Source organism: Variovorax ureilyticus (genome assembly GCF_050632185.1).
Lineage (GTDB): Bacteria > Pseudomonadota > Gammaproteobacteria > Burkholderiales > Burkholderiaceae_C > Variovorax > Variovorax ureilyticus_A.
This window is the reverse complement of sequence record NZ_CP192579.1, coordinates 3447385-3901120: the sequence shown is the minus strand read 5'-3', so window position 1 is coordinate 3901120 and position 453736 is coordinate 3447385. Positions and strand designations below refer to the sequence as shown.

Annotated in this window: 393 protein-coding genes, 9 tRNA genes, 3 rRNA genes, 55 pseudogenes and 1 riboswitch (2 of these 461 running past the window's edge); of the genes and pseudogenes, 263 read left to right on the top strand and 197 right to left on the bottom strand. The window is 66.1% G+C overall.

Annotated features, from left to right (window positions below; genetic code table 11):
* Positions 1-708 (top strand): annotated as a pseudogene (locus ACQ858_RS19250) (DUF4118 domain-containing protein) (it extends 2027 nt beyond the left edge of the window).
* A 4-nt stretch (positions 709-712) separates the two neighbouring features.
* Entirely contained in the window at positions 713-1405 is a 693-nt protein-coding gene (kdpE, locus tag ACQ858_RS19245) for a two-component system response regulator KdpE (protein ID WP_431274176.1), read from the top strand.
* Positions 1406-1417: 12 nt separating this feature from the next.
* On the opposite strand, the pseudogene ACQ858_RS19240 reads toward kdpE, so the two are convergent.
* Positions 1418-2253 (bottom strand): annotated as a pseudogene (locus ACQ858_RS19240) (DMT family transporter).
* Between ACQ858_RS19240 and ACQ858_RS19235 the strand changes: the two are divergent.
* Both ACQ858_RS19235 and ACQ858_RS19230 read left to right on the top strand, forming a co-directional pair.
* Positions 2165-2419 (top strand): annotated as a pseudogene (locus ACQ858_RS19235) (hypothetical protein); the annotation flags it as partial. The pseudogenes ACQ858_RS19240 and ACQ858_RS19235 sit on opposite strands and share 89 nt — an antisense overlap.
* Before the next feature lie 130 nt (positions 2420-2549).
* Positions 2550-3089 (top strand): pseudouridine synthase, encoded by a 540-nt coding sequence (locus tag ACQ858_RS19230; protein ID WP_431274175.1) that lies wholly within the window; start codon positions 2550-2552, stop codon positions 3087-3089.
* 52 nt (positions 3090-3141) lie between these two features.
* Here the strand turns inward: ACQ858_RS19230 and ACQ858_RS19225 are convergent, their stop codons facing one another.
* A complete protein-coding gene (locus ACQ858_RS19225) occupies positions 3142-3627 on the bottom strand; it encodes a DUF3761 domain-containing protein (RefSeq protein WP_431274174.1) in 486 nt (161 codons plus the stop codon).
* Between the two features lie 165 nt (positions 3628-3792).
* On the opposite strand from ACQ858_RS19225, the gene ACQ858_RS19220 reads away from it, so the two are divergent.
* The 5 genes and pseudogenes from ACQ858_RS19220 to htpG all read left to right on the top strand — a co-directional run bounded on the left by ACQ858_RS19220 (position 3793) and on the right by htpG (position 9416).
* The gene (locus ACQ858_RS19220) at positions 3793-4452 is read left to right on the top strand and encodes a response regulator (RefSeq protein WP_431274173.1); all 660 of its coding nucleotides are present in this window, start codon (positions 3793-3795) and stop codon (positions 4450-4452) included.
* The gene (locus ACQ858_RS19215; RefSeq protein ID WP_431274172.1) at positions 4449-5801 is read left to right on the top strand and encodes a sensor histidine kinase; all 1353 of its coding nucleotides are present in this window, start codon (positions 4449-4451) and stop codon (positions 5799-5801) included. The genes ACQ858_RS19220 and ACQ858_RS19215 overlap by 4 nt, the downstream gene beginning before the upstream one ends.
* A 69-nt stretch (positions 5802-5870) precedes the next feature.
* A complete protein-coding gene (locus ACQ858_RS19210) occupies positions 5871-6209 on the top strand; it encodes a hypothetical protein (RefSeq protein ID WP_431274171.1) in 339 nt (112 codons plus the stop codon).
* A gap of 58 nt (positions 6210-6267) precedes the next feature.
* Positions 6268-7312 (top strand): annotated as a pseudogene (locus tag ACQ858_RS19205) (ABC transporter substrate-binding protein).
* Positions 7313-7376: 64 nt separating this feature from the next.
* Positions 7377-9416 carry a molecular chaperone HtpG gene (gene htpG, locus ACQ858_RS19200; protein WP_431274170.1) on the top strand — a complete coding sequence of 680 codons (2040 nt, stop codon included), beginning with the start codon at positions 7377-7379 and terminating at the stop codon, positions 9414-9416.
* 46 nt (positions 9417-9462) lie between these two features.
* Here htpG and ACQ858_RS19195 read toward each other — a convergent pair whose 3' ends face one another.
* The gene (locus ACQ858_RS19195; protein WP_431274169.1) at positions 9463-10305 is read right to left on the bottom strand and encodes a DMT family transporter; all 843 of its coding nucleotides are present in this window, start codon (positions 10303-10305) and stop codon (positions 9463-9465) included.
* Between the two features lie 231 nt (positions 10306-10536).
* On the opposite strand from ACQ858_RS19195, the gene ACQ858_RS19190 reads away from it, so the two are divergent.
* Positions 10537-11310 carry a DUF2189 domain-containing protein gene (locus ACQ858_RS19190; RefSeq protein ID WP_431274168.1) on the top strand — a complete coding sequence of 258 codons (774 nt, stop codon included), beginning with the start codon at positions 10537-10539 and terminating at the stop codon, positions 11308-11310.
* Positions 11311-11430: 120 nt separating this feature from the next.
* Here ACQ858_RS19190 and ACQ858_RS19185 read toward each other — a convergent pair whose 3' ends face one another.
* The 3 genes and pseudogenes from ACQ858_RS19185 to ACQ858_RS19175 all read right to left on the bottom strand — a co-directional run bounded on the left by ACQ858_RS19185 (position 11431) and on the right by ACQ858_RS19175 (position 15321).
* Positions 11431-12561: a CaiB/BaiF CoA transferase family protein gene (locus ACQ858_RS19185; RefSeq protein ID WP_431274167.1), complete on the bottom strand. Its 1131-nt coding sequence runs from the start codon at positions 12559-12561 to the stop codon at positions 11431-11433.
* 23 nt (positions 12562-12584) lie between these two features.
* Complete coding sequence (locus ACQ858_RS19180; RefSeq protein WP_431274166.1) at positions 12585-13511, bottom strand: Bug family tripartite tricarboxylate transporter substrate binding protein; 927 nt, start codon at positions 13509-13511, stop codon at positions 12585-12587.
* A gap of 89 nt (positions 13512-13600) precedes the next feature.
* Positions 13601-15321 (bottom strand): annotated as a pseudogene (locus tag ACQ858_RS19175) (acyl-CoA dehydrogenase family protein).
* A gap of 107 nt (positions 15322-15428) precedes the next feature.
* Between ACQ858_RS19175 and ACQ858_RS19170 the strand changes: the two are divergent.
* Both ACQ858_RS19170 and ACQ858_RS19165 read left to right on the top strand, forming a co-directional pair.
* On the top strand, positions 15429-16319 hold the full coding sequence (locus ACQ858_RS19170; RefSeq protein WP_431274165.1) for a LysR substrate-binding domain-containing protein: 891 nt from the start codon (positions 15429-15431) through the stop codon (positions 16317-16319).
* Between the two features lie 404 nt (positions 16320-16723).
* Positions 16724-17638 carry a hypothetical protein gene (locus ACQ858_RS19165; RefSeq protein WP_431274164.1) on the top strand — a complete coding sequence of 305 codons (915 nt, stop codon included), beginning with the start codon at positions 16724-16726 and terminating at the stop codon, positions 17636-17638.
* Positions 17639-17711: 73 nt separating this feature from the next.
* Here the strand turns inward: ACQ858_RS19165 and ACQ858_RS19160 are convergent, their stop codons facing one another.
* Positions 17712-17846, bottom strand: coding sequence for a hypothetical protein (locus tag ACQ858_RS19160; RefSeq protein WP_431274163.1), 135 nt, complete (start codon positions 17844-17846; stop codon positions 17712-17714).
* Entirely contained in the window at positions 17837-18529 is a 693-nt protein-coding gene (locus ACQ858_RS19155) for a LysR substrate-binding domain-containing protein (protein WP_431274162.1), read from the bottom strand. The genes ACQ858_RS19160 and ACQ858_RS19155 overlap by 10 nt, the downstream gene beginning before the upstream one ends.
* Before the next feature lie 214 nt (positions 18530-18743).
* On the opposite strand from ACQ858_RS19155, the gene ACQ858_RS19150 reads away from it, so the two are divergent.
* The gene (locus ACQ858_RS19150; protein WP_431276903.1) at positions 18744-19364 is read left to right on the top strand and encodes a glutathione S-transferase family protein; all 621 of its coding nucleotides are present in this window, start codon (positions 18744-18746) and stop codon (positions 19362-19364) included.
* Positions 19365-19879: 515 nt separating this feature from the next.
* Complete coding sequence (locus ACQ858_RS19145) at positions 19880-20170, top strand: hypothetical protein (RefSeq protein WP_431274161.1); 291 nt, start codon at positions 19880-19882, stop codon at positions 20168-20170.
* A 12-nt stretch (positions 20171-20182) separates the two neighbouring features.
* Here the strand turns inward: ACQ858_RS19145 and ACQ858_RS19140 are convergent, their stop codons facing one another.
* The 6 genes and pseudogenes from ACQ858_RS19140 to ACQ858_RS19115 all read right to left on the bottom strand — a co-directional run bounded on the left by ACQ858_RS19140 (position 20183) and on the right by ACQ858_RS19115 (position 25220).
* On the bottom strand, positions 20183-21214 hold the full coding sequence (locus ACQ858_RS19140; RefSeq protein ID WP_431274160.1) for a serine/threonine protein kinase: 1032 nt from the start codon (positions 21212-21214) through the stop codon (positions 20183-20185).
* A gap of 13 nt (positions 21215-21227) precedes the next feature.
* A pseudogene (locus ACQ858_RS19135) lies at positions 21228-22345 on the bottom strand (DUF2855 family protein).
* Between the two features lie 128 nt (positions 22346-22473).
* Entirely contained in the window at positions 22474-22902 is a 429-nt protein-coding gene (locus ACQ858_RS19130; protein ID WP_431274159.1) for an organic hydroperoxide resistance protein, read from the bottom strand.
* 43 nt (positions 22903-22945) lie between these two features.
* On the bottom strand, positions 22946-23425 hold the full coding sequence (locus ACQ858_RS19125; RefSeq protein ID WP_431274158.1) for a MarR family winged helix-turn-helix transcriptional regulator: 480 nt from the start codon (positions 23423-23425) through the stop codon (positions 22946-22948).
* A gap of 95 nt (positions 23426-23520) precedes the next feature.
* Positions 23521-24336 (bottom strand): crotonase/enoyl-CoA hydratase family protein, encoded by an 816-nt coding sequence (locus ACQ858_RS19120; RefSeq protein ID WP_431274157.1) that lies wholly within the window; start codon positions 24334-24336, stop codon positions 23521-23523.
* Between the two features lie 35 nt (positions 24337-24371).
* Positions 24372-25220, bottom strand: a complete 849-nt coding sequence (locus tag ACQ858_RS19115; RefSeq protein ID WP_431274156.1) for a 3-hydroxybutyryl-CoA dehydrogenase — start codon at positions 25218-25220, stop codon at positions 24372-24374.
* Between the two features lie 163 nt (positions 25221-25383).
* Between ACQ858_RS19115 and purT the strand changes: the two genes are divergently transcribed.
* The 14 genes from purT (at position 25384) to ACQ858_RS19045 (ending at position 40337) form a co-directional block, all read left to right on the top strand.
* A complete protein-coding gene (gene purT, locus ACQ858_RS19110; RefSeq protein WP_431274155.1) occupies positions 25384-26586 on the top strand; it encodes a formate-dependent phosphoribosylglycinamide formyltransferase in 1203 nt (400 codons plus the stop codon).
* Positions 26587-26610: 24 nt separating this feature from the next.
* A complete protein-coding gene (locus tag ACQ858_RS19105; RefSeq protein WP_431274154.1) occupies positions 26611-27552 on the top strand; it encodes an alpha/beta hydrolase in 942 nt (313 codons plus the stop codon).
* Positions 27553-27709: 157 nt separating this feature from the next.
* Entirely contained in the window at positions 27710-28495 is a 786-nt protein-coding gene (locus tag ACQ858_RS19100; protein ID WP_431276902.1) for an ABC transporter ATP-binding protein, read from the top strand.
* Positions 28495-29208 carry an ABC transporter ATP-binding protein gene (locus tag ACQ858_RS19095; RefSeq protein ID WP_431274153.1) on the top strand — a complete coding sequence of 238 codons (714 nt, stop codon included), beginning with the start codon at positions 28495-28497 and terminating at the stop codon, positions 29206-29208. Before ACQ858_RS19100 ends, ACQ858_RS19095 begins: the two co-directional genes overlap by 1 nt.
* Positions 29209-29218: 10 nt before the next feature.
* The gene (locus tag ACQ858_RS19090; RefSeq protein WP_431274152.1) at positions 29219-30088 is read left to right on the top strand and encodes a branched-chain amino acid ABC transporter permease; all 870 of its coding nucleotides are present in this window, start codon (positions 29219-29221) and stop codon (positions 30086-30088) included.
* Positions 30089-30091: 3 nt separating this feature from the next.
* Entirely contained in the window at positions 30092-31081 is a 990-nt protein-coding gene (locus tag ACQ858_RS19085; protein WP_431274151.1) for a branched-chain amino acid ABC transporter permease, read from the top strand.
* A gap of 83 nt (positions 31082-31164) precedes the next feature.
* On the top strand, positions 31165-32391 hold the full coding sequence (locus ACQ858_RS19080; RefSeq protein WP_431274150.1) for an ABC transporter substrate-binding protein: 1227 nt from the start codon (positions 31165-31167) through the stop codon (positions 32389-32391).
* Positions 32392-32566: 175 nt separating this feature from the next.
* Positions 32567-33310, top strand: coding sequence for a helix-turn-helix domain-containing protein (locus ACQ858_RS19075; protein ID WP_431274149.1), 744 nt, complete (start codon positions 32567-32569; stop codon positions 33308-33310).
* 97 nt (positions 33311-33407) lie between these two features.
* A complete protein-coding gene (locus ACQ858_RS19070) occupies positions 33408-34283 on the top strand; it encodes a branched-chain amino acid ABC transporter permease (protein ID WP_431274148.1) in 876 nt (291 codons plus the stop codon).
* 3 nt (positions 34284-34286) lie between these two features.
* Positions 34287-35363, top strand: coding sequence for a branched-chain amino acid ABC transporter permease (locus ACQ858_RS19065; protein WP_431274147.1), 1077 nt, complete (start codon positions 34287-34289; stop codon positions 35361-35363).
* A complete protein-coding gene (locus ACQ858_RS19060; RefSeq protein WP_431274146.1) occupies positions 35360-36175 on the top strand; it encodes an ABC transporter ATP-binding protein in 816 nt (271 codons plus the stop codon). Before ACQ858_RS19065 ends, ACQ858_RS19060 begins: the two co-directional genes overlap by 4 nt.
* 301 nt (positions 36176-36476) lie before the next feature.
* Complete coding sequence (locus ACQ858_RS19055; RefSeq protein WP_431274145.1) at positions 36477-37250, top strand: ABC transporter ATP-binding protein; 774 nt, start codon at positions 36477-36479, stop codon at positions 37248-37250.
* Positions 37251-37253: 3 nt separating this feature from the next.
* Positions 37254-39131: an AMP-dependent synthetase/ligase gene (locus ACQ858_RS19050; protein WP_431274144.1), complete on the top strand. Its 1878-nt coding sequence runs from the start codon at positions 37254-37256 to the stop codon at positions 39129-39131.
* 33 nt (positions 39132-39164) lie between these two features.
* On the top strand, positions 39165-40337 hold the full coding sequence (locus tag ACQ858_RS19045; protein WP_431274143.1) for an ABC transporter substrate-binding protein: 1173 nt from the start codon (positions 39165-39167) through the stop codon (positions 40335-40337).
* On the opposite strand, the gene ACQ858_RS19040 is transcribed toward ACQ858_RS19045, so the two are convergent.
* The 3 genes from ACQ858_RS19040 to ACQ858_RS19030 all read right to left on the bottom strand — a co-directional run bounded on the left by ACQ858_RS19040 (position 40243) and on the right by ACQ858_RS19030 (position 42971).
* Entirely contained in the window at positions 40243-40764 is a 522-nt protein-coding gene (locus ACQ858_RS19040) for a cyclophilin-like fold protein (RefSeq protein ID WP_431274142.1), read from the bottom strand. The genes ACQ858_RS19045 and ACQ858_RS19040 overlap by 95 nt on opposite strands.
* Before the next feature lie 75 nt (positions 40765-40839).
* Positions 40840-41808 (bottom strand): AraC family transcriptional regulator, encoded by a 969-nt coding sequence (locus tag ACQ858_RS19035; protein WP_431274141.1) that lies wholly within the window; start codon positions 41806-41808, stop codon positions 40840-40842.
* 122 nt (positions 41809-41930) lie between these two features.
* Positions 41931-42971, bottom strand: a complete 1041-nt coding sequence (locus ACQ858_RS19030; protein WP_431274140.1) for an RNA methyltransferase — start codon at positions 42969-42971, stop codon at positions 41931-41933.
* A 191-nt stretch (positions 42972-43162) separates the two neighbouring features.
* Here ACQ858_RS19030 and ACQ858_RS19025 point away from each other — a divergent pair, with 191 nt between their 5' ends.
* Positions 43163-44287 (top strand): adenylate/guanylate cyclase domain-containing protein, encoded by a 1125-nt coding sequence (locus tag ACQ858_RS19025; protein ID WP_431274139.1) that lies wholly within the window; start codon positions 43163-43165, stop codon positions 44285-44287.
* On the opposite strand, the gene ACQ858_RS19020 is transcribed toward ACQ858_RS19025, so the two are convergent.
* Positions 44232-45707: a hypothetical protein gene (locus tag ACQ858_RS19020; RefSeq protein ID WP_431274138.1), complete on the bottom strand. Its 1476-nt coding sequence runs from the start codon at positions 45705-45707 to the stop codon at positions 44232-44234. The two genes, ACQ858_RS19025 and ACQ858_RS19020, sit on opposite strands and share 56 nt — an antisense overlap.
* 141 nt (positions 45708-45848) lie before the next feature.
* On the opposite strand from ACQ858_RS19020, the pseudogene ACQ858_RS19015 reads away from it, so the two are divergent.
* A pseudogene (locus ACQ858_RS19015) lies at positions 45849-49160 on the top strand (autotransporter outer membrane beta-barrel domain-containing protein).
* 74 nt (positions 49161-49234) lie between these two features.
* Here ACQ858_RS19015 and ACQ858_RS19010 read toward each other — a convergent pair.
* From ACQ858_RS19010 to ACQ858_RS18985, 6 genes are all read right to left on the bottom strand, one after another.
* Positions 49235-49531 (bottom strand): hypothetical protein, encoded by a 297-nt coding sequence (locus ACQ858_RS19010; protein WP_431274137.1) that lies wholly within the window; start codon positions 49529-49531, stop codon positions 49235-49237.
* Between the two features lie 216 nt (positions 49532-49747).
* Positions 49748-51259, bottom strand: a complete 1512-nt coding sequence (locus ACQ858_RS19005; RefSeq protein ID WP_431274136.1) for a tripartite tricarboxylate transporter permease — start codon at positions 51257-51259, stop codon at positions 49748-49750.
* Positions 51260-51269: 10 nt separating this feature from the next.
* Positions 51270-51758, bottom strand: a complete 489-nt coding sequence (locus tag ACQ858_RS19000; RefSeq protein WP_431274135.1) for a tripartite tricarboxylate transporter TctB family protein — start codon at positions 51756-51758, stop codon at positions 51270-51272.
* A gap of 139 nt (positions 51759-51897) precedes the next feature.
* Positions 51898-52113: a DUF3820 family protein gene (locus tag ACQ858_RS18995; protein ID WP_088954635.1), complete on the bottom strand. Its 216-nt coding sequence runs from the start codon at positions 52111-52113 to the stop codon at positions 51898-51900.
* Positions 52110-52274, bottom strand: a complete 165-nt coding sequence (locus ACQ858_RS18990; RefSeq protein ID WP_431274134.1) for a hypothetical protein — start codon at positions 52272-52274, stop codon at positions 52110-52112. The genes ACQ858_RS18995 and ACQ858_RS18990 overlap by 4 nt, the downstream gene beginning before the upstream one ends.
* Positions 52275-52359: 85 nt before the next feature.
* On the bottom strand, positions 52360-53214 hold the full coding sequence (locus ACQ858_RS18985) for a low temperature requirement protein A (RefSeq protein WP_431274133.1): 855 nt from the start codon (positions 53212-53214) through the stop codon (positions 52360-52362).
* 150 nt (positions 53215-53364) lie between these two features.
* Here ACQ858_RS18985 and ACQ858_RS18980 point away from each other — a divergent pair, with 150 nt between their 5' ends.
* Positions 53365-54612, top strand: coding sequence for a DEAD/DEAH box helicase (locus ACQ858_RS18980; RefSeq protein ID WP_431274132.1), 1248 nt, complete (start codon positions 53365-53367; stop codon positions 54610-54612).
* Positions 54613-54618: 6 nt separating this feature from the next.
* Here ACQ858_RS18980 and ACQ858_RS18975 read toward each other — a convergent pair whose 3' ends face one another.
* On the bottom strand, positions 54619-55779 hold the full coding sequence (locus ACQ858_RS18975; RefSeq protein WP_431274131.1) for an acyl-CoA dehydrogenase family protein: 1161 nt from the start codon (positions 55777-55779) through the stop codon (positions 54619-54621).
* 93 nt (positions 55780-55872) lie between these two features.
* Complete coding sequence (locus ACQ858_RS18970; protein ID WP_431274130.1) at positions 55873-56874, bottom strand: SDR family NAD(P)-dependent oxidoreductase; 1002 nt, start codon at positions 56872-56874, stop codon at positions 55873-55875.
* 104 nt (positions 56875-56978) lie between these two features.
* On the opposite strand from ACQ858_RS18970, the gene ACQ858_RS18965 reads away from it, so the two are divergent.
* Complete coding sequence (locus ACQ858_RS18965) at positions 56979-57881, top strand: LysR family transcriptional regulator (RefSeq protein ID WP_431274129.1); 903 nt, start codon at positions 56979-56981, stop codon at positions 57879-57881.
* A gap of 13 nt (positions 57882-57894) precedes the next feature.
* On the opposite strand, the gene ACQ858_RS18960 is transcribed toward ACQ858_RS18965, so the two are convergent.
* From ACQ858_RS18960 to ACQ858_RS18945, 4 genes are all read right to left on the bottom strand, one after another.
* On the bottom strand, positions 57895-59532 hold the full coding sequence (locus ACQ858_RS18960) for a hypothetical protein (protein ID WP_431274128.1): 1638 nt from the start codon (positions 59530-59532) through the stop codon (positions 57895-57897).
* A gap of 83 nt (positions 59533-59615) precedes the next feature.
* Complete coding sequence (locus tag ACQ858_RS18955; protein WP_431274127.1) at positions 59616-60440, bottom strand: ABC transporter permease; 825 nt, start codon at positions 60438-60440, stop codon at positions 59616-59618.
* Between the two features lie 24 nt (positions 60441-60464).
* Positions 60465-61451, bottom strand: a complete 987-nt coding sequence (locus tag ACQ858_RS18950; protein ID WP_431274126.1) for an ATP-binding cassette domain-containing protein — start codon at positions 61449-61451, stop codon at positions 60465-60467.
* Positions 61415-62305, bottom strand: coding sequence for a LysR family transcriptional regulator (locus tag ACQ858_RS18945; protein ID WP_431276901.1), 891 nt, complete (start codon positions 62303-62305; stop codon positions 61415-61417). The genes ACQ858_RS18950 and ACQ858_RS18945 overlap by 37 nt, the downstream gene beginning before the upstream one ends.
* 218 nt (positions 62306-62523) lie before the next feature.
* Here ACQ858_RS18945 and ACQ858_RS18940 point away from each other — a divergent pair, with 218 nt between their 5' ends.
* On the top strand, positions 62524-63510 hold the full coding sequence (locus ACQ858_RS18940) for a pyridoxamine 5'-phosphate oxidase family protein (protein WP_431274125.1): 987 nt from the start codon (positions 62524-62526) through the stop codon (positions 63508-63510).
* Here the strand turns inward: ACQ858_RS18940 and ACQ858_RS18935 are convergent.
* Complete coding sequence (locus ACQ858_RS18935) at positions 63482-63856, bottom strand: cytochrome P450 (RefSeq protein WP_431274124.1); 375 nt, start codon at positions 63854-63856, stop codon at positions 63482-63484. The genes ACQ858_RS18940 and ACQ858_RS18935 overlap by 29 nt on opposite strands.
* Positions 63857-63944: 88 nt before the next feature.
* Entirely contained in the window at positions 63945-64631 is a 687-nt protein-coding gene (locus ACQ858_RS18930) for a hypothetical protein (protein WP_431274123.1), read from the bottom strand.
* 53 nt (positions 64632-64684) lie between these two features.
* Here ACQ858_RS18930 and ACQ858_RS18925 point away from each other — a divergent pair, with 53 nt between their 5' ends.
* The gene (locus ACQ858_RS18925) at positions 64685-65371 is read left to right on the top strand and encodes an ArsR/SmtB family transcription factor (RefSeq protein WP_431274122.1); all 687 of its coding nucleotides are present in this window, start codon (positions 64685-64687) and stop codon (positions 65369-65371) included.
* Positions 65372-65477: 106 nt separating this feature from the next.
* On the opposite strand, the gene ACQ858_RS18920 is transcribed toward ACQ858_RS18925, so the two are convergent.
* The 4 genes from ACQ858_RS18920 to ACQ858_RS18905 form a co-directional block, all read right to left on the bottom strand.
* Positions 65478-66995 carry an AMP nucleosidase gene (locus ACQ858_RS18920; protein WP_431274121.1) on the bottom strand — a complete coding sequence of 506 codons (1518 nt, stop codon included), beginning with the start codon at positions 66993-66995 and terminating at the stop codon, positions 65478-65480.
* A 135-nt stretch (positions 66996-67130) separates the two neighbouring features.
* A complete protein-coding gene (gorA, locus tag ACQ858_RS18915) occupies positions 67131-68486 on the bottom strand; it encodes a glutathione-disulfide reductase (RefSeq protein WP_431274120.1) in 1356 nt (451 codons plus the stop codon).
* 61 nt (positions 68487-68547) lie between these two features.
* Complete coding sequence (locus ACQ858_RS18910; RefSeq protein ID WP_431274119.1) at positions 68548-70602, bottom strand: DUF6600 domain-containing protein; 2055 nt, start codon at positions 70600-70602, stop codon at positions 68548-68550.
* 117 nt (positions 70603-70719) lie between these two features.
* Positions 70720-71694 carry an extracellular catalytic domain type 1 short-chain-length polyhydroxyalkanoate depolymerase gene (locus tag ACQ858_RS18905; RefSeq protein WP_431274118.1) on the bottom strand — a complete coding sequence of 325 codons (975 nt, stop codon included), beginning with the start codon at positions 71692-71694 and terminating at the stop codon, positions 70720-70722.
* Positions 71695-71862: 168 nt separating this feature from the next.
* Between ACQ858_RS18905 and ACQ858_RS18900 the strand changes: the two genes are divergently transcribed.
* On the top strand, positions 71863-72324 hold the full coding sequence (locus ACQ858_RS18900; protein ID WP_431274117.1) for a rhodanese-like domain-containing protein: 462 nt from the start codon (positions 71863-71865) through the stop codon (positions 72322-72324).
* Positions 72325-72466: 142 nt separating this feature from the next.
* Positions 72467-73240, top strand: a complete 774-nt coding sequence (locus ACQ858_RS18895) for a type III pantothenate kinase (protein ID WP_431274116.1) — start codon at positions 72467-72469, stop codon at positions 73238-73240.
* 127 nt (positions 73241-73367) lie between these two features.
* On the opposite strand, the gene ACQ858_RS18890 is transcribed toward ACQ858_RS18895, so the two are convergent.
* Positions 73368-74465, bottom strand: a complete 1098-nt coding sequence (locus ACQ858_RS18890; RefSeq protein WP_431274115.1) for a M14 family metallopeptidase — start codon at positions 74463-74465, stop codon at positions 73368-73370.
* Positions 74462-75676, bottom strand: coding sequence for a M20 aminoacylase family protein (locus ACQ858_RS18885; RefSeq protein WP_431274114.1), 1215 nt, complete (start codon positions 75674-75676; stop codon positions 74462-74464). Before ACQ858_RS18885 ends, ACQ858_RS18890 begins: the two co-directional genes overlap by 4 nt.
* Positions 75677-75761: 85 nt before the next feature.
* On the opposite strand from ACQ858_RS18885, the gene argE reads away from it, so the two are divergent.
* Together argE and ACQ858_RS18875 are read left to right on the top strand one after the other, a co-directional pair.
* Positions 75762-76988: an acetylornithine deacetylase gene (argE, locus tag ACQ858_RS18880; protein WP_431274113.1), complete on the top strand. Its 1227-nt coding sequence runs from the start codon at positions 75762-75764 to the stop codon at positions 76986-76988.
* Entirely contained in the window at positions 76985-78208 is a 1224-nt protein-coding gene (locus ACQ858_RS18875; RefSeq protein ID WP_431274112.1) for a DUF445 domain-containing protein, read from the top strand. Before argE ends, ACQ858_RS18875 begins: the two co-directional genes overlap by 4 nt.
* On the opposite strand, the gene ACQ858_RS18870 is transcribed toward ACQ858_RS18875, so the two are convergent.
* On the bottom strand, positions 78205-79326 hold the full coding sequence (locus tag ACQ858_RS18870; RefSeq protein WP_431274111.1) for an ABC transporter substrate-binding protein: 1122 nt from the start codon (positions 79324-79326) through the stop codon (positions 78205-78207). The two genes, ACQ858_RS18875 and ACQ858_RS18870, sit on opposite strands and share 4 nt — an antisense overlap.
* A 74-nt stretch (positions 79327-79400) precedes the next feature.
* Here ACQ858_RS18870 and ACQ858_RS18865 point away from each other — a divergent pair.
* The 3 genes and pseudogenes from ACQ858_RS18865 (at position 79401) to ACQ858_RS18855 (ending at position 82885) form a co-directional block, all read left to right on the top strand.
* Positions 79401-81424: pseudogene (locus ACQ858_RS18865) on the top strand (molybdopterin-containing oxidoreductase family protein).
* A 50-nt stretch (positions 81425-81474) separates the two neighbouring features.
* Complete coding sequence (locus ACQ858_RS18860; RefSeq protein WP_431276900.1) at positions 81475-82578, top strand: aminopeptidase; 1104 nt, start codon at positions 81475-81477, stop codon at positions 82576-82578.
* Positions 82571-82885: a polyhydroxyalkanoic acid system family protein gene (locus tag ACQ858_RS18855; protein ID WP_431274110.1), complete on the top strand. Its 315-nt coding sequence runs from the start codon at positions 82571-82573 to the stop codon at positions 82883-82885. Before ACQ858_RS18860 ends, ACQ858_RS18855 begins: the two co-directional genes overlap by 8 nt.
* A 19-nt stretch (positions 82886-82904) precedes the next feature.
* On the opposite strand, the gene ACQ858_RS18850 is transcribed toward ACQ858_RS18855, so the two are convergent.
* Complete coding sequence (locus tag ACQ858_RS18850; protein ID WP_340356983.1) at positions 82905-83159, bottom strand: acyl-CoA-binding protein; 255 nt, start codon at positions 83157-83159, stop codon at positions 82905-82907.
* A 103-nt stretch (positions 83160-83262) separates the two neighbouring features.
* Between ACQ858_RS18850 and ACQ858_RS18845 the strand changes: the two are divergent.
* Positions 83263-84258: pseudogene (locus ACQ858_RS18845) on the top strand (O-antigen ligase family protein); the annotation flags it as partial.
* A 299-nt stretch (positions 84259-84557) separates the two neighbouring features.
* On the opposite strand, the pseudogene ACQ858_RS18840 reads toward ACQ858_RS18845, so the two are convergent.
* From ACQ858_RS18840 to ACQ858_RS18800, 9 genes and pseudogenes are all read right to left on the bottom strand, one after another.
* Positions 84558-85474 (bottom strand): annotated as a pseudogene (locus ACQ858_RS18840) (polysaccharide deacetylase family protein).
* Positions 85475-85479: 5 nt separating this feature from the next.
* The gene (locus tag ACQ858_RS18835; protein ID WP_431274109.1) at positions 85480-86520 is read right to left on the bottom strand and encodes a bifunctional UDP-4-keto-pentose/UDP-xylose synthase; all 1041 of its coding nucleotides are present in this window, start codon (positions 86518-86520) and stop codon (positions 85480-85482) included.
* Positions 86521-86548: 28 nt separating this feature from the next.
* Positions 86549-87502, bottom strand: a complete 954-nt coding sequence (locus ACQ858_RS18830) for a formyltransferase (RefSeq protein WP_431274108.1) — start codon at positions 87500-87502, stop codon at positions 86549-86551.
* 58 nt (positions 87503-87560) lie between these two features.
* A complete protein-coding gene (locus tag ACQ858_RS18825) occupies positions 87561-88544 on the bottom strand; it encodes a glycosyltransferase (RefSeq protein ID WP_431274107.1) in 984 nt (327 codons plus the stop codon).
* Positions 88545-88562: 18 nt separating this feature from the next.
* A pseudogene (locus ACQ858_RS18820) lies at positions 88563-89700 on the bottom strand (DegT/DnrJ/EryC1/StrS family aminotransferase).
* Between the two features lie 19 nt (positions 89701-89719).
* Positions 89720-91447, bottom strand: coding sequence for a glycosyltransferase family 39 protein (locus ACQ858_RS18815; protein ID WP_431274106.1), 1728 nt, complete (start codon positions 91445-91447; stop codon positions 89720-89722).
* A gap of 127 nt (positions 91448-91574) precedes the next feature.
* Complete coding sequence (locus ACQ858_RS18810) at positions 91575-92405, bottom strand: hypothetical protein (RefSeq protein ID WP_431274105.1); 831 nt, start codon at positions 92403-92405, stop codon at positions 91575-91577.
* Between the two features lie 16 nt (positions 92406-92421).
* Positions 92422-93096 (bottom strand): TetR/AcrR family transcriptional regulator, encoded by a 675-nt coding sequence (locus tag ACQ858_RS18805; RefSeq protein ID WP_431276899.1) that lies wholly within the window; start codon positions 93094-93096, stop codon positions 92422-92424.
* Between the two features lie 115 nt (positions 93097-93211).
* Positions 93212-93700 carry a phasin family protein gene (locus tag ACQ858_RS18800; protein WP_431274104.1) on the bottom strand — a complete coding sequence of 163 codons (489 nt, stop codon included), beginning with the start codon at positions 93698-93700 and terminating at the stop codon, positions 93212-93214.
* Between the two features lie 158 nt (positions 93701-93858).
* Between ACQ858_RS18800 and rfbB the strand changes: the two genes are divergently transcribed.
* The 24 genes from rfbB (at position 93859) to ACQ858_RS18680 (ending at position 118622) form a co-directional block, all read left to right on the top strand.
* Positions 93859-94929: a dTDP-glucose 4,6-dehydratase gene (gene rfbB / locus ACQ858_RS18795; RefSeq protein WP_431274103.1), complete on the top strand. Its 1071-nt coding sequence runs from the start codon at positions 93859-93861 to the stop codon at positions 94927-94929.
* A complete protein-coding gene (gene rfbD / locus ACQ858_RS18790) occupies positions 94926-95816 on the top strand; it encodes a dTDP-4-dehydrorhamnose reductase (protein ID WP_431274102.1) in 891 nt (296 codons plus the stop codon). Before rfbB ends, rfbD begins: the two co-directional genes overlap by 4 nt.
* 22 nt (positions 95817-95838) lie before the next feature.
* A complete protein-coding gene (rfbA, locus tag ACQ858_RS18785; protein WP_431274101.1) occupies positions 95839-96726 on the top strand; it encodes a glucose-1-phosphate thymidylyltransferase RfbA in 888 nt (295 codons plus the stop codon).
* A 37-nt stretch (positions 96727-96763) separates the two neighbouring features.
* Positions 96764-97768: a GDP-mannose 4,6-dehydratase gene (locus ACQ858_RS18780; RefSeq protein WP_431274100.1), complete on the top strand. Its 1005-nt coding sequence runs from the start codon at positions 96764-96766 to the stop codon at positions 97766-97768.
* A gap of 11 nt (positions 97769-97779) precedes the next feature.
* A complete protein-coding gene (locus tag ACQ858_RS18775; RefSeq protein WP_431274099.1) occupies positions 97780-98496 on the top strand; it encodes a sugar phosphate nucleotidyltransferase in 717 nt (238 codons plus the stop codon).
* A gap of 5 nt (positions 98497-98501) precedes the next feature.
* Entirely contained in the window at positions 98502-99428 is a 927-nt protein-coding gene (locus tag ACQ858_RS18770; RefSeq protein ID WP_431274098.1) for an NAD-dependent epimerase/dehydratase family protein, read from the top strand.
* A gap of 72 nt (positions 99429-99500) precedes the next feature.
* A complete protein-coding gene (locus ACQ858_RS18765) occupies positions 99501-100733 on the top strand; it encodes a class I SAM-dependent methyltransferase (RefSeq protein WP_431274097.1) in 1233 nt (410 codons plus the stop codon).
* Between the two features lie 59 nt (positions 100734-100792).
* Positions 100793-102901: a glycosyltransferase gene (locus ACQ858_RS18760; protein ID WP_431274096.1), complete on the top strand. Its 2109-nt coding sequence runs from the start codon at positions 100793-100795 to the stop codon at positions 102899-102901.
* Positions 102902-103123: 222 nt separating this feature from the next.
* A complete protein-coding gene (locus ACQ858_RS18755; RefSeq protein WP_431274095.1) occupies positions 103124-105322 on the top strand; it encodes a hypothetical protein in 2199 nt (732 codons plus the stop codon).
* 532 nt (positions 105323-105854) lie between these two features.
* Positions 105855-106760, top strand: a complete 906-nt coding sequence (locus ACQ858_RS18750) for a glycosyltransferase (RefSeq protein WP_431276898.1) — start codon at positions 105855-105857, stop codon at positions 106758-106760.
* 91 nt (positions 106761-106851) lie between these two features.
* Positions 106852-107217 carry an FAD-dependent oxidoreductase gene (locus tag ACQ858_RS18745; RefSeq protein ID WP_431274094.1) on the top strand — a complete coding sequence of 122 codons (366 nt, stop codon included), beginning with the start codon at positions 106852-106854 and terminating at the stop codon, positions 107215-107217.
* 38 nt (positions 107218-107255) lie between these two features.
* Positions 107256-107957: an FAD-dependent oxidoreductase gene (locus ACQ858_RS18740; protein WP_431274093.1), complete on the top strand. Its 702-nt coding sequence runs from the start codon at positions 107256-107258 to the stop codon at positions 107955-107957.
* A 20-nt stretch (positions 107958-107977) separates the two neighbouring features.
* Complete coding sequence (locus ACQ858_RS18735) at positions 107978-108481, top strand: hypothetical protein (RefSeq protein WP_431274092.1); 504 nt, start codon at positions 107978-107980, stop codon at positions 108479-108481.
* Entirely contained in the window at positions 108478-108765 is a 288-nt protein-coding gene (locus ACQ858_RS18730) for a hypothetical protein (protein WP_431274091.1), read from the top strand. The genes ACQ858_RS18735 and ACQ858_RS18730 overlap by 4 nt, the downstream gene beginning before the upstream one ends.
* Entirely contained in the window at positions 108762-109127 is a 366-nt protein-coding gene (locus ACQ858_RS18725) for a hypothetical protein (RefSeq protein ID WP_431274090.1), read from the top strand. The genes ACQ858_RS18730 and ACQ858_RS18725 overlap by 4 nt, the downstream gene beginning before the upstream one ends.
* Positions 109052-109609, top strand: a complete 558-nt coding sequence (locus tag ACQ858_RS18720; RefSeq protein ID WP_431274089.1) for a sugar phosphate isomerase/epimerase family protein — start codon at positions 109052-109054, stop codon at positions 109607-109609. The genes ACQ858_RS18725 and ACQ858_RS18720 overlap by 76 nt, the downstream gene beginning before the upstream one ends.
* Positions 109606-109962, top strand: coding sequence for a DMT family transporter (locus ACQ858_RS18715; RefSeq protein WP_431274088.1), 357 nt, complete (start codon positions 109606-109608; stop codon positions 109960-109962). Before ACQ858_RS18720 ends, ACQ858_RS18715 begins: the two co-directional genes overlap by 4 nt.
* Before the next feature lie 2 nt (positions 109963-109964).
* Positions 109965-110765 (top strand): glycosyltransferase family 2 protein, encoded by an 801-nt coding sequence (locus tag ACQ858_RS18710; RefSeq protein ID WP_431274087.1) that lies wholly within the window; start codon positions 109965-109967, stop codon positions 110763-110765.
* Positions 110762-112087, top strand: a complete 1326-nt coding sequence (locus ACQ858_RS18705; protein ID WP_431274086.1) for a hypothetical protein — start codon at positions 110762-110764, stop codon at positions 112085-112087. The genes ACQ858_RS18710 and ACQ858_RS18705 overlap by 4 nt, the downstream gene beginning before the upstream one ends.
* Positions 112088-112160: 73 nt before the next feature.
* Positions 112161-112712 carry a dTDP-4-dehydrorhamnose 3,5-epimerase gene (rfbC, locus tag ACQ858_RS18700; RefSeq protein WP_431274085.1) on the top strand — a complete coding sequence of 184 codons (552 nt, stop codon included), beginning with the start codon at positions 112161-112163 and terminating at the stop codon, positions 112710-112712.
* Positions 112709-113707, top strand: coding sequence for a UDP-glucose 4-epimerase GalE (gene galE / locus ACQ858_RS18695; RefSeq protein ID WP_431274084.1), 999 nt, complete (start codon positions 112709-112711; stop codon positions 113705-113707). The genes rfbC and galE (ACQ858_RS18695) overlap by 4 nt, the downstream gene beginning before the upstream one ends.
* 128 nt (positions 113708-113835) lie before the next feature.
* A complete protein-coding gene (locus tag ACQ858_RS18690) occupies positions 113836-116058 on the top strand; it encodes a glycosyltransferase family 2 protein (RefSeq protein WP_431274083.1) in 2223 nt (740 codons plus the stop codon).
* Between the two features lie 327 nt (positions 116059-116385).
* A complete protein-coding gene (locus ACQ858_RS18685; RefSeq protein WP_431274082.1) occupies positions 116386-116994 on the top strand; it encodes a hypothetical protein in 609 nt (202 codons plus the stop codon).
* Positions 116991-118622, top strand: a complete 1632-nt coding sequence (locus ACQ858_RS18680) for a glycosyltransferase (RefSeq protein WP_431274081.1) — start codon at positions 116991-116993, stop codon at positions 118620-118622. Before ACQ858_RS18685 ends, ACQ858_RS18680 begins: the two co-directional genes overlap by 4 nt.
* Positions 118623-118644: 22 nt before the next feature.
* On the opposite strand, the gene gmd is transcribed toward ACQ858_RS18680, so the two are convergent.
* From gmd to ACQ858_RS18660, 4 genes are all read right to left on the bottom strand, one after another.
* Complete coding sequence (gene gmd / locus ACQ858_RS18675; RefSeq protein WP_431274080.1) at positions 118645-119682, bottom strand: GDP-mannose 4,6-dehydratase; 1038 nt, start codon at positions 119680-119682, stop codon at positions 118645-118647.
* Between the two features lie 73 nt (positions 119683-119755).
* Complete coding sequence (locus tag ACQ858_RS18670; RefSeq protein ID WP_431274079.1) at positions 119756-120457, bottom strand: ABC transporter ATP-binding protein; 702 nt, start codon at positions 120455-120457, stop codon at positions 119756-119758.
* A gap of 6 nt (positions 120458-120463) precedes the next feature.
* Positions 120464-121267 carry an ABC transporter permease gene (locus ACQ858_RS18665; RefSeq protein ID WP_431274078.1) on the bottom strand — a complete coding sequence of 268 codons (804 nt, stop codon included), beginning with the start codon at positions 121265-121267 and terminating at the stop codon, positions 120464-120466.
* Positions 121264-122682: a mannose-1-phosphate guanylyltransferase/mannose-6-phosphate isomerase gene (locus tag ACQ858_RS18660; RefSeq protein ID WP_431274077.1), complete on the bottom strand. Its 1419-nt coding sequence runs from the start codon at positions 122680-122682 to the stop codon at positions 121264-121266. The genes ACQ858_RS18665 and ACQ858_RS18660 overlap by 4 nt, the downstream gene beginning before the upstream one ends.
* A 213-nt stretch (positions 122683-122895) precedes the next feature.
* Between ACQ858_RS18660 and ACQ858_RS18655 the strand changes: the two genes are divergently transcribed.
* Positions 122896-124965 (top strand): glycosyltransferase, encoded by a 2070-nt coding sequence (locus ACQ858_RS18655; protein WP_431274076.1) that lies wholly within the window; start codon positions 122896-122898, stop codon positions 124963-124965.
* Here ACQ858_RS18655 and ACQ858_RS18650 read toward each other — a convergent pair.
* A complete protein-coding gene (locus tag ACQ858_RS18650; protein ID WP_431274075.1) occupies positions 124947-125717 on the bottom strand; it encodes a glycosyltransferase family 2 protein in 771 nt (256 codons plus the stop codon). The genes ACQ858_RS18655 and ACQ858_RS18650 overlap by 19 nt on opposite strands.
* Before the next feature lie 44 nt (positions 125718-125761).
* Here ACQ858_RS18650 and ACQ858_RS18645 point away from each other — a divergent pair.
* Both ACQ858_RS18645 and argB read left to right on the top strand, forming a co-directional pair.
* Positions 125762-126857, top strand: a pseudogene (locus tag ACQ858_RS18645) (glycosyltransferase family 4 protein).
* 50 nt (positions 126858-126907) lie between these two features.
* Entirely contained in the window at positions 126908-127801 is an 894-nt protein-coding gene (gene argB, locus ACQ858_RS18640) for an acetylglutamate kinase (RefSeq protein ID WP_431274074.1), read from the top strand.
* A gap of 123 nt (positions 127802-127924) precedes the next feature.
* On the opposite strand, the gene galE (ACQ858_RS18635) is transcribed toward argB, so the two are convergent.
* Positions 127925-128947, bottom strand: coding sequence for a UDP-glucose 4-epimerase GalE (gene galE / locus ACQ858_RS18635; protein ID WP_431274073.1), 1023 nt, complete (start codon positions 128945-128947; stop codon positions 127925-127927).
* A gap of 120 nt (positions 128948-129067) precedes the next feature.
* On the opposite strand from galE (ACQ858_RS18635), the gene slmA reads away from it, so the two are divergent.
* Entirely contained in the window at positions 129068-129712 is a 645-nt protein-coding gene (slmA, locus tag ACQ858_RS18630) for a nucleoid occlusion factor SlmA (RefSeq protein WP_431274072.1), read from the top strand.
* Positions 129713-129718: 6 nt separating this feature from the next.
* Here the strand turns inward: slmA and ACQ858_RS18625 are convergent, their stop codons facing one another.
* From ACQ858_RS18625 to ACQ858_RS18615, 3 genes are all read right to left on the bottom strand, one after another.
* On the bottom strand, positions 129719-130600 hold the full coding sequence (locus ACQ858_RS18625; protein WP_431274071.1) for a hypothetical protein: 882 nt from the start codon (positions 130598-130600) through the stop codon (positions 129719-129721).
* Complete coding sequence (gene cysC, locus ACQ858_RS18620; RefSeq protein ID WP_431274070.1) at positions 130597-131145, bottom strand: adenylyl-sulfate kinase; 549 nt, start codon at positions 131143-131145, stop codon at positions 130597-130599. Before cysC ends, ACQ858_RS18625 begins: the two co-directional genes overlap by 4 nt.
* Positions 131146-131417: 272 nt before the next feature.
* Positions 131418-131819 carry a DUF2501 domain-containing protein gene (locus ACQ858_RS18615; protein ID WP_431274069.1) on the bottom strand — a complete coding sequence of 134 codons (402 nt, stop codon included), beginning with the start codon at positions 131817-131819 and terminating at the stop codon, positions 131418-131420.
* A gap of 140 nt (positions 131820-131959) precedes the next feature.
* Here ACQ858_RS18615 and ACQ858_RS18610 point away from each other — a divergent pair, with 140 nt between their 5' ends.
* On the top strand, positions 131960-133321 hold the full coding sequence (locus tag ACQ858_RS18610) for a TAXI family TRAP transporter solute-binding subunit (protein WP_431274068.1): 1362 nt from the start codon (positions 131960-131962) through the stop codon (positions 133319-133321).
* Positions 133322-133385: 64 nt separating this feature from the next.
* Here the strand turns inward: ACQ858_RS18610 and ACQ858_RS18605 are convergent, their stop codons facing one another.
* The 4 genes and pseudogenes from ACQ858_RS18605 to ACQ858_RS18590 form a co-directional block, all read right to left on the bottom strand.
* Entirely contained in the window at positions 133386-133736 is a 351-nt protein-coding gene (locus ACQ858_RS18605; protein WP_431274067.1) for an alpha/beta hydrolase, read from the bottom strand.
* A gap of 249 nt (positions 133737-133985) precedes the next feature.
* Complete coding sequence (locus ACQ858_RS18600; protein ID WP_431274066.1) at positions 133986-135044, bottom strand: malate/lactate/ureidoglycolate dehydrogenase; 1059 nt, start codon at positions 135042-135044, stop codon at positions 133986-133988.
* Positions 135045-135163: 119 nt separating this feature from the next.
* Positions 135164-136689, bottom strand: a pseudogene (locus tag ACQ858_RS18595) (UxaA family hydrolase).
* 77 nt (positions 136690-136766) lie between these two features.
* Positions 136767-137469 (bottom strand): annotated as a pseudogene (locus ACQ858_RS18590) (FadR/GntR family transcriptional regulator).
* Positions 137470-137598: 129 nt separating this feature from the next.
* Between ACQ858_RS18590 and ACQ858_RS18585 the strand changes: the two are divergent.
* The 8 genes and pseudogenes from ACQ858_RS18585 to ACQ858_RS18550 all read left to right on the top strand — a co-directional run bounded on the left by ACQ858_RS18585 (position 137599) and on the right by ACQ858_RS18550 (position 144143).
* A pseudogene (locus ACQ858_RS18585) lies at positions 137599-138334 on the top strand (SDR family oxidoreductase).
* Positions 138335-138341: 7 nt separating this feature from the next.
* Positions 138342-139025: an amino acid ABC transporter permease gene (locus ACQ858_RS18580; protein WP_431274065.1), complete on the top strand. Its 684-nt coding sequence runs from the start codon at positions 138342-138344 to the stop codon at positions 139023-139025.
* Positions 139025-139672, top strand: a complete 648-nt coding sequence (locus ACQ858_RS18575) for an amino acid ABC transporter permease (RefSeq protein ID WP_431274064.1) — start codon at positions 139025-139027, stop codon at positions 139670-139672. The genes ACQ858_RS18580 and ACQ858_RS18575 overlap by 1 nt, the downstream gene beginning before the upstream one ends.
* Positions 139656-140383 (top strand): annotated as a pseudogene (locus ACQ858_RS18570) (amino acid ABC transporter ATP-binding protein). Before ACQ858_RS18575 ends, ACQ858_RS18570 begins: the two are co-directional and overlap by 17 nt.
* A 48-nt stretch (positions 140384-140431) precedes the next feature.
* The gene (locus ACQ858_RS18565; RefSeq protein WP_431274063.1) at positions 140432-141250 is read left to right on the top strand and encodes a transporter substrate-binding domain-containing protein; all 819 of its coding nucleotides are present in this window, start codon (positions 140432-140434) and stop codon (positions 141248-141250) included.
* A 99-nt stretch (positions 141251-141349) separates the two neighbouring features.
* A pseudogene (locus ACQ858_RS18560) lies at positions 141350-142466 on the top strand (mandelate racemase/muconate lactonizing enzyme family protein).
* 49 nt (positions 142467-142515) lie between these two features.
* Positions 142516-143262 (top strand): SDR family NAD(P)-dependent oxidoreductase, encoded by a 747-nt coding sequence (locus ACQ858_RS18555; RefSeq protein ID WP_431274062.1) that lies wholly within the window; start codon positions 142516-142518, stop codon positions 143260-143262.
* A gap of 32 nt (positions 143263-143294) precedes the next feature.
* Complete coding sequence (locus tag ACQ858_RS18550) at positions 143295-144143, top strand: fumarylacetoacetate hydrolase family protein (RefSeq protein WP_431274061.1); 849 nt, start codon at positions 143295-143297, stop codon at positions 144141-144143.
* Here ACQ858_RS18550 and ACQ858_RS18545 read toward each other — a convergent pair.
* Together ACQ858_RS18545 and ACQ858_RS18540 are read right to left on the bottom strand one after the other, a co-directional pair.
* Positions 144133-144804, bottom strand: coding sequence for an N-acetyltransferase (locus tag ACQ858_RS18545; RefSeq protein WP_431274060.1), 672 nt, complete (start codon positions 144802-144804; stop codon positions 144133-144135). The genes ACQ858_RS18550 and ACQ858_RS18545 overlap by 11 nt on opposite strands.
* A gap of 277 nt (positions 144805-145081) precedes the next feature.
* Positions 145082-145567, bottom strand: a complete 486-nt coding sequence (locus tag ACQ858_RS18540) for a LapA family protein (protein ID WP_431274059.1) — start codon at positions 145565-145567, stop codon at positions 145082-145084.
* A gap of 188 nt (positions 145568-145755) precedes the next feature.
* Here ACQ858_RS18540 and ACQ858_RS18535 point away from each other — a divergent pair.
* The 9 genes and pseudogenes from ACQ858_RS18535 (at position 145756) to ACQ858_RS18495 (ending at position 155543) form a co-directional block, all read left to right on the top strand.
* Positions 145756-146444, top strand: a pseudogene (locus ACQ858_RS18535) (TetR/AcrR family transcriptional regulator).
* 60 nt (positions 146445-146504) lie between these two features.
* Entirely contained in the window at positions 146505-148301 is a 1797-nt protein-coding gene (locus ACQ858_RS18530; protein WP_431274058.1) for an acyl-CoA dehydrogenase C-terminal domain-containing protein, read from the top strand.
* A 5-nt stretch (positions 148302-148306) separates the two neighbouring features.
* On the top strand, positions 148307-148750 hold the full coding sequence (locus tag ACQ858_RS18525) for a DUF2147 domain-containing protein (RefSeq protein ID WP_431274057.1): 444 nt from the start codon (positions 148307-148309) through the stop codon (positions 148748-148750).
* A 123-nt stretch (positions 148751-148873) separates the two neighbouring features.
* Positions 148874-151272, top strand: a pseudogene (locus ACQ858_RS18520) (3-hydroxyacyl-CoA dehydrogenase NAD-binding domain-containing protein).
* Positions 151273-151290: 18 nt separating this feature from the next.
* Entirely contained in the window at positions 151291-152487 is a 1197-nt protein-coding gene (locus ACQ858_RS18515; RefSeq protein WP_431274056.1) for an acetyl-CoA C-acyltransferase, read from the top strand.
* 78 nt (positions 152488-152565) lie between these two features.
* Positions 152566-153399 carry an acyl-CoA thioesterase gene (locus ACQ858_RS18510; RefSeq protein WP_431274055.1) on the top strand — a complete coding sequence of 278 codons (834 nt, stop codon included), beginning with the start codon at positions 152566-152568 and terminating at the stop codon, positions 153397-153399.
* Between the two features lie 5 nt (positions 153400-153404).
* A pseudogene (locus tag ACQ858_RS18505) lies at positions 153405-154150 on the top strand (SDR family oxidoreductase).
* Positions 154151-154160: 10 nt separating this feature from the next.
* A complete protein-coding gene (locus ACQ858_RS18500; RefSeq protein WP_431274054.1) occupies positions 154161-154754 on the top strand; it encodes a 2-hydroxychromene-2-carboxylate isomerase in 594 nt (197 codons plus the stop codon).
* 24 nt (positions 154755-154778) lie between these two features.
* The gene (locus tag ACQ858_RS18495; RefSeq protein WP_431274053.1) at positions 154779-155543 is read left to right on the top strand and encodes an enoyl-CoA hydratase; all 765 of its coding nucleotides are present in this window, start codon (positions 154779-154781) and stop codon (positions 155541-155543) included.
* A 105-nt stretch (positions 155544-155648) separates the two neighbouring features.
* Here ACQ858_RS18495 and ACQ858_RS18490 read toward each other — a convergent pair whose 3' ends face one another.
* Positions 155649-156068, bottom strand: coding sequence for an acyl-CoA thioesterase (locus ACQ858_RS18490; protein WP_431274052.1), 420 nt, complete (start codon positions 156066-156068; stop codon positions 155649-155651).
* Between the two features lie 40 nt (positions 156069-156108).
* Here ACQ858_RS18490 and ACQ858_RS18485 point away from each other — a divergent pair.
* The 7 genes and pseudogenes from ACQ858_RS18485 (at position 156109) to ACQ858_RS18455 (ending at position 163416) form a co-directional block, all read left to right on the top strand.
* Positions 156109-157940: pseudogene (locus ACQ858_RS18485) on the top strand (ABCB family ABC transporter ATP-binding protein/permease).
* A gap of 22 nt (positions 157941-157962) precedes the next feature.
* Entirely contained in the window at positions 157963-158901 is a 939-nt protein-coding gene (locus ACQ858_RS18480) for a 2-hydroxyacid dehydrogenase (protein ID WP_431274051.1), read from the top strand.
* Between the two features lie 32 nt (positions 158902-158933).
* Entirely contained in the window at positions 158934-159908 is a 975-nt protein-coding gene (locus ACQ858_RS18475) for a LysR substrate-binding domain-containing protein (RefSeq protein WP_431274050.1), read from the top strand.
* Between the two features lie 354 nt (positions 159909-160262).
* Positions 160263-161165 carry a transporter substrate-binding domain-containing protein gene (locus ACQ858_RS18470; RefSeq protein ID WP_431274049.1) on the top strand — a complete coding sequence of 301 codons (903 nt, stop codon included), beginning with the start codon at positions 160263-160265 and terminating at the stop codon, positions 161163-161165.
* A 90-nt stretch (positions 161166-161255) separates the two neighbouring features.
* On the top strand, positions 161256-161981 hold the full coding sequence (locus tag ACQ858_RS18465; protein WP_431274048.1) for an amino acid ABC transporter permease: 726 nt from the start codon (positions 161256-161258) through the stop codon (positions 161979-161981).
* A gap of 1 nt (position 161982) precedes the next feature.
* Entirely contained in the window at positions 161983-162648 is a 666-nt protein-coding gene (locus ACQ858_RS18460; RefSeq protein ID WP_431274047.1) for an amino acid ABC transporter permease, read from the top strand.
* A gap of 30 nt (positions 162649-162678) precedes the next feature.
* The gene (locus tag ACQ858_RS18455) at positions 162679-163416 is read left to right on the top strand and encodes an amino acid ABC transporter ATP-binding protein (RefSeq protein WP_431276897.1); all 738 of its coding nucleotides are present in this window, start codon (positions 162679-162681) and stop codon (positions 163414-163416) included.
* Between the two features lie 134 nt (positions 163417-163550).
* On the opposite strand, the gene ACQ858_RS18450 is transcribed toward ACQ858_RS18455, so the two are convergent.
* Complete coding sequence (locus tag ACQ858_RS18450; RefSeq protein ID WP_431274046.1) at positions 163551-164396, bottom strand: GNAT family N-acetyltransferase; 846 nt, start codon at positions 164394-164396, stop codon at positions 163551-163553.
* Between the two features lie 118 nt (positions 164397-164514).
* On the opposite strand from ACQ858_RS18450, the gene ACQ858_RS18445 reads away from it, so the two are divergent.
* Entirely contained in the window at positions 164515-165342 is an 828-nt protein-coding gene (locus ACQ858_RS18445; protein ID WP_431274045.1) for a DUF4399 domain-containing protein, read from the top strand.
* Here ACQ858_RS18445 and ACQ858_RS18440 read toward each other — a convergent pair.
* Together ACQ858_RS18440 and ACQ858_RS18435 are read right to left on the bottom strand one after the other, a co-directional pair.
* Positions 165329-166132, bottom strand: a complete 804-nt coding sequence (locus ACQ858_RS18440) for an HAD family hydrolase (RefSeq protein WP_431276896.1) — start codon at positions 166130-166132, stop codon at positions 165329-165331. The two genes, ACQ858_RS18445 and ACQ858_RS18440, sit on opposite strands and share 14 nt — an antisense overlap.
* Before the next feature lie 32 nt (positions 166133-166164).
* On the bottom strand, positions 166165-167796 hold the full coding sequence (locus tag ACQ858_RS18435) for a peptide chain release factor 3 (protein ID WP_431274044.1): 1632 nt from the start codon (positions 167794-167796) through the stop codon (positions 166165-166167).
* Positions 167797-167955: 159 nt separating this feature from the next.
* Positions 167956-168025, top strand: a riboswitch (S-adenosyl-L-homocysteine riboswitch).
* Between the two features lie 62 nt (positions 168026-168087).
* On the opposite strand from ACQ858_RS18435, the gene ahcY reads away from it, so the two are divergent.
* From ahcY to ACQ858_RS18415, 4 genes and pseudogenes are all read left to right on the top strand, one after another.
* Positions 168088-169515, top strand: coding sequence for an adenosylhomocysteinase (ahcY, locus tag ACQ858_RS18430; RefSeq protein WP_431274043.1), 1428 nt, complete (start codon positions 168088-168090; stop codon positions 169513-169515).
* Between the two features lie 19 nt (positions 169516-169534).
* Positions 169535-170316 (top strand): annotated as a pseudogene (locus ACQ858_RS18425) (TlyA family RNA methyltransferase).
* 3 nt (positions 170317-170319) lie between these two features.
* Entirely contained in the window at positions 170320-171153 is an 834-nt protein-coding gene (gene metF, locus ACQ858_RS18420) for a methylenetetrahydrofolate reductase [NAD(P)H] (RefSeq protein WP_431274042.1), read from the top strand.
* Positions 171150-171809, top strand: a complete 660-nt coding sequence (locus ACQ858_RS18415; RefSeq protein ID WP_431274041.1) for a septal ring lytic transglycosylase RlpA family protein — start codon at positions 171150-171152, stop codon at positions 171807-171809. The genes metF and ACQ858_RS18415 overlap by 4 nt, the downstream gene beginning before the upstream one ends.
* A 20-nt stretch (positions 171810-171829) precedes the next feature.
* Here ACQ858_RS18415 and ACQ858_RS18410 read toward each other — a convergent pair whose 3' ends face one another.
* Entirely contained in the window at positions 171830-172726 is an 897-nt protein-coding gene (locus tag ACQ858_RS18410; protein ID WP_431274040.1) for a 23S rRNA (adenine(2030)-N(6))-methyltransferase RlmJ, read from the bottom strand.
* Between the two features lie 196 nt (positions 172727-172922).
* Here ACQ858_RS18410 and rplM point away from each other — a divergent pair, with 196 nt between their 5' ends.
* The 4 genes from rplM to mdtD all read left to right on the top strand — a co-directional run bounded on the left by rplM (position 172923) and on the right by mdtD (position 175744).
* The gene (rplM, locus tag ACQ858_RS18405) at positions 172923-173351 is read left to right on the top strand and encodes a 50S ribosomal protein L13 (RefSeq protein WP_431274039.1); all 429 of its coding nucleotides are present in this window, start codon (positions 172923-172925) and stop codon (positions 173349-173351) included.
* Positions 173352-173363: 12 nt separating this feature from the next.
* Positions 173364-173756, top strand: a complete 393-nt coding sequence (rpsI, locus tag ACQ858_RS18400; protein WP_088955203.1) for a 30S ribosomal protein S9 — start codon at positions 173364-173366, stop codon at positions 173754-173756.
* Between the two features lie 122 nt (positions 173757-173878).
* On the top strand, positions 173879-174244 hold the full coding sequence (erpA, locus tag ACQ858_RS18395) for an iron-sulfur cluster insertion protein ErpA (protein WP_088955204.1): 366 nt from the start codon (positions 173879-173881) through the stop codon (positions 174242-174244).
* An 81-nt stretch (positions 174245-174325) separates the two neighbouring features.
* Positions 174326-175744 (top strand): multidrug transporter subunit MdtD, encoded by a 1419-nt coding sequence (gene mdtD, locus ACQ858_RS18390; protein WP_431274038.1) that lies wholly within the window; start codon positions 174326-174328, stop codon positions 175742-175744.
* A 21-nt stretch (positions 175745-175765) separates the two neighbouring features.
* Here the strand turns inward: mdtD and ACQ858_RS18385 are convergent, their stop codons facing one another.
* Together ACQ858_RS18385 and ACQ858_RS18380 are read right to left on the bottom strand one after the other, a co-directional pair.
* Complete coding sequence (locus ACQ858_RS18385; RefSeq protein ID WP_431274037.1) at positions 175766-176875, bottom strand: anhydro-N-acetylmuramic acid kinase; 1110 nt, start codon at positions 176873-176875, stop codon at positions 175766-175768.
* 38 nt (positions 176876-176913) lie between these two features.
* Positions 176914-178263 (bottom strand): peptidoglycan DD-metalloendopeptidase family protein, encoded by a 1350-nt coding sequence (locus ACQ858_RS18380; RefSeq protein WP_431274036.1) that lies wholly within the window; start codon positions 178261-178263, stop codon positions 176914-176916.
* 170 nt (positions 178264-178433) lie between these two features.
* Between ACQ858_RS18380 and tyrS the strand changes: the two genes are divergently transcribed.
* Positions 178434-179666, top strand: a complete 1233-nt coding sequence (gene tyrS, locus ACQ858_RS18375) for a tyrosine--tRNA ligase (RefSeq protein WP_431274035.1) — start codon at positions 178434-178436, stop codon at positions 179664-179666.
* 39 nt (positions 179667-179705) lie between these two features.
* Here tyrS and ACQ858_RS18370 read toward each other — a convergent pair whose 3' ends face one another.
* Both ACQ858_RS18370 and ACQ858_RS18365 read right to left on the bottom strand, forming a co-directional pair.
* Complete coding sequence (locus tag ACQ858_RS18370) at positions 179706-180317, bottom strand: OmpA family protein (protein WP_431274034.1); 612 nt, start codon at positions 180315-180317, stop codon at positions 179706-179708.
* Positions 180314-180802, bottom strand: a complete 489-nt coding sequence (locus ACQ858_RS18365) for a FecR family protein (RefSeq protein ID WP_431274033.1) — start codon at positions 180800-180802, stop codon at positions 180314-180316. Before ACQ858_RS18365 ends, ACQ858_RS18370 begins: the two co-directional genes overlap by 4 nt.
* A 233-nt stretch (positions 180803-181035) precedes the next feature.
* Between ACQ858_RS18365 and ACQ858_RS18360 the strand changes: the two are divergent.
* Positions 181036-181209, top strand: a pseudogene (locus tag ACQ858_RS18360) (cation diffusion facilitator family transporter); the annotation flags it as partial.
* Positions 181206-181649 carry a D-aminoacyl-tRNA deacylase gene (dtd, locus tag ACQ858_RS18355; protein ID WP_431274032.1) on the top strand — a complete coding sequence of 148 codons (444 nt, stop codon included), beginning with the start codon at positions 181206-181208 and terminating at the stop codon, positions 181647-181649. The pseudogene ACQ858_RS18360 and the gene dtd, both read left to right, overlap by 4 nt.
* A gap of 21 nt (positions 181650-181670) precedes the next feature.
* Here the strand turns inward: dtd and ybeY are convergent, their stop codons facing one another.
* Positions 181671-182126, bottom strand: coding sequence for an rRNA maturation RNase YbeY (gene ybeY / locus ACQ858_RS18350; protein WP_431274031.1), 456 nt, complete (start codon positions 182124-182126; stop codon positions 181671-181673).
* A gap of 160 nt (positions 182127-182286) precedes the next feature.
* Positions 182287-183228: a PhoH family protein gene (locus ACQ858_RS18345; protein ID WP_431276895.1), complete on the bottom strand. Its 942-nt coding sequence runs from the start codon at positions 183226-183228 to the stop codon at positions 182287-182289.
* Between the two features lie 177 nt (positions 183229-183405).
* Between ACQ858_RS18345 and ruvA the strand changes: the two genes are divergently transcribed.
* Positions 183406-183978: a Holliday junction branch migration protein RuvA gene (ruvA, locus tag ACQ858_RS18340; RefSeq protein WP_431274030.1), complete on the top strand. Its 573-nt coding sequence runs from the start codon at positions 183406-183408 to the stop codon at positions 183976-183978.
* 94 nt (positions 183979-184072) lie between these two features.
* Here the strand turns inward: ruvA and ACQ858_RS18335 are convergent, their stop codons facing one another.
* Positions 184073-184507 carry a hypothetical protein gene (locus tag ACQ858_RS18335; protein WP_431274029.1) on the bottom strand — a complete coding sequence of 145 codons (435 nt, stop codon included), beginning with the start codon at positions 184505-184507 and terminating at the stop codon, positions 184073-184075.
* Between the two features lie 107 nt (positions 184508-184614).
* On the opposite strand from ACQ858_RS18335, the gene ruvB reads away from it, so the two are divergent.
* On the top strand, positions 184615-185670 hold the full coding sequence (ruvB, locus tag ACQ858_RS18330) for a Holliday junction branch migration DNA helicase RuvB (protein ID WP_431274028.1): 1056 nt from the start codon (positions 184615-184617) through the stop codon (positions 185668-185670).
* On the opposite strand, the gene ACQ858_RS18325 is transcribed toward ruvB, so the two are convergent.
* Positions 185640-187406, bottom strand: a complete 1767-nt coding sequence (locus ACQ858_RS18325) for a lysoplasmalogenase family protein (protein WP_431274027.1) — start codon at positions 187404-187406, stop codon at positions 185640-185642. The genes ruvB and ACQ858_RS18325 overlap by 31 nt on opposite strands.
* A 146-nt stretch (positions 187407-187552) precedes the next feature.
* Here ACQ858_RS18325 and ACQ858_RS18320 point away from each other — a divergent pair, with 146 nt between their 5' ends.
* From ACQ858_RS18320 to ACQ858_RS18310, 3 genes are all read left to right on the top strand, one after another.
* A complete protein-coding gene (locus ACQ858_RS18320; RefSeq protein WP_431274026.1) occupies positions 187553-188431 on the top strand; it encodes a UDP-2,3-diacylglucosamine diphosphatase in 879 nt (292 codons plus the stop codon).
* Positions 188428-189597, top strand: a complete 1170-nt coding sequence (locus ACQ858_RS18315) for a glycosyltransferase (protein ID WP_431274025.1) — start codon at positions 188428-188430, stop codon at positions 189595-189597. Before ACQ858_RS18320 ends, ACQ858_RS18315 begins: the two co-directional genes overlap by 4 nt.
* A 122-nt stretch (positions 189598-189719) precedes the next feature.
* Entirely contained in the window at positions 189720-189917 is a 198-nt protein-coding gene (locus tag ACQ858_RS18310; RefSeq protein WP_431274024.1) for a hypothetical protein, read from the top strand.
* 87 nt (positions 189918-190004) lie between these two features.
* Here the strand turns inward: ACQ858_RS18310 and ACQ858_RS18305 are convergent.
* Positions 190005-190081, bottom strand: a tRNA-Met gene (locus ACQ858_RS18305).
* Between the two features lie 119 nt (positions 190082-190200).
* Between ACQ858_RS18305 and ACQ858_RS18300 the strand changes: the two are divergent.
* The 3 genes and pseudogenes from ACQ858_RS18300 to ACQ858_RS18290 form a co-directional block, all read left to right on the top strand.
* Positions 190201-190446 (top strand): annotated as a pseudogene (locus tag ACQ858_RS18300) (sigma-70 family RNA polymerase sigma factor); the annotation flags it as partial.
* A complete protein-coding gene (locus ACQ858_RS18295) occupies positions 190398-190859 on the top strand; it encodes an RNA polymerase sigma factor (RefSeq protein ID WP_431276894.1) in 462 nt (153 codons plus the stop codon). The pseudogene ACQ858_RS18300 and the gene ACQ858_RS18295, both read left to right, overlap by 49 nt.
* Positions 190856-191914 (top strand): hypothetical protein, encoded by a 1059-nt coding sequence (locus tag ACQ858_RS18290; protein ID WP_431274023.1) that lies wholly within the window; start codon positions 190856-190858, stop codon positions 191912-191914. The genes ACQ858_RS18295 and ACQ858_RS18290 overlap by 4 nt, the downstream gene beginning before the upstream one ends.
* A gap of 2 nt (positions 191915-191916) precedes the next feature.
* Here ACQ858_RS18290 and ACQ858_RS18285 read toward each other — a convergent pair whose 3' ends face one another.
* The 4 genes and pseudogenes from ACQ858_RS18285 to ACQ858_RS18270 form a co-directional block, all read right to left on the bottom strand.
* Positions 191917-192696, bottom strand: coding sequence for an enoyl-CoA hydratase (locus ACQ858_RS18285; protein ID WP_431274022.1), 780 nt, complete (start codon positions 192694-192696; stop codon positions 191917-191919).
* Between the two features lie 54 nt (positions 192697-192750).
* The gene (locus tag ACQ858_RS18280; protein WP_431274021.1) at positions 192751-194544 is read right to left on the bottom strand and encodes a M61 family metallopeptidase; all 1794 of its coding nucleotides are present in this window, start codon (positions 194542-194544) and stop codon (positions 192751-192753) included.
* The gene (locus ACQ858_RS18275) at positions 194544-195266 is read right to left on the bottom strand and encodes a DsbC family protein (RefSeq protein ID WP_431274020.1); all 723 of its coding nucleotides are present in this window, start codon (positions 195264-195266) and stop codon (positions 194544-194546) included. Before ACQ858_RS18275 ends, ACQ858_RS18280 begins: the two co-directional genes overlap by 1 nt.
* A gap of 17 nt (positions 195267-195283) precedes the next feature.
* Positions 195284-196487, bottom strand: a pseudogene (locus ACQ858_RS18270) (FAD-dependent monooxygenase).
* 18 nt (positions 196488-196505) lie between these two features.
* Between ACQ858_RS18270 and ACQ858_RS18265 the strand changes: the two are divergent.
* Together ACQ858_RS18265 and ychF are read left to right on the top strand one after the other, a co-directional pair.
* A complete protein-coding gene (locus tag ACQ858_RS18265; RefSeq protein ID WP_431274019.1) occupies positions 196506-197387 on the top strand; it encodes an MOSC domain-containing protein in 882 nt (293 codons plus the stop codon).
* Positions 197388-197454: 67 nt separating this feature from the next.
* Positions 197455-198546, top strand: a complete 1092-nt coding sequence (ychF, locus tag ACQ858_RS18260) for a redox-regulated ATPase YchF (protein WP_431274018.1) — start codon at positions 197455-197457, stop codon at positions 198544-198546.
* A gap of 67 nt (positions 198547-198613) precedes the next feature.
* Here ychF and ACQ858_RS18255 read toward each other — a convergent pair whose 3' ends face one another.
* A complete protein-coding gene (locus ACQ858_RS18255; protein ID WP_431274017.1) occupies positions 198614-199084 on the bottom strand; it encodes a YqaA family protein in 471 nt (156 codons plus the stop codon).
* A 180-nt stretch (positions 199085-199264) separates the two neighbouring features.
* Between ACQ858_RS18255 and dusB the strand changes: the two genes are divergently transcribed.
* From dusB to purH, 3 genes are read left to right on the top strand one after another with little or no spacing between them, the layout of a single operon-like run.
* Positions 199265-200323 carry a tRNA dihydrouridine synthase DusB gene (dusB, locus tag ACQ858_RS18250; RefSeq protein WP_431274016.1) on the top strand — a complete coding sequence of 353 codons (1059 nt, stop codon included), beginning with the start codon at positions 199265-199267 and terminating at the stop codon, positions 200321-200323.
* Positions 200324-200355: 32 nt separating this feature from the next.
* A complete protein-coding gene (locus ACQ858_RS18245) occupies positions 200356-200592 on the top strand; it encodes a Fis family transcriptional regulator (protein WP_286539439.1) in 237 nt (78 codons plus the stop codon).
* Positions 200593-200598: 6 nt separating this feature from the next.
* Positions 200599-202170 (top strand): bifunctional phosphoribosylaminoimidazolecarboxamide formyltransferase/IMP cyclohydrolase, encoded by a 1572-nt coding sequence (purH, locus tag ACQ858_RS18240; RefSeq protein ID WP_431274015.1) that lies wholly within the window; start codon positions 200599-200601, stop codon positions 202168-202170.
* 157 nt (positions 202171-202327) lie between these two features.
* Here the strand turns inward: purH and ACQ858_RS18235 are convergent, their stop codons facing one another.
* From ACQ858_RS18235 to thiD, 3 genes are all read right to left on the bottom strand, one after another.
* Positions 202328-202675 carry a hypothetical protein gene (locus ACQ858_RS18235; RefSeq protein WP_431274014.1) on the bottom strand — a complete coding sequence of 116 codons (348 nt, stop codon included), beginning with the start codon at positions 202673-202675 and terminating at the stop codon, positions 202328-202330.
* 5 nt (positions 202676-202680) lie between these two features.
* The gene (hemL, locus tag ACQ858_RS18230) at positions 202681-203967 is read right to left on the bottom strand and encodes a glutamate-1-semialdehyde 2,1-aminomutase (protein WP_431274013.1); all 1287 of its coding nucleotides are present in this window, start codon (positions 203965-203967) and stop codon (positions 202681-202683) included.
* Between the two features lie 117 nt (positions 203968-204084).
* Positions 204085-205041, bottom strand: coding sequence for a bifunctional hydroxymethylpyrimidine kinase/phosphomethylpyrimidine kinase (thiD, locus tag ACQ858_RS18225; protein WP_431274012.1), 957 nt, complete (start codon positions 205039-205041; stop codon positions 204085-204087).
* A 111-nt stretch (positions 205042-205152) separates the two neighbouring features.
* On the opposite strand from thiD, the gene ACQ858_RS18220 reads away from it, so the two are divergent.
* The 6 genes from ACQ858_RS18220 to ACQ858_RS18195 all read left to right on the top strand — a co-directional run bounded on the left by ACQ858_RS18220 (position 205153) and on the right by ACQ858_RS18195 (position 215252).
* On the top strand, positions 205153-205323 hold the full coding sequence (locus ACQ858_RS18220) for a rubredoxin (protein WP_088955233.1): 171 nt from the start codon (positions 205153-205155) through the stop codon (positions 205321-205323).
* A gap of 81 nt (positions 205324-205404) precedes the next feature.
* Positions 205405-205797, top strand: a complete 393-nt coding sequence (locus ACQ858_RS18215; protein ID WP_088955234.1) for a response regulator — start codon at positions 205405-205407, stop codon at positions 205795-205797.
* 3 nt (positions 205798-205800) lie between these two features.
* Positions 205801-206166, top strand: a complete 366-nt coding sequence (locus tag ACQ858_RS18210; protein WP_431274011.1) for a response regulator transcription factor — start codon at positions 205801-205803, stop codon at positions 206164-206166.
* A 22-nt stretch (positions 206167-206188) separates the two neighbouring features.
* Positions 206189-206707: a chemotaxis protein CheW gene (locus ACQ858_RS18205; RefSeq protein WP_431274010.1), complete on the top strand. Its 519-nt coding sequence runs from the start codon at positions 206189-206191 to the stop codon at positions 206705-206707.
* Between the two features lie 54 nt (positions 206708-206761).
* Positions 206762-209098, top strand: a complete 2337-nt coding sequence (locus tag ACQ858_RS18200) for a methyl-accepting chemotaxis protein (protein WP_431274009.1) — start codon at positions 206762-206764, stop codon at positions 209096-209098.
* 16 nt (positions 209099-209114) lie between these two features.
* Positions 209115-215252 (top strand): Hpt domain-containing protein, encoded by a 6138-nt coding sequence (locus tag ACQ858_RS18195; protein WP_431274008.1) that lies wholly within the window; start codon positions 209115-209117, stop codon positions 215250-215252.
* Between the two features lie 123 nt (positions 215253-215375).
* Here ACQ858_RS18195 and ACQ858_RS18190 read toward each other — a convergent pair whose 3' ends face one another.
* Positions 215376-216860, bottom strand: coding sequence for a cryptochrome/photolyase family protein (locus tag ACQ858_RS18190; protein WP_431274007.1), 1485 nt, complete (start codon positions 216858-216860; stop codon positions 215376-215378).
* Between ACQ858_RS18190 and ACQ858_RS18185 the strand changes: the two genes are divergently transcribed.
* The 6 genes and pseudogenes from ACQ858_RS18185 to ACQ858_RS18160 all read left to right on the top strand — a co-directional run bounded on the left by ACQ858_RS18185 (position 216859) and on the right by ACQ858_RS18160 (position 221402).
* The gene (locus ACQ858_RS18185; protein ID WP_431274006.1) at positions 216859-217458 is read left to right on the top strand and encodes a YqgE/AlgH family protein; all 600 of its coding nucleotides are present in this window, start codon (positions 216859-216861) and stop codon (positions 217456-217458) included. The two genes, ACQ858_RS18190 and ACQ858_RS18185, sit on opposite strands and share 2 nt — an antisense overlap.
* The gene (gene ruvX / locus ACQ858_RS18180; protein WP_431274005.1) at positions 217455-217892 is read left to right on the top strand and encodes a Holliday junction resolvase RuvX; all 438 of its coding nucleotides are present in this window, start codon (positions 217455-217457) and stop codon (positions 217890-217892) included. Before ACQ858_RS18185 ends, ruvX begins: the two co-directional genes overlap by 4 nt.
* Positions 217889-218386, top strand: a complete 498-nt coding sequence (gene pyrR / locus ACQ858_RS18175; protein WP_431274004.1) for a bifunctional pyr operon transcriptional regulator/uracil phosphoribosyltransferase PyrR — start codon at positions 217889-217891, stop codon at positions 218384-218386. Before ruvX ends, pyrR begins: the two co-directional genes overlap by 4 nt.
* Complete coding sequence (locus ACQ858_RS18170; RefSeq protein ID WP_431274003.1) at positions 218386-219348, top strand: aspartate carbamoyltransferase catalytic subunit; 963 nt, start codon at positions 218386-218388, stop codon at positions 219346-219348. The genes pyrR and ACQ858_RS18170 overlap by 1 nt, the downstream gene beginning before the upstream one ends.
* A 22-nt stretch (positions 219349-219370) precedes the next feature.
* The gene (locus ACQ858_RS18165; RefSeq protein ID WP_431274002.1) at positions 219371-220642 is read left to right on the top strand and encodes a dihydroorotase; all 1272 of its coding nucleotides are present in this window, start codon (positions 219371-219373) and stop codon (positions 220640-220642) included.
* A 17-nt stretch (positions 220643-220659) separates the two neighbouring features.
* Positions 220660-221402, top strand: a pseudogene (locus ACQ858_RS18160) (lysophospholipid acyltransferase family protein).
* Between the two features lie 216 nt (positions 221403-221618).
* Here ACQ858_RS18160 and ACQ858_RS18155 read toward each other — a convergent pair.
* The 4 genes and pseudogenes from ACQ858_RS18155 to ACQ858_RS18140 all read right to left on the bottom strand — a co-directional run bounded on the left by ACQ858_RS18155 (position 221619) and on the right by ACQ858_RS18140 (position 225007).
* Entirely contained in the window at positions 221619-222677 is a 1059-nt protein-coding gene (locus tag ACQ858_RS18155; protein WP_431274001.1) for an NUDIX domain-containing protein, read from the bottom strand.
* Positions 222678-222763: 86 nt separating this feature from the next.
* The gene (locus tag ACQ858_RS18150) at positions 222764-223303 is read right to left on the bottom strand and encodes an Rrf2 family transcriptional regulator (protein ID WP_431274000.1); all 540 of its coding nucleotides are present in this window, start codon (positions 223301-223303) and stop codon (positions 222764-222766) included.
* Between the two features lie 133 nt (positions 223304-223436).
* A complete protein-coding gene (locus ACQ858_RS18145) occupies positions 223437-223790 on the bottom strand; it encodes a hypothetical protein (protein ID WP_431273999.1) in 354 nt (117 codons plus the stop codon).
* A gap of 324 nt (positions 223791-224114) precedes the next feature.
* Positions 224115-225007, bottom strand: a pseudogene (locus tag ACQ858_RS18140) (DUF72 domain-containing protein).
* A 185-nt stretch (positions 225008-225192) separates the two neighbouring features.
* Between ACQ858_RS18140 and ACQ858_RS18135 the strand changes: the two are divergent.
* Positions 225193-225633 (top strand): hypothetical protein, encoded by a 441-nt coding sequence (locus ACQ858_RS18135; RefSeq protein WP_431273998.1) that lies wholly within the window; start codon positions 225193-225195, stop codon positions 225631-225633.
* Positions 225634-225795: 162 nt separating this feature from the next.
* Complete coding sequence (locus ACQ858_RS18130) at positions 225796-226140, top strand: hypothetical protein (RefSeq protein ID WP_431273997.1); 345 nt, start codon at positions 225796-225798, stop codon at positions 226138-226140.
* A gap of 52 nt (positions 226141-226192) precedes the next feature.
* Here the strand turns inward: ACQ858_RS18130 and ACQ858_RS18125 are convergent.
* The 4 genes from ACQ858_RS18125 to ACQ858_RS18110 all read right to left on the bottom strand — a co-directional run bounded on the left by ACQ858_RS18125 (position 226193) and on the right by ACQ858_RS18110 (position 232973).
* Positions 226193-226267 (bottom strand) — tRNA-Arg (locus tag ACQ858_RS18125).
* 21 nt (positions 226268-226288) lie between these two features.
* Positions 226289-230335 carry a translocation/assembly module TamB domain-containing protein gene (locus ACQ858_RS18120; RefSeq protein WP_431273996.1) on the bottom strand — a complete coding sequence of 1349 codons (4047 nt, stop codon included), beginning with the start codon at positions 230333-230335 and terminating at the stop codon, positions 226289-226291.
* Between the two features lie 2 nt (positions 230336-230337).
* Positions 230338-232191: an autotransporter assembly complex protein TamA gene (locus ACQ858_RS18115; RefSeq protein ID WP_431273995.1), complete on the bottom strand. Its 1854-nt coding sequence runs from the start codon at positions 232189-232191 to the stop codon at positions 230338-230340.
* A gap of 83 nt (positions 232192-232274) precedes the next feature.
* Positions 232275-232973, bottom strand: a complete 699-nt coding sequence (locus ACQ858_RS18110) for a 2OG-Fe(II) oxygenase (protein WP_431273994.1) — start codon at positions 232971-232973, stop codon at positions 232275-232277.
* Between ACQ858_RS18110 and ACQ858_RS18105 the strand changes: the two genes are divergently transcribed.
* The gene (locus ACQ858_RS18105; RefSeq protein ID WP_431273993.1) at positions 232953-233153 is read left to right on the top strand and encodes a hypothetical protein; all 201 of its coding nucleotides are present in this window, start codon (positions 232953-232955) and stop codon (positions 233151-233153) included. The genes ACQ858_RS18110 and ACQ858_RS18105 overlap by 21 nt on opposite strands.
* 180 nt (positions 233154-233333) lie before the next feature.
* Here the strand turns inward: ACQ858_RS18105 and ACQ858_RS18100 are convergent, their stop codons facing one another.
* The 3 genes from ACQ858_RS18100 to ACQ858_RS18090 are packed head-to-tail and all read right to left on the bottom strand — an operon-like array spanning position 233334 to position 235988.
* Entirely contained in the window at positions 233334-234521 is a 1188-nt protein-coding gene (locus ACQ858_RS18100; RefSeq protein ID WP_431273992.1) for a vWA domain-containing protein, read from the bottom strand.
* Between the two features lie 6 nt (positions 234522-234527).
* Positions 234528-235136, bottom strand: coding sequence for a GNAT family N-acetyltransferase (locus ACQ858_RS18095; protein ID WP_431273991.1), 609 nt, complete (start codon positions 235134-235136; stop codon positions 234528-234530).
* 9 nt (positions 235137-235145) lie between these two features.
* Entirely contained in the window at positions 235146-235988 is an 843-nt protein-coding gene (locus ACQ858_RS18090; protein ID WP_431273990.1) for an AAA family ATPase, read from the bottom strand.
* Positions 235989-236141: 153 nt separating this feature from the next.
* Here ACQ858_RS18090 and ACQ858_RS18085 point away from each other — a divergent pair, with 153 nt between their 5' ends.
* Entirely contained in the window at positions 236142-236825 is a 684-nt protein-coding gene (locus ACQ858_RS18085; RefSeq protein ID WP_431273989.1) for a c-type cytochrome, read from the top strand.
* A gap of 159 nt (positions 236826-236984) precedes the next feature.
* Here the strand turns inward: ACQ858_RS18085 and ACQ858_RS18080 are convergent, their stop codons facing one another.
* Positions 236985-237419: a DUF1841 family protein gene (locus ACQ858_RS18080; RefSeq protein ID WP_431273988.1), complete on the bottom strand. Its 435-nt coding sequence runs from the start codon at positions 237417-237419 to the stop codon at positions 236985-236987.
* Between the two features lie 62 nt (positions 237420-237481).
* On the opposite strand from ACQ858_RS18080, the gene ACQ858_RS18075 reads away from it, so the two are divergent.
* On the top strand, positions 237482-238429 hold the full coding sequence (locus ACQ858_RS18075; protein ID WP_431273987.1) for a LysR family transcriptional regulator: 948 nt from the start codon (positions 237482-237484) through the stop codon (positions 238427-238429).
* A gap of 36 nt (positions 238430-238465) precedes the next feature.
* Here ACQ858_RS18075 and ACQ858_RS18070 read toward each other — a convergent pair whose 3' ends face one another.
* Positions 238466-239464 carry an NmrA/HSCARG family protein gene (locus ACQ858_RS18070; RefSeq protein ID WP_431273986.1) on the bottom strand — a complete coding sequence of 333 codons (999 nt, stop codon included), beginning with the start codon at positions 239462-239464 and terminating at the stop codon, positions 238466-238468.
* A gap of 112 nt (positions 239465-239576) precedes the next feature.
* Here ACQ858_RS18070 and ACQ858_RS18065 point away from each other — a divergent pair, with 112 nt between their 5' ends.
* From ACQ858_RS18065 to ACQ858_RS18005, 13 genes and pseudogenes are all read left to right on the top strand, one after another.
* A complete protein-coding gene (locus ACQ858_RS18065; protein WP_431273985.1) occupies positions 239577-240500 on the top strand; it encodes a LysR family transcriptional regulator in 924 nt (307 codons plus the stop codon).
* A gap of 130 nt (positions 240501-240630) precedes the next feature.
* Positions 240631-241140: a hydroxyquinol 1,2-dioxygenase gene (locus tag ACQ858_RS18060; protein ID WP_431273984.1), complete on the top strand. Its 510-nt coding sequence runs from the start codon at positions 240631-240633 to the stop codon at positions 241138-241140.
* 24 nt (positions 241141-241164) lie between these two features.
* Entirely contained in the window at positions 241165-242172 is a 1008-nt protein-coding gene (locus ACQ858_RS18055) for a hydroxyquinol 1,2-dioxygenase (RefSeq protein WP_431273983.1), read from the top strand.
* Between the two features lie 132 nt (positions 242173-242304).
* Positions 242305-242775, top strand: a complete 471-nt coding sequence (locus ACQ858_RS18050; protein WP_431273982.1) for a nuclear transport factor 2 family protein — start codon at positions 242305-242307, stop codon at positions 242773-242775.
* Between the two features lie 56 nt (positions 242776-242831).
* Positions 242832-244280: pseudogene (locus tag ACQ858_RS18045) on the top strand (aldehyde dehydrogenase family protein); the annotation flags it as partial.
* A 137-nt stretch (positions 244281-244417) separates the two neighbouring features.
* Positions 244418-245485 (top strand): maleylacetate reductase, encoded by a 1068-nt coding sequence (locus ACQ858_RS18040; protein WP_431273981.1) that lies wholly within the window; start codon positions 244418-244420, stop codon positions 245483-245485.
* A 52-nt stretch (positions 245486-245537) separates the two neighbouring features.
* Positions 245538-246797 carry an ABC transporter substrate-binding protein gene (locus tag ACQ858_RS18035; protein ID WP_431273980.1) on the top strand — a complete coding sequence of 420 codons (1260 nt, stop codon included), beginning with the start codon at positions 245538-245540 and terminating at the stop codon, positions 246795-246797.
* 132 nt (positions 246798-246929) lie between these two features.
* Positions 246930-247649, top strand: coding sequence for an ABC transporter ATP-binding protein (locus ACQ858_RS18030; RefSeq protein ID WP_431273979.1), 720 nt, complete (start codon positions 246930-246932; stop codon positions 247647-247649).
* Positions 247646-248350: an ABC transporter ATP-binding protein gene (locus tag ACQ858_RS18025; RefSeq protein ID WP_431273978.1), complete on the top strand. Its 705-nt coding sequence runs from the start codon at positions 247646-247648 to the stop codon at positions 248348-248350. Before ACQ858_RS18030 ends, ACQ858_RS18025 begins: the two co-directional genes overlap by 4 nt.
* Positions 248351-248502: 152 nt before the next feature.
* A complete protein-coding gene (locus tag ACQ858_RS18020; protein WP_431273977.1) occupies positions 248503-249363 on the top strand; it encodes a branched-chain amino acid ABC transporter permease in 861 nt (286 codons plus the stop codon).
* 4 nt (positions 249364-249367) lie between these two features.
* A complete protein-coding gene (locus tag ACQ858_RS18015) occupies positions 249368-250453 on the top strand; it encodes a branched-chain amino acid ABC transporter permease (RefSeq protein ID WP_431273976.1) in 1086 nt (361 codons plus the stop codon).
* Positions 250437-251303 (top strand): intradiol ring-cleavage dioxygenase, encoded by an 867-nt coding sequence (locus tag ACQ858_RS18010; RefSeq protein WP_431273975.1) that lies wholly within the window; start codon positions 250437-250439, stop codon positions 251301-251303. The genes ACQ858_RS18015 and ACQ858_RS18010 overlap by 17 nt, the downstream gene beginning before the upstream one ends.
* Before the next feature lie 35 nt (positions 251304-251338).
* Positions 251339-252106 (top strand): class I SAM-dependent methyltransferase, encoded by a 768-nt coding sequence (locus ACQ858_RS18005; RefSeq protein ID WP_431273974.1) that lies wholly within the window; start codon positions 251339-251341, stop codon positions 252104-252106.
* Here the strand turns inward: ACQ858_RS18005 and rbsK are convergent.
* Positions 252093-253037, bottom strand: coding sequence for a ribokinase (gene rbsK / locus ACQ858_RS18000; protein WP_431273973.1), 945 nt, complete (start codon positions 253035-253037; stop codon positions 252093-252095). The genes ACQ858_RS18005 and rbsK overlap by 14 nt on opposite strands.
* Positions 253038-253211: 174 nt before the next feature.
* Here rbsK and ACQ858_RS17995 point away from each other — a divergent pair, with 174 nt between their 5' ends.
* Positions 253212-254228, top strand: coding sequence for a Bug family tripartite tricarboxylate transporter substrate binding protein (locus ACQ858_RS17995; protein ID WP_431273972.1), 1017 nt, complete (start codon positions 253212-253214; stop codon positions 254226-254228).
* Positions 254229-254241: 13 nt separating this feature from the next.
* Here the strand turns inward: ACQ858_RS17995 and ACQ858_RS17990 are convergent, their stop codons facing one another.
* Positions 254242-255027, bottom strand: a complete 786-nt coding sequence (locus ACQ858_RS17990; protein ID WP_431273971.1) for an IclR family transcriptional regulator — start codon at positions 255025-255027, stop codon at positions 254242-254244.
* A gap of 126 nt (positions 255028-255153) precedes the next feature.
* Between ACQ858_RS17990 and ACQ858_RS17985 the strand changes: the two genes are divergently transcribed.
* From ACQ858_RS17985 to pcaF, 3 genes are read left to right on the top strand one after another with little or no spacing between them, the layout of a single operon-like run.
* Positions 255154-255855, top strand: a complete 702-nt coding sequence (locus ACQ858_RS17985) for a 3-oxoacid CoA-transferase subunit A (protein WP_431273970.1) — start codon at positions 255154-255156, stop codon at positions 255853-255855.
* Entirely contained in the window at positions 255852-256502 is a 651-nt protein-coding gene (locus ACQ858_RS17980) for a 3-oxoacid CoA-transferase subunit B (RefSeq protein WP_431273969.1), read from the top strand. Before ACQ858_RS17985 ends, ACQ858_RS17980 begins: the two co-directional genes overlap by 4 nt.
* Before the next feature lie 37 nt (positions 256503-256539).
* Positions 256540-257745, top strand: a complete 1206-nt coding sequence (gene pcaF, locus ACQ858_RS17975; RefSeq protein ID WP_431273968.1) for a 3-oxoadipyl-CoA thiolase — start codon at positions 256540-256542, stop codon at positions 257743-257745.
* Here pcaF and ACQ858_RS17970 read toward each other — a convergent pair.
* Positions 257726-258684: pseudogene (locus ACQ858_RS17970) on the bottom strand (ornithine cyclodeaminase family protein). The gene pcaF and the pseudogene ACQ858_RS17970 overlap by 20 nt on opposite strands.
* 57 nt (positions 258685-258741) lie before the next feature.
* Here ACQ858_RS17970 and ACQ858_RS17965 point away from each other — a divergent pair.
* Both ACQ858_RS17965 and ACQ858_RS17960 read left to right on the top strand, forming a co-directional pair.
* Positions 258742-259498 (top strand): annotated as a pseudogene (locus ACQ858_RS17965) (sulfite exporter TauE/SafE family protein).
* 66 nt (positions 259499-259564) lie between these two features.
* On the top strand, positions 259565-260167 hold the full coding sequence (locus ACQ858_RS17960; protein WP_431273967.1) for a hypothetical protein: 603 nt from the start codon (positions 259565-259567) through the stop codon (positions 260165-260167).
* Here the strand turns inward: ACQ858_RS17960 and ACQ858_RS17955 are convergent.
* From ACQ858_RS17955 to ACQ858_RS17910, 10 genes and pseudogenes are all read right to left on the bottom strand, one after another.
* Entirely contained in the window at positions 260164-260679 is a 516-nt protein-coding gene (locus ACQ858_RS17955; RefSeq protein ID WP_431273966.1) for a MarR family winged helix-turn-helix transcriptional regulator, read from the bottom strand. The genes ACQ858_RS17960 and ACQ858_RS17955 overlap by 4 nt on opposite strands.
* Before the next feature lie 52 nt (positions 260680-260731).
* Positions 260732-262456, bottom strand: coding sequence for an acyl-CoA dehydrogenase family protein (locus ACQ858_RS17950; protein WP_431273965.1), 1725 nt, complete (start codon positions 262454-262456; stop codon positions 260732-260734).
* A 69-nt stretch (positions 262457-262525) separates the two neighbouring features.
* A pseudogene (locus ACQ858_RS17945) lies at positions 262526-264246 on the bottom strand (tannase/feruloyl esterase family alpha/beta hydrolase).
* 38 nt (positions 264247-264284) lie between these two features.
* Positions 264285-265013, bottom strand: coding sequence for an ABC transporter ATP-binding protein (locus ACQ858_RS17940; protein WP_431273964.1), 729 nt, complete (start codon positions 265011-265013; stop codon positions 264285-264287).
* Position 265014: 1 nt separating this feature from the next.
* Positions 265015-266823 (bottom strand): ABC transporter permease subunit, encoded by a 1809-nt coding sequence (locus ACQ858_RS17935; protein ID WP_431273963.1) that lies wholly within the window; start codon positions 266821-266823, stop codon positions 265015-265017.
* Position 266824: 1 nt separating this feature from the next.
* Positions 266825-267864, bottom strand: a pseudogene (locus tag ACQ858_RS17930) (branched-chain amino acid ABC transporter permease).
* Between the two features lie 31 nt (positions 267865-267895).
* Positions 267896-269038 (bottom strand): ABC transporter substrate-binding protein, encoded by a 1143-nt coding sequence (locus tag ACQ858_RS17925; protein WP_431273962.1) that lies wholly within the window; start codon positions 269036-269038, stop codon positions 267896-267898.
* A 36-nt stretch (positions 269039-269074) separates the two neighbouring features.
* Positions 269075-269839 carry an SDR family NAD(P)-dependent oxidoreductase gene (locus ACQ858_RS17920; RefSeq protein ID WP_431273961.1) on the bottom strand — a complete coding sequence of 255 codons (765 nt, stop codon included), beginning with the start codon at positions 269837-269839 and terminating at the stop codon, positions 269075-269077.
* The gene (locus ACQ858_RS17915) at positions 269836-271746 is read right to left on the bottom strand and encodes a feruloyl-CoA synthase (protein WP_431273960.1); all 1911 of its coding nucleotides are present in this window, start codon (positions 271744-271746) and stop codon (positions 269836-269838) included. The genes ACQ858_RS17920 and ACQ858_RS17915 overlap by 4 nt, the downstream gene beginning before the upstream one ends.
* A gap of 140 nt (positions 271747-271886) precedes the next feature.
* Positions 271887-272656, bottom strand: a pseudogene (locus tag ACQ858_RS17910) (crotonase/enoyl-CoA hydratase family protein).
* Between the two features lie 115 nt (positions 272657-272771).
* Between ACQ858_RS17910 and ACQ858_RS17905 the strand changes: the two are divergent.
* Positions 272772-273641, top strand: coding sequence for an amidohydrolase family protein (locus tag ACQ858_RS17905; protein WP_431273959.1), 870 nt, complete (start codon positions 272772-272774; stop codon positions 273639-273641).
* Positions 273642-273762: 121 nt separating this feature from the next.
* Here ACQ858_RS17905 and kefC read toward each other — a convergent pair.
* Positions 273763-275591, bottom strand: a pseudogene (gene kefC / locus ACQ858_RS17900) (glutathione-regulated potassium-efflux system protein KefC).
* Positions 275592-275593: 2 nt separating this feature from the next.
* Positions 275594-276232 carry an NAD(P)H-dependent oxidoreductase gene (locus ACQ858_RS17895; RefSeq protein WP_431276893.1) on the bottom strand — a complete coding sequence of 213 codons (639 nt, stop codon included), beginning with the start codon at positions 276230-276232 and terminating at the stop codon, positions 275594-275596.
* A 67-nt stretch (positions 276233-276299) separates the two neighbouring features.
* On the opposite strand from ACQ858_RS17895, the pseudogene ACQ858_RS17890 reads away from it, so the two are divergent.
* Positions 276300-276919 (top strand): annotated as a pseudogene (locus tag ACQ858_RS17890) (ParA family protein).
* A gap of 174 nt (positions 276920-277093) precedes the next feature.
* On the top strand, positions 277094-277561 hold the full coding sequence (locus ACQ858_RS17885; RefSeq protein ID WP_431273958.1) for a MaoC family dehydratase: 468 nt from the start codon (positions 277094-277096) through the stop codon (positions 277559-277561).
* 6 nt (positions 277562-277567) lie between these two features.
* On the opposite strand, the gene ACQ858_RS17880 is transcribed toward ACQ858_RS17885, so the two are convergent.
* Entirely contained in the window at positions 277568-278029 is a 462-nt protein-coding gene (locus ACQ858_RS17880) for a tRNA (cytidine(34)-2'-O)-methyltransferase (protein WP_431273957.1), read from the bottom strand.
* Positions 278030-278058: 29 nt separating this feature from the next.
* Positions 278059-278775, bottom strand: a complete 717-nt coding sequence (locus ACQ858_RS17875) for a phosphoribosyltransferase family protein (protein WP_431273956.1) — start codon at positions 278773-278775, stop codon at positions 278059-278061.
* 22 nt (positions 278776-278797) lie between these two features.
* Here ACQ858_RS17875 and ACQ858_RS17870 point away from each other — a divergent pair.
* The 8 genes and pseudogenes from ACQ858_RS17870 (at position 278798) to ACQ858_RS17835 (ending at position 285138) form a co-directional block, all read left to right on the top strand.
* Positions 278798-279711, top strand: a pseudogene (locus tag ACQ858_RS17870) (biotin synthase).
* 120 nt (positions 279712-279831) lie between these two features.
* Complete coding sequence (locus ACQ858_RS17865; protein ID WP_431273955.1) at positions 279832-280308, top strand: DUF2244 domain-containing protein; 477 nt, start codon at positions 279832-279834, stop codon at positions 280306-280308.
* A gap of 66 nt (positions 280309-280374) precedes the next feature.
* The gene (gene coxB, locus ACQ858_RS17860; protein ID WP_431273954.1) at positions 280375-281553 is read left to right on the top strand and encodes a cytochrome c oxidase subunit II; all 1179 of its coding nucleotides are present in this window, start codon (positions 280375-280377) and stop codon (positions 281551-281553) included.
* Positions 281554-281594: 41 nt separating this feature from the next.
* Positions 281595-283232: a cytochrome c oxidase subunit I gene (gene ctaD, locus ACQ858_RS17855; protein ID WP_431273953.1), complete on the top strand. Its 1638-nt coding sequence runs from the start codon at positions 281595-281597 to the stop codon at positions 283230-283232.
* Positions 283233-283242: 10 nt separating this feature from the next.
* On the top strand, positions 283243-283356 hold the full coding sequence (locus ACQ858_RS17850) for a cytochrome oxidase small assembly protein (protein ID WP_431273952.1): 114 nt from the start codon (positions 283243-283245) through the stop codon (positions 283354-283356).
* 10 nt (positions 283357-283366) lie between these two features.
* The gene (locus tag ACQ858_RS17845; RefSeq protein WP_431273951.1) at positions 283367-283996 is read left to right on the top strand and encodes a cytochrome c oxidase assembly protein; all 630 of its coding nucleotides are present in this window, start codon (positions 283367-283369) and stop codon (positions 283994-283996) included.
* A complete protein-coding gene (locus tag ACQ858_RS17840) occupies positions 283993-284205 on the top strand; it encodes a DUF2970 domain-containing protein (RefSeq protein WP_431273950.1) in 213 nt (70 codons plus the stop codon). The genes ACQ858_RS17845 and ACQ858_RS17840 overlap by 4 nt, the downstream gene beginning before the upstream one ends.
* Positions 284206-284256: 51 nt before the next feature.
* A complete protein-coding gene (locus tag ACQ858_RS17835) occupies positions 284257-285138 on the top strand; it encodes a cytochrome c oxidase subunit 3 (protein ID WP_431273949.1) in 882 nt (293 codons plus the stop codon).
* Positions 285139-285208: 70 nt separating this feature from the next.
* On the opposite strand, the gene ACQ858_RS17830 is transcribed toward ACQ858_RS17835, so the two are convergent.
* Complete coding sequence (locus tag ACQ858_RS17830; protein WP_088955303.1) at positions 285209-285430, bottom strand: twin transmembrane helix small protein; 222 nt, start codon at positions 285428-285430, stop codon at positions 285209-285211.
* Between the two features lie 93 nt (positions 285431-285523).
* Between ACQ858_RS17830 and ACQ858_RS17825 the strand changes: the two are divergent.
* The 6 genes and pseudogenes from ACQ858_RS17825 to ACQ858_RS17800 all read left to right on the top strand — a co-directional run.
* Positions 285524-285877: pseudogene (locus ACQ858_RS17825) on the top strand (SURF1 family protein); the annotation flags it as partial.
* Positions 285847-286266 (top strand): SURF1 family cytochrome oxidase biogenesis protein, encoded by a 420-nt coding sequence (locus tag ACQ858_RS17820; protein WP_431276892.1) that lies wholly within the window; start codon positions 285847-285849, stop codon positions 286264-286266. The pseudogene ACQ858_RS17825 and the gene ACQ858_RS17820, both read left to right, overlap by 31 nt.
* On the top strand, positions 286208-286933 hold the full coding sequence (locus ACQ858_RS17815; protein WP_431276891.1) for an SCO family protein: 726 nt from the start codon (positions 286208-286210) through the stop codon (positions 286931-286933). Before ACQ858_RS17820 ends, ACQ858_RS17815 begins: the two co-directional genes overlap by 59 nt.
* A 5-nt stretch (positions 286934-286938) precedes the next feature.
* A pseudogene (locus ACQ858_RS17810) lies at positions 286939-288119 on the top strand (COX15/CtaA family protein).
* Positions 288116-289021, top strand: coding sequence for a heme o synthase (cyoE, locus tag ACQ858_RS17805; RefSeq protein ID WP_431273948.1), 906 nt, complete (start codon positions 288116-288118; stop codon positions 289019-289021). The pseudogene ACQ858_RS17810 and the gene cyoE overlap by 4 nt, the downstream one beginning before the upstream one ends.
* A complete protein-coding gene (locus ACQ858_RS17800; protein WP_431273947.1) occupies positions 289018-289647 on the top strand; it encodes an SCO family protein in 630 nt (209 codons plus the stop codon). Before cyoE ends, ACQ858_RS17800 begins: the two co-directional genes overlap by 4 nt.
* A 103-nt stretch (positions 289648-289750) precedes the next feature.
* On the opposite strand, the gene rpoH is transcribed toward ACQ858_RS17800, so the two are convergent.
* Positions 289751-290689: an RNA polymerase sigma factor RpoH gene (gene rpoH, locus ACQ858_RS17795; RefSeq protein ID WP_431273946.1), complete on the bottom strand. Its 939-nt coding sequence runs from the start codon at positions 290687-290689 to the stop codon at positions 289751-289753.
* Positions 290690-291018: 329 nt separating this feature from the next.
* Entirely contained in the window at positions 291019-292251 is a 1233-nt protein-coding gene (gene ftsY / locus ACQ858_RS17790; RefSeq protein ID WP_431273945.1) for a signal recognition particle-docking protein FtsY, read from the bottom strand.
* A gap of 29 nt (positions 292252-292280) precedes the next feature.
* Here ftsY and ACQ858_RS17785 point away from each other — a divergent pair.
* The 6 genes and pseudogenes from ACQ858_RS17785 to ACQ858_RS17760 form a co-directional block, all read left to right on the top strand.
* A pseudogene (locus ACQ858_RS17785) lies at positions 292281-293729 on the top strand (M16 family metallopeptidase); the annotation flags it as partial.
* A gap of 25 nt (positions 293730-293754) precedes the next feature.
* Positions 293755-295101, top strand: a complete 1347-nt coding sequence (locus ACQ858_RS17780) for a M16 family metallopeptidase (protein ID WP_431273944.1) — start codon at positions 293755-293757, stop codon at positions 295099-295101.
* A gap of 45 nt (positions 295102-295146) precedes the next feature.
* Positions 295147-295800 carry an RsmD family RNA methyltransferase gene (locus tag ACQ858_RS17775; RefSeq protein WP_431273943.1) on the top strand — a complete coding sequence of 218 codons (654 nt, stop codon included), beginning with the start codon at positions 295147-295149 and terminating at the stop codon, positions 295798-295800.
* Positions 295801-295846: 46 nt separating this feature from the next.
* Positions 295847-296350, top strand: a complete 504-nt coding sequence (coaD, locus tag ACQ858_RS17770; RefSeq protein ID WP_431273942.1) for a pantetheine-phosphate adenylyltransferase — start codon at positions 295847-295849, stop codon at positions 296348-296350.
* Between the two features lie 81 nt (positions 296351-296431).
* Positions 296432-297094, top strand: coding sequence for a 5-oxoprolinase subunit PxpB (pxpB, locus tag ACQ858_RS17765; RefSeq protein WP_431273941.1), 663 nt, complete (start codon positions 296432-296434; stop codon positions 297092-297094).
* Positions 297094-298104: a biotin-dependent carboxyltransferase family protein gene (locus ACQ858_RS17760; protein WP_431273940.1), complete on the top strand. Its 1011-nt coding sequence runs from the start codon at positions 297094-297096 to the stop codon at positions 298102-298104. The genes pxpB and ACQ858_RS17760 overlap by 1 nt, the downstream gene beginning before the upstream one ends.
* 30 nt (positions 298105-298134) lie before the next feature.
* On the opposite strand, the gene ACQ858_RS17755 is transcribed toward ACQ858_RS17760, so the two are convergent.
* On the bottom strand, positions 298135-298845 hold the full coding sequence (locus ACQ858_RS17755; protein WP_431273939.1) for an alpha/beta fold hydrolase: 711 nt from the start codon (positions 298843-298845) through the stop codon (positions 298135-298137).
* Between the two features lie 66 nt (positions 298846-298911).
* On the opposite strand from ACQ858_RS17755, the gene ACQ858_RS17750 reads away from it, so the two are divergent.
* The 6 genes and pseudogenes from ACQ858_RS17750 to glxR all read left to right on the top strand — a co-directional run bounded on the left by ACQ858_RS17750 (position 298912) and on the right by glxR (position 304929).
* Positions 298912-299580, top strand: coding sequence for a histidine phosphatase family protein (locus ACQ858_RS17750; RefSeq protein WP_431273938.1), 669 nt, complete (start codon positions 298912-298914; stop codon positions 299578-299580).
* A 50-nt stretch (positions 299581-299630) separates the two neighbouring features.
* Positions 299631-300668 carry a LacI family DNA-binding transcriptional regulator gene (locus ACQ858_RS17745; RefSeq protein ID WP_431273937.1) on the top strand — a complete coding sequence of 346 codons (1038 nt, stop codon included), beginning with the start codon at positions 299631-299633 and terminating at the stop codon, positions 300666-300668.
* A 99-nt stretch (positions 300669-300767) separates the two neighbouring features.
* Positions 300768-301736, top strand: coding sequence for a Bug family tripartite tricarboxylate transporter substrate binding protein (locus ACQ858_RS17740; RefSeq protein ID WP_431273936.1), 969 nt, complete (start codon positions 300768-300770; stop codon positions 301734-301736).
* A gap of 143 nt (positions 301737-301879) precedes the next feature.
* A complete protein-coding gene (gene gudD, locus ACQ858_RS17735; protein WP_431273935.1) occupies positions 301880-303211 on the top strand; it encodes a glucarate dehydratase in 1332 nt (443 codons plus the stop codon).
* A 37-nt stretch (positions 303212-303248) separates the two neighbouring features.
* Positions 303249-304036, top strand: a pseudogene (locus ACQ858_RS17730) (HpcH/HpaI aldolase family protein).
* Between the two features lie 14 nt (positions 304037-304050).
* Positions 304051-304929 (top strand): 2-hydroxy-3-oxopropionate reductase, encoded by an 879-nt coding sequence (gene glxR / locus ACQ858_RS17725; protein ID WP_431273934.1) that lies wholly within the window; start codon positions 304051-304053, stop codon positions 304927-304929.
* 2 nt (positions 304930-304931) lie between these two features.
* Here the strand turns inward: glxR and ACQ858_RS17720 are convergent, their stop codons facing one another.
* The 7 genes and pseudogenes from ACQ858_RS17720 to ACQ858_RS17690 all read right to left on the bottom strand — a co-directional run bounded on the left by ACQ858_RS17720 (position 304932) and on the right by ACQ858_RS17690 (position 312964).
* Complete coding sequence (locus tag ACQ858_RS17720) at positions 304932-306305, bottom strand: tetratricopeptide repeat protein (RefSeq protein WP_431273933.1); 1374 nt, start codon at positions 306303-306305, stop codon at positions 304932-304934.
* Positions 306306-306343: 38 nt separating this feature from the next.
* Positions 306344-307750: an amidase gene (locus tag ACQ858_RS17715; protein ID WP_431273932.1), complete on the bottom strand. Its 1407-nt coding sequence runs from the start codon at positions 307748-307750 to the stop codon at positions 306344-306346.
* Positions 307747-309236: pseudogene (locus ACQ858_RS17710) on the bottom strand (ABC transporter substrate-binding protein). Before ACQ858_RS17710 ends, ACQ858_RS17715 begins: the two are co-directional and overlap by 4 nt.
* Before the next feature lie 85 nt (positions 309237-309321).
* Positions 309322-310143 (bottom strand): ATP-binding cassette domain-containing protein, encoded by an 822-nt coding sequence (locus ACQ858_RS17705; RefSeq protein WP_431273931.1) that lies wholly within the window; start codon positions 310141-310143, stop codon positions 309322-309324.
* Positions 310140-311129: an ABC transporter ATP-binding protein gene (locus tag ACQ858_RS17700; RefSeq protein WP_431273930.1), complete on the bottom strand. Its 990-nt coding sequence runs from the start codon at positions 311127-311129 to the stop codon at positions 310140-310142. Before ACQ858_RS17700 ends, ACQ858_RS17705 begins: the two co-directional genes overlap by 4 nt.
* A 6-nt stretch (positions 311130-311135) precedes the next feature.
* Entirely contained in the window at positions 311136-312017 is an 882-nt protein-coding gene (locus ACQ858_RS17695) for an ABC transporter permease (protein ID WP_431273929.1), read from the bottom strand.
* On the bottom strand, positions 312014-312964 hold the full coding sequence (locus ACQ858_RS17690) for an ABC transporter permease (protein WP_431273928.1): 951 nt from the start codon (positions 312962-312964) through the stop codon (positions 312014-312016). The genes ACQ858_RS17695 and ACQ858_RS17690 overlap by 4 nt, the downstream gene beginning before the upstream one ends.
* Positions 312965-313098: 134 nt before the next feature.
* On the opposite strand from ACQ858_RS17690, the gene ACQ858_RS17685 reads away from it, so the two are divergent.
* Positions 313099-313392 (top strand): YfhL family 4Fe-4S dicluster ferredoxin, encoded by a 294-nt coding sequence (locus ACQ858_RS17685; protein WP_431273927.1) that lies wholly within the window; start codon positions 313099-313101, stop codon positions 313390-313392.
* A 6-nt stretch (positions 313393-313398) separates the two neighbouring features.
* Here ACQ858_RS17685 and ACQ858_RS17680 read toward each other — a convergent pair whose 3' ends face one another.
* The 8 genes from ACQ858_RS17680 to ACQ858_RS17645 form a co-directional block, all read right to left on the bottom strand.
* Complete coding sequence (locus ACQ858_RS17680; protein ID WP_431273926.1) at positions 313399-313818, bottom strand: hypothetical protein; 420 nt, start codon at positions 313816-313818, stop codon at positions 313399-313401.
* Positions 313819-313900: 82 nt separating this feature from the next.
* Positions 313901-314533 (bottom strand): aminoacyl-tRNA hydrolase, encoded by a 633-nt coding sequence (gene pth / locus ACQ858_RS17675; RefSeq protein ID WP_431273925.1) that lies wholly within the window; start codon positions 314531-314533, stop codon positions 313901-313903.
* Between the two features lie 84 nt (positions 314534-314617).
* A complete protein-coding gene (locus ACQ858_RS17670) occupies positions 314618-315277 on the bottom strand; it encodes a 50S ribosomal protein L25/general stress protein Ctc (protein WP_431273924.1) in 660 nt (219 codons plus the stop codon).
* 93 nt (positions 315278-315370) lie between these two features.
* Complete coding sequence (locus ACQ858_RS17665) at positions 315371-316345, bottom strand: ribose-phosphate pyrophosphokinase (RefSeq protein ID WP_431273923.1); 975 nt, start codon at positions 316343-316345, stop codon at positions 315371-315373.
* 78 nt (positions 316346-316423) lie between these two features.
* A tRNA-Gln gene (locus ACQ858_RS17660) sits at positions 316424-316500 on the bottom strand.
* A 68-nt stretch (positions 316501-316568) separates the two neighbouring features.
* Positions 316569-317429, bottom strand: a complete 861-nt coding sequence (gene ispE, locus ACQ858_RS17655; protein ID WP_431273922.1) for a 4-(cytidine 5'-diphospho)-2-C-methyl-D-erythritol kinase — start codon at positions 317427-317429, stop codon at positions 316569-316571.
* On the bottom strand, positions 317426-317923 hold the full coding sequence (locus ACQ858_RS17650; protein ID WP_431273921.1) for a lipoprotein insertase outer membrane protein LolB: 498 nt from the start codon (positions 317921-317923) through the stop codon (positions 317426-317428). Before ACQ858_RS17650 ends, ispE begins: the two co-directional genes overlap by 4 nt.
* Entirely contained in the window at positions 317920-319746 is a 1827-nt protein-coding gene (locus ACQ858_RS17645) for a tetratricopeptide repeat protein (RefSeq protein WP_431273920.1), read from the bottom strand. Before ACQ858_RS17645 ends, ACQ858_RS17650 begins: the two co-directional genes overlap by 4 nt.
* An 80-nt stretch (positions 319747-319826) precedes the next feature.
* Here ACQ858_RS17645 and mutM point away from each other — a divergent pair, with 80 nt between their 5' ends.
* The 3 genes and pseudogenes from mutM to mutY all read left to right on the top strand — a co-directional run bounded on the left by mutM (position 319827) and on the right by mutY (position 323756).
* Positions 319827-320642 (top strand): bifunctional DNA-formamidopyrimidine glycosylase/DNA-(apurinic or apyrimidinic site) lyase, encoded by an 816-nt coding sequence (gene mutM / locus ACQ858_RS17640; protein ID WP_431273919.1) that lies wholly within the window; start codon positions 319827-319829, stop codon positions 320640-320642.
* Between the two features lie 90 nt (positions 320643-320732).
* Positions 320733-322693: pseudogene (locus ACQ858_RS17635) on the top strand (dynamin family protein).
* Positions 322683-323756, top strand: coding sequence for an A/G-specific adenine glycosylase (mutY, locus tag ACQ858_RS17630; RefSeq protein WP_431273918.1), 1074 nt, complete (start codon positions 322683-322685; stop codon positions 323754-323756). Before ACQ858_RS17635 ends, mutY begins: the two are co-directional and overlap by 11 nt.
* A gap of 15 nt (positions 323757-323771) precedes the next feature.
* On the opposite strand, the gene rapZ is transcribed toward mutY, so the two are convergent.
* From rapZ to ACQ858_RS17615, 3 genes are read right to left on the bottom strand one after another with little or no spacing between them, the layout of a single operon-like run.
* Entirely contained in the window at positions 323772-324647 is an 876-nt protein-coding gene (gene rapZ / locus ACQ858_RS17625; RefSeq protein WP_431273917.1) for an RNase adapter RapZ, read from the bottom strand.
* A gap of 55 nt (positions 324648-324702) precedes the next feature.
* On the bottom strand, positions 324703-326385 hold the full coding sequence (gene recN, locus ACQ858_RS17620) for a DNA repair protein RecN (protein ID WP_431273916.1): 1683 nt from the start codon (positions 326383-326385) through the stop codon (positions 324703-324705).
* 1 nt (position 326386) lies between these two features.
* Positions 326387-327283, bottom strand: coding sequence for an NAD kinase (locus tag ACQ858_RS17615; RefSeq protein WP_431273915.1), 897 nt, complete (start codon positions 327281-327283; stop codon positions 326387-326389).
* A 28-nt stretch (positions 327284-327311) separates the two neighbouring features.
* Here ACQ858_RS17615 and hrcA point away from each other — a divergent pair, with 28 nt between their 5' ends.
* From hrcA to ACQ858_RS17600, 3 genes are all read left to right on the top strand, one after another.
* Positions 327312-328316 carry a heat-inducible transcriptional repressor HrcA gene (gene hrcA / locus ACQ858_RS17610; RefSeq protein ID WP_431273914.1) on the top strand — a complete coding sequence of 335 codons (1005 nt, stop codon included), beginning with the start codon at positions 327312-327314 and terminating at the stop codon, positions 328314-328316.
* Between the two features lie 40 nt (positions 328317-328356).
* Positions 328357-328433: transfer RNA gene (locus ACQ858_RS17605), tRNA-Ile, on the top strand.
* A gap of 100 nt (positions 328434-328533) precedes the next feature.
* Positions 328534-328610: transfer RNA gene (locus ACQ858_RS17600), tRNA-Arg, on the top strand.
* Positions 328611-328786: 176 nt separating this feature from the next.
* On the opposite strand, the gene ACQ858_RS17595 is transcribed toward ACQ858_RS17600, so the two are convergent.
* On the bottom strand, positions 328787-328954 hold the full coding sequence (locus ACQ858_RS17595; RefSeq protein ID WP_431273913.1) for a hypothetical protein: 168 nt from the start codon (positions 328952-328954) through the stop codon (positions 328787-328789).
* Positions 328955-329348: 394 nt separating this feature from the next.
* Between ACQ858_RS17595 and ACQ858_RS17590 the strand changes: the two genes are divergently transcribed.
* Positions 329349-329564, top strand: a complete 216-nt coding sequence (locus ACQ858_RS17590; RefSeq protein WP_431273912.1) for a hypothetical protein — start codon at positions 329349-329351, stop codon at positions 329562-329564.
* 77 nt (positions 329565-329641) lie between these two features.
* Positions 329642-330213, top strand: a pseudogene (gene greB, locus ACQ858_RS17585) (transcription elongation factor GreB).
* 13 nt (positions 330214-330226) lie between these two features.
* Here the strand turns inward: greB and ACQ858_RS17580 are convergent.
* The 4 genes from ACQ858_RS17580 to ACQ858_RS17565 form a co-directional block, all read right to left on the bottom strand.
* Entirely contained in the window at positions 330227-332482 is a 2256-nt protein-coding gene (locus tag ACQ858_RS17580; protein WP_431273911.1) for a RelA/SpoT family protein, read from the bottom strand.
* Between the two features lie 91 nt (positions 332483-332573).
* On the bottom strand, positions 332574-332777 hold the full coding sequence (rpoZ, locus tag ACQ858_RS17575; protein ID WP_028249368.1) for a DNA-directed RNA polymerase subunit omega: 204 nt from the start codon (positions 332775-332777) through the stop codon (positions 332574-332576).
* 35 nt (positions 332778-332812) lie between these two features.
* Positions 332813-333433: a guanylate kinase gene (gene gmk / locus ACQ858_RS17570; RefSeq protein WP_431273910.1), complete on the bottom strand. Its 621-nt coding sequence runs from the start codon at positions 333431-333433 to the stop codon at positions 332813-332815.
* Positions 333434-333443: 10 nt separating this feature from the next.
* A complete protein-coding gene (locus tag ACQ858_RS17565; RefSeq protein ID WP_431276890.1) occupies positions 333444-334358 on the bottom strand; it encodes a YicC/YloC family endoribonuclease in 915 nt (304 codons plus the stop codon).
* A gap of 88 nt (positions 334359-334446) precedes the next feature.
* Between ACQ858_RS17565 and ACQ858_RS17560 the strand changes: the two genes are divergently transcribed.
* The 8 genes and pseudogenes from ACQ858_RS17560 (at position 334447) to ACQ858_RS17525 (ending at position 340127) form a co-directional block, all read left to right on the top strand.
* Positions 334447-335454, top strand: a complete 1008-nt coding sequence (locus ACQ858_RS17560) for a serine/threonine protein kinase (RefSeq protein WP_431273909.1) — start codon at positions 334447-334449, stop codon at positions 335452-335454.
* 76 nt (positions 335455-335530) lie between these two features.
* The gene (locus ACQ858_RS17555) at positions 335531-336436 is read left to right on the top strand and encodes a PP2C family protein-serine/threonine phosphatase (RefSeq protein WP_431273908.1); all 906 of its coding nucleotides are present in this window, start codon (positions 335531-335533) and stop codon (positions 336434-336436) included.
* A gap of 27 nt (positions 336437-336463) precedes the next feature.
* Positions 336464-337192 carry a ribonuclease PH gene (rph, locus tag ACQ858_RS17550; protein ID WP_431273907.1) on the top strand — a complete coding sequence of 243 codons (729 nt, stop codon included), beginning with the start codon at positions 336464-336466 and terminating at the stop codon, positions 337190-337192.
* A gap of 24 nt (positions 337193-337216) precedes the next feature.
* Positions 337217-337814, top strand: a pseudogene (locus ACQ858_RS17545) (non-canonical purine NTP pyrophosphatase).
* 68 nt (positions 337815-337882) lie between these two features.
* A complete protein-coding gene (hemW, locus tag ACQ858_RS17540; RefSeq protein ID WP_431276889.1) occupies positions 337883-339058 on the top strand; it encodes a radical SAM family heme chaperone HemW in 1176 nt (391 codons plus the stop codon).
* 15 nt (positions 339059-339073) lie between these two features.
* Positions 339074-339742, top strand: coding sequence for a TetR/AcrR family transcriptional regulator (locus ACQ858_RS17535; RefSeq protein ID WP_431273906.1), 669 nt, complete (start codon positions 339074-339076; stop codon positions 339740-339742).
* A 38-nt stretch (positions 339743-339780) separates the two neighbouring features.
* Positions 339781-339868, top strand: a tRNA-Ser gene (locus ACQ858_RS17530).
* A gap of 112 nt (positions 339869-339980) precedes the next feature.
* On the top strand, positions 339981-340127 hold the full coding sequence (locus ACQ858_RS17525; RefSeq protein WP_431273905.1) for a hypothetical protein: 147 nt from the start codon (positions 339981-339983) through the stop codon (positions 340125-340127).
* A gap of 22 nt (positions 340128-340149) precedes the next feature.
* On the opposite strand, the gene ACQ858_RS17520 is transcribed toward ACQ858_RS17525, so the two are convergent.
* The 3 genes and pseudogenes from ACQ858_RS17520 to ACQ858_RS17510 form a co-directional block, all read right to left on the bottom strand.
* Entirely contained in the window at positions 340150-340881 is a 732-nt protein-coding gene (locus tag ACQ858_RS17520; RefSeq protein ID WP_431273904.1) for an SDR family NAD(P)-dependent oxidoreductase, read from the bottom strand.
* A 25-nt stretch (positions 340882-340906) separates the two neighbouring features.
* Positions 340907-341868: pseudogene (locus ACQ858_RS17515) on the bottom strand (Bug family tripartite tricarboxylate transporter substrate binding protein).
* 39 nt (positions 341869-341907) lie between these two features.
* On the bottom strand, positions 341908-342534 hold the full coding sequence (locus ACQ858_RS17510; RefSeq protein WP_431273903.1) for an EthD domain-containing protein: 627 nt from the start codon (positions 342532-342534) through the stop codon (positions 341908-341910).
* 141 nt (positions 342535-342675) lie between these two features.
* Here ACQ858_RS17510 and ACQ858_RS17505 point away from each other — a divergent pair, with 141 nt between their 5' ends.
* The 5 genes and pseudogenes from ACQ858_RS17505 to ACQ858_RS17485 all read left to right on the top strand — a co-directional run bounded on the left by ACQ858_RS17505 (position 342676) and on the right by ACQ858_RS17485 (position 345970).
* Positions 342676-343386, top strand: coding sequence for a Crp/Fnr family transcriptional regulator (locus ACQ858_RS17505; RefSeq protein ID WP_431273902.1), 711 nt, complete (start codon positions 342676-342678; stop codon positions 343384-343386).
* Between the two features lie 214 nt (positions 343387-343600).
* Positions 343601-343840: an FAD-dependent oxidoreductase gene (locus ACQ858_RS17500; protein WP_431273901.1), complete on the top strand. Its 240-nt coding sequence runs from the start codon at positions 343601-343603 to the stop codon at positions 343838-343840.
* Positions 343840-345328 (top strand): annotated as a pseudogene (locus tag ACQ858_RS17495) (FAD-binding protein). The gene ACQ858_RS17500 and the pseudogene ACQ858_RS17495 overlap by 1 nt, the downstream one beginning before the upstream one ends.
* 184 nt (positions 345329-345512) lie before the next feature.
* A complete protein-coding gene (locus ACQ858_RS17490; RefSeq protein ID WP_431273900.1) occupies positions 345513-345680 on the top strand; it encodes a flavin reductase family protein in 168 nt (55 codons plus the stop codon).
* Entirely contained in the window at positions 345677-345970 is a 294-nt protein-coding gene (locus tag ACQ858_RS17485; RefSeq protein WP_431273899.1) for a flavin reductase family protein, read from the top strand. The genes ACQ858_RS17490 and ACQ858_RS17485 overlap by 4 nt, the downstream gene beginning before the upstream one ends.
* A 60-nt stretch (positions 345971-346030) precedes the next feature.
* Here ACQ858_RS17485 and ACQ858_RS17480 read toward each other — a convergent pair whose 3' ends face one another.
* From ACQ858_RS17480 to ACQ858_RS17460, 5 genes are all read right to left on the bottom strand, one after another.
* Positions 346031-346729, bottom strand: coding sequence for a CapA family protein (locus ACQ858_RS17480; RefSeq protein WP_431276888.1), 699 nt, complete (start codon positions 346727-346729; stop codon positions 346031-346033).
* A gap of 98 nt (positions 346730-346827) precedes the next feature.
* On the bottom strand, positions 346828-347451 hold the full coding sequence (locus ACQ858_RS17475; RefSeq protein ID WP_431273898.1) for a CapA family protein: 624 nt from the start codon (positions 347449-347451) through the stop codon (positions 346828-346830).
* A 49-nt stretch (positions 347452-347500) separates the two neighbouring features.
* Positions 347501-348298 (bottom strand): MFS transporter, encoded by a 798-nt coding sequence (locus ACQ858_RS17470; protein WP_431273897.1) that lies wholly within the window; start codon positions 348296-348298, stop codon positions 347501-347503.
* A 20-nt stretch (positions 348299-348318) separates the two neighbouring features.
* Complete coding sequence (locus tag ACQ858_RS17465) at positions 348319-348834, bottom strand: MFS transporter (RefSeq protein ID WP_431273896.1); 516 nt, start codon at positions 348832-348834, stop codon at positions 348319-348321.
* Between the two features lie 53 nt (positions 348835-348887).
* Positions 348888-350075, bottom strand: a complete 1188-nt coding sequence (locus ACQ858_RS17460; RefSeq protein WP_431273895.1) for a M20 aminoacylase family protein — start codon at positions 350073-350075, stop codon at positions 348888-348890.
* 143 nt (positions 350076-350218) lie between these two features.
* On the opposite strand from ACQ858_RS17460, the gene ACQ858_RS17455 reads away from it, so the two are divergent.
* From ACQ858_RS17455 to ACQ858_RS17435, 5 genes are all read left to right on the top strand, one after another.
* On the top strand, positions 350219-351160 hold the full coding sequence (locus ACQ858_RS17455) for a LysR family transcriptional regulator (RefSeq protein WP_431273894.1): 942 nt from the start codon (positions 350219-350221) through the stop codon (positions 351158-351160).
* A 76-nt stretch (positions 351161-351236) separates the two neighbouring features.
* Positions 351237-351449: a hypothetical protein gene (locus ACQ858_RS17450; protein WP_431273893.1), complete on the top strand. Its 213-nt coding sequence runs from the start codon at positions 351237-351239 to the stop codon at positions 351447-351449.
* Positions 351450-351502: 53 nt separating this feature from the next.
* Positions 351503-351916, top strand: coding sequence for a hypothetical protein (locus tag ACQ858_RS17445; protein ID WP_431273892.1), 414 nt, complete (start codon positions 351503-351505; stop codon positions 351914-351916).
* Between the two features lie 130 nt (positions 351917-352046).
* Complete coding sequence (locus tag ACQ858_RS17440; protein ID WP_431273891.1) at positions 352047-352337, top strand: DUF4124 domain-containing protein; 291 nt, start codon at positions 352047-352049, stop codon at positions 352335-352337.
* Positions 352338-352445: 108 nt separating this feature from the next.
* Positions 352446-352823, top strand: a complete 378-nt coding sequence (locus tag ACQ858_RS17435) for an HU family DNA-binding protein (protein ID WP_093162988.1) — start codon at positions 352446-352448, stop codon at positions 352821-352823.
* A 58-nt stretch (positions 352824-352881) separates the two neighbouring features.
* Here ACQ858_RS17435 and ACQ858_RS17430 read toward each other — a convergent pair whose 3' ends face one another.
* The 5 genes from ACQ858_RS17430 to ureE all read right to left on the bottom strand — a co-directional run bounded on the left by ACQ858_RS17430 (position 352882) and on the right by ureE (position 357543).
* Positions 352882-355128 (bottom strand): heavy metal translocating P-type ATPase, encoded by a 2247-nt coding sequence (locus ACQ858_RS17430; protein ID WP_431273890.1) that lies wholly within the window; start codon positions 355126-355128, stop codon positions 352882-352884.
* A gap of 88 nt (positions 355129-355216) precedes the next feature.
* Positions 355217-355471 (bottom strand): hypothetical protein, encoded by a 255-nt coding sequence (locus ACQ858_RS17425; protein ID WP_431273889.1) that lies wholly within the window; start codon positions 355469-355471, stop codon positions 355217-355219.
* A 127-nt stretch (positions 355472-355598) separates the two neighbouring features.
* Positions 355599-356249, bottom strand: coding sequence for an urease accessory protein UreG (gene ureG, locus ACQ858_RS17420; RefSeq protein ID WP_431273888.1), 651 nt, complete (start codon positions 356247-356249; stop codon positions 355599-355601).
* A 5-nt stretch (positions 356250-356254) separates the two neighbouring features.
* On the bottom strand, positions 356255-356944 hold the full coding sequence (locus ACQ858_RS17415; protein WP_431273887.1) for an urease accessory protein UreF: 690 nt from the start codon (positions 356942-356944) through the stop codon (positions 356255-356257).
* Positions 356944-357543 (bottom strand): urease accessory protein UreE, encoded by a 600-nt coding sequence (ureE, locus tag ACQ858_RS17410; protein ID WP_431273886.1) that lies wholly within the window; start codon positions 357541-357543, stop codon positions 356944-356946. The genes ACQ858_RS17415 and ureE overlap by 1 nt, the downstream gene beginning before the upstream one ends.
* Positions 357544-357614: 71 nt before the next feature.
* On the opposite strand from ureE, the gene ACQ858_RS17405 reads away from it, so the two are divergent.
* Together ACQ858_RS17405 and ACQ858_RS17400 are read left to right on the top strand one after the other, a co-directional pair.
* On the top strand, positions 357615-357842 hold the full coding sequence (locus ACQ858_RS17405) for an AbrB/MazE/SpoVT family DNA-binding domain-containing protein (protein ID WP_431273885.1): 228 nt from the start codon (positions 357615-357617) through the stop codon (positions 357840-357842).
* Positions 357839-358243, top strand: coding sequence for a type II toxin-antitoxin system death-on-curing family toxin (locus ACQ858_RS17400; protein WP_431273884.1), 405 nt, complete (start codon positions 357839-357841; stop codon positions 358241-358243). Before ACQ858_RS17405 ends, ACQ858_RS17400 begins: the two co-directional genes overlap by 4 nt.
* Positions 358244-358246: 3 nt before the next feature.
* Here the strand turns inward: ACQ858_RS17400 and ureC are convergent.
* The 4 genes and pseudogenes from ureC to ACQ858_RS17380 form a co-directional block, all read right to left on the bottom strand.
* Positions 358247-359966 (bottom strand): annotated as a pseudogene (gene ureC, locus ACQ858_RS17395) (urease subunit alpha).
* Positions 359966-360271 (bottom strand): urease subunit beta, encoded by a 306-nt coding sequence (locus ACQ858_RS17390; RefSeq protein ID WP_431273883.1) that lies wholly within the window; start codon positions 360269-360271, stop codon positions 359966-359968. Before ACQ858_RS17390 ends, ureC begins: the two are co-directional and overlap by 1 nt.
* A 10-nt stretch (positions 360272-360281) precedes the next feature.
* Positions 360282-360881, bottom strand: coding sequence for a HupE/UreJ family protein (locus tag ACQ858_RS17385; RefSeq protein WP_431273882.1), 600 nt, complete (start codon positions 360879-360881; stop codon positions 360282-360284).
* A 33-nt stretch (positions 360882-360914) separates the two neighbouring features.
* A complete protein-coding gene (locus tag ACQ858_RS17380; protein WP_431273881.1) occupies positions 360915-361217 on the bottom strand; it encodes an urease subunit gamma in 303 nt (100 codons plus the stop codon).
* Positions 361218-361290: 73 nt separating this feature from the next.
* On the opposite strand from ACQ858_RS17380, the gene ACQ858_RS17375 reads away from it, so the two are divergent.
* The 5 genes from ACQ858_RS17375 to ACQ858_RS17355 all read left to right on the top strand — a co-directional run bounded on the left by ACQ858_RS17375 (position 361291) and on the right by ACQ858_RS17355 (position 368678).
* Entirely contained in the window at positions 361291-364869 is a 3579-nt protein-coding gene (locus ACQ858_RS17375; protein WP_431273880.1) for a hybrid sensor histidine kinase/response regulator, read from the top strand.
* A complete protein-coding gene (locus ACQ858_RS17370; RefSeq protein ID WP_431273879.1) occupies positions 364866-365855 on the top strand; it encodes a response regulator transcription factor in 990 nt (329 codons plus the stop codon). Before ACQ858_RS17375 ends, ACQ858_RS17370 begins: the two co-directional genes overlap by 4 nt.
* 219 nt (positions 365856-366074) lie before the next feature.
* Entirely contained in the window at positions 366075-366839 is a 765-nt protein-coding gene (locus ACQ858_RS17365; RefSeq protein WP_431273878.1) for a carbonic anhydrase, read from the top strand.
* Between the two features lie 301 nt (positions 366840-367140).
* On the top strand, positions 367141-367809 hold the full coding sequence (locus ACQ858_RS17360) for a hypothetical protein (protein ID WP_431273877.1): 669 nt from the start codon (positions 367141-367143) through the stop codon (positions 367807-367809).
* A 314-nt stretch (positions 367810-368123) separates the two neighbouring features.
* Positions 368124-368678, top strand: a complete 555-nt coding sequence (locus ACQ858_RS17355; protein ID WP_431273876.1) for a hypothetical protein — start codon at positions 368124-368126, stop codon at positions 368676-368678.
* 5 nt (positions 368679-368683) lie between these two features.
* Here the strand turns inward: ACQ858_RS17355 and recJ are convergent, their stop codons facing one another.
* Positions 368684-370393 (bottom strand): single-stranded-DNA-specific exonuclease RecJ, encoded by a 1710-nt coding sequence (gene recJ / locus ACQ858_RS17350; protein ID WP_431276887.1) that lies wholly within the window; start codon positions 370391-370393, stop codon positions 368684-368686.
* Between the two features lie 2 nt (positions 370394-370395).
* A complete protein-coding gene (locus ACQ858_RS17345) occupies positions 370396-371367 on the bottom strand; it encodes a hypothetical protein (RefSeq protein ID WP_431273875.1) in 972 nt (323 codons plus the stop codon).
* Positions 371368-371402: 35 nt separating this feature from the next.
* Between ACQ858_RS17345 and ACQ858_RS17340 the strand changes: the two genes are divergently transcribed.
* Entirely contained in the window at positions 371403-372659 is a 1257-nt protein-coding gene (locus tag ACQ858_RS17340; protein WP_431273874.1) for a lipoprotein-releasing ABC transporter permease subunit, read from the top strand.
* Positions 372652-373347 carry a lipoprotein-releasing ABC transporter ATP-binding protein LolD gene (gene lolD / locus ACQ858_RS17335; RefSeq protein ID WP_431273873.1) on the top strand — a complete coding sequence of 232 codons (696 nt, stop codon included), beginning with the start codon at positions 372652-372654 and terminating at the stop codon, positions 373345-373347. The genes ACQ858_RS17340 and lolD overlap by 8 nt, the downstream gene beginning before the upstream one ends.
* A 10-nt stretch (positions 373348-373357) precedes the next feature.
* On the opposite strand, the gene ACQ858_RS17330 is transcribed toward lolD, so the two are convergent.
* The 5 genes from ACQ858_RS17330 to ACQ858_RS17310 form a co-directional block, all read right to left on the bottom strand.
* A complete protein-coding gene (locus ACQ858_RS17330) occupies positions 373358-373897 on the bottom strand; it encodes a hypothetical protein (protein ID WP_431273872.1) in 540 nt (179 codons plus the stop codon).
* Positions 373898-374247: 350 nt separating this feature from the next.
* Positions 374248-375288 carry a VWA domain-containing protein gene (locus ACQ858_RS17325; protein ID WP_431273871.1) on the bottom strand — a complete coding sequence of 347 codons (1041 nt, stop codon included), beginning with the start codon at positions 375286-375288 and terminating at the stop codon, positions 374248-374250.
* A complete protein-coding gene (locus tag ACQ858_RS17320) occupies positions 375285-376277 on the bottom strand; it encodes a DUF58 domain-containing protein (RefSeq protein WP_431273870.1) in 993 nt (330 codons plus the stop codon). Before ACQ858_RS17320 ends, ACQ858_RS17325 begins: the two co-directional genes overlap by 4 nt.
* Complete coding sequence (locus ACQ858_RS17315; protein ID WP_431273869.1) at positions 376258-377268, bottom strand: AAA family ATPase; 1011 nt, start codon at positions 377266-377268, stop codon at positions 376258-376260. The genes ACQ858_RS17320 and ACQ858_RS17315 overlap by 20 nt, the downstream gene beginning before the upstream one ends.
* Before the next feature lie 23 nt (positions 377269-377291).
* On the bottom strand, positions 377292-378296 hold the full coding sequence (locus tag ACQ858_RS17310; protein ID WP_431273868.1) for a S1C family serine protease: 1005 nt from the start codon (positions 378294-378296) through the stop codon (positions 377292-377294).
* A gap of 86 nt (positions 378297-378382) precedes the next feature.
* Here ACQ858_RS17310 and ACQ858_RS17305 point away from each other — a divergent pair, with 86 nt between their 5' ends.
* Positions 378383-379243, top strand: coding sequence for a TatD family hydrolase (locus ACQ858_RS17305; RefSeq protein ID WP_431273867.1), 861 nt, complete (start codon positions 378383-378385; stop codon positions 379241-379243).
* Between the two features lie 114 nt (positions 379244-379357).
* The gene (locus ACQ858_RS17300) at positions 379358-379756 is read left to right on the top strand and encodes a hypothetical protein (protein ID WP_431273866.1); all 399 of its coding nucleotides are present in this window, start codon (positions 379358-379360) and stop codon (positions 379754-379756) included.
* Between the two features lie 66 nt (positions 379757-379822).
* Here the strand turns inward: ACQ858_RS17300 and ACQ858_RS17295 are convergent, their stop codons facing one another.
* Positions 379823-380656, bottom strand: coding sequence for a mechanosensitive ion channel family protein (locus ACQ858_RS17295; RefSeq protein WP_431273865.1), 834 nt, complete (start codon positions 380654-380656; stop codon positions 379823-379825).
* A 44-nt stretch (positions 380657-380700) separates the two neighbouring features.
* Here ACQ858_RS17295 and ACQ858_RS17290 point away from each other — a divergent pair, with 44 nt between their 5' ends.
* The 6 genes from ACQ858_RS17290 to ACQ858_RS17265 all read left to right on the top strand — a co-directional run bounded on the left by ACQ858_RS17290 (position 380701) and on the right by ACQ858_RS17265 (position 386215).
* Entirely contained in the window at positions 380701-381234 is a 534-nt protein-coding gene (locus tag ACQ858_RS17290; RefSeq protein ID WP_431273864.1) for a DNA-deoxyinosine glycosylase, read from the top strand.
* Positions 381231-381974, top strand: coding sequence for a spermidine synthase (locus ACQ858_RS17285; protein ID WP_431273863.1), 744 nt, complete (start codon positions 381231-381233; stop codon positions 381972-381974). The genes ACQ858_RS17290 and ACQ858_RS17285 overlap by 4 nt, the downstream gene beginning before the upstream one ends.
* Before the next feature lie 20 nt (positions 381975-381994).
* A complete protein-coding gene (locus ACQ858_RS17280; protein WP_431273862.1) occupies positions 381995-383779 on the top strand; it encodes a GspE/PulE family protein in 1785 nt (594 codons plus the stop codon).
* 139 nt (positions 383780-383918) lie between these two features.
* Positions 383919-384077, top strand: a complete 159-nt coding sequence (locus ACQ858_RS17275) for a hypothetical protein (protein ID WP_431273861.1) — start codon at positions 383919-383921, stop codon at positions 384075-384077.
* Between the two features lie 118 nt (positions 384078-384195).
* Positions 384196-384684, top strand: a complete 489-nt coding sequence (locus ACQ858_RS17270) for a tripartite tricarboxylate transporter TctB family protein (protein WP_431273860.1) — start codon at positions 384196-384198, stop codon at positions 384682-384684.
* Positions 384685-384697: 13 nt separating this feature from the next.
* Positions 384698-386215 (top strand): tripartite tricarboxylate transporter permease, encoded by a 1518-nt coding sequence (locus ACQ858_RS17265; protein WP_431273859.1) that lies wholly within the window; start codon positions 384698-384700, stop codon positions 386213-386215.
* A gap of 56 nt (positions 386216-386271) precedes the next feature.
* On the opposite strand, the gene ACQ858_RS17260 is transcribed toward ACQ858_RS17265, so the two are convergent.
* The gene (locus tag ACQ858_RS17260) at positions 386272-387183 is read right to left on the bottom strand and encodes a LysR family transcriptional regulator (protein ID WP_431273858.1); all 912 of its coding nucleotides are present in this window, start codon (positions 387181-387183) and stop codon (positions 386272-386274) included.
* A gap of 112 nt (positions 387184-387295) precedes the next feature.
* On the opposite strand from ACQ858_RS17260, the pseudogene ACQ858_RS17255 reads away from it, so the two are divergent.
* The 4 genes and pseudogenes from ACQ858_RS17255 to ACQ858_RS17240 all read left to right on the top strand — a co-directional run bounded on the left by ACQ858_RS17255 (position 387296) and on the right by ACQ858_RS17240 (position 391606).
* Positions 387296-388263, top strand: a pseudogene (locus tag ACQ858_RS17255) (Bug family tripartite tricarboxylate transporter substrate binding protein).
* 2 nt (positions 388264-388265) lie between these two features.
* Positions 388266-389879, top strand: coding sequence for a gamma-glutamyltransferase family protein (locus ACQ858_RS17250; protein WP_431273857.1), 1614 nt, complete (start codon positions 388266-388268; stop codon positions 389877-389879).
* Between the two features lie 4 nt (positions 389880-389883).
* A complete protein-coding gene (locus tag ACQ858_RS17245) occupies positions 389884-390792 on the top strand; it encodes a DMT family transporter (protein ID WP_431273856.1) in 909 nt (302 codons plus the stop codon).
* Between the two features lie 16 nt (positions 390793-390808).
* Positions 390809-391606, top strand: a complete 798-nt coding sequence (locus ACQ858_RS17240) for an SDR family oxidoreductase (protein WP_431273855.1) — start codon at positions 390809-390811, stop codon at positions 391604-391606.
* An 8-nt stretch (positions 391607-391614) separates the two neighbouring features.
* Here the strand turns inward: ACQ858_RS17240 and ACQ858_RS17235 are convergent, their stop codons facing one another.
* On the bottom strand, positions 391615-392514 hold the full coding sequence (locus ACQ858_RS17235; RefSeq protein ID WP_431273854.1) for a DMT family transporter: 900 nt from the start codon (positions 392512-392514) through the stop codon (positions 391615-391617).
* 99 nt (positions 392515-392613) lie between these two features.
* On the opposite strand from ACQ858_RS17235, the gene ACQ858_RS17230 reads away from it, so the two are divergent.
* Positions 392614-393600, top strand: a complete 987-nt coding sequence (locus tag ACQ858_RS17230; protein WP_431273853.1) for a quinone oxidoreductase family protein — start codon at positions 392614-392616, stop codon at positions 393598-393600.
* A gap of 24 nt (positions 393601-393624) precedes the next feature.
* On the opposite strand, the gene lspA is transcribed toward ACQ858_RS17230, so the two are convergent.
* The 3 genes and pseudogenes from lspA to ACQ858_RS17215 form a co-directional block, all read right to left on the bottom strand.
* Positions 393625-394125, bottom strand: a complete 501-nt coding sequence (lspA, locus tag ACQ858_RS17225) for a signal peptidase II (RefSeq protein ID WP_431273852.1) — start codon at positions 394123-394125, stop codon at positions 393625-393627.
* Positions 394125-396969, bottom strand: a pseudogene (gene ileS / locus ACQ858_RS17220) (isoleucine--tRNA ligase). Before ileS ends, lspA begins: the two are co-directional and overlap by 1 nt.
* A gap of 108 nt (positions 396970-397077) precedes the next feature.
* Positions 397078-398115: a bifunctional riboflavin kinase/FAD synthetase gene (locus tag ACQ858_RS17215; RefSeq protein WP_431273851.1), complete on the bottom strand. Its 1038-nt coding sequence runs from the start codon at positions 398113-398115 to the stop codon at positions 397078-397080.
* A 162-nt stretch (positions 398116-398277) separates the two neighbouring features.
* Here ACQ858_RS17215 and ACQ858_RS17210 point away from each other — a divergent pair, with 162 nt between their 5' ends.
* Positions 398278-398835: an HNH endonuclease gene (locus ACQ858_RS17210; RefSeq protein WP_431273850.1), complete on the top strand. Its 558-nt coding sequence runs from the start codon at positions 398278-398280 to the stop codon at positions 398833-398835.
* Positions 398836-398841: 6 nt separating this feature from the next.
* On the opposite strand, the gene ACQ858_RS17205 is transcribed toward ACQ858_RS17210, so the two are convergent.
* The 3 genes and pseudogenes from ACQ858_RS17205 to ACQ858_RS17195 form a co-directional block, all read right to left on the bottom strand.
* Positions 398842-400221: a twin-arginine translocation pathway signal gene (locus tag ACQ858_RS17205; RefSeq protein WP_431273849.1), complete on the bottom strand. Its 1380-nt coding sequence runs from the start codon at positions 400219-400221 to the stop codon at positions 398842-398844.
* Positions 400222-400304: 83 nt separating this feature from the next.
* Positions 400305-401420, bottom strand: a complete 1116-nt coding sequence (locus ACQ858_RS17200; protein WP_431273848.1) for an acyl-CoA dehydrogenase family protein — start codon at positions 401418-401420, stop codon at positions 400305-400307.
* 33 nt (positions 401421-401453) lie between these two features.
* Positions 401454-402634: pseudogene (locus tag ACQ858_RS17195) on the bottom strand (acyl-CoA dehydrogenase family protein).
* 143 nt (positions 402635-402777) lie between these two features.
* Between ACQ858_RS17195 and purN the strand changes: the two are divergent.
* Entirely contained in the window at positions 402778-403368 is a 591-nt protein-coding gene (purN, locus tag ACQ858_RS17190; protein ID WP_431273847.1) for a phosphoribosylglycinamide formyltransferase, read from the top strand.
* An 86-nt stretch (positions 403369-403454) separates the two neighbouring features.
* Here purN and ACQ858_RS17185 read toward each other — a convergent pair whose 3' ends face one another.
* Positions 403455-403667: a DUF1653 domain-containing protein gene (locus ACQ858_RS17185; RefSeq protein WP_431273846.1), complete on the bottom strand. Its 213-nt coding sequence runs from the start codon at positions 403665-403667 to the stop codon at positions 403455-403457.
* A gap of 58 nt (positions 403668-403725) precedes the next feature.
* Between ACQ858_RS17185 and ACQ858_RS17180 the strand changes: the two are divergent.
* The 3 genes and pseudogenes from ACQ858_RS17180 to ACQ858_RS17170 all read left to right on the top strand — a co-directional run bounded on the left by ACQ858_RS17180 (position 403726) and on the right by ACQ858_RS17170 (position 408228).
* Positions 403726-405584 (top strand): annotated as a pseudogene (locus ACQ858_RS17180) (M48 family metalloprotease).
* A gap of 28 nt (positions 405585-405612) precedes the next feature.
* A pseudogene (locus ACQ858_RS17175) lies at positions 405613-406883 on the top strand (RsmB/NOP family class I SAM-dependent RNA methyltransferase).
* A 130-nt stretch (positions 406884-407013) separates the two neighbouring features.
* Entirely contained in the window at positions 407014-408228 is a 1215-nt protein-coding gene (locus tag ACQ858_RS17170) for a DesA family fatty acid desaturase (protein ID WP_431273845.1), read from the top strand.
* Between the two features lie 207 nt (positions 408229-408435).
* On the opposite strand, the gene rpmG is transcribed toward ACQ858_RS17170, so the two are convergent.
* The 3 genes from rpmG to trxB form a co-directional block, all read right to left on the bottom strand.
* Positions 408436-408609, bottom strand: a complete 174-nt coding sequence (gene rpmG / locus ACQ858_RS17165) for a 50S ribosomal protein L33 (RefSeq protein ID WP_007830291.1) — start codon at positions 408607-408609, stop codon at positions 408436-408438.
* An 11-nt stretch (positions 408610-408620) separates the two neighbouring features.
* Complete coding sequence (gene rpmB / locus ACQ858_RS17160; protein WP_088955402.1) at positions 408621-408854, bottom strand: 50S ribosomal protein L28; 234 nt, start codon at positions 408852-408854, stop codon at positions 408621-408623.
* A gap of 203 nt (positions 408855-409057) precedes the next feature.
* Positions 409058-410008, bottom strand: coding sequence for a thioredoxin-disulfide reductase (gene trxB, locus ACQ858_RS17155; RefSeq protein WP_431273844.1), 951 nt, complete (start codon positions 410006-410008; stop codon positions 409058-409060).
* A gap of 163 nt (positions 410009-410171) precedes the next feature.
* Here trxB and ACQ858_RS17150 point away from each other — a divergent pair.
* The 8 genes and pseudogenes from ACQ858_RS17150 to ACQ858_RS17115 all read left to right on the top strand — a co-directional run bounded on the left by ACQ858_RS17150 (position 410172) and on the right by ACQ858_RS17115 (position 419207).
* A pseudogene (locus ACQ858_RS17150) lies at positions 410172-410847 on the top strand (Crp/Fnr family transcriptional regulator).
* 132 nt (positions 410848-410979) lie between these two features.
* Positions 410980-413356 (top strand): annotated as a pseudogene (locus tag ACQ858_RS17145) (DNA translocase FtsK).
* Between the two features lie 28 nt (positions 413357-413384).
* Positions 413385-414023, top strand: coding sequence for an outer membrane lipoprotein chaperone LolA (gene lolA, locus ACQ858_RS17140; RefSeq protein WP_431273843.1), 639 nt, complete (start codon positions 413385-413387; stop codon positions 414021-414023).
* An 18-nt stretch (positions 414024-414041) separates the two neighbouring features.
* Positions 414042-415331, top strand: a complete 1290-nt coding sequence (locus tag ACQ858_RS17135; RefSeq protein WP_431273842.1) for a replication-associated recombination protein A — start codon at positions 414042-414044, stop codon at positions 415329-415331.
* A gap of 248 nt (positions 415332-415579) precedes the next feature.
* Positions 415580-416509: a branched-chain amino acid ABC transporter permease gene (locus tag ACQ858_RS17130; RefSeq protein WP_431273841.1), complete on the top strand. Its 930-nt coding sequence runs from the start codon at positions 415580-415582 to the stop codon at positions 416507-416509.
* A gap of 10 nt (positions 416510-416519) precedes the next feature.
* Positions 416520-417701 (top strand): ABC transporter permease subunit, encoded by a 1182-nt coding sequence (locus ACQ858_RS17125; RefSeq protein ID WP_431273840.1) that lies wholly within the window; start codon positions 416520-416522, stop codon positions 417699-417701.
* Between the two features lie 17 nt (positions 417702-417718).
* Positions 417719-418489: an ABC transporter ATP-binding protein gene (locus ACQ858_RS17120; protein ID WP_431273839.1), complete on the top strand. Its 771-nt coding sequence runs from the start codon at positions 417719-417721 to the stop codon at positions 418487-418489.
* A 1-nt stretch (position 418490) separates the two neighbouring features.
* Positions 418491-419207 (top strand): ABC transporter ATP-binding protein, encoded by a 717-nt coding sequence (locus tag ACQ858_RS17115; protein WP_431273838.1) that lies wholly within the window; start codon positions 418491-418493, stop codon positions 419205-419207.
* Positions 419208-419307: 100 nt separating this feature from the next.
* Here the strand turns inward: ACQ858_RS17115 and ACQ858_RS17110 are convergent, their stop codons facing one another.
* Positions 419308-420282: a Bug family tripartite tricarboxylate transporter substrate binding protein gene (locus tag ACQ858_RS17110; RefSeq protein WP_431273837.1), complete on the bottom strand. Its 975-nt coding sequence runs from the start codon at positions 420280-420282 to the stop codon at positions 419308-419310.
* 34 nt (positions 420283-420316) lie between these two features.
* Positions 420317-421381, bottom strand: a complete 1065-nt coding sequence (locus ACQ858_RS17105) for a CDP-6-deoxy-delta-3,4-glucoseen reductase (protein WP_431273836.1) — start codon at positions 421379-421381, stop codon at positions 420317-420319.
* A 36-nt stretch (positions 421382-421417) separates the two neighbouring features.
* Between ACQ858_RS17105 and ACQ858_RS17100 the strand changes: the two genes are divergently transcribed.
* Positions 421418-422347 (top strand): NAD-dependent epimerase/dehydratase family protein, encoded by a 930-nt coding sequence (locus ACQ858_RS17100; RefSeq protein WP_431273835.1) that lies wholly within the window; start codon positions 421418-421420, stop codon positions 422345-422347.
* Between the two features lie 213 nt (positions 422348-422560).
* Here the strand turns inward: ACQ858_RS17100 and ACQ858_RS17095 are convergent, their stop codons facing one another.
* On the bottom strand, positions 422561-422815 hold the full coding sequence (locus ACQ858_RS17095) for a hypothetical protein (RefSeq protein ID WP_431273834.1): 255 nt from the start codon (positions 422813-422815) through the stop codon (positions 422561-422563).
* A gap of 666 nt (positions 422816-423481) precedes the next feature.
* Here ACQ858_RS17095 and ACQ858_RS17090 point away from each other — a divergent pair.
* Complete coding sequence (locus tag ACQ858_RS17090) at positions 423482-423703, top strand: hypothetical protein (protein WP_431273833.1); 222 nt, start codon at positions 423482-423484, stop codon at positions 423701-423703.
* A gap of 159 nt (positions 423704-423862) precedes the next feature.
* On the opposite strand, the gene ACQ858_RS17085 is transcribed toward ACQ858_RS17090, so the two are convergent.
* The gene (locus ACQ858_RS17085; protein WP_431273832.1) at positions 423863-424072 is read right to left on the bottom strand and encodes a hypothetical protein; all 210 of its coding nucleotides are present in this window, start codon (positions 424070-424072) and stop codon (positions 423863-423865) included.
* A 129-nt stretch (positions 424073-424201) separates the two neighbouring features.
* Positions 424202-424286, bottom strand: a tRNA-Leu gene (locus ACQ858_RS17080).
* 40 nt (positions 424287-424326) lie between these two features.
* Between ACQ858_RS17080 and cysM the strand changes: the two genes are divergently transcribed.
* From cysM to ACQ858_RS17065, 3 genes are read left to right on the top strand one after another with little or no spacing between them, the layout of a single operon-like run.
* A complete protein-coding gene (gene cysM, locus ACQ858_RS17075; protein ID WP_431273831.1) occupies positions 424327-425229 on the top strand; it encodes a cysteine synthase CysM in 903 nt (300 codons plus the stop codon).
* A 6-nt stretch (positions 425230-425235) separates the two neighbouring features.
* Positions 425236-425766, top strand: coding sequence for an NUDIX domain-containing protein (locus ACQ858_RS17070; protein ID WP_431273830.1), 531 nt, complete (start codon positions 425236-425238; stop codon positions 425764-425766).
* 26 nt (positions 425767-425792) lie between these two features.
* Entirely contained in the window at positions 425793-426020 is a 228-nt protein-coding gene (locus ACQ858_RS17065; protein ID WP_431273829.1) for a sulfurtransferase TusA family protein, read from the top strand.
* 25 nt (positions 426021-426045) lie between these two features.
* Here ACQ858_RS17065 and galU read toward each other — a convergent pair whose 3' ends face one another.
* On the bottom strand, positions 426046-426936 hold the full coding sequence (gene galU / locus ACQ858_RS17060; protein ID WP_431273828.1) for a UTP--glucose-1-phosphate uridylyltransferase GalU: 891 nt from the start codon (positions 426934-426936) through the stop codon (positions 426046-426048).
* Positions 426937-427038: 102 nt separating this feature from the next.
* Positions 427039-429909, bottom strand: coding sequence for a valine--tRNA ligase (locus ACQ858_RS17055; RefSeq protein WP_431273827.1), 2871 nt, complete (start codon positions 429907-429909; stop codon positions 427039-427041).
* A 124-nt stretch (positions 429910-430033) separates the two neighbouring features.
* On the opposite strand from ACQ858_RS17055, the gene yaaA reads away from it, so the two are divergent.
* The 9 genes from yaaA to rrf all read left to right on the top strand — a co-directional run bounded on the left by yaaA (position 430034) and on the right by rrf (position 439177).
* Complete coding sequence (yaaA, locus tag ACQ858_RS17050) at positions 430034-430840, top strand: peroxide stress protein YaaA (RefSeq protein ID WP_431273826.1); 807 nt, start codon at positions 430034-430036, stop codon at positions 430838-430840.
* Positions 430837-431673 (top strand): 2OG-Fe(II) oxygenase, encoded by an 837-nt coding sequence (locus ACQ858_RS17045; RefSeq protein ID WP_431273825.1) that lies wholly within the window; start codon positions 430837-430839, stop codon positions 431671-431673. The genes yaaA and ACQ858_RS17045 overlap by 4 nt, the downstream gene beginning before the upstream one ends.
* Before the next feature lie 20 nt (positions 431674-431693).
* Positions 431694-432605 carry an alpha/beta fold hydrolase gene (locus tag ACQ858_RS17040; RefSeq protein WP_431273824.1) on the top strand — a complete coding sequence of 304 codons (912 nt, stop codon included), beginning with the start codon at positions 431694-431696 and terminating at the stop codon, positions 432603-432605.
* Positions 432583-433440: an NADPH-dependent 7-cyano-7-deazaguanine reductase QueF gene (gene queF / locus ACQ858_RS17035; protein ID WP_431273823.1), complete on the top strand. Its 858-nt coding sequence runs from the start codon at positions 432583-432585 to the stop codon at positions 433438-433440. The genes ACQ858_RS17040 and queF overlap by 23 nt, the downstream gene beginning before the upstream one ends.
* A 523-nt stretch (positions 433441-433963) precedes the next feature.
* A 16S ribosomal RNA gene (locus tag ACQ858_RS17030) occupies positions 433964-435497 on the top strand.
* Between the two features lie 70 nt (positions 435498-435567).
* Positions 435568-435644, top strand: a tRNA-Ile gene (locus ACQ858_RS17025).
* 62 nt (positions 435645-435706) lie between these two features.
* Positions 435707-435782: transfer RNA gene (locus ACQ858_RS17020), tRNA-Ala, on the top strand.
* Positions 435783-436076: 294 nt separating this feature from the next.
* A 23S ribosomal RNA gene (locus ACQ858_RS17015) occupies positions 436077-438947 on the top strand.
* Positions 438948-439064: 117 nt separating this feature from the next.
* Positions 439065-439177 (top strand): 5S ribosomal RNA (gene rrf / locus ACQ858_RS17010).
* The 16S, 23S and 5S rRNA genes sit together here with 2 tRNA genes alongside, the layout of an rRNA operon.
* A gap of 110 nt (positions 439178-439287) precedes the next feature.
* Here the strand turns inward: rrf and ACQ858_RS17005 are convergent.
* The gene (locus ACQ858_RS17005; protein WP_431273822.1) at positions 439288-440541 is read right to left on the bottom strand and encodes a Y-family DNA polymerase; all 1254 of its coding nucleotides are present in this window, start codon (positions 440539-440541) and stop codon (positions 439288-439290) included.
* A gap of 71 nt (positions 440542-440612) precedes the next feature.
* Here ACQ858_RS17005 and ACQ858_RS17000 point away from each other — a divergent pair, with 71 nt between their 5' ends.
* The gene (locus ACQ858_RS17000; protein WP_431273821.1) at positions 440613-441173 is read left to right on the top strand and encodes a putative glycolipid-binding domain-containing protein; all 561 of its coding nucleotides are present in this window, start codon (positions 440613-440615) and stop codon (positions 441171-441173) included.
* A 7-nt stretch (positions 441174-441180) separates the two neighbouring features.
* On the opposite strand, the gene ACQ858_RS16995 is transcribed toward ACQ858_RS17000, so the two are convergent.
* Positions 441181-442518: an MFS family transporter gene (locus ACQ858_RS16995; protein ID WP_431273820.1), complete on the bottom strand. Its 1338-nt coding sequence runs from the start codon at positions 442516-442518 to the stop codon at positions 441181-441183.
* A gap of 94 nt (positions 442519-442612) precedes the next feature.
* Positions 442613-443770, bottom strand: a complete 1158-nt coding sequence (locus tag ACQ858_RS16990) for an alpha-hydroxy acid oxidase (protein ID WP_431273819.1) — start codon at positions 443768-443770, stop codon at positions 442613-442615.
* Positions 443771-443863: 93 nt separating this feature from the next.
* Between ACQ858_RS16990 and ACQ858_RS16985 the strand changes: the two genes are divergently transcribed.
* Positions 443864-445531, top strand: a complete 1668-nt coding sequence (locus tag ACQ858_RS16985) for an L-lactate permease (protein WP_431273818.1) — start codon at positions 443864-443866, stop codon at positions 445529-445531.
* A gap of 40 nt (positions 445532-445571) precedes the next feature.
* Here the strand turns inward: ACQ858_RS16985 and pbpC are convergent, their stop codons facing one another.
* The 6 genes and pseudogenes from pbpC to ACQ858_RS16955 form a co-directional block, all read right to left on the bottom strand.
* Complete coding sequence (gene pbpC / locus ACQ858_RS16980) at positions 445572-447755, bottom strand: penicillin-binding protein 1C (protein ID WP_431276886.1); 2184 nt, start codon at positions 447753-447755, stop codon at positions 445572-445574.
* Positions 447756-447792: 37 nt separating this feature from the next.
* A complete protein-coding gene (locus ACQ858_RS16975) occupies positions 447793-448713 on the bottom strand; it encodes a polysaccharide deacetylase family protein (protein WP_431273817.1) in 921 nt (306 codons plus the stop codon).
* Between the two features lie 55 nt (positions 448714-448768).
* Positions 448769-449395, bottom strand: coding sequence for a LysE family translocator (locus tag ACQ858_RS16970; RefSeq protein ID WP_431273816.1), 627 nt, complete (start codon positions 449393-449395; stop codon positions 448769-448771).
* Positions 449396-449482: 87 nt separating this feature from the next.
* Entirely contained in the window at positions 449483-449755 is a 273-nt protein-coding gene (locus ACQ858_RS16965) for a hypothetical protein (protein WP_431273815.1), read from the bottom strand.
* A 155-nt stretch (positions 449756-449910) separates the two neighbouring features.
* Entirely contained in the window at positions 449911-450327 is a 417-nt protein-coding gene (locus ACQ858_RS16960) for a PaaI family thioesterase (RefSeq protein ID WP_431273814.1), read from the bottom strand.
* A gap of 113 nt (positions 450328-450440) precedes the next feature.
* Positions 450441-453736: pseudogene (locus tag ACQ858_RS16955) on the bottom strand (alpha-2-macroglobulin family protein); it runs 2685 nt beyond the window's last position.

Genomic DNA, 453736 nt, shown 5'->3' with positions numbered 1-453736 from the left:
CGCCTGCGCAATGCGCTGCTCGGCGCGATCTCGCACGACGTTCGCACGCCGCTGACGGCGCTGATCGCGCTCGCGGAATCGCTGCAGACGCTGCCCGAAGGCGACGAGCAGCGCGAGGCCGCGCGCGCGATCGTGCGGCAGGCGCATCAGCTGCACGCACTGGTCAGCAACCTGCTGGACATGGCCCGGCTGGAAAGCGGCATCGCGGGCGGCGCGGTCAACCTGCGGCGCGAGTGGCAATCGGTCGAAGAGGTCGTGGGCTCCGCGATCCGCGCCGCACGGCCGGCGCTCGGCGACATGGCGGTGCAGACCGATCTGCCGTCGGACCTGCCGCTCGTCGAATTCGATGCGGTGCTGATCGAGCGCGTGCTGGTCAACCTGCTGGAAAACGCGGCCAAGTACGGTGCGCCGCCTGTCGTCGTCAGCGCGCGTGCGCCCGAAGGCTCGCTGGTGCTCGCCGTGCGCGACCACGGTCCGGGCCTGCCTGCTTCGCTGAAGGGCCGCGAGCAGACGCTGTTCGACAAGTTCACGCGCGGCCAGGCCGAATCGGCGACGCCGGGTGTCGGGCTCGGCCTCGCGATCTGCAAGGCGGTGGTGAGCGCGCACGGCGGCCAGATCGCGGCGGCGAACGCGGAAGGTGGCGGGGCAGAATTCATGGTCACGCTGCCGCGCCGAACCCCACCTGAACCTGCCGAAATCTCGCTCTGAAGCCATGCCCAGCCCCACCGCCATCGTGATCGAGGACGAGCCGCAGATCCGCCGCTTCGTGCGTGGCGCGCTGGAGGCCGAAGGCTGGCAGGTGCACGAGGCAGGCACCTTGCGCGACGGGCTTGCCGCGGCCGGGACGCGCCAGCCCGACCTGCTGGTGCTCGATCTGGGGTTGCCCGATGGGGATGGCGTGAACCTCATCCGCGACGTCCGCGGCTGGTCGGGCGTGCCGATCATCGTGCTCTCGGCCCGCAGCGACGAGGCGGACAAGATCGCCGCGCTCGATGCCGGCGCCGACGACTATCTCACCAAGCCCTTCGGCACGGGCGAGCTGCTCGCGCGCGTGCGCGCCAACCTGCGCCGGCCGCGCGCCGCAGCCGGCGGCGAAGAGCCCGAGCCGGTGTTCCGCTTCGGCGAGGTCGAGGTCGATCGCGCCGCGCGGCTGGTGCGCCGTGCGGGCGTGGAGGTGCATCTCACGCCGACCGAATACCGGCTGCTGTCGGTGCTCGTCGCCAACGCGGGCCGCGTGCTTACCCAGCGGCAGTTGCTGCGCGAGGTGTGGGGGCCGTCGCACGGCGAGCAGAGCCACTACCTGCGCATCTACATGGGCCACCTGCGGCAGAAGCTCGAAGCCGATCCGGCGCAGCCGCGCCACCTGCTGACCGAGACGGCGGTGGGCTACCGGCTGGTGGCCTAGGGTGAACACGCCCTAACGGCTGCGCGCCAGCAGCACGATCGCCACGCCGCCGAGCACCAGCACCGACGCGACCAGCAATCTGAGGCTCGCGGATTCGCCGAGGAACGCGACGCCGCCGAAGGCCGCGATCACCGGCACGCTGAGCTGCACCGTCGCGGCGCTGGTCACCCTGAGCTCACGCAGGGCGGCGTACCAGATCACGTAGCCGAGCCCCGAGGTGAGCGTTCCCGACGCAACTGCATAGGCGATGCCGGCCGGGCTCCAGCGCATCGACGACAGCATCGCGGCGCTGACGATCAGCGCCATCGGCGCGGAGCGCGCGAAGTTGCCGGCGGTCACCTGCGTCGGATCACCCGTCCCCCTGGCGCGCAATGAATAGACCGCCCACGCGATGCCCGCCACGATCATCAGCAGCGCGCCCTGCAGCGGCGGCGCCGCGATCCCCGGCAGGAGCAGGAAGACCAGCCCGCCCACCGCCAGCACGAAGCCGGTCGCCTGCCAGCGCGAGAACTTCTCCCCTTCGAGAGCCCCCGGCCGAGCATGCTGATCTGCACCGCCGCGAACAGCAGCAGCGCGCCGGTGCCGGCCGGCAGGCTGATGTACGCGAAGGAAAAGGCCTCGGCGTAGGCGAACAGGGCGAGTGCCGACAGCCATCCGCCCGCGAGCCGCCGGGGCTGTGGGGCGGATTGCCGCGACGCGATCACCCAGAGCACCAGCGCGCCGGATGCCAGCCGCACCGACGTGAAGGTGGCGGCGTCGATGCCCGTGTGCTGCAACGCGAGCCGGCACAGCAGCGAATTGCCGGCAAAGGCCAGCATGGCGACCGAAGTGAGGAGGGTGATGTTCATCCGGAGGCGATTGGAACATCGCCGCACGGATGGCGGAAAATCGCCGCAACCGAGCCCGCCGATCCTCATGCCCGACACCCCCGCACCTTCCCGCCTCAACAAACGCATGGCCGAACTGGGCCTGTGCTCGCGCCGCGAGGCGGACGACTGGATCGCCAACGGCTGGGTCAAGGTCAACGGCCAGGTGGCGGAGATGGGCGTCAAGGTCACGCCGGCCGACCGTATCGAGGTCGACCGCAAGGCGCAGAGCCAGCAGCAGCAACAGGTGACGATCCTGCTCAACAAGCCGGTCGGCTATGTCAGCGGCCAGTGCCGAGGACGGCCACGATCCGGCGGTGGTGCTGGTCAGTTCGCGCACGCACTGGCGCGAAGACACGAGCCGGCACCGCTTCTCGCCGCAGCAGCTCAAGGGACTGGCGCCGGCCGGCCGGCTCGACATCGATTCGGTGGGGCTGCTGGTGTTGACGCAGGATGGCCGCGTGGCGCGGCAGCTCATCGGCGAGGACTCGTCGATGGAGAAGGAATACCTCGTGCGCGTGTCCTACGGCACGGTGGCGCAGAACACGCAGGCCGCGTTCCCGCGCGAACAGCTCGCGAAGCTGCGCCACGGCCTGAGCCTCGACGGCCAGCCACTGAAGCCCGCGCGTGTCGACTGGCAGAACCCCGAGCAGTTGCGTTTCGTGCTGACCGAAGGCAAGAAGCGGCAGATTCGCCGCATGTGCGAACTCGTGGGCCTCAAGGTCGTCGGCCTGAAGCGCATCCGGATCGGCAACGTCGTCCTCGGCAACCTGCCCGTGGGCCAGTGGCGCTACCTCGCCCCGAACGAGCGCTTCTGACCGAGGCCAGGAACCCCGCGGAACCGGCTTCGCCGGGCCGCCGGGGGTGAACTCAGCTACAAGCCTTGTTGTGCGAGGCGTGCATGCCCTTGGCCTTGGCGTCTGCCTCGGTCATGTATTCGCCCTTCTTGGTCTTGCCGTAGTAGCGGTCGCCCATGCAGTGGTAGACCTTGGTCTCGTCGTTGGCCCAGACCTTGCCCGCGCCGCCGCCGGGTGCCGCGGTCATCTTCGACGTATCGGACGCCGCGGGCGCCTTGGCGGCGGGTGCCGCAGTCGGGGCGGCGGGAGCGCCCGCCGGCGCCGCTGCTGCCGGCGCAGCCGCAGCCGTACCTGCCTTGGCGTCGGCCTTGCCGTACCAGGTCTTGATGCCCTTGTGGCCGCGGCACGCGCCCGACTTGGTGTCGGGCGAGGCGTAGCTTCCATCCTTGCACTGCACCGTGGTGCCGGCCGGCGCATCGGCCGGGAGTTGTTGCGCCTGGGCGCCCAGCGCGGCCAGCAGGCCGGCGCCGAGCAGTACAGCCTTGAGTTGGAACTTCATTCCGATTTGCTCCTGATGCCATGTGTGGACAGACACCCCCATGTTCTGGATCCAATCCCAGCAGAAGCTGACCAAATGCCGAGATCGCTCGTCGGCCCACTCATGCAAGGCTAAGAAAACGGGCGTAGCCTCCGGACAGCTGTGTTCCCGCCACAAGGAGACCCCGTGCGCGCATTGCTCGTGGAAGACGACGAAATGATCGGCCGCAGTCTCTCGCATGCGCTTGACAACGCCGGCTGGTCGGTCGATTGGGTGCGCGACGGCGCATTGGCGCACAGCGCGCTGGCCGACGGTGGCTACACCTGCGTGCTGCTCGACATGGGGCTGCCCAAGCTCGACGGCACCGAAGTGCTGCGCCGCGCCCGCAAGCGTGGCGATGCGACGCCGGTGCTGGTGCTGACCGCGCGCGACGGGCTCGACGAGCGCGTCGAGACGCTCGACCTCGGTGCGGACGACTACCTGCTCAAGCCCTTCGAACTGCGCGAACTGCTCGCGCGCATGCGTGCCGTGGTGCGGCGGCGCGACGGCGCGGCGCATTCGGTGATCGGCACCGCCACGCTGCAGCTCGACCTGACCACGCGCGACGTGATCGTCAACGGCGTGCGCGAGGTGCTCACCGCGCGCGAGTTCGCGCTGCTGCACGCGCTGCTGGAGCGGCCCGGTGCGATCCTCTCGCGCGAGCAGCTCGAGGACCGCATCTACGGCTGGGGCGAGGAAGTCACGAGCAACGCGATCGATGTGCTGATCCACGGCATGCGGCGCAAGCTCGGTGCGGAGGCGATCCGCAACGTGCGCGGCCTGGGCTGGCGCGTCGTGCCGGCGTGAGCCCCCGCTTCAGACTCCGCTCCCTGCGCAGCCGCCTGCTTCTGTGGCTGGTGGCCCTGTATCTCGTGGCGATCGCGGCCACGGTGTGGTTTTCCTATGGGGCCTACGGGCGCCTGGTCAACAACTTCATGGATGACCAGATGCGCCTCCTGGCCGAGTCGCATGTGAGCCACCATCGCCCGCCGCCGCTGCAGTCGGTGACCGGCGACGACGTGATCCGGCGCGGCGCCTTCGTCGTGCAGGTCTGGAGCGGCGACGGCAGCACGCTGCTCGGCTCGTCCTGGCCCGGGCTCGAGATGCCGCTGCAATCCGACGCCGGCTTCAGCGACGTGCGCGCCGGCCCGCGAAACGAGGATGCATGGCGCGTCTTCACCGCCGAGCCGGGCGCCCGGACCGACATGCCGCGCGTGCAGGTGGTGCAGAACGACGGCTTCCGCCGCAACCGCATCGTGCGCCGCGCCTTGCTGGAGAGCCTGCCGATCCTCCTGATGCTGCCGGTCACGCTGTTGATGCTGCTCCTGATCGTCTCGGCGGCTTCGCGTTCGCTGCGTGCGGTCGCGCGCGACGTGGCGGCGCAGGAAGTGGGCGACACGGCCGAAGTGGCGTCCGCGCGCGTGCCGGAGGAGATCGCGCCGCTGGTCGATGCCCTCAACAGCGTGCTCGGGCGGCTGCGCGGCGCCTTGTCGACCCAGCGCCGCTTCATGCAGGACGCCGCGCATGAACTGCGCACACCGATGGCGGCGATCCGGCTGCAGATCGAGAACCTGCGAGGCCACGTCCCGGCCGGCGACGCGGCGGAGCGCTTCGCGCAGCTCGAAGGCGGCGTGGAGCGGGCGCAGCATCTCATCGAGCAGTTGCTGCGGCTGTCGCGGCAGGACGGGGCGCCACCTGCCGCGCGCGGGCCGGTCGACGTCGCCGCGCTGCTGCGCGACAGCGTGGGACAACTCATGGTGCTGGCCGACCAGCGCCGCGTGGACGTGGGCTTCGAAGGCCGCGTCGCCCCGCTGGTGTCCGCGCCGCCGTCGGAGCTGCGCAGCGTGTTCGACAACCTCATCGACAACGCGGTGCGTTACGCGCCCGAGGGCGGCGTGGTCGACGTCCGGCTGCACATGGTGGATGGCCAGCCGGTGGTGGACGTGCTGGACGATGGCCCCGGCATCCCGGCGGAGCAGCTCGAGCGAGTGTTCGACCGCTTCTTCCGCATCGCGGGCTCGGCCGCCGGGGGCAGCGGGCTGGGCCTTGCCATCGCGCGCACCGCGGCCTTGCGCAACGGGCTTCGCATCGTGCTCGCGAACCGCGCCGACGGCCCGGGTCTGCGGGCGCGTGTGTACCTGCCAGCCTCATCCTGAGCTCATTCTTCGCTCACGCCGGCCTCAGACGGGCTGCCTAGAGTGGCAGGGTCACTTCAGGAGACCCTCATGCATGCTTCCACCAAGGCGCTCGCGCTCGGAACCTTCGCGGCCCTTGCGGCCTTCGCTTCGTTCAGCGCGAGTGCGCAGTCCGACGGCTCCGACTATCGGCCGATGCAGACGACCAACACCACCTTGATGCCCGAAGTCGCCGCCGGCGCGATGTCCGCGGCCCGTCCGACCGGCACCGAGGCGGTCGGTCAATCGACCAGCGCACCGATGCCCTCCGGCCAGCTCTCGCGCGCCGAGGTGTACAAGGGCGCGGTCGAAGCGGCACATCCGCTGCAGACCGAGGCGATCGGCCAGTCGACCGGCATGGCCGGGATCACCGGCGGCGCACCGCACTGACCCTGATCCAGCGCGCAGCGCGAGACGCTATCCTGCGGTTTCCTTCGTGAAACCCGGGATGGCCCCATGCACTCTCGCGCCCAGACGAACCCTTGCCGCCGTTGGGGCGTTGCTCGGACTCCTCGCGGCATCGAGCGCGGGAGCGCAAGGGACGGTGAATGCGCTGTGCAGCACCGACGCGAGCTGGTGCGAGGCCGCGGCGGCCGAATTCACGCGGGCCACCGGCATCCGTGTGCTGCAGGCGCACAAGGGCACCGGCGAGATCGCGGCGCAATTGCGCGCCGAAGCGGCCAATCCCAAGACCGACATCTGGTGGGGCGGCACGGGCGATCCGTTCCTGCAGGCGGCCGAGCAGGGGCTGCTCGAACCCTACCGGCCGGCCTACATCAACGACCTCTACGACTGGTCGGTGCGCCAGTACGCGATGTCGCAGAACATGGTCGGCGGCTTCTACACGAGCGCGATGGGCTTCGGCTTCAACACCGACGTGCTGAGGAAGAAGAAGCTGCCCGAGCCGCGCTGCTGGGCCGACCTGATCAAGCCCGACTACAAGGGCGAGATCGAAATGTCGCACCCCGCGACCAGCGGCACGGGCTACACCATCCTGGCCGGACTCGTGCAGCTCATGGGCGAGGACCAGGCCTTCGACTACCTGAAGAAGCTCCACCGCAACACCACCGCCTACACCCGCAGCGGCCAGTGCGCAGGCGCCGAACGTGGCCAAGGGTGAGGTCGCCATCGGCATCAGCTTCATCTTCGGCTTCGACCGCTGGCGCTACGACAAGTACCCGGTCAAGTCCGTCGCGCCGTGCGAAGGCACCGGCTACGAGATCGGCGGCATTGCGCTGGTGAAGCGCGCGCGCAACAAGGCCAACGCGATCCGCTACTACGACTGGCTGATGAGCCCGGCCGGTCAATCGGTCGGCGCCAAGGCCGGCAGCCTGCAGTCGCCGGCCAACAAGACCTTCAAGCCCGATCCGCGCATTCCGTCGATGAGCGACGTGCGGCTCATCAAGTACGACTTCGAGAAGTACGGCAGCGCGGCCGAGCGCAAGCGGCTGATCGACCGCTGGACGCGCGAGGTGGAGTCGCAGCCGCGTTGAAGCGGCGGTAAAGTCGTCGGTTCGCCGAATGCGGCGTGTTTTCCATCAGATTGCCATTCGCGTCATGACCATTTCCAAGACCAAACTCCCCTTCCAGGCTGAAGTCGCGCAACTGCTTCACCTCGTCACGCATTCGCTCTACTCGAACAAGGAGATCTTTCTGCGCGAGCTGATCTCGAACGCATCGGACGCCTGCGACAAGCTGCGTTTCGAGGCCATCGACCAATCCGCGCTCTACGAAGACCAGCCCAATCTCGAAGTTCGCGTGTCCTTCGACCCGGGCGCCAAGACCATCACCATCGCCGACAACGGCATCGGCCTGAGCCAGCAGGAAGCCATCGACAACCTCGGCACCATCGCCAAGAGCGGCACGCGCGAGTTCATGAGCAAGCTCTCGGGTGACCAGAAGGCCGACGCGCAGCTCATCGGCCAGTTCGGCGTGGGCTTCTACTCGGGCTTCATCGTGGCCGACAGGATCACCGTCGAATCGCGCCGCGCGGGTCTGCCGGCGGCCGAAGGCGTGCGCTGGGTCAGCGCCGGCGCCGGCGACTTCGAGGTCGACAGCATCGACCGCCCGCAGCGCGGCACCAGCGTCACGCTGCACCTGCGCGACGACGCGGACGAGTACCTCAACGCGTGGAAGCTCAAGTCGGTGATCGGCAAGTATTCCGATCACATCTCGCTGCCCATCCTCATGGAGAAGGAGGAATGGAAAGAGGGCGAGGACAACAAGGGCGGCTCCATGGTCAAGACCGGCGAGTGGGAGACCGTCAACCAGGCGAACGCCCTCTGGAGCCGCCCGAAGAAGGACATCAGCGAAGAGCAGTACGTCGAGTTCTACAAGAACATCAGCCACGACTACGACGCGCCGCTCGCCTGGAGCCACAACCGCGTCGAAGGCAACACCGAGTACACGCAGCTGCTCTACATCCCGGCCAAGGCGCCGATGGACCTCTGGAACCGCGACAAGCATGCGGGCGTGAAGCTCTACGTCAAGCGCGTCTTCATCATGGACGATGCCGAAGCGCTGCTGCCGAGCTACCTGCGCTTCGTCAAGGGCGTGATCGATTCCGCCGACCTGCCGCTCAACGTGAGCCGCGAGCTCTTGCAGGAAAGCCGCGACGTGAAGGCCATCCGCGAAGGCAGCACCAAGCGCGTGCTCGCCATGCTGGAAGACCTCGCGAAGAAGCAGAAGACCGGCAGCGAAAGCGGCGAAGGCAAGATCGACGTCGGCTCGGGCGAATCCGTGCCGTCGCCCGAGCCGACCGAGGGTGTGACGGACGTGGTCGACAAGCACGCCCAACCCACGCCGGCCGCCGAGGCCGCCGCGGAATTCGCGGACGAATCGGGCAAGTACGCGAAGTTCTACGCCGAGTTCGGCGCGGTGCTCAAGGAAGGCCTGGGCGAGGACTTCGTCAACCGCGACCGCATCGCGAAGCTGCTGCGCTTTGCGTCGACCACCAGCGACACCGTGAGCGTGAGCCTGGCCGACTACAAGTCGCGCATGAAGGAAGGCCAGGACGCGATCTACTACATCACCGCCGACACGCTGGCGGCCGCCAAGAACAGCCCGCAACTCGAGATCTTCAGAAAGAAGGGCATCGAGGTGCTGCTGATGACGGACCGCGTCGACGAATGGGCGCTCAACTACCTCACCGAGTTCGACGGCACGCAACTGCAGAGCGTGGCCAAGGGCGCGGTCGACCTGGGCAAGCTGCAGGACGAGGCCGAGAAGAAGGCGGCCGAGGAAGCGGCCGAATCCTTCAAGCCGGTGCTCGATCGCCTCAAGGAAGCGCTCAAGGACAAGGCCGAGGACGTGCGCGTCACCACGCGCCTCGTCGATTCACCGGCCTGCCTGGTGGTGCAGGACGGCGGCATGAGCACCCAGCTCGCGCGAATGCTCAAGCAGGCCGGTCAGCCGGCGCCGGAAGTGAAGCCGGTGCTCGAAGTCAATGCCGAACACCCGCTCGTGAAGAAGCTGGAGACCTCGGCGCACTTCGACGATCTGGCGAACATCCTGTTCGATCAGGCGCTGCTCGCCGAAGGTGGCCTGCCGGCCGATCCGGCGGCCTATGTGAAGCGCGTGAACGCACTGCTGGCCTGAGGCAGTGCGCCTGGCCGATCGACGCCGAAAGGCGTTCGGTCGGCGCTCAGAGCCGCCCGATCGCCGGTCGGCCATTCAGCCACACGGTTCCGATGCCGCCCAGCCCGATGAGGCAGATGCCCGCGACCGCCCACAGGTCCGGTGCGTGGGCGAACAGCAGCCACCCGATCGCCGTCGCGAAAACGATCTGCGCGTAGGCGAAGGGCATCAGCACCGACAACGGCGCAACCCGCACCGCGCCAGCCATGCAGACATGGCCCGTGGTGGCGAACGTGCCCATCAGCAGCAACAGCGCCCACTGCTTGCCGCTCGCGAGGCGAAGCGTCGGCGCGATATCGAGCGGAAGCGCCCACAGCACCACGCCGAGCACCGACGTCACGAGCAGAGCGGACAAGAAGTTCGTGACGATGAGATCGTCCGCACTGGCGATGCGGCGCGTCACCAGCTGGAAGGCCGCATAGCAGAGCGCACTGGAGATGGGCAACAGCGCACCCCAACCCAGGGCACCCGCGCCTGTCGGCCGCACGACGGCCAGCATGCCGACCACGCCGAGCGCGACCATGGCCCAGCGCGCCGGCGAGACGGATTCCTTGAGCACGAGCGCGCTCAGCACGGTGGTCGCCACGGGCGCGAGCAGCATGAGTGCGGTGAACTCGGCCAGCGGGAGACGTTGAACGCCGTAGAAGGACGCCGCCGAATTGAGGAGCAGCAAGGCGCCACGAAGACACTGCAACGCGGGAACCCGGCTCCGGATCTTCCTCGGTCCGCCCCGAAGCAAGTGCCATCCCGCCATGGTGGCGGTCTGGAACATGTAGCGCACCCAGAGCAGGATCAGCACGGGAATCGATCCGCCGAGGTACTTGATGGTCGCGTCGCTGCCAGCGAACATGCACGTGGTCAGGAGGACAAGCCCGATGCCGGCGCTTAGATCTGGGGCTTTTGGGGCCTTGTTCGTGGGGGACATTCCGGGGGAGGTGAGGTGATCGCAGGCGGCGCATCGCGATCACGTCGGCGCCTGGCCCCGCATTATCTCCGCCTTGATTGGCGTCAAGCCGCGGCGATGCGAATGGACTATGCTGCTCACAGTGCCGGTGGCACGGCTTTCGCGAAGGAGTGTGCGATGGAACACCCGCTCGACAGTCAATTCCCCCTGGTGGCGCCCGCGGTGCGCCAGGTTGGCCTGCTGCGGCCCTTTGCCTGGCTGTGGATGGGCGTACGGGATCTGGCGTTCCGTCCCGGCGCGAGCTTCGGCATCGGTGCGGTGGTGACGGTCCTCGGACTCATCCTGACGACGGTGACCTGGCAGGCCACCTACCTCGCGCCGGCGCTGCTCGGCGGATTCCTGCTGGTGGCCCCTTTCATCGCGATGCCGCTGTATGCGCTGTCGCGCCAGCGCGAGCAGTCCGCCGCGCCGGACACGCCACGGGCCTTCCGCGCGTGGGAAGGCAACGGCGATTCGATTGCGCTGTTCGGCCTGATGCTTGTGCTGGCGTACGTGGCCTGGGAGCGCCTGGCGGCCATCGTCTTCGCACTGTTCTTCACCGAGCAGGTGCGGCAGGTGCCGCATCTGCCTCCGGCGCTGCTCCTGTCGGGCCAGCCGGCCAGTCTGGTGCTTGCCTTCCTCGCGGTGGGCGCCGGAGTGGCAGCGCTGGTCTTCGCGCTCGGTGTCGTCAGTGTGCCGGCACTGATCGATCGGCCCGTGGACGTGATCACCGCGGCGCTGACCAGCCTGCGATGCTGCGCCCGCAATCCGGGCGCCATGCTGCTGTGGGCGGCGTTGATCGCGACCCTGACGGCTCTGGGCTTCGCGACATTCATGCTCGGGCTCATCGTGATCTTCCCGTGGCTCGCACATGCGAGTTGGCACGCCTACCGCGAGATGGTTGACACCTGATCCCGGCGCGGTGAAACGGCCTTGAAGAAGGAGACTGCCCAGCTGGAGCCTTCGTCGCCAGATGCCCGGCCGATACCGGCCCGGCATCACGCGCGACCCCGCTTTTCTCCCTGAGGTTCTCTACTTGTCGAGGAACTGATCTCCCGGCGTCAGCGGCGCATGCCGGTAGGTCGCCGGCGTGCGGCTCAGCTTGACCGGGGAGCCGATACCGCGGTAGCCGCCTTCGAGTTCGACCACCATGCCGCGATGCGCGGTGTGCGGATGCGTGAGCGCCGCCTCCACCGGCAGCACCGGCGCGGCGGGCACGCCGGCCGCCATCAGCGTGTCGACCAGCGCGCGGCCGTCGAAGTCGGCAAGCGCGGCTTCGAGTTGCTGCTTGAGCGCGTCGCGATGGATCGAGCGCTGGCCGGCGGTGGCGTAGCGCGGGTCTTCCGAAAGCGCCGGCCGCCCGATGCACGCGCAGAAGCTCGCGAACTGACGGTCGTTGCCCACTGCGACGAAGATCGGATCGGTGCGCGTCTTGAGCGCGTCGTAGGGATAGATGTTCGGATGTGCGTTGCCGGTGCGCTTCGGTTCGGTGCCGTCCATGAACCAGTTCGCCGCATGCGGATGAAGCAGCGAGAGCCCGCTGTCGTACAGCGCCGCCTCCACGAACTGGCCGCGGCCGCTGCGCTGGCGTTCATTGAGCGCGAGCAGCACACCGATCACCGCATTGAGGCCGGTCACCATGTCGACCACCGGCAGGCCCACGCGCAGCGGGCCGCCGTCGGCTTCGCCGTTGATGCTCATGATGCCGGTCATCGCCTGCACCGCCGCGTCGTAGCCGGGCAGGGCGCCCAGCGGACCATCCGCACCAAAGCCCGACACCCGGCACCAGACGAGGCGCGGGAATCGCTTCGACAACGCCTCGTAGCCGATGCCCCAGCGCTCCATCGTGCCGGTCTTGAAGTTCTCGATCAGCACGTCGGCCTCGGCGACCAGCGCCAGCAGCGCCTCGCGCCCCTCGGGCGAGCCGAGGTCCAGGTGCTGGATGCGCTTGTTGCGATTGAGCCCGTGGTAGTACGACGCCACGCCATCGCGGAAGGGCGGGCCCCAGGTGCGGGTGTCGTCGCCTTGCGGCGGCTCGACCTTGAGCACGTCGGCGCCGTGGTCGCCGAGGATCTGGCCGCAATACGGGCCGCCGAGGATGCGCGAGATGTCGAGCACGCGCACGCCTGCGAGCGCGCCGGTGGGCCGGGCATTAGTGGTCATGAGGTCTCTCTCCTTGGCCTGTGTCAGTCGAGCTGCGCACCGGACTGCTTGACCACCGACGCCCACATGCTCATCTGCGCGGGGATGAACTTGGCAAGGGCGTCCGGCGACGTCGACGGCGCGGGTTCGAGACCCTGGCTCGCGAACTGCTGCTTCACCTTCGGCGACGCGAGCACCTTCGCGAAGGCCTCGTTGAGCTTCTTCACGCGGTCCGGCGGCGTGCCGGCGGGCGCGACGATGCCGAAGAACACGCTCACGTCGTAGCCCTTCAGGCCCTGCTCGGCGAGCGTGGGGACGTCGGGCAGCGCCTGCGAGCGCTCGGCGGTGGTCACGCCCAGGGCGCGCAGCTTGCCGGTCTTCACGTAGGGCATGGCGGTGAGCACGTCGGTGAAGCTCATGCTCACCTGCCCGCCCAGCAGATCGGTCAGCGCGGGGCCGGTGCCCTTGTACGGGATGTGCTGCAGGTCGACGCCGGCCATCCCGTTGAACAGCACGCCGGCGAGGTGCGACGAGGCGCCATTGCCCGATGATGCGTAGCTCAGCTTGCCCGGATGGCTCTTGGCGTAGGCGATCAGCTCCTGGACGTTCTTCGCCGGCACCGAGGGATTCACGACCAGGATGTTCGGCAGGTGGCCGACCTGGATCACCGGGGCGAAGCTCTTCGACGGGTCGTAGTTGATCTTGCGGTAGAGGCTCGAATTGATCGCGAGCGGCCCCGAGGTGCCGAACAGCAGCACATAGCCGTCGGCCGGCGCGCGCGCGACGAACTCGGCGCCGATGTTGCCGCCGGCGCCGCCGCGGTTCTCCACGATCATCGTCTGGCCGATGACCTCCTTGATTTCGGCGGCGAGCGTGCGCGCCATCGCGTCGGTCGGGCCGCCCGGCGGGAAGGGCACGACCAGCATCAGGGGCTTGTCGGGAAAGCTGTCCGCGTGGGCCGCCGGCACCATGGGCAATACCGAGGCGCAGGCGATGAGAAGGGGGCGAGGAATCTCTTCATGGGTTGTCTCCTTTGTTGTGTTCGGGAAATGCGCGGCGCTCAGGCCGTGACGAGCGCCGGTGCGGTCGCCGCCTTGGCGGTGGACCAGTCGGCCGGCACCGCATCGGGCGTGAGCGGATCGCGCGGCAGCACGCGGTGCAGCAGCACCAGTTGCGCCCACTCGACGCGCTGCGCCGAGCCGGTGCGCGCGCCTTCCCAGGCCATCGCGATCGCGCTGCAGGTGTGATAGAGGGCCGACGCGGCCTGGCGCGCGATGACGTCGCCGCCTTCCTGCGTGGCGGTCGCGGCCAGCGCGGAGGCGCGGGCCAGTGCATCGCGCAGGGCGGTTGCGAAGGCCGGCGCGACCGTGGCTTCTTCGAGCAGTTGGCCGAAGTGCGCCTGCAGCGCCGCCAGCGAATCCTCGCGCTTGATCGCGCGCAGCACGTCGAGCGCGACGATGTTGCTCGTGCCTTCCCAGATCGAACCCAGGTGCGCGTCGCGCACGAGGCGCGGATCGGACCATTCCTCGATGTAGCCGCAGCCGCCGCGCACTTCCATCGCATCGCCGGTCACCTTGCGCGCATCGCGGCAGGCGCGGAACTTGATGAGCGGCGTCAGGATGCGCAGCAGCGGATAGGCGGCCTTGTCGCCGTCATCGGAGCGCGCGAGCGCCAGCGCGGTCTGGAACACCATCGTGCGCGCCTGCTCGGCCGGCAGGCGCAGCTTGGTGAGTTGACGCTGCATCAGCGGCATGTCGGCGAGGCGCTTGCCGAAGGCGCGGCGTTCGCTCGCGATGTATTCGGCCTCGGCGACCGCGCGGCGCATCAGGCCGGCGGCGCGCACGCCGTTCGACAGGCGCGAGTTGTTGACCATGTCGGCCATCTGCACGAAGCCGCGGCCGGGTTCGCCGACCAGGTAGGCCACCGCGTCTTCGAGGCGGATCTCGCCGCTCGCCATCGAGCGCGTGCCCAGCTTGTCCTTCAGACGGATGATGCGGTAGTGGTTGGCGCTGCCGTCCTCGAGCTGGCGCGGCAGCAGGAACAGCGACACGCCCTTCATGCCAGCGGGCGCGCCATCGGCCCGGGCCAGCACCATCGCGAAGTCGGCGTCGGGGTTGGAGCAGAACCACTTGTCCCCGGAAAGGCGCCACTGGCCCGCCTCGTCCTGCCAGGCGCGCGTGACCGTGGCAGCGATGTCGGAGCCGGCGGCCTGCTCGGTCATGAACATCGCACCCTGCGCGAGCGTGTCGAAATCGAGCGAGGTGAGGCGGCCGATGAAGCGTTCGACGAGTTCGGGGCTGCCGAACTTCTTGAGCGTGCGCGTGAGCGAGTCGGTCATCGAGACCGGGCAGCACAAACCGAACTCGGCCTGCACGAAGAGATAGGTCAGCACGTACTTGACCAGCGGCGGCAGCTTGCCCTTCCAGCCCAGCGTCTCCTCGCGGTGAGAGATCGCGGCCAGGCCGAACTCGCTCAGCGCGAGGCGCTCCATCTCGACGTAGGCCGGATGCTTGATCACTTTCTGGTCGTCGATGCCGGTGCGGGTGCGCAGCTTCAAGGTCGGCGGGTTGCGGTCGGCGGTCTGCGCCAGTTCGTCGAGGGGCCGCCGGCCAGCGCGCCGAGGCGCTCGAAATGCGGCTGCATGTGCCGCGCCAGGTCGGGCGGCAGGTACAGCGCGATGAGCTTGTGCAGCTCGGTGTCGGCGGTGAATAGGTTCTGCCCGTGGCGGTCGGGCACGGGGTGGGCGGCGGTGTCGCCGGTCTTCGCTGCGGTGCTGGACATGGCTCGTCTCCTTTGAGGGGCGAATTGTTCGAGCGCGGGTCGATTCTTGTCCAATATCAAATAGGTCTTGATTGATCCTATTTGCCTATCGTGGGAGACTGCGCCGCATGGAACTGCGACATCTGCGCTACTTCGTCGTGCTCGCCGAGGAGCTGCATTTCGGCCGCGCCGCGCGCCGGCTCTCGATCTCTCAACCGCCACTGAGCGTCGCGATCCGGCAGCTGGAGGAGTCCGTCGGCGCGCGCCTGTTCGACCGCAACAGCAAGGAGGTGCACCTGACCCCGGCCGGCGAGGCGCTCGAGGCCTCTGCGCGTGCGTTGCTGCGACAGGCCGAGGAGGCCGCGCTCGAGGCGCGCGACGTCTCGCAAGGCTCGGCCGGCCGCCTGCGCATCGGTTTCGTCGGTGCGATGCTGTACCGGGGCCTGCCGCAGGCGCTGCGCAAGTTCCAGGCGAAGCACCCGGCGGTGCGAATCACGCTGTCGGAACTCAATTCGGGCGAGCAGATCGCCGAACTGCTGCACGACCGGCTGGACTTCGGCTTCGTGCACACGAGCCGCATGCCCGCGGAGCTCCGGCACTTGCTGCTGATGTCCGAGCCGTTCGTCGCCTGCCTGCCCGTCGGTCATCGCCTTGCGCGACGGCGTACGGTGCCCACGGCGAGCCTTCGCGACGAACCTTTCGTGCTGTTCTCGCGCAATGTGTCACCGGACTATCACGAGCGCATCCTCGCCATCTGCGCGGATGCCGGTTTCCGGCCCGAGGTGCGTCATGAAGTGCGCCACTGGCTGTCGGTCGTGTCGCTGGTCTCGCAGGGGATGGGCGTCGCGCTGGTGCCCAGTGCGCTTCACCATTCGGCGCTGCGCGGCGCGGTCTTCCGGCCGCTGGAGGAACAGGTCGCGCAGTCGGAGTCGTATTGCGTCTGGCGCGACGGGCCGGAGAACGCGGTGGTGCAGGCCTTTCTGCGCACGGTGCAGGCCGGTCGTTCGGTCGGAGGCTGACGAGCGATCAGCCTCAGGCGTAGAGTGGCTCCTCGGCTTGCTGCCGAAGGTAGCTTCCGCGACGACCAAGATCGGCTTTTCCCCTCTCCGCCGACGTTGATGCGTCCCGCTTGTCGAAGCGTCGCATGCGGCCGCGCCGGGTGTTTTGGCTATGCAGATCTCTCTTAAAAACTGACCCGCGACTGACCACGAATGACCACTTCCGCGTTACATTCGAATGTAACCAGTAGTTCATTTGAGGGTCGGAGATGGATGGAGTGGAACTGTCGGTCCGCCAGGGCCGGGAAAGTCGTGCGCCTGTCCGGTGTGCGTTGGCGAGTTGTGCGGCGGTCTTGATACTGGCTGCGTGTGGCGGAGGCGGAGGCGGAGGCGGAGGCGGAGGCGGAGGAGCGGCGCTTGCTTCGGTGCCGTCCGGTGCCGCTAGTCAGGGCCAGATAGGCACCGATGCCAATGGTGGGCAATCAAGCCTTGCAACCGATTTAAATAACTCCCCGGGCAGCAGCACCTCAGGAAATACGACGCCAGGTGAATCGGTAGGATCTGGTTCGAATCAGGGCCCAGGAGCGTTTACCAAATACACATTCAAGATCGGGCCGCTTGTAAGCTACTTTGATCCAGACGTGGCTCGAAAGGTCTTGGCCGCTTTGGCGATGCCAGAATTAAAGGGCTATGAATACCAGCCGCTGGCAAGCCCGGTGTACGTTAAGACCGATCCGGGAGTGGAATACACATACTGGCTTGGCACCAGAAGCGAGATGAACAGCATCGACAGCCAAACGGAAATAGTTTCTCTCGCATTTGACGGAACGGGGCCTGTTGTGTTCAGAAGGCCTGTTGTTCCTGAGTCATTCGTATATGAGACTACTTTGATCGACCCTCAACCACTGGACCAACTTTTGAACCGGCTGAAAGTGGCCGGTCGGCAAGGTTTTTGTAAAATTACCGGATTCGACGGGGCCAATTGGCGCCTCTCAAGACGCATCGAAGCGAACTCGGCGTCCTGCGACTTCCAAGAATGGCTTACAGATCATCCTGTGGGTGACGAGGAGGCTCTCCAGAAGATACGCGAATTTGGTGCAGCGGGCTATAAGCATTTTATCAACAATTACTATGTTCGCGACACCACCCAAAATGCCCGCTACATCTATGAAGTCGTGGATCAGCCGCCTTTGGCTAATATGACTGTACAGGAGCGAGTCGCCATTTACAATAAAATGGGTGCAACTGGGGCGCTTTCCTATTCTTCTATGTTGGACCCAAATAAGACGATGTATCGGCGGGTCTTGGATTGCACCCGTCGTTGGTTTTGTGGGTGGTAATCTCCTAGAGAAGCTGGAGAAAGTCTTCTTCCGGCCGAACTGTGCCCCACAGCGGCAATGCCGAGAGCCGGAATCACGCGGCCAGATACGCGCGCACCTCTTCCTGCAGCCAGCGCGCGAAGTCCTCCGGGGGCGCCTGTGTGCCGCCTTCGGGCCACACAAGCCAGTAGGGGTACGCATAGGGCACCCGCAGGTCTGTCAGCGCCACGAGTTCTCCCCGACGCAGTAGCGTATCGGCCACGCTGCGGCGCTCCAGGGTGACCCCTGCCCCAGGCGGGCAGCTTCGAGCGAGAGGTTCGAGTCGTTGATCCATAGCCCCCCGGTGGACGTGGGCTCGGGCAACCCTGCAGCTTGGCACCAGGGCGCCCAGGGTTCGGCCGAACGGATCGCGGGGTAGGCGAGCACTTCGGCCGGCGTGCGCGGCAGCGCTCCGCCCGTGAGGCCCGGCGAGGCCACCATCAGCAACTCGTCGTCAAACAGGCGCTGCCGCACCATGCCTTCCCACGGCCCATGGCCCATCCGAATCGCGACATGTGCTGCGCCCTTACGCAGGTCCTGAACTTCCAGGCTGGCCAGCAGCCGCACGCGTCGCCCGGGATGCCGAGCCTGAAAGCGGGGTAGGCGCGGCAGAAGCCAGTGCAGGCCGAAGGACGGCACCACCGCGACCACCAGTTCGCCGGTGCGAGGGCGGACGCGGAGTGCGCGCGTGGCCTCGCCGATGTCTTGCAACGCGTGTCGAACCTGCAGCGCGTAGAGGCGCCCGTTCTCCGACAGCCGCAGGCCGCGGCCCTCGCGCTCAAAGAGCGACAGCCCTAGCAGGTCTTCCAGCTGCCGCACCTGCTGGCTGACGGCCGAATGGGTGACATGCAGCGCCTGCGCGGCGCGGGTCACGCTGCCAAGCCGCGATACGGCCTCAAAGCAGCGCAGCGCGGCAAGAGGGGCAGGTCGGCGCTGGCGGGCGCGTCGCCGCCCGGATCTTCTTGAGTCATGTCAGGTTTTCTAACAGATGTGCCCAGAAAAAGTCGATGTTCGATGTCGACCTCAAAGTGTAGATTCCCATGGGATGCCGCAGGGACTTGCGGCCGAAGAAAGAAGAACTGAAATGATGCAACTTGTTGGCATGCTGGACTCGCCCTTCGTTCGGCGCACTGCCATCTCCCTGCAGCTGCTGGGGCTGCCCTTCGAATCCCGGCCGATCTCGGTCTTTCGACAAGTCGAGGAGTTCAGGCGCTTCAATCCCGTCGTCAAGGCGCCGACGCTGGTGTTGGCCGATGGCATGGCGCTGATGGACTCCAACCTCATCCTGCAGCATGCCGAGGCGCTCGCCGGACCGGCGCGCAGCCTCTGGCCGGCCGCAACCGGCGAGCACACGCGCGCACTGCGCCTCACGGGCCTCGCGCTGGCCGCCTGCGAGAAGGCGGTGCAGCTCGTCTACGAACGCGAGTTGCGCCCTCTCGAACGGCGCCACGCGCCGTGGACCGAGCGCGTGCACAGCCAGATGCTGGCCGCCTGGAAACAGCTCGAAGCCGAGTTGGGGAAAGGCGCGTTGCCCCGGGCCGCGGGAGGCCAGCCCATTGACCAGTCGGGGCTTACCATCGCGGTGGCCTGGCACTTTACGCAGCAACTACTGCGGGGCGCGCTATCAGAGCGGGACTTCCCGCATCAAGCGGCCCATTCGGAAGGGGCCGAGGCGCTACCCGCTTTTGCGGCCTGGCCTCATGCGTGAAGGGGCCGGATTAGCAGCTGGCGCTGCGAACCCGCTGTCGCGAAGCTCTCTCGTGGACGGTAGGTCATGGGCCCGCACGAACGCTCAGCGGACAGAGCGCGCACCGCAATGCAGTCTTCAGACACGAGGTCCTTGACGGAAGTCCTCCGACATCAACCAGGAATTCTTGACGTGGATTGGCGACTGTAAGGCGTGATGTGCGCATCGTGCCTTGCGCGGTCGCCCCATACGCAATGACTGCTGCGGCCACCCCTGGCTATACTGCGCCGGTCACGTCAAAAAAGCGTGATCGGGTGTGGAAGCCCGCGTAACCCGCTGCGACGCAAGCCGCAGTTTCTCCGCAGAGGATCTGCGGCTTCGCTGTTCGTGCCTCCATTAGGCGGCTCGGGCGGGGAGCCGTAAGGCTCGCCGGTTCGCGCAAGCGGGTTCCCGGTCTTCCACACCTGTTCGAGCCGCCGCCCCATGTGGAAGTGGGTTCGTCGGTCGCATCAACCGAACCCGCTGGGAGGCTACCCATGGCCAAGTCCAATCGCGCATCCGCGCCGTCTCTGCACAAGGCATCGTCATCCGCCCTGCAGCTCGACGACGATTTCTGCAATCTCAAGCAAGCGCTTCGTGCGGTTGCGTGTCTCGAAGGTCTGCTCTCACCGGTTCACCGAACGGGGCACTACGAGGAGTTCAGTTTCGAGCCCGGCGATCTGCGCGCGCTAGTCGCTGTGATCAACGCCGAACTGGTCCGCTGCACCGAGCCTGTCGACGATTCCATTCGTTCGTTGCGCAAGGCTCTCAAGCACAAGGTGCACTGAGCGCGGCTCGGGTCAGGCGTAGAGAGGCTCTTCCGCCATCGCCTCGCACTGGTCCTGCAGCATCTGGATCTGCCCCTTCCAGTAGTCGCTGGTGCCGAACCACGGGAAGTTGATCGGGAAGATCGGGTCCTCCCAGCGTCGCGCGAGCCAGGCGCTGTAGTGGATCAGCCGTAGCGTGCGCAGCGGTTCGATCAGTGCCAGTTCGCGCCGGTCGAAGCTGCGGAACTGCTCGTAGCCGTCGAGCAGGCCGCTGAGTTGGCCGGTGCGTTGCGCGCGATCGCCGGACAGCAGCATCCAAAGGTCCTGCACCGCGAAGCCGGTGCGCGCGTCGTCGAGGTCGACGAAGTGGGGGCCGCCGTCGGGCCGGTCTGTTGGCGTCCAGAGGATGTTGCCCGGATGAACGTCGCCATGCAGGCGCAATCTGGTGAGCGGCGGTTCAATGTCGCCCGGGCCTTTGCCGAGCGCCGTCGAGGCGATCATTTCGAACGCTTCGTTGCAGGCCACTTCCCACTCGCGCTGCACGTCGAGCGGCACCATGTGATGCCCGATCAGCCAGTCGCGCGACGCCGAGCCGAAGGTCCGCAGGTCGAGCGCCGGCCGCACGACGAACGGCTTTCGGGCGCCCACCGCATGGATGCGCGCGAGAAAGCGGCCGATCCATTCGAGCACCTCGAAATCGTCCAGCTCCGGCGCGCGGCCGCCGCGGTAGGGGCTCACGCTGAAGGCGAAGCCGCCGTGGTGATGCAGGGTGCGGCCATCGATCGCCATCGGCGGCACCGCCGGGACCTCGGCCGCCGCGAGTTCGGTCGAAAAGTCGTGCTCTTCGAGGATCTCGGCCTCGCTCCACCGGCCCGGCCGGTAGAACTTGACCACCACCGGCACGCGGTCTTCCAGGTACACCTGATAGACGCGGTTCTCGTACGAATTGAGCGCGGTGAGCCGGCCGTCGCCGTGCAGGCCGAGCGTGGCCAGTGCGTCGAGCACCACGTCCGGCGTGAGGCTCTCGTAGGGGTGGGCGTTGGCTTTTGCCGCAGAGGGAGTCATGCGGCGATTGTCGCTAGCTTGCGGAAGTCCTCGCGAACGAAAGGATGTGCCCGACGCGCGGATCACCCTTGCCGGCGAGCACTTCGGCATACGCCGCCTGCAGCGCGGCGTCGCCGTCGTGGTGCTCCACGCGCAGCCAGGGCGTCTTCGCGTCCATGACCCGACCGGTGAAGGTGCGCCAGGCTTGCGTGAGACGCTGGCCGAAGGCCTCTTCGCCCCATTCGCCGACGCGCTTCTTGATCTGCGCCGGCGCGAAGAAGAAGGTCGCGCGCGGGCCGGGGAGCGCCTTGGCGGTGCCGCTCGGCGCGAGCTGTTCGACATGCGTGCCGCCGATCACCGCGCTGTGCCTGAGCTGCGTGAAGCGCGAGTGGATCGCGCGGCGCAGCTCGCCGTTGCCGGCGAAGTCCACGTAGACGCAGGGGGTGTCGGCAGGGACCTGATCGAGTGCGTCGTAGGCGAGCACGCGGTGGTAGCAGCCGAGGCTCTCGCAGAAGGCCCTGTTGGCGGCGGAGGTGAGTCCGATCACCTGGATGCCTTCGCGCTGCGCGAGCTGGAAGGCCGTGCCGTAGGCGGTCTTGCTCGATGCGCTCGACAGCAGCACCGCGCCCGGCCGCGCACCGAAGAAGTCGTTGTCGTCCAGGAAATCGTCGATCAGCCACGACGTGATGAAGAGCGGCCGCAGCAGCGCCTGCACGTCTTCGGTGTCTGCCGTGTAGAGAGGATCGGATTGGCAGCGGAAGTACTGGTTGTAGACCGCCGGCAGCGCGGCCCGATGCTCGGCGCCTTCGGAGAGCATCCCGGGCGACAGGCGCCGGGGCGTCAGCACCGCGCCGGATGCCATCGGGAAGTAGCCGTACACCCGCTCGCCGACCGCGACGCCCGGATGCTGCGACTGCACCACCGTCGCAAAACCCCACACCGGGATGATCCCCCAGCCTTCCTCCCCGTCGGATAGAACTGCCAGTAGCTCATCGACTCGCCGAACGCGGCGTAGGTGATGTTGTTGGAGGTGAGGGCGAAGCGGTCGATCCGCACGCGGATCTGTCCATCGGCGAGCCGCGGGTCGTCGCCGGTGCGCAGGCGCGTGGAAGAGAGGTCGTCCTTGCGGACCAGGAATTGGGTCGTGCTCACGAGGTGCTCCTGTTGCCTTGGGCGGGGAGCACCTTAGCGCAGTGCGGCGCCGGTTGCATGAAGAAAGCCCGCCGGGCCGTCGCGCAGGCGACGCCCCCGGGCGGGCTCCGGAGATGCGCTCGCGCGGATCAGTGGATCGCCAGCTCGACCTCGACGTTGCCGCGCGTGGCGTTGGAGTACGGGCACACCTGGTGCGCGGTCTCGACCAGCAGCTTCTTCTGCGCGTCGTCGAGGCCCGGCAGCGTGATCGCGAGCTTGACCGCGATGCCGTAGGCCGCGCCGCCGTCGATCGGGCCGAGCGAGACGCTGGCGTCGATCGCCACGTCCTCAGGCACCTTGACGTTGATCTTCGGCGCCACCGCCTTCATCGCGCCGATGAAGCAGGCCGAGTAGCCGATCGCGAAGAGTTGTTCCGGATTGGTGCCGGGCTTGCCGGACCCGGGCGGGTTGAGCTTGACGTCGAGCGCACTGTCGCTGCTCTTGCCGGCGCCGCCGTCGCGGCCGCCGGTGGTGTGGGCTTGCGCTGTGTAGAGGACCTTGTCGAGCTTCTTGACCATGATGTTTCCTTCAGGTTGGTGGGTGGGACGGAGAAAACGGGGGCTACGCCGCCTTGATGCGGTCGCGCAGCTGCTGCATCTGTTGCGTGAGCGAGGCGATCTCGTCGAGCGAGCATTGCGAAGCGGCCAGGAGACAGGCTGGAACGCTGGCAGCGCGCGACTTGAGCCTGCGGCCGGCGGCGGTGAGATTGACGTGCACGCGGCGCTCATCGGCCACGTCACGGATGCGGGCCACGAGGCCGTTGGTTTCGAGCCGTTTCAGGAGCGGCGTGAGCGTGCCGGAATCGAGCGAGAGCTTCTCGCCGAGCTCCGACACCATGAGGCCGTCGCGCTCCCACAGCACCAGCATCACGAGGTATTGCGGATAGGTGAGATGGAGCTTTTCGAGCAGCGGCTTGTACAGCTTGGTCATGGCCAGCGACGCGGAATAGACCGCGAAGCAGAGCTGGTTGTCCAGTCGCAGCATCTCGTCAGCAGAGGGTGCGGAAGTCGCCGGGGTACGCATGGCGAGAATTGTAGTCATCAATTAAATTGCGTGCAATTTAATTTGTAGCTGGATGTTTGGGGATGAATCGTCCGGTGTGGGAGCGAGTGATGCGGCGCAGGGGCCGCACCGCATCAGCGCCCCGTGAACCGCGCCGGACGCCGCTCGATGAACGATCGCACGCCCTCCGCCGCGTCCTCGCTGTTGGCGAGTTCCTGCTGCACCGGGATGAAGTCCTCGACCGCGGCGAGCGGGCCGTTCTCGATGGCCTTCACGACGTTGAGCCGTGTCGCGACCACCGCGAGCGGGGCTTGCGCGGCGATGCGTTGCGCAATGCGCAGCGCTTCGTCGAGCTCCTGCCCGGCGGGGACCACCTTCTGCACGAAGTTCAGGCGAAAGGCTTCGGCGCTGTCGAACTCGTCGGCAGTGAGCAGATGCAGCATCGCATTGCCCAGTCCCGCGCGCTCGGCCATGCGCAGGGTCGCGCCGCCGGTGGCCATGATGCCGCGCTGCACCTCCATCTGCGAGAAGCGGCAGTTGTCCGCGGCGACCACGATGTCGGCGCCGAGCATCAGCTCGATGCCCACTGTGAAGCAGATGCCCTTGACCGCGACCACCATCGGCTTGGTGCGCCGGCGATAGCCGGGCAGCCCGAAGTCGTGCGGCTCGACCAGCCCTTGCGGAACGGCCTTCTCGCCGCGCTTCATGAACTCGGTGACCGCCGGCAGGTCCAGCCCCGCCGTGAAGTGGTCGCCGAAGGCATGCAGCACGCCCACCCGCAGCGAGGGATCGTCATCGAGCTGCGTGTACGCCTCGGCCAGCTGGCGGAACATCGGCGGCGTCCAGCCGTTGCGCTTGGCGGGGCGGTTGATGCCAATCAGCAGCACATGGTCGAGCACCTGCGTGTCGATGCAGCCCTCGGGCGGCGGCGTGGTGGGCGTGGCGGTCATTCAGCTTGTCTCCTTTATTCGCGTCCGTGGCAGTCTCAGTACGTGTACACGCCTCGACCGGTTTTCCTGCCAAGGTGACCTGCAGCGACCATTTCCTTCAGCAAAGGACAAGGACGGTACTTGGAATCACCGAACTGCTCCAGGTAGACCTCCATCACCGCCAGGCACACATCGAGGCCGATCATGTCGGCCAATGCCAGAGGCCCGATCGGCTGGTTGCAGCCGAGCTTCATGCCGGCGTCGATGTCTTCCGCCGTGGCCAGCCCTTCGGCGAGCACGAAGAAGGCCTCGTTGATCATCGGCACGAGGATGCGGTTGACCACGAAGCCCGGCGCGTTCTTCACCGTGATCGGCGACTTGCCCAGCCGCTCGGCCAGCGCCTTCACCGTGTCGTGCGTCGCATCGCTGGTGAGGTAGCCGCGGATGATCTCGACCAGCGCCATCAACGGCACCGGGTTGAAGAAGTGCATGCCGATGAAGCGGTCCGGGCGCGAGGTCGCGGCGGCGAGCTGCGTGATCGAGATCGACGAGGTGTTCGATGCGACGATCACCTCGGGCGGCAGCAGGGCATCGACCTGCTTGAGGATCTTGAGCTTGAGCTCGTGGTTTTCGGTCGCCGCCTCGATCACGAGCTGCGCGCTCTTGAGGTCGTCGTAGCGGGTCGAGCCCTTGATGAGCGCCAGTGCCGCGTCCTTCTGGGCGGCGGTGAGCTTGTCTTTCTTGATCAGCCGGTCGAGGCTGCCCGCCACGGTGGCGAGGCCCTTGTCCACGGCGGCCTGCGCGATGTCGATCATGACGACGTTGACGCCGGCGACCGCGCATGCCTGCGCGATGCCGTTGCCCATCGTTCCTGCACCAATGATGCCGACGGTCTGAATGGTCATGGGATTAGCTTCCTTGAGGTGAAAAATGAGGGGGCCCCGCGAAGTGTGCCGGCGCCGCGTGCAGCGATTGTGAAACAGCCCGGGCCTACCCTCGTTGCCGCGTGTGACAGCCGCGGGTGATTTACAGTGCCGCGTTCACTCTGCAAGCGACGGAAACCCGACCATGACCACCCTCGGCACGCCCCTTTCCCCCTCCGCCACCCGCGTGATGCTTCTCGGCGCCGGCGAGCTCGGCAAGGAAGTCCTCATCGCCCTTCAGCGCCTCGGCGTGGAGACCATTGCGGTCGACCGCTACGAGAACGCGCCCGGCCAGCAGGTCGCGCACCACGCGCGCACCATCACCATGAGCGACCCGGTGCAGCTCAAGGCGCTGATCGAGGCCGAGAAACCGCAGCTGGTGGTGCCCGAAATCGAGGCGATCGCGACGCCGATGCTCCAGCAGCTGGAGGACGCCGGCGTGGTGCGCGTGATCCCGACCGCCCGCGCCGCGCGCCTCACGATGGACCGCGAAGGCATCCGCCGCCTCGCCGCCGAGACGCTCGGCGTGCCCACCAGCCCGTACAAGTTCTGCGATTCGCTGGCCGAACTGCAGGCGGCTATCGACGGCGGCATCGGTTACCCGTGCATCGTCAAGCCCGTGATGAGCAGCTCCGGCAAGGGCCAGAGCAAGATCGACGGCCCCGCCGACGTGCAGAAAGCCTGGGACTACGCCATGGCCGGCGGCCGCGTGAGCCACGGCCGCGTGATCGTCGAGGGCTTCATCGACTTTGACTACGAGATCACGCTCTTGACCGTGCGCGCCCTCGATGCCGGCGGAACCGTGCAGACGCACTTCTGCGACCCGATCGGCCATGTGCAGGTCAGCGGCGACTACGTCGAGAGCTGGCAACCGCACCCGATGTCGTCCGTGGCGCTCCAGAAGGCCCAGGACATCGCCCGGAAGGTCACTTCCGACCTCGGCGGACAGGGCCTCTTCGGCGTCGAGCTGTTCGTGAAGGGCGAGCAGGTCTGGTTCAGCGAGGTCAGCCCGCGCCCGCACGACACCGGCATGGTGACCATGGCGACGCAATGGCAGAACGAATTCGAGCTGCACGCCCGCGCGATCCTCGGCCTGCCGGTGGACACCAGCCTGAAGAGCCCGGGCGCGAGCGCCGTGATCTACGGCGGCGTGGATGCCAAGGGCATTGCGTTCGACGGCGTCGCGCATGCGCTTGCGGTGCCGGGGATCGACGTGCGGCTCTTCGGCAAGCCCGAGAGCTTCGTCAAGCGGCGCATGGGCGTGGCGCTCGCGCACGCCGCCGACGTCGACACCGCGCGCCGCAACGCCAAGGAAGCGGCGTCGCGCGTCAAGCCCCGCCAGGCCTGATCCCTCTCAAACCCGGAGCCCGCCATGCTGCATCCCCAAGCCAAGGCCTTGATCGATCTGCTGATCGAAAAGGGCGTGCCGCCGACGCATACGCTGCCGCACACGGACGCGCGCAGGTATTACCGCGAGCGCCGCGCCATCACGCAGCCGGTGCCGGGCGAGGTGGCGCAGGTGCGCGACCTGAGCGCCGAGGGGCCGCACGGGCCGATCCCGCTGCGCTACTACCGCCCGCTGGGGTCGGACGCGGCGGCGGTGCTGCCGGTGCTCGTCTACTACCACGGCGGGGGCTGGACCATCGGCGATCTCGACACGCACGACACGCTCTGCCGCGAGCTGTGCAATCTCTCCGGCTGCGCGGTCGTGGCCGTCGACTATCGGATGGGGCCGGAGCACCGCTTTCCCGCTGCGGTGGACGACGTGCTTGCCGCTACCCGCTGGGTGCGCCGGCAGGCGGCCGCGCTCAAGGTCGACGCCGACCGCCTCGCGGTGGGCGGCGACAGCGCGGGCGGCAACCTTGCGGCGGTGGTGTCGATCGCGGCGCGCGATGCGGGCGACCTGCCGATCGCCTTCCAGCTCCTGATCTATCCGGCCACCGACCAGCGCCGAGGCCACGCATCGCACACCACCAATGGCCAGGGCTATTTGCTGACCCGCGACAGCATCACCTACTTCCACGACCACTACATCGACGACGCGAAGCACGACCTCGACTGGCGGGCTTCCCTGCTGCTGCGCGAGGACCTGGAGGGGCTGCCGCCGGCGCTGGTGCTCACCGCCGGGTACGACCCGTTGCGCGACGAAGGCCTGGACTACGCCCGTGCGCTCACCGATGCCGGCAACCGCACGGCCTACGTCTGCTTCGAGCGGCAAATCCACGGCTTCGTCACGATGGGCCGGATCCTCGATGAAGCCAACTCGGCCGTGGCGCTGTGCGCTGCCGAGCTGCGCCGTGCGCTGAAGCCCTGACGGCGCCCCAGGCCGCGCCGGCGAAAGCAGGGTAAAGCCCGCTATTGCGCGGGATCAAAGCCCGGTATCTTGTTGTATCAATGGTCTCCGCGCCCGTGAATCCATCGGGCGCGGCGGCTGGGTGCCGGTCGCAGTCCCACCGTGCAAGGAGTCGATCATCGCCTCGCCTGCCCCATGTGCCGATCTGCTCAACGTGGAAGGCGTCACCGTGCGCTTCGGCGGCATCACGGCGCTCGACAAGGTCTCGTTCGCGGTGGCGCCGGGGCACATCGTCGGGCTGATCGGGCCCAACGGCGCCGGCAAGACGACGCTTTTCAACTGCCTCTCGCGGCTCTACGCCTTCAGCGAAGGCCGCATTCTTTTCGAGGGCCGCTCGCTGCTCGCCACGCCGGCCCACGGCATCGCGGCGCTGGGCATCGGGCGCACCTTCCAGAACCTGGCGCTGTTCAAGACCATGACGGTGCGGCAGAACATCCTGCTCGGCGGCCATTGCCGCGCGCGCAGCGGCTTCTTCTCGAACGCGCTGCGACTGCCCTGGGTGCGACGCGAAGAGGAAAGGCTCGAGGCCCACGCCGACGAGCTCCTGGCGCTGCTCGACCTGCGCGGCGTTGCCGGCACGCGCGTCATGGACCTGTCTTTCGGCACCCAGAAGCGCGTCGAACTGGCGCGCGCGCTCGCCAGCAGTCCCAAGCTGCTGCTGCTCGACGAGCCCGCGGGCGGGCTGAACCACGAGGAGGTCGGCGCGCTCATGGCGCTGCTGCGGCAGGTGCGCGACCGGCTCCGGCTCACGATGCTGCTGGTCGAGCACCACATGAACCTCGTCATGCGCGTGTCGGACCGCGTGGTCGCGCTGGACTTCGGCCGCGTCATCGCCAACGGCTCGCCGGCCGAGGTGCAGGCCGATGCCGAGGTGGTGCGCGCCTACCTGGGAGGGGCCGCCTGATGTCCGCGCTGCTCGAAGTCCGCGGCCTCCGCGCCCAGTACGGCCCGATCAAGGTGCTGCACGGGCTCGACTTCGGCGTGGAGGAGGGCGGCATCACCACCATCCTCGGCGCCAACGGCGCGGGCAAGACGACCACCTTGCGCGCCGTCTGCGGCATGGTGAAGACAGAGGGCGAGATCGTCTTCGCCGGCAGCCGCATCGACGGCCGGGCGACGGAGAGCATCGTGCGCCTCGGCGTGGCCCACGTGCCGGACGGCCGCGGCACCTTCGTCGACCTGAGCGTGGAGGAGAACCTTCGCCTCGGCGCCTACACGCGCCGCGACAAGGGCGAGGTCGCGGCGGATTTCGAGCGCGTGTACGACCACTTCCCGCGCCTCAGGGAGCGCCGCCGCCAGCAGGCGGGCACCCTTTCGGGCGGCGAGCAGCAGATGCTCGCGGTCTCGCGCGCGCTGATGCTGCGGCCGCGCCTGCTGCTGCTCGACGAGCCCTCGTTCGGCCTCGCGCCGCGCATCGTGCAGGAGCTCTTCGAGATCTTCGGCGAGATCAACCGGCGCGATCGCGTGAGCATGCTGCTGGTGGAGCAGAACGCCGCGCTGGCGCTCAGCCTGGCCGACCGCGCCTACCTGCTCGAAACCGGCCGCGTGGTGATCTCCGGCAGCGCCGAAACGATCCGCAACGACGAAGCGGTGCGGCGTTCGTACCTCGGGTATTGACATGAGCGGCATGAACCTTCTGCTCCACCAGGTGCTCGCGGGCCTCGCCACCGGCGGCATCTATGCCAGCCTGGCGCTCGCGCTGGTCATGATCTACCAGGCCACGCATCTCGTGAACTTCGCGCAGGGCGAACTGGCGATGTTCTCCACCTACATCGCATGGAGCCTGATGCAGGCGGGCGTGCCGTATTGGGGAGCGTTCGCCGCCACGGTGGCGGGGGCGTTCGTGCTCGGCGTGCTGATCGAGCGGGTCATCGTGAAGCCGGTGGAGAACGCGCCCATCCTGTCGATCGTGATCGTCTTCATCGGCCTCCTGGTGATCCTCAACAGTCTGGCCGGCTGGATCTTCACCTACACCATCAAGCCCTTCCCGAGCCCGTTTCCGGCGCAGCCGCTCTTCGGCAATGCGTACGTCGGCTCGCACGAGCTGGGCTCCATCGGCGTCACGCTGGCCGTGCTGGTCGCGGTGTTCGTCTTCTTCCGATTCACGCCGCTGGGGCTGGCGATGCGGGCGGCGGCGCAGAACCCCGTGTCCAGCCGCCTCGTGGGCATCCGCGTCGGCTGGATGCTCGCGCTCGGCTGGGGGCTCGCGGCGGCCATCGGCGCGATCGCCGGGATCATGGTCGCGCCGAGCGTGTTCCTGGAGCCGAACATGATGGCCGGCATCCTGCTCTATGCCTTCGCGGCGGCCCTCCTGGGCGGCATCGACAGTCCGGGTGGCGCGGTGCTCGGCGGCTTCATCGTGGGCGTGCTCGAGAACCTGGCCGGCGTCGTGCTCGGCACCGAGCTCAAGCTGACGGTCGCGCTGGTACTGATCGTCGGCGTGCTCGTCATCCGGCCTTCGGGGCTGTTCGGCAAGGTTCACGTGAGGCGAGTTTGAGCCATGGCTGCACACGACGAATCCGAGCGCGGGCCTTCCGGCAGGGTGCGACTCATCGGCCTGTTGGTGGTGGTGGCCGTCGCCTGCGTGCTGCCCTTCCTGGTCAGCAACTACCGGGTGTTCCAGCTCACGCTGGCGCTGGTCTATGCGATCGCGCTCCTGGGGCTCAACATGCTGACCGGCTACAACGGCCAGATCTCGCTCGGCCATGGGGCCTTCTATGCCATCGGCGCCTATGTCGCGGCGATCCTCATGGACAAGTTCGGCGTGCCGTACTGGATGACGGTGCCCATCGCCGGTGCGGTGTGCCTCCTGGCGGGCTTTCTCTTCGGCCTTCCGGCGCTGCGGCTGGAAGGGCTCTACCTGGCGCTCGCGACCTTCGCGCTCGGCGTGGCGATGCCGCAGATCCTCAAGTACAAGCACCTGGAGGCCTGGACGGGCGGCGTGCAGGGCATCGTCATCGTGAAGCCCGACGCGCCCGAGTGGACCGGCCTCACGCAGGACCAGTGGCTCTACTTCGTGGTGCTCGCAATCCTGCTGCTGCTGTTTGCCATCGGCTGGAACCTGCTGCGCGGCCGCATCGGACGCGCGATGGTCGCGATCCGCGACCAGCCGATCGCGGCAGAGGCGATGGGCGTCAACACCGCGATGGTCAAGTCGCTGACCTTCGGCGTCTCGGCGATGTACACCGGCATCGCGGGGGCGCTGGGCGCGATCGTGGTCCAGTTCGTCGCGCCCGATTCGTTCTTGATCTTCCTGTCGATCTCGCTGGTGGTGGGCGTGGTGATCGGCGGCCTGGCGTCGATCCAGGGCGCGATCTATGGCGCGCTGTTCATCCAGTTCATCCCCAACGTGGCCGACCAGATTTCCAAGGCGGCGCCGTGGGCGATCTACGGCGTCTTTCTCATCGCCTTCATGTATGTGATGCCCACCGGCGTGGCCGGGATGGTGCAGATCGCCATCGGTCGACTCCGGCGGCGGCGCAAACGTTGACTGTTTGGAGTCCGGCCCGGTCGCGCCCGGCGGGCCCGTCCGGCTTGTGTTCGTTCGTTCGATGACATGGAAGGAGACACACCATGAAGTTCAGTCCAGACCGCCGTGCCGCCCTGCTCGCCGTCGCGGGTGCGGTGGCCCTGTCCGTCGCCGCACCGGCCGCCGCGCAGAAGAAGTACGGCCCCGGCGCCTCCGACACGGAAATCAAGCTTGGCCAGACGATGCCCTACAGCGGCCCCGCGTCGGCCTACGGAACCATCGGCAAGCTCCAGCTGGCCTACTTCAAGATGATCAACGACAGCGGCGGCATCAATGGCCGCAAGATCAACCTGATCAGCCTGGACGACGGCTACAGCCCGCCCAAGGCGGTGGAGCAGGTGCGCAGGCTGGTCGAGCAGGACGAGGTGCTCGCGCTGTTCAACACGCTCGGCACGCCGAGCAACACCGCGATCCACAAGTACGTCAACGCGAAGAAGGTGCCGCACCTGCTGCTGGCGACCGGTGCGACCAAGTGGAACGACCCCAAGAACTTCCCGTGGACCATGGGCTTCAACCTGAGCTACCAGTCGGAGGGCGCGATCTACGCCAAGTACCTGCTCAAGGAGAAGCCCAACGCGAAGATCGCGATCCTCTACCAGAACGACGACTACGGAAAGGATCTGCTCAAGGGCGTCAAGGACGGCCTGGGCGCGAAGGGCTCCAAGATGATCGTGGCCGAGGCCACCTACGAGGTGACCGATCCGACCGTCGACTCGCAGATCGTCACGCTGCAGGGCTCGGGCGCGGACACCTTCATCGACATCACGACGCCCAAGTTCGCGGCGCAGGCGATCCGCAAGGCCTACGACTCGGGATGGAAGCCGCTGCACATCGTCAACAACGTGGGCGCCTCGGTGGGTTCGGTGCTGGTGCCGGCGGGGCTCGACAAGTCGGTCGGCCTGCTCACGCTGCAGTACTACAAGGACCCGAACGACCCGCAGTGGAAGGACGACCCGGCGATGCTCGAATGGCGTGCCTTCATGGGACGCTACTACCGCGAGGGCGACCCGAAGGATGCCTCGAACGTCTACGCCTACCTCGCGGCGCAGACCATGGTGCAGATCCTCAAGCAGTGCGGCAACGACCTGACGCGCGAGAACGTGATGAAGCAGGCCGCCAACATCAAGAGCCTGAAGCTTCCGCTGCTGCTGCCGGGCATGACGCTGAACAGTTCGCCGACGGACTTCGCCCTGGTCAAGCAGGGGCAACTGGCGCGGTTCACGGGGACCTTGTGGCAAGGATTCGGTGACGTGTTGAGCACGTCGGATTGAAGTCCTAAGGGAAAGTCCCCGCGTCCCGGCGGACGCCGGGCGAACGGCCCGTCGCTACGATCGGCCCATGGCAGGTCGGCCATGGGGGCGGCCACCATCGCGCGGAGGATGGCATCTTGGTCAACAGGCAGACGAACGAGGCCGCCCCCGCGACGGCGGCCGGGGCGAGCGCCTCATGTGGATCACGGCCCAGCGGGTGTTCTACGCGGGCCTCCTGGGGGCGGCGGCCGAGCGCGCCTTGGGCGGGCACGGCGTGTACGTTTCGCCGACCGGTGCGCCGCTCTCCATCCGTATCGGCGGCGGCGCCCGGCAGAGCGGCGAATTGCTCGTGGTGCCACCGCAGGTACCGCACCAGGTCACGACCGAGCACCGGCTGGTGCTCAATCTCCTGGTCGAGGCCGAATCGGTGGACCCTTCGCGGCTGCCGCCCTTCATGCAGCATTGCGGGCCGGTCGATGCGCCGGCCTTCGTCCGGCGCGTCCGCGAGGCGCACGCGCGGCTGCTCGAAGCCTCGGTCAGCGGCAGCTTCGAGGGCTTCGAGTTCGATGCGCTCTTCTTCGACGAACCGCTCGCGCCGCGCACTCTCGATACGCGCATCCGCGCGGTGGTCGACCGCATCAACGCCGACCCGGCGGCGCCGACCTCGGCCGAGGAATGCGCAGCGGCGGTCAGGCTCTCGTTCTCGCGGTTCCTTCATCTCTTCAAGCAGGAAACCGGCGTGACCTTCCGTGCCTTCCGTGCATGGAAGCGCGCGCGCAGCCTGCTGTGCCACGTGCGGCAGGCTGCGTCGCTGACCGACATCGCGCTCGATACCGGCTACCCCGATTCGACCCACTTCAGCCATTCGATCCGACAGGTCTACGGCTTGCGGCCCAGCGACATCCTCGCCGGCTCGCGCCGGCTCGCGGTGCACCAGTGACGCACGGGTGACGCGCTGGTTCGCGCATGCGGGAGAACCCTCTGCGTCGCATGCGAGGCCCGCCGCTATAAACCGCGAAACCCGGACGAGACCCTCCTTGCAACTACTCCAGCTTCTGCTTTCAGGCGTCGCCCAAGGCTGCATCTACGGCCTGATCGCTCTGGGCTTCGTGCTGATCTACAAGGCCACCGAAACGGTGAGCTTCGCGCAGGGCGAACTCATGATGCTCGGTGCCTTCGCGGCCTTTGCGGGCATGTCGCTCTTCGGGCTGCCGTTCTGGCTGGCGGCGCTGCTGGCCATCGCCGCGATGGGCGCCGTCGGCGTGCTGCTGGAGCTGGTCGTGATCCGGCCGATCCTCGGCCAGCCGCAGTTCTCCATCGTCATGCTGACCATCGGCATCGGCTACGTGGCGCGGGGGCTGATCACGATGATCCCGGCCATCGGCACCGAGACGCACACGCTCGCCGTGCCCTACAAGGACGAGATCTGGAAGCTCGGCGAACTGGTGCTCAACATCGAGCAGATGGCCATCATCGTCGCCACGGCGGTGCTCTGCGGGCTGCTGTACGCGATGTTCCGCTACAGCAAGCTCGGCATTGCGATGCAGGCCTCGTCGCAGAACCAGCTTGCGGCCTACTACATGGGCATTCCGGTGAAGCGGCTCAATGGCTTGGTCTGGGGCCCGGCAGCAGCGGTCGCGGCGATCGCCGGCATGCTGCTCGCGCCGATCACCTTCGTGCACGCCAACATGGGATTCATCGGGCTCAAGGCCTTTCCGGCGGCCGTGGTGGGCGGCTTCGGCAGCCTGCCGGGCGCGATCGTGGGCGGGCTGGTGATCGGCATCGTCGAATCGCTCGCGGGCTTCTACCTGCCGGACGGCTTCAAGGACACCGCGCCATACATCGTGGTGCTCGTCATGCTGATGGTGAAGCCCAACGGCCTTTTCGGCGAAAAGCTGCGGAAGAAGGTCTAGAGCATGCGCTTCATCTTCAAGACCAGCTACGCGCAGGACATCAACCTCGCCAAGCACGGCGGGGATGTGTTCTGGTATGGCCTCCTCGGCGTGGCGCTGATCGTCGCGCCGTGGGCGCTGCCCGAGTACTGGCTCGCGCAGCTCACCTTCGTGCTGATCTACGGCATCGTCGGGCTGGGGCTGATGCTGCTCGCGGGCTTTACGGGGCAGTTCTCGATCGGGCATGCGGCTTTTCTCGGCACGGGGGCGTACACGCAGGCAGTGCTCGCGAACATGGGCGTGCCGTTTCCGCTGGCGCTGGTCGCGGCGGCGGCGCTCTCGGCGGTGGTGGGCGTGGTGGTCGGCCTGCCGGCGCTGCGGGTGAAGGGCATCTACCTCGGCATTGCGACGCTGGCCTTCGGCTTCATCGTGGAAGAGGTGTTCGCGCGCTGGGAATCAGTCACCGGCGGCAACTCGGGGCTGCATGTGAAGTCGCCGAATCTGCTGGGCGTGGACCTCGGGTCGAGCGAGAACTTCTATCTGGTGTGCCTGGTGGTCGCGGTGCTGTGCACGCTCGCGATCCTGAACCTGCTGCGCGCGCCGACCGGCCGCGCCTTCGTCGCGATCCGCGATTCGGAGATCTCGGCGCAGAGCATGGGTATCCATCTGGCGCGCTACAAGACGCTGTCGTTCGCGATCTCGGCGGCGCTGGCGGGGCTGGGTGGTGCGCTGTACGCGCACAAGCTGAGCTTCATCTCGCCGGACCAGTTCAACATCCTGCAATCCATCGACCTGCTGCTGCTGGTGGTGATCGGGGGGCTCGGGTCGGTGCATGGGGCGTTCCTCGGCGCGATCTTCCTGATTGCGATGCCGCAGCTGATTGCGCTGGGCAAGGACTGGCTGCCGCCGGTGATCGGGCAGGCGCCGGGCCTGCAGGGGCTCGTGTACGGGCTGGTGCTGATCGCCTTCGTGCTGTTCGAGCCGCTGGGGCTGTACGGGCGCTGGCTCAAGATCCGCACCTGGCTGCAGCTTTTTCCGTTCTACCGCCGCGGGATGTTCAAGCGCCAGAAGTCCTTCACCAAATCGGATCGCCTGAGATGAGCGACGCGGACGTTCTCCTTGCGGCGAAGGACCTGAGCGTGCGCTTCGGCGGGGTGCTCGCGGTCAACAAGGTGAGCTTCGACGTGCGGCGCGGCGAGGTGTTCACGCTGATCGGGCCGAACGGCGCGGGCAAGACGACGGTGTTCAACCTGATCAGCCGCATCTACACGCCGACGACAGGCGAGATCGTGTGGCACGGGGAGGGTGCGTCGTTGCAGCTCACGCAGCGTGCGCCCCACGAGATCGCGGCGCTGGGCATTGCACGCACGTTCCAGAACATCGAGCTCTTCGAGCATGCGACGGTGTTGCACAACCTGCTGATCGGTCGCCACACGCACCGCAAGACGGGGTTCTGGAGCGAGGTGTTCTTCACGCAGGCCACGCGGCGCGCGGAGATCGAGGCGCGCGAGGTGGCGGAGCGGGTGATCGATCTGCTCGACCTGCAGCACCATCGCGACTCGATGGTGGCGGGGCTGCCCTACGGTGTGCGCAAGGTGGTCGAGCTCGCACGGGCGCTGTGCACCGAGCCCAAGCTGCTGCTGCTCGACGAGCCATCGTCCGGGCTCAATGTGGAAGAGACGGCGGACATGGCGTTCTGGATTCAGGACATCCAGCATGAGCTCGGTATCTCGGTGCTGATGGTGGAACACGACATGTCGCTCGTGTCCAAGGTGTCGGACCGGGTGCTGGCGATGAACATGGGGGAGGCCTTGTCTACCGGAACGCCGCGTGAGGTGCAGTCGGATCCTCGGGTTGTCGAGGCTTATCTTGGGACTGTGGATGATGTGAGCAGTTTGCGGAGGGCGGCTTGATGCTTGGGTCCCCTGGAAGCGCGCCCGGCATGCGGTGCACTGCGGGCGACCCCACTGCGCCGGCCCTTCGGGCTCCCTTGCGCTGCTCGCCTTTCGCGGGGGTCGCGCGAAACTCGCTTCGCTCAAACACGCGCGACCCTTTTTCCGCGAAAGGCTGCGCTGCTCAGCGGCGCAGAGGGGATCGCCCGCAGTGCACCGCATGCCGGGCTCCCATGAGGCGCGATCGGCTTGCGCGCCTCCAACGTTCAGAGCCCGTCGGTCAATCACGGCGATGCCACCCCGAACCAGAGAGGACAAAGAAATGACAGAAACAGTCCTCCAGCTGCTCAACGTAGAAAGCGCCTACGGCCCCATCAAGGCCATCCGAGGGGTAAGTCTCAAGGTCCGAAAAGGAGAGATCGCCACGGTCCTGGGCTCCAACGGCGCAGGCAAGACAACGATCCTCAAGACCATCTCCGGAATCATCGACCCCAGAAAGGGAAGCATCGAATTCCAGGGCCGGAACATCACCGCCAAGGACCCGGCCTACATCGTCCAGCAGGGCCTGAGCCACGTCCCCGAAGGCCGCGAAGTGTTCCCGCTGCTTTCGGTGCGCGACAACCTGCTGATGGGCGCCTACACCCGCAAGGACCGCGATGGCGTCGCGCGCGACATCGAAACGGTCTACGGCTACTTCCCGATCCTCAAGGAACGCGCCGCGCAGGATGCCGGCCTGCTCTCCGGCGGCCAGCAGCAGATGCTCGCCATCTCGCGCGCCATCATGGCCGCGCCAGAGCTCATCCTCCTGGACGAACCCAGTCTGGGGTTGTCGCCCAAGCTCACCAAGGAAATCTTCGAGATCGTCGTGCGCATCAACCGCGAGCGCGGCACCACCATCCTGCTGGTCGAACAGAACGCCAACATGGCCCTCAACGCCTCCGACTACGGCTACGTCCTCGAAAACGGTCGCATCGTCATGGAAGACACCTGCGAGCGCCTGCGCGAGAAGGAAGACATCAAGGAGTTCTACCTCGGCCTCAAGGACGACGGCGTGCGCGGCGAACGCCGCTGGAAGAAGAAGAAGACCTGGAGATAGGGCATGAGTACGAAGGCGGCCACATCCCCCGGGCTCTGGGACATGAGCCACATCCAGCCGCGACGGGACATCGTGGTGCCGGGCGAAACCATCCCCGCGATGTTCTGGAACGCTGCCCGCATGCGCGCCGACCGCGTGTGGATGCGCCAGAAAGAGCTCGGCATCTGGAAGAGCTGGACCCGGCGCCAGACCGCCGAGGCCGTCGCGGAAGTGGCGGGCGGCCTCATGGCCATCGGCTTCGCGGCCGGTGAGTGCGCTTCGATCCTGTCCAACACCGTCATCGAATGGGTCCTCGCCGACCTCGCGGTGCTCAGCTGCGGCGGCGTCGCCAACGGCATCTATCCGACCGACGCCCCATCGCAGGTGCACTATCTCTGCGAAGACTCCCGCACCACCGTCCTCTTCGTCGAGGACGACGAACAGCTCGACAAGGCCCTCGAAGTCCGTGCCGGCCTGCCGCACCTGCGCAAGATCATCGTCTTCGACATGGAAGGCCTGCGCGAACTCGACGACCCGGGCGTGATGAGCCTGGGCGCGCTTCGTGCCCTCGGCCGCGAATACAACGAGGCCCATCCTCATGCCCTGGAACAGCGCGTCGCTGCGTGCCGCCCCGACGACCTCGCGATCCTCGTCTACACCTCCGGTACCACCGGCAAGCCCAAGGGCGCGATGCACAGCCACCACGGCCTCGTCTACACCGCGCGCGGCTACAACACCCTCGTCCCGCAGGACGAGCGCGACGAGCGCATGTGCTTCCTGCCGCTGTGCCACATCGCCGAGCGCATGGGCGGGGAGTACTTCTCGCTCTACGCAGGCTCGGTCCTCAACTTCGTCGAGAACCCCGAGACCGTGCCCGAGAACGTGCGCGAGATCGCGCCCACCGTCTTCACCGCCGTGCCGCGCGTGTGGGAAAAGTTCTATTCGGGCGTGATGATCGCGCTCAAGGAAGCCAGCGCGCTCCAGCAGGCCGCCTACCGCTGGAGCATCGGCGTGGGCAGCACCATCGCCGACCGCGTGCTTGCGGGCCGGGCGGTGGGCGGGCTGTTGAAGTTCAAGTTCCGCATCGCGCGCTGGCTGGCGCTCGACAACGTGCGCAAGATGATCGGCATCCACCGCGCGCGCTATCTCGTCACCGGCGCGGCGCCGATCTCGCCGGAGCTCGTGCGCTGGTACCTCGCGCTCGGCGTGCCGATGCTCGAGGTGTGGGGCATGACCGAATCCTGCGGCGCCGCCACCGGCGTGCCCGCGACGCGCATCAAGCCCGGCGCGATCGGACCGGCGGCCGAATACAACGAAGTCCGCATCGACGATGCCACCGGCGAGATCCTCGTGCGCGGACCGAACGTTTTCATGGGCTACCTCAACCTGCCCGAGAAGACCGCCGAGACCATCGACGCCCACGGCTGGCTGCACACCGGCGACGTCGGCAGCATGGACCAGGACGGGTATTTCCGCATTACCGACCGGATGAAGGACATCATCATCACGGCGGGCGGCAAGAACGTCACCCCCAGCGAGCTGGAGAACGAACTCAAGTTCAGCCCCTACATCACCGATGCGGTCGTCATCGGCGATGCCAAGCCCTACCTCACGGTGATCGTCATGATCGACCAGGAGAACGTCGAGAAATTCGCGCAGGACCACGACGTGCCGTTCAGCAACTACCAGAGCCTCACGCGCTCGCGCGAAGTGCAGGACCTCATCCAGTCCGAGATCGATCGCGTCAACGCCAAGTTCGCGCGCGTCGAGCAGATCAAGAAGTTCTTCCTGCTCGAAACCCAGCTCAGCGCGGAAGACGAAGAGCTCACGCCGACGATGAAGCTCAAGCGCAAGCTGGTGCAGGCCAAGTACGCCGATCGCATCGAGGCCATGTACGCCTAGGCCCTTGTTTTTGCCAACTCAGGAGACAGCGGTATGAAGATCAAGACCCTCATCCACCTCGCCGCGGCTGCCGGCCTCGCGCTGGCTTCCGGCATGGCCGGCGCGCAGCAGCAGGGCGTGAGCAAGGACGAGATCCGGATCGGCACGATCCAGGACCTCTCCGGTCCGCTCGCGGGCTTCGGCAAGCAGGCGCGCAACGGCATGCAGCTCGCGGTGGACGAGCTCAACGAGCAGGGCAGCGTCCAGGGGCGCAAGCTCAAGCTCTTCGTCGAGGACTCCGGCTACGACCCGAAGAAGGCGGTGCTCGCCGCGCAGAAGCTGGTCAACCAGGACAAGATCTTCATCATGGCCGGGCACATCGGCACCGCGCAGAACATGGCGGCCATGCCGGTGCAGTTCGAGAAGAACATCGTCAACTTCTTCCCGATCACCGCGGCGCGCGAGATGTACGAGCCGCTCAACCGGCTGAAGTATTCGTTCGCGGCCACCTACTACGACCAGATCCGCCTCGCGCTGCCCAAGATGATCAAGGAAAAGGGCGCCAAGAAGGTCTGCACCATCTACCAGGACGACGAGTTCGGGCTCGAAGTGCAGCGGGGCGCGGAGGCAGGCCTCAAGGCCGCGGGCATGGAACTGACCGAGAAGACCTCATTCAAGCGAGGCGCCACCGACTTCTCGTCGCAGGTCGCGAAGATGAAGGCCGCCGGTTGCGACCTCGTCGTGCTCGGCACCATCATCCGCGAGACCATCGGCACCGTGGCCGAGGCGCGCAAGACCGGCTTCAACCCGACCTTCCTCGGATCGAGCGCGGCCTACACCGACCTCATCCACAAGCTCGGCGGCAAGGCCATGGACGGCATCTACGCCACCATGACCGTGCAGAACCCCTACACCGACGAGCAGGCGCAGAACATCCGGTTCTGGGCCAACAAGTACAAGACCAAATTCAACGAGGACCCGACGGTGTTCTCGGTGTATGGCTACTCGATCATCCAGGACTTCATCCAGGCCGCGAACAAGGCGGGCCCCAACCTGACGACCGACAGCTTCATCAAGGCGATGGACAGCAGCACCTTCGAGCCGGACATGTTCGGCAGCCCGAAGATGACCTTCAGCCCCACCAAGCGCCTGGGCAATGACCAGTCGCGCCTGTCGCAGATCGTGGACGGCAAGTGGAAGGTGATGTCGGACTACGTGGCGCCGTGATGCGTCCTGGCGCGCGGCTGTCCCGGCCGCACACCTGAATCCCCCGCGGCGACCCGCGGTCGTCCTGCAATTTCTCGCCTGCCGCCTCGATGCGCACTTCGATCGGGCCGGGCTCGCGGAATGCCTCGATGCCGGCATCGATCCGCCCCAGCAGCTGGATCGCGCCGCTGATCGTCTGTCCGTCGTGGCCGTGGAAGATCGTGAGATCCGGCCCCGGCGACCAGCAGACCATGTCGCCGACCTCATAGCTTTGCGTGCTCGTTCCCCTGCCCGAGATCGGCCCCGGCAGTGGGCCGAATTTCTCCCGCCGGAACATGTCGTGCATCGTGATCGTCATCGGCAGCATCGCGGCGAACTCGCGCGCCGTGTCGTTGTCGGCCAGCCTGGCCGCGATCACCTTGCCATTCAGAACCAGATGAACCTTCATGGTGAACCTCTTCAGGAATCGGAAATGCGCAGCCCGGCCATCGCCTGCGCGGCGACGGCCCGCTTGCGGGGTGTTTCAGCTGTTGGTGCGGCCGCCGAGCTGCAGCTCGCGCAGGCGCTTCACGTCGCGCGCCGGCGGCAGGCCGAAAAAGCGGCTGTACTCGCGGTTGAACTGGGACTGACTCTCGTAGCCCACCCGATGCCCCGCGGTCGCGGCATCGACGTGCTCGCTGATCATGATCCGCCGCGACTCCTGCAGCCGGATCTGCTTCTGGAACTGCAGCGGGCTCATCGCGGTCACCGCCTTGAAATGCTGGTGCAGCGACGACACGCTCATGTGCACCGCATCCGCGATGTCCTCGACGCGCAGCGGCTCCTGGTAGCGCTGCGACAGCAGGCTGATCGCCTGCGCGATGCGCTGCGAGTGGCTGTCCACCAGGGCCATCTGCGTCAGCCGCCAGCCATCGGGCGACTTCAGCAGGCGATAGAGGATCTCGCGCGTGATCAGCGGCGCGAGCGCCGGAACGTCTTCGGGCGCATCGAGCAGCTTGACCAGCCGCAGCAGCGGGTCGAGCAATGTCGTCGACAGCTCGCCGGTGAAGATGCCGCGCTCCGACGCGCGCCGCTGCGCCTGCTCGCCGAGCTTGAGCTCGAGCCCGAGCGCCGCGATGTCCTTCGGGTCGAAGCTCAGGCGCAGGCCCAGGTACGGCGCCTCGGGCGATGCATCGATCACCTGGCCCGACACCGGCAGGTTCTGCGACACCACCAGGTACTGGCTGCTGTCGTAGACGTAGACCTCGTCGCCCAGAAGGACCCGCTTGCTGCCCTGTGCCAGCACGCAGAACGCGGGCTCGTGCATCGTGTGCACCGGCTTCTGCATCTGCGAGGCGCGGCCGAGGGCGAGTCGTGGAATCGCGGTCTCGTGCGAGCCGTCGGTGACGGTCGCGCGGTCGATGATCGCGGCGAGCTCGGCCCGCATCACCGTGACCTGCAAGGGGCCGGAAGGGCGATCGCTGCGCAGTACGCTGGGGGTGGATGTGAGCATGGGCGCAAGCTTAGGCATCTGGCCGCCGCTTGTCTGCGCCTGCGAGCGATGCCCGGACGATCGTGCAAAGATCTTCAACTTTTCTGCAAGGGCCGCGGCCGGCGCCATCGGCGCACCGCCGCTCACTGCCTGGGAGCGGCGGCCCTTCGAAGCGGCACCATCGGCGCCGCCGTGGCACGCGCGCGCAGCTGCCCGCAGCCGCCATCCACGTCCTGCCCCGCCGAGTAGCGCAGCTTCGTGAGGATGCCGCGCTCGTGCAGCGTGCGCGCGATCTGCCTGCAGCGATCGAATGACGGGCGGTTGAATTCCGTGCCATCGACCGTGTTGAAGGGGATCATGTTCAGCACGCCGTACTTTCCGGACAGCAGCCGCACGATGCCCTCGATTTCGTCCTCGCCGTCGTTGATGCCTTCGAGCAGCGTCCACTGGTATTGGATGGGGTAGCCGGTGGCGCGCGCATAGCGTTCGCATTCGGCCACCAGTTCCGCGGGCGTCAGGTCGGGCGCGCGCGGCAGGAGCCTGCGGCGCAGCTCGGCGCGGGTCGTGTGCAGCGACAGCGCAAGCGCCGGCTTCACGCGGCCCTGTTGCAGCCGCTCGAACGCGCGCGGGTCGCCCACGGTGGAGAACACGAGGTTCTTGTGGCCGATGTCACCCGCGGTGCCGAGCAGGTCGATCGCCTCGATCACGTTGTCGAGGTTGTGCGCCGGTTCGCCCATGCCCATGAAGACGACTTTGCGCACCGCCCGGCGCTGGCGCGCGAGCGCGACCTGGGCCACGATCTCGGCGCCGTCGAGCTGGCGCAGCAGGCCGCCCCGGCCGGTCATGCAGAACTGGCAGCCGACCGCGCAGCCGACCTGCGACGAGACGCACAGGCCGCCGCGCGGCAGCAGCACGCTTTCCACCATCTGGCCGTCCGCGAGGGCGACGAGCAGGCGCTCCGAACCGTCGCTGCCGGGGTGCACCGAGTGGATGCGCGCCAGCGCCGCCAGATCGGCTTCGATGCCGGGCAGCGCCGCGAGCAGCGACGACGGAAAGAAGCTCTCGGGCAGGCGCCGGCCGCTGTTGCGCGGCAGCGCATGAGACCACAGACGCAGCACCCGGTGCTCGTGGAGTGGGCCCGCGCCGGCTTCGTGGAGCCGGCGCTTGAGTTCGTGGATGCGCATGAGGGCCGATATTGTGCCTAGCCGGATGCCGGGGCGCGATGTGCCGGCCCGGTCTTCCTCGGCGCGGGCGGCGATGTCCAATGGCAGGCATCTGCGCATCATCCACTCGCCGGGCCGGCACCTGCCGACGCTGATCGACGACCTGCTCGACCTGTCCATGGTGAACCGCTCGCTGATGAAGGCTGACAGACATGAATCCGCACATCCTCGTCGTGGACGACGTACCCAGCAACGTCAAGCTGCTGACCGACATCCTTACCGCGCGCGGCTATCGCACGACCGCCGCGATGTCCGGCGAACAGGCGATGGCGAGCATCGCGGCCGATCCGCCGGACCTCGTGCTGCTCGACGTGATGATGCCGGGCATGAACGGCTACGACGTGTGCCGCGCGATCCGGGCCGATCCCCATTTCGCGGTGCTGCCGGTGGTGCTCGTCACCGCGCTCGACCCGGAGCGCGAGCGCGTCAACGGGCTGAACGCGGGCGCGGACGACTTCCTGAGCAAGCCGATCCATCAGGCCGAGCTGATGGCGCGCGTGCGATCGCTGTTGCGCGTGAAGACGCTCTACGACGAGGTGGAGCGCCAGCGCACCGAGTTGCAGGCCTGGAACAACACGCTCGAACAGCGCGTCGCCGAAAGCGTGCGGCAGCTCGAACGGGTGGGTCAGCTCAAGCGCTTCTTCTCGCCGCAACTCGCGGAGGCGATCCTCGCCGGCGGGGCGGACGATCCGCTCAGGAGCCACCGGCGCGAGATCACGGTGGTGTTCCTCGACCTGCGCGGCTTCACCGCCTTCACCGAAACCGCCGACCCGGAGGAAGTAATGGCGGTGCTCGCGCAGTACCACGCGGCGATGGGCCGGCTCGTGATCGAGCACCAGGGCACGCTGGAGCGCTTCTCGGGCGACGGAATGATGATCTTCTTCAACGACCCGCAGCCGGTGCCCGACGCGCCGGCGCGCGCCCTGCGCATGGCGGTGCGGATGCAGCGCGAGATGGTGGCGCTGCGGAGCCAGTGGAGCCGCCGGGGCTACGACCTGCACATGGGCGTCGGCATCGCGCAGGGCTTCGCGACGCTCGGCGGCATCGGTTTCGACGGACGCATCGACTACGGCGCGATCGGCACCGTCACCAATCTCGCGGCACGGCTGTGTGGCGAAGCGGCGGGCGGCGAGATCCTGATCTCGCAGCGCGTGCGGGGCGCGCTGCAGGACATCGCGTCCGACGGCGAATGGCGCTCCGAGGAGGCCGGCGAGCTCGAACTCAAGGGCTTTCAGCGCAAGGTGCCGGCATGGCGTGTGGTGCCGATCGCTGGCTGAGCTCCTTCGTCGCCATCGCGAGGAGCTCGGGCGCGCGGGCCGTGGCCGTCGCCGCCCGGGCGCCGATGGCGGCGAGCTGGTGTTTCACTTCGGGCGTGAATTCCACGCCCCTCAGGATCACGGCCTGCGCGTTGAGGCGGCACTTCGACAGCCAGGCCGTGAGCTCCGGGTGCTGCCGCCACCGCGCGGCGTTCGCGAGCGTTTCCACCCACATGGTGACGAAATCGGCAGGCCGCTCCGGTCCGCGCACGGGCTGGCAAAGGGCGCTTTGCTCCGCTGTGTCGGCGATGTGCGCCTCGACCCACCCGATCACGCTCGCGCTCATCAGCGGCTGGCAGAAGCGCACCATCAGCAGGTTGATGATGCCCGGCTCGAAGATCGGCAGATCCGGCTGCGGCTGGATCGCCGAGGCCGAGCAGTCGATGTAGAGCGTGTCGGGATCGGACGCGAGCTCGCCGCCCTCGAGCACCATGCGTGAAGGCTCGATGCTCCGCACGCGGCCGAGCCGCACGATGCCGCCGGCTTCGCCGATGCACCGAAGCTGCGCGAGTTCGCCGCGCGAGACCACGGCGCAGCGGTAAGCCGAGGGTTGCACCTCGGGGTCGATGCGCATCAGCGCGCCGCTTTCCTCGACGCGGCGGAACAGGTCCGCCAGATCGGACGCCTCGCACAGCGCGTCGAACTGCGCCATCGAGAACGCGAAGTTGCGCCGCCAGCCATCCGGGCCGGGCTGCAGGTTGGCGCGGTCCATCATCCACGGGTCGCGCGGCACGATCCAGCGGATGCGCTCATGCGGCACGCCGTTCTCCAGCAGCCAGATGCAGGCGTCCATGCCGGTCTTGCCGGCGCCGACGACCGTGTAGTTCGCGTAGGGCCGCGTGACCGCAGGCAGTCCGTTGAGCGGAATGCAGGTCACGCCCGGCATCAGCGCGTACTTCGGCGGATGCGTGGAGGGCACTTCGATGCGCGCGTGCGTCGCGTTCACCAGCTTGCGGCGCACCTTCACGGTGTGCGTCTCGCCGGCCATGAGCGAGCGGATGCGGTGCACGCCACCCTCCGCGCCCTGCCACTCGCACTTCGGAAGCCATTGCACGCGCCCGCCGGCGAGAAAGCGATGCTTCATCACGTGCTCGAAATGCGCGAGCACTTCCGGGCCCGAGGCCAGGCTCCACATGCCGGCGTTGAAGCCGGAGGTCTCGCGGTGCCAGTCGCTCAGTTCGCACGACGCGACGCCGTACCACGCGGCGGGTTGATGCAGGCGCACGAAGGAATAGGCGTCGTTCCACTGGCCGCCGGGGCGGTGGTGGCGGTCGACCATCAGGATGTGCGCCGCGGGGTCCTCGGTGAGCAGCGTGTCGACGAACGCCATCGCGCTGCCGCCGGTGCCGATCACGAGGTAGTCGGTCTCCATTACTGCCATGACGCGCTCCTGTCGAGCAAGGGAGCGGGGAGTATGGGGCGGCGCATGTCCGGCCCCGAGTGTGAACAAACTCATGGCATAGGTTGATACAAATGGATTACATTTGCTACCGTTTTAGAACGAATTGCTTTCTTACCGCCCATGAACAAGACCTTTCGTACGCTCTGGAATCCTTCGCTTTCCACCTGGGTCGCCGCACCCGAAACCGCACGCGGCCATGCGCGCACGCGCAGCGTAGGCAGCGCCTGTGCCGCGGCCGTGGCCGTGATCGGCCTGTGGGCCGGGCCCGCATTGGCCGCTGGCGGCGCGGGCGGGGTTCCAGCCGACCAGAGCATTCCGTTCTACGCAGGAAGCGGCGGAAGCAGCGGCCAGGGCGGTGCGGGCGCCCTGAACAACGGCAGCCTGGGGGCCAACGGCGGCGCGGGTGGTTCGGTCAGCGGGGCGACCTCGACCGACGGTGCCAACGCGAATACCGGAAGCTTCGGCGGCGCGATCGCGGGTGCGGGTGGTGCGGCGGGAACGACCACCAACACGGTCACGCCGGGCGTCCAGCTGGGACAAAGCGGCACTGCCGGCGGGAGCGAGACCATTGGCAACGGCTATGGCGGTGGCGGTGGCGCCGGTTACGCGGGCTTTCCGATGTCGAGCTCACTCATCGGACTCGGGGGCTTCACGCTCGTCGGCGGCAGCGGCGGCAGCGGCGGTGACGGCTATTGGGCTGCAGGGGGAGGCGGCGCTGGCGGGTATGGCCTGGCTTCGAGCTCACCCTCTCTCGGCTTCGCCTCTTCGGCCACCGGCGGCGCGGGCGGCAAGGGGGCGATGCCTATTCGCAGGCAGGCGGCGGCGGCAGCGGTGGCGCAGGAATCTACGTGAGCGTCGTCGGCGCGAGCTACACGCTCACCAACACCGGGACCATCCAGGGCGGCGCGGGCGGGGCGGGTGGCTCGGAGCTACCCGGCCCGCGCGGGAACGCCTCGGGCGGCGGCGGCGGCGAGGGGGGCACGGCGTCATCTTCGAAGGAAACCGCGCGACGTTGAGCAACAACGGCGGGGCCGTCATTGCCGGCGGCACGGGTGGCAACGGCGGCAACGGCGGCGGCGGCATCGGTGGCGTTGGCGCCCCGGGCGCCGCTGGCGACGGAGGCGTCGGCGTGATGGTGCAGGGCGCGGGCGCGACGATCACCAACGCAGGCTCCATCACCGGCGGCAACGGCGGCGTGGGCGGCAGCAACAGCAACGGCGGCGCGAGCGGTGCGAACGGCGCCGGCGGCGCGGGTGTCCTCGGCGCCAACGTCGACATCACCAACAGCACTGGCGGCACGATCTCGGGCGGCCTCGGCGGCGACAGCACGACGCGCGCAGCCGCCGTGCACTTCACCGGCGGCACCAATTCACTGACGCTCAGCGGCGGCTCGCTGGTCGGCGCGGTGGCGATCGACAGCGCAGCGACCGCGACGATCCGCGCAGGCAGCGCCAACCAGAGCGCGGGCAACGCGCTGACCCTGGGCGGCGCCGCCACTTTCGACACCAACGGCAACGACATGACGTGGTCGGGGGCGATCTCCGGCGGCGCCTTGCTGACCAAGACCGGCAGCGGCGCGCTCACGCTCAGCGGCAACAACACCTACACCGGCGGCACCGCGCTCAAGCAGGGGCGCCTGAACGTCGGCAGCAGCACCGCCCTCGGCACCGGCGAGCTCGCGATGGGCGATGGCACCACGCTCGGCTTCGCGGCCAACGGCCTCACGATCGGCAATGCGATTCGCCTGACCGGCACGCAGGACCCGGTCATCGATACCGGCGCCTTCGACGCGACGGCGGCCGGTGCGATCACCGGCGCCGGCTTCCTCACCAAGCAAGGCGCGGGCACCCTGACGCTCACCGGCGCCAACAGCTACACCGGCGCGACCAACGTGGCGGCGGGCACGCTGCGCGCGGGCGCGGCCGGCACCTTCAGCGCGGCGTCGGCGTACACGGTCGCGACCGGCGCGACGCTGGATCTGGCGGGCTACAGCCAGACGGTGCAGTCCGTCACCAACGCAGGCACGGTTTCGCTGGTCGGCAGCGTGCCCGGCACGACGCTGACCGTCACCGGACCGTGGGTCGGCAACGGCGGCACGCTGCGCGTGGGCACCACGCTCGGCACCGACGGCAGTGCCACCGACCGCCTGGTGCTGCGCGGCGCGACCGCCATCGCCAGCGGAACGACCGGCGTGCTCGTGACCAACCTGGGCGGCCTCGGCGGCCAGACCACGGGCAACGGCATCGAGATCATCAGCACCGAAAACGGCGGCAGCATCCAGTCCGGCGCGTTCGCGCTCGCTGCGCCGGTGGCTGCCGGCGCCTACCAGTACCGGCTGGACACGACGAGCAAAGCGGCCTATCTGAGCAACACGGTCGCGGTGGTGCCTCCGGTGGTGGTGCCGCCCGCCAGTTCGCAGACCTCGCCGGCCGCGCCAGCCGCGCCGGCGGCCGTGGTTCCGATGTACCGCGCGGAAGTGCCGCTCTTCGCCGCGCTGCCGGCCCAGCTGCGCCAGGCCGACACCGCGATGCTTGGCAACATGCACCAGCGCATCGGCGACACCGACGTGGTCGCCGGCGGCGCGACGCAGCCGCCGGCCGCCGGCCAGCGCCGCGCCTGGGGCCGCGTCATCAGCACCGACATGGACATCCGCCAGGAAGGCACCGTGAGCCCTTCGAGCGAAGGCCGGCTCAACGGCTTCCAGGCCGGCACAGACCTCTGGGCCGACGGCCGCTGGCGCGCGGGCGTCTACGTCGGCCAGCTCGACGGCAACGTCGACGTGACCGGCTTCGCACGCGGCATCAGCAACCTGGCCGTGGGCTACAACGACCTGCGTAGCCAGTACCTGGGCGTCTATGGCACGTACATGAGCGAGGGGGCTTCTACGCCGACGCGGTCCTGCAGGGATCGCGCCATCGCTACACCGTCAATCCGGTGTCGGCCCTTTCGGTGGATGGCAAGGGCAGCGGCTTCCTCGCCTCGCTCGAAGTGGGGCAGGCCTTCGCGCTCGCGCCGGGATGGACCGTCGAGCCGCAGCTGCAGGTCGCGCACCGGCAGCAGAGCCTGGACGACACGGTGATCTCCGGCGCGCTGGTGCAGAACGACAGCGAGAACGGCTGGCTTCTGCGCGCCGGCGTGCGCGTCAAGGGCGAGATCGCGACCGGTGCGGGCATGCTGCAGCCGTATGCACGCCTGAACGTCTACCACGCCGGCAGCGGCACCGATGTGGCCCGCTTCATCGGCCCGGCCGCCTTCACCGACATCAGCTCGCGCACCGGCTACACCACCACCGAAGTGGCGGTGGGCGCCACGCTGCAGCTCAGCGCCGCGACCAGCGTGTACGGCGAGGTGGGCCAGCTCTTCGATTCCGGTGGCGACCAGCGGCTCAAGAGCGGCGTCCAGGGCTCGGTCGGGGTGCGCGTCAGCTGGTAGACGCGACGCAGGCGCGCGTCCGGCGCGCGCCTATCGGCCCATGTATCGGTCGTAGCTGCGCGAGACCCTGTCGATCAGCGCCGGGTCGCGCGGACCATTGGCATCGAATGGACACGCACGCTGCCGTCGGCCTGCTGGCGCACGCTGGCCGTCACGGTCGCGTTGCCCTGGGTGCCCACGATGGTGCCGCTGGCGCGGTCCTCGCTGCGGATCGCGAGGCCTTGTTCGCGCATGGCGTTCCCGGCGGCGCTGAACGATCGGTCGAAGCTCGCGGGAACCGGCGCGGGATACGCGACCGGCGGGTAATAGCAACCCGATACGGACATCGAAAGGGCGCAGATCACGGCGCCTTGGGTCAACCAGCGGTTCATGCGCGGCCTCCAGTGGGAACGAGAGTGTCGCGAAGTGTAGGGCCCGCAAGAAAAAACGGGTCCCGAAGGACCCGTTGGAACTGCGTCGCCATCTGCGACCAGGAGACACTCGCCCTCGAAGGCGAGTCGCCATTGTTGGCGAAGGCTCCTGTCTGCCGAACGAAGGATTTCGCATACCCATCCCGTTTTTTTCGGATGCGCGAGCTTGGGGGTGAGTCAATCCTCGACAAATGCCTCTTCGCGCTTCGACTTCACCGCAGGCAGCAGCACGATCACCAGCAGCAGAAGTGCCGCGGCGAGCAGGCCCGCCGAGATCGGCCGCGAGACGAAGACGGCCCAGCTGCCGCGCGACAGCAGCAGCGCGCGGCGCAGGTTCTCCTCCATCATCGGGCCCAGGACGAGGCCCATCAGCAGCGGCGCGGGTTCGCAGCCCAGCTTGGAGAACAGGTAGCCGATGAAACCGAAGGCCGCCACCATCCAGATGTCGAAGGTGTTGTTGTTGGTCGAGTACACCCCGATCGCGCAGAACAGCACGATGGCCGGGAACAGGAACTTGTAGGGCACCGACAGCAGCTTGATCCATATGCCGATCAGCGGCAGGTTCAGGATCACGAGCATCGCGTTGCCGATCCACATCGAGGCGATCAAGCCCCAGAAGAGCTCGGGGTTGCCGGTCATCACCTGCGGACCGGGCTGGATGTTGTGGAGGGTCATCGCACCCACCATCAGCGCCATCACCGCGTTGAGCGGAATGCCCAGCGTCAGCAGCGGAACGAACGAGGTCTGCGCGCCGGCGTTGTTGGCCGATTCGGGCGATGCAACGCCGCGAATGTTGCCCTTGCCGAAGGCGATTTCGCCGGGCCGCATGTGGATCTTCCTTTCGAGCGCATAGGCGGCGAACGAAGCCAGCAGTGCGCCACCGCCGGGCAGGATGCCCAGCGCCGAGCCCAGCGCGGTGCCGCGCAGCACGGCAGGCGTCATGTGCCTGAAGTCTTCCCTGGTCGGCCACAGGCCCTTGACCTCGGAGAGGAAGATCTCGCGCTCCTCGTCCGGCTGCGACAGGTTGCCGATGATTTCTCCGTAGCCGAACAGGCCCATGGCGATGCTCACGAAGCCGATGCCGTCGGTGAGCTCCGGCGTGTCGAAGGTGAAGCGCGCGACGCCCGAGTTCACGTCGATACCCACGAGGCTCAACAGCAGGCCCAGCACGATCATCGCGACAGCCTTGAGCAGCGACCCCGACGCCAGCACCACCGCGCCGATCAGGCCCAGCACCATCAGCGAGAAGTACTCGGCCGGACCGAACCGGAGGGCCAGCTCGGTGAGCGGCGGCGCGAAGGCGGCCAGGATCAGCGTGCCCACGCAACCGGCGAAGAACGAGCCCAGACCCGCGGCCGCCAATGCAGGACCCGCACGGCCCTGGCGTGCCATCTGGTAGCCGTCGATACAGGTGACCACCGACGACGATTCGCCCGCCCGGTTGACCAGGATGGCGGAGGTGGAACCGCCGTACTGCGCGCCGTAGTAGATGCCGGCCAGCATGATCAGTGCCGACACCGGCGGCAGTGCATACGTCGCCGGCAGCAGCATCGCGATGGTCGCGACCGGGCCGATGCCCGGCAGCACGCCGATCAGCGTGCCCAAAATGCAGCCGATCAGGCAGCAGAGAAGATTGGTGAGCGTGAACGCGACGTCGAGGCCGGTCGCGAGGTTCTGGAGCAGTTCCATGGCGCCCACATCAACCGGAGATGAAGGTGGGCCAGACCGGGATCTGCAGCTTCAGCGCCCAGACGAGGGCGACGTAGCTGCCAACGGCCAGAACGGTGGCGAGGACGAGCGCGTCCTTCATATTGAAGCGCTCTCCGGCGAGGCTCGAGATGATGGTCAAAGCGTAGATCGCGATGATCATGCCCATGGCCGGCACGCCGATGCTCGGCAGACCGCCCAGCAGCACACCGAACGCAAGGTTGGCTGCGAGCACGAAGAAGAGCGGCTTCCACGCCCACTTGCTGATCGGATCGCCATCCACCGTCTCGACCACCAGCGACTGAAACAGGACGGCAGCCCCGAGGATGGCCAGAAGAATCCCCAGCACGAGCGGAAAGTAGCCGGGCCCCATGCGGGCGCCTTCGCCGATGTTGTAGGAGGTGGCGCCCACGGCGAAGGCGCCGCCCGCGACCATGAACATGAGTCCCGAAAAGAAGTCAGCTTGACTCTTGATGCGCATGTCTCTTGTCTCTTGACCCTCGTTTCGATGAAGAACTCGAAGAGGGTCATGCTGCGTACCTGACCTTTTTCTGACTTGTCTCATAAGCATTTCCACGTAGCACCATCGGCAGTGGTGCGTACGCGCATGCGGCGGACCTTCAGCCCTTGCGTCGCAGCGGCGCAAGCAGGCCCTTGAGGCCGTTGTGGTCGATCTCCTGCATCAGCGCCAGGAGCCGGCCGATCTCTCCCTTGGGGAAGCCTTCGCGCGCGAACCAGTTCAGGTAGTTGCCGGGCAGGTCGGCGATCACGCGGCCCTTGTACTTGCCGAAAGGCATTTCGAGCGTGACGAGCTTTTCGAGGTCTTCGGGTTTCATGGCGCGGTGGCCGGTTGCTGCGCCTTTCGCCTCGCGCGGCGCGTGCGGGTGTCGGAGGCGGCGACACCGATGATGATGACGGAGGTCAGCACGTTCATCGTCAGCAGATCGAGCTTCGGCGCGATCGCGACCAGCGCCGCCGAGGCGAGCAGTCCGGCCATGTGCGAAGGGGGAAACGGCCGTACACGATGCGCTTGTAGAGACCGTTGCCGAGCTGGTAGGCCACCGGCGCACCGATCATCACGATCAGTTCGGCGAGGCCCATGTGGCCGTGCGGATGGGCGATGACGAGCTCGTTGCCCACGGCCGTGATGATGATGCCCCCACCAGCAGCACATGCACGTAGTGGAACCAGGCGCCGATGCGGCCCGGGTCGTCCGAATGCTCGATCACGTGGCTGCCGTCCGCGCTGCTGGTGTCGAAGTACAGCCACCACATCGCGAGGCTGCCGATGAAGGCGCAGAGGAACGCCGCGGTCGAGAGCGTGCCGAGCGCCCCGGTCTTGGCGAAGGTGTCGCCTGTGATGAGGATCGACTCGCCCAGCGCGATGATCACGAAGAGCTGGCAGCGCTCGGCGAGATGGCCGCCCTCGATGGTCCAGTCGGACGTCTGCGAACGCCCGAGCCCGGGCAGGCGGAAGCCGAACATTGGCGAGACGTACTCGCACGCCACCGCCACCGCCCACCAGCCGATTCGCGCCGGCCCGGCCGCGAACGCGCCCGCGATCCAGAACACCGCCGCGATGCCGTTCCAGCCCAGAATGCGCCGGAAGTTGGCCGCGAGCACGTGCCGCTCGCGCAGCATCAGGTAGACCACGATCGAACGCCCGACCTGGATCGTGACGAAGGCGGCCGCGAAAGTCGTTCCGCGTTCCGCGAAGGCGCCTGGGATCGCCGCCGACATCACGAGTCCCACCAGCATCACGCCGAAGAGCAGCAGCCGCACGGAGGCGGTGCGCGGATCGAACCAGTTGGTCACCCAGGCGGTGTATTGCCAGCCGAGCCACACCGCGAACCAGAGCAGCAGCGTCTCCAGCGCGCCCCGCGGCGTGAGATGGCCGAGCAGGTAGTGCGAAAGCTGCGTGACCGCGAAGACGTACACCAGGTCGAAGAACAGCTCCTCGTAGGTGACCTTCGCTTCGCCGCCGTCGCGGCGCCGCAGGGCGGGGGGTGTCGGGGTGGGCGCGGCCGTGCATGGCCGGATTCTCTCCGCCCCCGTTCAACTCCGCCCGGGGCTCTGTTCCAATCCATCATGTCATTCGAAACCCTGGGGCTCGACCCCGCCTTGCTGCGCGCGGCCGCCGAGCGGGGCTATGCCGCGCCCACGGCCATCCAGCGCGAAGCCATTCCCCCGATCCTGCAGGGCCGCGACCTGCTGGGGGCGGCGCGCACCGGTTCCGGCAAGACCGCGGCATTTGCGCTGCCGCTGCTCCAACGGCTTGCGCAGCAGGCGCCGCAGGCACCCCGGGTGCTGCGCGCACTGGTCCTGGTGCCCACGCGGGAACTCGCGGCGCAGGTGGGCGAGTCGATGCGCGGCCTGGCCCAGCACCTGCCCGCGCGGCCCAGGATCGCGGTCGCGTTCGGCGGCGTCTCGATCAATCCGCAGATGATGGCCCTGCGCGGCGGCGCCGACGTCATGATCGCCACGCCGGGCCGCCTGCTCGACCTGGTCGATCGCCGCGCGCTCCGGCTGTCGGCGGTATCGACGCTCGTGCTCGACGAGGCCGACCGGCTGTTCGACCTCGGCTTTGCCGACGAACTCGGGCGCATCCTGGCCCTGTTGCCGGCGCGGCGGCAGAACCTGCTGTTCTCGGCCACCTTTCCGCAGGCGATCCAGTCGTTGGTCGACGCGCAGCTTCGCGATCCGGTGCGGGTGGAAAGCTCGGAGGAGAAAAGCGCCGAGCCCACGATCCTCCAGCGCGCGATCGAGGTCGACGCGTCAAGACGCACCCAGCTCCTGCGGCGGCTCATCGAGGACAGCGGCTGGACGCGCGCGCTCGTTTTCGTCGCAACCCAGCACGCCGCCGAGATCGTGGCCGACAAGCTGCGCAGGGCGGGCATCGAGGCCGAGGCCTTTCACGGCCTGCTGAGCCAGGGCAAGCGCACGCAGGTGCTCGCGGATTTCAAGGCGTCCCGGGTCAAGGCGGTGATCGCGACCGATCTGGCGGCGCGAGGGATCGACGTCGTCCAGTTGCCGGTGGTTGTGAACTACGACCTCCCGCGATCGGCGGTCGACTACGTGCACCGCATCGGGCGTACCGGCCGCGCCGGCCAGAGCGGCCCGGCCGTGAGCTTCGTCAGCGCCGCCACCGAGGCGCATTTCAGGCTCATCGAGAAGCGACAGGGCCTCACGGTGCCGCGCGAGCGCGTGGCCGGATTCGAGCCGGTGGAAGCCGCGCCGCCGGCGGGCGCGGGCACGGGCGGCATCAAGGGGAAGCGCCCGAGCAAGAAGGACAAGCTGCGTGCGGCCGCGGCGGCGACAACGAAGACCGCTTCCTGAGCGTTGTCAGTCCCTTGGGGGCTTCTTCGCGATCCCCATCGTCTTCGCGAGGATGCCCAGCATCACTTCGTCCGCACCGCCGCCGATCGAGGCCAGCCGGCCGTCGCGGTAGAGGCGCGAGACGCGGTTTTCCCAGGTGAAGCCCATGCCGCCCCAGAACTGCAGGCAGGTGTCGGCCACCTCGCGCGTGAGGCGGCCGGTCTTGAGCTTGGCCATCGATGCGAGCTCGGTCACGTCCTGGCCCTGCACGTGCAGGTCGCACGCGCGGTAGGTGAGAGCGCGCAGCGCCTCGATCTCGGTCTTGAGTTCGGCGAGCTTGAACTGCACCCACTGCTGGTCCGCCAGCGTGCCGCCGAAGAGCTTGCGCTGCTGCGCCCATTCGATGGTCTCGGCGATGCACTCGTCCAGCGGCACCAGCGAACTGGCGGCGCACCACAGCCGCTCCTCCTGGAACTGCTGCATCTGGTAGACGAAGCCCTGGCCTTCCTCGCCGATGCGATAGCGCTGCGGCACGCGCACCTCGTCGAAGTAGATGAGGCCGGTGTCGCTGGAGTGCATGCCGATCTTGCGGATCTTCTTCGCGTTGGTGATGCCGGGGCTGTTCATCGGAACCATGATGAGCGACTTGTTGCGGTGCACCGGGCCGTCGCTGGTGTTGACCAGCATGCACATCCAGTCGGCCTGCAGGCTGTTGGTGATCCACATCTTCTGCCCGGTGATGACGTAGTCGCCGCCGTCCTTGCGCGCAAGGCTCTTCAGGCCCGCGACGTCGCTGCCCGCGCCCGGTTCGCTCACGCCGATGCAGCCCACGGTCTCGCCCGCGATCGCCGGCGCCAGGAACTCGCGCCGCAGCGCATCGCTCCCGAAACGGGCCAGCGCCGGCGTGCACATGTCGGTCTGCACGCCGATCGCCATCGGGATGCCGCCGCAGCTCACGTGGCCGAGCGCCTCGGCCATCGCCATCGCGTAGGAATAGTCGAGGTCCGAGCCGCCGTAGACCTCCGGCTTGTTCAACCCCAGCAGCCCGAGCGCCGCGAGCTTGCGGAAGACCTGGTGCGCGGGAAACTGCTCCGCCGCTTCCCATTCGTCGACATGCGGATTGATCTCCTCATCGATGAAGCGGCGCAGCGTCTTCTGGATCTCGAGGTGTTCGTGGGTGTACTGCATGCCTTGTCTCCGGTCGGTCCGCTTGTGGTGCGTGATCCGGAGACTGTAGGACGCGCCCCGCGCGGCGCGCTTGCGGGAAGTGGCTACAGGCTGTTACGTCGCCTGTCGCTCGCCATGGGTGCGGGGCGCCTGTATGCAGCCCAGCCCTTCGAGCGTCGCGCGGACGGCTGCATCGAGCTGCGTGTGCGGCTCGCTCCCCAGCAGCGCCACCAGCCGTGCATTGCGCAGGCGAACGGGCGTCTGCCACAGGTAGCGCATCTCGCGCAGCTCGCGCAACATCGGCACGAACGGCGAGGCCAGCATCGCGAGCCGCCATGGAAAACGCCGCACCGGTAGATCGGGGCGCCCGCTCGCGCGCCGGATCGCGGCCTGCATCTGCGTGCCATCGGCATCCCAGTGGCCGGCCATGTGGACGCTCTCGAACGTCGCGAGCGCATGCTCGCGCTCGACGAGCTGCGCGATGGTCTCCGCCATGTCGGGCAGGTAGGTCCACTGGTGGCCGAGGCCGGGGCGGCCCGGATCGGTGATCGAAGCGAGTGGTCGCCCGGCCTTCACGAGCCCCTGCGCGAACCAGTTGCTGCCCGCGCGCGGCCCGAAGAAGTCGCCCGCGCGCACCACGAGCGAGCGCACCCCGCGCGTGGACGCTTCGCGCAGGTGCTGCTCCATCCGCACGCGGATCGCCCCCTTGCGCGTGACGGGGTGTTGCGGCGCGTTTTCATCGATGTCGGGAAAGGCGTCCGGCCCGTAGTTGTAGACGTTGCCCGGCAGCACGATCCGCGCGCCCGTGGCTTCGGCCGCGCGGAGGGTGTTTTCGAGCATCGGCGGCACCAGCGTCTCCCAGTCCCGATAGCCGGGCGGGTTGACCGCGTGCACGATCAGCGCGGCGCCGCGCGCGGCGGCGATGACGCTCGCGGCGTCCATCGCATCGCCCGCGACCCACGCCGGGCGCGGAGTGCTTGCGGACCATTGCGCCGCAGCCCGGGCCGGGTCGCGGGCCAGCGCCCGCACCTTCCAGCCCCGCCGCAGCAAGGCTGACGCGGTTTCCCCGCCGATGCCGCCGGTCGCGCCGAGCACCAGTGCCGTACCTCTTTCCATGACTGCTTCCTTCTCGTGTTGCCTGGATGCACCGATTCTTTGGGCAGGCACGGATAAGCACAATTGTCTGAACCATGCAGTCGGCTAGTATGAAATATATGAGCATGAATCCACTGGACTGGGAAAGCCAGCGCGCCTTTCTCGCCGTGCTGCGCGAGGGCAGCCTCTCCGCTGCCGCGCGCGCGATGGGCGTGGCGCAGCCCACGGTGCGGCGCCGTCTTGACGCCCTGGAGCGCTCCATCGGCGTCGCGCTGTTCACGCGCTCGCCCACGGGTCTGACGCCGACCGATGCGGCGCGCGATCTCGGCGCCCATGCCGAGGCCATGGGCGCTGCGGCCGATGCGTTTGCGCGCGCGGCGTCGGCCGACACCGGCGGGGTGTCCGGCACGGTGCGCATCACCGCCAGCGAGGTCGTGGGCGCGGAGGTGCTGCCCTCGATGCTGGCCAGCCTGCAGCGCAAGCACCCGGGCCTTGCGTTCGAGCTCAGCCTGACCAACCGCAACGAGGATCTGCTGCGCCATGAGGCCGACGTCGCGATACGCATGGCGCGGCCCACGCAGGCGGCCCTCGTCGCGACGCGCGTGGGCATGGTCGAGCTCGGCTTCTTCGCGCGGGCGGACTACCTGAAGAAGAACGGCACGCCGAAGAGCCTCGACGAGCTCGGCCGCTTCGCGTTGATCGGACCGGATCGCGAGACGGCCCACCTGCGCTGGCTTCGCGATCTTGGCATCGACCTCAGGCGCTCGATGTTCAGTTGCCGCACCGACAACCAGATCGCGCAGCTCGGCGCGATCCGCGCGGGCCTGGGCATCGGCGTGTGCCAGAAGGCGTTGGCCGCACGCGACCCGAAGCTGGTGCCGGTGTTGCCTCGCGCGTTCAGCCAGGGGCTCGAGACCTGGGTCAGCATGCACGAGGACCTGCGACGCATGCGGCGCGTGCACGTGACCTTCGCGCACCTGGTCACCGCCCTGACCGCGTACTGCGGCAAGGCGGCGCCTGACGCGTGAAGCCGGCGGGAACTCAGCGCTGCGGCCGGATCCGATAGAGCGCGTTGTTGCGGTCTGCGGTCACGTAGATCGTCCCGTCGTTGCCCACCGCCACGCCCGTGGGCACGTAAGGCGGCGGCATGCCGGGGCCGCCTTCGAGGCCGATCGGCAGGCCTTCGGCGACGGTGCGTCGCGTGCCCGCGATCGGGTCGATCTCCACCAGCCGCCGCGCCGCGCTCTCCGCGACGATGAAGCTGCCCCACGGCGTCTGCGCCACGCCCTCGGGCAGGGCCAGCCCTTCGGCGACCGCGCGCAGCGGTGCGCTCGCGTCGAGCGGAATGCGCGTGAGCTTGCCCGCGGCTTCGGTGACGTAGAGCGCGCCGTCCTTGCCGAGCGTCATCTGCACCGGCCCGCCGAGGCCGCTCGCGATGACTTCCTTCTGCTCGAACTTCGGGCCGCTCGCACGCGTGATGCTGCCGGTTGCGATCTCGGCGTAGACCACGCTGCCGTCGGGCATCGGGATGGCGTCGTACGGCGCCTTCAGGCCGTGGATCACGGCCGTGGTCTTCAGGCTCTTGCGATCGACCAGTTGCACCGTGCCGGTGAACCACGACGCCAGCGCGAAGTGGGTGGGCGAGAGCCCGACCGCGAACGGATATTCGAGCTCCGGATCGCGCTGCATGCGGAAGATGTCGCGCACCGCGCCGGTGGTCGCATCGACCTGCCGGAAGCCGAAGACGTCGGCGACGAAAAGATCGTTGCCGTCGATCTTCATGCCGCCCGGCACCGCGAGCTTGCCGCTGGTGAGCGTGCGCAGCTCGCCCGTGCCGGGGTTGAAGGCCTCGACCGAGTTGTCGGCCATGTTCGAGACGTAGATCGTGCCTTCGGGTGCGATCGCGAGGTTGTCGAGCGACGGCTTGAGCTGCTTCGCCACCGTCTTGCGGCCGGTCGAGAGTTCGACGCGCACCAGCTCCCCGCTTCGCGCATCGACCACCCACAGGTTGCCCTTGCCGTCGAGGTTGGCGGCGGCCGGGATCTTGAAGCCATCGGCGATCACCGTCATCGCCCCGTCGGCCGGCGCGATCTTCACCACCTGGCCCTTGAACCAGAGCGGTCCGTAGATCATGCCGTCGGGCCCGACCTCGAAGCCGTTCAAGCCGCCCATGTCTTTTTTGATGAGGCGCGGCGGCTTCTGGCCGGCGGGATCGATCTCCCACAGCGCGTCGCCGAGGAACACCTGCGACGCATAGAGCTTGCCGTTGCGGCGGTCGAAGTCCAGCGAGTTGAGGCCGGGCAGGTCCTTGGCGACCACCCGCATCGGCGCGGTGTCGCTGTCGCGCATGCGCAGCATGCCCATCAGGTAGTTGGTCCACGCCAGTTCGCCCCTGGGGCCGACCGCGATGTCGTCGGCCTGGCCTTCGACGCTCGGGATCAGGACCCGGGCGGCGCCTGTCTGCCGGTCGACCTCCCAGAGCGCGTTGCCCACCACCGAGCCCGCGAGCAGCCGCCCCTGCTTGTCGATGGCGAGCCCATGCACGCCGCTGAAGGACGAGGGCGCGACGATCGCTTCGGGTGCTGCCCAGGCGTTCGGCCGCGCAGGCGGCGCGATGGTGCTGCATGCGCCGAGAAGAAGTGCCGACGCCGCAAGGGCACCGCCGATGATTCGCTTCATGCTGTCTCCTGGTTATGGTTGTTGGCCGGTCGCAGTCTAGGAGCCGATCCGGCCTTTGCAGTCACCCGCGGGACAAGGGTGCATCAAGCCTTGAAGCGCTTGCGCGTGAGTCCCAGCGCGATCCAGTAGGCGGCGACCGTGTAGGCCACGAGCACCACCGCGTGCCGCAGCCAGTCGTCGGGCCATTGGTCCATGAAGAGCGGCCGCACCAGCATCACCGCATTGGTCAGCGGCAGCCACGCGGCCACGGCACGCACCACGCCCGGCAGTTGATCCAGCGGAAAGAACACGCCCGACAGGAACATCATCGGCGTCATGAACAGCGTGAAGTAGTAGGTGAAGAAGTCGTAGCCCTTCGCGAGCGCATTGAAGATCAGCGCGATGCACGAGAAGGTGATGCCGCAGCCCACCAGCACGAGCCACGCGATGACGAGCTTCGGCGTGTGGCTGATGCCCAGCGAGAGCATCACGAAGAGGATCGCGGTGGTGGTGAAGATCGCCTTGAAGCCGGCCCAGAGCATCTCGGCCAGCACCACGTCGTCCAGGCCGACCGGCGCGTTCATGATGCCGTCCCAGGTCTTCTGCACGTGCATGCGCGAGAAGGCCGAATAGAGCGCCTCGAACGAAGCCGCGTTCATCGCGCTCATGCAGATCGAGCCGCTCGCGAGGAAGAGGATGTACGGGATGCGCGTGCCCTCCACCTCGACCTGCCCCACGAGCGCACCCATGCCGTAGCCGAAGGCCACCAGCCAGATCAACGGCTCGGCGATGTTGCCGATCAGGCTCGGGATCGCGAGCTTGCGCCACACCAGCAGGTTGCGCAGGAACACCGGCCACCAGCGCATAGAGAGCTCGGGCGGGCGCCAGACGGAGCGGGCCGGCGGTGCGGCGTCGATCACTGCGGACATGGGTTTGGGTCTCCTGGGTCGCGGTCAGCCATCCTCGCGGATCTGACGACCCGTGAGCTTGAGGAACAGGTCTTCCAGATTCGCCGGCCGATGAAAGGTGCGCAGGCCGCTGCGGTCGCCCAGCGCCGCCATCAGGCCGCGCGCGTCCTGCGTGTAGAAGAACACCGTCTCGCCGCTCACTTCCACGCGGGCCGCGTAGTCCTTGAGCGGCGATTGCGCGAGTTCGAGCGCGCCGTCGCCGTAGAGCTCGACCACGTCCGGCTCGAGATACTGCGCGATCAGGTCGCGCGGCCGCCCTTCCGCGATCTTGCGGCCATGGTCGAGCACCAGCAGTCGCGAGCACAGCCGCTCGGCCTCGTCCATGAAGTGCGTCGTCAGCAGGATCGACTTGCCCTGCTGCAGCAGCACCTGGAGCCGTTCCCACATGAGGTGGCGCGCTTGCGGGTCGAGGCCGGTGGTGGGCTCGTCGAGCATCAGCAGCTTGGGATCGTTGACCAGTGCGCGCGCCAGCGACAGGCGCCGCCGCATGCCCCCGGAGAGTTCGCCCGGCTTGGCATCGGCCTTGTGCGACAGCGCCGCGAATTCGAGCAGCTGCGGAATGCGCGGCATGATCTGCGCGCGGCGCATGCCGAAGTAGCGCGCGTAGACCATGAGGTTCTCGGCGCATGTGAAGTCGGGGTCGAGCGTGTCGAACTGGCTCACCACGCCGAGCTGTGCCTTGATCGCGCGCGCATCGCGCGGCATCGAAAGCCCGCCCAGCGCCTCGATCGTGCCGCGGTCCGGCGCAGTGAGCCCGAGGCACATGCGGATGGTCGTCGTCTTGCCGGCGCCGTTCGGGCCGATCACGCCGAGGCATTCGCCGGGCGCGATCTCGAACGAGAGGTCGTTGACCACCACGGACTCGCCGTAGCGCTTGAAAAGGCCGTGGGCCTGGAAGAGGGGTGTCGGCACCGGCCCATTGTGGCGCAGGACCGTCAGAGCGCGATGCCGGCGAATTCCTGCTTGATCCATTCGACGAAGACCCGCGTGCGTGCGGGAAGCAATCGAGCGTGGGGATAGATCACGCTGACCGGTCGAGGCGGCGGCTCGAAGTCTTCGAGCACGATCTCCAGTCGTTTCTGCGCGATGTGCGGCAGGACCTGATAGGAAAAGAAGCTGCCGAAGCCCACGCCCGCCGCGCAAGCTTCGACCGCGGGTGCGATGTGGTTGAACTCCAGGTTCCCCTGCGTCGATACCGAGATCGGACGGCCTTCGTCGCGGAACCGCCAGGGGCCGATGGTGGTGGGGTGGATGTGCACGCAGTTCGCCTTCAGCAGATCGCGCGGATGCTTCGGCCTGCCATGCCTGCGGAGGTATTCGGGGCTCGCGACCACCACGCGGCGAATGCTGCCGAGCTGTTGCGCGACCAGCGATGAATCCTCCAGTGCGCTGATGCGAATGCCGACATCGATGCCTTCTTCCGGCAGGTTCACGGGCCGATCGTGCAGGAGCACGCTGCAGCGCATCTTCTCGTAGCGCTGCAGAAAGCGAACGATCGCCGGCGACACGTACATGTGGCCGAAGAGCACGGGCGCGGTCACGATGAGCCGGCCGGTCGGCTCGGCGGCGTCGATCGTGAGCGCGCGATCAGCCGCATCTGCCGCGGCCAGCACCTCGCGCGCGCTTTGCAGATAGGTACGGCCTTCCGAGGTGAGCGAGATGCGGCGTGTCGTGCGGTGGAAAAGCCGAACCCCCAGATGCGCTTCGAGCGCGGCGAGCGAGCGCACCACCGCGGGCAGCGAACTGTCGAGCGCGTCGGCGGCCTTGGTCAGGCTGCCCTGGTCGGCAATCTGCACGAAGGTCTGCATGGCTTTGAGGCGGTCCATGGCGCGATTAAACCGGAAACCGGAGCAGTCAAGTGCAATCCGCACCATTGTTCCCCGGCAGGCAGCAAACCAGAATCAGCGTCTTCACAGCCCGTCAGGAGAAACCAAATGAATGCCAGGCGTCCCACCCACCGATCAAAGGTCTTCATCGAGGATGTCGATGTGACCGTCGCCGATTCGAACGCGATCGCACCGATGCGGAGCGCGGAGGTGACCCGATGAAGACCGGGTCGCCATGGCATGAGGGCGAGCGCGCGATGCAAGCGCGCGTGGGCGCCGCCGAGAAGCTCGCGGGGTTCGGCCCGCGCCTCATGCGCGACTTCATGCCGGACCAGCACCGGAGCTTCTTCGCGCAACTGCCCTTCGTGATCGCGGGCAGTCTCGATGAAGCGCGCCAGCCCTGGGCGAGCGTGCTCGCCGCGCCGCCCGGCTTCGCGCATTCGCCGGATGCGCATCATCTGCGCGTCGATGCGCTGGCGAGTGCGGGCGATCCGTTGTCGCGTGCGCTCGTGGCGGGTTCGCCGATCGGCTTGCTCGGCATCGAGCTGCACACGCGGCGGCGCAACCGCGTGAACGGCATCGTGTCGGAGATCGATGCGCGCGGCTTCATGGTCGAAGTGCGGCAGAGCTTCGGCAACTGCCCGAGGTATATCCAGGCGCGCGAGCCGGTGTTCTCGGACGAGGGCGGTTTGGCGCCCGATGTCCGTCGCATGGACGGCCTGGATGCGGCCGCCCGGCGCATCGTCGAGCAGGCGGACACCTTCTTCATCGCGACCGCGCATCCTTTGGCGGGGGACGGTGAGGCATCGCACGGCGTCGACGTCTCGCATCGCGGCGGCCGGCCGGGCTTCGTGCGGGTGTCCTCGGGCGGCATGCTGACCGCGCCGGACTTCAATGGAAACACCTTTTTCAACACGCTCGGCAATATCGCGGTGAACCCTCGGGCGGGCCTGCTGTTCATCGACTTCGAGACGGGCGATCTCCTGCAGCTTGCCGTGAGCGCCGAGGTGGTGTGGGATGGTCCCGAGCTTGCGGCATTCGAGGGAGCCGAGCGGCTGCTTCGCATGCAGGTCGTCTCCGCGCTGCATCGCCCTGCAGCGCTTCCGCTGCGCTGGGGCCGTGCGGAGCCGTCGCCGTTCCTCGCAGGAACGGGCGACTGGGCCGAGGTCGCGCGGCTCAATGAAAGCGCGGGATCCGCGCGTTGACGGATGGCTGGTAGTCCCAGCTACGGGCCAGCAGCGCATCGGTGCGGAGGCCGCCTGACAGCAGCGCCCGGAGCCCCGCCGCCGCGATCGTGAACGCGAGCGCCGGGCCGGGGCAGGCATGCGGGCCGTAGCCGAAGCCGAGTGTTTGCCGGTGGGTGCGCATCAGCTCGAAGGTCGCCGGTGCGGGGTTGAGCGCGGGATCGCGGTTCGCCGCGGCCAGCACGAGCAGAACCGCGTCGCCCGGCGCGAGCACGGTGCCATCGACGATGGTCGATCGCAGGGCGAAGCGGCGCGTGTTCTGCACCGAGGGATCGTGGCGCGCGACTTCTGCGACCAGTGCGGGCAACAGTTCCCACCGCGCGCCGAGCTTGCGCCGAAGGTCCGGCTCGCGCGCCAGTGCCGCGAGACTGTTGCCCAGGAGGCCGGCGGTCGCATCACAGGTTTGCGACAGCAGGCCGACGAGATTCGCGCAGGGTGCGCGAGTTCGGCTCCGGTGCCTCGGCCTGTACGGCAGCGAGCAGGCTGCCGTGCGGCGCGGGGCGGGTGTTCGCGAGACGTTCGAATCGATCCATCAGCGCCGTGGCGGCGCTGCTCGCTCGGTCCAGTTGCGCGGGCATCGAAAGCGGCGAAAGGCATGCGACGAATTCGCGCATCCAGTCGGACAAGATCGGCAACGCGTCTTCCGCGAAGCCGAGCAGATGCGCCGCCGCGCGCACCGGATACGCAAGGCAGAACCCGGACAACGGCGCATGTGACATCCGCGCCGCGATGCCCACTGCTTCCTCGTGCGCCGATGCGAGGTCCAGCCCGGCCAACGCACGCTGCAGCACAGGCTTGTGCCTCGCATGCGTGTCGCCCTCGTTCATCCGCACCAGCTGCCCGAACACTTCGCCTGCGGGCGTTCCCGCGATCGCGGCGGGTACTGGCTCGGCGATGGGGCGAACCCGCAGCGCATCGTTCGTCAGCAGGTCGCGCACGACGTCGGCGCGGCTTGCGATCCAGAGCTGCAGCCGTTCGTCGCGCACCAGGGCCGGCCCGCTTCGCAGCGCGGCATACCAGGGGTAGGGATTCGGATGCGTGACGGCCGCAATGGCGTCGCCGGGTGGGGCAGTGCGTGTCATGAGGAGAGAGTGTGGGCTTTCTCTTGCAGACACACTTCGCTTACGATCGAAATGTGAATGCACATGCCGACATCGATCTTGCCCGCCTCGCCGGTGCCATTGCCGAGCCCGCGCGTGCCCGCATGCTGTGCTGCCTGATGGACGGCCACGCACGCACTGCCACCGAACTTGCCACGGTCGCCGAGGTCGCGGCATCGACCGCCAGCGCGCACCTGTCGCGCCTCAGGGAGCAGCGCCTGATCGAGTCCGTCGCCCAGGGCAAGCACCGCTACTTCCGTCTCGCGAGCGGGCAAGTGGCGACCGCGCTCGAAAGCCTGCTCGTCGTCGCCGGCACGCCGCGCGGTGAATTCCGGCCCACCACGCCGACCCGTCTTCGCGCTGCACGTACCTGCTACGACCACATGGCCGGCGCCGCCGGTGTCGCCCTGCACGATCGTCTGCACGCGCAAGGTTGGTTGCAGGGCACGTCCGACGATGGTGACTACGCCCTCACCACCGAAGGCGCCGTGGCGCTGGAGTCCTTGGGCATCGACGTCGATGCCTTGCGCACATCCCGTCGCCGTTTCGCCTGCGCCTGCCTGGACTGGAGCGAAAGGCGCCCACACCTCGGCGGCGCGCTGGGCGCGGCATGGCTGCAGCTCGCGCTGCGCCGAGACTGGGTCCGCCAGGACCTCGACGGCCGGGCGCTCGCAGTCACCGTCAAGGCGCAGCGAGAACTCCCCGAACTCTTCGGCGCTTGAACGCCCCGGTGCCAGGGACCCCGCGGAACCGGCTCCGCCGGGCCGCCGGGGTCGCCCCCGGAGAGGGGGTGCAGAGCCACACGAAGTGGGCGAGGCTGGGGGAGATCTACTGGAACGCGACTTCAGCGAAGCTGCGCAGCTTGCGGCTGTGGAGCCGGCTGGATCCTTCCTTGCGCAGGATATCGATCGCTGCCATGCCGATGCGCAGGTGCTGCTCCACGCGCTCGCGGTAGAACTGGTTGGCCATGCCCGGCAGCTTGATCTCGCCGTGCAGCGGCTTGTCGCTCACGCACAGCAGCGTGCCGTAGGGCACGCGGAAGCGGAAGCCGTTGGCGGCGATGGTGGCGCTTTCCATGTCGAGCGCCACCGCGCGGCTCTGGCTGAAGCGGCGCTGTGGCTGGTTGCCCGGCAGCAGCTCCCAGTTGCGGTTGTCGGTGCTCGCGACGGTGCCGGTGCGCATGATCTTCTTGAGCTCGGTGCCCTGCATGCCGGTGACGTCGGCCACCGCCTTCTCGAGCGCGAGCTGGATTTCCGACAGCGCGGGGATCGGCACCCACAGCGGCAGCTCTTCGTCCAGCACGTGGTCCTCGCGCACGTAGGCGTGTGCCAGCACGTAGTCGCCGAGCTGCTGCCCCTGCCGCAGTCCGGCGCAGTGGCCGAGCATCATCCAGGCATGCGGCCGCAGCACCGCGACGTGGTCGGTGATGGTCTTCGCGTTGGCCGGCCCGACGCCGATGTTGACCATCGTGATGCCGGTGCAGTCCTCGCGCACGAGGTGGTAGCCGGGCATCTGCGGCAGGCGCGAGGGTGGCGTGCCCTGGGTGCCGTCGAGCAGGCTGCCATAGAGATCGCTCGAGCCGGCCGAGAGGCCCCGGCGGCGCGTGATCACGTTGCCGGGCTCGATGAAGGCGATGTATTCGCTGTTCTCGTCGGCCATCGCCTCGTGGCCGAGCCGCACGAATTCGTCGATGTAGAACTGGTAGTTGGTGAAGAGCACGAAGTTCTGGAACCAGTCCGGCGCCGTGCCGCTGTAGTGCCGCAGGCGGTGCAGCGAGTAATCGACCCGCGCGGCGGTGAAGAGCGACAGCGGCTGCGCCTCGCCGGGCCGGGCCTCGAAGGTGCCGTTGGCGATGCCGTCGTCCATCGCGCCCAGGTCCGGCAGGTCGAACACGTCGCGCATCAGGGCGCGGCGCTCGGCGCTCATCGTGCCTTCGATGTGGTCGTTCTCGGCGAAGGAGAAGTGGATCGGGATCGGCTGCGTGCTGGTGCCGATCTCGAGCTCGACCCGGTGGTTTTCGAGCAGCAGCCTGAACTGCTCGCGGTAGTAGCGCCGGAAGAGGTCCGGCCGTGTCAGCGTCGTCTCGAAGCGGCCCGGCCCCGAGACGAAGCCGTAGCTCAGTCCCGCATTGGCCGCCGGGGTCTGCCGCGTGACGGTGTGCGTGTGCACGCGCACGAAGGGGTAGCAGGCCCGCACACGCCCCGGCAGGGTTTCGCCGGCGACGAAGCGCTGCATCGCATCGCGCAGATGCTGCAGGCCGCCCGCATAGATGAGGCGAACCTGTTCGAGGGCGGCGTCCGGGTCGGTGAAGCGGGCTGGCGCAATGAAGGCGGGCATGTAGGGCATAAGACATTGTGGCTCACCCCCAGGTTGGCTCACTTCGTGTAGCCGCCCACCCCTCACCGGGGGGCAACACCAGCGGCCCGGCAAAGCCGGTTCCGCGGTGTTTCCCGATGGGGCCTGGCTGCGCCGGCCGGGTGCTCAGCCCGGCATGGGCTCGCGCATCGTTACGAACTCTTCGGCCACCGTGGGATGAATGCCGATCGTGCTGTCGAACATCGCCTTGGTGGCGCCGGCCCGCATCGCGACCGCGAAGCCCTGCACCACCTCGCCGGCATCGGGGCCGACCATGTGCAGGCCCACCACGCGGTCGCTGGCCGTGTCGACGACCAGCTTCATGAAGGTGCGTTCCTTGCTGCCCGAAATCGTGTGCCGCAGCGCGCGGAATTCGCTGGAAAAGATCGTGACCTCGCCGAACTTCATGCGCGCGCCGGCCTCGGTGTAGCCGCAGGTGCCGACGTTGGGGTGCGTGAACACGGCGGTCGGCGTGAATTCGTAGTCGAGCCGGCGCTTGCCCTGGCCGAAGAGGGTGTCCACCACCACCATCGCTTCGGCCAGTGCCACCGGCGTGAGCGGCTGCCGGGTGGAGACGTCGCCGACCGCGAAGATCGAAGGCACGGAGGTGCGGTAGTGCGCGTCGACGACCACGCTGCCACGTCCGTCGAGCGTCACGCCCGCGGCTTCGAGGCCCAGGCCCTGCGTGTTCGGAATGCGGCCGGTCGCGAACAGGATGGCGTCGGCTTCCACGCGCTGCCCGCGCGAGAGCAGGGCGCACAGGCCGGTCTCGAGGCGGCTGACCATCGTCACCTCGCTGTTGTAGCGGATGTCGATGCCGGCGCGCACCATTTCCCGGCCGAGGAAATCGCGGACGTCCTCGTCGAAGCCGTTGAGCAGGTGCGCGCTGCGCTGCACCTGCGTGACCTTGGCACCCAGGCCGTTGAAGATCGAGGCGAACTCGCACGCGATGTAGCCGCCGCCGATCACCAGAAGTCGCTTCGGGAAGGGGTCGAGGTCGAACATCCCATCGGACACCAGCACATGCTCGCGCCCCGGCAGATCGGGCACGAAGGGCATGCCGCCGGTGGCGATCAGCACGTGCTTCGCGGTGAACCGCTTTTCGTCGGCCTGCACGGTGTGCGCATCCGCGAGCTGCGCCCAGGCCTGGATCAGCGTCACGCCCGCGCCTTCGAGCAGACTGCGGTAGACGCCGTTGAGCCGCAGGATCTCCTGCGCGCGGTTGGCTTTGAGACGTCCCCAGTCGAAGCGCGTCTCGCCGACGTGCCAGCCGTAGCCCGGCGCTTCCTCGAAGGATTCGGCATAGCCGGCCGCGTAGCTGTAGAGCTTCTTGGGGATGCAGCCGACGTTGACGCAGGTGCCGCCGAGCTCGGCGCATTCGGCCAGCGCGACGCGGGCGCCGCGCTGGGCGGCCATCCGCGCCGCGCGCACGCCGCCGCTGCCGCCGCCGATCACGAAAAGGTCGAAGTCGAAGGTGCGCATCGGGAACTCCTTGGTGGCGAGACTTTAGCCCGCACCGCGGAGAAGCCGATGAGTGCCGCAGTCAGGGCTTGTCCGGCTGGCCTTGGTCCTGCCCGGGGCGGCCCATGCCGCGCTGTCGGGCCTCCTGCGACTGTCGCATTGCCTGCTGCTGCTGCGCCTGCTGTTGCTGGGCCCGCATCGCGGCTTGTTGTTGCTGCTGTTGAAGCTGCTGCATCTGCTGGGCTTGCGCCTGCGCCGCGCGCTGCTGCATCTCCATCTGCTGGCGCTGGAGCTGGAGCTGCTGCGCCTGCATGGCCTGAGCGGCGGCGCGCTGCTGCGCCTCCATCTGCTGGCGTTGCAGCTGAAGCGGTTGCGCTTGCTGGGCCTGCGCGGCTTGAGCGGCCGCACGCTGCTGGGCTTCCTGTTGCTGGCGCTGGGCCTGCATGGCCTGCGCTGCGGCGCGCTCCTGCGCTTGCGCCTGCGCGCGCTGCGCTTGCTGGATTTGCTGCGCCTGCTGGGCTTGCAGGGCTTGAGCGGCCGCGCGTTGCTGAACTTCCTGCTGCTGGCGTTGCGCCTGCTGGAGCTGTTGCGCCTGCACGGCCTGAGCGGCGGCGCGTTGCTGGGTTTCCAGCTGCTGCCGCTGGGCCTGCTGCATCTGCTGCACCTGCGCCTGCATGGCTTGCGCGGTGGCGCGCTGCTGCATCTCCGTCTGCTGCCGCTGAAGCTGCTGGGCCTGCTGCACCTGCAAAGCCTGCTGGAGCTGGTGCTGTTGCGCCGCCTGGATCGCCGCGGGCGGCGGCGCGACCGGCCGGCCGAAGCCGCCGCGCTGCTCGCCCATGCCGCCGCGCAGAGGAATCGGTGCGCCCATGCCGACCGGCACGCCCACCAGCCGGTCGTGCGGAACCTGGACCACGTCGCGCCGTCCGACCGGGCCGCGTCCGAACGCATCCATGGGCACGAGCGTGATCGCGCCCGGCGTCTGCCGGTTGGCGAAAGCGACGTTGCGCGAGGGCATGTGCGGGCCGAGCGCGGCGCGGTTGGCGGCGTCGACATAGCGTTGGCTCGCGCGATATCCCGGCCGCCAGGCCTCGCCCGGTGCCAGCGGGAACCAGCCGATGCCCTGGCGCCCGCCGCTGATCGCGATATTGGCGCCGGCGACACCGCCACCCACGAAGCCCACCAGCGCGGGCGCATAGACAGGGTGCGCATGCGGACGGCCCGGCACCCAGCCCCAGCGCCGCCCGATGTGTGCCCAGCGGCCATAGTGCATGGGCGCAAAGCCCCACGGGGCGGCGTCGATCCAGGTCCAGCCCCAAGGGACGATCTCGACCCATTGGCCGTACTGGTACGGCGCCCAGCCCGCATCCACATCGCGCGGATACCAGACGTCGCCATAGGTCGGGTCGTTCTGCCAGTCGCCGTAGGCGTCGAGCTGCTGGTAGCCGAGCACGTCGCGCGACACATAGCGCGCGGAAATCGATTGATCGTCGAGGCGGTCTCGCTCGGCGACCCAGCGATCGAAATCGCCCGCGCCGCGCGGCGGTGCGCCGCTCACTTCCGCGAGGTTGCGGCCGGACACCGTCAACTGCTGGCGCGCGCCCAGCGGCATCGATTCGCCGTTCTCGCCGAACAACATGGCGCTGCCGGCCGCGATGGCGACGCGCGTGGTGCCGGCGGCCGGATCGGTGTCGATCCGGTAGTCGCCCGGGCCGTCGATGACGGTGGCCAGGTTCGCTGTGCCGATCTCGATGCGCTGGCCGGCGAGTTCGTCGCGCACGCGCATCTGCAGGTCGCCCTGGGTGGCAGTGATGCGCAGGGTCTCGTCGTCGAGTTCGGAGAGGGTGACGGCTGTCTGCTCGTCGAGCCGGACCGCGGTCGATCCGACGTAGATCTCGGCGCGCGAGTTGCGGTCGGTCCACAGGCGGTCGCCGCTGGTCAGCGGGCGGTTCGGGTCGGCCCGGTACCAGTTGTCGTCGCCGGCCGGCGACACGCTCACGGTGCCCTGTTGGAAGTTGAGCCGTCCCACGCGCCCGGGCGGATCTTGCTGCGCCGCGGCATTCAGACCGACGAAGAGCATCAACAGTCCCAGCAGCCAGCCGGCCGCGCGGCGTGGAAGGAGCGAATTGCGTGGATTCATGGGACTCCCAAGGGTTGCTTGCCATTCAACGCGCCAGGTTCGCCCGGCGCTGTCGTCTGCGATGCAAACCAAGGTGAATATCCCGCGCAGGAGGAAACCGTGTGTAAGCGCAGCGCTTCAGGCTGCGTTTGCGGCCTGGCGATCGCTGCGCGGATGGGCCAGGAAGAAACGCAGCATCTCCGCGCTCGCGTCGGGTCCCGCCGGATCGGTGAACGAGCCTTCCGGGCTCCCGCCGGCCCACGCATGACCGCCGTCATGCAGCAGCCAGTGCTCGACGATGGGGAGGCCGCGCGCGTCCGCGTAGGTGCGGCGTGTCACGCTGCGGCCGTTGCGGGATTGCGTGCGCGATTCCCCGGCGTGCGATGCGCCATCCTGGCCCGCGAGCGCCGCGGCGACCAGATGCTCGCCGTTGCGCGGATGGACAGTCTCGTCGGCATCGCCATGGAACACGATGGTCGGCATCCGGGGCCGTTCGCCCGCGCCGGCGCGGCCTGTCTTCATCGCCGCCAGCGCGGACACGACATCGCTCGCAGCCCCCGCGGGCACACCGGAATGGACGCCGACCGCGGCGAAGAGATCGGGGTACGCGCGCCCGAGGATGTCGGCCATCGCGCCGCCGGCCGAGAGGCCCGCGACGTACACGCGCGCCGGGTCGACGTCGTGCTCCGACATCACGAATCGCGTGAGCGCCGCGAGCAGCGCCGGCTCGCCGCGATCGCGCTGCTGGTGCTGGGGCTTGAACCAGTTCCAGCAGCGATGCGCATTGGCGTGCCGCGCCTGCGCCGGGTACAGCACGAGAAAGCCATGCGCGTGCGCGAGCCGGTTCATCCGCGTGCCGGTGGCGAAGTCGTCGGGGTTCTGGTTGCAGCCGTGCAGCATGAGCACGAGCGGGCGCCGCTGGCCCGGGATCTTGCGCGGCACGAAGAGCTTGTAGGCGATGGCGTGGTGCTGGTGCGCGAAGAGCCCATCGGCCCACTCGTCGGCGGCGGGTTCGTGTGCAGCGTGCGTCGTCCGCGCAAGACCCATGCCGTGCAGCGCACGCCCGGCGAGGTGGCGCGCGGCGCCTGCCAGTCGATCGAGAAACGAATTCACCGCCCCATGCTACCGGGTCAACATTGCACGATCCGGGACATCCGGCGCCCGCCATCCGTGGAGGTGAATGTTTGTGACGGAGAGGGTCTTCGAGAACCGGGGAAAATTTCGGTCGAGCGACTCCGTTCGCCCCCCTACCAACCCGAGCACCCAAAGGAACCCATCAAGATGACCAAACCGGAATCGAACTCGCCGTCGGCCGATCTTCCCGCTTCGGAGCGATTCGGCGTCAGGCCCGCGGCAGGCTATGCCGGCGACGTGACGCCCGAGCAGGCCGCGCAGTGGATGACGAGCGGCGAGGGCGTGCTCGTCGACGTGCGCACCGACGCGGAACGCGAGTGGGTCGGCTACGTGCCGGGCGCAGTCGGTCTCGCCTGGAAGCAGTGGCCGGGAATGGCGCTCAACGGTGATTTCGACGAGGGCGTGCGCACCGCGGTGCCGGCCGGAAAGAAGGCGTTGCTGCTGTGCCGCAGCGGCGTTCGTTCGATCGCGGCCGCCGGGCGTGCGACCGAACTCGGCATCGAGGCCTACAACATCCTCGAAGGCTTCGAGGGCGATGCCGATGAGCAGGGCCACCGCGGTCGCAAGGGCGGCTGGCGCCTTCGCGGCCTGCCCTGGAAGCAGAACTAGAACCCGATCTCGCCCCCCACCCAGAAGACCCGCGGGACCGGCTCGGCCGGGCCGCCGGGTTTGCCCCCTGGAAGGGGTGCCCGAGCCACACGCAGTGTGGCGAGGCTGGGGGTGAGTCAGAGTTCATTTAATAATGCCGCGCATGGCATTCCTCGCGATCGACATCGGCAACACCCGCCTCAAGTGGTCACTCTATGACGCCGCGCAGCCCGGCGCCGGGCTGCTGGCGCATGGCGCGGAGTTCCTCGATCACATCGAGCGCCTTGCCGAAGGGCCATGGGCTGACCTTCCGGCTCCCGCTTCGATGCTGGGCTGCGTGGTGGCCGGCGACGCGGTGCGGCGACGTGCCGAAGAGCAGGTGACCGAGCGCTTCGATTGCTCGCCGCGATGGGTGGTATCGAGCGCCGCGGAAGCCGGCATCGTCAACGGCTACGACCATCCGACGCGCCTGGGCGCCGACCGCTGGGTCGCGATGATCGGGGCGCGGCATCGCATGCTGTCGCAAGGTCCGGCGCGGCCGATGGTGGTGGTGATGATCGGCACGGCGGTCACGGTCGAGGCGGTCGACGTCAACGGCAAGTTCCTCGGCGGGCTGATCCTTCCGGGGCACGGGATCATGCTGCGTGCGCTCGAATCCGGCACTGCGGGCCTTCACGTGCCGACCGGCGAGGTGCGCGAGTTTCCGACGAACACCAGCGATGCGCTCACCAGCGGCGGCACCTACGCGATCGCGGGCGCGGTGGAGCGCATGGTTCAGCACCTGCGCGCGCACTGCCACGCGGAGCCGGCCTGCTACATGACCGGCGGTGCGGGGTGGAAGATGGCGCCGAGCATGAACGGGGACTTCGAACTGGTCGACAGCCTCATCATGGATGGGCTGCTGGTGATCGCCCAGGAACGCATGCTGCCCGGCTGAGCAAGGCCAGGGCCCACCCCCAGCCTCGCCCACTGCGTGTGGCTCTGCACCCCCTCAAGGGGGCGCACCCTTGCGGCCCGGCGAAGCCGGTTCCGCGGGTGCCCTGGCATCGGCTGCGCCGCTCGTGTCAGGGGGCGTTCAATCCATCCACGGCCTGGAACATCGCCTGCCGGGCCCGGCTGACGATCTGGCCGCGCCACGCATCGGTGTCGGTGTAGAAGGCCTCCAGCATCGTGGCGCGGATCGAGGTCGCGAGTTCTTCCGGCGCATCCGGATGGTTGTGCAGCCAGTGATCGCCGCGCAGCGCGGCCATCACTTCGAGCAGCGGCAGCGTGCCGTATTCGAGTGCCATGCCGGTGTACTCGGCCTTCGGGCACTCCTCGTAGATCGCGCTCCAGTTGAGTCCCGTGAGGAAGGCGGAGGCCGACGAGCCGTCGTAGATCGAGGTCACCGGTGTGCCCGGCGAACCCCACCACGCATCGGCGCGCGCGAAGGCCTGCTTGTCGTCCCGGCACGCAAAGATGCGCTCGCCGACGCCGTTGGGTCCGAGGCCGGTGTGGATGTCGATCCATGCGAGCCTGCGTGCGCGCTGGCCGTGTGTGCGCAGCACGTCGCGGAAGGTCTTGTTGCTCCACGTCGGCGCGTTGCCGCCGAAGAACATGCCGTCCTCGAACTGGTACTGCCCGCGCGTGACCGCCGCCTGATAGGCCGGGGCGCCATGCTGCGCGATCCACGCCGCGATCGCCGCGTTGTTCTCATCCGTCGGCGGCCATGTGTCGGGCAAGAGCAGCGGATGCAGGCTCGCATAGGCCTCGTTCACCGGCGGCGGCTGCTCGAAATCGAAGAAGTTGCGGTTGAGGTCGACGTTCTCGTTGGTCACCCGTCGCCCGTGCGAAAAGCCGTGCGGGTTGAGCGCATGGACGTAGAGCACCGCCACGCCCTGCGAGCGCGCCTTCTCGCGCCATTCGTCGTCGTGCAGCGCGAAGACCTGCACGCCGCTGCCGCAATGGCCCTCGACGCCGTGGCAGCCGCTGGTCACGAGCAGCATGCGCTCGGCATTCGGGTTGCCGTCGAGCGCGACGTCCATCGCGAGCTCCTCGCCGTCGCGGCCCTTCAGCGGATGCACGTGCGACCGCACCGCGAGCCCTGCGTTCGCGCAGGCCTGCAGGAACTTCTGGCGCGCGAGGAAGTAGCGCGAAGAAAAGGCTTCGCCGATGCCGATCATGCCGACTTCCCCTCAGGCGCCCTGGGTGTGTTGAGGTACTGCTCGGCCAGTCGCACCCACAGGGTCGCGCCGAGCGGAATCAGGTTGTCGTTGAAGTCGTAGCTCGCGTTGTGCAGCGTGCACGGCCCGGCGCCGTGGTGCATGTCGCGGTGCAGTCCGTCGCCGTTGCCGATGAAGGCGTAGGCGCCGGGCTTGGCCTGCAGCATGAAGGAGAAGTCCTCGGCGGTCATCGCGGGTTCTTGCACCAGCACATTCTCGGCGCCGACGATGCCGGCCATCACGCGCCGCGCGAAGTCGGCTTCGGCCGGTGTGTTGATCGTGGGCGGATAGGTGCGGATGAATTCGAAGTCAACCTCCGCGCCGTGCGCCGCGCAGATGTTCTGCGCGATCTGCCGCATGCGCGATTCGATGAGGTCCAGCACCTCGATCGTGAAGGTGCGCACCGTGCCGCGCAGCTCGGCATCGTTCGGCGTCACGGTCGGTGCCTCGCCGGCATGGAACATCGTGACCGAGATGACGCCCGCATCCACCGGCTTCATGTTGCGCGTGAGGATGGTCTGGAAGGCCTGCACCATCTCGCAGGCGATCGGCACCGGGTCGATGCTGGTGTGCGGCAGCGCCGCATGGCCGCCCTTGCCGCGCACGACGATGCGGAACTGGTTGCTCGATGCCATCACCGGCCCGGGGCTCACCGCGAACTGTCCGGCCTTCATGCCGGGCCAGTTGTGCATGCCGAAGACGGCTTCCATGGGGAACTGCTCGAACAGCCCTTCCTTGATCATCTCGCGCGCGCCGCCGCCGCCTTCCTCGGCCGGCTGGAAGATCAGGTAGACCGTGCCGTCGAAGTGGCGGTGCTTCGCGAGATGCTGCGCGGCCGCGAGCAGCATCGTGGTGTGGCCGTCGTGGCCGCAGGCGTGCATCTTGCCGTGGTGCTTGCTCGCGTGCGCGAAGGTGTTGAGCTCGGTCACCGGCAATGCATCCATGTCGGCGCGCAGGCCGACTGCGCGGTCGCTCGTGCCGTTCTTGACGATACCCACCACGCCGGTGGTGCCCAGCCCGCGATGGATGGGGATGCCCCACTCGGTCAGCTTGTCCGCGACCACATCGGCGGTGCGGACTTCCTGGAAGCAGAGTTCGGGGTGGGCATGCAGATCGCGTCGCACCGTGGCCATGCCCGGGGCCTGGGCGACGAGAGAGTCGAGGAGATTCATGGTGAGGAGTCTAGGCTTTGCCGCGAACGCCCGCAAAGATCGCGCCCTGCCGGACATCCCGGGACTTTCCTGGACAATGCCTTTCATGGCACATGTGCTTTCCACCCGCAGCCTCGAACTCGCGCAGACGCTCGTGCGCATGAACACCGTGAGCACCCGGAGCAACCTGGAGCTCATCGATTTCGTGCGCGATCACCTCGCGGGCCTCGGCATCCGCAGCCGGCTGACCTACAACGCCGACAAGACCAAGGCGAATCTCTTCGCCACGCTGGGCGCGGGCAAGAAGGCGGGCGTGATCCTCTCGGGCCACACCGACACGGTGCCGTGGGACGGGCAGGCGTGGAGCGTGGACCCGCTCTCGGCCATCGTTCAGGACTGGCCGCAGACCGACGCGGATGCGGAGCGCGTCGTCGACGAGCCGCGGCTCTACGGGCGCGGGTCGGCCGACATGAAGAGCTTCATCGCGGTCGCGCTCGCCAATGCCGGGCACTTCATCGAAAGCGATTCGCCCTTCGCGGTGCACTTCGCCTTCACCTACGACGAGGAAGTCGGTTGTTTCGGCGTGCGGGAGCTGATCGCGGACATGAAGGACCAGGGCATCAAGCCGCTGGCCTGCATCGTCGGCGAGCCGACGATGATGGTCCCGGCGATCGCGCACAAGGGTGTGTATCGCTTCAAGTGCTGCGTGCGCGGCAAGGAGGCGCATTCGTCGCTCACGCCGCAGTCGGTCAACGCGATCGAGATGGCGGCGCGCGTGGTCGGCAAGCTGCGCGACATGGCCGAGGGCTTCGAGCGCGACGAGCCGCGCTACGAGGGCTTCGACGTGCCTTTCAGCACCGCGAGCGTGGGCCAGTTCCATGGCGGCATCGCGGACAACGTGGTGCCGCGCGATGCGGAGTTCCGCTATGAATTCCGCAACCTGCCGACGAGCGACGTCGCGAAGATGCAGAAGGAAGTCGTGGCCTATGCGCAGCGCACCGAGGCCGCGATGAAGAAGGTCGCGCCCGATGCGGGCTTTCGCTTCGAGCCGATCTGCGAGGTGCCGAGCTTCCTCGGCTCCTCCAGCGACGCGGTCACGCGCCTCGCCCAGCGGCTCGCCAGGGAGCTGCGCACCACGCTGGTCGGCTTCGGTACCGAGGCGGGCATCTTCAAGAACGCGGGCATCCCCACGGTGGTGTGCGGCCCCGGCAGCATCACGCAGGCGCACCAGCCCGATGAGTACGTGACGCTCGAACAGCTCGCGCGCTGCGAGGACTTCCTGCGCGGCCTCGGCGGTCACCAAAGAGATCCGCTGAATCTCCTGGCGCCATGAAGCGGATCGCGCTCGGCCTGCTCTGCGCCGCCGCGCTGCTCTATGCGGTGGCAACGACGCTCGAAGCCGGGCATCCGGCCTGGGGCTACGTCGCTGCCTTCGCCGAGGCGGCGATGGTCGGCGCGATCGCGGACTGGTTCGCGGTGGTCGCGCTGTTCCGGCATCCGCTGGGACTGCCGATCCCGCACACCGCGATCATTCCGGCCAACAAGGACCGCATCGGCGCGAAGCTCGCGGGCTTCATCTGCAACAACTTCCTGAGCACGCCGCAGGTGCTTTCGAAGCTCGGGGCGTTCGATCCCTCCGCGCGGCTCGCGGACTGGCTCTCGCGGCCGGACCGCGCGGAGAAGCTCGGCGAGCACCTCGTCGCCGCAGTGCGCTACGGGGTCACCGCCTTCGACGACGCACGGGTGCGAGGCTTCCTCGGCCGCATGGCCTCGGCCGGAATCGCGCAGATCGACATGTCGCGCCTCGCCGGACAGGCGCTCGATGCACTGACGGCCGGCGGACGCCATCAGGCCTTGCTCGACGACGTGCTGGTGCAGGTCGCGCACCTCGTCGAGGGCGACGAAGTGCAGGAACGCATCACCGAAGCCATCGCGCGCGAGATCAAGGCGCTACGCTACGTGGGGCTCGACCAGGTGGCGGCGCGGGTCGCGACCCGCAAGATCGTCGATGCGGTCGCGCGCACCGTCGGCGAATTGGCGGACGACCCGGCGCATCCGCTACGGCTTCGCTTCGACGAATTCATGGCCGGCTTCATCGAGCGGCTCAAGACCGATCCGGAGTTCCGGCGGCGCGGCGAGGCCATCCGCGCCGAGCTGCAGGCGCATCCCGCGCTCGGCGACTACCTGCATGGCCTGTGGAGCGAACTGCTCGCGTGGCTGCATGACGATCTCGCGAAGGACGATTCGAGCATCCGCCGGCGCATCGTCGCGATGGCCGGCACCCTGGGCGCAAGGCTGAGCGCGGACGAAGCGATGCGCCGCTGGATCAACGAACAGATCATGGACGCCGCCCCGCGCGCGATCGAGCGCTACCGCGAGGACATCCGCCGCTACATCATCGAGCGGGTGGCCGAATGGAACGCCGAGGAGATGACGATCGAACTCGAACGCCACATCGGTCGCGACCTGCAGTTCATCCGGGTGAATGGGACGCTGGTGGGCGGGCTGGTGGGGCTGGGGATCCACGCTGCCACCCAACTCTTGAAGCCTTAGGTCCTGATCTTGCCTTCCGCCGTGATCATCGACAGCTCGACGAACTTCGACGCCACATGGTTCTTCGGCGAGAACGACACGTCGAACCCGGCGAACTGCTGGCGGTCGATGCTTTCGAGCCCCGCGATCAGCCCGTCGCGCGAGGGCTTTCCGGTTGAACGCCGCAGGCCTTCGACCAGCACCTTCGCGGCCAGGTAGCCCTCGACGCTCGAGAAGTTGGCCTTGGTCGCGCTGTTGCTCTTGCGCACCGCCTCGTTGAACTCCCGCGTGATGCCGTTCGCCGCGTTGTAGGGGGAGGGCACGACCTGCGTGACCACCACGCCGGCGCCGTCCTTGCCGAGTTCGTCCGCGAGCGCCTGCGTGCCCACGAAGGACACATTGAAGAAGGTGCCGCCGTAGCCCGCCTTGCGCGCCTCGCGGATGAAGGCCGCGCACGACTTGTAGGCGCTCACCTGGACCACCGCGTCAGGCTGCGCCGCCACGATGGCCTTGACCGCCGCCGACACGGCAACCGAGTTGCGCTCGACCGTGGCGAGCGCGACCGGCCTCAGGTCGAGCTGCGACAGCGCGAGCGTCACGCCGTCGAGGCCCGCCTTGCCGTAGGCGTCGTTCTGATAGAAGACCGCGATCTTCTTGAGACCGAGGTTCGTGAGCTGCTTGACGATCACCGCGGTCTCGTCGTTGTAGGAGGCGCGCAGGTGGAAGACGTTGCGGTGGAACGGCTCGCGCAGCGACATGGCACCGGTGAACGGCGCGATGAACGGCACCTTGGCGTTCACCGCCTGCGGCAGCGCCGCGAGACTCGTGGGCGTGCCGATATAGCCGAAGAGCGCGAAGACGTCCTCGTCGATCAGCTTCTTCGTGTTCTCCGCGCAGCGATCGGGCTCGTAGCCGTCGTCGAGGAACTTGATGACCACGTTGCGGCCGGACTGGGCGTTGTACTGGTCGAGGAAGAGCTTCGCGCCCTCGTAGAACTGGATGCCCAGTTGCGCGGCCGGCCCGGTGAACGGGGCGGACTGGCCGAGCACCAGCGGCGTCTCGCTCTGGGCCCGCGCGAACTGGAAGCCGGCGAGCGCCGCGGCGCCCGTCGCGATCGAAAACTGTCTGCGACTCAGCATCGTGAAAACCCCTTCGCGCGCTTTTCCGGCGCACAACTTAGACTCGACCGGTTCCCGCTGTCCCGGCCGATTTCATGACCTCCCCAACCCGCGTCCTCGGCGCCTGTCCGCACGACTGTCCCGATACCTGCGCGCTCGTCACCACCGTGCAGGACGGCATCGCCGTCAAGCTCCAGGGCAACGAGGCGCACCGGCACACGGCCGGCGTTCTCTGCACCAAGGTTTCGCGCTACATCGAGCGCAACGACCATCCGGAACGTGTCGTCCAGCCGCTGAAGCGTTCGGGCCCCAAGGGGAGCGGCCGCTTCGAACCTGTGAGCTGGGACGCTGCCCTCGATGACATCGCCGCGCGGCTGAATGTACTGAGAAGTAACAGTCCTGAAAAGATTGTGCCCTACAGTTACGCGGGCACCATGGGTCTTGTGCAGGGGGAGTCGATGGACCGTCGCTTTTTCCACAAGCTCGGTGCGTCGCTCCTGGACCGGACCATCTGTTCCACCGCCGGGGGAGAGGCCTTAGGTTTTACTTTGGGCGGCAAGGTCGGCATGCGAACCGAGTTCTTCGCCGAATCGAAGCTGATCCTGATCTGGGGCAGCAATTCGATCGCGAGCAACCTCCATTTCTGGCGACACGCACAGGCGGCCAAGCGCGCCGGAGCACGGCTGGTGTGCATCGATCCGCGCAAGACCGAGACCGCCGACAAGTGCGACGAGCATGTGGCGCTGCTGCCCGGCACCGATGCCGCGCTGGCGCTCGCCCTGATCCACGAGCTGATCGTGAACGACTGGCTCGATCGCGACTACATCGAGCGATACACCCTCGGCTGGGCGCAGTTGCGCGAGCGCGCGCTGCAATGGCCGCCGTCGCGCGCGGCCGCGGTGTGCGGCGTGCCCGAGGCGCAGATCGTCGCGCTCGCGCGCGCCTACGGCACCACGAAGCCGGCCGCGATCCGCCTCAACTATGGCATGCAGCGTGTGCGCGGCGGCGGCAATGCGGCGCGCGCGGTGGCCTGCCTGCCGGCGCTGGTCGGGGCATGGCGCGATCGCGCCGGGGGCTGCTGTTGAGCAGCTCGGGACTCTTCCCCGTGGATCGCGCGGCCTTGCAGCGGCCCGACCTGCTCGCCGGCCGGCAGCCGCGCACCATCAACATGAGCACCATCGGCGACGCGCTGCTCGATGCCGCGAATCCGATCGAGGCGCTGATCGTCTACAACAGCAACCCGGTGGCGGTCGCGCCCGAGTCGGGCAAGGTGGTGGCCGGCTTCGCGCGCGAGGACCTCTTCACGGTGGTGCTGGAGCAGTTCCAGACCGACACCGCCGACTATGCCGACTACGTGCTGCCCGCCACGACGCAGCTCGAGCACTGGGACATCCATTTCAGCTACGGCCACACCGACGTGCTGCTCAATCGTCCGGCGGTCGCGCCGCGCGGCGAGGCGCGCAGCAACACCTGGGTCTTTCGCGAGCTCGCCGGGCGCATGGGTTTCGACGAGCCCTGCTTCTCCGACGACGACGAAGCCCTCTGCCGCGCGGCCTTCCCCGCCGAAGCGGTCGATTTCGGGGAACTGGAGGCGAACGGCTTCGCCACGCTGAAGCTGCCGGATGCGCCTTATGCGGAGGGCAACTTCCCGACGCCATCCGGCCGCTGCGAATTCTTCAGCGCACGGCTCGCGGCGACGGGCCAGGACGGCCTGCCGGACCACGTGCCCAACTACGAGGCGGCGGGAAGCTCCGGCGAATTCCCGCTCGCGATGATCTCGCCGCCGGCGCGCAACTTCCTCAACTCCAGCTTCGTCAACGTGCGCAGCCTGCGGTCGATCGAGGGCGAGCCCTTGCTGGAGATCAACGAGGCCGATGCCAGCGCACGCGGCATTGCCGACGGCGCGACGGTGCGCGTCTTCAACCAGCGCGGCGAATACCGCTGCCGCGCCGAAGTCTCTCGGCGCGCGCGGCCCGGCGTGGTGCATGGGCTCGGCATCTGGTGGCGCAAGCTCGGCCTGGACGGCACCAACGTCAACCAGCTCACCAGCCAGCGGCTGACCGACATCGGACGCGGCCCGACCTTCTACGACTGCCTGGTCGAGGTTGAGCGGACGTGAAACGCGCGCGCTGGGTGATCGCGGCAGGCGCGGTCCTGGTGGGGCTCGCCATGCTCGCGGGCTGTGCGGACATCCGCTACTACTGGCAATCGGCCAGCGGCCACATCGACCTGATGCGCGCTGCGCGCCCGGTGCCGGAATGGCTCGAAGACCCGTCCGCCCCCGAGTCGCTCAAGGCCGGGCTCGAGCTCTCGCAACGCATCCGCCGCTATGCGGTGTCCGAACTCGATCTGCCCGACAACGCGAGCTACAAGGCCTATGCCGACCTGCATCGGCCGGCCGCGCTCTGGAACGTGGTTGCCGCGCCGCCGCATTCGCTCACGCTCAGGACATGGTGCTTTCCGGTCGCGGGCTGCGTGGGCTATCGCGGCTACTACGACGAGGCCGCCGCCCGCGTCGAAGCCGCGGCGCTGACGGCGCAGGGCCTGGAGGTGGCGGTCTACCCGGTGCCGGCGTATTCGACGCTCGGGTGGATGAACTGGGCCGGCGGCGATCCGCTGCTGTCCACCTTCATCGGCTATCCCGAAGGTGAGCTCGCGCGCATCGTGTTCCACGAGCTCGCGCACCAGGTGCTGTACGTGCAGGACGACACCATGTTCAACGAGTCCTTCGCGACGGCGGTCGAGCGCATCGGCGGCGCGCGCTGGTTGAAGACGCAGGCGAGCGAGGCCGCGCGCCTCGAATATGCGCAGTTCGATACGCGCCGCCAGCAGTTCCGCGCACTGGCGGCCGACACGCGCCGCGCGCTGCAGGAGATCTACGCGTCCGACGAGGCCAAGGCGCAGGACTGGAAAGCGGTCGATGCCAGGAAGGCCGCCGCGATGGACGAATTCCGCCGCCGCTATGCGGCGCTCCGTGCGACGTGGACCGGGCCGCGCCAGGGCGCCTACGACGCCTGGGTGGCGCGCGCCAACAATGCGGCCTTCGGCGCGCAGGCGGCCTACGACGACCTCGTTCCGGGCTTCGAAGCGCTGTTCGAGCGCGAAGGCGAGAACTGGCCTCGCTTCTACGCCGCGGTCAAGGATCTGGCGGCGCAACCCAAGGCAGGCCGCGATGAGGCGCTGCGCACCCCGGCGCCGCAACCGGACGAACTCATGCAAACCCAGTCGCCTTGCTGCAAGCGCGACAACATCAACGGAGATCGAGGTGCCTGACATCCAGATCGAGCGCCAGCATCAACTGGGCCTCCCGGCCGCGCGCGCAGTCGCGCGGAAACTCATGCAGAAGGTCGAGCAGGATTTCGGAATGGAATGCCGCTACGACGAAGGCGAGGCGCGCGATACGGCCCGTTTCGGCCGGGCCGGTGTCGATGGCAGCGTGGAGGTCAGCGCCGACACCTTCAGGCTCGAAGCAACGCTGGGAATGCTGTTCGCCAACTTCGGCGACGAGATTCAGCGGCGCCCGGCCGCGAGCCTCGACAAGCTGCTCGGCACCGCGGCGCCGGCGGCGGGCGATGCCTGAGGCCGGTCGGCCGCGCGCTTCAGCGCAGCGATTCGATCAGGTCGATGTACTGCTGCTTGGCTTCGTCGGCGCTGAGGCCCTTGCGCGAGGTCCAGGCGTCCCATTTGGCGCGCGCGACGATGTCGCTGAAGCTGGGTTTCTTCTCGGTGTTGTCGCCCGCGGTGGCCTGCTTGAAGAGGCCGTAGATCTTGAGCAGCGTCGGATTGTCGGGGCGCTCGGCGAGCAGTTTGGAATTCGCCTGGGCGGCTTCGAAGAGGGCGTTGAGGTCGGACATTTCGACTGGGTTGGCAAGGAAAAACGTCATCTTAAGTGACGAAAACGTTCAAATATCGCGCGGTGCCATCGTGCCGGGCGAGCAGAGATTCATTCATTCATTCATGACGAGATCGCAGGCCCATCCACCTGAAATCGAGCGCGCGCTGGCTGCCGCCGTGCCGCGGGCGCCATTCGTGCGCGCTGCCGCGCTGTTGTGGGGCTGTGTGGTCTTCATGCCGGTGGGGCTCAACTATATGGCGGCGGGGCTGCTGATCGTGGCGCTGCTGACGGCGGGCGGCTTTCGCCAACGCGCGGCGCGGTGGCGCAGCGACCCGCTGCGGTGGCCGATCCTCGCCTTGGTCGCGTGGGTGCTGGTCGTGCTGGCGCTTCGGCCGCACCATCCCGAGACCGGCCTGAGTCTCTGGCACGACGCGCGCATCGCCGTGACGCTCGCGCTCACGCTCCTGCTGTCGGTCGAGGAAACGGTGTGGGCGCTGCGCGGATTCCTGCTCGCGGCCGCGTTCGCGGTGGTGGTGATCGTGCTCGGGCACACGGTGGGGCTGCCGAATCTGCCGATCTGGCACAACGTGCTCGTGATGAAGGGCAACAAGTCGATCAACGATGCGCTGCTGTTCGCACTCATCGGCGCGTCCTCGGCGGTCTGGGGGCTCGCGCATCTCAACGACACCCGCGACCGTTGGCACTGGGCGGGTCCGGCGTTCGCGGTAACCATCGTGACCGCCGTCATCGTGACCGTGACGCTGCCCAATCGCACCTCGCTCCTTGGACTGCTGCTGGCGGTCTTCGCGGCCTGCGTGCATCAGTGGCGCGGCCGTTTGCGGGTGCTGGCCGTGGCGCTGTGCGTCGGCGCGGTGGTGGCGGCCGGGCTGGTGTGGCAGGCGCCCTCGGTGCAGGAGAAGTTCACCCTCGGGATTCACGAACTTGAGGCCGCGCAGGCGGGCGCGGTGTCGGAGGGGAGCTGGGTGGTGCGCTTCCACATGTACCGCGAGACGACCGGGATGATGCTCGACGCGCCGCTCGCCGGGCTGGGGCTCGGAAGCTGGACGCCGGAATGGCACCGCCGCGGACCGAAGCTGCTGTACGACTACAGCATGCCGCACAACGACTTCCTGTGGCTGGGCGCGGAGACCGGCGTGCCGGGGCTGTTGATCCTGGTGGCACTGTTCATCACCGGGCTGGTCATCGCCTGGCGCCGGCACGACATCACCGGCCGGCTGGCCTTCGTGGCGATGCTGATCCTGCTCGTGGCGACCTGCGTCAACTCGGCGATGCGCGATGCGGCGATCGGGCTCAGCCTGCCCTGGATCGCATTCCTCTACCTGCACCTCGCGCGCGCGCCCGGCAACCCGTGGGTCGGGGTGCCGCCGGGCAGGTGGGGGCGCTGCTGCGCGGGTAGTCAGGCGGGGGCGTGCAGGGGCGAGCCCTGCACCGCGAGCAAGCCCGAGCGCCCCGGCACACTGCCGAGCGCGATGCGATGCCGCGGCAGCGTCGCGGTGGGTGCGCTGTCGCGCAGCTCGCCAAGGTCCACCAGCGAGTGGCCCTGCGCCCGCCAGCCGTCGATCAGCCGGCGGAACACCGGCAGCAGCTTCATGCCCTCGAGCTCGGCATGCAGCGTGTAGACGTGGTCCTGCGTCGCGCCTTCGGTCAGCGCGAGCAGATGCGTGTGCACGTTGTCGACGGTGAGCCCGTCGACGCCGATGAGTTCGTCCAGCGTCGGCAGCGTGGTCGGGTACTGCGCAGGGCCGAGCACCGTGCCGTTGTCATCCACGGGCACGAAGGGATGGGTGCCGCGGGTGTCCGACGCATAAGTGATGCCGAGCGTGGCCTCGGCTTGCGCGGCGGCCGCGTTGAACTGCCAGCCCGCCGCGCCGTGCAGCCGCGGCGGCGAGCCGAAGATCTCGGCATGCCGCTCCGTGGCGCGGCGCATTTCACGCAGCGCCCAGCCTTTGTCGCGTCCGATGAGGTGGTCCTGCCAGCGCACGTGGTCCCAGCAATGCACGCCGACCTCGAAGCCTTCGTCGCGAACGGCGCGCAGCCGGGCGGCCTCGCGCAGGCCGATGTCGGGCCCGGGCAGCAGCACGCCGTACATCAGCGTCTTCAGGCCGTAGTGTTCGACCACCGAGGTGCGGGAGACCTTGCTGAGAAACCCGGGCCGGAACACCCGCAGGATGGCGCGGCCGGTGTGGTCGGGCCCGAGGCTGAAGAGGAAGCTGGCGCCGGCGTCCTTGTCGGCCAGCAGCTTCATCAACGGGGGACACCCTCGCGCGTGCCGCGCAGGGTGTCGACGTCGACCTTCAGTGCGATGCGCGGCATCGCGCTCAGGCTTCCAGGTCGGCGGTGGCGACGTGGTCGCTGTAGTAGGCGAACAGCGCGCGCAGCGCTTCTTCCATGCCCACGGTGGGCTTCCAGCCGAGATCGGCCACCGTGTTGCGGATGTCGGGCACGCGCTGCAGCACGTCCTGATAGCCGACGCCGTAGTAGTCGGCGGCCGCAACGTCGATGAGCTCCACCTTGGCGGCTGCGTCGCGGTACTCGGGCAGGGAGGCGGCAAGGCTCAGCATCATCTGGGCGAGCGCGCGGATGGAGTGGTTGTTGTCGGGGTTGCCGATGTTGTAGATCTTGCCGTCGGCGATGCCGTCCTTGTTGGCGATGATCTTCACCAGTGCGGAGATGCCGTCGTCGACGTAGGTGAAGGCGCGCTGCTGGCTGCCGCCGTCCACGAGGCGGATCGGCTCGCCGCGCACGATGTGGCCCAGGAACTGGGTGATCACGCGGCTCGAGCCTTCCTTCGGCGCATGCAGGCTGTCGAGGCCGGGGCCGATCCAGTTGAAGGGGCGGAAGAGCGTGTACTGCAGCCCTTCCTGCTGCCCGTAGCCATGGATCACGCGGTCCATCAGCTGCTTGGCGCAGGCATAGATCCAGCGCGGCTTGTTGATCGGGCCGTAGACGAGGTTCGTCGCTTCGGGATCGAAGCCCGCGTCGGTCGACATGCCGTAGACCTCGCTGGTCGACGGGAAGACCACGCGCTTCTTGTAGCGCACGCAATGGCGAATGATCGGCAGGTTGGCTTCGAAGTCGAGTTCGAACACGCGCAGCGGCTCGCGCACATAGGTGGCCGGCGTGGCGATGGCGACCAGCGGCAGCACCACGTCGCACTTCTTCACGTGGTATTCGATCCACTCCTTGTTGATGGTGATGTCACCCTCGAAGAAGTGGAAGCGCGGGTTGTCGAGCCACGGCGCGACGCGGTCCGACTGCATGTCCATGCCGTGGACTTCCCAGTCGGTGGTTTCCATGATGTGGCGCGTCAGGTGATGGCCGACGAAGCCGTTGACGCCGAGGATCAGGACTTTGAGCATGTTTGGGTTTCCTGGATAAATGGGAGATTCAGGCGTCGGCTGCAAGCCAGCTGCCCGAGGAGAGGGTTTCGAATGCCTGGGCGTCGAGCGGCGCGCTGTCGCCATCGCGCCGCGCCGCCAGCACGCGCAGCGCATGGCCGTCGTCCGCGATCAGCCACAGCGCCGCGCCGTCGTGCCACAGGCGCAGGCCGCGGCCGGGCGCGTCGGGCAGGGTGTCGGTGCGCAGGGTGCGCTCGATGAAGATGCGCTGCCCTCCGAACGACGCGAACGCCGGCGGGTAGGGCGGCGCGACCGCGCGCACCAGGTCGTGGATCTGCCGTGCGCTCGCGTGCGGTGGAATGCGCCCGTCTTCCGGACGCCGCCCGCCGAAGTAGCGGCCCTTCGAGAGGTCCTGCGGACGCTCGACCGCCGTGCCGTCGAGCATCGCCGGCAGCGTTCGCGCGAGCACGATTTCCGCCGCCAGCGTCACCTTGCCGAAGACCTCGTGCGCGGTGTCGTCCGAGAGGATCGGCACCGCGAACTGGTCGACGATCGCGCCGTTGTCGGGCTTCTCGGTCATGCGGTGCAGGGTCGCGCCGGTCTGGCGCTCGCCGTGCAGGACCGCCCAGTTCACCGGCGCGCGGCCGCGATACTGCGGCAGCAGCGAGCCATGCATGTTGAACGCGCCGCGCTTGGGCAGGTCGAGCCAGTCGCTCTTGAGCATCTGCCGGTAATAGAACGAGAAGAGGAAGTCGGGCTGCATGGCGCGCGCGGCCTGCAGCAGCTCCGGATCGTGCGGGTCCGCGGGCGTGACGCAGCGCAGGCCGTGCTCCGCCGCGACCGTGGCCACGCTGCGGAACCAGATCGTCTCCCCGGGCGAGTCGGTGTGCGTCACCACCAGCGGCACGTCGACGCCGGCGTCGAGCAGCACGCGCAGGCAGCGTACGCCCACGTCGTGGTAGGCGAAGACGATCGCGCTCGGGGCGCGTTGTCCACTGCTCATAAAGCGATCTCCGTGCTTCGCACGGCGGTGCGAGCGCCTTCGGCTGGCCGGGCGGCGCTCATTGGCGGCGCTCCAGGATCGCATTGACCAGGTAGCGCGGGCGCGCGCGGACTTCCTGGTAGATGCGCCCGATGTATTCGCCGAGCAGGCCGATGCCGAATAGCGCCAGGCCGACCAGCAGGAAGACCAGCGCGAACAGCGTGAACACGCCGCCCTCTTCGGGGCCGAGCACGAGTCGGCGGGTGGCCAGCAGGATGAACAGCGCCCCGGAAAGCAGCGAAACCACGATGCCCAGCATCGAGAAGGCCTGCAGCGGCACCAGCGAGAAGCCGGTGACGAGGTCGAAATTCAGGCGGATCAGGCTGTACAGCGAGTACTTCGATTCGCCGGCGTGGCGCGCTTCGTGGCCGACCTCCACCTCGGTCGGATTCTTCGAGAACTGATAGGCCAGCGCCGGAATGAAGGTGTTCATTTCCTCGCACTGGTTGATGAGCTGCACGATGTCGCGGCTGTAGGCGCGCATCATCGAGCCCTGGTCGTTCATGACGATGCCGGTCAGGCGAAAGCGCAGCCGGTTCATCGCGCGCGAGGCCCAGCGGCGCCAGGCGACGTCCTGGCGGTTGCGGCGGATGGTTCCGACGCAGTCGAAGCCCTCGTCCATGGCGGCGAGAAGCAGGCGAATGTCCTCGGGCGGGTTCTGCAGGTCGGCGTCGAGCGTGAGCACGCGATCGCCGCGGCAATGCTCGAAGCCCGCAAGGATCGCGCGGTGCTGGCCGAAGTTGCCGTTGAGCAGCACGACGCGCGTGACATCGGGCCGCTGCTCGAACTGCGCGGCCAGCAGCGAGGCGGAGCGGTCGCGGCTGCCGTCGTCGATGAAGACGATCTCGTAGTCGACCTTCAGCGCATCGAGCGCCGGATAGAGCCGCGCGAAGAGCGCGGCCAGGCCGGCCTCCTCGTTGTAGACCGGGATCACCACGCTCAGCGTCGGGCGGTCCGCCGCGACACTCGGCCGGCTGATGGCGGGGTGGGCTGCGTCGTTCATGGTCGTCGTCGCCTCCTGTCAGGACAGTGTGGCGGTCACCGTGGCGACCGCGTCGATGACGCGGTCCACGTCGGCGTCGGTCATCGCCGGGAAGAGCGGCAGCGTGATCGTGCGCGCGCCGATGTCCTCGGCCACCGGGAAGTCGCCGGCGGCGTGGCCGCGTTGCCGGAAGAGCGAAAAGAGATGCATCGCCGGGTAGTGCACGCCGACGCCGATGCCCTGCGCCTTCATGCCGGCGAGGAATTCGCCGCGGCGTGGTGCGAGCCGGGGCGGCAGCAGCGGCTGGAACATGTGCCAGTTGCCGTGCCCCTCGAGGTCGGCCGGCGGCAGCGTGAAGCCGAGCGCCGGGTCCCACCGGGCGAAATAGCGCTCGGCGAGCTGGCGCCGCCGCCGGTTGAAGTCATCGACCTGCCGAAGCTGGCCGAGGCCGATGGCGGCAGCCACGTCGGTGAGATTCGCCTTGCCGCCCCAGGAGTCGACCTCCATGCCGCCGTCCGGCAGGCGCGTCACGCCCTGCAGGCGCAGCTTCTCGAACCGCCGCGCCTCGTCTTCGTTGTTGAGGACCAGTGCAACCGCCCTCGGAGGTCGTGAAGTTCTTGTTCGCGTGGAAGCTGAACGAGACCAGGTCGCCGAAGCTGCCGATCTCGCGGCCGCCCCAGTGCGCGCCGAAGGATTGCGCCGCGTCTTCGATCACGCGCAGCCCGTGCTTGTGCGCGAGTGCGTTGAGCCGGTCGCGGTCGACCGGCAGGCCGGCCAGGTCGACCGGGATCAGCGCGCGGGTGCGCGGGGTGATGGCACGTTCCACCAGGTTCAGGTCGATGTTGCGGGTGACCGGGTCGGCGTCGACGAACACCGGCGTCGCACCGACGGCCAGCACCACGTTGGCGGTCGCCACCCAGCTCAGGGGCGTGGTGATGACCTCGTCGCCGGGCCCGATGCCGCAAAGGCGCAACCCGAACTCCAGCGAAACGGTGCCGGAGTTGACGAGGCGGACGGGGCGGCCGCCCAGCCGCTGCGACAGCGCGGCTTCGAGTTCGGCGCACTTGGGGCCGGTCGTGATCCAGCCCGAGCGCAGCACATCGCCGACCTCGGCGATCGTGCGCTCGTCGATCGACGGGCGGGTGAAGGGGAGGAAGGGCCGCGTGCTCATGCACAGCTCCCGGTAGACTGATTTTTCATTTCTTGATGACGACGATTCGTCGCTGGTCTTCGAAGACGGTATGCATCGGCAGGCCGCGCTGCTGCAGTTCCACCCAGGTCGGCTTGTCCATGTAGGCGGCGGCCTGGGGCAGCGATTCCCACTTGGCGGCGAATTCGTCGAGCGTCCGGATCCAGCGCTGCGGTTCCTGCAATTCTCCCAGGGCGAATTCGTCCGTGTACTCGACCAGCACCACATTGCGCCCGAGGTAGAACGGAAGCGTCTGATCGTACGCCCGGACGGCGAAGACGGGCGTCTCCGGCGTGATGTGCGGCTGCAGCGCGGCGGCCATCGGCGCGGCGCTCTTGAGCTGCCCGTAGGTGTTGTGCGCCTGCATGACGGCCAGGGTGGCGACGAGATGCGCGAACGCGAGGCTCACGACGGCCGCCGTGATCGCCCGCCGTCCGAGGCACCACCACGCTGCCAGCGCACCCAGCAGGAAGATCACCGCGCCCACCCGCGCTGCGCTGGCGAGCGGCTCCAGCACCGCGACCGGCGTGCTGATCGACGCGAAGCGCGCCGGATCGATGCTCAAGGCCAGCAGGAGAACCCATGCGAGCACCGGCAGCAGGAGATGCCAGCGCAGGGCCGAAAGGGCGGTGCGGCGCAGCTGCACGGTCACCAGCATGGCCAGCGCCGGGAACATCGGCAGGATGTACGACGGCAGCTTGGAGCCGGACGCGCTGAAGAACAGGAAGATGAAGACGCACCAGACGAGCAGCACGTCGCGCGCCGTGATCCCCGAGCGGCCTTGCGCCGCGGGGTCCTTGCGGAACAGCCAGGGAAGCGCCCCGGTCCAGGGCAGCATGCCGAGGAGCAGGAGCGGCACGTAGTACCACCATGCGCCCTCGCGCTGGTGCACCTGGGTCAGATACCGAGCGAAGTGCTCGTGGATGAAGAAGAATTCGGCGAAGGCCGGATTGCGCATCGAGACCAGCACGAACCACGGCGTCGCGAGTGCAAAGAAGATCGCCGGGCCCGACGCCCAGCGCATGCCCCGCCATAGCCCCATGTCGCGCCGCCACAGGCTGACGATCACCAGCACCGCGCCGGGGATGACGATGCCGACGAGCCCCTTGGTCAGCACCGCCCCGGCCATGGCCGCCCAGGCCAGCCAGATCCACCGGCGGCGCGCGCGTTGATCGGGATTGTCGAGCGCCAGCAGCACGCCGCACAGCGCCAGGGTCAGGAACAGCGTCAGGCCGGCATCGAGCGTCAGGAAATGGCTGTTGCCGATGAGCCAGGTCATCGATGCCGCGACGGCCAGCGCCTGGATACCGGCTTCACGGCCCCAGAGGCGGCCCGCGGTGAAGCCGACGGCCAGCAGGGTCAGGAAGCCCGCCACGCCCGGCCAGAGCCGCGCGGTGAACTCCGACACGCCGAAGCCGAGGAAGGCCAGCGCGCCGATCCAGTATTGCAGGATCGGTTTCTCGAAATAGAGCAGGCCGTTGAGCCGCGGCGTGACCCAGTCGCCGCTGCGCGCAATCTCGAGCGCCAGCGCGGCGTAGCGGCCTTCGTCGGGGCTCACCAGGGCACGGGTGCCGAGTGTGGCGAACCAGATCAGGCCCAGGATGACGAGGAGGGCCAGCAGGCTCAGCGAGGTCCGTGTCGAGACGCCGCGTGAGCCCGGCGTGGCCGGAGGGGTCCGTCGGGAGTCAGTCTCGGCGGCGGTCGCGCCCAAACCCTGATGGGCTATCGTTTTCATGAATCGTTGGCAGGCAGGAAATCAAAAGTAGCGTATCGAGACGGGACGCCCTGCGAAGCCGCCCCGAAGGTGCCGTATCCGGATGAATCTCAGGTGAACACACCCGCAGACCGGCGGAAATGGGCCGTCAGTCCGAAAGCCCCGTGCGTGCCAGCTCCACGTCCAGGCGCTCGCGCGCATCGGCCGGTTCGAGACCCGCCGCCTTCTCGTAGAGCCGCGTCGCATCGGCCATGCGCGAATCGCCGTGCAGCATCAGCAGCCCGCGAGCATATTCCATCAGCGCGCTGGCCGAATTCGGATTGAGCTGCAGGCCGCGCTCGAACAGCTCCACCGCCGTTTCCGCGTGCACCCCGTAGGTCATGCGGCCGACCAGGCTGCCGACCTTGTCGATGACCTCGGCATGGAAGGCTGCCAGAGCGACATGCGCGTCGGCATGGCGCGGTTGCAGCTCGATCACGCGCTCGAGTGCGCCCTTGACCTTCGAGCCCAGGCCCTGCGCCAGCGCGCGCGCCACGCTGATGCCTTGGCTGTAGCGGCCCAGCGCGTAGGCCTGCCAGTAGAGCGCCCGGCAGTTGTCCGGCTCGGAGGACGCCTGCGCCGCGGCGCGTTCGGTCACCTGCTTGAAGAGCGCGAGCCGCACGGACTCGCGCGGTTCGAGATAGTTTGCGTAGATCGCGGTGGCCTGGTTCGCGAGCGCCAACCCGTCGACGCCCTGCTTCAGCGCCAGCGTCACCGCCTGCTCGAATTCCCCGCTGTGGTAGAGCGCCCAGCCGTCCGCCAGCGGACCCGGCGCGGGCGGCGGCATCCATTGGCCCGCGTGCAGCCGGTCCCATTTCGCCAGCAGGCTGGAGCCGTCGAAGCGCGGGATGTCCCGGTAAGGCACCCGGGTCCACGGTCCGGAGGCGTTGCCGCCGCCGGAGGCCTGCACGGTGGTGGGATGAAGATCCGATGGCGTCATTCGTTGAGGGTGGAGGTCAGACCGTGACGGGTTGATCTTCGCCCGAATAGGCGTTGCTGAGTGTCAGCAAATGCCTCCGCTGTTCGGGGGCGAGATAGGGGGCGAGCAGGTGAAGCGTATGGTGCGCGCCGCGCAGCAGCGCGCCCTGGGCGTGCGCCGGCTCGAGCGCCTCGCGCGGATTGCGCACGTACTCGTAGCTGAGCCAGTAGGTCAGCACCACCACCATGCTCTGCGCGAGCGTGTCGACCTCCGGCGGGGCGATGTCGAGGTGCCCGGCCTGGCTCAGGCCGGCCAGAAGGGTTCGGATGGCCCGTGCTTTGTTCTTTAGTACTACCTGGAACTGGGTTTCGAGGTGCCGGTTCTTGCTCAGCAGATCGTTGAGGTCGCGGTAGAGAAAGCGATAGCGCCAGATCAGCTCGAACAGGCTGTGCATGAAGAACCAGGCATCCTCGACATCGTGCACGCCCTCGCTCGCATGCAGCAGTTCGTTGAGTTCGGATTCATAGCCCTCGTAGAGCCGGTTGATCAGCTCGTCCTTGGCGGGATAGTGGTAGTAGAGGTTGCCGGGGCTGATGTTGAGCTCGCCGGCCACGAGCGTCGTCGACACGTTCGGCTCCCCGAAGCGGTTGAACAGGTCAAGCGCGGTTTCGAGGATCCGTTGTGCAGTGCGGCGTGGCGCTTTCTTGGCCATGTCGTAGCCCCCGGTGTGTGTCTCCATCGGACACTCTAGCGCAAGTCCTCGAAAACGGGTTGATTCGACCACGACCCCGCGCGACTGTGCGGGGCCGAGGCAACGTCAGGCCGGGTCAGGCGCCGCGGGCGGGCTTGTGCCGCTGCGATGGCCTGGATGCGGTGTCGGCCGCTTTGCGCGCCGTCGTCTTGCGCGGTGCGGCACGTGCGGGCTTGGCGGCGGCATCGCGCCGCCGCAATTGCGCTTCGAGCGCCTCGACGCGCGCCTGGAGCGCCGCGACCTCCTGCGCCGACGGCATGCCCAGCTTTTCGAGCGCGCGCGCGACGCGGTCCTCGAAGATGTTCTCGAGCTTGCCCCAGCCGCCGGCGGCCCGGTTGCCGAACTCGCTGGCGAAGCCCGCCATGCGCGCCTGGGCCTGGGCCAGCGTGTCCTCGGCCGCCTGCTGCGTCCGCTTCTGCACGCTGACGCCGTCCTTCACCAGCGCCTCGAATGCCTTGCTGCCCTCCTGCTGCATCTTGGCGAAGGCGCCGAGGCCGGCGAGCCAGATTTGCTGGGCGGAGTCCTTGATGCGGTCGGTGGATTTGTCGTCGTCGGATGCGGCCATGGTGATTCCTTTTTGGGGTGATCGGAAGAATCTAGACCCGGAAGGGCGACCTCGTGTAGAGGCAGATGTCTAGCTTCGAATTGAAACATTTCCCGAATGGGATAATGCCCCGCTTGACCGCCGGCAGGCGATTATTTCGACAACAAAGAGGGACCCACATGATCCTGGTCACCGGCGGCGCCGGCTTCATCGGCGCCAATTTCGTACTGGACTGGATTGCGCAAGGCAACGAGCCGGTCGTGAATCTCGACAAGCTCACCTATGCCGGCAATCTCGAGACGCTTTCATCGCTCGATGGCAATGCAAAGCACGTCTTCGTCCGCGGTGACATTGGCGACAGCACCCTCGTCGACAAGCTTCTGGCCGAACACAAGCCGCGCGCAGTGGTGAATTTCGCGGCCGAGTCCCATGTGGATCGCTCGATCCATGGCCCCGAGGATTTCGTGCAGACCAATGTGCTGGGCACGTTCCGGCTGCTCGAGTCGGTGCGCGGCTACTGGAACGGCTTGTCGGGGGACCCCAAGGAAGCCTTCCGTTTTCTCCATGTGTCGACGGACGAGGTCTATGGCTCGCTCAAGCCCTCGGACCCGGCCTTCACCGAAGACAACAAGTACGAGCCCAACAGCCCGTATTCCGCGAGCAAGGCCGCGAGCGACCATCTCGTGCGCGCCTGGCATCACACCTATGGCCTGCCGGTGCTGACGACCAATTGCTCGAACAACTACGGGCCATTTCATTTCCCCGAGAAACTCATCCCGCTGATGATCGTGAACGCGCTGGCAGGCAAGTCGCTGCCGGTGTACGGCGACGGCATGCAGGTGCGCGACTGGCTCTACGTCAAGGACCACTGCAGTGCGATCCGGCGCGTGCTCGAAGCCGGCCGGCTCGGCGAGACCTACAACGTCGGCGGCTGGAACGAGAAGCCCAACATCGAGATCGTCAAGACCGTCTGTGCCTTGCTCGACGAACTGCGTCCGCAAGCCGATGGAAAGAGCTACCGCGAGCAGATCACCTACGTGACCGATCGCCCCGGCCATGACAGGCGCTATGCCATCGACGCGCGCAAGCTCGAGCGCGAGTTGGGATGGAAGCCGGCTGAAACCTTCGACTCCGGCATCCGCAAGACCGTCGAGTGGTACCTCGCCAACGGCGAATGGGTGCGCAACGTGCAAAGCGGCGCGTACCGCGAATGGGTGCAGAAGCAGTACGCGGGGGCGTCGGCGGCATGAAGATCCTGCTGTTCGGCAAGGGAGGCCAGGTCGGGTGGGAACTGCAGCGCAGCCTGGCGCCGCTGGGCGAGCTCGTGGCGCTCGATTTCGACAGCACGGATCTGCATGCCGATTTCAGCCAGCCCGAAGCCTTGGCGGACACCGTTCTCAAGGTTCGCCCGAACGTGATCGTGAACGCCGCGGCGCACACCGCAGTCGACAAGGCTGAGAGCGAGCCCGATCTGGCGCGCAAGCTCAATGCGACGTCCCCAGGCGTCGTGGCGCAGGCGGCGCAGCAGATTGGTGCGCTCATGGTGCACTACTCGACCGACTATGTGTTCGACGGCAGCGGCAGCAAGCCCTGGAAAGAGGACGATGTGACCGGGCCGCTCAGCGTCTACGGCAGCACCAAGCTGGAGGGGGAACAACTGGTCGCACAGCACTGCGCGCGGCACCTGATCTTCCGCACGAGCTGGGTGTATGCGGCGCGCGGCGGCAACTTCGCGAAGACGATGCTGCGGCTGGCGAAGGAGCGCGACCGCCTCACGGTGATCGATGACCAGTTTGGGGCGCCGACCGGGGCGGAACTGCTGGCCGACGTGACGGCGCATGCGATCCGCGACACGCTGCGTGATCCCGGCAAGGTCGGCCTGTACCACCTCGTGGCCGGTGGCGAGACGACTTGGCATGGTTATGCGCGCTTCGTTCTGGAACAGGCAAGGACGGCGGGTGTCGCCTTGAAGGCGGGTCCCGACGCTGTGGATCCCGTGCCGACCACCGCTTTTCCGACGCCCGCTGCGCGGCCGCACAACTCGCGACTGAATACGTCGAAGCTCCAGGTGGCTTTTGGCCTGATCCTGCCTCATTGGCAAACGGGCGTCGCGCGCATGCTGCGCGAAACGCTCTGATCGCATCGCAAAAAAGAGACCCATGACTCAACGCAAAGGCATCATCCTGGCCGGCGGCTCCGGCACCCGGCTTCATCCGGCCACTCTGGCAATGAGCAAACAGCTTCTGCCGGTGTATGACAAGCCGATGATCTATTACCCGCTCAGCACGCTGATGCTCAGCGGGATCCGCGATATCTTGATCATCAGTACGCCCCAGGACACTCCGCGATTCCAGCAACTGCTGGGGGACGGCAGTCAGTGGGGGATCAACCTGCAATACGCGGTTCAGCCGAGCCCGGACGGATTGGCTCAAGCATTCATCATCGGCGACAAGTTCATCGGCAATGCTCAGAGTGCGCTTGTGCTCGGGGACAACATCTTCTATGGCCACGACTTTGCGCATCTGCTGAGCAATGCTGACACCAACAAGGTCGGAGCCACCGTGTTCGCCTATCACGTGCTCGATCCGGAGCGCTATGGCGTGGTGGCCTTCGACGCGAACGGCAAGGCGATTAGCATCGAGGAAAAGCCCAAAAAACCCAAGAGCAGCTACGCGGTGACGGGACTGTATTTCTACGACAACCAGGTTGTCGACATCGCCAAGGCCGTCAAGCCCAGCGCGCGTGGCGAATTGGAGATTACGGCCGTGAACCAGGCCTACCTTGAGCGCGGCCAACTCAACGTGCAGATCATGCAGCGTGGTTATGCCTGGCTCGACACGGGGACGCATGAAAGCTTGCTGGAGGCGGGGCAGTTCATCGCCACGCTCGAGCATCGACAGGGTCTCAAGATCGCCTGCCCCGAAGAAATTGCCTGGCGGAGTGGCCTCATCGACAAGGAGCAATTGGCGCGTCTGGCGGCTCCACTGCAAAAGAATGCCTACGGCAAGTACCTCAACGGCCTCCTGAATGACGAGCTGCATTCTTGACTCTGGCCGACCGAACAATATCTCTCATCCACGCAACATGCAGACTTCAAGCATCAACCTGGCAGGTCAAAAATATCTTGTCACCGGCGCCGGCGGCTTCATAGGCAGCCATCTCGTGGAGGCGCTGGTTCGTGCGGGTGCCGATGTCACTGCGATGGTCAAGTACGGGTCGGCATCGAGCTGGGGAAACCTTGACTTCGTCGGCGGTGATGTGAAGGGCAATTTCCGTGTCGTGGCCGGCAATATCGATGATGGCGATTTCGTCATGCATGCGATGCAGGGCATCGATGTGTGCTGCCATCTGGCGGCGCTGATCGCCATTCCGTATTCGTATGTTGCTCCGCGCAGCTATGTGCGCACCAATGTCGAAGGGACTCTGAATGTGGTGGAGGCTGCACGCAGACTGTCGGTGCGTCGGGTCGTGCATACCAGTACCTCCGAGGTCTATGGCACCGCCCTGCGGGTGCCGATCGACGAGACTCATCCGCTGCAAGGCCAATCGCCCTATTCGGCTTCCAAGATCGGGGCAGACAAGATTGCCGAGAGCTACTACCGCTCGTTCGATACCGGCGTGGTGACGCTGCGTCCGTTTAACACCTTTGGCCCACGACAGTCTGCCCGCGCTTTCATTCCGACCATCATCTCGCAGGCGCTGACGCAGGACGTGATCAAGCTCGGCTCATTGACGCCGGAGCGCGACATGACCTTCGTGACCGACACCGTCGCCGGCTTCGTCGCGGCATCGACCACGCCCGGCATCGAAGGCCAGACGATCAACCTCGGCACGGGCTCCACCTACACGATCGGCCACTTCGCTGAGCGCATTCTTCGCCTGATGGGCGTCGAGAAGGAGATCGTCGCGGATGCCGCTCGCATGCGTCCGGACAAGAGCGAGGTGCTCAAGCTCGTTTCCGACAATGCACAGGCCGCCAAGACCATGGGTTGGACCCCGAAAGTGGATCTCGACGAAGGATTGCGTCAAAGCATCGACTTCATTCGCGACCACATTCATCTGTACCGACCGGCGGTTTATAACGTTTGAGTGGAGTGAGCATGAAAGCAGTAATCATGGCCGGCGGCAAGGGCACGCGCCTGCAGCCGTTTACAGCGTCGTTTCCGAAGCCGCTGATGCCATTGGGCGATATGCCGGTACTTGAGCTTCTTCTTCGCCAATTGCGCGGCGCCGGCGTGGAAGAGGTATATCTCGCGGTCAATCACCTGCACCATTTGATTCGCGCCTTTTGCGGCGATGGCTCGCGTTTCGGTCTGAAGATTGAGTACAGCCTTGAGGACACCCCTCTTGGAACCGCGGGACCTCTCGGAGCCTTGATCAACGACGTTGGCGACGATTTCATCGTCACCAATGGCGACCTACTCACGACCTTCGATTTCGCAAAGCTGGTCAGGACGCACGCCGAGCGCGAGTCGGATGCGACGATCTGCGTATACGAGCGGGAGGTCAAGATCGATTTCGGGCTTATCCAGGTGGATTCGGAGATGAATCTGCAGGGCTATCTCGAAAAGCCCATGAGCAAGCATCTGGTGAGCATGGGTCTGTATGTGCTGAACCGGGATGCCGTCGCGCCTCACGTCAGACCCGGGGCCCATCTCGACATGCCGGATCTTCTCCTCAAGATGCGCAACGCAGGCAGCAAGGTCCGTTGCCATCATCAGCCGGAGAGCTTCTGGCTGGATATTGGCCGGCCGGACGACTACGCAACGGCGCAGAAGATGTTTGACGAGAATCGCGGTCTGTTCCTGCCAGCTTGACTGCGATGCGCGTACTCGTCACAGGAGCCAGTGGGTTCATTGGTCAAGCTGTACTCAAGGAGCTCAATACCCGCGGCTTCGAGACGTTCGTCGTGAGCAGGCTGGCACGAGCGGCCATCGGACGGGAAGCCTGCAGGGTTCTCGCAGACCCTTCTGATGCGAGCCAGGTTCGGGATTTGGTCGAGTCGTTGGCGCCGGATGTCGTGTTGCACCTGGCTGGCGTGTCGACAGCCAAATCGTACATGGAGCTCTACCAGGCCAATGTCGTGTTTGCCGCCAACCTGTTGGACGCATTGCTGGCGACGTCTCGCAAGCCGCGGATTGTCCTCGCCGGCAGCGCGGCTGAGTATGGTCCTGTGCATGAGACCTTGTTGCCGGTCCGTGAGGATTGCGTTTGCCGGCCCAATACCGCCTACGGCGCCAGCAAGCTGGCCCAGACCTCCCATGCTGGCATCGCGATGGCGCGTGGACTGCCGGTCACAGTCGCACGGCTCTTCAATCCCATCGGGCCAGGCATGCCTCGTTCCCTCGCGTTGGGCAGTTTCGCTCATCAGATTGCGCAGATGGGGCCGAGTGGCGGAATCCTTTCCACCGGGAATCTCGACGTTGTGCGCGACTTCATGGACGTAGCCGCGACTGCGAAGGCGCTCGTTGATTTGTCCCAGAGCGATAAAGCACTGGGGGAAATCGTCAACGTTTGCACGGGGGAGGGGCTGCGACTGCTCGATCTCACGCAGCGTCTGATTCGGATCTCCGGTGTCGAGGTCACGCTTCGGAGCGACGAGGCGCGCCGGGGCAACAGCGACGTGAATGCATTTGTCGGGGATCCGTCGAAGCTGCGGGCGCTGGGCTTCGGCCTGGCGGCGCTGAATGTCGATGAAGTGCTTGAACAAATACTGAGCCGCGCGCGCGCCAGCGCGGGTATCAGCTAAATAAAGACTCTCAGAGGGCGGGCGCGGTGGGCGCCATCGACCCATTCTGATTCCCATGGGAAAAAGCGACAGATGATCTGCAATGCCTGTTCCGGCTCGAGCTTCAAACAATTCGCCGTTCGTGATGACGGCATGGAGATCAAGCAATGTACCCAGTGTGGGCTTGGGGTTGTGGCCCATCTGCCTGAAAGCACGGAGGCGTACTACGACGACAACTACTACGTAGATGGAGGAAGTAGCGGCTATGTGGACTACAGCTTCATGGCCGAACATGGACTTGGATGGACCGCGGCGTTGGTCAAGTTGCTCTGCAACGGCGGGCGAATCCTTGATATCGGGTGCGCCGATGGCTACCTTCTGGACAAGTTCAAACCCGACTTCGAGAAGTTCGGTATCGAAGTCAATGCCAAGGCGGCAGCGCAAGCTCGGGACAAGGGCATCACGATCCTGGGCAACGATCTGCTTGATCCACGGCTGGTCCAGGATCAGGGATCGTCATTTGACGTCGTAACCTCGATTGCCGTGTTTGAGCATCTGCTTGGATTCCGAGAGGGGTTCAAGGCGGCGATCGATCTACTCAAGACCGACGGGTTCATGGTGTTCGAGGTTCCGGTGATGTCCGCCACCCAAAGCAACGCCGCATGGATGCAAAGCTCGTTCGAGCACATCTACTACCCGACAGAAAAGTCGATTCGGTACATCGTCGAAAACACCCTCGGCTGTCAGCTTGTAGGCGCTGAACTTCCCATCAAGGACTACGCTTCGACCTACGTGGGAATCGTGACGCGCGATCTCCGGCAGTTCGAGCGAATCAAGGCTGTCTTCGATCGCGTCATGCGAGCGGACTTCGCAAGCGATCGAGCGGACGAGGTCAGGGCATCGACCCACTTGCACCTGCTGCATGCCGGACAGGCCACGGAAGCCTCGGTGCTTTCGCTCAACGAGCTCGCCACCGGCGAGATGACTCCTCAGTTGCTTGCTCGTATCGCTCAGCTCTGGTCGTTCGATCTGAGGCGTTTGGGCGTGCGGGTCTTGCAGGGCGTTGAGTTGAACGCCGCGAAGATTGAGATCGCTCGCCTCAAGGCAGATCTTGAAGTGGTGCAAAACGATGCCCGGCTCAATGCGGCGCGTGCGACGGAGGCCTTGAACTTCGAGATCAGACGGGCTGCCCGCGAGTTGGGCGACGCGGTGGCGCTCCGAAAAAGCTGTCGCTCGCCGAAGCTCGGGCGACCGACATGGAGGCTCGTGCGCTGCATGCATCGGCTCGTCTCGACGCCATCGAGAGGAGCTCCTCCTGGCGCATGACGGGGCCGATACGGCGGTTGGCGGGACGCTATCCAAGAGCCGCGCGACGTGCGCGGCAATTGGCCAAAGTCGTGTGGTGGACGTTGCAGGGAACGATCCTGGATCACACCCGGGAGTTCATGCGTCGGCGTGCCCATCGGACGACGGCGGCTGTCCACAATAGTGCCGCGACGGATGAGCGGCTGCTCACGGCGAAGCTGCTTCCGGAAACGGCAATGGCGCCCGGCCTCGTCGATGAACCGACGGGGTCCGCTTGGCCCTTCGATCGTCCATTGGTGAGCGTCGTCATTCCATGCTTCAACTATGGGCATCTGGTCGGCGAAGCCATTCGCTCGGTCGAAGCGCAGACATTCCAGGACCTGGAAATCATCGTGGTGGAAGGCGGATCGAGTTCGCCCGAATCGCGCGAACGCCTGATCGAAGCCATGTCTGCTGGATCGCCCCGCGTACGACTGCTGATTCAGGACAAGCCATATCGGGCGGGTGCGAACCGGAATTTCGGGATCAGTCACGCCAGGGGCAAATACATCTGCTGCCTGGATGCGGACGACCGGCTGGCGCCGACCTTTGTCGAAAAGGCGGTCTTCATGCTTGAGCACTCTGGCTACGACGTCGTGTCGCCGGGGCTTCGGGTCTTCGGCAATAAATCGGAGGTATGGACCCCCCATGACCGGCCGACGCTAGACATGCTCGTCGAGGCGAACAATGTCGTCACTTGCGCGATGTTCAGGAGAACCTACTGGCGAGAAGCAGGAGGTTACCGAGACTCGGATCCTGCAACCGGTCACATCCACGAGGACTGGTTGTTCTGGGTGCGTTTGGCAGCGCTCGGCGCGCGATTTGTCAGTATTCGCGAACCGCTTCTCGAATATCGCAGCCATGGCAGGACACTCAGCAACGGCCGCTCGGTCCTTGAGAACGAGGTGCAGAAACTCCAGATTCAGCGGTTCAACGCCGATGTTCTGACCGAGGAGAACCTGCTGGCGGCGAGACAGAAAAGCGCCACCAACCCGCCTAGGCCGCCGCAGACTTTTCAGCATCGCCCGGTGCGATCCACTGCGAAGCATGGTCCGACTGTGCTGTTGGCCATGCCCTTCCTCATATTGGGCGGTGCAGAGCGCTTGCTGAGCTCCGTCGTCGCGCATCTCACGAAGAGTGGATGGCGCGTGATTGTCGTGACGACAATACCGATTGATCAGTCTCATGGCGATACAACCTCCTGGTTCTCGCCGTCCACGACGGAAATATTTCATCTTCCGCGTTTTCTCGATCAGGAATACTGGCGAGACTTCCTGAATCATCTTGTTGATTCCAGAGCGGTAGACGTGGTCTGGGTGGCAGGAAGCGCATTTGTGTACGACTACCTGCCTGCGCTGAAGCTCAGACATCCCACGCTTGGCGTGGCCGATTTGCTTTTCAATACCGTTGGTCATACCACTAACAATAGGCGTTACGCCGACTGTATCGATCTGACATTCGTTGAAAACAGGGAAGTCAAACAATGGCTTCTGGAGGCCGGCGAATTGAACGATCGAATCAGTCTTGTGGAAAGCGGTGTTGACTTGAAGAGCTATGCGCCGGCCGAGGTCAATCAGGACTTCCTTGATTCAGAGGGCATTCCAACTGGCGCGATCGTGGTAGGTTATTTCGGTCGGTGGTCGGACGAAAAAGATCCGATCGGATTCGTGGAAATTGCAAAGCTTGTGTCCGAGGAACTCGACGTCGTCTTTGTAATGACCGGAGCGGGTCCTTTGGACGCAAACCTGCAGGAAGCGATTGCGTCGGCCAAATTCCCGAAGGGCCGATTCCTAATGAAGGGAGCGGTTCCGGATATCAAGCCCTATGTCCAGGCCTGTGACATCCTGGTGCTGCCATCCAAAATGGATGGTAGGCCTACGGTGGTCATGGAGGCACTTGCAAGCGGAGTGCCTGTGGTGGCCTCTCGTGTTGGGGCATTGCCCGAAATCTTTGAGGATGGACGCCAAGGTTATTTGTGCACTCCTGGTGACTACAAGAGCTTCGCCGAGTCCATCACCGAACTCGCGCTGGATGAGCGGAAATTGACGCAATTCAAGCACGATGCCAGACTGCTGGCGGAAGAGCGTTTGAATATTCAGACGATGCTTAAAACTTATGAAACAGGGCTGCGCAAGCTTATCGGAGCTTGATAAGTGTCCACTGCGAGGCAATCTGGTTCGCTATAAATGAGGTGGCGCAATCGGGACACTGGTGACTGCCGTTGATAACTTCAGCCGCGAGGAGCGTCGCAGTAGATGTGGCATACATGGCGGCAAGTACGTCGTGCATCTGCTAGCCCAAACTATGGGGTAGGCGCTGTCCGCTGACCATTAATACAATAAGTTGCACCCTTTGGGGCGACCTTTTCTGCTATGAATCGACTCTGGTCTCGTCTGCGACTCGCCGCGTTTCTCACGACCGTCATTGCAGCCTCTGCGTACTTCATGTTTTCAGTGAAGTACCACGCGCTCACCCTTCCCACTCAGCACTTGGACGGTGCGTTTCAGACGGCAAGCGGTCTGTTTCGGCTTTCCGCGGGACAACTGCCCGGCCGCGATTTCTTTCCCTATCTAGGAATAGGCCCCCTCTTTCTGCTTTACCCGATCTTCGTCATCGAAGGCGGGGACCTCGCGGCGAGTGTGATCGCGGCGCAGGTTTTAACCCTCATAACGACTGCGCTTTGCGTTTCAGTAGTCGCGTTTTTCTGGATTCCAAGAAATACCAGTCGACGAGGTGTGAAAGCAGTGGCCCTTGGGTTTGCAATTGTCGCTGCGATGCTGGCCATGCGGGATGTGCTGCCGTACTGGGCTGCTGATCAGCTCCAACCAGGCAATTCCCTGCGACCACTTAGGTCTGCTTGGCCTTATATGGCCTCGACCGCGTTCCATGTCGCCGCCACACGCAAATCGCGATCTGCGCCCTACATGATCTTGGGACTACTGGGCGGAATCACTACGATGTGGTCGAATGACTTTGCTGCACCGACGATTTTTGCCTGCCTAGTCGGAGCCGTGGGGATTGCTTATTCGCGCCAAGAGGGCTACCTTTTGTCTGCTGTGCTATTCGCTGGTGCCTTTCTCGTCGCTGCGAGCCTTTTCGTTGTCGCAACCGCTGGCGAGTTCGCGGCGATGCTTAGATACAACTTTATTGACGTCGCCACGGACCAATGGTGGTATTTCGGCCCGTGGGCCGAGGAAACCAGGATCTTTTCGCCTGTTGACGTCCACAGAGTTTTTGAACCCGTTACTTGGTTTGGCTTGCTTGTGTTGGCCGGGCTCGCTTGGCGCTGCTACCGGCGCCCATCCGTCGAATTGTTTGCGTTGCTGCTGTTAGGCTGCACGTTGTTTGTTGGCGGTGCATTGGCCACGATTGGCGGCCATCGTGGCGGCTACTTCGTGCCTTTCTTGTTCTGGTCGGTCGTGACCACGGTGTGCGCAGCCGCGACCCTCTTGTTGAAACTTGCTGGCGTGCGTATGTTCGTAGCCGTTGTTTGGGTGATGCCGGTGATGACGCTCGCCCTCGCATTCGGAGCGTTGCGAACATTCGACGGCGCCGCTCGATATCTTCCCTCCGATCCGCAGTGGTTCTACGTTTCCGAATTGGGTGGCTATCTCCGTGAGGAATGGAAGGTGTATGTGGATGCCGCGAGAGCGATGCCGCGCGGACGTGAAATCGAGGAGTACTGGGGCCTCTGGAGCGCAATACGCAGGCCCGCTTCACTCTTGCCCGTTGACTCAGTGATTCACGCTCTAGGGGCCACGCGAGAGCGCGCAATGGGTGTCATGAATTCTTTGCCCGACACGGTGATCACAACGCGGCCCTCCTTTTCAGAGTGGCAGAACTGGAGCTTCAGCGCGAATTATTGGCTGTACCAGCCTCTCTTGCAGCACTACAAGATTGACGCCACCAGTCCGCACACGATCATTTGGAAGCGTGCGGGCGACACGTCACCATGGTCGGATACGCCCTGTGTCGTCAGTGGTGACACCATCCAACTAGGGATGGTGCCAAGGGGGTTTTATGAGGTGACCCTTTCCTATTCGTTGCCGAATACTGGCCGGTGGCTCGCGGTGCTGAAGAACGGGATTGTTCAGGTTGAACGACATCGGGACGCGACTTACGTTGCGCTACCTAACACAGCGACGACGTTCATCACGCCAGTGTTTGCTTCCGGAGTGACGTCGGCGCGCTTTGAGGTGGCCCTACTGCCCTTACGTGCAAACCGGCGAGTCACCCTGAAAGCGTGTTCCGCAAAGGCCATGCCCCCCGATGCGCTTGCCACCTTTGTCTATCCCGACGCTGCGCTGCCGATCACCGATGATGCATGGCTTCGCGGCGTCAACAGAAGCGAACCGCAATTCGCGGTGGCGATGAGCCAGCCAAATATCGAAGCGTTCAAAGAGGGCCGCACGGTTGTGCTCGCGAACGGGGAGCGAAGAATCATCATTGGCACCACTGCCGATGTCTACAAGTTGCAGCTGTTTGTGAAGCTCGATGGAGCGGTGATGAATGCTGATCTCGTGGGCTACCCGCACCGAATCGCGTTCGCAGATGAGCAGGGGGCCTTCTAAGAGCCGCCGATCGATCGATGCTCTCTTGATGAGACCAAACCGGCAAGACTCACGCCGTCCAGGTGATGATGTCTCGTGGAGCATGGCTCGTCGTGCTCTCACGTTTCGGCTGCGCGGGCACCGGTCAACTGTCTTGCGCTTTCAGAACTTTGCCTGGTTGCGTCGGGTCGGCGGGCCTGGCTTGCGGTGCTGTGCTGGGTCAACGTCAACTTGGCGCGTGCGATGTTGACAGGTCGATGGAGAACGCTCGCCGAGGCGCCGATGACAAATCGTTGGTGCCTGGCCGACTATTCCGTCCCCTGCATGAGAAAATCCTCTGAGCTGCCGACTCGCCGAGCCGCAAGACCAATCAGACCACTGCCTGGCGACCGAAGGTTCCAGACGCAGAGTCGTCGTCTCTGGTCTGCACACTCTTCCAGTTCGACCAAGACCCTCTACTCACCGCGAAGAATGGACCGACCAAGCGGCACTCTAAATTTAGAAAGGTAAATCATTGGCTGTCCAGTTTCCAATTTTCCTGTCAATTGTCTTGGTGCTTCGAAATCGAGCTCCGGAGTTGAAGTCGATTTTGGCCGAAATCTCCAACGCAATTGGCCCCATGGTGAGCGACTATGAGTTGATCGTAGTCGACAACGCTTCCGACGACGGTAGCTCGGACGAGTTCTATCGACTGACGCTCAGCGACGGCCTGCCGAATCTGCAGGTCTACGCGCTCGCCAAGGAAGTGGATCTTGATACAGCCTCGTGGGTGGGTCTCGAAAACGCGCTCGGTGACTTCGTCGCAGTACTCGATCCTTTTGCCGACGACATCAACTTCCTGCCAACCATGCTCGATAGAGCCGTCAAAGGCTTGGATGTGGTCTTTGCCTCAAATTCCCAGCAGGGCAGACAGGGTATCGCTTATAGATTCTGCTCATTTCTCTTCAATTCGATTTATAAATCAATTAGCGGCGTAAATCTGGCCAAAGAAGCTCCTCAATACAGGGTCCTGAGTCGGCGCCTCGTTAATTTGATTCATCAGCATTCGATGCCCGCCGTAAGCTACCGCCACCTGCCTGCGACTTCGGGCTATGCGAAGGTAACTCTCGGCTACTCGAGCGAACCTCGAGATCGTGCCCAAAAATCCCTGAGTCATAGCGTTGATCGCGGAATGCGATTGATCGTTTCTACTACTCGGGTGCCGATGCGGTTGGTGACGAGCCTGTCGCTGTTTGGAGCAGTTGCGAATCTGGCGTACTCTGTTTACGTCATCTGCATCGCGTTGTTCAAAGAAACGGTGGCGCCTGGATGGGTGACGCTTTCATTGCAGCAGTCCGGGATGTTTTTCTTGATATCGCTGGTCTTGCTGGTGCTTGGCGAGTACATGCTCCATATGGCGAGCTTGACCGATGAAGGCCCCTGTACAGCATCGCGCGGGAGTTTACGAGTGCAACGATAACGCGTCGCAGTAAGCTGAATGTTGAGAGCGCGAATTCTCCATCGGTGAGCTTTATCTCTCCGACGAGCAACGCTGGTCGTTTTGATTTGCCGTGATATTTGATGCGATTGTCATAGGCGGTGGTTTCTACGGAGCAACCATCGCAATCTATCTAACGGAGCACCGAGGTCTGAAGCGGGTGGCGTTGATCGAGCGGGAGAGCGGTCTGATGCGGCGTGCGTCGCACAACAACCAGGCTCGGGTGCACAACGGCTATCACTACCCCCGCAGTTTCATCACGGCATTCAGGAGTCGTGTAAATCTACCCCGATTCGTGCGCGATTGGCCTGAGATCGTAAAAAAGATTTCACCAAGGTTTATGCCATTGCTGCGCAAAATTCCAAAGTCAATGCCAGGCAATTCGAGCGATTTTGCAGGGAGATCGGCGCAAAATTCGAGGTGGCACCCATTGCCATAAAGTCGCTTTTCGATTCAAAGTTGATCCAGGAGGCATACTTGGTTGAAGAATACGCGTTCGACGCGGTGAAACTTGCCGAGTGGACTTCCGAGAAACTAAAGGAATGCGGCGTCGAGATTTTTCTTGACAGCTGCGTCAAGAGCGCAACGCTCGGCCCTGCGGGATGGCAGGTCGAATGCGATGGTGAATTTGGTGGTCCGGCCATTTCGCGCTATGTCTTCAATTGCACCTATAGTGGATTGAAGCAGATAGACGGAACGAAAAATGCGATTGGGGTTGCGTTGAAGCACGAAATCACCGAGATGGCGCTCATGAAGATGCCGGTTGCACTGAAGGATCTCGGCATTACCATGATGGACGGCCCATTTTTTTCGACGATGCCCTTCCCGTCGAGGAATCTTCATACGCTTTCTCACGTGCGCTATACACCTCATGTGCATTGGTTGGATTCGCCGGGCATTAATCCTTATCATCGCCTTCGCGAGTACCCGAGGGAAACTCGGGTCGACAGAATGCTGAGGGACGTGAGGCGGTATATTCCCGCGATTTGCGATGCGGCCTATGTCGATTCACTTTTTGAGGTAAAAACCGTCCTGATCAAGAACGAAGGCGATGATGGCAGACCGATCTTTTTCGAACGATGTGGCTCTACGGCAGGCTACTACTCTGTTTTAGGCGGAAAGATCGACAACATCTATGATGTTCTCGCTCGGCTGGAGGCCGAGCAATTTGAGATTTGAACTTGGAGTTAGGAAATACGGTGAACAATGCACTCATTGGATTCAGCGGCTTTGTGGGTCAGTCGCTCCTGAGGCAAGCGAAATTCTCGGCGCTCTACCGTTCGACCAACATCGGTGAGATCGCGGGAAATGAATTCGATACCGTTGTTTGCGCCGCTGCACCGGCGCAAAAATGGATTGCCAATCGAGAGCCAGAGGCTGATCTCGGGAATATCGAGAAGCTCATCGAAAGGCTCGGATCTATCAAATGTCAAAAATTCATCTTGATCAGCACGGTGGATGTCTTTCGACGACCCGTGGGAGTTGATGAAGACAGCGTGATCGACGAATCGGATCTCGAGCCGTACGGCCGTCATCGGCGCCTGTTGGAGAAATTTGTTGAATCCGAGATGCGCGATCGCCTTATCGTGCGCCTTCCGGGCCTCGTGGGCCCCGGATTGAAAAAAATGTGGTATTCGATTTTCTCAACAACAACAATCTGCACGCGATCGAAAGCCGCGGAATTTTTCAGTTCTATCCGATGATTAATTTCTGGTTCGACGTTCAACTCGCAGTTCAGGCCAATCTCAAGCTTGTGCATCTGACGGCTGAGCCCGTTAGAGTCGATCAAGTTTCCGAGGAAGGGTTTGGGCGCGCCTTCCACCAGACGCTGACGGGACATCCGGCGGCCTACGATTTTCAGACCAAGCACGCGAAGGTGTTCGGTGGGGTTGGTCGATATCAATATTCCAAGCGAGAGAGCATTCAGGCCATACGCGCGTATGCGCAGTCCGAACCGGTCACATTGAAAGCGGGGAGCGCGGCGTGACGCTGAGACTCGCGATTTCCAACATTGCATGGGATGTGAGCGAAGACGCGGCGGTCGCGTCGTTGCTGCGACGCCAACGGATCGATGCAATCGATGTGGCTCCCGCCAAATACTTTCCTGAGCTGGCCAAAGCAACCGATGAGGACGTGCGCAAAGTCAGGCGTTGGTGGGCGAACGAAGGAATATCGATCACCGGGATGCAGGCATTGTTGTTCGGCACACAGGGGCTGAATGTATTCGGTGCTCCTGAGGTGCAAGCGGCCTTGTTGTCGCATCTTGCACATGTGTGCCGGATCGGTGCTGGTCTAGACGGTTCCCGATTGGTATTCGGCTCACCAAAAACCGGGACAGAAGCGGCCTGAGTGATGAGGAGACGTCGAATTTGGCGGCGGAGTTTTTCAGGAGCGCCGGTGATATTGCTGCCTCCTGCGGAGTGATCATCTGCCTTGAGCCCAATCCGCCACGATATGGTGCCAATTTCATGACGAACAGCGCCGAGACCGCGGCAATTGTTCGCCTTGTCAATCACCCAGCCATCCGTATGCAGTTCGACGCGGGTTCTTTGGCAATCAACGGCGAAGATGCGGAACAGGTGCTTGATCAATATTTCGAGCTAATTGGGCATATCCACCTGAGCGAGCCAGATCTCCTTCCGATTGGAGATGGAGAGACGGATCACTCGCGTGCTGCAAACGCCCTTCACCGGTATCTGCCAGATACTATCGCGACGATAGAGATGTTGGCTACGAAGGAAGAGCCTCATCTCGATTCGATCGAACGGGCCATTCGAGTTGCCGACGCTCAATATCGCCAGAATCCTGTCAAGTCGCCCCGAATCCAATGAAATGGCTGATATTGTTGCTCGGCATTGCATCCAATGCTTCTGCCAGCGTGCTCGTCAAGCTTGCGATGCTTCCGCCCCGCAAGTTCCCATCGCTCAGTGAGCCACTGCAAGCCCTGGCCAATTGGCCATTCTGGCTTGGACTTGGTCTGTATGGCATGGCTTTTGTCCTCTATGCGGCCGCGCTTGCCCGGCTGCCGCTCAATGTCGCACATCCGATCCTGACGGCCGGCGCAATTGCCGCGGTCGCTTCTGCTTCTGCCATTTTCTTTCGAGAACCTTTTTACTGGACAACTATCCTCGGTATTCTTCTTGTAATTTCTGGTGTGGCTCTGATCACTGCGCGCGTGACATAAAAATGATATCTGAAGAAACTCGTAAAAAATGGCAAGTGCCGGCGTATGACCGCTCATTTTGGTTGGGGCGTCGTCACAATGCGTGCGTCGTCATTCCTGTCATCAACGAAGGTGAAAGAATTCAAGCCTTAATGGGCCGAATGGCTGCGCAATCAATAAGTTCAATAGCTGATATCATTATTGTTGATGGTGGGAGCACAGATGGGTCCCTCGAGCATGCTGCCTTGCAGGCTAATGGGGTTAGGGGGCTATTGGTAAAAAGAGGCGCTGGCAAGCTGAGCGCTCAATTGCGTTGCGCCTACGCGTTTGCATTGATTGAGGGATACGAGGCCGTTATCACCATAGATGGAAATAACAAGGATGATCCTGCCGCAATCCCGGAATTTATCGATAAACTGAGCGCTGGATTCGATTTCGTGCAGGCATCTCGATTTCTCAGTGGAGGGGTCGCCAAAAACACACCGCTTGTTCGGGATCTTGCAATCCGGATGATTCACGCTCCTCTGCTGAGCATCTCGTCAGGATTCAAGTGGACCGATACGACCCAAGGATTTCGTGGATATTCGCGACGGATGCTGCTTGACCCAGCGATTGCTCCATTCAGGGATGTGTTTTTTGGGTATGAGCTGCTGGCCTATCTTTCGCATCGTGTTCCACGTTTGAAATACCGGTGCATTGAATTGCCTACTTCGAGAATTTATCCCGAAGGGGAGGTTCCGACGAAGATCAGCTCCGTTCGTGGAAATTTTGCAGTTCTCATGGTTTTGTTCAAGGCGTGCCTTGGTTTTTTTGATCCCAAATGAATATTGCAAAAAGGCAGATTTTTATTTTTGCTGCAACGGGTGTCGCATTTGCACTCCTTTTTGCGCAGCTGTATTCAAATTTTCTGCACGTTAGTCCGGCGATATTCTTCCCTTTTGATCGACTCTCGGAGTCGGAGGTCATTGGCGGCGTGATCAGATATTTGAATGAACCCGGATTGAAGTATCGGTTTTATCTCGGCCTGGTTGATAAATGGGACTCCCCTGAGCTATACAATCTGAGTCTGGAGTTATTGAAAAAAGGGCAGCTGAATACGGAGTTCGGCCCATATAGGAGCAGTCTGGGGGTGCAGGGGTTGATTTATGGGGTTGCCTATGCCCACGGAGTCAGCCTTGAATCATTGAAGATTGCTTGTGCGTTTCTGACGGCGCTTTGTGTGATGTTGGTATCCGCTGGATTGTGGAAAGGTGTGGCCCCCGGACTAGGCTTAAGTTTTTATATTTCAATTCTCCTGTCTCCGTGGATGGCGATCTTCGCATCGCATTTGTATTGGTCGCCGTTTTTGTGGTTTCTGCCCGCTGTCTTTGCTCTTGGGGCTTATTTTGCGAAGGAGCCTGGAGCCCGGGTGGTGATGCTTTCTCTTGTATTTGCTTCATTCTTTTTGAAGTGTCTTGCGGGATACGAGTACATTTCCTCGATCGCGGTGCTGACGGGGGCAATATTTTTCATTGATATCTTTTTGCCATCGCCGAGATATTCGATTAAGAAGAACGTCGGATTTCTTATCTTGATTTTTGTGCTCTGTGTTTCGGCATTCTTGCTTGCATTTTTTATCCACGCCGGATTGAGGGGTGATTCTCTGGTTGCAGGAATTAAGGACATCATAGAGGCTGATGTCAAGAGGCGTACATACAGCGACAATCCCAACGAATATCCGGAGGTATTTCGGGAATCCCTCAGGGCCGGCCCTTTCGGTGTATTGGGTACATACATCTTGACTTGGGATAGGCCAGTCATCTATGGCGTCAACGGGGGGCTGTTTGTGATCGGACTGCTGGGCGCAGTAGCAGCGATCGTATTCAAGGCTCTAAGAAAAGACCCGACGGCCAAGCGGGACGCTGCCATCTTGGCTGTGTTTTTTGCCGCCCCTGTCAGCTGGTTTGTCTTGGCAAAAGGCCATTCATTCATTCACACTCACCTGAATTACGTTCTGTGGTACCTGGGATGTGTGGCTGCCGTGATTTTTGTCAATTTCAGCGGCTGGATTCCGCCGTGGCGAGCGGGTAATCGGAAGAAATCGGGAAGAGGCGAAGCGATCGCCCCCGACCGGGCCTTGACGAGTGCGGGCGGTAGGGTGGAATGACGCGCATGTAAGAATGACGGAGTCGACCGATGGGCTGAGGGACGACCGGTGTTCTTTCCTGAGACAAACAAGTATGAAGATCTCCCCTACTTCGATTTCAGACGTCGTCCTGCTGGAGCCGAAGGTGTTTGGTGACTCCCGAGGATTCTTCTTCGAGAGCTACAACGAGGACGCCTTCAGGCAGGCCGTTGGCCAAGAGGTGCGCTTTGTGCAGGACAATCATTCGCGCTCCGCTCGTGGTGTCCTGCGTGGTCTGCACTATCAGGTCAAGCAGCCCCAGGGGAAGCTAGTTCGCGTCGTGCGGGGCACGGTGTTCGACGTAGCGGTGGACATTCGTCCGGCCTCACCGACATTCGGCAAATGGGTGGGCGTGGAACTCAGTGAGGACAACCACCGCCAACTCTGGGTGCCCCCAGGCTTGGCGCACGGCTTTCTCGTGCTGAGCGAGTCCGCTGACTTCCTCTACAAGACGACGGACTATTACGCGCCGCAGTATGAGCGGAGTATTGCCTGGAACGACCCCGCGATCGGTATTCGCTGGCCGTTGAACGGCGAGCCGACTCTTTCCGCGAAGGACGCCGCGGCGCCGACCATGGCGGACGGCCTTCGCCGCGACGCCGAATGATTCTGGTCACCGGCGGTGCCGGATACATCGGCTCCCACACCTGCGTCGAACTTGCGCGCGCGGGGCGCCAGTTCGCCGTTCTCGACAACCTCTGCAACAGTTCGCGTTCCGCCGTGGACGGAATCGCGCAGTTGACGGGCGCTGCGGTGCCTTTCTACGAGGGCGACATCCGGGATGAGATGCTGCTCGAACGCATCTTCGAGTCGCACTCAATCTCCGCAGTCATTCATTTCGCCGGCCTCAAGTCCGTTGCCGAATCGGTCCGTCAGCCCATCGAGTACTTTGACAACAACGTCACCGGCTCGATCAAGCTGCTGAAGGCGATGCGTCGCGTCGGCTGCAAGACGATGGTGTTTTCATCCTCCGCGACCGTGTATGGCAACGCGACAAGCATGCCGATCACCGAGGAGACGCCGCGTGCTGCGGTCAATCCATACGGCCAGAGCAAGCAGGTGGTGGAAGATCTCCTCCGCGACCTCTACGCCTCCGACCCGAGCTGGCGCATTGCGCGGCTGCGCTACTTCAATCCGGTTGGCGCGCACGAGAGCGCGCTGATCGGCGAGCGTCCGCAGGGCACACCAAACAATCTCATGCCGATCGTGGCGCAGGTCGCTGGCGGCGAACGGCCCGCCGTCACGGTTTTTGGCAGCGACTACCCCACGCCGGATGGCACCGGCGTGCGCGACTACATTCATGTGATGGATCTGGCGGAAGGGCATGTGGCCGCGCTGGATTTTCTTGAGCGCTCACCGCAAGACCTCGTCTTGAACCTGGGGACGGGTCGTGGGACCTCCGTTCTCGAAATGATCGCAGCGTTCGAAAGAGTCAGCTCCCGAAAGATACCTGTCGAGATGGCTGACCGACGCCCGGGCGATGTGCCGGTCTGCTATGCGGACGTCAGTCGCGCGGAGCAGCTCATCGGCTGGAAAGCCAGACGGAATGTCGAGGACATGTGTCGCGATTCATGGCGTTGGCAGGTCTCGAGCGCCGAATGAAGACGAGTCTCTGCACCTCCTGGCAGTTCCTGGGCCTCCGCCGGGACTGACTTTTGAGCGCCACTTCTCCAAGCCCGGGCGTAGCAGGCCCGGATCAATTTGCCTTGCATCCATCGAATCGAGTCCCCTTGGGTTCCCTTGTCTTCATCGCCCCCGAGCCCCATCCCGATGTGGATGCCGGGCGGTCGATCCATCATTTGCTGCGCGCGGTGCCTGCCGCCGATTTCGGCCGCTTGATCGCCTGCCTGGTTGACTGGCTGCCCTCCGACACCGCGGCGCTCTCGGCAGCTTTTCCAGGTCTTCGGGTCATTTCGATCGATACGCTCGATGAGCAAGACCGGTTTGTGCAGCATCCGCCAGCGAGGGCCTATTCGACGTCAGTCGAGCAGTGGCGGTCCGCGGTCATCTTCCGTTCGCTTGCGGCATTGAACGAAACGACCGCCATCGAATACGTCGAGTTTCCGGACCGAGGCGGACTGGCCTTTTGCACGCTGCAGGAGCGCAATCTGCGCAACTTCCTTGGCGAAGCGACGATTGCGGTGCGGCTTTGCAGTTCTTGGACACAGTTGCTTGATGCGGAGGCTCAGGTTGTCGATGGCAGGCGGCTGAATCTGAGTGACCTCGAGAGAAAGTGTCTGCGCGATTGCGACCGTGTCATAGCCGCTGTTCCGTCTGTTGCGGAGGCAACGCGTGTCGCATTCGCGTTTCCTGCGGAGGAATGGAATGCGCGCGTGGTGATGCATGCCATTCCCCCGAACTCGCGGCCTTCGGATTCCGTCATCGTGTCGGCTTCCAGCGATCAATCGCTGGTCTTTCCCGCCAAGCTGCAAAGATCGCAGCGACCCGATCTCTTCGTTCGCGCAGCGGCGGAGTTCCTGAATATCGCGCCGGCCTTCACCGGGTCCGTGCTTCTCGGGATGCCGGCCCTTGATGAGGACTACGCGGTCGACGTCGAAAGACTCATCCCAGCCGCACATGCGAGCCGGTTTTCTCGCATGCCGGAGCAACAGGGGCCTGCGCGGGACGCGGTTCTTCGAGGTGCCACTGTCGTGATCGCGTCGTCCTGGGACGATTTTTGCCCGACCGCCTACGAGGCATCATCTCTCGGCGCGAGACTGATCCTGAACGAAACGAACCCCGCCTTCGGAGTCGAAACCCCTTGGCGAGATGGCGTCAACTGCCTCAAGTTCGACGGCAGTGTGCGTGGCTCGGCCGACGCGCTCAAGCGGAACTTCGAGCGCAATGAAAGCCTTCAGCCGGTCCAGTTTCCTGTGACGCCGTGGCCGTGGACATTGCCAGGGGCCTCCCGCCCGCCATGGCGCACGCCAACGGATCTACCCCTGGTCTCGGTGGTCGTGGCGCACTTCAACCTCGGCGCTTATCTCGCCGAGACGCTTGCCAGCGTGCGCGCGCAGAGTTACGGTGCGATCGAGATCGTGGTGGTTGACGATGCCTCGTCCGATCCACAGAGCGTGCTTGCCATCGATGGGCTCGAAAGTGCGTCAGGGCACAACCTGCGCATCGTCCGATTGCCCGGCAACGTCGGTCTTGCCGCCGCGCGAAATATCGGTGTGCGCCATGCGAGAGGGCGCTACGTCCTGACGCTCGATGCCGATGATCTGATCCATCCCGAGTTCATCGCCCTGGGCGTTGAAGCTTTGGAAAACAGGGCGGAGTTCGATGTGCTCGTCACGCCCGCCGGCTATTTTCTCGACGGTGACCCGCTTCCCGATTCGCGCGCGCCCGTCGATTTCATCGACTACGCGATGTTCACCGGCGAGGCAGTCCTGGGCGGTCTCCTTGAGAACAGGTTTTCCACCGCGACCGCACTGTTCAGGAAGTCGATCCTGGAGCGCTTTCCGTATCTGGAGAGCTTGAGTTGCTACGAGGACTGGTCGCTGTACATGCGGATGTGCGACGCGGGTGTCCGCTTCATCGTGAGCAATGACGTGCTCTTCTACTACCGCAGAAGACGCAACTCCATGGTGCATTCGCAAAGGCATCCGGAGCGAAAGCGGATCGAGTACAGCGACCTGATGCGTACCAGCGCCCCCGCCGCTTTTGCGCGACAGTCGCGGCATCTGGTCATCGGTATCGCATCGCCGGTCGCTGTCATCCCGAGCCTCGAACCCACCGTTCCGGCGATGGAGCCCGAAAGTGAGGAGGCAGTCGACAAGACGTCGACGATCAAGGGCGCGTTCGGAGCAGAAGGCAAATACGACGCGCAGGTCGCGTTTGCAGCGCTGAAACTCTCACGCTGGGCCGAGCGAAAGGTCCCGTGGCTTGTCGGTGCGTCCCTGTGGCTTTCGAGCCGAGCCTGGCGGGCTTATCGCGCGATACGACATCGATAATGATGATCGCAAGATCGGCTGAAATAACATGCAATCATCACAGCGGCTCGGGGCGTTCAACCCCGCCGGGAGGATCGTGAAATGAGCGTTCGTGGAAGGCTCTTCCTGACGTACTGGCGTGAAAACGGCACGTTGGCGGCGACCCGTCTGGTTGGGCGAAAGGCCCGCAATGCCTTGAGAGGGCACCGAGTCTTCAACGAGCTCCCGCCCGGAAGTCCCGGTGGCCGACCGGCAACCGTGGGCGAGCTTGCGTCCTGGAGCTTTCCGGCGGTGCGCCCTTTGCCGACCTTTGCAGTCCCCGCGTCGACGCGCCCAAGGATCAGCATCGTGACGGACAGCATCGGCAGCAGCAGTCTGTTTGGAGGGGTGGGCACCGCACTGCTGCTTGCGGCGCATCTGGCCAACCGCATGGGGGCCGTGCTCCGCATCGTCACACGCACGGAGCCGCCTTCGCCGCAGAACGTGTCGCTCGTTCTCGATGCCTATGGCGTCCGGCTCGATCACGAGACGCAGTTCGCTTTCACGCCTCCACATGCGGACCCCGCCTCGGGGCTGGACGTCGTGCCCGGCGAACTCTTCGTTACCACTTCATGGTGGAGCACAGCCGCCACGCTGCCCAGCGTGCCTCACGACTCGATCATCTATCTGCTTCAAGAAGATGAACGCATGTTCTATCCCTTCGGGGAAGAGCGCCTGCGCTGCGATGAGGTTTTGAACAACCGATCGATTCGCTTTGTCCTGAATACCCGGATGCTGTTCGAACATATGGTCGCCAGTGGGCTGGGGCACTTCAAGACACAGGCGCAATGGTTCGAACCGGCATTTCCGGCGACCCTGTTTCATGAGCGCAAGCGCGAGCCCGGCGGCAAGCGCCGCCTTTTTTCTATGCGCGACCCAAGAATCCGCGCAATCTTTTCGGGCCAGGGCTCGCTGTGATCGAGCGCGCAATCGACGAGGGCGTCCTCGACCTGGATCGTTGGGATATCTTTCTCGTCGGCAATGGCATCCCCAATCTGAGCTTCGGAGATGGATACGTTCCCAAGCGCTGCGAAGGGCTGGACTGGAAGGCATACGCGGAGCTCGTGGGGACAATCGATCTGGCGCTCAGCCTGATGTACACACCGCACCCAAGCTATCCGCCTTTCGATCTGGCAGCGAGCGGCGCGGTTGTCGTCACCAACAGGTTCGGAATCAAGCAGGACCTCTCGGCCTACTCGCAAAACATCATTTGTTCCGATCTCGATTCCGATTCGTTGCTCGAGTCGATGAAGGCTGGGATCGCGCTTGCCGAGGATGAGGAGACCCGACGTCGAAACTGCCAGTGCCAATGGCCTGGGCAAGAACTGGACCGAGGCGTTCGAGCGAGTTCTCCATTCCCTGACGTCCGGTCACTGATGTTCTCGCTGCGAACTCCCCCGGTTCCTTATGCGGACCCCTGGCTGCAGCCGCTCTCGGCGCGCCTTTCGATGATGTGCCGGCGCTCGACCAGGGTTGCTTACTTCTACGAAGAGCCCAACAACAGCACTTTTCGCTATCGGGCCTACAACATGGCCCAAGTTCTCAATGAGCCGGGCGATGGCAAGGTCTCCGCGAGCTACTTCTTTCTCTCGGACGCCGATCGATTCGATGAGATTGCCGATGCGGCGGATATGCTGGTCATCTGCCGCTCTCGCTACTGTCATCAAGTCAGTGGTCTGGTCGCCAAGTTTCGGGCCCGTCGCAAGCGGGTGCTGTTCGATATCGACGACCTCGTGTTCAACACCGACTACGCCCATCTTGTTGTCGCAACGCTCGGTCTGGACGTCAGGCAGAAAGGTCTCTGGGACGATTGGTTCGCGATGATCTCGCGGATGGGGCAGACGCTGAAGCTCTGCGATGGCGCCATCACGACAAACGACTTTCTCGCGCAAAAGCTCGCGGACTATTCAGGTCTGCCGGTCTCGGTTGTTCCCAATTTCATGAACCGAGAGCAACTTGCAGTCGCCGCGGCGGTGTTCGCAGAAAAGGAGAGGGCGCGCTTCCAGGGCAACGGGAAGACGACCCTCGGCTATTTCAGTGGCTCGCCTTCACATCGGCTCGACTACGCGATCGTGGAGCCAGCGCTGGCGGAGGTCATGGCGCTCCGGCCTGATGTCGAGGTCATGGTGGTCGGCTACATCGACCATGGGCCCGCAATGCGCGGATTCTCCGATCGCATCAGCAGGCAGCCTTTTCATGACTACGTCAATCTGCAGCGGCTTCTGGGAAGTGTCGAATTCAACCTGATGCCATTGCAGTCCAATGCGTTCACCGATTGCAAGTCCGAACTGAAGTACTTCGAGGCCGCAAGCGTCGGAACTCTGAGCATCGCCTCACCCAGCTATACGTATCGGCGCGCGATTCGCGACGGTGAGAACGGCTACCTGTCGAAGGCGCACGAATGGGCTCAAGTCATTGTCCGTGCCTTGGACAATCTGAATGTGTACGAAGACATGGCAAGGGCGGCGCGGGAGGATGCGCTGTTCAATTTTGGTTGGCAGAACCAGACCCGGCGCATTCTGGAAGCCCTTGGGCTTCCAAGCTAGAGCGAGCAATCACCCGAGGGTCTTAGAACGAAAACCCCTGCGCATTCCGCCGCAGATCGGCCTCGACCATCATCTGGCACAACTGCTCCAGTTTCGTGGTCGGCTCCCAGCCGAGTTTCTCCTTGGCCTTCACGGGATTCCCGATCAGGAGATCGACCTCGGCGGGGCGGTAGTACTTGGCGTTGATAGTGAGCACGGTCTTGCCGGTTGCCGTGTCGACCGCCGTCTCGTCCTCACCGCTGCCCCTGAACTCGACGGCGACGCCTGCGCCCTTGAATGCCATGCGGACGAAATCGCGGACCGTTTCGGTTCGATTGGTGGCGAGCACGAAGGTGTCGGGTTCATCGATCTGGAGCATCTTCCACATGCCCTCGACGTACTCTTTGGCGAAGCCCCAGTCGCGCCTGGCATCCAGGTTGCCTAGTTGAAAGGATTCCAGTTTTCCGAGCTTGATCTTGGCGACACTGTCGGTGATCTTGCGGGTCACGAACTCCCGGCCGCGCAGCGGACTCTCGTGGTTGAAGAGAATGCCGCTGCTGCCGAAGATGCCATAGCTCTCGCGGTAGTTCACGGTCATCCAGTGCGCATAGAGCTTGGCCACGCCGTAGGGGCTGCGAGGATAGAAGGGGGTGCTTTCCACCTGCGGAACGGCCTGGACCTTCCCGAACATCTCGGACGTGCTGGCTTGGTAGAACCTGATCTTCGGATTTTCCAGACGGATTGCTTCGAGGAGATTGAGCGCGCCCATCGCGGTGATCTGCGCGGTGGTCGTCGGTTGATCGAAGCTCACGCCGACGAAGCTCTGTGCGGCCAAGTTGTAGACCTCGTCAGGCTCGGCATGCGTGATCAGCGACAGCGAACTGCCGAGGTCGGTCATGTCGTGCTCGGTCAGCTTCAACTCCGGATGATTCTCGATCCCGAGTTCCTCGATGCGCCAGAAGTTGACCGAACTGGTCCTTCGGAAGGTGCCGTAGACGGTGTAGCCCTTGGTTAGCAGAAGTTGGGCCAGATAGGCCCCATCCTGACCGGTGATGCCAGTGACAATCGCACGCCGTTTCATGAGACTCCTTTGAAGTAAGAGAAGCCGCGCCAGCGCTGTTGCGCAAGGGCGCGAATCCGACGAGACACCGATGTCATCGCTCCACGATCCGGCCGTGCTCCAGATGGATCACCCGATTGCACTCCTTGGCGATCAAGTCCGGCGAATGCGACGCCAGCACCAGGATGCCGGATTTTGCGACGACGTCCTTCATCCGTTGCTCGGCCTTACCTGTGAACTCCGCATCTCCGACGGACAGCCATTCGTCCATGAGCAAGATGTCGGCTTCGACGCTGGTCGAGATCGAGAAGGCGAGTCGCATGAGCATCCCGGTGGAATAGGTCCGTACCGGCATGTTGACGTACTCACCCAGCCCGCTGAACTCGCAGATTTCGGGTGTGAGCGCATCGATCTGCCTTTTGCTCATGCCCATCACGAGGCCCCGGAGCATGATGTTCTCGACGCCGGTGGCGTCAGCCTCGATGCCCAGCGAAGGATCGATGAGGCTGGACACGGAGCCTTGTCGGACGAACTCGCCGGAGGACGGTTCATAGACCCCTGCGAGCGCGCGCAACAGCGTCGATTTGCCGGCGCCATTGTGGCCGATCAGGCCCAACCGATCGCCGCTTTTGAGCTCCAGGTTGATATTGCTCAGGGCCTGGACGACATTGACGCCGGTCTCCTTGCCGAAGCGGCCGCCAGTGACCGACGCGGCGAGGGTTTTCTTGAATGAGGCAGCGCCGGCGCCGTAGATCGGGAAGTTGACCGAGACGTTCTTGAGCGAAATGAAAGCCATGATTGATTAGAGCCAGTAGACGACGCGGCGGCGGTACTTCGCGAATAGCAGGCTCGACACCACCAGCGTGGCCGCGGTCCAGCCCAGGATGCCCCACCAGTTGTGGCTTTCGGACACGCCGCCCATCAGCGGAGTGCGCAACAGGTCCAGCATCTGGGCAAACGGATTCCAGAGGATGTACTTCGCGCGGCCGGGCAGGCTCGAGGGCAGCCAGAAGACGGGCGTGAGGAACATCAGCATCTGCATGACGCTGGTAACGATCTGGGTCACGTCGCGAAAGCGGGTGCAGACCAGCCCCAAGGCGATACCTACGGCCTGGGCATTGACCAGAACGAGGAGGAAGGCCGGTATGAAAAGCAGCGCCGACCAGGACAAGGAGATGCCTGCCCAGATCGCCACCGGCACATACAGCACGATCTGATGGGCAAACTGGATCAGGTTGCGCGCCATGCTTCGCCAGACGAACAGGCTGATGGGGAAATAGCCCTGTTTGAGGTAGTTGCCAGATCCGATGAATGCGTTGCATGAATCGGTCACCATGCTGGAGAAAAATCCCCAGAAGACGATGCCGAGCGCCAGGTGCGGGAAGAACGTGGAGAGTTCAGTGCCGAACAGCGAGCTGTAGAGCGGCCCCATGCCGCCGATCATGGCGGCCATGCTGAGCGTGAGCCACAGCGGCCCCAGCATGGAACGGCGATAGCGCAGGACGATGTCGAACCAGGCGAGCGTCCACCAGATGTCGGTCCGGCGGGTGCCTTCCCACCAGTCCGCCCAGGCGCTGCGATGCAGATTGGAATGTGCCTGATTCATGCGCGTCCGTAGGTATCGGCGAGCCGCACGATGTCGTCTTCGCCGAGGTAGGCGCCACACTGAACTTCGATGAGTACGAGTTCATCATTGCCGATGTTGGTCAATCGATGTCTTTCTTTGAGAGGGATGTAACGATATTCCCCGGGCAGTGTCTTGTACTGCGCGTCGCCGACCTGCACCATGGCGGTGCCTCGAACGACTACCCAGTGCTCCGCCCGCTGGTGGTGGTACTGCAGCGACAGCGATTGGCCCGGTTTGACCGTGATGCGCTTGACCTTGTACCCATCTTCTTCCTTGAGTGAAGCATAAGTGCCCCAGGGCCGGTGAACCACGGCCGGCAGATGCACTGCCTCGTGCTTCCGTGCGGCAAGCGCATCAACGATCTCGTCGACGCGTTGCACGCTGTCCTTGTGCGCCACGAGCAGGGCATCTGGCGTGTCGACGATCACCAAGTCATGGACACCCAGCAGCGCCACTGTCTTGGGTCCGTGACTGGCAACCCGGACCTGCGTGTCACTGGCGTCGAGCGCGATCGAGCCGGGCGGCAGGGTGTTACCGCCCGCGTCCGGTGACTGCGGGTGAGCCACGGAGGGCCAGCTGCCGACGTCGCTCCAACTGAATCGGGCGGGGATCACCTGAAGATTGTCGGCGAGCGTCGTGACCGCGCGCCCGATGTCCATCGGCGGCAGGCGCTCAAATGCCTCGGCGTCGAGCAAGACCTTGTCACCGCGGGGCTGCGACGACTCGATCACCTGGCGTGCCGTGGCCAACAGGCCGGGGGCATGGCGTTCGAAGGCCGAGACGATCGATTCCGCCGTCCCGCACAGCATCCCGCTGTCCCAGTAGTAGCGATCGCTCGCCAGAAAGCTCTGGGCCGCTTGGGCCTCGAGCGCCTCGACCAGGCGGCGGGCGGGCTGGCTTTCACTCGAGCGCCGCTCGACCTCGATGTATCTGTAGCGGGTGTCGGGCCCCGTGGGGTTGACGCCCCAGAGCACCAGACGACCTGCGGCCGCAAGTTCGAGCGCTTCGACGGCGCTGGCCGCGAAGCCCTCGGCGTCGGGTACCAGCTGGTCGGCGGGCAGGATCAGCATCACCGTTTCGCTGCCGAATTGTCTGCCGCACTGCAGGGCCGCCAACGCGATGGCCGGACCCGTGCCCCGGCTCGCGGACTCGAGCAGCAGCGTCGAAGATGGCCGCTCGGGCAACTGAAGCAACACGTCCTCGGCGAGGAACTGGTGCTCCTTGCCGGTGACGATCATGAGGTCGCTGGCGCCGCATGCCCGGCCCCGTTCGATCGCTTGCTGGAGCAGAGTCGATCTGCCGAGCGTCACGAAGGGAGGCGGGAAAGCTTGCCGGGAAAGCGGCCAAAGCTTGGAGCCGGATCCTCCCGCGAGCACCACTGAAAGCAGTCGCATCTTTGGTCTTTCTCTGTGAGGCGGCGATTTTACCGGCCGTTGTGCGTCCCCTCCGATGGCGCGCCGCCCCCTCTCGTGACTCAATCCCCACCCTTGCGAAGATAATCACGCGCTGTGCAACGGGCGGATGCCCTCCGTCCGACCAGCACAGATGAATGACCCATTTCAATCGACGGGGCTCGATCCGGTTCGCCCGGCGGCACCCGCAGCGCCATGACCCTCCCCGTCTCTGTCGCCCTCTGCACTTACAACGGCGTCCGCTTTATCGGCGAGCAGGTCCAGAGCATCTGCTTCCAGACCTTGCCGCCAGCGGAAATCGTGCTGTCCGACGACGCCTCCACCGACGGCTGCGTCGAAGCGGCTGAGGCGGCGTTCGCGGCTTGCCTGCGCGAGCGTCCAGGCCTGTCGATCCGCTTCCATGTCCTCCGCAACGCCACCGCCCTGCGGGTCACCAAGAACTTCGAGCAGGCGGTCCGTGCCTGCACCGGCGATCTGGTCGCATTGAGCGACCAGGACGACGTCTGGCATCCGGAGCGCCTCGCGCGAATGGTGTCGGAGTTCGAAAACCGCCCCGATCTGCTTCTGCTGCACTCCGATGCGCGCCTGGTCGATGGCGAGCGGCGCGATCTCGGTCAATCGCTTTTCCACGCCCTGGAAGTCAAGCAGTTCGAATTGGACTGGATTCATGGGGGGCAGGCCTTCGACGTCTTCCTGCGCCGCAACCTGGTCACCGGCGCGACGACGGTCTTCCGCCGGTCGCTGCTCGAATACGCTGTGCCTTTCCCGAGGGAGTGGATTCACGACGAGTGGCTGGCGATCGTCGCTTCCTCGATCGGCCGCGTCGACGTGTTGGAGCAGGAGCTCATCGAATACCGCCAGCACGGCGGCAACCAGATTGGCGCGCGCCGCGATTCCTTCATGGGCAAGGTGCGCAAGGCGCTGGCTTCGCGCGGCGATACGCATGTCAAGCGTGCGCTCAAGGCCGAGCAACTGCTCGATCGGCTGTTGTCCATGGGGGACCTTGTCTCGCCGGATACCATTCAGAAGCTGCGCGACAAGCTCGAGCACCAGAGGTTCCGGGCGGCGCTTCCTGCCCTCGCGGCTCGCCCGCTGCGTGCCCGTGCTGCGCGAGGCGATGACCGGCCGCTACAACAAGTTCGGCCGTGGCACGCGTGGCGTCGTGCGCGACCTTTTCGAATCCGTCTAGAAAAAACCCAACTCGCACCCGGAATGTCCGATACGAACGCCACCCGTCGCGACGCCAGACCCACGGTCGTGGTCGTCATCCCGTTCTACAACGGCGCCGACTTCATCGAGCGCTCGGTCAAGAGCGTGTTCAACCAGACGGTTCCCGCCGACGAGGTGATCGTCGTCAACGACGGTTCGCGGCCCGAGGAGCGCGAAGCCCTGGGCGCGCTGAATGCACGCTTTCCGTTCAGGATCATCGACAAGGAGAACGGGGGCCAGGGTTCGGCGCGCAATGCCGGCGTCGCGGCGTCGACCTCGGATTTCATTTGCTTCCTGGACCAGGACGACTTCTACCTTCCGAATCACATCGAGCTCCTGGTCAATGCGATTCCGGCGGACGACGCGCGCTTCGGGTACGTCTATGCGGACCTGTACGAGGCCGATGTCGACGGCAACGTGGTGCGCACCGAACTGGTCAAGCAGCACGCGAAGCACAACCCGAAGACGAGCATCTTCGACCTGCTGCGCTACGACATGTTCGTGCTGCCGTCGGCCACGCTGGTGAGCCGTGCGGCCTTCGAAGCAGTGGGCGGCTTCGATCCGCAGTTCATGGGGTTCGAGGACGATGACCTGTTCCTGCGCATCTTCCGCAAGGGCTACAGCAACCACTATCTCGATCGCGCGGTGACGGTCTGGTGCATCCACACCGAGAGCACCTCGTTCGGCATTCGCATGATCCGCAGCCGCTACCGCTTCTTCAAGAAGCTGGCGGAGACCTTTCCCGACGAGCCCAAGCGCGGGCGCTTCTACCTGCGCGACTACCTGATGCCGCGCTTCGGCAAGCTCTTCGTGGACCACGCGATCCAGGCCATCAAGCTCGACAACGAATATCGGGGCGAGATGTTCGAGCATCTCGACGACTACGTCCACATGGTGCTCGCCAACCCCTACGTGGGTGTGCGCGCCAAAACCAAGCTGCGGATCACCCGCTTCCTGCTCGCCCACAGCTCGCCCGGGATGGTGCGCGCCGTCGGTGCCGCGACCAAGCTGCCGGTGTTCCGCGGCTTCCGCCGGATCTACCGCACCGAAGCTTGACTCTTTTGCATCGCCGCGCGAAAGCGCCAGAACGCACGTGAACTCCACACCTTGAGCAGGCTGGTCACGTGCCAGTAGAGATGCTTCGCGTCGGTGCGGCTGGCGCGCTGGGCGTCGTGGCGCGCGAGCAGGTCCTCGCCGACCTGGAGCTTCCAGCCCGCGAGCTGGGTGCGGGCGCAGATGTCGAAGTCCTCGCCGTACATGAAGAAGCGCTCGTCGAAGCCGCCGATCTCGCGGTACGTCTCGCGGCGAAACAACATGAAGAGCCCGGGAATCCAGTGCGGCACGACCGGCCGGACGTAGTCGGGGCGCTTCCGCGTGAGGATCTCGCGCGGCGTGATGATCGCCCGGTGCTGCTCGGGCGCGTCCTTGCCGGGCTCGAGGATGCGCGGCGTCAGCAGGCCGGCGCGGGGCCCGGCCTGCGCGATCAGCGGCCGGAGCACGTCGCTGTCGAAGCGGATGTCCGGATTGAGCACCAGGAACCACGGCGTGTCGCAATGCCCGAAGGCCTGGTTGTGATTCGCCCCGAACCCCATTGGCGCCGCGTTGTCGATCCGCTCCAGCGCAAAGTGCCAGGTGGCGCCAGCGAGCACGTCGGGTTCCGGCACGTTGATCGTCAGCACCACCTTCTCGACGACCCCGTGGCTGAACCGGTCGAGCTGCTCCAGCAGCGGCTTCACCAGCGCCAGCTGACCGTGGCTCACGATCGATACGGTGATGGGCTTGTCCAGGGAGAGGGCGGGCGTCGGCATGGTCTAATTTCGCCCGGGAATTCTAGGGTTCCCCGTCCATACCCATGATTGCATTGATCGTCGTCAGTTTTCTCATCTCCGCCCTGGGCGTGCAGATCTTCATGCGCCGCGCGCGCCGGCACGCGCGGCGCTACGCCGCCGACATGCCGCAGCGCTTTCACAAAGGGCATGTGCCGCGCCTCGGTGGCGCGGGCATCCTCATGGGGATGGGGGTGGCCTGGCTGGTCGCCGGGATCCCCTCCGATCCTTTCAATGTGTCGTGGCCGCTGAAGACGTCGCTTCTCACGCTGGTGTGCATTTCGCCGGCGGTGCTCGGCGGCATCATCGAAGACGTGACGCAGCAGGTGTCGGTCCGTTACCGGCTCAGCCTCACGATCGGCTGCGCGCTGGTGGTGTGCTGGGTGCTCAACATCGGCGTGTACCGCACGGGCCTTCCGGTCCTCGACGGTTGGCTGCAGGCGATGCCCTACATGGCGCTGCTGATCGCGGCGTTGGCGATCGGCGGCCTTCCGCATGCCTTCAACATCATCGACGGCTACAACGGGCTTGCCGGCACCGTGGCGGTGCTGGTGTGCCTCGCGATCTCGCACGTGGCGCTGCAAGTCGGCGACCGGCAGCTCGCGGCGATGGTGATCTGCCCGGTCGGCGCCACCGTGGGTTTCCTGATGTGGAACTACCCGCGCGGAAAGATCTTCGCCGGCGACGGCGGCGCCTACGTCTGGGGCATGGTGATCGCCATCGCGGCGGTCACGCTGGTGCAGCGGCACCGGGTCGTGTCGCCGTGGTTTCCGATGCTGCTGCTGATCTATCCGGTCTGGGAGACGGTGTTCTCCATCTACCGGAAGGTCGCGCGCGGCCAGTCGCCCGGCATGGCCGACGCGCTGCACTTCCCACCAGCTGATCTTTCGGCGCATCGTCCGGGTGGCCTTTGCGGACGACGAAGCGCGTCAGCTGCTCGCGCGCAACAACCGGACCTCGCCCTACCTGTGGATCTTCGCCGCGCTGACGGTGGTGCCGGCGGTGCTGTTCTGGAACAACACCCTGGTGCTGGTCGCCTTCTGCATCCTGTTCATCGCGACCTACGTGGCCGCTTACCTCATGATCGTGCGCTTCAAGGTCCCGCGCTGGCTGCGGCCCTGAGTTCCGCGTCACAATTCCCGAATCCGGACTTCGTCTTTCGACCGCCCACCATGCCCGATTCCGTCCCCAACATTGCCCCCCGCGACAAGGCAGAGATCCTGGCCCAGGCGCTGCCGTACATCCGCAAGTTCCACGGCAAGACCATCGTCATCAAGTACGGCGGCAACGCCATGACCGATCCCGAACTGCAGGCCGACTTCGCGGAGGACGTGGTGCTGCTCAAGCTGGTGGGCATGAATCCCGTGGTGGTGCATGGCGGCGGACCGCAGATCGAGGCGGCGCTCAACCGGCTCGGCAAGAAGGGCCACTTCATCCAGGGCATGCGCGTGACGGACTCCGAGACCATGGAGGTCGTCGAGTGGGTGCTGGCCGGCGAGGTGCAGCAGGACATCGTGGGCCTCATCAACCAGGCCGGCGGCAAGGCGGTGGGGTTGACCGGCCGCGACGGCGGCCTGATCCGTGCCCAGAAGCTCAAGATGGCCGACCGGAACGATCCCAGCGTGCACCACGACGTGGGGCAGGTCGGGGACATCGTTTCGATCGACCCGAGCGTGGTCAAGGCCCTGCAGGACGACGCCTTCATCCCGGTCGTGAGCCCGATCGGCTTTGGCGAGCAAAACGAGAGCTACAACATCAACGCCGACGTCGTCGCCGGCAAGCTGGCCACGGTGCTCAAGGCCGAGAAGCTGATGATGCTCACCAACACGCCGGGCGTGCTCGACAAGAACGGCAAGCTCCTGACCGACCTGAGCGCGCGCGAGATCGACGAGCTCTTCGCCGACGGCACGATTTCCGGCGGCATGCTGCCGAAGATCGAAGGTGCGCTCGATGCGGCCAAGAGCGGCGTGAACGCGGTGCACATCATCGACGGCCGCGTGCCACACGCGATGCTGCTCGAAATCCTGACCGAGCAGGCGTTCGGCACGATGATCCGGGCGAGATAGGCTCGCCCCCAGCCTCGCCCACTTCGTGTGGCTCGGGCACCCCCTGCCGGGGGCAACACCGGCGGACCGGCAAAGCCGGATCCGCGGTGTTTCTGGAACGGGCTTCGCTTCGCTTGCCCCTGGTCAGCCGTTTTCGTAGCCGTTGGGGTTGGCTTGCTGCCAGCGCCAACTGTCGGTGCACATCTGGTCCAGGCCGCGGCGGGCGTGCCAGCCGAGTACGCTCTGAGCCAGTGACGGGTCGGCCCAATAAGCCGGAACATCGCCAGGCCGGCGGGGCCCGATTTCGTAGTTCAGCGGCCGGCCGCTGGCACGTTCGAACGCCTTCACCACATCGAGGACCGATGCGCCCTCGCCGGTGCCGAGGTTGACCTTGAGCAGGCCAGGCTGCTTTTGCGCATGCCGCAGTGCGGCGACATGGCCCTCGGCGAGGTCCATCACGTGGACGTAGTCGCGCACGCCTGTGCCATCGGCGGTGGGGTAGTCGCCGCCGTGCACCGCAAGCTTTTCCCGCAATCCGACGGCGACCTGGCACACGAAGGGCATCAGGTTGTTGGGCTTGCCCTGCGGATGCTCCCCGATCAGGCCGCTTTCGTGGGCGCCGACCGGGTTGAAATAGCGCAGCAGCGCAATCCGCCACTCGGGGCGAGCATGCTGCAGGTCGGACAAGGCCTGCTCGACCATCAGCTTCGACCAGCCGTATGGATTGGCCGGGCGCAGCGCCGCGTTCTCGGCAATCGGCGAACGCTCGGGGTCGCCGTAGACGGTTGCCGAGGACGAGAAGATCAGCGTGCTCACACCGGCGGCCTGCATCGCCGCCGCCAGCACCAGGGTGCCGTTGACGTTGTTGTCGTAATAAGTGATCGGGTCGGCCACGGAGTCGCCCACCGCCTTCAGCCCCGCGAAGTGGATCGCGCCGCCGATCGCGTGGTCGCGAAACAACTTGTCCAGCAGCGCCCGGTCGCGGACGTCGCCTTCGATGAACTGCGGCTTCTCGCCGATGATCTGTTCCAGCCGGTCGAGCACCCGCGCATCGCTGTTGACGAGGTTGTCCAGGATCAGCGGCGTATAGCCCGCCTGGGCCAGGGCGACGCAGGTATGGCTGCCGATAAAGCCGGCGCCGCCGGTGACAAGAATGGTTGCACTCATCGAATTCGATCCAGGCGGTTGAACAGATGTGTCGATTCTGCGCGACAAGCAGGGCTTGTCCGGTTGGCAGCCGCTAACAGCCCTGTGCGAGAATCATTTTTTTACATTTTGCGCGTGCCCATGCAGAACGACGAGCCCAGCGCCGTTGGCGCCCCCACCACTTCAGACCCGGTAGCCGCACCGATGCGAAAGCGGCCCAAGCCGGGAGAACGGCGCGTGCAGATTCTCCAGGCGTTGGCGTCCATGCTCGAACAGCCGGGTGCCGAACGTGTGACCACCGCGGCGCTGGCCGCGCGACTCGAAGTCAGCGAGGCCGCGCTTTACCGGCACTTTGCGAGCAAGGCGCAGATGTTCGAAGGGCTGATCGACTTCATCGAGCAGAGCGTGTTCACCCTGGTCAACCAGATCGTCGAACGCGAAGGCCCGGGCCGCGATCAGGCCGCGCGCATCGTCGCGATGGTGGTGCAGTTCGCCGAGAAGAACCCCGGCATGACCCGCGTGATGGTCGGCGATGCGCTGGTCTTCGAGAACGAGCGCTTGCAGAACCGCATGAACCAGTTCTTCGACAAGATCGAGGCCACCCTCCGCCAGACCCTGCGCGATGCCGCGTCGGGCGAGGGCTTGGCGACGCCCACCGTCGACGCGCAGGTGCGGGCCTCCGCGCTCACCGCCTTCGTGGTGGGACGGCTCCAGCGCTTCGCGCGCTCGGGATTCCGGCGCGCGCCCTCCGAGAACCTGGATGCGGCGGTTGCGCTGATGCTCTGAGTCGCATCAGCGTGTCGTCCACCGTCTCAGTCGGCCGGACAACGCTCGCAAGGGGGCCGTGATGCGCCAGGAGGTCGATGCTTCGATCGCGTCGGCATGGGCGACCCGTGCCTTCATCTTGTCCAGGGCCACTCGTGTCGCTGCCAGTTCGCGCACGAGCGCGATGCGATCCATTGCCCCATGAGAAGGGAACTCGACACGCTGCGCCCGTCCGTCGGGTCGAGCGAGGTGCTTTTTGACGTCGCCGTTCGCCGCAAGTTCTCTGCCGACGCGGACCTTCGCCGGCATGGCGAGGCGCTCGTGCGCGCGCTGCGCCGACACGCGGTCGACCCGGTGGCCAAGGACTGAGTCGAGCGACTCGTAAAGGTAGTCGTGGTCCTCGACGAAGCGAGGGAAGTCGAGAAGCACAACGGGGATGTTGCGTCGGATGAGGACATGCAACAGTTCATGGAAGCCGAGCGCGAGAAGGCGTGCCTGATCGATCGGGTTGAGGGAATAGACAACGCCGCCCGGGGTCGAGCCCCAGGATGCCCACTGCTTGCAGTCGTCCGGCATCGCGGTGATTGCGTACCGGGCACGCATCTCGTTGACGACCCGGCTGGTGGACGCCTCCACGAGGCTGCGCATCGGAACGATGACCGCATCGATGATCACCTCGCCATCCGCGAGCAGCCGCTCCACGAACTCGTAGAGCCATGGCGACTTGCACACATAGGGCGCATCGGGTTCGCCAATGAGCAGGTCTTCCAGACCCGCATTGGCGGCGTCGTCATAGGCGTGGCGCCCCTTGCGCGCAAGCTGGGTATCCAATCCGCAGGCAGCGAGATACTCCACCAGGAATGTGGTCCCGGCCCGGCCCGTGCCGGCAATCAGCAGATGGTTCTTCATGCCAGTTGCCTCACCGTCTGCTTCGCCTGGCATCTCTCGAGCAAGGCCATCAGGCTGCTCACCGCCACGTGGACGCCGTGGGTGGACGTATCGACGAGCAGGTCGGGATTCAAGGGAGGCTCGTAGGTGTCGGTCACGCCGGTGAATTTCACCACCTCTCCGCGACGCGCCCTGGCGTACAGGCCCTTGACGTCGCGACGTTCGCAATCGGATAGCGAGGCCTTGACATAGACCTCGCGGTAAGGCGCTCCAATGATGTTGCGCGCCAACCCCCTGTGCCTGCTCAAGGGAGCGATGGCTGCCACGATCACGACGATGCCTTGAGTGCTCAACAGGCGAGCCATCTCGGCGATTCGGCGGATGTTCTCGCGCCGATCGACATCACTGAATCCCAGGCCCTGGCTCAGGCCACGGCGGATTTCGTCCCCGTCCAAGACAGCCACGGCGGCTCCGCGGCCCACCAAACAAGCACGAAGATGGCGCGCAATCGTGGACTTGCCCGCACCAGAAAGCCCCGTCAACCACAAGACGGACGCTTCATCCATGGGAGGTGGTCGCAATCATCATTGTGTTGGCTCCTTGCTTTTGGCATGTTGAGCGCCTTGGGCGCGGCGCGGCGAACCCATCGAGCATGCGCGGGGAGCTTGAGTGCTTTGTGAGGGGCTTGCATCGCCCGCGCAAACGCATGAAACAAAATGTTTCTGGCGTCGTCGGGCGCGCGAGCGGCCGCTTCCGCCAAGCGGACCCGCGGACGATGGCGCGCGCTTCGAAAGGGCCGTGCAGGCGAAGAGCAGGGCTCGCCTTCGGCGGGGCCTTGTCAGATCATCGATTTCGCCTGGTTCAGGACCAAGTCGCAGGCCTTCTTGGTGAGTTCCGCCTTGAGCCCGCCGCCGGTCAGGTCCATCTTCTTGCCGTCGCTGCCCGTCAGGATGCCCTTGGAGCCGTCGACGTAGCCGGCGTCGGAGGCTGGCTTGCCGCCGGGGATCTTGCTCATGAGCTGGTCCTTGACCGACGAGGCGCCGGCGCCGCTCAGGTAGTTGTTCTTCAGGCAGTACTCCAGCACGCCCGCGGCGTTGCCGAGGCTGCCCGAGGCCATCGAACCCGCGCCCGGACTCGCTCCTCCGGCGAGGCCCTTGAGAGCGTCCAGACCTTGGGCGTGTGCAGATCCCATCGTGGCCAGCAGGACGAGCACGAAACCGTGCCGGGTGAAGTGATGCATGTGAACCTCCTTGAAACGCAGTTGCTCCGCGAAAACCATAGCGCAACCCCGAGGCAGGACCGCGACGACATTGAAACAGTTCGTGGGCAGAATGCGGGAATCCCAACGCGAGCGCCTGTTGAAGCATGAAGACTCCGGCGATGCCAACACTGCCCACCGGCCGACGCCTCGTCTCCTGGCTTGCATTGGTCGCCGTTCTCGCCCTGGCGATCTGGCTCGTCGTGCGTTACGTGAGCCCGCTGCCTCCGCGCACGATCGTGATGAGTACGGGCGCCACCGACGGCGCCTATCACCGTTTCGGCCTGCGCTATCAGGAGCTTCTGAAGGCCGAGGGCATCCGGCTCGAACTGCGGCCTTCGAGCGGCGGCGTCGAGAACCTGCAACGACTGAAGGACGGCGCCGTCGAGGTGGCGTTCGTGCAGGGCGGGACGGGCGTTCTCGCGCTCGACCCGGATGCGCCGGCGGATTCGACGCCGCTGCGCTCGCTCGCGACCGTGGCCTTCGAGCCGGTCTGGATCTTCACCCGCTCGATCGATGTATCGAAGGGCCTGGAGGCGCTCGCCGGCAAGCGTATTGCGGTCGGCGTGGCGGGGAGCGGCAACTATCAGGTGGCGCACCAGTTGCTGGGCATCTACGGCGTCACCGTGCCCGACGGACAGGAGAGTTCGTCCGACGGCACGACCTTCGTGAGCGCCGGCGGCCTCGCCGTCGTCGACCTGCTCGCGAAGGGCGAGGTGGACGCGGCGATCATCATCGCGGCGCCCCAGGCGCCCGCGGTGCAGAGGCTCCTTTCCGATTCGAGCGTGCGCCTTGCGTCGCTCGACCACGTCGAGGGCCCGGCACGCCGGTACCCGTACTTCCAGCCGGTCAGCCTGAAACGGGGCTCCGTCGATCCGAGGCGCGACCTGCCCGCGCAGGACATCGACCTGCTGGCGACCACGGCCAACCTCGTGGTGCGCGACGAATTGCACCCGGCATTGGCCTACCTGTTGCTGGAAGCCGCCAGGCAGGTGCACCGGCAACCCAGCCTCATCAACCGGCCGGAAGATTTCCCGAGTTCGCAGGGCACCGACTTTCCCTTGTCGGACCAGGCCGATCGGTACTTCAAGCATGGCCGGCCCTTCCTCCAGAGCTACTTGCCGTTCTGGGCCGCCAACTATGTGCAGCGGCTGCTTCTGCTGCTGGTTCCGCTGGTGGCGATCCTTGTGCCGCTGGCGCGCGTGCTGCCGGAACTCATCGGATGGCGACGCCGCAGCCGGTTGTATCGGCGCTACGGCGAGCTGAAGTTCCTGGAGCAGGACCTCGCATCGCGCAAGCTCGACGCCGCAGAGCGCAACGAAGCGATGTCGCGACTCGACCACATCGAGGAAGAAATCATCGAAACCAAGTTCCCGCTGGAGTTCTCGGACCGGGTCTATACGCTGCGCCAGCATGTGGACTTCGTCCGCGCGCAGTTGGACCGGCAGATGGAAGCGGCCGGCGATCGCCGCGAAGCCCGGTGAGCGCCCATGAAAAAAGCCGGAGTCGCATCGCTGCGATTCCGGCTTGTCTGTGCCCCGATGCTGATCAGAGGGCGGCTTGGCGGGTGAACGAAACCTTCGGCTTGTTGTACGCCGCGGGCACCTGGTCGCGGTAGAAGGCGCGACGGTCGAGGCTTTGCAGCGGGTTGTGGGCGGCTGCAACGGCTTCTTCACGCACGGTGGCGCGATTGGCCGTCGATGCGACGGTTTCCACGCCCGCGTTGGCGGCGTCGCCATACGCGTTGCCGGCACGGGCCGCGGCCACGGCGCTGCCTTGCACGTCGGCACGGCTCGCGGCCGTGGTCAGGGGATGCACGCCGTCGTAGGTTTCGGCGTTGGCGCCAGCGACGGCCAAGAGGGAGAGAGCAGCCGCTGCGATGATCTTCGATGTCTTCATGTCTTGGTTTCCTTCAATGCGTTTGGACGATTCCGAACCGGTCGCGGGGTGTGTCGCCATCCTTCGGGAGGCCACAGCGCTCAGTGCCTGTTCGTCCAGATCAGCTGTTGTCGGCTGGTCCGTGGGATGAAGTTTGCGCGCTTTTTCTAAGTAAAAACCCTTGGAAAAGGAAGCGCGGCGTCACCAAATTGGAAACAATCGACCGGGCGCCGGCGGTGCCGCCGGGCGCTGAAACGCACCGGAAACCGTTCAATCGACGGTGATGCCGACCTTTTTCCCCGCGTCGACGATCTCGCGCCAGGTGGCGTCGTCGAGCCAGATGCCGTCCCGCTCGCGCGCGGCGCGCGCTTTGCGCTCGGGTTCACCGGCGATCTGCACTGTATCGAAGCCGGCGCCCGGGGGACTCTGGCGCAACCAGTCGATGAAGGCCCTGGCCTCGTGCTCGAAGGTGGCCTCTGTGCCGAGCTTCGCGGGATCGATGAGTACCGTGAGCATTCCATTGAGCACCGTGCGGGCGGTGTCGGCGGGGCGGTGCCACGTGCCGCCGCCGGTCAGCGCCCCGCCGAGCAGCTCGCAGGCCACTGCCATGCCATAGCCCTTGTGCTCGCCGAAAGTCATGAGCGCGCCGAAAAGTCCATTGCTCTGCGGCACCACGACCACGCCCGGATCGTTCGTCGGCGCGCCGTGCTCGTCGATCAGGTAGCCGGCGGGCACCCGTTCGCCCTTGTTGTGCGCGACGCGCATCTTGCCCTGCGCCACGCGGCTGGTCGCGAAGTCGAGGATGAAAGGTGCCGCACCCGCGAGCGGCACGCCGATGCAGCAGGGGTTGGTGCCGAAGCGGCCGTCACCGCCGCCCCATGGCGCGACCACCGGCCGCGACAGCACGTTGACGAAGTGCATCGACACCAGCCCTTGCGCCGTCGCCATCTCCGCGAAATGCCCGATGCGCCCCAGATGGTGCGATTCGGCGAGCGAGACGATGCAGCTGCCGTTCTGCTTCGCGCGCGCGATGCCGAGCTCCATCGCCTGCACGCCGACGATCTGCCCGTAGCCGTGCTGTCCATCGAGCGCGAGCATCGCGCCCGCATCGAGCTTGACCTGCACCGCTGCATTCGGCTTGAGGCCGCCTTCGGCCACCGCATCGACATAACGCGGCACCATGCCGACGCCGTGCGAATCGTGTCCGCTCAGATTGGCCAGCACGAGGTTGGCTGCAACTTGTTCGGCCTCGGCCGGGGAACTGCCGGCGGCCTGGACGATGGCTGCGACGTGCTTTCGCAGGGTGGAGGCTTGAATGGTTCTGGACATTGACTACCTTTCAACTGGGAGTGGCGGCGCCGCCGGGCCGCCCCAAGGCGGCCGCGCCTCCCCTCGGGGGTGGCGAATGACACGCCGCGCAGCGGCGTGCTAAGCCGGGGGCACGCATCTCACATCACCGCGCCGACTTGCCACGGCACGAATTCGTTCTGGCCGTAGCCGTGCTTCTCGCTCTTGGACTGCTCGCCGGACGCGGTCGCCAGCACCAGATCGAAGATGCGCTGGCCCATCTCCTGGATCGACACCGTGCCTTCGACGATCTCGCCGCAGTTGATGTCCATGTCCTCTTCCTGCCGCTGCCAGAGCGCGGAGTTGGTCGCGAGCTTCAGCGAAGGCGAGGGCGCGCATCCGTACGCCGAGCCGCGCCCGGTGGTGAAGCAGATCATGTTCGCACCGCCCGCGACCCGGCCGGTGGCGCTGACCGGGTCGTAGCCGGGCGTGTCCATGTAGACGAAGCCGTGCGCGGTCACCGGCTCGGCGTATTCGTAGACCGCTTCGAGGTTGCTGGTGCCGCCCTTGGCGACCGCGCCGAGCGACTTCTCGAGGATCGTCGTCAGCCCGCCGGCCTTGTTGCCCGGCGAGGGGTTGTTGTTCATCTCGCCTTCGTTGATGGCGGTGTAGTGCTCCCACCAGCGGATGCGCTCGACCAGCTTCTCGCCGACCTCGCGCCGCACCGCGCGGCGCGTGAGAAGGTGCTCGGCGCCGTACACCTCGGGCGTTTCGGAGAGGATAGCGGTGCCGCCATGCGCCACCAGAAGATCCACCGCCGCGCCGAGCGCGGGATTGGCGCTGATGCCCGAATAGCCGTCCGAGCCGCCGCACTGCAGTCCGATCGTGATGTGCGAGGCACTGCAGGGCTCGCGCTTCACCGCGTTGGCGCGCGGCAGCATCTCGTTGATGAGCGCGATGCCCTTCTCGACCGTCTTGCGCGTGCCACCGGTGTCCTGGATGTTGAAGACGCGCAGGTTCTCGCCTTCCTGGAGGTTGCCGGTCGCGAGCCAGGCGTTGATCTGGTTCGCCTCGCAGCCGAGGCCGACGACGAGCACCGCCGCGAAGTTCGGGTGCGTCGCGTAGCCGGTGAGCGTGCGTTCGAGGATCTGCATGCCGAGCCCGCCGGCGTCCATGCCGCAGCCGGTGCCGTGCGTGAGCGCGACCACGCCGTCGACGTCCGGGAAGGCTGCCAGTGCTGCCGGGTTGGTCTTGCGCGAGAAGTGGTCCGCGATCGCGCGGGCTGCCGTGGCGGAACAGTTCACGCTGGTCAGCACCCCGATGTAGTTGCGTGTCGCCACGCGGCCGTCGGCGCGGCGGATGCCCATGAAGCTTGCTTCGCGGAGCGCGGGGGCGCCTTCACATCGGCGCCGAAGGCGTAGTCGCGCTCGAAGTGGCCCTTGTCCGGCCCCATGTCGAGGTTGTGCGTATGTACGTGCTCGCCCGGCGCGATCGGCCGGCTCGCGAAGCCGATGATCTGGTTGTAGCGTCGCACGGGCTCGCCCTGCGCGATCGCGCGCACCGCGATCTTGTGGCCGGGCGGGATCAGCCCGCGGGCAGTCACGCCTTCAACCGGCGTGCCGCCGAGCAACTGGCCGCGTGCGATCACGACATCGTCGGCGGGATGAAGTCGAATGAACGGGTTCATGTGAGTAATTCCTATGCCTTTGAGTCAGTCACAGCGCTGCGTGTCGGCTACACGAAGTGAGCAAGCAACGGGGGTGGTCACTTCGCCTTGCGCCAGCTCGCGCTGAATCGCTGGTGGGACTTGTCCATGTGCTCGTGCATCGCGCGGCGCGCCGCGTCCGGATCGCGCGCCGCGATCGCCGCGAGGATGGCCTCGTGCTCCGCGATCGCGCTCTGCCACGATTTGTCGGTCTCGAAATAGCCGCCCAGCCGCTTGAACAACGGTCCGAGGCGCGAGTCGAGGAAGCCCTCCACGGTTTCGGTCAGCACCGCGTTGCCGCCGGCCTGCACGATGGCGACGTGGAAGGCGCGGTCGGCTTCAAGCGGTATCACGCCGCGCGCGGCCAGTGCCTTCATCTCTTCGAGCGCGCGGCCAATGGCGTCGCGGTCGGCGCGCTTGCCCAGCGCGGCGGCGAGCGCGGCGGTCTCGCCCTCGACCACGCGACGCGCGCGAATCAGTTCGAGCGGGCCCCAGCCCATCGGCTCGACCGGTGGCGCCGTGCGCCTGGAGCGGTCGAGCACATACACGCCCGAGCCGGTGCGCACCTCGACGAGGCCCTCGACCTCGAGCGCGATGAGTGCCTCGCGCACCGAGGGCCGGCTGACCCCGAGCTGCCCGGCCGAGGTCGCGTTCGGCGGGCAGGCGCGCACCCACGGCGAACTCGCCCTTCGCGATCAGGGAGCGCAGCTGATCGGCGATCTGGCGATAGAGGCGTTGGGGTTCGACGGTCTGGATCGGCACGAGGTTCCGGAGTTTAAGGGTTGTCCTTAATTGGACAGGTGGTCAGGCCAATTCAGAATACGTCCACACCGCTTCGCAGCCATCGGGCGAAACCCTGAACGCTGCTGCACTGACTACAAGGAAGACCCCATGAGACTCCAAGGCAAGACGGCGCTCGTCACCGCTGCCGGGCAAGGCATCGGCCACGCCAGCGCACTCGCACTCGCTGCCGAAGGCGCCCAGGTCTGGGCCACCGACGTGAACGAAGAACTGCTCGAACGTTACGCCGGCGTCGCGAACATCCGCACCGCGAAGCTCGACGTGCTCGACAAGGCGGCCATCGATGCGTTCTTCGCCGGTCTGCCCACGCTCGACGTGCTCTTCAATTGCGCCGGCGTGGTCCACAACGGCACCGTGCTGCAGGCCACCGACGCCGACCTCGACTTCGCGTTCCGCCTCAACGTGCGCGCGCAGATGTGGACCATCCAGGCGGCACTGCCCGGCATGGTCGCGGCCGGACGCGGCAGCATCATCAACATGGCCAGCGTCTGCTCCAGCATCAAGGGCCTGCCCAATCGCTTTGTCTATGGCACGACCAAGGCGGCCGTTCTGGGGCTGACCAAGAGCGTGGCGGCCGACCATGTCGCGCTGGGCATCCGCTGCAATGCGGTGTGCCCGGGAACGGTCGACACACCCTCGCTCGGCGAACGCATCAATGCCAACGCCGACCCGGTCGCTGCGCGCCAGGCCTTCATCGCCCGCCAGCCCATGGGCCGCCTCGCGCAGGCCGAGGAGATCGCGCCGCTGGTGGTCTTCCTCGCGAGCGACGAGTCGCAGTTCGTCACCGGCCAGTGCCTACGCGGCCGATGGCGGCATCACGATCTAAAGCGCTGGTGAAATACCACTTCGATTTCGCGTCCGTGCTGGCGCAGTGGTCGCTGCTGCTCGAAGGGGCGTGGGTCACCGTGCAGCTTTCCTTCCTGTCGACGGTGCTCGGCTTCGTGCTGGGCGCGCTGTGCGCGGTCGGGCGCAACAGCCGCCATGAATTGCTACGGCGCGCAGTCGGCGTCTATGTCGAAGCCATCCGCAACACGCCGCTCCTGATCCAGAGCTACTTCCTGATCTTCGGACTGTCCAGCGTCGGCGTGACCCTGCCGATCATGGTCGGCGCGGTGCTGGCCCTGGTCATCAACATCGGCGCCTACACCTGCGAGATCATGCGCGCCGGCATCGAATCGATCCACAAGGGACAGCTCGAAGCCGCCGACTGCCTCGGCATGTCGAAGGTGCAGGTGTTCTGGCATGTGATCCTGCGGCCCGCGGTGGAGCGCGTGTATCCGTCGCTGACGAGCCAGTTCGTGCTGCTGATGCTGGCGTCGAGCATCATGTCCTCGATCGGTGCCGAAGAGCTGCTGGGCATCGCCAACCGGATCCAGTCCGACACCTTCCGCAACTTCGAGATCTTCCTCGTGCTGTGGGTGGTGTACCTGGCGCTCTCCTACCTGATGCGCCTGGGCTTCTGGCTCCTGGGGCAGCTGGTGTTCACACGTCGCCGCAAGCTCGGCACGCCCTTGTAATGACGCACGAGCAAATCTCCTACCTGCTGCTGGGCGCGATCGGCACGCTGGAACTGGCGCTTCTGACCTTCGTCGCCGGCGGGCTGGCGGGGCTCGGCGTCGCGCTGGCGCGCGTGTCGCCGGTCCATGGCGTGCGCGCCGCTGCTGCCACCTATATCCAGATCATCCAGGGCACGCCGCTGTTGGTGCTGATGGGGCTGTGCTTCTACGGGCCGAACATCGTCGGCATCGGTTCGGTGCCCGCGCTGTTCGCCGCGGCGCTCGCGATGACGATCTATTCGAGCGCCTTCCTCGGCGAGATCTGGCGCGGCTGCATCCAGTCGGTGCACCGGAGCCAGTGGGAAGCCGCCGAATGCATCGGCCTCACGCGCTGGCAGCGCATGCAGAAGGTGGTGCTGCCGCAGGCGCTGCGCATCGCGACGCCGCCGACCGTCGGGTTCATGGTGCAGATCATCAAGAACACCTCGATCGCATCGCTGGTCATCGGCTTTGCCGAGCTTTCGTACAACGCCAAGGTACTGAACAACTCGACCTTCCAGCCCTTCATCTATTTCGGCTGTGCCGCCCTCCTGTACTTCGCCATGTGCTATCCGCTGTCTCGCTGGAGCCGCACCCTGGAAAGGAAACTCAATGCAAGCCGTGGTTGAACTCGATCAGGTTCACAAGAAGTTCGGCGCGACGCACGTGCTGCGCGGCGTCTCGTTCTCGGTCGATCGCGGCCAGGTGGTGGCGATCATCGGCAAGAGCGGCTCGGGCAAAAGCACGGCGCTGCGCTGCATCGATCGCCTCGAGACCGTGGACAGCGGCAGCATCAGGGTGTGCGGACACGCGGTCCACGATGCGGCGCTCGATGTGCGCGCGCTGCGGCGCGACGTCGGCATCGTCTTCCAGGGCTACAACCTGTTCCCGCACCTCACGGTGCTGCAGAACATCACGCTCGGGCTGACTTCCGTCAAGCGCATGGCCGATGCCGATGCACGCGTGATCGCGATGGACGTGCTGGCGCGCGTGGGCCTCGGCGAGAAGGCCAGTGCCTACCCGGAGCAGCTCTCCGGCGGCCAGCAGCAGCGCGTGGCAATCGCTCGTTCCCTGGCGATGAAGCCCCAGGTGATGCTGTTCGACGAGGTGACCTCGGCCCTCGATCCGGAGCTCACCGGCGAAGTGCTCAAGGTCATCGAGACGCTGGCCGCCGACGGCATGACCATGGTGCTCGTGACGCACGAGATGGCCTTCGCGCGCGGCGTCGCCGACAAGATCATCTTCATGCACCAGGGCCAGATCTGGGAGGAGGGCGACGCGTCGATGCTGTCCGCCCCCGGACGCCCGAGCTTCGGCAGTTCCTGGGCAGCGGCCTCTGAGGGGGCCTATTCTTCGCCACATTTCCGCAACCACAAGGACCAAGAGACATGAACCACTTCCAGCGCCGCCGCATTCCTCTTCTGCTGTCGGGCCTTCTGCTCGCGGGCGCCGCACTCGGCCTGGCCGGCGTCGCGCATGCCGATCAGCTCGACACCATCATGGCCGCCAAGAAGCTGCGCGTCGCCATCGACCTGGGCGTGCCGCCCTATGGCATGAAGGACGACAAGCTCAACTCGACCGGTTCCGATGTCGAGACCGCGCGGCTGCTCGCCAAGGACCTCGGCCTCGAGCTCGAGATCGTGCCCACGACCGGCGCGAACCGCATTCCCTTCCTGCAGACCGACAAGGCCGACATCGTGATCTCCAGCCTTTCGATCACGCCGGAACGCGAAAAGGTGATCGATTTCTCCGTTCCCTATGCCGGCATCTCGGCCGTGGTCGGTGCGCCCAAGAGCATGGCGATCAAGAGCGCGGCCGATCTGTCGGGCAAGAAGGTGATCTCCACGCGCGGCACCACCAACGACCAGGAAGTGACCAAGATCCTGCCGAAGGACGCCACCATCGTCCGCTTCGACGACGACGCGACTTCGATCACCGCGATCGTGAGCAACCAGGCCGACATCTTCGCGACCGCACCGCCGCTGCTCAAGGTGATCAACGAGAAGAATCCGTCCAAGCAGATGGAGGTCAAGTTCGTCATGAAGGTCAACATGCTCGCCGTGGGCCTGCGCAAGGACGAGGCCAGGCTGAAGGACAAGGTCGATGCCTGGGTGCGCGCCAACCTCAAGAATGGCAAGCTCGATGCGATCTACAAGAAGTTCCACGGTGCGGACCTGCCTGAGGAAGTGACCCGCAACGGCGCCTGATCATGGCCCCCACGCTCATCACTTCGTGTATCGCTGCCCCCCGAGGGGGCCGCAGGCCGCCTTGGGGCGGCCCGGCGACGGCCTGACCCTGTGGCCCCCATGACAAAGATCGATCAGGTCGAGATCGCGCAGATCGACATCGCGCCGAAAGTGCGGCGCACCGACGCTATCCAGTCCTTCGTCACTCAGGAGACCGTGCTCGTCACGGTGCGCTGCGACGACGGCTCGGCAGGCACCGGCTACACCTACACCATCGGCACCGGCGGCTCGTCGATCGTCGCGCTGCTGCATGACCATCTCGCGCCGCTCCTCATCGGCCGCGACCCGCAGACCTGCGAGGCGATCTGGCGCGACCTGTTCTTCCACACCCATGCCACGGCCGTCGGCGCGATCACCAGCCTGGCGCTGGCGGCGATCGACACCGCGCTGTGGGACCGCAACGCCCGCGCCGCGCAGCTCCCGCTGTGGCGCATGGCGGGTGGCGCCAAGCCGCGCGTGCCGGTGTACACGACGGAGGGCGGTTGGCTGCACATGGAGCCGGGCGCGCTCGTCGAGCAGACCCTGGCCGCGAAGGCCGAGGGCTTCCTGGGCGCAAAGATCAAGGTGGGAAAGCCCCATGTTGCGCAGGACATGGCGCGCTTGTCCGCGGTCCGTGATGCGGTCGGGGCCGACTTCGAGCTGATGGTCGACGCCAACCAGAGCTTCTCACTGGCCGAAGCGATCCGCCGTGCGCGCCAGTACGCCGAGCTCGACCTTGCGTGGTTCGAGGAGCCGATGCCGGCGGAGCATGTGGCCGCGCACGCCCGACTGCTGGCGAGCACCAGTGTCCCGATCGCGGTGGGCGAGTCGATGTACCACCTCTCGCAGTTCGGCGAATACGTGCAGCAGGGCGCATGCTCGATCGTGCAGGCCGACGTGGCGCGCGTCGGCGGCATCACGCCCTGGCTCAAGATCGCGCACCTCGCGGAGGCGCACAACCTCGCGATGTGTCCGCACTTCCTGATGGAGCTGCACGTGAGCCTGTGCGCGGCGGTGCCGAACTCGCGCTGGGTCGAATATATTCCGCAGCTCGACGACCTGACGACGAGTCGTCTGCGGGTCGAGTCGGGCCATGCGCTCGCCCCCGAGACGCCGAGGTCTGGGCATCGAGTGGGATGCCGGGCAACTGAAGGCGCGCCGCAAGTTCGATCCGATCGTCGTCCGAGGAAATCCATGAAGACCGCGCCGCGCAACGCCGATCCGAAACGCTGCAACGAGGACGTCCGATGAACCAGCTCGACTTCTCCGGCCGGCACGCTGTGATCACCGGCGGTGCCACCGGGCTCGGCTACGGCATCGCGCAGCGCCTGCTGGCTTCGGGCGGCAGCGTGACCATCTGGGATCGCGACGGCGAAGCGGCAACCAAGGCGGCGTGGTCGCTCGGTGCGAAGGCTTTCGCGCTCACGGTCGACGTGACCCAGCAGCCCTCGGTCGCGAAGGCGGTCGCGGCCACGCTGGCGCAGGCGGGGCGCATCGATGCGCTTGTCAACAGCGCGGGCATCACCGGGCCCAACACCCGGCTCTGGGACTATCCGGTCGATGCATGGCGGCAGGTGATGGACGTGAATCTGAACGGCCCCTTCATCTGCTGCCGCGAAGTCGTCGGCCAGATGCGTTCGCAAGGCTACGGACGCATCGTCAACATCGCGTCGGTCGCGGGCAAGGACGGCAATCCCAACGCCAGCGCCTACAGCGCGAGCAAGGCGGGCCTGATCGCGCTCACCAAGTCGCTCGGCAAGGAACTCGCCGACACCGGCGTGCGCGTCAACTGCGTGACGCCCGCCGCGGTGAAGACCGCCATCTTCGACCAGATGACGCCGGACCACATCGCCTTCATGTTGTCGAAAATCCCGATGGGCCGCTTTGGCAAGATCGAGGAAATCGCGGCGATGGTCGCGTGGCTCTGTACCGAAGAATGCTCGTTCTCGACCGGCGCCGTGTTCGATCTCTCCGGCGGCCGCTCCACTTATTGACACTGTTTCACGCACAACGAAAGGACAGACTGATGAAACTCGTTCGCTATGGCAACCCGGGCAAGGAGAAGCCGGGCCTCATCGATGGCGACGGCAAGCTGCGCGACCTGAGCGCGGTGGTCAAGGACATCGGACCCGAGCAGCTCAGCGACGCCGCGCTCGCCAAGCTGCGCAAGGTGAAGGTCGACAAGCTCCCGCTCGTCAAGGGCAAGCCGCGCTACGGAAGCCCGGTTGCCAACGTCGGGAAGTTCATCGCCATCGGTCTCAACTATGCGGACCACGCGGCGGAATCCGGCATGCCCATTCCAAAGGAGCCGGTGGTGTTCACCAAGGCCATCAGCTGCATCCAGGGGCCGAACGACCCCGTGATGCTGCCCAAGGGCTCGGTCAAGGGCGATTGGGAGGTCGAGCTCGGCGTGGTGATCGGCACCCGCGCGCGCTACGTCTCGCAGAAGGATGCGCTCAACCATGTGGCGGGCTACTGCGTCATCAATGACGTGAGCGAGCGCGAGTGGCAGCTCGAGCGCGGCCTCACCTGGGACAAGGGCAAGGGCTTCGACACCTTCGGCCCCATCGGTCCGTGGCTGGTCACGCGTGACGAGGTGCCCAACCCGCAGAAGCTCGCGATGTGGCTCGATGTCAACGGCCAGCGCATGCAGACCGGCAACACCCGGACCATGATCTTCAACGTGGCAAAGCTGGTGAGCTATGTGAGCCAGCTCAACACGCTGGAGCCCGGCGATGTCATCACCACCGGCACGCCGCCCGGCGTCGGCATGGGCATGAAGCCGCCGGTCTTTCTGAAGAAGGGCGACGTGATGACGCTCGGCATCGAAGGCCTGGGCGAGCAACGGCAGGAAGTGATTCCGTTCAAGCTGTAAGAGGGCGACTCGCCCACGCGCAGGCTGGAGGCAGGTTCATGCCCGTGGCCTTCGCGAAGCGGTCGACCGTCCAGCCGTCGCCGAGCAGGATCATCCGCGTGTGCAGGTCGTCCAGCACTTGCGGCGACACCTCCCGGCCCAGGTAGGTCAGCGTCTTGCTGCGAAGGTCCACGTAGCCCAGTTCGTAGCGTCGGGCCAGCGCATGCCACAGCGCATGCGCGCCGGTGGACTGGCGCGCGCCGGTCATCAGGCACAGGCCCGCGTCCAGCCCCCAGCGGTAGATGGCGGTCGCGAGGCCGCGCCGCTGGTATTGCGGGTCGTACTTGGAGTGCGGCGCACGCACGAAGCGGTCCGCGCGCTTCGACACCTCGATCAGGCGGTTGAAAACGGTGTAGCCGACGAGTTGTTCGCGACGAATGTCTTCCACGTAGACGTAGAACTCGCCATCCGCCTCCCGGTAGCGGAACACCAGGTCGGGATCGTCGGTCGGGATCTCCGGAATGCCGTGCAGCGAATGCCCGGGCTTGCGAATGCGGTCGTAGATCGACGCGATCTCTTCGTCGAAACGCTTCGGGTCATGGCTGACGTCGATGCGCAATTCCATCAGGCGCGAGAGCCAAGGCGGCAGTGCCGGGACGAGGCGGCGGATCGTGAGGGTCACGAGTCTTCTCCAAACGAGCGCGACCCGATCCCTCCGGGACCGGGCCGCTAATGCGCGGCTTGGATGCCCGGCGATCGATGGTTTGCGCTGAAAGGAGGAGGAAGCGGATCGCCGGGCTTAGGAATCTTGGGCCGGCTGGGAGAGCGTCGGCCGAACACCCGCCGCGAAGCGGCGCGCGCGCACGGCGGCACCCGTCGCGGACGACGAGGCGGCTGCGCAAGCGCGAAGGATGTGGGCCGGAAAAGACATCGGGGCGCGAGTGTAGTCGGACCGGCGCTCAAGCGCCCGTCGCGACGCGGCGATCGAGACGGTCTTCGAGCTGGCCGATGTGCGCCGCGATGGTGTTGTCCGATTGCGCGAGTTGTTGCCCGAGCGCGGCTTCGAGCTGTCCGACGCGCGCCAGCAGTGCATCGTGCCGCGCGGTGTTGCGCTGCATGTGGGAGTTTTCCTGCGCTTCGAGGAAGTTGCGCAGTTCGGTGAAGCGCGAGGCTTCGGCCTTGTCGGCCAGGTCGCGCTGGGCCTGCATCTGCTTCGTGTGGCGGCGCGTTTCCAGCAGGATCGAGCTTTGGAGGTAGATCACGTAGGCGAAGAACAGCGCGCCCATGGCCACCGTCAATCCGAGCATGACGAGACCGAGCGGCGCGTCCACATGCATGAAGCCGACCGAGATCGAGGCGGGCGCGATGAGAAGCATCCAGTTCAGTGCGGCCACGGCCGCGATGAGCAAGACGACGACGAACAGGACAGCAGCAATCACTCCCATGACATTCTTTCTTTGAAAAGGGCAAAAGCGTCTTTTGTCAGGGATGCGGCGGGGAAGTTCCCCTCGTTGCCGCGCCGGAGCGGAATTCCTGCACAAAGACCCGATGAATCAGTAGGTCTTTGTGCTTTTGGAAGCGCCAAAGTCCTGCAAAATAGAACGATCGTTCGTTTTATTTTTGACCCCGCTTCATGTCGTCCCCAGCCGCCAACGTCAAGACCGCCCGCGCACCCCAGAAGGGCCAGCAGACCAAGGCCGTCATCATCGATGCCGCGCTGAATCTGGCGGCGCAGATCGGCCTCGAAGGCCTTTCGATCGGCGCCATCGCCGAGGTCACGCAGATGAGCAAATCGGGCGTGTTCGCGCACTTCGGCTCGCGCGAAGAACTGCAGATCTCCGTGGTGCGCGAGTACCACACGCGCTTCGAGCAGGAAGTCTTCTATCCCGCCTTGTCCGCGCCGCGCGGCCTGCCGCGTCTTCGCGCCATGTTCGCGAACTGGATGAAGCGCACCTCGACCGAGATCGATTCCGGCTGCATCTACATCAGCGGCGCGGTCGAATTCGACGACCGGCCCGGCCCGGTGCGCGATGCGCTCGCCGATTCGGTCAACACCGGCTCGCCGCGATGCTCCGCGCAGTGGAGCAGGCGCAGGCCGAAGGCCATCTGCGCTCCGACGCGGACGCCCGGCAGATCTCGTTCGAGATCCACGCGCTGATCCTCGCGCTGCACTACGAAGCCCGCTTCCTCCGCTCGCCCGAATCGCTGGCACGCGCCAATGCGGGCTTCGACAACATCCTTGCGCGCTCGGCATCGCCGGACGCGCCTTCCGCGATCCCCGAAGCGGCATCGTCCAAACGCCGCCTCAAGACCGTCCGCTGAACGCGGCGACCTCGACCTCTTTTCTTCCTTCCTCACCTTTCACTTTCCGGAGATCTCCACATGCCCGCCTACACCCCGCCTCTTCGCGACATGCAGTTCGTGATGCACGAGGTCCTGAATGTCACCGAGGAGCTCAAGGCCATCCCGCGGCATGCGGAAGTCGACGTCGACACCATCAACGCGGTGCTCGAAGAGGGCGGCAAGTTCGCGTCCGAAGTGACCTTTCCGCTCAATATCAGCGGCGACGAGGAAGGCTGCGTGCTCGACAAGACCACGCATGAAGTGAAGACGCCGAAGGGCTTCAAGGAAGCCTATGCGCAGTACGTCGAAGGCGGCTGGGCGGCGCTGTCGTGCGATCCGGCTTTCGGCGGCCAGGGCCTGCCGTTCGTGGTCAACCAGCAGTTCTACGAGATGCTCAACTCGGCCAACCAGGCGTGGACGATGTACCCCGGCCTGTCGCACGGCGCTTACGAAGCCCTCGCCGCGCACGGCACCGACGCGCAGAAGAAGACCTACCTGCCCAAGCTCACCAGCGGCGAGTGGACCGGCACCATGTGCCTGACCGAACCCCACTGCGGCACCGACCTCGGCATGCTGCGCACCAAGGCCGAGCCGCAGGCCGACGGCACCTACAAGCTCACCGGCAACAAGATCTTCATCTCGGCCGGCGAGCACGACATGGTCGAGAACATCATCCACCTGGTGCTCGCGCGCCTGCCGGATGCGCCCAAGGGCAGCAAGGGCATCAGCCTGTTCGTGGTGCCGAAGTTCAACGTCAAGGCCGACGGTTCGCTCGGTAGCCGCAACGGCATCTACTGCGGCGGCCTCGAGCACAAGATGGGCATCCACGGCAACGCCACCGCGCAGATGGTGCTCGAAGGCGCGGTCGGCACGCTGGTCGGCGAACCCAACAAGGGTCTGGCCGCGATGTTCGTGATGATGAACGCCGCGCGCCTCGGCGTCGGCAACCAGTCGCTGGGCCTGACCGAAGTGGCCTTCCAGAACGCGCTGGCCTACGCCAAGGACCGCATCCAGATGCGCTCGCTGTCGGGTGTGAAGGCCAAGGACAAGGAAGCCGATCCGATCATCGTGCACCCCGACGTGCGCAAGATGCTCATGACCGCCAAGGCCTACGCGGAAGGCGGCCGTGCGCTCGCCACGCTCTGCGCGCTCTTGCTCGACAAGGAGCACGGCCACCCCGACGAGAAGGTGCGCAAGGACAGTGGCGAGCTCGTCGCGCTGCTCACGCCGATCGTGAAGGCCTTCATCACCGACAACGGCCACATCTCGACCAACGCCTGCATGCAGGTCTTCGGCGGCCACGGCTTCATCAAGGAATGGGGCATGGAGCAGTTCGTGCGCGACAACCGCATCAACATGATCTACGAAGGCACCAACACCATCCAGTCGCTTGACCTGCTGGGCCGCAAGGTGCTGGGCAACAACGGCGCGACGCTCAAGAAGTTCGGCAAGCTCGTCGGCAAGCTGGTGGAAGAAGAAGGCGTGAACGAGAAGATGAGCGAGTTCATCACCCCGATCGCGATCCTCGGCGACCAGCTCACCAAGTTCACGACCGAGATCGGCTTCAAGGGCTTCCAGAACCCCGATGAAGTCGGTGCCGCCGCCGTCGACTACCTGCGCGTCGCGGGCCACTTCGTGTTCGGCTATCTCTTCGCGCTGATGGCGCGCACCGCGCTGCGCGAGATCGCGGCCGGCAACACCGATCCGTTCTACCAGGCCAAGCTGCAGACCGCGCGCTTCTACTTCGCGAAGCTCTTCCCCGAGACCGCGACGCTGATGCGCACCGCGCGCGCCGGCGCCGCGCCCCTGATGAACACGGACGCCGCACTGGCGTGAAGGCCATGAAGTCACGATTCGCAGTCCTGGCGGCCGTCGTGTTGGCGTCCGCTGCCATGCCGGTGCTGGCGCAGATGAACCCGCTGGGCGTCTGGCGCACTTTCGACGAGAAGACCGGCGAGGCCAAGGCCGAGATCCGCATCGACGATTCGGGCGGCGCGCTGGTCGGCCGCATCGAGAAGGTGCTGGAAAAGGGCGTGCACCACCACGAAGTGTGCGACGAATGCCGCGATGACCGCAGGGGCAAGCCGATCGTCGGCCTGGAGATCATCCGGGGCGGCCGGCAGGCCGATGGCCGGGAGGTTTGGGAGGGCGGACGCATCCTCGACCCCGAAAACGGCAAGGAATACCGCTCGAGCCTCACGCCGATCGAGGGCGGCCAGAAGCTCCAGGTTCGCGGCTACCTCGGCCCCTTCTGGCGCACCCAGACCTGGAACCGTGTACCTTGACCCACCCCCGTTGCTTGCTCACTTCGTGTAGCCGCCTCCCCCTCAAGGGGGCAACACCGGTGGCCCGGCAAAGCCGGTTCCACGGTGTTTCCCGAATCAATCAGAACTCTAGTAGGACCCGTTATGTCCAGATTCCAAGTGAAAAAGGTCGCCGTGCTCGGCGCCGGCGTGATGGGCGCGCAGATCGCGGCGCATCTCGTCAACGTGCGCGTGCCGGTCGTGCTGTTCGACCTGCCAGCGAAGGAAGGTCCGAAGAACGGCATCGTGATCCGCGCCATCGACAACCTGAAGAAGCTCAAGCCCGCACCGCTCGGCGACGTCGCCGATGCCGTGCTGATCGAGCAGGCCAACTACGAAGACGATCTCGCGAAGCTCGGCGAATGCGACCTCGTGATCGAAGCGATCGCCGAGCGCATGGACTGGAAGCTCGACCTCTACAAGAAGATCGCGCCGCACGTCGCGAAGCACGCGATCCTGGCCTCGAACACCTCGGGCCTGTCGATCACCAAGCTCAGCGAGGCGCTGCCGGAGGCGCTCAAGCCGCGCTTCTGCGGCATCCACTTCTTCAACCCGCCGCGCTACATGTTCCTGGTCGAGCTGATCAATACGCCGACCACCGAGCCGCAGGTGCTCGACGAGCTCGAAGCCTTCGTGACCAGCACGCTCGGCAAGGGCGTGGTGCGTGCGCACGACACGCCCAACTTCATCGCCAACCGCGTCGGCATCGCCGGCATGCTGGCAACGCTGAAGGAAGTCGAGAAGTTCGGCCTCACACCCGACGTGGTGGACGACCTCACCGGCAAGAAGCTCGGCCGCGCGAGCTCGGGCACCTTCCGCACCGCGGACGTGGTCGGCCTCGACACGATGGCGCACGTGATCAAGACGCTGCAGGACAACCTCGACGAGAAGAGCGATCCGTTCTATCCCAACTTCGCGACGCCGCCGGTGCTCGCCAAGCTGCTCGAACTCGGCAACCTCGGCCAGAAGACCAAGGCGGGCTTCTTCAAGAAGGCTGGGAGGGACATCCTGCGCTTCGATCTCGCGAAGGGCGAGTACGTGCCTTCGGGCGAGAAGGCCGACGAGGTCTACGGCCGAATGCTCAAGAAGCCGGCCGGCGAACGCCTGAAGCTGCTGCGCGAGAGCGAAGGGGCGCAAGGGCAGTTCCTGTGGGCGATCCTGCGCGACAGCTTCCACTACGCGGCCGTGCACCGGCCACCATCGCCGAAAGCGCGCGTGACATCGACTTCGCCATGCGCTGGGGCTTCGGCATGAAGCAGGGCCCGTTCGAGCTCTGGCAGGAAGCCGGCTGGAAGCAGGTCGCGGCCTGGATCCAGGAAGACATCGCGAGCGGCAAGGCCCTCTCGGGCGCGCCGCTGCCGAAGTGGGTCTTCGAAGGTCCGGTGGCCGAAGCCGGTGGCGTGCATACCCCGCAGGGCTCGTGGAGCGCATCGGCCAACGCCTTCGTGCCGCAGCGCCGGTTGCCGGTGCATGAGCGCCAGCTCTTCCCCGAAAGCGTGCTCGGTGCGAACGCGCCCGACGCGAACAAGGCCGGCACCACGATCCAGGACGAAGGCGACGTGCGCATCTGGACGCTGGACGGCGAGGTGCTAATCGCCAGCATCCACTCGAAGATGCATGCCATCAGCCCCGACGTGGCCGAAGGCCTCTCGGCAGCGGTCGATCTTGCAGAGAAGGACTACAAGGGCCTCGTGATCTGGTCGCCCGACGAGATGTTCTCCGTCGGCGCCGACCTGCAGGCGATGCTGCCGGCCTTCGTGGTTGCCGGCATCGGCGCGGTCGAAGGGGCGGAAGAGGAGCTGCAGAAGGTCATGCTCAAGATCCGCTATGCCAACGTGCCGGTGATTTCGGCCGTGCGCGGCATGGCGCTGGGCGGTGGCTGCGAGCTCGCGATCCATTCCGCCAAGCGCGTTGCGGCGATGGAAAGCTACATCGGCCTCGTCGAAGTCGGCGTGGGCCTGGTCCCCGGCGCGGGCGGCCTGACCTACATCGCCCGCCGCGCGGCCGAGAATGCGGCGGCTTCGACGGGCACCGACATCCTTCCGTTCCTGACCGAAGGCTTCACCGCCGCTGCGATGGCGAAGGTCGGCACGGGTGCGCTCGATTCGAAGAAGCTCGGCTATCTGCTCGACAGCGACGTGATCGTGCCGAACAAGGACGAGCTGCTCTACGTCGCGCTGCAGCAGGCCAAGGCGATGGCCGATGCCGGCTGGCGGCCGCCGCTGCGCCGCCAGTTCAAGGTCGCGGGCCGCAGTGGTGCCGCGACGATCAAGGGCCAGCTCGTGAACATGCGCGACGGCGGCTTCATCAGCCAGCACGACTTCCACATCGCGAGCCTGATCGCTCACGTGGTGACCGGCGGTGACGTCGATGCAGGTTCGCTGGTGACCGAGGAGTACCTGATGACCCTCGAGCGCAAGGCCTTCTGCTCGCTGATCGTGCATCCCAAGACCCAGGAACGCATCATGGGCATGCTCTCTACGGGCAAGCCCGTTCGCAACTGACACGCGGCAGGAACACTCATGAAACAGATTCAAGACGCCTACATCGTTTCCGCGACCCGCACGCCGATCGGCAAGTCGCATCGCGGCTACTTCCGCAACTACCGTCCGGACGACCTGCTCGCGACCACGCTGAAGTCGGCGCTCGCGGCGGTGCCCAACCTCGACCCGAAGGTCATCGAGGACATCATCTGCGGCTGCGCGATCCCCGAAGCGCAGCAGGGCCTGAACGTCGCGCGCATCGGCGCGGTGCTCGCGGGCCTGCCGACCAGCGTCGGCGGCATCACGGTCAACCGCTTCTGCGCCTCCGGCCTCTCGGCGGTGCAGATGGCGGCAGATCGCATCCGCGTCGGCGAAGCCGAAGTGATGATCGCGGCCGGCGTGGAAAGCATGAGCATGGTGCCGATGATGGGCAACTCGCCCTCGTTGTCGCCTTCGATCTTCGAGCGCGATGGTGATGTGGGCATCGCCTACGGCATGGGCCTCACCGCCGAGAAGGTTGCGCAGCAGTGGAAGGTCAGCCGCGACGCGCAGGATGCCTTCGCGCTGCAATCGCACCAGCGCGCGCTCGCTGCGCAGCAGGCCGGCGAATTCGCGGCCGAGATGACCCCGGTCGAAGTGACCGACCGCACCCCCGATCTCGCGACCGGTGAAGTGATCACCAAGAAGCGCACCGTCAACCTGGACGAAGGCGCGCGCCCCGACACCACGATCGAAGGCCTCGCCAAGCTGCGCACCGTGTTTGCTGCGCGCGGCACCGTCACGGCCGGGAACAGCTCGCAGACCTCGGATGGCGCGGGCGCGCTGATCCTCGCGAGCGAGAAGGCCTGCAAGCAGTTCGACCTGAAGCCGCTCGCGCGCTTCGTGAGCTTCGCGAGCAAGGGTGTGCCGCCGCATCTCATGGGCATCGGGCCGATCGAGGCGATCCCCGCCGCGCTGCGCTACGCCGGCCTCACGCAGGACCAGATCGACTGGATCGAGCTCAACGAAGCCTTCGCGGCACAGTCGCTCGCGGTGATGAACACGCTGGGCCTCGATCCGGCCAAGGTCAACCCGATGGGTGGTGCGATCGCGCTGGGTCATCCGCTGGGTGCGACGGGCGCAATCCGCTCGGCCACCGTGGTGCATGCCCTGCAGCGCAAGAAGCTCAAGTACGGCATGGTCACGATGTGCGTGGGCATGGGGCAGGGCGCCGCAGGGATTTTTGAACGCGTCTGATCTTTCAGGGTTTGTGAGGAGGCGCAGCGTCACCTGGACGACTGCGCCGCTCTTTGTCACGGAGGCACACTGGGCGCCATGAAGACAACGCATCCCCTCGACAAGACCCTCGCGCTGGCGCACAGCGACATCCGGGCGGGGCATTTCGCCGGCACCATGGGCCAGGACTACTGGAACATGGTCGGCCCCTTCGGCGGCACGACGGCGGCGATCATGCTGCAGTCGGTGCTGAAGCATCCCGACCTGCTCGGCGATCCCGTGGCGCTGACCGTGAACTACGCCGCCGCCGTGGGCGTCGGCGAGTTCGAGGTCCAGGCGGTGCCGGTGCGCACCAATCGCTCGACGCAGCACTGGACCATCACGATGTCTCAGGCCGATGGCGAAGGGCACCTGCAGGTGACGACCACCGGCACGGTGGTCACCGCCGTGCGCCGCGAAACCTGGAGTGCGAACGATCTGCCGATGCCCAACGTTCCGTCGCCCGAAGCGGTGCCGCGCCTTTCGATCGGACCGAGCGGCGTGGCGTGGCTGCAGCGCTACGAGATGCGACCGATCAGTGGCACGATCCCTTCGCGCTGGGACGGCACGGGCGATCACAGCGAAACCATGATGTGGCTGCGAGACGATCCGGTGCGCCCGCTGGACTTCGCTTCCCTCGCGGCGCTGAGCGACACCTTCTATCCGCGCGTGTGGCTGAGGCGTGCCACGCCGGTGCCGATCGGGACGGTATCGATCACGACCTATTTCCACACCGACGCATCGCTTCTCGCCCAGGTGGGCACCGGCTACCTGCTCGGCCGTGCGACGGGGCAGCAGTTCCGCAACGGCTATTTCGACCAGGCCGCGCAGCTGTGGAGCGAAACTGGCGCGCTGCTCGCCACGAGCAACCAGATCGTCTACTTCAAGGAGTGAGCTTCATGGCATCCACCAAGGCCGCACTGATCGTCGGCGCCGGCGACGCGACCGGCGGCGCGATCGCCCGGCGGTTCGCGCGCGAGGGCTATGCCACCTGCGTCACGCGCCGCAGCCTCGAGAAGCTCCAGCCGCTGGTGGCGCAGATCGAAGCGGAGGGGGCAGGGCACATGCCTTCGCCAGCGATGCACGCAAGGAAGAGGAGGTCGTCGCGCTCGTCGAGCGTATCGAGTCCACCGTCGGCCCCATCGAGGTGCTGGTGTTCAACATCGGCGCCAACGTGCCGGAGAGCATCCTTACCGAAACCGCGCGCAAGTACTTCAAGGTGTGGGAGATGGCCTGCTTCTCCGGCTTCCTGAATGGCCGCGAGGTTGCCAAGCGCATGGTCGCCCGGGAGCTGCCGGAGGGCGCGCAGCGCGGCACCATCATCTTCACCGGCGCGACCGCGTCGCTGCGCGGCGGCGCAAACTTCGGCGCGTTCTCCGGCGCGAAGATGGCCTTGCGCGCGCTGGCGCAGAGCATGGCGCGCGAACTCGGCCCGCGCGGCATCCACGTCGCGCACTCGATCATCGACGGCGCGATCGACACCGAGTTCATCCGCACCAACTTCCCCGAGCGCTATGCATTGAAAGCGCAGGATGGCATCCTCAACCCTGAGCACATCGCCGATGCCTACTGGATGCTGCATTCGCAGCCGCGCGATGCCTGGACCCACGAGCTCGACCTGCGCCCGTGGACGGAAAAGTTCTGAGGAGACACGAATGACGAAATCGGTCGAGTTCTACTTCGACTTCGGCAGTCCTGCTTCGTATCTGGCGGCCACGCAACTGCCGCGCCTTTGTGCCGAAGCCGGTGCCGAACTGGTGTGGAAGCCGATGCTTCTCGGGGGCGTGTTCCAGGCCACCGGCAACCACTCGCCGGCGACGATCCGGGCCAAGGGGCCGTACATGATGCAGGACCTGGCGCGCTTCGCGCGGCGCTACGGTGTGCCGTTCAGCTTCAATCCGCATTTCCCGGTCAACACGCTGCTGCTGATGCGCGGCGCGACCGGCATGCAGATGCACGAGCCCGAGCGCTTCGCCGCCTACGTCGATGCGATGTACCGTGCCATGTGGGCCCTGCCGCGCAACCTGAACGATCCCGCGACGGTCGAGGCAGTGCTGCAGGAAGCCGGCTTCGATGCCGCGAAAATGCTCGGCCTGGCCAATGCCCAGGACGTGAAGGACCGCCTCAAGGCGGTCACGCAGGAAGCGGTGGAGCGCGGCGTGTTCGGTGCCCCCACCATGTTCGTCGGCCAGCAGATGTTCTGGGGCCAGGACCGGCTCGATTTCGTGCGCGAGGCGCTCGACGCCTGATCGCGCTTTTTTCAAGGACTCACCATGAGCGACATCCTCGTCCACACCGAAGCCGGTGTGATGACCATCACCTTCAACCGTCTCGACAAGAAGAATTCGATCACCAGCGCGATGTACGCCGAGCTCGCCGACGCGCTCGCGAAGGCCGAGCAGGACAGCGCGGTGCGCACCGTGCTGATCCAGGGCGACGCGACCATCTTCAGCGCCGGCAACGACATCGGCGACTTCCTCAACGCGCCGCCCTCCACCGAGGCATCGCCGGTGTTCCGCTTCTTGCGCGGTATTGCGGCCTTTCCGAAGCCAGTCGTCGCCGCGGTCTGCGGCCCCGCGGTGGGCATCGGCACCACGCTGCTGTTCCATTGCGATCTTGTCTATGCGGGCGACAACGCGGCGTTCTCGATGCCCTTCGTGAACCTCGGCCTGTGCCCCGAGGCGGCTTCGAGCCTCTTGGTGCCGCAGATGTTCGGCTATCACCGTGCCGCCGAGGCGCTGCTGCTGGGTGACCCTTTCATGGCCGAAGCGGCGCTGGAAATCGGCTTCGTCAACCGCGTGGTGCCGCCGACCGAGTGCAATGCGATCGCCCAGGCGCAGGCGCGCAAGCTGGCGGCCAAGCCGCTGAGCGCGTTGGTGGAGACCAAGCGCCTGATGAAGAAGACCCAGCAATCCGCCGTGCTGGAACGCATGGGCGAGGAAGGCCAGAGCTTCGGCCGCATGCTGCGCGAACCGGCCGCCCGCGAGGCCTTCACCGCCTTCATGGAAAAGCGCAAGCCGGACTTTTCGAAGGTTTGATCCGGCGCCCATTCAAGTGCTGCCGCGGAACCGGCTTTGCCGGGCCGCTGGCAGCGCCCCTGCAAGGGGAGGGCGAAGCGACACGCAGTGCGCGCAGCCTGGGGGTTAGCCTGATATCGGTCTGGGGCGCCCGTTGTCGTCGATGGCGACGTAGGTGAAGGTGGCTTCGGTCACCTTGATGTACTCGCCCTGCGCCCGGAAGCGCTCGGCGAAGACCTCGACCGTGACCGTGATCGAGGTGCGCCCGATCTTCACGAGCTTCGAGTAGAACGACAGGATGTCGCCCAGCCGTACCGGTTGCTTGAAGACGAACTCATTGACCGCGACCGTCGCCATGCGCCCCTTGGCGTAGCGTGCAGGGATGACGGAACCGGCCAGGTCGCACTGCGCCATGACCCAACCGCCGAAGATGTCGCCGTTGGCGTTGCAGTCCGCCGGCATCGGGATGACCTTGAGCACCAGTTCCATGTCGGCCGGCAGGCTCTTGAGGATGGCGGCCACGTTGGCACTGGGAGAAGCGGACATGGGCACAATCGGGTGAAACAAACATCCACGATTGTCTCCCATGCGCCGCGGCGGCGAAGCCATTTCACCTCCTCATCACGTGTCGGCCAATGAGCCTGTGCGGAGCGACCGCTCCGACTGGGCGACGCTGCGCCGGCTGTTTCCCTACCTCTGGCAGTACAAGTGGCGCGTGCTCGCGGCGCTGGCCTTCATGGTCGGCGCCAAGGTCGCGAATGTCGGCGTGCCGGTCCTGCTCAAGAACCTGGTCGATGCCATGTCGATCAAGCCAGGCAGCGCGGCGTCGCTACTGGTGGTGCCGTTCGGTCTGCTGCTGGCCTATGGGCTGCTGCGGCTGTCCACTTCGGTATTCAACGAGTTGCGCGAGCTGGTCTTCGCCAAGGCCACCGAGGGCGCTGCGCGCCGCATTTCGCTGGAGGTGTTCCGGCATCTGCATTCGCTGAGCCTGCGCTTCCACCTGGAGCGCCAGACGGGCGGCATGACCCGCGACATCGAGCGCGGCACGCGCGGCGTGCATTCGTTGATCTCGATGTCGCTCTACAGCATCGTGCCGACGATCATCGAGCTGACGCTGGTGCTCACCGTGCTCGGCGTGAAGTTCGACGCGCTCTTCGTCTGGATCACGCTGGCTGCGCTGGTGTTCTACATCACCTTCACCGTGACGGTGACCGAGTGGCGCACCCAGTTCCGCAGGACGATGAACGAACTCGACACGATGGCGCAGAGCCGCGCTGTCGATTCGCTGCTCAACTACGAGACGGTCAAGTACTTCAACAACGAGGACTTCGAGGCCGGCCGCTACGACGCGAGCCTGGAGCGCTACCGCCGTGCCGCCGTCAAGAGCCAGACCACGCTGAGCCTGCTCAACGCGGGCCAGCAAGTCATCATCGCGATCAGCCTCGTGGCAATGCTCTACCGCGCGACGCAGGGCGTGGTCGACGGGCGCATGACGCTGGGTGATCTCGTGATGGTCAACGCCTTCATGATCCAGCTCTACATCCCGCTGAACTTCCTCGGCGTGATCTACCGCGAGATCAAGCAGAGCCTGACCGACCTCGACAAGATGTTCCTGCTGCTCGAGAAGGAGCGCGAGGTGCGCGACGCGCCGGGCGCCCGGCCGCTGGCGGGCATGGATTCGACGGTGCGCTTCGAGAACGTGAACTTCGCCTACGAGGCCGCGCGGCCGATCCTCAAGAACGTGAGCTTCGAGATCCCCCCGGCAAGACGGTCGCGGTCGTCGGGCCGTCGGGCTCGGGCAAGTCCACCCTGGCGCGGCTGCTCTATCGCTTCTATGACGTCCAGCAGGGCCGCATCACCATCGGCGGCGAAGATGTCCGCGGCGTGACGCAGGCGAGCGTGCGGCAGGCAATCGGCATCGTGCCGCAGGACACGGTGCTCTTCAACGACACCATCGAGTTCAACATCGCCTACGGACGCCCCGGTGCCAGCCGCGCCGAGGTCGAAGAGGCCGCGCGCGCCGCGCGGATCCACGACTTCATCGCGCACACGCCCAAGGGCTACGAGACGATGGTCGGCGAGCGCGGGCTGAAGCTCTCCGGCGGCGAGAAGCAGCGCGTGGCGATCGCGCGCACGCTGCTGAAGAACCCGCCGATCGTGATCTTCGACGAGGCGACTTCGGCGCTGGATTCCGCCAACGAGCGCGCGATCCAGGCCGAACTCAAGAGTGCGGCGCGCAACAAGACCACGCTGGTGATCGCGCACCGCCTCTCGACGGTGGTCGATGCGCACGAGATCCTCGTGCTCGAAAGCGGCGTGATCGTCGAGCGCGGCACGCATGCCGAGCTGCTCGCCAGCCAGGGCAAGTACGCGCAGATGTGGAGATTGCAGAAGCTCGAGGCCGAGCCCGTGCTTTGATTTCGCTTGAGGAGTTGCCTGAATGTCCGGGAAGATTCCCCTTTTGGTGTTGAACAGTCTTTCGAGTGCGCACCAGGCGCGGGTCGCAGCGGTCTACGACATGACCTACGCCCCCACGCCGGCCGAGCGCGCGGCGGCCATTGCCGCCAACGGCGCGAAGTACCGTGCGGTGCTGACGATCGGCGTCATCGGCCTGACGTCGGAAGAAATGGCGGCGATGCCGAAGCTCGAACTCGTCTGCGCGATGGGCGCGGGCTATGAACGCATCGCCCTGGAGACGGCGCGTGCGCGCGGCATCGTGGTCGCGAACGGCGCCGGAACCAACGACGACTGCGTGGCGGACCATGCCTTCGGCTTGCTGATCGGCATCGTGCGGCGCATCCGCACGCTCGACCGTCAATGCCGCGAAGGCGTCTGGCGCGAGGAGATCCCGCAGCCGCCGAATGTCTCGGGCAAGAAGCTGGGCATCCTCGGGCTCGGCACCATCGGGCAGAAGATCGCCAAGCGCGCGGCGGGCTTCGACATGGCCATCGGCTATCACAACCGCAAGCCGCGCGAAGGGGCGCCGCATCGCTATTTCGACAGCCTGGAAGCGCTGGCCCAGTGGGCCGATGTGCTGGTCGTGGCGACGCCGGGCGGCCCCGGCACGCAGCATCTGGTCAACGCCAGGGTGCTCGATGCGATCGGGCCGGAAGGCTACCTGGTGAACATCTCGCGCGGCAGCGTCGTCGACACAGAGGCACTCGCGGCCGCGTTGCGTTCGGGCCGCATCGCCGGCGCGGGGCTCGATGTGTACGAGAGCGAGCCCCTGCGCCCCGAGCCGTTGATCGCCCTCGACAACGTGCTGCTGACGCCGCACATGGCCGGGTGGTCTCCCGAGGCGACGCAGGCGTCGGTGAACCGGTTCATGGAGAACGCCGAAGGGCACTTCGCCGGCCGTGGCGTCGTGTCGCCGGTTTAGGCGGGCAGTCGGCGCTCGCATAATCGCCTTTCATGGAAACCAAGTGGCTTGAAGACTTCGTCAGCCTGGCCGAGACGCGCAGTTTCAGCCGATCGGCGCAGTTGCGTCACGTGACGCAGCCGGCCTTTTCGCGGCGCATCCAGGCGCTCGAAGGATGGGCCGGCACCGACCTGGTCGACCGCAGCTCCTATCCGACGCGCCTCACGCCGGCGGGGCAGACGCTCTACGGGCAGGCCATCGAGATGCTCCAGGCGCTGCAAAGCACGCGCGCCATGCTGCGGGGCCATTCGGCCGCGGCGCAGGACGTGATCGAGTTCGCCGTTCCGCACACGCTGGCCTTCACCTTCTTCCCCTCATGGGTGACCAGCCTGCGCGAGCAGTTCGGGCCGATGAAGAGCCGGCTCATCGCGCTCAACGTGCACGATGCCGTGCTGCGGCTGGTGGAAGGCAGCTGCGACCTGCTCATCGCGTATCACCATCCCTCGCAGCCGCTGCCGCTCGATGCCAACCGCTACGAGATGGTGAGCCTCGGCGAGGAAGTCGTGGCGCCCTGGGTCAAGCCCGATGCCGACGGTGCGCCGCGCTTCCGGCTGCCCGGCCGCGCAGGGCAGCCGCTGCCCTATCTCGGCTATGCGCCGGGGGCGTACCTCGGGCGCGTGGTCGACCAGTTGCTCAAGGAATCGGGCACCGCCATCCACCTGGACCGCGTCTACGAAACCGACATGGCCGAGGGGCTCAAGGTCATGGCGCTGGAAGGGCACGGCATCGCCTTCCTGCCCCAGAGCGCGGTGCGCAAGGAAGTCCGCGCCCGCACGCTCGTGAGCGCACTGCCGCCGGAGATCGACCGTCTGGAAGCGACCATGGAGATCCGGGCGTACCGCGAGCGCCCGGCCGCGTCGGCCAAGGGCGCGGGCCGCGCGGGCAAGGCCGAGTCCGCGCCGGCGCAGACCAAGGGCACGGTCGAAGCGTTGTGGGCCTATCTGGTCCAGACGCAGCCGGCACGCTGAGCGCCGCTGTCGCGCTCCTGCGCGCGTTTGTGCATTGCACAAATCTATGTAGCCGGCGCATGCCGTGCGTTGCATACGGCATTGGCGCTCGCGACCCGTCTTGCTTACAGTTCGCGCAGTTCGCTGTCGCACAGACCGGTGTGCAGGGAGACGACTTCGCAGGTCGGCACACCGGGCACAAAGGCTGCTTGATGAGCCTGGGCCAAGCGTCATGCGTCGGTCGCACCAGTGCGGCGCTCCTGCACACTGAATGCGGCCCGACACCGGTGCGTCTCGCACCGGGTTGGTCCCGGTTTTCCACGGAACGTGAATGTCTAGAATCCCGACCTACCTTTCAGTCACTCAGGAGTCCCTATGAAGAAGCAGGTATTGGCATTGGCCGTCTTGGCGCTGGCCACGAGCGCAGCGTTTGCACAGGCCAATGACACCCTCGCCAAGATCAAAGCGAGCGGCAGCGTCACCATGGGTGTTCGCGATTCGTCCGGCGCATTGGCCTACACGATTGGCGACGGCAAGTACGTCGGCTTCCATACCGAGATGTCCGAGCGAATCCTGGCCGACATCCAGAAGCAGCTCGGCCTGCCCAAGCTCGACATCAAGCGCCAGCTGGTGACCTCGCAGAACCGCATTCCGCTGGTGCAGAACGGCACGGTCGATCTCGAGTGCGGCTCCACCACCAACAACCTGACGCGCCAGAAGGACGTGTCCTTCGCGGTGACCACCTACGTCGAGGAAGTGCGCATCGCCGTCAAGGCCGACTCCGGCATCAGCTCGATCAAGGACCTCAACGGCAAGACCGTTGCGACCACCACCGGCACGACCTCCGTGCAGACGCTGCGCAAGAACGAGCGCGCGCAAGGCATCGACTTCAAGGAAGTCATGGGCAAGGACCACGCCGACAGCTTCCTGCTGCTCGAATCCGGCCGTGCCGACGCCTTCGTGATGGATGGACAGATCCTCGCAGGCAACATCTCCAAGTCGAAGAACCCGGCCGGCTTCAAGATCGTCGGCGAACCGCTGTCGATCGAGCCGATCGCCTGCATGGTGCGCAAGGACGACCCGGCCTTCCTGAAGGCGGTGGACGACAGCATCAAGCGCCAGATCGCCGACGGCTCGCTGGCCAAGCTCTACGACAAGTGGTTCATGCAGCCGATCCCGCCGACCAACACCAAGGTCGGGCTGCCGATGTCCGAAGCGACCAAGGCCGCATGGGCGAACCCCAACAACCGGCCGATGGAAGACTTCAACAAGAAGTAATCGGCATGGCCTGAAACGCAAACGCCCGCCCTTGCGGCGGGCGTTTGTTTTCGGATATCCAATCAACCAACAACGATTGAGGAGATCCCGATGGGGAATTGGGATTGGCAGGTCTTACTGCAGGATCCGGGAGGAAAGATCCCGACCTATTGGCAATGGCTGCTGTCGGCCTGGGGCTGGACCATTTCGGTGGCCCTGACCGCACTGGTGATCGCGCTCGTTCTCGGATCGGTCATCGGGGTCATCCGCACCTTGCCGAACAGCCCGTTGTGGGTGCGCTTCGGCAATGCCTGGGTCGAACTGTTCCGCAACATCCCGCTCCTGGTCCAGATCTTCCTCTGGTACCACGTGGTGCCAGCGATCTTCCCGTCGATGCGCGACGTGCCCCCGTTCATCCTCGTGGTGCTGGCGCTGGGCTTCTTCACCTCCGCGCGGATCGCCGAACAGTTGCGCTCCGGCATCCAGGCGCTGCCGCGCGGACAGCGCTATGCGGGCATGGCGGTGGGCTTCACGACCCCGCAGTACTACCGCTACGTGATCCTGCCGATGGCCTACCGGATCATCATTCCGCCGCTGACCAGCGAATCGATGAACATCTTCAAGAACTCCTCCGTGGCCTTCGCGGTGTCGATCGCCGAGATGACGCAGTTCGCGATGCAGGCTGGTGAAGAGACGGCGCGGCCGATGGAGATGTACCTCGCCGTCACCGTGCTCTATGTGATCTCGGCGTTCGCGATCAACCGCATCATGGCCTACATCGAGAAGAAGACACGGGTGCCCGGCTTCATTGCCTCCGCGGGCGGGGGAGGACACTGACATGCATCTCGATTTCTCCTTCTACAACTGGGACGTCATCACCGGCTTCCTGATGAAGGGGCTGTACTTCAGCCTCTTCCTCACCGTCGTGGCGACGCTCGGCGGCGTGGTCTTCGGAACGCTGCTGGCGCTGATGCGCCTGTCGGGCAAGAAGTGGCTGGACGCGCCCGCGGCCATCTACGTCAACGGCATGCGGAGCATTCCGCTGGTGATGGTGATCCTATGGTTCTTCCTGCTGGTGCCGTTCATCATCGGCCGGCCGATCGGCGCCGAGGTGTCGGCGATCGTCACCTTCATCGCGTTCGAGGCCGCGTACTTCAGCGAGATCATGCGCGCGGGCATCCAGTCGATCCCGCGCGGCCAGGTCTTCGCGGGACAGGCCATGGGCATGACTTACACCCAGAACATGACGCTGGTGGTGCTGCCGCAGGCCTTCCGCAACATGCTGCCGGTGCTGCTCACGCAGACCATCATCCTGTTCCAGGACACGTCGCTGGTGTATGCCATCGGCGCCTACGACCTGCTCAAGGGCTTCGAGACCGCCGGCAAGAATTTCGGCCGGCCCATCGAGTCCTATCTGCTCGCGGCGGTGGTGTACTTCGTCATCTGCTATGCGCTCTCGTACCTGGTCAAGCGTCTTCACAAGAAGATCGCCATCATTCGTTGAACACCGAAAGGGAAAGTCATGGCTGAGAACATGATCGACATCAAGAACGTTTCCAAGTGGTACGGGCCCGTGCAGGTGCTCAACGACTGCTCGGTGAGCATTGCGAAGGGCGATGTGGTGGTGGTGTGCGGGCCGTCCGGTTCGGGCAAGTCCACGCTCATCAAGACCGTGAATGCGCTGGAGCCGATCCAGAAGGGCGACATCACGGTCAACGGCGTGCGCGTCAACGACCCCAAGACCGACCTGCCGAAGCTGCGCTCGAAGGTGGGCATGGTGTTCCAGCACTTCGAGCTGTTCCCGCACCTGTCGGTGACCGAGAACCTCACGATCGCACAGGTCAAGGTGCTGGGCCGCAGCCTCGACGAGGCCAAGACCCGCGGCCTCAAGATGCTCGACCGCGTGGGCCTGATGGCGCACAAGGACAAGTTCCCCGGCCAGCTCTCCGGCGGCCAGCAGCAGCGCGTGGCGATCGCGCGTGCGCTGTCGATGGACCCGATCGTGATGCTGTTCGACGAGCCCACCTCGGCGCTCGACCCCGAGATGGTCGGCGAAGTGCTCGACGTGATGGTGTCGCTGGCCAAGGAAGGCATGACGATGATGGTCGTCACGCACGAAATGGGCTTTGCGCGCAAGGTCGCCAGCCGCGTGATCTTCATCGACGTCGGCGGGCGCATCCTCGAGGACTGCTCGAAGGACGAGTTCTTCGGACACCCCGAAAACCGTCAGCCGCGCACCAAGGACTTCCTCAACAAGATCCTGCAACACTAGATCGCCCCCAGGCTGCGCGCACTTCGTGTCGCTTCGCCAACCCCCGTCCGGGGGCGGTGCCGGCAGGCCGGCGGAGCCGGATCTGCGGCACCCCTGGTATTGAGCAGCCTCGCGATGCGGGGCTTTTTTGGGCGTCAGCCGAGCTCGAAGGTCGTGATGCCGTAGACCCGCTCCAACTCGCAGGCTGGCGCCGGGCCTGCATACATGCGGGCGGTCTCGAACACGCTTTGCATGCCGTGCGCTTCGGCCAGCGTCACCGCATCGGCGTTGGGCAGCGGGATGTCCACGTAGATCGTCTCACCGGCCGGCACGCTCGCGCAAAGCGCCTCGAAAAGTGCGTTCGCGACGTCGGGGTTTTCGGCCACGAGCGGACCGATCTTGCGGCCCTCCCGGCAGCGCCGGATCAACCCCCATCCGGCGAGCCGGCCCTGGTCCATCCACGCGAGCCCGGTGGATTCGGGCATCGAAATCCAGCTGCGGAGAAAGGCCTCGCGCGACGCGGGAAACACGCGGCGATCGTCGGCGCGCGGCAGGTCGAAATCGACCGCCCTGAGAGGAACGATTTGCGCCGGCCTGACGCCGCTCGCATCCCGCGCGACGCCGGCGAACCGCACGTTGTTCCATGCCAGCTCGAAGCCGCTGCGCCGGTAGTTGTCCTGCTGCGCGGGAACGCCATCGAGACCGACGACGTGACCCTTGAGCCTTTTCATGCCGGCCTTCCAGAGCTGCATGCCGATACCCCGGCCGCGCCACGTCGGCGCGACGATGTACAGGCCGAGGAAGCCGAACCGCCCGCTGTACGACACCGCGCTGATGAAGCCGACGGGCAGACCTTCGTGCTCGGCCACGAGGAAGCCGTCCGCATCGGCCGCATGGAAGCAGCGCGCATCGTGCAGGCCCGGATTCCAGCCTTCAAGCGCCGCGGCATCGATCGCGAGCTGGATCTCGTCGCCTCGCAGTGTTCGTATCGCAACGTTCATGCGCACATTGTTCCGGGACGAGCGGTCATGGTGTGACTGAATTTCCAGAGCGACATCTCGGGTTGTAACTAAATCAGTAACTCGATGACACAATTTGCCGACTTCTGGAGGAGTTCGCATGTTCGATGGAATTCGCCGCGCAGCCGGCATGGGGGCGTCTTTGGCCTTGGTCTCGCTGGCGGCAGTGAGCGCCTTCGCGCAGGCGGGGCCGCCCGCGGAGGGCGTCGAAGGCGTCACGCACCCCTGGGTGGTGCCGCCGCCGAACTGGTCGCCGGAGGCCTACTTCACCAACCTCAAGGACGGCGCCACGCTGGAGTCGCCTTTCGTCGCGCGATTCGGTCTGTCGATGCGCGGAATCGTTCCGGCGGGCAAGACGGCGGGCACGGCGGGCCACCACCACCTGTTGATCGACCAGCCGCTGCCGCTCGACTTCACGAAGCCGCTGCCGTTCACCGAGCACTACATCCACTTCGGCAAGGGCCAGATGGAGGCGGTCGTGAATCTGCCGCCCGGCACCTACACGATGCGGTTGGTGCTGGCGGACCAGGGACACATCCCGTACTTCGTCTACAGCAAGCCGCTGAAATTCACGGTGAGCAAGCAGAACCAGGGCGTGACCGCGGCCAGCCTGCAGGGGCCGCCGCGCATCGAGGTGCTGAGCCCGGCCGACCACGCGACGGTGCAGACGCCGCTGCGCGTGCAGATGCATGCGACGGGCTTCAACATCTCGCACGCCGGACCCAAGGTGCCGGACACCGGCCACTTCCGGCTCGTGCTGGACCGCGCGGGCCAGAAGGCTGAAGTCATCGACCTCGATGGCGGACAGACCGAGCTGTGGCTGAATCCGCCGAAGGGCGACTACAGCGCCAGGCTCGAACTCATGAGCAACACCGCCACCGGCAACGTGATCGCGCGCGCGAAGACCGTGGCCTTCAGCGTGCGCTGAGGTTTTTCGCGGCGAGCACGGCGGCGGCCGCTTCCGCGAAGCCCGCGCCGCGCTCGCGCTGCGAGACGTAGCGCGGGAGGTGCGACAGCGCGCTCTCGAAGCGGCGGACATTGGCCACGCCGATGCTGTGCGCGAAGTGCTCGAACATCAGCGCGTCGTTGGTCGAATCGCCGACATAGGCCCAGCGGTCCATTTCGTCGTCGAGACGGCGCCCCCAGAGCTCCCGCACGATCCACCGCGCGCCGGCCAGCTTGTTGTGATCGCCCCACCAGCCATTGACGTGGATGCTGCTGACGGTGGCGTGCATGCCCTCGCTGCGCATCACGGCGACGACCTCGGCGATCGTGTCGTCATCGAGGGTCGTGAATTCGCTGTGGTCGATCGCGATGTCGCATTCGCGGCCCGCCGAATCGGTGGCGCGGCGCGCGCCGGGGATGTTCTTCTCGATGCGCTCGAGCACCGCCTGCATGCGCTCGAAATTGCGTTCGCGCGTCGCGGCGTCCTGCTGGTAGCGCTTCTCGAGGCGGCCGTCGCCGGTCGGCACCAGCGCGACCGCGCCGTTCTCTGCCACGATCGCATCGATCGGCCAGACGGCCGCGAAGGGCTCGCTCCAGCCGACGGGGCGGCCGGTCACCGCCACGACGTGGAGGCCGGCCGCCTTCAATGCAGCCATGGCGTCCAGCGCATCGGGCGTGATCGCGCCTTCGGTGGTCAGCGTGTCGTCGATGTCGGTGAAGACGCCGACCAGCCGCTGCCGTGCCTGCAGCGGCCAGTCCGCGAGGGGCCGCATCAGCCGTCCGTTGGCGGCAGCGCCTGCGGTGCTCATCCGCCGGCGGACTGCAAGGCCAGACCCGCGTGTTCGCGCAGCGGATGGAAGTGGATCTTCGGAAAGCGTTCCTGCGCGAGCCGCACGTCGTAGGGCGAGGTGCACAGAAACGCCAGCGTATCCGCCGCATCGCGCGCCATGCGCTGCGGATAGGCGTCGACGAAGGTGCGCAGCTCCGCCGGCGTGTCGGCGGTGATCCAGCGTGCGCCGGTGTACTGGCAGCCTTCGAGGCGGATGTCCGCGTCGTATTCGGTCTTGAGGCGGTGCTGCACGACTTCGAACTGCAGCTGGCCGACCGCGCCCAGCAGCATCGGGCCGCCGATCTCGGGGCGGAACACCTGGATCGCGCCTTCCTCGCCGAGCTGCGCCAGGCCCTGCTGGAGCTGCTTGGTGCGCAGCGGGTTCTTGAGGATGACCGTCATGAACAGCTCGGGCGCGAAGAAGGGCAGGCCAGTGAACTGCAGCGACGCACCATCGGTGATCGTGTCGCCGAGCTGCACGCCGCCGTGCGTGGTGAAGCCGACGATATCGCCCGCGTAGGCCTCCTCGACCGCCTCGCGGCGCTGGCTCATGAAGGTCACGACGCTGGTGGGCCGAAGCTCCTTGCCGGTGCGCTGCACCTTGAGCTTCATGCCCGGCGTGTAGCGGCCGGAGGCCATGCGCACGAAGGCAATGCGGTCGCGGTGGTTGGCGTCCATGTTGGCCTGCACCTTGAAGACGACGCCGGCGAAGTCCTTGTCGTCCGGCTGGATTTCCTTGGTCACCGGCTGGCGGTTGACCTGCGTGGTGCTCACGCGCGGCTGTGGCGGCGGCGCCGGGTCGACCAGCGCATCGAGCACTTCCATGACGCCGAAGTTGTTGACGCCGGAGCCGAAGAACACCGGCGTCTGCTTGCCGGCGAGGAAGGCCTCGCGATCCCATTCCGGTGAAGCGCCGGTGGCGAGCTCCATGCTCTCCATCGCGGCGTCGAATTCGTGGCCGAAGCGCTTCTGGAGCTGTTCGCGGTGGGTCAGCGGGATGGTCTCGAAGTCCTGCGGCAAGCGCTCGCTGCCCGATTCGAACACCGTCATCGCCTGCGTGCGCAGGTTGATGATGCCGCCGAAGGACTTGCCCTGGCCCACCGGCCAGGTCATCGGCACGCAGGGCATGCCGAGCTCGCGCTCGATCTCGTCGAGCAGCTCGAGCGGCTCGCGGACCTCGCGGTCCATCTTGTTGACGAAGGTGAGGATCGGCGTGTCGCGCTGGCGGCAGACCTCGATCAGCCGGCGCGTCTGCGCTTCGACACCGTTGGCCGCGTCGATCACCATCAGCGCCGAGTCGACCGCGGTGAGCACGCGGTAGGTGTCTTCGGAGAAGTCCTTGTGGCCGGGCGTGTCGAGGAGGTTGATGACGTGGTCGCGATACGCCATCTGCATCACCGAGGACGCCACCGAAATGCCGCGCTGCTTCTCGATTTCCATCCAGTCCGAGGTGGCATGCCGCGATGCCTTGCGTGCCTTGACCGAGCCGGCGATCTGGATCGCGCCGGAGAACAGCAGCAGCTTTTCCGTCAGCGTGGTCTTGCCCGCGTCGGGGTGGGAAATGATCGCGAACGTGCGGCGTCGGCGGGTTTCGGAAGCGAAGGTCATGGAGTGAACGCCAAAGGGTGAACGTAGGGCGCTCACGGGCGCGGGCGGCAAGGCAAAGCCCGCAATTTTACCGAGCGGCGCCTCGACGAGCCAGGCGCGGGCTGCCAGGGCATTTGCGCGCTCGATGGCGGGTCCTTGCCGGGAACGTTAAAATGCGCGGCTTCCGAGGAGCGTTGCAGCGCCGGCAGGCGTGAGGCTCGGACCCACATCGCAACCACGCTCACCCGCTCGTCTCGCGGTGAGTCCTTCCCCGAACGCAGTGGCATCTTTCAAACTTGTTTTGGAGCCGACATGAGCGCCGTTCTCAAATCCACCGCCGATCAGGCGATCGCCGACATTTCCCTCGCCGCCTGGGGCCGCAAGGAAATCCGCATTGCCGAAACCGAAATGCCCGGCCTGATGGCCATCCGCGAGGAATTCGCCAAGAGCCAGCCGCTCAAGGGCGCGCGCATCACCGGCTCGCTGCACATGACGATCCAGACCGCGGTGCTGATCGAAACGCTGCAGGCCCTGGGCGCGAATGTGCGATGGGCGTCGTGCAACATCTTCTCGACGCAAGATCATGCGGCTGCGGCCATCGCCGCCCATGGCACGCCGGTGTTCGCGATCAAGGGCGAGTCGCTCGAAGACTACTGGGACTACACCCACCGCATCTTCGACTTCGGCGCCAAGGGCTCGGCCGGCGAAGGCCCGAACATGATCCTGGACGACGGCGGCGACGCCACGCTGCTGATGCATCTGGGCCAGCGCGCCGAGAAGGACCAGAGCGTGCTCGCCAACCCGACGAGCGAGGAAGAGCGCATCCTTTACGCCGCGATCAAGGCCAAGCTGGCGGTCGATTCGACCTGGTACAGCCGCAAGTCGGCCGAGATCATCGGCGTGACCGAGGAAACGACCACCGGCGTGCACCGCCTGAACGAAATGAGCGCCAAGGGCACGCTGCTGTTCCGCGCGATCAATGTCAACGACTCGGTCACCAAGAGCAAGTTCGACAACCTCTACGGCTGCCGCGAATCGCTGGTGGACGGCATCAAGCGCGCCACCGACGTGATGGTCGCCGGCAAGATCGCCTGCGTGGCCGGCTACGGCGACGTGGGCAAGGGCTCGGCGCAGGCGCTGCGCGCACTGAGCGCGCAGGTGTGGGTCACCGAGATCGACCCGATCAATGCGCTGCAGGCCGCGATGGAAGGCTACAAGGTCGTGACGATGGAATACGCGGCCGACAAGGCCGACATCTTCGTGACCACCACCGGCAACCGCGACGTGATCCGCCACGAGCACATGGCCGCGATGAAGGACCAGGCGATCGTCTGCAATATCGGCCACTTCGACAACGAGATCGATGTCGCCTCGCTCGAGAAGTACGAGTGGGAAGAGATCAAGCCGCAGGTCGACCACATCACCTTCCCGGACGGCAAGAAGATCATCCTCTTGGCCAAGGGCCGCCTGGTGAACCTCGGCTGTGGCACGGGTCATCCGAGCTTCGTGATGTCCTCGTCGTTCGCGAACCAGACGATTGCGCAGATCGAGCTCTTCACCAAGCCCGATGCCTACAAGGCCGGCAAGGTCTATGTGCTGCCCAAGCACCTCGACGAGAAGGTCGCGCGCCTGCACCTGAAGAAGGTCGGCGCCATGCTGACCGAACTCACCGATGCGCAGGCGGCCTACATCGGCGTCAACAAGAACGGCCCTTACAAGCCGGACACCTACCGCTACTGAGCGGGGCGGGCGTAGCGCCTTGCGCGCCGATCAATTGCTCGTCGAACGCGGTCTCGCCGCGTCGCGCTCGCAGGCGGTGCGCCTCATCGCGGGCGGAATGCGCTGGCGCGACGGGGCGACGACTGGCGCACCGTCGCCAAGAACGGCGACGAGGTGCCCGAGACGGCCGAGCTCGAGCTGCTCGATGCGGCCGAGGCGCGCTACGTGTCGCGCGGCGGCCTGAAGCTCGAAGGTGCGCTGGCCTCCACCGGCGTCGATCCGAAAGGCAAGCGGTGCCTCGACGTCGGGCAGTCGACCGGCGGCTTCACCGACTGCCTGCTGCAGCACGGTGCCGGGCACGTGATCGGCGTCGACGTCGGTCACGGCCAGTTGCATCCGCGCTTGCAGACGGACGCGCGCGTGACGGCGATCGAAGGCGTCAATGCCCGATCGCTCGGTCGCGATGCGTGGGCGTCGCGGTCGCCGGAGGATTCGACCTTCGACCTGATCGTCGGCGATCTCTCCTTCATTTCGCTGACCCTCGTCCTCCCGGCGCTGGCGCCGCTGCTGAAGCCTGGCGGCGACCTGCTGATGCTCGTCAAGCCGCAGTTCGAACTGCAGCCCGGGCAGATCGGCAAGGGCGGCATCGTGCGCGATCCCGCACTCTACGGCGTGGTCGAGCGGCGGTTGCGCGATGCCTGTTCATCGCTGGGCCTGCGCGTCCTGCACTGGCAGGGCAGCCCCATCGTGGGCGGCGATGGCAATCGTGAGTTTTTCATTCATGCCGTTCTTGCGACCGGCGAACAAGAAGACAAGGAGTAGGCCGTGCGCCTTCCGCTCAGTTTTGAATTCTTTCCACCCAAGACGCCCGAAGGCGCGGCCAAGCTGCGCGCGGTGCGGCAGCAGCTCTATGCGATGAGCCCCGAGTTCTGCTCGGTCACCTACGGCGCGGGCGGCTCCACGCACCACGGCACCTTCGGTACCGTAAGCGAAATCCTCGCCGAAGGCGTGTCTGCCGCCAGCCATTTCTCGTGCATCGGTGCGACGAAGGCGACGGTGCGCACGCAACTGGCCGAGCTCAAGGCGATGGGCGTCAAGCGCCTGGTGGCATTGCGCGGCGACCTGCCGAGCGGCTACGGCATCGGCGGCGAGTTCCTCTACGCGAGCGACCTGGTTGCCTTCATCCGCGCGGAGACCGGACGCGATTTCCACATCGAGGTCGCGTGCTATCCCGAAGTGCATCCGCAGGCGAAGTCGCCCGAGGCCGATCTGCAGGCCTTCGCCGCCAAGGTTCGCGCGGGTGCGGATTCGGCCATCACGCAGTACTTCTTCAGCCCCGAGGCGTACTGGCGCTTCGTCGATGAAGCGCGCGCGCTGGGCATCGACACGCCCATCGTGCCGGGCATCATGCCGATCACCAGTTCGACGCAGCTCATGCGCTTCTCCGACGCTTGCGGCGCGGAGATCCCGCGCTGGATTCGCCTGCGGTTGCAGAGCTTCGGCGATGACGCCGCGTCGATCAAATCGTTCGGGCTCGACGTGGTGTCCGCGCTGTGCGAGCGGCTTCGCGAGGGTGGCGCTCCGGCGCTGCACTTCTACACGATGAACCAGTCGACGGCGACCCTGGGCGTGCTGGAGCGCCTCGGCTGGAGCACATGAGGTCGGGCGCCCGTCTCGCCAGGTGTGTCGCAGCGGCTGCGGTGGCGGTGCTGCTCGCCGCCTGCTCGACGACACCGACGCCAACCGATGGCTCGGGTGGCGTGAAGCAGGGCGGGCTCCGGCCGCTGGTCAGGCAACCGTCGTTGCCGCCGGGTGCGCCGCCCCGCTCGCACGTGCCCTCGCTGCGCTACGACCTTGCGGTGCCGGGCGCCGGCGAGCTGGATGACGGGCAGCCGGAGGACCCCAACCGCGAGGTCTTCGAGCGCGGCGGCGCGTCCTGGTACGGCATCCAGTTCCATCAGCGCAAGACCGCCAGCGGCGAGCGGTTCGACATGACCGACTTCACCGCTGCGCACAGGACGCTGCCCTTCAACACCCGTGTGTGCGTGCGCAGTCTGGTGAATGGCCGAGAGGTGCTGGTCCGTATCAATGACCGCGGGCCTTACGCCGCGGGACGGATCATCGACCTGAGCCGTGCCGCGGCCGAGTCCATCGGTCTGGTGGGGCTCGGGATCAAACAGGTCGCCCTGTCGGTCGTCGACAAGGAGGACAACTGCGCGGGGACCCCCGTCGGCGAAGCCGAGTCGCCGGTCCAGGACGTGCCGGAAACGCCGGCCCGGGCGAAGCGCAAGGTCGCGCCTCGCAAGCGGCGCTGAAAGCGCCGCCTTGCGTTTCTTCAGTTGCCGCCGCTGTCGAGCGAGAAGGCGGCGTTGCGGTCCTGCGCCAGCCGCTGCGCCATCTGGGGCAGTGCGGTCTCCAGCTGGGCCTTCAGCGTGTAGGGCGGGTTGATGAGGAACATGCCGCTCGCAGGCAGGCCGGGGCGGTGTCTGGCGCCGGACGCATCCGTGACGATCTTGCTCGACTTGACCGTCAGCGTCGCATGCAGCCACGGCTTGCCGGCCTTGGTCGCGAGCGTCTTGAGGCGGCGCGGCAGGTCGTGCGCCTCGGGCCGCGGGATGATCGGATACCAGACGGCGTACGTCCCGGTGGCGAAGCGCTTGAGCGCGCCCGTGATGAACTCGAGAACGCGTGCGTAGTCGCTCTTGATCTCGTAGCTCGGATCGCAGAGCACCAGCGCACGGCGCGAGGGCGGCGGCAGGAATTTGGTCGCGCTGCCGAAGCCGTCCTCCCGCAGCACGGCGATCTGCCGTCCCGCATCGAGCTGGGCGATGTTCGCGTCGAGCGATCGGGCATCGGTGGGGTGGAGCTCGAACAGCTTGAGCCTGTCGTGATCGCGAAGCAGGTGATGCGTGATGAACGGCGAACCGGGATATATCCGCACGTTGCCCTTGGCGTTGAAATCCCGGACCACCTCCATGTAGCGCGCGAGCGCATCGGCGAGCGGGGCGCCGGCTTCAGGGGCCGCAAAAAGCCGCAGCACGCCATCGACCGCCTCGCCGCTGGTGCCGGCGTAGTCGCCGTCGAGGCGGTAGAGGCCGGCGCCGGCGTGCGTGTCGACGACGGTCAGCGCCGAGTCCTTTTCGAGCAGGTGGTCGAGCGTGGCAATCAGCACCGTGTGCTTGAGCACGTCGGCGTGGTTGCCGGCGTGGAATGCGTGGCGGTAGCTGAACATAGGCCTCGATGGTAACCATCCGGCGCGTTCGGACCGCGCCAATTGCGGCCTCGGTGCGGTTTTTCGTATAATGGCGGGCTTCGCAGCGCTCCAGTGGCCCCGCGGCGAAGCACTTTTACCCACCTAAGAGACTCCCGACAGAGGAATTCCGACCGTGGAAAAGGGCCCGCCAAACCCTCTTTTGAAAGAGAAACTCATGTCTACGTTCAGCGCAAAGCCCGCTGACGTGAAGCACGAGTGGTTTGTGATTGACGCGACCGACAAGGTCCTCGGACGAGTAGCCAGCGAAGTTGCTCTCCGTCTGCGCGGCAAACACAAGGCCATTTACACGCCTCACGTCGATACCGGCGACTTCATCGTCGTCATCAACGCATCGCAACTGCGTGTCACCGGCGCCAAGCCGCTTGACAAGGTGTACTACCGCCACTCGGGCTACCCGGGCGGCATCACGGCCACCAGCTTCCGCGACATGCAAGCCAAGCACCCGGGCCGCGCCCTGGAAAAGGCCGTCAAGGGCATGCTGCCCAAGGGCCCGCTCGGTTACGCGATGATCAAGAAACTCAAGGTGTACGGTGGCGCAGAGCACCCGCATACCGCCCAACAGCCCAAAGTGCTGGAACTGTAAGGAGCCTTGAGAATGATTGGTGAATGGAACAATGGCACCGGCCGTCGCAAATCGAGCGTCGCCCGCGTGTTTCTGAAGAAGGGCACCGGCAAGATCACGGTGAACGGCAAGGACATCCAGGATTTCTTTGGCCGCGAAACCTCGATCATGATCGCCAAGCAGCCCCTCTACCTGACCAACAATGTCGAAACCTTCGACATCCTGGTCAACGTGGCAGGCGGCGGCGAGTCGGGCCAGGCCGGCGCAACGCGCCATGGCATCACCCGCGCGCTGATCGACTACGACGCGTCGCTCAAGCCGGTGTTGAGCCAGGCTGGCTTCGTCACCCGCGATGCGCGTGAAGTCGAGCGTAAGAAGGTCGGCCTGCATTCCGCACGCCGCCGCAAGCAGTTCTCGAAGCGCTAAATCCAAAGCGTTTTGGGCTTACGGCCCGAGTTGTCAAAAAAGCCGCCTTCGGGCGGCTTTTTGCTGATTGAAGTAGCATTCATTTATTCGGCCGCACGACCGGCCCCACAGGAGTTCTCTCGATGAGTGCCGTTGCAGAAAATGTTCAAACCCAGATGCCCGACCCGATCGTCTTCACCGACAGCGCGGCGGCCAAGGTGGCCGACCTGATCGCCGAGGAAGGCAATCCGGATCTCAAGCTGCGCGTGTTCGTGCAGGGTGGCGGTTGCTCCGGTTTCCAGTACGGTTTCACGTTCGATGAAATCACCAACGAGGACGACACGACGATGACCAAGAACGGCGTGTCGCTCCTGATCGACGCGATGAGCTATCAATACCTCGTCGGCGCCGAGATCGACTACAAGGAAGATCTCCAGGGCGCGCAGTTCGTGATCAAGAACCCGAACGCCACCAGCACCTGCGGCTGCGGATCGAGCTTCTCGGCTTGATGCGACCGGCCGATTCGCGCCGTTTGTCAAAGCCGCCTCCGGGCGGCTTTTTGCTGCCTGCCCCTTTTTCGAACTGATCGCATGGTGCCAACCGAATCTCCGCGCAGGAGCCTGCTGTGGCTCGTGGCCATTGGCTTCTTCATGCAGACGCTCGATGCGACGATCATCAACACGGCCCTGCCGGCGATGGCGGCGAGCCTTGGCGAGAGCCCGCTGCGCATGCAGTCCGTGGTCGTCGCCTACGCCTTGACGATGGCGATGCTGATCCCGGCCTCCGGATGGCTGGCGGACCGCTTCGGTACGCGCCGCGTCTTCTTCTGCGCCATCGTCCTGTTCGTCGCCGGATCGGTGCTGTGCGCCTTGTCCCGCGGCATCGGGCAACTGGTGGCCGCGCGGGTGATCCAGGGACTCGGCGGTGCGCTCCTGCTGCCGGTGGGCCGCCTCGCACTGCTGCGCTCGGTGCCGCGCGCGGAGTTCCTTGCCGCGATGAGCTTCGTGGCCATACCGGGGCTCGTCGGACCTCTGCTCGGTCCGACCCTCGGCGGATGGCTGGTTCAGTACGCCTCGTGGCATTGGATCTTCCTGATCAACGTGCCGGTCGGACTCATCGGCTGCCTTGCGACGTTGCGCATCATGCCGGACCTGCGCTTGGCGCAGCAGCATCGCTTCGACGGCGTGGGATACGCACTGCTCGCCTTTGGGATGGTCGCAATTTCGCTGGCGATCGATGGCGTGTCGGGGCTCGGCCTGCGCCAGGCTGGCGTGATGGTGGTCCTCGTGTTCGGCTTTGCAAGCATCACCGCGTACTGGCTGCATGCGGTCAGGCGGCCTTATCCGCTCTTCGAGCCGGCGCTGTTCGGCATCCCGACGCTGAGCATCGGCTTGCTCGGCAATCTCTTTTGCCGGCTTGGAAGCGGCTGCATGCCTTTCCTGGTTCCCTTGCTGCTGCAGGTTTCGATGGGCTACTCGCCGCTCCATGCCGGCCTGATGATGCTGCCCATCGCGCTTGCCGGCATGAGCATGAAGCGCTTCGCCACGCCCTTGATCAAGCGCAACGGCTATCGCCGGGTTCTGGTGATCAACACATCGCTCGTCGGCTTGACGATGGCCAGTTTCGGATTGACGACGCCCGAGCAGCCGATCGCCTTGCACATCGTGCAACTGGTGATGTTCGGCGCGGTGAACTCGCTGCAGTTCACCGCGATGAACACCATCACGCTGAAGGACCTGGACAGCAGCATGGCCAGCGCCGGCAACAGCCTCTTGTCGATGGTGCAGATGCTGGCGATGAGCCTGGGCGTGGCGGTGGCGAGCGCCGTGCTGGCCGGCTACACCGGGATTTTCGGGAGCGCGACGCCGCTGGCGACACTGCATGCCTTCGAAGCCACGTTTGTCAGCATGGGGCTGATCACCTTGGCTTCTGCATTGATCTTCTGGAACTTGCCGCCGGAAGCGAGGGCGGTCCAGCCGGCGCAGCCGGAAGTCTCGGGCCAGGGCTGAGGGCGTGGCTGTCGCCCCCGCTCACGCAGGGTAGACGGCGCCGAGGACGCGCGGCCCGCGGGCGCCGGTCACGCTCGCGAGATTGCCGGGCTCGCCGCGCAGCGCACCGCGCGCCAGCCAGGCGAAGGCGGCGGCTTCCACTTCCTGCGGCGGCAGGCCGCGTTCGACGGACGACACGACTTCGACCGTCGGCAGCAGGGCGCGGAGCCGGGAGAGAAGGTGGTGGTTGAGCGCGCCACCGCCGCACACGATCAGCAGTTGGCTGCCCGCACCGTACCGTTTCAGATGTTCGGCGCAGACGGCGGCCGTCAGTTCCGTCAATGTGGCTTGGACGTCGGCGGGGTCGGCTTCGGCGGTGCCCAGGTGTGCGGCCAGCCAGTTCGGGTTGAACAGGTCGCGGCCGGTGCTCTTGGGCGGGCTCTTGGCGAAATAGCTGTCACCGAGAAGTCGCGCCAACAGTTCGGGCACCACGCGGCCGCTCGCCGCCCATTGACCACCGACGTCGTAGGGCTGGCCAATGTGCGTCTGGCACCAGTGGTCGATCAGTGCATTGCCCGGCCCGCAGTCGAAGCCGAGCACCGCGCCTTCACCCGCCGGAAGGATGCTGAGATTGGAGATGCCGCCGATGTTCAGCACCGCGACGCCCTGGTCGTCGCGCGCAAACAGCGCCCGGTGGAAGCCTGGAACGAGCGGCGCCCCCTGCCCGCCGGCAGCCACGTCCCGGCTGCGGAAATCCGCGACGACCGGGATGCCGGTCAGCTCGGCGAGGAGGGAGGGATTGTTGATCTGCAGCGTGTAGCCGACATCGTCGAACTCCCCGGGCCGGTGCCGCACGGTCTGGCCGTGCGCACCGATCGCCGTCACGGCGCTGGGCGGCAGACCGGCATCGGCAATCAGTTGATGCGCCACGCCCGCATAGGTGTTGGCGAGGCGGTTGCCGGCCAGGGCCGCCCGATGCAGCTCGTTGTCTCCGGGGGTGTTGAGTGCCATGAGCTCGGCACGCAGCCCGGCAGGGAACGGCGCCGCTACGTAGCCTTGGACCGCAATGCGTCCGCCCGAAAAGTCGGCGAGCACGCCATCGACGCCATCCATCGACGTCCCCGACATCAGGCCGATGAAGAGTTCAGCCATCTTTCGGGTCCAGCAGATCCGGCGCTACGAGACCCGCGTCAGTCCGCGCTCGCCTGAACCACCGAGAAGGCGGCGGACAACTCGGCGCGTGTTGCGGCTGCGAGCCGCTCGAAAGCGGGGCGCGACGCAACACTGATCGGGGTGCCGCCGTCCTGCTGGGCAATCGTGGTCGGGTCCCGATACTCGCCATTCACGCGGAATTCGAAGTGGAGGTGAGGCCCGGTCGCCCAGCCGGTCGAACCGACCGCACCCAGGGTCTGGCTCTGGCTCACGCTCTGGCCGACCCGGACGTCGATGCGGCTCAGGTGCGCATACGCGGTTTCCTGATTGCTGCGGTGCTTCAGGATCACGATGTTTCCGTAGCCGCTCTGGATGCCGGCAAATTCCACGGTGCCGTCGCCGACGGCGCGGACCGGCGTTCCGGTCGGCGCCGCGAAATCGATGCCGTGATGCTGGCGCCAGCTGTTCAGGATCGGGTGCAGGCGCATCGCGAATCCGCTGCTCACCCGGGAGAACTGGACTGGCGAGGAGAGATAGGCGCGGCGGAGGCTGTCGCCGTCCGGTCGGTAGTAGCCGCCTTTTTTCCCCGGCTCCTGGAACCACAGCGCCTGATGCAGCTTGCCGCCGCTTTCGAATTCTGCGGAGAGGACGCGACCCGTCCGCAGCGTCTGCCCATCGCCATCGAAGGTCTCGTAGACGACGGCGAAGCGGTCGCCCTTGCGCAGCGCCCGGAAGTCGACGTCGCCGGAAAAGACATCCGCCAGCTGGCTCGCGACCGCGTCGGGAATGCCGGCGTCATCCGTGGCCGCAAACAGCGAGGTGCGCACAATGCCGCTCGCAAGGCGGGTGCCCGGCGTCAGGGTGTCGGTTTCGGACTTCGTCCGAAAGCCCACGGGCGTCTTTTCGACGACGACGCGCTTGAAGTTGCCATCGCCGTCCGGAATCCAGCGCGCGCTGAGCCTTTGCAGCGTGTTGTCCGGCGTGGCTTCGGCGGTCACGGTCCGACCGGCGCGGCTCAGAAGCGCGCTGCGTGCTTCCTGATTGCCACGCACGAAGGCGGCCGCAGAGGGATCGGCGATACCGAGTCGCTGCAAGAGCGCCTCGGCCGTGTCGCTCGACCGGGTGATCTCGCTGCGGAAAAGGGTAAAGCTGTGGTTGTCGAGCGCCTCGACCTGTTCGGCGAAGGACAGCGGGGTCACTGCTTCGAACACCTGCTTGACGGGAAGGTCGGCCGCATCGGGGCCGAGTGAGGCGACGGCAAAGGCGCCGCCGCCTGCGGACAGGAGCAGCGCGGCAACGGCAGCCGTGATCTGCTTCGGATACGTCCGAAAAATGTGGGCCACGCGGGAAGCAATCAGCTCCTCGGCGGCAAGAATGCCGTTGATCAAAACTTCGAATTCCAGCTCAGGTTGTGCGAAACCGTGCTGCGGGGACCGTGTCGAACGGGCGGCAGGACGGTGCGGGGAGCAGCGCCGCTTAGAATTCGGCGCTTGAAAAAGTCGGGCAGAGTATAGCCGTGGCATGACTTTCGCCATATGAACGCTCGCCCTAAAGCCCAATGAAACCCGGTTTTGTTACATCCCCAAGTCTGTCTGAAGGCGTAGGAAAAGCGCTCGAAATTTCACTTCGTGGAACCGACGAGCTTCTTCCGCAGGACGAGTGGATCCGGAAGCTTCAGCGGTCCGAGGCGACGGGGACGCCGCTCAGGATCAAGCTCGGCCTGGACCCCACCGCGCCGGATATCCACATCGGTCACACGGTGGTGCTCAACAAGATGCGCCAGCTCCAGGATCTTGGACACACGGTGATCTTCCTGATCGGGGATTTCACGACCACCATCGGCGATCCCTCCGGCCGCAATTCCACGCGGCCGCCGCTGACCCGCGAGCAGATCGAGGCCAACGCCCAGACTTACTACCGGCAGGCCAGCCTGGTGCTCGATCCGGCGAGGACCGAGATCCGCTACAACTCCGAGTGGAGCGATCCGCTCGGCGCCCGCGGCATGATCCAGCTCGCGGCGAAGTACACCGTGGCTCGGATGATGGAGCGCGAGGATTTCAACAAGCGCTTCAAGGCCGGCCAGTCGATCTCCGTGCATGAGTTCCTCTATCCGCTGATGCAGGGCTACGACTCGGTCGCGCTGCGGTCCGACCTCGAACTCGGCGGTACCGATCAGAAGTTCAACCTGCTGATGGGCAGGCATCTTCAGCAGGAATACGGCCAGGAGCCTCAGTGCATACTCACTATGCCGCTGCTCGAAGGTCTCGATGGCATCGAAAAGATGTCGAAGAGCAAGAACAACTACATCGGCATCAGCGAAGACCCGAACACCATGTTCGCCAAGGTCCTCTCGATCTCGGACACGCTGATGTGGCGCTGGTACACGCTGCTGAGTTTCAAGTCGATCGCCGAGATCGAAGCGCTCAGGGCCGAGGTTGAGGCCGGCCGCAATCCCAAGGACGCCAAGGTGGGGCTCGCCAAGGAGATCACCGCGCGCTTCCACAGCGCGGCGCTCGCCGATGCCGCCGAGCAGGATTTCATCAACCGCAGCAAGGGCGGTGTGCCTGATGAGATTCCGGAAGTGAGCTTGTCCGGTGCCCCGCTGGGCATCGCCCAGCTGCTCAAACAGGCGGGCCTCGCGCCTTCGACGTCCGAAGGCAACCGGCTCATCGACGGCGGCGGCGTGCGCGTCGACTCGAGCGTGATCAGCGACAAGGGCTTGAAGCTGCCCGTCGGAAGCTACGTGGTGCAGGTCGGCAAGCGCAAGTTCGCGCGCGTCCATCTGAGCTGAGACCGACCGGACGCGATGGGGCGTCCTTCCGACGCCGGGTCAGCGCACTTCGATGGTCACGCGGCGGTTCCGGGGCTCCGGAACCTCGTCGCCCGTCTGGATGGCCAGCTCGCGCTCACCTCTGCCGACGGCCTCGACGCGCTGGGGCTGAAAGCCTCGGTCCACGAAGATCTGTCGCACCTGTGCCGCGCGCACGCTCGAGAGTTCGTCGTTGTGCGCGACCGTCCCGACGGTGTCGGTGTGACCGGTCACGACAATCTCGCCGCCGCTGCGTGCCTGCGCCGCCGCCAATGCTTCATTCAGCGCGCGTTGCGAAGCCGGCGTCAGCGTTGTTTCGTTCGCCTCGAAGTAGACCGTGAAGCGCTGCGACGGTGGCGGCATGAGCTCGAAGAGCGTCTTGTTCTCGGCCTCCACGCGGGTCGGGTCGGCCTTGTCGACGACCGGCGCCCCGCGGGCGTGCGCCTTCGTGGTCGCACGCTGAAAGGGTTCGGACAGCGTCTCTTCGCCGCTCCCCGTGCTGACGATGACGGCGGACGGCTTGCCGTCCGGCTGCGGCAGCAGCACCACGCGCGTTCCAGGGGCAGAACATGCCGTGATGGCCAGCGCCGTCAACAGGCCCGTGACCAGGAAGCTGAGGCGACGGAATGTCACGGTTGCGGGTCGGCTTGAACGATGAAATCGGTGCCGCGGATACCGATGACCGCGGTGGGCGTTTCGACCCGGATCGCATCGGGATGCGTCTTGCCGATCAGGCCGGTGACCATTCGTGCGGAGCCCTGCAACAAGGAGACGAGCATGCCGCCGTCCTGCGTGGTCGAATCGAAATGGAACTCCTTGAGGTCCAGCCGCGAGGCCGGGCCCACGACCAGCTTGGTGCCGTCGCGCAGAACCACGCTCGCGCCCGAGTCGGCGCCGGTCACGATGCGGTCGATGGGCGCGACGACGTCGCCGGATTTGGCGGTCCGCGTCGATCCGTCCGGTGCAAGCAGGCGGACGTCCCCGCGCACGGACTTGAGGACGCCCGCGCGCGCTTCGGGTTGCGCTTTGGCGGGGCTTGGAGTGGTCTGTGCCAGTGTGCTCGCGCTGGCACAGACGAGAACAAGGCCGCATAGGACCTGGGCGATGCTTTTGATCACGAGAGTATTTGCAGGGGCTTTTCGGTACGTAAATAGTACGCGAGTAGTACCGGCGACTCGGGGAGTGGTGGGCGGATCGCGATAATTCAGTGGCTTTTTGAAGACTTTGGCTCACTCGATTCGTTCTTGTCGACCCTCCTACCTTTCTCGAAGCTCTCCACATTGAGCCCGCGGGCGCTGCTTCGCGTCTCGATCGCGGTCGCCCTCGTCACCATCGTGCTGAAGGGGTGGGCTGGCGATCTTCCCAGGGGCTGATGGACGAGGCGCTGGATGCGAAGACCCAGTCCGTCCTGCGCGCCACGCTCGAGCAGGAGCTGATGGATGCCGTGCCCGGTCTGCGCGTCACCATCCAACTGCTGCCGCTCGGGATGGAGGCGCGTGCCACTCAAAAGGAACACTCGAAATGAAAGCACTCCTGCAGCGCGTCAGCAGCGCGCGCGTCGACATCGAAGGCCGCACCGTCGGTGCCATCGGTACGGGCTTGCTCGTCCTGCTGTGCGCCGAGCGTGGCGATACCGATGCGCAGGCCGACCGCATGCTGGCCAAGATCCTGAAGCTGCGCATCTTCTCGGACGATGCCGGAAAGATGAACCTGAGCGTCCAGGACGTGGCCGGGGGATTGCTGATCGTGAGCCAGTTCACGCTCGCGGCCGATGCGAGCGCCGGCAATCGGCCGAGCTTCACGCAGGCCGCCCCGCCCGATGAAGGCCGTCGGCTTTACGAGCACTTCGTTTCGAAGGCCCGGGCGGCGCATGCGGTAGTCGCGACCGGCGAGTTCGGTGCCGACATGAAGGTGCATCTGGTCAACGATGGTCCGGTGACCATTCCGCTGCAGATGACGCCCTGAGTGCTGCGGCGGCGCGCGCCGTCAGTAAGGATTCTTGATGCCGAGCCGGGCGAGGATCTCGATCTCGCGCGCCTCCATCGCCTCGGCGTCCTCGTCGCTGGTCTCGTGGTCCCATCCCTGCGCGTGAAGCGTGCCGTGCACCAGCAGGTGCGCGTAGTGCGCGGCGAGCGTCTTGCGCTGTTCCTTCGCTTCCTTGGCGACGACCGGCGCGCACAGCACGAGGTCGGCCATCACGACCGGCGCCTCCGCATAGTCGAAGGTCAGCACGTTGGTCGCATAGTCCTTGCCCCGGAATTCGCGATTGAGCCGCTGGCCTTCGTCTGCGTCGACGATGCGCACCGTGATCTCGCCGTCGGCATCGAGCGCATGGCGAACCCAGCGCGCGACGCTGTGCCGCGGCAACGCAGCGCGATGGCGCTCCACGCCCTTGAAGCGGCCGAACTGGAGCGACAGGGAAAGTGCGGGCAGTGCTGCCATCTCAGTTCTCCATGGCGCTGCACGCCACCCGCGCCGCATGAAACCGGTGCAGCCGAGGCCAGAAACCCCGCGGAACCGGCTTTGCCGGGCCGCTGGGGTTGCCCCCGGAGAGGGGTGTCCGAGCCACACGAAGTGGGCGAGGCTGGGGGTGAGCTTCATTTCACGCGCTCCGCTTCTTGGCGCTGTCGTAGGCGTCGATGATCCGCGCCACCAGCGGATGGCGCACCACGTCCGCGCTTGTGAAGTGCGTGATCGCGATGCCGTTGACCCGCTTGAGGATGCGCTCGGCGTCGATCAGGCCGCTGAGCTGCGCTTTCGGCAGGTCGATCTGGCTGATGTCGCCGGTCACTACCGCCTTGGCGCCGAAGCCGATGCGCGTGAGGAACATCTTCATCTGCTCCGGCGTGGTGTTCTGGGCCTCGTCGAGGATCACGAAGGCGTTGTTCAGCGTGCGCCCGCGCATGAAGGCCAGCGGTGCGATTTCGAGTGCATTGCGTTCGAAGGCCTTCTGCACGCGGTCGAAGCCCATCAGGTCGTAGAGCGCGTCGTACAGCGGCCGAAGATAGGGATCGACCTTCTGCGTCAGGTCGCCCGGCAGGAAGCCGAGCCGCTCGCCGGCCTCGACCGCGGGGCGCGTCAGCACGATGCGCTGGACCGCGCTGCGTTCCAGCGCATCCACCGCGCTCGCGACGGCGAGGTAGGTCTTGCCGGTGCCGGCGGGGCCGATGCCCAGCGTGATGTCGTGGCTCGCGATGTTGTGCAGGTAGACGCTCTGGTTCGGCGTGCGTGCGCGCAGATCGGCCCGGCGCGTGGCGAGGACGACCGCGCCATCCTCGTCCTCGGTCATCGAGCCGTCCCCGGCGAGGGTGAGCTGGACCACGGCCGCATCGATGGGCCGCTGCGCGATTTCGTAAAGCGCCTGCAGCACGTCCATGGCGCGCTCGGCATTCGCCTTGGCGCCGTCGACCTTGAACTGCTCGTGGCGGTGCGCGATCTTGACGTTGAGCGCTTCTTCGATGCGCCGCAGGTTCGCGTCGAGCGGACCGCAAAGATGCCCCAGGCGCGTGTTGTTGGGCGGGGCGAAGGTGTGTCGCAGAATCACGCCATCCTCACTTTCATTCATTCCTCATGTCTTGCCAAAAGAGCGCGCCCAAAGATTCGAGGGCCAGCGCAGCGCAGCCCGTTCGGGAGACGCCGCGGAACTGGCTCGGCCAGGCCGCAGGCGTCGCCCCCTGGGGGTGTCCGAGCCACACGCTGTGGGCGAGGCTGGGGGGCGCCAATGATAGGCAAACTCACCGGCATCCTGGCCGAACGCAATCCGCCGCAGATCGTGGTGGACTGCCATGGTGTCGGCTACGAGGTGGACGTGCCCATGAGCACCTTCTACAACCTGCCGGCCGCGGGCGAGCGCGTGTCGCTGCTCACGCACTTCGTGGTGCGCGAGGATGCGCAGATCCTCTACGGCTTCGGCACCGCCGCGGAGCGCGCGGCCTTCCGGCAGTTGATCAAGATCTCCGGCGTGGGGCCGCGCACCGCGCTGGGCGTGCTCAGCGGCATGAGCGTGAGCGAGTTGTCGCAGGCGATCACGTTGCAGGAGGCGGGCCGCCTGGTCAAGATTCCGGGCATCGGCAAGAAGACGGCGGAGCGGCTGCTGCTGGAGCTCAAGGGCAAGCTGGGCGCCGAGATCACGCTGCCCGCGCACGCGGCCACCGACAACCAGGCGGACATCCTCCAGGCGCTGGTCGCGCTCGGCTACAGCGACAAGGAGGCCGCGGCGGCATTGAAGGCGCTGCCGCAGGATGTGGCGGTGGGCGAGGGGATCAAGTTGGCACTGCGGGCGCTGGCGAAGTAGGCGGCTCAGGCCGGCGCCGGGCCGCCCCAAGGCGGCCAGCGGCCCCCTCGGGGGGCAGCGACTCACGCAGTGAGGAGCGTGGGGGCAACACCTTTCAACGCCAGTCCTGCATCGCGAGCGCCAGCGCGAACATCACGGTCTGCACGGCCACCGCGATGCCGTGCCGCTGCATCAGCTGGCGGGCGAGAAGGACCCGGTCGGCCAGCGGACGCGACGCATCGGCGGAGCGCCGCAGTCCCAGCCGTTCGAGGGTGCCGTCGAGGCTTGCCAGGGAGCCGATGGCGCCTTGCGCGAGTGCCTCGTACGTGAGCGCGTCGAGCCGCAGGCGCAGCGCCAGGTAGCGTTCGGGCAGCCCGACCAGCGCCACCGCCGCATACGCAGCCCACGAGACCGATGGCAGCGATCGGCCCGTCAGCGCGAGCACGAGCCCCGCGATGAAGGAGAGCGCCAACCCCCAGGCGGCCAGCATCCCGCTGGCGCGCAACAGGCCGGCCGTGGCGGCGCACAGTGCGCGATCTTTGTCATTCATGCGGGTGGTGATCGACAAGGTTCTCGCCCCCTTCAAGGTGGCGCATTCTGCCGCACGGCACGCCGCTGAGGTCGGCCGACTAAACTGCTCGCTCAGCCCGCAAGCCCATGACCATCCAGACCGACGATTTCGCCCCGGTGCCGCAGCGCGTGGTGTCCGCCGCACCCGCCTCGCCCAATGAAGAGGCGATCGAACGCGCGTTGCGTCCCAAGCTGCTCGACGAATACGTCGGCCAGGCGAAGGTGCGTGAACAGCTCGAAATCTTCATCGGCGCGGCACGCCAGCGCCAGGAGGCGCTGGACCATGTGCTGCTCTTCGGTCCACCCGGGCTCGGCAAGACCACGCTGTCGCACATCATCGCGGCCGAGCTCGGCGTCAACCTGCGGCAGACCTCCGGCCCGGTGCTCGAGAAGCCCAAGGACCTCGCGGCGCTGCTCACCAACCTCGAGCGCAACGACGTGCTCTTCATCGACGAGATCCACCGGTTGTCGCCGGTGGTCGAGGAAATCCTTTACCCCGCGCTGGAGGACTACCAGATCGACATCATGATCGGAGAGGGCCCCGCGGCGCGAAGCATCAAGCTCGACCTGCAGCCGTTCACGCTCGTCGGCGCGACCACCCGTGCGGGCATGCTGACCAATCCGTTGCGCGATCGCTTCGGCATCGTCGCTCGGCTCGAGTTCTATACGGCGGAGGAACTGGCGCGCATCGTCCATCGCAGCGCGGGCCTGCTCGGCGTGCCGACGGACGAGGCCGGCGGCCTGGAGATCGCGCGCCGCTCGCGCGGCACGCCGCGCATCGCCAACCGGCTGTTGCGCCGGGTGCGCGACTATGCGCAGGTCAAGAGCGACGGCCGCATCACGGCCGATGTCGCGCACAAGGCGCTGGCGATGCTCGACGTCGATCCGCAGGGCTTCGACCTGATGGACCGCAAGCTGCTCGAAGCCGTCATCCACCGCTTCGACGGCGGCCCGGTCGGCCTCGACAACATCGCGGCGAGCATCGGCGAGGAGGCCGGCACGATCGAGGACGTGATCGAGCCGTATCTGATCCAGCAGGGCTACCTGCAGCGCACGCCGCGCGGGCGCACCGCGACGCTCGCCGCGTACCGGCACCTTGGCGTTGCCGCGCCTCAGCGTGACGGCGACATGTTCGGGAACTGAGCCGGCGCCGGTTCGCCGGCCGGCCGCACATGGGCCGCGATCAGCCACTGCGCCGCGTAGTAGGTCGCCAGCACCCACAGCGACGCCACCGGCAGCGGCAGGGCGAAGCGGTTGGTCGCCAGCAGCGCGTCGCTCAGCATGAAGAAGCAGGCGCCGGCGGCGACCTTCCGTGCTGCTGAATCACCCACGACCGCTGCGCGCCCCAGGGCCTGCGCGGCCATGCAGGCGATCACGACCACATAGATGCCGACCGGAATCCGCAGGCCTGCCGGCAGGCCGCTCCACCACAGAAACGCATACATGACCGCGCCAATGCCGAGCGTCGCGGCAAGCGCGTTCGGCCGCGGAAACAGCCCGACCCCTTGCGCGAACAGCCCGATGTAGGCCAGATGCGCGAGCAGGAAGCACACGAGCCCCGGCACGAACAACTGCGGCCACATGAGCAGCACGTCGCCGGCCAGCGAGGCGGCGAGTCCGGCAATCAGCAGTCGCGCTAAGCGGCGTGGCACCTCGGGCGCGCGATGGCGCGTCGCTGCAAAGCCGATGAGCACCGCGAGCGCGAGCGGCTTGAACACCACATGCAGCGCTCCGATACCCAGCGCACCGCTGGCCGTCGCCAGCGCCGCCGCATCGATGAAGAGAAACTCCGTCAGCGTCAGCCGGCCTTGCAGTGCCGCGCCGGTCGCCCAGAGCCCCGCGGTCAGCGCCGCGAGCCATACCGCGGAAGTGGCGAGCGGCAGCGTGTCCGAAAACCACAGAAAGGTGACGGCGCCCGCCAGCAGCACGACGAATTGCATAGCCGCGAAAGCCCGTACGCCGCCGGACGCCGGCGGCTCGTAGCGCTGCACCTGCCGGATGTCGAAGGCCGGCTTCGGGTCGATCGCCGCCACGTCCGCCGGCCGCCAGCCCGGCGGCTTGATCCACAGGCGCAGCTTGTCGCTCCATCGCCGCGTGCGCCAGCTGTCGCGTGCGAGCGCCCAGTACACCTCGGCGTTGGCCCAGATCGGGTCCCAGCTCCGCAGCGGGCTGCGTGTGCCGTAGACGCAGGGTTCATCTTCTTCCCTGAAGGTGCCGAAGATGCGGTCCCACACGATGAGGACGCCGCCGTAGTTGCGGTCGATGTAGCGGTCGTTCACCGCGTGATGCACACGGTGATTTGACGGCGAGCAGAACCAGCGGTCGAACCAGCCGAGCTTTCCAATCTGTTCGGTGTGCACCCAGAACTGGTAGAGCAGGTCGATGAGCGCGACCACGCCGAAGACCAGCGGCGGCACGCCCGCGATCGCCATCGGCAGGTAGAAGATCCACCCGAGCAGCGCGCCGCTCGAGGTCTGCCGCAGCGCGGTAGAGAGGTTGTAGTGCTGGCTCTGGTGATGCACCACGTGCGCCGCCCACAGCACCGCGCTCTCGTGACCGAAGCGGTGCAGCCAGTAGTAGCAGAGGTCGTAGAAGACCAGCGCCAGCAGCCACCCGTACCACTGCATCCAGAAATGCTCGTCCGGGAAGAGCGCGAGGGCCGACCAGCATGCGCTGTAGATGCCGATGCGCAGCAGCCCGGTGAGGACCGCGGTGATCTGGCTCAGGATGCCGAGACCGAGGCTGTTGATCGTGTCGGGCAAGCGATAGGTGTCGTGCCCGGTCCCGAGCTTCGCGCGCCGGCGGCCGACCAGGAATTCGATCCCGATCAGCAGGAAGAAGACGGGCGTTGCGAGAACGATGATCTGGCCGGGGCGCATGAGGCCGATTGTCCCGACCGGGCGGTGACCTCGCGACCATCGGCGCGTCATGGTTTGCCCCAAGAACCTGCTCCCGATGGCGGTGTCGTCAGCACGTCATCGTGCTGCCATGACCCCGTCATGCGCGGCTGCGAACGTGCAGCGCCATGCAGAGAGATGACGCTTTTCTTCGCGCATGGAGCGAAAGTGTGCCGCAGATTCCGGAGCCGGAGGAGGCTGACTTCACGCGGCCGGTGCAGCGCTTTCGCACCCTGTGGATCTCGGACCTGCACCTGGGCACGCCGGGCTGCCAGGCGCGGATGCTGCTCGACTTCCTGAAGCACACCGAGTGCGAGACGCTCTTCCTGGTCGGCGACATCATCGACGGCTGGCAGCTCAAGCGTCACTGGTACTGGCCGCAGGCGCACAACGACGTTATCCAGAAGCTGTTGCGCAAGGCGCGCAAGGGCTCCCGCGTGATCTTCGTTCCAGGCAACCACGACGAGTTCGCGCGCAAGTACCTGCATCACAACTTCGGTGGCATCGATGTCGCCGATGAGTGGATTCACGAGACCGCCGATGGCCGCAAGCTCTGGATCATGCACGGCGACCTGTTCGACGGCGTGATCCAGTGCGCGAAGTGGCTGGCGCATGTCGGCGACTCCCTCTACGAATTCACCCTCAAGCTCAATCGCCATCTCAACTCGTTGCGGGCGCGGTTGGGCTTGCCGTACTGGTCGCTGTCCAAGTACCTCAAGCTGAAGGTCAAGCGCGCGGTCAGCTATGTCGGCGACTTCGAGAACGCGGTGGCCCGCGAAGCGCGCCGGCGCGGCGTGCACGGCGTGGTGTGCGGCCATATCCATCACGCCGAGCTGCGCGACATCGACGGCATCCTCTACGCCAACGACGGCGACTGGGTCGAGAGCCTGACCGCGCTCGCGGAGCATGCGGACGGAACGCTCGAGATCCTGCACTGGGCCGACCACATGCCCGTCGCAACGCAAGCCGGGCGCGCATCCTCGCGGCGGGAGCCAGTACACGCATGAGGACGACGCGGACAGTCGACCTCGTGTACTTCAACGCCGGCGGCGGCCATCGCGCCTCCGCGCTGGCGCTCGAATCGGCGATCCAGCGCGCCGGCCTGCCGTGGACGGTGCGGTTGGTCAACCTGCGCGAAGTGCTCGACCCCAAGGACGGCTTTCGCCGGCTGACCGGCATGGACCCTGAGGATGTCTACAACAAGCGCCTTGCACGCGGATGGACGCTCGGGCTCGCGCAGGAACTCAAGCTGCTGCAGGGAATGATCCGCTGGTGCCACACGACGCTGGTGCGGCAGTTGCAGCAGCATTGGCTGGCGACCGAGCCGGACATGGTCGTGTCCCTGATCCCGAACTTCAACCGGCCGCTCTGCGAGGCGCTCGCATCGACGCTGCCGGGCGTGCCCTACGTCACGGTGCTGACCGACCTGGCCGACCATCCGCCGAATTTCTGGATCGAGGAGGGCCTGGACCAGGACCTGATCTGCGGCTCGGCCAAGGCGGTGGAGCAAGCGCTCGCCGCCGGCCACGCACCGGAGCGGGTTCACGCCAGTTCCGGGATGATCATTCGCGCGTCCTTCTACGACGAGCAGCCGGTGGATTGCCGTGCGGAGCGTGCCCGGCTCGGGCTCGACCCCGATCGGCCGACCGGCATCGTGCTCTTCGGCGGGCAGGGCTCGAAGGCGATGCTCGGCATCGCGAAGCGCCTGCCCGATACGCAGCTCATCCTGGCTTGCGGCCACAACACGAAGCTCGCCGACGCCCTGCGCGAACTGCCGGCGCGTGCGCCGCGGCTGGTGCTGGGCTTTACGCCCGACGTCCCCCGCTACATGGCGCTGGCGGATTTCTTCATCGGCAAGCCTGGCCCCGGCAGCTTGAGCGAAGCGGTTCATATGGGGCTGCCGGTGATCGTGGTGCGCAACCGCTGGACCTTGCCCCAGGAGCGCTACAACACCCAATGGGTGCGGGAGCACGGCCTGGGCATGGTGTGCAGCAGCTTTACCCGGGTCGACGAGGCTGCCGCCGGACTCATCCGGCATCTGGATCGCTACAGGTCGGCAACGCGCAAGGTGCAGAACCGGGCGGTGTTCGAATTGCCCGTCATGCTCGAAGGCATCCTGTCGCGCGCCGAGCGGCCCCAGCCGGGCAAGCCCGTGACGCCGGTCAATTTGTAATCGATTGGATTACTTTTTTGCGGATGAACAGGGTTTCGCTAGTACTTTGAGTTTACATATCGGTTACAGTCCGCCCGTCAGCATCGGCCAACCGTCAGGCCCGCCTCATCGAGGACAAGACCGTGAGAAAAGCATCCTGGTTCGTCGTGGCAGGTTTCTTGGCGATGGCTGCGTGCCTGGGCGGATGCAGCAACGCCCGCGAGGACACGTCGGCCGCGCCCACCGCGGTGGCCGCCACAAAGAAGGACCTCGTGATCGTGACCTGGCAACCGGTCGACAAGACCGCCGAGTTCCTCAGCGGCTGGCGTGCCAAGGAATAGCCGGTCGCGCCGCGCAGCGGCAGCCGCGCTGATCGGCATGAAAGGGAAAGCCCCGCAAGTCATTGACTTGCGGGGCTTTTCTGTTCTTGGTGGCTCTTCACGGACTCGAACCGCGGACCTGTGGATTATGATTCCATCGCTCTAACCGACTGAGCTAAAGAGCCGAGCCCAGGATTATAACCATTCGGAAAGCCGGCTTCGGCCCCACGCCAAAGTTTTCTTAACTTCCGGCCTCGCCGCGGGACGCCGGCCAGCCGCGCGAGGTGCGCTAAAAAATCCGCCGATGTCCGCGACCGCCGCCATCCCCGATCGCCTCGACGCGACGACCCCCGACGACCAGCTCATGCTGGCTTACGTCGGCGGCGATGCGTCCGCATTCGACGTGCTGTACGCGCGCCACGAGAGCGCAATCTTCCGCTTCGTGCGGCGTCTCCTCGGCGTGCGTCTCGCCGCCGAGGTCGGCGAGGTGTTCCAGGGAACCTGGGCACGCATCATCTCCGCGCGCGACACGTTCACGCCCGAGGAAGGCACCTGGCGCATCTGGGCTTACAGCATCGCGCACGAGCTGGCCATGGCGGAGCTCCGCCTGAGCGGCCGGGAAGCGGTGTTCTACGCGCACGACGAGGACGGCGATGGCATCGAGGCCGCGCACCTCTTCGGCCTGGGCGTGCTGCGCGGGGGCCGGCCGACGCGCATCCTTCGGCGGGGGAGCTGGCCTTCTGGCGCGCGGCGGGACGCCGGCTGCAGGCCTGCCTCGACGAGCTGTCCGACGATCAGCGCGCGGCCTTCCTGCTGCATCACGAGGAGGGCTTCACGGTCGAGGTGGTGGCCCGTACTCTGGGCGTCGACGCCGACACTGCCTGCGACCGCCTGCGCCATGGCCTCGAGACACTGCGGGACTGCATGGAGCGGTATCTGGCCGTTCTGGAGCGCCACGCATGAGTGCCGAAGACGCTGGCTCCCATGATCTGCACGACCCGCGCCTGTGGCGGGCGCTGGACCACGCGCCGGACCAAGGCGCGATACCCGACTGGCGGGTGCGCAAGGAGATCCTGAAACAAGCGCACGCCGCGATCGGCGAACCCGATCCCGAGGACGCCGAGGCCGAACTGGAGCACGCCGCGCAATCCTGGTGGCAGCGCCTCGCCGAGGAACGCGCGGGCCGCGGGAAACCGAGGCGGCGTTGGCCCGTGGCCGTGGCGGCCATGATGGTCGCCTTCGTGGCGGTCATGCTCTGGCGGCGCGAACCCGCTCCCGCGCCCGCGCCGCCGCCCGACGACAGGACGCCGGTGGCATTGGGTTCGCCCGCGACCGAAGAGTCGACTTCGCCGCCCTCGGCATCCCGGCCCCCGCCGAGCGATCCGTCATCCATTCCGCTGCTGCCGCCGAGCTTTTTCGCGACGCCGGAACCGGAACCGGCATCGACGCCCGCGCCGCCGCCTGCACCTCTTGCGGCGCCAGCGCAGTCTCCATCGCCTCCGCCGAAGGGCCAGAAGGCGCCGCAGGCGGCTGCGCCACCCCTGTCGCCAGCGGCATCGCCGCCGCCGCCACGCGAGGCAGTCGCATCCGCCGGACCCACGCCGCCGGCAGGTCCCGCGGCTTCACCATCGGTTCGCACGGACGAGACCGAGCCGCCGACCTTCGATGCGCTCGGGCAGTGGACCCGCATCACGATCTCGAAGCGCGGCGGCGAAAGCCGCAGCCTGCCGCGCGCCGAGGCGCGCGAGATCAGTGCACTGTTGGGCTCGGCCGCGCTTTCGGCGGTGGGGCCTCGGCCCCTCAAGGGCACGCCCGAGTGGCGCGTGACGCTGGAACGCGGCACCGAGGTGCTGGCGGTCTTCGAAGTCTCGGGGCCGCAGGTGCGCTGGCGGGAGGGGCGCACGCCGTCGGCCACGGGCGCGCCTTCGGCCGGCGCGCTCTCCGCGCTGAGAGACGCGCTCGGGCATGCGGTGCAGGAACCACAGCCCGTGTCGGGCGAGCCGTCGCGCAGCCCCTGAGCCTACTGGTGCTTGAAGTTCGGCGCCCGCTTGGTCAGGAAGGCGTCCATGCCTTCCTTCTGGTCGGCGGTGGCGAAGAGCGAGTGGAACAGGCGCCGCTCGAACATCACGCCGTCCGACAGGCCGCTTTCGAAAGCCCGGTTGACCGATTCCTTGGCCGCCATCACCGAAAGCTGCGAGAAGCCCGCGATCACGAGCGCGGCACCCAGGGTCTCTTCCATCAACTTGTCCAGCGGCACGACGCGGCTCACCAGCCCGGCGCGCTCGGCTTCGGCGGCGTCCATCATGCGGGCGGTGAGGACCATGTCCATCGCCTTGGACTTGCCGACCGCGCGCGGCAGGCGCTGCGTGCCGCCGGCGCCGGGGATCACGCCGATCTTGATCTCGGGCTGGCCGAACTTCGCATTGTCGGCCGCGATGATGAAGTCGCACATCATCGCCAGCTCGCAGCCGCCGCCGAGCGCGAAGCCCGCGACCGCGGCGATCACCGGCTTGCGGATGGAGCGGATGGTTTCCCAGTTGCGGGTGATGAAGTCGCCCTTGAACGTATCGAGAAAGGTGTACTTGGCCATCGCCGCGATGTCGGCACCGGCGGCGAACGCCTTCTCGCTGCCGGTGACGATGATGCAGCCGATGGCCTCGTCGGCGTCGAAGGCCTTCAGCGCCTGGCCGAGTTCGGTCATCAGCGCGTCGTTGAGCGCATTGAGCGCCTTGGGGCGGTTGAGCGTGATGATGCCGACCTTCTCGGCTTCGACCCGTACTTCGATGGTTTCGTAGCTCATGCGTATCTCCTTGGTCTTTGGAAACTGACTTGATCGGGCCGCAGGCGTGGCGCGCTAGATCCGGCTCAGCCAGCGCGCCAGTTTTGCGGCATCCTGCGCGAACAGGCGCCACGTCGTCACGCTGGCGGGCATGACCACCGGCAGCCGCAGCAGCCGCCGGTCCCTTGCGACCAGCGCGGTGAAATTCTTCAGCGGGCCGAGATAGAGCGCCAGATCGTCGAGCCGCGTAATCCGCCAGCCTTGTGCAGGGCGGCCCCTGGCGGCCGGCAGTTCGATGCCGATCCATTCGTCGTTGGCCGAGAAGCCGGCCTGCTCGGCCGCGCCGCCGCGAAGCACCGCCTTGATCTGCACGGCGCCGTTCGATTCGGCCACGCGAAGGCCGAGCTCCTGCGCGCGCTGCGCCGGATCGTCGAGCGTGGCGACGCCGTGGGCGCGCAGCAGATCGGCCACGGGCAACTCGTCGGTCGAATGGACCCAGCGCGCGATCTCCTTCGAGAAAGAGCGGCCGCCCGCCTTTTCGAGCGCGGCGGTGAAATCGGCCTCGTCGATCGGACCGCCTTCGCTGCGGTTCCAGAGCAGGCGCATGACCTCGTCGAGCGTGCCCTTGCCTTCGGCGCGCAGCGTGAGGTCGATGCAAAGCGCGACCAGCGCGCCCTTGGTGTAGTAGCTCACCGTCGTGTTGGGCGTCTGCTCGTCCTGCCGGTAGTACTTGACCCAGGCGTCGAAGCTGGCCTCGGCGACGGACTGCACGAGCCGGCCCGGCGTCTGCAGCACCTGGTTGACCGTCTTGTTGAGCAGCTTGAGGTAGGTCGCGTCGTCGACAAGCCCCGCGCGGCGCAGCAGCAGGTCGTCGTAGTAGCTCGTGAAGCCCTCGAACAGCCACAGAAGGCGCGTGTAGTTCTCCCGGCTGTAGTCGTGGCGCGCGAACTCGGCCGGCCGCAGGCGCTTCACGTTCCAGGTGTGGAAGTACTCGTGGCTGATCAGCCCGAGCAGTGTCGTGTAGCCGTCCGGCTGCTTGCGTGCGCCCTGTTGCGGCAGGTCGCGGCGCGTGCAGATGAGCGCGGTCGAATGGCGATGCTCGAGGCCGCCGTAGCCGTCGTCCACCGCATTGAGCATGAAGACGTACCGGTCGTGCGGCGGCTTGGGCCCGTGGCGCTTGCCGACCTTGTCACCGTGCCAGAAACGCATCTGCGCCTCGCAGACGGTGCGCGTATCGGCCAGCAGACGGTCGCCGTCGAAGGAGGCCGGCGCACCCGCGACCACGAAGCGGTGCGGCACGCCGCAGGCTTCGAATTCGCCGCTCCAGAAGGCGCCCATCTCGACGGGGCTGTCGGCCAGTTCGTCGTAACCGGAGGCCACGTACTTGCCGAAGCCGTGGCGGTCGATGTGCGTCGCCTTCAGCGCAGTGGCACAGGACCATCGCGGGCCTTCCTTCGGCGCCGCGGGGGCGACGATCTCGATGTGATGCGGCGAATCGGCCAGATCTTCGACCTGCAGGCAAAGGCTGGTGCCGTTGAAGAAGCCGCGGTCCTCGTCGAGCCACGCCGTGCGCACCGAGTTGTCGTAGGCGCACACCTCGTAGCGAAGCGCCAGTGGCTTGCCCGGCGAGCACTCGATTTCCCAGGTGCACTTGTCGAGCTGCCGGACGGCAAGCTTGCGGCGGCCCTGGGTCGCGCGCAGGTTCTGCAGGTTCTTCGAGAACTCGCGCACGAGGTAGCTGCCCGGGATCCAGACCGGCAACGCGACCCGCTGCAGGGCCGCGGGTTCGTCGACGACGAGCGAGACGCCGAAGAGGTGCGCCCTGCGGTCCGCGCACTCGACGCGGTAATGGACGGCCGGCGCGGCCATCAATTGAGCGCGGCGAGTTGTTTCTCGACCTGTGCCGCCGGAATCGCACCCGGTGCGCGCGTGCCGTCGCTGAAGAACAGCGTCGGTGTGCCGGTAATGTTGTATTTCTGGCCGAACTCGCGATTGCGCGTCAGCGCGACCGTGTCGCACTCGCCGGTCTCCGGCACCACGCCGCGTTGCATCCAGTCGTTCCAGGCCTTGGCCTTGTCCTTCGAGCACCAGATGTTGCGCGCCTTGACCACCGAATCGGGACCCAGCACCGGGTAGAGGAAGAGCTGGATGGTCACGTTGTCGACCTTCGTCATGTCGCGCTCGAACTGCTTGCAGTAGCCGCAGTTCGGATCGGCGAACACCGCGAGCTGCCGCTTGCCGTTGCCGCGCACGATCTTGATGGCGTCCTTGAAAGGCAGCTTGTCGAAGGCCACTTCGCTGAGCTTCTCGATGCGTTCCTCGGTGAGGTTGCGCCGTGCCTTGACGTCGATCAGATTGCCCTGCAGCAGGTAGTTGCCCTGCTCGTCGGTGTAGAAGATCTCGAAGCCGTTGATGCGCACTTCATAGAGCCCCGGAACCGGCGCCTTCGTGATCTCGTCGATCTTGGCGAACTGCGGGATGCGCGCGGCCAGGTTCTTGCGGATCTCGGCTTCGCCGGCCGAAGCGGTCAGGGCGTAGCCCAGGGCGAGGGCGGCCAGCGAGGCGAGCAGAGGGCGTGTGAGTTTCTTCATGATGGTGTTCCCGGCATTCATTGCAGGCCCATGGCCTGCCGAGCGATCCAGTTCTTGACGAGCCTTGTGCGGTCGAACCCGCGCATGCCCCAGTTGCGCAGCGCCGGCAAAGGATCGGCACTGTGCGCGAAGAGTTGCTGAAGCCCGTCGGTGGCGAGGCTCATCGACAGCACGCCGGTGCGGCGGGTGCGCTCGTAGCGGCGTAGCAGCCGCGGGTCGCCGACGCTGCGCCAGTACTCGCGCGACTTGATGATCTCTGCGAGTGCCGCGGCATCGCCGAGGCCCAGGTTCAGTCCCTGGCCCGCGAGCGGATGCACCGAGTGGGCGGCGTCGCCGGCCAGCGCCCACGCCGCGCCGTTGTCGAGGCGGCCGGTCCAGCGCTCGGCGATGGCGCGCTGCAGCGGCCAGTGCCGCGCGCTCGCTGGTCAGCTTGAGCGCTCCGACCGCGTCGTGCGTGGCTTCGCGCAGGCTGGCGCAGAACACCTCGGCACTCTGCGCAAGGAGTTCCGGCGCGCGAAGCTGGTCGACGGACCACACCAGCGCGAGCGAACGGTCCAGCGCATGGGCATCGGCGGGTCGGTTCGCATCGGCGAGCGGCAGCAGCGCCAGCACCTCGCCCTTGTCGTTGAACCACTGCCGCGCGGTGCCGTCGTGCGGACGCTCGGCTTCGAGCCGCGCCGCGATCGCATGCTGGGGATAGCGCGTGACTTCATGGCCGACGCCGAGCGCATCGCGGGTGGCGCTCATGCGCCCTTCGCAGATGACGGTGAGCGGCGCCGCGACCGGTGTGCTCACGACTTCGATCCGGGGCTGGAAGCGGACCGCGTCGCTCAGTTGCCGTTCGAGTGCCGGAACGTCGACGATCCACGCCAGCGCCTCGACCTTCTGGCGTGCGGCGCTGAACTGCACGCGGCCGCCTTCGTCGCCATAGATCAGCATCTCGCGAACGGGTGTCGCGTGAGCGCTGTCGGGCCAGGCGCGCAGCGACTCGAGCAAGGTCTTGGAGGCGCTATTGAGCGCGTAGGCGCGCACGTCCTCCGCGGCGGGTTGGGTGTCCGGCACCACGAGCGCGACGCGCACGCGCTCGCGCGCCAGCAGCAGGGCCAGGGTGCGTCCGACGATGCCGGCGCCGCGAATGCAAACCTCGGGGGGAGAGCCATCGCGGCATTGTAGGAGCGAGCTCCCGGCGCCGCGGCATGCGGGAGAATCGCCGCTTCTCATATTTGGATGCGCGTTCCCGTGAAAACCTCCGAATTCGACCTTGAGGCCACGATTGCCCGGCTTTTCGTCTATCCCGTCAAATCGTGCGCTGGCGTCGAGGTGTCGGAAGCGCTGCTCATCGAGACCGGTCTCGAATTCGACCGCGCATGGATGGTGGTCGACGAGTCGGGCGAATTCGTCTCCCAGCGCGACCTGCCGCGCATGGCCCTCATCCGCCCGCAGCTCAAGCACGCCGAAATGGAGCTCCGGGCGCCCGGCATGCTGGCCCTGCACATCGCCTTCGACCGTGTCGAGGCGCCGACGCGCGTGCGCGTCTGGAACGACGAAGTGGCGGCCTACGACATGGGCGACCTGGCGGCCCAGTGGTTCAGCGACTTTCTCTCGGAGCCGGGCAAGCCCGAAAGGCTGCGCATGGTGCGTTTCGATCCCGAAGTGCGGCGGCTGTCGAGCCTCAAATGGACCGCCGGCGTGGAGGCGCTCAACCAGTTCGCAGATGGCTTTCCGGTCCTCGTCGCCAGCGAAGGATCGGTCGCCGAGCTCAACGCGCGCCTCGCGGCGGCGGGCCATGAAGCGGTCGGCATCGAGCGGTTCCGCCCCAATGTGGTCCTCGCCGGCATCGAGGCACACGACGAAGACCGGGTCGATACGCTCCACATCGCGACGGAGGAGGGCGAGGCGAGCCTCAAGCCGGTCAAGCCCTGCGCGCGCTGCCCGATCCCCGACATCGATCCCGCGACCGGCACGAGCAGCCCCGAAGTCGGCGACACGCTGCGCACCTACCGTGCCGATCCGCGCGTCGACGGCGCGATCACCTTCGGGATGAATGCGATCGTGCTCGGGGGCGTGGACCATGCTTTGCGGGTCGGTCAGCGCGTGGGCGCCAACCTGCGCTTCGAGTGACGCGGGCGTCCCGCAGGCCGGGCGCCTAAAATCACCGGTTCCCCCAAGATTTCTGAAAGCAACCGCCATGAGCCTCCAGTGCGGCATCGTCGGCCTGCCCAACGTCGGCAAGTCCACCCTTTTCAATGCATTGACCAAGGCGGGCATCGCCGCCGAGAACTATCCCTTCTGCACGATCGAGCCGAACGTCGGCGTGGTCGAGGTGCCGGACCCGCGGCTCGATCAATTGGCCGAGATCGTCAAGCCCGAGCGCACCGTTCCGGCCATCGTCGAGTTCGTCGACATCGCGGGCCTCGTGGCCGGCGCGAGCCAGGGTGAAGGCCTCGGCAACCAGTTCCTCGCGCACATCCGCGAGACCGACGCGATCGTGAACGTGGTGCGCTGCTTCGAGGACGACAACGTGATCCACGTGGCCGGCCGCGTCGATCCGATCTCCGACATCGAAGTCATCCAGACCGAGCTGTGCCTCGCGGACCTCTCGACGGTCGAGAAGGCGCTCGCGCGCCACACCAAGACGGCGCGTTCGGGCGACAAGGATGCGATCAAGCTCGTCGGCCTGCTCGAGAAGTGCCGGGCCGCGCTCAACGAGAGCAAGCCGGTGCGCTCGGTCGAGTTCAGCAAGGAAGACCGGCCGCTGATCAAGCAGTTCTCGCTCATCACCGCCAAGCCCGCGATGTTCGTCGGCAACGTGGCCGAGGACGGTTTCGAGAACAACCCCTTCCTCGACCGCCTGCGCGAATACGCGGCGGCACAGAACGCGCCCGTGGTGGCGATCTGCGCCAAGATCGAAGCCGAGCTCGCGGACATGGACGACGAGGACCGCAAGATGTTCCTCGCCGAGATCGGCCAGGAAGAGCCGGGCCTGAATCGCCTGATCCGCGCAGCCTACACGCTGCTGGGCCTGCAGACCTACTTCACCGCCGGTGTGAAGGAGGTGCGCGCATGGACCATCCACGTCGGCGACACCGGCCCGCAGGCGGCCGGCGTGATCCACACCGATTTCGAGAAGGGCTACATCCGCGCCCAGACCATCAGCTTCGGTGACTTCATCGCCTACAAGGGCGAGCAGGGCGCGAAGGATGCGGGCAAGATGCGCGCGGAAGGGAAGGACTACGTCGTCAAGGATGGCGACGTGATGAACTTCCTCTTCAGCTCCTGAGCTGGTCCGCTACCGCGGCTGGCTGCGTGTCGCTGAAGGCGGCGCTTTGGCCTGACCGACCTCGGCTTCAGTTCGGCCAGATATAGAGCAGCGCCACCGTCATCGTGACGTAGCGCAGGAACTTGCCGATCGCCATGTAGGCCACGCAAGGCCAGAAGGGCAGCTTCAGCCATCCCGCCACCGCGCACAGCGGATCGCCGACGATCGGCAGCCAGGCCAGGAGACATGCCTTGGGACCGAGGCGTTCGAGCCACGCGAGGGCGCGCAGGTGCGTCTTCGAATGGGCGTACTTGTCCGCGACCTTGTGAGCGCCGTAGCCCATCCACCAGTCGACGGCGCCGCCCAGCGTGTTGCCCGTGGTGGCCACCAGGATCGCCGGCCAGAAGAGTTCGGGATTGAGCTTGAGGAGTCCGAACAGTGCAGGCTCGGAGCCCACAGGGATCAGCGTTGCCGACACGAATGCGGCAATGAAGAGCGTGCTGAGACCGTATTGGGGCAGCGCGAGAACCGCGAGAAGTGAGTCGAGCCAGGCTTGCATGAGCGCCGGAGTATAGAAAAGCGCCCACGCAATGGCGTGTAGGTGCAAGTATGGATACCGACTGTCGCTGACTTGCCATCTGATGCGCAATGAGTGCAAATCGTTGCAGCCGGGACCTTCTCGCGCCGCTACAATCGTGCCTCATTTTTCAGCACCCGGCGCGCTCGCCACTCTCCTTTCATGACCTTGCACATCGGCAACATCGCGCTGGAAAACGGCCTGTTCGTCGCGCCCATGGCGGGTGTCACGGACCGGCCGTTTCGCATGCTGTGCCGCGAACTCGGCGCGGGTTATGCCGTGAGCGAGATGGTCACTTCGCGCAAGGAACTGTGGAACAGCCTCAAGACATCGCGCCGTGCCAATCACGATGGCGAGCCCGGCCCCATTTCGGTGCAGATCGCCGGCACCGACGCGGCCATGATGTCCGAGGCCGCGCAATACAACATCGATCGCGGCGCGCAGATCATCGATATCAACATGGGCTGCCCCGCCAAGAAGGTCTGCAACAAGTGGGCCGGCTCCGCGCTGATGCGCGACGAGCCCCTGGCGCTCGAGATCGTGGAGGCGGTCGTCAGGGCCGCCGCACCGCACAACGTTCCGGTCACGCTCAAGATGCGCACCGGCTGGAGCGAAGACCATCGCAATGCCGTCACGCTGGCGCGACGCTTCGAGGCAGCCGGCGTGCAAATGCTGACCGTGCACGGACGCACGCGCGAGCAGGGCTACAAGGGCCATGCCGAATACGACACGATCGCGGCGGTCAAGGCCGCGGTCCGGATTCCGGTTGTCGCCAACGGCGACATCACATCACCAGAGAAAGCACGCGACGTTCTGGCACTCACCGGCGCGGACGCCATCATGGTCGGCCGTGCGGCGCAGGGCCGTCCCTGGATCTTTCGCGAGATCGCACACTTCCTCGACACAGGTACGCATCTGGCCCCGCCGCTGGTGGCCGAAGTGCGTCGTCTCATGTTCGATCACCTGAAGGAGCACTACGCCCTCTACGGCGAATACAGCGGCGTGCGAACGGCACGCAAGCACATCGGCTGGTATGTGCGTGCGCTTCCCGGTGGCGAGGCGTTCCGCTTCGCGATGAACGCGATCGAGGACTGCGATGCGCAATGGCATGCGGTTGCGGCGTTCTTCGACCTGCTCGCCGGGCAGATGGATCGCATTCCTGCCGCAGCCGAGGGCTCGCTCGAACCCGTGGACGAACAATCAGCCGACGCACTGGCGTAAGAAGCGCAGAACGAGGAGAAGAAGAGAAAGCCATGAGCAAGAAACACATCGAAGACTGCGTACGCAGCAGCCTGGACAGTTATTTCCGAGATCTGAGAGGCACCGAACCCGACGGCATGTACGACATGCTGGTTCGCGTCGTCGAAAAGCCGTTGCTCGATGTCGTCATGACGCGGGCCGAAGGCAATCAATCCAGGGCCGCGCAATGGCTCGGCCTGAACCGCAACACGCTGCGCAAGAAGCTGGTCGAACACAAACTGCTGAAGTAACTCCCGATGAATGCACTGATTTCCGTATCCGACAAGACCGGCATCCTCGAATTTGCCCAGGCGCTGCATGCGCTGGGCATCAAGCTCCTGTCCACCGGTGGCACCGCCAAGTTGCTGGCCGATGCCGGTCTGCCGGTGACCGAGGTGGCCGAAGTCACGGGCTTCCCCGAAATGCTCGACGGCCGCGTGAAGACGCTGCACCCCAAGGTGCACGGCGGCCTGCTCGCGCGCCGCGACGTGCCCGCGCACATGGCGGCGCTGAAGGAGCACGGCATCGACACCATCGACCTGCTGGTGGTCAATCTCTATCCGTTCGAAGCCACAGTGGCCAAGCCGGGCTGCACGCTCGAAGACGCGATCGAGAACATCGACATCGGCGGTCCCGCGATGGTGCGCAGCGCGGCCAAGAACTGGAAAGATGTCGGCGTTCTCACCGACGCTTCGCAGTATCCGGTGGCGCTCGCCGAACTGAAGGCGAACGGCAAGCTCAGCGACAAGACGAAGTTCGCCTTCTCGGTCGCGGCGTTCAACCGCATCAGCCAGTACGACGGCGCGATCAGCGACTACCTCTCGGCGCTTCAGGAAGACGGCACGCATGCGCTGTTCCCGGCGCAGAGCAATGGCCGCTTCGTCAAGCTGCAGGACCTGCGCTATGGCGAGAACCCGCACCAGCAGGCGGCGTTCTACCGCGACCTGTATCCGGCGCCCGGCTCGCTGGTGACGGCGAAGCAGCTCCAGGGCAAGGAGCTGAGCTACAACAACATCGCCGACGCCGATGCGGCGTGGGAGTGCGTCAAGAGCTTCGATGCGCCCGCCTGCGTGATCGTGAAGCACGCCAACCCCTGCGGCGTCGCCGTGGGCAAGGATGCTCACGAGGCGTACAGCAAGGCCTTCAAGACCGATCCGACCTCGGCTTTCGGCGGCATCATCGCCTTCAACCGTCCGGTGGACCGGGCCGCCGCCGAAGCGGTGAACAAGCAGTTCGTCGAAGTGCTGATGGCGCCCGGCTATGCGCCCGACGCGCTCGAAGTGTTCAAGAACAAGGTCAACGTGCGCATCCTCGAGATCGCGCTGCCGCCGGGCGGCAAGACCGACTGGGAGAACGGCCGCAACGCGGTCGACGTCAAGCGCATCGGCTCGGGTCTCCTGATGCAGACCGCCGACAACCGCGAGCTGTCGGCGGACGAGCTCAAGGTCGTGAGCAAGAAGCAGCCGACGCCGCAGCAGCTTCAGGATCTGCTGTTCGCATGGAAGGTCGCGAAGTACGTCAAGAGCAATGCGATCGTCTTCTGCGCCGACGGCATGACGATGGGCGTCGGCGCGGGCCAGATGAGCCGTCTCGATTCCGCGCGGATCGCGAGCATCAAGGCGCAGCACGCGGGCCTCACGCTGTCGGGCACGGCAGTCGCGAGCGACGCGTTCTTCCCGTTTCGCGACGGTCTGGACGTGGTCGTGGACGCGGGCGCCACTTCGGTGATTCAACCAGGTGGCTCGATGCGCGACCAGGAAGTCATCGACGCGGCGGATGAGCGCGGCGTCGTCATGGTGCTCTCCGGCGTTCGCCACTTCCGCCACTGATCTGCGGCGGCAACCGGCCGTGCAGGCTAGTTGCTGCTGCCGTCGGAAAAGCGGTATTTCAGCTGGAAGCTGATCGCCCCGTAAAGGCGATCCTTGTAGCTGGGGATGATCGCAACGTTCAGCCCCCAGTGCACGCCTTCGATGGCGGCGACTGGGATCAGGGCGGGGAACCAGCCGCCATCCTTGTAGTTCGGATAGCCGTTGAAGCCCCCACCACGGCGCCGAGCTTCACGCCGTGGAACTCGAAGGGCATCACGTAGACGCCGATGTAGTTCGAGTACTCGCGGTCGCTGTTGCGAAACCTGCCGGCCGTGGCTGAAAACGTCTTGTCGATCGGCCATTCGATGCCAATGCCCGGATTCGCGTCCTCAAGCCCCTTGTTGCGATCGAAGTGCAGGGAATAGAAGCCCGGGTTGATCCAGACCTGGCTGATATCGGCGACTTGGGCGAAGGCCAGGCCAGGCAGGAGCAGGCTGGCGCCTGCCAGCGTCGACAACAACTTCATGGTGATCAGAGGGTCGTGAAGATCTGGCGTGCCGCGTCGATCGTGGCGGCGATGTCGTCGTCGCTGTGGGCCGCGCTGACGAAGCCTGCTTCGTAGAGCGCGGGCGCGATGTAGACGCCGCGGTTCAGCAGGCCGTGAAAGAGGGTGTTGAACTTCGCGCTGTCGCTCTTCATGACGGCCGTGTAGTTCTGCGGCAGCGCATCGAGCAGGAAGAAGCCGAACATGCCGCCTTCGCAGTCCGCACTGAAAGGCACGCCTTCGGCTGCAGCAGCAGCCTCGAGGCCGTCGACCAGCGTACGCGTCTTCTTCGAAAGCGCCTCGAAGAAACCGGGTTTGGCGACTTCCCTGAGCGTGGCAAGTCCGCAAGCGGTTGCCACCGGGTTGCCCGACAACGTCCCGGCCTGGTAGACCGGGCCGAGCGGCGCGAGGTGCTCCATGATCGCGCGTGGGCCGCCGAATGCCGCGAGCGGCATGCCGCCGCCGATCACCTTGCCGAGCACCGTGAGATCCGGCGTGATGCCGAGCACGCCTTGCGCGCCGCGCGCGCCGACACGGAAGCCGGTCATGACCTCGTCGAACACGAGGAGCGCGCCGTTCTGGGTGCAGAGCTCCCGGCATCGCTTGGCAAATGCCGCGCTGGCGCGCACGAAGTTCATGTTGCCCGCAATCGCCTCGATCACCAGGCACGCGATTTCGTGGCCGTGCAGCGCGAAGGCTTCCTCGAGCTGGGCGATGTTGTTGTATTCGAGCACCAGGGTGTGCTGCACCACCTCGGGCGGCACGCCGGCGGAGGTCGGGTTGCCGAAAGTCGCGAGGCCCGAGCCCGCCTTGACCAGCAGCGCATCGGCATGGCCGTGATAGCAGCCCTCGAACTTGATGATGTACTTGCGGCCGGTCGCGCCGCGCGCGAGGCGCAGCGCGCTCATGGCGGCCTCGGTGCCCGAACTGACGAGCCGGACCATTTCCATCGAAGGCACGAGCGCGAGGATCGCTTCCGCGAGTTCGATCTCGCGCTCGGTCGGCGCACCGAACGAAAAGCCCTCGGTGACGGCTCGCTGCACCGCCTCGACCACCGCGGGATGCCCGTGGCCCAGGATCATCGGGCCCCACGAGCCGATGTAGTCGATGTAGCGCTTGTCCGTTGCGTCCCAGAAGTACGCGCCCTGCGCGCGCTTCACGAATCGCGGCGTGCCGCCGACGGCCCGGAAGGCGCGCACCGGCGAATTGACGCCGCCCGGGATGACGGCGCGGGCGCGCTCGAAAAGGACTTCGTTCTGATCAATGTGTGGCATCGGCAGAGTATCTTTCATGCGGCTGTTCCCTGGCCGGCGCAGCCAGGCCCGTTGTTGAAACACCGCGGAACCGGCTTTGCCGGGCCGCTGGTGTCGCCCCCCGGTAGGGGGGCCGAGCTAGTGCCGGGTGTCGTGCGGCGGGAGCGCGAAGTCCGGCGGCGAACCTGAGTCGCCGTTGTCTTCGTCTTCGGGCTGGGCCCAGAAGAGACGGTCCGGCAGCACGTGGCCCATGCCGGGTCGGAAGCCGGCGTCGAGGCAGCGGTCCATGTAGCTCAGGGCCTCGGTGGCGGCGGCCGCGAGATCGGTGCCGCTCGCAAGCAGCGCGGCGAGCGCGGCCGACAGCGTGTCGCCGGCGCCCGCGAAGATGGCATCGAGGCGCTCGTATTTCTCGCTGGCGAGCACCGATTGCGGTGACGCCAGCACGTTGTCGATGAACTGCTCGGGCAGCACGATCCCGGTGACCAGCGTGTAAGGCACGCCGAATTCGCCCGCGGCCTTGGCGATGTCGCGCGCGGTGGGCGGGCGCTCGCCGCTCCAGTCGGGCAGAAGCCATCGCCACAGCGTGCTGTGATTGCCGACCAGCACGGTGGTCTGCGGCAGCACCAGGTCGCGGAAGGCGTCGAGGTAGGCGTCGATCTGGGTCTCGTCCCACCACGACAGGTTGGGCATGTAGGCCACGACCGGGACCTCGGGATAGTCGGTCGCGGCCTCGGCCACATTGCTCAGGTTCTCGGGCGAGCCGACGAAGCCGATCTTGATGAGCTGCACCTCCACGTCCTCGAGGATCGATCGCGCTTGCTCCGACACCGCTTCTTCATCGAACGCAAAGAAGTCGAAGATTTCGGCCGTGTCGCGCGCGTAGGCGCCCGTGACGACGGGTAGCATGTGGGCCCCCACGGAGGCCATTGCCACCGCGTCCGCGGCCGTGCCGCCCGCACCGCTCGGATCGTTGGCATTGAAGACGAGCACGCAGGGCGGATTGGCGCCGCTTTCCGCCGTGTCTTCGTCGTTCTGGGGGTCGGTAAGATCGCTCACTTTGTGATCGTGCTCTGTTGGTAGTAGGGAAGTTTTCATACCCAATCAGGGCTCACCGCCATGGTGGCATATCCGAGACGCTTATCACGAGATTTACTGATACGTTTGGATACGATCGTTGCATTTGATGTACAGGGACCTTAAGCTGCGATGAATACGAAAACCTGGATGTGCCTGATTTGCGGGTGGATCTACGACGAATCGGTCGGAGTACCGGAAGATGGTATTGCGCCCGGAACGGCGTGGGCAGATGTTCCGATGAACTGGACCTGCCCGGAATGCGGGGCACGCAAGGAAGATTTCGAGATGGTTGAGATCTGAAGCATGGCATAGGGCCGCGCTTCCTGTGCTCCCCGGGGGCACAGCGGTCCCATCCAGAAGCGTCACAAGGAGCGGTGCAATATGAGCGCGAATGGATCCGGCTACAAAGTGCTTGTCATCGACGACAGCAACACCATTCGGCGCAGCGCCGAGATCTTCCTCAAGCAGGGCGGCCATGAAGTTCTCCTCGCCGAAGACGGCTTCGATGCGCTCTCCAAGGTCAATGACCACAAGCCCCATCTGATCTTTTGCGACATCCTGATGCCGCGGCTCGACGGTTATCAGACTTGCGCCATCATCAAGCGCAATTCTCATTTCTCCAATGTTCCCGTCGTGATGCTCTCGTCCAAGGACGGCGTGTTCGACAAGGCCCGCGGCCGCATGGTCGGTTCGCAGGACTACCTCACCAAGCCTTTCACCAAAGACCAATTGCTCAACGCCGTGCAGCAGTTCGGCACCCTTCAGGAAGCGTAGTAAATGTCCATTCGCAAAGTGCTCGTGGTCGACGACTCGAAGACCGAGCTCGTTTTCCTCACCGATCTCCTCCAGAAGAACGGCTTCTCGGTGAAGACTGCGGAGAACGCGGACGACGCCATGCGCCGCCTCGAGGAGGAGCAGCCCGACCTGATCCTGATGGATGTCGTGATGCCCGGCCAGAACGGCTTCCAGCTCACCCGCGCGATCGCCCGCCACCCCCAGTACGCAGCGGTGCCCATCATTCTGTGCACAAGCAAGAACCAGGAAACCGATCGCGTGTGGGGCATGCGTCAGGGGGCGAAGGACTACATCGTCAAGCCGGTGAATCCGGCAGAGTTGATGGCCAAGATCAGTGCACTGGCCTGACTCCCGCTAGTTTTCGATTCCCATGGCCAATCGAGACGCCCTCCGTGCATTCCAGTCCCGGCTTGCCGGCCGCTTGCAGGCTGCGCGCACGTCGGGTGTTTCCGCATCGTGGCTCGCGGTCGAGGCCGGCGGTGCCAACTACCTGTTCCCGCTCGGGCATGCGGGCGAAATCTTTCCCTGGGTCCAGCCGCAGCATGTGCCCTACACCGAGCCGTGGTTCCTCGGCGTGGCCAATCTTCGCGGCGGCCTGTACGGCGTCGTCGAGCTCGCCGGCTTCCTGACCGGCGCGCAGGCCGCGCCGGTGACCGGCGAGGCGGCGCATGCACAGTCCCGCCTGGTCGCACTCAACGAGATGCTCGAAGTCAACTGCGCCTTGCGGATCGACCGGCTGGTCGGTTTGCGGGGCGTGGACGCCTTCGTTGCCTCCGAGCCCCCGGACGCCGATGCGCCGGCCTGGCTCGGCCATTCGTACATCGATTCCGCCGGGGCGCGCTGGCAGGAGATCAATCTCCAGGCGCTGTCCCAGCAACCTCGTTTTTGAGCATCGGCGCCTGAGCGCTTCGCCTTGCACCGACCACAACCTGAAGGACCGACCGTGAGCTCGATCGCCGACAAGTTCAAGAAGTTCATGCCCGCGAGCGGCGGCAACGTCCGCGTGGGCGCCGACAGTGCCGCCACGCTGTCGATGGACAACATCGAAACCGTGCAGAACACGGACGAGCCGACGGTGGCGGTGCCGCACGATGCCGCGAAAGCATCGGCGACGCCCTCCGCCGATGCGCCCGCGTCGGGTGACGCCATGTCTGCTCCCGCGGATCGGGCGCCCGAGATCGAGGACGCGATTCCGGTCGCATCGTCGAGCCCGGCAAAGTCGCGTTCCAGGCGCTCGCAGCGCTCGAGCCCGGCCCGGCAGCAGCGGATTCTTGCGCTCGCGCTGGCTGGCGTGGTGCTGTTGCTGATGCTGGTCGCCGGTTCCGCCATTCTTCGCGCCGAACGTCTCGCCCAGCAGGTGGCTGCCACGGGTCAGTCGTTGATGCAGTCGCAGCGTCTCGCCAAATCGGTGTCGCAAGCGCTGGTCGGCAACGTGGGCGCGTTCACGGAAGTCAAGGAAAGTTCGGATGACCTGAGCCGGCGCGTGCAGGGTCTGGCGAGCGGTGACGATTCGCTCAAGCTGGAGCGCGTCGGCAGCCAGTACGACATCGAGCTCGGCAAGATCACGCCGCTGGTCGAGCGCGCCGACAAGAGCGCCAAGGCGGTCCTGGCTCAGCAGAAGATCCTCACGCAGGTGGGTAACGCGCTTCGCGACATCAATCGCCAGTCTTCCGACCTGCTCGAAATGACCGAGACCGTCGCCTCGCTGAAGATGCAGCAGAACGCGACCCTGCCCGAGATCTCCGCGGCCGGCCAGCTCGTGATGCTGACCCAGCGCATCGGCAAGTCGGCCAACGAATTCCTGACGGTCGAGGGCGTGAGCCCCGACGCGGTGTTCCTGCTCGGCAAGGACCTGAACTCGTTCCAGGAAATCACGCGCGGCTTGCTCGACGGCAGCAGCCAGCAGCGCCTGCCCGGCACCCGCGACGCTCAGACCCGCCAGCAGCTCGACGCCATCCTCAAGACCTACGAGCAGACCCGCACGCAGGCCAGCGCCATCCTGGGCAACCTGCAGGGCCTGGTCGCCGCGCGCGAAGCGCAGGCCGCGATCCTGGCCGACAGCGAACCGCTGCGGAACGCGCTCGGCGACCTGCAGGAAAAGCTCTCGGCCCGCACTGGCCTGGGCGCCGGCACCGTCGTGATGCTGTTCGTCCTGTCGCTGGCCGCACTGGCGCTGGCCGGCGCGATCGGTTTCGTACAGGTCCGCGAAGGCCGCGAGCGTGCCGCTTCCGCCGAGCGCGAGCGCGTCGAAGCCGAACGCGCCAGTGAAGACGCCGCGCGCGTCAATGCCGCCAACCAGGCCGCGATCTTGCGTCTCATGAACGAACTGCAGACCGTCGCGGAAGGCGATCTGACGCAGGAAGCGACCGTGACCGAGGACATCACCGGCGCCATCGCCGACTCGGTGAACTACACCGTGGAAGAACTGCGCCTTCTGGTGGGCAACGTGCAGAACACGGCGACCCGCGTGGCGCACACCACGTCGCAGGTGGAAAACACCTCGACCGAACTGCTCGCCGCATCGACCGAACAGCTTCGCGAGATCCGCGAAACCGGCCAATCGGTGCTCACGATGGCCGAGCGAATCAACGGTGTGTCGTCGCAAGCGCAGGAGTCGGCAACAGTGGCACGCCAGTCGCTGCAGGCCGCTTCGTCCGGCTTGCAGGCGGTGCAGAACGCCATCGGCGGCATGAACGCGATCCGCGACCAGATCCAGGAGACCTCCAAGCGGATCAAGCGCCTCGGCGAATCGTCGCAGGAGATCGGTGAAATCACCGAGCTGATCTCGGACATTACCGAACAGACGAACGTGCTGGCGCTCAACGCCGCCATTCAGGCCGCATCCGCCGGTGAGGCCGGCCGCGGCTTCTCGGTGGTGGCGGAAGAAGTTCAGCGATTGGCCGAACGCTCCGCGGACGCCACGCGCCAGATCTCGGCGCTGGTGAAGGCGATTCAGACCGACACACAGGATGCGGTGGGCGCCATGGAGCGTTCCACGCAGGGCGTGGTCGAGGGGGCCAAGCTGTCCGACAACGCCGGTACGGCGCTCTCCGAGATCGACCGCGTGTCGCGCCGTCTGGCGGACCTCATCGAGCAGATCTCGCTCTCGGCATCGCGGGAGGCCGATTCCGCCAACGTGGTGGCCGCCAACATCCAGCACATCTTCGCCGTGACCGAGCAGACCGGCGAAGGCACGCGCACCACGGCCCAGCAGGTCCGCGAGCTCTCGCACATGGCCGAGGAGCTGCGTCAGTCGGTGGCTCGTTTCAAGATTTCCTGAACGCCGAGCGCCCAACGTGTCGATGCAAAGTCCCGCAGCCCACATCGCCGGCAATGCGCCGGCAACGGAAGATCTTGGGCCGCTGGCCTGGGTTCTCGGAGAAATCCAGAAGTCGCTCGATGCCGTGGGCAAGACCTTGCGGCGCTTCTCGCGCGACGCCGCGTCGGCCCTGCCGGGTTCGGAGATCGACACCTTGCCGGTCCGACAGGCCCGGCAGCAGCTGCATCAGGCCGTCGGCGCGTTGCAGATGGTGGGCCACACCGCGCCCGCCCTGGTGCTCGGCGCGATGGAGTTCGCAGTCCAGAGCTTCGTCACCGAGCCGCTGCGCTGCAACGACGCTGCGGTCCAGAAGATCGAGCGGGCCGGCTTCGCCGTCGCTGATTTCCTGAACGCGGTGGTTTCGGGCAAGATGGTTTCGTCCGTCGCGCTGTTCCCGCAATACCGCGAGGTTCTCGAGCTGGTCGGCAACGAGCGCGTGCACCCGGCCGATCTGTGGAACATGACCTGGCGCTGGGTCGAGATCAAGCCCGCGCCCACCCAGGCTGCGCTGGTGTACGACCCTGCCGTCCGCTCGAAGCTCGATCGCGAAGTCCTGCAGGTCGTCAAGAATGGCGATGACCATGCGGCACGGCGGCTGCAGGCCCTGTGTCTCGGGCTCGGCCGTGGCGCCTCGGTGCCGAGGGTGGCGAGCTTCTGGACGCTCGCTGCCGGTTTCTTCGAGGCGTTGGCGCTCGCGCTGATTCCGGCCGACTCGCACGTGAAGCGCGCCGCTTCGCGTGTGTTGCTGCAGTACGCGACGCTGGCACGCGGCGACAACACCGTGTCGGACCGTCTCGGCCAGGACCTGCTCTTCTTCTGCGCCCAGGCCGTTCCGGGCACGAATGACGAAGCTGCCACGTTGCGTGCGGTGCGCGCGGCCTGGGGGATCTCCAACGAGCAGAAGGTCGACTACACGATCGAGCAGTTCGGCCGTTTCGATCCGGTGGTGCTCGCGCAGGCGCGCAAGCGCATCGAAACCGCGAAGGAGATGTGGTCGGCGCTGTCCGGCGGCGAAGTGAGCCGCATGCGACAGGTCGTGGACAGCTTCGCGCAACTCGGCGAGTCGCTGCAGAAGCTTCATCCGCCCAGCCAGCCGATGGTGCAGGCACTGAACAATGCCGTGGACGCCTCGGTGCGTTCCAGCCACGCGCCCAGTACCGAACTCGCGATGGAAGTCGCCACATCGGTGCTCTATCTCGAAGCCGCGTTCGAGGATCTCGATCCGCAGGACCGGCAACTCACCGCCCGCACCGTCCAACTCGCCGGGCGCATCGAACGCGCGCGCGAGGGCGGGCGCTCGGAGCCGCTCGAGCCCTGGATGGAGGAGCTCTACCGCCGCGTGAGCGACCGCCAGACCATGGGGACCGTGGTCGGCGAGCTGCGCAGCCACCTGAGCGAGCTCGAGAAATCGCTCGATCAGTTCTTCCGCCGTCCGACCGAGAAGGGCCTGCTGCGCAACGTGCCCTCGCAGCTCCTGCAGATGCGCGGGGTGTTTTCGGTGCTCGGGCTGGATCAGGCCGCTCAGACCGTGCAGCGCATGCGCGAGGACGTCGAGCGGCTGCTGGCCGAAGAATCGCCGACCGACGAGATCCGCGCCTTCGACTCGCTCGGCAACAACCTGGGCGCACTCGGCTTCCTGATCGACATGCTCAGCTACCAGCCTGCGCTGGCCAAGCGGCTGTTCGTGTTCGATGAGGACACCGGCGAGCTCAAGCCGCTCATGGGGCGGCACGCGGGCGATGCGTCGTCCGAGGCGGCTGCGCCTGCGGCTTTCGCGGCCGCATCCGGCCCGGTCGCCGTGACCGAGGCGGTCATGAGCGTCGAGGAAGTCGATGCGCAAATCGCCGCCAAGCTTGCGGCGCTCGCGGGCCCCGGGACGCGCAAGCCTCCGCCGTCGCCCATCGAGGAATTCAGCCAGGCGGCCACGAGCTGGACGGCCAAGATCACCGGCCCCGCGCCGCTCGAGGGGCTGCCCGACACCGAGGTGACCGAGCTGGAGGAAGACGACCTCCAGAACATCTTCCTCGACGAAGCCCGCGAAGTCCTGCACAACGGGCTGGCGGCGGTGTCGGCGCTCGGCGCGCGCCCGGACGATGAAGGCGAGCTGACCATCCTGCGGCGTGCCTTCCATACGCTGAAGGGCAGCTCGCGCATGGTCGGGCTGATGGATTTCGGCGAGGCCGCATGGTCCTTCGAACAGGTGCTGAACACGTGGCTGGCCGACCAGCGCCCCGCTACGCCGGAACTGCTCACCGGCACGCGGAATGCGCTTCAGGATTTCGCCAAGTGGGTGGAAGCGATCGCCGCGGGCGGGTCGCACAACTGGAAGTCGGCGCCTTTCCTCGCGGTCGCCGAATCGCTGCGCACCGGCGAGCCGCTGGAGATCCCGGCGCGCGTTGCCGATGCCGAGGCGCTCGTCGCGGCTGCGCGCCACATCGCTGCCGAATCCGCCGCCGAAGCGCCGCCGGCTGCGATGGAGCCCGCGCCGTTGCCGGCCCTGCCCGATCTTCGCGATCTGGAATTCGAACTCGATCTGGATTCGAAGGGTGAGAAAGCCCCGGCTACCGAGCTGCCGGCAGAAACGTCTTCCGTGGAGCCCGTGGTCGCTCGGGCCGATGAGTCCGCCGTCTGGTCTGGCCTCAAAGAGTCCCTGGATGCTGCCCCGGAGCAGCTTCCCTCGGAGACTCCGCGCTCCGACGAGGGATTTGCGTCGACGGATTTCCTCGACTTCGATGGCAAGCCCGAGCCGCCGCCCGAAGAGTCCGTGTCGCTGGGCGAGTACGACGACGGTGATTTCCTGGAGACGGTCCACACCGCGCTCGAGCCCTCCCTCGTGGCGGCCGCCTCGCGGCGGGAGCCTGAACCCGAAGAGCCGCCCGCGCTGGAACTGGTGCCTGAGGTCGCCGCGGCGCCGCAGCCCGAGCCCGAGCCCGAGCCCGAGCTTGCATTTGCACTGAGCCTCGAGCCCGAAATCGAGGGTGCAGTCCCGATGGAAACCCCCGCCATCGAGGAGCCGCCGCCTGCTCACGACGAAGTGGCGCTCGAGATCGCGCCGGCAGAGCTTCCATCCGCGGATGTCGCGGAGCCGCCCGTCGAGGCTGCGCCCGTCGAAGCCGTTGCGGCAGCGCCCGAGGAACCCCAGCTCGAACGGGCGCCGGCATCGGGCGCCGAGGAGCAGGTCAAGGTCATCGGTCCGCTGCGCATTGGCATCGCGCTCTACAACGTCTATCTGAACGAAGCCGACGAATGGTCGCGCCAGCTGGCGACCGAGGTGGGCGAATGGGCGCTCGAAACCCACGAGCGGGTCCCGATGTCGTCGATCAGCCTTGCGCATTCGCTGGCCGGCAGTTCCGCCACTGTGGGATTCCAGAGCCTCTCGGGCATGGCGCGCTTGTTCGAGACCGCGCTTCAACATTTGCACACGCAGGGCCGCGGTACGCCGGAACAGGGCGCGATCCTCGTCGCCGCCGCGGAAGAACAACGGCGCCTGCTGCACCAGTTCGCGGCCGGATTCCTGCGCGACCCGGCTGAAGATACGTTGGAGGCGCTGCGCAACGTCGCCGCCTCGCAATTGCCGCCCGCGGAAGCGGTCGAGCCTGTTGCCCCACTGCTTCACCTGGTGCGCGATGCCCGGTCGGATGTGTCGCTCGACGATTCCGACGACGCCTCCGACGTCGTCGATGCGGTCGACATGGACCTCTTCCCGATCTTCGAGGAAGAGGCCAGCGAACTGCTGCCGCAACTTGGCGCCGCGTTGCGCGATTGGACGCAGAACCCCGAAGACAGGGTTTCGCGCAGCGGGGCGCTGCGTACGCTGCACACACTGAAGGGCAGCGCGCGGCTGGCTGGCGCCATGCGCCTGGGCGAGCGCGCCCATCGCATGGAATCGGACATCGAGGCGATCGGCGCCGAGGGCGCCGACCGGCAGGCGATCGAGCAGTTGCTCACGCGCTTCGACGCCTTGCAGGCCAACTTCGATGCGCTGCGGGCTGCGGACGATGCGACGCAGGCCGAGCTGGTCCAGCGCGCCGCCGCGCCTGTCACGCCCGCCACGCCTGTCGTCACCGTTGCCGCGCTCGAAGCGAAAGCCCCGGCGGCCCCGTCGGTTGTCGAGACCGCCGCGGCCGAGCACGACGCGGTGCCGGCTGCCGCCGAGCCGACCCCTGCAGAGCCGCTCGCGGAGCGCGTCGCGATCGCGATGCCTTCGCCCGCGGTACTCACGCCGCTGCGCGCGATGTCGAGCCGGGCGGTGCGCATCCGCACGCATCTGCTCGATCGTCTGGTGGCCCAGGCGGGCGAGGTCATCATCACGCGCTCGCGCCTCGAGGCCGAAATCGGGCAGTTGCGCAGTTCGCTCGCGGATCTCACCGGCAACCTCGACCGCTTGCGCCAGCAGCTGCGCGACATCGAGCTGCAGGCCGAAAGCCAGATGCAGTCCCGCCTCGCGCAGGCCAAGGATTCGCAGCAGGGCTTCGACCCGCTCGAGTTCGACCGCTTCACCCGCGTGCAGGAACTCACCCGCATGATGGCCGAGTCGGTCAACGACGTGGCGACCGTGCAGCGCACGCTCCAGAAGACCGTGCAGGCGACTGAGGACGACCTGAGCGCGCAGGCGCGTCAGACGCGCGAACTGCAGCGAGGCTTGCTGCGTACGCGCATGGTCGAGTTCGAAGGCATTTCCGAGCGTCTTTACCGTGTCGTCCGCCAGGCGTCGAAGGACACCGGCAAGCAGGTGAGGCTCGACATCACCGGCGGCTCGATCGAGATGGACCGCGGCGTGCTCGACCGGATGACCCCGGCCTTCGAGCACCTGCTGCGCAACTGCGTTGCCCACGGCATCGAGGATGCAGCGGTGCGCGAAAAGGCCGGCAAAGATCCGAGCGGCCTGATCGTCATCGAGCTGCACCAGGAAGGCAACGACGTTTCGGTGAGCTTCCAGGACGACGGTGGTGGTCTCCGGTACGACCGGATCGTCGCCCGTGCGCGCTCGCTCGGCCTCGTTGCCGAGGGCCAGCAACTCGGCGACGAAGAGGCGGCGGAGCTGATCTATCAGCCCGGCTTCTCGACCGCCGAGCAGGTCTCCGAACTGGCGGGCCGCGGCATCGGCATGGACGTGGTGCGCGCGCAGGTCGCCGGCCTCGGCGGCCGCATCGAGACCCGCAGCAAGCCGGGGCAGGGGACCACGTTCAAGCTGGTGCTGCCGCTCACGACGGCGGTGACGCACGTGGTGATGATGCGCGCCGGCGCGGTCAACATCGGCGTGCCTTCCAACCTCGTCGAACTGGTGTTGCGCGCCGGTGCATCGGAGCTCGAGAAGGCCTATCTGGACAGCCACTACCCGTTCGGCGGCGAAGAAGTGCCGTTCTACTGGGCCGGTGCGCTGCTGCAATCGTCTTCGGGCAGCGAGCGCGTGCCCGGCAAGGCGAACACGATCGTCATCGTGCGAAGCGCGGCGCAGCGCGTGGCCCTGCACGTGGACGAAGTGCTGGGCAACCAGGAAGTCGTGGTCAAGAACCTCGGCCCGCAGCTCTCGCGGCTGCCGGGCATGGCCGCGATCTCGGTGCTTGCATCGGGTGCGGTCGCGCTGATCTACAACCCGGTGGCGCTGGCCGCCGTTCATGGCGAGACGGCGCGTGCCTTCCAGACCTCGGCAGGCCGCGGCGCCGCAACCCAGGACACGCGCGCAGCCCTGCCGACGGCACCCGTCGCCCAAGCGCCATCGCAGGTGCCGCTGGTCCTGGTGGTGGACGACTCGATCACCGTGCGGCGCGTCACGCAACGTCTGCTTCAGCGCGAAGGCTATCGGGTGGCACTGGCGGCGGATGGCCTGCAGGCGCTCGAACGGCTGCAGCAGGAGCGCCCCGCGGTCGTTCTGTCGGACATCGAGATGCCACGCATGGATGGTTTCGACCTCGCGCGCAACATCCGCGCGGACGCAGCGCTGGCCGACCTGCCGATCATCATGATCACCTCGCGGATCGCCGAGAAGCACCACGACCATGCGCGAGCGCTTGGCGTCAACCACTACCTCGGCAAGCCGTATTCGGAAGAAGAGCTGCTGCGCCTGGTGCGCAGCTACACGGGCGTCGAGCTGCCCGTGGCGATCGTGGCGTGATGGGGCACACCCCCAGGCTTGCTCACTTCGTGTAGCCGCCCACCCCCTTGCAGGGGCGCGGCCAGCGGCCCGGCGGAGCCGGTTCCGCGGCCGCCCCCGAAGGGTGGTGCGCGCTTGTTGCGCTCATTGCTTTACCACTGCGTAGCGCTGGAGCGTGCGCTCGCGCGCCTCGGCGTGATCGACGATCGGCTTGGGGTAGTTCTCGCCGAGCTTCACGCCCGCCGCTTCCAGCTCCAGCGGCGTCGCCGTCCACGGTGCATGGATGGCCGTATCGGGCAGCTTCGAAAGCTGCGGCAGGTAGCGCCGGATGAACTTGCCTTCGGGGTCGAACTTCTCGCTTTGCGTGACGGGGTTGAAGATCCTGAAGTACGGCTGGGCATCGCATCCGCTCGAACTCGCCCATTGCCAATTGCCGTTGTTCGACGACAGCTCGAAATCGTTCAGATGGATCTCGAAGTAGCGCTCGCCGCGCCGCCAGTCCAGCCCGAGGTCCTTGCACAGGAAACTCGCGACCACCATGCGCAGCCGGTTGTGCATGTAGCCGGTCTGGTTGATCTGCGCCATCGCGGCATCGACGAGCGGGTAGCCGGTCCGGCCCTGGCACCAGGCGTCGAAAAGCAGGTCGGCGTGCTTGCCATGGTGCCACTGGATCCTGTCGTACTCGGGCCGGAAGCTGCGCCGCTTGCCACCTTCGACCATGTGCGGATGGTGCGCGAGGATCTGGAAGAAGAAGTCGCGCCAGATCAACTCGCCCAGCCAGGTTGCGGCGCCCGGGTCGCCCTGCTGGGACAGCTGGTGCGCCGCGCCCGCGAGCTGCCGGATCGACACGGTGCCGAAGCGGAGGTGGATGCCCAGATAGCTCGGCCCGCGCACCGAGGGGAAATCGCGCGTTTCCTGATAGCGGTCGATGCGCCGGGAGAAGTCGTTGAACAGCGCCGAGCCGCCCTGGCTGCCGGTAGGAATTTCCAGGTCGGCGAGGTTGGTCTTATCGAAGCCGAGGTCCGCCAACGTCGGGACCGGTGCCCGGTACTTCTCGGGCGCGGGGGCCAGCGCCTCCGCGTAGCTGCGCACCGGATAGCCCTTCAGGTAGAACGCATCGACCTTGGCAAGCCAGGCGCGCTTGTAGGCGGTGAAGACGGTGTAGGGCCGCCCGAGCTGCGTCACCACCTCGTCGCGGTCGAACACCGCCTGGTCCTTGTAGGTGTGAAAGGCGATCCCGGCATTCGCCAGTGCACCCAGCACCTTGGAATCGCGGTCGAGCGCTTCGGGCTCGTCGTCGCGGTTCGCGAACACCGCCTGAACATCGAGCGCGTGGGCGAGCGGTGCGATCTCGTCTTCGGCGACCGCGTGGCGGACGATCAGGCCGCCGCCAAGGGTGCGCAGTTCCGCATCGAGCCCGACCAGCGATTCGCGGATGAATTCCACCCGTCGGTCCGCGCGCGGCAGCGCGTCGAGGATCGCGCGATCGAAGACGAACACGCACACCACCTGACGGCAGGCGCGCAGCGCGTGGTAGAGCGCTGCGTTGTCGTCGATCCGGAGATCGCGACGAAACCACATCAGGCCCTTGGGATAGATCTTGTCGACGGCCAGTAAAATCGGCGGCATGGCCTCCGATTCTGCCCCGATGAACTTGACGCATCACTTCCTGATTGCGATGCCGGGTCTGGAAGACAAGGCGTTCAGCCGCAGCGTGGTCTACCTCTGCGAGCACAGCGAGCGCGGCGCGCTCGGTCTGGTGATCAACAAACCCAGCGATATCAATCTCGGGGTGCTGTTCGAGAAGATCGAGTTGCACCTCGCGAGCCCCGAAATCGGCAACGCGCCGGTCTTCCAGGGCGGGCCCGTGCAGACCGAGCGTGGCTTCGTGCTCCATGAGCCGGTCTTCGCGCGCGCCGACAAGCCGAACGAATCCGTCTACGCCTCGACCATGACCATCCCCGGCGGGCTGGAAATGACCACCTCCAAGGACGTGTTGGAGGCGCTCGCCACCGGCGCCGGTCCGCGCAAGGTGCTTGTTTCGCTCGGTTACGCCGCTTGGGGCGAGGGTCAGCTCGAATCCGAACTGGCCGAGAACAGCTGGCTGACCGTCGGCGCCGATCCGGCCGTGATCTTCGACACCCCCGTCGAGCAGCGCTACGACAAGGCGCTGTCGCTGCTGGGCCTCGAGGCCTGGACGCTCTCGCCCGATGCGGGGCATGCATGAGTGGATTGGCGATGCCTGACGGCGCAGCCCCTCCGCTTTCCGTTCCTTCCCACTTCCAAAGCTTCCTGGCCTTCGACTTCGGCCAGAAGCGGACGGGCGTCGCGAGCGGCAACCGCCTCCTGAAGACCGCGACGCCGCAAACCACGATCAAGGCCGAAGGCGACGCCCGCTTCGTGCAGGTGGAAGCCCGCATCCGCGAATGGCAACCCGACGCACTCGTCGTCGGCGTGCCCCGACATCCGGACGGTGCGCCGCACGACAACACCCGCGCGGCACAGCGCTTCGCGCGGCAGTTGCACGGCCGCTTCAGGCTGCCCGTGTACGAGGTCGACGAGCGCTACAGCACGACCGAGGCGCTTGCCTCGGGTGCGCGCGACGCCGACGCCGCGTCGGCCTGCATCATCCTTGAACAGTTCCTGAGGAGCCTTCCGTGAACTCCATCCCTGACGCCGAAGCGCTCTACGTCGAGTTGTTGCGCGGCGTGAAATCCCTGATGCAGGGCGACACGCGCCTCGTCGGCGTGACATCCGGCGGCGCATGGCTGGTCGAGCGGCTGCAGAAAGACCTGGGTCTGGCCGGTGCGCCCGGCGTGATCTCGTCCGCGATGCACCGCGACGATTTCGCGCGCCGCGGCCTCTCCGCGAGCGCGCAGACTTCGCTGCCCTTCGACGTCGAGGGTGCCGACGTGCTGCTGCTCGACGACGTGCTCTACACCGGCCGGACGATCCGCGCCGTGCTCAACGAGCTGTTCGACTTCGGCCGTCCGGCGCGCGTGCGCCTCGCCGTCATGATCGACCGCGGCGGGCGCGAACTGCCGGTGGCCGCGGACTTCGCGGCGCAGAAGCTCGAACTGCCGGCGACCCAACTGCTCGCCCTTGCGCGATCGGACTCGGGCGCGTTCAGCTTCAAAGTGGAGGAAAACAATTAATGCTCTACAAGCGAAACCCCCAGCTCAACAAGAACGGCGAGCTGATCCACCTGCTCTCGATCGAGGGTCTGCCGAAGGACATCCTCACCCACATCCTCGACACCGCCGCCAACTTCACGAGCGTGAGCGACCGCGAGGTCAAGAAGGTACCGCTCCTGCGCGGCAAGAGCGTGTTCAACCTGTTCTTCGAGAACTCGACGCGCACCCGCACCACCTTCGAGATCGCGGCCAAGCGGCTGTCGGCCGATGTGATCAACCTCGACATCTCGCGCTCGTCGGCGTCCAAGGGCGAGTCGCTCCTCGACACCATCGCCAACCTGAGCGCGATGGCTGCCGATCTCTTCGTCGTGCGCCACAGCGAATCGGGTGCGCCCTACCTGATCGCGCAGCACGTCGCGCCGCATGTGCACGTCGTGAATGCCGGCGACGGACGCCATGCGCATCCGACGCAGGGCCTGCTCGACATGTACACGATCCGCCACTACAAGAAGGACTTCGCGAACCTCACCGTCGCGATCGTCGGCGACGTGCTGCATTCGCGTGTGGCGCGCTCCGACATCCACGCGCTCACCACGCTGGGCTGCGCCGAGGTGCGCGTGGTCGGCCCGAAGACGCTGGTGCCCGGCGACCTCTCGCAGATGGGCGTGCGCGTGTGCCATACGCTGGAGGAGGGCATCAAGGACTGCGACGTGGTGATCATGCTGCGCCTGCAGAACGAACGCATGAGCGGCGCGCTGCTGCCGTCCTCGCAGGAATTCTTCAAGACCTACGGCCTCACGCCGGACAAGCTGCAGCTTGCCAAGCCGGACGCGATCGTCATGCATCCGGGGCCGATCAACCGCGGCGTGGAGATCGACTCCGCCGTGGTCGATGGCCGGCAGAGCGTGATCCTGCCGCAGGTCACTTTCGGCATCGCAGTCCGCATGGCCGTGATGAGCATCGTCGCAGGGAACGAAGCATAGGGTGCCCGATAGAGGACAGAACATGAATATCCAGATCATCAACGGGCGCATCGTCGATCCGGCATCCCGGCTCGACAAGCAGGCCGACGTCGCGATCGCCGACGGAAAGATCGTCGCGATCGGCAATGTCGGCAGCGAGTTCCGCGCGGACCGCACGCTCGATGCGCAAGGCTGCATCGTCGTGCCGGGGCTCGTCGATCTCGCGGCGCGGCTGCGCGAGCCCGGCTATGAGCACGAGGGCATGCTCGACAGCGAAATGGCCGCGGCCGTGGCCGGTGGCGTGACCAGCCTCGTGTGTCCGCCCGACACGGACCCGGTGCTCGACGAACCGGGCCTTGTCGAGATGCTCAAGTTCCGCGCCGAGAAGCTCCAGCGCGCACGCCTGTTTGCCCAGGGTGCGCTCACGCGCGGGCTGGCGGGCGAAGTCCTGACCGAAATGGCCGCGCTCACCGAGGCCGGATGCGTGGGCTTCGGTCAGGCCGATGTTCCGTTCGGCAACACACAAGTGCTCCTGCGAGCGCTCCAGTACGCGAGCACGTTCGGCTACGCGGTGTGGCTGCGTCCCCAGGATCGCGACCTGGGCAAGGGCGTTGCGGCGAGCGGTCCGCTCGCGACGCGCCTCGGGCTTGCCGGCGTGCCGGCGGCGGCGGAGACGATCGCCATCTTCACCATCGTCGAACTCATGCGCGCGACCGGAGCGCGCGTGCATCTGTGCCGCCTCTCGAGTGCGGCGGGGGTGGCGCAGGTGCGCGCCGCCAAGGCGGAAGGGCTGCCGCTGACCTGCGACGTCAGCATCAACTCGCTGCACCTGGTCGACACCGACATCGGCTACTTCGACAGCCGCGCGCGCCTCAACCCGCCGTTGCGGCAGCAGCGCGACCGCGATGCGCTCTCGGCCGCCCTGGCCGACGGCACCATCGATGCGCTGGTGTCTGACCATACGCCGGTCGAAGCCGATGCGAAGACGCTGCCCTTCGCGGAAAGCGAAGCGGGTGCCACCGGTCTCGAACTGCTGTTGCCGCTCGCGCTGCGATGGGGCGAGCACAGCGGCGCCGGCCTGATGCGCGCGATCGAAGTGGTCACCGCCGCCCCTGCCGGCCTGATCGGCACCGAAGGCATCGGCCGCCTGACGGCGGGCGGTGCGGCGGACCTGTGCGTGATCGACCCGGCGCACGAATGGCAGGTCACGCCGGAAGCGCTTCGCAGCCAGGGCAAGCACACGCCCTTCGGCGGCTATGCGCTGCGCGGGCGCGCGCGCGTCACGCTGGTGGGCGGCCGCATCGTCCACGACTGAAAGAGCAATCTCGCCCGATGCACGCGCTCTCCGCCAGCCTGAAGCTCCTGCGCGCCATCGCGCATATATCCCGGGGCTGGTGGATCATCCGCACGAGGTTTCCGGCGCTCTCGGTTGCGGAGCGCGAGGCGCAGGTGCAGCGGTGGGCCGAGCGCATGCTCAACCTCATGGGCATCCGCCTCACCGTGCAGGGCACGCCGCCGGTGCACGGGCCGGTGCTGCTGATCTGCAACCACCTGTCGTGGCTGGACATCCTCACCATCCACGCGGCGCGGCATGTGCGCTTCGTGTCGAAGTCCAACGTGCGGCACTGGCCGGTGATCGGCACGTTGTCGAACGGCGCGGGCTCCTCTACATCGAGCGCGAGCGGCCGCGCGATGCGATGCGGGTGGTGCACCACATGGCGGAGGCGCTGCGTGACGGCGACGTGATCGCGGTCTTCCCCGAAGGCACGACCAGCGACGGCCACGGGCTGCTTCCCTTCCACGCCAACCTCCTGCAGGCGGCGATTTCGTCCGGCGCACCCATCCAGCCCGCCGCGCTGCGCTTTGCCGATGCGGAGTCCGGCGAGACGAGCTACGCGCCGCGCTACATCGGCGAGGACAACCTGCTCTCGTCCGTGTGGAACACGCTGAAGGCGCCGCCGCTGATCGCGGTCGTGCGCTTCGGCGAGCCCCAGTCCTCGCACGGGCGCGACCGGCGGGCCTGGGCGAAGAGCCTGCATGCCGACGTCCAGGAACTGCGCCGCGAACTGAAGTAGGCAGTGGCGCGGCCCACCCAAAAAACAGCGCCCCGGGGGCGCTGTAGAACGGCGCAGGGATGCGCCGGGAGGAGGAATCGTCGCTGAACACTTCAATGGATCATGCCCTTCATCGGTGGAAGTCCGGTGTGCGTTTGAAAACACGATAGGCGCTCGTTGCCGCGCGCGCTGCCGGAGAAGACTGGGGGACTGCGTCGGCGCGTGCCTACAGGCGGCCTAACGCGGAAGCAGCACCAAGTAGTGGTCGAGCATCTGGAAATGGTCGTCCAGAAAGCGATCCTCGCTCGCGCAGAGCTGGTCGATGGGCGTCCAGCTCGCCGCAGCGGCATCGTCGTCCGCGCGGATCGGCGGCGGTTCGCGATCGCCCAGATCGAAAAAGAATCCGTGCGTGATGGTGCGGCCGCGCTGGCTCCGGTCGGGACGGTCGAACACATCGTTACCTTTGAGGCAGCCTTGTAGCGTCGCGTGCGGCACTGCGAGGTGCGTTTCCTCGTCGAGTTCGCGCAGGGCCGCCTGAAGCGTGCTTTCGCGCTGTTCGAGGAATCCACCCGGCACCGCGAGCAGCCCCTTGCCGGGCGAGTGGCCGCGCTGGATCAGCAGCACTCTGTCGCGGCATTTCACCACGCAGTCGACGGTGACCAGGATCGGTGGGTAAGGGGCGACGGACCATGCGATGTCGTACTCGCGCAAGATGGCTGCTTCCTGCTGCAGGGCCTTGAAAGCGGGGGATGCGCTCCATTCGCGCAGAAACTCGACGGTGCTCGCCGGTACCTCGCCGGAGATGTCGGCCAGACCTTTCTCGGGGTGCTCGAACACGGCGCCGCGCAGCGCGCTCGCGCGCCGGATGGGCGTGCCCTCGACCACGTGCAGCGTCCAGTCCGGAAAGGCGCGGAGGTAATCGCGCGTCGGATCGCGAAAGTGGCCGACCAGCGCCGTCGATGCGGGAGAGGGCACGTGGTGCTCCGCCAGAACCTGCGCGACGGCGCCGCGCACCGCAGCCACCCAGCGCGCCTCGTCGAAGTGGTCGCGCACCGGCACGCAGAGGATGCGCGCGCGTTCGGATTCAGGGACTGCGTCGCGAACCATGCGTGCGCACTCCTGCCAGTCGAAAGGCAGTTTCGGCGAGCGCGCGCTGAATGCCGAGCCGATCACCACGACGACGCGCGGCGCCAGATCGAGCGCCTGCTTCAGGAGCGAGAGATGTCCGTTGTGGAAAGGCTGAAAGCGGCCGATGAGGACCGCGAGATCGTGAAGGTGAGAAATGGAGGCGGCCATGGGAATGCCGAGCATAGGCGCTCGGCCCAGGCGAGTCCCGTGCCGGCCATCGGATGCGCGCCCCAGGGACCGCCCGTCGTGCCGCGTCAGGAGCGCTTCGCGAGCATCGCGCCCAGCGCGAAGACCGAGTTCGGTGCATTGACAGGTGCGGGCTTCACGCGCGCCGTGGGGAGCGGCGAGCGTCGTGGGCTGCGCTCGTGCTCGACCTCGACGCCGCGCGCGATCTGCTCGTCCACCAGGCTCTGCAGCGTGATGGTGTCGAGGAATTCCAGCGCGCGCCGGCTGACCGAGGCCCACAGCTCGTCGGTGGCGTGGCGGTTTACCGCGCCCGGGAGCGCGGGTTGCAGGGGCTTGGCCTTTTCCAGGCCGTCGCCATCGATCGCCCGGATGATGTTCGCCACGGTGATCTCCGCGGGCTTGCGGCTGAGCGAATAGCCGCCGCCCGGGCCGCGCGTGGATTCGACCAGATCGTGGCGCCGCAGCCTGGCGAAGAGCTGTTCGAGATGCGACAGCGAAATCCGCTGGCGCCGGCTGATGGAGCCCAGGTTGACGGGCCCTGCCGGGCCCTGCAGCGCCACGTCGATCATGGCGGTAACGGCAAATCGGCCCTTGGTGGTGAGACGCATCGTTGATTCCTTCCTACTTGTTCCTGACGGGGTCGGCGGTCGGTCGCCGGATCGATGGCATCGCGCGCGCCGGCGCCACGATGCAGGGGCTCGCATCGGGAAGACGAAAGCCGTAGGCCTTCGAAGTTGCGAGCTAGACGGGGAAGACGCTGCCGCGAGGCGGCCGCTTGGGCCGCTCGAGCGGGGGCACGGGTACGCCGAGCGGCGTCAGGCGCGGAGGCCACACCGCGGCGACCGCCGGGACGAGGAGCGGGCGAATACCCGTGAGGAATTCGTTGAGGTCGAATCCGGGCTCGTCGAGATCCGCGAACTCGTCGCTCGCGTCGGGCGAGGACGCATCGTTGGCCGGTGTTGCATCCTGCTGAATCGATGCCACCGTCACCTCGCAGTTGTCCGCAAGGTGAACCGTCCTGGCTTGCGCGGCGGCCGTGAAACCGAGCCAGGAAAGCACGAAGGCGATGAAAGAGGCGATGAGCCAGCGGGGCATGAGGCCCCGGATTCTAGCCGCGCGCCCCCGCTCGGGCCGCCGCCGAGCGATTGCCTGTTTCGTGAGCACCGTGTTCGGAGCTGCTCCAGATGTCGATCCGATGCGAATCCAGTGCTGTTGTCCCCAACCTTGTCCCCATCAGACAGGGAAAACCCGCGACATCGGGTTCGAGCAGAAAAAGAAACCCGCCGAAGCGGGTTGAAACAGCCGGATGGTGGAGGGAGTGGAGGGGTCTGTGAAGACTTCCGGCCGCAGGACAGAGTCTGCGGGCCCATCTGGGAGAAATCTCGGAGCTCGGGGCGATTTCCTCCACGCCCGGCGGGTTCAGCCATGCGCCAGCAGCATCTTCAGGAAAGTGATGCCGTTGCGCTGGCCTTTGTCCTCGTCGCAGTTGTTGAAGATGACGTGCTTGTTGCGCACCTTGTAGGCGATGCGCACAAGCTCGGCCGCCAGCTCTGCGAGTTCCCGGTCGGGGTAGTCGTAGTCGAAGCGTTCGGCTGCGGATTGCGCCGGCGCGTTGTAGGTCTCCACGTTCCGGCCGTGCAGGCGCAGCAGCAGGTAGTCCGGATGCGTGGTCTCCCAGACGGCCGGAACGCTGTTGTGCGCGCCCTGGGGGCCGTCGACGATGGTGTGCACCAGGCGATGCTCCCGCAGGAAGGCCAGGGTGCTCGCAACGCGCTCCGGACCCTCCCACCACGATCTGTGACGGAACTCGATGCTCAGCGTGCAGTTCGGCATCGATCCGATGCAACGCTCGATATGCGCCATCGCTTCCCGACTGAACTGCAGCCGTGGAGGAAACTGGAAGTGGACCAGTCCCAGCTTGCCCGCCACCCGCAGCGGCTCCAGGGCCAGGGCGAAACGCCTCCAGAGCTCGGCCCGGATGTCCTCCGGCACATCCTTGTAGTAGAGCTTCCGGCCGGCACCGAGCGCCTGCTGCAGGTCCTTGTGCATCACCTTGGTCTCGGTGAAGTGTCCGGTGAACAGGCGAAAGGCCTTCACGTTGAAGACAAACTGATCGGGCGTGCGCAGCGCCCATTGCTGCGCCGTCATCGGCGTCGGGATGGCGTAGTAGCTGCTGTCGACCTCGACCAGCGGGAAGACTGACGCGTAGTAGCGCAGGCGCGCTTCGGGCGTGTTGCAGCCCGGGGGTAGAAGCGCCCGCACTCGATCAGAGTCTTGTCAGTCCACGAGGCGGTGCCGACGAGAAAGCTCATTTCGGCATGCTACCGGCGGGGGCTGCGTAGGGAACTCAGGCCCAGGTCAGGCCCGTCTGCCATGCTCCGCAATACAGCCTTCCATGTCTCGGCTGTTTTGAACCCGCTTCGGCGGGTTTTCTTTTTGCGATCGCACGAGCCGTGTATGAGGGGCCTACAAGCTGCTGTCACACACCTGCAGCAAGATGCTGGCCTTCGGCCCCGGCAAGGGGTCCTGGCCCGGAGGATTCATGCGACGCGTCTTGCCTTTCCTGCTCTGCACTCTTGTTTTCTCGAACCCTGCCGAAGCCGGTCAAGCGGCGTGCAGTGTCGAATCCCAGACCTTCGATTCGAAGGACGTGCTTTGCGTCATTCCGGCCGGTGGAACGATGCAGCGAGGCTTCGAGTTCATCGCGCGCTTCTCAGGCAGCCACGACGACACGAGAGTCAGCATGCGCCCCTCGCTGGACGGTCGGCCGCTGACTTGCGAGGAGGGCAGCCGAAACGAGCTGTTCGGCGAGGATGGGAATGTGAGCCTGAACTGTCGCTTTGCCGTGCCCGCTGCGCAGCAAACCGAGGCCAGGCTCAAAGTCACGATCCGCTGGAGCCACGCCGAGTACACGGACTACACGCTCGAGGGCCGCTAAGGATCGCGGCGTGGGCGGGCGCCTCGACAGGAATCGATCCGGCGAAGCATCAACCCATTGTCGCGGCGCCCGAGCTTCAAGTTTCTGCCCCCCTTCGCGGAAGCAATTGAAGCAATTTGTTTCATAATCTCTCGCAAACCAATAACAAATTGGAGTGAGGTTGTGCGCAAGTTCAAAACCAATATGTTTGCGGCGCTCCGCGCTGCCGATCGAGTCATCGTGGACGGCTTGCACGTCCAGACTTTTCAGTTGGAAGGGGCAGAAGGTGGGTCCGGCGTTCTCAATCTGGAGGACGGAACGGCGATCTCCTTCGCAAACCAGGAGATCGCGATCATCGAGGGCTACGGTGCTTTCCACACTGAGGCGCCGCAGCCACACAGCATCGATTTCATCATGCTGGAGAGTCGCTGCCTGGAGCCGGCGGTCAAAGGTGCAGACATCGTCGAGAAAGCCAAGCGATGGACTGACGAGATGCCTCTCGCCTCTCGCCTGCAGCCTATCGGGTGATCTGACTCCGCCATGGGAAGCTACGCGGTGAGGTGGCCTGAAACGGCACCTTTGGTGCCCTCGACAGGAATCGAACCTGTATCTGAGTCTTAGGAGGACCCCGTTCTATCCATTGAACTACGAGGACGAAGCCCGCAACTTTACCAGTTCAGTCGAACTGCAATGTGTAGATCAGGTCGATGCCGCTCGGTTGGCCGGCCTGGGCCCGCAGGGTGAGGTTGCGCGTGAGGTCGTAGAAGACGAAGAGCGTGCCGAGCGTGCCCGCGAGGCTGCGTTCGTAGGTGACGTAGAAGTCGCGCGCGATGCGCTTGCCGACGGTGACGGACGAGTCGCGCACCTCGCCGCCGTTGCCGGGGCCGCGGAAGCCGATTTCGTCGAGTCCGATGCGGCTCGCCAGCCCGCCCCCGGTGTTGCCGCTGCCCAGACCGCCGAGCAGCGCCAGCGCGGCCTGCTGCAGGATCGCCGATTCGTTGCCGCTGGTCGCGGAGCCGCGTCCCAGCACCAGCCATGACAGCGTCTCCTGGTCGGAGAGCTGCGGCTCCGAGTACAGCCGCACGCGCGGCGATTGCGCCGTGCCGGTGATGGCGACGCCGACGCGCTGCTGGATGTTCGGTCGGATAGCCAGGATGTCGAGCTGCGGGTTGTCGACGGGCCCGTTGAAGCGGGCAATGCCGGTCTCGATGTTGAGCTGCTGTCCGTAGGCGCGGTACTGCCCGGCGACGGTGCGCACCTCGCCGGTCACGCGCGGCGGGGTGCTCAGCGCAGTGCTCTGGATGTTGAGCTTGCCGGCCAGTCGCGTGGTGATGCCGCGGCCCTGGACCGCGAAATCTTCGCCGAGGTCGAAGGTCACCATCACGTCAAGCGGCTTCGCGGTCTGCGGGCGGGCGCCGAGGCGTTCGGTGGCTTGGACGAGGCGTTCCGCCTCTTCCTTCGCTTCGCGGTCGCGCACCGCCGAGCGGACCACGACGTCAGTGCCGAGGCTGGGCGCGGTCTGGTCCGGGAGGATGATGACCGCGCGATCGGTGCGCAGGCCGCCGCGCACGGTGAACTGGCCGCTTTCGAGCCGTGCCTGCACGTCGCCCGAGAGCGTCAGTTGCCGGTCGGATCGCACCAGCGTGCGCAGCGAGCGCAGTTGCGCCTGCAGCGCCATCCGGATTCCGCTGCCGGCGCCCGGGGCCGGCGCGGGGCCCCAGGCCATGTCGCCGCGCACGGTGAGCGTGCCGCCATCCCTCGCGGCTTCGCTCGCCGCGGTGCTGAGATTGCCGCCCTGTCCGGGAATGCGGGTCTGGCTGCCGAGGCCGCCCTTGAGGGTGAACTCGTTGATCTCGACGTGGTTGCCGGCCAGCGTCGCGCGCAGGCGGCCGTCATGCAGGTCGAGGCCGTCGACCAATGCGCGCAGCGCGAGCTGGTCGGCGGCGAGCGTGCCGTTCCATCGCGGGTCGTTCCGGTGGCCGGAGAGCGTGGCATCCGTCTGCAGCGTGCCGGCGATGCGCCAGCCCGGCGGCGCGAGCATCGACCACACGCCGAGATTGGGCATCTTCGCGGTGACGCGTCCCGCGAGCGGCGCGTCGGCGGCCCACTGCCAGCCGCCGGGCCGTTGCAGCAGGCGCGTGCTTGCTTCCACGCGGACCTGGCCGCCACGCTCGCTGTCCATGGCCAGAAGGCCCCGGACGGTGTCGCCCTCGGCATCGAGCCGGAGCTCGGCCTGCCGCAGCTGGGCCGGCGTGCTCACGCCCGGGCCTGCCGCGTCCATGGTGGTCTCGCTGCGCGCGCCGGTGCCGGTGCTGTGGACGCGAGTGACCAGCGCAGCCTCGCCGGCCTGCACGCGGAGGTCGCCGCTCTGGCGATTGACGCGCACATGGCCGCGTAGCGTGTCGGCGGCGTCGATGTCCCATTCACCGTTGAACATCAGGTCGCCGCTGAAGCCGATGCGTTCGAGCGTGTCGGTCTCGCCGAAGGCCTCGGCCCAGGCCATGGGCAAGCCTTGGAACTGGCCCTTGGACTGGAGCCGCGTCGAGCGGGTCGTGCCCGAGCCGCTCTGGCTGAAGCGCAGCGGCTGCCAGTCGATCTTCAGCGTGCCGGGCACCGGGCCGGTCACTTCCGCGCCGGCGCCCGATGCTTCGACTTCGAGGCGCGGCGCGTTACCGTTGACCGAGCGGATGGTGGCGCTGAAAGCGCGAGTCAGCGCGAGCGTCCAAGGGCTCGGCCGTGTGCTGTCCTTGTACTGCGCGCGGAACGTGGCGAGCGCCGCGCGCCATTGATTGGCCCGATCGATGCCGCCGCCGCCGCGCGCGTCGAGCGTGATCTTGCGCGTGCCGGTGCTGGCTTCGCCCTTGAGCGCCAGCGTGGATTGCGCGAGGCTGCCCGCGAGTTCGGCGCGGACATTGGCGAGAGCGATGCGGGTCGCCTCGCCCGTCTCGGGCGGTGCAAGCGCGACATCGAGCTTGGGCACGGTCAGCGTGGCGTCGATCGTCGGCTCGGCCGTCCCGCGCGGGGCCGGCTCGTTCGCGGTCTGCAGGCGTCGCTGCACCGCCTGCCAGCCGCCTTTCCAACTCGCTTCGAGCCGCGCATTGCCCTGCACGCGCGAACCGCTGAAGAGCTTTTCCATTTCCGGCAAGGATTCGATCCAGCGCTGCAGCGCGGCGGCGTCGTCGATCTGCGTGCGAATCTGTCCGTTGCCGTTCGCCGGCGCGATGCGGCCCTGCACCTGGAGGTTGCCGCCCGGCACCACGAGGCGGAGGTCGCCGCTGCCGCCCCGATCGGCCACCTGCACCTGCAACCGGCCCTCGAGGGTCGCGTGGCGGACTTCGACCCGCAGCGTTTTCAGGTCGAGCACCTGGTTCTGCCATTGGCCCTGCGCGATGGCCCGTTCGACGAGCACCCCTTGCATGCCGGCGCCGCCTTGGGCACGCAGCGCGGCATCGAAGCGGATCGTGTCGCCCGCCTGCTCGGCCTTGAGGGTCCCGCCCAGCGGTGCGCCGGTGAGTTCGGAATGCAGTTGTCCGAGCTGGACGCCGAGCACCGTGGCGCGCGCCTGCCAGGGTTCGGGCGCAGGGCTCCAGCTCCCTTCGGCCTCGATGCGGCCGCCGCCGAGGTGCACCGTGGCGGCGGGCACCGTCCATGTGGTGCCGTCATAGGCGGCTTGCGCCTCGACCTGCTCGACGGGCAGCCTGCCCGCGTCCCACGGCCCGGCGATCGCGTTGCGGATGTCTGCGCTGGCTTTCCAGGCCACGTTGTTCGCAGTGCCTTCGGGGCCGGCCTCGATGTGACCGGTGAGGAGCGTGGCCGGCGCGTCGGGCCACAGCCGGGCGAGATCCACGTTCTCCAGTTCCGCCTTGGCGTCGATCACGGGCTGCGGCTGCCAGGGCGCGACGTGGGCCTGCAACTGCGCGCGCATCGGCGCTTCGGCGCTTTCGTCGACAGGCTGAAGTTCCGCGTCGACGGCGAGACGGGCGTCCGCGCCGGAAAGCGTGCCCGTCACGCGGGCATTGGCGAGCACGTCGAGCGGGTTCTCCTTCGTGAGCGAGGCGCGTATCCGGCCGTTCATCTTCGCGTCGATCGCCATCGGCGCGGGCCCTTGCAGATCGAGGTGCGCTCCGTAGTGGCCTTCCGCCACGTCCACACTGGTGATCTCGAGCACGTGATGGTGCTCGCTGGTGTACCGATAGCTGCCGGCAAGCCGGGTCGCCTGCAGCGCCGGCGGACCGGCCCAGCGCAGGTCGTCGATCGAGAAGGGCAGTTCGATCTGCACCGGCAGCACGATCTGCTCGAGCGGTTCGACCGGCTTTTCCTCGGGTGTGCCGCGCCGCTCGACCACCACCTGCCCGGCGTGGACTTCGCCCAGTTGCACGCGGCGCCGCAACAGCGGCGCGAGCTGCCAGCCGATGCGCGCGTCGCTCACTTCGACCGCCAGCGTCGGGCTTTGCCAGCGCAGCCAGCCGATGCGGCCGCCCGCGCGCAGCGACCCCGAGACGTCGCGGCTCTCCAGCGTCTGATCCGCGGGCAGCAAGCGTGCGGTGCGCGACAGCGCGAAGGCCAGCGATTCGTCCGTCCCGAGCCACCACCATGCGCCGGCCAGCAGGGCGATGACCAGCGTGACCAAGCCGCCCACGAACCAGCCGAAACCGCGCAGCACGCGGCGCAGGCGCGAGCGCATCGGCGGTGTGGGCGTGGTGTCAGGCGTTTCGTCGGTCATGGTCAGAAGGTGAAGCCGAAGCGGAAATGCAGCCTGAATGCTTTCGCGTCGACACCGTAGGCAAGATCGATCGACACCGGCCCGATCGGACTTTTCCAGCGCGCGCCGACGCCGACGCCGACCTTGGCCTGGAGATCGCCAACCTTGTCCGCGACCGAGCCGGCATCGACGAACACCGTGCTTTCCCAGTCGGAGAGTCTTCCGTTGTAGACGAAGGGGCGCTGCCACTCGATGCTCGCGACGCCGAGATAGCGGCCGGCGATGACGGTGCCGCCCGGCCGCACCGTGCCGATGGAGCGGAAGCTGTAGCCGCGCACCGTGGTGTCGCCGCCGGTCAGGAAGGCGAGGGTGCTCGGGATCTGCGCGCTGTCCTTGGCGATCAGCGCGCCGATTTCCGATCGCAGCTGGATGCGGGCACCGCGCGATTGCGTGCCGTCGTCGCTGTAGACAGTGCCCGCGGGCACGAAGCCCACCCAGCGCGCATAGGTCCGCGTGAAGGGCGCGCGCTCACCGGTCAGCGTGTAGCCGGCGGCGAGTTCCAGCGCGATGCCATGACCACGGGTCGGCGCGTTGGCGTTGTCGAAATAGCGACCGGTCCAGTTCCAGTTGAGGCTCAGCGCCGTAGCCGACGGTGGCGGATTGAAGCCGTGGTTCGTCGCGTAGTCGTACTGCGCGAAGAGGCTTCGGTCGATGTGATCGCTGGCCTGACTCTCGCCGCCGCGCAGCCGGCCGCTGTCGACCTTGTAGTCGCCCGACACCTCGCTCTTGAGCTGTGCCGCCGTGAAAGTGCGCCAGCCGCTGTCGCGCGGGACGGCGCTCCACTCCGTGCCGAGCGATTGCGTGTCGCGATCGAGATAGAGCCTGGACACCGCGCGCCACCCGAGCAGCGGCATCTGGTTGTGGATGTGGTCGATTGAAAGCCGCGGCCCGCTGTCGGTGGTGTAGCCGACGCCGGCCACGATCTTCTGCAGCGGCGCCTCCTGCACCTGCGCGATGACGGGCGCGTTGAGCGGGTCGTCGTGCGCGGTGTCGAGCGTGAGGAACACCGAATTGAAGTAGCCACTGCTCGCGAGCCGCTGCTGGGCATCGAGCAGTTGCTGCTGGTCGTAGTCGGACCCGGTCGGGATGCGCGCGATGCGACGCATCGCGTCCGGGTCGTAGCGATGGTAGCCGTGCACCTCCAGCGGGCCGAATCGGTAGGCCGGCCCGGAATCGTAGGTCGCGCTGAGGCGGGCTTCGCTGCGATCGGCATCCACCTCGGTTCGGCTCGTGACGATGGTGCCGGTGGGGTAGCGTTTCGCCGTGAGGCTGCGCAGCGTGGTGGATTTGGCGTTGTCCCAGGTCTGTTGGCTGAAGGGCTGGCCCTTGCGCAGCGGCCAGTCGGCGCGGATCGCGTTGCGCCGAGCCTCCGATTCCGTCGTCTCCGCGATCGGGCCGGTGAAGTCGATCTGCACATCGCTCACGTGTGTGACTTCGCCGGGCACGACGGTGATCCTGACTTCGCGCGGCGCCTTGCCGCCCGGCGTCTCGCGCAGCTCCAGCGTGAGCGTGGGGGTGAAGAAACCCATGGTGTTGAGCAGCTCGCGCGCGTTGGCCTCGGCTGCGACCATCAGGCGCGAAATCTCGACCGCGCCGAGATCGTCGAGCCTGCGGTAGCGCTGGATCTCCAGATTGCGGGTGAGGAAGTCGCGCACCGAGTCGGGCGCCTGCACGTCGACGGTGAAGGCCTCGCGCCCCGATGCGCTCGATTCGCTCGCAACGGGACTGCCGGCCGCGTCGCGCTCCTCGGTTTCCTTTTGCGGCAGCAGGCTGCATCCCTGCAAAAGAAGGAGGCCTGCAAACAACAACGCCGGCATCCAAGCCGGCGTGAGAGATGGAACAACCCGACGCACCCCGCCGATTCTGACAGCAGCGCGGGGGCGTCCGGGCTACGGCGGATTCAGCGGCCCATGACTTTCCTGCCGAGTGCCCAGGCGAAGGGCGGCACGATCATGCGCGTGACGGTCTTGACCTGGTCGATCCGGGCGGGGTGCAGGAAGTTCGTAGCGATATCATCCATGCTGCGCTTGCCCGCCATGGGGCTTGTATAGAAGTAGGCGGCAACCGAACGTCTCGGGCGGTCGTCTGGCGTCTTCAGCGGCTGCGTGTGCCCGTGGTAGCTCACGGGGCCGTGGGGCAGGATGACCGTCCTGCCAAATTCGGGTTGGACCGCCCTCCCGCAGCGATCGTTCTTCTTGTCCCACAGTTCCAGCGCCGAACCCCATTCGGGCTGCCAGCCCTTGTTCAGGTAAGTGATGAGGACCATCGCGTTGCGCAGGCCCGTGTCGTGATGGCGGCGGAAGTCACGATGGATCGAGAAAGTACCGCCGGACCGGCTTTCGTGCAGGCCGCCGCCGACCAGCCTGGGATCGGACAGCAGGTAGGGCATGTTCGTGATCGATGTCAGCCACTCGCTGAACCAGCCCGAACTCACGATGTCGAAATACGTCCGCGAAGCCGTTTGCAGACTGACGCCCGGCACCGACCGGCGTGTGCGCTCGTAGGGAGTATGAATGTTGACCCAACTGGAGGCAGGCTGCGTGTCGAATTCCTCGGCGACGAGCTCCAGCAACCGGGGATGGAACAGGCCCTCGATCACGAGGTGCGGGAAAGGCTGGGCAAGCTCCAGCTCCTGGCGCAGCCGAGCACGTTGCTCGGGGGCGAAGAAGGACCGGTCGACGAGCTCCGAGTACCGCAACCGGACGCCGCGGATGCACACATGGTCATCCATCAGGGGTCGCGGCAGTTCAGCGACTTCGACGGGCCGTTCCGCGAGTGACCGCCCGGATTCGATTGACATCACAGCCGACATGACAGCACCTCCTTGGATCCACAGAAGTTATGGGTATCCGCTGGACGACTGTAAATCAAGATGAGCAGAATGTGACAGTTCTTACAACAAAATGTCTAAATGTTAAAAAATCCCCGAGGGAGGGATGTCGCGCGCGCTCCGATTCCGTCACTTGGAAAGAAGACGCATCGCATCCTCGAGTCCGCGCAGGGTCAGCGGGAACATCCGGTTCGACACCAGCTGCTGAATCACCGCGATGCTCTGGCGGTATTGCCAGACGCCCTGCGGCTCGGGGTTGATCCACGCGAATTTCGGGAAGGCGTGCGTGAGGCGCTGAATCCACTCCGCGCCGGCTTCCTCGTTGTTGTATTCGACGCTGCCGCCCGGCTGGAGAATCTCGTACGGGCTCATCGTCGCGTCGCCGACGAAGACCAGCTTGTAGTCCTTGTTGTACTTGCGGATGATGTCCCAGGTCGGGAACTTCTCGGAGTAGCGTCGGCGGTTGTTCTTCCACATGAAGTCGTAGACGCAGTTGTGGAAGTAATAGAACTCCAGGTGCTTGAACTCGGTCTTGACGGCCGCGAACAGCTCCTCGACGCGCTGGATGTGCTCGTCCATCGTGCCGCCGACATCCATCAGCAGCAGCACCTTCACGTTGTTGTGGCGCTCGGGCCGCATCTTGATGTCGAGGTAGCCCGCATTGGCGGCGGTCTTGCTGATGGTCTCGTCGAGATCCAGCTCGTCCTCGTGGCCTTCGCGCGCGAACTTGCGAAGCTTGCGCAAGGCCATCTTGATGTTGCGCGTGCCGAGTTCCTGGCTGTCGTCGTAATCCTTGTAGGCGCGCTGTTCCCACACCTTGACTGCGCTCTTGTTCTTGCCCGCGCCGCCGATGCGCACGCCCTGGGGGTTGTAGCCGCCGTGGCCGAAGGGCGATGTGCCGCCGGTGCCGATCCACTTGCTGCCGCCTTCGTGTCGTTCCTTCTGCTCCTCGAAGCGCTTCTTCAGCGTCTCCATGAGTTCGTCCCAGCCCATCTTCTCGATCTTGGCTTTTTCCTCGGCGGTGAACTCGCGCTCCAGCGTCTTGCGCAGCCAGTCGAGCGGGACGTCCTTGGTGAAGTCCGTCAGCATCTCCACGCCCTTGAAGTACGCGGCGAAGGCGCGGTCGAACTTGTCGTAGTGCTTCTCGTCCTTCACCAGCGCGGTGCGCGAAAGGTAGTAGAAGTCGTCGAGGCCGAAGGCATCATCGGAATTGGGGCCGACGACATCGGCCTGCAGCGCTTCGAGCAGGGTCAGGTATTCCTTGACCGACACCGGCAGCTTGGCCGAACGCAGGGTGTAGAAGAAGTCGATCAGCATGGCGAATCACTCCTGGGCGCGAGCCCGGGGCTTGTCCAGCAGGTCATTCAGTTGGGCACGCACCTCGGGCCATTCGCCCGAACGCAGGCTGTACATCACGGTGTCGCGGATCGTGCCGTCCCGGCGCAGCGCGTGGCCGCGGATCACGCCGTCCTTCTTGGCGCCGAGGCGCTCGATGGCGCGCTGCGACGCATGGTTGAAGTTGTCGGTGCGCCAGCCCACCACATGGCAGCCCAGCGCATCGAAGGCGTGCGTGAGCATCAGCAGCTTGCAGGTGGTGTTGACGTGCGTGCGCTGGCAGCGCTTGGCATACCACGTGTAGCCGATCTCGACGCGCTTCACGGCCGGCAGGATGTCGTGGTAGCTCGTGCTGCCGAGCACCGTGCCGGTGGCCTCGTCGGTCACCGCGAAGGCGAAGCGGTTGCCGTCCTCGCGCATCTTCAGCGCGTTCTCGATGTAGGTGCGCGTCTCGTGCGGCTCCGGAACGGAGGTCACGCGGATGTTCCACAGCTCGCCGTCGGCCGCCGCCGCGCGCAGGCCTTCTTCATGCGCGAGCGAGAGCGGCACCAGCGCGATGCCGCGCGCCTTGAGCGTGACGGGTTCGACAAAGGCCATCGCGGTGCCTCAGCGGTTATGCCTTTGCATGAAGACCAGCTTTTCGAAGAGCGTCACGTCCTGCTCGTTCTTGAGCAGCGCGCCCACGAGCGGCGGCACGGCGACCTTGTCGTCCTTGCTTTGCAGCGCCTCGAGCGGGATGTCCTCGGCGACCAGCAGCTTGAGCCAGTCCAGCAGCTCGGAAGTCGAGGGCTTCTTCTTCAGCCCGGGCAGGTTGCGCACGTCGTAGAAGGTCTTCATCGCCGCCGTGAGCAACTCGTGCTTGAGGGCCGGGAAGTGCACCGCGACGATGCTCTTCATCGTCTCCGCATCGGGGAACTTGATGTAGTGGAAGAAGCAGCGGCGCAGGAAGGCGTCGGGCAGTTCCTTCTCGTTGTTGGAGGTGATGAACACCACCGGCCGGTGCTTGGCGCGGATGAGTTCGCGCGTCTCGTAGCAGTAGAACTCCATGCGGTCGAGTTCGCGCAAGAGGTCGTTCGGGAATTCGATGTCGGCCTTGTCGATCTCGTCGATCAGCAGCGCTACCGGCTCGTCCGCCGTGAACGCCTGCCAGAGCACGCCCTTGACGATGTAGTTGTGGATGTCCTTCACGCGCTCGTCGCCGAGTTGCGAATCGCGCAGGCGGCTCACCGCGTCGTATTCATAGAGGCCCTGCTGCGCCTTGGTGGTGGACTTGATGTGCCACTGCAGGAGCGGCAGGTTCAGCGCCTGCGAGACTTCTTCCGCGAGCATCGTCTTGCCGGTGCCGGGCTCGCCCTTGACGAGCAGGGGGCGTTTCAGCGTGATGGCCGCGTTGACGGCGAGCATCAGATCCTGTGTGGCGACGTAGTTGTCTGAACCCTTGAATTTCATGGATGGCATCGAGGCGGGATGGTTGGTTGGATGGACACAACATCGATTCGCGACGCGACCCGCTCGGGGTGCTCCCCAATGGGTTCCGAGAGGAGCGACCCATATAATCAAATGTTGATTTGCCCTAAAACTCCACGAGATTGTGCGCGCAAAATGAAGAAGTTGTTGACCACGATGTTTGCCTTCACTGTCGCTTGCGTGACGGTCTCGGCCCAGGCACAGAAGATCACCGGCAACGCGGAAGCAGGCGCCAAGAAGGTTGCCATGTGCACGGGTTGCCACGGCATCATCGGGTATCAGGCCAGCTTCCCCGAGATTCACAAGGTCCCGATGATCGCGGGCCAGAGTGCCACCTACATCGTCTCGGCGCTCACCCAGTACAAGGGCGGCGAGCGCAAGCACCCCACCATGCACGCCATCGCGGACACCCTGAGCGAGCAGGACATCGCCGATCTGGCCGCCTATTACAGCCAGCTCGGTCTCAAGGAAGGCGACGCGCCGCCGCCGGCCACCGCCGCCGCGCCGAGTCCCCGCGTTCAGGACCTGATCGCGCGTGAAAAGGACAACTCCTGCACCAAGTGCCACGGCGCCAACTTCAACACGCCGAACGACGGTTCGGTCCCGAAGCTCGCCGGCCAGCATGCCGATTACCTCTACGTCGCGCTGAAATCGTACAAGATCGAGAACCGCATGCAGATCGGCCGCTCGCACCCCGTGATGGGCAGCCAGGCGAAGAAGTTCACCAACGCCGAAATCAAGGAGCTCACGAGCTACATCAGCTCGCTGCCCGGCGACCTGAAGACGGTGCCGGAATCGCGCTTCCACGAATCCAAGTAAACGCCCTTTGCTCAATCACAAAGCCCGCTGCAAGGCGGGCTTTGTCGTTCATGGCGCACAAGACTGGCGCAGCCCATTCCAGGGCACCTGCGGAACCGGCTCCGCCGGGCCGCTGGGTGCGCCCCCGGAGAGGGGAGCGCCGAAGGCGCATGGGGGTGATCAATCCTTTGTCGCCCGGCGCTGAACGCAGGCGACGTAGCCCTCGCCATCGGGCGGGCGGCCGGCGCGCTGGCTCTCCCACATCATCTGGCCGAGGCATTCCATCGCCTCGTGGTGCGCGTCCATCAGCGAATCGCGCCGCTTGGCGAGCAGCTCGACCGCCTGCCGGATGCCGCGCGGCTGGTCGATCGAGCACTGCTCGCTGATCGACAGGTGCATCGACAGATGCAGGAACGGGTTCTCGCGTCCGTCCTTGCCGTCGTAGACACGCAGGGCAGCTGCATCGGCATCGGCGAGGTCGGCGTGGTATTCGGGGTGCTCGTCGATCCAGCGGGCGGCGATGATCTCGAGCGCTTCCATCGGCTCGCCGCGCCGGCTCTTGGCGAAGACGTCGCAGAAGAAGCGGCGGACTTCTTCCTGGGTGGGATTGAACATCCGCCGAGGTTAGCACCGACCCTCACTCCGTACAGGGCGTCCCGCGGCTACATTGCCAGCCCATGGATCGCCTGGAAAACATCGAGACCTTCGTGCGCGTCGCGCAGACCCAGAGCTTCGCCGAGGCCGCGCGGCAGATGCGAGTCGCGAAGTCGGTGGTCACCACCCGCGTGAAGCAGCTCGAGGACCACGTCGGCGCACCGCTTTTTCATCGCAGCACGCGCGTGGTTCGGCTCAGCGACGTGGGCCAGGCGTTCCTGCGCGACTGCACCGAACTGGTCGGGCGGGCCAACGACATCCTGGACCAGATGCGCGACGCACGCGCCGGTCCGACCGGCACGCTGCGCATCCATGCGCTGACGGGCTTCGTGCTCGGGCATTTCGCGACGCTGCTGCGTGCGTTCCAGGTCAGCTTCCCGGACATCCATCTCGAACTCATTGTGAGCGATGCGGTGGTCGACCCGGTCAAGGCCGGCGTCGATTGCGCGCTGCAGATTTTTCCGGCGGCTTCGACCGAACTCGTGTCGCGCCCGCTCTTTCCGGTGCGGCGCGTGTTCTGCGCCACCCCCCAGTACCTGCGCACGCATGGTGTGCCCGAAACCCCACGCGACCTCCACAAGCACACGCTGGGCCTCTATTCCGGCTATCCCACACGCGATCGCTGGACCTTCCATCACGCGGGCGAGCAGGTCACGCTCTACATGAGCGCGGCGCTGCTGACCAACAGCGTGCACCTGCTGCGCGAATACGCCATGGAGCATGCGGGCATCGTGTGCCTGCCCACGCTGGTGGCCGGCGACGCCATCCTGCGGGGTGATCTGCAAGTAGTGCTGTCGGAACATCAGCTCTCGTCGTTCTCGCTCAACGCGGTCTATGCGGGCACCTCGCGCAATGCGTTCAAGCTCAGGCTGTTCATCGAGCACCTCACGGCGGCCTTCACGAAAGTGCCGCCGTGGGATGCGGCCATGATCGAACGCCGGCTGATTCCCGAGGCGCTGATTGCGGACTGAGCGTGGGCACGCGATCCGGCGCTTCCTGAGAGCCGGTCACGCCAACGCCGGGCGCGCGGCTTCGGGCGGGGCGCCATAGCTCGTCAGCTCGCCTCGCCATTCGCTCCGCTGTAGGAACTGCTCCCAGGTGAGGGCGTGGGGGTCGATCCTGCGGCTCCATTGCACATCACGCTCTGGCGCGTAATAGCCGTATTCGACCGCGTACTCCACCATGCCCACCAGCTCGCGCACGAGGTATTCGTTGGCACCGAATGCAGGGAAGTGCCGCAGCAGCTCTTCGCGTGTGTAGGCCGAGGCGTAGCGCGCCTTCTGCCCCGACACGCGAACGAAGGTCTCAACCATCTGCCGCGCTGTCAGGACCTCGCCGATCACGGGCAGAGCCTTGCCGGCGTATTTTTCCGGGTGGTCGAACATTTCCAGCACCGCGGGGCCGGCTGCGGTGAGCGGGTCCACGAAGGGAATCGGCGTGTCCGGCGGCAGATAGATGGCGAAAGTCAGGCTGCCATCGGGCTCCCGCCGAGGGACGTAGTACTCCAGGAAATTGCTGTAGAAGAAGGCCAGGTAGATGAACGAGCTGCGCAGCGGCAGGCTGCGGATGTGGGCCTCGACCAGCGCCTTCTCGGTGAAATGCGGCGCCCACTTGGCGCCGCCGGTGCGTGCTTCGACGTTCTCCAGGCCGCTCCACACGATGTGCTGCACGCCCGCGGCGTGCGCTGCGTCGGCGAGTTCGCAACCCAGCGCCAGTTCGGGCTGGCCCGGCGGTGGCGCCGGTGTGGTCGGCGGCGTCATCAGGAATGCGCCGTGGGAGCCGCGCATGGCGGCCGCGAGTTCGGCTTGGCGGCCAGGCTCCAGCGGCGCCACGACGATCTCTGCGCCGCGCTCGGCCAACTGGCGCATGAGCGCGCTTTCCGCCCGTCGGGTCAGTGCGCGCACCCGGTAGCGGCCGCTGGCCAGCAAGGCGCTAGCCACGCTGCGGCCCTGTTTGCTGGACGCGCCGGCCACGGTGATCAAGGGCTTTTGTGAGATGAGGGACATGCGGTTTCTCCGGATCGGTGAGATCAGTTCGCGAAGGGGTGAATGAGCGTCGAGTCTCTGGTGATCGAAGGCATCTGTGAAATTGAAGTTCTGCTGACCTACTATTCGCCGCATGGATACCAAGCGCCTGGACCTCAACCTGCTGGTCACTCTGGAAGCCCTGCTGACGGAGCAGAACGTCACCAAGGCCGCTCACCGCCTGCATCTGAGCCAGCCCGCGGTGAGCGCACAGCTCAGCCGCCTGCGCGACGTATTCGACGACCCGTTGCTGATTCCCGCCCAGAGGGGCATGACGCCCACTGCCAAGGCGCTGGACCTGCTCGATCCACTGCGCCAGGCGCTGGATCAGGTGCGCGCCACGGTGGCGCAGCACACCCACTTCGATCCCCTGCGTGCGCGCCTCACCGTGGTCATCGCCTGCACCGACTACCTCCAGGCCGCGCTGGCGCAGCCGCTGGTGCTGAGGCTGCGCCAGCAGGCGCCGGGGGTGCGCGTGGCGCTGCGCAGCCTGGACATTCCGCAACTTGGGGCGCAGATGGCGCGCGGCGACGTTGATCTGGCATTGATGACGCCGAACGCCGCGACGCCCAGTCTCCGCACGCGGCATCTGTTCGACGAACGCTATGTGCTGATCGGTCGCCGGGGCCACCCCAAGCTGCGCAGGCGGATCACCGTGGCGCAGTTCGCCCGGTTGGAGCACATCGTCGTGTCGCTGCACGGCGGCGAGTTCGTCACGCCGGTGGACCAGGCGCTTGCGGCACTTGGGCACACACGAAACGTGGTGCTGTCCGCGGCGTCATTCCTTTTTCTGCCGGAAATGGTGGCGCAGTCGGATTTCGTGGCGCTGGTGCCGGAGCGATTGGTGCGCGATCGCTCCGCTCAGCTGCAGATCGTCGAATGCCCGTTTCCGGTGAAAGGCTTCGAAGTGAGCATGGTGTGGCACGAGCGGAACCACGGGCACGGCGGCCAGCGCTGGATACGTGAGGCATTGGTGGCGCTTGCCGCCGGCGAAAGGTCGCGGGCCGAAGCCGGGTAAACCCTGCCGATTGACCGGATTCGCCGAACAATGCGGCCCGCTTTTGATCCCTACCAAAGGCGGGTTTCGTTTCCTAAAGTTCCTTCACCGCAGCGAGATCGCTGCACCGTTGGCACCCGAGGAGACACACATGACCGCTGCCTACCAGACCCGATTCGGGTCGCTCAAGCGCTATGAAAAGGGCCACGTCGAGCCGATCGACGACGACGTCCGCCACTACGCGTTCTCGAACTGCTTCGACATCGCGAACAAGAGCAAACCCTACGAGAAGGTGGTGTTCGGCCAGAACCAGATCTATGTGCTGGAGACGCTGCGCGCGGAGGGCGCCTCGCCCTGGTACACCTGTGCGCACGACGAATTTGCGCTGGTGATGGACGGCGAGGTCGAGGTGCACCTCGTCAAGCTCGACGAGGGCCAGACCGTGCAGGACACCGAGAAGAACGGCGCCGTGCTCGTGAAGGGCGAGCCGAAGGGCCAGAAGATGGGCTGGATGAAGCTCACGCGCGGCCACCAGGGCCTGCTGCCCAAGAACACCGCCTACCAGTTCCGCGTAGCGGGCGATCCGGGCGTCGTGGTCCTTCAAACCTGCAAGGGCGACCTCTCGGTAGAGAAGTGGGCTGACATCTGCCAGACGCACTGAACCATCGCATCGAGGAGTTTCACCATGAACGCACCCGCTGAACTCGCCAAGGTCATCGCGTCGAAGCCCGACGCCACGCACGGCTACAAGGATTTCTCGCTCGGCAGCTTCGGCTTCCACCGCGACGAGTACTTCGCCCACATCACCTGGAAGACCCGCGACGGCCGCCCGATGAGCCACACGATGGACGTCGGCAACTACCTGCGCGCACTGATGCGCGACGTGGCCTGGGGCTTCTTCTACGGCTGGGTCAACTTCGACGACGTGGTCGGCACCGTCAACCACTACCAGTCGGTGGACCTCTACGCCGGCAGCTACAACGGCACGATGAAGGAAGCCGGCATCGACCTGCTCGAGAACTTCCCGACCGCGCAGATCCGCTCGACCTTCGAGGCGATGCTCGACGACTGGACCAACGAGACCTTCGATCCCTTCGCCGCGCCGCAGGAAACCGGCACGCCCTACGGCCGCAAGAACGGCAACAACACCGCGAAGATCACCCGCGCGCGCGAACTGGCCAAGCGCTGTGTCGGCCTGAAGGGCGACCTCGACCTGCGCAGCGACGAGCGCGGGGCACCGGTCAACCGCGCGTTCGCCGATGTGGCACAGGGCCAGCCCGAACTGCATCCCGAGCCGGGCTTCGAGAACGAAGTGCATGCCTTCAATCTCTTCGGCTTCCTGAGCCGGTCGCAGGTCACCTGGAACCCGAGCTTCACCTCGGTCGTGAAGTACAGCTACATGTGCCCGACCACCGAGGAGCACATCCTGCCGATCATCCATGGCAACGACCGCGTCGAGTGGTTCTTCCAGATGACCGACGAGATCCACTGGGACTGCGGCGACAAGAACACCGGCAAGCCCATGGCCCGCGTGATCATGAAGGCCGGCGACATGGCCGCGATGCCCGCCTACTGCCGCCATCAGGGCTACAGCCCGAAGCGATCGATGCTGCTGGTCTGGGAGAACGGATCCCCCAGCCTCGTCTACGAGATCCAGAAGGGCGAGAGCCCCGAGATTCCGGTCCAGTTCTAAGGACGGATGCGAACGCCGCGCGGCCTCCGCGCGGCGCCCATTGCGAGAAGACTGAACACGGCAGCTGCGTCCGGCCGCGTGCCGGGGCAGCGCCACGTCAGTCGAAGTCGTCAGCGAAGAAGGAGACACACCATGGCACTCACCCGTCAGACCATGACCGACGAGCAACGCAAGTCGGTGGCCCTCGAATACCTCAAGGCCTATGACAACGGCGGCGTTACGTCCTCCGGGGGATCGATCCTCGATCTGTTCGCGGACGACGCGCAGGTGTACTTCCCCAAATGGGGCCTCGCGAACGGCAAGGAGCAGATCGGCAAGCTGTTCGGCGACGTCGGCAGCCGCGGCAAGTCCATCCGGCACGACTACGCGGGCTTCAACTGGATCATGACCCACACCGACCTCTTTGCCTGCGAAGGCACCAGCTACGGCGAGCACGCGGACGGCCCCTGGCGCGCAGGCGTGCCCGAGTGGGGCGCGGGCCGCTGGTGCGATGTGTTCGAGGTGCGCGACTGGCTGATCCAGCGCTGCTTCATCTATCTCGATCCCGACTACGCGGGCAAGGACACAGGGCGCTATCCCTGGCTTGCCGGCAAGACCGAATGAAACCTGAAGCCATGAATCTCGCAGACATCCAACGTGCCGCGGGCCTGAAGACGCCCATCCGCCACCAGCTTTTCATCGACGGCCGCTTCGTCGATGCCGAATCGGGCGAGACGCTCGCGACGCTGAACCCGCACGACAACTCGACCATCGCGCAGGTCGCGCTGGCCGGCAAGGCCGACGTCGACAAGGCGGTGGCTGCGGCGAAGCGCGCGTTTCCGGTCTGGAGCCGCATGGCGGCGGCGGACCGTGGGCGCATCCTGTTGAAGCTGGCCGACCTCATCGAAGCCAACGCCGAAGACCTCGCGCGGCTCGAATCGCTCGACACCGGACACCCGGTGCGCGATTCGCGCAAGCTCGACGTGCCGCGCACGGCCGCGTGCTTCCGCTACTTCGGCGGCATGGCCGACAAGTTCCAGGGCGAGACCATTCCGGTCGAAGCGGGCTTCCTCAACTACACGCTGCGCGAGCCCGTGGGCATCGTCGGGCAGGTGGTGCCGTGGAACTTCCCGCTGATGTTCACGAGCTGGAAGATGGGCCCCGCCCTCGCGGCCGGCAATTGCATCGTGATGAAGCCGGCGGAGATCACGCCGCTCAGCTCGCTCAAGATCGTCGAGCTGATGGCCGAGGCCGGCATGCCCGATGGGGTCGTCAACATGGTGCCGGGGCTCGGGCACGTGGTCGGGCAGTACATCGCCGAGCATCCCGATATCGCGAAGATCGCCTTCACCGGCAGCACCGCAACCGGCCGGCGCGTGGTGCAGGCCAGCGCGGGCAATCTGAAGAAGGTGCAGCTCGAGCTCGGCGGCAAGGGCCCGAACATCGTGTTCGACGATGCCTTTCTGCCCGCCGCGGTCAACGGCAGCGCCTGGGCCATCTTCCACAACCAGGGGCAGGCCTGCATCGCGGGTTCGCGGCTGATGCTGCACGAGAAGATCGCCGATGAGTTCCTCGACAAGTTCCTTCCGCTCGCGAAGTCGATCCGCCTCGGCAATCCGCTCGATGACGCGACCGAAATGGGCCCGCTCACCAGCGCGCAGCACCAGGAGCGCGTGCTGAGCTACGTCGACGTCGCGAAAGGCGAAGGCGGCGAAGTGCTCGCCGGCGGCAAGGCGCCGGGCGGCGAACTGCGGCGCGGTTGCTACGTCGAGCCGACCATCGTGCGCGCAAAGTCCTACCGCGACCGCGTGGCGCAGGAAGAAGTCTTCGGCCCCTTCGTCACCGTGCTCACCTTCGGGAACGACGAGGAGGCGATGGAGATCGCCAATGGCACCGACTATGGCCTCGGCAGCGGCCTGTGGACCGCCAACCTGGCGCGCGCCCACCGCTTCGCACGCGACCTGCACGCGGGCATGGTGTGGATCAACAGCTACAAGCGTGTGAATCCCGGCTCGCCCTTCGGCGGCGTCGGCCAGAGCGGCTATGGCCGCGAGATGGGCTTCGATGCGATGCGCGAGTACACGCAGGTCAAGAGCGTGTGGGTCAACATCGACGCGCAGATCCCCCCCACTTCGTCAGATCATGAAACACCCCCAGTCTTCGCGCACTGCGTGTCGCTTCGCCAACCCCTCGAGGGGGCGCAGCCAGCGGCCCGGCAAAGCCGGTTCCGCGGTTGCCCCATAAAGGGTTCGGAAAGGAGCCGATGATGCGATCGTTCGTCTACACCAGCCATCCGCAACGCGTTGTCTTCGGTGCGGGCTCGCTGCGTCATCTGGCCCGCGAGATCGATGCGCTCGGTGCGCGTCGTGCACTGGTGCTCTCGACGCCCGAGCAGCGCGGGCAGGCCGAGCGTGTGGCCGACATGCTGGGCGCGCACGCGGCGGGCGTCTTCGATCGTGCGGTGATGCACGTACCGATCGAGACCGCGCGTGAAGCGCGCGAGATCGCCGAGCAGCTCGGTGCCGATTGCGCGGTGGCGATCGGCGGCGGCTCGACCACCGGGCTCGGCAAGGCGATCGCGCTCGATTCGGGCCTGCCGATCCTCGCCATCCCGACCACCTACGCGGGCAGCGAGATGACGCCGATCTACGGCCTCACCGAAGCGGGCCTCAAGAAGACCGGCAAGGACCCGCGCGTGCTGCCGCGCACCGTGATCTACGACCCCGAGCTCTCGCGCAGCCTGCCGGTGGGCCTGAGCGTGACCAGCGGCATCAACGCGATCGCGCATGCGGCCGAAGGCCTCTATGCGCAGGACAGCAATCCGGTGATGGACCTGATGGCAGAGGAAGGCATCGCCGCGATCGCACGCGCGCTGCCGGCGATCCGCCGACAGCCTGATGACATCGAGGCGCGCGCCGATGCGCTCTACGGCGCATGGCTTTGCGGCACCGTGCTCGGCAGCGTCGGCATGGCGCTTCATCACAAGCTCTGCCACACGCTGGGCGGCAGTTTCAATTTGCCGCATGCCGAGGTGCATACGGTGGTGCTGCCGCACGCGATCGCCTTCAACGCCGAGGCTGCACCGCGCGCGATGGAGCGCATCGCAAAGGCGCTCGGCACCACATCCGCGCCGGCAGGTCTGCAGGCACTGGCACGCGACAACGGCGCACCCGTCGCGCTCAAGGACATCGGCATGAAGGCCGAGGACCTCGACCGCGCCGCCGACATCGCGGTCGGCAACCCCTACTGGAACCCGCGGCCTTTCGGGGCCGCCGAGCGCGATGCCATCCGCGCGCTGCTGCAGCGCGCCTTCGACGGCGATCCGCCGCGCTGAACCGCCGCGATTTGTTTGTGCAGGAAGAGAAAGAAGAGAAAAGGAGACAACCATGACATGGAATCGCAGACAGTTCACCCAGGCCGCCGCCGCGCTGGCCGCCACCAGTGCCGTGCCGCGCGCCTTCGCGGCCGACACCATCAAGATCGGCTACGTATCGCCGCAGACCGGGCCGCTGGCGCCCTTCGGCGAGGCCGACAAGTGGGTCATCGACCAGATGAAGGCCGCCTTCAAGGAAGGGATCCCGATCGGCGGGAAGAAGTACGCGGTGCAGATCGTGCTGAAAGACAGCCAGTCCAACCCGAACCGCGCGGGTGAAGTCGCGAACGACCTCATCCTCAAGGACAAGGTGGCGCTGGTGCTCACGGCCGGCACGCCCGAGACCGCCAATCCGGTCAGCGATGCCTGCGAGCTCAACGAGTTGCCGTGCATTTCGAGCGTGGTGCCGTGGCAGCCTTGGTTCTTCGGGCGCAAGGGCGATCCGGCGAAAGGATTCAACTGGACGTACCACCTCTTCTGGGGGCTGGAGGACGTCATCGCCAACTTCACCAACGGCTGGAAGACGGTGCCGACCAACAAGAAGGTCGGTGGCCTGTTCCCGAACGATGGCGACGGCAACGCCTGGGGCGACAAGGAGCTCGGTTTCCCGAAGCCGCTCTCGCAGATGGGCTTCACACTCATCGATCCGGGCCGCTTCCAGAACGGCACGCAGGACTTCAGCGCGCAGATCGCGGCGTTCAAGAACGGCGGCGTGGAGATCGTCACCGGCGTGGTGATTCCGCCCGATGCGAAGACCTTCCTCACGCAGGCGCGGCAGCAGGGCTTCCGGCCGAAGATCATCACGCTCGGCAAGGCACTGCTCTTCCCGGGCGCGATCGAGGCGCTCGGCGACCTGGGGGACGGCCTGTCGACCGAGGTGTGGTGGAGTCCGTCGCATCCGTTCACGTCGAGCCTGACGAAGCAGAGCGCCAAGGCGCTCTCCGAGGCCTACGAGGCGGGCACCAAGAAGCAGTGGACGCAGCCGATCGGTTTCGCTCATGCGCTCTTCGAAGTGGCCGCCGACACGCTTTCGCGCGCCAAGTCGACGAAGGCCGCGGATGTGCGCGATGCCGTGGCGGCGACCTCGCTCGACACCGTCGTCGGACCGGTGAAGTGGGGCGGGCAGGGCCCGTTCAAGAACGTCAGCAAGACGCCGCTGGTACTCGGACAGTGGGGCAAGGGCAAGAAGTTCAAGTACGAACTCACCATCGTGAGCAACGAGGCGGCGCCCAACATCCCGACCGGCGGGACGTTGCGCCCGATGCCTGCTTGAGGATCGGCATGGCCTCGATGGATGTTCGCGTTGCGGGGAACACCGCGGAACCGGCTTTGCCGGGCCGCTGGTGTTGCCCCCTGCAAGGGGTTGGCGAAGCGACACGAAGTGCGCGAAGCCTGGGGGTGTGCAATGACCCTTCTCGCTCTTCATACCGTGAGCAAGTCCTACGGCGCGCTCAAGGTCACCGACGACATCTCGCTCGCCGTCACCGAAGGCGAGACGCTGGGCATCCTCGGGCCCAACGGCGCGGGCAAGACCACGCTGTTCAACCTGATCTCGGGCGATGCGCGCGTGGATGCGGGCCGCGTCGAGTACGACGGCGTCGACGTGACCGCGCTCAAACCGCACCAGCGCTGCCACGCGGGCATCGGCCGCAGCTACCAGGTGCCGCAGCCCTTCGGCAACATGAGCGTGTTCGAGAACCTCGTGGCCGCCGCCTGCTTCGGTGCGCAGGAGCGCGAACAGGACGCCTGGCAGACCGCGCACGAAGTCCTTCTGCAGACCGGCCTGATGGCGCACGCCAACAAACCGGCCGGCGGGCTCACGCTGCTCGACCGCAAGCGGCTCGAACTCGCGCGCGCTCTCGCGACGCGGCCCAAGCTGCTGCTGCTCGACGAGATCGCGGGCGGGCTCACCGAGCCCGAGGCGAAGCAGCTTGTCGAGGAGCTCAAGGAGATCAAGGCGCGCGGCGTGACCATGATCTGGATCGAGCATGTGGTGCACGCCTTGCTGTCGCTGGCCGACCGGCTTTTCGTCATCAACTTCGGCCGGAAGCTCGCAGAGGGCGAACCGCGCGCGGTGATGAACGACCCTGAAGTTCGGCGCGTCTACATGGGGGTGGAAGCATGACCGCACTGCTGGCTACGCGAGGCCTCAAGGCCTTCTACGGCGACGCGCAGGCGCTGTTCGGCGTCGACTTCTCGCTCTCGCAGGGCGAGGTGGTCGCGATCATCGGCGCGAACGGCGCGGGCAAGTCGACCCTGCTCAAGTGCCTCACCGGCCTGGTGCGCGCGCCGCGCGAGGCGATCCACTTCAAGGGCGAGGCGATCGGCAGCCTCGCGCCCGGCGAGATCGTGCGGCGGGGGCTGGCGATGGTGCCCGAAGGCAGGCGCCTGTTCCCGAGCCTGAGCGTGCAGGAGAACCTGCAGATCGGCGGTCTCACTGCGCGCAAGGGGCCGTGGAGCCTCGCGCGCGTCTACGAGCTGTTCCCGATCCTCGCGGAGAAGCGCCACAACCCCGGCACCGCGCTCTCGGGCGGCCAACAGCAGATGGTCGCGCTCGGTCGCGCCCTGATGAGCAACCCCGAGGTCCTGCTGTGCGACGAACTCTCGCTCGGCCTCGCGCCGATCGTGATCCATGAGATCTACGCCGCGATGCCGACGCTGGTGCGCGAAGGCATGACCGTGGTGATCGTGGAGCAGGACGTGACCATGGCGCAGCGCGTGTCGCAGCGCATCTATTGCTTGCAGGAAGGGCGCGTGTCGCTTTCGGGGCGTTCCGATGCGCTCACGCGCGAACAGATTTCGCAGGCCTATTTCGGGTTGAAATGAAAACACCCCCATGCGCCTTCGGCGCTCCCCTCGAGGGGGCGCACTCGGCGGCCCGGCAAAGCCGGTTCCGCGAGTGCCCTGGACTGGGCTGCGCCGGTTTCATGCGTCGTGTGGCGCGTGGGGGCGGCGGCAACACGAACGGAGAGTTTTGAGTGCTTGAAACCATTGTCCAGGGCGTGCTGCTCGGCGGGCTCTATACGCTGTTCGCGCTGGGGCAGTCGCTGATGTTCGGCGTCATGCGGCTCACCAACACCGCGCAGGGCGACTTCATCATCCTCGGCGCCTTCGCCGTCATCGCTGGCACCTCGCTGTTCGGTGATGCGCCGCTTCTGATCTCGCTTGCGGTGCTGCCGGTGGCCTTCGGCTTCGGCTATGTGCTGCAACGCTACGTGCTCAATGGCACGCTGGGCAAGGACCCGCTGCCTTCGCTGGTCGTGACCTTCGGGCTTTCGATCGTGATCCAGAACCTGCTGCTGGAACTGTTCTCCGCCGATCCGCGTTCGATCGAAACCGGCGGGCTCAACACGCAGGGCCTGCACCTCGGCGAATCGCTGTCGGTGGGCGTGCTGCCGCTGATCATCCTCGCGGTTGCGCTCGTCGCCACGGGCGGGTTGCAATGGCTGTTCGCCAACACCGCGCTCGGGCGTTCGTTCCGCGCGGTGTCGGACGACCGCGAGATCGCCGAGCTCATGGGGCTCAACGCGAAGAAGGTCTATGCGCTCGCGACCGGCATCGCCTTCTCGCTGATCGCGATTGCCGGCGCGCTGCAAGGCATGCGCACGACGGTATCGCCCTCCGACGGGCCGCTGCTGCTGCTCTTCGCGTTCGAGGCCGTGATCATCGGCGGCATGGGCTCTTTCTGGGGCACGCTCGCCGGCGCGATGATCCTCGGCATCACGCAGCAGATCGGCTTCCGTCTCGACCCCGGCTGGGGCATCTGGGTCGGACACCTGGTGTTCCTGCTCGTGCTGGTGTTGCGGCCGCAGGGACTGTTTCCGAAGACGCGTGGATAACGAGATGACGGACCTTTCTTCCTTCGACGTGGTGCGCAACACGGCTGCGAGCCGCCGCGCGGCGTGGCTGGCGGTCGCGCTCGTTGCGCTTGCTGCGAGCCTGCCGCTCTGGGGCGAATCGAGCTGGATGCGCGAGTTCGTCGAGATCGCCTGCTACTTCATCTTCGCGATGATGTGGAACCTGCTCGCGGGCTATGGCGGCATGGTGAGCATCGGGCAGCAGGCCTTCTTCGGCTTCGGCGGCTACGTGATGCTGATCCTCGGCAACTTCGCGGGGCTCAATCCATTCATCGCGATTCCGCTCGGGGCGCTGGCCGCGGGGCTGATCGCGGTGCCGGTGTCGTTCGTCGCGTTCCGGCTGTCGGGCGGCTACTTCGCCATCGGTACCTGGGTGATCGCGGAGGTGTTCAGGCTCAGCTTCGCGAATGTGTCGGCGGTGGGCGGCGGTTCGGGCACCACGCTCACGGCGCTGCGCGGCATCGAGCGCGCGACGCGCGAGAGCGTCACCTACTGGATGGCGCTGGCCTGTGTCGTGGCGGCGGTGGCGCTGGTGTATTTGTTCCTGCGCAGCAAGCGGGGCCTCGCGCTGCTCGCGATCCGCGACAACGAAGTGGCGGCCGAATCGCAGGGTATCCCGGTGGCGCGCATGAAGCTCGCGGTGTACGTGGTCGCGGCCTTCGGCGCGGGGCTGGCAGGTGCGCTCTACTTCGTCGGCAACCTGCGCATCAGCCCCGATGCGGCCTTCAGCGTCAACTGGACCGCGTTCGCGATCTTCATGGTGGTGATCGGCGGCATCGGGCGCATCGAAGGGCCCATCGTCGGGGCGGTCATCTTCTGGGCGCTCAACAAGTTCCTGAGCGACTACGGCACCTGGTATCTGCTGGGGCTTGGCCTGCTCGCGATCGTGACCACCATCTTCTTCAAAGAGGGGCTGTGGGGCTTCGCGCAGCAGCGCTGGGGCTGGTCGCTTTTCCCGACGCAGCGGCGGCTGGTGCTGCGCGATGCGGCGATGCCGAAGCGCGCGATGCCGGCGGCCCCGTCGTCCCGTGCATCCAACCTGGAGTTTCATGCCCATGCGAAACATCAATGAGAACACCATCACCCCCGCCGTGCTCGAACGCATGGCGGAGTGCCCGGACGCGCGTCTCAAGGAGATCATGTCGGCGCTCGTGCGCCACATGCATGACTTCGCGCGCGAGGTGAAGCTCACCGAGGCCGAATGGGCTGCGGGCATCGAGTTCCTGACCGCGACCGGGCAGAAGTGCACCGACAAGCGGCAGGAGTTCATCCTGCTGTCGGACACCCTCGGGCTGTCGATGCTGGTGGTTGCGCTCAATCACGCGAAGAGTGCGCAGGCGACCGAAGCGACCGTGTTCGGGCCCTTCCACGTGCCGGGTGCGCCGAAGCTCGCGCTGGGCGACGACATCTCGGGCGGCGCGGCTGGCGAGCCGCTGTTCGTGAACGCGACCGTGCGCGGGCGCGACGGTGAACCCGTTGCCGACGCCCAGGTGGATGTGTGGGAAGCCGATGCCGAAGGCTTCTACGACGTGCAGCGCGCCGGGCTCGACCGGCCGCAGGGGCGGGCGGTGTTCCGCACCGATGCGAACGGCCGCCTGTGGTTTCGCGGCGTGATGCCGGTGGCGTACCCGATCCCGACCGATGGCCCGGTGGGCACGATGCTGAAAGCGACGAAGCGGCATCCCTGGCGCCCCGCGCATGTGCATTTCATGATCCAGGCGCCGGGGTACGAGACACTGATCACGCACGTGTTCCGCGGCGACGATCCCTACCTCGACAGCGATGCGGTGTTCGGCGTGCGCAACTCGCTCATCGGCAACTTCGCGTCGCACCCCGGTGGCGTCGCGCCGGACGGGAGCGCGCAGGCGGGCCGGTTCCACACACTGGACTTCGAATTCGTTCTGGAACCCCGCTCGAACTGATCGATGCCGGTCTGGCGGGCCCCATAATCGCCCGCATGCAGGAACCGCATTCCCCCGCCGCTTCAAACGAGGTGCTGCCACCGCACGCGCCGTTGCACGACTATTACGGCGACGAAGCGGACCACCAGCGGTTCCTGCGTCGCATCTTCGACGACACTGCACCCGACTACGACCGTATCGAGCGCGTGCTGGCGATGGGTTCGGGCCCCTGGTACCGGCGCTCGGCGCTGCAGCGCGCCGGGCTGCGCGAGGGCGACGAGGTGCTCGACGTCGGCATCGGCACCGGGCTGGTCGCGCGCGAGGCGCTCAGGCTCATCGGGCCGCAGGGCCGGCTGGTCGGTGTGGACCCGAGCCCCGGCATGATGGGCGAGGTGTCGCTGTCGGCCGTGGAACTGGTGCAGGGCTGTGCCGAAGCGCTGCCCCGGCCGGACGCGAGCTGCGACTTCGTCAGCATGGGCTACGCGCTGCGGCACATCTCCGACGTGAACGCGGCATTCAGCGAGTTCTTCCGTGTGCTGCGTCCGGGCGGCCGTCTGCTGGTGCTTGAAATCACCAAGCCCGCGGGCCGCGTCGGCACGGCGGTGCTCAAGGCCTACATGCGCAGCGTGGTGCCGGTGATCGCCAAGGTGGTGGCCCACCGGCAAGACACGGCGGAACTCTGGCGCTTCTACTGGGACACGATCGAGGCGTGCATCGTCCCCAACCTGGTCCTCGAAGCGCTGCGCAGCGCGGGCTTCGAGAAGGTCGACCGCCATACTGAACTCGGCATCTTCTCGGAGTACACGGCGGTCAAGCCGGGCTGAGGCTCACGCTGCGCGGACGGTCCACCGACGCGAGCGACTGGAGCTCCGCGCGATGCGGGATGGAGGCTTGGGCCCCCGCGCGCGTCACGCACAGCGCTGCGGCCTGGATGCCGAGCGCGATGCTGGCGTCCAGGGGCTCGCCTCGCGCGCGCGCAGCGCACAGGGCGCCGATGAAGGTGTCGCCGGCGGCGGTGGTGTCGACCGCATTCACCTTCAGCGCGGCAAAGTGGCGGCAGCCTGCCGCATCGCAAGCGACGACGCCTTGGCCGCCCAGTGTCAGGATCACGTGCGGTGGCCCGCGACGATGCAGTGCTTCGGCAGCGAGCGCTGCGCCGGCGATGCCATCGACCGCAAAGCCGCAGAGCAGGGCGGCCTCGGTCTCGTTCAGCACCAGCATGTCGACGAGGCCCCACAGGGCCTCCGGCAGGGCCTGCGCGGGCGCCGGATTCAACACCACGCTGCAGCCTTTTGCATGCGCGAGCGTGGCGGCCTTCAGCACGGAATCCATCGGCACTTCCAGCTGCAGCAGGAGCACACGCGCGGTGGCGAGGTCGTCCTGCAGCCGGGCGATGTCTTCCTCGCCGACGCAGGCATTGGCGCCCGGAATGAGCGAGATCCGGTTCTGCGCGCCATCGTCGACCATGATCAGTGCCACGCCGGTCGAGGCCGGCGCCGTCGCCACATGTCGGGTTTCGATCGCATCGCCTGCGAGCGAGGCCGTGAGCGCCTGCCCGAACGCATCGTCGCCCACGCGCCCGACCATCGCCACGCGGGCCCCCTGCCGAGCGCACGCCACGGCCTGGTTCGCGCCCTTGCCGCCCGGGTTGGTCATGAAGCTGTGGGCCTGCAGGGTTTCGCCCGCGTCGGGCACACGCGGCACCCGGACCACGAGGTCCATGTTGAGGCTACCGAAGACGGCGATGTCGGACATGGCGTTGCACCTTTCTCCTTGCGTTCTTACCACGCCCTGCGCGGCTCGCGGGGCTTTCCTTCTGGGGGCTGACCCAAGGACCCAAGGCCGAAAACGAAGCATTTGGGCTGACTTGCATACGGAGGGGGTGTCGCGTAACGTCTTGTAACTTCAGACTGACGATTGCCTGACTTCATGCTTACGAAACGCCGACTCCTGCAAGCCTTCGCTGCCACCTTCTGTGCTTCAGTTGCCTGGGCCCAGGAAGCGCCGCGTTCACGCAGCGCGCCCCGCGCTGCCGCAGGCTCCGCGGCGTGGCCGAACAAGCCGGTGCGGCTGCTGGTCGGGTTCCCGGCCGGGGCTTCGCCGGACCTTGCCGCGCGGGCCATCGCGGAGCCGCTGTCCAGGCTGCTCGGCCAACCCGTGGTGGTCGAGAACCGCCCGGGCGCGAGCGGCAATCTCGCCGCCGACCAGGTTGCGAAGGCGCAGGACGACCACACGATCGGCGCGCTGATCAACGGCAATCTCACGATCGCGAAGCTGCTCAGTCCGAAGACGCCTTTCGATCCCGAGAAGGACTTCTCGCCGGTCAGCCTGATCGGCACCGCGCCGCTGGTGCTCGCGGTGTCGGGCGATGCGGTGGGCGCCACCCCCGAAGAACTGCTGCTCTGGGCCCGCAACCTGGGCGATGCCGGCAAGTACGGCACGCCCGGCGTCGGCACCGTCGGCCACCTTGGCATGGAGCTGCTGAAGACCCGCACCAGCATCCGCGCGCAGCATGTGCCGTTCACCGGCAATCCGCAGGTCATCGAGGCGATGCTCGCCGGCAAGATCCAGCTCGCGCTGCTGCCGCCGGGCCTGGCCAAGCCGCATGTGAAGTCGGGCAAGCTCAAGGCCGTGGGCGTGACCTCGCCGCAGCGCAGTCCGCTGTTCGACGAGTTGCCGACGCTGCGCGAGGCCAACGTGCGCGGCGCCGACCTCGAGATCTGGACCGCGATCGCTGCGCCGGCGAGCCTGCCGCCAACGGCGGTGGCGAAACTCAACGCCGCGCTGGTCGAGGTCGTCCACTCGCCCGAAGTTCGGCAGCGCCTGCTGGCTGCGGGATGGCAGGCGGATGCGGGCACGCCGCAATCCCTGGCCTATCGCATGCGCACCGACACCCAGCAGCTCGGCGGCGTGATCCTGATGCGCGGCATCCGCTCGGACGCCTGATCGGCGCCGGCCGCTACAGCAGGCGCGAGATCGTCCGCGCCGAATCCAGCAGCGCGGGCAGCATCGTTTCCTGCATCACCTTCGCGCTCGTCCGGTTGGCCTGTCCGCTGATGTTGAGCGCCGCCACGGTGCGGCCGGCGCGGTCGACGATCGGCGCCGCGATCGAGATCAGACCTTCTTCCAACTCCTGGTTGACCAGGCACCAGCCTTGCCGCCGCGCCTGCATGACCTTGGCGAAAAGCGCGTCGAGGTCGGTCACGGTGTGCTTGGTGAAGGCTTCGCGCGTCGAAGCGGACAGCCGCTCGCGGACCTCCTCGTCGTCGAGATCGGCGAGCAGCAGCCGGCCCATCGAGGTGCAGTAGGCCGGCAGGCGTGATCCCACGCCGAGGCTGATGCGCATGATCTTCTGCGTCGGCACCCGCAATACGTAGACGATGTCGGTGGCGTCGAGCACCGCGGCCGAACAGGATTCCTGCACCCGCTGCACCAGCGCCTCCATGACGGGCTCGGCGCGGTCCCAGATCGGCATCGACGAGAGATATGCGAACCCGAGGTCCAGGATGCGCGGCGTGAGGCTGAACAGCTTGCCGTCGGACGCCACATAACCGAGCGTCTGCAGGGTGAGCAGGATGCGTCGTGCGCCCGCCCGCGTGAGGCCGCTGGCGGCCGCGACCTCGGTGAGCGTCTGGCGCGGCGCCTTCGAGCTGAAGGAGCGGATCACCTGCAGCCCACGGGCGAAGGATTGCACGTAGCTGTCGCCGGGTGCGGGTGCAACGGGGTGTTTCTTGTGGGTTGCCATGGGGGGTGATCCTGCCTAGAATTCATTATAAGAACAAGTGTTCGTATAGCGAACAAATCGACGACATCTCGGACGAGGGCGTTCGAGTTCTGAATCGGCTTTCTTCCCTTCCTGGAGACAGATTTCATGATCAACAAGATCGCGCGCTCGATCGCCGATGCCATGGCCGGCATCCAGGACGGCGCCACGGTGCTGATCGGCGGGTTCGGCACCGCCGGCATTCCCGGCGAGCTCATCGACGGCCTGATCGAGCAGGGCGCCAGGGACCTCACCGTGGTCAACAACAACGCGGGCAACGGCGACACCGGCCTGGCCGCGCTGCTCAAGGCGGGCCGCGTTCGCAAGATCATTTGCAGCTTCCCGCGCCAGGCCGACAGCTATGTCTTCGACGAGCTCTATCGCACCGGCAAGCTCGAACTCGAACTGGTGCCGCAGGGCAATCTGGCCGAGCGCATCCGTGCCGCAGGCGCGGGCATCGGCGCCTTCTTCTGCCCGACCGGCTTCGGCACGCAGCTCGCGGGCGACCGCGAGACACGCGAGATCAACGGCAGGCAGTACGTGCTCGAATACCCGATCCGTGGCGACGTGGCGCTCATCAAGGCCGAACGCGGCGACCGCTGGGGTAATCTCACCTATCGCAAGGCTGCGCGCAACTTCGGTCCGGTGATGGCGATGGCCTCGAGCCGCACCGTCGCCACCGTGCACGAGATCGCCGAACTCGGCGAGATGGATCCGGAGACCATCGTCACGCCGGGCATCTTCGTCCACCAGATCGTCAAGATCGATCGCGTCGCCACCGAGGCCGGTGGATTCAAGAAGGCGGCATGACCATGAGCAGCTACACCCGTCGCACCAAGGACCAGCTCGCCGCGCGCGTGGCGCAGGACATCTTCGACGGCGCCGTCGTCAATCTCGGCATCGGCCAGCCCACGCTCGTCGCCAACCATCTGCCTGCAGGGCGCGAAATCATTCTGCACAGCGAGAACGGCATCCTCGGCATGGGCCCGGCGCCGGCCCAAGGTGCGGAGGACTACGACCTCATCAACGCCGGCAAGCAGCCCGTGACGCTGCTGCCGGGCGGCGCGTTCTTTCACCACGCCGACAGCTTCGCGATGATGCGCGGCGGCCACCTCGACATCTGCGTGCTCGGCGCGTTCCAGGTGTCTGCCACGGGCGATCTCGCCAACTGGAGCACCGGCGAAGAGGGCGCGATCCCTGCCGTCGGCGGTGCGATGGACCTCGCGATCGGCGCCAAGCAGACCTGGGTCATGATGGATCTGCTCACCAAGAAGGGCGAAAGCAAGCTCGTCGAGAAATGCGCCTATCCTCTGACCGGCATCGGTTGCGTGAAGCGGGTGTACTCCGATCTCGCGACCATCGAATGCACGCCTTCGGGCCTGAAGCTGATCGACAAGGTCGATGGCCTCGGGCATGCCGAACTCGAAAAGCTGGTCGGCCTGCCGATCGCCGTTTGATCCGAATCCCTGAACCGACTCGAGAGAGACACACATCATGACCCACGAAGCCTTCATCTGCGACGCCATCCGCACGCCCTTCGGCCGCTACGGCGGCGCGCTCTCGAGCGTTCGCGCCGACGACCTCGCCGCGGTGCCGATCAAGGCCCTCATGGAGCGCAACAAGAGCGTCGACTGGCAAGCCGTCGCCGACGTGCTCTACGGCTGCGCCAACCAGGCCGGCGAAGACAACCGAAACGTGGCCCGCATGGCCGGTCTGCTCGCCGGCCTGCCGATCGAAGTGGGCGGCGGCACGATCAACCGCCTCTGCGGCTCGGGGCTCGATGCGGTCGGCACTGCCGCGCGTGCGATCAAGGCGGGCGAAGCCGGCCTGATGATCGCGGGCGGCGTCGAAAGCATGAGCCGTGCGCCCTTCGTGATGCCCAAGGCCGAGAGCGCCTTCAGCCGCTCGAACGCGGTGTACGACACCACCATCGGCTGGCGCTTCGTCAACAAGCTGATGAAGGCGCAGTACGGTGTCGATTCGATGCCCGAGACGGCCGAGAACGTCGCGATCGACTTTCATGTAGAGCGCGAGGCGCAGGACAAGATGGCGCTGGCTTCGCAGCAGCGCGCCGTCGCTGCGCAGAAGTCCGGCTTCTTCGATGCCGAGATCGTGCCCGTGAGCGTGGCACAGAAGAAGGGCGATCCGATCATCGTCTCCAAGGACGAGCATCCGCGCGACACCAGCCTCGAAGCCCTCGCCAAGCTCAAGGGCGTGGTGCGCCCCGATGGCACCGTGACGGCCGGCAATGCCAGCGGCGTGAACGACGGCGCCTGCGCGCTGCTGCTCGCCGACGAAGCCAGCGCCGCGAAGCACGGCCTGACGCCGCGGGCCCGCGTGATCGGCATGGCGACCGCCGGCGTGGCGCCGCGCATCATGGGCATCGGCCCCGCGCCGGCAACGCAGAAGGTGCTCGCGCTGACCGGCCTCAAGCTCGACCAGATCGACGTGATCGAACTGAACGAAGCCTTCGCCGCGCAAGGTCTGGCCGTTCTGCGCCTGCTGGGCCTCAAGGACGACGACGCGCGCGTCAACATCAACGGCGGCGCGATCGCGCTCGGCCATCCGCTGGGCGCCAGTGGTGCGCGTCTGGCCACCACCGCGATCAACCAGCTGCACAAGGGCGGCGGCCGCTATGCGCTGTGCACGATGTGCATCGGCGTGGGCCAGGGCATCGCCGTCATTCTCGAGCGCGTCTGATTCCTTCGCGCGCGGCGCCGGTCCACACCAGCGTCGCCGCGGCGAGGTCTTCGAGCGCGCTGCCGACGGCCTTGAACACGGTGCGCTCCGGTGCCGAAAGCCTCCCGGGCTTCTCGCCTCGACAGAGTTGCGCGAGCGTGGCCTGGATGCCGTGCGGCGCGAGCGTCTTCGCGGCGAATGCGTCGAGCAGATCACCGGCCTTGACGGGCGCTTCATCGGTATCGACGAAGACGCGCGCATCGGCGAAGCAGGAGGGGCGGCCTCTTTCATCGCGGGTGTGAAGCTGCCGATCAGGTCGAGGTGCGAGCCGGGCGCAAGCCATTCCCCGCGGACCAGCGGCGCGGTCGCGAGCGTTGCGCAGCTCACGATGTCGGCAGCGTGCACCGCGGCCGGCAAGTCGTCGACTGCGTCGGCATCCCAGCCCGCCCGTCGCCATTCGGCAGCCAGCGAGCGCGCGCCCTCGGGCCGGTGATTCCAGACGCGCAGCTTGCGGATCGGTCGTGCGATCGCATGGGCCGCCGGCAGCAGGCGCGCGACGCGGCCGCTGCCGAGCACCAGCAGCGTCGATGCATCCTCCCGCGCGAGATACGAGGCGCCCAGCGCCGATGCCGCGGCAGTGCGGTGCGCCGTGATCTCGTTGCCGTCCATCTGCGCCAGCGGAACGCCGGTGCGCGCGTCGTACAGCACATAGGTTGCGTGCAGCCCGGGCAGTCCGCGCGCACTGTTGCCTGGAAAGATGTTGATCGTCTTGATGCCGAGGAAGCCGGCCTCGCTCCACGCCGGCATGATCAGCACGGTGCCGCGGTCATCGCCGCATGTGACGGCGTGCACATGGCGCGGCGGCGCCGAGGTGTCTCCCGCGAACGCCTCGCGCAATGCAGGCACGAGCCGGTCGAAGGCGAGGTGGGCGCGGCTCCGCCCGGCGTCGAAGGTCTCCATGAGTGGAGAATGTAGCCTTCGCGCGCTCTCTCTGCCGCGTTGCCGGCCGTCCTCATCTTGAGCCTTCCCGTCATCACCGATCCGCATTTCTATGCGGTTGCCATTCCTGCCGTGCTGCTGCTCGGGGTCAGCAAGAGCGGCTTTGGCGCCGGCTTCGGCTCCCTCGCGGTTCCGCTCATGGCGCTGGCCGTGACCGTTCCGCAGGCGGCCGCGATCCTCATGCCGGTGCTGCTGCTCATGGACCTGCTGGGGCTCGCCGCCTTCCGGCGCGACTTCGACAAGCGGCTGCTTGGGTTCCTGATTCCGTGCGGGCTGCTCGGCACCTTGGTCGGCACCGTGCTCTTCAAGGCGCTTCCCGCGTCCACCGTCGCGGGCATCGTCGGGGTGTTCACGCTGATCTTCCTTGCACAGCGGCTGCTGTTCCCCGCGAAGGCGGACTCGCCCCTGCCGTCGAAGACCACCGGCGTGTTGCTGACCACCATCAGCGGCTTCACGAGTTTCATCGCGCACGCGGGGGCCGCCGGTGACCGCCTACGTCCTCCCGCTGCGTCTGTCGCCGCTGGCCTACACCGCCACGATGGCCTATTTCTTCTTCGTCGTGAATCTCAGCAAGTGGGTGCCGTATGCGTGGCTGGGCCTGCTGGACTGGCGCAATCTCGCCACCTCGCTGGTGCTGCTCCCGATCGCCCCTCTGGGCGTGTGGGTGGGCGTTCGCATTGCGCGCCGCATCGATGCCGCCTGGTTCTACCGGTTCGTCTACCTCGGCATGCTGCTGACCGGCATCAAGCTCACATGGGATGGCTTCATCGCGTGACAGGTCGGCGATGTAATGCAAATATCTACGATTGTCGTGAAGTCGGCGTGTGGGCAGAATTTCGGCATGTCCGCCCCGTCGACGACACCCGCCAATCTCAATGACGATGAGCTTCAGAACCTCGCGTCGGAGTGGCGTATCCGCGCGATGCAGGGCGATCAGCTTGCGCATCGCATGGCGCAGGCGCTCGAGGCGGAGCAACGCCGCCGCATTCGCGATACCGGCCTGCAGACCCTGCCGCCGGCCGCTTCCTCGATGTATTTGCGCAAGACGCCCTGGTGGGAAGTTCTGGTGAGCACGATTGATTTCGGTATTGGCTTGGCGTTGCTGAGCCTGTTCGGTGCGACTTTCCTGTCCAATCTCCTCGCCTACTTTCGCGACAAGGCGCGTGTGGTCGATCCGATCACGCGCGAGGCCCGCGAGCTCCTGATGCGCGAGAGCGCCGCGCCGGTGCCGGACTGCCCGACCTTGTCGCCGGCGCACTGGGCGCAGCTGGAGGCGATGCAGCCCAGCTGGCGCAAGCCGGCGATGCGGTCGGCGCGCAAGCGCTACGACGCGGCGCGTTCTGCCTACGCGCGCCACGACTTCAATGGCGAGCTCTACTACCCGAACCCCGCGCGCGTCGCCGAGGCCGCGCATGAAGTGCTGCGCATGACGGAGCGCTTCTAGCTGCCGCTTCCCGCACGCGAGGACGGCGGCAGGTAGACCTTCTGCAGCAGACGGATGAGCGTCTCGCGCTCGCGCGCCGTGAGCCGAGCACTCGCATCGGCTTCAAGCTGCGTCACGGTGCGCTCCGCCTCACGGATCAGTTCTTCGCCGGCCGGCGTGAGATGCAGGCCGATCGCGCGCCCGTCGTGCGGATGCGGGCGGCGCTCGATCAGTCCCCGGCTGTCCATCGCGGCGATCAGGCTCACGAGATTGGGCGGCAGGATGTCGAGCGTGGCGCAAAGCTGGCGCGAGGTCGCGCCGGGGTTGTGCGCGAGCAGCGACAGCACCGAGAAGTCCGCCTGCTTGAGCCCGTAGGCGGCCATGCGTTCGGCGAACACCTGGGTCACCACGAGCCACGCCCGACGTGCGTTGTAGCCGACGAAGGTCTCTAGCACGCGGGTATCCAGACGATCGGACCGAGAGGCCTGTGCATGGGGGACGACGGGCGTTGTCTTCTTGCGGGGGGCTGCCATGGCTGCGAGGGTAACTGCCTTCGGGGCGCTTGCGGGCGATTTCCGGAGCAGCTCAATCGGCGGCCGGCAGCGTCACCGCCTCGCAGGCACGCTTGACGATGCCGAGCCGCATCTCGAATTCCGGCAGCACCCAGCGCCGGAAAGCGGCGGCCGGTGCGGCCCAGCGGGCGTCGCCCGGTGCTGCCTGCTCCAGCCGGGCCCAGGCCCAGGCCATGAAGGCCAGCATCACCACGCGCAGGTAGTCGTCGGCCACCTCGTAAGGCAGTTGCACGTCCTTCTGCGCCGCCATGGCGACGGTGGTCGTGAGATAGCGCAGTTGCGCGAGCCGCCGCTGCACGTCGGCATCGATCTCGCGCGAGGCATCGAGCTCGTCGCGCAGTTCGACCAGCAGGCCCGACATGCCGGCGCCGCCGTCGGCGAGCACCTTGCGCACCAGCAGGTCGATGGCCTGGATCTCGTTGGTGCCCTCGTAGATCATGGTCACGCGCGAATCGCGCACCACCTGTTCGATGCCCCACTCGCGCACGTAGCCGTGGCCGCCGAACACCTGCAGGCATTCGCTCGCGCCCGTGAAGGCCTGCTGCGTGCATGCGGCCTTGATGACCGGCGTGACCAGCGCGCACCAGCGCTGCGCGAGTTCGCGCGCCTTGTCGTCTTCGTCATGGCGCGCGACGTCGAGTTGCACCGCGGTGCGGTAGGCAATGGCGCGCGCACCGTCGATCCATGCGCGCTGCGTGTCGATGATGCGCCGGATCGCCGGGTGCTCCACCACGAGGTCGGCCGCTTCGCCGCCGCGGCTCGCGGGGGCCGGACCCGGCGCACGCATCTGGCGGCGTTCGTGCGCATAGGCATCGGCCTTTTGCCGGGCTGCATCGAGCAGGCCGATGCCCTGCAGGGCGACGTGCAGGCGCGCGGCGTTCATCATCACGAACATCGCAGCGAGCCCGCGGTTCGGCTCGCCGATGAGCCAGCCGGTCGCGTCGTCGAAGCGCATCACGCAGGTCGAGCTGCCGTGCAGGCCCATCTTCTCCTCGATGCGCTCGCAATGCACCGCGTTGCGTGAGCCATCGGGCAGCACCTTGGGCACGAGCACCAGCGAGAGGCCCTTGGGGCCCGCAGGCGCATCCGGGAGGCGACACAGCACGAGGTGGACGATGTTGTCGCTCAGGTCGTGTTCGCCGCCGGAAATGAAGATCTTGCCGCCCGAGACGCGGAAGCTGCTGTCGGGTTGCGCCACGGCGCGTGTGCGCACCTGCCCGAGATCGCTGCCCGCGTGGGCCTCGGTGAGGCACATCGTCGCGAGCCATTCGCCGGTGGCGATCTTCGCCAGGTAGCGCTGCTTGAGCTCGTCGCTGCCGTGGTGGCGGATGCACTCGTAGGCACCGTGCAGCAGGCCGGGCGCCATCGTCAAGCCATGGTTCGCGGCGCTGAGCCACTCGTAGAGCACGGCTTCGAGCACCGAAGGCAGACCCTGCCCACCGTCCTGCGTCGCGGCCGAGAGCGCCGGCCATCCGCCATCGACGAAGGCGCGGTACGCATCGCGAAAGCCCGGTGGCGTGATCACCTTGCCGTCGACCAGCCGGCAGCCGATTTCGTCGCCGTCGCGGTTGATCGGCGCGATGACTTCGGCGACGAACTTGCCGGCTTCCTCGAGCACCTGGCTTTGCAGGTCCTCGTCGAACTCGGCAAAGGCGGGCAGGGCGCGCAGGCGGGGCACGGTGCCCAGCACCGCATTGAGGATGAAGCCCACGTCTTCGGGGCGAGGTTGGTAGTTCATTGGGTAACCTCCGCGCAGCAGCGCTGCGGTATTCGCCTTGGGGCGGCCCGGCGTCTCATGGCAATGACTTCAAGGCGTGCGGGTGCGGCAGGCGAAGCTCGCTGCGGACTCCGTATCGCCGCCGGTGTAGACCGCGACCTGCGGATAGGGGCACAGCGGCCGCGTGCGGCGCGGCGACCAGTCGGCCGGCACCTCGGTATTGACCGCCGACGCGCCGGCGCCGCGCGCGGAGGCGATCACGCGCTCGGGGGCTCGGCCCTGCTCGACCCAGTTCACCAGCGCGGTGAGCATGTCGAACTGGTCGGTGGCCGGACCGCCGGCGCAGTGGTTCATGCCCGGCACCGGGAAGTAGCGTGCGAAGGCCGAGGCATCGCCGCCGTTCGCGCCCTGCAGCCGCTCGTACCAGGCCGCGGTGTCGTCGGACGAGAACACCGGGTCGCTCGTGCCGTGGTAGACGATCATCTTGGCGCCGCGGTCGCGCAGCGTGGACAGGTTCGATGCATCGGGGGCGACATGAACGACATCGCCGATTCGCGGTAGATGCCGCTCGCCGCATCGATCAGCGGCGCGTCCTTGTCCATGTCGAAGCCGAGCGCGAACGGCAGTCCGCCGGGACGGTTCGAGAGCGGCAGCGTCGTGAAGATGAAGCCGACCGCGCCCGCATCGCGCGTCGGCGGGCTCGCGAACTTCCAGTCGCGCCAGTTGCTGCCGGTCACGCCCGAATCGAACGGAAAGCTGTTGTAGATCGGCTTGCCGGCACTGTTGCGCGCGCCGGTGAACACATTGCCGAGGGCCGTCTTCTGCTGCGACGTGAGGCATTGGCCGTCGCGCGCACCGGTGCAGGTCGAAACGTCGGTGTCGAGGTGGGAAGCGGGTCTGGCAGGCCTTCACGTCGGCAACGATGCCGTCTGCAAGCCCGTCGAGCGCATCGCAGCGCGCGAGCACGCGGTCGGCGACCAGCTTCATCTCGGCGGGTGTGAAGGCGCTCTGCAGATCGGGTTGGCCGGCCGCGTTCCTTGCGCTGGCGACCTTGGCGTATTGCTGCGCGCCATAGAGCTGCGCCACCGCGGCGCGCGGCAGGTTGTACCCGGGGTCGCCGGCGAGGACGCCGTCGTACTGGTTCGGTGTCCGCGCCGCCGCGACCATCGCATGCCGCCCGCCGTTGGAGCAGCCGCCGATGTACGACCGGTCGGGGCCGCGTCCGTAGGCCTGCGTGATGAGGTTCTTCGCCATCGGCGTGAGCTGCGCGACCGCGTTGTAGCCGTAGTCCAGGCGCGCCTGCGGATCGATGCCGAAGCGCGGGCCGAGCGAACCCGCATGGCCCGCATCGGAGCTGATGACCGCGAAGCCCATCTGCAGCGCAGTCGTCGCCGGGCCGCCGCCGCCGATCACACCCGTTGCCGGGATCACGACGCCATCGAGCCCGCCATTGGCCTGATAGAAGAAGCGGCCGTTCCATGCGAGCGGAAGGCGCATCTCGAAGCCGATCGCGTAGCGGTTGCCGTCGACGGTGCTCGTGCGTTCGTTCATGTGGCCTTGCACGAGGCAGTGCGCCGGAACCGGAACGCTTGCGTTGCCGACGGTGATCGTGCCCGCCGCGACCGATGAGACCTGTGTGTAGACCGTGCCCGGAAGCGCGGCCTTGCTCGCAAGGTCATTGCAGGACTGCAGCGCGCCGGGCCGCGCAGCGCCGAGCTTCGGCGGCGAGCCCCCGTGCCCGCACATGCAGCGATCAGGGCGGCAGAGCCCAATGCTGTGGTCCACAGAGGCAGCTTCATCCGTGCGTTCATCTTTGCGTCTCCCGGCGACGATTCGCCTTGTTGTCGTCTCAGCGGCGCTTGGCGCCCAGGTAGGTATCGATCACGCGCGAGTCGCTGGCAAGCTGGCGTGCTTCGCCCTCGACACTCACGCTGCCCATCTCCAGCACATAGCCGTGGTCGGCGACTTCGAGCGCCGCGCGCGCGTTCTGCTCGACGAGCAGGATCGTCACGCCGGTCTGGCGCAGCGCGCTTACCGTGCGGAAGATCTCCTGCACCACCAGCGGCGCGAGCCCGAGGCTCGGCTCGTCGAGCATCAGCAGCGAAGGCCGGGACATCAGCGCGCGGCCGACCGCGAGCATCTGCCGTTCACCGCCCGAGAGCGTGCCCGCGAGTTGCGTCCGGCGTTCCTTGAGGCGCGGGAAGATCGTGTAGACCTCGTCGATGCGTTCGCGCCACTGCCGGTTGCCAAGGCGCACCTGGCGAAAGCCGCCGAGCACGAGGTTGTCTTCCACCGGCATCGTGCCGAAGAGCTCGCGCTTCTCGGGCACCAGCGCGATGCCGAGCATCACGCGCTCTTCGAGCGAGAGGCCATCGATCGGCTGGCCGCGGAACTCGATCACGCCCTTGGACGGCAGCACGCCCATCAACGCATTGAGCAGCGTGGACTTGCCCGCGCCGTTGGGGCCGATCACGGTCACGACGCTGCCCTGGCCGGCTTCGAGGTCGATGCCGTGCAGCACCTCGGCGCGGCCGTAGCCGGCGCGCAGGTTGCGGATTCGGAGGAGAGGCGTGGTCATGTCAGTGTTCCGTTCCGAGATACGCCGCGCGCACTTTGGGGCTTTCCTGCACTTCGGCCGGCGTGCCTTCCATCAGGTGCGTGCCGAACTCCATCACCACGATGTGGTCGCAGATGTCCATCACGAGGTCCATGTCGTGCTCGACCAGCAGGATGCTCATGCCTTCGTTGCGCAGCGTGCGCAGCACGTCGGCCAGCGCCTGCTTTTCCTTGTGCCGCAGGCCGGCGGCGGGTTCGTCGAGCAGCAGCAGGGCCGGGTCGGCGCACAGCGCGCGTGCGATCTCCAGCAGGCGCTGCTGGCCCATCGCGAGGTTGCCCGCGAGCTCGTGCACGTAGTCGCCCATGCCGACGCGCTGCAGTTGCCGCTCGGCCTCGCGGAAAAGCTGGCGCTCCTCGGCGCGGTCGGTGTGCAGCATCGCGGCGATCGCGCCCTTGCCGCCGCGCAGATGCGCGCCCAGTGCGACGTTCTCCAGCACCGTCATGTCCGGCACCATCTTCACGTGCTGGAAGGTGCGCGACACGCCACGCTCGGCAATGGCGCGCGATGACAGCCCGCCGATGGCTTCGCCGCGGAAGCGTACGTTGCCGCCCGACAGCGACAGCACGCCGGTGACGAGGTTGAAGGTCGTCGACTTGCCCGCGCCGTTCGGACCGATCAGGCCGACCACCTGGCCCGCGCGCGTCTGGAAGCTGATGTCGTTCACCGCGACGAGGCCGCCGAAGGTCTTGCGGATCGCTTGCACGTCGAGCACCACTTCGCCTTGCGCGGGCTTGGTGCGCGCCGGGAGGTCCGCCGCGTCCTGCCAGTCCACCACGCGTTGCCTGCGCGGCAGGCGCCGGTCGATGAAGTCCCAGAGCCCGTCCGGCAGGTACTTGAGCACCAGCACGATCATGATCCCGAAGACGATGAGTTCGTAGCTGCCGCTGGTGCCGATGAGCTTCGGCAGCAGCACCTGCAACTGGTCTTCGAGCAGCTTGACGACACCGGCGCCGGCGATCGCGCCCCACACATGCGCCGCGCCGCCGAGCACCGTCATGAAGAGGTACTCGATGCCCATCTTGATGCCGAAGGGCGACGGGTTCACCGTCCGCTGGAAGTGCGCGAACAGCCAGCCCGAGACCGACGCCAGCATGGCGGCCAGAACGAAGATGCCGACCTTGTGGCGCAGCGTGTTCACGCCCATGGCCTCGGCCATCTGCGAGCCGCCGGCCAGCGCGCGGATGGCACGACCGCTGCGCGAATCGAGCAGGCGGATCACCGCGAACGCGGCGAGCAGCGCGAAGGCCCACGTGATTGCGTAGAACCCGCGCTGCTGGCCGATGTCGAGGCCGAAGAGCTGCAATCCCTTCACGCCGAGGATGCCGTCGTACTTGCCCAGCGCCTCGAGGTTGCCCATGAGGTAGTAGAGCGACAGCGCCCACGCGATGGTCGCGAGCGGCAGGTAGTGGCCCGACATCCGCAGCGTGATGCCGCCGATGATCGCGGCGCTGATGCCGGTCAGCGCCAGGCCGATGAACAGCGTGAGCCAGGGCGAGAGCCCGTAGTTCACGCTCAGGTACGCGGTCGTGTAGGCACCGATGCCGACGAAGGCCGCCTGCCCGAAGGAGGTGAGGCCGCCCACGCCGGTGAGCAGCACGAGGCCCAGCACCGGCAGCGTGTAGATGCCGATGTAGTTGAGCTGGATGATCCAGAAATCGGGCAGCGGCAGCAGCAGGAGCGCAGCGAGCACGACGACCAGTGCGAGCGGGCCCCAGGTGCGCAGCCGGCTCTTGCGCGTTTGTGCGACGGGGAGATTCAGCGTGGCCTGCATGTCAATGCTCCTCATCCGAGTGGCCGCTGCGCAGCGAGCGCCACAGCAAGACGGGAAGGATGATGGTGAACACGATCACTTCCTTGAACGAGCTGGCCCAGAACGAGCCGAAGGATTCGATCACCCCCACGCCGAGCGCACCGACGAGCGCGCCCGGATAGCTCGCGAGCCCCGCGATCACGCCGGCCACGAAGCCCTTGAGGCCGATCAGGAAGCCCGAGTCGTAGAAGATGGTCGTGGTCGGCCCGATCAGCAGGCCCGACAGCGCGCCGATCAATGCGGCCATCGCGAAGGTGAGCTGCCCGGCCGCTTGCGTCGAGATACCCATGAGCCGCGCACCGAGCCGGTTGACTGCCGTTGCGCGCAGCGCCTGCCGTAGAGCGTGCGCTCGAAGTAGAGCCACAGCATCACGATCAGTGCGGCCGAGGCGAGGAAGATGATGACCGCCTGCCCGTTCACGTTGAGCGGGCCGACGGAGAACCGCTCGTCCCAGAACGGCGGGTTGCGGAAGCCTTCGGCGCCGAAGAACAGCAGGCCCAGTCCGGTCATCGCGAAATGCACGCCGACCGAGACGATCAGCAGCACCAGCGAACTCGCTCCCGCCAGCGACTGGTAGGCCACGCGATAGACCAGCGGCCCATAGGCGGTAACGATGCAGAGCGTGAGAAACGCCTGCACCGCCAGCGGCAGGTTGCGCGGCGCGGCCCACGCCGACACCGCGCAGACGATGGCCGGCAGCGCGAACATGCGCGCGGCCGCCTTGAGCGCCGGCGCGATGCGACCACGGTGCCGCCAGGTGCCGACGAGCTCCATGGCGGCCGCGACGCCCGCGAGGATCAGCAGCAGCCAGACCGTGCCGGGCACCTTGCCGGTCTGGAAGATGGCGAGCGTGAGCGCGCCATAGGCGACGAACTCGCCCTGCGGAATGAAGATGACGCGGGTCACCGTGAACACGAGCACGATGCCCATGCCGAGCAGCGCGTAGATCGCCCCGTTCGTGAGTCCGTCCAGCGTCAGGATGCTGGCAATTGAGAAGTCCATGGCGGGGCTCTGCGCGATTCGCTGGCTGCGTTTACTGGGGTTGCTCGACCTTGAACTGGCCGCCCACGACCTTCAGCATCACGCCGGTTTCGTTGGTGTAGCCCCAGTGGTTCTGCGGCGTCCACTCGAGCACGCCGTGCGCGATCGTGGTGCGGCCCATGGTCTCCAGCGCGTCGCGCAGCGCGGCGCGGAATTCCGGCGTGCCGGGCTTGGCCTTCTTGAGCGCGATCGGCACCGCCTTTTCGAGGATGGTGAGCGCGTCGGCGCTGTGGGCGGCGAACTGGTTGCGCGAGTTCGGGCCATAGGCCTTCTCGTATTCGGTGACGAAGGCGACCGCCTGCTTCTTCGACGGGTGGCTATCGGGCAACTGTTCGGCGACGGTGGCGGGGCCGGAGACCACGAAGGCGCCTTCGGCGTCCTTGCCGGCGGTGCGCATCAGATCCTGCGTCGCGGCGGCGTGCGTCTGGTAGACCTTGCCCTTGTAGCCGCGTTCCATCACCGCCTTCTGGGGCATGCCCGCGCCGCTGCCCGAGGCCACGATCAGGATCGCATCGGGATTGGCCGATGTGAGCTTGAGCACCTGTGCGGTGACGCTGGTGTCGGCGCGGCCGAAGCGCTCGGCCGCGACGATCTTCATCCCGTTCTTCTCGGCCTCGGCGGTCAATGCCTTGAGCCACAGTTCGCCATACGCGTCGGTGTAGCCGAGGAAGCCGATGGTCTTCACCTTCTGGCTCTTCATGTGCTGCACCACCGCGTAGGCCATCACGTCGTTGGACTGCGGCAGGCGGAAGGTCCACTTGTCCTTGCCCGGCGGCAACGCGGCCGGCGACGCGGCGAGCTGCACCGTGCCCGATTCGGCCGCCACGTCGGCCATCGGAATCGCGACCGGCGTCGCGGCCGAGCCGATGATCACGTCGACCTTGTCCTCGGTCACGAGGCGCTGCGCGTCCTTCACGCCGGTGGTCGGGTCGGTGGCGTCGTCCAGGACCACGAGCTTGAGGTTCTCGCCGGCGATGGACTTGGGCCACAGCGCGATCTGGTTCTTCATCGGAATGCCGAGGCCGGAAGCCGGACCCGTGAGCGGCAGCACCACGCCCACGGTGAGGTCCGCATGCGCAATGCCGAAAAGGCCGAGCGCGAGCGCGGCGGCGAGGGTTGCTTTCTTGAAGTTCATGATGACTGTCTCCTTGGGTCGCTACAAAAGTTCGGTTCAGCGGGGCGCCATGCGCAGTGCGCCGTCGAGGCGGATCACCTCGCCGTTGAGGTGGCCGTTGGTGACGATGTGGCAGGCCAGCTCGGCGAATTCCGACGGCTTGCCCAGGCGCGGCGGGAAGGGGATCGATGCGGCAAGCGACTGCTGGACGGGTTCCGGCAGCTCCTTGAGCAGCGGCGTCGCGAACAGTCCCGGCGCGATCGTGCACACGCGGATGCCGTGCTGCGCGAGATCGCGTGCCATCGGCAGCGTCATGCCGACCAGGCCGCCCTTCGAGGCGCTGTACGCCTGCTGGCCCACCTGGCCGTCGAAGGCCGCGACCGATGCGGTGAAGAGCATCACGCCGCGCTCGCCGCCTTCGAGCGGCTCGAGCTTCGCGCAGCGCGCCGCGTACAGGCGGCTGATGTTGTAGGCGCCGATCAGGTTGACGTTGACCACGCGCACGAAGTCCTCCAGCGGTGCGGCGTTGCCGTCCTTGCCCACGATGCGCTTGGCGCTGCCGATGCCGGCGACGTTCATCAGGATGCGCGCGGGGCCGTGCGCGGCCTCGGCCTTGTCGAGCGCCGCGTTGACGCTGTCGGCCTGCGTGATGTCGCAGACGCACGCGATGCCGCCGATCTCGGCCGCGACCTTCTCCGCGAGCGCGGCGTTCACGTCCAGTACGGCGACCTTGGCGCCGAGCCGTGCGAGCTCGCGCGCGGTCGCTTCGCCGAGGCCGGATGCGCCGCCGGTGACCAGTGCGGCTTGTCCTTGGATGTTCATGGCTTGTGTCTCCTTGGGGTGTTACCGGGCTTCAACGTGAAAGGCAGCGCGTCGGTGTGCAGGGCTTCCACCAACTCGGCGCGGTGCTTGAGCACGGCGCGCTGGTTGATCGATCCCTTGTCGGTCACTTCGCCCCTGTCGATCGAGGGCGGCTCCGAAACGATGTGGGCGCGCGCGATGCGGTTGGCGCTGCCGGTGCTCGACGCGGCGAGGGTGTCCAGCAACTGCTGGAGCTTCGCCTGCACCGGTGCGCTTTCGACCACGTCCTGCATCGGCGCGTCGGCTGCGAGACCCGCGAGCTGGCGCATCGCCTGCGTCGGGAAGATCAGCGCGCCGACTTCCTTGAGGTTGATGCCGGTCAGGACCACGTCCTGCACGTAGGGCGCACCGGCGGCGATGATCTTCGCGCGCAACGGGCCGACGCTCACGAAGGTGCCGGTGGCGAGCTTGAAGTCCTCGGCGATGCGGCCGTCGAAGCGCAGGCCGCGGTGCACGTCGCTCTCGTCGATCCACTTCACTGCGTCGCCGGTGCACAGGAAACCTTCCTCGTCGAAGGCCTCGCGCGTGGCTTCCGGCGAGCGCCAGTAGCCGGGCGTGACGTTGGGGCCGCGGTAGCGCACCTCGACCTTGCCGTCAACCTCGATGAGCTTGAGCGTCATGCCCGGCGTGGGCACGCCGACATCGCCGGCGCGCACGTCGGGGCTGTTGATGAACATCGCGGAGGGGCCGGATTCGGTCATGCCGAGGCCGGTCGCCATCACGATGCGCTCGCCGATCTCGGCTTCCTGGATTTCATGGAGGAGGTCCCACACCGGCTGCGCGAGGGCCGCGCCGGAGTAGAAGAACATGCGCACGCGCGACAGCAGCGTCTTGCGCAGCTGTGCATCGGTCCGCATTGCGTTGGCGATGGCCTCGAAGCCGGTCGGCACGTTGAAGTAAACGGTCGGCGCGATCTCGCGCAGGTTGCGCAGGGTCTCGGCCATGCCGGCGGGCGTCGGCTTGCCGTCGTCGATGTAGAGCGTGCCGCCGTGGTAGATCGTGATGCCGACGTTGTGGTTGCTGCCGAAGGTGTGGTTCCACGGCAGCCAGTCGACGAGCACCGGCGGCTCGTCGGCGAGCGAGGGCATCGACTGCGCGATCTGCACCTGGTTGGCGCACCACATGCGCTGCGTGTTGATGACCGCCTTGGGCATCTTGGTCGAGCCCGAGGTGAACAGGAACTTGGTGATCGTGTCCGGCCCGGTGGCGGCCATGGCCGCGTCGACCGCCGGCGTGGCGGGGGTGTCGAGCAGGCTCTGGAACGTGGTGATGGCGCGGCCCGCGAGATCGGGCGAGGGCGTTTCGCGATGCAGCACCACTTCGACATCGGCGGGCACGACCGAAGCGATCGCGCGACCGAAGCGCGCCGCGTCGCTTGCGAACACCAGGCCGGGCGTCAGCGTGTTGAAGATGTGGCGCAGCTTCTCGTAGTCCTGGCTGACGGTCGAATACGCGGGCGATGCCGGGCAATAGGGAATGCCGGCGTAGATGCAGGCGAGCGCGAGCTGCGCGTGTTCGAGGCTGTTCTCGCTCAGGATCATCACCGGCCGCTCGGCGTTGAGGCCGCGGTTGAGCAGTCCCTGGCCGATGCGGCGCGCGTCCTGCAGCACCTTCGCGTAGCTGAGGTGCTGCCACTCGCCGGTGGTGCCGTCGGGCAACTGCTCGCGGCGAGCCATGAAGCTGCGGTCGGGCGCGGTTTCGGCCCAGTGCATCAGGCGGTCGGTGATGCGCTCGGCGTAGCTGCCGAGCGGCTCGGCCGCTTCGAGGTAGCGTACGCCGGCGGCGCCTTCGCGCACGTTGACGTGGCGCACGCCGAAGGTCACCGGACGGTAGCGTGGCGTGATGGTGGGTTGGCGGGTGGCTTGCATGATGGGGCTTGTCTCGTTCGTTCGATTGCGCTGTGGCCAGCTTCAGGAATCCCGCGGAACCGGCTCCGCCGGGCCGCCGGGATTGCCCCCGGAGAGGGTGTGCCCGAGCCACACGCAGTGGGCGAGGCTGGGGGTGAGCCTCATTTCTGGACCTTGTTCGCCTTGCCTTCGAGGAAAGCGCGCACGCGCTCCTTGGCCTCGGGCGCGCTCTGGGCGATGCCGGCCATCAGGGCTTCGGTGAAGAAGCCATGGTCGGCCGGCTGTTCGGCGATGCGCGGCAGCGCGTGCATCAGTGCGTAGTTGGTCAGCGGCGCATTCGTCGCGACGCGCTTGGCGAGTTCGACGGCCTTGTCGAAAGCGGTGCCCTCGGCCACGAGATATTGCGCGAAGCCGGCGCGCTCGCCTTCCTCGGCGCTGTAGACGCGGCCGGTGAGCATCATGTCGGTCATGCGCGCCGCGCCGATCAGCTTGGGAATGCGGACCGAACCGCCGCCGCCGACGAAGATGCCGCGCGAGCCTTCGGGCAGTGCGTAGAAGGTGGTGCTGTCCGCGACGCGGATGTGGCAGGCGCTGGCGAGCTCCAGGCCGCCGCCGACCACCGCGCCGTGCAGCGCCGCGATCACCGGGACCGGGCCGTGCTGCACGAGGTCGAGCGCCGCATGCCGGTGCGCGAATGCAGGAGCCCCTGGCCGGCGTCGCGTTCCTGCAGTTCGGACAGATCGAGCCCGGCGCAGAAATGCGGGCCGTCGCCGTCGACGACTGCCGCGCGCACCGAGGACGGCAGGTTTTCAAACGTGTTGCGCAGCGCGAGGATGAGCGCATCGGACAGCGCATTGCGCTTGCTGGCGCGGGTGAGGCGCACGATGGCGATGTTGTCCTGGATTTCGAGCTGAAGATCGGTGTGGGTCATGATTGCATTCCGGGTTGCGATCGATTATGGTTATGAAAAATAACCAATTCAAGCCGCGTATGAACCCGCGGCATGAGGACTTACCCTAAGCCTAAAACCCGTTGGAGACAACGCCATGGACTACGAGAACCTGATTGCCATCGACACGCACACGCATGCGGAGGTGAGCTGCTGGAATCCCTTCGACAACTACGGAGAGGAATACGACCGCGCGGCCGACAAATACTTCCGATCCAGCCGCCGCCCGACCATCCAGGAAAGCATCGATTACTACCGCGAACGCAAGATCGGCCTCGTGATGTTCATGGTCGATGCGGAATCGAATCTCGGCCGCCGCCGCATTCCGAACGAGGAGATCGCCGAGGCGGCGCAGAAGAACTCGGACATCATGATCGCCTTCGCCAGCATCGATCCGCATAAGGGGAAGATGGGCGCGCGCGAGGCGCGGCGGCTCATCGAGGAGCACGGCGTCAAGGGATTCAAGTTCCATCCGACGGTGCAGGGCTATCACCCCTACGACCGGATGGCCCGGCCGATCTACGAAGTCATCAACGAATACGGCTTGCCGGCGGTGTTCCACACCGGCCACAGCGGCATCGGCTCCGGCATGCGCTGCGGCGGCGGCCTGCGCCTCGAGTACAGCAACCCGATGCATCTCGACGACGTCGCCATCGACTTCCCCGACATGCAGATCGTCATGGCGCACCCGAGCTTCCCGTGGCAGGACGAGGCGCTGAGCGTAGCGACGCACAAGCCCAATGTGTGGATCGACCTCTCCGGCTGGAGTCCCAAGTACTTCCCGAAGCAGCTCGTGCAGTACGCGAACACGCTGCTCAAGGACCGGGTGCTCTTCGGCAGCGACTACCCGCTGATCACGCCCGACCGCTGGATGAAGGACTTCGAGGAAGCGGGCTTCAAGCCTGAGGTGATGCCCGGCATCCTCAAGGACAACGCCGTTCGTCTGCTGAAGCTCGCCAGCGCGTAGGGCTCACCCCCAGCCTCGTCCACTGCGTGCGGCTCTGCACCCCCTTGCAGGGGGCAATCCCGGTGGCCCGGCGAAGCCGGTTCCGCGGGATTTCTGGTATTGGCTGGCGCGGCCCGTGAATCTACGGGCGATCCCAATCCACATGGGACCGCTCTCGCCGCTCCTCGCGCTCGCGCGCCATCTGTTCCTGGAACTGCTGGCGGCCCTCCTTGGCCGCCGCGATCAGCTTGGCGCGGTCCTTGTAGTGCGGATAGGTCTCGTGCATGAGCTGGATGTTGCGCAGGCGGAAGCGCATGGCCGATTCGCGCGCTTCGTGCGCGGGCCAGCCGAGCCCCTCGAGCACCGAGCGGGCGCTGCGCAGCGATGACTCGAACATTTCGCGTTCGACCGTCTCGACCTTGCGGTCGAGGAGATGGTAGACATGCGCCACATTGCGCGCCCGCGCGACGATCTTCGCGTTGGGGAAATGCTCGCGCAGGAGGTCGACGATCTCGAGCGACTGTTCCATGTCGTCCACTGCGACAACGACCACTTTCGCGGTGCCCGCGCCTGCAGTGCGCAGCAGGTCGAGTCGGGTCGCGTCGCCATAGAAAACGCGGAAACCGAACTCGCGCAGGCTTTCGATGGTGTCCGGATCGTGATCGAGCACCGTGATCTTCAGCCCTTGAGCGCTCAGCAAACGGCCGATGATCTGTCCGTAGCGGCCGAATCCGCAGATGACCACCTTCGCGTCCTGCTGCTCGGAGATCTCCTCCATCGTGGTCGGCTTCTGGCTGCCGTGACGCGCCAGCACCCACTTGTCGATCGCCACGAGCAGCAGAGGCGAAAGCAGCATCGACAGCGCGACCGCCCCGATGAGGAACGAGGCCACTTGGGGCGGCAGCACGTCCGGCCCGGCCGCCTGGAACACCACGAAGGCGAATTCGCCGCCCTGCGCCAGCAGCAGCGTGAACACGGGCCGCTGCTGGTGGGGCACGTGCATCAGCTTCGCGAGTCCGTAGATCACGGCGGCCTTCAGCACCATGAAGCCGATGACGACCATTGCCATCAGCAGCGGATGGGCGAGCAGCACGCCGAAGTCGATGCTCATCCCCACCGCGATGAAGAAGAGGCCGAGCAAGAGGCCCTTGAAAGGCTCGATGTCGGTCTCGAGTTCTCGCCGGTACTCGCTTTCGGCCAGCAGCACGCCGGCGAGGAAGGCGCCCAGCGCCATCGACAGGCCGATGGACTGCATCAGCGCGGCGATGGCGACCACCAGCAGCAGCGAGGCCGCCGTGAAGATCTCCGGCGACTTGCTGCGGGCGATCCAGCGCAGCAAGGGCCGCAGGGCCAGGCGGCCGCCGATCACGATGGCGGCGATCACGGCGACGATCTTCAGGCCCTCGACCAGCCGGGCGAATCCGCTCGGGCCCGTGTCGGCGTCGTGGCTGACCGCGAGCAGCGGCAACAGCGCGAGGATCGGAATCGCCGCCACATCCTGGAACAGCAGGATCGAAAAACCCGACTGCCCGCTCGGCGTCTGCAGCAGATTGCGCTCGCCGAACACCTGCAGCGCGATCGCGGTCGACGAGAGCGCAAGCCCGAGTGCGGCCACCAGCGCGACGCGCCAGGGGCCCCGGCCATCCAGCCGGCCAGGAAGAGCACCGCGGCACAGCCCAGCACCTGCGCCGAGCCCCAGCCGAAGATCGGTCCGCGCAGGCTCCATAGCCGCTTGGGTTCCAGTTCGAGGCCGACGAGGAACAGCATCAGCACCACGCCGAACTCGGCGAAATGGAGGATGTCCTCGACGTTCGTCACCAGCCCGAGGCCCCACGGGCCGATGGCAATGCCGGCCGCGAGGTAGCCGATGATCGAGCCCAGCCCGATGGCCTTGGACAGCGGCACGACCAGCACCGCGGCACCGAGATAGATGAGCGAGTTGAGCAGCCAGCCCGGCAGGTGGTGTTCCATCGTCAGGTCTCTTCGTGGCCGACAGGCCGGTCGGTTTCAGGCACAGCGCAGCTCGCGCATCCGTCCAGGTCTTCCAGCTCGGGCCAGCTCGGATAGGTCTGCAGACGGTCCTTGAAGACCGCCACGTGCGCGGCCACGTCCGCTTCCGATGCACGGCGGGCGCCGTGGAGCATCAGCGGCGGCAGGAAGCGCATGCCGCACAGGGTCGCGGTCTGTTCGTAGGGAGGCAGGAAAGCGTCGAAGAAGTAGCGGTTGTAGCGCTGGGGGTGGTAGCTCTCTTCCGGGCCGCCGGTGGTCGCGACGAGCCAGAAATCCTTGCCTTCCAGCTTGTTGCCGCCCCTGCCGTAGGCCCAGCCGTAGCTGAAGACATCGTCCAGCCAGAGCTTCTGCAGCGAAGGCATCGAGTACCACTGGATCGGATGCAACAGCACCAGCATCTCGGCGCGGGCGAGGCGGGCCTGCTCGGTCTTCACGTCGATCGCGTAATCGGGATAGCTGTCGTAGAGGTCGTTGACGTCGACGCCCGGGACCTCGCGCGCTGCTTTCAGCAACTGGATGTTGACGCGTGAATCGCGCCATCGGGGGTGCGCGGCGATCACGTAGATGCGGGATGCGCTTTCCGTACTTGTTGTTGTCGGCATGCCGAGAACATAGCGCACTCGGCGGGCCGCTACCATGACGCCTGTCTTCAGCCTCGAGGAGTCACAGATGCCGGTGGTTCTGGTCGCCAATCCCAAGGGCGGGGTCGGCAAATCCACGCTCGCGACGAACATCGCGGGCTACCTCGCGAGCCGCGGCCATGCGGTGATGCTGGGCGACATCGATCGCCAGCAGTCTTCCAGGCTGTGGCTCAGCCTCAGACCCCCGAGGCGCGTGAGATCAGGAGCTGGGATGCCTCGGAGGACGGCGATGTGGTCCGCCCGCCGCGCGGCACGACGCACGCCGTGCTCGACACGCCGGCCGGGTTCCACGGCTCGCGCTTCAAGGAGGCGGTCGCGCTTGCCGACAAGGTGCTGGTGCCGCTCCAGCCCAGCATCTTCGACATCTACGCGACGCGCGATTTCCTCGACAAGCTGCTTTCGCACCGCCGCGTCGACAAGACGCAGGTCGCCGTGATCGGGATGCGGGTGGATGCGCGCACCCTCGCGGCCGAACGTCTGCGGGAGTTCATCGCCGGTCTCGACGTGACCGTTCTCGGCGAGCTTCGCGACACGCAGATCTACGTGCAGCTTGCGGCTCGCGGGCTGACGCTGTTCGACATTGCCCCGGGCCGCGTTCAACGTGATCTGGAGCAGTGGGAGCCGATCTGCCGCTGGCTGGATCAGTAGCTCGCCCCCAGCCTCGCCCACTTCGTGTGGCTCTGACACCCCCTTCCCGGGGGCGACCCCAGCGGCTCGGCGAAGCCGGTTCCGCGGGGTTTCCCGGCTTGCGCCTGTATTGATGGTTTTCCCTTAGTAAGTCTGTCGCCGCGTGGACATGCGTGGCCGAACCCGGCCGCTAGAGTGATCCGCATGACAAAGACCTTCCAGACCCTTCAGGATCTGGCCGCGTGCGTCGGCCAGGAAGTCGCGGTGAGCGAGTGGATCACCATCACGCAGGAACAGGTCAACCTGTTCGCCGAGGCGACCGGCGACCACCAATGGATTCACGTCGACGTCGAGAAGGCCAAGGCCGGGCCCTTCGGCGGACCGATTGCGCATGGCTTCCTGACGCTCTCGCTGGTGCCGCGCATCTTCGAGACCGCCATCAGTGTGGTGGAGTCGGGCATGGGCGTGAACTACGGGTTGAATCGCGTACGTTTCATGACGCCTGTGCCGGTCGGCGGGCGGGTGCGCGGGCGCCTGAAACTGCTGTCGTCGGAGCCGATCGCGAACAATGGGCTGCAGATGACGTGGGAGGTCACGATCGAACTCGAAGGATCGGCCAAGCCGGCCTGCGTGGCGGAATCGGTGGCGCGGCGCTATCCCTGACCGCCTCTACGCAAATCCGTTCTGCCGCCACGCCTCGAACACGGTGACCGCCACCGCGTTCGACAGGTTCAGGCTTCGCTGCCCTTCGCGCATCGGCAGGCAGAGGCGCTGGGCTGGTGGGAACGATTCGCGCAGCTCGGGTGCCAATCCGCGGGTCTCTGCGCCGAAGACGAGCCAGTCGCCGGGACGAAAGGCAATGTCGTAGACCGGTCGCGAGCCGCGCGTCGTGAGCGCGAACATCCTGTCGGCGGGAGGGCGTTCGGCGTCGAGCAATGCCTGCCAGCTCGGATGCCGCAGCACCTTCGCGTACTCGTGATAGTCCAGGCCGGCGCGGCGCAGCAGCTTGTCGTCCATGGAAAAGCCGAGTGGTTCGACCAGGTGCAGCGTGCAGCCCGTGTTGGCCGCCAGCCGGATGACGTTGCCGGTGTTGGGCGGAATTTCGGGCTCGACGAGAACGATATGGAACATGGCGGCGATTGTCCGCGCGGGCGCGGCGATCAGGCCGGCAGGTCCGTTCGCGCCAGCACGATCGCCGTGATGTGCGAGGCGCCGCCCCTGCGCAGCACCTCGGCGGCGGTGAAGACCGAGGCGCCGGTCGTCATGACATCGTCCACCAGCACGACACGCCGGTTGCGCACGGCGGCGGCCCGTAGTGGCTCGAGGGCGAACATGCCGCGGAGATTGGTCAGCCGTTCCGCGCGCGTCAGCCCGCTTTGAGCGGGGGCATCCCGGGTGCGCAGAAGAATCCCGGGGTTGGCGGTGTTCGGTGCGAGCCGCTTGGCCAGTTCATACGCCTGATTGAAGCCGCGCTCGCGCATCCGGATGGCGGTCAGCGGCATCGGCAGGACGATGTCGGCCTGTTCGATCGCCGCTTCGATCCATGGCGCGCTTCGCAGCAGGGTGGCGAGCGGGGAGGCGAGGCCGGCATTGCCGCGAAACTTGAATTCGGCGATCCGCTCCGGCCAGGGCCATGCATACGCGCAGGCGGCGTGGCAGGCGTCGAGAGGCGGCGGGTCCGATGTGCAGGCGCCGCAGCGCGAAACGCCCGGGGGGACGGGCAGCGCGCAGGTCATGCATCGCGGCGTCGGCGGTGCAAAGCGTGCCACGCACGCGTCGCAGATCGGCTGCGCCGGCCAGGCGCGGCAGACGGCACACTGGCTCGGCAGTCCGGCCGCAATCGATGGGAAAGCCCTTTGGGCCCAGCGTCTGAGCATCCCTCAATATACTGAGCGGCCCATGCCTCCTGTCTCTCCCCAGCGCCCGCCGACCATCGATGCCCGGGCGGCCGCGCGGTGGAGCAGGCTCGCGCCGCCTTCGGGGTCGCCGTGGCTGCACGAGGAGGTCGGGCGCCGCATGGAGGACCGGCTCCAGTGGATCAAGTCCCGCCCGCGCCGTTGGGCCGATTGGTCACCGCTTCGGGGCGGCTTGGAAGCCCACGAACGGGTGGCACGCCGCTACCGGGATGCTGCCGCCTACGTCATCGAACCCGAGCCTTCGCTGGTCGCGCCGACCGGGAAGGCGCTGACTGCCCCGTGGTGGGCTGCCCGGCGGTGGCAGGGTGGCCAGCCGACGTTCGAGGCGCCGCCGGAAGACGGGGTGGATCTGCTCTGGGCCAACATGGCGCTGCACATGGCCGCCGATCCGGGGGCGCTGATCGGCCGGTGGCACAAGCTCGTGGCGACCGACGGCTTCCTGATGTTCTCGTGCTTCGGGCCGGACACCCTCCAGGAATTGCGCGCGCTCCACGAGCGCCTCGGCTGGCCGCCGGCGAGCCACCAATTCACCGACATGCATGACTGGGGCGACATGCTGGTCGGGGCTGGCTTCGCCGAGCCCGTGATGGACATGGAGCGCATCGTCCTGACCTGGACGAGCGCGGACGCGGCGCTGGCCGAACTGCGCTCGCTGGGCCGAAATATCCATCCGGACCGCTTTCCGGCGTTGCGCGGCAAGGGCTGGCGGCAGGCGTTGTGCGCGGCGCTGCCCGAGCTGGCGCCAGCGAAAGAGGGGGCGGGAAGATCGCGCTGACCTTCGAAATCATCTACGGACACGCCTTCAAACCCGCGCCGCGGGTGGCGCTTTCCGCCGAGAGTGCGGTCTCGTTGCGCGAGATGCGCACCATGCTTCAACGCGGTCGCCCAGGTGTGTGAGGCGGCGCTTGTTCACCGCTACAATCCGGCGCTGCGTGAACTCCGGGTATTGTCCCGTGACCGAGGCCTGTCGAACATGGGTTTGACAGCGATCGACGCACCGATTTGCTGAACTCGCCCGTGTCGAATTCCGTGTTTCGTTTTGCCACCGTTTCAGGACAGAGCGTTCATTGGTTTCTGAAACGCAATTGCTCGGTTACGCCGAGCCAGCTGGGCTGGCTCTATGCATCTATCTGCGTAGTTTCCCTAGGCATCGGCGCCGTGTTCTGGCTCAACGGCGCGCGCCTCGTCCTACCATTCACCTGGCTCGAACTCACCGCGGTCGGGATCGCATTCATCCTTTACGCGCGCCACGCCACTGACGGCGAAAAAATCGCCCTGCAAGGCGGGCGCCTGGTGGTCGAGCTCGAAAACGGCGGCCACTATGAACGCGCGGAATTCTTGCCGCACCAGGTGCGGGTCGAGCCCCAGGACAGCGACCGTTCGCTGATCGAGGTCTCGGGTCAGGGTCGTTCGGTCAGGGTGGGGCGCTACGTGCGTCCGGAGTTGCGCGCGGCGCTGGCACGCGAAATTCGCATGGCATTACGCAGCGCCTGAGGGGGCGCCGAAATGCATCACCGTGGGGACCGGTGGGTTAACTGGAAAATGAAAAAAGTGAACACGATGAAGAGCAATTGGCGGAACAAGATTTGGCCAGCGAATCTGCTGCTGGCGGCCAGTGCGGCGTTCAGCGGCGCAGCACACGCGGTCAATGACCTGCCTGGCGGCCCGTCGGTGCGTCAGTTGAATCTTCCGGTGGGGGTCACCAAGATCGCCCAGGAGCAACACTTCCTCCACACCGTGATGCTGGTGCTTTGCACCGTCATCTTCGTGGGCGTCTTCTCCGTCATGTTCTATTCGATCTGGAAGCACCGCAAGTCGGTCGGCCACAAGGCGGCCAACTTCCATGAGTCGGTGGTGGTCGAAGTCATCTGGACCGTCGTTCCCTTCATCATCGTCATCCTGATGGCGCTGCCCGCGACCCGGGTGCTGGTCGCGCAGAAGGACACCTCCAATTCCGACCTCACCATCAAGGTCACCGGCTACCAGTGGAAGTGGGGCTACGACTACCTCAAGGGCGAGGGCGAGGGCCTTTCGTTCATCTCGACGCTCGACGCATCGCACCGCGCGCTCTCGGATGCGGGCGCCCACGGCGACGTGCCGGATAACTACCTTCTGAAGGTCGACAACCCGCTGGTCGTGCCGGTCAATACCAAGGTGCGCGTCATCACCACCGCCAACGACGTGATCCACGCGTTCGCGGTGCCGCAGTTCGGCGTCAAGCAGGACGCGATCCCCGGGTTCGTGCGCGATACCTGGTTCCGTGCCGAGAAGGTCGGCGACTACTTCGGCCAGTGCCAGGAACTCTGCGGCAAGGAGCACGCCTTCATGCCGATCCACGTGAAGGTGCTCGCCGCAGCCGACTACACCGCCTGGGTCGACGGCAAGCGCAAGGAGGCCGCGGCCAAGCAGGACGATCCCAACAAGGTCTGGACGTTGCCGGACATGCTCGCGCGCGGCGAGAAGGTCTACGCCGCCAACTGCGCCGCCTGCCACCAGGCCAACGGCAAGGGCGCCGGCCCGATCAAGCCGCTCGACGGCTCGGCGATCGTGCTCAATGCAGACCACAATCTGCAGCTCCACACGGTGCTCAACGGTCAGAACAACGGCGCCATGCCGTCCTGGAAGCAACTCAGCGATACCGACATCGCTGCCGTGGTGACCTATACGAAGAACGCCTGGTCCAACAAGACCGGCCAGCTCGTGCAACCGGCCGAAGTGCTGGCGGAGCGCGGCAAGTAAGCCGCCCGCCCCGTGACGAAGAGTTTGCAAGGAATACCAAGATGAGCGCAGTCCTCGATCCCCACGGTCAAGCACACGGCCACGGCGACCATGCCCACGACGACCACCACCACGCGCCGACCGGCTGGCGCCGCTGGGTGTTCGCGACCAACCACAAGGACATCGGCACGCTGTACCTGCTGTTCTCGTTCACCATGCTGATGGTGGGCGGCGTGCTCGCGCTGCTGATCCGTGCCGAGTTGTTCCAGCCCGGCCTGCAACTGGTCAACCCGGAGCTGTTCAACCAGTTCACGACCATGCACGGGCTGATCATGGTGTTCGGCGCGATCATGCCGGCCTTCGTCGGCTTCGCGAACTGGATGATCCCGCTGCAGATCGGCGCGTCGGACATGGCGTTCGCGCGCATGAACAACTTCAGCTTCTGGCTGCTGATCCCGGCGGCGCTGATGCTCGTGGGTTCGTTCTTCATGCCGGGCGGCGCACCGGCCGCGGGCTGGACGCTCTATGCGCCGCTCACCCTGCAGATGGGCCCCTCGATGGACGCCGGCATCTTCGCGATGCACATCATGGGCGCCTCGTCGATCATGGGCTCGATCAACATCATCGTCACCATCCTCAACATGCGCGCCCCGGGCATGACGCTGATGAAGATGCCGATGTTCTGCTGGACCTGGCTCATCACCGCCTACCTGCTGATCGCCGTGATGCCGGTGCTCGCCGGTGCGATCACGATGACGCTGACCGACCGCCATTTCGGCACCAGCTTCTTCAACCCCGCCGGCGGCGGCGACCCGGTGATGTACCAGCACATCTTCTGGTTCTTCGGCCACCCCGAGGTCTACATCATGATCCTGCCGGCCTTCGGCATCATCAGCCAGATCGTTCCGGCTTTCGCGCGCAAGAAGCTGTTCGGCTACGCCTCGATGGTGTATGCCACTTCGTCGATCGCCATCCTGTCGTTCATCGTGTGGGCGCACCACATGTTCACGACCGGCATGCCGCTCACCGGCCAGCTGTTCTTCATGTACGCGACCATGCTGATCGCGGTGCCGACGGCCGTGAAGATCTTCAACTGGATCGCGACCATGTGGCAGGGCTCGATGACCTTCGAGACGCCGATGCTGTTTGCGGTCGGCTTCATCTTCGTCTTCACGATGGGCGGCTTCACCGGCCTGATCCTCGCGGTGGCGCCGATCGACACGCAGTTGCAGGACACCTATTACGTCGTCGCCCACTTCCACTACGTGCTCGTGGCCGGTTCGCTCTATGCGATGTTTGCCGGCTTCTATTACTGGTCGCCGAAGTGGACCGGCGTGATGTACAACGAAACGCGCGGCAAGGTCCACTTCTGGTGGTCGCTGATCTCGTTCAACATCACCTTCTTCCCGATGCACTTCCTGGGTCTGGCCGGCATGCCCCGTCGCTATGCCGACTACCCGATGCAGTTCGCCGACTTCAATGCGGTCGCTTCGGTCGGCGCGTTCGCTTTCGGCCTGGCGCAGGTCTACTTCTTCGTCTTCATCGTGCTGCCGACGATGCTCGGCAAGGGCGAAAAGGCTTCGCAGAAGCCGTGGGAAGCCGCCGAGGGCCTGGAGTGGGAAGTGCCTTCGCCCGCACCGTTCCACACCTTCGAGACCCCACCCAAGCTCGACGCTACCGCCACCAAGGTGATCGGCTGAGGCGCGGCGCATGATGACACCCGAGCAAAAGAGGAGCAACCGCCGCCTGGGGCTGACGCTGGCCTCCATCGCGCTGATGTTCTTCATCGGCTTCATCGTCCGCATGGTCTGGGTCGGGCATTAAGGGCACCGCCATGGGTACCGGGCAGCGCATCCGTCGGGAAAACGTCCGCATGGTCGGCAAGCTGGCCGTCGTTGCCGCCGGTATGTTCGGCTTCGGCTATGCGCTGGTCCCGATGTACCGGGCCATCTGCGAGATGACCGGCATCAATATCCTGGCGCGCTCCGAACTCGAGGTGCCGGGTGGCGCTTCCGGCGGTCAGGACGTGCGCGTGCCCGCCAACACGCAGGTCGATACGAGCCGGACCATCACGGTCGAGTTCGATGCGAACGCCCATGGCCTGTGGGACTTCAAGCCGGCACAAAGGTCGATCCAGGTGCATCCCGGGGAACTGCACACGGTCATGTACGAATTCCAGAACGTGCAGAACCGCCGCATGGCCGCGCAGGCGATCCCGAGTTACGCGCCGCAGCAGGCAGCGCCGTACTTCAACAAGCTGGAGTGCTTCTGCTTCAACCAGTACACGCTCGATGCGGGCGAGAAGAAGCAGTGGCCCGTGGCCTTCGTGATCGATCCCAAGATTTCGAAGGACGTGAAGACGATCACTTTGTCGTACACCTTCTTCGAGGTGGGCGGCAAGACGCCCCCGGCGCCGGTGGCGGCCAATGCCGCGACGCCGCCTTCCACGGAGCCGCACTCATGACGGCGTCGCCTGGAACGCCACGCAAGGGATCGCTGTGGCGCACGGTGCGTGCGGTCGGCTGGTCATTCTTCGGCGTGCGCAAGAACAGTGCCTTCCAGGACGACATCGCCAAGCTGAACCCGCTGCACATCATCGCGATCGGCCTCGTGGCCGTGGCGGTTTTTGTCGGCGCGCTGATCCTGCTCGTCCGCTGGGTCGCCACCTCGTGAAGATCAACCCACAAGAAACTGAACCGAGAGAGAAGAAAGCCAGGACCTGATATGAGTTCAACGACGCACGGCACCACGCCCTACTATTTCGTGCCCGGGCCCTCTGCCTACCCGGTGATGGCCGCGACCGGCCTGCTCTTCGTGATTCTCGGGGCCGCCCAGTGGATCAATGGCCACCAATGGGGCGCATGGTCCCTGCTGCTGGGCATGATCGTCTGGCTCGGCACCTTGTTCGTGTGGTTCCGGGCAGCCATCGGCGAAAGCGAAAGCGGCAAGTACGGCTACAAGGTCGACCTGTCGTTCCGCTGGAGCATGAGCTGGTTCATCTTCTCGGAGGTGATGTTCTTCGGCGCCTTCTTCACCGCGTTGTGGTGGGCGCGCACGCACGCGCTTCCGTCGCTCGGCAGCCTGGACAACGCCATCCTGTGGCCGGACTTCAAGGCCGTGTGGCCGACCGCCGCCGCCGGCGCGACCGGCTCGCCCGCCGACATCGTCGAGCCGTTCCAGACGGTCGGTCCGTTCTGGCTGCCGACCATCAACACGGCGCTGCTGCTGAGCTCCGGCGTGACGCTCACGATCGCGCACCACGCGCTGCGGGCCGGCCATCGCGCGCAGACGGTGCGCTTCATGTGGCTGACGGTGCTGCTGGGCCTGACCTTCCTCTTTGTCCAGGGTTATGAGTACCACCACCTGTACACCGAGTTGAACCTCAAGCTCAGCTCCGGCACCTACGGCTCGACGTTCTTCATGCTGACCGGCTTCCACGGCCTGCACGTGTTCATCGGCATGCTGATGCTCTTCTTCATCACCCTGCGCATTCGTGCGGGCCACTTCACGCCCGAGCGTCATTTCGGCTTCGAAGGTGCCGCCTGGTACTGGCACTTCGTCGACGTCGTGTGGCTCGGCCTCTACATCACGGTCTACTGGCTTTGAGCAGCATCGACGGCACAACAAAAAAGCGCCGCAAGGCGCTTTTTCATGGTTCTCTGGCAACGGGAGCGACCTACTTGCCCACAGGCAAGCCCCCTGGCTGGATGTATCCGAGTTTCCAGGCCACCAGGATGCACAGGAACAAAACCACCGACAGCCCGATCCGAACCGTCAGCGCGCGCGCCATACCGCCGCTCTTGGCCCGGCCGTTCCGCCCGTCCCTCAACATGAAGAACAGCGCGAACCCGAGGCTCGCCAGGATGCCCGCGAAGGCGAGGGCGACAAAGTACTTCATGAATCACATTATCGGCCGCAGAGACGGTCTCCCGGTTTGAACACAGACATCCCTGCCGCCGCCGCATCACCCGCACGCCGCGGACGCTTCTGGGTGGTCACGTTGGTGGCCGTCATTGCCATTTCGGGCACCCTCTCGCTCGGGCGCTGGCAGCTCTCTCGCGCCGCGCAGAAGGAGGCCATCCAGGCGGAGATCGATGCGCAGAAAAGCCTGCCTCCGCTCGATCAGGCCGAGTTCCTGGCGCTGGACAACGCGTCGTCGTCGGCCCTCCACCGTTCGGTTCGACTGCGTGGGCTCTGGCTCCCGCCGCACACCGCCTATCTCGACAATCGGCAGATGCATGGCATCCCCGGCTTTTATGTGCTGACGCCGTTCGCCATCGAAGGTTCCAACCAGACCGTGATGGTGCAAAGAGGATGGATCCAGCGCAATTTCAACGACAGGACCCAGCTCCAGCCCATCGTGACGCCACCCGGCCTGGTCGAGCTGACCGCCAGGATCGCGCCGCCGCCGGCGCATCTGCTGGACTTGGGAAAATCCGAGCCGGGCGCACCAATGCCGGGCGGCGCGGGGTCTTCCCCATCCGGCAGAATCTCGAGCTTGAAGCGTTTCGGACCGAGACCGGTCTGCCGCTGCGGACCGATATCTCCCTGCAGCAGACCGGCGAGGCGTCCGAGGGCATGCAGCGAGACTGGCCGGCTCCTGCGCTGGGTGTCGAAAAACACTACGGCTATGCGTTCCAGTGGTTCGGGTTGTCGGCCCTCGTCCTTATTCTCTATGTCTGGTTCCAACTCATCGCCCCCTACCGCCGCGCACGCCTTGCCCGCCGTGGCTGACGAGCCGCTCGGACTGACGGTGCACTCGATGCCGTCGCCGCGCGAGGCGCTCGGCGCGGTGGCGACGCGCCGCACGGTGACCGGCCGGTGGAAGATGATTCTGGTCCTGCTGTGCTGCGCGGCGCCGGTCATCGCCTCGTATTTCACGTACTACGTGATCCGGCCTGAGGGCCGGAGCGTCTATGGCGAGTTGATCGATCCGCAGCGCCCGATGCCGGACATCCAGGCCACCTCGGCCGACGGCGCGTCGATCCACCTGCAGGCGTTGCAAGGGCAGTGGCTGCTGATCGCGGTGGCCGGCGCCGCCTGCGACTCGGTCTGCGAGCAGCAGCTTTACCTGCAGCGCCAGTTGCGCGAAAGCCTTGGGCGCGAGAAGGACCGTCTCGATCGCGTCTGGATCGTCAGCGACGCGGCGCCGCTGCCGAAGCGCCTCGAAAACGGCCTGCGCGGTGCGACGGTCATCCGCGTGCCGGAGGCGCAACTCGCGCAATGGCTGGCGCCCGCCGCCGGCCACGCGCTGGCGGATCACCTCTACCTGGTCGATCCGATGGGCCACTGGATGATGCGTTTTCCGGCGCGCATGGATACGGCCGGTGCGAGCCGCGCCAAGCGCGACCTCGACAGGTTGATGCGTGCTTCCGCGTCGTGGGACGAGCCGGGGCGCTGATCTGCATGGACACCACCTCGCTCTACGATCTCACCCCGATCGCCTGGCTCCTGGCGGTCGGCGTGCTGCTGGCGCTCGGGCCCGTTGTATGGGTCTGGCGGCGCAATGCCGGCGCCGGCCCGGCGCGCAGGCTGCACGCGCTGACCGTGCTCACACTGTTCCTGACTTTCGACCTTACGCTCTTCGGCGCCTTCACCCGCCTGACGGATTCCGGCCTCGGCTGCCCTGACTGGCCGGGTTGCTACGGCAACGCGAGCCCGGTCGGTGCGCGGCACGAGATCGCGATGGCGCAAGCCGCCCAGCCGACCGGGCCCGTCACGCACAGCAAGGCCTGGGTGGAAATGGTCCATCGCTATCTGGCGACCGGTGTCGGCGCACTCATCTTTGCGCTGGCCGTCGCTACCTGGCTCGCGCGGCGGCGACAGCGTGCGGAACACGTCGGCGCACGACCCCTCAGCGCCTGGTGGCCCGCGGCGACGTTGGCATGGGTGTGCCTGCAGGGCGCGTTCGGGGCGTTGACCGTGACGTGGAAGCTCTTCCCAGCCATCGTCACGCTGCATCTTCTCGGCGCCATGGTTCTGCTCGCGCTGCTGTGCATCCAGGCCGTGCGGTATCAGCAGGATGCGATGGGGCGCCTGCCGACGCCGGTGCCTTCGGCGCTGCGCAACCTGCTGATCGCGACCACGGTGCTGCTGGTGCTGCAGGTCGCGCTCGGCGGCTGGGTCAGCACGAACTACGCGGTGCTCGCCTGCACGCAGTTCCCGACCTGCCAGGACAGCTGGTGGCCGCCGATGAACTTCGCGCAGGGGTTCCAGATCTGGCGCCACCTGGGGAAACCGCGGACGGCGCTCCCATCGACTTTGCCGCCTTGACCGCAATCCACTATGTCCACCGCCTGATGGCCTATCTCGTCTTCATCGCCATCGTGCTGCTGGTGCGCTCTCTTCTTCGTGTGCGGCCGTTGCGCCCGCAGGCGCGCTGGCTGGCCGGTCTCGCGCTGCTCCAGCTTGCGACGGGCCTCGGCAATGTGCTGCTCGGCTGGCCACTCGCGGCGGCCGTGCTGCACACCGGCGGTGCCGCCGCGCTTGCCGTGGTGCTGACTTGGACCCTGTGCGAAAGCCGACGCGAGCGAGCAGCCGTCACTGCGACTGCCGCAGGCCGCCGCGAAAGAATGGAGGCCGCATGAGCGCACCGGCTTCCGTTCACGGCGTGCACACCGTCAGCGTGATGCGCCAGTTCTACGCGCTGACCAAGCCGCGCGTGGTGCAGCTGATCGTGTTCTGTGCGCTCATCGGCATGGTGCTCGCCGTGCCGGGGCTTCCCGGTTGGGCCGAACTGCAGCAGGGCGCATTGGCGTGCGTCGGCATCTGGCTGGTCGCCGGCGCGGCCGCGGCGTTCAACTGCCTTGTCGAAAAGGGCATCGACGCCAAAATGAAGCGCACCGCATGGCGCCCGACCGCACGCGGCGAGTTGAGCGACCGTCAGACGCTGCTCTTCTCGATCACCTTGTGCGCCTTGGGCTCCGCGATCCTCTGGTTCGCCGTGAATCCGCTGACGATGTGGCTGACCTTCGCGACCTTCGTCGGCTACGCCGTGATCTACACGGTCGTCCTGAAGCCCCTGACGCCTCAGAACATTGTCATCGGCGGCGCGTCCGGCGCGATGCCCCCGGTGCTCGGATGGGCCGCGATGACCGGCGAGGTCAGTCCCGAGGCGCTGATCCTTTTCCTGATCATCTTCCTCTGGACGCCGCCGCACTTCTGGGCGCTGGCGCTCTACCGGGTCGAGGACTACCGCAAGGCCGGCCTGCCGATGCTGCCGGTGACGCACGGCAACGAGTTCACGCGGCTGCACGTGCTGCTCTACACGCTGATCCTCTTCGCGGCATGCCTGATGCCTTTCATCTACGGAATGAGCGGCTGGCTCTACCTCATGGTGGCCTTCGGCGTGAGCATCGGCTTCACCGGCTATGCGTTCGCGCTGTGGCGCAACTACTCCGACGCGCTGGCGCGCAAGACCTTCCGTTTTTCGCTGATCCACCTGAGCGTGCTGTTCGCCGCACTGCTCGTCGACCATTACCTCCGATGACATCTTCATCCATCAACAAGCGGCAGGCCCTTCGCCGGATTGCCATGGCGGCAGGTTCGGTGGCGGCTGTGTGCGTGGGCATCAACCTCGCCGGCTGCACCGAATCCAAGCCGACGTTCAATGCGGTCGACATCACCGGTGCGGATTATGCGAAGGACTTCTCCCTCGCCGACGCGAACGGCCGCGTGCGAACCATGGCGGACTTCAAGGGCAAGGTGGTCGTGCTGTTCTTCGGCTACGCGCAGTGCCCGGATGTCTGTCCGACCACCATGACCGAGATGGCGCAGGTCAAGCAACAGCTCGGAAGCGACGGCGACAAGCTGCAGGTGCTGTTCGTCACGGTCGATCCCGAGCGCGACACGCCGGAGGTCATGAAGGCGTACATGGGCGCCTTCGATCCGTCGTTCGTCGCGCTCATCCCGACGGCGGAGCAACTGCCGCCGCTCGCCAAGGACTTCAAGGTCTACTACAAGAAAGTCGACGGCAAGACGCCGACGAGCTATTCGATGGACCATTCCGCCGCCAGCTTCATCTACGACCCCGAGGGCCGTCTGAGGCTGTATGCGCGGTACGGCGCCGGCGTTCCGCCGATGGTGGCCGACATCAAGGCGCTGTTGAAGTCCTGAGCGCGCGACGCCCTGGACAGCAGCATCGAGCACCTCGAGCTGCGCGCAAAGGGGCAAAAGAAAAGCCCGGCGAGAGAGCCGGGCTTTTCGGGACAAAGGCGCCTTATGCGTATTCGGCGAGCGCCTTCTTCATCTTCTTCATGGCCGCCACCTCGATCTGGCGGATGCGCTCGGCGCTCACGCCGTAGACCTCGGCCAGGTCATGCAGCGTCATGCCGCCCGAGCCGTCGTCGTTCACCTTGAGCCAGCGCTCTTCGACGATGCGGCGGCTGCGATCGTCGAGGGACTCGAGCGCCGTGGTGATGCCGTCGGTCGACAGCCGGTCACGCTGACGCGATTCCAGCAGGGCCGTCGGCTCCTGGCTCGCATCCGCCAGGTAGGCGATCGGGCCGAAGCCTTCTTCGCCGTCATCGGACGGGCTCGGGTCGAGCACCACGTCGCCACCGGAGAGCCGGGTCTCCATCTCGAGGACCTCCTCCGGCTTCACGTTCAGACGCGTGGCCATTTGCGTGACCTCGTCGGCGCTCAGGGTATCCCGGTACGTCTCGCCATCGATGGCGGCATCGGCCTTGAAACCCTGCTTCATCGAGCGCAGGTTGAAGAACAGCTTGCGCTGGGCCTTGGTCGTCGCGACCTTGACCATGCGCCAGTTCTTCAGGATGTATTCGTGGATCTCGGCCTTGATCCAGTGCATGGCGTAGCTCACCAGCCGCACGCCCTGATCGGGATCGAAGCGCTTCACGGCCTTCATCAGGCCGACATTGCCCTCCTGGATCAGGTCGCCGTGCGGCAGCCCGTAGCCCAGGTATTGGCGGGAAATGGAGACGACCAGGCGCAGATGCGACAGGATCAGCGCACCGGCGGCTTCGAGATCGTTGTGGTCGCGCAGTTTGCGCGCGTAGCCCTGCTCTTCCTCAAGCGTCAGCAAGGGCAACCGGTTGGTTGCCGAGATATAGGCGTCCAGGTTACCCAGCGGAGGCACCATCGACCACGGATTGGCGACGGCAAGCTGGTTGGCAGAGGCTCCAGACAGTGTTGTCATTGGGGAAACTCCTTCGTTCTCGGTCATATTAGCACTCGATTAGAGGGAGTGCTAAGACAAGGGTTCCCCGCCCGCCTCAATGGTGGCGATAGCTTGACAGCGCCACTTTCGGCGCCTCATGCCACGACGCACATGGCGGCGGAAACCGGCAATACAAGGTTTCCCATCGCGTGCACGGCGGCCAGAAGGAGCACGGTGCCGACGAGCATGGTGACCAGGAGCGCAGGGGCGTGGAGCCTTGCGTAATGCATGCTGCCTCCTTTCTGGGGCCGCGGTCATGATGCCAGACCGGCCCCGGCGTCAGAAAGGGGATGAACCCGACCGTCTATTTAGCCGAGCAGCGCCTGCGCGAACTCTCTGGCGTTGAAGGTCTCGAGATCCTCCAGCTTTTCGCCGACCCCGATGAAATAGACCGGAATCGGCCGCTCGCGAGCGATCGCGCACAGCACGCCGCCCTTGGCCGTGCCGTCGAGCTTGGTGACGATCAGGCCCGTCAGGCCGAGCGCTTCGTCGAATGCCTTGACCTGCGCCAGCGCGTTCTGGCCCGTGTTGCCATCGATGACCAGCAATACCTCGTGCGGCGCGGTCGCGTCGGCCCGGTTGACGACCCGCTTGATCTTCTTGAGCTCGTCCATGAGATGGATCTGCGTCGGGAGCCGGCCTGCCGTGTCGACCAGCACCACGTCCTTGCCGCGCGCCTTGCCGGCGTTGACCGCGTCGAAGCTCACCGCGGCGGGGTCGCCGCCTTCCTGGCTGACGATCTCGACGGTGTTGCGATCCGCCCAGACGAGCAACTGCTCGCGCGCGGCTGCGCGGAAGGTGTCGGCGGCGGCCAGCAGCACAGAGGCGCCCTCGTTGGCCAGATGCTTCGTCAACTTGCCGATCGACGTCGTCTTGCCCGCACCGTTCACGCCGGCCACCATGATCACGGTCGGCGTGTATTCGCCGATCACCAGCGACTTTTCGAGCGGGCGCAGCAGATCGGCGATTGCGTCCGCCAGCAGCGTCCTGACCTGGCTGGCCTCAGTGGCCATGTTGCTTTTCACCCGGCGCCGCAAGTCTTCCAGCAGATGCTCGGTGGCCTTGACGCCGGTGTCGGCCATCAGCAGCGCCGCTTCCAGCTCCTCGTAGAGTTCGTCGTCGATCTGGGCGTTGACGAAGGCGGCAGTGATGCTGTTCCCGGTCTTGCGCAGGCCGCTCTTGAGCTTGCCAAGCCAGCCGCTGCGTTCGGGTGCCGGCGCGGGAGCGGATGTAACGACAGCCGGGGCCGGAGCGGGCACAGAGGGTGTCGGCTGGGGGACTTCGGTCTGGACGGGCGCCGGCTCGGGCTCCCACGGTGCCGGCTCTTGGGGCACGACCGTGGACGGGGGTGCCGGTTCGACCTCGGCGGCTGCCGGTGCCGGTGCTGGCGGTGCAGCCTTGCCGAACCAACTGGATGGGGAAAAGACCGACCGTGCCGGCGTGGCCGGAGCCGCCGGTGTTTCACCCGATGAAACTTCGGGAGAGGGCGCCGGTGCCTGGGCGGCATCCGACTGCGGTTTTTTCTTGAAGAAACTGAACATTGGCGGGTTTTTACAATCCGAGCCATTCTATGAAACACCCCTCGCCACGCCGCGCTGCGCTGGGTGCGGTGCTGGCCTTGGTGCTCTCTGCACCCTGGGCGTTGCCCGCCTTCGCGCAATCCTCCGCCTCGAAATCCGCCGCCGCGTCGCCGTCCAACGGCACGCCGGCCGCGGAGAAATTCACCCTCGGCAACGGCATGACCCTGATCGTGCAGCCCGACCGGCGCGCACCGACCGCGGTCCAGATGCTCTGGGTCCGCGTCGGTTCGATGGACGAGGTGGACGGCACCTCCGGTGTCGCACACGTGGTCGAGCACATGATGTTCAAGGGCAGCAAGGCGCTCAAGGCCGGCGAATTCTCCCGCCGCGTCGCGGCGCTCGGTGGCCGCGAGAACGCTTTCACCACGCGCGACTACACCGGCTACTACCAGCAGATCCCGGCCCTGAAGCTGGAGCCGGTCATGAAGCTCGAATCCGACCGCTTCGCCAGCAACCAGTGGCCGGACGACGAGTTCAAGCGCGAGATCGAGGTCGTCAAGGAAGAGCGCCGCATGCGCACCGACGACCAGCCGCGCGCCCTGCTCGGCGAGCAGCAGAACGCCGCGGTGTTCACCGCCTCGCCCTACCACCGCCCGGTGGTCGGCTGGATGAGCGATCTCGATGCGATGACCCCGGACGATGTCCGCGCCTTCTTCGAGCGCTGGTATACGCCCGCCAACGCCGCGATCGTGGTGGTCGGCGACGTCGACGTGGCGCAGGTCCGCGCGATGGCCGAGAAATACTACGGCTCGATCCCCACGCGCGCCGTGCCGACCCGCAAGCCACGCGCCGAACCCGCGCAGCGCGGCATCCGCCGCGTCGAATACAAGGCGCCGGCCGAGCAGGCCTACATCTCGCTCGCGTACCGCGTGCCGCAGATCGACCCGTCGGACAACTTCAAGGGCGACATCGATCCCTACGCGCTTGTGGTGCTGGCCGCGGTGCTCGACGGCTATCCGGGGGCGCGGCTCGATCGCGCCCTGACGCAGGGCCCGGGGCGGGTCGCGGATTCGGCAGGCGCCTACTCGGGCTTCGTCGGCCGCGGGCCGCAGCTGTTCGTGCTCGACGGCGTGCCGGCGGCCGGCAAGACGCCCGATGCGGTCGAAGCCGCCCTGCGCGCCGAGGTCGCCAAGATCGCGCGCGAAGGCGTCGGCGAGGCCGAACTCGCGCGTGTCAAGACTCAGTGGGTGGCGAGCGAGACCTACAAGCTCGACTCGGTGATGGCCCAGGCGCGCGAGCTCGGCAGCAATTGGGTGCAGGGCCTTCCGCTCGATGCAAGCGCGCGCATCATCGAGCGGCTCCAGAGCGTCACCGCGGAGCAGGTGAAGGCCGCGGCCGCCAAGTATTTCGGCGATGACCAGCTCACGGTCGCCACGTTGCGCCCGCTGCCCCCGAAGCGAACCGCCGTCCGCGCGGATTCGCCGCGCCCTCGGGCGAAATGCGTTGATGGAAGGCCCAAGACCCATGTTCAAGTTCCCGACAAGCGGCCTTCGCGGCTTCTTCCTTGGCGGCGCGTTGCTGATCGGCGCGAGCGCCCAGGCCGCCATTCCGATCCAGCACTGGACACTGGCGAACGGCGCCAGCATCTACCTCGCCGCCACCAACGCCTTGCCGATCGTCGATGTGCAGGCGGATTTCGATGCCGGTTCGCGTCGCGACCCGGCGGCGCAGGCCGGGCTGGCCGGCGCGACCGCCGCGATGGTCGAGAAGGGCATCCGCGCGAGCGGCAGCGATCCAGCGATGGACGAGAACGCGCTCGGCGAAGCCTGGGCCGATCTCGGCGCGAACTTCGACGTCGGCGCCGGCGGCGAGCGCACGAGCTTCACGCTGCGCACGCTCGCCCGGCCGGCGCTGCTCGACAAGGCGGTGCGGCTCGCCGCGCGCCAGATCGGCGAGCCGGCCTTTCCTGAAGACGTGTGGAAGCGCGAGCGCGAAGTGCTCAACGCGGCGATCAAGGAAGCCAACACCAAGCCCGCCACCGTCACCGAGCGCGCGTTCGCACAGGCGGTCTACGGCACGCATCCCTATGGCGTCGAGACGACCGAGGCGACGCTCGCGCAGATCGACGTGGCGACGATGCGCAAGCGCTACGAGCAACTCATCCTGCCCTGCCGCGCCAAGATCAGCATCGTCGGCGCCGTGACCCGCCCGCAGGCGGAAGACATCGCGAAGACGCTGTTGTCGCGCCTGCCGTCCTCGGCGTCCTGCCCCGAGCTGCCCGCGGTGCCCGAGGTCGAGCCGCTCGCGGCCGCGAAGGAGCAACGCATTCCCTTCGATTCGGCGCAGGCGCACGTGCTCATCGGCCAGCCGGGCTACCGTCGGTCCGATCCGGATCACTTCGCGCTGAACCTCGGCAACTACGTGCTCGGCGGCGGTGGCTTCGTCTCGCGGCTCACGGAGCAGGTGCGCGAGAAGCGCGGGCTGACCTACAGCATCTACAGCGGCTTTTCGCCGGGGCTTCAGGCGGGCGCGTTCCGAATCGGGTTCCAGACGCGGCCGGATCAGACCGAGGAAGCGGTCAAGGTCTCGCGCGAAGTGCTGGCGAAGTTCGTCGCCGACGGGCCGACGGAAGCCGAGCTCAAGGCCGCGAAGGACAACCTCATCGGCGGCTTTCCGCTGCTGCTGGACAGCAACCGCAAGCTGCTCGGCAACGTCGCGAACATCGCCTGGTACGACCTGCCGCTCGACTACCTGGAAACCTGGACGGCCCGCATGAACGCAGTCACGGTGGCCGACGTCAAGGCGGCGTTCGCGCGCAAGCTGCAGCCGGATCGCATGGTGACGGTCATCGTCGGGGCCAGGCAGCCCTGAGGGCGCAGGCGCGATTCGCGCCGTCGATGCCGTTAAGCTTTGGGCGTGAAACCAGCGCCCCGAAAATCCGTTCCCGCCCGATCGCCTTCTCCTGCGGCCTCGTCCAAGGCGCCGCATTTCGTCCGCATCATCGGCGGACAATGGAAGCGAACCCGCCTCGCAGTTGCCGACAAGGCCGGTCTTCGCCCCACGCCCGACCGGGTTCGTGAAACCCTCTTCAACTGGCTGGCCAGCCTCGCAGGCGCCGGCGGTGGCGAGCTGCCCGGCTGGCGATGCGTCGACGCCTTTGCCGGCACCGGCGCGCTCGGACTGGAAGCCGCCTCGCGCGGCGCCGAATCGGTGCTGCTGTGCGAGCAGGACGCTGCGCTGGTCGCACAACTGCAGGCGCTCAAGGCCAAGCTCTCCGCTGAAGCGGTGCGCGTCGAGCGCGGCAATGGCGTCATTGCGCTCGAGCGCATACCCGCCGGCAGCCTTCATGCGGTCTTCCTCGATCCGCCGTTCGACAACGCGGCCCTCTACGCGCCTGCATTGAGCGCAGCCGCACGTGCGCTGCGCCCGGACGGCGTGATCTACCTCGAAGCCGCGCGGCAATGGGACGAGCAGGAATTGTCCCCGCTGGGCCTCGTCGTGTACCGGCACTTCAGGGCCGGCGCGGTGCACGCGCACCTTCTTCAGCGCGCCGCGGACGCGGCTGCATAATCCGCCGCATTACAGGGCCGCGAGCGGCTGCATGAGAGGAGCAACCATGACCAGCAACGTGATCGCGGTATATCCCGGCACATTCGATCCTATGACGCTCGGCCACGAAGACGTGGTGCGGCGCGCGACCCAGCTTTTCTCCAAGGTCATCGTCGCCGTCGCCGCGGGCCATCACAAGAAGGCGCTTTTCACGTTGCAGGAGCGCATCGACATGGCCCGCAATGCGGTGGCCGCGTACAGCGACCAGGTCACCGTCGAGAGCTTCTCGGGGCTTTTGCGCGACTTCGTCGTCGCGCGCGGCGGCAAGGCGATGGTGCGCGGCCTGCGCGCGGTGACCGACTTCGACTACGAATTCCAGCTCGCGGGCATGAACCGTTCGCTGATGCCGGAAGTCGAGACGGTGTTCCTCACGCCCAGCGACAAGTACCAGTTCATCTCCAGCACCTTCGTGCGCGAGATCGCGATGCTGGGCGGTGAGGTCGACAAGTTCGTCTCGCCGAAGGTGCAGGAGGCCCTGCTCGCCAAAGTGCGCAACCTCGGGCGCGAATGAGCGCCGCGCCGGGCCGCCCCAAGCAGGCTCACACCCCTCGGGGGGCAGCGAGGACGCAGCAGTGCCGAGCGTGGAGGCCAAATGAGCGTTTCCGCGCAGCCTCGCCTGCATCCCCTCGGCGAGGCAGCCCTGGTGTGCGAGCTGCCGCCGCCGGCGACGCTCGCGCAGCAGCAGCAGATCTGGGCCCTGGCGGCCGAAGCGATGCAGTGGCGCGGCGTGCGCGAGGTGCTGCCCGGCATGAACAACCTGAGCCTGCTCTTCGATCCCGAAGAGATCGATGGCGGCGAGCTCGAGATGCAGGTGCTTTCCGCGTGGCCGCAGCTCGCGGCGGTGACCATCGAAGGACGGCGCATCGAGATCCCCGTGGTCTATGGCGGCGAATCGGGCCCCGATCTGGCCGACGTGGCGGCGCACACGGGCCTCGCGCCGGCGGAGGTCGTCCGGTTGCACAGCGGGGGCGACTACGTTGTCTACCTGCTCGGCTTCCTGCCGGGCTTCGCCTTCATGGGCGGGCTCGCGCCGGAACTCGCCACGCCGCGTCGGGTCGCGCCGCGCGTCGCCGTGCCCGCGGGTTCGGTGGGCATCGGCGGCGAGCAGACCGGCGTCTATCCGGTGGTCTCGCCGGGCGGCTGGAACCTGATCGGTCGGACGTCCGTGTCCCTGTTCGATCCGCTTGCCGAGGCGCCTACGCTGCTGCGTCCCGGCGACCACGTTCGCTTCGTCGCGGAAAGGGTGGAGCTCTGATGACCGCCGCGTTCACGGTCTTGCGCCCGGGCATGCTGGCTTCGGTGCAGGACCTGGGCCGGCACGGCCATCGGCAGCTCGGCATTTGCCCGGGCGGGGCACTCGACACGCTCGCGCTGGTGCTGGCGAACCGCCTGGTCGGCAACCCCGATGGCGCGGCGGGGCTGGAGATCACCATGGGTGGCTGCGAATTGCGCTTCGAGGCGCCGACGCGCATCGCATGGGCCGGCGACGATTTCGGCGCCCGGCTCGACGGCAAGCCCGTGTGGCCGGGCTGGAGCCTGCCGGTGCACGCGGGGCAGATCCTCAAGTTCGGACGCGCCAACCGGCCCGGCGGAAAGGCAGGCATTCGCACCTGGCTGGCGGTTGCGGGCGGCATCGACGTGCCGATGATTCTTGGTTCGCGCAGCACCGACCTGAAAGCCGGCTTCGGCGGTCACGAAGGCCGGGCCCTCAAGGCTGGTGACACGCTGCTCTGCGGCGCACCCGCACTCACCGCCGCGCAATTGGCGTCTCGCCCGTTCGGCGGGCGGATGCCACTGTGGCAAGCCGATCCGGCCGATGGCGCGATCGAGCTTCGCATGCTTCCCGGCCCCGAGTTCGAGCTCTTCACCGTCGCGTCGCGCGAACAGCTCTGGCGCGATGCATGGCGCGTCAGCCCGCAGAGCAACCGCATGGGCAGCCGGCTCGACGGCCCCGAACTCAAGCGCAAGCGCGGCGGCGGCGGGGACATGCTCTCGTCAGGCGTGATTCCAGGGACGATCCAGGTGCCGCCCTCGGGCCAGCCGATCATTCTCTTGGGCGATGCGCAAACCATCGGTGGCTATCCGCGCATCGGCGTGGTGATCCGTGCCGATCTCTGGAAACTGGCGCACGCGCCGCTCGATGGCCGCCTGCGTTTCCGGGTGGTCGATGCCGCCGAGGCGCTCGCGGCGTGGGACGCGCAGAAGCGCTATCTCGCGCATCTCGCACAAGGCCTGGTGTCGATGGGGTGGCTTGCGCCGGCCTGAGCGGTCCGGCGCACATCGTGAGCGATTCTGTCAGGCGTTCGCGACGACCCGCTTCAACCAGGGGCCGAGCGTCGCGTTGACGAACGCCGGCTTCTCCATCGTCAGCATGTGGCCGCACTCGGCGACCCAGACGAGTTCCGCATGCGGTATCAGCGATGCGATTTCCCGCGAGCACTCGGGCGGCGTGAGCCGGTCGCCATCGCCGCACAGCACGAGCGTCGGGCAACGCAGGCGCGAGAGGTGAGGCCGCGCGTCGGGCCGCTTCATGAGCGCGCGGTTCTGGCGGATCAACTGCGTCGCGCCCGCGTCGAGGATCAGATCGACGTAGCGCCGGATCAGCGCATCGTCGCGCGCCTGCGCCGGATGGAACGCGAAGCCCGCGTTGAGCTCGATCACGTCGCGCGCCTCGCCGCGCTCGAACAGCTCGATGGCCGATTCGCGCAACTCGTACATCTCCGGCGTTTCGGGGCGTGCGTTGGTGCCGAGCAGGGCCAGTCCCACGACGCGCTCGGGCGCCTGCCGTGCCGCTTCCATCGCGATCATGCCCCCCATCGATGCGCCGCACAGAATCAGCGGTCCGGGATGCTCGGCGAGCAGTGCGGTCGCCATCGCCTCGATGCGGTCGTGGCGCATGTGGACATCGGTGACTCGAACATCGAGCGTTGAGGGCAGGGCGGGACGCTGCGCTTCCCACAGGCGCTCGTCGCAGGCGAGGCCGGGCAGCAGGACAAGACTTGGCATGCGCGAATTCTCCGCGATTGCGTGCGGACGTCGCGACGTCACCCCGTGCGCGGACAATAGGCGGCAATGCCCACCGAACTCATCCTGATCCGCCACGGCGAAACCGACTGGAACCGTGAACTCCGTTTCCAGGGCCACATCGATGTACCCCTCAACGACATGGGCCACGCGCAGGCTCGCAGGCTCGGTCAGCGGTTGGCGCAGGAGGCCGTGCAGCATCTCGTCAGCAGCGACCTCATGCGCGCGCAGCAGACCGCCGCGCCGGCGGCGCAGCAGCTCGAGCTGGCGATCGCCACTTCGGTCACGCTGCGCGAGCAGAACTTCGGCGTCGTCGAAGGCATGCGCGCCGAGGAGATCCAGAGCCTGCACCCGCGCGCTTGGGAGGACTGGTTGCAGTTCCGTGAAGACCACGCGATGCCCGAAGGCGAGTCCGCGCGGCAGTTCCACGCGCGGATCATGGATGCGCTCGGCGACATCGCCACTGCGCACCCGGGGCAGACCGTGCTGGTTGTGACCCACGGCGGGGTGCTCGACATGGTCTGGCGCACCGCCCGGGGTCTGGGGCTGAACGGCCCGCGCCAGAGCCAGATCCCCAATGCCGGTTTCAACCGCATCCGCTTGGGCGATGCCTCCGCGCCCGATCGCATCGAGATCGTCGATTGGGCCGACACGCGGCACCTGGAGGGCCTGCCGGCGCAGCCGACCTACGACCAGCGCCGGCACCTGAAGAAGTAGCCGCGGCGGCAGGTGCTCGGTAGCGCTATCAGCGCCCTAGAATCGCACGCATGAGCAAAGATGGCGCAGCCGCCCCCGTCCGACGTTCCCGCCGTGGCAGCGGCGCGGTCACCCTGCACGATGTCGCGAAGCTCGCTGGCGTGGCGCCGATCACCGCGTCGCGCGCGCTGAGCTCGCCCTCGCAGGTGTCGGCCGAGGTGCTCAGGAAGGTTACCGAGGCGGTCAACCGAACCGGCTATGTGCGCAACGTGCTGGCCGGCGGATTGGCGTCGACGCGAAGCCGCCTCGTCGCGGCGGTGGTGCCCACGATCGCCGGGCCGGTGTTCCTGCAGACGGTTCAATCGCTGACCGAGGCACTCGCGGAACGGGGCTACCAGTTGATGCTGGGCCAGAGCGGCTATGTGGATTCGCGCGAGGATGCGCTGCTCGAAGCCATCATCGGCCGCCGGCCCGACGGCATCGTGCTCACCGGCATCATGCATTCGCCCGAGGGGCGCAAGCGGCTGCTGGCGGCGGGCATTCCGGTGGTCGAGACCTGGGATCTCACGCCGACGCCGCTGGACATGCTGGTGGGCTTTTCGCATGTCGAGGTGGGGCGCAAGGTGGCTGAATTCCTGCGCGGAAAAGGGCACCGTCATCTCGCGGTCGTCGCGGGCGACGATGAGCGTTCCCGCAGGCGCCACGGTGCCTTCAGCGAGGCGGCGCGCGCAATGGGCCTGCCCGAAGTGCCGATCAAGCGCGTGCCGGCGCCCACGACGCTCAAGAGCGGCCGGGCCGCGCTGTCCGAACTGCTGAAGGAGCATCCGACCATCGATGCGGTGTTCTGCAGCTCTGATCTGCTGGCGCTCGGCGTGATGATCGAAGCACAGGCGCGCGGGATCGCCGTGCCCGGCCAGCTCTCGGTCGTCGGCTTCGGCGATCTCGAATTCGCGGCCGATCTCCAGCCCGCGCTGACCACGGTCCACATCGACGGCGCGGCCATCGGCCGCCAGGCCGCGCAGTTCATCGTCGAGCGCGCGGAAGGGCGCCGGATCGACCAGCGCGTGGTCGACATCGGCTTCTCGATCGCCGTGCGCGACAGCGCCTGATTCGCGTAAACCCTAGGATCGGAATCTGTTGCCGAATCACTCGGTAGCGCTATCATTCGCGCACCAAAGATAGCGCTACCATCGAAAGAGACACAACCCATGAGCTTCAGGAAATTGCTTGCCGCGTGCGCCGTGGCTCTCACGGCTGCCGCCGGTGCCCACGCACAGGACTGGCCGCAGAAGACGGTGAGCATCATCGTTCCGTTCCCGGCCGGCGGTTCGACCGACATGGTCGCCCGCGCGATCAGTCCCAAGCTCGGCGAAAAGCTGGGCCAGAGCTTCATCGTCGACAACAAGGCCGGCGCGACCGGCACGATCGGCGCGACGCAGGTCAAGCGCTCGCCCGCGGACGGCTACACGTTTCTCGTCACGTCGCTCGGCCCGCTGGTGATCGCGCCGCATCTCATCAAGGGCCTGCAGTACGACGCGCTGAAGGACTTCGATCTCATCACCGTGGCCGTGCAGGCGCCGAATGTGCTGGTGGTCCCGGCCGGCTCGCCACACAAGTCGGTGGCCGACGTCATTGCGAACCTGAAAGCGAATCCCGGCAAGATGAGCTTTGCCTCGTCCGGCAACGGCTCGAGCGACCACCTCACCGCCGAGCTCTTCTGGCAGCAGACCGGAACGCACGGCCTGCACGTGCCTTACAAGGGCGGAGCGCCCGCCATCACCGATCTGCTGGGTGGACAGGTCGATGCGTCGTTCCAGAACGTCAATGCGGTGGTGCAGTACATCAAGGGCGGCAAGCTCAAGGCGCTCGCGGTCACCGGCGACAAGCGTTCGCCGGTTCTGCCGGATGTGCCGACCATCGCCGAGGCGGGCGTGAAGAACGTCGACGTCTACTCGTGGCAAGCCATCGTCGCGCCCAAGGGCCTGCCTGCCGCGGTCCGCGACAAGGCGCATAGTGCGATGGTTGCGGCCCTCAACGACCCGACGGTGAAGAGCCAGTTCACCGCGATCGGTCTCGAAGTCGTCGGCAACACGCCGGCGCAGTTCGCGGCCTTCCAGCAGCAGGAATACGCCCGCTGGAAGAACGTGATCGAGACCGGCAAGATAACTATTGATTGAGCCGACCCCCAGCCTCGCGCACTTCGTGTCGCTCTGCACCCCCTCAAGGGGCGCACCCGGCGGCCCGGCGGAGCCGGTTCCGCGGGTGCCTGCGAACGGGCCTGCTGTGCGGCCCTTGATTGACCTTTTTGAGAGTCCCGACCATGTCCAACTCCACGCCCAAGATCACCGAATTGCGGGTGATTCCCGTCGCGGGGCGCGACAGCATGCTGCTGAATCTCAGCGGCGCGCACGGCCCGTTCTTCACCCGCAACCTGCTGATCCTGACCGACAGCGCCGGCTGTACCGGCGTGGGCGAAGTGCCCGGCGGCGAGAAGATCCGGCAGACGCTCGAGGACGCGCGCGACCTCGTCGTCGGCCAGAGCATCGGCACGTGTCAGGGCGTGCTGCAGCGCGTGCAGAAGAAGTTCGCCGACCGCGATGCCGGCGGCCGCGGGCTGCAGACCTTCGACCTGCGCACCACCATCCATGCGGTGACCGCGATCGAGTCCGCGATGCTCGATCTGCTCGGCCAGCACCTCGGTGTGCCGGTGGCTGCGCTGCTTGGCGAGGGCCAGCAGCGCGATGCTGTCGAGATGCTGGGCTATCTCTTCTTCGTCGGCGATCGAGACAAGTCCGATCTGCCCTATGCACGCGAGCCCGAGGCCGACAACGACTGGTTCCGCCTGCGCCACGAGAAGGCGATGACGCCCGAAGCGATCGTCCGCCTGGCCGAAGCGGCGCGCGAGCGCTACGGCTTCAACGATTTCAAGCTCAAGGGCGGCGTGCTGCGTGGCGACGAGGAAGTGGACGCCATCGTCGCGTTGCACGAGCGTTTCCCCGAGGCGCGCGTCACGCTCGATCCGAACGGCGGTTGGCTGCTCAAGGATGCGATCCGGCTCGGCCATCGCATGCGCGGCGTGGTCGCCTATGCCGAGGACCCTTGCGGCGCAGAAGACGGCTTCTCCGGCCGTGAAGTGATGGCCGAATTCCGCCGTGCCACCGGCCTGCCGACCGCGACCAACATGATCGCCACCGACTGGCGGCAGATGGCGCATGCGCTCTCGCTGCAGTCCGTGGACATCCCACTGGCCGATCCGCACTTCTGGACCATGGCCGGCTCGGTGCGCGTCGCGCAGACCTGCCGCGACTGGGGGCTCACCTGGGGCTCGCACTCCAACAATCACTTCGACGTGTCGCTCGCGATGTTCACCCACGTCGGCGCGGCCGCGCCGGGCCGCGTGACCGCCATCGACACCCACTGGATCTGGCAGGACGGCCAGCGGCTGACCAAGGACCCTTTGCGCATCGACGGCGGCATGGTGCAGGTGCCGGAGAAACCGGGCCTCGGCGTCGAGCTCGACATGGCCGAAGTCGAGAAGGCGCATCAGCTTTACAAGCAGCACGGCCTCGGTTCGCGCGATGATGCGGTGGCGATGCAGTGCCTGATCCCCGGCTGGAAGTTCGACCCCAAGCGGCCCGCCTTCGATCGCTGAGCCTGCCGAGCGCTCGACGACACGACAAGGAGACGACATGAGAGAAAACCGCCTGCGGACACTCTGGAAATCGGGGGCGCCGCAGTCAATGGCTGGCTCGCGATTCCCAGCGGCTTCTCGGCCGAGACGATGGCTCACCAGGGCTGGGATTCACTCACCATCGACCTGCAGCACGGCGTCGTCGACTACCAATCGATGATTCCGATGCTGCAGGCCATCTCCACCACCGACACGGTGCCGGTTGTGCGCGTGCCCTGGCTCGACCCGGCTGCGCTCATGAAGGCGCTCGACGCCGGCGCCTACGGCGTCATCTGTCCGATGATCAACACGGCCGACGAAGCCGCGCGGCTCGTCGCCTACACGCACTACGCACCGCGCGGCACACGCAGCTTCGGCCCGGTGCGCGCGTTGCTCTATGGCGGCGCCGATTACCCGCAGCACGCAAACGACACCATCGTCACCTTCGCGATGATCGAGACGGCGCAGGCGCTCGAGAACCTCGACGCGATCATGTCGGTGGAGGGCCTCGATGCGGTGTACATCGGGCCGTCGGACCTTTCGCTCGCACTGGGCTGCAGGCCGGTCTTTGACGATGTCGATCCGCCCGTCCAGCAGGCCATCGACCACATCCTGGAACGCGCCAAGGCGCATGGACTCGTGGCCGGCATCCACAACGGAACGCCCGAAGGCGCACTCGCACGCATCGCCAAGGGCTTCCAGTTCGTCACCGTGAGCTCGGATGCACGTCTCATGGCCGCGGGCTCGCAGCAGGTGCTCGCGAAGATGCGCGCCGCGCAGCCGGCCGCGGGCTCGACTTCTTACTGAAAGGACCATTGATCATGAAGATCGGATTCATCGGACTCGGCATCATGGGCGCGCCGATGGCGCACAACCTCCTGCAGGCGGGCCACGAGATGTTCGTGCGCACGCGCAGCAAGGTTCCCGAGGTACTCAAGGCCGCGACCGCTTGCGCGAGCAACGCCGAGGTGGCGCGCGCGGCGGACGTCGTGATCCTGATGCTGCCCGACACGCCCGACGTCGAGCAGGTCCTCTTCGGCGAGGACGGCGTGGCCTCGGGCCTCTCGAAGGGCAAGACGGTGATCGACATGAGCTCGATCTCGCCCATCGACACCAAGCGCTTCGCGAAAAAGATCAACGAACTCGGCTGCGACTACCTCGACGCGCCGGTCTCCGGCGGCGAGGTCGGCGCCAAGGCCGCGAGCCTCACGATCATGGTCGGCGGCGACGAAGCGGTGTTCGAGCGCGCCGGGCCGCTGTTCGAGAAGATGGGCAAGAACATCACGCTCGTCGGCGGCAATGGCGACGGACAGACCACCAAGGTGGCGAACCAGATCATCGTGGCGCTCAACATCGCGGCGGTCGGCGAAGCATTGCTCTTCGCGAGCAAGGCCGGCGCCGATCCGGCCAAGGTCCGGCAGGCGCTCATGGGTGGCTTCGCGGCCAGCCGCATCCTCGAGGTGCATGGCGAGCGCATGATCAAGCGCATCTTCAATCCGGGCTTCCGCATCGGCCTGCACCAGAAGGACCTGAATCTTGCGCTGGCGGGCGCGAAGGCCATGTCGGTGGCGCTGCCGCAGACCGCTTCGGCCGCGCAGCTCATGCAGTCCTGTGCCGCCCACGGATGGGACCAGCTCGACCACTCGGCGCTGGTGAAGGCGCTCGAGCTGATGGCTGCGCACGAGGTCGCGAAGGGCTGAGTTCAGGCGGGCAGGCCGAGACGGGCGTAGACCGCCGCCGCCTGCCGCAGCAGCCGCAGCGATTCAGGCTGGCGGTTGACCTGCTGTTGCAGGATGCCCTGCGCGCCGGCGAGCGAGCCGGCGGTGCCTTTGCGCACGAGCGCGTCGAGATAGACCTGCTCGAAGAGATCGCGCTGCGCGTGGCTGCCGCCGATCTCGATGAGGCGCGGCAAGGCCTGCCCCAGTTCCTCGATCGCCGTCGCGGGGTCCCCGCGCGCATGCGCGAGCAATCCGTGCGCGGCCGGCACGCACACGCGCTGCCATGCGTTGCGCGTCGAGCGAGGCGCATTCGGCGCAAAGTCTTCGATGTGCTGCAGCAGCGCATCCGCCTCCGGCCGCCCGGCGCGGGCAAGGCCGTAGAGGTACTGCAGGTCGAGAAAAGGCAGCACATGGTCATCGAGCCGGTGCGCAAGATAGCGGCCCACGTCCTGCCAGCGATCGCCCACGTCGATGCCCGCCAATTCGAAGCGCGCCAGCAGCGACACCGCACCGATCTGGTCCTGCGAGTATTCCTTGACCACGCCCCACACGTGCTCGTCATAGACGGCCAGCGCCTCCGATTCACGTCCCAGGTCGATCAGGAACAGCGCGACATGCCACCAGTTGTGCGTGACCATGAAGGAGTTGAGTGCGACCCATGTATCGCTCATGCCCTGCATGAAATCGAGGCCCTCCGCGAGGCGGCCTTCAGTGAGCATGACATGGGCGAGCGCGTGGTGCGCCCAGGGCTCCTTGCGCTCCATCGCGATCGCGCGGCGTGCACTGGCTTCGGCGTCGCGCATCCGATGGCATTGCTCCTGGCCGAACGCGGCCATGCCGTGCAGGTAGGGCACATCGCCGGCATGCGGCAAGGCCGTCAACGCGAGACGCAGCATGCCCGGGCAATCGCCGACGTTGAAGCAGTGGTACTGGCCGAGCTTCAGCGAGGCAAGGTCGCGCGGGTGCTCCTTCGCCTGCTCTTCGTGCAGCGCGATGGCGCGCGTGATGTCGCCTTCGGCCCATGCGGCGATGGCCGCGATGTAGCGTTGTTCGCGTGAGGTCGCGCGGGCCGACGCGGCCTGCGCACGTTCGATGAAGGGACGCGCGTTCGCGGCCGCATCGCCGGATTCCGCGAAAAGATGCAGCGTCGCGCAATAGGCCTGCACGATGGGGCTCGGGTCGTCCGCGGCGGCCAGTACGTCCACCGCGCGCGCTTCGCACGAGATGAAGCCTTCGACGAAGTCATTGACCGCGCGCAGGCTCGTCGGGTCATCGAGGCTGAGCGGATTGCCGAGGCTGTCGGACAGATGGGGCGCTGAACTCAAGGCGGCTCCTGGCGTGGATCGGAGAGCGTCCATGTTGCCACGTGGCTGCACGCATTGCGCGCGCTGCGCCTTCAGGCCGCGGGTGGCTGCGGCCAGGGCCTCTGCGGCTCGCGGATGAGCTCGAAAGCGCGCGACACCTTGAGCACGCCGAGGTCGTCGAAGCGCTTTCCGGCAATCTGCAGGCCGATCGGCAGGCCGCTTTTCGCATAGCCGCAATTGATCGACGCAGCGGGTTGCTCCGACATGTTGAACGGCACGGTGAAGCCGATGTGCTCCAGCGGCCGCAGCGGGTCGTTGGTGGGCGAGGGCGCCTCCGCCGCGGCCGGCATGTTCGGCGCGGTGGGCGAGATCACGTAGTCGTACTTCGCGCAGGCGGCCACGGCCGCGAGGCGCGTCGCATGGAACTGGCTGAAGGCGCGGAAGACGTATTCGCCGCTGAATCCTTCCGCGCTGTCGGCCCACGCGCGGATGTAGGGCAGCACCCTGTCGCGCTGCTCGGGCCGCAGCGCCTTCATGTCCACCAGCGAACGCATCCGCCAGAAGTGGTCCATGCCGTCGAGCATGGCTTGCGACATGAAGGGCTGCATCGGTTCGATGATGGCGCCGGCGCGCTCGAAGCGTTGCGCGGCGTGCTCGACGGCCTGCTGGATCTCGGGCTCGACGGCAAGACCGCAGCCGGCGTCGAGCAAGAGACCGATGCGAAGGCCACGCAGGTGGTCGGCGGCGGCATCCAAAGCATCCCAGTCGATTTCCTGTGCGGGCAGACTCATGCTGTCGCGTGCATCGGGTTGCGCGAGCGTCCGCATCATCAGCGCGGCATCGGCCACGCTGCGCGTCATCGGGCCGGCGGCGCGGCCCATGTAGGGCGGATCGATCGGGATGCGCCCCAGGCTGGGCTTGAGCGTGAAGATGCCGCACCAGCCTGCAGGCAGGCGCAGCGAGCCGCCGATGTCGGTACCGACGTGCAGCGGACCGTAGCCTGCCGCAGCTGCCGCACCGGCGCCGGCGCTGGAGCCGCCGGGTGTCCTCGACAGATCCCACGGATTGCGCGCCAGCGTGTGGAAGCTCGACAGGCCGGAAGAAAGCATGCCGTAGTCCGGCATCGTGGTCTTGCTGAAGATCACCGCGCCGGCTTCCTTCAGCCGCGCGGCCGGCGGTGCATCAGCGGCGGCGGGTTGCAGGGTCACAGCGGCGGTGCCTGCGGGCATCGGGTCGCCGCGCGTCGCGATGTTCTCCTTGATGGTGGTGGGCACGCCGTCCAGCGGGCCGTATGCCGCGCCGCGCCGCCAGCGAGCTTCCGAGGCGCGCGCCTGCTCGAGCGCGGCTTCGGGCCGCAGCAGCCACGTGGCCTGCAGATGCGGTTCCCAGCGCGCGACATGGTCGAGCACCGCCTGCGTCACCTCGACCGGCGACAGGCTTCCTTCGCGATACGCGGCGGCCAGTTCCCGTGCGCCGAGCTCGTTCAGGGGGCCGCTCACCACGAGAGCGCAGACAGGTCGTTGACGAAGATCGGCATGTCCTTCCACAGCCCCTTCACGCCCTTCTTGGCGACGGTGGGCCATTGCGGCTGGAACAGGAAGACGTTGGCCGCGTCGTTGGCCAGGATGCGTTGCGCATCGCCGAGCAGCTTGTTGCGTTCGGCCGTGTTGCCAGTCGTCTTGATCTTGTCGTACACGGCGTTGAAGTCCTTCGACTGGTACTGCCAGTAGTAGTCCGGCTTGGCGTAGTTGCCGAGGTCGAAGGGCTCGACGTGCGAGACGATGCTGAGGTCGTAGTCCTTGTTGCCGTAGGTGCCGCTGAGCCATTGCGCCCATTCGACGTTCTGGATCTTCACATTGATGCCGATCTTGGCCAGCTGGGCAGCGATCACTTCGCCGCCCTGGCGGGCGTAGGGGGCGGCGGCAGCGTCATCGTGAGCTCGAGAGGCGTCTTCACGCCGGCCTCGGCCAGCAGCTGCTTGGCTTTTTCGATGTTGAAGGGGTTGACGCCGGTGGTGTCGACATAGCCGGGGGCACCCGGCACGTAGTGGCTGCCGATCGGCACGCCGAAGCCGTCGACCGCGCCTTCGATCACGGCCTTGCGATCGATCGCGGCGGAGATCGCGCGGCGAACGCGCACGTCGTCGAGCGGCTTGCGCTTGTTGTTGATCGACAGGATCGTCTTCGCGCGCGATCCGCTCAGGATCACCTGGAACTGCGGGTTGGCCTTGAATTGCGGCACCACCCGGGTCGCGATGCGAGGGAAGGCATCGACGTCGCCGGCCAGCATCGCCGCGGCTTGCGCGGCGGGGTCGGAGATGAAGCGGAACGTGACCTTGTTGAGCTTGATTGAGCCAGGGTTGCGGAAGCCTTCCCACTTGCTCACCACGAGCGAACTGCCCTTGTTCCAGGTGTCGAGCTTGTAGGGCCCGGTGCCCACGGGCTTGGTGGCGTTGGCGTCCGCGCTCTTGGGTTCGACGATCGCCGCCGTGGCCTGGCCGAGCAGGAAGGGCAGGTCGGGGTCGATCTCCTTGTTGATGAGCACCACCGTGTAGTCATCGACCACCTGGGTGCTCATGTTCGCGAAGGTGCGCTTGTCCTTGTTGGTGCTTTTCTCGGCGCCCGCGCGGTCGAACGAGAACTTCACCGTCTGCGCGTTGAAGGGTTCTCCATTCTGGAACTTGACGCCGCGGCGCAGCTTGAAGGTGTAGGTGCGCAGGTCCGGCGAGACCTCCCAGCTCTCGGCCAGCAGCGGCGTGACACTACCGTCGGAGTTGATCTTGGTCAGCGTCTCAAGGATGTTGTAGTGGACGATCTCCGCGATCGAGGATGCCGCGCTGGCGGTCGGATCGAGGCCGCCGGTTGGTTCAAGCGTCATGCCGATCACCATCGAGTCCTTGCGGCCTTGCGCCAGCGCCATCTGCGGCAGAGAAAGCGGCACGGTGGCGAGTGCGGCGGTGGTCAGGAGGGTGCGGCGTTTCAACATGGTGTCAGGGCTCCAGAGAAAGCTGTGGTGTTAAGAAACAAACGTTACATCATGGCGGGCCGCAACCGGCTCGGCAAGTATTTGCTCATGCTGCCGCGACCGGTTCCGCGCGCGGCACCGCGGCCAGCAGGGCCTGCGTGTAGGGATGTGCCGCATGTGCGAACAGATGCTGCGGCTCGCCACGTTCGACGACGAGGCCGCGGTGCAGCACGCAGACTTCGTCGCACAGGTGGTTCACGACCGCGAGGTCGTGGCTGATGAGCAGGTAGCTGATGCCGTACTGCTGCTGCAGGTCCTGCATCAGGTTGAGCACCTGCGCCTGCACCGAGACGTCGAGCGCGCTCACCGGTTCGTCGGCCACGATGAGCCTCGGGCGCGTGATGAGCGCGCGCGCGATCGCGATGCGCTGCCGTTGCCCGCCGGAAAACTCGTGCGGGTACTTGTGCAGGTCGGCGAGGCGAAGGCCGACCGCGGCCAGCGATTCGCCTGCGAGTTCGCGCTGCTCTGCGCGCGTGGTTTCGCCGAGCGCTTCCAGCGGTTCGGCCACGATGCGTTCGACCGTCTGGCGCGGATCGAGTGAACCGTAAGGGTCCTGGAAGACCATCTGGAAATTGCGGCGGGCCTTGCGCAGCGCGTCCCTCTGCAAGGCGTGCAGGTCTTCGCCGAGCAGCTTGACGGTGCCCGAGGTCGGCTTGTCGAGCGCCATCACGAGCCGCGCGATGGTCGATTTGCCGGACCCCGATTCGCCGACGATGCCGAGACTGCGGCCGGGGCGGACGCTGAAGCTCACGCCATTGAGCGCCTTGACCATCGGCGGCGTGCCGAAGAGGCGCTCGCGCGGCAGCGAGTAATGGCGCACGAGGTCCGTGACTTCGAGCAAGGGGGCGACTGGCGGCGTTTCCGTCATGCGGCGACCCCTTCCTCGGCGGCGATTTCGTCAAGCCGGATGCAACGCGCCACATGATCGTGCGACAGCCGCACTGGCGGAGGCCGCGTCGCATTGCAGGCGTCGATCGTGTATTGGCAACGGCCCGCGAACGGGCACCCCTTCGGCAGGTCGACCAGTTCGGGCACGCTGCCCTTGATCGTCGCCAACCTCGCGCCGCGTGGCGTGCCGAGTTCAGGCCGCGCCGCGAACAGGCCGCGCGTATAGGGGTGTGCGCGTTCGGCGAAGACGGACGATGTGGGGCCGCTCTCGACCACGCTGCCGCCGTACATCACGAGCATCTTCGAGACGTTCTGCGCGATCACGCCGAGGTCGTGCGAAATCAGGATCAGCGCCATGCCGCGCTCCGCGACGAGGCCGCGGATCAGGTCGAGGATCTGCTTCTGGATCGTGACGTCCAGCGCGGTGGTCGGCTCGTCGGCGATCAGCAGGTCCGGGCCGCAAGCGAGGGCCATCGCGATGCCGATGCGCTGGCGCTGGCCGCCGGAGAACTGGTGCGGGTAGGCATCGAGGCGCGACGCGGCATCGGGGATGCCGACACGGTCGAGCAGCGCGAGCACTTCCTTGCGCGCCTGGGCGGCGGAGAGGCCGCGGTGCAGCCGCAGCGGTTCGCCGACCTGCCGCGCGACAGTGTGGACGGGATTCAGCGCCGTCATCGGCTCCTGGAAGATCATGCCGATGCGGTCGCCGCGGATCTTGCACATCTCGCGCTCCGGGAGGCCGACGAGCTCGGTCCCGTCGAAGCGGATGCTGCCGCCGACCTTGGCGGTCGAGGGAAGAAGACCCATCAGCGATTGCACCGTGATCGACTTGCCGCAGCCGGATTCGCCGACGATGCCGAGGGTTTCGCCGCGCTCGAGCGTGAAGTCGATGCCGCGCACCGCTTCGGCCGGCCCGCGCTGCGTCTGGAGTTGGACGTGGAGATCTTTGACTTCGAGAAGTGGCATGGAGGATCAGCGTGCGCGTGCGAGACGCGGGTCCAGAAGGTCGCGGAGACCGTCGCCGAGAAGGTTCAGGCCCAGCACGGCGAGCGCGATGGCGACGCCGGGAAAGACCGCAAGCAGCGGCGCCTGGAACATCATGGTCTGCGCCTCGCTCAGCATGCGGCCCCACGAAGGCTGCGGCGGCTGCGTGCCCAGGCCCAGGTAGGAGAGGGCAGCCTCGGCGAGGATCGCGATCGCGAAGCGGATGGTGATCTGCACGATCAGCACCGCCGAGATGTTCGGCAGCACGTGCTGCATGGTGATCGCGAACGACCCCTTGCCGCAGGCGCGCGCCGCCGCGATGTATTCGCGCGACCAGATCGCGTTGGCCGAGGCCCGCGTGATGCGCGCGAAGGTCGGGATGTTGTAGATGCCGATGGCGATGATCGCGTTGACGATGCCCGCGCCGAAGACGGCGGTCATCATGATGGCCGACAGGATCGCGGGGAAGGCCATGGAGAAGTCGGCGAAGCGCATGATCGCTTCCTCGACCCATCCGCGGCGGGCCGCCGCCAGCAGGCCGAGCGCGGTGCCGACGGTCAGGCCGATGCCGACGGCGATGACGCCGACAAGAATCGATGCGCGCGCGCCGACGAGCAGCAGCGAAGCCACATCGCGCCCGAAGGTGTCCGTGCCCAGCCAGTGGGCCGCGCTGGGCTTCTGCAGCTTGCTCGCGATGTCCATCTCGTACGGCGACCAGGGCGTCCACACCAGCGACACGATGGCGGCCAACACGAGCAGCAGCGTGAGCACACCGCCGATGACGAAGCTGCGGTGGTGCATCGCGCGCCGCCAGAAGCCGGGAACCTGGAGGGCGGCGGCGCTGGGCACCGCAGCGGGGAGGGCACTCATATGTCGTGGGCCTTGATGCGGGGGTCGATCACGGCGTAGAGCACGTCGACGACGAAATTGACAATCACCACCATCGCCGCCAGCAGCATCACGCAGTTGCGCACCACGATCAGGTCGCGGTTGCTGATGGCCTGGAAGATCAGGCGGCCGAGGCCCGGGAGGTAGAACACGTTCTCGACCACGATCGTCCCGGCGAGCAGCTCGGAGAACTGCATGCCCATCACCGTGATGACCGGGATCAGTGCATTGCGCAGCACATGGCGCCAGAGCACGGCGCGCTGCGACACGCCCTTGGCCCGCGCGGTGCGCACGAAATCCTCGCGCATCACCTCGAGCACCGCCGAGCGCGTGATGCGGGCCAGGATCGCGGCCTGCACCACCGCGAGCGACAGCGCGGGGAGCAGCAGCGACTTCAGCCCGGCAAGGAGGCCTTCGTCCCAGCCCTCGAACCCGCCGGCGGAGAACCACTGCAGTTGCACCGAGAAGACCAGGATCAGGAGGATCGCGAACCAGAAATTGGGGATCGCGATGCCCACTTGGGTGAGGCCCATGAGTCCGACGTCGCCGAGCTTGTTGTGACGCGCCGCGGCCGTCACGCCGACCAGTAGCGCGAGCACGGTCGTGAAGGTCATCGCCAGGAGCGCGAGCGGGATGGTCAGCGCAAGGCGTTCGAGGATGAGGTCGATGACCGGCGAGCTGTAGGCGTAGCTGTCGCCGAGATTGCCGGTGAGGAGTCCGCCGATCCAGTGCCAGTAGCGGCTCCATGCAGGCTGGTCGAGCCCGAGCTTGGCCGCGAGCGCCGCCACCGCGTCGGGGGCAGCATCCGGACCCATCAGGATCTGAGCCGCGTTGCCCGGAAGGATCTCGAGCACGAGGAAAACGATGATGGAAGCGCCGATCAATGTTGCGACCAGCGTCACGAAGCGCTTGAACAGGAACAAACTCATAAGGCGGGGCGCAGCATAACCGCAGTTACGCAACGACCGTGCCCGTGCTTGCCTGGGGCCGAGCCGTTTGCACGCGCTGTGGGGGCTTCCGGCGGTGCCCGGCGGGCGCCGGCCGCGGGGTCGATAATCGCCCGATGGCTCTCATGATCACCGACGAATGCATCAACTGCGATGTCTGCGAGCCGGAGTGCCCGAACGACGCGATCTCCATGGGCGAGGAGATCTACGAGATCGATCCGCACAAGTGCACCGAGTGCGTCGGCCACTTCGACGAGCCGCAGTGCGTGCAGATCTGCCCGGTGGCGTGCATTCCGGTCAATCCGGCGCACGTCGAGTCGCGTGAAACCCTGTGGCAGAAGTTCCAGCGGCTCACGGCCGCCAAGCAAGCGGGCGAGGCGGGTTCCGCGGGCGCCCCCTCGATGTCCTGAATCCGGCTAGTCGCCGGATTTCTTCTTTTCCGCCTTCTTCGATTTCTTCCTCTTTGGCGCAGCGCTGTCGCCGGTTTGCGTGCTGGCATAGAGGACTTCCTTCCGGCCCTTGCGCAGTGTCGCCGCCGAATCCTTGCCGGAGGTCATCTGCCGATCGACATCGTTTCGCGGGGCGTTGTCGATCACCACCGGCTGGTTGCGTGCGCCCGTTGCTTCGAGTCGCCGGCGATCGTCCTCCATGCGACTGGCCGCCGTGTGTGCGTCGCGGACGATGTCGTCGGCATCGCGTTTCTGGCGGGCGTCGCGGCGGTCGTCGACATCGATCAGCCTGCCGCCCTTGCAGGGCTGATCGGTATAGGTATTGCCGCAACGCCAGGTGCCGCCGCCGTCGGCCGCGACGGCGCTCCACGGGATGCACGTCGCCATGAGCAGGGCGGCGCGTCGTGCGGCGATTGTTGTTGTGTGTGACAGCTTCATTCTTGTCTCTCCCTTCTTTCTCTCTCTTCCGCTAGCCCGCGGCGGGTTCGCCCCCGCCGTCGGGCTCTCGCCTCGGTGGTTTGGGGCGTGGCGGCTTGCTTGTGTGGATGAGCAAGGTCGCCTTGTCCATCTCGCCGGCGACGAGGGCCGGGAATGCATGCAGCGTGCGGACGATCGCGTCGTCGATCGCCTCCCTCTGCTCCTTGAGCGGCTTCTTCAGCACCCAGTTGACCACCTCGGACTTCACGCCCGGATGCCCGATTCCGAGACGAAGGCGCCAGTAGTCCCCCGTACCCAGCTGCGCATGGATGTCGCGCAGGCCGTTGTGTCCCGCATGACTGCCGCCCAGCTTCAGCTTGGCCTGGCCCGGCACCACGTCGAGCTCGTCGTGCACCACCAGGATCTCTTTCGGCTCAATCTTGAAGAAGCGGGCCAGCGCGGCGACCGACTTGCCCGAGACATTCATGAAGGTCTGCGGCTCCAGCAGCCAGAGCGGCTTGCCGTTCACCTGCGTGCGCGCCACCAGGCCGTGATACGAGCGCTCTGCCGTGAGCGTGAGCTTCAGGTCGCGCGCAAGCGCATCGATCCACCAGAAGCCCGCGTTGTGCCGCGTGGCTTCATATTCCGGACCGGGATTTCCGAGGCCGACGAACAACTTGATCATGCGTGGATTATGTTGGCTCGGCGATCCCCCAAAACAAAATGGCCCGCACGGGGCGGGCCATCGGATGCGCAGGGGATGCGCGAATTACTTCTTCTTGGCGGGAGCCTTGGCGTCTGCCTTGGGCGCTGCAGCAGCAGCCGGAGCGCCTTCGGCGGCAGCGCCTTCGGCCGGCGCTTCTTCCGCAACCAGCGGTGCCACGGCGGACACCACGACCGGGTTGCCCTTGCCGTGGCTGATGAACTTCAGGCCCTTCGGCAGCTTGATGTCCTTGACCGTGAGCGTCGCGTTCTTGGTCAGGCCGGAGAGGTCGACCTCGATGAACTCGGGCAGGTCGGCCGGCAGGCAGCTGACTTCGAGTTCGGTCATCACGTGGTTCACGAGGTTGTGATCGAGCTTGACGGCCGTGGATTCTTCCTCGCCCTTGAAGTGCAGCGGCACCTTGACGGTCATGCGGGTGCGGGCATCGACGCGCTGGAAGTCGACGTGCTGCACGAGCGGCCGGAACGGGTGGTACTGCACGTCACGCAGCAGGACCTTCGAGACCTGGCCGCCGAGTTCCATCTCGAGGATCGACGAGTGGAAGGCTTCCTTCTTGAGGGCATGCCACAGCGCGTTGTGATCGAGCTCGATCAACTGGGGCTGGCCTTCACCACCGTAGACGATGCCGGGCGTCTTGCCCGAGATGCGCAGACGGCGGCTCGCACCCGTACCCTGCTTGGCGCGCTCAAAAGCGACGAATTTCATGACTTACTCCTGTGGAAGTCGACCGCGACCAGTGCGACTCCGGTTTAAAAAGGGCTTCCCGAAGGAAGCCCGGCTTTTGCTCGGACCAGGGCCTCAGAAGAGGTTTTCCTGGTCGGAGAACAAACTCATGACCGAGTCGCCCTTGGCGATGCGCTGGATCGTCTCGGCGATCAGCGGCGCCACGGACAGCTGGCGAATCTTCGCGCAACCCGTTGCACCGGGGCTCAGCGGGATCGTGTTGGTGACGACCACTTCGTCAAGCGCGTTGCCCTGGGCGATGCGCTCGATGGCCGGGCCTGAGAAGATCGGGTGCGTGCAGTAGGCGTACACCTTCTTGGCGCCGCGCTCCTTCAGCACTTCGGCCGCTTTGACCAGCGTGCCGGCCGTGTCGATCATGTCGTCCATGATCACGCAGTTGCGGCCGTCGATCTCGCCGATGACGTGCATGACCTCGCTCACGTTGGCGCGCGGACGGCGCTTGTCGATGATCGCGAGGTCGCAGTTCAGTTGCTTGGCGAGGGCGCGGGCACGAACCACGCCGCCCACGTCGGGGGACACCACGATCAGGTCTTCGTAGTTCTTCTGGCGCAGATCGCCAAGAAGGACCGGCGAGGCGTAGATGTTGTCGACCGGGATGTCGAAGAAGCCCTGGATCTGGTCGGCGTGAAGGTCCATGGTCAGCACACGCGCGACGCCCACGGTTTCAAGCAGGTTGGCGACCACCTTGGCCGAGATCGGCACCCGGCTGGAACGCGGGCGACGGTCCTGCCGCGCGTAGCCGAAATAGGGAATCACGGCACTGATGCGCTCGGCCGAAGCGCGCTTGAGCGCGTCGACCATGATGAGCAGTTCCATGAGGTTTTCGTTGGTCGGCGCACAGGTCGACTGCACGACGAACACATCGCGCGCCCGGACGTTCTGGTTGATCTCGACGGTGACTTCCCCATCGGAGAAGCGGCCGACACGTGCGGCGCCCAGTGAAGTACCGAGGTGCTGAGAAATCTCAGCGGCAAGCCCTGGATTGGCATTGCCGGTGAAAACCATGAAATCAGGGTTATGAGCCTGCATGAGCGTCCCGGCTAAGTGCATCCGGCAATGCGAAATGGCCCTTTGGAGGAGCCGCCAACAATCTTGTGAATGAAGATTTGGCAGGGGAGAAAGGATTCGAACCTTTGCATGCTGGAATCAAAATCCAGTGCCTTAACCAGCTTGGCGACTCCCCTACACAGGTCAATGGCCAATGCCACTCACCGATATATGTCGCATCAGACCGCAGAGCGCTCTGATTTTTCTAGACCGCCCACCCCACCAGAGGATGGACTGCCAGATTGCTGCACTTGCGAACCTGCCAGCCCGGAGGGGCCTCGGCCAATTCTGCATCATGCCGCATTGCCGCGAACACCGAACTTCCAGAGCCGGTCATGCGTCCATCCAACCCTTGATGACCCAGCCAATCGATGGCTTGGGTAACCGCGGGACAGAGTCTCTGTGCTACCGGCTGCAGGTCGTTATGACCGAAGTCAAAGCGAAAACTGTCTGCTTCCGCTTCGCTGTATGCAGCAAAGCCAGAGAGTATAGCAGCGGGAGTGGCGCGTTGCAGGTCCGGCGCTGAAAAAATATCTCGCGTGTCGATGCCTTGGTCCGGCTTGACCACGGCGAAGTGCCCTTGCGGCAGGGAAATCGGTGTGATTTCCTCGCCGATTCCCTCGACCCATGCATTGTGTCCACGCAGGAAAAACGGCACGTCCGCGCCTAAGGCGAGACCGATCTGCTCGAGTTTCGCAAGCGGCAGATTCAGGCCCCAGAGCCGGTTCAGTGCCAGCAGGCAGGTCGCGGCGTCGGAGGAGCCTCCGCCCATTCCGGCCTGTGCCGGGACCTGCTTGGCAACGCCGATGTGCGCGCCCTGTGTGGTCCGGGTGAAGCCCTGCAGCGCCCGCGCGGCGCGCACGACGAGATCGTCCGCGGGCAGCGGCGCGGTCAGGTCCTCGCGCGTGATCCGGCCGTCATCCCGGCGTTCGAAATGCAGCGTATCGCTCCAGTCGATCAGCATGAACACTGACTGCAGCAGGTGGTAGCCGTCCGCACGTCGGCCGGTGATGTGCAGGAAGAGATTGAGCTTGGCCGGTGCGGGGAGGTCGTAAATGGCCTTCATGCGCGTTCAAACACGATGCGAAGGTCGGCGCGCGGTTCCGGCGATTCGCGCGTTGCCTGCAGCTTGCCGGCTCCGATCTGGGACAGGTCCGGACGCCAGCCGGGCACGTGGTCTTCGCGGCCGGCGAGCCAGCCGAAGAGGGCTGCGACCGGGATCGCCGCGCCGGTGGCCGCCTCGACCAGCGCATCGACCGAGTCGTATCGCCGCGTTTCGCTGCCGTTCCTGAGCAAGGCCTCACCCGGCGACCAGTGAAGCTGCGCGAGCGTGTTGCCGATCGGGGTCGTGAGCGTGAGCTCGCCGGCCTGCGGTGCGCCGCGCAGTTCGAACAGCGCCGAAAAGGTCTGGGCGGGCTGGCTATCGATCCGCAGCGAGAGCCGTCCGCTCCATGCTTCGATCTCGCCCGGTCCGGCTTGCTTCGACGTGCCCGGAGTCGCGCAGCCGGCGACCGCCAGCGCGCCGACGCAAGCCGACAGCAGCAGGGCTCGCCGGATCAAAGCTTCACGCGCAGGCGCTTGAGCGTTTCCTGCAACGTCTCGTTGTCGGCATCGGCGAGGTTGGCCTCCTTCCAGATGCTGAGCGCCCGGTCGCGCTGGCCCGCGGTCCACAGGACTTCGCCGAGATGCGCGCCGATCTCGGGGTCGGGTCGGCGCTTGTAGGCGTCTTCGAGGATGCGCATGGCCTCGCTCGTGTTGCCGAGACGGAACTCGACCCAGCCGAGGCTGTCGGCGATGAAGGGGTCGTCCGGCGCGAGCTGCACGGCCTTCTGGATCAGCGTCCTGGCCTCTTCGAGGCGCACCTTGCGATCCGCGAACGAATAGCCGAGCGCGTTGTAGGCGTTCTGGTTGTCGGGCTTGAGTTCGATCAACCGGCGCAGGAGGCGCTCCATGTCATCGAGGTGGTTCAGTTTCTCGGCGACCATGGCCTGGTCGTAGATGAGATCCGTGTCGGTGGGGGCGGCGGCGCTCGCCTGGCCCAGCATGTCGTAGGCAGCCTGGTACTGCTTGGCGTCGCGCAGCAGCTGGACCTCGGCGAGGAACTTCTCCCGCTTCTCGTCGGGCGTACGCTCGGGTAGGCTGCGGACGAGTTCCCGGGCCTGCGCCAGCTTGCCTTGCCGAGCCAGCAGCGAAGCCCGGCGGACCTGCGCGGCGAGCAGGTCGTCGGAGTTGTCGATGCGCGCCAGCCAACTGTCGGCAGCCGCGAAATCCTTGCGCCGTTCGGATAGCTGCGCCATCAGCAGGTAGGCCTGGCTCAAGCCTCGTTCCTTGGCGTCCTGGTTGCGCTGCGTTTCGGCGAGCGACATGTACTTGCGCAGAGATGCCTCTGCCGCTGCGTCCTGGTGTGCCTGTGCCTGGAGGCTGCCGAGCAGCAGCCAGGGGTCCGGCAGTTCGGGCTTGGCTGCCGTGAGTTTCGAGAGCTCCGCGGTCGCATCGGCGTAGCGGCGCCCTTCGACCAGCACGCGCGCGTAGGCGATGCGCATTTCAGGTTGTGCCTTCGGACCCTCGAGGTAACGCTTGACGATCGGTTCCGCCTGCGGTTGCGAGGGGTCCATCAGCTCCAGTGCGAGCAGTGCGGGTCCCTCTGAAGACGGGTCCATCTCCTGGCCCTTGATCGCCGCTTCGAGAGCGCCGGCGTTGTCGCCGGCTGCAAGCTTGAGCCGGCCCACGGTCCCCCACGCCGCACCGCCGGTGGCGGGGTTCTTGAGCTCGTCGGCGAGCGCCTGTTCGACGACAGAAGCGGCAAGCTTCTTGTCGGTCGCGCGGCTGTAGTTGCGCGCGATCACTGCCATCAGGAAGGGCCGCTCGACCTGCGGAGTGGCCGCGATCTCCGCGCGAAGCGGCTCGACCGTTTCGCCGATGCGGTTCAGCGCGATCAGGATCTGGAGCTCGAAGCGCCGCGCATCGCGCGATGCCGGAATGGTCTCCTTCCACGCCCGGGCCGCGGCGAGCGCCGCATCGCCGGAGCGCGACTGCAATGCGATCTCGACCGCGCGCTGGAACAGCTTGTCGTCGCGCGAACGGCGTGCCGCATCGAGAATCAGGCTGTAGCCGCCGCCAGGGTCGCCGCCGCGCGCGTTGAGTTCGCCCATCAGCACTTCATAGAAGAGATCGGCGGTCATCGCAGAAGGCTGCACCGCCGGCTTGTCGGCCTCGGCTGCGGTCGCTGCCGGGGTGGCCGCAGGTTCGGCGGGCTCGATGATCGGCGTGGGGCTCGTGGGGGCGGCGGGTGCCGCCGGGTCTGTCTGGGCCTGCGCGGCAAGGGCGACAAGTGCCGCAAATGCGGCCGCCGCGAGGCGGGATCGGCGGAGCGGAAAATTCATCGAACCATAATAATCCACGCTCCTTAAACGAGAGCCACCGATGCCGGATGCGGCGCGATTCGCGTCAGGCTTTCCCCCTCATGCCCGAACTACCCGAAGTCGAAGTCACCCGCCGCGGTTTTGCCGACCGCATCGCGGGCGCCCGCATCGAGGCCGTGCGTGTCGGCAAGCCCCTGCGGTGGGCGCTTTCCATCGAGCCGGGGCTGCTCGTCGGACGAACGGTCCAGGGTGTGCGCCGGCGCGGGAAATATCTGCTGGTCGATCTCGACGTGGGGCTCCTGCTGCTGCACCTGGGCATGTCGGGCAGCCTTCGCTTCGATGCGTCGCTGCCGGCTGCCGGCGCACATGACCACTTCGATCTGGTGACCAGCCGCGGCACGCTCCGGCTCAACGACCCGCGCCGCTTCGGCGCCGTGGTCTATGTGGAGGACGAGGCATCGCCGCTCGCCGGCAAGCTCCTGGGCGGCCTCGGCATGGAGCCGCTTGGCGACACCTTCGATTTCGACGCCTTCCACGCGGGCTTGCGCCGGCGGCGGGCGCCCGTGAAGCAGGTGCTGCTTGCCGGCGATGTCGTGGTGGGTGTCGGCAACATCTATGCGTCCGAAGCCCTTTTCCTGGCCGGCATCCGGCCCACGCTTGCCGCTTCGCGCATCAGCAAGCCGCGGGCGCTGCGCCTGCATGCGGCCATCCGGGAAATCCTCGCGCGCGCCGTCGAGCGCGGCGGCAGCACGCTGCGCGACTTTTCGAATGTCGATGGCCAGAGCGGCTACTTCCAGCTCGAAGCCACGGTCTACGGCCGCGCCGGCGAGCCCTGCAGGGTCTGTGCAACGCCGATCCGCCAGTTGCGGCAGGGGCAACGCTCGACGTATTTCTGTCCGAACTGCCAAAAGTCGTGAGACCATTCGTCGGGAGTGGCTTCCGGAGTGGCCTTCGCAAGCGGCCCCGGTGCTACCATCTTTTGTAAATTGTTTTTTACATTTACGCCGTTGACCGCTTCCTTCACTCAGCAGTTCGATCAGCACGGCGCCTGGCGGCGTAATTTCGCGCACCGCCTGAAGTGGCTGACGCGCTGGCTGAACGAGAACGAGCTGCTGAATCAAAGCGTTGCCGAACGTTTGCGCGATGTCGAAACGCAACTGCGCACCAGCAAGGTCATGGTCGCATTCGTTGCCGAGTTTTCGCGCGGCAAATCCGAGCTGATCAACGCGATCTTCTTTGCCGGCTACGGCCGTCGCATCATGCCGGCGAGCGCAGGGCGGACCACGATGTGCCCGACCGAACTGAGCTACGACCCGGCGCACCCGCCGAGCCTGCGGCTGCTGCCGATCGAGACGCGGCTCGAGCCCTACTCGCTCGTCCACTGGCGCGATGAGCCTGCGCGCTGGACGCATATCGACATCGACGTCGACAACGCCGAACTGCTCTCGCAGGCGATGAGCAAGGTCGCCGAGGTCCGCTGGGTTCCCGTGGACGAGGCCAAGGCGCTGGGTTTCTGGAGCGACGACAACCCCGACGACAACCCGATGCCGGATTCGGACGGCCGCGTCGAAATCCCGCGTTGGCGGCATGCGGTCCTGAACATGCCGCATCCGCTGCTGGAGCAGGGCCTGGTGATTCTCGACACGCCGGGCCTCAACGCAATCGGCGCGGAGCCGGAGCTTACGGTCAGCCTGATTCCGCAGGCGCATGCCGTGGTCTTCATCCTCGGCGCCGACACGGGCGTGACGCGGTCCGATCTCGCGATCTGGCGCGAGCATCTGGTCACCGGGGGGACGCCGGCGAAACGCGCATCGTGGTCCTGAACAAGATCGACACCATGTGGGACATCCTGAGCACCCCGGCCCAGGTGGACGCGCAGATCCAGCGCCAGCGCAAGGGCGCCGCCGATGTGCTCGGTGTTCCTTTGACGCAGGTGCTTCCCGTCTCCGCGCAGAAGGGATTGCAAGCCAAGATCCGCCGCGACGCGCCGCTGTTGCAGGCCAGCCGCCTTCCTGCGCTCGAGGCCATCCTGGGCGAAGGTTTGCTCGGCAAGCGCGAAACGATGTTGCGACTGGCGGTGGATGCCAGCATCGGCGCCCTGCGGATCGAGGCCGCCCGCATCCTCAATGTGCGTCAGCGTGATCTCTCGGAGCAGGCGCTCGAGTTGCAAGGGCTGCGCGGCAAGAATGGCTCGGTCATCCGCCACATGCGCACGCGCATCGAGCAGGAGCAGTCGGAATTCGAAGGCAGCAACACCCGCATCCTCGCGTTGCGCTCGGTGCAGGGCAAGCTGCTGCGCGAGGTCTATGCGGTGCTCGGCAGCACCGCGCTCAAGGCGGACATGGGCCGTCTGGCCAACGCATTGAAGCGGCGCGGCATCAAGTTCAATGTGCGCAAGGTGTACGGCGAAACCTTCGATGCGCTGCGCAACAACCTGCGCGAGGTTCAGGCGACCACGGCCGAGATCCAGTCGATGCTGCACGCGACGTTCCGGCAGCTCAATGCGGAGCACGGCTTCACGCTGCAGGCGCCGCCCGAACCGGATCTGACGGATTTCGAGCAGCAGCTCACGCAGATCGAGCAGAGCCATGTGCACTACCTCGGCGTCAGCAACATGCTCAAGCTCGCGCAGCCCGATTTCTGCGACAAGCTGGTGCGCGCGCTCGCGAGTCGGCTGCGCGTCGTCAACGAAGCGGCGATGACCGAGGTCGAGCGCTGGAGCAAGGGCGCAGGCGCGCAGCTCGACGCCCAACTCAAGGAGCGGCGCCGCACGTTCACCAAGCGCATCGAGGCGGTCGAGCGCATCCAGGGCGCGGCAGGCAATCTCGACGAGCGGTTGGCCGAGCTCGCCGCGCAGGAGCGCGATCTCGCCGACCTGCACCATCGGCTGGATGAGCTTACCGCGGTGCTCGTGAACCACGAGGCGCCGAACGCCGTCTCCTACCGCAGCGAACTCAGTGCCGCCTGACGACCTGCGTTCGGCAGCGCAGCGCATCGCGCCGACCTTTGCCGACAACGTCGTTGCGTGGCAGCGAAGCCACGGACGCAGCGAACTGCCGTGGCAGAACACGCAGGACCCCTACCGCGTCTGGCTGTCCGAGGTGATGCTCCAGCAGACCCAGGTGTCGACCGTGCTGGGTTATTTCGCGCGATTCCTCGATCGCTTTCCGACGGTTCAGGCGCTTGCCGCCGGGACCGAGGACGAGGTGTTCGCGCTCTGGAGCGGGCTCGGCTACTACAGCCGCGCACGCAACATGCACCGCTGCGCGCAAGAGGTGGTGTCGCGCTTCTGCGGCGAATTCCCGCGGACGGCGGCCGAACTGCAGACGCTGCCGGGTATCGGCCGATCGACGGCCGCGGCGATCGCCGCCTTCTGCTTCGGCGAGCGCGTGGCGATTCTCGACGGCAACGTGAAGCGTGTGCTCTCGCGCGTACTCGGCTTCGATGGAGATCTCGCATCCGCCGCGCAGGAGCGCGCCCTCTGGAACGAGGCGACCGAGCTCCTGCCGCCGGCCTCCGAGCCTCGCGCGATCGGTCACTACACGCAGGGTCTGATGGACCTGGGTGCCACGGTCTGCCTGCCACGCAAGCCGAGCTGCATCTTCTGCCCGACGGCCGATGCGTGTGCGGCGCGGAAGGAGGGCGCACCCGAGAGGTATCCGGTCAAGACCCGCAAGCTGCGCCGCACGGCGCAGTCGTTGTGGATGCTGAAGGCCCGCGATCCCCAGGGGCGCGTGTGGCTCGAAAAGCGGCCGGCACGCGGCATCTGGGCCGGGCTCTATTGCCTGCCGGTCTTCGAGAACCGGTCGGCGCTGCTGGACGAACTGGCGTCCGCGGATCGCCAATCCGCGCGCGACGAAGCGGCATTCGTGCATGTGCTGACGCACAAGGATCTTCACCTTCATCCGATCTCGGCCGTGTGCAGCGAGCCGCGGGCCGGCAAATCGGGGGGCGGCTGGTTCGACGACCGCGAGTGGCCGGCGCTCGGGATGCCGGCGCCCGTGCGCAAGCTGCTGGCGAGCGGCGGCTGATTCGCTTTCGGGCGGTCAGGCTCCGTCGAGTTCGCGGTGCCGCTTGAGGGCACCCCACTTCGCACCGAAGGCGCGCGCGAGCTGTTCCACGAGGAAGACCGAGCGATGCTGGCCACCGGTGCAGCCGATCGCGACGGTGACATAGCTGCGATGGTCCTTGGCGAGCGCATCGAGCCAGCGTTCGAGGAACTGCTCGATGTCGCCATACATGCGCGCGACGTCGTCGTGTTCGCGAAGCCAGTCGATCACCGGCTGGTCGCGGCCGGTCAGGGGCCGGAGCGTGGACACGTAGTGCGGATTCGGCAGCATGCGGACGTCGAAGACGAAGTCCGCGTCGAGCGGGACGCCGCGCTTGAACGCGAAGGATTCGAACACCAGCGTGAGCGGGCTTTGCGGCGCCGAGACCAGCGACTTGATGTAGCTCTGCAACTGGGCCGGCCGGATGATGCTGGTGTCGATCACGTCGGCGCCATCGCGCAGGTCCGCGAGCAGCTCGCGTTCGAGTTCGATGGCTTGTGTCAGTGCGCGCTGCTGATCGGGCACGTCGGTGCGGCCTTCCTGGCGCGACAGCGGGTGACGCCGGCGTGTTTCGGAAAAGCGGCGCAGCAGCGCGTCGGTGGTCGAATCGAGGAACAGCGAGCGCAGCGACACACCCTCGCGACGCAGGCCCTCCAGTTGTTGCGGCACGAGCGGCAGCGACACGCCGCTTCGCACATCCATCGCGATGGCCACGCGTGCAGTCTGCTGTTGCCGCTGCAACGCGACGAAAGGCGTGAGCAGTTCGGGGGGCAGGTTGTCGACGCAGTAGTAGCCCGCGTCCTCGAGCGCATGAAGCGCCACGGACTTGCCGGAACCGGACATCCCGGTGATCAGGACGAGGTCGAGGCTCACTGGACAACCTCCGCGCAACAGCGCTGCGGTATTCGCCTTGGGGCGGCCCGGCGGCTCATGAAGAAGTCTCCGCCGTCTTCGCGCCCAGCATCTCGCGTGCGTGCGCCAGCGAGGTCTGCGAGACGCGCTCGCCGCCGAGCATGCGCGCGATTTCCTGCGTGCGCCCTTCGGTGTCGAGGACCGTGACGCTGCTTTCGGTGCGAGTGCCTTCCGGGCCCTTGGCGCTGGTCTGCCGCTTGGCGACCACGAGGTGGTGATCCGCGCATGCAGCCACCTGCGGCAGGTGCGTGACCGCGAGCACCTGCCGGTCGCGGCCGAGCTGCTTCATCAGGCGGCCCACGGTCTCGGCGACCGCGCCACCGACGCCGGCATCGACCTCGTCGAAGATCAGCGTCTGCGCGGCGCCGAGCTCGCTGGTCGTCACCGCGATCGCGAGCGCGATGCGCGACAGCTCGCCGCCCGATGCGACCTTGCCGATCGAACGCGGCGTGCTGCCGGCATGCCCGCTGACGAGGAATGCGATGTCCTCGAGGCCGGAGCGTGCCGGCTGCGTGAGCGGTTGAAGGGCGACTTCGAAACGCCCGCCTTTCATGCCGAGTTCCTGCATGGCTTGCGTCACCGCTTGCGCGAGCTTGGGCGCGGCCTGCTTGCGGGCCTTGCCGACCGCCTTTGCTTCCTTCATGTAGGCCTGCTCCGCGGCCCGCTCCGCTCGCTCCAGCGCCTCGAGGTCGCTCTGCGCATCCAGTGCCTGCAATTCGGCTTGCCAGCCGGCCAGCAGGGTGGGGAGCTCCTCGGGCTGGCGCCGATAGCGTCGCGCGAGCGACATCCACTGGCCCATTCGCTCGTCGAGCTCGGCGAGCTTTTCGGGGTCGGTGTCGGCCTGCCTCAGATAGCCGTGCAGCGAATGCGCGGCGTCGGCCGCCTGCGCGACGCTCGAGGCGAGGACTTCGCCGAGCGCCTTGAATTCCGGCTCGATGTGCTCGCAGTTCTGCAGCAGCGCGACCGCCCGGCTCAATGCCGCCAGTGCACCGTTGTCGTCGTCTTCGAGCGCGTTGCAGGCTCCCTCGGCCGCGTCGATCAGTGCCTGCGCATTCGAGATTCGCGAGTGGGCGGCCGAGAGTTCTTCCCACTCTTCGGCGCCCGGCGCGAGTTTCATCACTTCGGAGACTTGCCACTGGAGGCGCTCGCGCTCGCGTTGCAGGGAGTCCTGCGCCGAGCGTGCGTTTTCGAGTGCCGAGATGGCCCGGCGCCACTCGTGCCAGGCGGTGTCGAGCGCTTCGGTGCTTGCACCGGCATAGGCGTCGAGCAATCCGCGTACCGCCTCCGGACGGGTGAGGCTTTGCCACGCATGCTGGCCATGGATGTCGAGCAGGTGGTCGCCGAGTTCGCGCAACTGCGCCGCCGTGGCCGGGCTGCCGTTGATCCAGCCGCGGCTGCGTCCCTGGAGATCGACGGTCCGTCGCAGCAGCAATCCTTCGCCCGGCTGGAACCCGCCTTCGTCGAGCCAGCCGTTCAGCGCCGGATCGGCATCGAACTCGGCGCTCACGTCCAGCCGTTCTGCGCCTTCGCGGACGGCGCCAGCATCTGCGCGATTGCCGAGCGCCAGCTGGAGCGCATCGATGAGGATGGATTTGCCGGCGCCTGTTTCGCCGGTCAGGACGGTGAAGCCGGGGGACAGGTCGAGTTCCAGTGCACGCACGATCACGAAGTCGCGCAGGGCGATGCGCCGCAATGCCATCTCAGGAACCTCCTTCGTTCCAATGCAGTTTTTTGCGCAGGGTGTCGAAATAGCTCCAGCCGCGCGGGTGGAGGAAGCGAACGCGGTAGTCCGAACGGCGCACCACCACGCGATCGCCGATGGCCAGCGAGGCGAGGGACTGCATGTCGAAGTTCGCGCTGGCATCGCGACCGCCGACGAGCTCGATCGAGACTTCCTCGGCGTCGGGCAACACGAGCGGGCGGTTGGAAAGCGTGTGCGGCGCGATCGGCACCAGCACCCACCCCGGAACGGCCGGATGCAGCAGCGGTCCGCCCGCCGAGAGCGCGTAGGCGGTGGAGCCGGTCGACGACGCGATGATCATCCCGTCGGCGCGCTGGTTCGCCACGAAATGGCGGCCCACCGTGACGCGCAGCTCCACCATGCCGGACGTGCCGCCGCGATTGACGACCACGTCATTCATCGCCAGCGCATCGAAGACCGACACGCCGTTGCGCATCACCTGTGCGTGCATCAGGTTCCGGTGGTCTTCCTCGTAGTCGCCCGCGAGCATCGGGACCAGCGTCGCCTGATAGTCGTCGAGCGCGATGTCGGTGATGAAGCCGAGCCGTCCCCGGTTGATGCCGATGAGCGGAACGCCGTATGGCGCCAGTTGCCGCCCGATGCCGAGCATCGTGCCGTCGCCGCCGACGACCAGGCCCAGATCGCATTCCTCGCCGATCTCCTCGACCGTGAGCGCCTTGTATCGGCCGGCCGGGACCCCGTCGGCCTGGGATTCCTCGATGAAGACGGTGCAGCCCTGCGCCTCGAGAAAAGCGGCGATGCCTTCCATGACGACATCGAGCGCACCACCCTGCACCCGCCCACCCGAAGCCTGGTATTTGCCAATGAGTGCGACGTGACGAAAGCGAGAGCTCATGAACAAATTACAACATTAAAATTGGCCGATGCTGGACGACCGCGCCAAGTTGCTGCTAAAGACACTCGTCGAGCGCTATATCGCCGAGGGCCAACCCGTCGGATCGCGCACGCTGTCCCGGGCTCCCGGGCTGGATCTTTCGCCGGCGACGATCCGGAACGTGATGTCCGACCTCGAAAGCCTGGGCCTCATCGCCAGTCCCCATACTTCTGCGGGTCGCGTTCCGACCGCCAGAGGTTATCGCCTCTTCGTTGACACCATGTTGACTGCCCAGCGCGAGCAGTTCGCGGCGCCCAGTCTTGCGCCGGACCAGCCCCAGAAGGTGATCGCGAACGCGGCGAACCTGCTGTCCAACCTTTCGCAGTTCGTGGGTGTGGTGATGGCACCGCGGCGTCCTTCGGTCTTTCGGCAGATCGAATTCCTGCGCCTTTCCGAACGCCGGCTGCTCGTCATCATCGTCTCCCCCGACGGGGACGTTCAGAACAGGGTGATTTTTCCGGAGGCCGATTACTCGCAGTCGCAACTGGTCGAGGCTTCCAACTACATCAATGCGAACTATGCGGGCCTGTCGATCGAGCAGGTGCGCGATCGCCTCCAGTCCGAAATGGAACAGCTGCGCGGCGAGATCGCGGCGCTGATGCAGGCGGCCGTCAATGTGAGCTCCGAAATCCTCACCGAAGCGCAAGAAGAAGTGGTCATCGCAGGCGAGCGTAATCTTCTGTCGGTGAGCGACTTCTCCAGCGATATGGGCCACTTGCGGAGGGCTTTCGACCTCTTCGAGCAGAAGGCGCAACTGATGCGGCTGCTCGATGTCTCGAGCCAGGCCGAAGGCGTGCGCATCTTCATTGGGGGCGAGAGCCAGATCGTCCCTTTCGACGATCTCTCCATCGTGAGCGCGAACTACGAAGTCGATGGACAGGTGGTCGGAACGCTCGGCGTCATCGGGCCGACGCGCATGCCATACGACCGCATGATCCAGATCGTGGACATCACCTCGAAGCTCGTCACCAACGCGCTGAGTCATCGCAAGTGAACGAGCGTTGGGCGCCGGGCCACTAGAATGCGGGGCGCGTGGGCCGTTAGCTCAGTTGGTCAGAGCAGCGGACTCATAATCCGTTGGTCGCTGGTTCAAGCCCAGCACGGCCTACCACTGAATCCGACGTGCAGCAGGCGATGCCTGCAAGCGAGATTCACAAAAATTCAAGGCTTCGCGGAGTGGCTCCAAAATGGATGCTATACTCGCAAGCTGTGCGGCTGTAGCTCAGTTGGATAGAGTACTTGGCTACGAACCAAGGGGTCGTGGGTTCGAATCCTGCCAGCCGCACCACTCTCTGTAGGGCCAGGACGTTAGCGCGTCCTGGCCCTTTCTTTTGGGGTGGCTTCGTGGGTGACCTCTTGCACGAAGGACAAGACACACTGCCGCAAATCGGACGTGTGGGAGCGGATTCGGTCGACGGCCGAACTGCCCGGACCGTGCTCTGCGCTGGCGCCGAGCGGGCGTCCTCAGAGACGGGTCACGATCCCGAAGCTGATGATGCCGAGGAATCCCAGGATCCCAACCATCATGAGGCCCGGTCCCCAGCGTCGTTGTCGCGCGGCAAATCCAATGGTCATCACGGTGGCAAAGGCAACGGCGATCGCGGAAGTGGCTTCCAGTGTGAGCTCAGGCATGCGCGAATGCTAATCCAAGCTGACCGCGCAGCATGCGGGGACGTCGCATTCCTGGAAACGGCTTCTCGTCGGTTGGTGGACATGGGGACCGTTCGCGCGGCCAAGCCCCAAAAACGAAAAAGCCCGCCGGAGCGGGCTAAGGACCTTGGAGTCCAGAGGAGAGTCTTCATTGTGAACCACTTCTCGGGGAACGCAAAAGGAACTACGTCACATGCTGCAACAAGGCGCTGCGGTTGACACTATCGCTTTCAGGGCTGTGTGTGCCGGCCGGCTGTTCAGGGGCAATAATCCCCGAGCGGCAACGCCAGGGCCGCGCCGAACGGAACCGGCTTGCATCGATCCGCCCCCTTCGGATGCATCCATCTTCTGGCGCTCATGCATGGGGACAACGACGATGAGTTCATTGGAGAAGTTCTTGCCCGCCTCGGAGCCCGCGCGCAGCGAGGCGTTGGCCAAGCTACAACGGACCCACCACCTGCCGCGTCATCTGGTCAAAGGCGTCGCGCGAGGTGAGCAAGGCCGGCGTGCGACAGTCGCGGCCGGTGCGTCGCAGAGCCAGCAATCGATTCCCGACCCGGATCTGACGGCGCCTGACCAGCAATCGGGCTGAAACGCTGCCGGGCGAAGGCGGTGTCCTTGCCATGTGATACAACAATCGCCCGACCTTGCGGGTCGGCAGTTGTAGAAATGAGCAAGGCTTTCACGAAGGAAAACGACGCCGACGACGATGATGGCGACGGCGGCGGACTGCCGCCGCTGCCCGCTGGCGGCAAGAACTACATCACGCCCATCGGGTATGCGCGCTTGCGATCCGAACTCCTGGAATTGATGGACGTCGAGCGGCCCAAGGTGGTCGAGGCCGTTCACTGGGCCGCCAAGAACGGAGATCGCTCTGAGAACGGGGACTATCTCTATGGCAAGAAGCGGTTGCGCGAGATCGATCGGCGAATTCGCTTCCTCACCAAGCGCCTCGAGATCGCCGAGGTCACCGATCCGTCGGTGCACCACGGCAGCGACCAGGTATTTTTCGGCTCGACGGTCCGCTATGCCGACGAGAGTGGCGAGGAGCGCGAGGTCACGATCCTCGGTATCGACGAGGCGAACAGCGCGCATTCGCAAGTGAGTTGGATATCCCCGATCGCGCGGGCACTGCTCAAGGCTCGGGAGGGTGACGTCGTCAAGCTCGCCACCCCGGGGGCGTGCACGACATCGAGGTGCTGGCGGTCAGCTATCCCGAGCCTTCGTCCAAGCCCCACTGACGGGCCGGGACTTTCAGGGCACTGGAATCATCCGTGCGGCGGCGAGCACGGATGAGGTGCGGCGCACGGCTCGCAATACGGCTTCGAGGTGCGTGCGATCGCGCACCGCGATCACGAAGCGAAGGTCCGTCGAATCCTGCGGCGTTTCGTCCGCCATTTCGACGTGCGTGATGTCGGCTTCGGCATCGGCGAGCGCGGCTGCGACCCGTGCGAGCACGCCCTTGTCGTTCCGCACGGTGATGACCACGCCCGCTTCGAAAGTCCGGACCGGATCGTCGGCCCATTCGACCGCGAAGAACCGCTCACTGTCCTTGTAGCGAAGTCGCTGGCCAACACCGCACTCCTCGGTATGGACCACCAGTCCTTCGCCGTGGCCGAGGTAGCCGACGATCGGATCGCCCGGAATCGGTCGGCAGCACAGCGCGAAGCGCACCGAAGAGTTCTCGCTGCCATCCAGCGTCACTGCGCCTTGCGATACCGCATCGCTGGCCGCGAAGCGCTCGCGGCTCAGCATCAGCGCATCGGGCTTGGCGCCCCGTTCGGCGAGCAGCGCCATCAGTCGCTTTGCCACGATGCTGGCGATGCGTTTGCCAAGGCCGATGTCGGTCAGCAGTTCGGAGCGCGTGCGGTTGCCGGTGAAGCGCAGGAGCTTTTCCCAGATCGGCTGATGCTCGGCGTCGTCTTCTGGCAGTTTGCCCAGCCCTTCGGCGCGCAGCGCCTGCGCGAGGAGCTTTTCACCAAGGCCTTCGGATTCGGCATGCGCGAGTGTCTTGAGGTAGTGACGGATCTTGGAGCGTGCCCGCCCGGTGCGAACGAAGCCGAGCCAGGCGGGGTTCGGCGTTGAAACCGGCGCCGTGATGATCTCGACCACATCGCCGTTCTTGAGCTCGGTCCGCAGCGGCACCTGATCGCCATTGATGCGCGCGGCAGAGGTGTGGTCGCCGATGTTGCTGTGAATGGCGTAGGCGAAGTCGACCACGGTCGCACCGCGCGGAAGCGCCATGATCTGGCTCTTGGGCGTGAACACGTAGACGGCATCGGGAAAGAGGTCGACCTTGACATGGTCCCAGAACTCGGCCGCATCGCGGGTCTCGTCCTGAATGTCGAGCAGCGACTGGAGCCATTTCGCGCCGAGGCGGTCGCTGGTCGCCACGGCTGCCGGATCGGCCGCCTTGTAGAGCCAGTGCGCCGCGACGCCCGATTCGGCCACCACGTGCATGGCCTCGGTGCGAAGCTGGAACTCGATGTTCACCCCCGCCGGGCCCACCAGCGTCGTGTGCAGCGACTGGTAACCGTTGAGCTTGGCGATCGCGATGTGGTCCTTGAACTTGCCGGGCAGCGGCTTGTACATCTGGTGCAGGATGCCGAGCCCGGTGTAGCAGGAGATCACAGTAGGGACGATCAGCCGGAAGCCGTAGATGTCGGTGACCTGCGCAAAGCTCAGGTGCTTCTCGACCATCTTGCGGTAGATGGAATAGAGCGTTTTTTCGCGGCCCGCGATGCGCACGCTCATCTCCGCGGCTGCGAAGGCGTTCTCGACTTCCTGCTGGACTTTCTGGATCAGGTCGCGCCGCCGTCCGCGGGCCTTGGCCACGGCCTTGGCGAGCACTGCGTACCGCCAGGGGCGAAGGTGCCGGAAGGAGAGATCCTGTAGTTCACGGTAGGTCTGATTGAGGCCCAGGCGGTGCGCGATCGGCGCGTAGATTTCGAGGGTCTCCCGCGAGATGCGCGCCCATTTTTCGCGCGGCGCGTCGTCGAGCGTGCGCATGTTGTGCGTCCGGTCCGCGAGCTTGACGAGAATGACGCGTACGTCGCGCGCCATGGCCAGCAGCATCTTGCGAAAGGACTCGGCCTGGTTCTCTTCGCGGGTGTTGAAGCGGAGCTTGTCCAGCTTGGTGAGGCCATCGACCAACTCTGCCACCGGAGCGCCAAAGCGCTCGATCAGCTCGGCCTTGGTGACGCCGCAGTCTTCGATCGCATCGTGCAGCAAGGCGGCCATCAGGGCCTGTGCATCGAGTTTCCATTCCGCGCACTGCGCAGCGACCGCGATCGGATGGGTGATGTAGGGCTCGCCGCTGTTGCGCAGCTGGCCCAGGTGCGCTTCGTCTGCGAAACGGTAGGCACGCCGGACCAAGTCGATATCTTCGGGGCCCAGGTAGTCGAGCCGATCGGTCAATGCGGCGAAGCTGGCGGCGGCCGCATTCAACGCCGCAGGGCTGGGCTGCGGGCTTCGACGGGTTTCTGACTGAGGCTTGACAACCGCGCTCATGAGCACCACTTTAGCGTGGCCGTGGCTAAGACGCATTCAGGCATAAAAAAGCACCGCGTGCGGTGCTTCCTTGTTGTACGGCGACGTCAGATCAGCCGGGAACCTTCTTGAGCATTTCGAGGCCGATCTTGCCCTCTGCAATCTCACGAAGTGCGGTAACGCCGGGCTTGTTCTTGCTCTCGATCTTGGGGGCATGCCCCTGGCTCAGCATGCGCGCGCGATAGGTGGCGGCGAGCACGAGCTGGAAACGGTTCGGGATGTGTTGCAGGCAATCTTCGACGGTGATGCGGGCCATGGTGATCTTTCGGCGATGTGCAGACGTTGGGCGGATCAGGGGATGTTCAGTGCGGCAAAGGTGCTTGCACGTGCGCGGCGCTGTGCGGAGTAGCGAAGCCGCTGAGCGTGGACAATCGCTTTCAGGTCGAAAAGTGCGCGCTCGAATACCTCGTTGATTATAACGAAATCGAATGCCGAGGCCTGCGCCATTTCCTCGGCGGCATTCCGAAGGCGCAGGTCGATGACTTCCGGGCTGTCCTCGCCCCGGCGCTCGAGCCGCGAGCGAAGTTCCTCCCAACTTGGGGGAAGGATAAAGATCATGACCGCGTTGGCAAAGGTCTTGCGGATCTGGAGCGCCCCCTGAAAGTCGATTTCGAGAACGACGTCCGCGCCTTGCGCGATGCGCTCCTCGATGGCCTTCTTGGAGGTGCCGTAGCGCCGGCCGTGGACGTGCGCCCACTCCACGAATCCATCGGCCGCCACCATGACGTCGAACTCGGGCTCGGAGACGAAGAAGTATTCGCGCCCGTGCTTTTCCTGGCCACGGGGTGTGCGGGTGGTGTGGGAGACCGAGGGCTGAACGGCGGAGTCGAGCTCCATCAGCGCCTTGACCAGGCTCGACTTGCCTGCGCCGCTGGGAGCTGCGACCACGAAGATGTTGCCGGGGTAATCCATGGATTCCGTTCTATTCGATGTTCTGGACCTGCTCGCGCATCTGCTCGATCAGGACCTTCATGTCGACGCCGATGCGGGTAAGTTCCAGCGTGGCGGATTTCGAGCCGAGCGTGTTGGCTTCGCGATGGAGTTCCTGGATCAGGAAGTCGAGCCGTTTGCCGATCTCCCCGCCCTTCTTCACGAGCCGCTCGATTTCGTCGAGGTGGGAATTCAGGCGGGTTAGCTCTTCCGCGACATCGATCCGGATCGCGAACGCGGTCGCTTCGGTCAGGGCGCGGTCCTGGGCGGCCTCGGGTGCCGTGCCGCCGCTCAGGCCCATCGCGTCCTGCCAGCGTTCGAGGAACCGGGTGCGTTGCTGTTCCACGAGCTGAGGGACCAGCGGCAGGGCCTGGGTGGCAAGGGCGCGCAACTGCGCAAGGTGGTTCTGCAGCATGCGGGCGAGCCGCGCGCCTTCGCGTTCGCGCGCGGAAAGCAGGTCCTTGAGCGTCCTTTCGGTGACTTCGGTCAGGTCCGGCCCCCAATCGCCCTTGGCGACGCTGTCGCCCGCCGCGAGCCGTAGCACGTCGGCGACGCTGAGATCGCGCGCGTCGGGCAGCCATGCCTTGATGTGGTCCTGCACCGCATTGAGTCGCTGCAGAAGCTTGGTGGACGGGTCGCCGATGCCGGCTGCAGCGCCGCTTTCGAGGGCGGCCCGCAGTTCGACCTTGCCGCGTTTGAGTCGCGCGGTGAGTATTTCGCGCAGGGCGGGTTCGTGCTGCCGGAGCTCATCCGGCAGCTTGAAGGTCAGGTCGAGAAATCGGCTGTTGACCGAGCGAATTTCGATCCCGAGCCGAGCGACTGAATGAGCCCGTGCGTCGCCTTCGGAGTGGCTGCCGGCGGGGCTCGTCTGCCCGCTGGCATAGCCGGTCATGCTGTAAACTGGCATCGCGCCTCGCTGTGATCTGTTGTTGCACCGTGGCGTCGGCACAGCGTTCGCTTGCCGCACCATCGCCTTCGGGCGAAACTCCCGGATTATGTCAAAGGTCAAACCTTCGCCTCTGCTGCCTGACACGGTGATCGGCGGCTACCGAATCGTGCGCCGGCTTTCCGCCGGAGGCTTCGGGGTCGTCTACCTCGCCGTCGACCCGAGCGGGCAGCAGGTCGCCATCAAGGAATATCTTCCTTCGTCCCTGGCAACACGGGGCACAGGGGAATTGGCGCCGCAGGTTCCGCCCGAGAAGCTGTCGCTCTACCGGCTGGGGCTCAAGAGCTTCTTCGAGGAAGGCCGGTCGCTCGCGCAGATTTCGCACGCCTCGGTGGTGAGCGTTCTCAATTTCTTCCGCGAGAACGAGACCGTCTACATGGTCATGAACTACCTGGAGGGCGCGACCCTTCAGGACTTCATCGTCACCGCGCGCGACCTCAAGAAGCAGAAGGTATTTCGCGAATCGACGATCCGTTCGCTCTTCGACGAGATCCTTCGGGGCCTTCGCATCGTCCACCAGCACAAGATGCTGCACCTGGACATCAAGCCGGCCAACATCTTCGTGACCGACGACGATCGGGCCGTGATGATCGATTTCGGCGCGGCGCGCGAAGTGCTGTCCAAGGAAGGCAACTTCATCCGCCCGATGTACACCCCCGGCTTCGCGGCACCCGAGATGTACCGGCGCGATTCCTCCATGGGGCCGTGGACGGACATCTACGCGATCGGCGCCTGCATCTACGCCTGCATGCAGGGCTACCCACCGAACGACGCGCCGCAGCGCATCGAGAAGGACCGTCTTGGCCTTTCGCTTTCCCGGCTGCGCGGCATCTATTCGGACAACCTGATCGAGGTGGTCGAGTGGTGCATGTCGCTCGATCCGCTTTCGCGCCCGCAGTCGGTGTTCGCGCTGCAGAAGGAACTGAGCCGCGAAGGAGAGCGCCGCTATACCAAGCTCACGGTGGGTGAGAAGGTCCGGCTCTCCATCGACAACATGCGCTCACCCGAAAAGAAGGCGCTGCCGAAGGCGGCGGCTCCCACCACACGTCCCGCATGACCCCCCACGCTCATCACTTCGTGTATCCGCTGCCCCCCAGGGGGCTCATCGCCCTACGGGCGGCCGGGCGGGCGCTGTGAAGTTCTCCGTTTTCCAGGTCAGCCGCAAGGGCGGTCGTCTCAAGAACGAAGACCGCATGGGCTATTGCTACACGCGCGAATCGGGCCTGTTCGTGCTCGCCGACGGCATGGGGGGCCATCCCGAAGGCGAAGTCGCAGCCCAGCTGGCGTTGCAGACCATCGCGGCGCTCTACCAGCGCGAAGCCCGGCCGCTGGTCAAGGACGTCAAGGCGTTCCTCACTTCGTCCGTGATGGCCGCGCATCAGCAGATCATGCGGTATGCCGGCAACAAAGGGATGCTCGACACGCCGCGTACCACGGTGGTGGCGGCCATCATTCAGGACAACACGGCGACGTGGATTCATTGCGGCGACTCGCGGCTGTACGTGGTCCGCGACGGCGCCTTGCTGATGCGCACCCGCGACCATTCGCACGCCGAGCGGCCTCGCGTCGGCGGCGGGCCGGAGCCGGTCAACCGCAACCTGCTGCTCACCTGCCTGGGGTCGCCGACGCCGCCGCTCTTCGATGTCTCGACACCGCTGCAACTGCAGCGCGGCGACCGCATCATGCTGTGCTCCGACGGCGTCTGGGGCGTGCTCGACGACAGCGTGATCGTTCACGTGCTCTCGTCCGGCAAGCCGGTATCGGATGCGGCGCCCGATCTTGCCGAGATGGCGCTGCGCAACGGCGGCACCCACAGCGACAACGTGACCCTGATCGCGCTCGAATGGGAAACGCCCGACGCTCCCGGCCAGAAGCGCGGCGTTTCCACCGACAGCATCAGCGACGGTGTGTTCGCGTCGACCATTCAGGCCGGCATGCCTTCGGACAGCGAGCTCGACGACCTCGACGAGGACGCCATCGAGCGGTCGATTGCCGAGATCAACGAGGCGATCAAGCGCTCCGCCGCGCGCAAGGGCTAGGCCTTTTTCTTTTTTTCGTTTATCACCATGACTGATTTCGTACGAAGCGGCGGCCGCGCCGCAGACCAGTTGCGCCCGGTTCGCATCACCCGTGGCTACACCATCCATGCCGAAGGCTCGGTGCTGATCGAGTTCGGCCAGACGCGCGTGTTGTGCACCGCTTCGGTCGAAGAGAAGGTGCCGCCGCACAAGCGCGGCAGCGGCGAGGGCTGGGTCACCGCCGAGTACGGCATGCTCCCGCGCGCCACCCACACCCGCAGCGACCGCGAAGCCGCCCGCGGCAAGCAGAGCGGCCGCACGCAGGAGATCCAGCGTCTCATCGGCCGCTCGATGCGCGCGGTCTTCGACCTCTCCGCGCTCGGCGAGCGCACCATCCACCTCGATTGCGACGTGCTCCAGGCCGACGGCGGCACCCGCACCGCGGCCATCACCGGCGCCTTCGTGGCTGCGCAGGACGCGGTCGACAAGCTGCTCGCCGAAGGCCGGATCGTCGCATCGCCCATCCGCGGCCATGTGGCGGCCATTTCGGTCGGCATCGTCGAGGGCACGCCGTTGCTCGATCTCGAGTACATCGAAGACTCCGCCTGCGACACGGACATGAACGTGGTGATGACGGGCGCCGGACACTTCGTGGAAGTGCAGGGCACCGCCGAAGGCGCCGCTTTCTCGCGCGAGGAAATGAATCAGCTGCTCGGGCTGGCCGAGAAGGGCATCTCCGAGTTGATCGCGCTGCAGACCCAAGCGCTCGCAGGCTGACGCCCGATCGATACGGAATTCGCGATGAAACTGGTCCTCGCCTCCAATAACGCCGGCAAGCTCGCCGAGTTGCAGGCGCTGCTCGCGCCGCTCGACGTGACGCTCGTTCGCCAGTCGGACCTGGGCGTCGGCGAGGCCGAGGAGCCCTTCCGCACCTTCGTCGAGAACGCCCTGGCCAAGGCCCGCCATGCGTCCGCGCATACCGGGCTGCCGGCCATCGCGGATGATGCGGGCCTTTGCGTCGAGGCCTTCGGCGGTCTTCCCGGCGTCGACACCGCGTTCTACGCCACGAAGTTCGGCTACGAAAAAGGCGACGCGAACAACGTGCGCGCGCTCCTCGAGCAATTGGCCGGCCAGACCGACCGCCGCGCCGCACTCGTCAGCACGCTGGTCGCGCTGCGCAGCGTCGACGATCCCGAACCGCTGATCGCCGTCGGACGCGTGGCCGGCCTGATCGCGAAGGAGCCGGTCGGCGACAACGGCTTCGGCTTCGATCCGGTGATGTTCCTGCCGCAGTTCGGCAAGACCTTTGCCCAGCTCCCCCGACGTGAAGAACGCGAACAGCCATCGCGGACAGGCGGCACGCGCGATGCTGGCGCTGATGCGCGAGCGCTGGTCGTGAACGGCATCATCCCGATCGCGGCAGACGGCGAAGGCGCGGCCGCCGGCGCCAACGATGCGTTGCACCAGATGCGGCCCGGGCCGCTCCAGCTTTCGGCGCTGCCGCCGCTGTCGCTGTACGTCCATCTCCCTTGGTGCCTGCGCAAGTGCCCGTACTGCGACTTCAATTCCCACGAGTGGCGCACCGGCACGGGTGAGCTGCCCGAGCAGCGCTATCTCGACGCACTCGTGGCCGACCTGGAGGCGGCGCTGCCGCTGATCTGGGGCCGTACGGTGCATACCATCTTCATCGGCGGCGGCACGCCGAGTCTGTTCTCGCCTGCGTCCATCGACCGGCTCATCGGTGACTTGCGCGCCCGACTCAAGCTCGCGCCCGATTGCGAAATCACGCTGGAAGCCAACCCCGGCACCTTCGAACGCGACCGCTTCCGCGCCTACCGTGCGGCGGGCGTGACGCGGCTGTCGGTGGGTGTGCAATCCTTCAACGACGCGCATCTAAAGGCGCTCGGCCGTGTTCACGATCGCGCTCAGGCCATCGCAGCGGTGGAGGAGGCCGCTGCCACCTTCGACACTTTCAACCTCGACCTGATGTATGCGCTCCCGGGCCAGACGCTGGAGCAGCTCGACGCCGACCTTTCGCAGGTGCTCGCGCTGGCGCCGCCGCACCTGTCGGTCTACCACCTGACGATCGAGCCGAACACCTACTTCGCGAAGTACCCGCCGGAGGTGCCCGAGGACGATGCGGCCTATGCGATGCTCGACCGGATCACCGAGCGCACCTCGGCGGCGGGCCTGGGGCGCTACGAGATTTCGGCCTATGCACGCGCCGGCCACCAGTGCGCGCACAATTTGAACTATTGGCAGTTCGGCGACTACCTTGGTATCGGCGCCGGTGCGCACAGCAAGCTCAGCTTTGCGCATCGCGTGGTGCGGCAGGTGCGTTTTCGCGAGCCCCGGCTCTATATGGACAGGGCGCTCGCGGGCCACGCCGTTGCGCAGAGCGAAGATGTCGGGATCGCCGCGTTGCCCTTCGAGTTCATGCTCAATGCTCTGCGCCTGAAGGAAGGGTTTACGCTTGCGCAGTTCGGGGAGCGGACGGGGATGGCGATCACCGCCATCCAGCGCGGCCTGGAGGAAGCCGAGCGCAAAGGGTTGATCGAGCGGGACCTGGCGCGGGTTTGGCCGACGACACGCGGATTCGATTTCCTGAGCGATCTTCAGGCGATCTTTCTGCCGGACACATAAAAAGGGGACACTGCCATGGACAACAACATCGAATCCTCTGAAATCAAGCGCCGGTCACGCGGAAGGCCGAGCCCGGAGCAGGCGATTGCGCTGCGCGAGTCCTTCCTCGCCGCGGCGCTCGAATCCTTCCTCGACAAGGGGTACGCGGCCACCAGCATCGAGGCGATCGCCCGGGAGGCGGGTGTCGCCAAGATCACGATCTACCGGCAGTTCGACAACAAGGAAGCCCTGTTCCGCGAAGTCGTGCATCGCGCCGTGACCGGTGCCCGCGAGACCATGCAGGCCACGCTCGTGCGGCACGACCAGGACCAACGGCAGGTGCTGCTGGATCTGATCGAGCGCATGTACCTGAGCGCGACCGAGCCGAAGACGCTGGCGCTACTGCGTCTCGTGATCGCCGAGGCGGTGCGCTTCCCGGAACTCGCCAAGTCGCTCTACGCCGAGAACAGCTACGTGCTCGCGCCGGTGGTCGACTACCTCGCCGAGGCCCATCGCGCGGGCACGCTGCATGTGCCGCAGCCCGAACTTGCAGCGGTGCAGCTGTCGACGCTCGCTTTCGGCGGGGTGCGCTTCTTCATTTCGAAGCCGTTGGCCGGGCCGGAGGAACGTCGCGTCTGGGCCGAGGGCATCGCCGACCTCGTCCTGCACGGCTGGGCGCCGAGAGGCGAGCAACGCAGCGACTAAAATCCCGCTTCTGCCTCGTGTAACGCAAGGGCAGTCCAGGAGAGTTGGGTGAGTGGTTTAAACCAGCAGTCTTGAAAACTGCCGACGAGCAATCGTCCGTGAGTTCGAATCTCACACTCTCCGCCACGGCTCGATGTTTCTCATCGATGCTCGGCCAGTTCGATATTTCGCCCCATCCGTTTACCCATCCGCCGGCAGTGCGACTGTCTGAAATGAGGTGTAACCGTCTGACATCTGATTGTCGATCGGCGAAGGCTGCCCCATCGTCTTCCTGCAGCGCCCGATGTCGGTGGCCTTGATCGTCATGGTGCTCGCCATGCTGATCCTGCCGGAGCTGGCCAAGCGCATGTCGCAGCGTGGATCGACCACGCCAGCAGGCGCTTGAAGGGTGTCGCAGGGCGTTGCGCTTAGGCCGTGAGGCGTCCGCCTGACACGTCGAACACGGCGCCTGTGGTGTAGGTGCAGCTGGGGCTGGCGATCCATGTCACCGTCGCGGCCACCTCGTCGGCACGGCACGGCCGGCCCATCGGTAGGCTTCGCGAAATGCGCTCGAGGTACGACGGCTCCATCTGCTTCTGCATGGGCGTATCGGCCAGTCCGGGCGCGACACAGTTGACGGTGACCCCGCTCCCCACCACTTCTTTGGCCAAAGCCTTGGAGAGCGCGATGACACCCCCTTTGGCGGCTGAATAGGCCGCCGCATCCGCGACGCCGCGCAATCCGGCGACCGAGGCGATGTTGATGATGCGGCCATACCCGTGGCTTTGCATGTGCGGCGCAAAGGTGCGACAGAGCCGGAAGACGGCAGTGAGATTGATGGCCAGAACTCGCTCCCAGGTTTGATCACTTTGTTGGTCGATGGGGCTGATGTGCCCCTGAACACCCGCGTTGTTCACCAGAATGTCGAGCTTGGGCTCTTCCATCAAAAGCGCCCGCGTGGCTCGGTTCAGGCTGCTGGACGTTGCGACGTCGACTTGTTCGAGACGGTTCCCACGGAAGGCTTCGTTCTGCGCGACCTTCAGATCCCAACCTATGACCCTGGCGCCGTGGGCCGCGAGCATGTTCGAGATCGCAGCCCCAAAGCCTTGTGCCGCCCCGGTAACCAGGGCCGTCCGGCCGCTTAGGTCGAGCAGGTTCATTCGACTGTGACGCCGAGCTTCTTGATCATTCCCCCCAGGCATCAATATCCTTCTTGATCAGGGCGTTGACTTCCGTGGGTCCTCCTGGAAGTGGTAGCAGATTGAACTCATCAAAGAAGCGCTTCATGTCGGGTGAGCTGACCTCGTCTCGCACGGCTTTTGTCAGTTGCGCGACGATCGCGGACGGCGTGTCAGGTGGCGCCACGAGTCCGGTCCAGACAATCGGGATGTTGAGGTTGGGATAACCCGCCTCGGCGAAGGTGGGGACGTTGGGCAGGGTGTCTACACGCGTCGGGTAGTTGAGCGCAAGAATGCGCATCTTTCCTGACTTGATGAAGGGCGCGGTGCTGGTGTGGTCCATGAAGAGCGACTGCGTCTCCTTGGTCATCAGGGCCATTGATGCGGGCGCACCCCCTGATAAGCAACGTGCGTCATCTGCAAGCCCGCGGCTTCGTTGAACATCTCCATCGCGAGCCGGGCCTGTGACGTGGCGCCTGCCGATCCAAAGTTGTACTTGCCAGGATTGGCTTTGACGTGCGCGACATAGTCCTTGAGTGTTGCGAATGGGCTGTCAGCGGCCACCTGGATCCCGGTGGTGAACGCAGACACGGTCGCAACCGGGGTCATGGCCTTGACCGGGTCGTACGGCAGGTTCTTGAAGAAAAACTGATTCATGGTGTAGGGCTGGCTCACCGTGAAATACAGCGTGTAGCCGTCGGGCTGGGCCCGGGCCACGTACTGCGTGGCAATGATCAAGTTGCCCCCCGGCTTGTTGTCCACGACAACGGGCTGCCCCAGCCGGGTGCCAAGGCCCTGCGCCAGTCGTCGCGCGATGGCATCGACCCCGCCACCTGGTGGATAGGGCACTACGATCTTGATGGTCTGGCTTGGGTATTTGCTCTGTGCGGAAGCCCCCGGTAGCGCTGCCAATGCGACGATGGCGAAGGCACACAGGGCGCAGGAACGGCGAAGTCGATGATGGTTCATGTTATGTCTCAGTCAGTGGAGGGAGAGGGGAGATGGCGTTCAGAGCGGGCGCTCGTCGACAAAGGTGGCGATGGACGCGCCGACGGACAAGAAGTTGGGCTCGTCTTGCCGGACTCGAATCTGATAGCCCGGGCTTTGGTACGCGCGTACGGCGTCTTCGACCGTGTCGAACCATTGCTCGATCACGCCGTCGAAGCGTGAGCTGGGCGCGATGGTCTCGTCGACTCCGTTGCACACGGAGTCCGGAATGACGTGATGCTGGCGGTAGCCACGCACAAAGGCCATGAAGTCGGACTGGGCAATGACAACGTCCTTGTGTTGTCCGCCCCAATGGGCAAGGTAGGCCGCAGTAGTTAGGTGTGCGGCCTTGCGAGAAAAGATCAAAAGCTTGACGGCACCGGTGCCCGGAACGATCACGTGTTCGTCTGTGTCCATGCGCAGGCTGGCGCTCGGCTCAATGGATGCGCATAGCGCAGTGCCCAGGCTCGCAAATCCTGGCCGCGGCGCCGAGGGCAGGCGGACGATGCCCTCGAAGGGAAATGGATCGTTACGTGGACCTCGTGCCGTGGGGCGTGCCCAAACAGCAGGCGCACGGCCCTCGCCGTCGAGGTGCAGCGGGCTCAGTTGAGCTGAGCGAGTGCGCAGGAGGAAAAATGTGCTGGGCATGGAGCGAAAATCTCAATATGTGCAAATGTCTGGCAGTCCATGCGCCCAGTCCGTCATCGGCCTAACAATTCAGATCAGGGTTTCCACGATTCTGTTGACGAGGCCGGCCACGGCGGCTTTGCGTCCAGGCGCCGTGCCTGCATGGAGTCGTGGACCAAGCAGGAATTGCTGGAACAACAGTGTTGGTGGCCCGTGATTTCGGCCGCCGCGCGTCAACGCGTCCTGGAGGAATCGAGCGAGGAGAGCGTGCCCGCCGGTAGCTATCTGTCTCACTATGGCGAGGAGTGCCACTACTGGTATGGCATCCTCGAAGGACTCCTCAAGTGGAGCATCAATACCGCGGATGGCCAGACTTCGACCCTCGGCGGCCAACTGGCGGGCAGTTGGTTTGGTGAAGCCACCTTGTTACGCGGCCTCGCGCGCAAGTCGGACCTGGTTGCGTTGCGTTTCAGCCGAGTTCTACTGGTGCCGGCTCATACCTTCCATGAACTGCGCCGGACGGAAACCGCGTTCAACGAATTTCTGTTGTCCTTTCTGGCCGAGCGTATCCACTGGATGATGGCCAATGCAGCGGCCCAGCGCTTGCTTGATCCGGACCGCCTGATGGCGAGGGCATTGGTTGGAATTACCCACCCGATCCTCAACAACCACGCATTTGCGGATGACGGAAACGCTTTCTTCCTCGCGATCTCCCAGGAGGAGTTGTCTCATCTGGTCGCATTCTCGCGTCAGCGTTGCAGTCGAGCCCTCGCGACCCTGCAAGCACGGGGTTTGGTGCGCATGGAGTACGGCGGTGTTTCGATCATCGACCTCCAGGGCCTGAAGTCCTTCACCGACGTGTGTGATATTTAGGCGTACCGGGCACGCGGGCCGCGCAGATGCGCAGCGGCGCGAGCCCCTCCTGGACTGAGTGTTTACCCGTGGGTCAATTGTTAGTTCCGTGACGGCGGCCTCGGCGCCGTTTTGAAAACATTGGACCTTCTGGCGTGAGCGGCCGGGTGCTGTCCGCACGTTGTGCGGGCAGCCAAAGTAGCGCTTACGCATTCCTACTTTCAGAAGGCCGTGAATGAACGCTCGTACGCATGAATGTGATGTCTTGGTGATTGGCTCCGGCGCGGCCGGGTTCTCGGCGGCCATCACCGCCAGGCATGGGGGCTTGGAAGTACTGATGGTTGAAAAGGCGCCGCACTTCGGTGGCACTTCTGCGACGTCAGGCGGCGTGCTCTGGATTCCGGGCCATCGTGTCGGCGGCTACAAGGCGCAACCCCCTCGGCCGAGCAGGCCAAGCAATACCTGTGTGCGGTGATGGGCAGTAATTTTCCAGGTCCGTTGCTTGACACCTACCTGAGCCTGGGACCGGAGATGATCGACTTCTTCGTCGGCCACGCGGGTGTGGAGTTCAAGGTGGCAGCCATGCCCGACTACCTGTCGGAGCTACCGGGTGCCGTCGCTGTTGGCCGGTCATTGCAAGCGCAGCCAGTAAGTGCCGATATCTTGGGCAAGGAGTTTGCCCGACTGCGCCGGCCATTGCGGGAAATGACGCTGTTCGGGATGAGCATCGGCTCCGGCAACAACCTCAAGGATCTTTACCGCTTCGGCCGATCCGTACCCGCGACCGTCCGAGTGATGGGGCGCTTGCTGCGCCATGGTTGGGATCTGGCGCTTCACGGGCGCGGGCAGCGCCTGGTCAACGGCAATGCATTGATTGCCCGCTTGGCGAGTGCGGCCTTTGGTGCTGGCATTCCTTTGTGGACCAGTGCGGCCGCGGACCGCCTGATCATGGAAGGGGAGCGTGTGGCAGGGGCGTGGGTCCAGCATGGGGGACGCTTGGTAAGGGTATTCGCGAGACGCGGTGTCGTCCTGGCCAGCGGAGGCATTGCGCAGGACATGGCTCGGCGTGCATCGCTGTACGGCCATCCGGCCGCCGCGCATCAGCACCTGTCCCTTACCGCCCCTGGAAACACGGGCGATGGCGCGCGGTTGGCTGAGTCGGTGGGCGGCTTTTTGGATGACACCGTGGCCAATGCAGGTGCGTGGATGCCGACCTCCAAAGTAGCGCGGCCGGACGGCAGTTGGGGGATGGTCTTCCATTCCGTGAACACGGGGAAGCCGGGGCTCATCGCGGTATTGCGCAACGGCCAGCGCTTCGTCGATGAGAGCGTTCCCTATCACTATTTTGTTCAGCGCATGCTGTCGGCTTGCGAAGGCCTCCATCCCCGGGCTGCTACCTGATCTGCGATCAGGGATCATTCAGCCGATATGGGCTCGGCTACGCAAAGCCTCTGCTCCCGTTGCGCGGACTGCTCGGAGCCCAATACCTCTACCGTGCTGACACGGTCGAGGACCTAGCGCGCCAGATTGATGTGCCCGAAGAGGCACTCCGGGCCACGATAGAGGCCTACAACGCGGCCGCACTGGAAGGCAAGGATCCTCAGTTCGGCAAGGGGTTGCATCGCTTCGGCCGCTACATGGGGGATTCAACTCATCCAGTGGGCATCAATGTGGCACCGCTGCGCAAGGGTCCGTTCTATGCGGTCTGGGCTCAGCCGGGTGACATCGGCAGCTTCGCGGGGGTTCGCACCGATTCCCACGCGCGTGTGGTCCGAAAAATGGCTCAGTCGTCGAGGGCCTATTCGCCGTGGGCAACGACATGGCGAGCGCGTTTCGCGGTCACTATCCGGGCGGTGGCTCTATGCTTGGTCCAGCCATGACCTTTGGATATGCGGCGGGCCGCGCACTGGTGGACGGCGATCGTTCGGCCGTCATGAGTGAATCGAGCCTGGGTCCTGCATGATGCGTAGCGTTCCCGCCAGCGCCTGAGCCCGGATGGATTGGAGTGTCGGCATCTCGGGCGATGGTGCCTGTAAATCTAGACCCGGTGAGTGTCCTTGGGTTAGGGGTGGGGCCCTCACGGTGGATGCGCGCCAATTGCGGCAGGCGCTGGGCGCCTTCCCGACGGGGGCCGCCTCGTCACTACCGTGACGCCCGACGGCAAGCGCGAGGGCATGACGATCAACTCCTTCGCGTCGGTGTCGCTGGATCCGCCCTTGATCCTGTGGAGCATCCGCGACGACACCCGCAGCGCCGACGCATTCCTGGCGTCGCGCTCATTCAACCTCAGCGTGCTGGGCTGCCGAGCAGCGTGAGCTGGCCTCGGCATTTCGCCAGGACCGCCGCGGACAAGTTCGAGCGCTTCGCCGAGGCCTTCGAGCTTGGATCCAACGAATGCCCCCGGCTTGTCGACAGCGTGGCGACCTTCGAATGCTCTACATACTCGCGCCACCAAGAGGGCGACCACACGATCCTTCGCGGACGCGTGGAGCGCTTCTCGCGCACCGGGACGCCGCCCCTGCTCTTTCGCTCGGGGCAGATGGGGTCGTTGTGGGAACTCGCCGAGACTTTAGCCCGACCTCAATCGCGGTCGGGGGAGCCGTGAAGGCCGGCACACTCTCCGTCAGGGCTTTGTGATAGTCGGCGTGCGTCACGCCTTGGTGAATCAGCCCCCGCGAATCAGGCCGATGGCCTTCGACTCGTCGATTTCGATCACCGTGCCCATCGGTGCCGACAACGCGGCCAGCCGCCGTAAGATCTCCAGTCCCGTGTCGCGCGGCGCGAGTCGGGGGATGCCGCGATGCGCATGGCGGCCGGCCCAGTTCAGTTCGATGGGCACCAGCTCGATCTGCAGCACGTGGCCGGCCGCGCCGTAGGTGGCGATGGCGATCACGCTCTCGAACCACACGCTCTCGCCGAACGCGCCGGCCACGCGCGCCCATTCCATGAATTCGGCCGCCGTCGTGCGTGTCGGGTCGAGCGGCGGCGCATCGGGCAGCAGGCGCCAGACGCGCCGCTCCCATTCCTCGCGCGGCAGGTTGTTCTGCGCCGTGAAGCAGAAGTCGCCGAGCGAGTACAGGATCGGCTTGCCCTTGTAGATCTCGATCCCGCGCAACTGGTGCGGGCCGTGGCCGCAGACGAGGTCGGCGCCGTTGTCGATCGCGGCGCGCGCCAGCGGCGGCAGGAAGTCCGGCGGCGTCGTGGTCCAGTTGTTCGGCTCGTGCGTGTGCGAGGCGGCCACGGTGAAGTCCGAGCTTTGCTTGGCCTGGCGGATGTTCAGCAGGATGTCCCGGCGATCCTGCTCGTCCATCTTGTAGTGCACCCGCACGGTGGAGGTGTCGGCGCTGCCTTCCGGATGCACCATGTAGTGCTGCTCGAACAAGGTGACCATGCCGTGGCGCTCGTCGAAGTCGATCATCAATGCGGGCCGCAGCGCCGGCGGCTGTGCATCGCGGATGGACTTCAGCGCCGCGAATTGCGCCGGCGAGACCATCGCGATCGGTGTCGTCCTGAGCGTGCTGGCGCCGGGGCGGCCGGCGTAGATTCCCTGCGCGTCGATGGCCGGCGTGTCGCGCTCGAAGGTCGTGGTCCAGGACACCAGCGTGCTGCTCGCCTTCGGTCCGTGGACATAGCCGGCGCGCGCGCGGCCGAGAGATTGGGCCCCGTTCCGGCGCAGGCAAGGCCGGCTGCGATGAGCAGCTCGTCGGTCATGTGCAGGCCCGCCGCACCCCAGTCGGTCGAGTGATTGTTGGCGCGGGCCATCATGTCGAATCCCTGCCGGCGCAGATCGGTCGCGACCTCCGGCGGCGAGTTGAGCCAGCCGAAGCCGGACTCGGCGCTGGGGTGGCCCTCGAAGCGCTGCATGTCGAGCACGGTGCTCTCGAAGTTGCCCACGACGAGGTCGGCCTGCTGCAGGATCGCCAGCAACTCGGGCGACTGGCGACGCAGCTGCTCGTAGATCGGGCGCGTCAGGATGATGTCGCCGACAGCCGCGACGGTGTATCCCTCGGGCACGTGGGCGTCGAGCCAATCGGGGGCGAGTTGCCCGGGTTTCGGGGCTGCGGCAGCTCGGTCGGAAGCGGTCACTGAATTTCCTCGGTACAGGTTGAGCGCCGCCGCGGGGGCGGCTCGAAGCTCAGGCAGCGGCGCGGCGGGCGCCTTTTGCCGGCAGGATCAGCAGCAACAGCGTGGCCGCCACGATGAACAATCCCATCACCACGTACAGGCTGTAGATCGGCGAGCCGGTCTTGGTGTTGAGGATGCCGGTGATGGCCGGGCTGGCCGCCGCGCCGAGGATGCCGCACGAGGTGATGAACGCGATGCCGGGCGCCGCCACGTGTTTGGGCAGGAAGTCGGCCTCCGCTGTCGTCAACACCGGAGTGGCCGCGGCCATGCCCATGGACATCACGCACATCGCGATCATCGAGGGCACCAACTGGCCCAGGGTCAGCGTGGTGACGAACAGTCCGATCACCGTCACCGCGCAGCAGGCTGCGAAGTGCCAGCGGCGCTCCAGCCGGCGGTCGGAGCTGCGGCCCACGAGGATCATTGCGATGGCGCCCAGCAGGGAGGGCACTGCCGCGTACAGACCGATGTGGAACGGGTCGGACACGCCCCAGCTCTTGATGAGCGTCGGAATCCAGAACACCATGGTGTAGGAGGCACCAATCGTCAGGAAGCTGACCAGCGCCAGCGCCCAGACCTTCGGCATGCGCAGCACCATCATGAATTGGACTCCCGACGGGTGGACGTTGGCCGCACCGTCGTTGCCAAGATTGCGCTGGACGCGCTCGCATTCGTTCGCGCTCAGCCAGCCGCCGGGCGTCGGGCGGTCCCTCAACGTCAGATAGATGACGATGCCGAGAATGACGGCAGGAAGCCCCTGGGTGAGATAGACCCACTGCCAACCGGCGAGACCCGCCGACTGGTCCATGAACTTCAGCGTTGCGCCGCTCAGGGGCCCGCGATGATGCCGGCGACCACCGGGGCGGAACTGAAAATCGCCACCATCCGCCCACGACGCGCCGGCGGATACCAATAGGTCATGTAGAGAATCACGCCGGGGAAGAAGCCGGCTTCGAACACACCGAGCATGAACCGCACGACGTAGAACTGGAGCGGCGTCGTCACAAACATCGTGGCCGAAGCGGTCAGTCCCCACAGCACCATGATGCGCAGGAAGGTCTTGCGCGCGCCGATGCGCTCCAGGAGGATGTTGCTCGGGACCTCGAACAGGCAGTACCCGAGAAACATGATGCCGGCTCCGACCCCGAACGCGGCCGTGCTGAACCCGAGCGCATCCTTCATCTGCAATTGGGCGTACCCGATGTTGACGCGGTCCAGGTACGACACGATGTAGGCGAGGAACAGCAGGGGCAGGATGCGCCAGCTGATCTTCCGGTACAGGTGCTCGTCGGCGTCAATGGTGGCGTCCGCCGGATGCGGCGAGACAAGGGTCGTAGTGGTCATCGAGGGCCCTGGTTGATGTCTGGAGGTCCGGGTGCGGAAGCTGTGCGGCGGCGTCAGGCCGCAGTGAGGTAGCGTTTGACGAGCAGTGTCCAGTAGGCGCCGCCGACGGCAATGTTGTCGTCGTTGAAATCGAACCTGGGGTTGTGGACCGAGCAGCCGCCGGGTGTCCCGGCGGCGCCGTTTCCGATGAGCAGGTAGCAGCCCGGCCGTTGCTCCAGCATGAACGCGAAGTCTTCGCTGCCGGTGACCGCCGGAAAGTCCATCATCACGCGCTCCGGCCCGAGCAGTTCCTGCCCGACGCGACGCGCGAAATTGGTTTCGTCGAGCGAGTTGACGAGCGGCGCATAGCCGCGCACGTAGTCCACTTCCGCTTGCGCGCCGTAGCTGCTGGCCTGGTTCTCCGCGATGGTGCGAATGCGTCGTTCGAGCAGGTCGCGCACGGCCGGCTCCAGCGCACGGATGCTGAGCTTGAGCGTCGCTTCCTGCGGCAGCACGTTGAAGGCGTCGCCTGCATGGATCGAACCGACGCTGACCACCGCCGCCAGCGTGGGGTCGACGTTGCGCGCGACCACCGTCTGGAGCGCCATCACGATGCTCGCGGCGGCCACGATGGGATCCACGGCATGCTGGGGCATGGCGCCGTGGCCGCCCACTCCCTTGACGCGGATCACGGCGGTGTCGGCGGATGCCAACGTGGGTCCATGGCGGAAGCCCAGCGTGCCCTGCGGGATCCCCGGCGCGTTGTGCATCGCGTAGATGGCGTCCACCGGGTACTTCTCGAAGAGCCCGTCTTCGATCATCCGCGCCGCGCCGCTGTGGCGCGAGCCGAACTCCTCCGCCGGCTGGAAGATCAGCGTGAGCGTGCCGTCGAGCGCGTCGTCCTGCGCGAGCGTCTTGGCGGCGGCGAGCAGCATGGCCGTGTGGCCATCGTGCCCGCAGGCGTGCATCACGCCCTTGATCTTGCTGACCCACGCGTAGCCGCTTTCCTCCTGAATCGGGAGCGCATCCATGTCGGCACGGATGCCGATGTGCCGCTTGCTCGTGCCGCGTTTGATCTGCCCGACGACGCCCGTTCCGCCCAGCCCACGCTCGACCCGGTAGCCCCACTGCGCCAGCTTTTCCGCGACGAGACCGCTGGTGCGGTTTTCCTTGAAGCTGAGCTCCGGGTGGCTGTGTACGTCCCGGCGGATGTCGATGAATTCCTGGGGGTCTGCCAACAACGATTCCAGCAATGCGGTCATGAGCTTCCTTGACAAGAAAGAGGGGCCGCCGGCATCGACGGATGCACCCAAAAACGAAGGGTTTTGACTGTTCGAGCGGATGCTAGAAGCATGCCAATCAGGCGTCTAATGCATAATTTGTCTGCATTGCAGTCGAAACACGCATGAATTCCACGGCCACCATCCGTCACTTCAGGCACTTCGTCGCGCTGGCGGAGACCTTGTCGTTCACGCGCGCGGCCGATCAGTGCAACCTTTCGCAGTCGGCCTTCAGCCGCAGCATTGCGGCGCTGGAGAGCGACCTCGACGTCGCGCTGGTGGATCGGGTCGGCAAGCGATGCGAGTTGACGACCGTCGGCCATGCGGTGCTGGAGCACGCACGCCACGTGGTCTTCGAGGCGGATGAGCTCAGCCGCTGCGTCAGCATCCACGCCGCGGGCGAGACGGGCCAGTTTCGGCTGGGCGTGGGTGCCACGCCCAGCGCCTTGCTGAGCGATCCGCTCCTGGTCTACGTGGCCAACCATTACCCGAAGTTGCGCTTCGGGCTCGCGCGCGGCTCGGTCGATGAGCAGATGGCAGAACTGCGGGCGCGCAAGCTCGACGCGATCGTGGTGGATGCGCGGTCGGTGATCGCGACGCCGGAGATGCACATCGATCATCTGGCCGATTTGCGCGCGGGCGCGATGTGCCGTCGGAACCATCCGCTGGCACGGCGCGGTGGTGCCGTCGAGTTCGCCGACTTGCTGGACTTCCCGATCGCGAGCACCAGCTGGAGCACCGAAATGGCGCGCTTGCTCGTCAGCGCGTGCGGGTCAACGGCTCATCCGGACGAAATCATCAAGCTTCGATGCGAGGACCCGCCGAGCCTGCTGCATGTGACGCTGCACAGCGATGCGATCTTCCTCGGCGCCCTGGCGGTCGGCCGCAGGCTGATCGAAGGTGGCGAGCTGGTGGCGCTGAATCTGGACGCCGCGGGCGTGGAATCCCGGTTTGCGCTGGTACGCCTCGCGGGCAGGTCGGTTCCACCCGTCTATGCGCATCTCCACGAGTTCATCAAGCGACAGTTCGCGCTGCACGTCGGCACCGACGACGCCTGCCCATCTTGATCCTCGTCAAGGCCCAGCGGGGGCGCAAAGAAAAGAATCTCCCTTCCCCAACACCCACTTCCTCCCAGAACCTCGAATGCAACTGCTTCGCCGTATCGCCGCCGCCAATCGTCTGACAGAACTCATCGGCACGACCGAGGTGAAGCGCGCCGACGAATACGAGCGCAAGGGCTGGGTCGCGATCCGTCGCACGCGCATGGTCAATTCGGGCGGTCCCGACAGTTTCCAGACCGTCTACGCCCAGATCACGGAGAGTGGGAGGGAGGCGCTGCGGGGGCGAAGCGGCTGAGCCGCTGTCATCATTTCCGCCGAGGGCCTCCGCGCCTCGTCCAAACGGAAGACTTGGCAAAGCTTGTGGACGGAGCCAAACTCCGCGCCGTCTCAACCCGCAAGGAGCAGCCCGTGAAATCCATCCATCACGTCGTGTCGAGGGCTTTGATCGCAGGCGGTGCGGTCATGGTGGCGGCCAGTGCCTTTGCTCAGGCCACCGTCACTTGCGAAGACCCGCGTGTCGATCGGACGGCCTGCTACCGCGAGGCGGCGGCAGCGCAGGAGGCCAAGCGGCAGGGCCGTCTGAACAGCCCTGGCGGCTATGACCAAAACGCGCTGAGGCGCTGCCAGCATCAACCGGCCGGCCACGCGCGCACCGCTTGCGAGAAGCGCGTGACGGGGGCCGGCGATACGACGGTTTCCGGCAGTGTGCATGGCGGAGGCAAGATGCGCCGCAACGAAATGCCCGTTCAGCCGAAGAACTGACCGCGTGCCGGTGCTGCCGCACCGCGAAGTGCGGCCTTTTTCACGATCGGCCAACACGCCGGGCCGTGGACGAAGCGGACGAGTTGGTTAACATGTCGTAACAAACTCGAAAGCGACTATGCGATCCACGGTGCTGCACGTTTTCCAGGCCATGCTCGTCTTCGCGCTGGGCGTCACCAGCGTCTCGGCCTCCGCGGAGATCCACCGCTGCAAGGACGACAAGGGGCAGACAGTCCTGTCGGACCGCCCCTGCGGCGCCGCGTTCGACGGCGACCCCTTGCGTTCGACTTCGTCCCGCACCGGTGCCGATCGCGTGACCGCGGCGGAGATGCGTACCGGCCGCAGCGGCGATGCTGCTGCGCAGTACTCGTTCATGGCGGACCACGCTTCGCGGTCCTCCAGAAGGCCTTCGGAGCGCTAGGCCGGCGGGGCGCTTGCGCGCTGCCCTATACTCCGCGCCGCTTGCAGCTTGTGTCGAATGCTGCGCCGCCATCGGCAACATGGCGTTATTCAATCAAAGGAAATTCTCGTGAACCGTATCGAACTGGTCGAAAAGATCGCAACCGCCCACAACGTCAGCAAGGCCGAGGCCGCCCGTATCCTGGAAACGGTGACGGGCTCCATCATTGCCGCAGTGAAGAAGGGCGACCCGGTTCAGCTCATTGGCTTCGGCACTTTCAAGCAAGTGGCCCGCGCCGCTCGTACCGGCTTCAACCCGCAAGCCGGCGCCAAGATCAAGATCGCTGCACAGAAGGTGCCCAAGTTCGTTCCGGGCGCAGCGTTCAAGGCCGCGATCGATCCGAAGGCTGCAAAGCGCAAGGCCGAGAAGGCTGCGGCCAAGCCCGCTGCCAAGAAGGCTGCACCTGCGAAGAAGGCCGCCGCTCCGGCCAAGAAGGCGAAGAAGTAATTCGCCGCAGCCTGAGGGCTGCAATCAACGACAACGGCCCTTCGGGGCCGTTTCTTTTTCAGCGCCTGACACCCCGCAGCAGCCGCAATCCGTTGCCGACCACCAGCAGGCTCGCGCCCATGTCCGCGAAGACGGCCATCCACATGGTCGCGCTGCCGAACACCGCGAGTACGAAGAACACCGCCTTGATCGCGAGTGCGAGTGCTATGTTCTGCCAGAGCACCGCATGCGTGCGGCGCGACAGGCGGATCGTCTCCGCGATGCGGCCGAGCCTGTCGTTCATGATCACCACATCGGCCGCTTCCGTCGCGGTGTCGGTGCCGGCCGCACCCATCGCGAAGCCGATGTCGGCCTGTGCCAGCGCCGGTGCGTCGTTGATGCCGTCACCGGCCATGGCGGTCGCGCCATAGCGCTCGCGCATCTGGTGGATCGCGCCCTGCTTGTCCTGCGGCAGCAGGCCGCCGCGTGCGTCGGCGATGCCCGCCTCGCGCGCGATGGCCTGCGCCGTGGCTTCGTTGTCGCCGGAGAGCATGATGGGCGTGACGCCGAGTGCCCGGAGCTGCGAGATGGCGCTCTTCGCATCCGATCGCAGCGTGTCGGCGACCGCGAAGAGGCCGAGCACGCCGCGCTCGTCTGCCAGCAGCGTCACGGTGCGCCCCTGCGCCTCGTGCGTGGCGAGTTCCGCTTCGAGCGCTGCGTCCGTCTGGCCGCGTTCCCTCATGAGCCGGTGGTTGCCGAGAACCAGTGCTTCGCCCCGGACCGTGCCGGCGACCCCGCGGCCGGGTAGTGCGGTGAAGCCATCGACGTCGACGGCATCGGTTTGCAGACCCTCCGCGATGGCCTTCGAAACCGGATGGTCCGACCGCGCGGCCAGCGACTTCGCGAGCTGCAACGCGCCGGCTTCATCCGCCTGCATGACGCCCCACGTCCTGAACGCCACGAGCTTCGGCTCGCCTTTGGTGAGGGTGCCGGTCTTGTCCAGCGCGACCGCCTTGAGCAGGCGTGCATCTTCGAGATAGGTGCCGCCCTTGATCAGGATGCCCCGGCGCGCGGCGGCTGCGAGACCGCTCACGATCGTCACCGGCGTCGAGATCACCAGGGCACACGGACAGGCGATCACCAGCAGCACCAGCGCCTTGTAGATCGACGCCAGCCATTCCCACCCGAGGAACAGAGGCGGCAGGACCGCCACCGCCACGGCCAGCGCAAAGACCACCGGCGTGTAGACGGCTGCGAAGCGGTCCACGAAGCGCTGGGTCGGTGCGCGCGAGCCCTGTGCTTCCTCGACCGCATGGATGATGCGTGCGAGCGTGGTGTCGTTGGCGCCCGCGGTCACGCGGAACTCGATCTCGCCGTGCTCGTTGACCGTACCTGCGAAAACCGGATCGCCGGGCTCCTTGTCGACCGGGATGCTCTCGCCGGTGACCGGGGACTGGTTGATGCTGCTGCTGCCTTTGGTGACCACGCCATCGAGCGCGAGCCGTTCCCCGGGCCTCACGCGCGCGATGGCGCCGATCGCGATGGACCGGGCCGGCATTCGGTGCCACGTTCCATCCGCCTGCTGTACTTCTGCGTCGCTCGGTGCGAGATCGACCAGCGCCTGGATCGCATTGCGCGCCCGATCCACCGCGCGGGCCTCGATCAGCTCGGCAATCGCGTACAGCGCCATCACCATCGCCGCCTCGGGCCATTGGCCGATGACGAATGCGCCCGTCACGGCCACCGACATCAGTGCATTGATGTTGAGCCGGCCTAGCCGCAGTGCCTTCAGGCCCTTGGCGTAGGTTTCGAGGCCCGCGAGTCCGATCGCGATGGCGGCGATCGCCATGCCGAAGACTCTCCACGCCATCGCGTCGGGTGCGAAGTAGGAGACAGCCTCGGCCGCCAAGGCCAGCGCGAGCGCGGCGGCGAGGCGCAGGTGGCCGCTGGCTTTTCCGTGGTCGTGGTCGTGCGTGTGTTCGTCGTCTCCCTGCGCCGGCGATGCGGCCAGTGCCGAGGGTGCGAATCCCGCCTTGCGAATGGCATCCAGCGCGATCGCGACGGCTCCGGGTGTGCCGTCGATCCTCAGCGTGCGCTGGCCGAGCTGGAAGTGCAGTCCGCGGATGCCGGCGATCGGTTCGACCGCGCGGCGGATCTCGGATTCCTCCGCGCTGCAATCCATGGTCGGAATGCGAAAGGTGTTGTCCGCGATGGGGCCCGTCGAGGCAACGGTCTCATGGACGTGATCGGCCGCGCAGCAGTGGGCATGTGCGCCGTGGGCGCCGTGCGCGCCGCCGACCGGTGTTTCTGGGGAGCTTCTGGCCATGCGGCCATTGGAAACCCTGAAGTGGCTTCAAGGTCAAGCGACGGCGCGCAGCGGGCCCCCGGCCGGTGCGCGATCGGCGGGCACGATGTCAGAAGTCGGTGCTGTGGAGGCAGATTGCTTCGTTCGGGTTCGCGCGGTAGCGCTGCGTCGCGAGGGCGTCGATCGAATCGGCGTTGAGCGCATAGGCCTGGATCAGATCCTCCTGACCGTCAGGCGCATGGAATCGTTTGTGCAGAGCCTCCTCGTCGATCCGCGCAATGATGCGCGCACCGTCGTAGCCATCCGGGTAGATGGCGAACTGAACGCTGCCGGCCGCGGGGAGGAAGATTGCTTCGGAAGCCATGATGGGTCTCAACTGCTGAGCGTTTCAAAGAGTATCTGGCGTAACTGCAACGCCGAACATAGGTCCTTTGCCCTATGTCCCCTCAGCAAGTTGCGGACCATTTCACGGTCCGCCCGGCCATCGTGTTTCAGTGCGCCGTGAGCATGCCGCGGTCCTCGATGAAGGCGACGACTTCTGCGAGTCCCGAGAGCGTCTTGAGGTTGGTCATGACGAAAGGCCGCTGTTTGCGCATGCGCTTCGTGTCGGCTTCCATCACGCCCAGGTCGGCACCGACGTAGGGCGCAAGGTCGGTCTTGTTGATCACGAAAAGATCACTCTTGGTGATGCCCGGGCCGCCCTTGCGCGGGATCTTCTCGCCGGCGGCGACGTCGATCACGTAGATCGTGAGGTCGGACAGTTCGGGGCTGAAGGTCGCGGCGAGGTTGTCGCCGCCCGATTCGACGAACACCACGTCGGCGTCGGGGAACTGCTCCAGCATGCGGTCGATGGCTTCGAGATTGATCGATGCGTCCTCGCGGATCGCGGTGTGTGGACAGCCACCGGTTTCCACGCCCATGATGCGCTCGGCCGGCAAGGCGCCGGCGACCGTCAACAGCCGCTGGTCTTCCTTGGTGTAGATGTCATTGGTGATCGCGACGAGGTCGTACTTGTCGCGCATCGCCTTGCAGAGCATCTCCAGCAGCGTCGTCTTTCCCGAACCGACCGGGCCGCCGATGCCCACGCGCAGCGGCGGCAGCTTCTTGGTGCGATGGGCGATGTGGTGAAGAGCGGAGGACATGGTGTTCAGCTTCTGAAGAGTCGCGAGTATTGAGATTCGTGCCTGGACGACAGCACTGCCAGCATGGGCGAAAAGGCCTGCCGGTCGCCATCCGGCAGTGTGAGTGCATGTCGGACGGCCATGGGGATTTCGGATGCGAGCCGCGCCAGCATGCGCTGGCCGGCGCTCTGGCCGAGCGGCACCGCCTTCACCGCCGCGGCGGTCATGTTCTCGGCCCAGCCGAAGGCGAATGCGAGGCAGGCATCGTGCGCGCTGGCCTCGGTGCGGCTTGCGGCGAATGCGAAGGCAATCGGATAGCTCGCCGGCAGCTTGCCGAAGACCTGTGCGGCATCGCCGTGATGCAGCTTGAGCCATTCGACGAAGGAGCGGCCCATCTGCTCGGTCTGCAACAGGAATTCGGACGACTCGCGCGTCTGGAAGACCCAGTCGTTCAGCACCGCGATGCGCGAGTGATCGGCGCTGCGCCACGCGGGAACGGCCTGCGCCACCACCGCGAGATCCGCGCGCGCGAGGCTCAAATGGAGCTGGTCGGCCAGCCAGTCGGCGGCCTGCTGCTCGGTGCCGATGCCCGCCCATTCGATGGCCGCCTCGAGCCCCTCGGAATACGAGAAGCCGCCGACTGGAAGCGCCGGCGACGCCAGCCAGATCAGTTGCAGCAGGCTTGCGGCGGGGAGGGCGGCCGGCGCGTCGTCCATCAGTGCGAATGATCGTGACCGTGGTGGTCGTGCCCGTGGCCATGGTCATGGCCGTGGTCGCGATGCGCATGCGTGCCGGAATAGGCATCCGGATGCAGCACCGGCCCCACAGGCGCCGTGCCATGCGAATGACCATGCCCGCCATGTGCACCATACGCGCCGCCTTCGGGCTCGAAGGCCTCCTCGGCTTCGCGCACGATGAGGTGCATCGAACGCAGCATCCCGGCCAGCACGTGATCGGGCTCGATCTTCAGATGGTCGGGCTTCAGTTCGATCGGCACGTGCCGGTTGCCGAGGTGATAGGCCGCGCGCAGCAGGTCGAACGGGGTGCCGTGCTCGATGCAGTGCGTGATGACCAGCACCGGCTGCGGTGCCGCGATCACCCGGATCAGCGTGCCGTCTTCCGCGACCAGCACGTCGCCGCCGCGCACCGAGGTGCCGCGCGGCAGGAAGACGCCGATCTGCCGGCCCTGCGAATCGGTGATGTCGAAGCGGCTCTTCTGGCGCACGTCCCAGTCGAGTTCGACGGTGGCGGCGCGCTTGAGCAGGACGGGCGCGAGCCCGCCGCCCTGGGGCATGAGTTTGTTGGCTGTGAGCATCTGCTTGCGGCGTTCGAACGAGGGACGGATAATATAACGCTTGTTATAACTTTCAGGCTTACGGAGCATTGATGTCCGCTCTCAAACTCACCCAGATCGGCAACTCCGTCGGAGTGATCCTGCCCAAGGAAGTCCTGGCCCGGATGAATCTCGGCAAGGGAGACACGGTCTACCTCACCGAAGCCAGCAATGGCGGCGTGAATCTCTCGCCATATGACGATGAGTTCGAGCGGCAGATGGAGGCGGCGCGGCGCATCATGAAAAGGCGACGCAATGTGCTGCGCGAGCTCGCCAAGTGACGGCGGCCAACGAGCCTTGGATCTGGCTCAGCATGCGAACGATCCAGGCGGCGCATGACGAGCAGTTGGCTGAACATGGAGGCCCTGGCGGCTTGCGTGATGAAGGCCTCCTCGCTTCCGCCCTGGCTCGCCCCCAGCACCGGGCGCTGTATGAATCGCCCGACGCTGCCGCTCTCGCCGCGAGCTATGCGTTTGCCATTGCACGCAATCATCCGTTCGTCGATGGCAACAAGCGCACGGCTTTCGTCGCTCTGGAGCTCTTTCTCGACCTCAACGGATACGGGCTCGATGCGTCCGATGAAGACTGCGTCTTCGCGATGCTCGGCCTCGCTGCGGGGCAGATGGACGAGGACGCCCTTGCGGAGTGGATCCGCATCCGCCTCGGATCGCGCAGCGCCTGACATTCAGAACAGAAAGTACCGCTGCGTCATCGGCAGGGACACCGCCGGATCGCAGGTCAGCAACTGCCCGTCCGCGCGCACCGCGTAGGTCTGCGGATCGATCTCCATCTTCGGCGTATAGGCGTTGTGGATCATGTGCTGCTTGCGCACCGCGCGGATGTTCTTCACCGCGCTCAGGTGCTTCGCGAGCCCATAGCGCTGGCCGATGCCGGCCGCAAGTCCCGCTTGCGAGACGAAGGTCAGCGAGCTCTTCGCGATCGATCCTCCAAAGGCGCCGAACATCGGGCGGTAGTGCACCGGCTGCGGCGTCGGGATCGATGCGTTCGGATCGCCCATCGCCGCCATCGCGATGGTGCCGCCCTTGAGGATCGCGAAGGGCTTCACGCCGAAGAAGGCCGGCTTCCACACCACGAGGTCGGCCCACTTGCCGACTTCGATGCTGCCCACGTCGTGCGAGATGCCGTGCGAGATCGCGGGGTTGATCGTGTACTTGGCGACGTAGCGCTTGGCGCGGAAGTTGTCGTTGCGCTCGGTGTCCTCGGGCAGCTTGCCGCGCTGCGCCTTCATCTTGTGGGCGGTCTGCCAGCAGCGGATGATCACCTCGCCGACCCGGCCCATGGCACTGGCTGTCGGAGCTGAACATGCTGATCGCGCCCATGTCGTGCAGGATGTCCTCGGCCGCGATGGTCTCCTTGCGGATGCGGCTCTCGGCGAAGGCGAGGTCCTCGGCGATACCGGCGTCGAGGTGGTGGCACACCATGAGCATGTCGACGTGCTCGTCGAGCGTGTTCACCGTGTAGGGCATCGTGGGGTTGGTCGACGAAGGCAGGAAGTTCGCCTCGCCGACCACGCGCAGGATGTCCGGCGCATGGCCGCCGCCGGCGCCCTCGGTGTGGAAGGCGCAGATCGAGCGGCCCTTCACCGCCGCGATGGTGTTCTCGACGAAGCCCGATTCGTTGAGCGTGTCGCTGTGGATCGCCACCTGCGTGTCGGTGGCATCGGCCACGTCCAGGCAGTTGCTGATCGCGGCTGGCGTGGTGCCCCAGTCCTCGTGAAGCTTGAGACCGATCACGCCCGCGTCGATCTGCTCGTGCAGCGACGCCGGCAGGCTGGCGTTGCCCTTGCCGAGAAAGCCGAGGTTCATCGGAAACGCATCGGCGGCCTGCAGCATGCGCTCGATGTGCCACGGGCCCGGCGTCGCGGTGGTCGCGAAGGTGCCGGTCGCGGGGCCGGTGCCGCCGCCCATCATCGTGGTCACGCCCGAGGCCAGCGCTTCCTCGATCTGCTGTGGGCAGATGAAGTGGATGTGGCTGTCGATGCCGCCGGCAGTGACGATGTGGCCTTCGCAGCTGATGACTTCCGTGCCGGCGCCGATCACGATGTCCACGCCCGGCTGGACGTCGGGGTTGCCCGCCTTGCCGATCGCGACGATGCGGCCGTCCTTCAGGCCGATGTCGGCCTTCACGATGCCCCAGTGATCGAGGATGAGCGCGTTGGTCATCACGGTGTCGACCGCGCCCTCGGCGCGCGTGCGCTGGCTTTGGGCCATGCCGTCGCGGATGGTCTTGCCGCCGCCGAATTTCACCTCTTCGCCGTAGCCGCCGGCATGGAGTGTGTAGTCCTTTTCGACTTCGATCACGAGGTCGGTGTCGGCGAGCCGCACGCGGTCGCCCACGGTGGGGCCGAAGATTTCGGCGTATGCACGCCTTCCGATCGTTGCCATCAGAGCTTCCCTTGCACCAGGCCGCGGAATCCGTAGACCACGCGGTCGCCTGCGAAATCGACCAACTCGACCGTGCGCTGCTGACCCGGTTCGAAGCGCACCGCGGTGCCGGATGCGATGTTCAGCCGCATCCCGCGCGCGGCTTCGCGGTCGAAGCCCAAAGCACCGTTGGTTTCTGCGAAGTGATAGTGCGAGCCGACCTGGATCGGTCGGTCCGCGGTGTTCTGCACGACCAGCGTGATCGTGCGGCGGCCGGGGTTCAGGACGTGATCGCCCTCGTCGATGATGAGTTCGCCAGGGATCATCGGCATCGCCTCAGGCCAGCCCGCCGAGCAATGCGGCGCCGAAGAGAGCCACGCCCGCGCCCGCCACGCGCGGCGCCCAGCGATGGCCGTGGCGCAGCGACCAGCCGATGGCGAGGCCGGCGGCGTGCAGCAACACGGTTGCGGCAAGCATGCCCGCCAGGGTGAGCGCAGCGCCCGATTCGCCGGCCAGTTCCTGCCCGTGCGCCACGCCGTGGAAGACGGCGAACGCGCCGACCAGCGATGCGGCGGCGAGGGCCGGCAGGCGGCGCTGCGTGAGCACCAGCAGCCCGAGCACCAGCAGCGAGGCCGCGATCATGGGCTCGACCGCCGGCAAATGCACGCCAGCCAATCCGGCCGATGCGCCGGCCAGCAGCATCACCGCGAAACCCAGCGGTGCCCACAGCAGGTCGGGCCACGCGCGGCGCGCGGTCAATGCGCTCCAGAGGCCCACCGCGACCATGGCCGCGAGGTGATCCGCGCCGGTTAACGGATGAAGAAAGCCGGCCGCGAAGCCGTGGTGCATCCCGCCATCGACACCGGTGTGTGCGCTGGCGGCCAGCGGCAAGGCAATGAGCAGGGCGAAGGCGGATGAGCGATGGAGTGAACGCATGGATGACGGTCCTTGGTGGTTGTTCGGGGCGCTTCAGACGATCGGCTGATGGACGGTGACCAGCTTGGTACCGTCCGGGAAGGTCGCTTCGACCTGGATGTCCGGAATCATTTCCGGCACGCCTTCCATGACGTCCGCGCGGGTCAGCACCTCGCGGCCTTCGCTCATGAGCGCGGCCACGCTCTTGCCGTCGCGCGCGCCTTCCATGACCGCAGCGGAGATCATGGCCACCGCTTCGGGGTAGTTGAGCTTGAGGCCGCGCGCGCGGCGCCGTTCGGCCAGCAGGGCGGCGGTGAAGATGAGGAGCTTGTCTTTTTCTCTCGGTGTCAGTTCCATGGGTGGACCTTGGCGCTTTTTCTGCGCGGTCATGATGGGCAGGCCAGTTGCTTTGCAACAGTCGTGCCGTGGCATGACTGTTGCACCGTTTCCCCGTGCACCCGACCGCCGTTCCCCCGCTCCGACCGACGACGCGCCGCAGCGCATCGTCAAGGTCCGGCGCGACTACAACAGCTGGGTCGCCCGCGAGACGCTCGAGGACTACGCGCTGCGCTTCACTCCGCAGCGCTTCCGCCGCATGCCCGAATGGCGCGTGGCGAGCACCGCCTTCGGGGGCGCAGCGTCCTTCCTCATCCTCGAGGCGGTCGGCGCGACGCTGCTGGTGCAGTACGGCTTCGTCAACGCCTTCTGGGCCATCCTCGTCACCGGGCTCATCATCTTCCTCGCGGGGCTGCCGATCAGCGTCTACGCGGCGCGCTATGGCGTGGACATGGACCTGCTCACGCGCGGCGCGGGCTTCGGCTATATCGGTTCGACGCTCACCTCGTTGATCTATGCCTGCTTCACCTTCATCTTCTTCGCGCTCGAAGCGGCGGTGATGGCCTATGCGCTGGAACTGGCGCTGGGCATCCCGCCGGTGTGGGGCTACCTCGTCTGTGCGCTGGTCGTGATCCCGCTGGTGACGCACGGCATTTCCGCGATCAGCCGCCTTCAGGTCTGGACGCAGCCCATCTGGCTTCTGATGCTGGTAGTGCCCTTCGGCTATGTGCTGGTGCGCGATCCTGGTGCGTTCTCGGGCATCGCGCACTATGTCGGTGTGAAGTCGTCGTCGATCGGGTTCGATCTGCACCTCTTCGGTGCCGGATTGACTGTTGGCATCGCGCTCATCACGCAGATGGGCGAGCAGGCGGACTACCTCCGCTTCATGCCGGCGTGCACGCCGGCCCATCGCGGGCGCTGGTGGGCCGGTGTGCTGGCTGGCGGGCCCGGCTGGGTGGTGCTGGGCGTGCTCAAGATGCTGGGCGGCGCGTTGCTCGCGTACCTCGCGATCAGCCACATGGTGCCGCCCGAACGCGCGATCGATCCGAACCAGATGTACCTCGCCGCCTACGAGTACGTGTTCCCGAACTACGGCTGGGCGGTGATCGCGACCGCGGTGTTCGTGGTGATCTCGCAGCTGAAGATCAACGTCACCAACGCCTACGCGGGTTCGCTCGCATGGAGCAACTTCTTCTCGCGCGTCACGCACAGCCACCCCGGCCGCGTCGTGTGGGTGGTCTTCAACGCGCTCATCGCCTTCATGCTCATGGAGATGAACGTGTTCGAGGCGCTGGGCGACGTGCTCGGGCTCTACGCCAACATCGCGATCGCCTGGATGATGGCGGTGGTGGCCGATCTGGTCATCAACAAGCCGCTTGGCCTCTCGCCGCCGGGCATCGAGTTCAAGCGCGCGCACCTCTGGGACATCAACCCCGTCGGTGTCGGGGCGATGGCGCTGGCATCGGTGGTGTCGATTACCGCGCACCTCGGCGTGTTCGGGGCGCTGGCGCAGGCGTTCTCGGCATTGATCGCGCTGGGTACCGCGTTCGTCGCTTCGCCCGTGATCGCGTGGGCCACGCGCGGCAAGTACTACATCGCGCGCTCCTCCAGCGGCGCGGTTCACTGGGCGCGCGTCGAAGCCGACGCCGGTCGCTACCAGCGCCTGACCGTGCAGCGCTGCGCCATCTGCGAGCGCGACTACGAAGGCCCGGACATGGCGCATTGCCCCGCCTACCAGGGCCCGATCTGCTCGCTGTGCTGCACGCTCGATGCGCGCTGCGGCGATCTGTGCAAGCCGGCGGCGAGCCTCTCGGCGCAATGGTCCGGCGCGCTGCGCTGGCTGCTGCCGCGCCGCGTCTGGCCCTATCTCGATACGGGGCTCGGGCACTTCCTGCTGCTGATGCTGATCCTCGCGCCGTTGCTTGCGGCGGTGTTCGGCGTGCTCTACCAGCAGGAACTGCGCGCGCTGGCCGAAGGCGCGCTGACCGAGGGCGCGATGCTCGACATGCAGCCTGCCGCGCTGCGCTCCGGCTTCTTCAAGGCCTACATGGCGCTGCTGCTGATCGCCGGCATCGTCGCGTGGTGGCTGGTGCTCGCGCACCAGAGTCGCAAGGTGGCGCAGGAGGAATCGAACCGGCAGACGCACTTGCTGATGCGCGAGATCGAGCTGCACCGCGAGACCGATCGCGCGCTGCAGGAAGCCAAGCGCACAGCCGAGCAGGCCAACCAGGCCAAGAGCCGCTACATCAGCGCCATCAGCCACGAGTTGCGCACGCCGCTCAACAGCATCCTGGGCTACGCGCAGCTCATGGGCGAGGACACCGCAGTGCCGCCGCACCGCCGGCAGGCGGTCGCGGTGATCAAGCGCGGCGGCGAGCACCTGCTGTCGCTGATCGAGGGCACGCTCGACATCGCGCACATCGAGGCCGGCAAGCTCACGCTCAGCGCGAAGCCGATGCAGTTCGCCGAAGTCATGCGCGAGCTTGCGGACATGTTCGAGTTGCAGGCGCTCGAAAAGGGCCCGGCTTTCCGCTTCGAGCCGACCGGCACGCTGCCGGAGGTGGTGCGCGCCGACGAGAAGCGCGTGCGGCAGATCCTCATCAACCTGCTGGGCAACGCGATCAAGTTCACCACGGCCGGCGAGGTTGCGCTGCGTGTGCGCTACGCGCGCGAGTTCGCCGCGATCGAGATCGAGGACACCGGCCCCGGCATGTCGCCCGAGGAACTGGGCCGCATCTTCGAGCCCTTCGCGCGTGGATCGACCGCCGCCGGTGCGGCGTCGGGCGCGGGGCTCGGGTTGACGATCGCGAAGATGCTGATCGACCTCATGGGCGGCGAGATGACGGTGCAGAGCGCGCCGGGCGTGGGCTCGATGTTCCGCGTGCGCCTGTTCCTGCCGCATGTGCACGAGGCGCCCATTGCAAGTGCGCGCCGCGTGCACGCGCCACGCGCACGCCGGGGCTACGAAGGCAAGCGCCGGCGCTTGCTGGTGGTCGACAACGAGGAGGCCGATCGCGAACTGCTGGTGGATCTGCTGGCGCCGCTGGGCTTCGAACTGCGCACCGCCGCGAGCGGCCACGATGCGCTCGACCTGATTGCGGCCGGCTGGCGTCCCGATGCGATGTTCGTCGACCTCGCGATGCCGGGCATCGACGGATGGGAGACCATCCGCCGCTCGCGCGCACTGGGGCTCGCTGACGCCGCGGTCGCGATTGTCTCGGCCAACGCCTTCGACAAGCGGCTGGAGAACGATGTCGGCATCACCCCCGAGGACTTCTTCGTCAAGCCGGTGCGGCACAGCGAGTTGCTGGATTGGCTCGAGCGCCGGCTTGCCCTGCATTGGACCGACGACGCGGCGACGCCGGCCCCCGCCCCGCAGCCGTCGCGCATCTTCGTGCCCACGCCGGAGCGCCTTCGCGCACTCGAAGAGGCCGTGAGCCTCGGCTACTTTCGCGGAATCATGAACCAGCTTGACGAGATCGATGCAGCCCAGCCCGAGTGCGCGGAATGGACTTCCGCCCAGCGAACGCTCGCCCGCCAGTTCCAGTTCGAAAAGATGTGCTCTCCCCCAGGCTCCGCACTGCGTGTCTCCGCCAACCCCCTTCCGGGGGCGGGCCGGCCGCTCCGGGCGGCCGAGCGCGGCGGCCCCCGCCAGACAAGGGTGGACCCGTGAGTACCCTGGCACGCCAGATCGCGGGCAACAGCGACCTCGTGCTCATCGTCGACGACGTGCCCGACAACCTCGCGGTGCTGCACGATGCGCTCGATGAGTCGGGCTACACCGTGCTCGTCGCCACCAGCGGTGAGCAGGCCTTGCAGCGGGCTGCGCAGGCCATGCCTGACATCATCCTGCTCGACGCGATGATGCCGGGCATCGACGGTTTCGAGGTCGCGCGCCGCCTCAAGGCCGATGCGGCGACCGCGCACATCCCGATCGTCTTCATGACCGGGCTCACCGAGACCGAGCATCTCGTGGCGGCGCTGGAGGCCGGCGGCGTCGACTACGTCACCAAGCCGATCAAGCCCAAGGAAGTGCTCGCGCGCATGAACGTGCACCTGCAGGGCGCACGCCGCGCGCGGCAGCATGCGCGACAGGCCGGGCAGGCGCGCAATGCGCTCGATGCGTTCGGTTATGCGAGCTTCACGGTGCGCATGCCGGAGGGCAGGCTGATCTGGCAGACCGTGCTCGCGCGCGAGCTGCTGCTGCGCTATTGCGGCACCACCGCGCCCGTGACGCCGCCTGCGGTGATCGAATGGCTGCAACGTCATCTGCCCGATGCGGCGGAGCGGCAGGTCGAGCCGCCTGTGCTGTCGATCGCCCACGGCGCGGCCAGCCTCAACCTGCGGCTGCACCGGCAGACCGGCCAGGATGACGGCGGGGGCGAGTGGCTCATCATCATGCGGGAGGTGTCCGACACCGCGGTGATCGAGGCCATGAGCCTGAGCCTCAAGCTCACCACGCGTGAAGCCGAGGTGTTGTACTGGGTGGTCAAGGGCAAGACCAATAAGGACATCGGCGAGATCCTCGGCAGCAGCCCGGCGACCGCCAAGAAACACCTTGAGCGCGTCTACGTCAAGCTCGGCGTGGAGACGCGCACCGCCGCAGCCGGCGTGGCGATGAAGCGCATTCGCGAGTTGCAGCCGCAGTTCGAGATCTGAGGCCGCCACCGGCCAGCCGTCCGCCTTCGGTCGATAGCCCGGGCTTGCTCGCGCCGTGCCGCTGCGCCAGTGCGGGGCCAAGGCGAAAAATCAGAAAAGTCTCAATTCAAGAGGATGCGTTTTTCACCTTCTTTGACCGAGACTTCAAAGGTTCCGTTCTCGTGCGCCGGTGCGCTTGGCGGACTCCATTCAATTCTTATCGTTCAAGGGATCGCTCCAATGCTTCGTCTCGACCGCCTCGTTATTGCCGGCGTCATTGCCTTTGGCCTCTGCGCTGCAGCCTCCGCAACCGAGCACGCGCACTGGTCCTACGGTAGCGGCAAAGGCCCAAAGGAATGGGCAGCGCTTTCCGAAGAGAACCGACTCTGCGGTGCCGGGCACCAGCAGTCTCCCATCGATCTTCAGGAGCGCAAGGCCAGTTCAATGGCCGACCAAGATGCCGCCATCCACTTCGGCAAGGTGGCCGGAAAAATGGTCAACAACGGCCACACCCTCCAGGTGGATGTGAGCGACGGCGCCCAACACACAATCGCGTTCAAGGGAGCGGACTACCAATTGGCGCAGTTCCATTTCCATACGCCGAGCGAGCATCACTTCGATGGAAAGTCGTTCCCGATGGAAATGCACCTGGTCAGCAAGGACAGTGGCGGCAGGATCACCGTCGTGGGCGTGTTCATCAAGGCAGGCAAACAGAATGAGGTGCTCGCTCCGCTGTTCGCCAACCTGCCGGGCTCGGAGGGTGCCTCGCACGATGTGGAGGTCGACCTTGCGGCGTTGATGCCGCCAAGCCACAAGGCGTTTGTGTACAGCGGGTCCCTGACCACGCCACCGTGTTCGGAGAGCGTCAATTGGGTGGTGCTCGAACAGCCGATTGAGATGTCGTCCAAGCAGATCCGCGCATTCCAGAAGCTGTTCCGGGACAACCATCGCCCGGTTCAATCCATCAATGGACGCAAGGTCGTCGAAGAGAGTGTGGACTTGTAAGACGCTACGCAGGCGACAGCGACGTACCGAAGTGAGATTCTTTCGATCGACGGATCTTGGGCGCCGCTTGCCAGCGAGAGGGGGCGCGTGATCGGCGGCGCACCTTCGCGAAGAACTTGACCCCTTCGCCGGGCTCGAGCCGCCCTCTGCACCGCTAACGCGCAACGCCGAGTGGCTTGCTCATTCGGAGTGCGGAAAAAAGCTGCCGTCTTCGGGCGGCTTTTTCTATGGCGAAGCTGGAAGGGTATGTCGTGGTTCGGTGTCGCCGATCTTTCAACTGGACTCCATAGAATCCGCCGGCATGTTCAGACGGGTCCCCGCCGCCTTGCTCTTCTCCCTTGCCTCCGCTTCGCAAGCGGGCGGGCATTTCGACGTTGACGACGCAGGCACGCTGGACCCCGGTCGCTGCCAGTACGAGGTCTGGGGCGGCCGCTTCGGCGAAAGCAAAGTCACGGACTACCACTTCGGGCCGGCCTGCCGGGTCGGTCCGGTCGAACTGGGCCTGAACATCGACCGCTACTCGACCTCCGGCGAACATGCCTACTTCCTGGAGCCGCAGGTCAAGTGGACCTTCCTCGGCCAGGATCCCGAGGCACGGCTCGCGGCGGCCGTGTCGGCGGCCATGACCTTCGATACGACACGCGGCCGACACATCGGCGGACAACTGGTGATCCCGGTCAGCTGGCGGGCGCTCGACAGCCTGTGGATCCACGCGAACGTGGGCGCGGACTGGGCCACCGGCACCGGCGAGCGCACTGGCCGCGGCGGTCTCCAGGCCGAATGGGCGCTGAATGACACCGTGTCGCTGATCTTCGAGCGCTTCCGCGCGATCGGCGCTTGGACCTCGCGCGGCGGGCTGCGCTGGAGCCTGAACCCGTCGATCAGCATCGACGTGAGCGCCTCGCGCAGCGGGCCGCAGGGCGTCTGGGGCTACGCGATCGGCCTCAACCACGAGTTCCGCGGCTTCTGAGCCGGCTGATGGGGGGCCGTGCCGGCAGCATGGCCTACGCCCTGCGTCCGGGCCAAGTGAGCGCATGCATCCCCCGAACGGCGGATGTGCAAGCCCCGCCTCCGAAGGCAGACTCCGCCTCGTCGCAACAGCGCAGGAGACAAGATGGGCGTTCCCGCAATGCGCGGCGTGCACCGGCCGCGGGTCATGGCTGCTTCATCCAACCGTGATGTAGTTCACGCTTCCAGCAAGTGAGGACTGACAACGCTATGTCGCGATCCGAAGCATCCTTGCACACTGATTCGCCTTCGAACACCACCCGCGAAAGGCTCGCCATGCGAATCGTGCGGACCCCGTCGAACAAGGTCGAAGGCCCGATCTCCGACTACCACGTGCTGACGTACGCCGACTCCGGCTTCGGCCCCCTGCCTCACTACACGAAGCGCCGTGTTCCGCGCGACCAGGTCGAGGAGATCGTCAGCCGCATCAACCAGCGCGACGAGGCGGCCACCTTCTTTCCGCTGCCGCTCAGCGCGGTACCGCGCAAGGTGATCTGGGACAAGCTCCACTGGTCGGAGCTTCGCGCGCATCTCGCGGACTTTCTCCAGGTCAACGCACGCGCCTTCGGAGCGCGCCGCATCCTCATCGACCTGCAATCGCCGCACGGAACCGCGCACGTCATGGAAGCGCTGCGCGGCGCGGTGGAAGACGTCCCGCCTGTCTGCGTGGAGGAGATCGTGGTGGTGACCGCGGCCGAGGGTGAGGACGACCAGCCGCCCCTTTCGAGACGCCAGCGCGATGCGAACATCATCGCGGCCATTGCGAAGGACCACGAGGCGCGCGCGGCGGAAGCCGAGAGCCGCAACCGGCGGTCGCGGTCGCCGTCCTGAGCGCGTCAGACTTCCGCGCCTTCGAGCAGAAAGCGCACGCGCCGCACGCCCTGCCATTCATCGGCGTCGAGGCGATACGCGATCGTCACGCGCGCCGGCAGCGGCTCGGTGTGCCCGAACCACATGCCGTCCACCGGCTTGCCCTGGTGCCTGAGCTTGAGCGCGAGGTGCTTTTCGCCCACCAGCCGCTGCGAGATGACCTCGACCTCCTCGCTGAAGGTCGGCGGTGCGAAGCCCTGCCCCCACACCTCGCGATGCAGCGTGTCGACCAGATCGACGCGCAGGTACTCGGGCGCGAGCGGCCCGTCGGTGTCGAGCCTGCGCGTGAGCGTGGCCGCGTCGAGCCACTCCTGCGCCACCTGCGCGAGCGCCTTCTCGAACACAGGGAACTGCTCGCGCGCGACGGTGCATCCCGCCGCCATCGCATGGCCGCCGAAGCGCAGCAGCACGCCGGGGTGCCGCTTGGCGACGAGGTCGAGGGCATCGCGCAGATGAAAGCCCGGAATGGAGCGGCCCGAGCCCTTGAGTTCATGTTCCTTGCCGTCCGCGCCGCTGGCTGCGAACACGAAGGTCGGCCGGTGGAATCGCTCCTTGATGCGAGAGGCCACGATGCCCACCACACCCTCGTGGAAGTCGGCGCCGAACACGCTGATGGCAGCCGGCGGCTGCTGGGTGTCGTCGAACATGGACTCGGCCAGCCGCAGCGCCTGGTCGCGCATGCCGCCCTCGATGTCGCGGCGCTCGCGGTTGATGCCGTCGAGCATGCGCGCGAGCTCGTCTGCGCGGCCGGCGTCGTCGGTCAGCAGGCATTCGATGCCGAGCGTCATGTCGGCCAGCCGGCCGGCCGCATTGATGCGCGGGCCGAGCGCGAAGCCGAAGTCGAAGGTGGTCGCGATCGCCGTGTTGCGGCCCGCGGCCTTGAACAGCGCTGCGATGCCGACGGGCATCGCGCCCGCGCGGATGCGGCGCAGGCCCTGAGCGACCAGGCGGCGGTTGTTGGCATCGAGCCGCACCACGTCGGCTACCGTGCCGAGCGCCACCAGCGGCAGCAGTGCGTCGAGCTTGGGCTGCTGCGCCTTGTCGAACACGCCGCGCTCGCGCAGTTCGGAGCGCAGGGCCATCAGCACGTAGAACATCACGCCGACGCCGGCGATGCTCTTGCTCTCGAAGGCGCAGCCGGGCTGGTTCGGGTTCACCGTCACATCCGCAGCCGGCAACTCGGCGCCGGGCAGGTGGTGGTCGGTCACCAGCACCGAGAGGCCGCGGGCCTTTGCGGCGGCGACGCCCTCGACGCTCGCGATGCCGTTGTCCACGGTGATGAGCACGTCCGCGCCGCTGTCGGCCACGCGCTGCGCGATCGGCGGCGTGAGGCCATAGCCGTCGGTCACGCGGTCGGGCACGAGGTAGCTCGCATGCTTCGCGCCGAGCAGCCTGAGGCCCCGGATGGCGACCGCGCAGGCGGTCGCGCCGTCGCAGTCGTAGTCGGCGACCACGCACAGTCGCTTGTCGTCACGGATCGCATCCGCAAGCAGCACCGCGGCTTCGCGCGCGCCACGCAGCGTGTCGGGCGGCAACAGCAGGGCGAGTCCGTCGTCGAGCTCGGCCCGGCTCAGCACGCCGCGCGCCGCATAGAGACGCGCGAGCAGCGGATGTACGCCGGCCTGTTCGAGCGCCCAGGCGCTGCGTGGGGGGATATCCCTGGCAATGATCTTCAGCATCACAGCGCCCCCAGCACAGCGGCGGGGGACGGCCGGCTGAACACGCTGCGAAGGCGCTGCCCGAGGCCGCGCGACTGCACGCCGAAGCGCTGCGCGCCGCGGTCGCCGCAGAGGGTGATCGCCACGTCCGCGCCGTTCACGCAAGCCGTGAGCAGTTCGAAGATCGGACCCCTGTCGAGCGCCTGCCATGCGGCCGCCCACGCGGCGCCGTCGTCGCGCAGTGCAGGTGCGCGCAACGCATCGGCCACCTCGGGCTCGGGTGAAGGGCGGGCCGCGAACGAGGCCGACAGGCTGCCGGTGCCGCTGAGCCAGAAGGAATTGATCGGCGGCACGCCTCGCGCGGCGCGCTCGTCGTTCACGCGCTCGGTGTAGAGGAGCATCTGCATTTCGTTCTGGAGACGTCGCAGGGGCCGCGTCGCATCGGACAGCGGCGACCACTCCGAGATGGGGAAACCCACCGCGCGATCGATCGACGCGGTCGCCAGTCCCTCGAAGACCTTGCCGCACGCGAGCCAGCGGCCCGGCACCGATGAGGCGTGCAACGCGATGCCGTCCTCGGCAAAGAAGGGCTGTGCCACCGCGAGCAGCGCCGCGGATTCGGCGGCATCGATCTCGATCGCCGAAGGATCGCCGAGCACCACGTCGTCGATGCCCACCTGCCAGTGGCACAGCGTCGCGGCGCCCCAACTCGCGCCGGCGTCGGTGGGTTGCAAGCCGAGCCTGCGGGCTTCCATCGCGGCCCACGGAATGCGGCCGTCGGCCGCGGAAATGCCGAGCGCCTTGGCCAGCGCTCGCTCGTGCGGCGGCGACAGGGTGGTGTCCTCCTGCGTGTCGCCGCTGACCAGCGCGAGGCGCGAGAGCAGCGCTTCGAGCTTCGGAAGCCGCAGTCCCGCCAGGGCCTCGCGGCAGGCGGGCGAGCCGCGGCCGGCAAAGGGAATCAGCAAATGGCGGGGAGAGGGCAGCGCAGACATACGCCTATTGTCCGGGATGCCAAAATCCTCCCCCTATGCGACTTCCCTACGAACTGCAACTTGGCTGGCGTTACACGCGCGCCGGCCGGGCGACGCGGCGCAACGGCTTCATTTCCTTCATCTCCGGCGTGTCGATGTTCGGCATCGCGCTCGGCGTCGCGGCGCTGATCATCGTGCTCAGCGTGATGAACGGCTTCCAGAAGGAAGTGACCGATCGCATGCTCGGCGTGATCTCGCACATCGAGATCTTCTCGCGCGACGGCCAGGCGCTCGGCGACATCGACGCGATCATGGCCGAGGCGCGAAAGAATCCCCAGGTGATCGGCGTCGCGCCATTCATCGCCGCGCAGGCGCTGATCGCGCGCGGCGAGGACATGAAGGGCGCGATCATCCGCGGCATCGAGCCCAAGCTCGAAGGGCAGGTGACCGATCTTTCCACCACGGCGCAGAACGGTGCGCTGGACAAGCTGGTGCCGGGCCAGTTCGGCATCGTGCTCGGCGTCGAGCTCGCGCGATCGCTCTTCGTGCGGGAAGGCGATCAGGTCACGCTCGTCGCGCCGGGCGGGCAGGTCACGCCGGCCGGCGTGGTGCCGCGGCTCAAGCAGTTCACCGTGGTCGGCACCTTCGATTCGGGCCATTACGAGTACGACTCGTCGCTCGCGATGATCCACGAGCAGGATGCTGCGCGCATCTTCCGCCTCGAAGGGCCGAGCGGTGTGCGCCTGAAGCTCAAGGACCTGCACCAGGCACGCGAGGTGGCCGAGGAACTCGCCGCCACGCTTCCGGGCCAGTTCCTGATCCGCGACTGGACGCGCGCGAACAAGACATGGTTCGCGGCGGTGCAGGTCGAGAAACGCATGATGTTCATCATCCTCACGCTGATCGTCGCCGTGGCGGCGTTCAACCTCGTCTCCACGCTGGTGATGACGGTGACCGACAAGCGCGCCGACATCGCGATCCTGCGCACGCTGGGTTCGAGCCCGAAGAGCATCATGGGCATCTTCGTCGTGCAGGGCGCGATGGTCGGCGTCATGGGCACGCTCGGAGGGCTGCTGCTGGGCCTGGGCATCGCCTACAACATCGACGTGATCGTGCCGGCGCTGGAGCGGCTCTTCCACGCCAGCTTCCTGCCGAAGGACATCTACCTCATCAGCCAGATGCCGAGCGACCCGCAGCGCGGCGACATCATCCCGATCACCGTGATCTCGCTGATCCTCGCCTTCGTCGCCACGCTCTACCCGAGCTGGCGTGCGAGCCGCGTCAACCCGGCGGAGGCGCTGCGTTATGAGTGAGGCGAACAAGAACAATGTCGTGCTGAAGGTCCGCGGACTGACCAAGCGCTTCAACGAAGGCCGCAGCATCGACCTCACCGTGCTCCACGGCGTGGACCTCGACGTGCATGCGGGCGAGACGGTGGCCGTCGTCGGTGCGTCCGGCTCGGGCAAGAGCACGCTGCTGCATTTGATGGGCGGCCTCGATGCGCCCACCAGCGGCAGCGTCGAACTGCATGGCGAGAACATGGCGCTGGTCGATGCCGCAGAGCAGGGGCGGCTGCGCAACATGCACCTCGGCTTCGTCTACCAGTTCCATCATCTGCTGCCGGAATTCACCGCGCTCGACAACGTCGCGATGCCGCTGCGGATCCGCCGCATGCCGCCGGTGGAGGCGCATCGGGTCGCGGCCGACATGCTGCGCGCCGTGGGTCTCGGCGAGCGCCTGCAGCATCGGCCGGCGGAACTGTCGGGCGGCGAGCGCCAGCGCGTGGCGATCGCGCGCGCGCTGGTCACGCAGCCCGATTGCGTGCTGGCGGACGAACCCACCGGCAACTTGGATCGCGCCACGGCGGATGCGGTGTTTGCACTGATGCTCCGTCTGGCGCACGAGCGCGGCACCGCGTTCGTGCTGGTGACGCATGACGAGAGCCTGGCGGCAAAGTGCGATCGGGTGCTGAGGCTGGCTGCCGGGCGGCTGGTGGATTGAGTCTTGCTGCTCAGAACCTGAAGCCGACGCCTGCGTACAGGCCTCCCATGGTCGCCTTGAGCACCGGTGCGTCGTCGCGCTTGAAGTGGAAATAGCGGTAGCCGAACTTGAACGTCGTGGCGTTCGAATAGCGGTAGTTCGCGCCGGCAATCGCCTGCCAGCTCAGTTCGGAGCCGCCCCCTCCGGCATCGAGGTAGCCCAGCAACGACCACTTGTCGTCGAGCGGCATGAGCGCGCGGCCGCCGACGACGCCATCCCACCAGCCCTTGCTCCGCGTGCCACCGACTGTCCCTGGCAGGGACAGGGTGCTGACCTCGAGGTCTGTCTTGGCATGGAGATAGCGGGCGCCGCCGAGAAGGTCGACCACGACAGGGCCGTCTGCCAAACGATAGAGCCCAAGGAAGGTCCAGATCTGCTGGGTGTACGTCAAGTCGAGGTTCGAGAACGGCGTCAGCGCCGCGACCGCGGGCGAGCCCGTCACGCCGAGTTTCACGTACTGGACGTCCGCCAGCGCGCCCCATGGACCCTTGCGCGCCTCGATGGCACCCATGCCGGCGAAGTCCAGACCCGTGTGAAAGACAGGGAAAGGGGGGTGGTTCCGTTGGATCCCGAGGCGCCGACGTCCACGCGCAGCGGCATGGTCGAGAGCCACAAGTAGGGCGTGACCTCGAATTGCCAGGTCGAACCCGGATCGCTGACCTGGGCGGCCACGGGCAGACAGCAAATGCCGCCCGCCAGGCCGAAGAACTTCGAAAGACTGGAACGCTTCAGCGTCTTCACTTTGGCTCCTTGCACCCCCGCGGTGCAGGAGCGGGGCGCATATTACATTGCCGCTGCCGCATGGCAAATGTCCACGGCGGGCAATGTGAGGCGGAGCTGTAAAGCGCGGACCGCCGCGGCTCAGAGGATGCGGTTGAACCAGAGCAGCGAGAGCCCGGCGGACAGCAGCGCGAGCCCGGCGGCCGCCATCGCGAAGAGCGCGGAGATTTCGGTCTCCTTCTTCTCGACCGTGAGGCGCGAACTCAGGGCGGTGTAGACCTTCTTCAGGTCGTGGGCGGTGCCGGCGTAGAAATACTCGGCGTTCGTCTTGTTGGCGATGGCCTTGAGCGTTTCCTCGTCGAGGCGCACGCGCATGGACCAACCTTCGAAGCCGATCGTCTCGCCGTCCACGGTGCCGATGCCCACGGTGTAGACGCGCACGCCGTGATCGGCCGCCGCCTTTGCCGCGTCGAGCGGGTCGACGCCGGTGGTGCGCTGGCCGTCGGTCAGCATGATGATCGCGGCGGAGGTGTACGAGCCCGGGGCGACCGGCGTGAAATCCTTCGGTGGCGGCTTGCCCGCGCGGTCGATCGGCGTGCCGCGCTCGCGGCTTTGCGGGCCGAAGTCGGAGATGTCGATGCCCGCGTCGGGGAACAGCGTGGCGAGCGACACCACGATGGCGTTGCCGGTCGCCGTCGCACGCTGGAGCTGGAAGGAGTCGATCGCGGTGACCAGGTCTTCGCGATTGGTGGTCGGCAACTGCGCCACCTGCGCGCTGCCCGCGAATGCGACGATGCCGACCTTCACGGTGCGCGGCAGTTCCTTCAGGAAGCTTTTCGCGGCCTCCTGCGCGGCGACCAGACGGTTGGGCTGAACGTCGGCCGCACGCATGCTGCCGGAGACATCCATCGCGAGAATGATGGTCTGCTGGTTCGACGGCAACACCACCACCGCCATCGGCCGCGCGGCGGCGACCAGCATGGCAGCCAGCGCGAGCATGAAGAGGAAGGGCGGGATATGGCGGCGGATCGTCTGGCCCGCGCCCATCGCCTCGCGCACGATCGACAGGCTCGCATAGCGCAGCGCGAGCTTCTTCTTGCGCCGCAGCAGCCAGAGGTACAGCAACACCAGCAGCGGCAGCGCCAGCAGCAGCCAGAGGAATTGGGGCCAGAGGAAATTCATGCTGCCACCACGGTCGAGTTTGCGAGCCCGGTGCGTACGCGACGCTTTCGCATGTCGGCGAATCGCACGATGGCCTCCACCAAGTCATCGTCGGTCGAGAGTTCGATCGTGTCAACGCTCGCCTTCGCAAGCGATTCGCGCAGCGTGATTTCGCGCTCGGCCGCGAGCCGCGCGAAGCGTTTGCGGAAGCCGGCATCGTGCGTGTCGACCCACAGCTGCTCGCCGGTTTCGGCGTCGCGCAGCGGCACCAGGCCGAGATCGGGGAGCTCGAGTTCGAGCGGGTCGAACAGGCGAACCGCGACTACATCGTGGCGTTGCGCCAGATGGCCGAGCGGACGTTCCCATCCGGGCTCGGTCAGGAAATCGGACACCACGAACACGGTCGAGCGGCGCGGCATCAGCACGGCGGCGGACTTGAGCAGCTCGGCCAGCCGGGTCATGCCCTGCTGGGCGACTTCCGCCTTCGAAGAGCGCCGCTCCATGGCGTGCAGCAGCTGCAGCACATGGCGGCGGCCGCTGCGCGGGGGAATCACGGCTTCGACGTCCGTGCCGTAGAGCATGGCACCGACGCGGTTGCCGTGCCGCGTGAGCAGACGCGCGATCACGCCGACGAAGCCGGCAGAGATCTCCCGCTTGGCGCGCGTGCCGGAGCCGAAATCCACGGACCGGCTCAGGTCGAGCACGAACCACGCAGCCATCTCGCGGTCTTCGGTGAACACGCGCACGTAGGGCGTCTGCAGCCGCGCGGTGACGTTCCAGTCGATGTGCCGCACGTCGTCATGGTGCTGGTACTCGCGCAGGTCGGCCAGGTCGAGGCCGGTGCCGCGCATCAGCGTGCGGTAGTCGCCCTGCAGCAGGCCGTCGAGACGGCGGATCACGGTCCATTCGAGCCGGCGCAGCGCGCGTTCGACGCCGCCGGCCGCCGCTTCGGCGGCTGCGAGCGCTTCGTCGTTGGCGGCTTTCGCGCGCCTAGGCCACCAGCTTTTCATGCTCGAGCGGCTTCGCGGGCGCGGGCACGGCCCGCATGATTTTGTCGATGAGGCTGTCGGGCGTGAAACCCTCGGAGAGCCCTTCGTAGGACAGCGTGACGCGGTGCCGCATCACATCGGGCACCAGCGCGGTCATGTCCTCGGGCAGCGCGTAGCTCCGGCCGCGCAGAAGGGCCATCGCGCGCGCGCCTTCGGTGAGGCTGATGCTGGCGCGCGGACTCGCACCGTACGTGATGAAGCGGCGCAGATCCTTCAGGCCATGCTTCTCCGGCGTGCGCGTGGCCGACACGAGCCGGACCGCGTACTGGATCAGCGATGGATCGACGTACACGCGCCGCGCTTCGGCTTGCAGCGCGGCGAGCTGCTCGGTGGTCGCTACCGGCGCGGCCGCGACCGGCGGGCCGATCACGCGCTCGACGATCACGAACTCTTCCTCGTCCGTCGGGTAGTCGACAAGCACCTTCATCATGAAGCGGTCCACCTGCGCCTCGGGCAACGGGTAGGTGCCTTCGGTCTCGATCGGGTTCTGCGTCGCCATCACGAGGAAGGGGCGCGGCACCGGATGCGTCTCCCCGGCGATCGTGACCTGGCGTTCCTGCATCACTTCGAGCAATGCGCTCTGCACCTTGGCCGGCGCGCGGTTGATTTCGTCGGCGAGCAGCAGGTTGGCGAAGACCGGGCCGAGCGAGGTGCTGAAGTCGCCGGTCTTCTGGTTGAAGATGCGCGTGCCGACCAGGTCCGCCGGCACCAGGTCGGGCGTGAACTGGATGCGCTTGAACTGCCCACGCACGGTGTCGGCCAGCGTCTTGACCGTCAGCGTCTTTGCCGGGCCCGGCACGCCTTCGACCAGCAGGTGGCCGTTGGCCAGCATGGCGACCATCACCCGTTCGAGAAACCGGTCCTGGCCGACGACGACGCGCTTGACCTGATAGAGGATCTGCTCCATCAGCTCGGCCGTGGATGCGGAGGTCGATTCGGTTTCGGTGCTCATGCGGTGCTCTTTCTTTCGAAGGGTCAGAAGGGAGGAGAGCCGGCGGCGGTGGCGGCGTTCTCGATCGGCACGGCGAACCCGATGCCGATGAAGGTGCGCTGCTGGGTGGGGTTGAGGATGGCGGTGACGATGCCGAGCACCTCGCCATCCATGTTGATGAGGGGACCGCCCGAATTGCCCGGATTGGCCGCGGCGTCGAACTGGATCAGGTTGGCGAGTTCCTGTTTGCCTTCGGGCGATCGGAACGAGCGGTTCAGCCCCGAGACGACGCCGGCCGACACTGAAGGCCCGATGCCGAAAGGAAAGCCGACCGCCACTACCTGATCGCCCGGCTGGAGGTCGGCGGTCGAGCGCATCGTGGCGGGGATGAGGTCGTCGGGCAGCTTCTGCGCTTGCAGCACCGCGAGGTCGTTCTCGGGCTGCACGCCGGTGATCGTGGCCGGCGATTCCAGGCCGTCGAAGAACGTCACCTTGATCGTTTCGGAGCCTGCGACCACGTGCAGGTTGGTCAGGATGATTCCCTTGTCCACGATCACCACGCCGGTGCCGACGCCGCGCTCCACCTGCTGGCCGGCCGCTTCGTCGGCAGGCGCCTCCGCAGGCTTGCCCTTGGCGAGATTGCGGCCACGCTTTTCGGCCTTGGCTTCGGGCGTGGTCTTCTCGGTGCCGTAACCCACCACGCGCACCACCGAGGGTCGGATGATCTCGGCCGCCTTGGCTGCGGGCGAGGGCAGGGTGGCGGTGTGCAAGGTGCGCAGCACCGCCTGGTCGATGTCTTTCTGCGTGAGCTGGCGATTGGCCTTGGGCCACATCACCGCACCGGTGGCGCCCATGCCAACGACGAGCGCGAGCAACAGCGCGAAGCTGCGGCGTCCGGGCTGCCAGCGCTGGGGTGCGGCGGCGGGTTGTGCGGGTTGCGTTGGCGTCGTGTCGGAACCGTCCGACGCATTCTGTGCGAAGGTCGCGCCGGATGGGGCCGCGCTGCGCGGCTCTCTGGGCGAGCGGCTGTAGAAAGCAGGCCTGCGCATCGGGCACCTCCGGCAAAGAGAACGCTTGAGGAGGCACGGTAGCACGCTTTCCACAGGTCTGCATGCCCTTCGGGCATGATCGCGAAATGGCTGTCTTCGTCGATACCCACTGCCATCTCGATGCACCCGAATTCGGCGCCGAAATGCCCCGGATCAGGGCGCGCGCGGCGAGCGTCGGTGTCGGTCTGTGCGTGATTCCCGCGGTGGCAGCCTTCAACTTCGCCGAGGTGCGGGAACTCGCGCATCTTCACGGCGACGCCTACGCCCTCGGCATCCATCCGATGTGCACCGGGCAGGCGCTGGATGAGCATCTGGACGCGCTCGATGCCGAACTGCAGCGCCAGCGTGACGACCCGCGGCTGGTCGCGGTCGGTGAGATCGGGCTCGACTTCTTCGCCCCGGGACTCGACCCCGATCGGCAGGCAACGTTCTTTCGCACTCAGTTGCAACTCGCGCGCAAGCATGGGCTGCCGGTGATCATGCATGTGCGCCGTTCAGTGGACAAAGTGCTCAAGCACCTCCGGCAGGTCGCGCCCGGCGAGCGCTGGCACGGCATCGCGCATGCCTTCAACGGCAGCGAGCAGCAGGCGCAGGCGTGCATCGAACTCGGGCTCAAGCTGGGCTTCGGTGGCGCGGTCACTTTCGAGCGCGCTCTGCAGCTGCGAAGACTGGCTGCGACCCTGCCGCTGGAGGCGATCGTCATGGAGACCGATGCACCCGACATCCAGCCGCAATGGATGTATCGCTCGCAAGCCCAGCGCGCGGCGGGCGAGCCGCAGGGCCGCAACGAACCGGGCGAACTGCCCCGCATCGCCGAGGTGGTGGCCGACCTGCGCGGCATGTCGGTGGAGGCGCTGGCCCAGGCGACCACCCGAAACGCCGTGGCAGCGCTGCCGCGTCTGTCTTCGCTGATCGACGTGTCGGCGGACATGCTGCGCACCGCGTAGGCTGATCGCCCGACTTGCGCGGCAGCGGCCTGGACGTGGGATTTCGGTGTCATCCTTGGGTTCTGCGCAGTCGTTGCGTGATAGTCACTTCAATCGACCAAGGAGCTTTCCAAGATGATCAAGACTTCCATCCGCATCCTTCCCGCCGCATTTGCGCTCGCCGTCGCTTCGGTCGCACTGCCGGCCATGGCGCAGAGCACCACCGCGCCATCGACGACCGAAAAGGTGGAGCACGCCGGCAAGGAAGCATGGGATTCCACCAAGAGCGGCACCAAGAAGGCGGTGAAGGCCACCGAACACGGCGGCGAAAAGGCCTGGGATGCCACGAAGCGCGGCAGCGAGAAAGCCTGGGACGCCACCAAGCGCGGTGCGAATGCCACCGGCAAGGCCGTGAGCGACGCGGGCGGCGCGGCGGCCGATGCCACGCGCAAGGCCGGCGACAAGATCGGTGAGCAGATTCCGGGCACCGCCCAGCACGACGCGAAGACCCAGAACGAAGCGAAGAAGCCCTGAGTTCCTCGCGCCGCAATGAAAGAAACCCGCCGGAAGGCGGGTTTCGCGTTTCAGAGCTTTAGGGCGTCATGCCGGCCTGGCGGGTGGCTGCGTGAGGTGGCGCTGCACCATCGGCGTCTCCGGCGTCGGGTAGCCGGCCGCGCCGAAGGTCTCGACGATTGCGCGGTGCGTGTCGAAGTACACCTGCCAGTAGTGGTCCGTGTGCGTGTAAGGGCGCACCGCGAGCAGCGGGCCCTCCGCGGTGAACTGCAGGATCTCGACGTCCGGCGGCTGCTCCTTCGAGACGTTGGGGATCTCGCTCACCGCGGCCTTGAGCCGCTGGATGGCGTCGCCGACGTCCACGCCGTTGGCGATCTTGGCTGTGACGTCGACGCGCCGCCATTGCAGCGTGCTGAAGTTCTGGATCGTCTCGGACAGCACTTTGTTGTTGCCGACGGTCACGACGGTGTTGTCGGGCGAGATGAGCGTGGTGCCGAAGAGGCCCAGCTCCTTGACGGTGCCCGTCACGCCGCCGACGGTGACGAAGTCACCCACGCGGTACGGCCGCAGCACCTGCAGGAAGACGCCGGCCGCGAAGTGCGTGAGCAATCCGCCCCAGGCGGTGCCGATCGCGAGGCCCGCGCCGGCCAGCAGCACCGCGAAAGAGGTGGTGCGGATGCCGAACATGTCGAGGATCGCGAGGATCAGGACGATGTTGAGAATCACGCCGAGGATCGAGACCAGGTAGTTGCTCAGCGTGGGGTCCATGCGCTTGCCGCGCTCGATGGCCTTGCCGACGAGCTTCTGGGCCAGGCCGATCAGCCATCGGCCGATGACCCAGGCGATCAGGGCGCCAATGACTTTCAGGCCAAAATCGACGCCTTGCGTCGTTATGAACGTCCAGATCGCTTCCGTATTCAAGTTCTTCTCCTCACAGGTGCCGGTGATTCACACCGGCAAGCGTTATGGATAAGCCAGCCTCGCGCCCTGTCGACGCGGACGCCGTGCTCACGGGCCTCGCGCCGATCGTGTCGGAGAACACCGCCTTGCTGATCCTCGGCAGCTTTCCGGGGGCACGTTCGATCGCGGAGCAGCGGTATTATGCGCACCCGCAGAATCATTTCTGGAAAATTTTGCAGGCTCTGTGGCCCGCGAACCCGCTCCCAGTGGGCAATGACAGCTATCAAAAGCGTAGCAATTGGCTGCTCGAGCGAGGGTTGGGCGTGTGGGACGTCTACGCGAGCTGCCGGCGCGAAGGCAGCCTCGATTCGGCAATCCGCGACGCGGTCGTCAACGACATCGCCGGCCTTCATCTGCCCAGGCTGACCGCCATTGCGCACAACGGCGGCGAGAGCTTCCGGCACGCCAGGCACACGCGCACGCTGGGCGTGCCGGTGCACCGGCTGCCGTCGTCGAGTCCCGCCAACGCATCGTGGAGTTTCGAGCGCAAGGTGGCGGCCTGGCGCGAAGTGTTTGAAAGGTATCTGGACATCCCATGAAGGCTTCTCTCCCCGAGGTCAACTTCTCCGATTGGGGAGATGTGCGCTACCTGCACCTGGGCACGGAATGGGTTCAGGGCTCGATGAAGCTCGACGCGCCCTTCGAGATCGAGCTCGAATACGTGCAGCGCATGATGGCATGGCTGCTCTTCGTCGATCCCGCCGAGGTCGCTAAACGCCATGCGATGCAGCTCGGGCTGGGTGCCGCGAGCCTGACGAAGTTCTGCCGCAAGCAGCTGCGCATGCGCACCACCGCGATCGAGCTCAATCCGCAGGTGGTCGCGGCATGCCGGGGATGGTTCAAGCTGCCGGCGGACGACGCGAAGCTGCAGGTCGTCGTCGCCGATGCGGCCACCGAGATCCGCAAGCCGCAATGGCTCGGCACGGTGGATGCGCTGCAGGTCGATCTCTACGATCACGAGGCCGCGGCGCCGGTGCTCGACAGCGAGGACTTCTATGCCGACTGCCGCGCACTCCTGACCGAGGACGGCTGCATGACGGTGAACCTCTTCGGGCGCTCCTCGAGCTACGAGCGCAGTCTCGCGAAGATCGTCGCTGTCTTCGGCGAGGAAGCCGTCTGGGCCTTCAAGCCGACGCGCGAAGGCAACACGATCGTGCTGGCGCAGCGAGAAGCCAGCCGGCCGAAGCGGCCGGTGCTTGCCGACCGTGCGCAAAGCATCCAGACTCGCTGGAGTTTGCCCGCCCCGAAATGGCTGCGCGTGTTCAAGCCCGTGGCTTGAGCGCCTGCAGGCTTGCTTCCATGAACGCTGTGACCTTGCCCTCTTCAGATTCCCGGTACGAGGGGCCGCTCGACCTGCGGCACCTCATCGAATGGCTCGCGCGGGATGGCGTGATCTCGCCGCACGAAGCCAAGCGAACGCTCGATCGATGCGCCCAGGCCGCGAGTCGCCGGGCACCGCTGGTGCGTCTCGCGAGCGTCTCGATGACGCGCGAGAGCGACGGCAAGCCGCTCGATCTCGAGATGCTCACCCAATGGCTCGCCGGCCGGGCCGGACTCGCGTACCTGCGCATCGATCCCCTGAAGGTGGACGTCGGCAAGGTGGCCGACACGATGAGCGCCGCCTACGCGGAGCGGCACAAGGTGCTGCCGGTGCAGGTGACGCCGAGCGAAGTGGTGGTCGCGACCTCGGAGCCCTTCCTCACGGACTGGATCGGCGAGGTGGAGCGCCAGTCGCGCCGCTCGGTGCGGCGGGTGGTCGCGAATCCGGCCGACATCCAGCGCTATACGGCGGAGTTCTTTGCGCTCGCGAAGTCGGTCCGCGCGGCTCAGAAGGCTGGCTCCAGCGCGGGCAGCGCAAGCTTCGAGCAGCTGGTGGAGCTCGGCAAGTCCAACAAGCAGCTCGATGCCAACGACCAGAGCGTGGTGCAGGTGGTGGACTGGCTCTGGCAATACGCCTTCGACCAGCGCGCGAGCGACATCCACCTCGAGCCGCGCCGCGACCAGGGCGTGATCCGCTTCCGCATCGACGGCGTGCTGCACCCGGCCTACCAGATGCCGATGGGCGTGATGAACGCGATGATCTCGCGCATCAAGCTGCTCGGCCGCATGGACGTGGTCGAGAAGCGCCGTCCGCTCGACGGCCGCATCAAGACGCGCAACATGCGCGGCGAAGAAATCGAGATGCGGCTCTCCACGCTGCCCACCGCCTTCGGCGAGAAGATGGTGATGCGGATCTTCGATCCGGACACCGCGGTCAAGGACCTCGACGCGCTGGGCTTCGCGCAGCACGACGCGAAGCGCTGGGAGCAGCTCGTGACGCGGCCGCACGGCATCATCCTCGTGACCGGCCCGACCGGCTCGGGCAAGACCACCACGCTCTATTCGACGCTCAAGCGCGTGGCGACCGAGGAAGTCAACGTCAGCACGGTGGAGGACCCGATCGAGATGATCGAGCCCTCGTTCAACCAGACGCAGGTGCAGCCGCAGCTCGACTTCGGCTTCACCGAGGGCTTGCGCGCGCTGATGCGGCAGGACCCGGACATCATCATGGTGGGCGAAATCCGCGACCTCGCCACCGCCGAGATGGCGGTGCAGGCGGCGCTTACCGGCCACCTCGTCTTCAGCACGCTGCACACCAACGATGCGCCGAGCGCGATCACGCGTCTGATGGAACTCGGCGTGCCCTCGTACCTCATCAACGCGGTGATGCTCGGCGTGCTGGCCCAGCGGCTGGTCCGCACGTTGTGCCCGCACTGCAAGGCGCCCGACGAATCGGTCACGCGGGAGAGGCTCGCGGAGTTCGTTGCGCCCTGGCAGGTCAGCGGTTCGGTGCGCGCCTATCGGCCCGTGGGTTGTGTGGATTGCCGCATGACGGGCTACATGGGCCGAATGGGCCTGTACGAACTGCTCACCGTGACCGAGGCCTTCAAGGGCGAGGTCACCAAGGAGCCGCGCATGGCGCCGTTGAGAAGGCAGGCAGTGGCCGATGGCATGCGGCCACTGCGGCTGGCCGGCGCGTTGCGGGTCGCCGAAGGCCTGACCACGATCGAGGAAGTGCTGAGCGCGACGCCGCCGCTCGAATAGCGGCGTCCGCCCGGCCCGGCGGGCCGGAAAAAGGAAGAATTTCACGGTCGATGCGATCGCAACATCGGCTTTTTGGATGATTCCAAGGTGCCCCCGCGTGTCGCACAGTCGAATCCCGACGACGACTCAGGAGAGCGACATGGACTCTGAGGTTTTCACGATTGGCGCACTGGCACTGCTCGTTGCGGGAGGCTGGTTGATCGACCTTCTGAACCACCGCGAGGAGTCCCGGCTCAGCCGCTCTATGATCCGCCATATCAAGAAATCGACGGACACCCTTCACGGCATGCTGCATTGACGTGGACGTGACGCCGCGGGGCAGGGATAACCCTCGAGCCCCGGTAGGTGGAATCCACATCGACCTGACTTTTGGCTGACTCCACAATTCGCGATCGAATTTTTCGTGGAGACCGTTCGTGAAAATCAAAAGTCAGAAGGACTTCTTCTCGGGGGTGATGTTCGCCGTCGTCGGAGTGGCCTTTGCCTGGGGGGCTACGACGTACAGCGTCGGCAGCGGCGCCCGCATGGGCCCGGGCTACTTCCCGTTGATGCTCGGCATCCTGATGGCCATCATCGGGCTCGCCGTCATGTTCACCGGCCTCACGGTCGAAACCGAGGACGGCGAAAAGGTCGGCAAGTGGGCCTGGAAGCAGGTCGCCTACATCCTCGGCGCCAATCTCGCCTTCGGTGTGCTGCTGGGTGGCCTGCCGAGCGTCGGCGTGCCGGCGATGGGGATGATCATCGCGATCTATGCGCTCGTGATCATCTCGAGTCTCGCGGGGGATCACTTCAATCTGAAGGACGTGCTCATCCTTGCCACCGTTCTGGCGGTCGGCAGCTACGTCGCCTTCATCTGGGCGCTGAAGCTGCAGATCCAGGTGTGGCCTACCTTCATCACGGGCTGAGGACGGCACCGACATGGATCTCATCAACAATCTCTCGCTGGGTTTCGGCGTTGCCTTCACCTTCACCAATCTTCTCTACTGCCTGATCGGCTGCATTTTGGGCACGCTGATCGGCGTGCTGCCGGGCATCGGCCCGGTCGCGACCATCGCGATGCTGCTGCCGGCGACGTATGCGCTGCCGCCGGTGTCGGCGCTGATCATGCTGGCCGGCATCTACTACGGCGCGCAGTACGGCGGCTCCACCACTGCGATCCTGGTCAACCTGCCGGGCGAATCGTCTTCGGTGGTGACCGTGATCGACGGCTACCAGATGGCGCGCAAGGGCCGCGCGGGTCCCGCATTGGCGGCCGCCGGTCTGGGCTCGTTCTTCGCCGGTTGCGTGGGCACGCTGATCCTGGCCGCCTTCGCGCCGCCGCTGACCGAGCTGGCCTTCAAGTTCGGCCCGGCCGAATACTTCTCGCTGATGATCCTGGGCCTGATCGGCGCGGTGGTGCTGGCGTCGGGGTCGCTGCTCAAGGCGATCGGCATGATCGTGCTCGGCCTCTTGATGGGGCTCGTCGGCACCGACGTGAACTCGGGCGTGGCGCGCTTCAGCTTCGACATCCCCGAACTGACCGACGGCATCGGCTTCGTGACCATCGCCATGGGTGTGTTCGGCTACGGCGAAATCATCGCCAACCTCTCGCGTCCCGAACATGAGCGCGAGGTCTTCACTGCCAAGGTGTCCGGCCTGTTCCCGACCAAGGAAGACTTCAAGCGCATGTTCCCGGCCGTGCTGCGCGGCACGGGCCTGGGCGCTGCGCTGGGCATCCTGCCGGGCGGCGGCGCGCTGCTGGCCGCCTTCGCGGCCTACACGATCGAGAAGAAGACCAAGCTGCACGCAGGCGAAGTGCCGTTCGGCAAGGGCAACATCCGCGGCGTGGCGGCGCCCGAATCGGCCAACAACGCCGGCGCGCAGACCTCGTTCATCCCGCTGCTGACGCTGGGCATTCCGCCGAACGCGGTGATGGCGCTGATGGTGGGTGCGATGACCATCCACAACATCCAGCCCGGTCCTCAGGTGATGACCAGCAACCCCGAGCTCTTCTGGGGCCTGATCGCCTCGATGTGGCTGGGCAACGCGATGCTGATCATCCTGAACCTGCCGCTGATCGGCATGTGGATCAAGCTGCTGTCGGTGCCCTACAAGTTCCTGTTCCCGGCCATCGTGCTGTTCTGCGCGATCGGGGTGTACTCGACCAACAACAACACCTTCGACATCTGGATGGTCGCGGCCTTCGGTTTCATCGGCTACATGTTCTTCAAGCTGGGCTGCGAACCTGCACCGCTGCTGCTGGGCTTTATCCTCGGCCCGATGATGGAGGAGAACCTGCGCCGCGCGCTGCTGCTGTCGCGTGGCGACTGGGTCGTCTTCGTCTCGCGGCCGATTTCGGCGGGCCTGCTCGCCGCAGCGCTCCTGCTGCTGGTGATCGTGCTGTTGCCGGCCGTGAAGTCCAAGCGCGAGGAAGCCTTCCAGGAGGAAGAGGCCTGATTGCCAGCCGCGATCTTCCTTTCGCTCAACGGCACCTTCGGGTGCCGTTTTCCGTTTCAGGGCTTCTGCGGGCGCGGGGGTTTCATGTGCTGCCGTGCCATCGCCAGGAAGGCCATCGCCGCAGGACTGAGCGGATGCTTGGCCAGCCGCACCGCGACCACCGGATATTCGAGCGCGGGCCGCGCCACCGTGGCCGCGCGCAGGTTGGCCGGCATCAGGACCTCGACGTAGCGCGGCAGGAGCGCAACGCCGGCGCCGGACTGGATGAGCCCGAACGCGGTCGAGAGCATCGAGACGTGGTGGACGACACGTGGATAGACATTGGCCGCGCTGGAAAGCAGCCGGCTCACTGACCGCCACACGTTGGCATCCGGATTGACGTGGATGAAGGGCAGCCCATCGAGTTGCCTCGCATCGATCACCACGCGCTGCGCCAGCGGATGGTCTTGGCGCATGAACAGACCCATGCGTTCGGTGAACAGCGGCTCGGTGGCGAGCTCGGAATGCGTCTGCCCGATGTCCGATCCGAAGCCGAGGTCCGCCTCCTGCGTGAGCACGCGCGAGATCATCTGTTCCGCGGTGCTGTCGAACAGCGTGGTCGCGAGCCCGGGGTGCGTTTCCGAGAAGCGGCGCAGCAGCGGCGGCAGCAGCGCACCGGCCGTGAGATGGCCCACGGCCAGCACCACGCGGCCTTCGCGCAACTGGGACTGCGAGCGGCAGGCGCCGACGGATTCGTCGACGAGCCGCAGTGCGCGCACGGCGGTGTCGACCATCATCTGCCCCGCGCTGGTCATCTGGATGCGCCGGCCGCGCACGACCAGCGGCTGGCCGAGCTCGCTCTCCATGCGCTTGATGAGATGGCTGATCGCCGGCTGGGTGAGTTGCAGGGCTTCCGCTGCGAGGGTGAAGCTGCCCGATTCGGCGACCGCCGCCAAGGCCCGGAGCTGTTGCAGGGAGATCTCTTCCATGTCGCGCCCTTGCCATAAGCAAGATTCATAGTTTGATAAATCAGATTATCTGGCTTGATGCGCCCGCGCTGCATAGGATTCGAGCTTCATCACAGGGACACAATCCGGATCCATGAAACGCAACCAGTTTCTCAAGGCGTGCGCCGCCGCACTGTGCCTCGCTGCTTCGTCCGCCGGCATGGCGCAGGCCTTTCCGACCAAGCCGATCCGGCTGATCGTGCCGTTCCCGGCCGGCGGCGCGACGGACCTGTTCGCGCGCACCCTGTCGCAGAAGATGGGGGAGAAGCTCGGCGGCACGCTGGTGATCGACAACAAGCCCGGCGCCGGGGGTGCGATCGGCTCCGACCTCGCGGCCAAGGCCCCGGCTGACGGCTACACGCTGCTGCTGGCCACGACGAGCACGCACTCCATCGGTCCGTTCATCAGCAAGGTGCCCTACGACACGGTGCGCGACTTCACGCCGATCGCGCACGTGGGCGATGCCCCGAGCATCATGCTGGTGCCGAACAGCTCGCCCGCCAAGACGGTGCGCGAGTGGATCGCCTACGCACAGAAGAACCCCGGCAAGCTCAACTACGCATCGAGCGGAAACGGCACCATCGTCCAGCTGACGGCGGAGCTCTTCAAGGCACAGGCCGGCATCTTCGTGACGCACATCCCGTACAAGGGCACTGCGCTGGCGATCCCCGACCTGATCACGGGCAAGGTCGACGTTCTCTTCGACGCGCTGCCGACCGGCATGCCGCATGTGCGCGACGGCCGTCTGCGTGCACTCGGCGTGACTTCGCAGAAGCGCAGCCCGCTCGCGCCCGACCTGCCGCCGATCGCGGACACGCTGCCGGGCTTCGAATCGAACACCTGGTTCGGTCTCTACGGCCCCAGGGGGCTGCCGGCGGATCTGGTGACGCGCATCAACACCGCAGCGAACCAGGCGCTCTCCGATCCTGAAGTCCGCGACAAACTCTCGCGCCTGGGCATCGAGCCCACGACGAGCACGCCGGCCCAGTTCGCGAGCATGGTGGCGGAGGACGCTGCCAAGTGGAAAAAATCATCGTCGAACGCAAGATCACCGGGGACTGAACATGAAATTCGACTACGCCAATCCGTACACCTCCACGCGCATTCCGGTCTTCGCGCGCAATGTGGTCTCGACCTCGCATCCACTGGCTTCGCAGGCCGGGCTGCGCATGCTTTATCGGGGCGGCAATGCCGTCGATGCCGCGATCGCGACCGCCGCGGTCATGACCATCGTCGAGCCCGTGAGCAATGGCCTCGGCAGCGATGCCTTCTGCATCCTCTGGGATGGCAAGAAGCTGCATGGCCTGAACAGTTCCGGCTGCGCGCCGCAGGCCTGGACGCCCGAGTACTTCCGCCGCAAGTACGGCAACGACGCCGCCACGCCGCCGCAGCGCGGCATGGACGCGGTCACCGTGCCGGGCGCGGTGGCGAGCTGGGTCGCGCTGTCGGAGCGCTTCGGCAAGCTGCCTTTCGCGGACCTGATGGCGCCGGCCATCGAGATCGCGGAGCGCGGCTACCTGATGCCGCCCGTGGTGCAACAGAAGTGGGCTGCGGCGACGCCGATCCTGCAATCGCAGCCGGGCTTCGCGCAGGGCTTCCTGCCGTGGGGCCGTGCGCCTGAAGTTGGGGAGCTGTTCCGCTTCCCGGCGGCGGCGCGGGCGCTGAAGGCGATCGCCGCGACCAAGGGCGAGGCTTTCTATAGCGGCGAAATCGCAGAGGCGCTCGAGAAGTTCTCGACTGCGAACGGCGGCAGCATGAAGGTGAGCGACCTCGCCAACTGGAAGCCCGAGTGGGTCGAGCCGATCGCGCAGGCATATCGCGGCCACACGCTGCACGAGATCCCGCCCAACGGCCAGGGCATCGCGGCGCTGATCGCGCTCGGCATCCTCAAGCACTTCGACATCGCCTCGATCCCGGTCGATTCGGTCGCCTCGCAGCACTTGCAGATCGAGGCGATGAAGCTCGCCTTCGCCGACGTCTACCGCTACGTGTCCGAGCCATCGTCGATGGAGGTGACGCCCCTGCAAATGCTCGATGAGTCGTATCTCGCCTCGCGTGCCAAACTCATCGACGTGAACAAGGCGCAGGATTTCAAGGCGGGCAACCCGGTCAAGGGCGGCACGATCTATCTCACCGCGGCCGACGAGAACGGCATGATGGTGAGCTTCATCCAGAGCAACTACATGGGCTTCGGCTCGGGTTGCGTGGAGCCTGAATTCGGCATCAGCCTGCAGAACCGCGGCCACGGCTTCAGCCTGAAGGCCGACAGCCCGAACGTGGTCGCGCCGGGCAAGCGGCCCTTCCACACGATCATCCCGGCCTTCCTCACGAAGGACGGCGCACCGGTGATGAGCTTCGGCGTGATGGGCGGCAACATGCAGCCGCAGGGCCACATGCAGACGCTGGTGCGCATGCTCGACTACCGCCAGAGCCCGCAGGCCGCCTGCGATGCGCCGCGCTGGCGCTTCAACTCGGGGCTGGGGATCAACGTCGAAGCGGCGATGAATCCGTCAACGGTGAAGGGCCTCGCCGAACTCGGGCACAAGGTGGACGTCATCAACGATTCCTACCAGGACTTCGGTGCCGGCCAGTTCATCTGGCGTGCCGGCGATCCGGCGGTGGAGGGCTACGTCGCTGCAAGCGACGCGCGCCGCGACGGCCTCGCGGCCGGATTCTGACAAGGTGCCGGCGGAGCAGCACGCGCACAAACGTCTCGGGCCGGGCCTCGCACTGGCGACGCTCGGCGCGATCGCCTTCAGCGGCAAGGCGATCATCGTCAAGCTGGCGTATCGCTATGGCGTCGATGCGGTCACGCTGATCATGCTGCGCATGCTCTTCGCGCTGCCGCTTTTCGCGGTCATGGCGTGGCGGGCGGGGCGCGGCAAGCCGCCGCTCACGCGGCGCGACTGGATCGGCGTCGTGGGGCTGGGTTTCTCGGGCTACTACCTCGCCAGCTTCCTGGACTTCGCGGGGCTGGCCTACGTCACCGCGAGTCTCGAGCGGCTGATCCTCTATCTCAACCCGACGCTCGTGCTGCTGTTCGGCTGGGTCGTCTACCGGCGGCGCATCACGCGCGGCCAACTGCTGGGCATGGGGATCAGCTATTGCGGCGTGCTGCTGGTGTTCGGCCATGAAGTGCAGCTGGGCCAGAGCGCCTCGGCCGCATGGGGCGCGCTCTTGGTGTTCCTGAGCGCGGTGAGCTATGCGGCCTACCTCGTCGCGAGCGGCGAGTTCGTCAAGCGGATGGGTTCGCTCAGGCTCGTAGGGCTCGCGACCAGCGTGGCCTGCATCCTGTGCATCGCGCAGTTCATGCTTCTGCGGCCCATCGTCTCGGCCTTCGACGTGGCGCCGCAGGTGATCTGGCTGTCGATCCTCAATGCCACCGTGTGCACCGCGCTGCCGGTCCTTGCGGTCATGATGGCCATCGAGCGCATCGGCCCCGCCATGGCGGCACAAACGGGTATGGTTGGGCCCATGTCGACCATCCTGATGGGGGTCGTCATCCTCGGCGAACCCTTCACGGCGTGGATCGCGGCCGGCACCGCGCTGGTGATCGCCGGCATCTTCGTATTCACACGCATGGGCCGCTGAGCCCGGAGGACACAACATGGATTTGGGAATCGCAGGCAAGACCGCGCTCGTGTGCGGCGCAAGCAAGGGCCTGGGCTACGGCTGCGCGGAAGCGCTGGTGCGTGACGGCGTCAACGTGGTGATCGTGGCGCGCGGCGCCGAGGCCCTTGACGTGGCAGCGAAGTCGCTCGAAGCCATCGCCGCGACGCATCCGGCCAAGCCTTTCGTCAAGCATGTCGCGGCGGACATCACGACGGTCGAGGGCCGCGCCGCCGCCTTCGCGTTGCACAAGGATTTCGACATCGTCGTCACCAACGCCGGAGGCCCGCCGCCCGGAGACTTCCGCGAGTGGGACCGTGAGGCATGGATCAAGGCGGTCGACGCCAACATGCTGACGCCGATCGAACTGATCAAGGCCACCGTGGACGGCATGGCGGCGCGCGGCTTCGGGCGCATCGTCAACATCACGTCGAGCGCGGTGAAGTCGCCGATCGACATCCTCGGCCTGAGCAACGGTGCACGCAGCGGGCTCACCGGCTTCGTGGCCGGACTCTCGCGATCGGGCATCGCAGCCAAGGGCGTGACGATCAACAACCTGCTGCCGGGTGCCTTCGATACAGATCGCCTGCGCGGGACGATGGAAGGCGCAGTCAAGAAGACCGGCAAGGACATGGAGACGATCCGCGCCGCGCGGCAGAAGACCATTCCGGCGGGTCGCTTCGGCACGGCAGCCGAGTTCGGCGCGATCTGCGCCTTCCTCTGCAGCGTGCATGCGGGCTACATGACCGGGCAGAACGTGCTCGCTGACGGCGGCGCCTACCCGGGCACCTACTGAGTCGAGGATCAGCGGCGGGACGACACCCAGATCCCGCCCACGATCAGGATGAATGCGGCGCCGTGGAACCACTGCGGCACCTCGCCGAGGAACGCCGCCGAAAGCAACGCTGCGAACAGCGGCGTGAGATTGCTGAAGAACCCGGCGGTCTGCGGTCCGGCGCGCTGTACGCCCAGTCCCCAGCACCGATAGGCCAACAGCGCCGGGCCGAGCGTGATGAAAACCAGCGCGGCGGCAAGTGGCCATCCCCAGTCGATGTGAGCGTCAGTCAATGACCATTCGCCGGCTGCGAACGCGGCTGACCACGCGAGCCCGAACACCATCTGCGCCATCAGGAACGAAGCCCAGTCGCGACGTGCTTCGGCCGGCTCGGTGGTGCGCGACAGCATCCAGCTGTAGAACGCCCAGGAGATGGTGGCCAGCATCATGTAGAGATCGCCGGGCACCAGCCGCAATGCGGCGAGTTGTTCCCAATGACCGCGGCTCAGCACGAACAGGACGCCCAGCATGGACAACGCGGCACCGAACAGCTGGCGCGCAGTGACCTTCGCGCCGAAGCAGAGCGTGCCGGTCGCGAGCATCCACAAGGGCATGCTCGACCCCACGAGCGTCACGTTGACCGGCGTCGAGGTCTGCAGCGCAAGGTATTGGAAGGCGTTGTAGCAGCCGATGCCGAGCAGGCCGAGCACGGTGAAGCGCTTCCAGTGCGCCCACAACGGGCTCTTCGGGCTGATCATCGATGCTGCGAACGGCAGCAGAACGATGAAAGCCAGGAGCCAGCGGATGAAGTTCAGCGTCATCGGCGAGACGAGGTCCCGCACCACGCGGCCGACGACGGCATTGCCGGCCCACAGCAGGGGCGGCACCGCAAGAAGAAGGGCGGTGCCCGGACTCAATCTCTGCTGCATGGGCATGGACTGTAGCGGCTCCCTGCATCTTGTCCCGAAGCCGGCAGCTTCGCCCAGTCCGTGGCAGCATACGCGGCTCGTTCGAGAAGGAATCAAACCATGAGCAAAGCCGTCCGTATCGACCGCAATGGCGGTCCCGAGGAACTGAAGATCGTCGACGTCGAAGTCGGCGATCCCGGCCCCGGCGAGATTCGCATCCGCCACAAGGCGGTGGGCCTGAACTTCATCGACACCTACCAGCGCAGCGGCCTCTATCCGTTTCCGATGCCGCTGCAGCTCGGCATGGAAGCCGCGGGGCTAGTCGAGGCGGTGGGCGAGGGCGTCACGCACCTGAAAGCCGGCGACCGCGCCGCGTATGCGAGCCAGCCGCCCGGCGCCTACAGCGAGTTGCGCGTGATGCCGGGCCGCAATGTCTGCAAGCTGCCCGATGCGATCTCGTTCGAGACCGGCGCCGCGATGATGCTCAAGGGCCTCACCGCCCAATACCTGCTCAAGAAGACGCTGCCGGTCGAGGGCCTGCAGCCCGGCGACTTCATCGTGTTCCACGCGGCGGCGGGCGGCGTCGGTCTGATCGCGTGCCAGTGGGCCAAGGCGCTGGGCCTGAAGCTGATCGGCACCGCGGGTACCGATGCCAAGTGCCAGTTGGCGCTCGACCACGGGGCCGCGCACGCGATCAACTACAGCAAGGAAAACTTCGCCGCGCGCGTGAGGGAGATCACCGGCGGCAAAGGCGTGAAGGTGGTCTATGACTCGGTGGGCAAGGACACCTTCGAAGGCTCGCTCGAATGCCTGCGGCCTTTCGGGCTGCTGGCGATCTTCGGCAACGGATCGGGGCCGGTGCCGCCGTTCAACCTCGGGCTCCTTGGCGCGAAGGGTTCGCTCTATGTCACGCGGCCGACGCTCTTCACGCACATCGCGACACGCGAGAGCACGCAGGCCATGGCGGACGATCTGTTTGCCGTGGTCGAGAGCGGCGCGGTGAAGATCCCGATCGACCAGCGCTACCGTCTGGAAGACGTGCAGCAGGCGCACCGCGACCTGGAGGCCCGCAAGACCACCGGCTGCACCATCCTGACGCTGGATTGACTCTCCCCCAGGCTGCGTGCACTTTCACTTGCCGCGGCGTACGCGGCGGAGTTCGTCGAGGACCAGGCAGATCGCGCCGATCGTGATGGCGCTGTCGGCCACATTGAAGGCCGGGAAGTGCCGGCCCGCGAGGTGGAAGTCGAGGAAGTCGACCACGTAGCCGTGCATGATCCGGTCGATCACGTTGCCGATGGCGCCGCCGAGGATGGCGGCCATCGAGAACGAGAAGAGCTTCTGCCCCGCGTGCGACTTCAGCATCCAGATGATGAAGACCGCCGCAGCGATGCCGATCGCCATGAAGAACCAGCGCTGCCAGCCGTCCGCATCGGCGAGGAACGAGAACGCCGCGCCGGTGTTGTGCGCGCGGACCACGTTGAAGAAGCTCGTGACGTAGGTCACGTCGCCGTACTTGTAGTAGCCGAGGATCAGCGTCTTGGTGAACTGGTCGATGATGACGATGACCAGCGCAAGGCCAAGCCAGGGCCAGATGCCGAGGCCCTGGGAGCCCGAGGAACGGCGGGCCATCAGGCGATGTTCCTTGCTTCGCCCGTGCCGTAGAGATTGCTGGTGCAACGTCCGCAGATGCCGGGGTGCGCCGGGTCGTGTCCGACGTCCTCGCGCCAGTGCCAGCAGCGCTCGCACTTGGTGGCGGCGCTTGCCGACACCGCGGCCGACAGCGCATCGCCGGCAGCCAGCGCGACCGCCGAGGTGATGAAGACGAACTTCAGGTCGTCGCCCAGCGAAGCGAGCAGCGCGTGGTCGTCGGCGGGCGCCGTGATCGTCACGTTGGCCTGCAGCGAGGAGCCGACCTCGGCCTTCGGTGCGCACCGTCTCGATCTCCTTGTTGACCGCATCGCGGATCTCGCGGATCCGATTCCACTTGGCGAGCAGCGCCTCGTCCGGCGTGCCCAGGTCGCTGTAGGTCTGCACGAAGATCGACTGGCCATCGCCGCAGAATTTCCACGCCTCTTCGGCGGTGAAGCTCAGGAACGGCGCCATCCAGCGCAGCATCGCCTGCGTGATGTGCCAGAGCGCAGTCTGCGCGCTGCGGCGCGCGCGCGATTTCGGCGCGGTGGTGTAGAGCCGGTCCTTCAGCACGTCGAGGTAGAAGGCGCCGAGGTCTTCGGAGCAGTACACCTGCAGCTTGGCCACCACGGGGTGGAACTCGTAGACCTTGTAGTGCGCGAGCACCTCGGCCTGAAACTGCGCGGCGCGGCTGAGCGCATAGCGGTCGATCTCGAGCAGCTCGCCGAGCGGTACGGCGTCCTTCTGGATGTCGAAATCGCTGGTGTTCGCAAGCAGGAAGCGCAGCGTGTTGCGGATGCGGCGATACGCATCGACCACACGCGCGAGGATCTTGTCGTCGCCCGCGATGTCGCCCGAGTAGTCGCTCGCGGCCACCCAGAGGCGCGTGATCTCGGCGCCGAGCTTCTTGTTCACTTCCTGCGGGTCGATGCCGTTGCCGAGCGACTTGCTCATCTTGCGGCCCTGGCTGTCGACCGTGAAGCCGTGCGTGAGCAGGCCGCGGTATGGCGCGCGACCTTCGAGCGCGCAGGCGAGCAGCAGTGACGAGTGGAACCAGCCGCGATGCTGGTCGTGGCCTTCGAGGTAGAGGTCGGCTTCCGGCCCCGTCTCGTGGTGCACGTTGGGGTGCGTGCCGCGCAGCACGTGCGAGAAGGTCGAGCCCGAGTCGAACCAGACTTCGAGGATGTCGGTGCTCTTCGTGTAGTGCGGCGCGTCCGCGGCGCCGAGGATCTCCTCGGCGGTCACGCGGCTCCAGGCCTCGATGCCGCCTTTCTCGACGATGTCGGCGGCCTGGTCGAGGATCTCCATCGTGCGCGGATGCAGCTCGCCCGAATCCTTGTGCAGGAAGAACGGGATCGGCACGCCCCAGCTGCGCTGGCGGCTGATGCACCAGTCGGGCCGGTTGGCGATCATGTCGTGCAGGCGTGCCCTGCCGTTCTCGGGGTAGAAGCTGGTCTCCTCGATGGCTGCGAGTGCGGTCTGGCGCAGCGTCTTCGGCGCCTTGTCCTTGGTGAACACGCCTTCGCCCTCGTCCATGCGGATGAACCATTGCGCGGCGGCGCGGTAGATCACCGGCGTCTTGTGGCGCCAGCAGTGCGGGTAGCTGTGGGTGATCTGCTCGGTCGTCATCAGGCGGCCGGCATCGCGCAGCGCGTGGATGATGACCGGCACGGCCTTCCAGATGTTCTGGCCGCCGAAGAGCGGGAAGTCGGCCGCATAGGAGCCATTGCCCTGCACCGGATTGAGGATGTCGTCGTACTTGACGCCGTGCGCGACGCAGGAGTTGAAGTCGTCCACGCCGTAGGCCGGCGAGGAGTGGACCAGGCCGGTGCCGTCGTCCGCGGTCGCGTAGTCGGCCAGGTAGACCGGCGACAGGCGGCGGAAGCCCGCGTCCACGTCGTAGAGCGGATGCTCGAATTCGAGGCCGCCGAGCTTCTCGCCCTTGACGGTGGCGAGGACCTTGCCGTCGAGTGCGTAGCGGGTCATGCACATCTCGACCAGTGAATTCGCGAGCACGAGCAGGCCGCGCTCGGTGTCGACCAGCGAATACTCCAGCTCAGGGTTGAGGTTGATCGCCTGGTTGGCCGGGATCGTCCACGCGGTGGTGGTCCAGATGACCGCGAAGGCGTCCTTGTGCAGCGCGGGCAGCCCGAAGGCGGCCGCGAGCTTCGCCGGATCATGCGCCTTGAAGGCGACGTCGAGCGTCTGCGACTTCTTGTCGGCGTATTCGATCTCGAACTCGGCCAGCGACGAGCCGCAGTCGAAGCACCAGTACACCGGCTTGAGGCCGCGATAGACGAAGCCGCGTTCGATCACGCGCTTGAACGCGCGGATCTCGCCCGCCTCGTTGGCGAAATCCATCGTCTTGTAGGGATGGTCCCATTCGCCCAGCACGCCCAGGCGCTGGAAGTCGGCCATCTGCTGCGCGATCTGCTCGGTGGCGTAGGCGCGGCTCTTGGCCTGCATCTCGTCGCGGCTCAGGTTGCGGCCGTATTTCTTTTCGATCGCGTTCTCGATCGGCAGGCCGTGGCAGTCCCAGCCGGGCACGTACAGCGCGTCGAAGCCTTCGAGCTGGCGCGCCTTGGTGATCATGTCCTTCAGGATCTTGTTGACCGCGTGGCCCATGTGAATCTGCCCGTTCGCGTACGGCGGGCCGTCGTGCAGGATGAACTTGGGGGCGCCGTGGCGGGCGTCGCGCAGGCGGTGGTAGATGCCCTCGTCGTTCCATTCCTTGACCCAGCCCGGCTCGCGCTTGGGCAGGTCGCCGCGCATCGGGAAAGGGGTGTCGGGCAGGTTCAGCGTGGCGCGGTAATCGGTGCCGCGGTCAGTCTTGTTGTCAGCCATGGGAGTTCCAGAAATCTGCGCTGCCGTGCAACGCGCGAAGGGATCGAAAGCGTTCGGCCTTCGCGGGACAAGGCGCGGCCGGACGCGGCGGAAAGCGAAGGTTCCGCTTTAAATTCGGTCGCGCGTGGTCTGGCGACGGGTCTCGGCGTGGGTGGAGGCAAAGAATGCACGCGCGTCGCGACCATCCTTCGCGATGCCCGCCGTGAGGGCCTCGAGGCTGGTGTAGCGCAATTCGTCGTGCAATTTGTGCAGCAGTTCCACGCGGACGATTTTACCGTAGGCCCCTTCCGCGCCGAGACGGGTCGGCCAGTCGAGGCAATGGGTCTCGAGCAATACGCGGCCCGCGTTGACGTCGTTGGCGTCGAGCGAAGGCCGCACGCCAAGGTTGGCCACGCCCGGCTGCGGCTTCTCGGTCAGGCCGTGCACCAGCACCGCGAAGATGCCGCTGGCGGCGGGCTTCCAGTGCTTGAAGCGCAGGTTGAGCGTGCGAAAGCCGTCATCGCGTCCAGGCGCCGAAGCGCCCAGCGCGCGGCCCAGCTTGCGGCCGTGGACCACGTGGCCCGAGATCGCGTAGGGCCGCCCGAGGAGCGCCTGCACATCGGCCATCCGGCCTTCGGAAAGCGCCTCCCGCACCGCCGAACTCGACACGCGCAGGCCGTGGACCTCGTAGCTGTTCATCCGTGCCACGTCGAAGCCGTTCTGTTCGCCGGCGCGATCGAGCATCGCGTAGTCCCCGGCGCGCTTGGCACCGAAGCGGAAATCGTCGCCGACCAATATGTACTTGGCGCCCAGACCTTCGATGAGCACGTGCCGGATGAAATCTTCAGGCGCCTGCGAGGCGACCCGCGCGTCGAAGGGCAGGACGATGGTCTGCTCGACGCCGCTGGCGGCCAGTTCGCTCAGCTTGTCGCGCAGGGTGCCGATGCGGGCCGGCGCCAGCTCGGGCCGCCTGGAGATCGCGGCGAAGTAGTCGCGCGGATGCGGCTCAAAAGTCAGGACGCAGCTTGGCAGGCCGCGCAGCCGCGCCTCAGTGTTGAGCAGCCCGAGCATGGCTTGGTGGCCGCGATGGACACCATCGAAGTTGCCAATCGTGAGGGCGCAGGCCGGAGCCACCCCAGGATGCCGAAAACCCCGGAAAATCTGCATCGGTCGGTATCTTTTTGATAGCACTTTGCGCCCGCAGAATGGGCACATCAGCGCGTTTTGTCACAAAGCCGGTATATTGTGACGCACTGCGTCATGCGCAAGCCGTTCCGGCGGGCGCGATGTCTGGGTCTTTCCGTGGTCTCTTTGTTTGAGGAGCGTGTGGTGAAGGTCTTGAAGCTGTCAGCCCAAGGGTTGCCCCAATCGTGGATCTCGCTCGAGCAGGCGGTGATCCACTATGCCTCCGACGAAGTTCGCTGGGAGGTGGGCGCGCAGGTGGCGGTGTTCAGAGGCGGCCACAACGCGATCACGGGCCAGCAATCGCAGATCGCCGTCAACAGCATCATCGGCACCAAGGGCGTGCCGCGCATCAATCCCTTCACGCAGCGGCCGGGGCTCACCAACGCCAAGCTGTTTGCCCGCGACCGGAACGTCTGCGCCTATTGCGGCGGTCATTTCCACGAGGAAGACCTGACGCGCGAGCACATCATCCCGTTCGCCCAGAACGGAATCGATACCTGGATGAATGTCGTCACGGCGTGCAGGCCGTGCAATCACCGCAAGAGCAGCCGCACCCCGGAACAGGCCGGCATGCCGCTGCTGTATGCGCCCTACGTGCCCAGCCTCTGGGAAGACTTCATCCTGCGCAACCGCCGCATCCTGGCGGACCAGATGGAGTTCCTGATGGCGCATCTGCCCCAGAGCTCCCGGCTGCACGGCTAGCCCGGCTCAGTAGGTCAGTTCGAGCACGCTGACGTCGCCGTGCGAGGCGGGCCAGGTCTGGCCGACCAGCCGTTCACCGTTGAATTCGGCCGCGATGGTGCGGGGCGCGTCGTTCGGGAGCTTGATCTTCGAGCTCGAAACGCCCGAGCCGCTGGGCGGCACGCCCGGCGGCAGGGCTTGTCCATCGAAGCTCAGGGTGTCGCGTTCGGCATCGAAATAGCCGCGCGGCCGGGTGAAGATCACCAGCGCTTTGGCGTCCCTGTCGGACTCGGCGATGCGTTCCGGCCGCAGATGCAGGACGCTGCTGGAACGCGGGAACGGGCTGCGGTAGATGTGCGTCGTGGCATAGCCCGGTGCGCTCAGCACGAACTCGTAGCGTGTCTCGGGCTGCGCCTGAAACGGACCCCAGCGGCCGTCCTGCATGATGGTCTGCTGCCAGACCGCCGGCCCGGTTCGCCCGCCGGTGGAGGCATCGATGGCGAACACTTCGAGCCGTGCTCCGGCCAGCGGCAGGTTGTTGCTGAAGGCGCCACTGTCCGGCTTGAGCGGATCGACGCCCAGCCCGGTGACCCGCCCGGACAAGGTGATCTGCGCTTCAGGCTCGATCGCGAGCGTACGGGGCGCCTCGCCGGTCAGAAAACGCCAGGTGGCGTCGAACGCGGCCGCCGAGAACGAGGTCTCGCGATGGTCCACGCGCGGCAGCACCACGTTCGTCGCGCCCTTGAGCGCCGCGCTGTCGAAGCCGACATGGGTTGGCGTTCCCTTGATGCCGATCCAGATTCCGTCCGGCTGGGCGTATTTGTCATTCCTGTCGGAGCGCAGCGTCAGCCACTTCACGCCGGGCGTGACTTCGTCGCCGCTGCCGTTCTTCGGTGCATTGAGCTGCTGGAGAAAGGGGCTCAGGCCGGAGAACTCGCTGCGCTCTTGCCGTCCCTTGATGGCCCAGATGCCGTGCGCCGGATTGCCACCGAGCACCACATGGCTCACCACCCGGTCGCCGCCGCCGTTCTGGACGTGGTTGCGGATCGCGTTGCCGCCGCGCGAATTACCGATCAGCACCACCTGCGTGGCGCCGGTCGTCTTCAGCACGCGCTCGACCTCCGATTTCAGGAAGGCCATCGAATCAGCGGTGGAACTTCGCCCGGCCTGCGCCACGGTGTCATCGTCGCGCGCCAGCGGAAAGGGCTGGTCGAGCGCGAAAAGCCGGTCGCGCGGCCAGCCGTTGGATTCGAAGCGCCAGATCGTCGTTTGCCATAGCGCTGCCGAATCGCCGTTGCCGTGCATGAAGACGATCGGCGGGCGCTCGTTGGAGGAGGGCAAGGTCGTGCAGGCGGCGAGCATGGTCGTCGAAAAACCGAGAAGAAGCAGTTGACGGCGAGTGTGCATGGTGAAGGGAGTCTTCCAAAGCGAACGCCCGCCAGCTTGGGGCCGGCGGGCGTCATGTGCTGTCGTGACTGCAGCGTCTGGGGTCAGGCGAAGACGCCCGCGGTGTCCTGCATGCGTGCCGACACTTCGCCCAGATGGTGCAGGGTGTCGCCGAAGGACATTTCGAGCTGCGTGAGCTTCTTGAAGTAGTGGCTCACGATGTACTCGTCAGTCACGCCAATGCCGCCGTGCAGTTGCACGGACTGCTGGCTGACGAAGCGCATCGAGACACCGAGCTGGTACTTGGCCCGCGCCAGCGCCTGCCGGCGTTCTGCTGCAGGGGCGTTGAGCTTGAGCGTGGCGTAGTAGCTCATCGAGCGGGCCAGTTCCAGCTGCATCTTCATGTCGGCCACGCGATGGCGCAGCGCCTGGAAAGTGGCGATCGCCACGCCGAACTGCTTGCGCGTGTTCATGTAGTCGACGGTGATCGCGAGCGTCTTGTCCATCAGGCCCACCGCTTCGGCGCAGGTGGAGGCAATGCCGATGTCTACCGCGTGTTCGAGGGCGGGCAGGCCGTCCTGCGCGATGAGCGTGGCGGCCGCTTTTTCGAAGACGACCTCGGCAGCGCGGCTGCCGTCCTGTGTGCCGTAGCCGCGCGCAGCAACGCCGTCGGCCGAGCGTTCGATGAGGAAGAGGGCGATCTTGCCGTCGAGTTGTGCCGGCACGATGAAGGCATCGGCCTCGTCGCCGGCCGGCACCAGGCTCTTGGCGCCGGTCACCGTCCAGCCGTCGCCGGCCTTCACAGCCTTGGCCTCGCAGATGTCGAGCCGGTAGCGCGCCTTGCGCTCCTGATAGGCGAGCACCACCAGCGCCTGACCGCCCGCGATGCGCGGCAGCCAGCTGTCCTTGGTGTCTTCGTCGGCGTGCCCGGCCAGCACCGCACCTGCGATGAAGGATTGCGCGAGCGGCTCCAGCACGAGGCCGCGGCCCAGCTCTTCCATCACGACCATGGCCTCGACCGGGCCCATCCCCAGGCCGCCTTCGTCCTCGGGGATGTAGAGGCCGCCCAGGCCGAGCTCGGCCAGTTCGTCCCAGGCTTCGCGCGAGAAGCCGCCCGCGGCCTCGATGGCGCGGCGGCGTTCGAAGGCGTAGCCCTTTTCGACCCACTTGGCGACCGCGTCGCGAAGCTGTTGCTGGTCGTCAGAAAAATTGAAGTCCATATTCAAATCCTTGCGTAAGCTGGAGCCCGGGCCTCAGCCGAAAACCGTCTGAGCGACGATGTTTCGCTGCACTTCGTTGCTGCCGCCGTAGATGGTGGTCTTACGCATGTTGAAGTACGTCGACGCAAGCGGCGCGAGCTGCGGATGGCCGCCGGGGAAGTTGCCCTGCCAGCCGGCCGCCATCGCTTCGCGAACGAGCGGCAGCGAGTAGGGACCCCCGCGAGCATCATCAGTTCGGAATAGCGCTGCTGGATCTCGCTGCCCTTGATCTTGAGCAGGCCTGCGATGTCGAGCGAGTTCTTGCCCGAGGTCGCGGCCGAGAGGACGCGCAGCACCAGCATTTCCAGGGCGACGATGTCGACCTCGAGCTTGGCGATCTCATCGCGGAAGCGGTGGTCTTCCCAGACGCATTCGCTCTTCGCGATGCGCTTGAGCCGCTCCAGTTCGCGCTTGGCGCGGTTCACGTCGGCGATGTTGGTGCGCTCGTGCGAAAGCAGGTGCTTGGCGTAGGTCCAGCCCTTGTTCTCTTCGCCGATGAGGTTCTCGGCCGGCACTTCGACGTTGTCGAACCACACCTCGTTCACCTCGTAGCTGCCGTCGAGCAGCTTGATCGGTCGCACCGTGACGCCGGGCGACTTCATGTCCACGAGCAGGAAGCTGATGCCGGTCTGCGGCTTGCCTTCATTGCTGGTGCGGACCAGGCAGAAGATCCACTCGCCGTACTGCCCGAGCGTGGTCCAGGTCTTCTGCCCGTTGACAATGTATTTGTCGCCCTTGCGCTCGGCCTTGGTCTTGACCGATGCGAGGTCGGAGCCCGAACCCGGCTCGCTGTAGCCCTGGCTCCACCAGACCTCGCCGCTCGCGATGCCGGGGAGGAAGCGCTTCTGCTGCTCCGCGTTGCCGTAGGCCATGATCACCGGAGCGACCATGACCGGGCCAAAGGGGATGATGCGTGGAGCGCCGGCGAGCGCGGCTTCTTCCTCGAAGAGGTGTTTCTCGACCGCGGTCCAGCCGGGACCGCCGAATTCCTTGGGCCAGGCGTAGCCGAGCCAGCCCTTCTTGCCGAGGATCTTGGCCCACAGCTGGAGATCGTCGCGCGTGAGCTCCAGGGCGTTGTGCACCTTGTGCGAAATGTCAGCGGGGAGGTTCTCTTTGACCCATGCGCGAATTTCTTCGCGGAACTTCTGTTCTTCGGGTGTGAAGCTCAAATCCATGCGTGCCTCTCTGTGTTGATCGAACGCCGCGAAAGGCGGCGCGTCTCCGGAAGCGGTGGTTTTAGCACGGTCGTGCTGGTTCAGGGTGTCCGCGCCGCGACAAGCCGGGGGCATCGAGGCGAGCACAGATAATCCCGCGTCCCATGAAGAACATTGTGATCCTGATTTCCGGCGGCGGCTCCAACATGGAAGCGATCGTCAAGGCTGCCGAAAGCGAGCGCTGGGCGGCTCGCCTTGATGCACGGGTGGCCGCGGTCATCAGCAACAAGGCGGATGCGGGAGGGTTGGCGATCGCCCACGAGCATGGCATCGCCACCGCCGTGGTCTCGCACAAGGACTTCGCGAGCCGCGAGGAATTCGACGCCGCGCTGGCCCGGGAGATCGATGTTCACGCGCCGACCCTGGTGGTGCTCGCGGGATTCATGCGCATCCTCACGCCGGGGTTCGTCACGCACTACGCCGGAAGGCTGCTCAACATCCATCCGTCACTGCTGCCCGCCTTTCCGGGCCTGGACACCCACCGGCGCGCGATCGAGGCGGGGTGCCGGATCGCTGGCGTCACCGTGCATGAAGTGACGGTCGAACTCGACCATGGACCGATCCTGGCCCAGGCCGCGGTGCCGGTCCTGCAGGGTGACACGCCGCAAGCGCTGGCCGCGCGAGTGTTGGCTCAGGAACACAGGGTTTACCCTAGGGCGGTGGCGGACTGGCTCCAGGAGTCAGAAACAAACTGACACAATCCTCTCTCGCGTGCACCGAGGGAGCCGGATGGAGGAGTTTCGCGACCGGCGGCGCCAGGAGGCGCCTTCGCAGCTTCTCGTCAATCGATCTTGACGAAGCGCCGCTGGCGCGACCCCTTCACATCCACGGTTTCGCTGAACATGGCGGCGGGGCGAACCCAGAGTCCACGCTCGCCGTAGAGGGCGCGGTACAGCGTCATTGGCGCCAGCGTTTCGCTGTGGCGCGCTGTGCCGAGCACCTCGTATTCGCCACCCTTGTAGTGGCGGTAGCGGCCGGGTGGGGTTTCGATCAATGGGGGAGGTCGTGGTCTGACAAGCGGGTCATCTCCTTCGAAGGGCTGAGAGGTCAGGATGAATCGGGCGGATTTTGTACATCTGGTGCGACTGAGCGAGCATGCCAGTGCCGACGACAGCCTCGGCTACCGGCGAGGCGTCGCCTTCTTCGCCGCCCTGGGATACCTCTGGGTCTTCGCATGCCTCGCGCTGGCCGTCGGCCTCATCGCGTGGGTGATCGGCGGACTGGGGCAGGCCGGGCGCTTCACTTTCACGCGCGGATGGCTGTTGCTTTTCGCGCTCGGCTTGCTGTGGGCCACCTTGCGCGCGTTGTGGGTCCGGCTGGAGGAGCCGGGGGCGTGGAGCTGCGGCGCGAGGACGCGCCCGGGCTTTTCGAGACGCTCGACCGCATCCGCCAACGCATCGACGGGCCGCCTGTGCATCGCGTGTATCTCGACGGCGATTTCAACGCGAGCATCCGCCAGCTGCCGCACTACGGGCTCTTCGGCGGCGCGACCAATTACCTGAGTGTGGGGCTTCCGCTCCTGATGGCGCTGGACCGCCGCCGCCTGTTGTCGGTGCTGGCACACGAGTACGGCCACCTGCGCGGCAACCACGGAAAGTTGAGCGCGTGGATCTACCGTACGCGCCTTTCGTGGCTCAAGCTGGATGCCAACTTCCAGCGCAACGAGGGCCTGATGGCCTTCGCGTCGCAGGCCTTCTTTCGCTGGTACTTCCCGCGTTTTGCTGCGAAAACCTTCGCTCTGGCACGCCAGGACGAGTACGAGGCCGACCGCGTCGCCGCCCGGCTCCTAGGGACGCGCGTGGTGGCTTCGGCACTCAAGGAGATTTCGATCAAGAGCGCCTGGTACGCGGACCGATTCTGGCCGGGCCATTGGGCGCGTGCGATCGATGAGCCGCTGCCCGTGGGGCCGTTTTCGTCCATGGCGCCGAAATTCTGCGCGCCGATCGAGGAGGAGTTTGCCCGGGCCGCGTTGCGCGGCGCGCTGCGCAGCATCAGCGATGTCGACGACACCCATCCCGTGCTGCGCGACCGACTCGAAGCGCTGGATGAGAAATCTGCCATCCCCTCCTGGTCGTCCAGATCGGCGCTTGGGCTGCTGGCCGACGCGCCGAAGTGGATCGCGCATTTCGACACCGAGTGGTGCAGCGGTCATGCAAGCGACTGGAAGCAGCATCACGCCTACCTGGTGCGCGTGCGCGAGCGTGTGGCGGCGCTCGCCGGCAGCGCCGGCCGCAACAACGCCGAGGAAATGGTCGAATGGGCCGACTGCGCCCGTCGCCTCGATGCAGACGCAGACGTTCGCGCGTTGTATGAGCGGGCGCTGGAGATCACGCCGAACCACGCCGGCGCCCTGCGAGGATTGGCGCAGGTGCTGCCCGCCCGCGACCGGGCGCCCCGCCTCGCAATGCTTGAGCGCCTGCACGAATCAAGCAACGCCACCCAGTGGTGGGCGGCCAAGACGGCGGTGTCGATCCTGGAGGATCCCGATGCGGGAGGGCACGACGAGCGGGCTCTCAAGCTCTGGCGTGAACGGGCAAAGACAGCGGAAGCCGCCGAACAGCGCGCCTGGGAGGAGATGACCGCGACCCCGTTCTTCACCCAGATCGCGCGCCACGACCTGAGCGAATTCGAGCTCGGCGAATTGCGTACGGACCTCGTGCGCTGCAGTGCGGTGTCGCGGGCATGGGTGGTGCGCAAGAACCTTCGGGAATATCCGTGGCGGCGTGCCTACATCGTGTTCCTCGAACTGCCGGGGCTCACGGACGACGAGCGCTGGAGCTTGTGCCGGGAGCTCGAGCAAACCCTGTCGCTGCCGGGTGCCGCGCTGGTCTTGTGGGCGGGCCATTCGCCGACCCTGGCCGAGATCGAGCGGCACGCTTTCGCGCCGGCCTGGACACGCGCGGCAGGTTGAGGCCGGTGGTGGCTGAGACAATCGGGGCATGCATCCCAAAGCCCTGCTCGAGGCCACGGCCGACTTGGTCGGCCTCGCCCTGAAATTCGATCATCCGGCCGATCAGGTCGTCTCCCGCTTCTTTCGCGAACACCGCGAACTGGGCCCGCGCGAGCGCGCCACGCTCGCCGAGACGGTGTACACCGTGCTGCGCAAGAAGCTGCTGTTCGAGCATCTGGCGCGCTCGGGGACCGGCCCCAAGGAGCGCCGGATGGCGATCCTCGGCTTTCATGGGCAGAGGGATTTCCTCAAGAGCGCCCTGAACGAAACGGAGAGGCGCTGGCTGGACAACTGCGATTCGGTCAAGCCTGACGAACTGCTCGAGCGCCACAAGCACAACCTCCCGGAATGGCTGGCAGAGCCTCTCAAGGCCCAGCTGGGCGACGAGTTCTGGCCGCTGACGGACAGCCTGCAGCAGCCGGCACCGCTGGACCTGCGGGTCAACGTGCTCACGGACAAGCGGGCCGACGTGCAGAAGGAGCTGGGCCTTGCAGGCATCAAGTCGACGCCGACCCCGTATTCGCCCTGGGGCCTTCGGATCGAAGGCAAGCCGGCACTCACGAAGCTCGATGCCTTCGCACGCGGTGCGGTGGAGGTCCAGGACGAGGGATCGCAATTGCTTGCGCTGCTGCTCGAAGCGAAGCGCGGCGAAATGGTGGTGGATTTCTGCGCCGGCGCCGGCGGCAAGACGCTGGCGATCGGCGCGACCATGCGGAACACCGGCAGGCTCTACGCTTTCGACACATCGGCGCATCGGCTGGACGCACTCAAGCCCCGCCTGGCGCGGAGCAAGCTCTCGAACGTGCATCCGGCTGCGATCGCGCATGAGCGCGACGATCGCATCAAGCGGCTCGCGGGCAAGATCGACCGTGTTCTGGTCGATGCGCCGTGTTCGGGGCTTGGCACCCTGCGGCGCAATCCCGACCTGAAATGGCGCCAGTCCGCGCAATCGGTCCGGGAGCTCACGGCGAAGCAGACGGCGATCCTCCAAAGCGCGTCACGACTCGTGAAATCGGGGGGCGCCTCGTCTATGCGACCTGCAGCATGCTGCCGGAGGAGAACGAGGCGATCGCGGAAGCCTTTGGCGCCGCGAACCCGGATTTCGTGCCGATGGACGCGGCCGAGCTGCTGAACGGCCTCAAGGTCGAGGGCGCGGAAACCTTGTGCTCGGGCGGCGAAGTCGGGAAGCGCTTCCTTCGGCTTTGGCCCCATCGGCATGCGACGGACGGATTCTTTGCCGCCGTGTGGAACCGGAAGTAGGTGCAAAGCTCCAAAGACGGTCGAAACTTGCGGCGTATCAAGGATTTGCCCCCTTTTCGGGGGGTGAGCCTTTAAAATCGCGGGTTATCTGAAGGCTGCACCTTCGTGTGGCCATGGAGTACCGAATTCAATGTTGCTTCCTGACTCTGCCGTCCTGAGCGCGGCCATCGATTGGCTCGGAAACGGCTTGTGGGATCTCACTTGGTGGCAGATCGTGCTGTACACGCTCGTCACCACGCACATCACGATCGCGGCGGTCACGATCTTCCTGCACCGGGCACAGGCGCACCGGGCTCTGGATCTCGGCCCCATCCCGTCGCACTTCTTCCGCTTCTGGCTGTGGATCGGCACCGGCATGGTGACCAAGGAGTGGGTGGCCATCCACCGCAAGCACCACGCCAAGTGCGAAACCGAAGATGACCCGCACAGCCCGCAGGTCAAGGGCATCGACGAAGTCCTCTGGCGCGGCGCGGAGCTGTACCGCAAGGAGGCGAAGAACAAGGACACGATGGACCGCTTCGGCCACGGAACGCCGGACGACTGGGTCGAGCGCAACCTGTACTCGCGCTACAGCTGGCAGGGCGTGGGCCTGATGCTGATCCTCAATGTCGCCCTGTTCGGCGCCCTCGGCCTGACGGTCTGGGCGGTCCAGATGCTGTGGATTCCGTTCTGGGCGGCCGGCGTGGTCAATGGCATCGGTCACTACTGGGGCTATCGCAACTTCGAAGCGGCCGATGCCAGCACCAACCTGATCCCCTGGGGCATCATCATCGGCGGCGAAGAGCTGCACAACAACCATCACACCTACCCGACTTCGGCCAAGTTCTCGGTCAAGAAGTACGAGTTCGATATCGGTTGGGTCTATATCAGCCTGATGCAGAAGATCGGCTGGGCCAAGGTCAAGAAGGTACCGCCGAAGATGCAGATCGGCGATGTCCGGCCCGTGGCCGACGCGAAGACGCTCGAAGCCGTCATCGCCAATCGCTACGAAGTCATGGCGAATTTCGCGCGCGAGATGCGCCGCACCACGAAGGGCGAGCTGGCGTTGCTCAAGGAGAAGGGGGCGGATCTCTCGGCCCTCAAGGCGGCCAAGCAGTGGCTTCATCGCGACGCCGACAAGGTGCCTGCCGCTGCACGGACCCAACTGGTCCAGGCGCGCGCCGCGCACCCGGTGCTCGACAAGATGGTGACGATGCGCGAAGAGCTGCGCCAGTTGTGGCTCAACACCTCGCAGTCGCGCGAGCAGCTCGCGGTGGATCTTGCGGCCTGGTGCCATCGCGCAGAGGCGAGCGGGATTGCCGGCTTGCGTGAGTTCTCGACGCGCCTGCGCTCCGCGCGGGCCTGACTGCTGCTCGCCCCCAGGCTCGCGCACTTCGTGTCGCTCTCCACCCCTACCGGGGGCAACACCAACGGACCGGCGGAGCCGGTTCCGTGGTGTTCCACGAACGAAAGCCCGTCTTCTGACGGGCTTTTCTCTTAGGGAGTCCGTAACCTCTCTCGGGCAACAAAAAACCCGCTGGATCGCAGCGGGTTCTTTGTTGGAAGCGCTGAATTACTTCAGCTTGATTTCCTTGTATTCGACGTGCTTGCGTGCCTTGGGGTCGAACTTCATGATCGACATCTTTTCAGGCATCGTCTTCTTGTTCTTGCTCGTCGTGTAGAAGTGGCCGGTACCCGCGGTGGATTCCAGCTTGATCTTCTCGCGTCCGCCTTTGCTCGTTGCCATGATTCAGCTCCTTAGGCTTGGCCGCGCGCACGCAGGTCTGCGAGCACGGCGTCGATGCCGTTCTTGTCGATCAGGCGCAGGGCAGCGCTCGAAACGCGCAGGCGAACCCAACGGTTTTCGGATTCGACCCAGAAACGACGGTATTGCAGGTTCGGCAGGAACCGGCGCTTGGTTTTGTTGTTGGCGTGGGAAACGTTGTTTCCGACCATCGGGCCCTTGCCCGTAACTTCACATACACGTGCCATGAGGACACTCTTTCTTGAACAGCTGGCACCTGATGCAACGAGGGTTGCGAGGTGGTTTGCAGCTTGACCTCGCCAGTGTCGGGTGGCGGTATCCCGGAGTTGCCGTTAAGAGCCGGCCAGGGCCGGCAAATTCAGCAAAGCCGGCAATTATAGCGCTACCCAGCCCAAGCCGGAAGCGACGTGGCCCGGGTCGGCGAAGAGGGCTATTCCTGTTCGAGGAATCGCTGCGAGTCCAGAGCAGCCATGCAGCCCGTGCCTGCACTCGTGATGGCCTGGCGATAGACATGGTCCTGCACGTCCCCGGCGGCAAACACGCCCGGGATGCTGGTCATCGTGGCGAAGCCCTGCAGGCCCGTTCGCGTCACGATGTAGCCGTCCTTCATCTCGAGCTGTCCCTGGAAGATGTCGGTGTTCGGGTGGTGGCCGATCGCGATGAAGCAGCCCTTCAGGTCGAGTTGTTCCGTTTCGTTCGTCTGGATGTTCTTGATCCGGATGCCGGTGACGCCGGAGTCATCGCCCAGCACTTGATCGAGCGTGCTGTGCAGCTTGAGTTCGATCTTGCCTTCGGCGACCTTTTCGTTGAGCTTGTCGACGAGGATCGGCTCTGCGCGGAACTTGTCGCGGCGATGCACCAAGGTCACCTTCCTGGCGATGTTCGCCAGGTAGAGCGCTTCCTCGACCGCGGTGTTGCCCCCGCCGATCACGCAGACTTCCTGGTCGCGATAGAAGAAGCCGTCGCACGTCGCGCATGCCGACACTCCGCGTCCCATGAAGTGCTGTTCGGATTCAATGCCGAGGTACTTGGCCGAGGCACCTGTTGCGATGATGAGCGCGTCGCAGGTGTAGGTGCCGCTGTCGCCGGTCAGCGTGAAGGGGCGCTTGCTCAGGTCAACCTTGTTGATGTGATCGAAGACGATCTCGGTCTTGAAGCGCTCGGCGTGCTCCAGAAAGCGTTGCATCAGATCGGGGCCTTGCACGCCATGAACATCGGCCGGCCAGTTGTCGACTTCGGTGGTCGTCATGAGCTGGCCACCCTGGGCAATTCCGGTAATGAGAAGGGGCTGGAGATTGGCTCGGGCCGCGTAGACTGCAGCGGTATAACCGGCGGGGCCGGAGCCGAGAATGAGGACCTTGGCGTGGCGTGGCGATGACATGTGTAGAAAACCTAGGATTGACGCTGCGTCAGCGTGTACATTTTCAGGGGTGATAGGTATGGAGTATCACCGTTCGGTTCAAGACCGTGCGGGGGCTGTTTTCAATGCGCGCGATTGTATTAATCCATGGGGTTCGAATCGCGTGGAATCCGGGGATTGATGAATGTCGATGCTGTCCAATCTTGAATTGCTCCGTCGCGTGCCGCTCTTCTCAGCGCTGACGCCCACGCAGTTCTGCGAGCATTGCCGATGCGATCGTCAAGAAGCGCTTCAAGCGCGCCGAGGTCGTGGTCGAGCAGGGCAAGAAGTCGGACGCCCTCTACATCATCCTGACGGGGCGCGCCCGTGTCATGAGCACGGACAGCCGCGGCCGCGAGGTCATCCTGGCGACCCTCCATCCGGGCGACTACATCGGCGAGATGAGCATGATCGACGATGAGCCGCACTCGGCCACCGTCCGCACCGAAGTCCAGACCGACGTGCTGATGCTCGGCCGCGAAGCCTTCGCGCGCTGCCTGCCCGAGAGCTCGTCGATGTCGTACAACATCATGCGGGGCCTGGTAGCGCGCCTGCGCCACGCCGATCGGAAGATCGAATCCCTGGCGCTCATGGACGTGTATGGCCGCGTCGCGCGCTCGCTGCTGGAGTTCGCCGTCGACGACGGCGCCGGCAACTTGAAGGTGCGCGACAAGATCTCGCGGCAAGACTTGGCGAAGATGGTGGGCGCATCGCGTGAAATGGTCAGCCGCGTCATGAAGGACCTCGAAGAGCGCGGATTCGTGCAGACGCAGTCCGATGGCTCGATGATCATCAAGGAACGGCTTTCATCGCTGGCCTGATCTCTTTACCGGTCGCGCCGCGACGCGCCGGCCCCTGTGCTTCGTCGGCCGTGACAACCTGGCCGCGATGGGTTTCGTTGTAGTTTCCTCAAGCCACCGGTCCGTTGCCCCGGACGGGTCGCTTTGCCTTTCATGACTTATTCGCTCAACACCCTTCAATCGTCGTCGGCCGAGGGACAACCGGTCCGGGTTCGTGCGTTGCGCTTCGCGCACGAGATCACGTTGATCGCGGGCTTCGTCGCACTGTTGTTCTGGCTCCTCTCGATGCTGAGCTTCACGCCTTCGGACGCCGCCTGGTCGACGTCGGGTACCGGCGGCGAGGTGAAGAACTGGGGCGGCCGCATCGGGGCGTGGCTCGCGGATGCGAGCTACTTCCTTGCGGGCTATTCCGTCTGGTGGTGTCTTGCTGCGGGCCTGCGTGTCTGGCTGTCTTCGCTGGCCAACTGGATGCGCGGCGGGCAGGCGCATACCGAAGAGCCGCCGCGCGGCCGGTTCAATCGCAGCCGCCTTGCATTCTGGTTCGGCCTGATCCTGCTCCTGTGCGCCAGCGCCGTCCTCGAATGGTCGCGCCTGTATCGCCTCGAATTCCGACTGCCGGGGCACGGTGGCGGCGTGCTCGGCTATTTCGTCGGGCCTGCGAGCGTGAAGTGGATGGGGTTCACGGGCTCGGCGCTGATCGCGATCGCCGGTGGGGTGATCGGTTCGGCGCTCGTGTTCCGGTTTTCCTGGGGCCAGATTGCGGAGCGCATCGGTGCCCGCGTGTATTCGCTGTTCGAGATGCGGCGCGAGCGGCGCGAGATCGCCCAGGACATCGCGATGGGCAAGCAAGCCGTTCGCGAACGCGAAGAGTCGACTTCCTTCGATACGCTCACGGAGCCCGACGCGCCCGATGACGAATTGCGGGCGGTGCCGCGTCCCAAACGGCGCGCGCCGTCGCCGCCGGTGCAGATCGAGCCCGCGATGGTGGAAGTGCCCAAGAGCGACCGCGTCGCCAAGGAGCGCCAGAAGCCGCTGTTCCGCGAACTGCCCGACAGCAAGCTCCCGCAGGTCGACCTGCTCGACGCGGCGCAGTCGCGCCAGGAAACCGTCTCGCCCGATACGCTCGAGATGACCTCGCGGCTGATCGAGAAGAAGCTGAAGGACTTCGGTGTCGAGGTCCGCGTCGTGCTCGCTTCGCCGGGACCGGTGATCACCCGCTACGAGATCGAGCCGGCCACCGGCGTGAAGGGCGCGCAGATCGTGAACCTCGGCGAAGGACCTCGCGCGCTCGCTGTCGCTGGTGTCGATCCGCGTGGTCGAGACGATCCCCGGCAAGAACTACATGGCGCTCGAGTTGCCGAACGCCAAGCGCCAATCGATCCGCCTGAGCGAGATCCTCGGCTCGCAGGTCTACAACGAGGGCAAGTCGCTGCTGACGATGGGGCTCGGCAAGGACATCGTGGGCAACCCGGTCGTCGCCGATCTGGCGAAGATGCCGCACGTGCTGGTTGCCGGCACCACCGGCTCCGGCAAGTCGGTGGGGATCAACGCGATGATCCTGAGCCTGCTCTACAAGGCCGAGGCGCGCGACGTGCGCCTGCTGATGATCGACCCGAAGATGCTCGAAATGTCGGTCTACGAAGGCATCCCGCACCTGCTCGCGCCCGTCGTCACCGACATGCGGCAGGCAGCGCACGGCCTCAACTGGTGCGTGGCCGAGATGGAGCGCCGCTACAAGCTCATGAGCAAGCTCGGCGTGCGCAACCTGGCCGGCTACAACGCCAAGATCGACGAGGCGAAGGCGCGCGAAGAGTTCATCTACAACCCGTTCAGCCTCACGCCCGACAGCCCGGAGCCGCTCGCGCGCGAGCCGCACATCGTGGTCGTCATCGACGAACTGGCCGACCTGATGATGGTCGTCGGCAAGAAGATCGAGGAACTGATCGCCCGTCTGGCGCAGAAGGCGCGCGCGGCCGGCATCCACCTGATCCTCGCGACGCAGCGCCCGAGCGTGGACGTGATCACCGGCCTCATCAAGGCCAACATCCCGACCCGCATCGCGTTCCAGGTGTCGAGCAAGATCGATTCGCGCACCATCCTCGACCAGATGGGCGCCGAGGCGCTGCTCGGCATGGGCGATATGCTCTACATGCCGAGCGGGACCGGGCTGCCGGTGCGCGTCCACGGCGCGTTCGTGAGCGACGACGAGGTGCATCGCGTCGTCGCCTACCTCAAGTCGCAAGGAGAGCCGGACTACATCGAGGGCGTGCTCGAAGGTGGCACGGTCGATGGCGACGGCGAACTGCTGGGCGAGGGCGGCGAAGGCGGCGAGAAGGACCCGATGTACGACCAGGCGGTCGAGGTCGTGCTCAAGAACCGCAAGGCCAGCATCTCGCTGGTGCAGCGCCACCTGAAGATCGGCTACAACCGCGCCGCGCGGCTGGTCGAGGAAATGGAAAACGCCGGCCTCGTGAGCGCGATGAGCGGCAGCGGCCAGCGGGAGATCCTGGTGCCGGCCCGAACCGAGTGAGTCCGGCGCGCTTCCAGGGAGAGTAGAGATGTTGTTGAAGAAACTGATTGCGGGCCTCGGGCTCGCGGCGCTCGTGGCCAGCGCATCGGCCGGTGGCATGGAAAGCCTCGAGGCCTTCGTGAAGAACGCCAGGTCCGGCCGGGCCGAGTTCACGCAGACCGTGACCTCGCCGCCGAAGGAAGGCCGTGCCGCGCGCGACAAGGTGTCGACGGGCACCTTCGAATTCCAGCGGCCCGGGAGATTCCGCTTCGACTACAAGAAGCCGTTCGTGCAGAACATCGTCGCCGATGGCGAGACGCTCTGGCTCTTCGATGCCGATCTGAACCAGGTCACGCAGCGCCAGCAGGCGCAGGCGCTCGGGTCGACGCCGGCCGCGCTGATCGCGTCCGCGCCCGACCTGAAGGCCTTGCAGGCGGATTTCGCGCTCGAGTCCGCGCCGGAGCGCGATGGTTTGCAGTGGGTCAAGGCGACACCGAAGAGCAAGGACGGCCAGCTCCAGAGCGTGCAGATCGGCTTCCAGGGCGATTCGCTCGCCGCGTTGGAGATCCTCGACAGCTTCGGCCAGAAATCGGTGCTGAAGTTCGGCAAGGTCGAGGTGAATCCTTCTCTTCCCGCGAGCACCTTCCGTTTCAAGCCGCCACCGGGCGCCGATGTAGTCCGCCAATAGGCGGCCTTCATCCCTTCGATGGCCACTTCCGCGCATCAACCGCTCGCCGAGCGCCTTCGCCCCAGGAACCTTGGCGAGGTCATCGGGCAGCAGCACCTGCTCGGCCCCGGCATGCCGCTGCGCATCGCCTTCGAGTCCGGCCAGCCGCACTCGTGCATCCTCTGGGGGCCGCCCGGCGTCGGAAAGACGACCATCGCGCGGCTCATGGCGGATGCGTTCGATGCGCAGTTCCTCAGCATCAGCGCCGTGCTGGGCGGGGTGAAGGACATCCGCGATGCGGTCGATCGTGCGCTCGTGGCGCGCGACGGACTGGAGCAGCGTCGCACCATCGTATTCGTCGACGAGGTGCATCGATTCAACAAGAGCCAGCAGGATGCGTTCCTGCCGCATGTGGAGTCGGGCCTCTTCACGTTCATCGGCGCGACGACGGAGAACCCGTCGTTCGAGGTGAACTCCGCGCTGCTGTCGCGCGCGGCCGTCTACGTGCTTCAGCCTTTGGGCGAAGACGACCTCAAGCAGATCGTGAGCCGCGCGCAGGACATCCAGGCGGTGCCCGCGATCGAGGCCAAGGCGATCGACCGCCTCATCGCCTACGCCGACGGCGATGCGAGGCGCCTGCTCAACACGCTCGAGACGCTTTCGATCGCGGCCAGTTCGGAGTCGCTCGACCACATCGCCGACGAATGGCTCCTGCGCGTCCTCGGTGAGCGCATGCGCCGCTACGACAAGGGCGGCGATCAGTTCTACGACACGATCTCGGCGTTGCACAAGTCGGTGCGCGGCAGCGATCCGGATGCCGCGCTCTACTGGTTCGTGCGCATGCTCGACGGCGGCGCCGATCCGCGCTATATGGCCAGGCGGCTCGTGCGCATGGCGAGCGAGGACATCGGGCTGGCCGACCCGCGGGCGCTGCGCCTCGCGCTCGACGCTGCCGAGGTCTACGAGCGCCTCGGCTCGCCGGAAGGCGAACTCGCATTGGCCGAGTGCGTGGTCTATCTTGCGATCGCGCCGAAGTCCAACGCCGTCTACAAGGCCTACAACGAGGTGAGGGCGTTCATCAAGTCGGACGGAACGCGCCCCGTGCCGATGCACCTGCGCAACGCGCCGACGCGCCTGATGAAGCAACTCGACCACGGCAAGGGTTACCGCTACGCCCACGACGAGGAGGGTGGCTTCGCGGCTGGCGAGCGCTACATGCCCGACGGGATCGACCCGCCGCCCTTCTACAGACCGGTCGAGCGCGGCCTCGAAATCAAGATCGCCGAGAAGATTCGCGAGCTGCGCAAGCGCAACGAAGGTGCGCGCTGATACGCATTTGCGCGCAGGGTGTGCGACATGGCCCCGTCGCGCGCCTGACTTTTTGCGCCAGCGGGAAAACCCCGGTCCAACAACGGCCGAAATGTCAGGGAGCCGTGTCTAAAATTCCGCCCACAAAAAACCCGCCGTCGACACATGCTGGCGGGTTTTTTGCTAAGTGAAACCAGGCGTCAATCCGGTACGCCGGGTCGGCCGAAGGCACCTCTCAAGGGTGTCGCCACAAAAAGGGAATCCTCGATATGGACATCTTGCTGCAACAGATCATCAACGGTCTGGTTCTGGGCAGCATGTACGCCTTGATAGCCTTGGGCTACACGATGGTGTACGGCATTATCAACCTCATCAATTTCGCGCACGGTGAAGTGCTGATGGTCGGGGCGCTGACCAGTTGGAGCGTCATCGGTCTCATGCAGCAGTCGATGCCGGGCACCCCGGGCTGGCTGATCCTGCTCCTCGCGCTCATCATTGCCTGCGTGGTGGCCGGCGCGCTCAACTTCGTGATCGAGAAGGTGGCCTACCGGCCGCTGCGCAACAGCCCCAAGCTGGCGCCGCTGATCACCGCCATCGGTGTCTCGATCCTGTTGCAGACGCTCGCGATGATCATCTGGAAGCCGACCAACAAGGCTTACCCCAACCTGCTCCCCACCACGCCGATCCATCTGGGCGGTGCCGTGATCTCTCCGACGCAGGTCATGATCCTGAGCGTGACCGCGATCTGCCTGGCGGTCCTGACCTGGCTGGTCAACTACACCAAGCTCGGCCGCGCGATGCGTGCCACTGCCGAGAACCCGCGCGTTGCCGCGCTCATGGGCATCCGTCCCGACATGGTCATATCGGCCACCTTCATCATCGGCGCCGTTCTGGCGGCGGTGGCGGGCGTGATGTACGCCTCCAACTACGGCATCGCGCAGCATGCGATGGGTTTCATTCCCGGCCTCAAGGCCTTCACCGCGGCGGTGTTCGGCGGCATCGGCAACCTCGCGGGCGCCGTGGTCGGCGGCATCCTGCTCGGGGTCATCGAAGCCATCGGCTCGGGCTACCTCGGGGCGCTGACCGGCGACGTGCTCGGCAGCCAGTACAGCGACATCATCGCGTTCGTCGTGCTGATCATCATGCTCACGCTGCGCCCCTCCGGGCTGCTGGGCGAGCGTGTGGCGGACCGCGCCTGAGGAGACGCCCATGAAACAAGGCAAGAACCTCCTTTTCGTCGTGATCGGGGCCATCGCCCTGCTGGCCCTGCCTTTGCTTCTGCAGACGCAGGGCAATGCCTGGGTCCGCATTGCCGACGTCGCGCTGCTCTACGTGATGCTGGCCTTGGGCCTGAACATCGTGGTGGGCTACGCGGGTCTGCTCGACCTCGGCTACGTGGCCTTCTTCGCGATCGGCGCGTACCTGTTCGCGCTGCTCGAGTCGCCGCATTTGTCCGAGACCTTCCCGGCCTTCAAGGCCATGTTCCCGGGCGGACTGAACAGCTCGCTCGTGATCGTGATTCCGCTGGCATTCGGCCTCGCCGCATTGTTCGGCGTGCTGCTCGGTGCGCCGACGCTGAAGCTGCGCGGCGATTACCTCGCCATCGTGACCCTCGGCTTCGGCGAGATCATCCGCGTGTTCCTCAACAACCTCGACCAGCCGTTCAACATCACGAACGGCCCGAAGGGGATCACCGCGATCGAGCCGGTGCACTTCTGGGGGCTCAATCTGGGCAAGGCGCTGAAGTTCAACGGCTTCACGATCTCGTCCGTCACGCTCTACTACTACCTGTTCCTGGCGCTGGTGCTCATCACCATCCTGGTCTCGCACCGCCTGCAGGTCTCGCGCGTCGGCCGCGCCTGGATGGCGATCCGCGAAGACGAGATCGCTGCCAAGGCCATGGGCATCAACACCCGCAACATGAAGCTGCTGGCCTTCGGCATGGGCGCGAGCTTCGGCGGCGTCTCGGGCTCGATGTTCGCGGCCTTCCAGGGCTTCGTCTCGCCCGAGTCGTTCAGCCTGATGGAGTCCGTGATGATCGTTGCGATGGTCGTGCTCGGCGGCATCGGCCACCTGCCGGGCGTCATCCTGGGCGCGGTGCTGCTCGCGGCGCTGCCCGAAGTGCTGCGCTACGTCGCCGCCCCGCTGCAGGAGATGACCGGTGGCCGGCTCGATGCCTCCATCCTGCGCCAGCTCTTCATCGCGCTCGCGATGATCATCATCATGCTGGTGCGTCCTCGGGGCCTCTGGCCATCGCCTGAACATGGCAAGTCGCTGGCCCGCAAGGGCACGGCGCCCGCCTCGGGCATGCCGGCTGCGGCGCCGGGCGTGGAAGTGCCGGCCGACGAAGTGCCGGGCGTGGCTTCGCGTCCGATGTCGATCAATCCTTGAGCGATGGGAGAACGAACATGAGCGACACCATCCTCAACGTGCAAGGCATTTCGAAGCGTTTCGGCGGCCTGCAGGCGCTGTCCGACGTGGGCATGAAGATCATGCGTGGCCAGGTCTATGGCCTGATCGGCCCCAATGGCGCGGGCAAGACCACGTTCTTCAACGTCATCACCGGCCTGTACACGCCCGACAGCGGGACGTTCGAACTGGCCGGCAAGCCGTACCAGCCGACCGCGGTGCACGAGGTTGCCAAGGCCGGCATCGCCCGCACCTTCCAGAACATCCGTCTCTTCGCCGAAATGACGGCGCTCGAAAACGTCATGGTCGGGCGCCACATCCGCACCCACTCGGGCGTGCTCGGCGCGATCTTCCGCACTGGCGGCTTCAAGGCCGAGGAGGCCGCGATCGCCAAGCGTGCGCACGAACTGCTCGACTACGTCGGCATCGGTAAATTCGCCGACTACAAGGCCCGCACGCTGAGCTACGGCGACCAGCGCAGGCTTGAGATCGCGCGCGCGCTGGCCACCGATCCGCAGCTCATCGCACTCGACGAGCCTGCGGCCGGCATGAACGCCACCGAGAAGGTGCAACTGCGCCAGCTCATCGACCGCATCCGCAAGGACGATCGCACCATCCTCTTGATCGAGCACGACGTGAAGCTCGTGATGGGCCTGTGCGATCGGGTCACGGTGCTCGACTACGGAAAACAGATTGCCGAGGGAACGCCCGCGGACGTGCAGAAGAACGAAAAGGTGATCGAGGCCTACCTCGGCACTGGAGGACATTGAGATGGCGCAGACCCTTTTGAAGATCAGCGGCCTGAAGGTCGCCTATGGCGGCATCCAGGCCGTGAAGGGCGTGGACTTCGAGGTGCGCGAGGGCGAACTGGTCTCGCTGATCGGCTCCAACGGCGCCGGCAAGACCACGACGATGAAGGCCATCACCGGCACGCTGCCGTTCCTCGGCGGCGACATCGAGTTCCTGGGCAAGAGCATCAAGGGCCGCGGCGCCTGGGACCTGGTGGGCGATGGCCTCGTCATGGTGCCGGAAGGCCGCGGCGTGTTCACCCGCATGACCATCACCGAGAACCTGCAGATCGGCGCCTACATCCGCAACGACAAGGCCGAGATTGCACGCGACATCGAGCGTGTCTTCGCGACCTTCCCTCGCCTCAAGGAGCGCGCCACGCAGCTGGCCGGGACCATGTCCGGCGGCGAGCAGCAGATGCTGGCGATGGGGCGTGCGCTCATGGCGCGGCCGAAGGTGCTGCTGCTGGACGAACCTTCGATGGGTCTGTCGCCGATCATGGTCGACAAGATCTTCGAGGTGGTGAAGCAGGTCTACGACCAGGGCGTCACCGTGGTGCTCGTGGAGCAGAACGCCAGTCGTGCCTTGCAACTGGCCGACCGCGGCTATGTGATGGAGTCGGGCCTGATCACCATGAGCGGCGACGCCAAGGTGATGCTGAGCGACCCGAAGGTGCGGGCCGCATACCTAGGGGAATGACCCCCAGGCTTGCTCGCTTCGCGTAGCCGCCCACCCCCCTTCGAGGGGGCGCCGCCTGCGGCCCGGCATAGCCGGTTCCGCGGCGGCTCCCGGTTGGTCGTCAGTCGACCTGGGCCCCCGTGGCTTTGACCACCTTTTCGTACTTGGCGAGTTCGCTCTTCATGAACGCGCCGAACTGTTCGGGCGTGCTCGCGACGGGCTCGGCGAGCAACGAAGCGAAACGTGCCCTCGTCTCCGGCGTCTTGAGCGCCGCCACGAAGGCGTGATTGAGCTTGGCGACCACGTCCGGCGGCGTGCCGGCCGGCGCAACGAGCCCCCACCAGGTGTCGATCGAGAAGCCCTTCAGCGTCGCGGCGACCGGCGGAACATCGGGCAGCGCGCTGCTGCGTTCGGTGGTCGTGACGGCGATGGCCTTCAGCTTGCCTGAACGGATGTTGGGCGCGGCGGTGGCGAGGTTGTCAAAATTGAAGTCGACCTGGCCCGACAACAGCGCGAGCTGCGCCGGATTGCCGCCGTTGTACGGAATGTGCACCGCGAAGATGCCCGCTTCCTTCTTGAACATCTCGCCCGCGAGGTGCCCGGCGCTGCCATTGCCGCCGCTGCCGTAGTTGAGCTTGCCGGGATTCGCCTTGGCGTAGGCGATCAGGTCGTGCAGGTTGTTGATGTGAAGCCGCTTCGCCGTGTCCGCGTTCATCACCAGCACGTTGGGCACGCGGACCATCTGCGTGATCGGCGCGAAGTCCGTGGCGGCATTGAAAGGCATCTTGGCGTAGAGCCAGGGGTTGACCGCATTCGTGGCGGTCGCGGCGATGCCGATGGTGAGGCCGTCCGGCGGCGCCTTGGCGACCATGTCCGCGCCGATGTTGCCGCCGGCGCCGGGCTTGTTGTCGATGATCACCGTGCCGAGCGACTCCTTGACACCTTCGGCGAGCACGCGCGCGGTGACGTCGATCGGGCCACCCGCCGCATACGGAACGACCAGGCGGATCGGACGGTTCTGGGCGATGGCGTGGGGTGCGGCGATGACGGCCGTGGTTGCGGCAAGCGCGGCGAGGAAATGTCTTCTGGCGTTCATGTGTCTCTGTTGTGCGTTGATGACTTCCTGAGGTTCAGGGGATGGCCTTGTCCGCTTCCGTCGTGAAGGCGTCGGCGAAGAATTCCTCCTCGGGCAGGCCGCGCATCGACACGTAGTCGCGCTTGGCGGAGTCGACCACCACCGGGGCACCGCAGGCGTACACCTGATGGCCCGACAGATCGTCGAAGTCCTCCATCACCGCGAGGTGGACGAAGCCGGTGCGGCCGTTCCAGTCGTCCTCGGGCACCGCATTCGAGATCACGGGCACGTAGCGGAGGTTCGGCAGCTCGGCGAGTTGCGCACGCACCCACTCGTCCATGTAGAGATCCTCGGGGCGCCGGCCGCCCCAGTACAGGCTGGCCGGACGCGTGATGCCCTTGAGCTTCATGTGCTCGATGATGGCCTTGATCGGTGCGAAGCCGGTGCCCGAGGCGAGGAAGATGAGCGGCTTGTCGGACTCCTCGCGCAGGAAGAAGCTGCCGTAGGGGCCTTCGACGCGGAGGATTTCCTTCTCCTTCATCGTGCCGAACACGTGGTCGGTGAACTTGCCGCCGGGCAGGTGGCGGATGTGCAGTTCGATGCCGGTGCCCGGCTCCTGCAGCGTGTGCGGCGCGTTGGCCATCGAATAGCTGCGCCGCGTGCCGTCGCGCAGAATGAATTCGATGTACTGGCCCGCATGGAATTGCAGCGGCTCGCCGGCCGGCAATTGCAGGCGAAGCATCACGACGTCGTGCGACATTTTCGTGATCGCGGCCACGCGCACCGGCATCTTGCGGATCGGGAAGGCGCCCGCTTCGGTGACCTGGCGCGATTCGAGCACCACGTCGCTTTCGGCGGTCGCGCAGCAGGTGAGGATGTAGCCGGCCAGTTCCTCGTCCGCGCTCAGGGCCTTGCTCTGGTGCAACTTCATCGTGACCGTGCCCGAGAGCTTCTTGCACTTGCAGGAGCCGCAGGCGCCGTCCTTGCAGCCGTAAGGCAGACCGATGCCCTGGCGGATGCCGGCCGCGAGAATGGATTCGTCCGCATACGCTTGGAAGTGGCGTCCGCTCGGCTCTACGGTGATATGGAAGCCCGAGTCGTTCGGGGCCGCGCTGGTCATGGTTATTCTTTACTGCTACTCGAAGGGAGATGAATTTTGCCCTCAATCAACAGCCCTCTCGGCGCGAGGCCCTCGCGCTTTCGCCGCGAGCGCGTGCTCGTCGTGGGATGCGGAGATGTCGGCCTGCGGGTGGTCGGTCTGCTGGGTGGGCGCGTCAATGTGCTGGCATCGACCTCGTCGCCGCCTCGCGTGCCTGCGCTGCGACTGGCGGGCGTTAGACCGATTGTCGCGGATCTCGATGATCCGACCTCGTTGAGACGTCTTGCGGGCATCGCGACCCGCGTGCTGCATCTCGCGCCGCCGCCGCGCGTCGAAGGCGGTGAATGGTGGCGCGATGCGCGGACGCTGGTGCTCGTCCGGGTGCTGCGCCTGCGGACGATGCCTTCATCGTTCGTCTACGGCTCCACCAGCGGCGTCTACGGCGACTGCGGCGGTGCGCGGGTCACGGAGACCCGCGCGGTGCGGCCTGACACGCCACGTGCGCACCGCCGCGTCGATGCCGAACGCAGCGTGCGGTGGCTCGGCCGCGCCGGCGTGTCCGTCCGCATCCTGCGCATTCCGGGCATCTACGCTCCCGACCGCGAAGGCGGCACGCCGCGAGAGCGGCTCCAGCGCGGCACGCCGGTGCTGCGGGCGGAAGATGACGTCTACACCAACCACATCCATGCCGACGATCTCGCCCGCGCCTGCGTCTCGGCCCTGTGGCGCGGCGGACCGCAGCGCGTGTTTCATGCGAGCGACGACAGCGAGATCAAGATGGGCGACTACGTCGAACTCGCCGCCAGGCTGTACGGGATGCCGCCGCCGCCGCGCATCGCGCGCGAAGATGCACAGGCGCAGCTTCCGCTGTCGCTGTTGAGTTTCATGGGCGAATCGCGCCGGCTCGACAACACGCGGCTCAAGCGCGAATTGCGTGTCCGGCTGCGCTATCCGACCGTTGAGTCGGGGCTTGGATCGGATCGTTGATCGGCTTCCGACGCGGCGACCTGATGCGCCGAACCACCGCTGAAGAGCGCTGGTGCCCGGGGCCGGAATCGAACCGGCACGCCTTGCGGCGGGGGATTTTGAGTCCGGGGCGAAATCCAGCATCCATGCGGGTTTGCGGCCCGAAACGTTCCGCTTTTGACTCTGGGTCGGCCCGAGGGAGGCCGAGCGTTTGCGGAACGCTTTCTCGGCGTATCAGTTGAGCGAGCTGAAAAACGCCTTGTCGAACTTCGCGCCTTTTGCGGGGTCGTGTTTTGCGAGGTAGGTACTGACCGCCCGGACGAAGCGCGTTGGTTCTGAATCCGTCCAGCCGACGAACATTTCTGCCTCGATGAGGTCTGCGCCTGGCATCCAGCCGTCTGCCAGATCAGCAACCAAAGTCGGATCTGGGGTGTCAGGGTCGACGTTCTCGTGAGTGGTCAGTAGCGGCTTTACCCCGGCCTTCGCCAACTCGTCAAGCCACTTGGCTCGCTGCCCGGCGCGGTAGCAAGCCTGATTTCGTACACATGCATCTCCTAGTGGACGTGAATCTATCAGGCCACTGGCTTCGCGAGCCGCCTACGCATCCGCGGCGCGTCGAGTAGGTGTCGCAAGAGATCGGGTTGGGGTCATCGCCGCAGATGAGCGCGCTTCAGTGGCGCAAGAGATTGACCTGCTCGAACTCGGCTGAGGCGGGGGGCGCGTACAATCGTCCCTATCAGTTCACGACCGAGCTGGTCGCCGTATCTCACGGTGGAACGTCGAGCACTGGCGCCAATGACAAGAAAACAACTGGGCGGCACTGCAGTTGCATGCACGTAGCGTGGACCGCGTGAGAGTCCACGACCACACATCTGAAGCCCGCCTCGTGCGGGCTTTTTCCATTCTCGACGCTGGCCAGGGTGACTGCGACCGATCGGGCGCCGATCAAGATGTGATCGCCGGTCGCGGCAGAATGTCGCGCATGATCCGCACCTTCTGCATCGCGACCCGGTCGTCAGCATGGTTCAGCGGCTTCTGAGAAGCGTTACACGCTTGGAAGTTCCGAGATCCGAGCATGACCTCGTGCCAGCAGAGACCGCGGCGCCACCATGCATCGCTCGGTCATACTGCGGGCTTTCTTGAGAGGCAAGCGAGATGCCGATTGACCAGAACAAGACGAACGCATTCCAGAAGTCGATGCTGACCAGAGCGCAGGCCGTCACGCGCGAGCAGCTCAATGTCGCCAGCGACCTGGTGAAGGAGTTGGGAGATCTAGAGTCGTCGGAAGAGCGGCATAGGCTGGTGCTGCAGGTTGCGCAGGTGCTGTCGACGAACTATCTGGCGGAGACCATGAACTCCAAGTTGGCCAAGTCCTGAACGTGGCATGTGCGTTGCCCGATCTCGCGGGCAATGCGCGCCTGTACAGCTGATTGACTCGGCTGGTTCCAGTCACCGCCTCGGCCACTCAGCGCGCCCTTCAGTCCCCGCGCTCGGCACGCGCCAGCCCATCGCAGCGTTGCCGACGCCACGAAGCGATCAGCGGTAGGGGATGCTGATGTAGACCGCTTGGCCGCTCGGCGCGGTGCCAGACAGGTCGAGGCGAAGAGGCGGTGCATCGAAGTCATCGGGCCAGAGCTCGTGGATGAGGTCCTTGCCTGCCAGCCCTTGTGCGGAGGGCGCGGCATGGCGGCCCAAGATCTCGGGGTGCACCTGGGTGGTTCCCGTCGACGAAATGGATTTCGTCATACGCAACTGCAGAGGCCGCCAGGCAACGCGTCGCTCTTTAGGCCACGCAGCAGTTGGGTCAGATCGGATTGCGGAACGCGTCGCGGAACAGACGCGGAACGTGCTACCAAATCCATAGCGAGAAAGCTATGGTGCCCGGGGCCGGAATCGAACCGGCACGCCTTGCGGCGGGGGATTTTGAGTCCCCTGCGTCTACCAATTTCACCACCCGGGCGGGAAGGAAGGAAGCCGGAAATTATGGCACAGTGACTCCCATGCAATATCCGACGATTGAAGACGCGATCGGCAAGACGCCGCTGGTTGCTCTGCAGCGCATCGACGCAGAAGCGAATGCGAAGCGCGGCAACGTGATCCTTGGCAAGCTCGAAGGCAACAATCCGGCCGGCTCGGTCAAGGATCGGCCCGCGCTCTCGATGATCAAGCGCGCCGAGGAGCGCGGCGAGATCAAGCCCGGCGACACGCTGATCGAGGCGACCTCGGGCAACACCGGCATTGCCCTCGCGATGGCGGCCGCGATCAAGGGCTACCGGATGGTGCTCATCATGCCCGAGGACCTGTCCGTCGAACGGGCGCAGACCATGAAGGCCTTCGGCGCCGAGCTGGTGCTGACGCCGAAGAGCGGCGGCATGGAGTACGCGCGTGATCTCGCCGAGCAGATGGTGCAGCAGGGCAAGGGGCGCGTGCTCGATCAGTTCGCCAACCCGGACAATCCGCGCATCCACTACGAGACGACCGGCCCCGAGATCTGGGCCGACACGCGAGGCCGCATCACGCATTTCGTGAGCGCGATGGGGACCACCGGCACCATCACCGGCGTCTCGCGTTTTCTCAAGGAAAAGAATCCGGCCGTGCGGATCATTGGCGCACAGCCCGATGAAGGCTCGCGCATCCCGGGCATCCGCAAATGGCCGCAGGAATACCTGCCGAAGATCTACGATCCGAGCCGTGTCGACCAGGTGGTCAATGTGAGCCAGGACAGCGCAGAGGAGATGTGCCGTCGCCTTGCGCGGGAAGAGGGCATCTTCGGCGGCATTTCGGCCGCGGGCGCACTCTGGGTGGCGCTCGAGATCGCCAAGACCGTCGAGAACGCGACCATCGTCTTCGTGGTGTGCGACCGGGGTGACCGCTATCTGTCGACCGGCGTCTTCCCCGCCTGACCCGCCATGGACGAACCCCGCTTCTGCCCCTCGTGCGCCACGCCGCTGGCTCAAGTCGAAGCGCTCGAGGATGGCGGCCCCAAGTCCCGTCTGCGCTGCCCTGCCTGCGACTGGACGCACTGGAACAATCCGACGCCGGTGCTGGCTGCGATCGTCGAGTACCGGGGGCAGGTGCTGCTCGCCCGCAACGCGGCCTGGACGCACAAGATGTACGCGCTGATCACCGGCTTCATGGAGGCCGGCGAGACCCCGCAGGGAGGCGTCTCGCGCGAGGTCAAGGAAGAGACGAACCTCGACGTCAGCGAGGTGAATCTCGTCGGCGTCTACGACTTTCAGCGCATGAACCAGGTCATCATCGCCTACCACGTCGTGGCCGATGGCGAAGTGTCCCTGTCGCCGGAGCTGGTGGACTACCGGCTCTACGACCTGCCGGCGCTTCGTTGCTGGCCGGCCGGCACCGGCTACGCGCTGGCCGACTGGCTGCGCACGCGGGGGCACGAGCCCCAGTTCATGGAATGGCCAAGGCCGGCCTCCTAAAATCCTCGGAGATTCCAGGAACGGCCATGCAAATCCACAAAGAACTCGATGCCCGCGGGCTCAATTGCCCTCTGCCCATTCTCAAGGCCAAGAAGTCGCTCAACGAGATGCTCAGCGGCGAGCTGCTGAGGGTGGTGGCGACCGACCCGGGCTCGGTGCGGGATTTCCAGGCGTTTGCCCGGCAGACCGGCAATGACCTCGTCGACCAGCAGACGGTCGGCGACGAGTTCATCCACGTGCTGCGCCGCCGCTGAGCGAGCGGCGCGCAGCCGTCGAGGGTCAGAGCTCCAGACTCTTCAGATACCGGCGGAACGAGGCGCCCACTTCAGGGTGCGCCAGCGCCAGTTCGACCGAGGCTTGCAGGAAGCCTTCCTTGCTGCCGCAGTCGTAGCGCGTGCCAGCGTACGAGTAGGCATAGACCGCTTCCTTGGCCATCAGCGCGGCGATGCCATCGGTCAATTGGATCTCGCCGCCTGCGCCTTTGGGCTGGTTGCGGATGTGGCCGAACACGGCAGGCGTCAGGATGTAGCGGCCCGCGACGCCCAGCCGGGAAGGTGCTTCCTCCGGCTTGGGCTTCTCGACCATGCGGTTGACCTTGACCAGGCCTTCCTCGACCACGTCGCCGGCCACGATGCCATAGCGCTTGACGTGTTCCAGCGGCACTTCCTGCACGGCGAGCAGCGAGCCGCCGAGCTTTTCGAACGCGCGAGTCATCTGCGCCAGTACCGGCTCACCGCCCTGCGGACCGACCATCAGGTCGTCGGCGAGCAGAACGGCGAAAGGTTCGTCGCCGACGAGGTGCTCGGCGCACAGCACGGCGTGTCCGAGACCCAGCATGCGCGGCTGGCGTACGTAGGAGCAGGTCATGTCGTCGGGCATGACCGATCGAGCGATCGCGAGCAATTCTGTCTTGCCGCTGGCTTCGAGCTGCGATTCGAGCTCGTAGGCGGCGTCGTAGTGGTCTTCGATCGCCCGCTTGTTGCGCCCCGTCACGAAGATCATGTCGCGGATGCCTGCCGCATAGGCTTCCTCGACCGCGTACTGGATCAGTGGCTTGTCCACCACCGGAAGCATTTCCTTGGGTTGCGCCTTGGTGGCTGGCAGAAAACGGGTGCCAAAGCCGGCTACGGGGAACACGGCCTTGCGAATGCGCGTCGGGGAGTTGGACATGTGAATTTCGTGTGAATCGAAGACGTGGATCGAATAGGGGATGGCGTCCAAGACGCTCCACCCGCATGCTCACATACTATCTGCCGCCTTGCCACACGTCTGTCAGCCTAGGCGGACAAGCTGATCCCGCAGGCGCTCGAGCGTTGCGGTGAAGTCGGTGAGCCGCTTGCGCTCCTGCTCGATCACCGCCGCCGGCGCCTTCGCGACGAAGGCTTCGTTGCCGAGCTTAGCGTTGACCTTGGCGATCTCACCCTCGATGCGAGCGAGTTCCTTGCCGATGCGTGCCTTTTCCGCGGCCTTGTCGATTTCCATGTGCAGGCAGAGGCGGGCGCTGCCGACCACCGCGACGGGCGCGGCCTCGGCCGCCGTGGCCCAGGCAGCCTCGTCGTCGAAGACTTTGACTTCCTTGAGCTTGGCGAGCGCCTGGAGCACGGGTCCCGCCTCGCGCAGGAATGCGGCGTTCGCGGCATCGTCGGCCACCGCATAGAGCGGCAGCCGCGTGGCGGGCGAGACATTCATCTCGCCGCGCAGGGTGCGGCAGGCATCGACCAGCGACTTGAGGCGGGCGACGTGGGCCTCGGCCGCCTCGTCGATCTTCTCGGGCTGGCTCTTCGGGTAAGCGGCCGTCATGACCGAGTCGCCAGCCCGGCCCGCCACCGGCGCAACCTTCTGCCAGAGCTCTTCGGTGATGAAAGGGATCACGGGATGAGCGAGGCGCAGCAGGGTCTCGAGCGTGCGGATCAGCGTGCGGCGCGTGGCGCGCTTCCGGGCGTCGTCGCCCTGTTGGATCTGAACCTTGGCGATTTCCAGGTACCAGTCGCAGAACTCATCCCAGGCGAACTGGTAGATGGCGTTGGCAACGTTGTCGAGGCGGTACTCCTCGAAGCCCTTCTCGACTTCGGCCTCGACGCGCTGCAACTGGGACGCGATCCAGCGGTCGGCCTGGCTGAACTGCAGGTAGCCGTGGGCCGGTCCGCCAGGGGCGCATTCTTCCTTGGTGTGTTCGCGCAGGCCGCAATCTTGACCTTCGCAGTTCATGAGCACGAAGCGCGTCGCGTTCCAGAGCTTGTTGCAGAAGTTGCGATAGCCCTCGCAGCGCTTCGCGTCGAAGTTGATGCTGCGGCCGAGCGACGCGAGCGATGCGAAGGTGAAGCGCAGCGCGTCCGCGCCGAAGGCCGGGATGCCGTCCGGGAATTCCTTCTGCGTGTTCTTGCGCACCGTCGGTGCGGTCTCCGGCCGGCGCAGGCCCTGGGTGCGCTTCTCGAGCAACTCGGGCAGCGCAATGCCGTCGATCAGGTCGACCGGGTCGAGCACGTTGCCTTCGGACTTGCTCATCTTCTTGCCGTGCGAGTCGCGCACCAGGCCATGGATGTAGACATGCTTGAAGGGCACCTTGCCCGTGAAGTGCTTGGTCATCATGATCATCCGGGCGACCCAGAAGAAGATGATGTCGTAGCCGGTCACGAGCACCGTCGACGGCAGGTAGAGGTCGAGGTCCTCGGTCTTCTCGGGCCAGCCGAGCGAAGAGAAGGGCACTAGCGCCGACGAATACCAGGTGTCGAGCACGTCCTCGTCGCGCGTGAGCTTCTTGCCGGGGGCCTGGGCCTGGGCTTCCGCTTCGTCGTGCGCCACGTAGACCTTGCCCTCTTCGTCGTACCACGCCGGAATCTGGTGGCCCCACCAGAGCTGCCGCGAGATCGTCCAGTCCTGGATGTTCTCCATCCAGTGGTTGTAGGTGTTGACCCAGTTCTCGGGGACGAAGCGCACCTCGCCGGAGCGAACCGCCTCGATCGCCTTGTGCGCGATCGACTGGCCGTTGGCGTCGGGCCCGGTCATCGCGACGAACCACTGGTCGGTCAGCATCGGCTCGACCACGGCGCCGGTGCGTGCGCAGCGCGGGACCATGAGCTTGTGCTTCTTGGTTTCGACGAGAAGGCCCAGCGCCTCGAGATCCGCGACGACCGCCTTGCGTGCCACGAAGCGATCGAGGCCGCGGTATTTTTCAGGCGCGTTGTCGTTGATGGTGGCATCGAGCGTCAGCACGCCGATCGTTTCCAGGCCGTGCCGCAGGCCGACCGCATAGTCGTTGTGATCGTGGGCCGGCGTGACCTTGACCACGCCGGTGCCGAATTCCTTGTCGACGTAGTCGTCGGCGATGACCGGGATCAGGCGCTCGACCAGCGGCAGCTTAACGCGCTGGCCGATCAGGTGCTTGTAGCGCTCGTCCTCCGGGTGAACCATGACCGCGACGTCGCCGAGCATGGTTTCGGGACGGGTGGTCGCCACCGTGAGCGAGCCCGAGCCGTCTTCCAGCGGATAGGCGATGTGCCAGAGGAACCCGTCTTCTTCCTCGCTCTCGACCTCCAGGTCGCTCACCGCGGTCTTGAGCACCGGGTCCCAGTTGACCAGCCGCTTGCCGCGATAGATGAGCCCCTCGTTGTAGAGCTGCACGAAGGTCTGCGTGACGACCTTCGAGAGCTTCTCGTCCATGGTGAAGTACTCGCGGCTCCAGTCCACCGTGTCGCCCATGCGGCGCATCTGACTGGTGATGGTGTTGCCGGATTTTTCCTTCCACTCCCACACGCGCGCGACGAAGTTCTTGCGGCCGAGGTCGTGGCGGCTGATCTTCTGTTCCTGCAGCTGCCGCTCGACGACGATCTGCGTCGCGATGCCGGCGTGGTCGGTGCCTGGAACCCACAGCGTGTTGGCGCCCGCCATGCGGTGATAGCGGGTGAGGCTGTCCATGATCGTCTGGTTGAACGCGTGCCCCATGTGCAGCGTACCGGTTACGTTCGGCGGCGGCAGCTGAATCGCGAAGGAGGGCACGCCTTCCTTCGCCTTTTGCGTGCCGCGGAAGCCGGCGGCCGCGTAGCCGCGCCGCTCCCATTCGGGCCCCCAGTGCGCCTCGATGGCGGCAGGTTCGAAGGATTTGGACAGGCTCTCGAGGCCGGGTTGGGGCAGGGTCTCACTCATGGCGGTACAAAGACGAACGGCATCCCGCAGGATGCCGCTTGTGGGTGGAAGTGGAAGGATTTTATTCGACGGCCGGAGGGTGGCGCTCGGGAGCGGCCATGGAGGCGCCGCTGATAATCCCGCGATGCTCTTCCTGCTTTCGCCTGCCAAGTCGCTCGATTTCGAAACTCCCGTCCCCGACACCCTGCCGGCCACCCAGCCCCGCTTCGAAGGGCCTCGGGGCCCGGCGGCCGAACTCATCAGGATCCTGCGCGACAAGTCGCCCCAGCAGATCGCCGAGTTGATGCACCTGTCGGACAAGCTTTCGGCGCTCAACGTGGCGCGCTATGCGGTGTGGTCGTCCAAGGCCACAGACAGGAACGCAAAGCAGGCGGCGCTCGCGTTCGACGGCGACGTGTACGGCGGACTCGACGCAAAGACGCTGACCGACGGCCAGCTTTCGTGGGCGCAGGACCATATCTGCATCCTGAGCGGTCTCTACGGGGTGTTGCGGCCGCTCGATCTGCTCCAGCCCTATCGGCTCGAAATGGGCACCCAGCTCGGCAACCGGCACGGCAAGGATCTCTACGCCTTCTGGGGCAGCCGCATTTCCGGGTATCTGAACGAGCGGCTTGCCGCGGATCGGACGCCGGTTGTCATCAACCTCGCTTCGCAGGAATATTTCAAGTCGGTCGATCAGAGCGCGCTCAAGGCGCGCGTCGTCGAGTGCGTGTTCGAAGAGTGGAAGGGCGGCGCGGGGGCGGCCGAGGCCGGCCGCTACAAGATCGTGAGCTTCTTCGCCAAGCGGGCACGCGGGCTCATGGCGCGCTGGGCGGTCCTTCACAAGGCCGCGACGCCCAAGGCACTGGAGAAGTTCGACCTCGAGGGCTACGGCTTCGACGCTTCGGCCTCCAGGCCTGATCGGTTGGTGTTTCGACGGAGAACATCATGAGTCACGGACAAATCATCAGCGCAGAGCTTCGCGAGTGGATTTCGACCCAGCTGGCCGCCGGCCATTCGGTGCCGAGCCTGCGTGCATCCATGCGGGCCGCCGGCTGGAATGACGTTGCCGCGGATGCGGCGTTGGCTGAAGTCGAGCAGCAGGCCGCGGGGACCACCGAGCCGGCGAAGGCGATGCCCGGGCCCGATCTCTCGAACTCGCCGCTCTACATCGACGCGGGCGACCGCCGAGTCCACGTGCTGCAGACCATGCGCAATCCACGCGTCGTCGTTTTCGGGGATCTGCTGTCCGACGAAGAGTGCGAGGCATTGATCTCGGCGGCACGCCAGCGGCTCGCGCGCTCGCTGACCGTCGAGACGCAGACCGGTGGCGAGGCGCTCAACGTCGACCGGACCAGCGACGGCATGTTCTTCGAGCGTGGAGAAAACCCGCTGGTCACGCGGATCGAAAAGCGAATCGCCACGCTCCTTCGATGGCCGCTCGAATTCGGCGAGGGGCTGCAAGTTCTCCGTTATGCGCCGGGTGCGCAGTATCGGCCGCACTACGACTACTTCGACCCGGGCGAACCCGGCACGTCGGTGATCCTGCGTCGGGGCGGTCAGCGCGTCGCGACCCTCGTGATGTACCTGCATGAACCCGAGCAGGGCGGCGGCACGACTTTCCCCGACGTCGGTCTCGAAGTCGCGCCCAAGCGCGGCACCGGAGTCTTCTTCAGCTACGAGCGGCCGGATCCGACGACGCGCACCCTGCACGGCGGCGCACCGGTCCTTGCGGGCGAGAAGTGGGTCGCCACCAAGTGGCTGCGCGAGCGCGAGTTCAATTGACCGACTGAGCGCGCTCCAGCATGCAGGTCACGGCGAACGGCATCCAGATCGAAGTCGAGGACAGCGGCGGCGAAGGCCTCCCGGTGATTCTGCTCATCATGGGGCTCGGCATGCAGTTGATCGCATGGCCGGCGGAATTCGTCCAGGTGCTGGTCGATGCCGGATTCCGGGTGATCCAGCACGACAACCGCGACATCGGACTGAGTCAGGGCTTCGACGAAGCCGGCACCGGCAACGTGATCTGGCAGAGCGTCCGGCAGCGGCTGGGGTTGCCGGTGCGCTCGGCCTATTCGCTTCAGGACATGGCCGATGACGCGCTCGGCGTGCTCGACGCACTGGGCGTCGAACGCGCCCACGTGATCGGGGCATCGATGGGCGGGATGATCGCCCAGCGCCTCGCGGCCAGGTCTCCCGGGAGGATGGCGAGCCCGGTGAGCATCATGAGCTCGAGCGGGGCGCGCGATCTGCCGGGACCGCGGGCGGATGTGACCGCCGCGCTGCTGCGGCGGCCCGCCAGCAGGACCGAGGCGGCATTGGTCGAACACGGCCTCAGGTTCTCCCGCCTGATATCGAGCCCTGCCTATGCGCGGGACGAGCATACGCAGGCGGACCGCATCACCCGTGCGCTGCGACGCGCCTATCGGCCCGCCGGCGTTGTGCGGCAGATGCTCGCGATCGCCGCGGACAGTGGGCGTGCGGAACTGCTCTCGCGCATCGAAAGCCCTACCCTGGTCCTGCACGGCGAGGTCGATCCGCTGTTGCCGATCGCGTGCGGCAAGGACACGGCGCGGCGCATCCCTGGGGCCCGTTTCGTCGGCATTCCCGGCATGGGGCACGATCTGCCGCCGCCCGTGATCGAAATCCTCCTGCAGCACATCGTTCCATTTCTACAGACTGCCGAGAACCGACATGAGCCTCGACAACACGCCTGAACAGTCACAGCTGGGCCGCGCCTCCGCCTACGTTGATCACTATGACCCGAGCCTGCTTTTCCCGATCGCGCGTGCGACGCAACGCGAAGCGATGGGCATCAAGGAAGGCGCCCTGCCGTTTTTCGGCGCGGATCTCTGGACCGCCTTCGAACTGAGCTGGCTCAACCCTCGCGGCAAGCCGCAACTCGCCATCGCGCACTTCACCGTGCCATGCGAGACGCCCAACATCATCGAGAGCAAGTCATTCAAGCTCTATCTCAACAGCTTCAACAGCAGCGTCTTCGTGGATCTGGATGCGGTTCGGCTGCGCTTGCGCACGGATCTGAGCGAGGCGGTCTGGCGAGGGAGCGGCCGTACGGGCGGCGTCGGCGTCAAGCTGGTGCCGCCGGCGGCGTTCGAAACCGAGACGGTCCACGAGCTGGATGGACTCGATCTGGATCGACTGGATATCGAATGCACCCAATATCAGCCCGCGCCCGACCTGCTGGCCAGTGACACGACCCAGGCGCCGGTGACCGAAACGTTGACCAGCCGCCTTCTCAAGAGCAATTGCCTTGTCACGGGCCAGCCGGACTGGGGGAGCGTGGCAATCCGCTACAGCGGGCCGCCGATCGATCAGGCCGGTCTGCTGGCGTACATCGTCAGCTTCCGCAATCACAACGAATTCCACGAGCCGTGTGTGGAGCGGATCTTCAGGGACGTCTGGCGCCGCTGCCAGCCCAACAAGCTGGCGGTCTATGCGAGGTACACCCGTCGGGGAGGGCTGGATATCAACCCCTTCCGCACGAGCTGGCCGCAGGCCTTGCCCGAGAACGTGCGCACCGCGCGGCAGTAGCGGGAGGCGAACAAAAAAATTCTGAGGGGCTTGCGGATGACTCAAAAACAGTGCGATAATTGCGGGCTCCACTAAACGCGATAACGCTTAGAGGCCCGAAAGGGTCGATGAGGTCAGGCGGAGAAGAAAAAAGAAAAACCTAAAAAAGTTTTTCGATTCTTCAAAAACCCTGTCATAATCGAAGGCTCCGCCAAACACGGCAGCGAATCAGGTTCTTCGGGATGTGATGAGTTGGGCGGAGGGAAGAAGAGAAAAGATTTTTAAAAAGTTTTTTCTGATCTTCGAAAAGCGTGTTATAGTAGAGGGCTTCGCTGATCGCAGCAAGCAAGACGTAAGACAGAAGATGTTGAGCGTTTGGATCCTTAAAAATATACAGCCGATAAGCGTGGGCGTTTGAGGCGAATGGCCAAGTTCTTCGGAACGAAGTCTTCGGACTTTTAAACGCTCATGAGAATAGAAGTGAAGTTCACTTCAATTCCGTTTTTATGAGTTGCTCGAGAGATCGAGCAAAAACTTCAAGATCGAACTATAGAGTTTGATCCTGGCTCAGATTGAACGCTGGCGGCATGCCTTACACATGCAAGTCGAACGGCAGCGCGGGAGCAATCCTGGCGGCGAGTGGCGAACGGGTGAGTAATACATCGGAACGTGCCCAATCGTGGGGGATAACGCAGCGAAAGCTGTGCTAATACCGCATACGATCTACGGATGAAAGCAGGGGACCGCAAGGCCTTGCGCGAATGGAGCGGCCGATGGCAGATTAGGTAGTTGGTGGGGTAAAGGCTCACCAAGCCGACGATCTGTAGCTGGTCTGAGAGGACGACCAGCCACACTGGGACTGAGACACGGCCCAGACTCCTACGGGAGGCAGCAGTGGGGAATTTTGGACAATGGGCGCAAGCCTGATCCAGCCATGCCGCGTGCAGGATGAAGGCCTTCGGGTTGTAAACTGCTTTTGTACGGAACGAAAAGGTCTTTTCTAATAAAGAGGGCTCATGACGGTACCGTAAGAATAAGCACCGGCTAACTACGTGCCAGCAGCCGCGGTAATACGTAGGGTGCAAGCGTTAATCGGAATTACTGGGCGTAAAGCGTGCGCAGGCGGTGATGTAAGACAGTTGTGAAATCCCCGGGCTCAACCTGGGAACTGCATCTGTGACTGCATCGCTGGAGTGCGGCAGAGGGGGATGGAATTCCGCGTGTAGCAGTGAAATGCGTAGATATGCGGAGGAACACCGATGGCGAAGGCAATCCCCTGGGCCTGCACTGACGCTCATGCACGAAAGCGTGGGGAGCAAACAGGATTAGATACCCTGGTAGTCCACGCCCTAAACGATGTCAACTGGTTGTTGGGTCTTCACTGACTCAGTAACGAAGCTAACGCGTGAAGTTGACCGCCTGGGGAGTACGGCCGCAAGGTTGAAACTCAAAGGAATTGACGGGGACCCGCACAAGCGGTGGATGATGTGGTTTAATTCGATGCAACGCGAAAAACCTTACCCACCTTTGACATGTACGGAATTTGCCAGAGATGGCTTAGTGCTCGAAAGAGAACCGTAACACAGGTGCTGCATGGCTGTCGTCAGCTCGTGTCGTGAGATGTTGGGTTAAGTCCCGCAACGAGCGCAACCCTTGTCATTAGTTGCTACATTTAGTTGGGCACTCTAATGAGACTGCCGGTGACAAACCGGAGGAAGGTGGGGATGACGTCAAGTCCTCATGGCCCTTATAGGTGGGGCTACACACGTCATACAATGGCTGGTACAAAGGGTTGCCAACCCGCGAGGGGAGCTAATCCCATAAAACCAGTCGTAGTCCGGATCGCAGTCTGCAACTCGACTGCGTGAAGTCGGAATCGCTAGTAATCGTGGATCAGAATGTCACGGTGAATACGTTCCCGGGTCTTGTACACACCGCCCGTCACACCATGGGAGCGGGTTCTGCCAGAAGTAGTTAGCCTAACCGCAAGGAGGGCGATTACCACGGCAGGGTTCGTGACTGGGGTGAAGTCGTAACAAGGTAGCCGTATCGGAAGGTGCGGCTGGATCACCTCCTTTCTGGAAACAAGCTGTTCAAATTGAACGCCCACACTTATCGGTTGTTGGATGAAGTCGATTCCATCGACATGGGTCTGTAGCTCAGCTGGTTAGAGCACCGTCTTGATAAGGCGGGGGTCGTTGGTTCGAGCCCAACTAGACCCACCAAATTCTTCCAATGGTTCGTTCCAATGGTTGTGTGTGTCGCGGTGGCGGTGCTCACGGGGCCTGGGGGATTAGCTCAGCTGGGAGAGCACCTGCTTTGCAAGCAGGGGGTCGTCGGTTCGATCCCGTCATCCTCCACCATTCCAACAAGAATTCATCAACACCAAAGATGCTTTGCAAGAGGCATTTTTGTTGTTGATCGAGATCTCTCGATCAATCGGCTGTTCTTTAAAAATTCATAGAGTCGAATCAGCGTTGCTGGCGGAAAGAGCGTCATGGCTCACCGTGCCGTCAGCAACTTGAATTTTTGATTGCGTCAAATGAACTTCAATTTCGAGGAAACTCGAAGTCTGAAGACGGCATAACGCGCCAGGTGAAAGACCTGGTCATTCCTTGATTGACTTTGGTTTCTGTGAAGAAACGTCAAAGTTATAGGGTCAAGTGAATAAGAGCATGTGGTGGATGCCTTGGCGATGATAGGCGACGAAGGACGTGGTAGCCTGCGATAAGCTTCGGGGAGCTGGCAAATTAGCTTTGATCCGGAGATTTCCGAATGGGGAAACCCACCGAAAGGTATCGCACTCTGAATACATAGGGGTGCGAGGCGAACCGGGTGAACTGAAACATCTCAGTAGCTCGAGGAAAAGACATCAACCGAGATTCCGAAAGTAGTGGCGAGCGAAATCGGAAGAGCCTGTCAGTGATAGCACAAGACTTAACAGAACAGCTTGGAAAGGCTGGCCATAGTGGGTGATAGCCCCGTATGTGAAAAGACTTGTGTGGTACTGAGCTGACGAAAAGTAGGGCGGGACACGAGAAATCCTGTCTGAAGATGGGGGGACCATCCTCCAAGGCTAAATACTCATCATCGACCGATAGTGAACTAGTACCGTGAGGGAAAGGCGAAAAGAACCCCGGGAGGGGAGTGAAATAGATCCTGAAACCGCATGCTTACAAAAAGTCGGAGCCCGCAAGGGTGACGGCGTACCTTTTGTATAATGGGTCAGCGACTTACATTCAGTGGCAAGGTTAACCGAATAGGGAAGCCGTAGAGAAATCGAGTCCGAATAGGGCGTCCAGTCGCTGGGTGTAGACCCGAAACCAAGTGATCTATCCATGGCCAGGATGAAGGTGCCGTAACAGGTACTGGAGGTCCGAACCGACTAGTGTTGCAAAACTAGCGGATGAGCTGTGGATAGGGGTGAAAGGCTAAACAAACTTGGAAATAGCTGGTTCTCTCCGAAAACTATTTAGGTAGTGCCTCAAGTATTACCTTCGGGGGTAGAGCACTGTTTTGGCTAGGGGGTCATGGCGACTTACCAAACCAAGGCAAACTCCGAATACCGAAGAGTACAGCTTGGGAGACAGAGCACCGGGTGCTAACGTCCGGACTCAAGAGGGAAACAACCCAGACCGCCAGCTAAGGTCCCTAAAATTGGCTAAGTGGGAAACGAAGTGGGAAGGCTAAAACAGTCAGGATGTTGGCTTAGAAGCAGCCATCATTTAAAGAAAGCGTAATAGCTCACTGATCGAGTCGTCCTGCGCGGAAGATGTAACGGGGCTAAGCCAGTTACCGAAGCTGCGGATTTGCAATTTATTGCAAGTGGTAGGAGAGCGTTCTGTAAGCCTGTGAAGGTGCGTTGTAAAGCGTGCTGGAGGTATCAGAAGTGCGAATGCTGACATGAGTAGCGTTAAAGGGGGTGAAAAGCCCCCTCGCCGTAAGCGCAAGGTTTTCTACGCAACGTTCATCGGCGTAGAGTGAGTCGGCCCCTAAGGCGAGGCAGAGATGCGTAGCTGATGGGAAACAGGTCAATATTCCTGTACCGATCAATAGTGCGATGTGGGGACGGATCTTAATAGGTCATCCGGGTGTTGGATATCCCGGTTTAGTGGGAAGTAGGCGTGCGTTAGGCAAATCCGGCGTACATATACCGAGGCCCATGATCGAGCCAGCTTGCTGGTGAAGTGACTGAACGAGGTTCCAGGAAAAGCCACTAAGCTTCAGCTATTGACGACCGTACCGCAAACCGACACTGGTGCGCGAGATGAGTATTCTAAGGCGCTTGAGAGAACTCAGGAGAAGGAACTCGGCAAATTGACACCGTAACTTCGGGAGAAGGTGTGCCCTATTAGTGTGAAGTGAACAACGGAGCATGAAAGGGTTGCAAGAAATCGGTGGCTGCGACTGTTTATTAAAAACACAGCACTCTGCAAACACGAAAGTGGACGTATAGGGTGTGACGCCTGCCCGGTGCTGGAAGATTAAATGATGGGGTGCAAGCTCTTGATTGAAGTCCCAGTAAACGGCGGCCGTAACTATAACGGTCCTAAGGTAGCGAAATTCCTTGTCGGGTAAGTTCCGACCTGCACGAATGGCGTAACGATGGCCACACTGTCTCCTCCTGAGACTCAGCGAAGTTGAAATGTTTGTGATGATGCAATCTCCCCGCGGAAAGACGGAAAGACCCCATGAACCTTTACTGTAGCTTTGTATTGGACTTTGAACAGATCTGTGTAGGATAGGTGGGAGGCTTTGAAGCAGGGTCGCTAGATCTTGTGGAGCCAACGTTGAAATACCACCCTGGTGTGTTTGAGGTTCTAACCTAGGTCCATCATCTGGATCGGGGACAGTGCATGGTAGGCAGTTTGACTGGGGCGGTCTCCTCCCAAAGCGTAACGGAGGAGTTCGAAGGTACGCTAGTTACGGTCGGACATCGTGACGATAGTGCAATGGCATAAGCGTGCTTAACTGCGAGACTGACAAGTCGAGCAGATGCGAAAGCAGGACATAGTGATCCGGTGGTTCTGTATGGAAGGGCCATCGCTCAACGGATAAAAGGTACTCTGGGGATAACAGGCTGATACCGCCCAAGAGTTCATATCGACGGCGGTGTTTGGCACCTCGATGTCGGCTCATCTCATCCTGGGGCTGTAGCCGGTCCCAAGGGTATGGCTGTTCGCCATTTAAAGAGGTACGTGAGCTGGGTTTAAAACGTCGTGAGACAGTTTGGTCCCTATCTTCCGTGGGCGCTGCAGATTTGAGGAAGCCTGCTCCTAGTACGAGAGGACCGGAGTGGACACACCTCTGGTGTATCGGTTGTCACGCCAGTGGCATTGCCGAGTAGCTAAGTGTGGAAGAGATAACCGCTGAAAGCATCTAAGCGGGAAACTCGTTTCAAGATGAGATCTGCCGGGGCCTTGAGCCCCCTGAAGAGTCGTTCAAGACCAGGACGTTGATAGGTCGGGTGTGGAAGCGCAGTAATGCGTTAAGCTAACCGATACTAATTGCTCGTGCGGCTTGACCCTATAACTTTGATCTGTCAGATCAAGGTGTTATGCCAAGTTGACGCAATCAAACAAAACTGATTCCAAACTCTATGAATTCGTTGTGCTGACCAAAAACCAGCACGACAACCCTTTATGCCTGATGACCATAGCGAGGTGGTCCCACTCCTTCCCATCCCGAACAGGACAGTGAAACGCCTCAGCGCCGATGATAGTGCGGGTTCCCGTGTGAAAGTAGGTCATCGTCAGGCTCTTACAGCCCCAAAAAGCCCAGCCCCACAAGGCTGGGCTTTTTGCTTTTGCGTCCCGCAATGGCAGGGCGGCGTGCCCGCACGCTGAAAGTCGATCGAGGCCAGGGCCGCTAGAACAGCGAGGCCGTCCTGGCGGTCGCGTCCGCGCTTTCCAACTGACGTCGTGCCCCCGGACTGGGACGCACCGGATTCGGCGCTTCGGCCTCACCGGCCCTCACCAGCGCACCCACGCGCACACCCAGCAGTCTCAACGGCCGGTCGAGCGGCACCCGCTTGAGGCACTGACCGCCAATCTGCCGGATGGCTTTCGCGTCGGCGGTGAAGTGGTCGATGGTCTGATCGCGCGTCGCGATCTTGAAATCGTCATAGCGCAACTTGATGCCGATGGTCTTGCCGACGTAGCCCTTGCGCTGGAGATCTTCCGCGACCTTCTCGCACAAGTGCGTGAAGATGGCTCCGAGCTCGGCGCGATCCCGCACCGCATGCAGATCACGGTCGAAGGTGGTCTCCCGGCTCATCGACACGGGTTCGCTTTCGGTGACCACCGGCCGGTCGTCGCGTCCCCACGCCACTTCGTGCATCCACGCGCCGGTGGCCCTGCCGAAGTTCGCGATCAGCCAATCGCGATCGCGCGTCGCGAGCTCCCCGATCGTGCGGATCTGGTGACGCTGCAGCTTTTCGTCCGCCTTCGGCCCGATGCCGTTGACCTTGCGACAAGGCAGCGGCCAGATGCGGCTCTCGAGGTCGCTCTCGAAGACCACCGAGATCCCGTTGGGCTTGTTGAACTCGCTGGCCATCTTCGCAATGAGCTTGTTGGGTGCGACGCCGATCGAGCAGGTCAGCCCCGTCGCCTCGAAGATCGACTTCTGAATCAGACGCGCCAGCACGCGTCCGCCCTCGCGCTGGCCGCCGGCCACGTGGGTGAAGTCGATGTAGACCTCGTCGACGCCGCGGTCCTCCATCACCGGGGCGATCTCGGTGATGACCTGCTTGAACCGCCGCGAATACCTCCGGTATTCGTCGAAGTCCACGGGAAGAATGATCGCCTGGGGGCACAGCTTTGCAGCCTTCATCAGCCCCATCGCCGAGCCGACACCGAACTGCCGCGCGGGATAGGTCGCGGTGGTGATCACGCCGCGCCCGACGTAGTCCCTGAGCAAGGGAAAAGCCCGGACAGGAATATCGGCGAGCGTGCCGCCATCGGGCACGTCGCGCAAGACCTCGTCGACCTTACGGCGCCCGCCACCGATCACCACCGGCAGTCCTTTGAGCTGCGGATAGCGGAGCAGCTCGACAGAGGCATAGAAGGCATCCATGTCGAGATGGGCGATACGACGGATCGGCGTAGCAGTCACGGACGTCATTTTCGTCGCGGCAAGGATGGCTGGTTGTCCAGGGTTGCACACTGCGGGCACCAGGTGCCATGATCGGCCGTATGCAGTCCGTTGCCTTCATGCTCTGGCGCCGCCTCGATGTTCCGGGACACGACGTTTGTCGCCTGGACCGCAACGGCGACAACTGGCAGATCGATGGCGCGGCGGCCTTTCGCCGTGAAGACGGCCGCCTCGGGCAGTTGCACTACCGGGTGCGTTGCGATCGCGCCTGGCACACGCAGTGGAGCACGGTGCGCGGCTGGCTCGGCAACGAGCAGGTCGACTTCTCGATCGTGCACGACGCGCATGGTGCATGGAAGCTCAACGATGCGCCGGTGCCCGACCTCGGCCACTGCGTCGATCTCGATCTGGGCTTCACTCCAGCGACCAATCTGCTGCCTTTGCGTCGCCTGCATCTTGCGCAGGGCGAGGCGGCCGATGCACCAGCGGCGTGGCTTGATCTGGACAGCGGAAGCCTGATCGAGCTGAAGCAACGTTACGAGCGGCGCGGCGAATCAAGCTACTGGTACACCTCACCGCGCTTCGACTACGCGGAGATGCTCGAGGTGACCGGCGATGGTTTCGTGAGCCGCTATCCGAAGCTCTGGGAAGCCGAGTCCTGAGCGCAACTCAGTGATCGTGATGCAGGTAGCTCGCCTGCCGCGGCAGCCGCAGGCTCACCAGGAACGCGATGACCATCATCGCGGTCACGTACCAGTAGAAGGCCGTCTCATGGCCGATGGACTTGAGGCCCAGCGCCGCATACTCGGCCGATCCGCCGAACAGTGCGTTCGCCACCGCATAGGCCAGCCCGACACCGAGCGCACGCACTTCCGGCGGGAACATCTCGGCCTTCACGATACCGCTGATCGAGGTGTAGAAGCTCACGATCGCCAGCGCCAGGATGATGAGCACGAAGGCCGCCCACGGACTCGTGACCGTCTGCAGCGCCGTCAGGATCGGCACCGTGCACAGCGCGCCGAGGCCGCCGAACAGCAGCATATTGCTGCGCCGGCCGATGCGGTCCGACAGCGCGCCGAACACGGGCTGCATGCACATGTAGACGAAGAGCGCGCAGGTCATCACGTAGCTGGTGGTCTTGATCGGCAGGCCCACGGTGTTGACCAGGTACTTCTGCATGTACGTGGTGAAGGTGTAGAAGATCAGCGAGCCGCCCGCGGTATAGCCCAGCACGGTGAAGAACGCGGCCTTGTGATGACGGAAGATGCCCGACAGCGTGCCTGCTTCCTTGTTGGTGCGCGATGCTTCCGACTGCGTCTCGTGCAGCGTGCGCCGCAGGAAGAGCGCCACCACTGCCGCGATCGCGCCGATCACGAACGGAATGCGCCAGCCCCAGGCCTTGAGTTCGGCTTCGTTCAGAAGCTGCTCCAGCACGACGATCACGAGCACTGCGAGCAACTGGCCGCCGATCAGCGTGACGTACTGGAAGGACGAGAAGAAGCCGCGCTGTCCGCGAAGCGCGACCTCGCTCATGTAGGTCGCGGTGGTGCCGTATTCGCCGCCCACCGAAAGGCCCTGGAAGAGGCGGCAGATCAGCAGCAGGAACGGCGCCCATGCGCCGATGGCCGCGTAGGTAGGCAGGCTTGCGATGGCGAGCGAGCCGGCACACATCATGGTCACCGAGATCAGCATCGAGGTTCTGCGGCCATACCGGTCGGCGACGCGGCCGAAGAGCCATCCGCCGATCGGGCGCATCAGGAAGCCCGCCGCGAACACGCCCGCAGTGTTCAGGAGCTGCGCCGTCGGGTCCGACTTGGGGAAGAACGAAGGCGCGAAATACAGGGCGCTGAATGCGTAGACGTAAAAGTCGAACCACTCGACCAGGTTGCCTGACGAGGCGGCCATGATCGCAAAGATGCGATGGCGCTTTTCTTCGCTGGTGTAGGCGCGCGGGGAAGCCGCGGAATCGACGGTGGTCGACCCCGCGGGGGACGTGACGGAGCTCATGAAACTGGCGCCTCTCTGGATGTTGTTAGTTAGGGCAAGCCCTAGTTTGCCTCATCGCCGAGGGCGGGCGCTGTCAGCCGGTGCGTGACCCTGATCAGAACGTGCCGGGCAGCAGGATGCTCGAGTCGACCTCGTCGATGTTCGTGCGCCCGCAGAAGGCCATGGTGATGTCGAGTTCCTTGTGGATGATCTGCAGCGCGCGGGTCACGCCCGCTTCGCCGAAGGCGCCGAGCCCGTAGAGGAAGCTGCGGCCGATGAGCGTGCCACGCGCGCCGAGCGCGCGCGCCTTCAGCACGTCCTGCCCGCTGCGGACGCCGCCGTCCATCCAGACCTCGATCTCCGTGCCCACGGCTTCGGCGATGCGCGGCAGCGCCGCGATCGAGGAGGGCGCACCATCGAGCTGGCGGCCGCCGTGGTTGGAAACGATCAGCGCATCGGCACCGCTCGAAGCCGCGAGCCGCGCGTCCTCGACGTCCATGATGCCCTTGAGGATCAACTTGCCGCCCCAGATCTTCTTGATCCACTCGACGTCGGCCCAGCTCAGGGTCGGGTCGAACTGTTCGGCCGTCCACGACGACAGGGACGACAGATCCTTCACGCCCTTCGCGTGGCCCGCGATGTTGCCGAAGGTGCGTCGCTTGGTGCCCAGCATGCCCATGCACCAGCGCGGCTTGGTTGCGAGGTTCATGAGGTTCTTCAGCGTGGGCTTGGGCGGCGCGGTCAGGCCGTTCTTGATGTCCTTGTGGCGCTGGCCGAGGATCTGGAGGTCGAGCGTGAGCTGAAGCGCGGAGACGTTCGCGGCCTTGGCACGTTCGATCAACTGTTCGATGAACTCGCGGTCGCGCATCACATAGAGCTGGAACCAGAAGGGATGACGGTCCGTGCCTTCCGCGATGTCCTCGAGCGAGCAGATGCTCATCGTCGAAAGCGTGAAAGGAATGCCGAAAGCCTTCGCGGCGCGCGCGCCGAGGATCTCGCCGTCGGCGTGCTGCATGCCGGCGAGACCGGTCGGTGCGATGGCCACGGGCATCGCGACTTCCTGGCCGACCATCGTCGTGCGGGTCGAGCGGCCCTCCATGTTGACCGCCACGCGCTGGCGCAGCTTGATCTTCTGGAAGTCTTCTTCGTTGGCCCGGTAAGTTCCCTCTGTCCAAGCCCCAGAGTCGGCGTAGTCGTAGAACATGCGCGGCACGCGACGCTCGGCGATGGCTCGCAGGTCTTCGATGTTCGTGATCTTGGAGAGGTCTGGCACGGCGGGGGCTCCTAGGTTGTCTGATCGTTGCTCGGTCCCTATTATCCGCAGGGCTTCCACCGATCCACTCGAGACAACAGAAGGCGGACATCCATGACCTGGCAACAGATCTACAACCCGTTCGGAAACATGGTGGTCTCCACCGCACTGGCCGCCATACCGGTGGTCGTCATGCTGGTGTGCCTCGGCTTCCTCCACGTGAAGGCGCACATCGCCGCGGGACTCGGCCTGCTCAGCGCGCTGGTGATCGCCATCTTCGCTTTCGGCATGCCCGCCGGTCTCGCGGGCCGCGCGGCCTTCCTCGGTGGACTCACGGGCCTGTTGCCCATCGGCTGGATCGTGCTGAACATCATCTTCCTGCAACAGCTGGCCGAGCAGAACGGCAGCTTCAAGGTGCTGCAGGATTCGCTCTCAGACATCACCGAAGACCGCCGCCTGCAACTGCTGCTGATCGCATTCGCCTTCGGCGCGTTTTTCGAAGGCGCGGCCGGCTTCGGCACGCCGGTGGCGGTGACGGCCGCCATCCTGATCGGCCTTGGCTTCTCGCCGCTCGCGGCCTCGGGCCTTTCGCTCATCGCCAACACCGCGCCCGTCGCCTTCGGCGCGCTGGGCACGCCGGTGATCACGCTCGCCAAGGTGCACGGCTATGACCTGATGCAAGTCACCGCGATGATCGGCCGCCAGTTGCCCTTCTTCTCGCTGCTGGTGCCCTTCTGGCTCATCTGGGCGTTCGCCGGCCGCAAGGCCATGCTGGAGATCTGGCCTGCCATCCTCGTGACCGGTGTCTCGTTCGCGATCCCCCAGTTTCTCGTCTCGAACTTCATCGGGCCGGAGCTCGTGGACATCATCGCGGCCATCGTCTCGATGGTGTCGCTGATCCTCTTCCTTCGCGTATGGCAGCCGCGCACCATTTGGCGCTCTGTGTCGCTCAAGGGGCACGAGGAGGATGGCGGCACGCCGGCCGCGACCGCGACAGCCAAACGCTCGCCCCATTCGACGGCCGAGCTCGTGCGCGCCTGGACGCCGTGGGCGATCATGACGGTGTTCGTGTTCATCTGGGGCCTGCCGCCGGTCAAGAACTGGCTCAATGGCCTCTTCGCGCCGAACTTCCCGATCGGCGGCCTGCACAACATGGTCGAGAAGGTCCCGCCGATCGTGCCTGCGCCCACCAAGGAGGGCGCCGTCTACGCCTTCACGCTGTTGTCGGCGACCGGCACGGGGATCCTGCTGTCGGCCATCGTCGGCGGGCTGGTCGCGAAGTACAGCGTGGGCCAGCTCGTCGTCGCCTACGGGCGAACGCTCAATCTCGTGAAGTACTCGCTGCTCACGATCGCGCTGATGCTCGCGCTGGGCACCCTCACGCGCTACTCGGGCCTCGACAGCACGCTGGGCCTCGCATTCGCGAACACCGGCGTGCTTTATCCTTTCTTCGGCACGCTCATGGGCTGGCTCGGTGTTGCGCTGACCGGCTCGGACACCGCGTCGAACGTGCTCTTCGGCGGCATGCAGAAGGTCGCCGCCGATCAACTGGGCCTGTCCCCGAATCTCATGGGCGCGGCCAACAGCTCGGGCGGCGTGATGGGCAAGATGATCGATGCGCAGTCCATCGTGGTTGCGTCCACCGCCACGCGCTGGTTCAACCACGAGGGCGACATCCTGCGCTACGTGTTCTTCCACTCGATTGCGCTGGCGTGTCTCGTCGGGATCTTCGTGACCTTGCAGGCTTATGTGTGGCCGTTCACGATGATGGTCGTGCGGTAGGCGACGGTGGGCATCGAGGCGATCGGCGCGTGAGCGGGGCTCAGCGGCCGGCGTTCTTCGCGGCCTTGGCGCCCGTCACCACGCCGGCGCCCCGCACTTCGAGGCGGATGCTGTCCGCCACCTCGCCGCGCGCGTCGATGAGCTCGACCACATGGCGCCCCGGCCACGGCAGCCACTGTGCGCTGTTGCCGCGCGCGAGCGGCTTGCCGTCGATGCGCCATTGCACGCTGCGGCCGTCGGCTTCGAAGCGCACGCGCTGGTTGCCGGGCGGGATGTCCGGATCGATCGCGATGATGGTTCCATCCGCGGGCGCGGCGATGCGCGGCGCCGAATCGGCCGTGGCGGCATCGGGCGCGACTGCGAACACCGCCTGCTCGGTGCCGGCGATGAACCATTCGCTGCGCGCCGCTTCGAGCTCGCCGCCGAAACGCACCTGCTTCTGCACCACGCCCGGCGGCGGCGCGGGCGCGCGGCTGGTCGCGCCGCGATGCAGGAAGCCCATCACCTCGGCCCACACCGGCGCCGCGCCGCTGGTGCCGCTCACATCCCACATCGGTGCGCCGCTCGCGTTGCCGACCCACACACCGACGGTGTAGCGCTGTGACCAGCCGATCGCCCAGTTGTCCCGCATGTCCTTGCTGGTGCCGGTCTTCACGGCGGTCCAGAAGCGTGTGCCGAGCACGCTGTCGAGCCCGAAGGTCCGTGCACGCGCGTTGGCATCGCTGAGGATGTCGCCCACGATGAAGGCCGCGCGCGGGTCGATGGCGGGTGCACTGCCGCTCTGCGCGGCCGGCGGCGCCGGCAGATAGCGCGTGTCGCCGAACCGGCCGCCGTTCGCCAGCGTTCGATACGCATTCGTCAACGCGAGAAGCGAGACCTCCGCACTGCCGAGCGCGAGGCTGTAGCCGTAGTAGTCGCCGCTCTGCGCCAGCGGCAGTCCGGCCGCGCGCAGCTGCCGTGCGAACGCCTCGGGCGACACCATGACCAGCGTGCGTACCGCCGGCACGTTGAGCGAAGCGGCGAGCGCGGTACGCGCCGAGACGTAGCCCTTGAATTGGCGGTCGTAGTTCTGCGGAATGTAGAGGCCGCCCGCGGTGCTGATCTGCGCCGACGAATCGTCGAGCAGCGATGCCGCCGTGAGCCGCCGCTCGGCGATCGCCTCGGCATAGAGGAAAGGCTTGAGCGTGGAGCCGGGCTGCCGCTGCGCGAGCACGCCGTCCACCTCGGCCGCACGACTCAGGTTGCCGGAGGAGCCGATCCATGCGAGCACCTCGCCGCTCGCGTTGTCGAGCACCACCACCGCGCCGTCCTCCACGTTGCGGCCGCGCAGCTCGCGCAGATGCCGTTGCAGCGTGCCGAGCGCGAAGCGTTGCAGCGGCGCGCGCAGCGTGGTGCGGATGTCGTCCCGCGTGCCGTCGCCGCGCGCCGCGACGGCACGCCGTGCGAGGTGCGGCGCGATGCCTTCGCTGGCATCGAACCCGCGCCGCTGCAGCGCGGCGCTGGTGAACATGTCGACCGCGTCGCAGTCGGGTGCGCTGCCGGGTTCCATCGTCCGCATCAGCTCGCAGGCGCGCTGGGCGACAACGGCCGGCTTCGCGTTCGGCGCGCGCACCAGGGCGGCGGCCACGGCGGCCTCGCGCGCATCGAGCCCGTGCGGCGCCTTGCCGAAGAGGGTTCGCGAGAGCGCATCGATGCCGACGATCTCGCCGCGGAACGGCACGGTGTTGAGGTAGGCCTCCAGGATCTGGTCCTTGCGCCAGGTGTGCTCCAGCCGCTGCGCCGCCACTGTCTGTCCGAGCTTCTGGCCGAGGCTGCGACCGTTGCCGCCGCGCCGCAGGTCGTCGTCGAGGAGCCCCGCGAGCTGCATCGTGATCGTCGACGCGCCGCGCGTGCGCGTGTTCCACAGATTGCCCCAGGCGGCGGCGGAGACTGCGCGCCAATCGACGCCACTGTGTTCGTAGAAGCGCCTGTCCTCGCTCAGCACCATCGCCGTGCCCAGAGCAGGCGAGATGTCGGCAAGGGCGGTCCATCGGCCGCGGCGCACCGTCGGATCGGTGCGCACGCGCTGCAGGAGCTGGCCGTCGCGGTCGAGCACCCGCGTGTCGGAAGGCCGGAAGTCGCGCCGCACCTCATCGAAGGTGGCGAGCGCCCACGCAGGCCGCGCGAGCATCACGGCGAGCGCGGGCAGCAGCAGGAGCGAAACGGACAGGCGGGACGACGACATGAAGGCGGCCATGGCCGCACTCGCGCGGCCTCGTGCGCTAGCTTGCCACAGCCGTGGCGGCACTGACCGTCGCCACGTGCGCGCAGATCGCGCCGGGCGTGGTGAGCCAGATCTGGCCCCGGTCGCGCAACCGTGCGAGGTGCGCGAGCGCACGGCGCAGGTGTCGCAGACGGTAGGGCTGCCCGACGATGTACGGATGCAGTGCCACGCCCATCACCAGTGGCTGGCGGCGCGACTGGTCCTGCATCTCGTCGGCGTTGTCGATGATCATCTGCGCGAAGTCCTTCGCGTCCATCTGCCGCGCGATGATCATCGGGATGTCGTTCAGTTCCTGCGGATAGGGCACCGACCACAGCGTGCGGCCGCTGCGGGTGCGCATCGGCACCGGCTGGTCGTCGTGGCACCAGTTCAGCGTGTAGCGGTAGCCGGCTTCGGCGAGCAGGTCGGGCGTGAGATGGCTTTCGGAAATCCACGGCGACAGCCAGCCCGTGGGCGCCTTGCCGCTTTCGGCCAGCATGCGGGCGCTGCAGCGCGCGAGCAGCGCGGCCTCCGCAGGCTCGTCCATGTCGCCCTGGCGCTCCGCATTGGTGTGGCCGTGACCGATGAGCTCGTCGCCGCGCGCGACCGAAGCCGCGACCAGCTCCGGGCAGTGGTCGTACAGCGCGGTGTTGAGCAGCGTTCCGCACACCATGTCGAGGCTGTCGAAGAGTTCGAGGCAACGCCATGCGCCGACCCGGTTCCCGTACTCGCGCCACGAGAAATTCAGCACATCCGGATGCGGCGACGCGGGGCCGATGCACGCGCCCATGCCTTCACCGAACGCGAAGTGCTCGAGGTTGAGGCCAAGGTAGACCGCCAGCCGGGCGCCATTGGGCCACGCATAGTCTGCGCGGCGGGTGATCGGCGCGTAGTCGAACCGGCCGTGCGTGGGCAGCGGGCCGGTGTACCCGGCACTCATCGGACGACCCTCGCGCAGCCGCGCTTCGGGATTCGCCTGCGGGCGGCCGGGCGGCTCATGCCGGCCGGCGAGCGAGCAGCGCCCAGACGCCGGCCGCCGACAGCAGCGAGCCGCCCGTCAGGTTGAAGCGCCGCTGCGCGCGCGGCGAGGCCAGCAGCCGGCGTGCCGAACCGGCGAACACCGCGTAGAGCGTGGCATTGAGGGTCGCCATGGCCACGAAGGTGACCGCGAGGAGCCAGAGCTGGTGGGTCACATCCGCGCGCGGGTTGATGAACTGCGGCAGGAAGGCGACGAAGAACACGATCCCCTTGGGGTTGAGCGCGGTCACCAGCCAGGTGTTGGCGAACAGCCGCCAGCGCGACCGGGGCGCTGCCGGAGCCGCGAGCTCGGCCGGCGAGATGCCCGCGCGCAGCAGTTTCACGCCGAGGTAAAGCAGGTACAGCCCGCCGACCCACTTGATCACCATGAACCAGAACGCCGAGGTCGCGAGCAGCGCGCCCAACCCGAGCAGTGAAAGCACCAGCGCGGTCGAGTCGCCGAGTGCGACCGCTGCCACCAGCGGCACGTTGGCCCGGCGCCCATGCGCGACCGAGTAGCTGATGACCGTGAGGATGGTCGGCCCGGGGATGACCAGCAGCACCGCGGAGGCGGCGACGAATGCGAGCCAGAGTTCGATGGACATGCGGAACTTTCAGGTTTGGAGATCGACACTGGATGCTAGCGACTTCGATGCCAGCCTGTCCCGATGCATCGGCCAGCCGTGGAAGGGTCAAAAGAGCTTCCACTTCAGGACGACGAAGGCGGCACCCGCGAGCGGCAGCAGGTAGATGAGCAGGAAGATCGGCAACTCCTCGCCGAACGAATAGCCGGCCTTGACGACGCCGATCCACATGTTCGCCGCCGCGATCACGAACCAGAGGGCGGCGAACGCGATGAGGCTCATGCGCATGCCATCGCCGAAGCCACCCGCCATCGACTTGCCGGCGGCCAGGCACACCGCCAGCAGCACGAAGCCGCCCAGGATGAAGAGTAGTGTGCGCATGTCAGTGCTCCATGGCGCTGCGCGTTACTCGCGGCGCGTGAATCCGGCTCGACCAAGACCAGAAACCCCGCGGAACCGGCTTTGCCGGGCCGCCGGGGTTGCCCCCGGAGAGGGGTGTCCGAGCCACACGAAGTGGGCGAGGCTGGGGGTGAGCTTCATGAGCTCGCCTCCAGCACGAGTTGCGTCTGCGTCACCACGGCGCAGAGCTTGCCTTCCTCGGATCGGATGGTGGTTTGCCACACCATCGTGGTGCGTCCGCGATGCAGCGCGACCGATTCGCCGACCACCGTGGTGTTCACCTTCGCGCCGCCGATGAACTTGGTGCTCGAATCGGTGGTCGTGGTGCGCTTGCCCTTCGGCAGGTTGACGACGGTGCCCACTGCGCCCAGCGTGTCCGCGAAGGCCATATACGCGCCGCCGTGCAGGATGCCGCCGGCCGTGCAGAGGTCGGGTCGCACGACGAGGTTCGCGACCACGCGCTCCGGCTCGAGCGTGAGGAGGCGCACCCCCATGAGGCCGGGAAAGATCGGTTCGAGGATCTGCTGGATCTGTTCGACGGTCGGCATGGACATGGAACTCCTTCGCAGCGGTGGACGAGGGTCAGTGGCTGTGGCCTTCGTGGGACGGTCCGGTGTTCCATCATGCCTTGTAGTCCGCGCCAGCGGAATCACCGGCGATCGACGGACTACCGGGGGGCCTCCACCTTGATGCGCGGGTTGGGTGCCTCGCCGAACATCTCCGGCGCATAGAGCGCCTCGACGCGGCTCGGCGGCATCGCGAACTCGCCGACGTTGTTGAGGCGCACGGTGTATTCCACCCGCGTCAGTCCCTTGGGCAGGTAGCCGTAGTAGCTGCGGAAGGCCTCGAAGCTGCGTTCCTCGAACGCCGGCCAGCCGTTGCCCGCGCGCTTCTCGCCCTGCGTGGCGATCTGCGAATCGCGGCCCAGGCCGGTGCCGAGGATGGTCGCGCCGGCCGGGATCGGGTCGGTGATCGCGACCCAAGTCATGTCCGTGCTCGCGTTGACTTCGAGGCTGATGCGCAGCACGTCGCCGCGCGTGTAGAGGCCCGGCACCGCCTGTTCGACCGGTGTGATCGTCCGCTTGATCGCGTAGCCCGCCGCGAACGGCGCCTTCAGCGGCACCGCGGCCACCGACTGCAGCGTGAGCCACGGCCTGCCGCTGCCGCTCTGCGTGACGAGCAGCGTGTCGTGTGCGGCCGGGGCCGCAGGCCAAGGGATGAACATCGTGTTGTTGCGCAGGTTGCCGGGCGAAGCCGGTGCGCCGAAGGCGCTCGTCTGGTTCGGCGCACCGCTGGCGTCACTCGTCTTCACGCGCTCGACCTTGCTCCAGTCGATCTGCGCCTTCGCGCCGCCGAAGCTCGCGGACGTGATGCCGGTCACCGGCGTGCTCTCGAATTTCTTCGAGAACTTCTCCAGCGCGAGACCACCCCAGAGGTTCGCGGTGGTGGTGAGCCATGCACCCCTCTGCTGGCGGCCGATGAAGCCGTTGGCGAGCCGGGGGATGTCGTCCTTCCACGCCGGGTCGTCCATGACCGTGAGCAACAGGCGCGCGGTGTTGACGTCGCCGTTGGTCATCAGCCACCACCAGTGGTCGTCCTGCTCGGTGCTGAAGCCGACGCGCGTGCCCTGGTAGCTGAGGCGTGCCTTGAGCACGGTCATCGCCTCGTCGAGCCGCTGCTGGCGCTGCGGGACGTCCTGCACGCGACGCAGGATGTTGATCCAGTCGATCACCGCGCTGGTCGGCCACTGGTTGGGCGCGATGGTGATGCCGCCGGTCATGCGGCCCTGCGCCTTGCCGTAGCGCGAGAGCGCCTCGAGCGCTGCGAGCTTGCGCACGTCGAGGTCCTTGCGCGGGCTCCAGAAGTCGCGCTGGATGCGGCCTTCGACGAAGGCGATCAGCCCCTGCTCCATCGGCGCCCGCGCCGCGTCGGGCAGCGCGAAGGCCGGGTCGAGCGCCGCCGCCTCGTTCGCCGCGGCGAGCAGGTAGGCGGTCAGGGTGTCGCTGCCCCGGTTGGCCTCGCCACCCTGCGGCGGGAAGTAGTTCGCGAGGCCGTCGCTGTCGAGGTAGCTCGGCAACTGCGCGACCACGGTCTGCCACGCCTTGCCGTCGCGCAGGCCGATGGCCTTGCTCGTCTTCTGTTCGAGGCAGCTGTAGGGATAGGCCGCGAACCAGTCGCGCACGCCGGTGAGCCCTTCGGCGAGCTTCGGTTGCAGCGACAGGCGTACACCGCCCCGGCCCGGCAGCGCATCGGCGGGCGCTGCCACGTCGAGGGTGAAGGGCCCGTCGACCTGGGCCAGCGTGGCCTGCTGCACCGTGAGCGGCATCGCGGGCACGATGCGCTGGCGCACCTTGAGCGCATCGCGCGCGCCGCCGACCGTGTCGCGGGCTTCGATCTCCCACAGGATGGATTCGTTGCGCAACTGCGCGAGCTGTGCAGGCGCGGTCACCGTCCACGCGATCTCGCGGGCTTCGCCGGCCGGGATGTCGACCGTCTGCGGCTCGAGCGTCAGCAGCGTGGCGCGCGGCCCGGCCTCGACCTTCATCTCCTTCCGCGTGGTGTTGCGCAGCGTGATTTGCGCGCGGAACTGGTCGTCCTCGCGCACCAGCGGCGGCAGTCCGCTGATGATCTGCAGGTCCTGCGTCGCCTGGATGGATGTCTGCCCGGTGCCGAAGAGACCCACGCCCGAATCGGCGACCGCGACGATCCTGAAGGTGGTGAGCGCGTCGTTGAGCGGAACCGTGACCGTGGCCTGACCGTTGTCGTCGAGCACGATCTTCGGGTTCCACATCAGCAGGGTATCGAGCAGCTCGCGCGTGGGGCTCTTGCCGCCGCCTCCGCCGGCCGGCACCGCCTTGCGGCCATAGTGCCGGCGGCCGACGATCTCCATCTGCGCGGTCGACGTGCTCACCCCCAGCTTCTGCGCTGCAGCATGGCCTCGAGCAGGTTCCAGCTGTCGTTCGGCATCAGCTCCAGCAGTGCCTGATCGACCGCGGCCAGCGCGACTTCCGCGCCGGCCGCGGGCTTGCCGTCGGGCAGCTTGCCGGTGATGGTGATTTGCGCCTTGCCGCGCACCGGGTAGCTGGGCTTGTCGCTCTCGACCTTCACGTCGATCTGGTGCGCCTGCGTGCCGACGCGGATTTCCGCCAATCCGAGCCGGAACGCCGGCTTGCTGAGATCCACCAGCGCCGTCGGTGCGACATATTCCTTGCCTTCGTACCAGAACGCTGTCCACCATTCGCGTGGCGCGCGGAAGCCCCAGGTGAAGAAGCTGTACCACGGCACGTCGCGCAGCCGGCCGCGCAGCGCGAGCACACTGACGTAGACGTTCGGCCCCCACTCGGGCTTGATCTGCAGGCTCACCGTCGGGTCCTGGCCGTTGAGCTTGACCACGTGCGTTTCGATCAGACCCTCGCGTTCCACCGACACCAGTGCGGTCGCGAAGCGGAAGGGGCTGCGCACCTGGAACTTTGCGACCTCGCCGGGCTGGTAGCTTTTCTTCTCGGGCAGCACGTCGATGCGATCGTGGTCTTCGCCCCCGAACCAGAGCTCGCCCTGCCGCGTGACGTACACCGCGCTGGACGCGCGGCTCTCTCGGCCTTCCTTGTCGCTCGCGATCGCGATGAGCTCGATCTCGCCGGGCTCCTTCAGATCCGTCTCGCACAGCAGGAGCCCGCGCACGTCGCTCTTGCCGCTGCAGACGGTGCCGATCTCCTTGGTTTCGGTCTTGTTGTCGTAGGTGTAGAAGCCGCCCACCATGCGCTTCCGGCTGGTGGTGGTGATGCGCGCGATGGCGCGCACGTTGAGCGTCACGCCCTCACGGGGCTTGCCGGCGAGGTCGAGCGCCACGGCCTGGAAGCGGACCTTCTGACCGGTCGAGACCCAGCCCTCGGTCTTGATGCCGGCGATCACGCCCGCGGGCCACAGCGTCTGCGTGCTGCGCAGCGTCTGGATTTCGCCGTT

Bases quoted from the DNA above. Each gene is read 5' to 3' on its own strand.
- ACQ858_RS17355 (WP_431273876.1), top strand. From the start codon at position 368,124: ATGCGAATCGTGCGGACCCCGTCGAACAAGGTCGAAGGCCCGATCTCC.
- ACQ858_RS17500 (WP_431273901.1), top strand. From the start codon at position 343,601: ATGAACGCTCGTACGCATGAATGTGATGTCTTGGTGATTGGCTCCGGC.
- ACQ858_RS18450 (WP_431274046.1), bottom strand. From the start codon at position 164,396: ATGAACGTTGCGATACGAACACTGCGAGGCGACGAGATCCAGCTCGCG.
- lolA (WP_431273843.1), top strand. From the start codon at position 413,385: ATGTTGTTGAAGAAACTGATTGCGGGCCTCGGGCTCGCGGCGCTCGTG.
- ACQ858_RS17880 (WP_431273957.1), bottom strand. From the start codon at position 278,029: ATGTTCCATATCGTTCTCGTCGAGCCCGAAATTCCGCCCAACACCGGC.
- ACQ858_RS17390 (WP_431273883.1), bottom strand. From the start codon at position 360,271: ATGATCCCTGGCGAACTCATCATCGACGAGGGCGATCACGTCCTGAAC.
- ACQ858_RS17950 (WP_431273965.1), bottom strand. From the start codon at position 262,456: ATGAACTACCAACCTCGCCCCGAAGACGTGGGCTTCATCCTCAATGCG.
- ACQ858_RS17090 (WP_431273833.1), top strand. From the start codon at position 423,482: ATGCCGATTGACCAGAACAAGACGAACGCATTCCAGAAGTCGATGCTG.
- hemL (WP_431274013.1), bottom strand. From the start codon at position 203,967: ATGCCACACATTGATCAGAACGAAGTCCTTTTCGAGCGCGCCCGCGCC.
- ACQ858_RS16965 (WP_431273815.1), bottom strand. From the start codon at position 449,755: ATGCGCACACTACTCTTCATCCTGGGCGGCTTCGTGCTGCTGGCGGTG.
- ACQ858_RS17120 (WP_431273839.1), top strand. From the start codon at position 417,719: ATGAGCGACACCATCCTCAACGTGCAAGGCATTTCGAAGCGTTTCGGC.
- ACQ858_RS17345 (WP_431273875.1), bottom strand. From the start codon at position 371,367: ATGTCTGCGCTGCCCTCTCCCCGCCATTTGCTGATTCCCTTTGCCGGC.
- ACQ858_RS18910 (WP_431274119.1), bottom strand. From the start codon at position 70,602: ATGAATCCACGCAATTCGCTCCTTCCACGCCGCGCGGCCGGCTGGCTG.
- ACQ858_RS18600 (WP_431274066.1), bottom strand. From the start codon at position 135,044: ATGTCCAGAACCATTCAAGCCTCCACCCTGCGAAAGCACGTCGCAGCC.
- ACQ858_RS18115 (WP_431273995.1), bottom strand. From the start codon at position 232,191: ATGCCGGCGTTGTTGTTTGCAGGCCTCCTTCTTTTGCAGGGATGCAGC.
- ftsY (WP_431273945.1), bottom strand. From the start codon at position 292,251: ATGTTCAGTTTCTTCAAGAAAAAACCGCAGTCGGATGCCGCCCAGGCA.
- glxR (WP_431273934.1), top strand. From the start codon at position 304,051: ATGAAGATCGGATTCATCGGACTCGGCATCATGGGCGCGCCGATGGCG.
- ACQ858_RS17450 (WP_431273893.1), top strand. From the start codon at position 351,237: ATGCAACTGCTTCGCCGTATCGCCGCCGCCAATCGTCTGACAGAACTC.
- ACQ858_RS18170 (WP_431274003.1), top strand. From the start codon at position 218,386: ATGCTCTACAAGCGAAACCCCCAGCTCAACAAGAACGGCGAGCTGATC.
- ACQ858_RS17830 (WP_088955303.1), bottom strand. From the start codon at position 285,430: ATGAAGTACTTTGTCGCCCTCGCCTTCGCGGGCATCCTGGCGAGCCTC.
- ACQ858_RS18255 (WP_431274017.1), bottom strand. From the start codon at position 199,084: ATGCAAGCCTGGCTCGACTCACTTCTCGCGGTTCTCGCGCTGCCCCAA.
- ureE (WP_431273886.1), bottom strand. From the start codon at position 357,543: ATGCTCACAGCCAACAAACTCATGCCCCAGGGCGGCGGGCTCGCGCCC.
- ACQ858_RS17815 (WP_431276891.1), top strand. From the start codon at position 286,208: ATGTCTGGTTCCAACTCATCGCCCCCTACCGCCGCGCACGCCTTGCCC.
- trxB (WP_431273844.1), bottom strand. From the start codon at position 410,008: ATGTCATCGCCACGCCACGCCAAGGTCCTCATTCTCGGCTCCGGCCCC.
- kdpE (WP_431274176.1), top strand. From the start codon at position 713: ATGCCCAGCCCCACCGCCATCGTGATCGAGGACGAGCCGCAGATCCGC.
- ACQ858_RS18280 (WP_431274021.1), bottom strand. From the start codon at position 194,544: ATGGCCGCGCCGGCCGTCCATTACCGCGTCGAGTGCGCGGACCGCAGG.
- ACQ858_RS17115 (WP_431273838.1), top strand. From the start codon at position 418,491: ATGGCGCAGACCCTTTTGAAGATCAGCGGCCTGAAGGTCGCCTATGGC.
- ACQ858_RS18825 (WP_431274107.1), bottom strand. From the start codon at position 88,544: ATGAACGACGCAGCCCACCCCGCCATCAGCCGGCCGAGTGTCGCGGCG.
- ACQ858_RS17455 (WP_431273894.1), top strand. From the start codon at position 350,219: ATGAATTCCACGGCCACCATCCGTCACTTCAGGCACTTCGTCGCGCTG.
- ACQ858_RS18445 (WP_431274045.1), top strand. From the start codon at position 164,515: ATGTTCGATGGAATTCGCCGCGCAGCCGGCATGGGGGCGTCTTTGGCC.
- rpmG (WP_007830291.1), bottom strand. From the start codon at position 408,609: ATGGCAACGAGCAAAGGCGGACGCGAGAAGATCAAGCTGGAATCCACC.
- ACQ858_RS18870 (WP_431274111.1), bottom strand. From the start codon at position 79,326: ATGCTGAGTCGCAGACAGTTTTCGATCGCGACGGGCGCCGCGGCGCTC.
- argE (WP_431274113.1), top strand. From the start codon at position 75,762: ATGGCACATGTGCTTTCCACCCGCAGCCTCGAACTCGCGCAGACGCTC.
- ACQ858_RS17755 (WP_431273939.1), bottom strand. From the start codon at position 298,845: ATGCCAAGTCTTGTCCTGCTGCCCGGCCTCGCCTGCGACGAGCGCCTG.
- ACQ858_RS19130 (WP_431274159.1), bottom strand. From the start codon at position 22,902: ATGGTCAAGAAGCTCGACAAGGTCCTCTACACAGCGCAAGCCCACACC.
- ACQ858_RS17705 (WP_431273931.1), bottom strand. From the start codon at position 310,143: ATGACGGAAACGCCGCCAGTCGCCCCCTTGCTCGAAGTCACGGACCTC.
- ACQ858_RS18650 (WP_431274075.1), bottom strand. From the start codon at position 125,717: ATGCCGACGCCCGCCCTCTCCCTGGACAAGCCCATCACCGTATCGATC.
- ACQ858_RS18410 (WP_431274040.1), bottom strand. From the start codon at position 172,726: ATGTTCAGCTACCGCCACGCATTCCACGCCGGCAACCACGCCGACGTG.
- ACQ858_RS18900 (WP_431274117.1), top strand. From the start codon at position 71,863: ATGACCAAACCGGAATCGAACTCGCCGTCGGCCGATCTTCCCGCTTCG.
- ACQ858_RS17505 (WP_431273902.1), top strand. From the start codon at position 342,676: ATGGAGTCGTGGACCAAGCAGGAATTGCTGGAACAACAGTGTTGGTGG.
- ACQ858_RS18190 (WP_431274007.1), bottom strand. From the start codon at position 216,860: ATGCCGCCGATTTTACTGGCCGTCGACAAGATCTATCCCAAGGGCCTG.
- ACQ858_RS16985 (WP_431273818.1), top strand. From the start codon at position 443,864: ATGACCTGGCAACAGATCTACAACCCGTTCGGAAACATGGTGGTCTCC.
- ACQ858_RS17130 (WP_431273841.1), top strand. From the start codon at position 415,580: ATGGACATCTTGCTGCAACAGATCATCAACGGTCTGGTTCTGGGCAGC.
- ACQ858_RS17690 (WP_431273928.1), bottom strand. From the start codon at position 312,964: ATGAGTTTGTTCCTGTTCAAGCGCTTCGTGACGCTGGTCGCAACATTG.
- ruvB (WP_431274028.1), top strand. From the start codon at position 184,615: ATGACCATCCAGACCGACGATTTCGCCCCGGTGCCGCAGCGCGTGGTG.
- ACQ858_RS18440 (WP_431276896.1), bottom strand. From the start codon at position 166,132: ATGCGGCCCCTCGCGGACTGGCCGCTGCAGGCACGGCAGCGGCTGGTC.
- galU (WP_431273828.1), bottom strand. From the start codon at position 426,936: ATGTCCAACTCCCCGACGCGCATTCGCAAGGCCGTGTTCCCCGTAGCC.
- ACQ858_RS17850 (WP_431273952.1), top strand. From the start codon at position 283,243: ATGATGACACCCGAGCAAAAGAGGAGCAACCGCCGCCTGGGGCTGACG.
- ACQ858_RS19105 (WP_431274154.1), top strand. From the start codon at position 26,611: ATGCTGCATCCCCAAGCCAAGGCCTTGATCGATCTGCTGATCGAAAAG.
- ACQ858_RS17535 (WP_431273906.1), top strand. From the start codon at position 339,074: ATGGACAACAACATCGAATCCTCTGAAATCAAGCGCCGGTCACGCGGA.
- ACQ858_RS17615 (WP_431273915.1), bottom strand. From the start codon at position 327,283: ATGAGCTCTCGCTTTCGTCACGTCGCACTCATTGGCAAATACCAGGCT.
- ACQ858_RS18220 (WP_088955233.1), top strand. From the start codon at position 205,153: ATGAATACGAAAACCTGGATGTGCCTGATTTGCGGGTGGATCTACGAC.
- ACQ858_RS17645 (WP_431273920.1), bottom strand. From the start codon at position 319,746: ATGAATTTTCCGCTCCGCCGATCCCGCCTCGCGGCGGCCGCATTTGCG.
- rfbC (WP_431274085.1), top strand. From the start codon at position 112,161: ATGAAGATCTCCCCTACTTCGATTTCAGACGTCGTCCTGCTGGAGCCG.
- rfbD (WP_431274102.1), top strand. From the start codon at position 94,926: ATGAAGATCCTGCTGTTCGGCAAGGGAGGCCAGGTCGGGTGGGAACTG.
- ACQ858_RS18830 (WP_431274108.1), bottom strand. From the start codon at position 87,502: ATGAGCAGTGGACAACGCGCCCCGAGCGCGATCGTCTTCGCCTACCAC.
- gmk (WP_431273910.1), bottom strand. From the start codon at position 333,433: ATGGATTACCCCGGCAACATCTTCGTGGTCGCAGCTCCCAGCGGCGCA.
- dusB (WP_431274016.1), top strand. From the start codon at position 199,265: ATGACCTTGCACATCGGCAACATCGCGCTGGAAAACGGCCTGTTCGTC.
- ACQ858_RS18060 (WP_431273984.1), top strand. From the start codon at position 240,631: ATGACCGCTGCCTACCAGACCCGATTCGGGTCGCTCAAGCGCTATGAA.
- ACQ858_RS17590 (WP_431273912.1), top strand. From the start codon at position 329,349: ATGAGTTCATTGGAGAAGTTCTTGCCCGCCTCGGAGCCCGCGCGCAGC.
- ACQ858_RS18455 (WP_431276897.1), top strand. From the start codon at position 162,679: ATGATCGACATCAAGAACGTTTCCAAGTGGTACGGGCCCGTGCAGGTG.
- ACQ858_RS18670 (WP_431274079.1), bottom strand. From the start codon at position 120,457: ATGGCTTTCATTTCGCTCAAGAACGTCTCGGTCAACTTCCCGATCTAC.
- ctaD (WP_431273953.1), top strand. From the start codon at position 281,595: ATGAGCGCAGTCCTCGATCCCCACGGTCAAGCACACGGCCACGGCGAC.
- ACQ858_RS17960 (WP_431273967.1), top strand. From the start codon at position 259,565: ATGTCCGCCCCGTCGACGACACCCGCCAATCTCAATGACGATGAGCTT.
- ACQ858_RS19045 (WP_431274143.1), top strand. From the start codon at position 39,165: ATGAAGATCAAGACCCTCATCCACCTCGCCGCGGCTGCCGGCCTCGCG.
- ACQ858_RS18565 (WP_431274063.1), top strand. From the start codon at position 140,432: ATGAACCACTTCCAGCGCCGCCGCATTCCTCTTCTGCTGTCGGGCCTT.
- ACQ858_RS17290 (WP_431273864.1), top strand. From the start codon at position 380,701: ATGGATAAGCCAGCCTCGCGCCCTGTCGACGCGGACGCCGTGCTCACG.
- ACQ858_RS17760 (WP_431273940.1), top strand. From the start codon at position 297,094: ATGACCGCCGCGTTCACGGTCTTGCGCCCGGGCATGCTGGCTTCGGTG.
- ACQ858_RS17470 (WP_431273897.1), bottom strand. From the start codon at position 348,298: ATGGACCAGTCGGCGGGTCTCGCCGGTTGGCAGTGGGTCTATCTCACC.
- ACQ858_RS17055 (WP_431273827.1), bottom strand. From the start codon at position 429,909: ATGAGTGAGACCCTGCCCCAACCCGGCCTCGAGAGCCTGTCCAAATCC.
- ACQ858_RS18850 (WP_340356983.1), bottom strand. From the start codon at position 83,159: ATGTCCGACCTCAACGCCCTCTTCGAAGCCGCCCAGGCGAATTCCAAA.
- ACQ858_RS18605 (WP_431274067.1), bottom strand. From the start codon at position 133,736: ATGAAGACATCGAAGATCATCGCAGCGGCTGCTCTCTCCCTCTTGGCC.
- ACQ858_RS17250 (WP_431273857.1), top strand. From the start codon at position 388,266: ATGAAATTCGACTACGCCAATCCGTACACCTCCACGCGCATTCCGGTC.
- ACQ858_RS17065 (WP_431273829.1), top strand. From the start codon at position 425,793: ATGCAAATCCACAAAGAACTCGATGCCCGCGGGCTCAATTGCCCTCTG.
- ispE (WP_431273922.1), bottom strand. From the start codon at position 317,429: ATGAAGGCCATTTACGACCTCCCCGCACCGGCCAAGCTCAATCTCTTC.
- ACQ858_RS18495 (WP_431274053.1), top strand. From the start codon at position 154,779: ATGAGCGACATCCTCGTCCACACCGAAGCCGGTGTGATGACCATCACC.
- ACQ858_RS17985 (WP_431273970.1), top strand. From the start codon at position 255,154: ATGATCAACAAGATCGCGCGCTCGATCGCCGATGCCATGGCCGGCATC.
- ACQ858_RS17070 (WP_431273830.1), top strand. From the start codon at position 425,236: ATGGACGAACCCCGCTTCTGCCCCTCGTGCGCCACGCCGCTGGCTCAA.
- ACQ858_RS18385 (WP_431274037.1), bottom strand. From the start codon at position 176,875: ATGGCTGAACTCTTCATCGGCCTGATGTCGGGGACGTCGATGGATGGC.
- ACQ858_RS17365 (WP_431273878.1), top strand. From the start codon at position 366,075: ATGCTTCGTCTCGACCGCCTCGTTATTGCCGGCGTCATTGCCTTTGGC.
- ACQ858_RS18955 (WP_431274127.1), bottom strand. From the start codon at position 60,440: ATGTCCGCAGTGATCGACGCCGCACCGCCGGCCCGCTCCGTCTGGCGC.
- ACQ858_RS19145 (WP_431274161.1), top strand. From the start codon at position 19,880: ATGGCCAAGTCCAATCGCGCATCCGCGCCGTCTCTGCACAAGGCATCG.
- ACQ858_RS17745 (WP_431273937.1), top strand. From the start codon at position 299,631: ATGAGCAAAGATGGCGCAGCCGCCCCCGTCCGACGTTCCCGCCGTGGC.
- ACQ858_RS18030 (WP_431273979.1), top strand. From the start codon at position 246,930: ATGACCCTTCTCGCTCTTCATACCGTGAGCAAGTCCTACGGCGCGCTC.
- ACQ858_RS18085 (WP_431273989.1), top strand. From the start codon at position 236,142: ATGAAGAAGTTGTTGACCACGATGTTTGCCTTCACTGTCGCTTGCGTG.
- ACQ858_RS19170 (WP_431274165.1), top strand. From the start codon at position 15,429: ATGGAACTGCGACATCTGCGCTACTTCGTCGTGCTCGCCGAGGAGCTG.
- ACQ858_RS18070 (WP_431273986.1), bottom strand. From the start codon at position 239,464: ATGTCCCTCATCTCACAAAAGCCCTTGATCACCGTGGCCGGCGCGTCC.
- ACQ858_RS19025 (WP_431274139.1), top strand. From the start codon at position 43,163: ATGAATCCGCACATCCTCGTCGTGGACGACGTACCCAGCAACGTCAAG.
- ACQ858_RS17085 (WP_431273832.1), bottom strand. From the start codon at position 424,072: ATGACGAAATCCATTTCGTCGACGGGAACCACCCAGGTGCACCCCGAG.
- ACQ858_RS17845 (WP_431273951.1), top strand. From the start codon at position 283,367: ATGGGTACCGGGCAGCGCATCCGTCGGGAAAACGTCCGCATGGTCGGC.
- ACQ858_RS18215 (WP_088955234.1), top strand. From the start codon at position 205,405: ATGAGCGCGAATGGATCCGGCTACAAAGTGCTTGTCATCGACGACAGC.
- queF (WP_431273823.1), top strand. From the start codon at position 432,583: ATGAGCCTCGACAACACGCCTGAACAGTCACAGCTGGGCCGCGCCTCC.
- ACQ858_RS17260 (WP_431273858.1), bottom strand. From the start codon at position 387,183: ATGGAAGAGATCTCCCTGCAACAGCTCCGGGCCTTGGCGGCGGTCGCC.
- ACQ858_RS18815 (WP_431274106.1), bottom strand. From the start codon at position 91,447: ATGAAAACGATAGCCCATCAGGGTTTGGGCGCGACCGCCGCCGAGACT.
- ACQ858_RS19065 (WP_431274147.1), top strand. From the start codon at position 34,287: ATGCGCTTCATCTTCAAGACCAGCTACGCGCAGGACATCAACCTCGCC.
- ACQ858_RS17565 (WP_431276890.1), bottom strand. From the start codon at position 334,358: ATGCCAGTTTACAGCATGACCGGCTATGCCAGCGGGCAGACGAGCCCC.
- ACQ858_RS19150 (WP_431276903.1), top strand. From the start codon at position 18,744: ATGCAACTTGTTGGCATGCTGGACTCGCCCTTCGTTCGGCGCACTGCC.
- ACQ858_RS17520 (WP_431273904.1), bottom strand. From the start codon at position 340,881: ATGAACCTGCTCGACCTAAGCGGCCGGACGGCCCTGGTTACCGGGGCG.
- ACQ858_RS19050 (WP_431274144.1), top strand. From the start codon at position 37,254: ATGAGTACGAAGGCGGCCACATCCCCCGGGCTCTGGGACATGAGCCAC.
- lolD (WP_431273873.1), top strand. From the start codon at position 372,652: ATGAGTGAGGCGAACAAGAACAATGTCGTGCTGAAGGTCCGCGGACTG.
- ACQ858_RS17305 (WP_431273867.1), top strand. From the start codon at position 378,383: ATGGCTGTCTTCGTCGATACCCACTGCCATCTCGATGCACCCGAATTC.
- ACQ858_RS17170 (WP_431273845.1), top strand. From the start codon at position 407,014: ATGTTGCTTCCTGACTCTGCCGTCCTGAGCGCGGCCATCGATTGGCTC.
- ACQ858_RS18025 (WP_431273978.1), top strand. From the start codon at position 247,646: ATGACCGCACTGCTGGCTACGCGAGGCCTCAAGGCCTTCTACGGCGAC.
- rph (WP_431273907.1), top strand. From the start codon at position 336,464: ATGACTGATTTCGTACGAAGCGGCGGCCGCGCCGCAGACCAGTTGCGC.
- ACQ858_RS17240 (WP_431273855.1), top strand. From the start codon at position 390,809: ATGGATTTGGGAATCGCAGGCAAGACCGCGCTCGTGTGCGGCGCAAGC.
- ACQ858_RS19005 (WP_431274136.1), bottom strand. From the start codon at position 51,259: ATGGAACTGCTCCAGAACCTCGCGACCGGCCTCGACGTCGCGTTCACG.
- ACQ858_RS18320 (WP_431274026.1), top strand. From the start codon at position 187,553: ATGCAGAGAGATGACGCTTTTCTTCGCGCATGGAGCGAAAGTGTGCCG.
- ACQ858_RS17385 (WP_431273882.1), bottom strand. From the start codon at position 360,881: ATGCGTTCACTCCATCGCTCATCCGCCTTCGCCCTGCTCATTGCCTTG.
- ACQ858_RS17840 (WP_431273950.1), top strand. From the start codon at position 283,993: ATGACGGCGTCGCCTGGAACGCCACGCAAGGGATCGCTGTGGCGCACG.
- mutM (WP_431273919.1), top strand. From the start codon at position 319,827: ATGCCCGAACTACCCGAAGTCGAAGTCACCCGCCGCGGTTTTGCCGAC.
- pxpB (WP_431273941.1), top strand. From the start codon at position 296,432: ATGAGCGTTTCCGCGCAGCCTCGCCTGCATCCCCTCGGCGAGGCAGCC.
- ACQ858_RS17040 (WP_431273824.1), top strand. From the start codon at position 431,694: ATGCAGGTCACGGCGAACGGCATCCAGATCGAAGTCGAGGACAGCGGC.
- ACQ858_RS18890 (WP_431274115.1), bottom strand. From the start codon at position 74,465: ATGATCGGCATCGGCGAAGCCTTTTCTTCGCGCTACTTCCTCGCGCGC.
- ACQ858_RS17275 (WP_431273861.1), top strand. From the start codon at position 383,919: ATGGACTCTGAGGTTTTCACGATTGGCGCACTGGCACTGCTCGTTGCG.
- ACQ858_RS18895 (WP_431274116.1), top strand. From the start codon at position 72,467: ATGGCATTCCTCGCGATCGACATCGGCAACACCCGCCTCAAGTGGTCA.
- ACQ858_RS18805 (WP_431276899.1), bottom strand. From the start codon at position 93,096: ATGGCCAAGAAAGCGCCACGCCGCACTGCACAACGGATCCTCGAAACC.
- ACQ858_RS18120 (WP_431273996.1), bottom strand. From the start codon at position 230,335: ATGACCGACGAAACGCCTGACACCACGCCCACACCGCCGATGCGCTCG.
- ACQ858_RS17560 (WP_431273909.1), top strand. From the start codon at position 334,447: ATGTCAAAGGTCAAACCTTCGCCTCTGCTGCCTGACACGGTGATCGGC.
- ACQ858_RS17915 (WP_431273960.1), bottom strand. From the start codon at position 271,746: ATGCAAGCCACCCGCCAACCCACCATCACGCCACGCTACCGTCCGGTG.
- ACQ858_RS17740 (WP_431273936.1), top strand. From the start codon at position 300,768: ATGAGCTTCAGGAAATTGCTTGCCGCGTGCGCCGTGGCTCTCACGGCT.
- ahcY (WP_431274043.1), top strand. From the start codon at position 168,088: ATGAGCGCCGTTCTCAAATCCACCGCCGATCAGGCGATCGCCGACATT.
- ACQ858_RS17425 (WP_431273889.1), bottom strand. From the start codon at position 355,471: ATGGCTTCCGAAGCAATCTTCCTCCCCGCGGCCGGCAGCGTTCAGTTC.
- ACQ858_RS18285 (WP_431274022.1), bottom strand. From the start codon at position 192,696: ATGAGCTACGAAACCATCGAAGTACGGGTCGAAGCCGAGAAGGTCGGC.
- ACQ858_RS18950 (WP_431274126.1), bottom strand. From the start codon at position 61,451: ATGGATCAAGCAGGAATTCGCCGGCATCGCGCTCTGACGGTCCTGCGC.
- ruvA (WP_431274030.1), top strand. From the start codon at position 183,406: ATGATAGGCAAACTCACCGGCATCCTGGCCGAACGCAATCCGCCGCAG.
- argB (WP_431274074.1), top strand. From the start codon at position 126,908: ATGCCCGATTCCGTCCCCAACATTGCCCCCCGCGACAAGGCAGAGATC.
- ACQ858_RS17110 (WP_431273837.1), bottom strand. From the start codon at position 420,282: ATGAACGCCAGAAGACATTTCCTCGCCGCGCTTGCCGCAACCACGGCC.
- ACQ858_RS17665 (WP_431273923.1), bottom strand. From the start codon at position 316,345: ATGCAGGCTCATAACCCTGATTTCATGGTTTTCACCGGCAATGCCAAT.
- ACQ858_RS16995 (WP_431273820.1), bottom strand. From the start codon at position 442,518: ATGAGCTCCGTCACGTCCCCCGCGGGGTCGACCACCGTCGATTCCGCG.
- ACQ858_RS19080 (WP_431274150.1), top strand. From the start codon at position 31,165: ATGAAGTTCAGTCCAGACCGCCGTGCCGCCCTGCTCGCCGTCGCGGGT.
- ACQ858_RS18095 (WP_431273991.1), bottom strand. From the start codon at position 235,136: ATGGCCTTTGTCGAACCCGTCACGCTCAAGGCGCGCGGCATCGCGCTG.
- ACQ858_RS16970 (WP_431273816.1), bottom strand. From the start codon at position 449,395: ATGTCCATCGAACTCTGGCTCGCATTCGTCGCCGCCTCCGCGGTGCTG.
- ACQ858_RS18555 (WP_431274062.1), top strand. From the start codon at position 142,516: ATGAACCAGCTCGACTTCTCCGGCCGGCACGCTGTGATCACCGGCGGT.
- purH (WP_431274015.1), top strand. From the start codon at position 200,599: ATGAATGCACTGATTTCCGTATCCGACAAGACCGGCATCCTCGAATTT.
- ACQ858_RS17820 (WP_431276892.1), top strand. From the start codon at position 285,847: ATGGATCCAGCGCAATTTCAACGACAGGACCCAGCTCCAGCCCATCGT.
- ACQ858_RS19035 (WP_431274141.1), bottom strand. From the start codon at position 41,808: ATGCTCACATCCACCCCCAGCGTACTGCGCAGCGATCGCCCTTCCGGC.
- cysC (WP_431274070.1), bottom strand. From the start codon at position 131,145: ATGGATGAAGCGTCCGTCTTGTGGTTGACGGGGCTTTCTGGTGCGGGC.
- ACQ858_RS17940 (WP_431273964.1), bottom strand. From the start codon at position 265,013: ATGACCACGCCTCTCCTCCGAATCCGCAACCTGCGCGCCGGCTACGGC.
- ACQ858_RS18625 (WP_431274071.1), bottom strand. From the start codon at position 130,600: ATGAAGAACCATCTGCTGATTGCCGGCACGGGCCGGGCCGGGACCACA.
- ACQ858_RS17375 (WP_431273880.1), top strand. From the start codon at position 361,291: ATGACTGTTGCACCGTTTCCCCGTGCACCCGACCGCCGTTCCCCCGCT.
- ACQ858_RS18315 (WP_431274025.1), top strand. From the start codon at position 188,428: ATGAGGACGACGCGGACAGTCGACCTCGTGTACTTCAACGCCGGCGGC.
- purT (WP_431274155.1), top strand. From the start codon at position 25,384: ATGACCACCCTCGGCACGCCCCTTTCCCCCTCCGCCACCCGCGTGATG.
- ACQ858_RS18800 (WP_431274104.1), bottom strand. From the start codon at position 93,700: ATGGCCGCATCCGACGACGACAAATCCACCGACCGCATCAAGGACTCC.
- rpoH (WP_431273946.1), bottom strand. From the start codon at position 290,689: ATGACAACACTGTCTGGAGCCTCTGCCAACCAGCTTGCCGTCGCCAAT.
- ACQ858_RS18435 (WP_431274044.1), bottom strand. From the start codon at position 167,796: ATGACCTTCGCTTCCGAAACCCGCCGACGCCGCACGTTCGCGATCATT.
- ACQ858_RS18235 (WP_431274014.1), bottom strand. From the start codon at position 202,675: ATGAAGTTGTTGTCGACGCTGGCAGGCGCCAGCCTGCTCCTGCCTGGC.
- ACQ858_RS19020 (WP_431274138.1), bottom strand. From the start codon at position 45,707: ATGGCAGTAATGGAGACCGACTACCTCGTGATCGGCACCGGCGGCAGC.
- ACQ858_RS19180 (WP_431274166.1), bottom strand. From the start codon at position 13,511: ATGGTGCCGGCGGCCCACGCGGACAGCTTTCCCGACAAGCCCCTGATG.
- ACQ858_RS18990 (WP_431274134.1), bottom strand. From the start codon at position 52,274: ATGGCCGGACTGCTCGCCTCGGCGGCGCTGGTCGCGATCGCGCCGAAG.
- ACQ858_RS18755 (WP_431274095.1), top strand. From the start codon at position 103,124: ATGAATCGACTCTGGTCTCGTCTGCGACTCGCCGCGTTTCTCACGACC.
- ybeY (WP_431274031.1), bottom strand. From the start codon at position 182,126: ATGGCAGCACTGCCCGCACTTTCCCTGTCGCTCCAGTTCGGCCGCTTC.
- ACQ858_RS17205 (WP_431273849.1), bottom strand. From the start codon at position 400,221: ATGCACACTCGCCGTCAACTGCTTCTTCTCGGTTTTTCGACGACCATG.
- coaD (WP_431273942.1), top strand. From the start codon at position 295,847: ATGACCAGCAACGTGATCGCGGTATATCCCGGCACATTCGATCCTATG.
- galE (WP_431274073.1), bottom strand. From the start codon at position 128,947: ATGAGTGCAACCATTCTTGTCACCGGCGGCGCCGGCTTTATCGGCAGC.
- ACQ858_RS18810 (WP_431274105.1), bottom strand. From the start codon at position 92,405: ATGACGCCATCGGATCTTCATCCCACCACCGTGCAGGCCTCCGGCGGC.
- ACQ858_RS17405 (WP_431273885.1), top strand. From the start codon at position 357,615: ATGTCCGCTCTCAAACTCACCCAGATCGGCAACTCCGTCGGAGTGATC.
- ychF (WP_431274018.1), top strand. From the start codon at position 197,455: ATGAGCCTCCAGTGCGGCATCGTCGGCCTGCCCAACGTCGGCAAGTCC.
- hrcA (WP_431273914.1), top strand. From the start codon at position 327,312: ATGCTGGACGACCGCGCCAAGTTGCTGCTAAAGACACTCGTCGAGCGC.
- ACQ858_RS17265 (WP_431273859.1), top strand. From the start codon at position 384,698: ATGGATCTCATCAACAATCTCTCGCTGGGTTTCGGCGTTGCCTTCACC.
- ACQ858_RS19090 (WP_431274152.1), top strand. From the start codon at position 29,219: ATGAACCTTCTGCTCCACCAGGTGCTCGCGGGCCTCGCCACCGGCGGC.
- ACQ858_RS18550 (WP_431274061.1), top strand. From the start codon at position 143,295: ATGAAACTCGTTCGCTATGGCAACCCGGGCAAGGAGAAGCCGGGCCTC.
- ACQ858_RS18705 (WP_431274086.1), top strand. From the start codon at position 110,762: ATGAATATTGCAAAAAGGCAGATTTTTATTTTTGCTGCAACGGGTGTC.
- ACQ858_RS18205 (WP_431274010.1), top strand. From the start codon at position 206,189: ATGGCCAATCGAGACGCCCTCCGTGCATTCCAGTCCCGGCTTGCCGGC.
- ACQ858_RS19085 (WP_431274151.1), top strand. From the start codon at position 30,092: ATGGCTGCACACGACGAATCCGAGCGCGGGCCTTCCGGCAGGGTGCGA.
- ACQ858_RS18040 (WP_431273981.1), top strand. From the start codon at position 244,418: ATGCGATCGTTCGTCTACACCAGCCATCCGCAACGCGTTGTCTTCGGT.
- ACQ858_RS17595 (WP_431273913.1), bottom strand. From the start codon at position 328,954: ATGCCTGAGCTCACACTGGAAGCCACTTCCGCGATCGCCGTTGCCTTT.
- ACQ858_RS17360 (WP_431273877.1), top strand. From the start codon at position 367,141: ATGTTCAGACGGGTCCCCGCCGCCTTGCTCTTCTCCCTTGCCTCCGCT.
- ACQ858_RS17045 (WP_431273825.1), top strand. From the start codon at position 430,837: ATGAGTCACGGACAAATCATCAGCGCAGAGCTTCGCGAGTGGATTTCG.
- ACQ858_RS17835 (WP_431273949.1), top strand. From the start codon at position 284,257: ATGAGTTCAACGACGCACGGCACCACGCCCTACTATTTCGTGCCCGGG.
- coxB (WP_431273954.1), top strand. From the start codon at position 280,375: ATGAAGAGCAATTGGCGGAACAAGATTTGGCCAGCGAATCTGCTGCTG.
- ACQ858_RS17340 (WP_431273874.1), top strand. From the start codon at position 371,403: ATGCGACTTCCCTACGAACTGCAACTTGGCTGGCGTTACACGCGCGCC.
- ACQ858_RS18475 (WP_431274050.1), top strand. From the start codon at position 158,934: ATGGAAACCAAGTGGCTTGAAGACTTCGTCAGCCTGGCCGAGACGCGC.
- pth (WP_431273925.1), bottom strand. From the start codon at position 314,533: ATGATCAAGTTGTTCGTCGGCCTCGGAAATCCCGGTCCGGAATATGAA.
- ACQ858_RS18885 (WP_431274114.1), bottom strand. From the start codon at position 75,676: ATGAATCTCCTCGACTCTCTCGTCGCCCAGGCCCCGGGCATGGCCACG.
- ACQ858_RS19115 (WP_431274156.1), bottom strand. From the start codon at position 25,220: ATGACCATTCAGACCGTCGGCATCATTGGTGCAGGAACGATGGGCAAC.
- mdtD (WP_431274038.1), top strand. From the start codon at position 174,326: ATGGTGCCAACCGAATCTCCGCGCAGGAGCCTGCTGTGGCTCGTGGCC.
- ACQ858_RS18415 (WP_431274041.1), top strand. From the start codon at position 171,150: ATGAGGTCGGGCGCCCGTCTCGCCAGGTGTGTCGCAGCGGCTGCGGTG.
- ACQ858_RS18325 (WP_431274027.1), bottom strand. From the start codon at position 187,406: ATGCGCCCCGGCCAGATCATCGTTCTCGCAACGCCCGTCTTCTTCCTG.
- ACQ858_RS18960 (WP_431274128.1), bottom strand. From the start codon at position 59,532: ATGAAGCGAATCATCGGCGGTGCCCTTGCGGCGTCGGCACTTCTTCTC.
- ACQ858_RS17580 (WP_431273911.1), bottom strand. From the start codon at position 332,482: ATGAGCGCGGTTGTCAAGCCTCAGTCAGAAACCCGTCGAAGCCCGCAG.
- ACQ858_RS18245 (WP_286539439.1), top strand. From the start codon at position 200,356: ATGAGCAAGAAACACATCGAAGACTGCGTACGCAGCAGCCTGGACAGT.
- ACQ858_RS18275 (WP_431274020.1), bottom strand. From the start codon at position 195,266: ATGAAGAAACTCACACGCCCTCTGCTCGCCTCGCTGGCCGCCCTCGCC.
- ACQ858_RS18770 (WP_431274098.1), top strand. From the start codon at position 98,502: ATGCGCGTACTCGTCACAGGAGCCAGTGGGTTCATTGGTCAAGCTGTA.
- ACQ858_RS17925 (WP_431273962.1), bottom strand. From the start codon at position 269,038: ATGAACTTCAAGAAAGCAACCCTCGCCGCCGCGCTCGCGCTCGGCCTT.
- ACQ858_RS18780 (WP_431274100.1), top strand. From the start codon at position 96,764: ATGCAGACTTCAAGCATCAACCTGGCAGGTCAAAAATATCTTGTCACC.
- ACQ858_RS17135 (WP_431273842.1), top strand. From the start codon at position 414,042: ATGGCCACTTCCGCGCATCAACCGCTCGCCGAGCGCCTTCGCCCCAGG.
- ACQ858_RS17285 (WP_431273863.1), top strand. From the start codon at position 381,231: ATGAAGGCTTCTCTCCCCGAGGTCAACTTCTCCGATTGGGGAGATGTG.
- ACQ858_RS19055 (WP_431274145.1), top strand. From the start codon at position 36,477: ATGACAGAAACAGTCCTCCAGCTGCTCAACGTAGAAAGCGCCTACGGC.
- ACQ858_RS17200 (WP_431273848.1), bottom strand. From the start codon at position 401,420: ATGGACTTCAATTTTTCTGACGACCAGCAACAGCTTCGCGACGCGGTC.
- ACQ858_RS18540 (WP_431274059.1), bottom strand. From the start codon at position 145,567: ATGGGAGTGATTGCTGCTGTCCTGTTCGTCGTCGTCTTGCTCATCGCG.
- ACQ858_RS18730 (WP_431274091.1), top strand. From the start codon at position 108,478: ATGATTAATTTCTGGTTCGACGTTCAACTCGCAGTTCAGGCCAATCTC.
- rpmB (WP_088955402.1), bottom strand. From the start codon at position 408,854: ATGGCACGTGTATGTGAAGTTACGGGCAAGGGCCCGATGGTCGGAAAC.
- ACQ858_RS18050 (WP_431273982.1), top strand. From the start codon at position 242,305: ATGGCACTCACCCGTCAGACCATGACCGACGAGCAACGCAAGTCGGTG.
- ACQ858_RS18655 (WP_431274076.1), top strand. From the start codon at position 122,896: ATGACCCTCCCCGTCTCTGTCGCCCTCTGCACTTACAACGGCGTCCGC.
- ACQ858_RS19125 (WP_431274158.1), bottom strand. From the start codon at position 23,425: ATGACTACAATTCTCGCCATGCGTACCCCGGCGACTTCCGCACCCTCT.
- ACQ858_RS17215 (WP_431273851.1), bottom strand. From the start codon at position 398,115: ATGCAGATTTTCCGGGGTTTTCGGCATCCTGGGGTGGCTCCGGCCTGC.
- ACQ858_RS18500 (WP_431274054.1), top strand. From the start codon at position 154,161: ATGACGAAATCGGTCGAGTTCTACTTCGACTTCGGCAGTCCTGCTTCG.
- ACQ858_RS17460 (WP_431273895.1), bottom strand. From the start codon at position 350,075: ATGACCGCATTGCTGGAATCGTTGTTGGCAGACCCCCAGGAATTCATC.
- recN (WP_431273916.1), bottom strand. From the start codon at position 326,385: ATGGCATTGCGGCGCATCGCCCTGCGCGACTTCGTGATCGTGCGTGCA.
- ACQ858_RS19190 (WP_431274168.1), top strand. From the start codon at position 10,537: ATGGAACACCCGCTCGACAGTCAATTCCCCCTGGTGGCGCCCGCGGTG.
- ACQ858_RS16975 (WP_431273817.1), bottom strand. From the start codon at position 448,713: ATGAGTGCCGGGTACACCGGCCCGCTGCCCACGCACGGCCGGTTCGAC.
- ACQ858_RS18930 (WP_431274123.1), bottom strand. From the start codon at position 64,631: ATGACACGCACTGCCCCACCCGGCGACGCCATTGCGGCCGTCACGCAT.
- ACQ858_RS18875 (WP_431274112.1), top strand. From the start codon at position 76,985: ATGAAGCGGATCGCGCTCGGCCTGCTCTGCGCCGCCGCGCTGCTCTAT.
- ACQ858_RS19060 (WP_431274146.1), top strand. From the start codon at position 35,360: ATGAGCGACGCGGACGTTCTCCTTGCGGCGAAGGACCTGAGCGTGCGC.
- ACQ858_RS18150 (WP_431274000.1), bottom strand. From the start codon at position 223,303: ATGCGTCTCACCACCAAGGGCCGATTTGCCGTTACCGCCATGATCGAC.
- ACQ858_RS18080 (WP_431273988.1), bottom strand. From the start codon at position 237,419: ATGTTCAATCCCACCCAGGAAGAAGTCCGCCGCTTCTTCTGCGACGTC.
- ACQ858_RS17990 (WP_431273971.1), bottom strand. From the start codon at position 255,027: ATGGCAACCCACAAGAAACACCCCGTTGCACCCGCACCCGGCGACAGC.
- lspA (WP_431273852.1), bottom strand. From the start codon at position 394,125: ATGGCCCGCCGTTCCTCGGGCTCCCAGGGCCTCGGCATCTGGCCCTGG.
- ACQ858_RS18945 (WP_431276901.1), bottom strand. From the start codon at position 62,305: ATGGACCGCCTCAAAGCCATGCAGACCTTCGTGCAGATTGCCGACCAG.
- ACQ858_RS18015 (WP_431273976.1), top strand. From the start codon at position 249,368: ATGACGGACCTTTCTTCCTTCGACGTGGTGCGCAACACGGCTGCGAGC.
- ACQ858_RS17330 (WP_431273872.1), bottom strand. From the start codon at position 373,897: ATGGGTGCCATCGAGGCGCGCAAGGGTCCATGGGGCGCGCTGGCGGAC.
- ACQ858_RS19230 (WP_431274175.1), top strand. From the start codon at position 2,550: ATGTCAGCGGCCAGTGCCGAGGACGGCCACGATCCGGCGGTGGTGCTG.
- ACQ858_RS17685 (WP_431273927.1), top strand. From the start codon at position 313,099: ATGGCTCTCATGATCACCGACGAATGCATCAACTGCGATGTCTGCGAG.
- ACQ858_RS19095 (WP_431274153.1), top strand. From the start codon at position 28,495: ATGTCCGCGCTGCTCGAAGTCCGCGGCCTCCGCGCCCAGTACGGCCCG.
- ACQ858_RS17280 (WP_431273862.1), top strand. From the start codon at position 381,995: ATGAACGCTGTGACCTTGCCCTCTTCAGATTCCCGGTACGAGGGGCCG.
- ACQ858_RS17670 (WP_431273924.1), bottom strand. From the start codon at position 315,277: ATGAAATTCGTCGCTTTTGAGCGCGCCAAGCAGGGTACGGGTGCGAGC.
- ACQ858_RS17105 (WP_431273836.1), bottom strand. From the start codon at position 421,381: ATGACCAGCGCGGCCCCGAACGACTCGGGCTTCCATATCACCGTAGAG.
- ACQ858_RS18710 (WP_431274087.1), top strand. From the start codon at position 109,965: ATGATATCTGAAGAAACTCGTAAAAAATGGCAAGTGCCGGCGTATGAC.
- ACQ858_RS17480 (WP_431276888.1), bottom strand. From the start codon at position 346,729: ATGGTGCATCCGGAAGGCAGCGCCGACACCTCCACCGTGCGGGTGCAC.
- ACQ858_RS18715 (WP_431274088.1), top strand. From the start codon at position 109,606: ATGAAATGGCTGATATTGTTGCTCGGCATTGCATCCAATGCTTCTGCC.
- ACQ858_RS18775 (WP_431274099.1), top strand. From the start codon at position 97,780: ATGAAAGCAGTAATCATGGCCGGCGGCAAGGGCACGCGCCTGCAGCCG.
- ACQ858_RS17320 (WP_431273870.1), bottom strand. From the start codon at position 376,277: ATGAAAAGCTGGTGGCCTAGGCGCGCGAAAGCCGCCAACGACGAAGCG.
- ACQ858_RS18065 (WP_431273985.1), top strand. From the start codon at position 239,577: ATGGATACCAAGCGCCTGGACCTCAACCTGCTGGTCACTCTGGAAGCC.
- ACQ858_RS18510 (WP_431274055.1), top strand. From the start codon at position 152,566: ATGAAGACAACGCATCCCCTCGACAAGACCCTCGCGCTGGCGCACAGC.
- rplM (WP_431274039.1), top strand. From the start codon at position 172,923: ATGTCTACGTTCAGCGCAAAGCCCGCTGACGTGAAGCACGAGTGGTTT.
- ACQ858_RS18010 (WP_431273975.1), top strand. From the start codon at position 250,437: ATGCGAAACATCAATGAGAACACCATCACCCCCGCCGTGCTCGAACGC.
- ACQ858_RS17905 (WP_431273959.1), top strand. From the start codon at position 272,772: ATGGACTACGAGAACCTGATTGCCATCGACACGCACACGCATGCGGAG.
- ACQ858_RS17235 (WP_431273854.1), bottom strand. From the start codon at position 392,514: ATGCAGCAGAGATTGAGTCCGGGCACCGCCCTTCTTCTTGCGGTGCCG.
- ACQ858_RS18100 (WP_431273992.1), bottom strand. From the start codon at position 234,521: ATGCTGATCGACTTCTTCTACACCCTGCGTTCGGCCAAGCTGCCGGTG.
- ACQ858_RS18145 (WP_431273999.1), bottom strand. From the start codon at position 223,790: ATGCCCCGCTGGCTCATCGCCTCTTTCATCGCCTTCGTGCTTTCCTGG.
- ACQ858_RS18035 (WP_431273980.1), top strand. From the start codon at position 245,538: ATGACATGGAATCGCAGACAGTTCACCCAGGCCGCCGCCGCGCTGGCC.
- ACQ858_RS18970 (WP_431274130.1), bottom strand. From the start codon at position 56,874: ATGGAAAGAGGTACGGCACTGGTGCTCGGCGCGACCGGCGGCATCGGC.
- ACQ858_RS18290 (WP_431274023.1), top strand. From the start codon at position 190,856: ATGAGTGCCGAAGACGCTGGCTCCCATGATCTGCACGACCCGCGCCTG.
- ACQ858_RS18610 (WP_431274068.1), top strand. From the start codon at position 131,960: ATGCCAACACTGCCCACCGGCCGACGCCTCGTCTCCTGGCTTGCATTG.
- ACQ858_RS19195 (WP_431274169.1), bottom strand. From the start codon at position 10,305: ATGTTCGCTGGCAGCGACGCGACCATCAAGTACCTCGGCGGATCGATT.
- ACQ858_RS18165 (WP_431274002.1), top strand. From the start codon at position 219,371: ATGAATATCCAGATCATCAACGGGCGCATCGTCGATCCGGCATCCCGG.
- ACQ858_RS17800 (WP_431273947.1), top strand. From the start codon at position 289,018: ATGACATCTTCATCCATCAACAAGCGGCAGGCCCTTCGCCGGATTGCC.
- ACQ858_RS18940 (WP_431274125.1), top strand. From the start codon at position 62,524: ATGAAGACCGGGTCGCCATGGCATGAGGGCGAGCGCGCGATGCAAGCG.
- ACQ858_RS17310 (WP_431273868.1), bottom strand. From the start codon at position 378,296: ATGCGCAGGCCTGCTTTCTACAGCCGCTCGCCCAGAGAGCCGCGCAGC.
- ACQ858_RS18995 (WP_088954635.1), bottom strand. From the start codon at position 52,113: ATGAAACCCGAAGACCTCGAAAAGCTCGTCACGCTCGAAATGCCTTTC.
- rfbA (WP_431274101.1), top strand. From the start codon at position 95,839: ATGACTCAACGCAAAGGCATCATCCTGGCCGGCGGCTCCGGCACCCGG.
- rfbB (WP_431274103.1), top strand. From the start codon at position 93,859: ATGATCCTGGTCACCGGCGGCGCCGGCTTCATCGGCGCCAATTTCGTA.
- ACQ858_RS18075 (WP_431273987.1), top strand. From the start codon at position 237,482: ATGGATCGCCTGGAAAACATCGAGACCTTCGTGCGCGTCGCGCAGACC.
- pcaF (WP_431273968.1), top strand. From the start codon at position 256,540: ATGACCCACGAAGCCTTCATCTGCGACGCCATCCGCACGCCCTTCGGC.
- thiD (WP_431274012.1), bottom strand. From the start codon at position 205,041: ATGAAAACTTCCCTACTACCAACAGAGCACGATCACAAAGTGAGCGAT.
- ACQ858_RS18765 (WP_431274097.1), top strand. From the start codon at position 99,501: ATGATCTGCAATGCCTGTTCCGGCTCGAGCTTCAAACAATTCGCCGTT.
- ACQ858_RS19140 (WP_431274160.1), bottom strand. From the start codon at position 21,214: ATGACTCCCTCTGCGGCAAAAGCCAACGCCCACCCCTACGAGAGCCTC.
- ACQ858_RS18860 (WP_431276900.1), top strand. From the start codon at position 81,475: ATGCTCGCGGGCTGTGCGGACATCCGCTACTACTGGCAATCGGCCAGC.
- tyrS (WP_431274035.1), top strand. From the start codon at position 178,434: ATGAAACCCGGTTTTGTTACATCCCCAAGTCTGTCTGAAGGCGTAGGA.
- gorA (WP_431274120.1), bottom strand. From the start codon at position 68,486: ATGCGCACCTTCGACTTCGACCTTTTCGTGATCGGCGGCGGCAGCGGC.
- ACQ858_RS17230 (WP_431273853.1), top strand. From the start codon at position 392,614: ATGAGCAAAGCCGTCCGTATCGACCGCAATGGCGGTCCCGAGGAACTG.
- ACQ858_RS18965 (WP_431274129.1), top strand. From the start codon at position 56,979: ATGAATCCACTGGACTGGGAAAGCCAGCGCGCCTTTCTCGCCGTGCTG.
- ACQ858_RS17465 (WP_431273896.1), bottom strand. From the start codon at position 348,834: ATGACCACTACGACCCTTGTCTCGCCGCATCCGGCGGACGCCACCATT.
- ACQ858_RS17005 (WP_431273822.1), bottom strand. From the start codon at position 440,541: ATGACGTCCGTGACTGCTACGCCGATCCGTCGTATCGCCCATCTCGAC.
- gudD (WP_431273935.1), top strand. From the start codon at position 301,880: ATGTCCAACTCCACGCCCAAGATCACCGAATTGCGGGTGATTCCCGTC.
- ACQ858_RS17000 (WP_431273821.1), top strand. From the start codon at position 440,613: ATGCAGTCCGTTGCCTTCATGCTCTGGCGCCGCCTCGATGTTCCGGGA.
- ACQ858_RS18055 (WP_431273983.1), top strand. From the start codon at position 241,165: ATGAACGCACCCGCTGAACTCGCCAAGGTCATCGCGTCGAAGCCCGAC.
- ACQ858_RS18980 (WP_431274132.1), top strand. From the start codon at position 53,365: ATGTCATTCGAAACCCTGGGGCTCGACCCCGCCTTGCTGCGCGCGGCC.
- ACQ858_RS17780 (WP_431273944.1), top strand. From the start codon at position 293,755: ATGTTCAAGTTCCCGACAAGCGGCCTTCGCGGCTTCTTCCTTGGCGGC.
- ACQ858_RS18210 (WP_431274011.1), top strand. From the start codon at position 205,801: ATGTCCATTCGCAAAGTGCTCGTGGTCGACGACTCGAAGACCGAGCTC.
- ACQ858_RS18615 (WP_431274069.1), bottom strand. From the start codon at position 131,819: ATGCATCACTTCACCCGGCACGGTTTCGTGCTCGTCCTGCTGGCCACG.
- ACQ858_RS18470 (WP_431274049.1), top strand. From the start codon at position 160,263: ATGAAGAAGCAGGTATTGGCATTGGCCGTCTTGGCGCTGGCCACGAGC.
- ACQ858_RS17750 (WP_431273938.1), top strand. From the start codon at position 298,912: ATGCCCACCGAACTCATCCTGATCCGCCACGGCGAAACCGACTGGAAC.
- ACQ858_RS17315 (WP_431273869.1), bottom strand. From the start codon at position 377,268: ATGAGCACCGAAACCGAATCGACCTCCGCATCCACGGCCGAGCTGATG.
- ACQ858_RS18185 (WP_431274006.1), top strand. From the start codon at position 216,859: ATGGCCTCCGATTCTGCCCCGATGAACTTGACGCATCACTTCCTGATT.
- ACQ858_RS17955 (WP_431273966.1), bottom strand. From the start codon at position 260,679: ATGGCAGCCCCCCGCAAGAAGACAACGCCCGTCGTCCCCCATGCACAG.
- ACQ858_RS17430 (WP_431273890.1), bottom strand. From the start codon at position 355,128: ATGGCCAGAAGCTCCCCAGAAACACCGGTCGGCGGCGCGCACGGCGCC.
- ACQ858_RS18525 (WP_431274057.1), top strand. From the start codon at position 148,307: ATGAAGTCACGATTCGCAGTCCTGGCGGCCGTCGTGTTGGCGTCCGCT.
- ACQ858_RS19120 (WP_431274157.1), bottom strand. From the start codon at position 24,336: ATGACCGCCACGCCCACCACGCCGCCGCCCGAGGGCTGCATCGACACG.
- ACQ858_RS18460 (WP_431274047.1), top strand. From the start codon at position 161,983: ATGCATCTCGATTTCTCCTTCTACAACTGGGACGTCATCACCGGCTTC.
- erpA (WP_088955204.1), top strand. From the start codon at position 173,879: ATGAGTGCCGTTGCAGAAAATGTTCAAACCCAGATGCCCGACCCGATC.
- ACQ858_RS18665 (WP_431274078.1), bottom strand. From the start codon at position 121,267: ATGAATCAGGCACATTCCAATCTGCATCGCAGCGCCTGGGCGGACTGG.
- yaaA (WP_431273826.1), top strand. From the start codon at position 430,034: ATGCTCTTCCTGCTTTCGCCTGCCAAGTCGCTCGATTTCGAAACTCCC.
- rpoZ (WP_028249368.1), bottom strand. From the start codon at position 332,777: ATGGCCCGCATCACCGTCGAAGATTGCCTGCAACACATCCCGAACCGT.
- ACQ858_RS17510 (WP_431273903.1), bottom strand. From the start codon at position 342,534: ATGCCCAGCACATTTTTCCTCCTGCGCACTCGCTCAGCTCAACTGAGC.
- ACQ858_RS17680 (WP_431273926.1), bottom strand. From the start codon at position 313,818: ATGGCGACGTGCATCCCGTGGAGCGCCGTCGCGGCCGACGGCGGCGGC.
- ACQ858_RS18490 (WP_431274052.1), bottom strand. From the start codon at position 156,068: ATGTCCGCTTCTCCCAGTGCCAACGTGGCCGCCATCCTCAAGAGCCTG.
- ACQ858_RS18105 (WP_431273993.1), top strand. From the start codon at position 232,953: ATGGAACAGGCCCTCGATCACGAGGTGCGGGAAAGGCTGGGCAAGCTC.
- dtd (WP_431274032.1), top strand. From the start codon at position 181,206: ATGAAAGCACTCCTGCAGCGCGTCAGCAGCGCGCGCGTCGACATCGAA.
- ACQ858_RS19000 (WP_431274135.1), bottom strand. From the start codon at position 51,758: ATGCGCATCAAGAGTCAAGCTGACTTCTTTTCGGGACTCATGTTCATG.
- ACQ858_RS17980 (WP_431273969.1), top strand. From the start codon at position 255,852: ATGACCATGAGCAGCTACACCCGTCGCACCAAGGACCAGCTCGCCGCG.
- ACQ858_RS19010 (WP_431274137.1), bottom strand. From the start codon at position 49,531: ATGAACCGCTGGTTGACCCAAGGCGCCGTGATCTGCGCCCTTTCGATG.
- cyoE (WP_431273948.1), top strand. From the start codon at position 288,116: ATGAGCGCACCGGCTTCCGTTCACGGCGTGCACACCGTCAGCGTGATG.
- ACQ858_RS19225 (WP_431274174.1), bottom strand. From the start codon at position 3,627: ATGAAGTTCCAACTCAAGGCTGTACTGCTCGGCGCCGGCCTGCTGGCC.
- ACQ858_RS17380 (WP_431273881.1), bottom strand. From the start codon at position 361,217: ATGGAACTGACACCGAGAGAAAAAGACAAGCTCCTCATCTTCACCGCC.
- ACQ858_RS18155 (WP_431274001.1), bottom strand. From the start codon at position 222,677: ATGGCCGCCTCCATTTCTCACCTTCACGATCTCGCGGTCCTCATCGGC.
- pbpC (WP_431276886.1), bottom strand. From the start codon at position 447,755: ATGTCGTCGTCCCGCCTGTCCGTTTCGCTCCTGCTGCTGCCCGCGCTC.
- ACQ858_RS18575 (WP_431274064.1), top strand. From the start codon at position 139,025: ATGACGCACGAGCAAATCTCCTACCTGCTGCTGGGCGCGATCGGCACG.
- slmA (WP_431274072.1), top strand. From the start codon at position 129,068: ATGCAGAACGACGAGCCCAGCGCCGTTGGCGCCCCCACCACTTCAGAC.
- ACQ858_RS19075 (WP_431274149.1), top strand. From the start codon at position 32,567: ATGTGGATCACGGCCCAGCGGGTGTTCTACGCGGGCCTCCTGGGGGCG.
- ACQ858_RS19185 (WP_431274167.1), bottom strand. From the start codon at position 12,561: ATGACCACTAATGCCCGGCCCACCGGCGCGCTCGCAGGCGTGCGCGTG.
- ACQ858_RS17125 (WP_431273840.1), top strand. From the start codon at position 416,520: ATGAAACAAGGCAAGAACCTCCTTTTCGTCGTGATCGGGGCCATCGCC.
- ACQ858_RS18465 (WP_431274048.1), top strand. From the start codon at position 161,256: ATGGGGAATTGGGATTGGCAGGTCTTACTGCAGGATCCGGGAGGAAAG.
- ACQ858_RS17995 (WP_431273972.1), top strand. From the start codon at position 253,212: ATGCTTACGAAACGCCGACTCCTGCAAGCCTTCGCTGCCACCTTCTGT.
- ACQ858_RS18005 (WP_431273974.1), top strand. From the start codon at position 251,339: ATGCAGGAACCGCATTCCCCCGCCGCTTCAAACGAGGTGCTGCCACCG.
- ACQ858_RS18835 (WP_431274109.1), bottom strand. From the start codon at position 86,520: ATGCTCAAAGTCCTGATCCTCGGCGTCAACGGCTTCGTCGGCCATCAC.
- hemW (WP_431276889.1), top strand. From the start codon at position 337,883: ATGCGGCCCGGGCCGCTCCAGCTTTCGGCGCTGCCGCCGCTGTCGCTG.
- cysM (WP_431273831.1), top strand. From the start codon at position 424,327: ATGCAATATCCGACGATTGAAGACGCGATCGGCAAGACGCCGCTGGTT.
- ACQ858_RS19210 (WP_431274171.1), top strand. From the start codon at position 5,871: ATGCATGCTTCCACCAAGGCGCTCGCGCTCGGAACCTTCGCGGCCCTT.
- ACQ858_RS17325 (WP_431273871.1), bottom strand. From the start codon at position 375,288: ATGAATTTCCTCTGGCCCCAATTCCTCTGGCTGCTGCTGGCGCTGCCG.
- ACQ858_RS17695 (WP_431273929.1), bottom strand. From the start codon at position 312,017: ATGAGTGCCCTCCCCGCTGCGGTGCCCAGCGCCGCCGCCCTCCAGGTT.
- ACQ858_RS18530 (WP_431274058.1), top strand. From the start codon at position 146,505: ATGCCCGCCTACACCCCGCCTCTTCGCGACATGCAGTTCGTGATGCAC.
- ACQ858_RS18090 (WP_431273990.1), bottom strand. From the start codon at position 235,988: ATGAAATTCAAGGGTTCAGACAACTACGTCGCCACACAGGATCTGATG.
- ACQ858_RS17415 (WP_431273887.1), bottom strand. From the start codon at position 356,944: ATGGACGACGCGCCGGCCGCCCTCCCCGCCGCAAGCCTGCTGCAACTG.
- gmd (WP_431274080.1), bottom strand. From the start codon at position 119,682: ATGAAACGGCGTGCGATTGTCACTGGCATCACCGGTCAGGATGGGGCC.
- ACQ858_RS18920 (WP_431274121.1), bottom strand. From the start codon at position 66,995: ATGCCCTACATGCCCGCCTTCATTGCGCCAGCCCGCTTCACCGACCCG.
- ACQ858_RS17920 (WP_431273961.1), bottom strand. From the start codon at position 269,839: ATGAACATCCAAGGACAAGCCGCACTGGTCACCGGCGGCGCATCCGGC.
- ACQ858_RS18480 (WP_431274051.1), top strand. From the start codon at position 157,963: ATGTCCGGGAAGATTCCCCTTTTGGTGTTGAACAGTCTTTCGAGTGCG.
- ACQ858_RS18975 (WP_431274131.1), bottom strand. From the start codon at position 55,779: ATGCAGTACACCCACGAACACCTCGAGATCCAGAAGACGCTGCGCCGC.
- htpG (WP_431274170.1), top strand. From the start codon at position 7,377: ATGACCATTTCCAAGACCAAACTCCCCTTCCAGGCTGAAGTCGCGCAA.
- ACQ858_RS17300 (WP_431273866.1), top strand. From the start codon at position 379,358: ATGATCAAGACTTCCATCCGCATCCTTCCCGCCGCATTTGCGCTCGCC.
- ACQ858_RS18335 (WP_431274029.1), bottom strand. From the start codon at position 184,507: ATGAATGACAAAGATCGCGCACTGTGCGCCGCCACGGCCGGCCTGTTG.
- ACQ858_RS19040 (WP_431274142.1), bottom strand. From the start codon at position 40,764: ATGAAGGTTCATCTGGTTCTGAATGGCAAGGTGATCGCGGCCAGGCTG.
- rpsI (WP_088955203.1), top strand. From the start codon at position 173,364: ATGATTGGTGAATGGAACAATGGCACCGGCCGTCGCAAATCGAGCGTC.
- ACQ858_RS17875 (WP_431273956.1), bottom strand. From the start codon at position 278,775: ATGCTCAGACGCTGGGCCCAAAGGGCTTTCCCATCGATTGCGGCCGGA.
- ACQ858_RS17935 (WP_431273963.1), bottom strand. From the start codon at position 266,823: ATGCAGGCCACGCTGAATCTCCCCGTCGCACAAACGCGCAAGAGCCGG.
- rbsK (WP_431273973.1), bottom strand. From the start codon at position 253,037: ATGTCCGACATCGCCGTCTTCGGTAGCCTCAACATGGACCTCGTGGTC.
- ACQ858_RS17720 (WP_431273933.1), bottom strand. From the start codon at position 306,305: ATGGACGCTCTCCGATCCACGCCAGGAGCCGCCTTGAGTTCAGCGCCC.
- ACQ858_RS17895 (WP_431276893.1), bottom strand. From the start codon at position 276,232: ATGCCGACAACAACAAGTACGGAAAGCGCATCCCGCATCTACGTGATC.
- ACQ858_RS19030 (WP_431274140.1), bottom strand. From the start codon at position 42,971: ATGCGCATCCACGAACTCAAGCGCCGGCTCCACGAAGCCGGCGCGGGC.
- galE (WP_431274084.1), top strand. From the start codon at position 112,709: ATGATTCTGGTCACCGGCGGTGCCGGATACATCGGCTCCCACACCTGC.
- ACQ858_RS16960 (WP_431273814.1), bottom strand. From the start codon at position 450,327: ATGTCCATGCCGACCGTCGAACAGATCCAGCAGATCCTCGAACCGATC.
- ACQ858_RS18515 (WP_431274056.1), top strand. From the start codon at position 151,291: ATGAAACAGATTCAAGACGCCTACATCGTTTCCGCGACCCGCACGCCG.
- ureG (WP_431273888.1), bottom strand. From the start codon at position 356,249: ATGTCCTCCGCTCTTCACCACATCGCCCATCGCACCAAGAAGCTGCCG.
- ACQ858_RS18135 (WP_431273998.1), top strand. From the start codon at position 225,193: ATGCTGGCCTTCGGCCCCGGCAAGGGGTCCTGGCCCGGAGGATTCATG.
- ACQ858_RS18660 (WP_431274077.1), bottom strand. From the start codon at position 122,682: ATGCGACTGCTTTCAGTGGTGCTCGCGGGAGGATCCGGCTCCAAGCTT.
- purN (WP_431273847.1), top strand. From the start codon at position 402,778: ATGAAGAACATTGTGATCCTGATTTCCGGCGGCGGCTCCAACATGGAA.
- ruvX (WP_431274005.1), top strand. From the start codon at position 217,455: ATGAGTGGATTGGCGATGCCTGACGGCGCAGCCCCTCCGCTTTCCGTT.
- ACQ858_RS17700 (WP_431273930.1), bottom strand. From the start codon at position 311,129: ATGCCACTTCTCGAAGTCAAAGATCTCCACGTCCAACTCCAGACGCAG.